The organism is Arthrobacter sp. AOP36-F1-5, from assembly GCF_058137995.1.
Genome location: NZ_CM176892.1, coordinates 2,230,815 through 2,692,187 on the forward strand (window position 1 = coordinate 2,230,815; position 461,373 = coordinate 2,692,187).

Sequence of the window (461,373 nt, forward strand, 5' to 3'; positions counted from 1 at the left end):
TTCCCGAATTGTTGACGGTTCTTGGTATTGTCGCTGTTTTCACAGTAGCGCTCACCTCTCCTGGCAAAACGGACGCGCTTGCTCCTGACGAGGCCATAGAAGCGATTCGAAGCAAACGCATCAGGTTGAGTGCTGCATCCGGGATTGGGCTGTCTGCCGTCGTGCTTACCTTTGCGTACGCTTGGTCCGAAATTGCCAGAAGCTGGAGCTCCGATAGTAGTCCTGCTGCGATCTGGTCAGTCCTGATTGTGCTTGTTGCGGGCCAGACGTTCGCTGTATGGACTGTATTCATTCAGTTAACTAGAACCGAGAAGGCACTTCTGGCACACGCCGATTTACCTGGTCTGGAACGCCAGCATGATGAAATTGCAAAGTTGTGGGTGCAACGTTGGAAAACGCCCGTTTCTCAACGCGTCGACGCCACGCACAAGATCATGGCCATTGTTTTCAGTATCGGATTGATACTGGGGGCCTTCCGTGTCGGCTCTTTGATCCTCGACCACACCTATTCCGGATTAGAACTACACGCCGCCAAGGGCGCTTTTGTTTCCACGCTATACACAAGCTTGGTGTTCGCTTTCATAATGAGCAGGGTATTAACCCTTCACGCTGCGTCTTCGAAGGTTGTCGTTCGAGTTGGACTTGGTTCAATACTGGTCGTATCTGTCGTCGGACTTCCAACTACGATGATGGCGTTCGCTGGAATCGTCCCTGGACTAGCCCCCTTTGCTTGGACGGTCAGCTCATTTCATCTCGTGTTCACTGTGCAGTTTGCCGTCTGGGGGTATCCGCAGCGTACGTGGGTGCGGCGATTCCTAGTCGCTATTTGCTTGCCCGCACATGTGATCCGCCAACAGGACCAACTCAAGAAGTACAGAATCCGAGAAAGGACCATTGAGGAAAAGAAACGTCAAGTGAAAAGGGACCTCCCATCAGAGCGACGCCCCGGCGTTGCCAATTTTTTCGGTCTTTTCGCCCGGCGTTGAGCGCCGGAAACGGCTCGCCGCCCGCTGCACTGCCAGTGAGGGGAGGCATGTTCACGTGCGAACCTTTCGCTGCCTACCTCAATCAATCTAGGAGAATGCTGAAATATTCGGATTGAAGTCGCCGCTCTACGGTATGCCGAAAAATGAGTTGACTACTCTCGAATCCAAACCTGCTTGATCTGCACAGGCAGCCGGATCTCAGCGATGCGAACAGGTATTGCCGCCAACGCCCGGCGGTTGACGGGCTTAGCGCTGGCACAATGGGCGCATGCCCGGGGCCGCAATTGCCTGGTGCGAATCCTTGGAATCGACAAACTTTGGGCTGACTGGCGGCAGCAGCGGCCAGCACAACCTGCTCAGGGGCCGCAAGGTTCAAGCTGCCTCATCAAAGACCTGCTGCGCTAGGTCTCGGTTGGCGCGTTTGGATCGTCCGCTTGAGACCCGACCGGAACCGAATGCCCGTAGATTCCTTCGAGGGGTTCCCATAAGTGGTCCTCGATGATTCGCTGCATTGACTTGCCTGATATCTCTGAAGCCAAATGCAGGACTCTCCGCTGTTCGAGGTTGAAGCGGAATGGATAGGTCTCCGTTTTCTTGGCAGAAGATGCTCGAAACCTAGCGGCCTTGCTAGCGTCCATGATGTGCCTCCGTTTCCGTCCTAGAAAGTCGTTGTGACAGAAAGGCGGGATACTGTCGATCAAGTTGAGTATCTCCATTGCCGGTTTCGTTAGGGAAATTCCACGCGAGCCACCGATCTGGAGATTGGTGCCGGAGTAATACCCGATGAGTTTGTACTGCCCTTTGTGTCGAAGGAAGAAACTTGGTTTGCTTGATTTCCCGATCGGATTTCACACGCGCCCTGGCTCGGCTAAGAGAATTTGAGAGGCGATACCGGCACCCGTGCAAGAAATCCATTGCCCAATTAGCTGTCAAGGTCTGATTTAGTCTTGGTTGTACTGTCGCGAGAACGGATGGCCGGAAAACAGACACGTTTCACAGCCACCTTTGCAGTTGGTCCAACGGAATCTACTTCTCACTCGACGACAAGGCAGACTTCCCAATAAGGGCCAGAGCCCCTCTTTGTTGGCTTTCCGGGGTTTTTGTCTTTATCAATCGCTCGTTCATTTGCCTGGGTTAGCGGTGATGGTTCCGGTCTCGTCGTCGCGGAATAGGCCAAGCCCGCCGTCCATGATGATGATCGGTGGATTCGCACCCTCGGGCATGGGATGCGTTTCTGGCTCGCTACCCACGGTCGCGGTGACCAGCATTTGTTCGCCTCCGGCGTCTTCGGATGCCGTACCAATAGCCATTCCATCGTCGGTGACAGCAGTAAATATGACACTTTTCTGTCCGTCGCCTCCGCCGTAGCATTTCGTGGCCCCCTTTGAACCGAACCAAAGGTTTTCGAAGACCCTGTATTTCCCGTTGGGACTGACCACGAGTGGACTGCCGCCTCCATTGGTCCCACATTTGGCTGACGCCACGAGCTTGCCGCTCTTGCTATTTATGATGCCGGCTGTCTTCTTGGTACTGGTCTTATCTGATGAAACCCATGTCCCCACCACGTACTGGGTATCTGCGGCTGCGATAAACGCTCGTGGGCGCGGTCCTGCTTTTGGGTTGGAGTCAACGGAGTTCCAGTCTGTTCCGGCGAACCCGCTTTGAAGTTTTGACTCGGCCTCCGGTTTGGAGTTGTCCAGGATGGAGCGCGGTTTTACGGCAGCGCCTGACAGCTTGAATATCGGGTTGTCTCCAACGCTTCCGATCAAGGATCTGTTGACTTGCCCGCCCAGCAGGTCGGTCGCGGTGTCGGGGGCGGTTTTGATCTTAGCTGCGGCCGTCACCATCGGCCTGCCCGCATCGTCTCCATCGGTAGGGAAGGCTACGCCGAACTCGGAAAGTTCGCCTTCCCCTTCTACATCTTGTTGCCCCACCTTCTTGCCATTCTGCAAGTCGACAACAGTCACACGGGTAATGAACTTGGACTCTTCGAGCCCCTCTCCTGGCTTCTCTCCAGCTTCGACGACAGCGATGGTCTGGTCATCGATCAGCCGTAGTTCCGGCGCTTGGCCTTCGTGGTCATTGGTCGGTGTTCTTTCAACTTTCACGTCCCATGCCGTTTTGCCTTTGGAATCGATGCCGTGTAGAGCCTCTTCGTTGAGGTAGACGAAGGTTGTATTCGTGGCCAAGTACGGGTCGTCGACGTTCACTGCGTCGGTGCCCCACGCCGCTTGGTCGAAGGCGTCTTGCGGGTAGGCGACTGCAGGGATTGGCGGAGTGCTGTCTTCGACGTGCGTTTCGGGGGCGGGCTCAGTGGAGCAACCGGCAAGCGTTGTGGCGGCCACGATACAAATGGCAAGCCGGGTCTTTGTCTGGTTCATGGTGTGCGGTCCCTCCTCTGGTTACTCCAAATAGGGTACCGCAGAGGACTGTCTTCTATAGTTCACCATCAGACGATTGCTTGGTGCCTGCTATACCAAAACCCGACTTCCAAGCCCTCGGTATAGAAATCGCACGTCAGCGCCTCGCGCGCGGATGGTCCTTGGACAAGCTAGGCGACGCTAGCCATCTTTCCAGGAAGACAATCATCAACATCGAACAATGCCACAAAGTTCCCACGCTGGCTTCGGTCCACGCCCTCGCACACGCACTTGGAATTCCGTTGGAGAGCCTCATCTCACCGCTCTGCAACCGCCACTCAAAGTGAGCATAAGCGGCATGTGAAGACCGCCTCAGTTCACCGAACCCACTGCGGGGCACATGATCATGGGCGAAAAAGCGCCCGCCGAAGTTCATGGCCGAATGCCTGTCGCATCGGCGCCTGGGTCAGCCAATGTCTCGACGTTGATTCCAAACTACAGATAAGGCGCAATCAAAGAGTGTTGGAATGACTAAAACCGATGCCTAGGAACGCTAACTACACTGAAAACCAGTTACAGATAAATCCGGCAGCGCGGCATCGACAAAGGGTGTGGATAGGTCCAGGCGGCGGCCCGACGTCTTCAACATGCGTTCCACCAGGATCCGCACATGCCCGTCGTCCAACCGAATCGAGGTCAATTCAGAACTGCCGCCCCGCGCAGCAAAAACCTCCGAAGGAGAGTTGATCCAGATCTCCTCGACCTCCGGGTCATCCAATAGCGGCTGCAACGGCCCGAAGCCCGCGATGGCGTCGAAGACCGATCTGCCTGCTTCCTCCAGGTCCCCGAGTCGTGGCAGCCCTTCCAATAAGGATCGTTCATCGTAGTCACGCACTGCCATGTCCACGATCCGACGGATCTCGGCGACATGTTCGGAAGGGTCCAGTCCCCGGCGCCGAACACGCTCGCGTGCCTCGTCCTCGATGGTGCGTTGTCCGTCCACCTGCATCTCCCGTGCAAAGTTCTGGGCACAGGACTTGATACCCGTGGTGTCCTCCGCTGGGACAACTCTTGTGACGTTACCCACACCGCATGCATCAAACAAGGGATTAGGCCCATGTGTGGAAAATCCTTGTGCATGTTATCCACAATATTTCGCTAATAAATATTGCGCTTGTGAATCCGGGCTAACGTGACCTGGAGCCGGGGATCATTGAGCGAAAGGCGCTTTCACATGACACTTCACGTCGCCGTCGTCCGACAGCCCTGGGGCCCGTTCGACGCTGCCCGGACAACGAGTTTCGAAGTCACCGGCCCCGACGGTCTATCGGGGGCCGAGCTGGGAAGTGTCCTGACCGATCTGGGCTACGCGCGACTCCGTCTGGCCGGTGGCGGACAGCTGGATCAGGTGGAACAGCTCCCCACCGAGGGGATGGTGACCCTCACACCGTTCAGCCGACCATTTTCACCTCCGCCTACGCCCTCCGAAATATGGCTGGTTGCCATCAAAGGACCGGATTGTGGTCCCCGTCTGCTCCTGACCCGCGGGAGATACTCCATCGGACGCGGTGACTGCGACCTGGCTACTTCCGATCCCGGGCTTTCCCGCCACCATGCCGACATCATCGTCGACAAGACCTCCATTGCACTTGTGGAAACCACTGGTCCACGATCAACCGGACGCGGTGTCTCAAAACCAAGGAAACAGTTCCTCGGCGCCGACGACGAGTTCTCCCTGGGGAACACCACCTTCCGCATTCACTCCGTCCGGGTCGATGGCCATGCGCGGTCCCCCTATGATCGTCCGGCTCCATGGCCGCCACCTCCGACGCAACTATCACGCCCCGCTTCCGGCAGCAGGCCGTGGCTGATGATGACTACAGCGGCCCTCCCCCTCCTCATCGGTATCGTTCTGGCGCTGACCCTGGGTTCATGGTTCTTTTTGGCTTTCAGCGCTTTCGGCCTCGTCACCGGCGGGGTCCCGGCGACCATCGAGCTCAATTCACGTCGTCATTTGCGTCGACGTATCCACGGCATCTCGACGGAATTGATCCAGGACATGGAACACCTGGTCCCACCAGTCGGACTCCAGGTTCTCCAAAACACGAGAAGGGGCAGCGCCTCGCTCAAAGCACGGCAGCCAGCAGCTGTCTCCCACCCCCTGCGTCTTGGGTCAGGACGCGTGGTCCCACCACTCATCCTCCAGCCACCTTCCGACCGAGGTCCCCAGGTGCCTTCCGTCAACGCTCCCGTCATCATCACGATTTCTTCAGGTAAATTGGGGCTCCTGTCGGGACCAGAACCGGGCCTCGGCCCGCTCATCCGCTCGGCCGTCATCCAGCTTTCCCAAGCCTGTTCTCTTGCGGCTTCGACCCTGATGATCATCGGCGGGACCGATACCCTCCCAATGGAAGTACGGCTCATGCCGTGCCTGCGCGTGTGCAACGACGCGGATGAAGCCTTGCTGCTCATACCCGCCCTGCACCCTTCCTCGGTCCTGCTGGTCACGCCAGGGACCCTCGGTGGAGACCGCATCGCTGCGGCGATCCGCGGTATCGACGGGGACCGCCAGCCGCCGGCCCTGATCCTCACCACTCCAATATCCGAGGCCACGGCCGACTGGAGTCTCGACCTCACCACGTCCACGTTGAGCCACGGCGACGACGAGGTTCTGGTCGCGGTGGACGGCATCTCCTCCGCGACTTTCTCCACGGCCTGCAGGTCATCCCAACAAGAGCTGGAGTTTCCTGCTGCGGGGGCAGCCGCACGCGACGACGAACTCGATACACCTCGCGGAGGTTCGGCAGGGCACACCCCCGTCTGGCAGGCCTCCTCGGCAGAATCACTCCTGAGTCGATTTGGTGTCTGTGAGGGGACTGCCGTGTCCTTGGACTTCGTCTGCGATGGTCCCCACGTCCTCGTCACGGGAACCACCGGCTCGGGAAAGTCCGAACTCCTCAAGGCCATGACCCTGGATCTGGTCTGCCGCTACGGTCCGGATCAGTTGTCGCTGCTCCTGCTGGATTTCAAAGGTGGAGCCACGCTGGGGCCCTACGCAGAAACACCACATTGCCAAACCCTGGTGACTGATCTCAATGCCGAATCCGGAGAACGGGTCCTCGGCGGACTACGAGTTGAACTACAGCGCAGGGAATCACTCTTCAAGGAGGCAAAGGCAGAAGACTACGCCCGCTATCGGGCCCTTGCCGATTCGGTGTCCGGACCACTTCCGCGCCTCGTGGTCATCGTCGACGAGTTTCGTGTCCTCAGCGACGAACTGCCCGACGCCGTTCCTGAACTCATGCGCATCGCAACAGTGGGGCGGTCCCTGGGTGTGCATCTGCTGCTCGCCACCCAACGCCCGCAGGGAGTCGTCACGGCGTCCATGCGCGCCAACATCAACACGGTCATCGCCCTTCGTCTGCTCAGCCCACTGGATTCGAGCGAGCTCCTTGGCACTTCGGCGGCCGCCGAACTCCCTGCGTCCAGCCCGGGGCTCGGCTTCATGCGTCGAGCCGGTGATCCGCCCATGCCTTTTCGGTCCCTGCCCGTCGGCGACGACGCACCGGTCTGGAAGGTGTGGGAAACAGGCCCAGGGTTCCAGGACTGCCGTCCCATCACGACGATCCACCGACCACAGCCCGCGGATTCTTCCCCGGCAGGGCTTCTGGAACGAAGGACCTCGGATGTCCAGGAGCCGCCGTCCCCGGTCGCGACGTTCGCTGCACCGCTCCCTGTCGAACTCCATTTCATACCGCGACGGCTCCGTACGCAACGGCCCGAGGGGGCCATCGCGCTCGGCCTGATCGACGACATCGAGCATCAGCGTCTGCTGCCGCTGTGGTGGATTCCTGAATCCCAAAGACGCCTAGCAGTCATCGCCGGTCCAGGAAGTTCCGCTGCCGCTTCGCTCCTCGGACTACTCAACACCCTCGCTCAGGGGGAACCGGAGCGCCACATCTACGTGTTGGACGGGGCAGGACACTTCGGCCCCGGTTCCGGGAACCCACGTGTCGCCGGTTACGTCACTGCCGGGGAACCGGAACGTGTCCATGAACTCCTGGACGTCTTTGATGCACCGCCGGATGCCGCAGACCAACCGACAGCAACTCGGGTCCTGCTCGTCAGCGGACTCGCGGCATGGGCCACGGTGCTGGGGGTTTCGGACTTCGCTTCCCTCGATGACCGGCTCGCGGCCCTGGCCCGTACGACGGAGCGGGAAAACACGTGTCTCATCGTCACCGGGGATCGTGATCTGACCTCCTCCCGGTTCCACGCTTTGGCAGACCATCGGCTGTACCTCCGTTTTGGCCTGGGCGAAGAAACCTTGATGGGCTGGCCACGACTCAAGAACACCGGTCCATACCCGGGGCGCGCCGTATATACGTCCCCCCTTACCCCTGAGCGGGGGGTCGTCGTCCAACTCTGTACACCGGCGCCATCGACCGTCCAGGCCCAGGGCCCGCCGACCAATCTGCCGCTTCGCTCGTGTCATCCCCTGCCTTCACGGGTCGGCACAGACCAGCTGCCGCGCATCGACCGCCACCCGGGCCGATATCAGATCGGGCTCATGGCGCCGGAACACCGGCCGTGGATCTGGGAACCCGGCCGCGTTGGTCTCGTCCTGGGCGGCCCGGGAACAGGAAAATCGAACGTCCTGCGCATGATGGCCGGCCAGCTGGGGTCCGGCCTCGATATCCGCTGGTCCTTGGGCCCGGCCACTGACCCACCGGACTTGTTGTTCCTCGATGACGTTCTGGCACTCACCGACGCCGACCTGGCTCATCTGGATTCCCTGATCCGCTCAGGCACCCATGTCGTCATGTCGGCCTCACCCGAACGGGTCGGGCTCGCTCGGCTCCCCCCGGTGGCACGAATGCTCCCACCGGCTGCGTTTCTTCTGCTCAACCCCCGGCAAGCCAGTGACGGGGACTTCCCCGGATGGAGGCTCCGGCCACATCAACTGGCACTGCCGGGGCGGGCCGTCGTGCTGCGCCAGGGAAGGCTGACCCAGATCCAATGTGCCGTCGCGGATGGTGCCGACGCCTAGTTTTGTGGTGTGCGGTCTCCGAAGAATGCAGTGGCCTTCGGATCAAAAATCAGCAGGATGATCGCTGCCGCCGGGATCAGCAGCGTCAGGCCCAGCACCAGGCTCCACCCCCCGCTCCCGAGGAACGAAACAGCAAAGATGACCTGGAAGACCTGCCAGACCACGGCGGCCGCGCGTGTCCAGGCATTCCCCTTGAACACCTGGACCCCGACGTTGGCCTGCCATGCTGCCGCCCCGAGAATCAGAACGAGCATGAAGATGCGCCCACCCATCGACAAGGGTCCGGGTTCACCCAGCGACGTGGCGTACCAAGCAGCCGCGCCCAGTGCAGCGACGGCCTCGAGCAACAACAACATCGCCACCACGACGATCGATGGCGGGCGCCGACGGACGGCTGCCGGATCGTGGGGAGGGTGGGAGGGGGAACTCGGGGAACTCACCCCCCGAATCTACTCGACGAGCTGGGCAGGCCCAACCAGACGGTGTCCCCAGGGCACCCCCGGAGCGGGCCTTGACATGGGAACGCCTGCCCCGCAAGGCCTTGCTGGGGTGAGAAAAGCCTCAGTGTCATGAAACGATTGGTTGCGGTCCAACCCTTGTTTACACACAAGTAACATGACAATCTTATGGGGCAGGTGAACGGGAGCATTCGTGAGTGCTCTCTTTTGTGCTGCCACCGCCCCACTCTTCGGATTGACCGTGGTGGGTCGTCCCCCGAAACCTATTCCAAGGAGCATCAAAAAGCATGGATTGGCGTAGTCGCGCAGCCTGCCTGGACAAAGACCCCGAGTTGTTCTTCCCCGTGGGGAACACCGGACCAGCCTTGCTCCAGATCGAAGAGGCCAAGAGCGTCTGCCGCCGGTGCCCGGTCATCGACACCTGCCTTCAGTGGGCCATCGAATCCGGCCAGGACGCCGGTGTTTGGGGTGGCATGAGCGAAGACGAGCGCCGCGCCCTGAAGCGCCGCGCAGCCCGGGCCCGCCGCGCATCATAGCGAGACAGAACCTCTAGCCGTTCGGAGGGAGCGAATCCACGGATTCGCTCCCTCCGGCTGTTTAAGGACCTGAGCGTCACCCAACGATTCCGCCTCCCCCGAGCGGATGTCCACGGAAAGGCGCCGGGTTCTGGCTACCATCGTGGGGTGAGTGAACACGGAGCCAGTCCCGACCGGGGCACGATGATCGACGGCCGCTATCGCATTGTCGAGCGGTTGGCCGTCGGCGGCATGTCCACGGTCTATCTCGCCACCGACATCCGCCTCGAACGCAACGTGGCGCTGAAGATCCTGCATCCACACTTGGCCGAGGACCCGGTGCTGGTCGAGCGCTTCCGTGCCGAGGCGATCACCGCAGCCGGTTTCTCCCATCCGCATATCGTCGGTGTCCTGGATACCGGCGTCGACGGACACACCGCCTACCTGGCCATGGAGCTCGTCAACGGCCATACCCTGCGCGACCTGCTCAAGAGCCAGGGACGCATGGCACCGCGCCAGGCCTTGGCCCTGCTGGACGCGGTCGTCGAGGGCCTGGCCGCGGCACACGCTGCAGGCCTGGTCCATCGCGATATCAAGCCGGAAAACGTCCTGCTGTCGAATTCGGGCCAGATCAAACTCGCCGACTTCGGGCTGGCCCGCGCCGCGAGCAACCAGACCTCCACCGGCAACCTCATCGGCACGGTGGCCTACGTCTCCCCCGAACTCGTCACCGGGGCCCCCGCCGACGCCCGCAGCGACATCTACGCCGTGGGCATCATGTTGTACGAGATGCTCACCGGGCGCCAGCCCTTCGTGGCCGAAGCTCCCATTGCCATCGCCTACCAGCATGTCTCCAATGACGTGCCGGCCCCTTCGCTCCTCCTGCCGAACCTTGCTGCCGACCTCGATGAACTCGTGGAGTTCTGCACCCGCAAGGAACCCGAGGACCGGCCACAGGATGCCGAAGCACTCCTGGGCGAGATCCGGCAGATCCGACGGACGCTCACCGATGAGGAACTCGACCAGCCCGTTGTCGATTCCGACGCCCCGGATACCGGGCCGGGATCCGCACCCACCCGGATCGTCGGGGCCCCGATGTCCCTGCCGGCCGCCGACGACGGCACGGCCCGGACCGAAGCCATCGGCCAGACCGGCCTTCCGGATGGGGCAACCGAGGTGTTGGGCGTCCCAGACAACGCCACCAGCGTCATTTCAACGCCTGCAGGAGCGACACAGGCACTGCCCCGATACAACGATTCCACCGATACCGGAGAACAACCCGCCCTCGACTCCGCGTCCGGAGCCGGCCGGTCGAAGCAGGCCATGCTGTCCCGGCGGGCCCGTGAACGCCAGACCCGCAAGGAGGCCAAAAACTCCCGCCGGCAGTGGGCGCGTGAAGCACAGAAACCCCGGGAGAGCCTTGCTTCCCCCTCGTCTCGACGACGTGGTTGGATCCTGGGCATCATACTTTTCCTGGTGACCGCGCTGGTGGCCACCGCAGCCTGGTTCTTCGGGATGGGCCCCGGTTCACCGGTGCAGATCCCCCAGCTCAGTGGCCAGTCGGCTGCCTCCGCCCAGCAGGCCCTGGAGGCGGGCCGCGTTTCGTCCAGTGCGACCCGGGTCTTCGACGACGAGATCAAGAAGGGCCTGGTGGTTGGTTCCGAACCGGAAGCGGGGACCACCATCCGCCGCTACCAGTCAGTCGAGCTCCTGATCTCCAAAGGTCCGGAGCTTTTTGCGGTGCCCAACGTGGTCGGGCTGGAGGAATCGACCGCCCAAAAAGCCCTGAAGGACGCCGAGGTCGTGCCGGGGAAGGCCAAGAAGGAGTACGACGAATCGATCGCCGCCGGTCAGGTCGTTTCGCAGAAGCCGAAGCCGGAGTCGAAGGTGCGCCGGGGGACCAAGGTCTCCTACGTGGTCTCCCGTGGTCGGGCCCCCGTCAAGGTCCCCGACGTCACCGGCCGCACCGAGAAGGACGCCAAAGCCACGTTGAAGGACGCGGGCCTGGAACCGGAGGTGTCAGGCAAGGAATTCGACAAGAAGGTCGACAAGGGGATCGTCATTTCGCAGGAGCCCTCCTCCGGAAAGGCCAAGCGGGGAACGACCGTCACCTTCGCCGTTTCCAAGGGACCGCGGATGGTCGAGGTGCCCAAGGTGCGCGGCAAGCAGTTGGAGAAGGCCGAGAAGATCCTCAAAGACGCCGGCTTCGAGGTCGAGATCAACGAAGGCAGCTTCGGCATCATCTTCGGCACGGTGGCCACGCAGGACCCGTCCTCCGGCGAACTCCCCGAAGGGTCCACGGTGACCCTCGGGGTCGTCTGAGCCACCCCGCCCGCTCGATCCTCCAACGACAAGGCCACGTCCGGGGTCTTCCCCGGGCGTGGCCTTCGTCGTGTGGCGCTTCAGGTCGATCAGTCGGTGCGCGGCTTGCGCTCGGCCAATGCGCCGGCCACCAGGAACGCCATCTCCAGGGACTGCCGGTGGTTCAACCGCGGATCGCAGACGGATTCGTAGAGATCGTCGAACTGGTCGGCGCGGATCGGGTCGGCACCGCCGAGGCATTCGGCCACGTCGTCACCGGTCATCTCCACATGCAGTCCGCCGGCGTAGGTGCCCAACGAGTTGTGGACATCGAAGAAGCCCCGCACCTCGTCCATGACGTCATCGAACTTCCGGGTCTTGTAGCCGTTCTCGCTGGTCACCGTGTTGCCGTGCATCGGGTCGGTGACCCAGAGGACCTGGGCCCCGGAGGCGGTGACCTTCTCCACGAGGTCCGGAAGCTTCTCGCGGATATTCTTCGCCCCCATGCGGGTGATGAACGTCAGCCGGCCCGGCTCGCGGTTCGGGTCCAGTTTCTCCACCAGGGCCAGGGCATCCTCGGGCGTCGTGTTCGGGCCCAACTTGACCCCCAACGGGTTGCGCACCCGGGAAAGGAAATCGACGTGGGCGCTGTCGAGCTGCCGCGTCCGCTCCCCAATCCAGAGGAAGTGCCCGGAGGTGTCGTAGGGCTGGCCCGTGCGCGAGTCCGTGCGGGTCAAGGCCCGTTCGTAATCCAACAGGAGGGCCTCGTGGCTGGCAAAGAACTCGGTGGTCTTCAGTGCTTCGAAGTCTGCACCGCAGGCGTCCATGAACCGCACCGCGCGGTCGATTTCGGCAGCCAGCGACTCGTACTGGCTGTGGGCCGGGTTGGCCCGGAAGCCCTTGTTCCAATGATGCACGCTGCGCAGGTCGGCAAATCCGCCCTGGGTGAAGGCGCGGATGAGGTTCAACGTGGCGGCCGAGGTGTTGTAGGCCTTGACCATCCGGGCCGGGTCATGACGGCGGGACTCGGGGGTGAACTCGAACCCGTTGACGATGTCACCGCGGAACGCCGGCAAGGTGACCCCCTCGCGGGTCTCCGAATCCGAGGAGCGCGGCTTGGCGAACTGCCCGGCCATGCGCCCCATCTTCACCACGGGCATCGAGGCGCCATAGGTCAGGACGACGGACATCTGCAGGATCGTCTTCACCCGGGCGCTAATGCGGTCGGCGGTTGCCCCGGCAAAGGTCTCGGCGCAATCGCCCCCTTGCAGCAGGAAGGCATGGCCCTGGGCCGCGGCGGCCAGCCGCTCGCGCAGGATGTCCACTTCTCCGGCGAAGACCAACGGCGGCAGGGAGGCCAGCTCGTCGACTGCCTTCGTATATTCCGGGCCGGACCACGTGGGCTGCTGTGAAATCGGGAGCTCGCGCCAGGCGTCGAGGCCGGGATCGGCAGCGGGCCCGGGGATGGGCTGGTGGAACGGGGCGGAAGTCTGGGTCGAATCAGTCACCAACCCAGCGTATCCGGGTCGTGGGCCGGCACCCTATTCGCGGCGTAAAGTTTCGTTTCGGCCGGTCATCCGGGGCAGGACGGTACTGCCGCCCGACCACCGCTCACGCCGGGTTGGAGTTGCCGTTCTTCCCGGGATCCCCGGGTAGTCCGGTGTCGCTGGGAGCATCGTCGTCGTCCGCCTGGCCGGTCCCCGTGGTCTGCTCCGCTGCCGGGGGCTCCTCCGTGGTATCGCCGTCCGCCCCGTCCTTGGGGGTACGGATGTGTTCGACCTCCTTCTTGGCGGCGTCCACCGTGGCCCGGACCTGGGCGCGGGCGTTCTCCGCCAGGGCCTCACGGGCCGCCTTGCGCTCGGCAAGCCGATCGGCAGTGATCCTGGCCTTCACGGAGGCGGCGTAGGAGTCGACGTACTCCTGGCCGGAGAGGCGCATCAGGGCGTACATGATCTCGTCGGTGACCGAGCGCTGGACGAAGCGGTCGTCCTCCATCCCCTCGTAGCGGGAGAAATCCAGTGGTTCGCCCACGATCAGCCCGACCCGTCGGATGTTCGGTACCGTCTTGCCGATCGGCTGGACCTTGTCGGTGCCGATCATGGCGACCGGGATGACCGGGACGCCGGTGGCCAGGGCCAGCTTGGCAACCCCGACCTTGCCCCGGTAGAGGCGCCCGTCGGGGCTGCGGGTGCCCTCCGGGTAGATGCCCAACAGGTTCCCGTCCAGCAGGGCCTGCTCCCCCGCCCCCAGCGAGTTCGCCGAGGCGGCACCCCCGGAACGATCCATCGGCAGCTGGTTGGAGAGGCGGAAGAACAAGGCAGTGAGCTTGCCCTTGATGCCCTTGCCGGTGAAATATTCCATTTTGGCCAGGAAGACGACCGGACGGTCCACCGCCACGGGCAGGAAGATCGAGTCGGAGACCGAGAGATGGTTGCTGGCCAGGATCGCGCCACCTTCGGCAGGGATGTTGTCCATGCCCTTGACCCACGGCCGGAACAGCAGGTTGGTCAGCGGTGCAATGAGCAGCCGCTTCATGATCCAATAAAACACGTGTGGGAGCCTTCCGCCGGGCAGGTCGTCGGGCGCCCGCCTCGCACGGACCCCATGTCGGTTACGCTCTACTCTAGGCACATATCCACCCCGGGGCACGATCCCCGGCCTGCTTGGGAGCGCTATGGAATTCTCGGCAACGGCCCCCTCCGACGCGGCTGAAGGCTTCCGGGTCCGCGGCGGCAACGGTGATGCGGTCCTGGTCATCCACGGTTTCACCTCCACCCCGCGCAGCATGCGCCCCTGGGCCGACGCCCTTCTGGCGGGCGGCTACACGGTCTCCTTGCCGGTGCTGCCCGGGCATGGGACCAGCTGGCAGGAACTGGCCCGGACCCCCCGTTCCGCGTGGACGGCGGCCGTCGAGGCCGAATTCGATCTCCTGGCCGCCGCCCACCGCAAGGTCTTCGTCGTCGGACTGTCCATGGGCGGGACGCTGGCCCTGCATCTGGGCATTGAACGCCGACCCGCGGGGCTCGCCCTGGTCAACCCCGCCCTGAGCATGGTGGACCGCACCGCGGCCCTGGCCGGGATCCTGAAACGGTTCGTCCCCTCGGTGCCGGCCATCGCCAACGACATCGCCCGCCCCGGCCAGGACGAGGGGGCCTACCCACGGACCCCGGTGGCCGCGGTGCACGAGCTGCGTCGGCTCATCCGCACCACCCGGAAGAATCTGGAAGCGATCCAGGCCCCGGTGTTCGTCTTCCGCTCGGTGGTGGACCATGTGGTCTCCGAACCGGGGTTGGATCTGCTGCGGCGCGAGCTGGTCGGCATGCACCCTTCCGGGGTGCCGCGGCTGCAATTGAGGTATCTGGAACGCAGCCTGCACGTGGCGACCCTTGATTACGACGCCGCAGCGATCTTCGAGGGCTCGCTCGCCTTCTTCGACGCGTTGGGAGGTCATGCCCATGGCTGATGACAACGCCCGCTCCCCCCGGGACCGGGCCGCCGACGAGGCCGCCTGGCAGGATCTGGTCAGCCGGCTCGACGACGTCGGGATGGATGTCGATCCGGAAGCCGAGGCCGCCGATCCACCGGGCCCGACCCCGGATCCCCTCGACGAGCCGGTTCCCCTGCTCCGCCCGGCCGGTGGGCCGCGGGACTACGAACTGCTCGAGGAGCCCGAGGAGGATTGGACCCCGGAAGATCCTCCGGCCCTGGGCTCGGGCAATCCGCTGACCGTGCTGGCCTGGACCTGTGCCGCCGGAGCACCGATCGCCCTGTTGCTTCTGGCCATCCTGTGGCGTTCGGCGCCGATGGGCGTCTGGCTGACCCTGTGCGTGGCTTTCGTGGCCGCCGCCGGTTATCTGGCCTTCAGGCTCCCGCGCCACCGGCAGGACGGCGATAACGGCGCCAGGGTCTGACCCCTGCCCGGGGACGGCACGGCCCCGCGGTCGTCACCCTCGGCTCGGGGCGGCTTCCTGCCGGGCGAGGTCGGCGGCTCCGATCAGCCCGGCGTCGGCCCCCAGCCCCGCCTGCCGGATGCCGGCGAACGGCCGGTAGCCCCGTCCGGTGAGGTTCTTCCGGTACGATGTCTCGGCTTCCTCGAGCAACCGGGTGGAGGCAGATCCCAGCCCCCCACCGATGACGAAGGTCCCCGGATCCAAGGCGGCGGCCAGATTGGCCAGGCCCAGCCCCAGCCACTGGCCGGCATCGATGATCAGCTCCTGGCAGGCAGGATCCCCGGCCGCTGCCAGCTCGGTCACCAACGACCCGTTGATGGCCTCCACGTCCCCTTCCACGGCGTCCAGCAGCGTGTGGGCCACCGGCGAGTTGGCCCGGGCTATTTCACGGCCTTCACGCCCCAGGGCGTTGCCGGAGGCATATTGTTCCCAGCAACCGCGGTTCCCGCATTCGCAGCGGTGGCCTCCGGGTTGGATGACCTGGTGGCCGAATTCCCCGGCCAACCCGAACCGGCCCCGGCGCAGCCGTCCCCCGGCGACCAGCGCACCGCCGATCCCGGTGCCCAGGGTCAGGCACACCAGGTTCGGTTCACCCTGCCCGGCCCCGAAACGATATTCCGCCCAGCCGGCCGCGTCGGCGTCGTTGACCACGCAGACCGTCCCGCCGAGCACGGTGGCCAGCCGGTCGCGCAGGGGTTCGTTGCGCCAGGCCAGATGCGGGCTGAAGAGCACGGTGCCCGTCTCGGGATTCATCCAGCCGGCTGCCCCGACGCCGATCGGGGCCCGGGGGGCGAAGCGGCGGAGGCCGGCCACCAGGTCCAGCACTGCCAGTTCGACGTCCTGGGGGCTCGATCCGGGGGTCGAACGCCGGTCGCGGTGCAGGAGGTTCCCCGCCCCGTCGACCACGCCACCGGCGATCTTCGTGCCGCCGATGTCCAGCCCGATGGCCTGGTCCGCTGCCGGTGCCGTACCCATGGCGATGCCCTTCCCTGGCCCGATGTTGGCACCATAAGTTACTAGCGAGTAGGTTAGTGATGCAACACACTATGCTTGGATGACGATCCCCATCGTCAGATGTCCAATCTGAATAGCCTACTGAAGTAGAGGAGCACATCGTGCGAGAGTTCAGCGTACCCCCGCTCGTGGTCAGCCCCGCGACGTCCAACACCACGGATTTCGTGCTGGAAAAAGCGAATGGGACCAACCCGATGCTGTTCTCGCGGCCCGACGGTCACGGCGGATGGATCGATGTCTCGGCCCGGGAGTTCAGGGACGATGCCAGCGCCTTGGCCAAGGGCCTGATCGCCGCGGGGCTCGAAAAGGGCTCCCGGATCGGCATCATGTCCCGGACCCGCTACGAATGGACCCTGGTCGACTTCGCGATCTGGTTCGCCGGATGCATCTCCGTGCCGGTCTACGAGACCTCCTCCCCCAGCCAGGTCGCCTGGATCCTGGGTGACTGCGGGGCCGCAGCGGCCATCGTGGAATCACCGAACCACGAGAACGTGATCCGCCAGGCCTCCATCCAGGAGCAGCTCGAGGACATCGGACACATCTGGCAGATGGACGGCGATGGACTCGACGTCCTGCGCTCGGCCGGAACCGGGGTCAGCGACGAGGAACTGGAGGCACGTCGCTCCTCCATGGGACTCGAGACCGTGGCAACGATCATCTACACCTCGGGCACCACCGGACGCCCCAAAGGCTGCGAGCTGACCCACCTGAACTTCGTGGAACTGTCCCGCAACGCCCAGGAAGCCCTGCCCGAATGTGTTCATGAGGGGTCCTCGACCATCATGTTCCTGCCCCTGGCCCATGTGTTCGCCCGCTTCATCTCGGTCCTGGCCGTCGCCGGCGGCGCCAAGGTCGCCCACACCCCCGACATCAAGAACCTGCTCCCGGATCTGCAAGGCTTCAAGCCCACGTTCATCCTGGCCGTTCCACGGGTCTTCGAGAAGGTCTACAACTCCTCGATGCTCAAGGCCGAGGATGCCAGCAACGTCAAGGCCAGGATCTTCCACGCAGCGGCGAAGACCGCCGTCCAGTTCTCCCGCGCCCAGGGCGAGGGCTCGGTGCCGCTGGCCTTGAAGCTGCGCCACGGCCTGTTCGACAAGCTCGTCTTCTCGAAGATCCGCGAGGCCATGGGCGGGCGCATCCAGTATGCGGTGTCCGGCGGTGGCCCGCTGGGCGAACGCCTCGGGCACTTCTTCAACGGTGCCGGGCTGATGATCCTCGAAGGCTACGGCCTCACCGAGACCACCGCCCCGATCACCGTGAACACCCCGAGCAAGCTGAAGATCGGCACCGTTGGCAGGCCGCTGCCGGGCAACGCCGTGAAGATCGCCGACGACGGCGAGATCCTCACCCGGGGCGTCTGCCTCATGGCCGGATACCACAACCGACCGGATCTGCGCACGGAGGCGTTCGACGACGACTGGTTCCGCACCGGCGACATCGGCGAGCTCGATTCAGACGGGTTCCTGAAGATCACCGGGCGCAAGAAGGAAATCCTCGTGACCGCCAGCGGGAAGAACGTCATCCCCGGCTTGCTGGAGGACCAGATCCGCGCCGATGCCCTCGTCTCCCAGGCCCTGGTGGTCGGGGACAACCGCCCGTTCATCTCCGCCCTGGTCACCCTCGACGAGGAGGCCCTGCCCGGGTGGTTGGGCCGTCACCAGCTCGGATCGCTGACCGTGGAGCAGGCCGCCGAGCACCCCAAGGTCCGTCAAAGCGTCCAGGCCGTCATCGACAAGGCCAACCAGACGGTTTCCCACGCCGAGGCCATCAAGGCCTTCCGCATCGTCCCCACGGACTTCTCCGAGGCCTCCGGCCACCTGACCCCGTCGTTGAAGGTCAAGCGCGCCCAGGTGCTCAAGGACTTCGAAACGGTCGTCGAGGAGATCTACACGGCCAAGAAGCCGTCCTGAGCCCCGGTAGACAACAGGCCGGGCCACGCACAGTGCGTGGCCCGGCCTTTTTGTGTGCTGCGGTGCGGCTCCGCTACAGCGGTGCGTCCTCCCCGGCGGGCAGCTCAAGGCCCAGCAACGCATTCTCCACGACCTCGGTCAACGCCGGGTGGATCCAGTAGGGGCGCCGGGCCATCTCGACGACCCCGAGCCCGGTGGCCATGGCCTGGATGAGCGGCTGGATGAGGATCGAGGCCTCGTGTCCCATCACATGGGCCCCCAGCAACAAGCCGGTCGACCGGGAGGCCACCAGCTTGAGGATGCCTTCCTGGTCCTCCATCGCCCATCCGTAGGCCGTGGAGCCATAATCCTGCACGACGGTGACGACGTCCTCGGGGTCCTGCGCCCGGGCCGTGGCCTGTTCGCCGGTCAGTCCCACCGAGGCGATCTGCGGATCGGTGAAGACCGCTGCCGGGACGAAGGACCGGTCGGTGGAGCGCAGCTGCCCGGGGTGTTCGAGGTTATGCGCCACCACCCGGGCTTCGCGGTTGGCGACATGTTTGAGCTGCTGTTCGTTGGAGGCATCGCCCAGGGCATAGCACCCGGGTAGCGCCTGACCCCCGGAGAGCACCCGCTGGAACCCGTCCACCGCCAACCGGCCGTCATGTTCCAGGTCCAATCCGGCGGCTTCGGCCCCGATCCGGTCCGAGTTCGGCACCCGGCCGGTGGCCATCAGCACGACGTCGGCGACCACTTCCACGGGCCCTTCAGCGGTCTCGAAGTGCCCGGTGACGGTTCCGTCGTCGTTCTCGGTGACGGCACTGAGGGCATGGTCCAGCTTCAGGGTCCAGCGTCGGGCGGCGGACTGCGTGAACCGGCGGGAGATCTCCTGGTCGTGATGGCGCAGCAGGGCCGCGGAACGGTTCGCTTGGATGACCTGGGAGCCCAGGCCATGGAAGACGTGGGCGAACTCGGCGGCGATGAAGCCGCCACCGACGATCAGCACCCGTTCCGGCAGCGCGTCCAGGCGCATCACGGTATCCGAGGTGTGGACCTGGGGCAGCTCCACACCGGGGACCTCGGGCAGCACGGCCCGGGAGCCGGAGGCCAAAACAATCTGGTCGGCGGTGATGACCTGCCCGGATTCGGTGACCAGCGTCCGCGGGTCACGCAGCCGGACGCTCTCGGTGTAGACGTCGACGTTCTCGAGCTCCTGGTCCCGGTAGCGCAGACCGTCGGCCGAAATCGCATCGATCCGCCCGAAGATCCTGTCCCGGATCCCCGGCCAGTCGGTTCCACGGTGTTCCAAGTCGACCCCGAGACGGGCCGCTTCCCGGGGGGAGGCGGCCAGGGTGGCCGGGTAGACGAACATCTTCGTGGGGATGCACCCCACGTTCAGGCAGGTCCCGCCGAAGGTCCCGGCGTCGATCATGGCGACCTTCTTATCGTCCCAGAAACCGGTGATCAGTGAATTGCCGGATCCGGATCCGACGATGGCCAGGTCATAATGCGTCAAGTGATTCAGCCCTTCAGTTCGTCCACGACCAACGCCGCGAGCTCCATCACGGCGTCGCGGGTGCCCGGTTTGAGCCGGTCCAGGGAGACCCGGGACCCTTCGGCCAGATGCGGATCATGCGGCAGCCGAACGACCGTGGCGACGCGCGAGCGAAAATGCGATTCGATCTCCTCGACGTTCACCCCGCGACCGGTTCCGGAGGACTGGTTGATGACCACGATCGCATTCTTCGCCAGCTCGGTGCGCCCGTGGGCCTCCAGCCAGGACAGTGTCTCGGAGGCCAACCGGGCTTCGTCGACACTGGCCCCGGAGACCAGGACGACGGCATCGGCCTTCTCCAGGGTGCCCTTCATGACCGTATGGACCATCCCGGTCCCGGAATCGGTGAGCACGATGGAGTAGTACTTCGAAAGCAGCTCGGTGACGGCACGGTAGTCGGCGTCGTCGAACGCCTCGGCCACCCGCGGGTCGGTGTCCGAGGCCAGCACGTGCAGACGTGATCCTTCCCGTGCGGCATAGGAGGAGAGCTTGGCGAAGGTGTCGACGCTGAAACGGTGTTGGACCAGGTTCCGGGCGGTGAACTCCGATTTGCCCGGCGAGCGGTCGCTGAGCGTCCCGCGGTCGGGGTTGGCGTCCAGGGCGATGACCCGGTCCTCCCGGATCTGCGCCAGGGCCATGCCCAGCAGGGTGGTCACCGTGGTCTTGCCGACTCCTCCCTTCCGGGACAGGACGGGGACGTAGCGGGTAGTTCCGGGCAAGGGGGCCGAAATCCGGTGTTGCATCTGCCGGCGGATCCGCACGGCGTCCGAATCCCCGACGTTGACCCGGCCTAAGGAGGCCCGGAACAACAGGCGACGCCATCCGCCCACGGGTTCGCGGTCCCGGGGTTCGAGCAGCCGGTCGGGCGTCAGCTGCGAAGCACTTTCGGGGGCCTTGGGCTGCGGGGCCGCGCCGGCTCCGGCGGTGGTTCCCGCCCCGACGCCGGCGGAGGCGGTGGCGGTGGCTGTGGCCGGGCCGGGGCCCGGGGTTCCCCCCACCGGACCGGCGGTGCCGGCCCCGGGGTCCTGCTGGTCGGTCGGTGCTGCAGGGATGACCATGCCCTGGGCCAGCGGGCGCGGATCGGAGGGATCCGCGGCCGTTGCCTCGTCCTGGTCCACCGGCTGCCAATCGGAGAGGTCCGGCAGGTCGGCGGCCCCATGGCCGGCCCCCGCGGATTTGAGGTCCTCGCCGAGGTCCTCCTCCGGGGTGTCGGTTCTGGGCTCCGACGGGTCCACTTCGTCGTGCGGAGCCGGTTCCGGGGTCTCCGGGGCTTCGTCGTCGTCGTGGTTCTGGTGCGGCTGGGTCATGGCATCCTCTGCGGAAAGTACTGGCTGTAGGAACGTCAGCCATCACCCTAACGCACCGACGGGACGCCCACCGTGTCGTCGGTGGACGTCCCGTCCTGCGGTGGTACGGCGGCCCTAGGCCTCCAGAACCACCAGGAGGTCCCCGCCCTGGACCTGGGCCGTGCCTTCGATGGCGATACGGCTCACCCGGCCACCGGCGGGCGAGGTGATCGCTGCTTCCATCTTCATGGCCTCGATCGTGGCGATGGTGCCGCCGGCGGGGACGGTGTCGCCGACCTCGACGGCTGCGGTGACCGCACCGGCGAAGGGTGCTGCCACGTGGCCCGGATTCGACTGATCCGCCTTCTCCGCGGCCTTGACCGTGGATTCGACGTTGTCGTCGCGAACCGTGATCTGGCGCATCTGCCCGTTCAGGGTGCACATCAGGGTGCGCATGCCCTTCTCGTCGGGTTCGGAGATCGCCTGCAGGGTCACCAGCAGGCGCACCCCCTTGCCCAGGGAGATCACGTGTTCGGCGTGCTGGACCAGCCCGTAGAGGTAGTCCCGGGTGTGCAGCAGCGACACGTCGCCGTATTCGGCCCGCAGCTTCTCGAAGTCACGGGTCGGCCCGGCGAACAAGAGCCGGTTCAGCGTCTGGCGGCGGGTCGACGAATCCCCGGCCAGGCCCTCCTGGTCCTCGGGCTCGAGCTCCTCGACCCGGACCTTGACGTTGCGTCCCTGCAGGGCCTTGGTCCTGAAGGGCTCGGGCCATCCACCGGGCGGATCCCCGAGTTCGCCGGAGAGGAACTGGATCACCGAATCGGGGATGTCGAATTCCTGCGGGTTGGCCTCGAATTCCTTCGGGTCCACGTTCATGCCCACCAGATGCAGGGCCAGGTCGCCGACGACCTTCGAGGACGGGGTGACCTTCACCAACCGGCCCAGGATCGCATTGGCCGCGGTGTACATCTCCTCGATGTCCTCGAAACGCTCGGCCAGCCCCAGCGCCTTGGCCTGCTGGCGCAGGTTCGAGAGCTGGCCGCCGGGGATCTCGTGGCGGTAGACCCGGCCCGTCGGACCGGGCAGCCCCGATTCGAACGGCCCGTACATCGAGCGCACGGCTTCCCAGTAGGGTTCCAGCGAGGCCGCCGCCTCGAGCGGGATCCCGGTATCGCGGTCGGTGTTGGCCAGGGCGGCGACCAACGCCGATTCCGAGGGCTGGGACGTGGTCCCGGCCATGGAGGCCACCGCGACGTCGACCGCGTCGACCCCGGCGTTGGAGGCCGCCATGAGCGTGGCCAGCTGGCCACCTGCGGTGTCGTGGGTGTGCAGGTGCACCGGCAGGTCGAAGCGTTCGCGCAACGCCGTGACCAGCTGTGCGGCGGCCGCCGGTCGCAGCAACCCGGCCATGTCCTTGATCGCCAGGATGTGGGCGCCGGCGTCGACGATCTGCTGGGCCAGATCCAGGTAGTAGTCCAGCGTGTAGAGCTTCTCCTCGGGATCGAGCAGGTTCCCGGTGTAGCACAGCGCCACCTCGGCGACCGCGGTCCCGGTCTCGCGGACCGCCTTGATGGCCGGGGCCATCTGCGAGACGTCGTTGAGGGCGTCGAAGATCCGGAAGATGTCGATCCCGGCTGCGGCGGCCTCCTGGACGAAGACATCGGTCACCTCGGTGGGGTACGGGGTGTATCCCACGGTGTTGCGACCGCGCAGGAGCATCTGCAACGGGATGTTCGGCAGCTCGGCGCGCAGCAGTTCGAGCCGCTTCCACGGGTCCTCGCCCAGGAAGCGCAGCGAGACATCGTAGGTGGCCCCGCCCCAGACCTCCATGGAGAACAGCTGCGGCAGCGTATGGGCGTAGGCCGGGGCCGCGGCAATCAGGTCACGGGTGCGGACCCGGGTGGCCAGCAACGACTGGTGGGCGTCCCGGAAGGTGGTGTCGGTGACCGCCAGTTCGGTGCGCGAGCGCAGTTCGGCGGCGAAGCCCTCGGGCCCGCGTTCGAGAAGGACCTGGCGCCAGCCGGCGGCGGGCTCGTGCTCCGAGGGGCCGTCGAAGGGGCTGCGCATCGGCTGGTCGGATTTGTCCCCCGGGTAGTACGGCAGCTTCTGCCGCGGGTCCAGGCCCTCACGGCGCGGGCCGTTGGGCTGGTTCACGGTCACATCGGCCAGGAAGGACAATGCCTTGGTGCCACGGTCCTGGCTGCGGTTGCCCTCGAGCAGATCGGGGCGCGAATCGATGAAGTCGGTGGCGACGTCCCCGGCGATGAACTGCGGGTCATCGAGCACGTTCATCAGGAACGGGATGTTCGTGGCCACCCCACGGATCCGGAATTCGGCCAGCGCGCGGCGGGCCCGGCGTACGGCGGCCTCGTAGTCCCGGCCGCGACAGGTCAGCTTGACCAGCATGGAGTCGAAGTGCGGTGAGACCACGGCACCGGTGTAGATGGTGCCTCCGTCCAGCCGGACCCCCGAGCCGCCGGCGGACCGGTAGACGGTGATGGTGCCCACATCCGGGCGGAACCCGTTGGCGGGGTCCTCGGTGGTGATGCGGCATTGCAGGGCGGCACCACGGATATGCAGCTGGTCCTGGCGGATGTCCAGATCCGTCAGCGAGGCCCCGGCCGCGATGCGCATCTGGGCGGAGACCAGGTCGATATCGGTGATCTCCTCGGTGACCGTGTGCTCGACCTGGATCCGCGGGTTCATCTCGATGAACACGTGCTCGCCGGCCCGCTCCCCCACCGTGTCCACCAGGAACTCGACGGTTCCGGCGTTCTGGTAGTTCAGGGCCTTGGCGAACTTCACGGCATCGGCGTAGAGGGCCTGGCGGATGCCCTCGTCCAGGTTCGGCGCCGGGGCGATCTCCACGACCTTCTGGTGGCGGCGCTGCAGCGAGCAATCCCGTTCGAAGAGGTGCACCACGTCCCCGTGGGCATCGGCGAGGACCTGGACCTCGATATGACGCGGGCGCAGCACGGCCATCTCCAGGAACATGGTCGGATCCCCGAAGGCGGTGGCCGCTTCGCGCATGGCGGCGTCCAGGGCCTCGGGAAGATCCTCCCGGGTATCCACACGGCGCATGCCGCGACCGCCACCGCCGGCCACCGCCTTGACGAAGATGGGGAAGCCGATCTTATCGGCCTCGCCGATCAGCCATTCGGCGTCGTCGCTGGGCTCGGAGGAGGCCAGCGTCGGAATTCCTGCCGCCTTGGCGGCCTTCAGCGCCTGGACCTTGTTTCCTGCCAGTTCCAGGACATCGGCCGGGGGCCCCACGAAGGTGATGCCGGCTTCCTCGGCGGCACGGGCGAGATCGGGGTTCTCCGAGAGGAACCCGTAGCCCGGGTAGATCGCGTCCGCCCCGGAGTCCTTGGCGACGCGGATGACTTCCTCCACGTCCAGGTAGGCGCGGACCGGGTGGCCCTCCTCGCCGATCTGGTAGGCCTCGTCGGCCTTCTGGCGGTGGATGGATCCGCGGTCCTCGTAGGGGAAGACGGCAACCGTCTTGGCTCCCAATTCGTAGCCGGCACGGAATGCGCGAATCGCGATTTCGCCGCGGTTGGCTACCAAAACCTTTGAAAACATGGTTCTCCTGCATGGTGTCTGTTCGGACAGGACGAACGCAACGGTCTCCCCGGGTCTCGGGGGGTTTTGCCTCCGTGCGTCAGGCGCGAAGCGTAGATTCAAGCCTGCGCTCACCTTACAGTGGGCCATCACACAGCTAAAACTCTATTTCTTCATGACCTGAGCCACACCGTGGCAGGGGGAGGCGCCGAACGGCGGGGCCACCCTATGATGGTTGGGAGCCGAATCAGCGTAAAAAAACAGTAAGGTCGTGGTCCGTTCCGTGCAGGTCGTGAGCATCAGCAGTCTCAAGGGTGGCGTTGGCAAGACGTCGGTCACCCTCGGTTTGGCGTCGGCGGCGCTGGCCGCCGGTATCCCGACCCTGGTGGTGGACCTCGACCCACATGCCGATGCCAGTACCGGCCTGGGCGTGGAACCCAACGGTGACAACGACATCGGACACCTGCTGAAGAACGCCCGTCGTGGCGACATCACCGCCGCAGCGGTCCCCAGCCCGTGGACCGGCAGGGCCCCGGCGTCCTCCGGCAAGACCGGGCCGGCCGTGCTCGACGTGGCCGTCGGCGGGGCCTTCAGCGGCATCTACGACCGTCCCGACCTGCGGTTGCGCCATCTGCGCCGCTTGAAACAGCTGCTCGCGCGCCAGACACGGTACGAACTGGTGCTCATCGACTGCCCGCCCTCGTTGAACGGGCTGACCCGCATGGCCTGGACCGCCAGCAACGACGTGCTCCTCGTCGCCGAACCGAGCCTGTTCTCCGTCGCCGGCACCGAACGCACCCTGCGGGCCCTGGAACTCTTCCGCAGCGAGTTCGTCCCGGGACTGCAGACCGCCGGGGTGGTGGCCAACCGGGTCCGCCAGTCCTCGGCCGAGCAGCGTTTCCGGCTCGAGGAGATGCGCACCATGTTCGGTGATGCACTGCTCTCCCCCGTGTTGCCCGACCAGGCGAACTGGCAGCAGATCCAGGGTGCCGCCTACCCCGTCCACCAATGGCCCGGCGACGCCGCCCGCCAGTCGGCGGAACGCTTCGATGAACTCCTGGCCGGGCTGCGCACCGGACCGGACAGCACCACCACGTCGCGCTAGGGGCTTCCCGGCCCCGGACGAGGAACGGCGCGCACCCCCTTCCCGGGGATGCGCGCCGTTCCTCGTTGACCGGTTCCACGGACCGGAACCGATGACGTCTCTAGCTGGCGGACTTCTTCGCCGCACGACGGCGGGCCAATTCGTCGCCCGGGAAGACCTCTTCCTCGACGACGGCATGCTCGCTGGGTAGTTCGGCCAGACTGCCTTCGACCTCGCGCCAGACACGGCCCACGGCAATGCCGAAGACGCCCTGTCCGCCCTGGACCAGGTCGATGACCTCGTCGGCGGAGGTGCATTCGTAGACGGAGGCCCCGTCGCTCATCAAGGTGATCTGGGCCAGATCCTCCACACCTCGTTCGCGCAGGTGCACGACGGCGGAACGAATCTGCTGCAGGGAGACCCCGGTGTCCAGCAGCCGCTTGACGACCTTGAGGACCAGGATGTCCCGGAAGCTGTAGAGGCGCTGGCTGCCGGAGCCTGCAGCCCCGCGTACGGCTGGTTCGACCAGCCCGGTCCGGGCCCAATAGTCGAGTTGGCGGTAGGTGATCCCGGCCGCCTTGCAGACCACGGTGCCCCGGTATCCCGCCCCTTCGTCCAGGACGGGCAGGTCCTCGGTGAACAGCAGGCCCTGGGAATTGTCTCCGGCGCCCGTCTGGCCGGGGCCTGACGCCCCGCTATGCTCACCTATCGGACTCACGTGGACCCTCCTAGTTGAAAACTCCCCCCAATAGGGAGTTTGCCAGCTGTCGGGGAACCGTGGCGGCATCGGATGCCGTCCACTGTGCCGAGTGATGGGACAGCGAAGCAATGGGATTCTTATGCTTTGACGGTACGGCTGAACCAGTCCCACGTCAAAGACCTTCAAGTTTAACTTGAGGGCGTGTCGCTACTTGTCGAAATCCTCGGGTTCGACGTCGGCGAGGAACTCGCGGAATTCGCGCACCTGGTCCTCTGCGGCCTCTTCGGTGGAGCCCTCGTCGTTGACCAGGACCCCCGCCTCCTCCAGTACTTCCTCGGCGCAGGTGATGGGGCATCCGGCCCGCAGGGCGAAGGCGATCGCATCCGAGGCCCGCGAGTCCACGGTGGCCCCGCCGTCGAACTCCAGTTCGGCGTAGAAGACCGTTTCCTTCACCGACACCAGCCGGGCCTCCACCAGGGGGTGGCCCAGTGCCGAGGTGATGGTCTCCAGCAGGTCGTGGGTCATCGGCCGGGGGGTGCCCATCCCCTGCTGGGTCATGGCGATGGCCGAGGCTTCGGGGGTGCCGATCCAGATCGGCAAGTGGCGGGGGCCGTCGATTTCCTTGAGCAGTACCAACGGCTGGTTGGAGGGTAGTTCGATCCGGACTCCGACGAGCATCAGTTCTCGCATGGGTTCCTCCTGCAGCGCCTAGTGGTCCATCTTTGCGATCGAGCCGTTGACCAGGGCGCTATGCAGGGCCAGGCAGGCGTCGCTGATTTCGCGCGCGGTCTCCGCCGCGCTGGCGCGCGAGGAGACGTCACGACGACTGGCCAGCGGGGCGACGGCCCGTTCGACCAATCCGATTTCACGGTCCGCGGCGGCGCGGAAGCCACGCAGGTGCCGTGGTTCGATCCCGTGTCCAGCCAGCTTGGCGCTGGCGGTGGCTATGCGCACGGCATGTTCGTCGAAGCGCTGGTCGTCCTCGGAGATGATGCCGTAGGCCAGCAGCTCGGAGACCAGGTCGTCCGAGGCCCCGGTGGCCCCTTGGAGTTCGGCCCGGGTCAGCGGCCGGGTGTGCCCGGCGATCTCCTGGGCCAACTGGTCGGTCACGCTGCGCGGGGTCAAGGTCAGCCCGCTGGCCAACTGGTCGGGGCGTTCACCCCGGTCGACGGCGTCCAGATAATCCTTGATGACCTTCAACGGAAGGTACTGGTCCCGCTGCAGGGACAGGATGAAGCGCAGCCGGTCGATGTCCGTGGCCGTGTACTTGCGGTATCCGGCGGCGGTGCGCTGCGGGGTGATCAACCCCTTTTCCTCGAGGAAGCGGATCTTCGAGGCCGTGGTCTGCGGGAAGTCCGCCGAGAGTTCGGTGAGGACCTCGCCGATGTTGAGCACACTGGGCCGGGAGGTGTCGGCGCCTACGCCGACACCCCGGCGGGAGTGCGCGGATGAAACCACAGGGATGACCGTCAGTCCTGCCGTGCGGCGGTCGTGGGGACGGTCCCCGAGTAGAAGGTCAGGCGGAACTTGCCGATGCGGACCTCGGAGCCGGTGCGCAGGCGGACCGCGTCCACCCGGTCGCCGTTGACATAGGTGCCGTTGAGGCTGCCGGAGTCGACGACCTGGAACCCCTCGCCGTCCCGGCGGAACTGGGCGTGCTTCCGCGAGACGGTGACGTCGTCGAGGAAGATATCGGCTTCGGGGTGCCGGCCCACGGTGGACAGTTCCCCGTCAAGCAGGAACCGGGCACCGCGATTCGGTCCGGAATGGGCGATCAGCAGGGCGGAACCTTCGGGCAAGGCGTTGACGGAGGAGCGCTCCTCCGTCGACAGCGAGGTCTCGGGAGAGACCTCGTCAGTGGTCGGAGGCAGGCCGATGCTGGTGGTTTCCGCAGCAGATTCCTTGCGGTCCGCAGCGGTGTCCTCCCAACGGTTTTCGCCACTCATGTGTTTCCTCCCTGAAATGCCATGTCCCTACTTCGGCCACCGGGGGCCATAACGCCCAAATGGCGCGCCCACTTTGTGTTTTATCCAGCCTAGCCTACCGGTTATCCCTCGACGCAAGCCGGTGGTCACGATCCGGGTGCGGACGGTTCACGCTGACGCTTCGGGGCACTTCGGGGCCCATGGCCGGCCGCGGCCTCCCCGGACGCGGAACCGGGGGCGGAAGAGGTTCCGGCCCCGTGGAGCAGAGCACGGCAAGAAGGACCTTGCCTGAACGATAGTTCGTTCTGACAAGGTCCTTCTTAGCCGGTCGGGCTAGCGGGATTCGAACCCACGGCCTCCTGACCCCCAGTCAGGCGCGCTACCAAGCTGCGCCATAGCCCGGCGGTTCCGCAGCCGTTCTCCCGTCCTCGAGGGGCGGGTGCCGTCTGCGAAAAGCTCCTCGGCTACTCTACCCTATTTTCCGTTCTACTTTGACCGCCCACGCTTCTCACGCACGCGCATGCTGACCTCGATGGGTGTGCCTTCGAAACTGAAGGTCTCCCGCAGCCGCCGGGTGATGAACCGGCGGTACCCGGGGTCCAGGAATCCGGTGGTGAACAGCACGAAGCGCGGCGGCCGTGACGAGGCCTGGGTGGCGAAGAGGATCCGTGGCTGCTTGCCCCCGCGGACCGGGTGCGGGTGCGCCGCCACGAGCTCGCCGAGGAAGGCGTTGAGCTTGCCGGTGGGAATGCGGCGGTCCCAGGACTCCAGGGCCAGGTCCAGGGCCGGGACGAGCCGGTCCTTATGCCAGCCGGTGGCCGCCGAGATGTTCACGCGCGGGGCCCAATCGACATGGGCCAGGTCGTGTTCAACTTCCCGCTCCAGGTAGTGCCGGCGTTCGTCGTCGAGCAGGTCCCATTTATTGAAGGCCAGGACCAGGGCACGTCCCGAGTCGATGCTGGTCTGCAGGATCCGCACATCCTGTTCACTGAGGACCTCGTCCACGGCCAACAGGACCACGGCGACTTCGGCCTTCTCGAGGGCCGACTGGGTGCGCAGGGAGGCATAGTAGTCGGAGCCGACGGCCATATGCTGGCGGCGTCGGATCCCCGCGGTGTCCACGAAGCGCCAGGTGCGTCCACCGATGTCGACCAGTTCGTCCACCGGGTCCCGGGTGGTTCCGGCGGTGTCGTCGACGACGACGCGGTCGGTTCCTGCCAATTTGTTCAGCAGCGAGGACTTGCCCACGTTCGGTCGCCCGATGAGCGCCACGCGGCGCGGTCCTCCCGTGGGGATCAGCGCGCTGACCGCCGAATAGGCCGGCAGCTTATCCAACAGGTCATCGAGCAGATCGGCGGTACCGCGCCCATGCAGGGCGGACACGGGGTAGGGCTGCCCGAATCCCAGGCTCCACAAGGAGGCGGCGTCGGCTTCCTGGGCTTCGCCGTCGACCTTGTTCGCCACGAGGAACACCGGCTTCTTCTGCCGGCGGAGCATCTTCACGACCAGTTCATCGGTGGCGGTGGCCCCGACGGCGGAGTCGACGACGAAGATGATCGCGTCGGAGTGCTCGGCCGCGATTTCGGCCTGGTCGGCGACCCGGGCGTGGATGCCTTTTGCATCGTGTTCCCAGCCGCCGGTGTCCACGAGGGTGAAATCGCGTCCGCTCCACTCGGCGTTGTAGGACACCCGGTCGCGGGTGACTCCCGGAACGTCTTCGACCACTGCTTCGCGGCGGCCGATGATCCGGTTGACCAGGGTCGATTTGCCGACGTTGGGGCGGCCGATGATGGCCACCACCGGGGGCGCCTTCTCCTCGACCTCTTCGAAATCATCGTCGTCGAGGTGGGACAGCAGCCGGGTGTCCTCGTCGTCGAGTTCGTAGTCGGACAGGCCTTCCCGCAGGGAAGCGGCGCGCTGCTCGGCTTCCTCATCGGTGATCAGTTCGAGTTTTTCGGCGACGTGGTCCTCTCCCGAGGGGACGTATTCGTCTCCGTCGCCGGTAACGGCGGCGTGATCGGTCATGTTCAGGGGTTTCCTTTGTTCGCCGCTTCCGCCGTACGCGGAAGCACTTACTATTTTTGCACGCTTGGGGCCCGTGGGTCCTCAGGCCGGGGCGTCGACGGCTTCCACGACGCCCAGCACGGCCTGGACCGTCTGCTCGAAGTCCAGGTCGGAGGAATCGACCGTGACCACGCCGTCGGCCGCAGTGGTGAAACTGGTGACCGTGGAATCCTTGGCGTCCCGGGCGACGACCTGGCGTTGCAGGTCCTCCCCGCTCTGGGTGCCGCCGAGCTGCAGGCCGCGGCGGGCCATGCGCACTTCCTCACGCGCGGTGAGCAGGATCCGGGCCGGCGCTTCGGGGGCCACCACGGTGGTGATGTCCCGGCCTTCGGCGACGATGCGCTCGTGGGCGGCAATGATCTCCTGCTGACGACGCACCAGTTCGGCCCGGACCTCCAGGATCACGGCGACGGAGGAAACGGCCTCCGACACGTGCGGTGCACGGATTGCCTCACTGACGTCGGCCCCGTTGACCATCACCTGTTCGGTATCGGTCTCGGTGCCGATCTGCACGGAGGCCGCCTTCACCGCTGCGGTGACTGCTTCGGCATCCTGCAGATCGGTCCCGGCCTCCAGGCAGGCATAGGTCAGCGCCCGGTACATCGCCCCGGTGTCCAGGTAGGCGGCGCCGAGCCGGCGGGCCACCTCCTTGGAGACCGATGATTTTCCGCTGCCTGACGGGCCGTCGATGGCCACCACTAGATTCTGCACTTACTGCACTACCTTCCATGAGCGTTCGGTGAGGGCTTCCATGAGTTCCTGGCTGCGCCCGGGTAAAACGGAGATTTCAACCATGCCGACCTGATGGCCCGAGGAGTGTTCCATCCTCAGGTCCTCCAGGTTGATTCCCGCGTCGCCGACGTCGGCCAACAGCTGGGCGATCTGCCCGGGGCGGTCGTCCACGATGACGGTGACCACGGCGAAGGCCTGCGGCGGGGACCCGTGCTTGCCGGGGATGCGTGCCTGACCGGCGTTGCCCTCCCCCATGAGTTCCGCCAGGTCCAACAGGGCTCCGGGGCCCTCGGGGTCCTCCAGCGTGGAGATCAGCCGGTTCAGGTCCTCCCGCAACCCGTGCAGGATGCCCACCAGCTCGGGGGCGTTGTTGCTCAGGATCTGGATCCACAGCCGGGGATCCGAGGCCGCGATGCGCGTGGTGTCGCGCAGCCCGTTGCCTGCCAGGGCCAATGTATGGGCCGGGGCGTTGAGCAGGCGCGATGCCAACAGCGAGGAGGCGATCTGCGGGAAATGCGAGATCAGTGCGACGGCGGCATCGTGTTCGGCGGCTTCCATCCGGTGCACGGTGGCGCCGAGGTCTATGGCCAGGTCCGCCGCGATGACGGCGCTGGCCTCCCGGGACCCGGGGTGGGCACAGACGACCCAGGGCATGGCGGTGAACAATTCACCGCGGGCGGCCGCGGGACCGGATTTCTCCCGCCCGGCCATGGGGTGGGTCCCCACGTAGCGGGACAGGTCGGCCTCGGTCAGCCGGTCATCGGCCCTCAAGGCCCGCAGGATGGAGGTCTTCACGCTGGCGATGTCCACCACCGTGGCCCCCGGATGGGCCCGCAGGGCATCGGAGACCACCGCAGCACTCACGTCCGGCGGCGCGCCGACGACGACCAGCAGCGGCTCGGGTGAGACACCGGGTTCGTACAGGGTGCCCGCACCGATGTCCTGCGCGACCCGTGCGGCGGTCGGGGAGGTGTCGGCCAACGAGACCTGGACGCCGAGCCGGCTCAGGCCGAGACCGACGCTGGCGCCGAGCAGTCCGGTACCGATCACCAGTACCGGACCTGGAAGATGTGCGGCAACCACCTGCTACATACCTACTTCGGAAAGCAGGTGGCCGACCTCGTGGTTGCCCAGCTGGCGGATGGTGCCCTGCTTCTGGTCACCCAGACGGATCGGGCCCATCTGCACGCGCACCAGGCGCTTGACGGGGTGGCCGACGGCGTCGAAGAGCCGGCGGACGATCCGGTTGCGGCCCGAGTGCAGGACGACCTCCACCAGGACCTTGCCCGGGGTGGAATCGACGAGCTTGAAGGAGTCCACGCTGGCGATGCCGTCCTCGAGCTTGATGCCGCTCTTCATCTCGGCACCCACCCCGTGGGCCATCGGTCCGGGCACCTGGACCAGGTAGGTCTTGGGGATCTCGTAGGAGGGATGGGTCAGCCGGTTGGCCAGTTCCCCGTCGTTGGTCAGCAACAGCAGTCCCTCGGTGTTCACGTCCAGACGGCCGACGTGGAAGAGGCGTTCGCCCTTCTTGCGCAGGAAATCCGAGACGCAGGGCCGTCCCTCGGGGTCCTCCATGGTGGAAACGACGCCGCGCGGCTTGTTGAAGACGAGGTATTTCATCGTCTCGTTGAGTTGGATCCGCATGCCGTCCACATGGATGGTCTCGGAGCCCGGGTCCACCCGGATGCCGAGCTCGGTGACGATCTCACCGTTGACCTCCACCCGTCCGGCGGTGATCATCTCCTCGCTGACCCGGCGTGACGCCACCCCGGCGTTGGCCATGACCTTCTGCAGACGCACGCCGTCCTGGTCCTGCGTCGGTTCGGTGCGCGGAGTCGTCCGTCGCTGGGGAGCCGGGCGGTTCTTCTTCACCGGTCCCAGGTTCCGGCCGAAGCGTTCGCCACCGAAGGCCTGGGGCCCCCGCGGGGCCGAGGATGACTGGTCCTTCTTGGCTGCGCCCTGCTTCTTGGCGCCGTAGCTGCCCCCTGATTTCGGGCCCTGCTTGGGTCCGTCCTGTCGTCGTCCGGAAGCGCCGCGCCCGGCACCCTGGCCGGGCGTCGACCGGCGTTGATTGCCGCGGCCTGCGCCTGAATTGGATCCCTGGGTCATGTCGATTCCTTCGTTGCTTACTGAGATGGTGGCCTAGAAAGGGTCCTCGTCGTAGTGCTCGAGGTCGTCCAGTCCGGGCAAATGGGGGGAGAGCTGCGGCAGGTCCGCCACGCTGTCCACCCCCAATCTTTCCAGAAAATAGCCGGTGGTCCGATACAGCATGGCACCCGAAGTCGGATCCGTCCCCTCTTCGGCGACCAAACCGCGCATCGAAAGGGTCCTGACCACGGAGTCCACGTTGACCCCGCGGATCGCCGCAATGCGGGCGCGGGAGACCGGTTGGCGGTAGGCGATCACCGCCAGGGTCTCCAGCGCCGCCTGGGACAGACGGGAGGTGGCGCCGTCCAGGACGAAGCGGGAGACAACGGGAGCAAAGTCACGTTTTGAATAGACCCGCCACCCTCCGGCAAGCTCGCGCAGCTCGAAACCGTGATGCAGGTCATAGTCGTTCTGCAGCTCGGCCAGCAGTTCGCGGACCCGCTGGACGTCCACCGCCAGGACCTCGGCCAGCCGCTGCGGGGCCACCGGCTCGTCGGCGACCATCAGCACGGCTTCGATGGCCGCCCGCGCCCCACCGGGAAGGTCATCGACGTGGGGGTCCTCGGGCGGTGGCGGCGCCCCGGCGTCGTTGCCGGTCATGGCCCCTCCTCCCCCGCCGCGGGGGCCGCCGCGACGGGTGGAGGCAGCTGATGGTCCCCGGTCACGGTTTCGGGGTCCCACGCCCCGGCATCCTGGTTCCAGCAGACCAACAGTTCCGCCAGCGGACCTGCCTGCTCGAAGCCGATGAACCGGTCACGGAACAAATCCAGCAGCGCCAGGAACCTGGCCACCACCACGGGGGTCCGGGAGTCGTCGGCCACCAGTTCGGTGAAACTGACCTGTCCGCCTCCGATCAAGCGGGTGGCGATCAGTTCGGCCTGTTCACGCACGTTCACGGCGGGGGCGTGCAGGTGCTCGATGCCGACTTCGGTCGGTTCGATCCGCTTGGGTTCCATGGCCTTGCGGGCCAGCCGGGCCAAGGTGGACGCGCTGGTGGTGAAGACCAGTTCGGGCAGCAGGGCCGCGAAACCGGGTTCCAGGGAGACCCGGCGCGGGTAGCGTTCGGCTTCGACGGCGAGGCGGTCGGAGAATTCCCCGGCGATCGCTTTGAACGCCCGGTACTGCAGCAGTCGGGCGAAGAGCAGGTCACGCGCCTCCAGTAGGGCGATGTCCTCGTCGGATTCGACCTCGCCGGTGGGCAGCAACCGGGCCGCCTTCAGATCCAGCAGGGTGGAGGCCACCACCAGGAACGACGTCGTCTCCTCCAGGGCGCCCTCCCCCGCGCCGTCGCGCAGCTCACGCAGGTAGGCGATGAATTCGTCGGTGACCTTCGCCAGGGCGATCTCGGTGACGTCGAGCTGGTGTTTGCCGATGAGGTTCAGCAGCACGTCGAAGGGCCCGGAGAAATTCTCCAGGGCCACGGCGAAGCCACCGCTGCCCTGCGGGTCGGGGGCGGCGGACGGCGACACGGTGTCCGCACGGTCCGCCGTCCTCATTACGGGGCGCCGCCGCGGCTGATGAGCTCCTTGGCCAGCATCCGGTAGGACTCCGCCCCCGGGTGGTTGGTGGCATAGCTGGTGATCGGCTCGGCGGCGACGTTGGCGTCGGCGAACTTGATCGTGCGTTTGATGACGGTCTCGAAGACCTGGTCCCCGAAGGCCTCGACGAGCCGGCCGATGACTTCCCGGGAGTGCAAGGTCCTGGCGTCGTACATCGTGGCCAGGACGCCGTCCACCTGCAGGGAGGGGTTCAACCGGTCCTGGACCTTGTCGATGGTCTCCACCAGCAGGGCCACGGCACGCAGGGCGAAGAACTCGGCGGTCAGCGGGATGATCACCCCGTGGGCTGCGGTCAGCGCATTGACGGTCAACAATCCCAACGAGGGCTGGCAGTCGATGAGGATGACGTCGTAGTCGTCGGAGACCTTGCGCAGGGCCCGTTCGAGCACCTGTTCACGGGCCACCTCGTTGACCAGCTGGACCTCGGCGGCCGAGAGGTCGATGTTCGCCGGCAACAGGTCGATGTTCTCGATGTCGGTGCCCAGGATCGCATCATGGATGCTGGTCTTGCGTTCGAGCAGCACGTTGTAGACGGTGATGTCCAGCTCATGCGGGTTGGTTCCGAATCCGGCGCTGAGGGCTCCCTGCGGGTCGAAGTCGACCAACAGCACCTTACGACCGTATTCGGCGAGCGCGGCTGCGAGGTTGATGGTCGAGGTCGTCTTGCCGACCCCGCCCTTCTGGTTCACCATCGCGATGATGCGGGCCGGGCCGTGGCTTTCCAACGGCTGTGGTTCGGGGAAATTCGTCAGGGGTCGACCGGTGGGCCCGACCACCGGCGGCTCCTTCAGCAACCCTGCTGTCCGAGTCCTCGAACCCTTTTCCTCGCTCACGGTATGAACCACGCTTCCGATCGTTGCTTACTTCTCTCACTGCCTAGCCTCTAGGCTATCGCTGCGACGGTCCGCAACCGCGCAGGTTTGCCGGCAAACGGCGAGCCTTTACCTTGAAGCTGAACTCGAGGGTTGACCCCGGGCGGACGGCTTCCACCGCCGGAAGGGCGCGGTCGACCGGTCCGCCCCATGGGCCGAACCGGTCGACGGCGAGGTGCATGAGGCGGCTAATGCGTGAGCGCCGGTTCGGGCAGGTTTTGCCCGGCTTGCGCCTCGGCCTCGGCCTCGAAAGCCTCTGGTTCCAGCGAGAGCTCATCGAACGGGCGCTGGCCGGAGAGCACCGCGCGGGTTTGCTCCATATCGATTTCGCGGGTCCACTTGCCGATCAGCAAGGTGGCGACGGCGTTGCCGGTGAAGTTCGTGAGTGCGCGGGCTTCCGACATGAACTTATCGATGCCCACGATCACTCCCATGCCGTCGAGTAGCTCGGGACGGTGTGATTGCAGACCGGCAGCCAGCGTGGCCAGTCCGGCGCCGGTGACTCCGGCGGCGCCCTTGGAAGCGATGATCATGAACACCAGCAACGATATTTGTTCGCCCAGGTTCATGGGCATCCCCATGGCGGTGGAGACGAAGAGCGAGGCCATCGTCAGGTAGATCGCCGTGCCGTCGAGGTTGAAGGAATAGCCGGTCGGCACGGTGATCCCCACCACCGGCCGGGAGACCCCGGCATGCTCCATCTTGGCCATGAGGCGCGGCAGGGCCGATTCGGAGGATGAGGTGGAGAAGATCAGCAGGTATTCCCGGGCCAGGTATTTCATCAGCTTCAGGATGTTCAGCCCCGTCACCGCCTTGAGGATCGAGCCCAGGATCACGAGGATGAACAGCGCACACGTGATGTAGAAGGAACCCATGAGGATGGCCATGGAGCCGATGGCCGCCCAGCCGGTGGCCCCCACCACTGCGGCGATGGCCCCGAAGGCGCCGATCGGGGCGGCCCACATGATCATCATCATCAGTTTGAAGACCACGCCCTGGATGTGCTGGATGCCCTTGAGCACCGCTTCCCCGGATTTGCCCATGGACTGCAGGGCGAAGCCGACCAGCAGTGCCAGCACGAGGGTGGGCAGCACCGGGATGGAACCGGGGATCAGGCTCATCAGGAAATCAACGGTTCCGCTGTCCTGATCCCCCGCGGCCGCATCGTAGGGCTGCAGATGCAGTCCTGAACCGGGGTGGATCAGGTTTCCCACGAGCAGGCCGATGGCCAGGGCAAAGGTGGACATCGTGATGAAGTAGCCCAGCGCCAGACCGCCGACCTTGCCGACCGTCGCGGCCCGGGCCACCGAGCCGACACCGAGGACGATGGTGCAGAAGATGATCGGGGCGATGATCATCTTGATCAGTGCGACGAAAGCGGTGCCCAGTGGCTTGAGCGATTTGCCGACCTCCGGGAAGACCAGTCCGATCGTCGCGCCCAGGACGACGGCGATGATGACCATGATGTACAGCCAGTGGGTCCTGTCCTTCTTCCGCACTGGAGGCTGACCGGCCGCCACGCTTCCGGGACTGGGTTCATATGCTGCTGGCTTCGTTGCCATGCCGGCTCCTTCTGCTCTTCGAAATATGGGTTCCCTCCATGGTCGGACCGAAAGTGATTCACCTCACGCTTGCGTTCATATTGGTCACGCGTCTCCGCGCCGGGTCCGCCGGTCCCCGTGCGAAACTTGGTGACGGATTCCAAGGAGGACCCCATGGCGGCGAAGGCACATCCAACGGTGCAGGGTACTTTTTCGCTGGCCAGCCGGTTGTTCCTGGCCCAGCTGCTGCTGGTCGTCCTGATCTGTGCCGCCGTCAGTGCAAGCAACTACGCCACGGCACAGACCCAGGCCCGGGAGGCGACGGCGGACCGGGTCCTCGGCATTGCGGTGACCCTCGCCAACGACCCCTTCGTGGAGGACTCCGTCACCGGTCCTGCCCCTTCTGACGCACTGCAGCCCTACACGCGGAAGGTCGATGCCATGGCACACGTCGACTTTGTGACGATCATGGCTCCCGACCGCACGCGGTTCACGCACCCGAATCCCGACGAGCTGGGCCGCCCCTATATCGGCAGCATCGATCAGGCCTTGGCCGGGCACAGCCAGGTCGAGGAATACGAGGGCACCCTCGGCCCCTCCGTCCGGGCGATCGCCCCGGTGCACGACGACGGGGGCGGGGTGATCGCGATGGTCGCCGTCGGGGTGACCCTGCAGAGCCTGTCCCTGGCTCAGGCGGCCTCCTTGCCCACGGTCCTCTGGGTGGCTCTGGCCGCGACGATCCTCGGCAGTCTCGGTTCCTGGCTGCTCAGTCGGTATTTACGCCGGGTGACCCTGGGATATGGTCCCGAGGAACTGCGCAGCCTCTTCGCCTACTACGATTCGGCACTGCATTCGCTGCGCGAAGGCCTGGTGCTCATTGATGACCACCGTCGCCTCGTGCTCTACAACGACCAGGCTGCAGACCTGTTGGCGCTCCCGCCGGCCGGAGCCTTGAAACCTGCTCCGGTGGCGGAGCTGGGACTACCCGAGACGGTCCTGGACCTCTTCGCGTCGGGCCGCAGGGCCACCGATGAGATCCATCTGACCCGCGAAAGGATCCTGGTGATCAGCCAACAGCGCGCGAGCGAACCGGATATCGGCCCTTCGCCCGTCTTTCCGTTCCGCAGGTCCGGTGGGCTGCGCCGGGGAGAGCCGGCGGCCCGTCCAACCCCGCGCCAGCTGGGCACGGTGGCCACCTTGCGTGACCACACGGAGCTGCAGGCGCTGACGGGGGAACTGGAGTCGATGAAGACGCTCTCCGAGGCGCTGCGGGCCCAGACGCACGAACATGCCAACCGGCTCCATACCGTGGCGACCATGATCGAACTTGGTCGCGAACGGGAGGCGCTGGAATTCGCCGTGCAGGACCAATACGAGTCCCAGCGGCTCACCGACGAGTTCGTGCAGTCCATCGACGAGCCGTTCCTGACCGCCCTGATGATCGGCAAGGCGGCCCAGGCCCACGAACGCGGGATCCGTTTGACGATGTCTGCCAGCGGGGACCTTCCTCCGGGGGCGCTGGATGCCCGGGATCTGGTCACCTTGACGGGCAACCTGCTCGATAACGCCTTCGATGCCGCCGCCACCTCACCGCTCCGCACCGTCTGGGCCGACTTCTCGGTGGCGGACCAGATGCTGATCATCTCCGTTGCCGATTCCGGGCCGGGGGTCGACACCGACCAGCTCGAGGAGATCTTCCGTCTCGGTGGCACGTCCAAGGGCCCCGGGGCTCCTGGGGGACGCGGACTCGGGCTGGCCCTTGTCCGGCAGGCCGTGGCCCGGCTCAACGGAACGCTCGAGGTTGAATCCGACGGTGGCGCAATCTTCACCATCACCTTGCCACTGGGCCGCCAGATCCCCGACCACCCATCATCAGGAGGTGTCGACCATGGCCACTGACCGCGAATTGCGCACGCTCATCGTCGATGACGAACCGATGACCGCCCAGGCCCACGCAGACTATGTGCGCCGGATCCCGGGCTACGTGGTCGATGCCGTCGTGCTCACCGGCGGCGGGGCGCTCGCCAGGCTCGACGCGGCGGCCACCGTCGGGGCCCCGATCGATCTGGTCCTGCTGGATATGAATCTAACCGACCTCCACGGCCTCGATGTGGCGCGGCGGATCCGCGGCCGCGGGCATACCGTGGACATCATCGCCATCACCGCCGTCCGGGATCTCCACGTGGTCAAAACGGCACTGTCGGCCGGGGTGACGCAGTACCTGATCAAGCCGTTCAGCTTCGCCGTGTTCCGGGAGAGGCTGGACAACCACCGGAACTTCCGGCTCAACCTTGCCGATGCGGAGGGCACTGCCACGCAGGCCTCGATCGACAGCGCCTTGGCTGCCTTGCGCACGGTGGCCCCCACCCGGTTGCCCAAGGGGTTGCAGGAGGAGACGCTCGCGGCGGTCTCCGGTGCCCGCCAGAGCAAACCGACGGCTTTGTCAGCCACCGAAGTCGCCGACGTCGTGCAGCTGTCCCGCGTGACCGCCCGCCGCTATCTGGAATACCTTGCCGGGGCCGATCAGGCGATCAAGTCACCGCGATATGGCACCCCGGGCCGGCCGGAATATGAATACCGTTGGCGGTAGGCACACCCGATCCTGCCGCCTCACTCCATCCGCAGGAACGGCAGCAGCGCCTCGATGACCGCGGGGTCCTCGATCGTCGAGGGTACCGAGTAGGCCTTGCCGTCGGCGATCTGACGCATCGTCTTGCGCAGGATCTTCCCGGAGCGCGTCTTGGGCAGGGCCTCGACCACCCGGACCCGGCGGAAGTCGGCCACTGGTCCGATCCGCTCACGCACCAGGGCCACCAGCTCGGTGGCGAGTTGTTCCTCGGAGGTGGAGATCCCCGATTTGAGCACCACGAAACCGCAGGCGCTCTGGCCCTTGAGGTCGTCGGCCACCCCGATGACCGCGCATTCGGCCACCGCGGGGTGGGCCCCCAGGACCTGTTCGATCGCCCCGGTGGAGAGCCGGTGCCCGGCGACGTTGATCACGTCATCGGTACGACCCATCACATAGAGATAGCCGTCCTCGTCCAGGTAGCCCGAGTCACCGGTGGTGTAGAAGCCGGGGAACTGGTCGAGGTAGGCCGAGCGGTAGCGCTCGTCTTTGCCCCACAGGGTCCGCAGCGCCCCCGGGGGCAGCGGCAGCTCCAGGACGATGTTCCCCTCCTGCCCGGGCCCGACCGGTTCGCCCAGCGGATCCAGGATCGTCACGTGGTATCCCGGGACCGGCACGGTCGGGGACCCCGGTTTGATCGGGAGTGCCTCGAGGCCCAGCAGGTTGGAGGCGATCGGCCAGCCGGTCTCCGTCTGCCACCAGTTGTCGACGATGGGCACCCCCAGGACCTTTCCGGCCCAGCTGAAGGTGTCCGGGTCCAGCCGTTCACCGGCGACGAAGAGCGCCCGCAACCGCGAGGTGTCGTAGTTCTCCAGCAGTTCCGCCCGAGGGTCCGCCTTGCGGATCGCCCGCAGCGCGGTCGGGGCCGTGAACATGACGTCGACCTCGTGTTCTGCCACGACCCGCCAGAAGGCACCGGCATCGGGGGTGCCGACCGGCTTGCCCTCGTACAGCACCGTCGTCGCCCCGGCGATCAGCGGCCCGTAGACGATGTAGGAGTGGCCCACCACCCAACCGACGTCGGAGGCGGTGAACATGGTCTCGCCGGCTTCGACTCCGTAGATGTTGCGCATCGACCATGCCATGGCCACCGCGTACCCGCCGGTATCGCGGACCACTCCCTTGGGGGACCCGGTCGTTCCGGAGGTGTAGAGGATGTAGAGGGGGTCCCCGGCGGCCATGTCCACCGGGCCCGCGGGCTCGGCCGCTGCGGTGAGGTCCTCCCAATCGAGCCACCCGGCAGGGGTGCCTCCGTATTCGGAACGGTCGTGCTGGAAGCCCTCACGGTGGTGCACGACGACGGTGCCCATTTTATGTGCCGCCGTCTCCATCGCCTCGGCAACCACCGGCAGGTATTCGACACGGCGGGCCGGTTCGACCCCGCCGGTGGCGGTGACGATGGCCTTCGGGCGGCAATCGTTGATCCGGGCCGCCAGTTCCTTCGCGGCGAACCCGCCGAAGACCACCGAGTGCACGGCCCCGATCCGGGCACAGGCCAGCATGGCGATCGCGGCCTGCGGGATCATCGGCAGATACAGGATGACCCGGTCCCCCGCCTCGATCCCCCGGTCCCGCAGGACCCCGGCGAAGCGCGAGACCTCGTCGAGCAGCTCCGCATAGGTGTAACTGCGCCGGGTCCCCAGGACCGCGGAATCGTAGACCAGGGCCGCCTGGTCCCCGCGACCGGCGGCCACATGGCGGTCCAAGGCGTTCACGGTGAGGTTCAGCCTCCCGTCCGGATACCATCCGTACAGCGGTGCCCGGGAGTCGTCCAGCCCGCGTTCGGGGCGGGTGCTCCAGTCAACCAGCGTGGCCGCTTCCAGCCAGAAGGCGGCGGGATCCTCGGTACTGGCGGCATAGGTTTCACGGTAGTCAGACATCAGGCACTCCCTCGTAGATGGGCAGGTAATGGGCCCACTCTATGGCCCGGGTCACAGAGGCTCAACCATTATGTATACATAGATCCCGAATCTACTCACGAAAACTCGATAGGACCCCCAATCCTCTGGGCATCATCTCGAGTTCTTGTATACACTGATGGTATGAAGGCAAGTGATAAGGCCTACGCGGCGCTGCGACGGGACATCGTCTCGTGGGCCCTGCCGCCGGGCTCGGTGCTCGGTGAGGTGGAGCAGGCTGAACGACTCGGCGTTTCCCGCACACCGCTGCGGGAGGCCTTGTCACGGCTGGCAGCGGATGGTCTGGCCGTATCCCAACGAGGTCGCGGGGTCGTGGTCTCCGATGTCTCCCTGGACCATGTCGATGACCTGTTTTCGCTCCGCCGGGCCCTGGAGGTCGAAGCCGCACGCAGCGCAGCCAGGACCGGCAGCCCGGCCGTCTTCAACGAACTGGCCCGACGCTTCGACGCCGCGGCCCGCACGCTCAGTGCCGCCGCCGAGCGCGATGGCTATTATTCCTTGGCTGGCGAGCTGGATGCCGCCATCGAGGACGCCGCATCCAATGCCTATCTGGCCCAGGCCCTCCAGGGCCTGCGCGTGCATCTGGCCCGGTTGCGCCGACTCTCCCATGATGCCCCGGCGCGACTGCGTGCCTCGGCCCGCGAACACGCCCAGATCGCCCGAGCCGTGGCCTCCGGGGATCCCGGACTCGCGTCGGCCGCCACGCTGCTGCACCTGCACAACAGTCTTGAACACATCAAATCCCATGCCCTACCGAAAGAGGCTTCAGCATGATCAACCACCCAGTCCGCGTCTACCGTTCGGAAGAGAACCTGCCCCGCGAGGAGCAGCTGGCCCATAAGATCGCCACCGTCGCCGCCGATCCGGTGGAGGTTTCCGCCGAGGTCACCGACATGGTCATCAACCGGGTGATCGACAACGCCTCGGTCGCCGTGGCCTCGCTGAACCGCGGCCCCATCATCGCCGCCCGCGCCCAGGCCCTCTGCCACGCACCCAGCTCCGGCGGCGCGGGCGCATCGGTCTTCGGGATCACCGAGAAGGTCTCCCCCGAGTGGGCTGCCTGGGCCAACGGGGTCGCCGTGCGTGAACTCGACTACCACGACACCTTCCTGGCCGCCGAGTATTCCCACCCCGGCGACAACATCCCTCCGATCCTCGCCGTCGCCCAGCACACCGGTGCCACCGGTGCCGACGTCGTGCGCGCCATCGCCACCGGCTACGAGATCCAGGTCGACCTGGTGAAGTCCATCTGCCTGCACGAACACAAGATCGACCACGTCGCCCACCTCGGCCCCTCCGCTGCGGCCGGAATCGGCACCCTGTTGGGTCTCGAGGTCGAGACCATCTTCCAGGCCGTCGGCCAGGGACTGCACACCACCACGGCGACCCGCCAGTCGCGCAAGGGCGAGATCTCCACCTGGAAGGCCCACGCCCCGGCCTTCGCCGGCAAGATGGCCGTCGAGGCCGCCGACCGTGCCATGCGCGGCCAGACCTCCCCCGTGCCGATCTACGAAGGCGAGGACGGCGTCATCGCCTGGATGCTCGACGGACCCGACGCCTCCTACACGGTGCCGCTGCCCGCCCCCGGTGAAACCAAGCGCGCGATCATGGATACCTACACCAAGGAGCACTCCGCCGAGTACCAGGCACAGGCGTGGATCGACCTGGCCCGCAAGCTCCATGGCGAACACCCCGAGGCCACCGACCCGGCGAACGTGAAGTCCGTGCTGATCAAGACCAGCCACCACACCCACTTCGTCATCGGTTCCGGCGCCAACGACCCGCAGAAGTACGATCCGACCGCCTCCCGAGAGACGCTGGACCACTCGATCCCGTACATCTTCACCGTGGCCCTGCAGGACGGCTCCTGGCACCACGTCGATTCCTACGCCCCCGAGCGCGCCGGGCGGGCCGACACCGTGGAACTGTGGCATAAGGTCACCACCGAAGAAGATGCCGAATGGACCCGCCGCTACCATTCGAAGGACATCGCCGAGAAGGCCTTCGGCGGATCAGTGGAGATCACGCTGAATGACGGCACGGTCATCACCGATGACATCGCCGTCGCCGACGCCCACCCCCTCGGGGCCCGTCCGTTCGCCCGCGAACAGTACATCAACAAGTTCCGCTCGCTGGCCGAAGGAATGGTCGCCCCGGAGGAGATCGAGCGTTTCATCGCGACCGCCGAGCGGCTGCCCGAGCTGGCCGCAGGGGAAATGGACCAGCTGAACATCGTGGCAGCACCGGGTGTCATCGACGCTGCCGCCGCACCGAAGGGACTGTTCTAGATGTTGTATTCCACCACCACCGCCGAGGCCAAGCGCCGCGCCCTGCGCGAGATGCTGGTCCCCGGGACTGCCCGCCAGTTCCCCGGAGCCTTCAACCCGCTCTCGGCCCGGTTGATCGAGGAAAAGGGGTTCGACGGCGTCTACATCTCCGGTGCCGTGCTCGCCAACGAACTCGGTCTGCCCGATGTCGGGCTGACCACGCTGAGTGAAGTAGCCGGCCGGGCCGGGCAGATCGCCCGGATGACCGATCTTCCGGCGATCGTCGATGCCGACACCGGTTTCGGTGAACCGATGAACGTGGCCCGCACCATCCAGGAACTCGAGCATGCAGGTCTGGCCGGTTGCCATATCGAGGACCAGTTCAACCCGAAGCGCTGCGGCCACCTCGATGGCAAGAACGTCGTGGATCTGGAGACCATGGTCAAGCGGATCGCTGCCGCCGCCGATGCCCGCAGGGATCCTAACTTCCTGATCATGGCCCGGACCGATGTGCGGGCCGTGGATGGGCTGCAGGCCGCCGTGGAGCGGGCCAAGGCCCTGGTCGATGCGGGAGCGGACGCCATCTTCCCCGAGGCGATGAAGGACCTCTCGGAGTTCGAGGCCATCTGCCAAGCCGTGGATGTGCCGGTGCTGGCGAACATGACCGAATTCGGCAAATCGGAATTGTTCACCCGTGACGAACTGGCCGCGACCGGCGTCTCCCTGGTGATCTACCCCGTGACCTTGCTGCGCAGCGCCATGGGTGCCGCCGAGCGCGTCCTGGACACCATCAGCGCCCAGGGGACCCAGCAGGAGCAGGTCCCGCAGATGCTGACCCGCGCCCGGCTGTATGATCTGGTGGACTATGAAGCGTACAACCGCTTCGATACCGGGATCTTCAATTTCCAGGTCCCCGGGCTCGAGATCGACGGCAATGGCGCAAATCTCCCATCGGGTTCAAAGGAGCAGTAAGCATGAGCGAAACCGAGACCGACATCAAAAAGGGCCTGGCCGGGGTCGTCGTCGACTACACCGCCGTCTCCAAGGTCAACCCCGAGACCAATTCCCTGCTCTACCGTGGCTACCCGGTCCAGGACCTGGCCGCCCGGAAGAGCTTCGAGGAAGTGGCGTTGCTTCTGTGGACCGGGGAACTCCCCAGCGCCTCGGAACTGGAGGAGTTCGTCTCCTTCGAGCGGTCCAATCGTGCCTTGCAGGACAACGTCAAGGCCGCAGTGGACCTGTTGCCGTTGGATTGCCACCCGATGGACGTGGCCCGGACCGCGGTTTCGGTGCTCGGGGCCAACCACCCGTTGGCCGAGGACGCATCCCCGGAGGCGGAACTGGAAAAGGCCAAGTCGTTGTTGGCCCGTTTCCCCGCGGTCCTGGCCTACGACCAGCGTCGTCGCCGGAACCAGGACGTGGTCGCCCCGCGTGATGATCTGGACTATTCGCAGAACTTCCTGTGGATGACCAACGGAGAAGAAGCACCCGCGGAGGTCGTGGACGCCTTCCGGGTGTCGATGGTCCTCTACGCGGAGCATTCGTTCAACGCCTCCACCTTCACCGCACGGGTGATCACCTCGACCCTGTCGGATATGCATTCGGCGGTCGTCGGGGCCATCGGTGCCTTGAAGGGCTCCCTGCACGGGGGTGCCAACGAAGCCGTCATGGACACCTTCGAGGAGTTGGGCATCCGCAAGGACGAGACCCGCGAGGACGCGGCCATCCGCGCCAAGAAGTGGATGGAGGAGGCCCTGGCCGCCAAGAAGAAGGTCATGGGCTTCGGACACCGCGTCTACAAGAACGGCGACTCCCGGGTGCCCACCATGAAGAAGGCACTCGATGCGATGGTCGCCTACTACGGCCGCGCCGAGATCCTGGGACTGTATGACGGGCTGGAGTCCGCCATGGCCGAGGCGAAGGACATCAAGCCCAACCTCGACTACCCCGCGGGGCCGACGTACCACCTGATGGGCTTCGACACCCAGATGTTCACCCCGTTGTTCATCGCCTCGCGTATTTCCGGCTGGACCTCGCACATCATGGAACAGCGCGCCAACAACGCGCTGATCCGCCCGCTATCGGCCTACAACGGCCCGGATCAGCGCGAGCTCTAGCGCCGGATCTACTCTCCGGCGACGGCGGTGTCGGCCCCCAACGGGGGTTCGGCACCGCCGTTCTCCGTGTCGGGGCCCCGGTGCTCGGCGGTCGGCCAGACCTGCGCGAAAAAGGGGTTCACGGCGGCGATCCGGTCGAAGTCCCACGGAGGTGCCTGGCATTCCGGGCACCAATGCCCCGCGCGGAGGACCAGGTAGGGGGTTGCCGAAAATTCGTGGCCGAAGGCGCACCGCCAGAAGGCCGGGGTATGCAGCTCACCGGGTTCCAGGGACGACCCCAGATACTCGCCTCCACGGAACGCCGCGGCCGATTGCGCCTGGACGACCCCGAGTTCGGCGTCGGGGAGCTGGTCGTCGAAGCCGTGGCTGAGCGATCGTGGCGGGCCGGGTTCGCCGATCTCCTCCGCCCATCCGGGAATGGATTCCCAGTTTGTGCGCGTCCCGAAGAAGGCCGCGATGCGCTCGTGGTCGTTTCCCTGGATCCAGTGCAGAGGTCCTTCGGGCCTCCTGGCGATCCGTTTCATCAGCAGCTCCCTCAGCAGCCAGCCCGGCACGAGCCGCGCGACCCCTGCCTTCAGGTACCAGGAGGCCTGTGAAGCGACCTGGTCAAGATATTCCTCGAAGCCGTCGCGGCGGAATTCCAGGTGCTTTTCGAGGACGTCCGAGTCAAGGAACCACTGGCAATGGAAGTTCTTCAACGCGAACCACGAACGGCGGAAGAGTTTCCGGCTCGGGGGCAGGCCCAACCTGCTGAACACCCGGTCCAGGTATTCCAGGTACCCCACGCGGAAGTCCTCACCACCACCGATGTTGTAGACGTGGCGCCAGAAGTCGTCTCCGACCCCCTCCTCGCAGGCGTTGGCCAACAGCCGGCCCGAGTCACGTGCCGTCACGAACTCGAAGACGGTGTCCAACGGCTGGTGGAACAGGATCGGGTGCAGGAGGCTCAACAATCGCGGGATGCAGATGAAGGTCTGGCGCAGTGAGACCCAGTGGGCCAAGCCGGATTCCACGACGAGCCGTTCCGCCTCGATCTTGCTGACGGCGTAGTGGTCCCCCACCGCCGGGGCGATCGGATCCCCCACACGTCCCCAATGGATCGGCGGCAGCCTGCTGCCCGTCATCGCCACGGAGCCGATCGACACCAGGTGCACGGCATCGGGATCGGGTTGTGCCCGGATCGCCCGGAGGATGTTGATGATCGACCCGACGTTGATCTGATCGGTGGCCACCGGATCACGATCCGCGGCCGGGGAAATGAGGGCGGCCGCATGGAGGACGTAATCGGCTCCGTCGACCCCTTCGAGCACCGCGGCGTAGTCACGCAGGTCGCCCCAGATGATCCGGAGTCCGGGCATGGCCATGTAGCGCCGCAAGGCACGCCGGGCCCGGAGCGAATGCTGGACCAGTATCACGAGGTCGAACTTGTCCCGGCGTCGGACCAGTTCGGCCAGTGCGGCGGAACCCATCGATCCGCTAGCCCCCGTCAGGAAGACCGTCCTCTTCGGCACGGCGCGGCGTGTGCCCCCTGCCTGATGAGCCCCGACCGGCATCGGTGTCCTTCCGTTGAAAACCGTCCTTCCGCCTCGGGGCGGTCCCCCGGTGGCAGCTGGAGTCCGGGCATTGGACCGACACCCCCTTGCAGACATCCTGCCCGAACCGCGGGCGTTCGGCCATCGACGACGATGATTGGTCGTTCGGGACGTCGCAGGGCCTCGAAAATGAGGAGTCAGGTCTCCTAGGTTACTTATCCACTAGATTATGAACGCCGCCCCTGGCTGCCGTCCTGCCGGGCCCGCCCGCGAAGGCTTGGTCCCGAGACGCGTTATGCCGGGGTGGGGAAATCGGATTCCGTGGCAGGGGCATCAGGCATTGTGCCCTCCGGCCAGGCAATCGTGGCGAAGTGCGCCACCGATTCGTTGTCATCGCCCAACCGGACCAGGGCATCGAAGCGTTCACCACGGAACAGCCGGTCCAGCCACAGCGGGGAATCCTCCCACATCCGGTCCAACGGCAGGTGCCCGACCGGATACCAGCCCGGGAGGAGTTCGTCCGAGGCGGCGGCCATGCCGGAGAATTCCGTGGTCAGGAAGACCTGGCAGTCCATATCCGCCGCGGGGTTGGCCGGGAAACGGAAATAGACCCGGGCGGCAGGTTCCAGCGTGGCCGGATCGGTGAGCACCGAGGTTTCCTCGTGCAGTTCCCGTGCCGCCGCCTGGGCCGGGCTCTCCCCCGGCTCGATCTTCCCTCCGGGGGCCACCACGTGGCCGGCGCCGAAGCCCCGTTGCTTCAGCCCCAGGAGCACTTGGCGTCCGGTGAGCCCATTCAGGATGGGCAGGCACAGGACGACCTGCACGGGTGGGGTTGCCGGTGTGGGTGCCATGATGTCGAAGATCCGTTCCTAGTGGTTTGCCCGGGGGTGCGTAGCGGCGTACACCTCGCGGAGGGTCTGGGCATTGAGCATGGTGTAGACCTGTGTGGTCGTCACCGAGGCATGGCCGAGCAGTTCCTGGACGACCCGCACATCGGCTCCGCCTTCAAGCAGATGGGTGGCGAAGGAATGCCTCAGCGTGTGCGGGGAGACGTCCTTCCCGATGCCTGAGCGTTCGGCGGCGACCTTGAGCACCGACCAGGCCGACTGCCTGCTCAACCGACCGCCCCGGAGGTTCAGGAACAGCCCGGGTGTTCCCTGGCCCTTGGCGGCCATGCCGGGGCGTCCCCGGATCAGATAGGCCTCCAGCGCCGCGGCGGCATAGGAACCCAGCGGGACCACGCGTTCCTTGGAGCCTTTGCCGAACAGACGAACGACCGCAGGACCATCGGCGGGGCGTTCCAGATGCAGGTCATCGACGTCCAGGCCCACGGCCTCGCTGATGCGCGCACCGGTGGAATACAAGAACTCCAGAAGTGCCCGGTCGCGGAGACCTGCTTCGGAGTCGGTGGGAACCGCCTCGAGGATCGAGGTCACCTCGGCAACACTGATGGCCTTGGGCAGCCGCTGCCCGGCGGCCGGGGGGTGCAGATCCGCAGCCGGGTTGTCGGTGGTGGTCCCCTCCAGGGCCCAGAACCGGTGCAGACCCCTCACCGCGACGACACAACGAGCCGCCGAACGGGCGCTGAGAGGGGCCCCTCCATCCGATCCGTCACGCAGGGATTGGGCGAACTCGGTCAAATGATGGCGGGTGATTCCCGTCGCGGACTCGATGTCCCGGCCGGCGAGAAACGTGGCGTAGCGCTGCAGGTCCCGGCGGTAGGCGGCCACGGTATTGGCCGCCATCCCCCGTTCGACGGCGACGTGCTGGAGGTAGGAGGCCAGCTCTCGAGCCAGCGGTCCGGGAATCCCCCCGCCGTCACCGGTGGCTGCCGGTTCCGGCGTCACGGCCATGGACATGTGCTCACCCGATCCCTATCCCCCGGAAGCCCGCAGACGAGGGTGGGCCGTCCATGGTTCGTCGGCAGGGCGCAGGCCGGTGAAGTCCTGGGCCCTGGCGGTGGCCGCGGCCATGACCCCGGCAACCGCCGAAAGGTTGTGGATGTTTCCGGCCAATACCGCTTGGACGGCCTCGGCGAGCGGAACCCATTCCCACTGCATTTCCGCTTCTTCCTCGGTGCGTTCGAAACGCTGGCCGGCAGGAATCAACTGCGGGTCACGGGCCAGGTAGACGCGCAATGCCTCGCTGGAGGAACCCGGTGAATTGAACATATCCACCAGGACCTCCCACCGTCCGGCCGTCAGGTCTGCTTCCTCGGCCAGTTCACGGGCCGCCGCATGCTGGGGCAGCTCCCCCTCCATGTCCAGCAGTCCCGCGGGGATCTCCCATAGCTGCATGCCCACCGGGTGGCGATATTGACGCACCAACAGGACCCGGTCCTGGTCATCCAGAACCAGGATCGCCACGGCTCCCGGGTGGGCGACGTAGTCACGCACCAGCGGTTGGCCACCTTCGGACAGTTCGAAGGTGTCCTGCAGCACGTTCCAGATCCGCCCCGAATACACGGACTCGGAGTGGAGCACGCGGCGCCGACTGATTTCGTCTACCGGTCCCGCGTCCTGTCGCTCGGGGGTCGCCATGGTCTATCGACCGGCTTTCTGGTGGTCCAGCCCCGCCTTGATCAGCCCGGCGAACAGCGGGTGCGGCCTGGTCGGACGCGAGCTCAGTTCCGGGTGCGCCTGGGTGGAGACGTAGTACGGGTGCTTCTCGGCCGGCAGTTCCACGAATTCAACCAGGTCGCCGTCCGGGGAAGTCCCCGAGAAGACCAGTCCGGCTTCCTCCAACTGCTTGCGGTAGTTGTTGTTGACCTCATAGCGGTGGCGGTGGCGTTCGGAGACCTGCGTGGCTCCGTAGGTCGCGGCCACGACCGTGCCTTCGCCCAGGGTCGCGTCGTAGAGCCCCAGACGCATCGTGCCTCCCAAATCGCCCTCGCCGTCGACGATGTGCTGCTGTTCGGCCATCGTGGCGATGACCGGGTGCACCGAATCGGGCTCGAACTCGGTCGAGGACGCCTCGGCCAGGCCGGCGACGTTGCGGGCGTATTCGATGACCATCGACTGCAGGCCCAGGCACAGGCCCAGGGTCGGCATGCCGGTTTCGCGGGCGAATTTCAAGGCCCCGAGTTTGCCGTCAAGCCCACGGATGCCGAAGCCTCCGGGAACACAGATGGCGTCCACCCCGTGCAGGGACTTCTTGGCTCCTGCCTCGGTGGCGCAGTCGTCGGAAGGGACCCAGCGGATCTTGACCCGGGCGCCGTTGGCGAATCCGCCGGCGCGCAGCGCCTCGGTGACGGAAAGGTAGGCGTCGGGTAGCTCGATGTACTTGCCGACCAATGCCACTTCGAGCTCATGGTCCGGGTGATGGACCGCATGCAGCAGGCGGGTCCATTGGGTCCAGTCGACATCCTTGAACTTCAGGCCCAGGGACTGCACGATGTAGGCGTCCAGTCCCTGGTCGTGGATCGTCACGGGGATGTCGTAGATGCTCGGGGCATCGGCGCAGTTGATGACTGCCTCCGGATCGACGTCACAGGTGCGGCCGAGCTTCTCCCGCATCTCAGTCGGGATTTCGCGGTCCGAACGGATCACCAGGGCGTCGGGCTGGATGCCGATCGAGCGCAATGCCGCCACCGAGTGCTGGGTCGGCTTGGTCTTCAGCTCGTGGGATGGGCCGATATAAGGCACCAACGACACGTGAACGAAGAACACATTATTCCGGCCGACGTCCTGGCGGACCTGACGGGCGGATTCGAGGAAGGGCTGCGATTCGATGTCTCCGACGGTGCCACCGATTTCGGTGATGATCACGTCGGGGGCGTCCTCCGCCTCGGACGGCAGCCGCATGCGACGCTTGATCTCGTCGGTGATATGCGGGATGACCTGGACGGTATCACCCAAGTAGTCACCGCGACGTTCCTTTTCGATGACCCGGGAGTAGACCTGTCCCGTGGTCACGTTGGCCGAACCGTCGAGGTTCTCGTCCAGGAAGCGTTCGTAGTGGCCGATGTCGAGATCCGTCTCGGACCCATCATCGGTGACGAAGACTTCGCCGTGTTGGAAGGGGTTCATCGTGCCGGGATCCACGTTCAGATATGGATCCAGTTTCTGCATGGTCACCGTGAGGCCACGTGCCCGCAGCAGGTGACCGAGGCTGGAAGCCGTCAGCCCCTTTCCGAGGGACGACGCCACACCACCGGTGACAAAGATCTGCTTGGTAGTTTCGGACCGGGACTTGGAAATTGTTCGCTGCACCACGGGGTTCGAGCCTATCATCTATTTGCTGGACGGGTTGTCGTCAATCTATCTCCCGGACGCTGGTATCCGCGTCCGGAAAAGCTATGTCACGAAGCTCGATACGGCCTGACGAGCGCTTTCAAGCAATTCCTCCGCATGCGCCTGGGCCGTGTCGGAGTCTTCGGCCCCGGCCAGCATGCGAGCCAATTCACGGACGCGATCGCCTTCCTCGAGCCGGACGACGTCGCTGGCCGTGAAGCCCGCGCCTTCCTGTGCTTGGGCATCGGAGTTCTTGATCACGCGGATATGGCGCTGGGCGTAGGCGGCGACCTGGGGCAGGTGGGTCACCACGATCACCTGGACATGACGGGCCAGCATGGCCAGCCGTTTTCCGATCTCAACGGCCGCCTTGCCGCCCACGCCGGAGTCGACCTCGTCGAAGACGAACGTCGGAACCGGGTCGGTTTCGGCCAGCACGACCTCGATCGCCAACATGACCCGCGATAGTTCGCCGCCCGAGGCCCCTTTGCCCAGGGGGCGGGGAGCGCTGCCGGCATGGGGTTGCAACAGCATCGAGATCTGATCGGCCCCATGCCTGACCGGTTCCTCGGCGTCAGTGACTTCCACGACGAAACGGGCATCGGGCATCGCCAGCGCCATCAGCTCGGAGCTGACGCGTTCGGAGAGCCGCTGTGCGGCGTCACGGCGAAGGGCACTGAGTGCCGCAGCCTGTTCCGTCAGCCGCCCTTGCAAGCCGTCCAGCTGGGCCTGGAGCGACTCAACCCGTCCGGTGTCGTCCTGCAGGTCCATATGCCGCCTCCGGGCCGTCTCGGACCAACTGATGACTTCGTCGATGGTGGGAGCGTATTTCCGGATCAGCTGGTTCAGGGCCGAACGGCGTTCCTCGACCTCGGCCAGCCGGCCGGGTCCGTCCCCGTCCAAGGTGCCCAGGTAGCTACCCAGTTCCATGGACACATCGGCGACCAGGATGCCGATCTCGTTGACCCGGTTCCCGAGCGTCTGCAGCTCGGGGTCGTCATCGGCGACGAGCTCGAGGGAACGCCGGGCCACCTCGACCAGGCCGACGGCGTTGGGGTCCTCGCTGAATTCATCTCCACTGAGTGCCGCGTGGGCGGTGACGGCAGCAGAACGGAGTCCTTCCACGTTCCCCAGCTTCTGGGCCTCGGCCTTGAGTTCCTCGTCTTCGCCGGGCAGTGGTTCAACGGCATCGATTTCCTCCAAGGCCAGCTGCAGGGATTCCGCTTCGCGGGCCCGCTCACGGGATGCGGAGGTGATCTCCTCCAGCTCCACGGACACGGCCTTCCAGCCATCGAAGGTCTCCTGGTAGGCCGAGCGCGCAGCGGCCAGCTCGGGACCGCCGAATTTGTCGAGGGATTCACGTTGGGCCACCGCACTGCGCAGACGCAGCTGGTCGCTTTGCCCATGAACAGCCACCAGGTGGGAACCCAGTTCCGAGAGCAACCCGACCGGAGCGGCCGTGCCACCGACGGCGGCCTTGCTCCGGCCCTCGGCGCTGAGGATGCGCGCCAGGATCAGCTCGGCATCCCCCGCGTGTTCTTCAACCAGGGCACCGCTGTCTTCGGCCCGCGCCAAAGCCGGGCTATCGGAGGGTAGACGCAATATTGCCTCGGCCACTGCCTGCTTGGCTCCGTGGCGGACGGCACCGGCGTCGGCCCGGTTGCCCAGGAGGAGCCCCAGGGCAGTGACGACCATGGTCTTGCCTGCACCGGTTTCGCCGGTCACGACGGTGAAGCCCGGATCCAGTTCCAGTGTGGCCCTGGTGATGACGCCGAGGTCCGAGATGCGGATCTCCTCGATCATGGGTGCTGCTCCGTATCGGGACGCGGCTGGTAGTGGCGGGGCTCGATGACTTGCAGGGGCGAGGTCACCACCGGTAGCGAGGACGTGGCGGTATCACGGTGTGCATCATCCACGGGGCCACGCCAACCGCTGGTGGGCAGTTCAAATTTGCGGACCAGCCGCTCGCTGAACGGCGTGCGGTTCACGCGGGCCAGTCGCACGGGTTTCGTGGAGCGGGTCACTTCGACGCGGGATCCGGGCGGCAGATCCAGGGTGCGGCGGCCGTCACACCACAGCACTCCGCTGGCATCGGTACGCGTCAACATCTCGATCGCCATGGTCGACGTCGGGGCGACCACCAGTGGTTTGGCGAACAGTGCATGGGCGGAAATCGGCACCAGGATCAAGGCCTCGACACCGGGCCAGACCACCGGTCCCCCGGCGGAGAAGGCATAAGCGGTCGAGCCGGTCGGCGTGGCCATGACCATCCCATCACATCCGAAGGTGCTGATGGGGCGGCCGTCGACCTCCATGACGACCTCGATCATCCGTTCCCGGTTGGCCTTTTCCACGGCGGCCTCGTTCAAGGCCCAGGTATGGGCAATCCTCCGGTTTCCGAGCCAGACCTGCACATCGATGGCCATGCGTTCCTCGACCACGTAGTGCCGGTTCACGACCCAGTCGACGGTATGGCGTAGATCAGCCCGCTCGCTCTCGGCCAGGAATCCGACATGGCCCAGATTGACGCCCAACAGCGGGACCGCCGATTCGCGCACCATTTCCGCCGCACGCAGCACGGTGCCATCGCCGCCGAGGACCATGCCGAGATCGATATCGCTCAGGGAGACGTCTTCGTCGAGGATCTGCACTTCGAGGCTCTTGCCATCGGGGGCGTTGCGCAGGTTTCGGAGTTCGTCACGTCGCATCACGGGGATGAGCCCGGAGTCACGCAACCGAAGACAGGTATCCAACGCCGCTCTCAGGGCGTCTTCCCTCCCGGTATGCGCCAGGACGAGTATTCGTCTCATGCGTTCCTTCCCTTTTGTGAACCTACTTCACGGTAGACGAAGGCATGCTTCTGCCCGGTTCCTGACACGGAATCGTCCGGCCGGAACGGGTCCCCTTCAAGAGTAGTCAACTTCTGGCAATGCGGGGGTCTCCGCGTCCGGTTGTGGAAGGTCTGCGGTGGCTACGCGGCTCAGCCGCAGGAAGAACTCCACGTTTCCGTCTTGTCCGGGCAAGGGACTGCGGGCCAGGCCGGCCAGGGACAGTCCCGCCTCCCGAGCCGCCTGGACGACCCCTTCGACGGACCGGCGGCGCAATTCCGCGCTGGTCACCACACCGGTGCGCCCGAGGTTGTCCCGTCCCACTTCGAATTGGGGTTTGACCATCAGGACCAGGTCCCCACCCGGGCGGGTCACCCCGGCCAGGGGGCCTACGACCAGACGCAGTGAAATGAAGGACAGATCCGCGACGACGAGGTCGACGGGACCACCGATCATCTCGCGGGTCACCCCGCGGATGTTCATCCCCTCGTGCACATCGACCCGCGGGTCATCGCGGATCTGGCGCACGAGTTGGTCGTGTCCGACGTCGACGGAGACCACCTGCCCGGCGCCGTTGCGCAGGAGGACCTCCGTGAATCCACCGGTCGATGCTCCCGCGTCCAGACACCGACGGCCCCGGACCAGCACGTCGGTGAAGACCCCCAGCGCGCCGGCGAGCTTATGTCCGGCCCGGCTGACGTATTCCTCTCCCTCGGCCTCGCTGACGGCCAGGTCCTGGGCTTCCGCCACGGCCTTCGCCGCCCGGGTGACCTTTTGGCCATCGACACTCACCCGGGAATCGGCAATCAGCTGGGCGGCATGGGTCCGTGAACGGGCCAGGCCACGGGCGACGAGCTCCTGGTCGAGTCTGCTCATGCTTCGGAAGGGTCCTCATCGAGCGTGCGCTGCAGAGCTTCGTGCAGCTTCGAATAGACCGCCTCGTGGTCTTCTGCGGGCAGCCCGTCCACCGCCTTCAGCGATTCGAGTTGTGCATCAACAACGGCATCACCGGTCGTGTCGGTGTCCGGTCCGTCTTCTGGGGTGTCCATGGGGGTCCTCCTGGTCTGCAGGGCGGCGATGACGACGCCGTCCGGCGCCCTTATGAGTTGAAGCTGATTTCCGGCGTCGTCCGCTCCGTTGCATGCGGATTCGCGTACCACCAGGCACAGCACGCTGCCCGCCAGCTATTGAGGTCCTCCCGCGAACCCTCCACGGTGATCTTCCCGTTCTCCACCCCGGCACGGGAGTGCCCGCACACGATCTGTTTCCCGGTGGCCTGCACGATCGGATAGTCCAGGTACAGCTCCGCGAGGGTTCCCAGCAGGAACCTGGGCCGCTGATCTGCCGGGGCCCCCAGCACGGCAGCAGGATCGTCCACCCCGGTGAGGACCACGGCCGTGGCGAACCCGGCACGGTTGCCACCGAGGATGTCGGTATCTAGACGGTCGCCGACCACCAGTGGTTTGGAGGCCTCGAGTTGCTCCGCGGCAACCTGGAAAAGCAGGGGTTCTGGCTTGCCGGCGATGAGCGGTTCCGCCGAAGTCGCCGAGGATACCGCCCGCACCAGGGCTCCGTTGCCCGGGGCAAGCCCGCGGGCCCGTGGAATGGTCATATCGGTATTCGTGGCCACCCACATCGCCCCCGCGTTCAGCGCATGGGCTGCTTCGGCCAGATCGCACCAGTTCACATCCGGGTCGAACCCCTGGATGACTGCTGCCGGGGATTCCTCGGCAGACTCCGCCAGTGTCATGCCGCGGGACACCACACAATCACGCAGGTAGGCGCTACCCACCACGAGGACCTTGCTCTGGGGAGGAATGCGCTCGGCCAGGAGGTCTGCGCCGGCATCGGCCGAACCGAAGACCGTACCTGCCTCGGCGGGAGCCCCGAGTTGGCGGATATGCCGCGCAACCACTTCAGGGGACCGCGAGGCATTATTGGTGATGTAGGCAAGCTCGACGCCCATACCGGCCAAACGTCCCAATGCCTCGGGGGCACCTTCGATGGCGTTGGGCCCGGTATAGACGACTCCGTCCAGATCCGAAAGAACGGCGTCGAAGCAGGAAATCAACATGACGCGCTCGGCTCCTACTGTTCCGGCTCGGGAGCGCTCGAGGCAGTATCCGACTCGGTGGAGTCGGAGCCGACGCTCGAGGATGCCTCGGCGGCCTTGTCGGAGGTGTCTCCTGCCGCTTCCGGGCTCGTGCCTGCGTGGTTGATGAAGTCCCGTGCACGGGGCTTGTCATCCTCGATGGAGTCCTCGTCGTCACCAAGATCCATGATGTCCGGATCCTGGAATTCGCCGACTCCAAGGGCACGTTCAGCCAGGGAAATCTGTCGACGCCAGAGTTCGGCTTCGCCCTGCTTCCCCACCGCTTCGAGTGCCATCGCATAGGCCTCGAACAGGCGGGGGCTGAAGGAGAACGCCCGGTTGATGTCGAGTTGTGGAATCTGCAGTTCACTCACGGCAGCGTCTCTGTTGCCGAGGTCGGACTGGGCCCCGGCAGCCACGATGGCCATTTCCACACGTCCAGGAGTGTCCAATGTCGTCGCTTCTTCACTGTGGGCCGTCTCCAGCGCCTTCTCCGGCTTACCGAGTCCACGCTCGCAGTCGGCCATGACAGGAAGATGGATGTTGGAGCCGCTGATCCTCCGGAAGGTGCGGAATTCGCGAAGAGCTTCGGCGTAGTTGCCTGCGGTGTAGGCAGTGAGGCCAACGGCTTCGCGCACGACAGCAACACGCCCACCGCGCCGGCTGGCGGCCATGGCGTGCTCATAGGCGATTTCCGGTTCGAAATCTATCAGACGCCCGGCCATCACCAGGTGCTTGGCCACCCAATCAAAGTTCTTTTCGTCGAGGTAGCGCAACTCGGCGCGCGTGATGCGGTCCAGTTCCTTCCCCGTGACATCGGAATCGATCTCGGGAGAGCGCGGGCGGTCGGCCCTGTTGGAGACCCGCAGGTCTGCAGGGTTGTGCGCGGGGCGTTCCCCTTCTTCCAGACCGGGGAAATTGCGCCTGGTGTCGTCACCGCGCTTCAGTTCACGAGGTGGAGCTGACTGATGCCTGTTGTGGGAGCCTCCCTCGGAGCGCTGAGGCTTGCCACGGTAACCGCCATCGCGACGGTCGCTGCCACCGCGGAAGCCACCTTCACGACGATCATTCCCACCACGTGGGCCACCTTCACGACGATCATTCCCACCACGGTAGCCGCCCTCAGAGCGATCGCTACCGCCACGGTAACCACCCTCACGTCGGTCACTGCCACCGCGGAAGCCACCTTCACGACGATCATTCCCACCGCGGAAGCCACCCTCGGAGCGATCGCTACCGCCACGGTAGCCACCCTCACGACGATCACTGCCACCGCGCGGGCCACCTTCACGACGATCATTCCCACCGCGGAAACCGCCCTCGGAGCGATCGCTACCGCCACGGTAGCCACCCTCACGACGATCGCTACCGCCACGGTAGCCACCCTCACGACGATCACTGCCACCGCGCGGGCCACCTTCACGACGATCATTCCCACCGCGGAAACCGCCCTCGGAGCGATCACTACCGCCACGGTAGCCACCCTCACGACGATCATTCCCACCGCGGAAGCCACCCTCACGACGATCACTGCCACCGCGCGGGCCACCTTCACGACGATCATTCCCACCGCGGAAACCGCTCTCGCGGCCTGGGCGGTCCTTACCGCCGGCTCCCTTGGACTTATCGTCCCGCGGGCCTCGGAAATTATTGCGTTCGTCAGCCACGGTGGCCGTTCCTCTCTGAGATCCGGCCATGCCGCATCTGGGTTACTGCTCGGGCCCCTCGGAAGTGCCCAAGGGGAAAAGTACTTTAACTCAATCTTAGACGAATCGTCCGTAAGTTTGCCGACGAGGCGGAACTGGCGGCTGCCGGGATACCAACAGGTGCCGTTAACGAGTTGAGGCCCTCAACCAAGGGCTGAGGGCCTCAACTACTAAAATATGTCCGGCGGCGACCTACTCTCCCACACCCTCCCGAGTGCAGTACCATCGGCGCAGTGGGTCTTAGCTTCCGGGTTCGGTATGGGACCGGGCGTTTCCCCCACGCTATGACCGCCGTAACTCTTCCACCCACACCAACACCACAACAATGTCGGGGGGAAAACTAGTCACATGCCATAAACCAGAACCACGAATGGTCCCTAGTGGTGCAACATGATCAAACTATTCTATTACAGACCCACCCCATGAAACCAACCAAAACAACCCCCACGAACAGTGGGAATCAACACACACCCCCAGAAAATCGAACCCAAGGGGCGGGTGTTTGGTTGGCTACCAGGAGTTGTTGTCCGGCAACCGCATAGTGGACGCAGCATATCTTGCCCACACAACCCGAAAGCCGTGTGGTGAATTGTGGTGTAAGTCATCGGCCTATTAGTACAGGTCAGCTCCACGGGTCTTTAGTCCCCGCTTCCACGTCCTGCCTATCAACCCAGTGGTCTAGCTGGGGGCCTCTCACACTCAAGGTGTATGGAAATCTCATCTCGAAGTGGGCTTCCCGCTTAGATGCTTTCAGCGGTTATCCCTTCCGAACGTAGCTAATCAGCGGTGCACTTGGCAGTACAACTGACACACCAGAGGTTCGTCCGTCCCGGTCCTCTCGTACTAAGGACAGCTCTTCTCAAATTTCCTGCGCGCGCAGCGGATAGGGACCGAACTGTCTCACGACGTTCTAAACCCAGCTCGCGTACCGCTTTAATGGGCGAACAGCCCAACCCTTGGGACCTACTCCAGCCCCAGGATGCGACGAGCCGACATCGAGGTGCCAAACCATGCCGTCGATATGGACTCTTGGGCAAGATCAGCCTGTTATCCCCGAGGTACCTTTTATCCGTTGAGCGACGGCCGTTCCACAACGTGCCGCCGGATCACTAGTCCCGACTTTCGTCCCTGCTCGAGCTGTCACTCTCACAGTCAAGCTCCCTTGTGCACTTACACTCGTCACCTGATTGCCAACCAGGCTGAGGGAACCTTTGGGCGCCTCCGTTACTCTTTAGGAGGCAACCGCCCCAGTTAAACTACCCATCAGGCACTGTCCCTGACCCAGATCATGGGCCGAAGTTAGGAATCCGGTACGGCCAGAGTGGTATTTCAACGATGACTCCACGAACACTGGCGTGCCCGCTTCAACGTCTCCCACCTATCCTACACAAGCCGCACCGAACACCAATACCAAACTATAGTAAAGGTCTCGGGGTCTTTCCGTCCTGCTGCGCGTAACGAGCATCTTTACTCGTAGTGCAATTTCGCCGAGTTCATGGTTGAGACAGCGGGGAAGTCGTTACTCCATTCGTGCAGGTCGGAACTTACCCGACAAGGAATTTCGCTACCTTAGGATGGTTATAGTTACCACCGCCGTTTACTGGGGCTTAAATTCCCAGCTTCGCCCCGAAGGGCTAACCGGTCCTCTTAACCTTCCAGCACCGGGCAGGAGTCAGTCCGTATACATCGTCTTGCGACTTCGCACGGACCTGTGTTTTTAGTAAACAGTCGCTTCCCCCTGGTCTCTGCGGCCCCGATCCCCTCACACCAGCAAATGGTGTTCAAGGTTGGGGCCCCCCTTCTCCCGAAGTTACGGGGGCATTTTGCCGAGTTCCTTAACCATGATTCTCTCGATCGCCTTAGTATTCTCTACCTGATCACCTGTGTCGGTTTGGGGTACGGGCGGCTTGAACCTCACGTCGATGCTTTTCTTGGCAGCATAGGATCACCGGATCACCCGCCGAAGCGGGCGCCTATCGGGTCTCAACCATCATGAACGGCGGATTTACCTACCATTCGGCCTACACCCTTGGACCAGGACGATTCCATTGCCTGGCCCGGCTACCTTCCTGCGTCACACCTGTTAATACGTTGACCTCCCTGGCTCGGGTCCCGCGCCTTGCACCCGGTACCTTCCCCGAAGGGAAGATGGTGGGTGCTCGAGGCGGTTAGCATCGCCAGTTCAGTAGGGACGGTTCTTCACCGGTACGGGAATATCAACCCGTTGTCCATCGACTACGCCTGTCGGCCTCGCCTTAGGTCCCGACTCACCCAGGGCAGATTAGCTTGACCCTGGAACCCTTGATCATTCGGCGGACGGGTTTCTCACCCGTCTTTCGCTACTCATGCCTGCATTCTCACTCGTGCCGTCTCCACCACTGGTTCACACCGTGGCTTCACTGCCGGCACGACGCTCCCCTACCCACCCAGGCGGCTGGACCACGAAGGCCTACCTATATACCTGGATGACGCAACTTCGGCGGTGTGCTTGAGCCCCGCTACATTGTCGGCGCGGAATCACTTGACCAGTGAGCTATTACGCACTCTTTCAAGGATGGCTGCTTCTGAGCCAACCTCCTGGTTGTCTTCGCAACTCCACATCCTTTTCCACTTAGCACACGCTTAGGGGCCTTAGTTGGCGTTCTGGGCTGTTTCCCTCTCGACTATGAAGCTTATCCCCCACAGTCTCACTGCTGCGCTCTCACTTACCGGCATTCGGAGTTTGGCTGACGTCAGTAACCTTGTAGGGCCCATTAGCCATCCAGTCGCTCTACCTCCGGTAAGAAACACGCAACGCTGCACCTAAATGCATTTCGGGGAGAACCAGCTATCACGAAGTTTGATTGGCCTTTCACCCCTACCCACAGCTCATCCCCTCCATTTTCAACTGAAGTGGGTTCGGTCCTCCACGCGCTCTTACACACGCTTCAACCTGGCCATGGGTAGATCACTTCGCTTCGGGTCTAGACCGCGCCACTGAACGCCCTGTTCAGACTCGCTTTCGCTACGGCTTCCCCACACGGGTTAACCTCGCGACACGGCACTAACTCGCAGGCTCATTCTTCAAAAGGCACGCCGTCACCACAACAAGGTGGCTCCGACGGATTGTAGGCACATGGTTTCAGGTACTATTTCACTCCCCTCCCGGGGTACTTTTCACCTTTCCCTCACGGTACTTGTCCGCTATCGGTCATCAGGAAGTATTCAGGCTTACCAGGTGGTCCTGGCAGATTCACACGGGATTTCTCGGGCCCCGTGCTACTTGGGATACCAATACAAAGCGGCGGAGAACATTACAGCTACAGGACTAACACCCTCTATGGTCCGGCTTTCAAACCGATTCGCCTATGCACCCGCACCTCACTCCTCCAGTCCGGCAGAACTGGAACGACTGGTCCCACGACCCCGCCCATGCAACGCCCGCCGGCTATCACACATGGAACGGTTTAGCCCCATCCGCGTTCGCTCGCCACTACTAACGGAATCACTATTGTTTTCTCTTCCTGCGGGTACTGAGATGTTTCACTTCCCCGCGTTCCCTCCACGCAGCCTATGTGTTCAGCTACGGGTCACACGACATGACGCCGTGCGGGGTTTCCCCATTCGGAAATCCTGGAATCAAAGTCCGGTTATCGACTCCTCCAGGCTTATCGCAGATTCCCACGTCCTTCTTCGGCTCCTGATGCCAAGGCATCCACCATGCGCCCTTAGAAACTTGACCACAAAAAGGTCAATTCACAAGAGCATTTGATCGAGAGAACCACCAACAACCACACCCCGAAAGGCGCCCTGCTGGGGGTTCTCAAATAAATTGCTTTCGCAAACACGATAAAAAAACCACATAACCACCACCGGCCCGAAGGCAAAAGGCAATCACATGGCATCCATCGTCCTTGCAAGATGCTCGCGTCCACTATGCAGTTGTCAAACAACAACCCCGTCACACCCACCACCACGACACCAAAAGATCATCGCGGCCTAGGCCATGCGCGGGAGCCAAAACAAACCAGAACCAACCCCCCACCACCAACACACGGTCGATACCAGGAAATCGGGCCTGTTGTTTCAGGGCCCAACAGTGTGCCATGGACTCAGAACCCACCAGCCCCCGCATCGTTCCAACACCACCAAAGCAGTGCGTACTAAACAACAGGGAACCAAAGATCCCAAGCCACAATCCGTTGACATTCCACCCATGAGCGCCCGCCTACCAACACAAGTGGCAGAAACGGGCTGAACTGAACACCACCACCAGGACATGCGCCCTAAATGGTCAATGCTAGTTGCTCCTTAGAAAGGAGGTGATCCAGCCGCACCTTCCGGTACGGCTACCTTGTTACGACTTAGTCCCAATCGCCGGTCCCACCTTCGACGGCTCCCTCCCAAAAGGGTTGGGCCACCGGCTTCGGGTGTTACCAACTTTCGTGACTTGACGGGCGGTGTGTACAAGGCCCGGGAACGTATTCACCGCAGCGTTGCTGATCTGCGATTACTAGCGACTCCGACTTCATGGGGTCGAGTTGCAGACCCCAATCCGAACTGAGACCGGCTTTTTGGGATTAGCTCCACCTCACAGTATCGCAACCCATTGTACCGGCCATTGTAGCATGCGTGAAGCCCAAGACATAAGGGGCATGATGATTTGACGTCGTCCTCACCTTCCTCCGAGTTGACCCCGGCAGTCTCCCATGAGTCCCCACCACTACGTGCTGGCAACATGGAACGAGGGTTGCGCTCGTTGCGGGACTTAACCCAACATCTCACGACACGAGCTGACGACAACCATGCACCACCTGTGAACCGGCCCCAAAGGGGAAGGACTGTTTCCAGCCCGATCCGGCCCATGTCAAGCCTTGGTAAGGTTCTTCGCGTTGCATCGAATTAATCCGCATGCTCCGCCGCTTGTGCGGGCCCCCGTCAATTCCTTTGAGTTTTAGCCTTGCGGCCGTACTCCCCAGGCGGGGCACTTAATGCGTTAGCTACGACGCGGAAAACGTGGAATGTCCCCCACATCTAGTGCCCAACGTTTACGGCATGGACTACCAGGGTATCTAATCCTGTTCGCTCCCCATGCTTTCGCTCCTCAGCGTCAGTTAATGCCCAGAGACCTGCCTTCGCCATCGGTGTTCTTCCTGATATCTGCGCATTTCACCGCTACACCAGGAATTCCAGTCTCCCCTACATCACTCTAGTCTGCCCGTACCCACCGCAGATCCGGGGTTGAGCCCCGGACTTTCACGGCAGACGCGACAAACCGCCTACGAGCTCTTTACGCCCAATAATTCCGGATAACGCTTGCGCCCTACGTATTACCGCGGCTGCTGGCACGTAGTTAGCCGGCGCTTCTTCTGCAGGTACCGTCACTTTCGCTTCTTCCCTACTGAAAGAGGTTTACAACCCGAAGGCCGTCATCCCTCACGCGGCGTCGCTGCATCAGGCTTTCGCCCATTGTGCAATATTCCCCACTGCTGCCTCCCGTAGGAGTCTGGGCCGTGTCTCAGTCCCAGTGTGGCCGGTCACCCTCTCAGGCCGGCTACCCGTCGTCGCCTTGGTAGGCCATTACCCCACCAACAAACTGATAGGCCGCGAGTCCATCCCCCACCGATAAATCTTTCCACCACCTCCCATGCGGAAGGAAGTGAATATCCGGTATTAGACCCAGTTTCCCGGGCTTATCCCAGAGTCGGGGGCAGGTTACTCACGTGTTACTCACCCGTTCGCCACTAATCACCCGGTGCAAGCACCGGGGTCATCGTTCGACTTGCATGTGTTAAGCACGCCGCCAGCGTTCATCCTGAGCCAGGATCAAACTCTCCGTAAAAAATTACAGACACAACCAACATCCCAAGGGAAAACAAGGGAAGGGCTGCACCAAGTTACATAAATCCCGGCAAATATGCCTCCACGGATACACGGGGTGCACCCATAAAGACCATTCACCAATTTATAAAAAAATCGGTGTCAACAAACATGGCACACTATTGAGTTCTCAAACAACAGACCGCTAACGATTCCGAGCAAATTACGAAGTAAAGAATTCGTATTCTTTTTGCTTTTCTCTCGCTGCTACATATCTAATTTATTAGTCCGTTTGATCGTTGTCAAATCGACTTTATCGCTTTGATTTCGACCATTTGGCCTCCCCCCGCTTCCATTTCCATGTTTCAGGGCGTGCAAATGACGTCCGGAATACCTGGATATTTGAAAGGGGTTTGGTCGCTTCCCCTGGAAACTTTCGCTTCCTTTGTCCGCTGCAGGAGCGGCGGCGACAAGAGAAAACATTACACGTGCTGACCGGTGGCTGCAAATCGGCAGGTCCCTGCACACCTTCCGCCCTCGATCACCCCCGGTTCCCCGGAATTCCGGGCTTCCTTGCTGGCCGGCCCGGCAGCCGGCCCCTCTCCGGACGCGAAAAAGGCCGGTCGGCCCCGACGTGATTCACGTCTCGGGGCCGACCGGCCTCTGGTCCTTCTGGAATGGCGGCGCGTCCAGGACGCGCCGCTGCCCTGGTCTCTAGGAGCCGACTTCGACCATTGCCAGGTTCTTCTTGCCACGGCGCACCAGGACATAGCGGCCATGCAACAGGGTCGATGGGTCGATGACCGCGTCGACATCTGAGAACTTGACGTTGTTGACGTAGGCACCGCCCTCGCCCACGGTCCGACGAGCGGCCGACTTGGATTCGGAGAGTCCGGTCGCCACCAGCAGCTCGACGATTCCCAAGGAATCCGGTGCCACCTTCGCACTGGGCAGTTCCGCAGTGGCTGCCACCAGGAGCTCCTCGTCCAACTCGGCGAGCGCCCCTTGGCCGAACATTGCCGCCGAGGCTGCGATGACCTTTTCGGTGGCGTCCACCCCGTGGACCAACGACGTGACGTCGTAGGCCAACTGGCGTTGCCCCGCCCGGGCGAAGGGACGGTCCGCCACCTCTTGTCCGATGGCTTCGATTTCTTCGCGCGTGCGGAAGGTGAAGATCTTGAAGCGATCAACCACATCGACGTCCGCGGTGTTGAGCCAAAACTGGTAAAAGGCATATGGGCTGCACATCTCGGCATCGAGCCAGATGGCGTTGCCTTCACTTTTGCCGAACTTGCTTCCGTCGGAGTTGGTGATCAGCGGGGTTCCGAAGGCATGGACCGTGGTGCCTTCGACCTTGCGGATCAGTTCCGTGCCGCTGGTCAGGTTGCCCCACTGGTCGGAACCGCCGGTCTGCAGACGGCAGCCGTAGTCGCGGTAGAGCTCCAGGTAGTCCATGCCCTGCAGGATCTGGTAGCTGAATTCCGTGTAGCTGATTCCCTCGTCACTGTTCAGGCGTGACGCAACGGTGTCCTTCTTGACCATCGTCCCCACCCGGAAGTGTTTACCCACCTCACGCAGGAAGTCGATGGCGCTGAGGGGGCCCGTCCAGTCCAGGTTGTTCACGATCTGCATCGCGTTCGTTCCCTCGGTGGACAGGAACCAGCTGACCTGGCGTTGCAGACGGCCAACCCATTCGTTGACGGTCTCCTTGGTGTTCAGAACCCGTTCGGCGCTCTGCCGGGGATCACCGATCAGGCCGGTGGAACCGCCCACCAGGCCCAGCGGGTGGTGACCCGCCAGCTGGAGACGGCGCATGTTCAACAGCTGGACCAGGTTCCCCAGGTGCAATGAGGGCGCCGTGGGATCGAATCCGCAGTAATACGTGATCGGCTCCCCCGCGAGCATTTGCTCCAGACCGGATTCCTCCGTGGAAACGTGGACCAGGCCACGCCACTTCAGCTCCTGCCAGATGTTGGGGAAGGACGGATCATTCTGCTGTCCCGCAATGGCGGGATTCAATTCACTTACTGACACGAGGTCAAATCTAGCAGCTACACCGCGGGGATCAGGCGTCCGGCTCCATTCCCGCCGGAATGTTGCCACTGGCGATGACCAGCAGACGTTGGGTGGCCCGGGTCATCGCGACATACAAGTCACCGACGGTTCCTTCGGCCTCCTCGACGATTTCCTGCGGCTCCAGCACCACCACGACGTCGAATTCCAGGCCCTTGGCCAGCTTGGCCGTGGTCACCACGATGTCCTGGTCCAGGGCGCCCGACCCGCCCCCGACGCGACGCCCGTATTCGCCTGCGACCGCGGTGCGTACCTGATCGAGTCGTTGTGCGGGGGCAATGACTGCAACCAGTCCCCCGTCGGCGATCCCGATCTCCCGCGGCAAAGCCCTCAGCGTCGCTCCCAGGACCTCCCCGGGCTCGACCCGGTTGATCACCGGGGGCCAGTCCCCTTCGCGCACCGCCTTGGGCGTCGAGACCTGCAGGCCCGCTTCCTGGGCCATCCGGGCGGCAGCTTCGGCGATCTGGACCGGCGTGCGGTAGTTCACCGTCAGCTCCTCCAACTCGAAACGACGACCGACGAATGGTTTCATGGCCGCGGCCCAGCTGCCCACGCTCGCGGCCGAACTGGCCTGGGCGATATCGCCGACGACGGTGAAGGACTTCAAGGGGCAACGACGCACCAGCAAGCGCCACTGCATGGGAGAGAGCTCCTGGGCCTCGTCGATCACGACATGTCCGTAGGCCCAGTTGCGGTCGGTGGCCGCGCGTTCGGCAGCCGTCAGCCGGGGTCCGGTCTCCTCGTTCAGGTCGGCCAGCTGTTCGGCGCTGACGGACCCGTCGATGCCGATCTCCTCCAGTGAGGCGCTGACGTTCTTCAACGCCTGTTCGGCATTGGCCAGATCGCGTTTGCGGTTGGCTTCCGCCAGGGCTTGTTCACGCCCGACCGTCGCGTCGAAGGCACCGAGGAGTTCGGCGGCCTCGTCGAGCAGGGGGACATCCGCCTCGGTCCATGGCTCGTCCCGGCCACGTTGCAGGGTACGGCGTTCGGCGTAGCTCAGCTCGGGAGCCACCGCTTCGAGGACCTCTGGCTTGGCATACAGATCCGAGATCAACTGTTCGGGACCCATCGGCAGCCAGCACAGGTTCAAGGTGATGCGCACATCCCGGGAGGCCCGGACGTCTTCGATCAGATAGGAACGGTCGGCCGCATTGCCCGCACCGGAGGATTCCTCGAGCTTCTCCTTCAACTGGTCGGCCAGCTCGCGCAGCATGACCTTCACGAAGGTCGCGCGGGCCTCGTTATACGGTTTGCCCGTCGCCCGTGCCTTGTCGCCGGCCCGTTTGACCTGTCGTGGGGTGACCGTCAACGGGGTGCCTTCCACCATGACCCTGCGTGGCCCCGCGGGAACCCTCTGGCGATGCTCCACGGCCCGGGCCACCACCTCGGCCATTCCCAGCCCACCCTTGATCCGGGCGGCTTCGCGTCCGGGCTCGGGAATGGCATTGATCCCCGGCAGGAGCTGGCCCACGGAGGACGTCACGACTCCGGTCTCGCCCAGGGAGGGCAGGACGCGTTCGATATAGCGCATGAAGGCCGTGGAGGGGCCGACCAGCAGGACGCCGGCGGTCTTCAGTCGTTCCCGGTGTTCATAGAGCAGATAGGCCGCCCGGTGGAGCGCCACCGCGGTCTTTCCGGTCCCGGGACCGCCCTGGACGACCAGTACGCCGGCCAGCGGGGCACGGATGATCCGGTCCTGCTCCGCCTGGATGGTGCTGACGATATCCGTCATGTGTCCGGTGCGTCGGCTGGTCAGGGCAGCAAGCAGCGCCCCCTCCCCCTGGTGCGAGACCCCTTCGTTGAGGAGTTCCGGATCCAGCACGTCGTCTTCGAGGGCGACCACGTTGCGGCCCTTCAGGATCAGATGGCGCCGGCGGCGGACCCCCTGGCGTTCGAAGGCGGTGGCCTGGTAGAAGGCCCCGGCCTCCGGGGCACGCCAATCAACCATCAACCGGGTCTGGTCCTCATCGGTCATGCCGATGCGCCCGATGTAGTGGCTGGTGGCTTCTCCATCGTCCCCGGCGGTTTCGAGGTCCAGTCGACCGAAGACCAACCGGTCCTCCACGGCATTCAGCTGGGCCAGCCGGTCCTCGTAGAGGTTCGCGAAGGAGTCGCGTTCGGAGATGTTCTGCAGGGAACCGACCGCTCCATCGCGGCGGACCCGGGCCAGTTGCGCGGTCTTCTCCTCACGCAGGGCATCGAGGCGACGGTACAGGCGCTCGACATATGCCCGCTCGCGCTCCAGTTCAGGTGCGGGCGAGGGTGACTGCGGCATGTACTTTCCTCCTGGTGCGAAATGGCGGACGGATCAGTCTACCGGTTTGGTGCCCGGCGGGCTCACGACCTCCGTCACACCAGTTGCAGGGCCTTCACCGGGTAATCCTGCAGTCGTTCCCGGCCACGGAGCTCCGCGAGCTCGAGGACGACCCCGATGCCGACGATCTCCGCCTGGGCCCGGCTCAACAGGGCGGCGGCGGAGGTGATGGTCCCTCCGGTGGCCAGGACATCATCCAACAGCAGGACCCGGGTTCCGGGCTTGATGTCGTCACGGTGCAACTCGAGCGTGGCCGTGCCGTATTCAAGGGTGTACTGCTCCGCGTGGACCGGCCGGGGCAGCTTGCCCTTCTTGCGGATGGTCACCATCCCGGTGCCGCTGGCGTAGGCCGCAGCCGCGGCCAGGACGAAGCCCCGTGCCTCGACTCCGGCGACGACGTCGAACGTCCCGGCGAAGGGGGCGATGATCTCATCGATCATCCGGCGCAATCCGTCGGCGTCGGCGAATGCGGGGGTCAGGTCCTTGAAGGAGACCCCCGGTTGCGGATAGTCGGGAACGATCGCACAGAGGCGATCCAGGAGCTCGGGCATGGTTTCGGTCATGGATTGCACGCATCCACTCTAGTCCCCATGTCCCGGGGTTCCTGCCGGTTTCCTCCCGTGACGGGGCTTGGCGGCACGATAGGCCGAGACGGTCGGCTCCTCCTCGAGCCAGAACCGCCAGGGGTAGGCATTGCTGCCCCCGGGTCCTGCCACCCCGACCCGGGGGCCGGAGCGCACCCCCGGGGGTGCGGTGGCGGGGAGCCGGGACAGGGTCGCGGCCAGCGCGGTCTCCTTCGCCGCCCGCTGCGGAGCGTCCGTCACGTCCACCCCGGTGATCAGTTCCAGTCCGTTGCAGCTCAGGTCCAGGCCCACGGCCTGGGCGAGTTTGGCGGGCCCGTTGGCCAGATCCCGTTCACGCCGTGGATTGCGTCGTCGCGCCCTGGCCGTGTCGGCACCCCCGATGATCTCCCCTCCCCGCAGCAGGACCGCTGAGGCCCTTCCTTCGGTTCCGCACACGACGTTCGCGCAATGGTGCATCCCATAGGTGAAGTAGCAGTACAGGGTTCCGGGGGGCCCGAAGAGCGAGTCGTTGCGTGCCGTGCGTCCCCGGTAGGCGTGGGACCCGGGGTCCTCCGCACCCTCGTAGGCTTCGACCTCGGTGATCCGCACCCCCACCTGATGGCCCTCGCGTTCGACCGTCAGGACGCATCCCAGCAGCAACGGCGCGACCTCGATCGCCGTCCGGGTGAGTTGGGGATCCGTCCCGCTCATTGCGCGACGGCCGGTCCCGAGGGCCAGGGCAGCAGCTCGGGCAGGTCCGCGCCGTCGGCCGCGGCGGTCGCCCTGACGGGGCCGGAGGGGTCGCGTCCGGCAAGCCAGCCGGCCAGATCGAATTCCATGCCGGTGACCACGTACCCGGTGGGGCCCGCGCCGAGGGTCACCGGCTGGCCCCCGGTGGGTTGCAGGACCAGCCGGTAGTCGGAGGGGACCCGCGGGGCCAGGAAGTCGAAGAGGTGGGCCGAGAATTCCGCGGGCCAGTCGGCCAGCGAAACGGTGGTGCCCAGGTCGGTGGCGTGGATGAGCACTTCCCGCCAGGCGGCCTCCACGCAATCGCCCACGGTTCCTTCACCCCGGAAGCTCGTGGTCCTGCCCCAGCCGTCGGCCGGGATGTCCGTGATCGATTCGTCCAGCAGGTCCAGTCCCTGCAGTGTGCGGGCAACCAGGGCGGATGGCTGTTGCAGGGCCCCGAGTTCGATCCGTTCGTTGCGGCCTTCCTGGCCGCCGTCGTAGAACTCGATGCGTTCACCCCGGGCGGCATGGGCCAGCTGCCGCGCCAGGGCGCGGGCGACCCCGTCGAGGTGGGCCAGCACATGGGCTTTGCTCCACCCTGGCAGGCTCGATGGTGCGGCGAATTCCCCGGGTGGTAGCGCCTCGATCGCGGCCCGGGCGCGGGCGGTGGCATCCTGGACGGCATCGGCCAGTGACGCGGTGGAAAGCTGTGTCATGGCAGCAGCCTACCGCCGTCGTCCGCGCTGGACGACGGCGGTGGGCCCTGCCGGTGCTGCGCTTCAGGCCGCGAAGTCGCGCAGGTCCCCCAGCTGCTCCTTCAGTGCGGCCAGCTGGGCGGCGACGGCGGCGGGGGCCGTGCCTCCCTGCGAGGAACGTGAGGCCAGCGACCCGGCGGTGCTGAGGACCTCTCGGACCGCGGGGGTCAGTTCCGGTGAGATCGCGGCGAATTCCTCGTCGGTCAGATCCCACAGTTCCACCCCCCGTGCTTCCGCCACCCGGACGGCCGAGCCGGAGAGCTCGTGGGCATCCCGGAAGGGAACCCCCTGGCGGACCAGCCATTCGGCGATATCGGTGGCCAGCGCGAAGCCCTGGGGGGCCAGGTCGGCCATCCGTTCGGTGTTGAAATCGAGCGTGGCGATCATTCCCGATACCGCGGGAAGCAGCAGTTCCAGGGTGTCGGTGGCATCGAACACCGGTTCCTTGTCCTCCTGGAGATCCCGGTTGTAGGCCAGCGGAAGCCCCTTGAGCGTGGCCAGCAACCCGGTCAGGTCGCCGATGAGTCGTCCCGCTTTGCCGCGGGCCAGTTCGGCGACGTCGGGGTTCTTCTTCTGCGGCATGATCGAGGAGCCCGTGGAGTAGGAATCATGCAAGGTGACGAAGGAGAATTCCTTGGTCGCCCAGAGGATGACCTCCTCGGAGATCCGGGACAGGTCCACCCCGATCATCGCGGCGACCCACGAATACTCGGCGAAGACATCCCGGCCTGCCGTTCCGTCGATGGAGTTCCAGCTGGCCGAATCGAAGCCCAGTTCCGCGGCGACGGCGTTCGGATCCAGTCCCAGTGATGAGCCGGCCAGTGCCCCGGAACCGTACGGGGACACCGCGGCCCGGCGGTCCCAGTCGGCCAGACGCTGGAGATCACGTAGCAGTGCCCAGGCGTGGGCCAGCAGGTGGTGGCCCAGCAGCACGGGTTGGGCGTGCTGCAGATGGGTGCGCCCGGGCATCGCGGCCCCGGGGTGGGCCTCGGCCTGCTCGATCAGCGCCTCGATGGTCGCCAGCACGCCCCGGGCGATGACCCGGGCATGGTCGCGCAGGAACATCCGCCCCAGCGTGGCGATCTGGTCGTTGCGTGAGCGTCCGGCGCGCAGCTTGCCGCCCAGCGTCGGTCCGGCCCGTTCGATCAGCCCGCGTTCGAGCGAACCATGGACGTCCTCATCCGATTCCGCGGCGACGTAGCTGCCGTCGGTGACATCTGATTCCAGCTGGTCCAGGGCCTCGATCATGCCCTGCAGTTCGTTCTCGTCCAGCAGCCCCGCGGTGTGCAGGACCCGGGCATGGGCCCGGGATCCGGCGATGTCGTAGCGGGCCAGCCGCCAGTCGAAATCCGTGGATTTGCTCAGTGCGGCCAGGGCGTCCGCGGGGCCGCCGGAGAACCGGCCGCCCCACAGGGCTCCTTCGTTGGTGCCATGTGCCTGGGTCATGCCTACTTGCCCTCGGCCACGCGCTCGTCGCGCTCCGTGGCAACCTTGGCCGAGAGTCCGAAGATGTCGATGAAGCCGCGGGCGCTGGACTGGTCGAAGGTGTCCCCGGTGTCGTAGGTGGCCAGATCGAAGCGGTACAGCCCGGTCTCCGAGCGGCGTCCCTCCACGACGGCACGGCCACCATGCATGACCATGCGGATGTCTCCGTTGACGTGGCGCTGGGTGTCGGCCACGAAGGTGTCCAGCGAACGCTTCAGCGGGGAGAACCACTGGCCGTCGTAGACCAATTCGCTCCAGCGTTGGGAGACCGTCGCCTTGAAGCGTGCCTGCTCGCGTTCGAGCGTGATGTTCTCCAGGTGCTTATGTGCTTCCATCAGCGCCATCGGGCCCGGGGCCTCGTAGATCTCTCGGGATTTGATGCCCACCAGGCGGTCCTCGACGATGTCGATGCGGCCGATCCCCTGGGCGCCGGCGCGGCGGTTCATCTGCTCGATGGCCTCCAGCGGGGTCACGGCCACCCCGTCGATGGCCACCGGGATGCCCTGGCGGAAGGAGATGGTCACCTCGTCGGGTGCCGGGGGGAACTCGGGGGAATCGGTGTAGCTGTACACGTCCTTGGTCGGGGCGTTCCAGATGTCCTCGAGGAAGCCGGTTTCTACCGCGCGGCCCCAGACGTTCTGGTCGATCGAGAACGGGTTGTTCTTGGTCGTTTCGATGGGCAGGTCGTTCTTCTCCGCGTATTCGATCGCCTTGTCGCGGGTCAGCGCCAGGTCACGGACCGGGGCGATGCACTTCAGTTCGGGGCCGATGGTCTGGATGCCGACCTCGAAGCGGACCTGGTCGTTGCCCTTGCCGGTGCAGCCATGGGCCACGGTGGTGGCCCCGAACTGCTTGGCGGCGGTGACCAGGTGCTTGACGATCACCGGGCGGGAGATCGCGGAAATCAGCGGGTAGTGGTCCTGGTAGAGGGCCCCGGTCTGCAGCGTGGGCATGCAGTATTCGTTGGCGAACTCGTCGCGGGCGTCGGCCACGTAGGCCTCGACCGCGCCGCAGCCCAGGGCGCGTTCACGCACCGTTTCCAGGGATTCGCCGCCTTGGCCCACGTCGACCGCGACGGCGATGACCTCGGCACCGGTGGCTTCAGCGATCCAACCGATGGCCACGGACGTATCCAGGCCGCCGGAGTAGGCCAGGACAATGCGTTCCTTCACGGGGTTTCTCCTCTGGGAATGGGGTTCGACACGTGGTCCGCGCCGATCAAGATCTGTTCTTATTCACAAGTCTACATAATTATGCACGCGATGCAATGCAGCCCCCACCGGCTGGCGGTAGGCTGGTGGGCATGACAGAGCCCGCCAACCAGCCAGTGCCAGAACTCAGCGACGAAGAACTTGCCTTCCTTCATTCCACCTTCGACCTTGCCCGTCAAGGGGAAGCGGCGAAGCTGTTGGCCCTCATCGGGGAGGGCCTGCCCGTTGACTTGACGAACCCCAAGGGCGACACCCTGCTGATCCTTGCCGCCTACAACGGGCATAACGACCTGGTGCGCGGCCTGGTCGAACTCGGCGCCACCGTGGACCGGCTCAACGACAAGGGCCAATCGGCGTTGACCTGCGCGGTGTTCCGACAGAATGCCGACCTCACCCGCTTCCTGCTGGAGTCCGGCGCTGACCCGAAACTGGGCCCCCAGAACGCCTGGGCCGTGACCGAGATGTTCGAACTGCCCGCCATGCGCGAAGTGCTCGAGAAGCATTCGCCCTCGGGCGGGTCAGACCAGCGCTGAGGCAGCACTTCTCCTACGATGGATGACGGCGCGGCGAACCGCGCCTACCCGCATCCATTCGCACCGGAGGAAATACCTGTTGTTGAAATCCCGTAGGAACCCCGCCCTCATCGTCCCTGCCGCAGCCATCCTGCTGCTGGGGCTGTCCAGTTGCGGGAGTTCGGTCCCCGACGCGTCGGAGATCTTCCCGAAGACCACCGAGGCCGTGAAGAACGCCGAGAGCGTCGCCATCAACGGTGACGTCGTCCAGGACGGCAAGGACCTGTCCATCGACATCTCCGGCACCCGTGACGGATCCAACTCCTTGGCCAAGGCCACCCAGGACCAGGGCAAAGTGACCATCCTGACCGTCGACGAGACCGCCTACCTCAAGGCCAATAAGGACTTCTGGAACGAGAACGCCGGCGAGGGTGCCGGAGAAATGCTCTCCAGCCTGGCCGGGGACAAGTGGATTTCCGTCGCCGACCCCGAGGAGTTCAATGAGTTCTCGGTCGGGTCCATGCTCGATTCACTGCTCGAGGAAGGCCCGGAGGACAGCGACCTGGAGGAGTACACGGATAAGTCGGTCGAGGAAGTCGACGGCCAGGAGGCGTATAAGTACGCCAACGGGGACAAGGCCTTCTGGGTTGCCTCGGAAGGGGAGCCCTACCTGCTGAAGGTCGAGGGCTTCTCGGATGAGAAGGATTCCGACGACGGCGGAGCCGTGACGTTCAGCGATTGGAACGACGTCGACGAACATGAGGCCCCGTCCAAGGACGAGACCATGAGCATCCCGGGGCTCTAGGACGTCGGAGCCTCCCCGCCCACCCCGGGCCGGTCAGCACATGACCGGCCCGGGGTGGGCGTTACTGCGTGTTGGCCAGCTCCAGGAAACGGGCGGCGATCTCCTCGCCGCCCTGGGGGTCGCGCGTTATCAACATGACGGTGTCGTCCCCCGCGATCGTGCCCAGCACATCGGGCATGATCGAATGGTCGATCGACAAGGCCAGGAAGTTCGCCGCCCCCGGAGGGGTGCGCAGGATGACGATGTTCGCCGAGGCCTCGGCGGTGACGATCAACTCGGCGGAGAGCTTCGCCAGCCGCGCATCGAGGACTTCCTGGGTGACACCGGTCTGCGGCGACCGGTCCCCTCCTTCGGAGCGCAAGGCGTAGACGAGCCCGCCTTCCACCCCGCGGACCCTGATCGCCCCCAGTTCCACCAGGTCACGGGACAAGGTGGCCTGGGTGACCTGGACGCCGTCGGCCGCCAGCAGCGCCGCCAGTTCGGCCTGGGACCTGACCGACCCCGCCCCGAGGATGGCCTTGATCCGCGCTTGACGGGCAATTTTCGTGGTGGGCTGGACCCCCGGCTGCAGGCTCATCGTCGCGCCCCCTCCTCGAGGCTCGGGGCTGCTGCCAGCCCCGAGGAGGCCATCAGCCAGGCCATCAGGGCCTTCTGCGCATGCAACCGGTTTTCCGCCTCGTCCCACACCACCGATTGGTCGCCGTCGATGACCTCGGCCGCGATCTCGTATTCGCGGTAGGCCGGCAGGCAGTGCAGCACGATCGCCTCGGGTGCCGCCAACGCCATCGCGGCCTCGTCGACCCGGTAGCGGCCGAAGAGCTTCACGCGTTCGGCCTTCTCGTCTTCCTGCCCCATGGAAACCCACGTGTCGGTGGCCACGACGTCGACACCGGAGAGCGCCTCGGATGGGTCGCTGGTGATCGTCACCGTCCCCCCGGTTTCGGCTCCACGGTCCCGGGCCGCGGCGACCACCGCCTCGTCGGGCAGATGGCCTGCGGGCCCGGCGATGCGTACGTGCATCCCCGCGGTCACCCCGGCCAGCAGATAGGAGTTGGCCATGTTGTTCGCCGCATCACCGAGGTAGGCCATGGAGAGTCCCGCTAGCTTTCCCTTATGCTCGCGGACGGTCAGCAGATCGGCCAGCAGCTGGCAGGGGTGGTATTCGTCGGAGAGCGAGTTGATCACCGGCACCCGGCTATGGGTTGCCATCTCCTCCAGCCCCGCTTGGGCGTAGGTGCGCCAGACGATCGTGGAGACCATGCGCCCGAGCACCCGCGCCGAGTCGGCGATCGATTCCTTATGGCCCAATTGGGATTCACCGGGGTTGATGATCAGCGGCTGGCCACCGAGTTCGGCGACCCCTGCGGCAAAGGAGACCCTGGTCCGGGTGGAGGTCTTGTCGAAGAAGACGGCAACGGTTTGCGGTCCGGCATAGGGGTGGTATCCGTACCGGTCGGCCTTCATGGCCGCGGCCAGGTCCAGGACCTCGGTCTGTTCGGCCTGGGTGAGGTCGGTATCGACCAGGAAATGACGAATGGTTGCGGTGCTCACTTAGTTCTCCTGTGCGATGGCGGTGGCGTAGAGCCCGGGCAGGGCGTCGACGAAGCCCCTGAGCTGTTCCATGGTGATGATCAACGGCGGGGCCAGCCGCAGCGTGGCCGGGCCGGTGGAGTTGATGATGAACCCCGCCTCGAGTCCTGCCCGCACGACGGCGGGAGCCACCTCGGTGGCCAGATCGAAGCCCACCAGCAGACCGTGGGCTCGCACCGCGGTGACGCAGTCCAGCTCCTGCAGGGCCTCGGCCAGGGCGGCCGAGGTGTCGCGGACGTGGGCCAGCACGTCCTGGCCTTCCAGGACGTGCAAGGTCGCCAGCGCGGACGCCGTGGCTGCGGGGTTCCCGCCGAAGGTGGTGCCGTGTTGGCCCGGACCCAACAAGGAGGAAACGGGCTCGCCGAAGGTGATCAGCGCCCCGATCGGGAATCCGCCGCCCAGCCCCTTGGCCAGGGTGATCGCGTCGGGGATGATCTCCTCCGAGGCGAACCAGGCCCCGGTCCGCCCGATGCCGGTCTGGACCTCGTCGATGATGAGCAGGGCCCCGGCCTCCTCGGTGATCCTCCTGGCCGCCTGCAGGTAGCCCTCGGGGTATCCGCGGACTCCGGCCTCGCCCTGGACGGGTTCGATGAAGACCGCGGCCACGGTCTCATCCACGGCGGCCCGCAGAGCCGCCGCGTCTCCGGCCGGCACCCATTCCACCCCGCCGGGCAACGGTTCGAAGGGCTCGCGGTAAGCCTGCTTCCAGGTCAGTGCCAGCGCGCCCATGGAGCGGCCGTGGAAGGCGTTCTCCAGGGCGATGATCCGCGTCCTGGCGGTTCCGCTGCCCGCCCCGTCGTTACGCCGGGCCAGTTTGAAGGCCGCCTCGTTGGCCTCGGTCCCCGAGTTGGCGAAGAAGACCTTCGACCCGTGGGGGGCCCGGGCGAGGGAGAGTAGTTTTTCCGCCAGGGCGATCTGGGTGGGACTGGTGAAGAAGTTCGACACGTGTCCCAGGGTGGCCAGCTGGCTGGAGACCACCGAGGTGAGGAACGGGTGGGCATGGCCCAGGGCGTTGACGGCGATGCCCCCGAGCAGATCGAGGTATTCACGCCCGTCGGCATCCCAGACCACGCAACCGGATCCGCGCACCAGGACCCGCTGGGGTGTCCCGAACACCCCCATCAGCGAGGCGTTGTAGCGGTCGGTCAGTTCGGTGGAGGCCAGCCCCTGCAGGGCCTCCAGTTCACCGGTCTGCCCCAGCGGGGAGGCCGTGTGGCGCCCGGAGGTCCGCTTCGGGCTGGATTTCTGGGGGTTCTGGCTCACGGTTCCTCCTCGGGAACGACCTGGGTGCCGACGCCTGCCGAGGTGAAGACCTCCAACAGCATCGAATGGGGTTGGCGTCCATCAACGATATGGGCGCGTTCGACGCCGTCATCGACCGCCTTCAGGCAGGCCTCCATCTTGGGGATCATGCCCGATTCCAGACGCGGCATCATCCGGCGCAATTCCGCGACGGTCAGCGAGGAGACCAATGAGGACCGGTCGGGCCAGTCCGAGTAGAGGCCCTCCACGTCGGTGAGGATGACCAGCTTGGAGGCTCCCAGGGCCGAGGCCACTGCGGCGGCGGCGGTATCGGCGTTGACGTTGAGGACCTGCCCGGTGGGTTCGCCGTCGTCGTCGACCTCGGGGGCGATGGTGGAGATCACCGGGATGCGGCCGGCGCCGAGCAGGTCGACCAGGGCGCGCGGTTCGACCCCGGTCACCTCCCCGACCAGCCCCAGGTCCACCGATTCCCCGTCGATGACGGTCCCGGTCCGGACGGCCTGCAGCAGGCCGCCGTCCTCCCCGGAGAGTCCGACGGCGTAGGGGCCGTGGGAGTTGACCAGCCCGACCAGTTCGCGGCCGACCTGCCCGGTCAGCACCATGCGCACCACGTCCATGGCCTCGGGGGTGGTCACCCGCAGTCCGCCGCGGAATTCGGAGTCGATGCCCAGTCGTTCGAGCATCGAGCTGATCTGCGGCCCGCCCCCGTGGACGACGACGGGGTGGATGCCGGCATGGTGCAGGAAGACGATGTCTTCGGCGAAGGCCCGGCGCAGCTCGTCGTTGACCATGGCGTTCCCGCCGTATTTGATGACCATCGTGCTGCCGGCGAAGTGCTGGATCCAGGGCAGGGCCTCGATCAACGCCTCGGCCTTGCGGTGGGCTGTGTCCCAGGCGTCGCCGGTCAGTGTGCCCTCGGGGCCGTTCGGGGTGTCGGTGTTCATGCGCGGCGGTCCTAGCTGGAGTAGGCGGAGTTCTCGTGGACGTAGTCGTGGGTGAGGTCGTTGGTCCAGATCGTCGCCTCGGCCTCGCCGGCATGCAGATCGATCTCCACCAGCACCTTCCGGCCGGTCAGGTCCACGAGCGAGCGGTCTTCGCCGATGCCTCCGGCGCGGCAGACCTGGACGCCGTTGATGGCGACGTCGAGCTCGTCGGGGTCGAAGGCGGCGGCGGTGGTTCCCACGGCGGAGAGCACCCGGCCCCAGTTGGGGTCCTGGCCGAAGATCGCGGTCTTGAACAGGTTGGAGCGCGCCACGGAACGGGAGACCTCTTCGGCGTCGTCCTCGCTGGCGGCGTTGAAGGACCGGATGCTGATTTCGTGGGCGGCGCCCTCGGCGTCGGCGATGAGCTGATGGGCCAGGTCGGTGCACACCCCGGTGAGCCCGTGGGTGAATTCGGCGAGATCGGGCCGGATTCCCGAGGCCCCGGAGGCCAGCAGCAGGACCGTGTCGTTGGTGGACATGCAGCCATCGGAGTCCGCCCGGTCGAAACTGACCCGGGTGGCGGCGCGCAGGGCGGCATCGAGTTCGGGGGCCTCGAGCGCGGCATCGGTGGTGATGACCACCAGCATCGTGGCCAGCCCCGGGGCCAGCATGCCGGCCCCCTTGGCCATGCCGCCGATGGCGTATCCGGCGCAGGAGAAACCCGCCTGTTTGGGGACCGAGTCGGTGGTCATGATCGCGGTGGCGGCATCGGCCCCGCCGTCGGGCCCGGATCCTGCCTCCAGGGCCGCGCAGGCGGTGCCGATGCCTGCGGTGATCTTGTCCATCGGTAGTTGTTCGCCGATCAGCCCCGTGGAGCAGACCAGCAGGTCCCCGGCGTCGACCCCGAGCGCGTCGGCGGTGGCCTCAGCGGTGGCCCGGGTGTTGGCGTGGCCTTCGGCGCCGGTGCAGGCATTGGCTCCCCCGGAGTTCAGGATCACTGCCTCGGCCCGGCCGTCGGCGATCACCTTCCGGGACCAGTGGATGGGGGCCGCCGCCACCCGGTTGGTGGTGAAGACCGCTGCGGCGTTCTTGGCCGGCCCGTCATTGACCACCAGGGCCAGGTCGGGGGTGCCCGAGGCCTTCAGGCCGGCGGTGATGCCGACGGCACGGAATCCCGCGGCGGCGGTGACCCCCTGCGGGGTGTGGTGCTCAGGGGCGTGGTTCACGGGGCGATCCCTTCCATGTCGAGTCCCCGGGTTTCGGGCAGACCCAGGGAGAGGTTCATCGATTGCACGGCCCCACCGGCGGTCCCCTTGGTGAGGTTGTCGATGGCGCAGACCACGATGACGCGGCCCGCATGGTCGTCGAAGGCCAGCTGCAGCTGGGCGTGGTTGGAGGCCTGCACGGCCTTGGTCGTGGGCCACTGGCCTTCGGGCAGCAGGTGCACGAAGGGTTCATCCGCGTAGGCGGTGGCCCAGGCGGCCCGCAGGGCGGCGGCTTCGACGCCGGGTTTGACCCGTGCGGTGGCCGTGGCCAGGATGCCGCGGGCCATCGGAGCCAGGGTCGGGGTGAAGGAGACGGTGACCGGTTCGCCGGCCGCGGCGCTGAACCCCTGTTCCATTTCCGGGGTGTGCCGGTGCATCCCGCCCACCCCGTAGGGGCTCATGCCGCCGATGACCTCGGAGCCCAGCAGGTGGGGCTTCATCGATTTGCCGGCCCCCGAGGTGCCCGAGGCCGAGATGATGACGACGTCGTCCGTCTCCAGCAGACCCGCGGTGAAACCGGGGACCAGGGCCAGTTGGGCCGAGGTCGGGTAGCACCCGGGGACGGCGATGCGGGTGGCCCCGCGCAGCTTCTCGCGGTGCCCGGGCATTTCGGGCAATCCGTAGGGCCAGTGTCCTGCGTGCTCCCCGCCGTAGTACTTCTCCCAGGCCTGGGGCGAGGAGAGCCGGTGGTCCGCCCCGGCGTCGATGACCACGGTGTCTTCGGGCAGCTCGGCGGCCAGGGCGGCGCTGGCCCCGTGCGGCAGGGCCAGGAAGACGACGTCGTGCCCGGCGAGGTTCTCCGCGGTCGTGTCCACCAGAATGCGGTCGGCGAGCGCATGCAGGTGCGGTTGCAAGCTGCCCAGTCGCTGCCCGGCATTGCTATGGGCGGTGATGGCCCCGATCGTGACGTCGGGGTGCTGCGCCAGCAGGCGCAGGACCTCTCCGCCGGCATATCCACTGGCCCCGGAAACGGCTACCGAAATACTCATGGCCCCAGCCTACAACGCTCTTATGCACCATGGCTAATAATTATTCATACATCGGGGTCATCTTCGCCCTCCGCCAAGCACCCGGCGCCCGGACCACCTAGGCTGGGCAGACCATCACGAACGAAGGAGTCTTCCCATGCCCCACGCACTACGGATCCCCCAGGCAGGCGGCCCCGAGGTCTTCGAACTGGTGGACGTCGAACGCCCCGCCCCCGGACCCGGCCAGCTGTTGGTCCGTCTGGCCGCCGTGGGAGTGAACTTCATTGAAACCTACCAGCGTTCGGGGGTCTACCCGGTCCAGTACCCGTTCGTCCCCGGCACCGAGGGCTCCGGCACCGTGGAGGCCGTCGGCGAGGGGGTCACCGACCATGCCGTCGGGGACCGGGTCGCCACCTCCGAGGGGACCGGAAGCTACGCCGAGTACATGCTGGTGGACGCCGAGAAGGCCTTCCCGGTCCCCGAGGGGGTCTCCGACGAGGTGGCCGGGGCACTCCCGCTGCAGGGCTTCACCGCCCACTACCTGATCAACAACAGCTTCAAGGTCGGCCCCGGGGACACCGTGCTGACCTATGCCGGCGCCGGCGGGGTCGGCCAACTGCTGATCCAGCTGCTCAAGCTGCGCGGAGCCACGGTCATCACCACCACGTCGACGGAGGAAAAGGCCGAATTGGCCCGGGCCGCCGGAGCCGACCACGTGCTCTCCTACGCCGAGGTCCCCGACCGCGTGCGGGAGCTCACCGACGGCCGCGGCGTCGACGTGGTCTACGACGGCATCGGCAAGGACACCTTCGAGGGTTCGCTGGCCTCCCTGCGCATCCGCGGCACCCTGGTGCTCTTCGGCGGCGCCTCCGGACAGGTCCCTCCCTTTGACCTGCAGCGGCTGAACTCCCACGGTTCGTTGACCGTCACCCGGCCCAAGCTCTCCGATTTCCTCCTGGACGGCCCCGAGCGCCGGTGGCGGGCCCAGGAGATGTTCTCCCTGGTGGCCGAGGGGACGCTGAAGGTGGCCATCGGCGCCCGGTTCCCGCTGGAGCAGGCCGGGCAGGCCCATACGGCCTTGGCCTCACGGGCCACGACCGGCAAGGTGATCCTGCTGCCGGATTCCAGCAACGCCAACGCCTGATCCACATACGCAGGAGGAACATGACACGGCACGACGATGAGGCACCGGGCCCCCAGCGGTGGCGCCCGGTGGTGGCGGCCCTGGCCAATGCCGAGCAGCGCCTGCTGCTGGCCGAGGTCATCATCGCCGAGGCCGCCCGGGAGGGGACCGTGGTTTCGGATGCCCGGCGGAGCAAGGGCCTGGACCGGCTGGCCGGCTCCGGGGTGCTGGCCGGAACGGACGGCGATTGGAGGGTCGACGCCGCCGGACTGCGCAGCCTGCTCTCGACGCCGACGCCGACGCGTTCCGGGGCCACCGGGGACGAGGTCCTGGACCGTTTCGTGGACGACGGGCGCATCCACACCTATCCGGCCAAACCCGGACCACGCCGCCGGCTGCTGGGCTGGGCCGCACTCCGGGCACTGGCCCCCGAGGAGGTCCTCACCGAGGGTGAGCTGAACCGCCGGTTGGAGGCGTTGACCTCCGATGTGGTGACGCTGCGCCGCTACCTGGTGGACGCGGGTCTGCTCACCCGTTCCCTGGATGGATCGGCCTACCGGCGGGCCGCCGGGGAGCAGACCGGGCAGGAGCCGTCCGGGCAGGATTCGCTCAGCAGGGGTTGACACCCCCGGAGGCCGTCCCCCCCGGACGACGGCGGGGCCGGAACCCCTGCTGGGAGGTTCCGGCCCCGTCGTCATGCTGCGGGCTGGTTCAGCGCTGGACGGCACCGAACTTCTCGGCGGCCGCGGCCACGGCCGCCGCCCTCGAGGCCGAGGCCTCGTCGGCGGTCAACGTCCGGTCCTCGGCGCGGAAGCGCAAACCGAAGGCCAACGATTTCTTGCCTTCCTCGATCCCCGGGCCCTGGTATGCGTCGAACAGGGCGACGTCCTCCAGGAGTTCCCCCGCTCCCAGGCGCAGGGTTTCCAACACGTCCCCGGCGACCACGTCGCGATCCACGACCAGGGCCACGTCCTGCGTGGACAAGGGGTAGGTCGAGATGGCCCGGGCGACGACCAGGTCCGCGGCCGCCGCGAACAGCGTGTCGGCATCGAGTTCCATCGCCACCGTGCGGGCTGGTAGACCGGAGGAGGCGAGCAACCGGGGATGCAGTTCCCCGGCGATGCCGACGTATTCGCCGGTGCGCAACGACAGCCGGGCCGTACGCCCCGGGTGGAACGCCTGATGCGTCCCCTGGGACACCACCAGTTCGACCCCCAGGATGTCTGCCACCAGTCGGGCCACATCCAGGGCCGAGGCCCAGTCGTGGGCCCGTGGCTCCACCCCGACGCCGGGGGCCGCATCGTTGCCGAACAACACGGCGCCGATATGCTGCGGCTGTTCGGGCAGACCGTCATCCAGTGCGTCCAGGACGTCGTCGGCGGGGCGTTCACCCAGCGGCGGGATCGTCGCGGTGCCCAGCGTTTCACCGGGCAGGTAGACCAACCCGGCCTCGTAGAGGGCCAGATCGCGGAAGCCCCTGGAGTGGTTCCGACGCGCGGTCTCCAGCAGTCCGGGCAGGATGCTGGTGCGCAGGAACCCGAACTCGGTGGAGATCGGGTTGGCCAGCTTCACCGCCGCGACCTCGGTGCCGGCCGTTGCCGCGCCGAAGGTCTGGTTCTGCGCCAGGGACACGAACGGATAGCTCAGCACCTCGGTCAGTCCGGCGTCGGCGAGGCCCTGGAGCACCCGGCGGCGTTGCTGCTGGGTCCGGGTCAGGCCGCGCCCGGGGGGAGCCACCGGAAGGGTCGAGGGGATCTCCTCGTAGCCGACCAGCCGGGCGATCTCCTCCACGAGGTCCTCGCGGATGCGCAGATCGGGCCGCCAGGACGGTGCGGTGACCCGCAGCCCCGCGGTGGTCTGCTCCACGGTTGCACCCAGATCCCTCAGCGTTCCGGTGACCTGTTCGGGGGTGTAGTCGACGCCGATCAGCTTCGAGGCGAAGTCCTCGGGCAGATCGATGATGCGTGGTTCGGGCCGGGCGCCCTCGTCGGTCGCGGTGTCCTCGGCGGTTCCGCCGGCCAGTTCAACCAGGAGTTCGACGGCGCGTTGGGCGGCTTCGTCGGCCACTTCCCAGTCGACTCCGCGCTCGAAGCGTTTGGAGGCCTCGGAGGGTAGCCTGTGCCGGCGACGGGATCTGGCCACGGCCACCGGGCTGAAGTGGGCGGCTTCGATGAGCACGTTGGCCGTGGACGTCGAGACCTCGGTCTCGGTGCCTCCCATGACCCCGGCGATGCCGATGGCTCCCCGGTCGTCGGCGATCACCACGTCCTGGGGGTCCAGCTCCCGCTGCTTGTCGTCGAGCGTCCTCAGGCGCTCCCCCGCCGTGGCACGACGCACCACGATGTCCCCGCGCAGGACGTCGGCATCATAGAAGTGCAGCGGCTGGCCCAGTTCGAGCATCACGTAGTTGGAGATGTCCACGATCAGTGAAATCGTCCGCATTCCGGCCAGGGTCAGCCGCGAGGCCATCCAGGGAGGGGTCGGCCTCGAGGCGTCCACCCCGGTGACGGTCCGGGCCACGAACCGGTCGCAGCCGGGGGCCGCGTAGGCTCCTGCATCGTCGGCGATCCGTACCGGGTATCCGGGTCCGGTCGCGGCGGGGACGGTGACCCCCGCCGCCGGGTCGGTGAAGGTGGTGTGCGTGGCGTGGGCGTATTCGCGGGCGACGCCGCGGATCGAGAAGCAGTAGCTGCGGTCCGGGGTGACGTTGATTTCCGCCGCCTGGTCGTACAGGCCCAACAGCTCCATGGCATCGGAGCCGATCTCGGGGTCCAGCCCCAGGCGCGAGAGCACGATGATCCCGTCGTGGTCATCACCGATGCCCAGTTCGCGGGAGGAGGCGATCATCCCTGCCGAGACATGACCGTAGGTCTTGCGGGCACTGATGGCGAAGTCGCCGGGCAGCACGGCCCCGGGAAGGGTGACCACGACCTTGTCGCCTTCGACGAAGTTGTGCGCACCGCAGACGATGCCCTGCACGCCCGAGGGGTCGATCCCGTCGTGGGTGAGGTCCTGGGTGGCCCCTTCGGGCACCACGCGGACCTGGCACCAGTTGATGGTCTTGCCGTTCGTCTGGGGTTCCTTGACCAACGATTCGACCCGGCCCACGACGATGGGACCCGAGATGGAGTCGGTGGGACGGTGGACGTCCTCCTCCTCCAAGCCGACCCGCACGAGGTCGGCCATGACGTCTTCGGCCGTGGCGTCGGCCGGTACCTGCGCGTATTCGCGCAACCAGGAAAGGGGTATGCGCATGATTAGATCTCCATCCCGAAGTGTTCGCTGAAGCGGATGTCGCCCTCGATCATGTCGCGCATGTCCGGGACGTCGTTACGGAACATGAGCGTGCGTTCGATGCCCATGCCGAAGGCGAAGCCCGAGTATTCCTCGGGGTCGATGCCGGCGGCGCGCAACACATTGGGGTGCACCATCCCGCAGCCACCCCATTCGATCCAGGCCGGTCCTCCCTTGGCCCCGGGGTGGAAGATGTCCAGCTCGGCGGAGGGCTCGGTGAAGGGGAAGAAGTTCGGGCGCAGCCGGATCGCGGCATCGGGGCCGAACATCTGCCGGGCGAAGTGTTCCAAGGTGCCGCGCAGATCGGCCATGGTCAGGCCCTTGTCCACGGCCAGGCCCTCGAACTGGTGGAAGACCGGGGTATGGGTGGCGTCGAGCTCGTCGGTGCGGAACGTCTTGCCCGGGCACAGCACATAGACGGGCAGATCGCGCTCGAGCATCGAGCGGATCTGCACCGGCGAGGTGTGGGTACGCATCACCAGGTGGGACTCGGCGGGTTCGATGAAGAAGGTGTCCTGCATGTCGCGGGCCGGATGGTCCGGGGCAAAGTTCAGGGCGTCGAAGTTGAACCATTCCGATTCGACCTCGGGGCCCTCGGCGATCTCCCAGCCCATGCCCACGAAGATATCGCTGACCCGTTCCTGCAGGGTGGACAGCGGGTGCCGGGCCCCGGCACGACGGCGGTGCGCCGCCGCGGTGACGTCCACGGCCTCCTCGATGAGGATCCGTGCGGCGTCCTCCTCCTCCAGGACCATGGTGCGTGCGGCCAGGGCCTTGTTGACGCGGCCACGGGCCCCGCCCATCAGCTTGCCGGCTGTCGCCTTCTCGGTCTTGTCCAGCCGGCCGATTTCGCGGTTGGCCAGGGCCAGCGGGGACTTCTCTCCGCTATGGGCCAGCCGGGCCTGCTTGAGCATATCGAGATCGGTGGCCGCCTCGATGGCCGACAGGGCGGCGTCGACGGCAGCCTGGACTGCCGCCTCGTCGGTGGGATGCGGAACCGACGGTGCGGTTCCTCCGGGTCCACCGTTCGGTGGCGTGGCTTCAGACATGGCAGATGTACGGCCCTTTTCACGGTTGGGGTGGTCCTGTTTCCGGATCCCAGTCTAGTAGTTCGCCCCCGGGCTCCCGAACCCACGCGCGGACATTGCGCCCGCCGCGGCGTCGTTCCATATGTCCCGCCTTGTGATCACGTCCACTCCCCGGCCATAATGACCACCATGCATGTAGCCCGGCGCTTGACGCTGACGACCGTCCTGTCCACGCTCGCCCTGGGAAGCCTCTCCGCATGCTCATCCCCGGTGCCCGATCCCGATCCGGTCGCCCAATCCGTGGCCCAGGCCCTGGAGACCTTCGATTTCTCTTCCGTGCCGCTGAAGAATGCCGACCCTGCCACGGTTTCCGAGGACCTGGCCACCGCCTTCGACTCCATGAAGGACCTGAAGCACCGCACCACGGTGGACTCGGTCGAGCGGCCCGAGGACGAGGACGAGGACTCCCCCACGGCGACCGCCACCTTCACGACGGTCTGGGACGTGGATGACACCAAGACCGACTGGGAATACTCCACCAGCGCACAACTGGCCTACGACCAGGAGGCGGAGGCCTGGCAGGTCGACTACGACCAGGAGGAACTCACGGGGCTGGAACCGGGCCACCATGTGGCGTTGCGGACCAAGGCCTCCGAACGCGGGCAGATCCGCAGCACCGATAAGCAGGCACTGGTCAAGGACCGCCCGGTGGTCCACCTGGGCCTCGACAAGACGCGGCTGGAGGACGGCGAGGCAGGGGGCGCGGCGAAGAAACTCGCGAAGCTCGCCGACGTGGACGTGTCCGACTACGTCGCCCGGGTCAAGGCCGCCGGGGACCAGGCGTTCGTCGAAGCCATCACGCTGCGCGACAACTCCAAGCGCGAGGTCACCGACGCCCAGGTCGAAGCCATCCCCGGCGGCCGGGCCATCACCGGCAGCGAGCCGTTGGCCCTGACCCGGACCTTCGCCCGACCGATTCTGGGCACCGTCGGGCAGGCCACCGCCGAAATCATCAAGGAATCCGAGGGCAAGACCAAGGCCGGGGACGTCGTAGGGCTCTCGGGGCTTCAAGCCCAATACGACGATCGGCTCTCCGGCACGGCGGGCCTGACCATCGCCAGTTACGATCCCTCCGGCCAACAGGTGGAAGAGCTCTTCGAGCGCGACCCGAAGAACGGCAAGGACCTGACCGTGACGCTGGACTCGGCCCAGCAGAAGCTGGCCGAGAAGCTACTCAAACAGGTCGACCCCACCTCGGCCCTGGTCGCCATCCGCCCCTCCGACGGCTCCGTTCTGGCCGCCGCCTCCGGCCCGGCGGAGCAGGGGATGAACACGGCGATGCTCGGCAAATATGCCCCCGGGTCCACCTTCAAGGTGGTCACCGCCCTGGCCATGCTCCGCGATGGGAAGACCCCGTCCAGCAAGGTCAAATGCCCGAAGACCACCACCATCAAGGGCAAGGAGTTCAAGAACTTCGACGCCTACCCCGCCGGCAAGCTCGGGACCATCCCGCTGTCGGAGGCCATCGCCCAGTCCTGCAACACCGTCTTCATCAACGGGGCTGCGGGCCTGAAGGCCAAGGACCTGACCACTGCCGGGGCCTCCCTGGGGCTCAACCCCTCCCCGTCGACCGGCGCCTCCTCGTTCCTGGGCTCCATCCCGGATGATTCGACGGGGACGACCCTGGCGGCCAATGGCATCGGCCAGGGTGTCGTGGAGACCTCCCCGTTGGGCATGGCCACCGTCGCCGCTTCCGTGGCCGCCGGCCAGACGGTCTCCCCGCATCTGGTGGAGTCCCCGAGCCCGGATGCCGCCAAGGATCCGGCGAAGAAGCTGGAGTCGAAGGAGGCCGACGAGCTGCAGAAGATGATGGCCGGAACCGTCACCCATGGCACCCTGGTGGGCCTGCAGAAGGTCCCCGGGCCGAAGGTCTACGGCAAATCCGGCACGGCCGAGTACGACGCCGACGAGAACGCCCATGCCTGGGTCATCGCCGTCCAGGGTGATCTGGCCGTGGCGGCATTCGTCTCCGAAGGCATCGGTGGGGCCCAGACCGCTGGACCCCTCGTCGCTGATTTCCTCACCGGGGTGCAGAAGTCCGGTGGCGGCAACTGACCGGGCGCGTTGGCGCAGCGCGGCGAACTGGCTGAACCTGGCTACTCCGTGCGGGCTGCTGCTGGCCCGTGCCACGGGGTGCCGGGTGCGTTCGGGGCCTCGTGGCCTCTACCTCGCCCTCGGGTATCGGCTGGACCTGCCCGACGCCGCGGCCTTCACCGTGGGCAACGTCGTCCTCTGGCGGGAGGGCCTCGACGAGCCGGAGCGTTGTCCCGGACTCATTGTCCACGAGGAACGCCACGCCAGCCAATATGCCTGGTGCCTGGGACTGCCGTTCCTACCGCTCTACGCGGTGGCCGCCGGATATTCCTGGCTCCGCACCGGCGACCCCGCCTCCCGCAATGTCTTCGAACGGCAGGCCGGGCTGGCGGCTGGCGGCTACACGCAGCGCAGGAGCCGGCCGATCGGCGCCCTCCTGCCGCCGCTCAGGCGATGGTCCCGGCCCCGAGGCTGATATCCGCCGAGCCCTCCAGCGCCTCACGCACCACCAGGACCAGCGCCGTGGCCAGGGACTCGGGATCCACCCGGGCCACCGCCGGGAAGGGGACATGGACGAAGCCGCCACGGCGGGCCTGTCCCGAGGCCGCCAGCTCATGCATCAGCGTGTAGAAGATCTGGTTGCAGACGAAGGTGCCGGCACTCTGGGACACCTGGGCGGGGATCCCCTCCCGCTGCAACGCGGCCAGGGCCCGCTTGAGGGGCAGGGTCGTGAAATAGGCCGCAGGGGCCCCGGGAACGACGGGCACATCCACGGGTTGTTCCCCCGCGTTGTCGGGGATGCGGGCGTCGATCACGTTCAGGGCGACCCGTTCGAGCATGACGGCCCCGGCAGCGGCATTGAGCCCGGTGCAGACCACCAGTTCCGGACGGTGGTCCTGCAGGGCCCTGCGCAGGACTCCCGCGGCTTCGGAAAAGACACACGGAAGTTCGACGGCGGTGGCGGGGTGGCCGGATTCGGAGAGCAGTTCCGCGGCACGGCGTGAGGCGTCCCCTGACGGGTTCAGCGGATCCCCGCCAAAAGGTTCGAAACCGGTCAGCAGGATCATGGGCGCACGATGCCCTGACCGGATACCGTCCCGGGTAGGGCACCGTGTCGGGCCACGATCGCCTCGACGATCGGCAGATCCGCGGGAATCCACGGAACAACGTCCTTCAGGTCCCCATCGAGTTCCAGCCACCGCAGTTCGTCGTGGTCTTCCAGCGGTTCGGGGGTCCCGTCGGTGACGCAGGCGAGCCAGACGCGCATGGCCGCAGGTCCCGAGAGTTTCCAGCCCTGGTCGATCGGTCCCTCGATTTCGGCTCCGAGTTCCGCCTCGATGCCCAGCTCCTCGGCCAGTTCACGAAGCAGACCGGCCTGGCAGCCCTCCCCGGCTTCGACCTTGCCCCCGGGAAATTCCCAGAGCCCGGCCAAGGCGGGCGGACTGGTCCGGCGGGCCGCCAACAGCCGGGTCGGGGCCTGGAGCGAATCAACCAGTGCCGCGCCGACGATTTGTTTCAACGCATTCATTCAGCGACTCCTTCGTTGGTCCCGGGACCCCCGATGTCCTCGGTCGTCCGTTCGATGTCAGGTTCGAGGTAGATCAGTGTTGCGGTCGGCACCGAGGCGCGGATCCGCGCCTCGGTCGCATCGATGGCCCTGGCGATGTCTTCACCGGAACTGCCCTTGCGGATGCCGAACTTGGCGGCAACGAGGATCTCCTCAGGGCCCAGGTGCAGGGTCTTCAGGTGGATGATGTCGGTGCCGTCGGCGCGGATGGCCGCTTCGATCCCGGCGATGTCTTCACCGGTCGCCGACTCCCCCAGCAGCAGGGATTTGGTTTCCACGGCCAGGATGACCGCGATGCAGACCAGCAGCACCCCGATCATCGCGGTCCCGGCGGCGTCGAAGAGCCCATTGCCCGTCAGCAGGGTCAACCCCACCCCCAGCAGGGCGAAAAACAGGCCCACCAGTGCCCCCAGGTCCTCCAACAGGATCACCGGTAGTTCGGGGGCCTTGGCCCGGCGAACGAACTTCACCCACCCCGTGGTCCCGCGGACCTGGTTGGATTCGCGGATGGCCGTCCTGAAGGAGAGTCCTTCGGCGATGATCGCCCCGACGAGCACGGCGACCGGGACCCACCACCAGGGTCCTTCGATGCCATGGGGATCCTTGAACTTCTGGAAGGCCTCATAGAGGGCGAACAGCCCGCCGACGCTGAACAGGATGATGGAGACGATGAAGGCGTAGATATACCGCTCACGTCCGAACCCGAAGGGGTGTGCGGGGTTGGCTTCACGGGTGGACCTCTTCCCGCCAATCAGCAGCAGGACCTGGTTGCCCGAGTCCGCGACCGAGTGGATCGCCTCGGCCAGCATCGATGAGGACTGGGTGAGCAGCCAGGCGACGAACTTGAAGACGGCGATCGCCAGATTGGCTGCCAGCGCCGCGACGACGGCCTTGTTCCCACCGGATGCTGCCATGGTTACCGCCTCTGTCGGGGCGCGATGCGCGCCATTGGATATCCTTGCGTCACGGTACTACGTCGAGGGGCTCCTCCCGCCACGCCCGGACCGTGCCCTCAGGCGGATGGACCGGATCTCCGGTGCGCCCGCGCCGAGGCGTAGAGGCAGACGGTGGCCGCCGTGCCCACGTTCAATGATTCCGCGACCCCGTAGAGCGGTACCGCAACCCGGTGGCCCGCGGTCGTCAGTTCCTCCTCGTCCAGTCCCTGGGCTTCGTTGCCGAAGAGCCACGCGGTGGGTGCCTCCAGCTGAGGTCCCGCAACACTCCCGCTGCTGCCAGGTCCACCCAGGCGGCGCATCGTGCTCTGGTCCTGCAGCACGTCGAGGTCGGTATCCCCGTACCCGTCGGCGGCCAGAAGCTGCACCTGCGCCTCCTGCGCCGCAGCGGCCAGGGACGTGAACGACACCCCGGAGACGATCGGCACCTGGAAGATGGATCCGACGGTGGAGCGCACGGCCTTGGGGTTGTAGATGTCGACGCTTCCCCCGGTGAGCACGACTGCATCGGCCCCCGCTGCCACGGCGGCGCGGAGGATCGTGCCGGCGTTGCCGGGGTCCTGGACCCGGCACAATACGGCGACAAGCCGCGTCCCGGCGTCGAACACCTCATCGAGGCTGGTCTCGGCGATGCGGCAGACGGCCATGATCCCTTGCGGGGACACGGTGTCGGCCATGGCGGCCAGCACCTCGGGGCTCGCGGTGCGCAGCCTGACCCTGGTCCGCGGCCGCGCCAGATCCGGGTGTCGCTGGAGGGCTTCAGCGGTGGCGAAGACCTCCTGGACGATCCCGCGTTCGCCCCCGGCCACCATGGTGTCGTGGCGTTGCAGTGCCTCACGGACCGCTTGGGGTCCCTCGGCCAGGAAAGCAGCCTTCTTGGCACGGCCGGGCCGGGTGGCCAACCGGGCCACGTCGCGGACGCGTTCGGCCCGTGGGTTGGTCATTTCGATCTCAGCGTGGTGTTCGGCGCTCATGGGAAGAACCTTATCGGTGTCGGGCGCCGCAGCGCACAGGTGGTCCGGCCACCACTAGTGGTTAACGGCCGAGGGGACGGAATCCGCTTGGAATTCCGTCCCCTCGCACCATGCGGGCCGTGGCCCGCGGCGCAGTGTCCTACTTGGAGAACTGCTGGCGGGACTCGCCACCTGCCGGCTCGAAACCGGCGGCCTTGGCGGCCTCGACGGAGTTGAACCAGAACTCCGGCTGCGTCTGGTCGTACCAGGTCGAATCCGGCACGTGGTACTTCATCGACTGGTTGCCCTTGATGACGTAGCCCGCGGGGGCTTCCTCGCCTTCAACGGCCTTGACCATGCCTTCACCCTCGGTGGCCTTGGCGGCCTTCGGGGCGGCGGCCTTGGGGGCGGCAGCCTTCTTGGCGGCCGGAGCAGCCGGTGCCTTCGTGGCGGGCTTCTCGGCGGCCGGGGCGTTGACGTCGGCCGGGAGGGCCTCCTTGGCGACCTTGACCAGTGCGCCGAACGCGTTGGCGTCGGACACGGCGAGATCGGCGAGCATCCGGCGATCAACCTCGACCTCAGCGGCCTTCAAGCCCTGGATCAGACGGTTGTAGGTCAGGCCGTTCGCGCGGGAAGCAGCGTTGATGCGCTGGATCCAGAGGCGACGGAAGTCACCCTTGCGCTTGCGGCGGTGGCCGTAGCTGTAGACGAACGAGTGGAGCAGCTGCTCCTTGGCCTTGCGGTACAGGCGCGAACGCTGACCGCGGTAGCCCTTGGCCCGTTCGAGAACGACCCGACGCTTCTTGTGGGCGTTGACTGCCCGCTTCACACGTGCCACGTGTGTACTCCTTAATATCTTGTCCTCGGGATGCCTGCCTATCGGCGACCTGTCCGGGGGAACTCCATGGATGGATGGGAACTCGTGGTTCCCGGTGCGTGTGCTTAGAGGCCCAGCATCCGCTTGATGGTCTTGGTGTCCGCCTTGGCAACGATCCGTTCGCCCTTGAGCTGGCGCTTCAGGCTGGAAGGCTTGTGCTCCAGGTAGTGACGACGATTGGCCTGCTGGCGCATGATCTTGCCGCTACCGGTGAGCTTGAAGCGCTTCTTGGCGCCACTGTGGGTCTTGAACTTCGGCATATCCGCCGTTCTCCTTACGTGCTCCCGTTGCCCTATCGGACCGGGGATCTTTGAGGCTTCCTGTATGGGAAACCGTGGGTCAAGTGCTGCCCCCGACAGGGGCTGGCCACACCGGGCTATTTACCCGGACGAGGTTTCGGAGCCGCGGTGGGCTTCGGAGCCGCGCTGGGCTTCGGTGCCGGTTTCGGCGCAGGCTTCGGGGCCGGCTTGGCGGCCGGCTTCGGAGCTGCTGCGGGCTTCGCTGCAGCGGCCGGCTTGGCTGCCGCTGCCGGCTTCGCCGCGGTCGACGGCTTGCTGGCCGCCGCTGGCTTGGTCGCTTCCGCAGGCTTGGCGGCTTCCGCAGGCTTGGTGGCCGGTTCGGCCTCGGGGGTCTGCGGGGCTGCGGCTGCCTTGGCTTCTGCTTCCTTGGCTGCTGCGGCGTCGACCTTGGCCTTTTCGGCGTTATCCGCCTCGACCTGGGCCAGACGCGCCTGGAACTCGTCCGGAAGGTTGTCACCCAAGGACTGGGTCATGGCCGGCTGCTCGTCCGAGGTATCGACGCGGTCTTCCTTGGTCGCCTTGGACTTGGCCTTGTCGTTTTCACGCTGTGCCTGACGGCGGGCTTCGGCCTTGGCCTCTGCCTTGTTCTTCAGCGGTCCGACGACCATGACCATGTTGCGGCCGTCCTGACGCGGGCTCGACTCGACGACGCCGACTTCGGCCACGTCTTCGGCGAACTTGTTCAGCAGGCGGATGCCCAGTTCGGGACGCTGCTGCTCACGACCACGGAACTGGATCATGGCCTTGACCTTGTCGCCAGCGCCGAGGAAGCGCAGGGCATGCCCGGTCTTCGTCTCGTAATCGTGCTTGTCGATCTTGAGGCGGAAGCGGACTTCCTTGAGGACCGTGTTGGTCTGGTTCTTGCGTGCCTCGCGTGCCTTCACCGCGGCTTCGTACTTGAATTTGCCGAAGTCCATCAGTTTGCACACGGGCGGCTTGGCCGTCGGCGCCACCTCGACCAGATCAAGGTCGGACTCCGCGGCCAGACGCAACGCGTCCTCGATGCGGACAATGCCCACCTGTTCGCCGTTGGGTCCAACCAGCCGCACCTCTGGGACGCGGATTCGATCGTTAATGCGTGGATCGCTGATGTGTCGCTCCTGCTTTTCGTAGTTCGAAGCCGCCAGCAACAAGAGAAGGCCTCCAGCTGCTGGGCAGATGGAGGCCTGGAAAATCGGTTCGGCTGCTCGCGCATGCCACGGAACCCGTGGTTCCGTCCCGAAGTGACCCGGCAACCTGAAGCGGTTACTGCGGGTGGGAGTAGGCCTCCACTTGCATACTCGTTTCGTTGTTCCCGACGGATCCTTCGCCCGGTGGGGCGGAATCCGCTGAGTCAGCAAAACCAGTCGGTCTGTGAAAAGCTTAGCAGCATGAGTACCCCTGAAACCAATCCGGACGCCACCTTCGGCGAGACCAACGAGGTTCGCGACATCGCTGAAGTAGCGGCCGTGGAAGTCATTACCACCGCAGCCGTGCACCTGATGAGCGCGGCAGCCGTGAAGTGCGGACTCGCCGAAGGCGAAGACGCGGAAGACCTGCAGGACCTGGATGAAGCCCGCAAGCTCATCACCGCACTGGCGGGTCTGATCACGGCAGCAGCACCCGAAGTCGGCTCCCAGCATGCCGGCCCGCTACGCGACGGCCTGCGCTCCTTGCAGCTGGCCTTCCGTGAGGCCTCCAACTACCCGGATGCCCCGGGGCAGGGTCCCGGCGAGAAACTCACCGGGCCCGTGAACTAGGGCTTCGACCACCATTCCCAGGGAGGTCGCCACCCCGGTGGCGGCCTCCTTTTCGCTGCCCGGCCCGGGGGTCCCTGCCGCCGGGTGGCGTAGCCGTTCACGCGCGGGCCGGTGGTCCCTGGAGTCCGAGTTCCAACGAATCGACCCGGGCACCGAATTCCGGGTCGGCTCCCAGCGTGCGTTGCAGTCGCTCGACGGTGTCGGTGACGTCATCACGGGCCATCCCGGAACGCAGGGAGACCTCCACGCGCAGCTCCGGGCCCGGGCCTCCCCCGGCCATGACCGTCCCATCGGCGGTGCGCGAAGCAACGCCCCGGCCCGGGGCCGCGGTGATCCCGAGGATGGCGGGATCGGCGTCGGCCGCGGCCTGCAGCAGCGGCAGCAGGGTCTCGTCGGCGTAGCTGGGGGTCCACTCCTGCTGTTGGGCCAGCGCCCACATCGCGGGCCGTCGCAGGACGAAGGTGGCCTCTGCCGCGGGGTCGATCACGATGAGCTGGGCCTTTTCGGCCACGGCGGACAAGGCGGCCCGCGGAGCGTAGACGGCCACGGGGCGTGCTTGCCCGTGCCAGGCCTGCAACCGGTCGACACTGCTGAACACCGGCAGGGCGGGGCGGCCGTCAGGGGCGGTGATGGTCACCAGCGCCATATCGGCTTCCTTGTCTTCGGTGAATCCGTGGTCCCCGAGGCCCCCTTCGGCCAGGGTCGCGACCACGGGCACGAACACCCTGGCGTGGGCCAACGCCTCGTGGACCATTTGTTCGGTACCGGAGCCGGCCTTCAGCGCGGTGATGGCTTCGAGGTAGCCGGGGTCGGCCGTGCCGTCGTCATCATCGAAGTGGTGCAGCGGGTTTCCCCCGCCCGACAGATCCCGTCCGGCCCAGGATTGGCCGGCGGAGTCGGTGGCTTCTCCGGCGCGGAGCAGGGCGGCCTCGATATGTCCTGGCAGGTGGCGGCCGATCCGCTGGTCCGTGGGAGCTTTCCCGCGGGGTGTTCTGGCGGCCGCGTTGGATGCGCCGTCGGTCATCGCTACCGCCGGCCGGCGACGTCGAGGGCCTGGGGCAGGGTGAACTGCCCGGAATACAGGGCCTTGCCCACGATTGCGCCCTCGACCCCGTCGGGCACCAAGGCACGTAGTTCGCGCAGGTCATCGAGGCTGGAGATCCCGCCGGAGGCGATCACGGGTCGACTGGTTCGGGTGCACATTTCACGCAGCAGGTCCACGTTCGGACCGCGCAGTGTTCCGTCCTTGGTCACATCGGTCACGACGTAGCGGGCGCATCCGGCGTCTTCGAGCCGGGCCAGCACGTCCCAGAGGTCTCCCCCTTCGCTGGTCCACCCGCGGCCGGCCAACGTGGTTCCCCGCACATCGAGTCCGACGGCGATCTTGTCTCCGTGCCGGGCGATGGCGCGGGCCGTCCAGTCGGGGGCTTCCAGGGCAGCGGTACCCAGGTTGACCCGGGCGGCACCGAATTCCAGCGCCCGTTCCAAGGATTCGTCGTCCCGGATTCCGCCGGAGAGTTCGATCTTGATTCCCAGTTCACGGGAAATCCGGGCGACGGCCTGGGTGTTGTTCCCCCTCCCGAATGCGGCGTCCAGGTCCACCAGGTGCACCCACTCGGCGCCGTCTTGTTGCCAGGCCAGGGCCGCTTCAAGCGGGTCACCGTACCCGGTCTCGCTGCCGGCTTCGCCCTGGACGAGGCGGACGGCTTGCCCGTCGGCGATGTCCACCGCGGGCAGGAGTTCGAGGATGCTGTTGCTGGTCACGGGGATCTTCTCCGGTCTTCGTCGAATAGGTCGTGGGGGGGGTGGTACGCGGCGTCTTGCCGGGAGGGGAAGACTACTTCAGGGTCATGATGTAGGCGGAAAGCAGGGCCATCGCCGCCAGGACCCAGGTCGCGATGATCCAGGAGATATGGGCCTTTTGCTGACGCAGCGACAACGCACCACCGGCGAGGATGCCGCCGACCGCCATGAGGATGAGACTCCACATCAGGACAGGGTTCCCAACCAGTTGGATAGCAGTTTCGCCCCTGCTTCGCCTGACTTCTCCGGGTGGAACTGCACGGCCGACAACGGCCCGTTCTCCACGGCGGCGATGAAGGGGCCCCCGTGATCGGACCAGGTCACTGCCGGGGGGCTCATACGCGGTTGGGCCACCGGGAAATCCCAATGCTGGACCGCATAGGAGTGTACGAAGTAGAACCGCTCGTCCTCGAGACCGGCAAAGAGCCTGGACCCTTCGGCCGCCGTGACGGTGTTCCAGCCCATATGCGGGACCACCGGCGCCTTGAGCCGCTCGACGGTTCCGGGCCATTCCCCGAAACCGGCGGTCCGGATACCGTGTTCGACCCCCTCATCGAAGAAGACCTGGTGGCCGACGCAGATCCCCAGGACCGGACGGCCCCCGGCGATCCGGCGCCCGATCAACGGTCCTGCCCCGACCTCGCCGAGGGCCTTCATCACGCTGGCGAAGGCGCCGACTCCTGGAACGACGAGACCATCGGCCCCACGAATGTCATCCGGTTTGTTGCTCAGGGTGACTTCGGCTCCGACGTGTTCGAGCGCGCGGACCGCGGAACGGATGTTGCCCGATCCGTAATCCAGCACGGTGATCCGGGGCCCGGCCATCTACAGGGCACCCTTCGTGGAGGGGATCATCCCGGCGTTGCGGGGGTCTGGTTCCACGGCCTGGCGCAAGGCGCGGGCGAAGGCCTTGAACTGCGCTTCGACGATGTGGTGCGGGTCCCTGCCGCACACCAGTCGCATGTGCAGGCAGATCTGTGCGTGCAGCGTGATCGATTCGAAGACGTGGCGGGTGAGCGAGCCGGTGAAGTGCCCGCCGATCAAGTGGTATTCCTGACCAGCCGGCTCACCCCCGTGGACCAGATAGGGCCGTCCCGAGATGTCGACGACCGCGTGGGCCAGGGCCTCATCGAGCGGGACCGAAGCTTCGCCGAAGCGGCGGATCCCCGCCTTGTCGCCCAGGGCGGTGCGCAGGACCTCGCCGATGGTGATGGCCACGTCCTCCACCGTGTGGTGGGCGTCGATGTGGGTGTCGCCGGTCGCCTGGACCGTCAGGTCGATCAGCGAGTGCTTTGCCAGCGCCGTGAGCATGTGGTCGTAGAACGGGACGCTGGTGCTGATGTTCGCGACACCCGTGCCGTCCAGGTCGAGTTCGACGGTGACGGTGGACTCGCTGGTGGCACGCTCCATGCGGGCTCGGCGACCGCCGAGCAATTCTGCAGACATGGGTATTCCTTCGGTGTGGGTGGGGCGGGCGGCGACGGTGGCGGCCCGCAGGTTAAGTCTAGCTGTCGTGCCCGGAGCCGGTATCCGCGGCGGGGCTCAGGAGGCCCTCCAAGGCCTGGAGGAATGCGGTCGTCTCGGTCTCGGTTCCAGCGGTGACCCGCAGATGACCGGCGATGCCCACATCTCGGATGAGTACCCCGGCCTCGAGCAGACCCTGCCAGATGGCACGGGAATGCTCGAGCCCGCCGAAAAAGACGAAATTGGAGTCACTGACTGCCGGTTCCAACCCCAACCGGGTGAGTTCGCGGACGATCCTGTCGCGTTGGCCCTTGATGTCCTCGACCGTGGCCAGCAGCGCATCGACCTGTTTCAAGGCGGCATTGGCGGTGGCTTGGGTGACGGCCGAGAGGTGGTAAGGCAGACGGACCAGGCGCAGCGCATCGGCGATTTCCGGGGCCGCCGCGAGATAGCCCAGCCGGGCCCCGGCCAGCGCGAAGGCCTTGCTCATGGTCCGGGTGACGATCAGTCGTTCGCGGCCGGGCAGCAGTGTCAGCGCGGATCCGGTCCCGCTGAGTGCGAATTCGGCGTAGGCCTCATCGACGATGACGATCGCCTGGCTGGCACGCCCTGCCTCGTATACCGCTTCCACGACGTCCAGTCCCAGGGCGGTACCCGTCGGGTTGTTCGGCGAACAGAGGATCACGATATCCGGCGCCGCCTCCGTGACCTGGTCCGCTGCGGATCGCGCGCTGAGTCCGAAGTCACCGCTCCGCTCTCCGGCGAGGTAGGTGGTGTCGGTCCCGCTGGCCAGCAACGGGTACATCGAATACGTGGGCGGGAAGCTCATCACGGTGCGTCCCGGCCCTCCGAAGGCCTGGAGGATCTGCTGCAGGACCTCGTTGGATCCGTTGGCGGCCCACATGTTCGCCGCATCCAGCCCGTGTCCCAAATAGTCGGCGAGGCGTTCGCGGAGTTCGGTGAATTCACGATCCGGGTAACGGTTCAGGGACGCAGCGGCGGCACTGACCTCTTCGGAGATGGCCCGGCTTACTGCCTCGGGCAACGGATGGGTGTTCTCGTTGACGTTCAACAGGATGGGCACGTCCAGTTGCGGTGCGCCGTAGGGTTCGATGCCACGCAGGTTTTCACGCAGGGGCAATTTGGCCAGTCGTTCCAGCTGATCACTCACGACCCCATTCTATTGCCCGTGCCCCGCAGTCGGGAATCGGACCGGGTGACAGGGTCATAAAGCGGGCCTAATCGCCCGTGGGGACGAAGATCTCCTGGCCCGGGACGAGGACCGATCCGTTCAGGTCGTTCATTTCCGTGATTTCCGCCATGACGTCACGGCGGTCGCGCTGCGGGGCGAACTCCTCGGCCAGCGCCCAGACCGTGTCGCCCTCCATGACGGAGACGGTCGTGGCTTCCACCGCGGTCGTATCCGATGCGTCCGAGGCCATGACCGGGGCGGTGAAGATGCCAGCGAGGACGAGCAGGGCGGTGGCTGCCAGCATGACCGGCAGGCCAATGAGGATGAAGCGCCCCCGTCGCGTCAGCTCCAGCCGGCCCCGAGGGGTGGAGGCACGGGCCGGGGCGGTGGTCGGAACGGAGTCCGCCTTGAGGGACACCGGGGCTGCGAGTGCGATCTGCGCCATGGTCTGACCTTCCTGTTGTCCGCCGAAGCGGGTTCTCGTTGCGGGTGTCGAACCCGATCTTCGAACTCATATTCGAACTTCTATCTCATTTTTAGCATCTATGTACGAAGATTGTCGAGACACGTTCGAATAAATCTTTGAATGAAGTCCGTGACTGCCCTAGAGTGGAAGCCATCGGCTGGATGGATGAGAGTCCACCAGTTGCATCCGACACATTGCGCACAGCCCCGGTACGCCGGCGATTTACCAGGACGGGATGGATCATGAGCTCAGCGGAGAATCCGGCGCCGAAGAAGGCACCGAAGGGGTTGACTGTCCGGCAGAGGCGGATCCTGGAAACCATCCAGGAGGCCGTGACCGCCAAGGGGTATCCGCCGTCCATGCGCGAAATCGGCGATACGGTCGGGCTGGCGAGCTTGTCCAGCGTCACCCACCAGCTCGCCCAGCTGGAGAAGCTCGGCTACATCCGGAGGGATCCACGCCGCCCCCGGGCCATGGAGATCCTGCGCCCGCTGGCCCCCGAGGTCACCGGGACCCCGGAGGCCTCGCAGCCGGCTCCCGCCCCGCGGGAACCGGAGCAGCTTCGGCCCCGGCTGACCGTGGTGGACTCGGATGATTCCGACGAGGTGGCCCGGGTTCCGCTGGTGGGCCGCATCGCCGCCGGTGGACCAATCCTGGCGGACCAGGCGGTCGAGGATGTCATGTCATTGCCACGCCAACTCGTCGGGCACGGTGAACTGTTCATGCTCAAGGTCAGCGGGGATTCGATGGTCGAGGCAGCCATCTGTGACGGGGACTGGGTCGTCGTCCGCCGTCAGCAACATGCGGAGAACGGCGATGTCGTCGCGGCGCTGCTCGATGACGAGGCCACGGTGAAGACCTTCAGGCAGCGCGACGGCCACACGTGGCTGCTGCCACAGAACCGCCAGTACGAGCCGATCCTGGGCGATCATGCCACCGTCATGGGCAAGGTCGTTTCGGTGATGCGTTCGATCTAGGCCGCGGTGTACTTCCAGGAGGGCCCGTCCGCGGACGGGCCCTCCTTTCATGTCTAGTCCTCGCTCGCCGCCAGACGCCTCAGCGACCCCAGCACGACGTCCTTGTCCGTGGTCGACCACATCGGGGGCAGCGACGCACGCAGGTAGTTTCCATAGCGTTCGGTGGCCAGCCGTGAATCCAAGACGGCCACCACGCCACGGTCCCCCGTGGAACGGATCAACCGGCCTGCCCCCTGGGCCAGACGGACTGCTGCATGGGAGGCGGAGACGGCCATGAAACCGTTGCCCCCATGTCGGGCAACGTCGCGGCTGCGTGCCGTGGACAGCGGGTCGTCGGGGCGTGGGAAAGGGATCCTGTCGATGACCACCACCCGGCATGACTGACCCGGCACGTCGACTCCCTGCCAGAGGGTCATGGTCCCGAACAGGCAGGTATCGCGTTCATCGGCGAACTGCCGGACCAACGTGGACATGCTCGACTCGCCCTGGCAGAGAATCTCCGGGTCCACCCGTGGCCGCAGCGCTTCGGCGGCCTCCTCGGCGGCCCGCCGGGAGGAGAACAATGCCAGTACTCCCCCGCCGGAGGCCCCGATCAGGTCGGCGAGCTCATCCAGGGCCTCGGTCGATACGTTTCGCGATGGTTTGGGCAGATGCCGCGCAACATAGAGCATCCCCTGCCGGGCATAGTCAAAGGGGCTACCGACATCGATGCCCGTCCACGCGGGAGCCCCCTCGCCGAGCAGCCCCAACGATCCGGCCACCGGTTCGAAGGCAGCACCTATGGCCAGGGTCGCGGAGGTCAGGACGACCGTGCGGCCGTCGAAGAGGCCCTCACGTAATTTGCCGGCCACCGACAGTGGAGCGACATTGATCGTCGCGGGGGCCGAGTCATCCGGGGCGCTGTAACCGGCCCCCGGGGTGAAGTTGCCTTGGCGGGATATCCAGACGACCTCGCGTTCATCGGCGGGTCCATCGAGGCGTTCGCACTGTTCCTGCAGATACATCAACTGCGAGCGGGCCATCTGGCGTCCGCCGTCAGCGGTTTCGCCATTCCCCGGTTTCGAGTCGGACAGGGCCGTACGCGCCGCTTCGCGCACGGCGGCGATGGCGGCGACCTGCTCTTCGTTCAGCCCCTTGGGCAGCAGCCCGGTCGGCACTCCCTCCAGGGAGTCGGACAGGGTCTTACCCGCCTGGTTGAGGGCTTCGACAGCGACGCCTTTGCAGTTTCTGCGGGTCGCGGTGGCCGCGGCGGCAACCAGCGCTGCCGAGATGGGGCGGGTCACCGAATTGGTGACCCGGTCCTGGAGTTCATGGGCCTCGTCGATGATCACCGTGTCAAATTCCGGCAGCACCGCCAATCCCTCGAACGCCGAGACGGCCAGCAAGGCGTGGTTGGTGATCACGATGTCGGCATCGCCGGCCTTCTTGCGGGCCAGTTCGCTGAAGCATTCCTCGGCCATCGGGCACCGCTGGGCACCGAGGCAGTCCATGGCACTGACGGAGACCTGCCGCCAGGCACGTTCGCTGACCCCCGGGACGAGATCGTCCCGGTCCCCCGATTCGGTTTCCTCGGCCCATTCGCGTACGCGAACGACTTCCTGGCCCAGTGCCGAAGTGGGCCCCGTGCCGGCGGTCAACGGGCGGGCCGCCCCGTCATCGCCCAACGCGAAGAGCGCCCCTTCATCCTCGTCGGGGTAGCCGCCTCCCAGCTTGTACTTGCAGACATAGTTCGATCGCCCCTTGGCCAGGGCGACATCCAGGTGCCGCGGCAGCTCGTCATCCAGGTTCTCCAGGAGCCGGGGAACGTCCCGACCGACGATCTGGGCCTGCAGGGCCAAGGTCGCGGTGGAGACGACCACCGGTTTATCTGCTTCGAGGGCGTGGGCGATCGCCGGAACCAGATAGGCCAGCGATTTACCCGTCCCGGTGCCGGCCTGCACCAGGAGGTGCTTTCCGCTTTCGAAGGCCTCCACGACCTGTTTGGTCATCTCATGCTGTCCGGGCCTGCTTTCCCCGCCCATGCGTTCGACCGCCTGATCCAGGAGGGCGACCACCTCTTGTACTTCAGCCATGTACGACGAACTGCTCCAATTCCGCGGCGAGTGCACCGCGTACCTTCACGGACAGACGGGTCCCTTCATCCAGGTGCTCGGTCTCCAGGATCTCCGCGTCGGAGCCGTGCAGCCGGTGGACCAGATCACCACGGTCATAGGGAATCAGCAATTCCATGGCCACATCCGGACGGGGGATGGCTTCGCTGATCGCCGCAAGCAGTTCGGGGATCCCCCCGCCGGTCCGGGCAGAGACCACCACATGGTTCGGTTCGCGTTGACGAATGCGTTCGACGACGAACGGATCGGCGATATCGGCCTTGTTCAACACGATGATCTCTGCAATGTCCTGCGCGTCGACCTCGGTGAGGACCTCCCGGACCGCATGGATCTGGCCTTCGGGGTCGGGGTGGGAGGCATCGACCACGTGCAGGATCAGATCGGCGTCGGCGATTTCCTCGAGGGTCGAGCGGAAGGCCTCCACCAGTTGGGTGGGCAACGACCTGACGAATCCCACGGTATCGGCAATGGTGTACCCCAAGCCATCTTCGGTTTCCGTGCGCCGGACCGTGGGATCCAGCGTGGCGAACAGTGCGTTCTCCACCAGCGCCCCGGCGTCGGTCAAGCGGTTCAGCAGCGAGGACTTTCCCGCGTTCGTGTACCCGGCAATGGCCACCGCCGGAACGGCATTGCGTTTCCGGTTCGAGCGTTTGGCATCACGTGCCGGTTTCATGCCCTTGATCTCGCGACGGAGTTTGGCCATGCGGTCACGGATCCGTCGACGGTCCAATTCGATCTTGGTCTCGCCGGGGCCGCGTGATCCGATGCCACCGCCCGCGGTCCCGACCCGGCCACCGGCTTGGCGTGACATGGATTCGCCCCAGCCACGGAGGCGGGGAAGAAGGTATTCAAGCTGGGCCAGTTCGACCTGGGCCTTGCCCTCACGGCTCTGCGCATGTTGGGCGAAGATGTCCAGGATCAGCGAGGTCCTGTCGATGACCTTCACCCGGACGATGTCCTCCAACGCCCTGCGCTGGGATGGAGCCAGTTCGGAATCGACGACCACGGTATCGGCCCCGGTGCTGGCCACGACATCGCGCAGCTCCTGGGCCTTGCCCGAGCCCAGGAACGTGGCTGGATCCGGTTTCAAGCGGCGCTGGACCATGCCATCCAGGACTTCCGATCCCGCTGTTTCGGCCAAGGCGGCCAGTTCCCGCAGGGAGTTTTCCGCTTCCTGGGACGTTCCTTCGGTCCAGATTCCGGCGAGTACCACCCGTTCCAGCCGAAGCTGCCGGTTTTCGACCTCGGTGACGTCTTCCAGCTCGGTGGACAATCCGGCGACGCGGCGCAGCGCATGGCGTTCGGACAGATCGCGCTGGTCGCCATCGCTTGATGAGTGTCCGTCACCCTTGCCGTCCAAGGCCAGGGCTTTGCCGCCCAGCGGCGCCTGGGCGCGCCTGTCGTCAGCACGCTGGGGCGTGGCACGGTCGGTGGCATCGTCCGTGGCCAGAATACGGTCGATGACGGATTGGATCTCGTCCTCCGGGAGGTTTCGATCGTCCGGGTTGGGCTCGTTATGAGTGGTCATGTTCCCCTTTGAAAGGATTCGTACACCAATTCTAGTCCGGGTCACCGACAGGTGGCTGGTTTCCTCCACAGGCCGAAACCCGAGAGTGCCCGAACCGTGAGTGATTGGGATAACTCTATCACTGAAACCGTCGGGCCGGGAAGACCAGGATTCGCTTTGGCGTCACCCTGACGGTTAATCTTCAACCCATGGGTTCGGACCACTACTTCAGCGCACAACCGTCGACGCCATTCACCCGCAGGAGCGTCCGCGTGATGCTCGGCGGCACGGAACACGCCGTCAACACCGCCGGAGGCATCTTCAGCCCGGATGGAATCGACAAGGGAACCGCGGTCCTGCTGTCCGGGGTGCCCGCCCCGGCGGCGGAAGGCCACCTGCTCGACATCGGCTGCGGCTGGGGTCCGATCGCCTTGAGCATGGCTCTGGCTTCCCCCTCCGCCACCGTCCATGCCGTGGACGTCAACCAGCGCAGCCTGGAACTCACCCGCGAAAACGCGCAGGCCCTGTCCCTGGACAACGTGGTGGCCACGGCCCCCGAAGCCGTCGATGACGACCTGAGGTTCCAGACCATCTGGTCCAATCCCCCGATCCGGGTGGGCAAGGAAATCCTGCATGGGATCCTGCTCCACTGGTTGCCCCGGCTGGCTGTCGGCGGAACTGCCTGGTTGGTCGTCCAGAAGAACCTGGGCTCGGATTCACTGCAACAGTGGCTGGTTCGGGAACTCCCCACCGGGTTCATCGTCGATCGATACTCCAGCGCCAAGACCTTCCGCATCCTGAGGGTGCGCAACACCACGGATGCCTCCGGCGTGGGCACGACTCCCTCGAAGGACTAGACCAGGGTCCCCTCGGCCACCAGTACCGCAGGTCCCTCCAGGACCACATGCTCGCGGCCCTCGGGAGCCGTCACGAACCGTACGGAGACGGTCCCGCCGGGAACGTGCACGTCCCAGCGGCGTGCCGAGGCCCCACCGGCCCAGTGTCGGGTCGCCACGACGGCGGCGCAGGCGCCGGTGCCACACGAAAGGGTCTCGCCCACACCGCGTTCATGGACGCGCATGCGGATGGTTCCGACACCGTCGTTGACCAGCGGATCCGACGGCAACACGAACTCCACATTCGTCCCGTGCTCGGGGACGGGGTCGACCACCGGCATCCGGTGCAGATCCAGCTGGTCCAGCTCGGTCGCCTCGGAGAGCGCGACGACCGTATGCGGGTTGCCCATGTCCACGCTCAGGCCCGGGCGCGGGACCTCCAACGAGGCGTCCACGATGCTGTCCAGGGCCCGTTCATGGGCCTGGTCGGGGAAGAGGAACTCCCACGGGCCCATGTCCACCGAGTACCCGGCGGCAGAGCGGGAGACCACCTTCACCCCGGCCCGGGTGCCGATCGTCAGGGAATCGCCGTCGGCCAGGGAAACCAGAGCACGGGAGACCAGGAAATGCACGAAGACGCGCACCCCGTTCCCGCACATCTCGGAGACCGAGCCGTCGCCGTTGCGGTAATCCATGAACCATTCGGCCTCCGGGTGCCGGGCCAGCAACTCCCGCCCCTCGGCCAGGGTCTCTGAACGGATGGCACGGATCACTCCGTCGGCTCCGAGGCCGAGATGACGGTCGCAGAGGGAAGCCACCTGCGCGGGAAGGATGTCCTGTCTGTTGTCCGGGTCCGAGAACAGGATGAAGTCATTGCCCGTTCCATGGCCCTTGGTGAAGTCCAGGCCCGAGAGGGCCGACAGGGTTCCGCTGGGGTGATCGGATTCCGTAAAGCTCATGGTCCCAGCCTACGTGCCCGGGGATCCTTCGAATTCCCGCACGGATGCTTCCAGCGCTGCCCACAGATCCGGGTCCGCGGCATCGAACCAGTGGACCCGGGGATCGGCCCTGAACCAGGTGATTTGGCGGCGGGCGAAGCGGCGGGTGGCCACGGTGGTTGATTCGATGGCCTGCTCGATCGTCGCGGTGCCTTCCAGCACCTGAAGGAACTGGGCGTAGCCGATGGCCCGGGAGGCGGTCCTGGTCTCGCGCAGACCGAGGGCCGCCAACGACTCCACTTCGTCCAGCAGCCCGGTTTCATGCATGGTGCGCACCCGGTGTGCCACCTTGGCGTGCAGCAGTTCGCGGTCGATGTCGAGTCCGAGTTGGAGCGTGGGTTGCCGGTAGTCGCGGCGCGGCATGTAGGAGCTGAAGGGCCGCCCGGTCAGCTCGTGGACCTCCAGGGCCCGGACCAGTCGGCGCTCGTCCAGATCCCGGGCCGATGACACCGGGTCCGCCACGGCCAGACGACGGCGCATCCCGGCCACACCGTCCTCGGCCGCTTCGGCTTCCAGCCGCCGTCGAATCGTCGGATCGGTGGGCGGGAACTCGAGTTCGTCGATGACGGCCCGGACGTAGAGTCCGGAGCCGCCGACCAGGATCGGCAGCCGGCCACGGTCCTGGATGCCGGCGATCGCTTCCCGGGCCTGCTGTTGGAACGTGGCCACGCTGGCTTCATCGTCGATGTCCATGATGTCCAGCAGGTGGTGCGGGACCCCACCCCGCTCGGCCGGGGCCAGTTTGGCCGTGCCGATGTCCATGCCGCGGTAGAACTGCAGGGCATCGGCGTTGACGATTTCCCCGTCGAGGCGCCGGGCGAGGGCGATGGCGGCGTCGGATTTGCCGGTGGCCGTTGGCCCGACGATCGCGATCAGTGGCCTCATGCCGGGCTAAGCGCGCGGGGGCAGGGCGGGCATGCCCAGCGAGACGCCCTGGCCCGCTGCCCCCTGGCCGGTGCCGCAGGAGTCGGCCTGCGAGCGGTCCCAGGCGTCCCCGGCGCGTGAACGACGCAGGTGGTATTGGGCCGTGGTCGGTGGATCGGCGATCAGGTGGAAGGCTGCGGCTTCAGTGATCGTGACGTTGACCAGGTCACCCGGACGGGGGGCTTCGGCGCCGTCGGGCACGGAGAAGTGGACCAGCCGCTGGTCGCGGGCACGGCCCGTCAGCCGGTGGGTCTGCTCGGCCTTGCGTCCCGGCTGTGCGGTGACCATGACTTCGACTTCACGGCCGAGTTGCCGGGCATTCTCTTCGGCGCAGATCCTGTCCTGGAGCGCGGTCAGCCGTTCGTAGCGTTCCTGGACGACTTCCTTGGGCAGCTGATCGGCCAGTTCGGCCGCCGGGGTCCCGGGGCGCTTGGAATATTGGAAGGTGAAGGCGCTGGCGAACCGGGATTGCTCGACGACATCCAGGGTCGCCTGGAAGTCCTCTTCGGTTTCCCCGGGGAAGCCAACGATGATGTCGGTGGTGATGGCCGCCTCGGGCATGCGCTGACGTACCCGGTCCAGGATCCCCAGGAACTTCTTGGAACGATAGGAGCGGCGCATGTCCTTGAGCACCCGGTCGGACCCGGACTGCAGGGGCATATGCAGTTGCGGCATCACATTATCGGTTTCGGCCATCGCCTCGATGACGTCGTCGGTGAAGGCCGCGGGGTGTGGGCTGGTGAATCTGACGCGTTCGAGTCCGGGGATCCGTCCGCAGGCCCGGAGCAGTTTGCCAAAGGCCAGCCGATCCCCGAATTCAACACCGTAGGAGTTCACGTTCTGGCCCAGCAGGGTGACCTCGATGGCCCCGTCGTCGACCAGGGCCTGGACTTCGGCCAGGATGTCACCGGGGCGGCGGTCCCGCTCCTTGCCACGCAGCGAGGGCACGATGCAGAAGGTACAGGTGTTGTTGCAGCCCACCGAGATCGAGACCCAGCCGGCGTAGACCGAATCGCGTTTGGTGGGAAGGGTCGAGGGGAAGACGTCGAGGGATTCGAGGATCTCCAGCTGGGCTTCGTTGTTGTGGCGGGCACGTTCGAGCAGCGTGGGCAGGGAACCGACGTTATGGGTTCCGAAGACGACGTCGACCCACGGGGCCCTGCGCTGGATCGTCTCGCGGTCCTTCTGTGCCAGGCACCCACCGACGGCGATCTGCATGCCTGGGTGCTGCTCCTTGACGTGCGCCAAACGCCCCAGGTTTCCGTAGAGCTTGTTATCGGCGTTCTCCCGGACGGCGCAGGTGTTGAACACGACGACGTCGGCTTCCGTGTCCGGATCGCGTCTGGGCACCATGCCGGCTTGCTCCAGCAGTCCTGCCAGTCTCTCGGAGTCGTGGACGTTCATCTGGCAGCCGTAGGTGCGCACCTCGTAGCTGCGTTGCGCTTCGTCGAGGGGCGGGGCTGTATCGGGGCTGGGCATGGTCGAACTCACTCCCCCAGAGTACCGAACGCATCATCGGTGAAGGAACCTGGGCGTTTTGGCAGGGCAGGGCTCAGTCGCGGTCGGCGGTCCAGATCTCGTTGACGACACGAAAGGCGGTCCCCGACCCGTACCCCTTGCGGCCGAGCATCGCCACCAGCCGCCGGACCCCCTTGTCGTGGTCCAGTCCCGCCGGCATCGACCTGACCTTCTTCTCCACGAGTTCGCGGGCCATCTCCAACTCATCGGCCCCGCTGAGCTGTTCCAGCGCCTCATCGGAGAGCTCGTCGGCAATGCCCTTCTCCCGCAGCTCGCGGCGCAAGGCGCTGCGAGACAGTCCCCGGCTGCGGGCACGGCTACGCACCCAGGCCTCGGCGAAGGCGGCATCGTCGATGAGTTGAAGTTCCTCGAATCGATCCAGGATGCCCTCGGCCGCGTCCCGCGGGATCCCCCGCTCCGAGAGCTTGTCGGCCAACTGCCGACGACTCTTGGGCGAACCGGTGAGCTGTCGCAGGACGATCGCCCGTGCCGCCGCCTCGGGGTCCTTCTCCGGGTCAGGACCGGGAGACCGGTGTCCGCGCCCACCGCCTCGACCACCAGGCTCCTGCTCGGCCCGGTGGTCCTCCGCCGCGTCCAGCGGTGCGGTGTCTTCGCGGGGGAACAGGGTCTCCCGGTTCAGGTCACCGGCCTCCATGGCAGCGCTGTCTCCCTCCACCGACGCCCCCTCCCGGCCTGTACTTCGTTGCGTTCGAACGCCTAGGAGTCCTTGCCCACGGCGCGTAGCTGCGCATCGCCCGGCTCCTCCGGCGGCAGGGCGCCGATACCCAGCTTCTCCTTGATGCGACGCTCCAGTTCATCGGCTAGATCCGGGTTGTCCCGCAGGAACTTACGCGCATTTTCCTTGCCCTGGCCGAGCTGGTCACCGTCGTAGGTGAACCATGCCCCCGACTTCTTCACGAAGCCTTCTTCGACGCCCATGTCGATCAGGCCACCCTCACGGGAGATCCCGACGCCGTAGAGGATGTCGAATTCAGCTTGTTTGAAGGGCGGGGCCATCTTGTTCTTGACGATCTTGGCCCGGGTCCGGTTCCCGACCGGGTTGGTTCCCTCCTTGAGCGTCTCGATGCGACGGACGTCGATCCGCACGGAGGCGTAGAACTTCAGCGCCTTGCCACCGGTGGTGGTTTCGGGGCTGCCGAAGAAGACGCCGATCTTCTCGCGCAACTGGTTGATGAAGATCGCAGTGGTCTTCGTCTGGCTCAGCCGTCCGGCGATCTTACGTAGCGCCTGGCTCATCAGGCGGGCCTGCAAGCCGACGTGGCTATCGCCCATCTCGCCTTCGATTTCGGCGCGCGGCACCAGGGCGGCCACCGAGTCGATGACCACGACGTCCAGGGAGCCGGAACCAACGAGCATGTCCATGATCTCCAGCGCCTGCTCACCGGTGTCCGGCTGGGACACCAGCAGGGCGTCGGTGTCGACGCCGAGCTTCTTGGCGTACTCGGGATCCAGTGCGTGCTCGGCATCGATGAAGGCGGCAATGCCGCCGTTGGCCTGGGCGTTGGCGACTGCGTGCAGCGCCAACGTGGTCTTACCGGATGATTCCGGTCCGTAGATCTCCACGACACGGCCACGCGGCAGCCCGCCGATGCCCAGGGCGATGTCCATGGCGATCGAGCCGGTCGGGATGACTTCGATCCTGGCTCGGGTATCGTCCCCCAGACGCATCACCGAACCCTTGCCATATTGCTTGTCGATCTGTGCCAGCGCTGATTCGAGAGCCTTTTCGCGGTCCATTGCTGCGGCCATCATTCACCTCGGTTGTCTTGCGGCCCTACGGCCTGTTGTCGTCCTGTTTCACACGGTATGCGCCGCACCGGATAATTTGGTGCGGGCCGTCGTCCCTTGTGGAGAACCGCGGTCCGCCACCCGTGCCATGTCTCTGTGGACAGCTTACAGCTGTTCCGAACACATGTTCGAACGAGTGTTCGGCGTGTCATGGCCGATTACTGCTTCGGGGCGACATCGCGTCCGAGCCGCCGTGCGGGGGGAACGTCCTGTTTCTCACAGATGGCCCACCAGACGCGGCGGGGGTCGACGCCCGAGGACAGGGCCGCCTGGGCGCTGAGGCCGCCCAGTTCGGACAGGACCAGCTCGGAGGCCAGCACACGGGAGTAGCCCGCACCGAACTCGTCGTCCATCAGGCGCCAGAAATCACTGAGTCTCACGTTGTCCATTCTTCCACGGGTTGGTCCCTCCGACCCTAAGATGGTGCCATGAATGCACCCGATCCCGCAGATGAGGCAGTGGCCCAGCGCACCCGAGCCATCCATGACATGGAGGAGCAGCTCAGTTTCCTCTGGCGTCGGGCCCGGGCCAATGGCAATAAGGTCGCCAAGCAGGTCCACCCCGATATGGAGCCGGGAGCCTACGGCCTGTTGGCGGCGCTGCAACGTCGTGGGACCCTGAGGTTGACCGAGTTGGCTGCGGAGATCGGCGTCGGCAAACCCTCGGTGAGCCGCCAGGTCAAGATGCTCGAGGAGCTGGGGGTGCTGGCCAAGGTCGCCGATCCCTCGGATGGCCGGGCCCAGTCGATCACCCTGACCCCGGCCGGGGCACGGCAACTGGCTGCGGCGCAGACCTCCCGCCAGCATGTCTTCCAAGACCTGCTCGCCGACTGGCCCGACGAGGAGTTGTTGTCGTTGGCCGCCTTGCTGACCAAGCTGAACGGCTCCTATTTGAATGATCGGGGCTGAAGCACGTCGTTAACGGAAAGCAGGACAGCCGTGTGAACGGCTGCCCTGCTGTCATGGCGTGAGGGGATGTTCCCGGCGTTAGTGGGTCGGGGCCATGCCCTGGGCCAGGCCTTCGGTCCATTCCTCGGGAAGGACCGTGGCGAACTCGTTGGTGAGGTCCGACGGGACGGTGTCGGGGATGTCGACGCCCTCGGCCATCGCGACCCGGTCGCTGACCTCGCGAAGCATCAAGGACAACGGAACGTCCAATGCCCCGCAAATCGATGAGAGCAGTTCGGACGACGCTTCCTTCTGTCCACGCTCCACCTCGGAGAGGTAACCAAGGGAAACACGGGCATTATGCGAGACCTCGCGTAGGGTCCTGCCCTGACGCTGGCGGACATCCCTCAGGACGTCTCCGATCTCGTGGCGGAGTACTACCATTTTGGGCTCCTTATGCTCGCGATGGGCATCTTCTGTCAGTCCCACATCGCGCCAACGGACGACGCCGTTTACGGATACGGGTTGCTTGACCATGTGTATCGCCTTACTCCTTTTGATCCTGTGCCAGGTGTCCCTGGCCGATGGGTCCTGTCATGGACCCTGTAGTTTTTTCAACTAACGGGACCTCGATTTTGTTCCCCAGCCCCCAGCCTAGTCACAAAACTGCCCCCACAGCCAGTATTCCGCGCCGGTGGTGGAGGCTCATTCCGCCTCGATGAGTTCCAGCAGTCGTTCCAGTGCCCTCTCACAGGCCTGGGCGCGGATGGCTTGCCGTCCTCCGGTGAACCGGAATTCGACCGCGCCGCTACCGTGGGGCCCGGCATGGCCGATGAAGACCGTCCCGACTTCCTTGCCGTCGTGGGCATCCGGGCCGGCCACCCCGGTACTGGCAACGGCGACGTCGCTGGTGCAGATCCGGCGGGCCCCGACCGCCATCCGACGGGCCACTTCCGCATCGACGGACCCCCTGCTCTCCAGCAGGGACGCGTCGACGCCCAGCACCTCCTGCTTGACCTGGTTGTGGTAGCTGACCACTCCCCCGCGCAGCACGGCCGAGGCTCCGGGGACATCGGCCAACGCGGCGGAGATCCAACCTGCCGTCAGCGACTCGGCGGTCGCCACGGTGATCCCCCGCCGGGTCGCCTCGGAGATGATCCGTGCGGCCAGCGCCGGGGTGCCACCGCCGGTCACGGGGTCTCGGTCCCTTGGCCGGCCGGGGCCATCCGCGCGGCCTGGATGATGTAGTCGATCCCCGTGTAGACGGTGATCAGTGCGGCCAGCAGGATCACGATCAGGGCCACGATGGACAGCCAGGTGATCGCCGGGGTGAACGGCAGCAACAGCAGGAACAGGCCTGCCGTCTGGGTGACGGTCTTCAGCTTCCCGCCGCGCGAGGCGGCGATGACCCCGCGGCGCAGCACGGCGAAGCGCAGCAGCGTGATCCCGAGCTCGCGCACCAGGATGACGATGGTGATCCACCACCAGAGTTCGCCCAGCCACGACAGGGTCACAAGGGCGGCCCCCAGCAGGAGCTTATCGGCGATCGGGTCGGCAATCTTCCCGAAGTTGGTGATCAGCCCGCGGCTGCGGGCCAGGTCCCCGTCGAGTTTGTCCGTATACATGGCCACGACGAAGAGGCCGACGGCCACCCATCTCAAGGCCGCGTGCTGTTGGTCATCGGCCACCAGCGCCCAGACGAAGAAGGGGACCATGATGATCCGCAGGGTCGTCAGGACGTTGGCGATGTTCAGGGTCGGGACATGGCCGGGGGCCGGTCCTGCAGGTGTATCAGTCACCCTTTCAGGTTACCGTCCAGTGAGGTTCCAGGCGTCTTCCGAACCGGAGTCGCCGTCGTCTTCATCGTGGTAGTCGGTGCTTTGGGCCCGTGAGGCGAGGTCCTCGGCCACCAGATCGGCGCCCTGGTGGTTCGCGTTGGCGTTCTCGACCAGGGCGGCCTCGGCCGGGGCCACCTCCTCGGGAGCAGCCGGAGCGGTGTCCCCGCGCATGGCGGCGAGCACGGCCGGCAGGTCGTCGGGCTGGACCAGGACGTCTCGGGCCTTGGACCCCTCGGAAGCACCGACGACGCCGCGTGATTCCAACAGGTCCATCAGTCGTCCGGCCTTGGCGAAGCCGACCCGGAGTTTGCGTTGGAGCATCGAGGTGGAACCGAACTGGGTGGTGACCACCAGTTCGGTGGCCTGCAGCAGCACCTCGAGATCATCGCCGATGTCGTCGTCGATGTCCTTCTTGGGCGCCGCCTCCACCGCGACATCCTCGCGGTAGACGGCCGTGAGCTGGCCCTTGACGTGCTCCACGACCCGGTGGATCTCGGATTCGGTGACCCAGGAGCCCTGCACACGCATCGGCTTGGAGACCCCCATGGGCAGGAACAAGGCATCGCCCTGTCCCAGCAGCTTCTCGGCTCCCGGCTGGTCCAGCACCACGCGGGAATCGGTGACCGAGGAGGTGGCGAACGCCATGCGGGAGGGCACGTTGGCCTTGATCAACCCGGTGACCACATCCACGGAGGGGCGCTGGGTGGCCAGGACCAGGTGGATGCCTGCGGCCCGGGCGAGCTGGGTGATGCGCACGATCGAGTCCTCGACGTCACGCGGGGCGACCATCATCAGATCGGCCAGCTCATCGACGATCACCAGCAGGTACGGGTAGGGCTTCAGCACCCGCTTGGAGCCCTCGGGCGGAACCACCTTGCCGTTGCGCACCCCCTTGTTGAAGTCGTCGATGTGCTTATATCCGAAGTTCGCCAGGTCGTCGTAGCGGGTGTCCATCTCGCGCACGACCCATTGCAGGGCTTCTGCCGCCTTCTTCGGGCTCGTGATGATCGGGGTGATCAGGTGCGGAACGCCCTCGTAGGCGGTCAGTTCCACCCGCTTGGGGTCGACCATGACCATGCGCACATCGTCGGGGGTGGCCCGCATCAGGATCGAGGTGATCATCGAGTTCACGAAGGCGGACTTACCGGCACCAGTGGCACCGGCGACGAGCATATGCGGCATCTTGGCCAGGTTCGCGACCACGAACCCGCCTTCGACGTCCTTGCCGATGCCCATGACCATGGGGTGTTCGGTCTTGCGGGCCGCGTTCGAACGCAGCACGTCGCCGAGGGCAACCACTTCCTTGTCGGTGTTGGGGATCTCGATGCCGATGGCACTCTTGCCGGGGATCGGCGAGAGGATGCGCACGTCAGAGGAGGCCACCGCATAGGAGATGTTCTTGGACAAGGCGGTCACGCGTTCGACCTTGGTCCCCGGGGAGAGCTCGATCTCGTACCGGGTGACCGTAGGCCCACGGCTGAAACCGGTGACGTGGGCCTCGACCTTGAACTGGTCCAGGGTGTCGGTGAGTGCCTTCACGACGGCGTCGTTGGCCTCGGAACGTTCCTTCGCGGGAGGACCTGCCGGCAGGAACTCCGAGGAAGGCAGGGTGTAGGCGACGTCGCCGGAGAGCTGGAGCTGTTCGGTGCGCTGCGGGATCGGTGACAAGGGGGCCGGCTGGGCCACCGGGTTGGAGGCCACGGTGGCGGGGGCCGCCGCGCTCCCGGAGCCGGCCAGCATGCCGTTGATCGCGGTGGTATCCAGCGCCTCGGTGGCCGGTTCCCCATCCTGCCCCGCAGCGGGGGTGCCCAGTCCGACGTCGTTCTTGACCTTTTCCATGGCCTTTTCGGATGCCGTGGGCCGGCGTACACCCGGGGGGATCTGCGGTTCCGGAACCGGTTTGGTCTGGGCATCACGGTCGTTGATGACGGCATTGTCATAGGCTTCATCGCCGGTGAGGCCTTCGCTTGCTGCTGCGGCGGCCTCCTCTTCCTCGCGTTGGCGGGCCCTGGCTGCCTTGCCGGCGCGGCGGCTGCGCTTGGGCCTGGGGGCCGCGGCACCGCGGTCGGCATAGAGGTAGCTCTGATCGTGTTCTGGATCGTTCGGGTCCTCGGGTTCACGGGGTTCGGAACCGGGCTCCGGCTGGCCCATGATCCATTCGTAGCCTTGGCGCAGACGGGCCGGGATATGGCGGAACGGGGTGGCGGTCATGATCATCACGCTGAGCACGGCGCCGGCGATCATGATCGCCAGGGCACCCCACTGGGTCAGCAGTCCGGCCAACGGAACGGTGATGAGGAACCCGACGACGCCGCCACCGGCTCGGAGCGCGTCGAGCGGTTCGTCCAGGGTCGGCAATCCGGCGGCGACATGGGCGATCCCGGCGATGGAGAATGTCGCCAGGGTCAGGCCGATGCCGATGCGGTTGTTGGCGCGGTTTTCGGCGGGGCGGCGGAAGAGACGGTAGGCGCCGATGAACAGCACCAGCGGCAGCAGCGAGGCCATGAAGCCCAGGGATCCGCCGAAGACGTTGTGCACGGTGGTTCCGTACCAACCGACCCCGCGCAGTCCCCACCACTCGACGCTGCCGACGATGACGGCGATGACGACCAGAAAGAGTCCGGTGCCGTCGCGACGAATGTCACGGTCCGGGCGCACGTCCTGGCCGATCTTGCGGAAGGCGCCGCCGATCACCCGGGCCAGGCCCATCCAGAGGCCACGGATGGCGCGTAGCGGCAGGGCGATGTCCTGGTCGGCCTCGGCGGTGTTTCCCACCGGCTTCGTCCCGCCCTGGCGCGTGGAACCGGAAGCCGGTTTTCCGCGCGCTGGAGTCTTGCCCGCCGGTTTGCGGCCGGAGGCCTTCGTCGGGGTGGGGGAAGTACGGGTCGCCATATGCGCAACCGTACAGGATCCAGGGGTCAAAACCCCGGATTCACACGCCTTCAGGCCTCCAGGACAACCGGCATGATCAGTGGTTTGCGGCGCAGGGTCCGTCCGAGCCAGGACCCGATGCTCCGGCGCACGACCTGCTGCAATTGGTGGGTGGTCGCCTCCGGGTTCTTCGCCAGCGCCTCCTGCAGGGCCGTGAGGATCGCCGGTTTGATGGATTCGAGCACGTCGGCATCCTCGGCCACCCCGCGGGAGTGGATGTCGGGTCCGGAGAGCACGGTTCCGCGCTGTCGGTTGATGACCGAGATCACGGAGATGAATCCTTCCTCGCCCAGGACGATGCGGTCCTTGAGGTCCTCCTCGGTGATGCTTCCCACTGCTGATCCGTCGACATAGACCAGCTCGCAGTCCACGGTGCCGACCCGTCGGGCCACCCCGTCTTTCAGGTCGACCACGGCCCCGTCCTCGGTGACCAGGATGTTCTGCGCGGGAACGCCGGTTTGTTCGGCAATACGGGCGTTGGCCAGCAGGTGCCGGGTTTCGCCGTGCACAGGCATGGCATGGCCCGGCCGCAGGATGTTGTAGCAGTAGAGCAGTTCCCCGGCGGAGGCGTGCCCCGAGACGTGGACCTTGGCCGTGCCCTTGTGCACGACGTCGGCCCCCAGGGCCATCAGGGAGTTGATCACCCGGAAGACGGCGTTCTCATTGCCGGGGATCAGGGAGGAAGCCAGGATGATGGTGTCCCCGCGGCCGACGGTGACCCGGTGGTCGCCGGTGGCCATCCGGGAGAGTGCCGCCATGGATTCGCCCTGGGAGCCGGTGGACATCAAGACCACCCGCTCCTCGGGAAGCCGGTCCGCTTCCTTGAGGTCGATCAGGATGCCCTCGGGCACCTCCAGGTACCCCAGCCGGGCGGCGATGCCCATGTTCCTGACCATGGAACGCCCGACGAAGGCGACCTGGCGCCCGTGCGTGGCGGCGGAGTTGAGCACTTGTTGGACCCGGTGGACGTGGGAGGAGAAGGAGGCGACGATGATGCGTCGGGTGGCCCGGGAGAACAAATCGTCCAGGACCGGCCCGATCTCCTGTTCGGCCGTCGTGAAGCCCGGGACGTCCGCGTTGGTGGAGTCGGACATGAACAGGTCCACGCCTTCTTCGCCCAGGCGGGCGAAGGCCCGTAGGTCGGTAATGCGTCCGTCCAACGGCAACTGGTCCATCTTGAAGTCGCCGGTATGCAGCACCGTACCGGCGCTCGTGCGGATGAATACGGCCAGCGCGTCGGGGATCGAGTGGTTCACTGCCACGAATTCGGTTTCGAAGCCGGCGAACGTGTGGCGTTGGCCTTCCTCGACGGTGACCAGCACCGGGGTGATCCGGTGTTCGAGAAGTTTGGCTTCGACCAGGGCCAGCGTCAGCTGCGATCCGATCAGCGGGATGTCCCCGCGCAACCGCAGCAGGTAGGGCACGGCCCCGATATGGTCCTCGTGCCCGTGGGTCAGTACGACGCCGACCACGTCGTCGATGCGCTCGCGGATGTAGTCGAAGTCCGGCAGGATGACGTCCACCCCGGGCTGGTGTTCCTCGGGGAAGAGGAGCCCGCAGTCCACGATGAGCAGTTTGCCGTCGATCTCGAAGACGGCCATGTTCCGCCCGATTTCCCCGATGCCGCCGAGGGGGACGATCCGCAGGACGTCATGGGCCAATGGCGGTGGCGGGTTCGGGTACGTTTCCTGCTCCGGCACGACGCTGGTTTCGCTCATCGGGGCCCCTTTCCTAGAGGTTGATTCCCGCCTCGGCCAGATTCGCACGAATGGGGGCCGCTTCGGCATCGGTCGGTTCCACCAGGGGCAGACGGACGATCGCGTTGGAGAGGACCCCCTGCCACTTCAGGACCGTCTTGGCGGCCACGGCTCCTTGGATATGCGACATGACGGCACGCTGGATGGGGTCCAGTTCGAAGTGCAGGGCCCGGGCGGTGGCCAGGTCGCCGGCCAGCAGGGCGTCCACCAGGCGGCGGTATGCGGCGGTGGCGACGTGGGCGGTCACGGAGATGACCCCCTGGGCGCCGGCGGCCATCAGCGGCAGCGTCAGCCCGTCGTCCCCGGAGTACACATCCAGGTCGGTGCTGGCCAGCACGCGGGTGGTGGCCTGGTAGTCGGCCTTCGCATCCTTCAACGCCACCACGTTGGGGTGTTCGGCCAGACGGATCAGGGTTTCGGTGCTGATGGAGATGCCGGTGCGGCCGGGAATGTCATAGACCATGACGGGCAGATCGGTGCAGGAAGCGAGCGTCTCGACGTGGGCCCGGACGCCGGCCTGGCTGGGCTTGTTGTAATACGGTGCGGTGACCAGCAGCCCGTGCACGCCGACCTTCGCGGCGGCCTGGGAGAGCTGGATGGAGTGGGCAGTGTCGTTGGTGGTGGACCCGGCGATGATCTTCGCACGGTCGCCCACGGCTTCGACGACCGTGCGGAACATGCCCACGTTCTCCTCGTCGGTCAGCGTCGAGGTCTCCCCCGTGGTCCCGGTGACCACCAGGTTGTCGCAGCCCTCATCGACTAGTTTGGTCGCCAAGGCCGCTGCCTGGTCGTAGTCGACCTCGCCGGCGGGCGTGAACGGGGTGACCATGGCGGTCCCCAGGTTCCCGAAGATGGCATCATGACGCGGGGTATTGGATTCCGGGGTAGGCATGGCACCACGTTACCCCGCACGGACCCCGAAACCGCCGAGTCCACGCGCCACGTGACCAAGATGACGCGCACCCGGCCGACGATGACGACGCGGGCCCGATTCCGCCGTCGTCCCCCCTCCGGCCGGTGGCCCGCCTTGATATATTCGACCGTGTGTCCCCGGCACCCCCGCCGCCCGATCCGATCCTCCAGGAGCCCATGCCCAGTCAGAGCGCCTCCGCCCCCGCTGGTCGGATCGCGGGGGTCGATGTGGCCCGCGGCCTCGCCCTGCTGGGCATGATGGCCACCCACATCCTGCCGTTGACCCGGGCCGATGATTCCGGCGCCGTCCATGCCACCTGGACGGCCACCTTGTTCGCCGGGACGTCCTCGGCACTGTTCGCGATCCTGGCCGGTGTCGGCTTGGCGCTGCTGACCGGGGGAAGCCGCCCACATACCGGGACCCGACTCAGGTCCGGGCGGCGCTCGGTCCTGATCCGGGCCGTGTTGATCACCGTCATCGGGTTGGGCTGTGGAGCGTTGAACACCAATGTCGCCGTCATCCTGGTGCACTACGGGGTGCTGTTCCTGATCGCCAGTGTGTTCCTCGGCTTGCGGTGGCGCACCCTCTGGTTCTCGGCGATCGGCTGGCTGCTGCTCTCCCCCGTCCTGTGGTACCTGCTCTTCCCGCTGGCGACGTCCCGCATCTCCCCGGCCACCGTAGGCCCCTCCCCCGGTCTGACGGACCTGCTGCGCCCGGCCTCGTTGGCCGCCGATCTGTTCATCACCGGCTACTACCCGGTCCTGGTCTGGACGGGATTCATCGTGCTGGGTCTGGCCCTGGGGCGCTGCCGGATCTCGCTGCCTCCGGTCGCCCTGGCGTTCACCGTCGGTGGTGCGTCCCTGGCGTGGGCGGCCCGGGAGCTCTCGGACCGGGTGATCGGAGCCAACGACGAGGCGCTGCGGACCTTGACGGCGATCACCGAGGGGAACGGTCTGCCCCTGGATGCTGCGTTGCTCTCCGGGCACGGCCTGGCAGGGGTCGAAGGGACCCCCTGGTGGTTCGTCCTCTCCGCACCGCATAGCAGCGCCCCCTTGGATCTGCTGCATGTGGCGGGGACCGCGATCGCCGTCCTGGGCGCCTGCCAGTTGCTGGCCATGGCACTGTCGGCGCTGCTCGGCCTGGCCGGAGAAGCACTGCTCTGGCCACTCTCTGGCGCCGGGTCCGCGACGCTGACCCTCTATGCCGGCCACCTGGTGGCCTTGGACGCGTTGAGCACCGTCACCGCCGGAATGCCGCGGTTGGGGTTGTACCTGTACTTCGTCGTCGGTTCCCTGCTGGTGGGCATCGGACTGAAGTGGGCCGGCCGGAGGGGCCCGCTGGAAGCCGGGGTGCATGCGCTCGCCCGCAGCGGCACCGGCTGATCCGGCTTAGAGCCCACCGACGGCGAAGCGCAGCAGCAGGAACCCGCCGACTCCCATGATCCACAACACCGCTTCGGCGGAGGCCTTGCCCAACCACTGGCCCAGCCGGTGCAGGGGTCCGTTGATGCGGTGGGCCAACAGCAGCCGGGCGGTCAGCAGCAACCCAGCCGGTAGCAACATGACTACGCAGTAGCCCGCCAGCAGCAGGAACGATCCCGCCCCGGCAGGACCTGAGACGGTCAGCACGCCGATCGCCGCTACATAGGGCAGCATGGTCGGCAGCTCGAGCAAACCGGCCACCAGCGCCAAAGTAAGCAGGCCGGCCGGGGTGCCCAGGGCCCTGCCGATGCGGGTCTTCCACCGTTCCTCGGCCGCTTCCTGACGGCCCTGCGGACCGGATGGCCCCGGTTGATCCGGTGCCGTCGCGGTTGCCCCGGTCGCGGTCGTGGCGTGCTGCGGTTTCGCCGTCCGGCGCACCGTCTTGCCGTCCTTGAGCGCGAACCACAGAAGCCCGGCGCCGCCGGCAAGCGCCACCCAATGGGCCGGGCGTGAGTCGATGAACATCCGGGCTCCGTCACCCCATACCTGGAGCACCGTGGTGGCCGAGGTCAGCATCAGCACGCCGATGAGGAAGTAGAAGACCCCGATCGTCACCAGGTAGATGCCGATCCGTCCGGCGATGCGCCCGACGTCGCGGCGCAACAGCAACCACACGGGGATCACCAGGGTGCCGATGCTGGTGCTGTCCACCAGGGCCAGGACGAGGAGTTTGAGCAGATTCTCAGAGGTCATGACCCCACACTCGTCGGATCCCGGCTGCCGCGCGTCCTGCCATCGATGCACCGGAGGTCATCCCTTCGTCCCATCAGGTGGCCTCCCGCCTTGGAACCACGGGCGGGGACGGGCACGATGAAACCATGAACGATACCGAACGGCCCGTTCTCCGGGTGCTGAGTGCCATCCGGCGCGAGGACATCCTGCTGGCCCTGGGCTATCCGGCGATGATGTGGTTGCTGTTGACCGTGAACAACGATGGCGACTGGGCCTGGTTCCCACCAGCTTTCTCGGCCTGGTGGCCCGCAGTGGCAGCCGTGGGGTCTGTGGGCATCCTCTTCCGGCGTGGGACGACGTTCCTGATGGCCTCCATGACCGGGACGGCGGTACTGGTGCTGTTGCTGATGGGCCAGACGACGGCGCTGTTCCTGCTCTGGGAAACCGTCTTCTCGCTGGTGCTCTTTGCCGGCGACCGGGTCTCCCGAATGACCGAAATCGCCTCCCTGGTCCTCACGGCCGTCGCCACTCTTTCCGTCCTGGCGGTCACGGCCGAGCTGCCTGCTGCCGTTCTGACGGCACTGATTGCCGGAATGTCGTTGCTGCTGCCGGCCGAATGGGCCAGCAATGTGCGCAAGGAACGCAAGCTGTCCGCGGCGGAGGCCACCCGTGCTCAGGCTGCGGAGGATGCCGTCAGGCAACAAGCCACCCTGGAAGCAGCCCGTCACGAATTGGCGGTGGCCTCCGAGCGCCAACGCATGGCCCACGAACTCCACGATGTCCTCTCGGCCCGCCTCTCGGCGATCGCCCTGCAGACCGGCGCTGCGCTGAGCACCGGGACCCGTGAACTCGCCGCCGAGGTCCTGTCCCATGTCCGGAAGGAAAGCGTCGCGGGGCTGAACGAGCTGACTTCGATGATCCGGATCCTGTCTTCGGGTGATGCCCAGGAAGCTGCGGGGTTCCTCGCGGACCTTGATTCGCTGGTCGCCGCCCATGCTGCTTCGGGGACCCGGATCACCCTGTCCAGCACGGTGTCGGGAACCGCGTCGATCCCCTCGGCACAACAGACTGCCGTCTACCGGGTCGTGGCCGAGTCGCTGGTCAACGCGCTGAGACATGCCCCCGGTGCCAATATCGCCGTCGTCGGGCAGGGTGGTCCCGCCGCCGGGCTGCTCCACGTCCGCGTCACCAACAGCCCACCACCGGCCGGACCTGGGTCCGCGGCAGATGCCGGGGAACCCGGGACCGGCACCGGGTTGCGGAGTCTTCGCCTGCGGGTGGAGCAGCTCGGCGGGGAACTGACGGCAGCAGTGCACGACGGCGGCTGGCAGGTCTCGGTTCGGCTGCCGGTTCGCGCCTCGGAGGAAGATTTGGAGCACTCTGGCGCTGGGCTCGCCGGCCGGGCCTCGGTTCCGCCGGCTGAGGGCCCGGCATGAGCGATATCACGGTGTTGTTGGCTGATGACCATGCGGCCATCCGTCTGGGCATGCGCATGGTCTTGGAAACGCAGCCCGGTCTCACCGTCGTGGGCGAAGCGGCCGACGGCGCCCGGGCGGTTCAGATGGCGCGGGCGCTGCGCCCCGACGTCGTCCTGATGGATCTGCGCATGCCGGTCGTCGACGGGATCCAGGCGACCTGGGAAATCACCGCCGAGGCCTTGTCCAAGGTCCTGGTGCTGACGACCTTCGACCAGGATGCCTACCTCTTCGGGGCGTTGGAGGCCGGGGCCGACGGGTTCCTGCTCAAATCGGCCGAACCGGCGGATATCACCGCCGCGTTGCAGCGGGTCCACGCCGGGGATTCGGTGATTTCCCCCGAGGTCACGGCACGAATCGTCAGTGCAGCGGTGGCCGCCCGGACGGCGCCACCCATCGCTGACGCCGCTTCCCTGGATGCCGCTGCCGCGGTGGAGACGCTGACCGCCCGCGAGCGTGAAGTGCTGAAGTGCCTGGGTGAGGGGTTGTCCAATCAACTGATCGGACGTCGGTTGGATATTTCGGAGACGACCGTGAAAACCCACGTTTCGCGGGTCCTGGCCAAGCTCGGCCTGCAGTCCCGCGTGCAGGCTGCCTTGTTTTCACGTCGGAGCTGATCGGCCCCGGGCCGGGAAGGTCAGCTTCCGGTGGACGCCTTCGCGTCGGGCGAGGCCCGGAACAGGTCGATGGCCCGGCGCATCATCTCGCGGGCCCGACGGCGGTCCCCCGAGGCGTCGTAGGCCAACGCCAGCCGGTGCATGCTGCGCCAGGACCCGGGGTGTTCCTCGGCTTCCTCCTGGTACTGCACGAAGTCCTCATCGGCCGATGCCTTGATGATCCGTCCGGAAGGGGTGCGCGGCAGGTTGTCCTCGGGCAGCAGCCCCTCCGATTGGAGGATCCCTGCCATGCGCTGGCTACGGGCCCCGAAAAGGACTTCACGGATGAGGATCCAGACCCCCAGCAGGGGGATCAGCAGGGCCGCGATGCCGATGCCCTTGGCCAGCGGTTCAGGTGAGCCGATGAGGGTCACCGCGCTGGAGAATGCGGCGAAGAGGTAGAGGACGAACAGCAGCAGGATCCCGCCGACCCAGAGTTTGGTCTTCACTTAGGCGTTGCCTCCCAGATCGAGGTAGGAGTCCAGTCCGTAGGTCAGCCCGGGGCGTGAGCCGACGGTCCGTAGCCCCAACAGCACCCCGGGCATGAACGAGGCCCGGTCGAAGGAGTCATGGCGCAGCGTCAGCTGTTCGCCTTCGGAACCGAGCAGGACCTCCTGGTGGGCGACGAGTCCGCGGAGCCGGACCGAATGCACGTGCACCCCCTCGACATCGGCGCCACGGGCCCCGTCCAGCAGGGTCTCGGTGGCATCGGGGCTGGCCGGGATCCCCGCCGCACGACGCTTCGCCGAGATCAGTTCGGCGGTGCGCACCGCGGTCCCCGAGGGGGCGTCGACCTTATTCGGGTGGTGCAGTTCGATGATTTCGACGGATTCGAAGTATTTGGCGGCCTGGGCGGCAAAAGCGGAGGCCAGGACGGAACCCAACGCGAAATTCGGGGCGATCAGCACCCCGGTCTGCGGGTGCGCGGCCAGTAGTTCGGCGAGTTGGGACCGGCGGTCGTCGGTCCATCCGGTGGTCCCCACCACGGCGTGCAGCCCGTGGTCGACGGCGAAACGCACATTGGTTTCAGTGCTGCCCGGAACGGTGAGATCCACGAGGTGCGTGGCCCCGGCGTCGAGCACTTCCTGCAATGGATCGTGCCGGCCCAGGGCCGCCACCAGTTCCATGTCGGTGGCGTTCTCCACGGCCTGGACGGCCTCGGAACCCATGCGCCCGGAGGCGCCGAGGATGGCAACACGAATTTGAGCACTCATGCACCCAAGGATATCGCCTCAGGCCATGCCCACCCATTCGGTGTCGCCGTCCGTGAAGTGTTGTTCCTTCCAGACCGGCACCCCGGCCTTGACTGCCTCGACCAGATCCCGGCAGGCTTCGAAGGCCTCCCCGCGGTGGGCGGAGGCGGCGGCTGCCACCAGGGCCGGATCCCCGATGGCCAACGCCCCGGTCCGGTGGGCGGCCCAGAGCCGGGTTCCGGGGTGGCGGCTCGCGACCTCGGCGGCCAGGGCGGCCATGGTGGCCTCGGCGCTGGGATGGGCGCTGTAGTCCAGCTTGTCGACCGCTCGGCCGCCGTCGTGGTTGCGCACCACCCCGCCGAAGGTGACGACGGCGCCGGTGGCGTCGGTCTCGACGGCATCCCACGCGGTCGAGACGTCGATGGGTGCCTCCGCCATACCGGCGAAAACCACGATTCCCGGGGTATCAGGCATGTCCATATCCTCCTTCAATCTGTTCGCAGAGATGGGTGATGAGCGGGTCCAGGACGCCCAGGGCATCGCGGACCCCGGAGGGCGATCCCGGAAGATTCACCACCAGCGTCCTGCCGACGGTTCCGGCATGGCCGCGGCTGAGGGCGGCATGCGGGGTCTTCGTGCGCCCGACGGCGCGGATGGCCTCCATGATCCCGGGGATCTCCCGGTCCAACAACGGGGCCGTCATCTCGGGGGTCAGGTCATCGGGGGCCAGGCCCGTCCCCCCGCTGGTGATCAGCAGCGACGGGCTCGAGGCCAGCAGTTCGCGCAAGGCGGCACCGACCGGTTCCCCATCGGGGACGATGACCGGTTCGGTCAGCTCGAAGCCGTGCCCTTGCAACCATTCGCCGATGATCGGGGCGCTGCGGTCGGCATACCCGCCGGAGGCGGCCCGGGTGGAGGCGATGATGATTCCCGCCCGGCGGGTCGATGCGGGTCTCACCGGTCCTCCCCGACGGTCCAGTCCCCGCTTTTTCCCCCGGATTTGGCCAGCACCTTGATGTCGTCGATGGAGGCGTGCTTATCGACCGCCTTGGTCATGTCGTAGAGCGTCAATGCGGTGATCGACACGGCCGTCAGGGCCTCCATCTCCACGCCGGTCACCCCCCGGGTGGTCACGGCGGCCTCGATGCGGATGCTTCCGGCGTCGGCATCGGGGAAGAAATCGACGGTCAGTTTCGACAGCGGCAGCGGATGGCACAGCGGAATCAGTTCCGGGGTCTTCTTCGCGCCCATGATCCCGGCGACGCGGGCCACCGCCAGGGCATCGCCCTTGGGAAGCTCCCCCGCGACGATCATCGCCAGGACGTCGGGGCGGGTGTGCAGCACTGCCTGGGCGACGGCCCGGCGCGAGGTCTCGGCCTTGGCGGAGACATCGACCATATGCGCGGATCCGTCGGCCCGGACATGGCTCAGGGCTGGTGCTTCGGGGTCGTTCATATCTGCGCTCCGTAAATGAGGGTGTCGATCATTTCTCCAGCCCGGGGTGCCGCGCTTCCGGCAGGGAGCACCAGCAGGGCATTGGACCTGGCCAGGGCATGGACCAGATGGGAACCGGGCCCGCCCACCGGGGTCGCGGTCGGCGCGCCGTCGTCCCCGAGGACGACGGCGGCCCGCCGGACCTGGAGCTTTCCCGCCGGAGGTGCCGCAAGATCGGTGGCCAGGCGGGTCGCCACCCGGGGTCGCGGCGGCGTGGCGAAGAGTTCCTCCCAGACGGGCCGGGCCAGCAGCTCGAAGCTGACGACCCCGCTGACCGGGTTTCCCGGGAAGGCCAGCAAGGGGGTCGGCGCCGCCCCCGGCAGCCGCAGCATGCCGGCGCCCTGGGGCCCTCCGGGTTGCATGGCGACGGAGCCGAACTCGATCCCGTGGCCGGCCAGGGCCAGCCGGACGACCTCGAAGGCGCCCTTGCTGATGCCCCCGCTGGTCACCACGAGATCGGCGGCCGGAGCGCCGGGCGGTCCCAGGGCGGGGGCCAGTTCGGCCATGAAGGCCTCCGGCGCGTCGGTGCTGATGCCTGCGGCGGCGACCTCGGCCCCCGCCTCGGCGAAGAGGCCCAGCAACAAGGTGGTGTTGGCATCGTGGATCTGTCCCGGAGCGAGGTCGGAGCCGGGCGCGCGCACCTCGTCCCCGGTGGCCAGGACCAGGACCCGGGGGCGCCCGGTCACGGTGAGCCGGTCCAACCCCAAGGCCGCGGCCAGTCCGAGCTGGGCCGGGCCGAGCCGGGTTCCTGCAGGCAGGGCGATGGCCCCGCGGGCGATATCGCTTCCGGCCGCGCGGATGAACTGGCCGTCGGGGGTGTCGGCGGGCAGGCGTACCGTCCAGGCCCCTGCCGGGGGGCCCGGCTGGCTGAGGGCCTCCGGGAAATCCGGGGGGTCCGCCCTTTCGATGGGTACCACGGCGTCCGCGCCGGGCGGGAGCATGGCCCCGGTCATGATGGGGGCCGCCGTTCCGGCCGGCAGGGCTTCCGCGGCATCGCCGGCGGCGATCACGGCACCGACCCGGAGTTCCTGCCCGTCAAGCAGGTCGGCTCGGCGTACGGCGAATCCGTCCATCTGCGAATTATCGAACGCCGGCAGGTTCCGGGGTGCCGGCAGATCCGCGGCCAGGATCCGTCCGCGGGCTTCGCCCAGCACCAGCTCCTGGGACCCCAGCCGTGACGGCAGTTCGGACAGCAGGGCCTTCAGCACGCCACGGTGCTCGTCGACGCTGCGTCGGAAGGGTTGCTTCATGGCGTCCATCCTACGGGTGGCTACCGCCTGAAGATCCTGCCGACCCCGGCCCCGGCCACGACGAGCACGATCAGGTAGAGCCCGATCAGCATCAGGCTGATCCCCAGGGCTGCCTGCGGGTCGTTGGAGTTCAGCGCCAATTCGATCTGCAGCGGCAAGGTCCGGGTGCGTCCTGCCACGGAACCGGCGAAGGTGATGGTCGCCCCGTATTCGCCCAGGGACCGGGCGAAGGCCAGCAGCGTGCCCACGATGATCCCGGGGGCTGCCAGCGGCAGGGTGATGTGGGCCAGGATCTGTCCGGAGGAGGCCCCGGCGTTGGCCCCGGAGAATTCCAGGTCGGTGTCCACCGCTTCGATGCTGCTCAGCGCCGAGACGACGAAGAAGGGCAGCGAGACGAACACCTGGACCAGCACGACCGCCGCCGGGCTGAAGCCCACGCCCAGGCCGATCGAGTCCAGCCAGCCCCCCACCGGTGTCTGGCGGCCCCAGAAGTAGAGCAGGGCCAGTCCCGAGACCACCGGTGAGAGCACCAGCGGCACGACCAGCAGGCCGCGCAGCACCTGCAGGACGACTCCGTGCAGGCGCGAAAGCAGCACCGCCAGGGGCAGCCCGAGCAGGAAGCACACGATGGTCGAGGCCGTCGCCGTGCCCAGGGAGAGACCCAACGCCGTGCGGGCCTCGTCGCGGGCCAGCAACTCGGGCAGGTCCTGCCAGCGGGCCGCGACGAAGAGCGCCACCAGGGGCCCGGCCAGGGCAGCGAGCCCAATGAGCGCCGGAACCCACAGCCATCCGGGGGTGGTCGCCCGCCGCATGCGGGGCGAGAGGACGGTGCGGGTCACGGCGCCGAGAAACCGGCGTCGTTCAGCAGCTTCATGGCCGCATCCCCCTGGAGCCAGCGAGCGAAGTCCTGCGCAGGTTCGGCGGCATCGGTGGCGACCAGCAACGGATAGATGTTGGCGTCCAGCCCCGTCAGGTCGATGGCCCGGACCTGGTCCCCGGCTGCTGCGGCGTCGGTGGCATAGACGAAGCCGGCGTCGACTTGTCCCGCGGTGACCTTGGTCAGCACGGCCCGCACGTTGTCTTCCTCGCTGACCGTGTCCAGGGAGAAACCCTGGTGGTCGAGATAGGTGTTGGCGGCCCGGCCACAAGGCACCGCCGGGGCGCATAACGCCACCGCACCGGCCTCGGGCAACTGGTCCGCGGCGGTGATCTTCGACGTGGCGGGAACCGCGAGCACCAGGGTGTTCGAAACCAGGTCGATCGGGGGTTCGAAGGCCGTTGGATCCTCCAGCGCCTCGGGGGCCTGGGTGTCGGCGGTGATCAGCACATCGGGCTGCTGGCCGGAGTTCGCTTGCTGGACGAGCTTGGAGGAGGCGCCGAGGTTGATGTCGATCCGGGTCGTGTCCCCGGTTTCCTCGGCGTAGGCCCGGGTCAGTTCCGGGGCGACGTCGGTCAGGGAGGCTGCCGCCGCGAAGTGGATCGCCGCCCCGTCCTGCCCGCCCGGTGTCGAGGCCGTCGGGTCCGTGCCGGCGGCCGGTGTCCCGCACGCCGAGAGCAGCAACGCGGCCGCGGCCATGACGGTGATGAGGGGGTTGCGCATGATCAGGCCTTTGTTTCGATGATGACGTTGGTTGATTTCACCACTGCCGTGGCAATGCGTCCCGGTTCCAGCCCCAGGTCCTTCACGGCTTCGCTGCTCATCAAGGACACGACACGGAAGGGGCCGCATTGCATTTCCACCTGCGCCATGACCCGGTCGGCGGTCACCGCGGTCACCAGGCCGACGAAGCGGTTCCGGGCCGAGGAGGCCACGTGGGCCGGGTCGCTCGGCGTCTCGGCCAGACCGCGGATGTAGCCCGCCAGTTCCACCCCGTCGACGGTGATCCGCCCGGAGGCGTCCTTGCCTGCGGTCAGTTGTCCGGAGTCCAGCAGTCGGCGGACCGTATCGTCACTGACCGCCAGAAACCGAGCCGCCTCGGATACTCTCATTTGCGTCATTACTAGACCCTACTCGACGCAAATGCGGATATCCATACCGGTTGTTGTGGCGCGCACGGAAATCCCGGCGGTCCACGGGGCATCCTCGGGCGCCGATCACCCGGCCACTGCCCCTGTTTTCGCCCCGGATCTGGACTACGCTCGAGGCATGACGTGCAGCACCAGCTCCCAGTCCGCAGCCGACCCGGCCACCGGGGGCAAGGCTGCGGTATCCCTGGGCATGCCCGGCATCCCCGAACCGGGTGCCTCCGGCCCCCAGGACTCCGGGGATTTCGTTCCCCCACCGGCGCCGGGCGACGATCCGCGCCTGCTGGACCGGTTCGGACGGGTGGCCACCGATCTACGCATCTCCCTGATCGACAAATGCAATCTGCGCTGCACCTACTGCATGCCCGCCGACGGCATGGCCTGGCTGCCGGCGGAACGCCTGCTGACCGCCGGGGAGATCCGGCGGCTGGTCCGGATCGCCGTGGACATCCACGGGGTGCGCGAACTGCGCCTGACCGGCGGGGAGCCGTTGATGCGCAAGGACCTGGTGGACATCATCGCCGGGCTGCGCGCCGACCACCCCGACCTGCCGATTTCAATGACCACCAACGGGGTCGGCCTCACGGCCAGGGCCCGGGCCCTGGCCGAAGCCGGACTGACCCGGATCAACGTCTCGCTGGATACCATCCATGCCGAGTCCTTTAAGAAACTCGCGCGGCGCAACTTCCTGCACAAGGTCATCGAAGGCATCGACGCCGCGGCGGACGCGGGCTTGTCCCCGATCAAGATCAACGCGGTCCTGATGCGCGGCATCAACGACCTGGAAGCCCCTTCGTTGCTGGCCTGGGCGCTCGAGCGCGGATTCGAGCTGCGCTTCATCGAGCAGATGCCCCTGGATGCCGATCACGGATGGACCCGGGACGACATGGTCACCGCCACCGACACCCGCGAACTGCTCGGCGTCGATTACGACATCACCGTGGCCCCCGAGTCCCGGGACGGGGCACCCGCCGAACGCTACGAGGTCCGGGCCAAGGGCGAACCGGATACGCTGCTGGGCACCGTCGGGATCATCGCCTCGGTCACCGAACCCTTCTGCGCTGATTGCCGGCGCACCCGGATCACGGCCGAAGGCAGGATCATGAGCTGCCTGTTCTCCCGGGAGGAAACCGATCTGACCGCCCTGCTGCGCTCGGAGGCCACCGATCAGGACATCGCCGACCGCTGGCGGGCCGCCATGTGGGCCAAACCGCGCGCCCACGGCATGGACCACACCGGTCTGGGGGCCGAGGACTTCGTCCAGCCCGACCGTTCCATGAGCGCCATTGGAGGATAAGTGAAGGTCAGGTTCTTTGCCGCTGCCGCCGCCGCTGCCGGGGTGAAGGAGTTGGATGTCCCGCTGCAGGACATCGAGCACGACGGCGGGACGCTGGCGGCCTTGCTGGGCCACCTCCCGCACGCGGTCCCCGCCACCGGTGCGTCGGGACCCCCGTTGCATCGCGTGCTCTCCCGCTCCAGCTTCCTGGTCAACGAGATCGGCGCCAGGGACGAGTCGCGTCCCTTGGCCGACGCGGATGTCATCGACGTCCTCCCGCCCTTCGCCGGCGGCTAGGGACCGCTTTCACCCCGCCACCACCCATGCACGGCCGGCGCCGTCGTGCCCCAATTCGCCGGCATCACCCGAAAAGGCGGGCCGGTCCCGGGGTGTCCTCCCGGTGACCGGCCCGCCTTCTCGGGTCGGGGTGCGGCGGCCCGCAGGCTGCCGCACCATCCGCTACTGGCGCATGCCATCCCTCTTACTGGACCCGCCGTAGTTCTGCGAGGAACCGACGATGTCGCCGGACTTCCACTGGTCCCAGCCGGGCTGGTCCTTCATGAAAGCCTCGATCTCGTCCTTGGTGGCCTCGAGCTTGGGGTCATGCTTGAGGTACCAACGGGTCTCGCGCACGATCAGCCCGGAGAGGACGATCAGACCGATGAGGTTCGGCAGAGCCATCAGTCCGTTCATGACATCCGAGAACGCCCAGACGACCTCGAGCTGCACCGTGGCACCGATGAAGACGACCAGGGACCAGACGACACGGAACGGCATGACCGTTCGGCGCCCGAAGAGCTTTTCCATATTGCGTTCGCCGTAGTAGGACCATCCCAACAGGGTGGAGAAGGCGAAGAGCACCAGACCGATCGTCACGACCCAGTGGCCCCATTCCCCCGGCAGCCCGTGGCTGAAGGCCTCGCCGGTCATCAGTGCCGCGGAGATCTGTTCCCCGGATTCCGGATCGGTTTCGCTCCAGGCACCCGTGGTCACGATGACCAGGCCGGTGAAGCTGACCACGATGATGGTGTCGATGAAGGTCTGGGTCATGGAGACCAGGCCCTGGCGGACCGGGTGCGAGGTCTGCGCTGCGGCAGCGGCAATCGGCGCCGAACCCAGGCCGGACTCGTTGGAGAACAGGCCGCGGGCCACACCGAACTGGATCACGATGATGATCGCCGAACCGGTGAAACCGCCCACCGCTGACGTGCCGGTGAAGGCGTCGGTGAAGATCAGGCCCAGGGCCGCGGGAACCTGGCCCAGGTTGGCCAGCAGGATGTAGATGGCACCCAGGATGTAGAAGACGATCATCACCGGGACCAGACCGGCAGTAACGCGGCCAATGGATTTGATGCCGCCGACCAGGACGATCATGGTCAACACGGTCAAGGTCAAGCCGGTGAGCCACAGCGGGGCACCCCAGCTGCTCTCGACGTTGGCGGCAATGGCGTTGCCCTGGGTCATGTTGCCGATGCCGAAGCTGGCCAGGACGGCGAAGATGGCGAAGGAGAGCGCCAGGATCTTGCCGAACGGCCCCTTGATGCCGCGTTCGAGGTAGTTCTGCGGGCCACCTGACTTTTCACCCGCGGCATCGGTGCCGCGGAAGCGGACGGCCAGGAAGGCCTCCGAGTATTTCGTGGCCATGCCCAGCAACCCGGTAATCCACATCCAGAACAGGGCGCCCGGGCCGCCGATGCCGATGGCCGTGGCGACACCGACGATGTTACCGGTACCCACGGTGGCCGCCAGAGCGGTGGTCAGCGCCTGGAACTGGGAGATATCCCCCTCGGTGCCGGGATCCTTGCGCTTCAGGATCCCCAGCCGCAAGGCGGCACCCAGTTTCAGGAACTGCAGCCCCCCCAACCTGATGGTCAAATACAGCCCTGCCCCCAGAAGTAAGGGGATCAGCAGGAACGGGCCCCAGACGATACCGCTGATATCGCCCAGCACCTCCGTCACGCCATTCAAATTCATGGTGGATCTAACCTTTCAACAGCTATGCGAGTGTTGGGTGTGAGTGATGAAGTTCACACATATGCCACAGCATAGTTTGTCGAACCTGTTTCCGGGCAACAGGTGGCGGCGTGGCGGCCTAGTAGCCGAAGTCCCCGGGCGTGTCGAAGGGGCCGACGACCGTGACCGTTCGAGCTCTGGAGGCCAGTTCGCGGGCCAGCGCCTGGACGTCCTCGACGGTGACGGCCCTGACCCGGGCCAGCGATTCGTCCAGGTCCTGGAAGACGCCGGTCACCAGTTCGGCTCGACCCAGACGGCCCATGCGTGAGCCCGGATCCTCCAGCGCCAGGACCATGCCGCCGGAGAGCTGGCCGACGGCCTTGCGCAGTTCCTCCGGGCTGATCCCCTCGGCGGCCAACCGGTCCAGTTCCTCCCCGAGCAGCCCGATCACCTGCCCGGTCTTGACCGGGGCGCAGCCGGCATACATGCCGAAGTATCCGACGTCGGAATAGGCGGCGGAGAAGGAGTAGGTCGAATACACCAGGCCGCGCTTCTCGCGGATCTCCTGGAACAGGCGCGAGGACATGCCCCCGCCGAGCACTGCGTTGAGCACGCTCATCACGTGGCGTCGCTCGTCGGTGGCGACGATGCCCGGGCAGCCCATGATGATGTTGGTTTGTTCCACGGGACGGCGGATGACGTCGATGGTGTGTTGTCCGCTGACGGGCACCGGTTCCGTGCTGCGCCGGGGTTCGGGGGCGGCCCCCTCCTCGAGCGTCCAGCCGGAGGCACGCAATGCCTCGATGACTTGGTCGCAGACTTCGTCGTGGTCCAGGGACCCGGCGACGGTGATGACCAGTTCGCTGGGTTTGTAGAAACGACGGTAGTGGTCCAGTACGGCCTCGCGGCCGATCCCCAGGATCGCTTCGGGGGTCCCTCCGATGGGGCGGGCCAGCGGGTGCTCCCCCAACACTGCGGAGACGAAATGTTCATGGGCGACGTCGCCGGGGTCGTCGCCGTCCATGGCGATCTCCTCGAGGATGACGTCGCGTTCCTGCTCGAGTTCGCCGGGATCGAGGACGGCGGAGGTGATCATGTCCGCGATGATGTCGATGGCCAGCGGCAGATCCGCGTCCAGGACGCGGGCGAAGTAGCAGGTGCTTTCCTTGGCGGTGGCGGCATTGGATTCGCCGCCGACCTCGTCGAAGGCCGTGGCGATGTCCATCGCGCCACGGCGTGAGGTGCCCTTGAAGAGCAGGTGTTCCAGGAAGTGGGTCGAACCGTGTTGGCCCTCGACCTCGTCCCGTGAACCGACACCGACCCAGAAGCCGATGGTGGCGGAGCGCTGTCCGGGCATGGCCTCGGTCAGCACCCGCACCCCGCCGGGGAGGACGGAGCGGCGCACCAGCGCCCCTCCGGCCTCCCCGGCCAGGATGGTTGGATCCCCGTACTCGATCGGCGAGCCGGCCTCTGAAGCGCCCTGCTCAGCGGTGTACGGGAACATTCCCGAGCCGTGAAGCGGCAAAGGAATCAAAGCCATGGGTGGTACTCGTCCTTACGCGTCGACGGCCGAGGCTTCGGCCTCTTCAGCCACGACGGGCGCCAGGGAGAGCTTTCCGCGGTCATCGACCTTGGTGATCTCCACCTGGAGCTTCTGGCCCACGGAGACGACGTCCTCGACGTCCTCGACGCGCTTGCCACCGGAGAGCTTGCGCAGCTCCGAGATGTGCAGCAGGCCGTCCTTGCCCGGGGTCAGGGACACGAAGGCGCCGAACGTGGTCAGCTTCACCACGGTCCCGAGGTAGCGTTCGCCGACCTCCGGAACCATCGGGTTGGCGATCGCGTTGATGGCGGAACGGGCGGACTCGGCGGACTCGCCGTTGGTCGCACCGATCAGCACGGTGCCGTCATCCTCGATGGAGATGTCGGCCCCGGTGTCCTCCTGGATGGTGTTGATCATCTTGCCCTTCGGGCCGATGACCTCGCCGATCTTATCCACGGGGATCTTCACCGAGATGATGCGCGGAGCGAATTCGCTCATCTCATCCGGGGCGTCGATCGCGGAGTTGATCACCGAGAGGATGTGCAGGCGTGCTTCACGGGCCTGTTTCAGCGCGGCGCCGAGCACGGAGGCCGGCAGGCCGTCGAGCTTGGTGTCCAGCTGGATGGCGGTGACGAACTCCGAGGTACCGGCGACCTTGAAGTCCATATCGCCCATGGCGTCCTCGGCACCGAGGATGTCGGTCATCGCCGCGTAGCGGGTCTGGCCGTCAACCTGGTCGGACACCAGGCCCATGGCGATGCCGGCCACCGGGGCGCGCAGCGGCACACCGGCGTTGAGCAGCGACAGGGTCGAAGCGCAGACCGAGCCCATGGAGGTGGACCCGTTGGAGCTCAAGGCCTCGGAGACCTGGCGGATCGCGTAGGGGAATTCCTCACGCGTGGGCAGCACCGGCATGATGGCGCGCTCGGCGAGGGCACCATGGCCGATTTCGCGGCGCTTGGGCGAACCCACGCGGCCGGTCTCGCCGGTGGAGTACGGCGGGAAGTTGTAGTTGTGCATGTAGCGCTTGCGCGTCACCGGCGACAACGAGTCGATCTGCTGCTCCATCTTGAGCATGTTCAGCGTGGTGACACCCATGATCTGGGTTTCGCCGCGCTCGAAGATCGCCGAACCGTGCACGCGGGGCAGGACCTCGACCTCGGCGGTGAGCTGGCGGATGTCCGTCAGTCCACGGCCGTCGATGCGGACCTGTTCGGTGAGGATGCGCTGGCGCACGACGTGCTTGGTCACCGCGGCGAAGGCCTTGGAGACCTCCTTCTCGCGGCCTTCGAACTGCTTGCCCTCGGCGGCGAGCTGCTCGACGACCTCGTCGCGGTAGGCGCTGGAGGCGGTGTCGCGCTCCTGCTTATCGGCGATCGCGAAGATCTCCGTGAGCTTGGCCGATGCGGCGGACTCGACGGCGGCGTAGGCGTCGTCCTCGAAGTCGCGGAAGACCGGGAACTCGACGGTCGGCTTCGCGGCGCGGGCGGCCAGATCGGCCTGCGCGTCGCAGAGGACCTTGATGAACGACTTGGACGCCTCGAGGCCCTCGGCCACGACCTCTTCGGTCGGGGCGGTGGCGCCGTTTTCCTTGATCAGGTTCCAGGCGTGGTCGGTGGCTTCGGCCTCGACCATCATGATGGCGACGTCGTCACCGCTCACGCGACCGGCGACCACCATCGAGAACACGGCGTTCTCCAGCTGGGAGTGCTTCGGGAAGGCGACCCACTGGGCACCGTTTCCTTCGTCGACCAGGGCAACGCGGACGCCGCCGATGGGGCCGGAGAACGGCAGGCCCGAGAGCTGCGTGGACATCGAGGAGGCGTTGATGGCCACCACGTCGTACAGGTCGTCCGGGTTCATGGACAGGATGGTGACGACCACCTGGACCTCGTTGCGCAGGCCCTTGACGAAGGCCGGACGCAGCGGGCGGTCCATGAGGCGGCAGGCCAGGATGGCCTCGGTCGAGGGGCGGCCCTCGCGGCGGAAGAAGCTGCCGGGAATGCGGCCGGCTGCGTACATGCGCTCTTCGACGTCCACCGTCAGCGGGAAGAAGTCGAAGCCCTCGCGGGGGTGCTTGCCGGCCGAGGTGGCCGAGAGCATGGACGTGTCGTCGTCGATGTAGACCATGGCAGCGCCAGCTGCCTGCTGGGCCAGACGGCCGGTCTCAAAGCGGATCGTGCGCGTTCCGAACCGGCCATTGTCGATGACCGCTTCTGCGAACTGAATTTCGGGACCCTCCATGGAGAGTCACCTCCGTTTCTGTTGTGGCGCAGGCCCAGCCGATCCTCTCCTCCGGTTCCACCGGAGGGGGCACCCGGTCTTCGATCGAGGCCCACGGGGTTGCCGGCGTCGTGCCGGATTCCCGTAAACCACTACCGAGGACCGCGAATGTCCTTGATGGCTGGCTTCCTGCGGTTTTCATTGGTGTTGGCGGCGTGGGGCCTCGGGCCCCGTGCCCGGAAGCGGCCCTCCGTCGGGAGGGCCGCTTCCGTGGAACCGACTAGCGGCGCAGGCCGAGGCGCTCGATGAGCGTACGGTAGCGGACGATGTCGGTGTTCTTGAGGTAACCGAGCATGCGGCGACGACGTCCGACCATGCCCATGAGGCCACGGCGGGTGTGGTGGTCGTGCTGATGCGTCTTCAGGTGTTCCGTCAGGTCCAGAATGCGACGTGAGAGAACAGCAACCTGCACCTCCGGGGAACCCGTGTCGCCTTCGTGGGTGGCGTAGGCCTTCATGATTTCGGTCTTGACAGTAGCGTCGAGGGCCACATTAACTCCTGGAGTTGTACCGCGAACAGTTGATTTGCCGTCTCCGGCGTGATGACACGCAACCGCGGACTGCAGCGCACACCGCCAACCAGTCTATCATCACCGGTCACTACCGACGATGGGCCCTCCAGGCGTGGGTGAAGTAGGGCAGCCCCAGCTCTTCGCCCGGCTCGTGCCCCAGATGCTCATGGAGGTACCAGTCCAGGTTCCCCTCGACCCGGGCCCGGATGGGTGCCTTCGCCCGCAGGTAGTAGCTGCGTGATTTGGCCAGTTCAATCAACAGTTCCGGGGTCACCGTCTGCTCCCAGTGCAGGCCCATCGACTCCCACCCGGTGAATTCCGGCCCGATCTCCGGAACGAACCCGGGACGGTGCACGTCACCGGCATGCATGATGCGACTGAGCCGGTGCACCCAGGGCACGGTGACGTCCAGCTGGTTCCAAACCAGCGCCAACCGGCCTCCAGGGCGCAGGATCCGGGCGGTCTCGGCGGAGGCGGCCGGAACGTCCACCCAATGCCAGGACTGCGCCGCGGTGGCCACGTCGAAGGATCCCGCCGGAAGGCAGGTCTGCTCGGCGGTGGCCAGCACGGTGGTGATCGATGAGGATTTCAGCCGCAATTGGGCGAGCATGTCCTCCGAGGGGTCCACCGCGGTCGTACGCAGTCCCCGGGCGGCCAGTTCCCTGCTGAGGATGCCGGTCCCCGCCCCCAGGTCCACTGCGTCGCGGGCCCCGGCGGGGAGCAGGAAGTCAACGACCTCCGCGGGGTAACCCGGGCGAACGGCATCATAGAGCCCTCCCCCGTGGGCGAAGGCGGCGCCGAAGGACCGGCGGCGGGAGGCTTCGATGGCCGGCCCGCCGGCAGGAAGATTGGGAAGCGGGGCGTCCGGTGCGGGCCGGGTCACCGGTTCGACGGGCTCGCGCTCAGGCGCCGGCCCGGTCATGTTCCAGGACCCCGCGGGCCAACTCGACGTCCTCGTTCATCTGCTCAATCAACGCCTCGATGCCGTGGTAGGCGACCATCGGTCGCAACCGGGCCACGAATTCGACGACGGATTGCTGGCCGTAGAGATCGAAGTCCCCGACCTCTTCATCGGGACGGTCGATGACATGGGCCTCGACCTGCCGGCTCACCCCTTCGAAGGTCGGGTTCGACCCGACGGAAATGGCGGCAGGCCACCGCATGCCCGCCTCGTCGACGAGCCAGCCGGCATAGACCCCGTCGGCGGGGATGATCCCCGAGGCGTCGGTGGACAGGTTCGCCGTCGGAAACCCGAGTTCACGCCCCCGGGCGGCCCCGTGGACGATTTCCCCGCGCATCCGGTGGGCGCGACCGAGGATCTCGTTGGCGGTGGCCACGTCCCCGTCGGTGAGGGCCTCGCGGATCCAGGTGGAGGACCAGCGGCGGGTCTCACCGACATCGTCGATGCCGATGACGTCGAATCCGTGGATCCTTCCCATCTCGACCATGGTGTCGAAGTCCCCCGCGTTCCCGCGCCCGAACCGCACGTCATGACCGACGACGACGGCGCAGGCGTGCAGCCGGTCGACGATGACATCCTGGACGAATTCCTCGGCGGTGGCCTGGGAGAAGGCCAGCGTGTAGTTCACCATCAGGACCGCGTCCAGACCGGTCTCGGCCAGTGAGTCCACCCGGTCGGCCAACCCCATGATCAGGGGCAGGTAGCTATCGGGACGGTGCACCTTCGCCGGATGCGGATCGAAACTGATGGCCACGGCGGCAGCACTGCGTTCGCCGGCCAGACGGGTCAGCGTGGACAGGACCTCGCGGTGGCCGCGGTGGACACCATCGAAGTTGCCGATGGTCACGACGGATGGCCCGAAGTCCGGGGGGACGGATTCGAGGCCTTTCCAGTAGTGCACTGTGCTCCTTGGGAATGCGGCGGTTGTTCGGTGGCCGGGCTGACGCCTTTCCATTATTCACGATCGGCCCCCTGAAGCTGAATTCGGCTAGCTGTCGGCTTCCGCTTCACGATGCCGGTTCAGCCACCACAGGCCGATCAGTGGCAGCACCAACGGGATGTATCCGTACCCCTGCCCGAAGTGCGACCAGACCGCCGGGTGGGCGAAGTCCTGCGGCAGCGCGAAGGACAGGATGCCCACCACGATGACCCCGATCAGCTCGATGAGCACCGCCAGGAAGGACACCTTCCAGCTGCCGGGCTTCTTCGAGGCCAGGGCGATGGTCGCGATGATGTAGATGATGGCGGCCACGGCACTGAGGGCATAGGCCAGGGGCGCTTCACCGAACTTCGTCAGGACCTGGTAGCCGGCGCGGGCCGTGGAGGAGATCGCGAAGATCCCGTAGACGGCGATGATGATCCGCCCCAGCCCGGCTTGGCGGCTGTTCGGGCGCTGGGTGGCTGGTGCATTCATACGAGGGTGGCTCCATCCCAAATCTGTTCCATGCGATACAACATGACGAATACGGTGAGGCCGACGGCGGCCAGGACGGCGTTGGACCAGCGGGTCTTGTCGGTGATGGCCCAGGCGAAGGCCACGACCGGGACGAACAACGCGGTGGCCACGTACCCCCAGAACTCCCAGGCTTCACCGGAGATCGTCTCCCCGCCCGCCTGGCGGACCGCCGCGGCGATGCCATAGACGATGAGGAAGACCTCCACGGCGGCCACGGAGATGATGGCGTAGTCGTCCGGGTGGTCCCGCAGGATCGTGGCGACGACGCTGAGCACGACGGAGAGCGCACAGATGATCACCCCGGCAATGAAGAATCCATCGACGATCACGGTGGGTTGCTACCTTTCGGCTGGCGGGCGGGGTCGGGTGTGCGGGCTCAGGCGGTGACGAAGACGATCTCGGGCTTCGCGGCGCCGCCCTTGTTCTTCAGCAGGGCCACGCAGGTCCCGTCCGGGGAGAAGGCGGCAGTGACGGCATCGTCCTGGGCATTGGGCCCGATCCGGCGTCCGAAGGACAGTTCGGTGGCTTCCTCGGCACTGAGTTCGCGGTTTTCGAACAGGGCCCGGGCCGCTGCATCCAGGGAAAGCATCCCGAATTCCTCGGCCAGCTGCTCCATGGTCCGGGCGCCGTCGATGCCGTAGGGGCCCACTCGGGTCCTCCGCAGTGCGGTCAGGTGTCCCCCGACGCCCAGGTCCTCGCCGAGGTCACGGGCCAGGGCCCGGATGTAGGTGCCCGAGGAGCATTCGACGGTGACGTCGACGTCCTGGATCTTGCCCCCGCGCAGGCGGCGCACCTCGTGGACCTCGAAGCGGCTGACCGTGACCGGCCGCGAGGGAAGATCCACTTCCTGACCGCTGCGCACCCTGGCATAGGAGCGTTCCCCGTTGACCTTGATGGCGCTGACGGAGGAGGGGACCTGCTCGATGTCACCGGTCAGTCCGGCCACCTCGCGGTGGATCTGTTCCTCGGTGACCGCCGCGGCGATGCGCGCCTGGAGCAGCTCGCCTTCGGCATCGTCGGTGACGGTGTTCTCGCCGAGGCGGATGGTGGCTTCGTACGTCTTGGTGGCCCCGACGATGTAGGTCAGCAGACGGGTGGCCTTATTCACCCCGACCACCAATACCCCGGTCGCCATGGGATCCAGGGTCCCGGCGTGGCCGACCTTGCGGGTCCCTGCGAGACGGCGGGTCCGGCCGACGACGTCGTGGCTCGTCCAGCCCTGGGGCTTGTCGACGATCACCAGTCCCGATCCGACGTCGTCCTGAGCTGTGCTGGCACCTTTTTTCACGCACCCTAGTATAGGCGGCCCGAAGTCCCCGTGTTCACCGCCGCCTCCGAGGGCGGTACAAGAGGCGGCTCCCCTCCCCGGGCTTTGCCGGTCAGATCCCGTCGGAGGAGACCTCTCCCCCGCGGGCGGCTGCTTCTTCGACGATCTGCTGGACTTCGCCGGTGTTGAAACCGGATCTGACGGCCCAGACATAGGTGACGATGCCCACCAGGAGTTCCACGCCCATGCCCCAGGGGAAATGCAGCACCGGTGATTCCAAGGGGCCGTAGACGCCGAGGTAGCCCACCAGCAGCGAAGCCAACAACAGCCAGATCAGCCACCAGGTCGCGTTCACGTGGCACCGCCCGGTTTTGTTGCTGAAGAACCACAGGGCCGCGCAGAAGGCGATCACCAGGACACAGAACACCGCGTAGTACACCGGGAACGGCCAGCCTCCGGGGCGCTGGGCCTGGGCCCCGCTGAGGACCCATCCGCCGGCGGTGGCCACCCAGATCCACAAGACGAAGAAGATGATGCTGATCGCAAATGCCGGGACCGCCGAGATCCACTTGCTCTTCCACGCATAGTAGGCGGTAAAGAAGGGCAGCCCGATGAATGTGGCCGTGAAGACGTTGGCCAGGGTGGAGAAGCCGCTCCAGTACAGGATCAGCACCGCGGCCAGGAAGGAGATCGGGGACCAGAACCGGTAGGCCCTCAGCCGGAAGGGCCGCTTCAGTGACCCGGCGGTCCTGCGCAGGACCGGTAGCCCCACCCCGCCCATGATGTAGGTCAGCACCGCCGCCGAACTGACGAACCCCACCAGTTGGTACCAACTCGGTGCCGGGACGAAGAACACGCATCCGACCACGGCCGAGACGACCAGGGCCACCCAGGGGATCCCGAAGCGGTTGCTCTCGGTGAACTTCTTGGGGATGTTCCGGTACACCCCGAGCCCGTATCCGGTGCGGGCGCCGGTCCCCAGATACACCCACCCGGTGGCCAACGGGGACACTGCCGCATCGATGAGCAGGAAGGTACCCAGGGCCGCCAGCGCCGCGATGTTGGCCGAGCCGAGTGCATGGAACAGCGGCCCGTCCGCCCAGCCTCCGGCCACCAACTGGTCCCATTGACCGCCCTTGAGGCCCATGCCCTTCCAGTTGATGGCCCCGATGAACGCCACTTGCAGCAGGGTGTAGATCACTGCCGGGATCGCGATGGAACCAATGGTCGCCAAAGGGACGTTGCGCTGCGGATTCCTGACCTCCCCGCCGAAGTCCAGTGCCTGCCTGAAACCCAAGAGGGAGAAGATGATGCCCGTGGTGGCGATGGCGTGGAAGATCGGGGGAACACCCAACGGGGCGAAACCGCCATAGGTGGTGAAGTTGCTGCCGTCGAGGATGAAGAAGAGGAAGATGAAGGTCAACGTCGGCAAGGCGATCTTCCAGATGGTCACCCACCGGTTGGATTCGGCCAGGAACCGGGCCCCGAAGAAGTTCAACACGAAGAAGAGGAACATCAGGACGAATCCGCTGAGGATCCCGGTGGGCCAGCTGAGCAGTTGCACCCCGTCCACGGTGGTCAGGAAATGGGTGTCGGGGAACCGTCCACCGATGTACGTCAGTGTCGCTTCGGCCTCGATCGGCGGGATGGAGACCACGGACAGCCAATAGGCCCAGCCGATGATCCAGCCGGAGAAGGCACCGTGGCTCAGGAACGTGTATCTGACGATGGCCCCGGAGCGGGGAAGCATGGCCCCGAGTTCGAGATAGGTCAGGGCGATCAGGAACACCAGGACCGAGGCGATGATCCAGGACAGGATGGCTGCCGGCCCGGCGACCCCGGCGGCCGCCAACACCCCGAAGAGCCACCCGGACCCGATTTGGGCGCTGACGCCCAGGAACAACAGTTGCGTAAAGGACAGATTTCGTTTCAGGGCCTTATCGGTCGATTCGAATGATCCGCGCTCAGTCTCGTGTGCGAGGCCCATGGTCAACACTTCCTTGTGTTTGACTTGAATCCTTGTTTATTCAGAATAAACCCCTCATAATGCGCACGAAAAGACAAGTTCACCGAAATTTTTGGAAGTCTTTTTTGTGCTCGAGGTCTCCTCGCGATCAGGCTTACATGCCGGGGAAATCCGGCCCCTCCGGGACGACTCGGTCGTGGCATGCCGCCATCGCTTCGGGTGGGACGGGCCTGCCGCTGGCGTTTTGTGCGTTGCTGATGCCCAGCGCCGAGACGACACCGGCCGCGATCATCAGCAGCGCCGCCACCAGAAGTACCCGGTGGAAGGCCGCGAAGTCCAGGACCGGACCGGCGAACCAGCCCACGGCAGCAACGGCGAGGAGACCGGCCACCCGTGACACCGCGTTGTTGATAGCCGATCCGATACCGCTCTGGGCCGGGTCGATGGCCCCAAGGACTGCCGCGGTCAGCGGGGCGACTGTCACCGCCAGGCCCAGCCCGAAGAGCACGACACCCGGCAGAATGTGCTGCCAGTAGTCCAGCGGTTCCGTTGCCGAGAGCATCAGCAGGAAGCCGGCAGCTCCGATCACGGGTCCCACGGACATGAATAGCCTGGGCCCGTATCGACCAGCAAAGGTCCCGAAGAGTGCGGAGAGTGCCAAGGACATCAAGGTCAACGGGATGGTGGCCATACCCGCTGAAAATGCGGTGAACCCTGCCGTCTCCTGCAAGAAGATCGGGATGATGAACGTCCCCAGCGTGATCCCCGCGTAGAACGCCGCGGTGGCCAGGTTTCCGATGCCGAAGTTCCGCTCCCGAAACAAGTGAAGGGGCATCATCGGGTGCCGTGCCGTTTTCTGCCTCCACATGTAGGCGCCCAGACAGGCCAATCCCCCAGCAAGCGGCAGGGAAACCAACGGAGCTGCCCACCCCCGCCCGTCCTGGAAGATCAAGGCAAAGACCGTTCCCCCCAGCCCCAGAGCCGCCAGCAACGCGCCGAGAACATCGATCGGCGTCCGCGCCGAGGGTTTCGCCGGCTCGTGGAGCTTGAGTAGTAGGACCAGGGTGACGGCGATCGGGAGCACGTTGATGGCGAAAACCAGCCGCCATGAAACAGCATCCACCAACAGTCCGCCCAACAGGGGCCCTGCGACGAAAGCGGTCCCCGTCCAGGCCGTCCATTGTCCGATGGCCCGCGCCCTGGGTTCTTCAGCGAAAGTGGAAGTGATCAGCGCCAACGAGCTGGGTACCAGCAGTGCGGCCGCAGCTCCCTGAAGTAGACGTGCGGTCAACAGGACGCCGGTGCTGGGGGCCACGGCACAGAGGAGTGACGCAGCGCCGAAGAAGATGAGTGCGAAGCGGAGCATCCGCACCCGCCCGAAGATATCGGATAAACTGCCCGCCACCATGATCAACGAACCCAGGGTGAGCAGATAGCCGTCGAGCACCCACTGCTGGGTGGTGATTCCCCCGCCCAGTTCACTGGCGATCGCCGGGAGGGCGACATTGACGATGGAGCCGTCGAGAAAGGCCACGAACGAGGCAAGAATTGCCACCCACAACACGGAACGTTCTGACCCGCTCATGGTTTCAGTCCCCTCCGCTGGATACTGCTGAACCGAAGATAGGACCGTGCCCCGGGGAAGTCAATGCCCGCTTCAAGGTGCCTGGAGGTGCTAATTGACCTGCCGGTATCGGCCCCGAAAAGCGACGGCGGCCGTCGTGCAGGTGATCTCCTGCACGGCAGCCGCCGTCGATGGTGAAAGACGCGGGACCTAGACTTCTGTCTCGTCGTCCTCGTCGTCATGCTTATAGGGATCGGCGTCCCCGGCGTGCGTCGCCTCGGAAGCCAGCGCGGCCACCTCGGCGTCACGCTCCTTGGCCTCACGCAGCAATTCCTCCAGGTTGGAGGCGTTCACTGGGATTTCGTCGGCGACGAATTCCAGGGTCGGGGTCAACCGGACGGTCAGGTTGCGCCCGACCTCCTTGCGCAGGATCCCCTTGGCCTTGGCCAGCCCTGCGGCGGCTGCGGCCTTTTCTGCGTCCTCGCCGAGGACTGTGTAGTAGACGGTCGCGTTCTGCAGGTCGTTGGTGACACGGGTGTCGGTGATCGTCACGTTTTCAACGCGGGGATCCTTCACCACCTTGCCGAGCGACTGCGCGACCAGGACCTTGATGCGTTGCGCGAGCCGTGCCGCGCGAGCCGGATCGGCCATGATGCCCTCCTGGGGATACCTTGTGCTGGTTCTTGCTGCTGTGTGGAAAAGAAGACGCCGGGCGCCCGCCCGTCAGGCGAGCGTCCGGCGTCGTACTGCCTTGGCGTCTAGACGCGCGGCTTCTCGCGCATCTCGAAGGTCTCGATGATGTCGCCTTCCTTGATGTCGTTGAAGGAGCCCAATCCGATACCACATTCGAAGTCCGTGCGGACCTCGGTGGCGTCGTCCTTGAAGCGCTTCAGCGAATCCACCGTCAGCTTGTCCCCGATGACCTTGCCATCGCGGGTGACACGCGCCTTGCTGTTGCGTCGGATCGTCCCGCTGCGGACGATCGAGCCGGCGATGTTGCCGAACTTGGAGGAACGGAAGACCTCGCGGACCTCCGCCGTACCCAGCTGGGCTTCCTCGTACTCCGGCTTCAGCATGCCCTTCAAGGCCAGCTCGATGTCATCGATGGCCGCGTAGATGACCGAGTAGAAGCGCATGTCAACGCCTTCCTTATCGGCCAGATCGGAAACGCGCTCGGCAGGCTTGACGTTGAAGCCGATGATGATCGCGTTGTCCACGGTTGCCAGGTTGACGTCGTTCTGCGTGATGGCACCGACGCCGCGGTGGATGACGCGCAACTGCACGCCTTCGCCCACGTCGATCTTGAGCAGTGAATCCTCGAGGGCTTCCACGGCACCGGACACGTCACCCTTGAGGATGAGGTTGAGGGTGTCGATCTTGCCATCGGCAACGGCCTGGTCGAAGTCCTCCAGGGTGATGCGCTTGCGACGCTTCGCCAGCTGGGCGTTGCGGTCGGCCGCCTCACGCTTCTCGGCGATCTGACGGGCGGTCCGCTCATCCGAGGTGACCAGGAACGTGTCGCCGGCCCGGGGGACGGTCGACAGACCCAGCACCTGGACCGGACGCGACGGGGTCGCCGTTTCCAGGTTCTCGCCATTCTCGTTGAACATGGCACGGACGCGTCCGTGGGCCTGACCGGCGACGATCGTGTCGCCGACCTTCAGCGTGCCGGACTGCACCAGCACGGTGGCCACTGCACCACGACCCTTATCGAGGTTGGCCTCGATGGCGATGCCGCGAGCATCCTTATTCGGGTTGGCGCGCATGTCCAGTGCGGCGTCCGCGGTCAGCAGCACCGCCTCGAGCAGTTCCTCGATGCCCAGGTTCTTCAGCGCCGAGACCTCGACGAACATGGTGTCGCCACCGTATTCCTCGGGTACGACGCCGTATTCGGCGAGCTGGCCCTTGACCTTGTCGGGGTTCGCCGCGTCCTTATCGATCTTGTTCACTGCCACGACGATCGGCACGTCGGCCGACTGGGCGTGGTTGAGCGCCTCAACGGTCTGCGGCATGACGCCGTCGTCCGCGGCGACCACGAGCACGGCGATGTCGGTGACCTTCGCACCACGGGCACGCATGGCCGTGAAGGCCTCGTGACCGGGGGTATCGATGAACGTGACGGCACGTTCGTTGCCCTCGTGTTCGTGGCTGATCTGGTAGGCACCGATGTGCTGGGTGATGCCGCCGGCTTCGCCCTCGATAACGTTGGACTTGCGCAGCGCATCGAGCAGTCGGGTCTTGCCGTGGTCGACGTGACCCATGACGGTGACCACCGGGGGCCGTGCCATGAGGTCCTCGTCGCCTTCGTCCTCGAGCTCCTGATCCAGGTCGATGGAGAAGGATTCGAGCAGCTCGCGCTCCTCGTCCTCCGGGGAAACGATCTGGACTTTATAGCCCAGCTCGTCGCCCAGGACGTCGAAGGTCCCCTCATCCAGCGACTGGGTGGCCGTGGCCATCTCGCCGAGGTGGAACAGCACCGTGACCAGTGCCGCCGGGTTGGCTTCGATCTTGTCGGCGAAGTCGGTGATGGAGGCACCACGACGCAGGCGCACGATGGTCTCGCCGTTGCCACGGGGAATGCTCACGCCGCCCAGCGACGGTGCACTCATCTGCTCCAGTTCCTGGCGCTTCGCCCGCTTCGACTTGCGCTGCTTGCCGCGACCGGCGCCTCCCTTGCCGAAGGCACCCTGGGTGCCACCGCGACCGCGGCCACCACCCTTGCCGCCGAAGCCGCCACCGGGACGGCCGGGGCCGCCTGCGCGTCCTGGAGCGCCGGGACGGCCTCCACCGGCCGGGGCCGGACGCTCGGTGCGGTTGGGCATCATGCCCGGGGTCGGGCGGGGCCCACCCGGACGAGTGCTCGGGGCACCGGCACCGGGGCGCGGGGCTCCCGGACGAGGCGCACCCGGACGAGGACCACCGGCACCGGCCGGCGGACGCGGTCCACCCTGGCCTGCCGGGGATCCGGTCCGCATGCCCTGCTGGGACGCGAACGGGTTGTTCCCCGGACGCGGCCCACCGGGACGCGGGGCGCCCGATCGTGCACCGGGACGCGGCCCGCCGGGACCGGAGTCCTTGCCGCGCATCCCCTGCTGGGATGAGAACGGGTTGTTGCCGGGGCGCGGGGCACCGGGCTTGGCGGTCGTCGGACGCGGTGCGGCCGGCTTCGCCGCCGAGGAATCCTCGGCAGCCGGCGCTTCGGCAGCCGCCGGCTTCTCTGCCACGGGCTCCGGAGTCGCCGGGGCAGCGGGTGCTGCCGGGGTCACGCCGGGCTTCGGGGCCGGACGGGCGCCGGGACGCGGGGCGTTGGACGCAGGGCTTGCCGGAGCAGCAGGGGCCGCAGGGGCCGCAGGGGCCTCCTTGGCCGGAGCCGCCGGGGTGGCCGGCTTGGCTGCTTCCGGTGCCTTGGCAGCCGGCTTCGCCGGTGCCTCGGACTGGGGGAATGCGCTCCGTAGTTTCTTGACTACGGGCGCTTCAATGGTCGACGAAGCGGAACGGACGAATTCGCCCAGTTCCTGCAGTTTTGCCACTGCATCCTTCGAAGTGATGCCGAGCTCTTTGGCGAGCTCGTGTACGCGGACCTTGGCCACATTTCTCCTGTCTCGGTCCGCCCCTGCACTCACTTCTTACCGGGTGCGAACCGTCTGTTTCGGGCTTGGTCGGTAGCCGCCCAGAGGCAGCATGCCGATCGTTGCGCATAACTGATTGGTCATCGTTAGGCGCTCATCGCTTGACACTCATCGGGTTTCCATCAGATTTCTGACCCGCTTTCACGTTTGACGGTTGATTCGGTGCTACCACCCGGCGGGGGCGCACCCAGTGCGGCCAATGCAATTTCCACTTGCGAGTCGTCCACGGGGGCCCTGAAGGCCCTGCGGAACGCCCGCCGCTTCACGGCACGGGCTGCACATACCGGTGCGGGGTGCAACCAGGCACCCCTACCGGACTTGCATCGACTGGGGTCGGGAACGACCAATGAGCCTGTTCCTTCGACCACCCAACGCAACAACTGATCCTGATCCGTCGATTCCCGACACCCGACACACGTACGCTGCGGCTGATGCTGCGAGCTCACGCGAGGGAGTCAACTCCTGGGTTGGGGTCGGCGGACCTGAACGGACCACTGACTAGTCTACCGCTTTTCCCACCGCCCATGGGGCATCGGTGCCGACGGTCACTCGGGACGAACCGCCTCGACACGCCCGTTCGGGTTGGCATCGGAGGAAATATCGATCCGCCAGCCGGTGAGCTTGGCCGCCAGACGGGCGTTCTGCCCTTCCTTGCCGATGGCCAGCGACAACTGGTAGTCCGGAACGACCACATGGGCCTGGCGGATGGCCTCATCGACGATGGTGACCGACTTGACCTTCGACGGGGAGAGGGCATTGGCGATGAACCGGGCCGGATCCTCGTTGTAGTCCACAAGGTCGATCTTCTCGTCGTAGAGCTCGTTCATGACCGCACGCACACGCGAGCCCATCTCGCCGATGCAAGCACCCTTGGCGTTGATTCCGGGCTTCGTGGGGCGCACGGCGATCTTGGTCCGGTGCCCCGCTTCGCGGGCCAGGGAGACGATCTCGACGGTTCCGTCCGCGATTTCCGGGACCTCGAGCTCGAAGAGCCGGCGCACCAGGTTGGGGTGCGAACGCGACAGGGTGATGGCGGGGCCCTTCAGGCCCTTGCGCACGTCGGTGACGTAGGCCCTGATGCGCGCACCATGGATATATTTTTCGCCCGGCACCTGTTCCGGTGGTGGCAGGAGGGCCTCGATGGTTCCCAGGTTGACCTGGATCATGATCGGGTTGTTGCCCTGCTGGATCTGGCCGGAGATCAGTTCGCCTTCCTTGCCCTTGAACTGTCCCAGGATGTTGTCGTCCTCCACGTCGCGCAGACGCTGGAGGATGATTTGCCGGGCCGTGCTGGCGGCGATGCGGCCGAAGCCTTCAGGGGTGTCGTCGAATTCGGCGAGTTCGTTGCCGTCCTCGTCGGTGTCGGTGGCCCAGATCGTGACTCGGCCGCTCTTCTGGTCCAGTTCGGCCCGGGCGCGATCAATGGCTCCCGGGGACTTGTGATAGGCCATGACCAACGCCTGCTCGATGGTCGGGATGATCAGGTGCAGTGGAATCTCGCGTTCCGATTCCAGGAGTCGCAGTGCGCTCATATCAATATCCATGTCAGGCCTCCTGCGCCTCGTCGATTTCCGGTACTTCGTCGTCCAGGGGCCCTGGAGTGGTGAACTCGACGTCCACGGTGCCTCGACGGATGTCGCCATAGGCGATCACACGGGGCTCGCCCTGCTTGGGTTTCATGCCCTTCTTCACCGGGACGTCGGGGACGACGGTCACGGTCTCGTCGTCGGCTTCCATCAACCGTCCGGTGATGTTGTCTTCGCCGATCAGGTTGATCTTGACCAGACGACCGATGTTCCGGCGCCAGTGGCGCGGCAACGTCAGCGGACGGCCGATTCCGGGCGAGGAGACCTCGAGTTCATAGGCCGGCCCCGGCTCGGCGGGCGCCTGGTCCATGGCCGTTGATACGGCTTGGGAGACCTCGGCCAGTGTGTCGAGATCGACGCTTCCGGTTCCTTCGAACAGATCCACGATGACGTTCACCGTGCGGTGGTCGGCACTGGAGCGGACCTCGACCTCTTCAAGGAGGAGGTTGTGGGCGGAAACGGTGGGTTCCAGATACTCCTTGAGCCGCTGCCCTTCGGACGGGGTTCCTGCCGGCTGTTCGGACATGACTTCCTCCCACATATTCGATGTTGTGCGTACAAGAGTATCGACAATTTCGCGGCTCCGCCGACGTCGCACCCCGTGGCAGGGCCCGCCGGGCGGTTCACTGGTCCGTCCCCTCGGAAGATCGAGCCCGCCACGGGTGGCATCGAGCCCCTGGTTCAGCGGGGCCCATGGGATGATCGTGTCGATGGTTACACGCTCCCCCTCCCCCCGTGGTCCCCGCCGTTCACCACGGCGCGGGTTCTCCGCAGTGGCCAGGTTCCTGCTGCGCACCTTGGGCCTGCTGCTGGTGGCTGCCATCGTGATCGGTATCGGCACGACGGTCGAAAGCCGTTGGGGCCCGGATTCCCGGGGCGGTGGGCAACAGATGAGCCCACAGGAAAAGGCTTCCCGGACCATGCTCGCCCTGGCAGGAACCGCTGAGGAACTGGCCACCGGAACCTCCGGGCAGGACGCGGGAAGTGCCTCCCCATCCGCCTCGGCTCCTGCCTCGCCCCCGTCGGAGAAGGCCCCGACGGTCGACAAGGCGTCGGCCACCGAGCTGGAACGGATCTCCACCATGTTGCGTCGGCATGTGGAACTTCTCACACCGGGGCTGGCTGCCCACGTACAGCAGGAGGCCGACCAGAGCGCGTCGGCACCTGCCTCACCAAGCGCCAAAACCACGGATCCGGCGACTCCTTCCGCTACTGCGGCATCCACCACCACCTCCGTCACCGAAGTGGCCGTGGAACTGGCCGATACGGCCAACTGGCTGCTGGAGGCCGCCACCGACGCCGCTTCCAGTGAGGTCCCGGCAGTTCTGGGTTCGGGCATCGAACAACGCCTGGCCGCCCAGCGGCTGGCAGGAAAGATCCCCGGGGACGGTGCCTCGAAGAAATTGCCGAAGTTCGTGATCCCCGAGGCAACTCATGCCTGGCAAGATGCCGAGAGCCACCAGTTGCCCGAGGGCTCCTGCGCGGCCGAGCCAACGGATGGCGCCACCGGTAGTCCGGCGGCACCGGGGACGAATGCCGGTTCCTCGGTTTCTGCCACCCCTCTTCCGGCGAGCAGTACCGAGGGTATCTCCGCGCAGGACCAGGCTTCGGCCGGCGCCCTGGAGCAGGCCTCCGATGCTGCTTTCCGGCTTGCGTATGGATACCAGATGGCCGCCGTCAAACAGCCCGGGGATTCGACCCGGAAGGGCTGGGAGCTCTCGGAGGCCTCCGCCGAGCTGGGTCACCGGCTGGAGGATCTGCTGCCTGCCGGATGCACCCCCGTCCGGGAACCGGCCTACCAGCTCCCCCGGGATTTCTCGTCGAAGCCCATCGCGTCGGTCGCCGAGGCGGAGGGCCAGTTGGCGGGCCTGCTTCGTGATGCCGCTGCGGCCTCCGAACAGCCGGTCCGTCCGGCGCTGATCGCGGAAACCTGGCTGTCGGCCGAGCGTTCATTCACCTTGGCGAACACCATTCCCGACCTCACCTGAGGAAGTCATGGACACCGATCGTGCCCGCGATGCCTTTCGCGCTCAGTTCCAGGATCTTCCGGCACCGCTCCGCCACCAGGCGTTGCGGTCGTCGGCGGGAAGGCCCTGGCTGGACACCCTGTGTGAACGCGTCCTGGCCCGATGCGGGAGCTGGCATCTGGTCCCGGATCCTTCAGCGCCGCATCCATTCCTTGCCGGTCACGCGGGGCTCGTGGTTCCCGTCATCGACGCAGCGGGAGCCCGCCTGGCGCTCAAATGCCAGATCCCCGATCCCGTCCTGGCCACCGAGGCCACGGCACTGAATTGGTGGTCCGGGCAAGGCGCGGTCACGTTGTTCGCGGAAGAGGACGGGTTCCTGCTGTTGGAACGTCTGGACCCGGATCACGATCTGGGCTCCATGGCCCTGCCGGAGGCCGTCGAGATCTGGGGGCAGTTGATGTCCCGGCTGAGCCTGCCGGCCCGGGAGCTTACGCCGACGACGGCGGGCGCTGGGATGGTGGAGAGAACCGATGCCCTCGCCGAACGCTGGAACGATGAGCTTCCCGCCCGGTGGGCCGAGCTTCCGCCGGTGCTCCCCCGGCGTCTGCTTGAGGCCGCACTGGAACTCTGCCAGGTTCGCGGTGCCGTCGGCCGACGTGACGACCGGGACTTCCTGGTGCACTCCGAGCTGCACTACTTCAGCGCGCTCCGGCGGCCGCCCACCGGGGAATTCGTGGCCATCAACCCCCACCCAGTGATCGGCGACCGGGAATTCGGCGTCCTGCCGATGCTCGAGAATCGTTTGGCCGACCTGCCCTCCCGAAACTCCGGCCCCGCCTTGCGACTTCGTCTCCGCCATCTCAGTGAAGCGGCCGGACTCGACGAGGAATCGGCGGTGGGATGGGCGGTGGCCCGGGCGGTGGAGGACGTCCTGACCCATGCCGAGGAAGGCCTCTTCGACGAGGCCGAAAGATCCCTCTGGGTGGCGACGGCGCTCAGCGGCGGGGATGTCTCCTCCTTACCGGACGTCCACCGGCTCAACCCCCTGAACTGATTCCCTTTGCTGGCCGGTGGGTCTCAGCTGGTGTCTCCGGGCAGCGGTGGTGCCTGGGACCGGTAGTAGTGGTGGCCGGTCGGGGTGGTGACCACCGTGGTATGCCGGGCCCCGGTCACGGTTTCGGTCCTCCACCCGGGGGCTTCCTTGCTGTAATTGCACTCAGCACACAGGCCCGCGGAATTCGCTGCGGTGGTCCTGCCCCCGGCAGCCCACCCCAGCACGTGGTCGTGATGACGGACCGGGGCATCACACCACGGGCTACGGCAACACTGGTCGCGGGTCTCGATGAAACGAGCCAACCCCGCAGGAAAGATCCGCGCACGCGAGTCCATCGCGACCAGCTCCCCGGTCTCCGGGGCCGTATACAGCCGCCGGATCCACGCCAACTGCTGTGGGGCGGGAAGATCATCAGCCCCGCCGGTACCGGAGCCTGGGGCACGGGAATCTGCGGTACGGGGCCCGGGGGTACGAAGGCCACCGGCCCGGCGGATCAGATCCCTAGCCACTTGGGCCGGGATGACCCCGTACCCGGGAAGGAACGCCGGTTCGCCATCACCCTGGAATAACGTCCGGTCGGTCATGACCAACTGGATCGCCACCGGCACCGCAGCCGCGCTGGCCCGACCGGTCAGACGCTCGACCAGGGTGTCGGCCATGATCTGCCCGCGGGAGCGGCCATCACCGATACCCACCAACCGGTCAGCTTCCATCGTGAGGGCCTTGAGCACCGAAACGCCCTGGGCCACCGGCAACAACCCGGACAAGATCGACATGGTGTCAGGGGCAGGTCGCAGGGAGACCCTGCGGTCCTTCACCGCCCGGCGGGCCCGGTCCACCACCGCCGACGGTGAGGCCGCGTAGGCCAATTTCCTGGCCCGGGCCACCAAGGCCCGGGTCCCGACGCCTTCGAGCACTGAAGGGTCGGCCAACAGTTGTTCAGCGACCTGACGGCGTTGCTCCGCGTCCAGGCAGGCGGTTTCCTGCACCAGCAGGGTGGCCCGCCATTCACTGAGTCGGCCGGTGGCCAGAGCGTGGTGGGCATGGGGCATCTCGTTCACCACGGCCTGGGCCATCCCCACCAGCCGGTGCCCGGCATGCGGGGATTCGGACCGGGCCAACGCGACCTGGGTGTGGACCCCGGCCCCGGCCTTCTCCGCCGGGAGGCCTCCGGCCAGGTGGCGGGTGCGCACGGCCGCGTCCAGGGCCACCGCTGCCCGGGCCTGGAGGCCGGACAGGGCGTTCTTCGCTGCTTCGGCGGTGGCCAGGACGTCGATGAGGCCGGCCTCGTCCAGGCCGGCGGTGTCCATGGTGGGCAACAGGTCCAATAACGAGGTCAGCACCCCGGGGGCAGGTCCTGCCGTCGGGGTGTTCGGGGTCCTCGGTGATTCGAACATGTCTTCGATTCTATCGAAGGCACCCCACGGAAAGCCCGGGAAACCAACCCTGTGAGGGGCCCGTGGATCACCCAAGAAACCCCCTGCCGAACTACTGCCGGTGCAGGATGTTCTCCTGGACGACGTCGTACCCCAACCTCAGGATCAGCACCGTCACGACCACGAGGAAGACGATGCGGATGAACCTGCTGCCCTTGCTCACGGCCATCCGCGCCCCCAGATAGCCGCCCACCATGTTGGCCAGCCCCAACACGAGCCCCAGCCCCCAGAGCAGGTGCCCGGTGGGCAGGAAGAAGGCCAGCGCCCCCAGGTTGGTGGCCATGTTCACGATCTTGGCCTTGGCGCTGGAGGCCAGGAAGTTGTATCCGAGGAAGACGACCATCGCGATGATCAGGAATGATCCGGTCCCGGGGCCGATGAGCCCGTCGTAGAACCCGATGACCAGGCCGATGACCGCCGCCACCGCATAGTGCCGGCGACCGGTATGGCGCAGGGTCGTCAGCTCCCCGACCGTGGGTCTGACGGCGGTGAAGATCGCCACGGCGACCAACGCGGCGACGATGATCGGCTTGAAGACCGCCGCGGGCAACAGGGTGGCCACGATCGCGCCGCCGAAGCTGCCGATCAGGGCGATGCCGGCCATCGGCAATGCGGTCTTCAGGTCGGGGTTGGCCCGGCGGTAGTAGGTGATGGCACTGGTCGTCGTGCCGAACACCGAGCCGAGCTTATTGGTGGCCAGCGCTTGGACGGGCGTGATGCCGGGGACCAGCAACAAGGCCGGCAACTGGAGCAGTCCCCCGCCACCGACGACGGCATCGATCCAGCCGGCAGCCAGACCCGCGACGAGCACCAGCAACACGGTGCCCAGCTGGAGGTCCACCAGCCCGGAGCCCTCCAGCAGGGACGCCCAGTCCACCGGGTGACCGCCTAGCCGCGAACGGCGTCGACGAGGTGGCCCACCACATCGGCCACCGGGATGTTCTCGGCGGTCCCGGAGGCCCGGTCCTTGACTTCCACCAGACCTTCAGCCAGGCCACGGCCCACGACGGCGATGGTGGGGACCCCGACCAGTTCGGCATCACCGAACTTCACCCCGGCGGAGACCTTCGGGCGGTCGTCGAAGATGACCTCGATGCCCTGGGCGTCGAGCGCTGCGGCGATGCGTTCGGCTTCGGCGAAGAGCTCGGCGCCCTTGCCGGTCACCATGAGGTGTACGTCGGCGGGGGCGACGTTGCGCGGCCACATCAGCCCACGGTCGTCGTGGTTGGTTTCGGCCAACGCGGCCACGGCTCGCGTGACCCCGACCCCGTAGGAGCCCATCGTGACCGTGACGAGCTTGCCGTTCTGGTCCAGGACCTTCAGTTCCAGTGATTCGGCGTATTTGCGGCCCAGCTGGAAGATATGACCCATTTCGATGCCTCGTGCGGTGCGCAGCGGCCCGGAGCCATCGGGGGCGGGGTCGCCCTCGCGGACCTCCACGCATTCGATGGTGCCGTCCCAACCGAAGTCGCGACCGGCGACCAGGCCGAAGACGTGGCGTCCGGGTTCGTTGGCACCGGTGATCCAGGAGGTACCGGAAACGACGCGCGGGTCCACCAGGTAGAGGACCCCGCTGGCCGCCTCGGTGCCCAGCACCGCATGATCGAGTCCGTTGCCGGGACCCATGTAGCCCTTGACCAGCGACGGGTTCTTCTTCAGGTCGTCCTCGGTGGCTGCCTCGATCTCCACTTCGCCGCCGATCTCCAGGTGGCCGGCGATATTGGCCTCGACGCGCTTGAGGTCCACCGCCCGGTCCCCCGGCAGGCCGATGACGACCAGCCGGCGCTCCCCGGTGGGCATTTTCGCGGCGATGACGACGTTCTTGAGCGTATCCGCTGCGGTCCACTCGCCGGCGTCCCGGGGGGCCACCTCGTTGGCGACGGCCACCAGCGTGTCGATGGTCGGGGTGTCGGGGGTGTCCTTGACCTGGCACGCCGGCAGCGTGGAGTAGTCGATGTCTTCGGGCACGACGGTGGTCACGGCCTCCACGTTGGCCGCATAGCCGCCGGCCGAACGCACGAACGTGTCTTCCCCGACCGGGGTCGGGTGCAGGAACTCCTCGGATTTGGAACCACCCATGGCCCCGGCAGTGGCTTTCACCGGCAGGATCTCCAGGCCCAGGCGGGAGAAGATCTTCAGGTAGGCCTCGCGGTGCTTGGCGTAGGCGGTGTCCAGACCGGCGTCGTCGATGTCGAAGGAGTAGGAGTCCTTCATGATGAATTCGCGGCCGCGGAGCAGGCCGGCGCGGGGGCGGGCCTCGTCCCGGTACTTGTTCTGGATCTGGTAGAGGTAGACCGGCAGGTCCTTATAGGAGTTGTAGAGGTCCTTCACCAGGAGCGTGAACATCTCCTCGTGGGTCGGTGCCAGCAGGTAGTCGGCGCCCTTGCGGTCCTGGAGCCGGAAGAGGGCGTCGCCGTATTCGGTCCAGCGGCCGGTGGCCTCGTAGGGTTCGCGCGGCAGCAGGGCCGGGAAGTGGACTTCCTGGCCGCCGATGGCGTTCATTTCCTCACGGACGATCGCCTCGACCTTCGCCAGGACGCGCAGGCCCAACGGGAGCCAGCTGTAGATGCCGGGGGCGGCGCGGCGGATGTAGCCGGCCCGCACCAGCAGCTTATGGCTGGCGACCTCGGCGTCAACCGGGTCTTCGCGCAGGGTGCGCAGGAACATGGTGGAAAGTCGCAGGACCACGCTTGCTGTCCGTTTCCGCGGGCTGGGCCGCTGGTCGTGTGGGTTGATGTCCAGGTCGGGACGCTTCCAATTTACCCGCTGCCCGACGAAGGGCCGAACAGCCTAGGGCCCGCGGGCCGCGTCATTGCGTTCGCAATGCTTCCAGCGCCTCATCGAGCTGCTCGGCCACATCCTCGGGAACGATGTCTTCCTCCTGCTCGTCGCGCGTGGTGGCCGAGACCACCACGGCTCCATCGCTGCCGGAAACGGTGTAGCTGGCCACCCCCTGTTCCCCGGCGGCGACATCCATCCGGTAGCCCACGGTGGCTTCGGCATCCGTCGTCGTCTTCTCCCGGTCCACCGTGGCGGTCCCGTCGGTGTCGCCCAGATGCAGGTCGAAGGTCCCGCAGCGGCTGACCAGATCCGTGGTGCGGGAGACGGCGGCGGCGGCGGCTTCGGGATCGGGGTAGGAGGCCAGCGATACGTAGCTTTCCCGGTTGACCGTATCCCCGGGGATGGTCACCGAGGTGATGACCGCCCCGGCGGGCAACGTGGCTTCCTGGTTGTCCATGAACGGCGCACATTGGGCGGGGGTGATGTCCATGTCATCGAGCAGGGCCTGCCCGGTTTCGGTCTGTCCGGCGATCTCCTTGGCCGTCCGGACCCGGGCCCCGGGATGGTTTTCGGCCAGTTCATGGGCCGCGTCGGCCAATTCATCGGCGGTGAAGGACGGCAGCGGGCCCGTCAGCGGGGGCAGGGCACTGCTGCTCGCGGGAGCTTCGCTGCTGCTCGGGGACGCGGCAGCGGAGGACGACGACGGCGCCGGGTCCGCTGACCCGCTGCCGCCGGCCTCGGACGGTCCCCCCGGATCGCCGCCGGTGCAGGCGCTCAGGACCAATGGCAGGGCCAGAAGCACTGCGGCGGTCCTGCCACCTCTGGCTGCAGACGATGCCCCGTCCATGGGTCCCCCGTTTCGCAGGCCGGAACCGGCCCCGTGGGTGCCGGATGTTCTCCCCCACCCTAGCGAACGTGGAGCCCGCGAGGCAGGACCGCAGCACTGCGGATTCAGAACAGGACCGTGGCGAATTCCCCGACCTGTTCGAATCCGGCGCGGCGGTAGGTGGCCAGGGCCGGGAGGTTGTAGTCGTTCACGTACAGGCTCGTGACCGGAGACAGGGCCAGTGCCGATCCCGCCACCGCGGCCATGGCCGGCCCGGAGATGCCTTCTCCGCGGTGTTCCGGGGCGACCCAGACCCCCTGGATCTGGGTGGCGTGCGGGGAAACGGTCCCGAGTTCGGCCTTGAAGCGGATGCCGCCATCCGCCGGGCGGTCCACGAAGGAATGTCCCTGGCGGATCAGCGAACGAACCCTGGAACGGTAGAAGGGGGCGCCGGCACCCAAGGGCGAGTACCCCAGTTCCTCTTCGAACATGGCGGCACAGGCCGGCAGGACGGCGTCGAAATCGGCCATCGTCGATCTCCGGACGGCGGTGGATGGAAGGATCCGCGGCTGCCGGTCCAAGACCATCAAGGGTTGGGAGGGCCGGACATCGAAGGCGCGTTGCGGGGATTCGGGCCGCAGCGAGTCCCAGAGCGGCAGCACGGCAGAGGCCGGACCGAACATGGAGGAGACCTGGCGTTCCATGCCCAGGACCGCGGTGGCGAAGGCCAGTGCGTCGTCGGGCCCGGCCTGGATGGGGACCAGGTTCGCGCCGACCCAGAGTGCAGCGCTCAGTTCACCGGCGTCGTAGCGTCCCAGCACCAGGGACCCCGTCGGGGTCGGTGCCGCGGAACCGGTGGCCGCCAGTTGGGCGTCCATGAAGATGTTGGACACCGGGTCCCGGGCGACGAGGCCCCGCAGGGCGGCGGTATCCTCGTCGGCCAGGACGCGGACGGTGTCCCCGAAGGGTTCGCCACCGCTGTAGCGCAGCTTCGCCGGAGGGAACCATGGGAGTGCACGGGAGAGGATCCTGGACATTCCTTCCCCTTCCCGGCGCCTGCGGTGGCGGCTTATGCCAAAGTCTTGCAGACTCCGGCCCGTGGCGGAACCAGATGACACCGCATGGTGTTGCTTTGGATCAGGAGACCGAAACACTCGGGACGCCACCGGTGGCATCCCCCGCGGCTTCCATTTCCTCTACGATGCGTCCGGCTTCTTCGATGAGGGTCTCCACGATCTGGTCCTCGGGGACGGTCTTGATGACTTCCCCCTTGACGAAGATCTGTCCCTTGCCGTTGCCGGAGGCGACGCCGAGATCGGCTTCGCGGGCTTCGCCGGGTCCGTTGACGACGCACCCCATGACGGCCACGCGCAGCGGGAACTCCATGCCCTCGAGCCCGGCCGTGACCTCGTCGGCCAGCTTGTACACATCGACCTGGGCCCGGCCGCAGGAGGGGCAGGAAACGATTTCGAGCTTGCGGGGACGCAGGTTCAGCGACTGCAGGATCTGGTCCCCGACCTTGATCTCCTCGACCGGCGGGGCGGAGAGGGAGACCCGGATGGTGTCGCCGATGCCCTGGGAGAGCAGTGCGCCGAAGGCCGTCGCGGACTTGATGGTGCCCTGGAAGGCCGGACCGGCTTCGGTCACGCCCAGGTGCAGGGGCCAGTCGCCCTGTTCGGCCAGCAGCTCGTAGGCGCGGACCATGACGACCGGGTCGTTGTGCTTGACGGAGATCTTGAAGTCGTGGAAGTCGTGTTCCTCGAACAGGGACGCCTCCCAGACCGCTGATTCGACGAGCGCCTCGGGGGTGGCCTTGCCGTACTTCTTCATCAGGCTCGGGTGCAGGGAGCCGGCGTTGACGCCGATGCGGATCGAGGTGCCGTGGTCCTTGGCCGCCTGGGCGATCTCCTTGACCTGGTCGTCGAATTTGCGGATGTTCCCCGGGTTCACGCGCACTGCCGCGCAGCCGGCTTCGATCGCCGCGTAGACGTACTTCGGCTGGAAGTGGATGTCCGCGATGACGGGAATCTGTGACTTCCTGGCGATGATCGGCAGGGCCTCGGCATCATCGGGCGACGGGCAGGCCACCCGGACGATATCGCAGCCCGAGGCCGTGAGTTCGGCGATCTGCTGCAACGTGGCGTTGATGTCGGTGGTCGGCGTGGTGGTCATCGACTGCACGCTGATCGGGGATTCCGAACCAACACCGACGGCCCCGACCTTGATCTGTCGGGTTTTCCGTCGCGGGGCCAGAACCGGTGGTGGGGCGGCTGGCATTCCAAGGCTGACCGAGGTCAAATTATCCTCCGGGTTTTCAGGGGTGTTCATCCAGGCCCCATTATCCCCCTTCCGAGGGGAAAATGGGGCCCGATAGTGGATCAGACGTGGTGAGAGAGCTCACCGGTCACGGGGCTCCATTCGGTCAGGCGCAGTGCCGCGACCAGGGAGTTGGCGTTGAACGGGTCTTCGCCGAGCTTCGCGGCGAGGGCCTCCTCGGAGGGTGCCTTGATCAGCAACAGGGCCCCCGAGCCATCCACGTAGGGGCCGGAAGCCACGAGGGAGAACCCGTCGGTCAGGGTCCCCAGGAAGGCACGGTGCGCGGGGCGGTGTTCGTCCCGGGCGGCTTCGGAATCAGCTGCGTATACGTATTCCACGGCAAAAATCGTCATGGGCACCAGTGTACGTTCCCCGCGACAGGCCGGTGGACCGGCTACTGGTAGGAGACGAACCACGGTTTCGGCTCGAGGTCGAAGGTCTGCTCGGGGGTGAAGGTCGGGGAGTCCTCGTCGATGAAGTTCTTCCACGCCATCCTGATGCCGTCGGGCAGGTCCCGACGCAGGTTCTTCCAGGTCGCCAGTTTCATCCCCGGGGTGCCGTGGCCGTCGGCATGCAGGACCATCGCCAACTCGGGGTGGGTGGTGTCCAGCGTGGAACGGTCCGTGATCATGCTCCGCCGGAACTGATGGAGAATGACGACCTTCTGCGGCAGTTCCTTCTTCCGGGTCAGTGCGGCCAGCCAGTCGTTGGTCCGGTTCAGTTCCGCGGCGTCGACGGAACCGATTTGTTCCATATGCCGTTGCCCGGGCTTCAGCCTCCATTCCGGGTCGTAGGCGATGCCCACGTTCGGGTAGGCCAGCAGCTTCTCGTAGTGCTTGGCCTGGGTCAGGAAGTCGTTGCGTCCGGGTTGCAGGTCCAGCACCACATAGATCCCGGCCTCTTGTGCCGCCTTGACCCAGGGTTCCAGGGTGTCCACTGGGGTGTAGCGGGAGTACTTCCCGTCCGCACCGGGGGCTGCGGAGGCGACCGTGGCGATGATCTCGAAGGCGGGCTGGACCTTTTCCTTGCTATGGGGCTGGTATTCGGCGGCCAGTTTCCGGGCCCGTTTGATCGTTCCGTCGAGGTCCTGCTCCCCCAGGGCGCCCAGGGAGGAGGTGCCGGGTGAGCCGTAGAGCCCGATCAGGCGCCGGTCCGGGAACACGAGCTGCCCGCCGCCGGGAAGTTCCTGTCCACTGGCTGCAGTGGCTGCCAGGGCAGAGAACTCTGCCGGTTTGGCGAACCCCTTTCCGAACGTGAGAAGCTGCGCGCCCGCATGGTCACCGAAGAATTCCCGGTTCGTGTCGGCCCGCGGATCGGGTGATTTCATCCTCGCCCGGTCCGCCCCCGCGGCTTCGGCGGTGGCCAAGGCCGGTCCCGCCGCCGGGTCTGCCTTCTTCCCCGCCCGGACAACGACCGCGAACCCGGGGTCGGTCGCCTTTTCTGCTGCATCGATGGAGGGCGGTTCCGCGTCCGGGTCCTCCCCGTCCACGACGTCCCGGTCCCCCGCCACCGCCTCGGACAGGGGCCCGTAGGCGATGAGGGTGCCCGCCCCCAAACGCTTCAATTCCTCGTCGAAGTCCTTCTGCTCCGAAGCCCCCTCGGGGGCCATGAGCACCGGGATGCCGAGTTCGCCGGCCCGCCCCGCGGCCCGCGTGGAGGAGTCGGCGTCGTCGTTTCCGAGGACGACGACGGCGGGTGCCTTCGCGAAGAACGCCTCGCTGGCTTCCAGTGCCATATCCCCGGTGTCCCCACCCAGGTGGCTGATGCCGGGCTCCGGCTCGGCCAACACGACGCGGTCGGGGTTCGCCCCTGACGACGCCGCCGTGTTTCCGGCGTAGTTCCCCGGGGCGTTCGCGGTGCATCCGGCCACGACGAGCCCCAGGGCCAGGGTGGCCGCGACGAGGGCGCTCCCGCGCAGCGTGGTGCCGGTGGTGCGTCGATCACCCAAAAATATTCACCGGTTTGACGATATCCGCATAGATCAGCAGCGCACCCATACCCAGCAACAGGACGCCCACCACGTAGGTCAGGGGCATGAGTTTGGCGATGTCCACCGGCCCCGGGTCCCGACGTTTGAAGACGCGGGCGACGAAACGGCGCAGGCCTTCCCAGAGGGCGCCGACGACATGGCCGCCGTCCAGGGGAAGCAATGGAATGAGGTTGAAGACGAAGAGGGCGACGTTCAGGCTGGCGACCAGACCGAAGAGCGTGGCGATGCGGTCCTTGATCGGGATTTCGTCCATGGCGCTGACCTCGCCGGCGATCCGGCCGACCCCGACGACCGACATCGGCCCGTTCGGGTCCCGTGGCGCCGAAGAGAAGGCCGCCTGCCCCACTGCCACCAGTCGTGCCGGCAGATCCACCACGATGCCGGCCACGGCCCGGACGTTCTGACCCACGGCCGACGGCACCTCGGTGAGCGGCAGGGTCATCTGCACGTTCTCCGAGCCCATGCCCACGAAGCCGACGTTGACCAGTTCGGTGTTGCCGTGGGCGTCGGTTTTGACCCGGCCGTTGATATCCAGGGCAGGTTGCTGGGATAGCTTCGGGGTGATGCTTGTGTGGTGTTCGGAGCCGTCCCGCAGATAGGTGATCGGAACGGTATTCCCGGCGTCGGCCCGGATGAGCTCGGAGAGGTCGTCCCACTGCCATTCCTTGAGCTGGTGTCCGTCGAAGGAGGTGATCCGGTCTCCCGGACGCAGCCCTGCTTCATAGGCCGGTGCCGCCGGGTCGCCGGCCTGGCAGTTCGTTGCCGCGTCGTCGCCGCCGCGGGCCTTCTGGTCGGCCTGGCTGACCACGCACTGGTAGACCTCGGAGATGTTGGTCGTGGACTGGATGGACCCGAAACCACTGATCAGCACGGCGAACAGCACGAAGGCGATGACCAGGTTCATGAACGGGCCGCCGAGCATGATGATGACGCGTTTATATACCGGGAGCTTATAGAACATCCGGTGCTCGTCCCCGGGGCGCAGCTGCTCCGCGGCCGCTTGACGGGTCTCATTGGCCAGCTGGGTAAACATTCCCGTGCTGGCGGCCTTGACCTTGCCCTCCACCGCTGTCGCCTCGGCGGGAGGGAACATCCCGATCATCGAGATGTAGCCGCCCAGAGGGATCGCTTTGACCCCGTATTCGGTTTCTCCGCGCCGGCGAGAGAAGATCGTCTTGCCGAAGCCGATCATGTATTGCGGGACGCGCACGCCGAAGAGCTTGGCCGGGACCAAGTGGCCGATTTCGTGCAAGGCAATGGACACGGCGACACCGATCGCAACGATCAGGACGCCGGCAATGAAGAGGATGACTGTCACAATTGTCCCCAACGATCCTGGGCGCTCTTTCGTGCCCACGCTTCGGCCACCAGTACCGACTGGACACTGAGTTCATCGCCGACGATGGCCCCGGCGTCGTATTTGCCCACCACATCGGCGACGGCGTCCACGATCTCGGGGAACCGGATGCGTCCTGCGTGGAAGGCCGCGACGGCTTCCTCGTTCGCCGCGTTGTAGACGGCCATATGGGTGGCCGAGGCATTGGCTGCCTGCTTGGCCAGGCGGATCGCCGGGAAGGCTTCCTCGTCCAGCGGTTCGAAGGTCCAGGTCGACGCGGTGGTGAAGTCACAGGCCGCCGCCGCGCCGGGGACCCGGGCCGGCCAGCCCATGCCCAGGGCGATCGGCAGGCGCATATCCGGCGGAGAGGCCTGGGCGAGGGTGGAGCCGTCGATGAACTCGACCATGGAGTGCACGATCGACTGCGGGTGGACCACGGCGTCGATCCTCTGTAGCGGGACGTCGAAGAGCAGATGGGCTTCGATGACCTCCAACGCCTTGTTGACCATGGTCGCCGAGTTGGTGGACACGACTTTGCCCATGTCCCAGGTGGGGTGGGCGAGCGCCTGGGCGGGGGTGACGTCCATCAGCGCTTCCCGGCTCATGCCGCGGAACGGGCCGCCCGAGGCGGTGACGATCAGCCGGGAAACCTCCTCGGCGGTGCCGGCACGCAGGGCCTGGGCCAGCGCCGAATGTTCCGAGTCCACGGGAACCAGCTGGCCCGGCGCGGCGGCCTGCTTCACCAGGGCGCCACCGGTGATCAGCGATTCCTTATTCGCCAACGCCAGTAGGTGTCCCGCCTTCAGGGCCGCCAGCGTCGGGGCCAACCCGATCGAGCCGGTGACGCCGTTGAGGACGACGTCGGCATCCGGGTAGCCGGCGATGCGTGCCGTCGCCGTGGGGCCGGTGAGCAGTTCGGGGCGGTAGGAGCTGTGCCCGGCAAGCTCGGCATGGGCGTGGATGCGCGCCTTGAGCTCATCGATGTCCCCCTCGGCGAGCGCGACGACCTCGGCCCGGGTGTGCACCGCCTGCCGGGCCAGGAGTTCGAGGTTGGAGCCGCCGGCGAGCGCGACGATGCGGAACCGGTCGGGGGCTGCATCGGCGACGTCGATGGCCTGGGTGCCGATCGACCCGGTCGAACCGAGCAGGACGATGCGCCGGGGGGCATCCGGGGCGGGGTTGATATGTGGCGGTTCGCGAAACTCCATGCCTCCAGTATCGCGCACTCGGCGGCAGGGGTGGACATCCCGGCGGCCGGGTCAGGAGGACTCGCCGTCGTCCTCTTCCCCTTCGTCGTCCAGGTCGCTCCAGTCGGCGTCGAGCCCTGAGGCGTCGGCCGCATCACCGGGGAATTCGAAGGGGTGCCGGAGCATCCAGATGAGCCGCCGGGTGACCCCCGGGCGCACCGGGAAGGTGTCCACATGGAAGATCTCGGGGTCCGCCAGCGAGGGTCGGTAGGTCCCCAGGCTGTCGGAGCCCCCGGCCTCCTCGGGCGAGGCCGGGGCATAGTGTACGGCCAACGGCGAGCCGAGTTCGGCGGCCAGTTGTGTGGCCAGCAGGATCCCCTCGGCCCGGTGGCGTCGGGACAGGACCCCGGTGGACGCGGTGTCGATGTCGTGGTCGGTGAACTCGGTTTCCCAGGCACGCATCCTGGCTTCGAGTTCGGCCGGCAGCGCCAGTTCGTCATAGGCCACGGGCTCCCACGTCCAGACCGGGCTCTCCCCATTTTCGACGAAGAGGCGCACATAGGGCACCCCTTCGATCGTGGTGTAGCTGGTATCCGGCTCCATCTCCTCCATGGGGACAGTGTGCCAGTGTTCAGTCGTCGGAGACGCGGAGGTCGACCTCGATGTTGCCTCGGGTGGCATTGGAATAGGGGCACACCTGGTGGGCCGCCTCGGCCAGCTCGCTGGCCACGGTCGCGTCCACAGCGGGCAGGGTGACTTCCAGGGTCACTGCCAGGCCGAACCCTCCGGACTCGAGCCCACCGAGGTGGACCTGGGCGCCGACGCTGGACCCATCGACGTCGATCTGGCGTTCGCGGGCCACCATCTGCAGTGCACTGTGGAAGCACGCGGCGTAGCCGGCGGCGAAGAGTTGTTCGGGGTTGGCACCGGCACCTGAACCGCCCATGGATTGCGGGATGGCCAGATCGAGGTCGACCCGGTTGTCGGTGGAGGTGACATGCCCGTCGCGGCCGCCACCGGTGGCGAGTGCTTCAGCGGTGTAGAGAGTCTTCATGATGGATCCTTGGGGTTGTCGGTGCGGGCAGGCGTTGCCTGCCCGGTGGAACAGATCTTGGCCAGTAGCCGGCGCAGCTCGACTGCTTCCGCTGCCTCTAGGCCCAGCTGGGCGAACAGACGTGCTGGAATCCCAACGGCGTCCTCGCGCAGGGCCGCGCCCTCGGAAGTCAACTGGACCGTGACCACGCGCTCATCGGCAGTGCCGCGATGCCGTTGGATGCGGCCGGAGGCTTCCAGCCGCTTCAGCAGCGGTGACAGGGTCCCTGAGTCGAGACCGAGCCGCCGTCCAAGCGTGGAAACCGGTTGACCGTCCTGCTCCCACAGGGCGAGCATGACCAGATATTGCGGATAGGTCAGGCCCAACGGCGCCAACAACGGGCGGTAGGCAGCCACGACGGTCTTCTCACTGGAATAGAGCGGGAAGCATAATTGCTCGTCGAGAGCCAGCGGGTTGATCTGCATAAATTAAGAATAGTGCACAATTTAGTTGTGGGCAACTCATCTAACCTGCCATCCATTAGCGTTCCACTGAGCCCGGCTGTCGTTTTCCGAAGACGATCGCTCGGAATGCCGGCCAAGCTGATGAATCGTTAGCTCCTGTTGACTCGGCCTAGTACTTCTCGTGGGATGAAGCGTCGGGAGACAAAGCCAGCACGCCATGCCAGACTGACGTGATGCCCCGCCAGTACGAGCCTCCGGCGCGAGAGGTCTTGGAGTGGGTTCGGCGCCATGTGCATGCGCATGCCCGGGTAACCGCCGTCGCGCGCCTGCAGGGCGGAGTCACCGCAGACATGGACCGAATCACTGTCGAGGCTCCGAGTGGAGCCCGGGATGTGGTGCTGCGCCGCTGGCAGTTCGATGACGAGGCTGAGGCCCAGGTAACACGCGAAGCGTCCGCGCTGACGGCGATACGTGGTCACGGGGTGCCTGCACCTCAACTCCTCGCAATGGACGCGGACGGCGTCGAGACCGGGGTGCCCTGCACACTCACGTCCGCCTTGACCGGGCAGCCGGACCTGGCTCCGGCAGACATGCGTTCCTGGCTGGGCCAACTCGCGACCACTCAGGCGGCGATCCACGCCGTACCCGACCGGCCACGAACCTCCGCGGACGCCGGGAACGGTGACGGCGAGCCTGTGCCCGTGCCGGACCGCTACGGCGGGCGCCACCGCCCCACTGGACTGGTTGTCTGACCGTGGTCTGCGCGATGCGGCCCGCGAGGCTGCGTCGGGACCGCTGGGCGGCGAAACGGTCTTTGCGCACGGCGACTACCAGCACTTCAATGTGTTGTGGGATGACAGGCGACTCACCGGCGTTGTGGACTGGCCCGACGCGGCGACCGGCAACCGGGGCAGCGACGTCGGCCACTGCAGGCTCAATCTGGCCGTATTGTTTGACGCCGAGACGGCTGGTGCCTATTTGACGATGTACGAGCGTGCTGCGGGCGTACGGGTGGATCGGCGGGCCGACTTGCGGGCGTTGCTCTGTTTTGACCTCGGGTGGCAGCACTTCGTCCCGCACCAAGTGGCAGGTCGGGCTCCGCTCGACCTGGCCGGGATGCCTGAGCGGGTTGCTGCCGCAATCCGCGATGCCCTGAACGGGGTCCATTAGCCTGTCTGTTTACGGTCAACGGCGTATCCGGATTTTCCGCAAGTGGAACCCAAACGGGCGTCCCGGAGTGGGATGACCGCGGCTCTCAGCTAGCGGCTGTTGTCCGCCAACTTCTCCAGCCCGACCACTCGGCCGCCTCAATGACGCAGAACCGGTTTCCCTCGGGGTCTTGCATGATGACGTAATCTGCATCGTCGGGGCATCGACCCCAATCCACCTTGGTGGCACCGAGAGTCGTCAGTCGGTGAACTTCAGCCGCTTGGTCCTCTGCGTACAAGTCCAGATGCATGCGCGGTGGCAATATCCGCTCAGAGCGGTGCGCGTCGAGGGAGACATTCGGACCAGTTCCATCGGTGGCGAATAACAGTGCGAAGTCATCATCAATCGGCTCACGCACAGCGTAATTGAGAGCATCAGACCAAAATTGAATCTGTTTTTGCAGGTCGCTCACACGAATGACTATGGACCCAACAACAAGCATTCCATAACCGTAGGTTGAGTGGAGTGACGCCACAAGCGGAACCCCATGGGAGGCAACTGTTCCCGTGTTGAATAAGGCCTATCGTTGTTGAATGGCGATGAAAGACAAGTTCGGGTATCCGCTCAAAATCGAGGCTATTGACCGCTACATGCCCCCGGTTGAGCTCCCTCCTTCGACCACACCTGAGGAACACGCTCGCCATGCAGAGGCCTATTCTGCCTACCAAGAACGCTTCCTTCAGGCGTCCAAGGAACGCCGCAACAACAAGGAGTGAATTCGACTCTTCGAATCCTCGCCTCCTGCGCCTCAATAGCCGAACCTCCACCGGACATCGGCCGAGGTGTCCCGTGCATATGTGTGGAGCTTGGCGCTCTTTGGTCGTGTTCTGTGACCGATACTTCTCCTCACGGTGGCATTGAGGTCAAGGATCAGCGAAGCGGTCTCTGTTGCGGAGAATGAGGGTCGTGGTAACGGTCACACCTCCGCCCGCAGCCTTCGTGGGGTGGTTAAGGCCGTTCTGCGCTCATCGAATCGATGCTGTTCACCGCATCGTGGGAGCTCGGGCTACCTGAGCAGGGGGGCGAGATAGCCGCCCTCGTCTTCAAGCAGGGCGGTGAGCAGGCGGTCCGGTCGCCAGTTCTGGAGTCGTTCCTCGTCGCTGCCAAGGGCCAGCCAGATCTCAAGGTCACGGAGCTGGTCGAGAATCGCTGCGCCACGGATAAGCGTACGACCATGAATCAGATCCATATGACGAGCGGCAATCTCAACCGCCGCGTTGCCTGCCGCCGAATCAACGCAATGGCCCTCCTCGGATATGCGGGCCTCGTAGACCAGCCGGCACAGGTCGATCTCGATCGGAGCGAGCACGGCGAACTCAAAGTCCAGCAGGGCGACGACTTCACCGTCCCATAAGGCATTCATCAGCGCGAGGTCGCCATGGTTGACGGTTTGCTCTACTAAGGGTGCAGCCCGGAAGTAGTCCTCGATGACTTCGTGGAGCTGCGCCTGCTGGGCGCTGGACAGTCCCAGCGCGACTTCGGCGTGTTTAGCCGACGCGGTGGCAGCGTCAATCGTTGCTGGCACGAAACCACCGTGCGACGCGACAAGCGTCCTGAGGTACGGGCTCGAGTCGTGCACGCTGTGGGCGCGGGCCCACAGCTGACGCACTGCTGATTCCTGCTCAGCAGGCGTCAGTGTAGGCCATGCCTCTTGGAGATTCTGACCGGGGATCTCTGCACTCACGATCCAGCCGTGGCCTGCGATAGTGCCCTCGCCGAGGATCTCTGGGTGTCCGACCTCTCGCGGCAGAGCCCGCACGAGCGCAACCTCTCGAGCCATGTCGACGGGTGTATGCGCGATTCGTACGGCGATGCCGTCACCGACCCATGTCGCGTTTGAGGATCCGTTTGCTCGCTGCATCCGCGTGAGTGTGCCGCCGTAGCGGGTTGCGACTTCAGCGGCCAAATCCTGGACGAAGGCTGCGCTGATCTGGTCGCGATCTTGGTCCAGTGGGTGGATATTTGCAGAGGGCTCTTTCATAGGGCTCTCATTTTGGCATATCCGTTTAAGCGCCGATTCAGTGGCGCTACCTCGATCCTTCTCTACACCCTCGACGGGGAAGAGAGTTGCCTTACCCATCGGGTCTGAGGATGATCCGTGCGGAAATCCACCCGAGGGGGTGTGTCTAGGGCAGATCGACTTTGGTTTGAACATATCAATGCCCGCAAGTGGAACCCACTGCGGGATGGTGCTCGCGGGCGCCACACGTCCAACAATTTCGATTCAGCTGCTTGTCGTCCAATACACGAATTCCCAGCGGGCGAGCAGCAAGGATCAGTTTGTTCCGACCGGATGACGGTCTCTTCTGGGCATACTCTTCAGCGCGCTCAGGGGAACCGTCGCAAGGATCAATCCAGCAAAGACAGAAACGGCAGCCAGAACTATACCGTTGGCCAAGAGCTGGTACGAAGACCACGCGATCTGGAGCACACAAGCCGTGGCTGAAACCCAAGCAGTGCCCAGGATAGTCGGGCCAGCGTGGACCGCACCAGAGTCCCGTGACACGGTTCTTGCAACAACCGCAATCTGAACCGATAAAGCGACAGCGACAAGGGCAATGACGATCCCGACAATGATTGCTGGTATCCAAGTGCTGAACAGAGCAAGGGCAGCGGATCCCACCAAGGTACCGACTAGAACCCTTAGCCTTGGGTTAGTGGTTTTTCGTTCCATGGTTACTCCCAGCCCTTCTTCCCACTTGATACCGCCTGTGGGGCTAGTCTACAAATGCTTCATGACCTTGAGCTACGGCCTAGAGAGCTGCATTCCTGTCTGCGGCTCGGCGCAAGCATAAGGGGCTCATCGTTTTCCAAAGTCGATTGCGCGGAGTGTCCTAAGACCTCGGGACGGCGGCCCCGTGCCCTCAAGCGGGTCCGGCGACGGCCGGCCGGATCGCGCAAAGCAATGTCAGCTCCGACGTTGATGGGGTGTCCAGAGGGGAACGCTAAACGGGACAGCAGATACCTCCGCATTGGGTATTCCCCACGACAGTTTTCCTCACAGGCCGGCCGGAAGTGTGCTCGGAAGCTCCTCCGCATACTCCCTCAGAGCTCTCTTATACCCATCGAGTGGGGAGCGTGACACCAGTCACGCTCCGTCTGGATTGCTCACAAATGACTTCCGTGGTGGAATAGAGTTGCTTGCCTACCTATCGGTAGGTAGGCAAGTAAGTGAGTTCATTCGACTTTTGAGGAGATCCCTACAGTGACTACTATTCAGCGCCAACGGAAGGTGGGTGCGTGGTTCGCGGTGTCGCTAGCACTGGTAACCATCCTGGGCCCTGCCGGCACCGACATGTACCTGGCCTCCCTGCCCGACATCGTCCAGCAACTCAACGGAACCGCAGCGTCAGGCCAGTTGACCCTCACGGTTTACCTGCTGGCGATGGGTGCGGGGCAACTAATTTTTGGCCCACTCACCGATGCATTCGGACGACGTCGGCCCCTCTTGGGCGCCCTAGTGGTATTTCTTCTGGCGTCTCTCTGGGCGGCAGCCAGCCCAACCATGGGAACCCTTCTAGCGGCTCGCACCTTGCAAGGGCTCGCGGCGGCGCTGACTCTCGTCGTGGCCTTGAGCATGGTTCGAGATGCCGCTCAGGGAGTGCGCGCCGCTCAGCTCTTCGCATTGTTGATGACAATCGAGGGCCTTGCGCCGGTGCTTGCACCGACCCTTGGCGGGTTCGTTGACCAGCACTTTGGCTGGCGTGCAGTGCTGCTGGTTCTTGCAGGTCTGGCTGCCATCGCACTGGCCAACTCGACAGCCAACCTGCGTGAGACCCTCCCGGTGGAGACCCGATCCTCCCTCCGGCTGGGAATGGTGCTTAGCACTTACAAGCGAATCGCAAAGGATTCCGGATTCTTGCTTCCCGCCTTAGGGCTGTCCGCGGTGTTCTTTTTCCTCTTTGGCTACATCGGAGGTGCACCATTTATCTACCAAGGTCATTTTGACCTTGACGCCAACACCTTCGGGCTCGTGTTCGGAGGAACAGGACTTGCCGTTATGTTCGGTGCCATTGTCGCTGGGCGCACCGTGACACGATTCGGTGCTGGTGCACTAGGAATGGCTGGGACGATCATCGTCGCGCTCGGTGCCGCGGTCGGTTTCGTGCTGACGCTGTTGGGAATGGGTCTACCGGGTATCGTCATTGGCATGTTCATTTCCCTTTTCGGCATTGGTATCGCGGAAGCGACACTTATGGCACTGGCCATGGCTTCCCAGCACACGTCCCTGGGTTCTACCGCAGCCCTGCTAGGAGCATTCCAGCTCATCATCTCCTCGGCCGCTACCCCCATCGCAGGAGTAATGGTCGAAGCAGGGCCACTGGCCTGGCTGGCATTCCTGATGGTGGTCGGTGCGGTTGCCATTGCTATCGTGGCAGTGAGCGTCAAACGAGCACCTGCCGTGACCGATCTCGGCAGCCACTAATCGTTTCGAACCAAAGAATACGGAGCATCAGCACCCAATGTCATTGTCCCCATCGGCAAAGAAGATTTGCACCGTTGCTGTTGACCACTTCGCAGAATTCGGTTATGACGCGTCCTCGCTCACGGTGATCGCGGAACAGGCCGGGATGCGAAAGGCTTCCCTCTATGCCCACTTTGCCAACAAGGATGCGCTCTTCAACGAGGTCATGGACATCGCCCTGCGGGAGGAACGTCTCGCTGCAAGCAATGCCTTCGCCGCAGAATCAGGTGTACCTTTGCCCGGCGGTGAGTATCTAAACGCCCTGCACCCCAGATACGCATCGTCGGCGGACTTCCGTTTTTTGCTGCGCACCGTCTATGCTCCGCCGCTCGCGCTCCGCGAGGAAGTGATCACCAAGTACCGACTCTTTGAGGCTGACCTAAGATCACTGTTCATAGCAGCTCTGCCCAGAAGTCTCGACCCGCGCAATGCCACAACGCTAGTAGATGCATACCTTGGCATCGTCGACAGCCTGCAGGTAGAACTTATCTACAATTCACCAGAGAATTACGAGGCCCGACACCGGGCCCTCTGGGAGATACTTCAGCGATATCCAATCTCATAGCAGGTGGTGAGCCCTAGGGTGGGCGTGGTTCTCACGGACCACGCCCACCCTGGGGCTTACTGACAGCTCGGATCGTTGCATTGGATGTCAAAACTTCAAGACGTTGAGGACTCCGGCCTCGACTACGCTGAAAAGGCCCGGCTCAAAACCGATCTTTACAGGCCGCGGAGCTACGGCGGTAACCGCCATTTTTGGGTTAAAGAAGGACTTCCATTACCCACTAACAGTCGTAGTTCACTGTCGAATTTTGGTGCTCCGGTATCGCGGTAGCGAACGGGAAAGAGTGCTTTTCGTCGTCGACGGAGCTGCATCGTCCCGTTTGGGGATCTGTCCGAATTGACAATTTGAACCGTCCCGATAGGGGGTCCTCCACCGGAAACGACCGCTCGAAATAGGAGTTACCGAGAGCGCCAAGCCTGTGAATCGCAACGATAAGTGGCGGCGAATTCTTAGCGGTAAATGGCGCTCTCGGCGCCTGCTAGGGGAACCTTCAGCGGATATCGTCTTGGATGGACTCGCACGCACAAGGGGGCGACGTCGTCTCAGGTACGGCGTCTCCTATCACCGACCTCTGGTGAGCATTCTCGGCCAGCCATCCCTAACACGTGGTGTGAGGCTACTCTGCTCTTCTGGATCAAGGCCGCAATCATCCGCTGTCAAATTACGAGCCGGTGGAAGGCTCCGAGACGTTCTGCCGCGTTGTCCCAGGCCAAGTGACTTTAGGCGATGAGGTCTAGTTAACAACCGACTTCTTGGACTCGAAACACGATATCCAAGATGTCCATACGCCGGAGTACCAATCGGTAGCGAAGATTATCCTCCGGCGGGCCAGCAGGTCGCTTAGCGCCGGGTGGGGGATCTTTTTCCGGTCCTTTAATTCGAGCAAGGTTTCGGTCAAGGTAGCGACCACCATTAAAGTCGCAATCGTCGAGACCAGGAGTGCCGTAATCAGGGGCGGGTAGCCTGATACGGCTGCAGCGAGAACAATGAAAAGGCTGTTGCGCACAAAGACCCACGCGCCAGCCGCCGAATCAGCTGCAACCGTCGCCGTTCGGCCTAACCTGGCTAGAAACCATGGTTTTGATAGTGAACCGAAGCAGGCGCACTGCAGGTTACGAAGTCTAGTTGCCCGGAGGATGTACGAGGCCGTAAATGCGATCACAAGTGACGCCGAAAAGGGGCCGCCCGCTTTCGAGAAGCCGAAAAACAACATGGCACTGGCTGCGATCTCCATGCCGATCACAAAGACCCCGATGGAGCGACCGGAATGTCCACCAAGCAGGGCCTCCACGTCCGCGCGAAACTGGGCAAAGGACAGGGTTTTTAGGCTGCTACTTACGAGCCAGAGAAAACCGAGAATCACCGAGGCCAATTGGACTACTGTCGGCGAGTCCACGGTTCACTCTCCAGATACTCGTCGAAATTCGGCGCGGATGCCTTGTAAAACGGCCTTGACTAGAGCCTCTCGCGTTGCCGGGGAAAACTCGCCGTTGTATGACCAACGCAGCTCGATATCTGCGGGGTTTTCCCCATAGGCCACTGCCTGAAGTGTTAGCTTCTCAACTCGCTTTTCCTGCTTAGGCGGGGAAAAGTCTTTGTGGTTGGCTGTCCCTACGCCTTGCGCGGGAGAACCTGCATGCCATGTCATCTCTACCTCCTAGGTCATTCGATATCACTAGCAGTAAACGCCGCAGCACCATCCAGTCTGGAGGACGGGATCGCACTTGCCGAGGGGTTTCGCCCCAATATCGGGATTCGGGCTTGTGTTGTAGACCGTGCACGAGTCCACTGATCTCGGCCCGAACTGACACTCACTTATTGTGTCCGTGCAATAGCCGATGCATGTGCAGGGGTACTGGTAGTTTCCTGGACAGTCGCAGCCATAGAGGCGTTGTGTGCCGAAGTCGCAGGCGCTGGGCGGTGCTGCCGCGGCCGATGGGGCAAACCCAACCAGAGAGCCGATGCTTCCTGCCGCGAGGACGGTCAGTCGCGTGAATGACCGCCGATCAAGAGCGATTCCCCCGCTCCGCGGGGATGGGCGTTCCCCCGTGCCTTTCATACCAACTCTCCTTTTTGGGCTAGCTGCTGGACAACCCAATTCACATCGGGGGCAGGCTCGTAGTCCTTTGCTTCTAGACGGTCCATGACGATTGCAGTGGGCGTTCCGTGGACGCCAGCGGCGAAAAGAATGTCGCTTCCCGCATCGGCGTGAAGAGTCCAGCCAGCACGTTCGATGGATTGCATCATGGCGGGATTGCCGGAAGCCGAGGGCGCCGTCGGCGTTGTGACGAAGAGCAGATTCTTATTGCCGCTGAGATCGGCTTTCCGGAGCAGATCATCGACTAGCTTTCGGCAGCCCGGGCAGCCGCTAGAAACGAACATGACGACGAGCATGTCGTGTGCGGAGCGGGAATAGAATTCGTGGAGGTCTGCAAGTTCGCGTGGCATGCGCCCCTTCCTGAACCACTCGGGCTCCGGTGGGATCGTCACCAATTCGCGAAAAGAAGTCAATTCACTGCGAAGGATGGCCACTTCCCGCATGGTTCCCAGAATTGCTAATAAAAGGACCGCTACAATGAAAGCCAGCACCCATACCATTTTATTTCCCCCAACTGAAATCGTATGTCGTCGCCAATGTAACAAGTTTCCTGTTTGCCGACAAGGTTTAGCTTTGGCCCATAAAGTTACAGTTTTCCAAGACACTCCAGGCCCATCTCGAACTGTGGAGAAGAGTGGCTACATTCCGGAGCGTGGCCTGTCTCGGAAACATGCCTTGCGGCAAACCGTCTTGATCCCTCCGCATCGAGGGGTTTTTGGGGCAGAATGACCTGGTGAGACATCTCGGATATACACGGGTCAGCACCAAGGGCCAGGACGCGCAGCTGCAGGTCGACGCCCTCGTCAAGTCGGGCGTGCAGGAGCGGGACATTTTCGCCGATGTCACATCAGGCAGCCGGACCGCGATCTCGCGCCCCGGAATGAAGAAGCTCCTCGAATACGCCCAGCCCGGTGACACCGTCGTGGTGTGGCGGGTCGACCGGCTCGGGCGGTCCCTGATCGACGTACTCAACACGGTCAAGCTCCTCCGGGAGCAGGACGTGCAGGTGAAAAGCATCTCGGACGGCATCGATCCATCGACGACCTCGGGCCGGTTGATGCTGAACATGCTCGCCACGTTGGCCGAATACGAACGCGAACTGATCACCGAACGCGTGAACGCCGGCATCACCGCCGCGCGGAAAAGCGGAACCAGATTCGGCAGACCCCTGTCGGATCCCGTCGTGGTCGCCGACAAGCTCAAGCTCGTCGCCGAGGCGAGGGCGAAGGGCCGCACCGCGGAGGACGCGGCGAAACTCGTCGGGTGGAGCCGGGCCACCCTGTATCGTCACCAGCAGGCCTTCGCGGCTCGCGAGGGCACCACCGTGTAGGTGTCTCGTGGACGCGGCGGAGCGGTGGCGTGTTCTTCGGCTTCATGTCGAGGACCAGATCCCGCTCGCTGTCCTTGCCCGGGAGACCGGAATCTCCGTCCGGGCGCTGCAACGTTGGAACCGGCTCTACCGGCAAGGCGGCATCTCGGCCCTCGAACCCAACCCACGCAGCGACAAAGGCGTCCGCCGAACGTCGAGCGAGACGGTCGCGTTCATTGAACGTTTGGCACTCACCCGGCCACGCCCAGGCATCTCCACGTTGCATCGCCTTGCCGCCACCGATGCGCAACAGCGCGAGCTGCCGGCGCCGAGCTATGCAACTGTCCGGCAGATCGTGCAGGCCCTCGATCCGGCCATGGTCACGCTGGCGCTTGAGGGGCCCGCGTCGTATCGGGACAAGCACGAGCTGGTCTTCCGCCGCCGCGCGGAACATCCGAACCAGACATGGCAGTCAGACCACACCGAGCTCGACATCCTCATCGTCGGGGCTGATGGGAAACCCGACCGGCCTTGGCTGACCACCGTGATGGATGACTACTCCCGCGCCATCTGCGGATACATGGTCTTCACCGACACCCCGTCAGCGATTAACACCGCCCTTGCCCTCCGGCAGGCAATCTGGCGGAAAACGGACCCCACCTGGGCGATGTGCGGGATCCCCGACATCCTGCACGTGGACCACGGCTCCGACTTCACCAGCCACCATCTTGAGAGAACTGCTATCGCCCTGCATATCAGGATCATCCACTCAACCGTCGGCCGGCCCCAGGGGCGGGGGAAGATCGAGCGGTTCTTCGGCACCATCAACACCGAGCTTCTGGCTGCGCTACCTGGCCATCTCGGCTCCGGCAGCCGGGCACCAACACCCGTCCTCGATCTTGCAGGGCTCGACGGAGCGGTCGGCGACTTCATTGGCACCTATAACGACAGGGTCCACAGCGAGCTGGGGATCTCGCCGCGCGACGCGTGGGTTGGCGATGGCTGGCTTCCCCGCATGCCGCAGAGCCTGGAAGAACTCGACGGGCTGCTCCTCACCGTTCCGAAGAGCCGGGTCGTGCAACGCGACGGCATCCATTTCCAAGGCCAGCGCTACCTCGCCCCGACCCTGGCCCCCTTCGTCGGACACACCATCACAATCCGGTACGACCCGCGCGACATCTCCGAGATCCGCGTATACGACCGGGACACGTTCATCTGCACCGCCATCGACGAAGCCCACCCCAACCTTCGCCTCAGCCTCCGCGATATCGAAACCGCCCGCCGGGCCCGCCGCAAACAACTACGCCGCGCCATCAACGACCGCATCCCCACCGTTTACACCCGCGAAGAACCCCGCAACCCCGAAACCACGAAACGGCGGCCACGGCTGCGCACCTACGAAGAGGACGAGTGATGAACCAGGCATTCATCGTCACCAAAGAGCACCGGCGCTTCACCGAGTTCGCCAACGCCGTGCGGAAAGAGAAGACCATCGGGATCTGCCACGGCGCGGCCGGCGTCGGGAAAACCAACTCCGCCCGCCGCTACGCGAACTGGGACGCGCTCGAGGCCTACATCAACGAGTGGGGACCCCGCGGAGACCACGACGCAAAGCACTATGCCCTCGCGAACCGATCCCGCACCGTCTTCTACACACCCGAAGTCCTCTGCCGGCCCAGGGATCTCATGGCCGAGCTCGCGCACTGGCAGATCAAAGTCGGGATCTGCGTCGAAGAGCACCTCCAGTCCCTCAAACCCGAAGTGGTGACGGTAAAACAAGGAGACCTCACTCGTCTCGTCGAGCTGCTCATCGTCGACGAAGCCGAACGGCTGACCCCCACTGCCCTGGAACTTCTCCGCGACCAACACGACCGGACCCATCTCGCGATGATCCTGATCGGCATGCCCGGCATCGACGAACGATTCCGTCACTACCCGCAGCTTTACAGCCGGCTCGGATTCTCACACCAATACCGCACCCTCGGACGCGAGGAGCTCCTGTTCGTCCTGGACCGTCACTGGAAACGGCTCGGAAAAACCCTCGACCCCGATGACTTCACCGACGCGCAAGCCATAGCGGCGATTGAACGGATCACCCGCGGCAACTTCCGGCTCCTCGAACGGCTCTTCCCCCAAATAAGCCGGGTGCTCAGGATCAACCAGCTCGACACCATCACCGACGACGTCGTCGAAGCCGCCGCCAGCATCCTCGTCATCGGCAGCTAATGACTCAGAGCGATCACAAAACGCCGCCAAAGAGCGCCAAACTCCACAGCCAAGCCATCACCGTCCCGTAAGACCCGTCCGGCGAGTCGTCCGGTGACGGGTCCTTATGTGACACACTGATCTGCATGTCTGAGATCATCATCGGCTATGCACGCGTGTCCACGGAAGAGCAAGACCTCACCGCGCAGCGTGATGCCCTAGCAGCCCTGGGCGTCACCTCGGAACGCATCTATGTTGATCATGGGTTTACCGGCACCAACAAGAATCGTGCCGGCCTACGCGAAGCCTTGGCCGCATGCCGAGCTGGGGATACCTTCGTCGTTACCAAGCTGGATCGCCTAGCCCGCTCCGTCCGGGACGCCCACGAAATTGCCGATGACCTCGCCAGACGCGAAATCAAACTCAGCATCGGCGGTTCCGTCCATGACCCTACCGACCCAATGGGCAAACTCCTGTTCAACGTGTTGGCGATGATCTCCGAGTTCGAAGCTGACCTTATTCGGATGCGCACCCGCGAAGGAATGAAGGTTGCCAAGGCCAAGGGCAGGCTGCGGGGCAAGCAGCCCAAACTCTCAGCGAAGCAGGAAGAGCACCTCCTCGAACTGCACGCCGCTGGGGAACACAGCAAGGCGGAGCTAGCTGAGCTGTTTAGCGTCGGTCGCTCCACTGTCTATCGAGCCATTGAACGCGGGCGGCTGCGGAACTTAAAGGAAGACAACCGCTGACACTGCTGTCCTGCCCGTGCAGTCGTATTCGAAAAACGACACCGGCCCGCTAGCCGTCGATACGGGCCACCAGACGGCGGGCATGGCGCAGCAAGGGCTCGTCGACCATCTGTCCCTCGAAGGAGAAGACCCCCGAGGCGGTGCGTGCCGCCTCCAGAATGGCCCGGGCCCGCTGCACCGCTTCCGGGTCGGGGGCGTAGGCGGCCCGGATCACCGTCATCTGGGCCGGGTGGATGCTGGCCTTGGCGGCGAATCCGCTGGCGACCGCGTCACGGGTCTCGGCGGCGAGACCCTCGGTGTCGGGGATGTTGATGTAGACGGAGTCGATGCCGGCCTTCCCATAAGCCCCTGCGGCCAGCAGGACGGCTGCCCTGGCATGGACGGCGACGTCACGGTAGGAACCGTCGTCGTGCCGGCTGGAGGTCCCCCCAAGGGAGGCGACCAGGTCCTCGGCTCCCCACATGAGCGCCACGACGTTGGGCTCGGCGGCGATGGCCGGCGCGTTGAGTACACCCAGCGCCGTCTCGCACAGGGCGATGACCCGATAGTCGGCCAACTGCCTGAGCTGTTCGACGGTTTCGGTCTTGGCCAGCATCACGGTGCTGTAGGCGGTCTCCCCCACAGCCGCCAGGTCTTCGGCGAAGTCCTCGGTGTCCACGGGGTTCACCCGGACGATCGTACGTCCCGGATCCAAGGGCGTGTCCACCACCGATCGTCGGGCCGCCGGCTTATCGGTGGGTGCCACGGCGTCCTCGAGGTCGATGATCACCGCGTCGGCCCGGGCGGAGGCCTTGGCATAGCGTTCGGGCCGGTCTGCGGGGCAGAAGAGGATGGCCGGCCCCATAGTGAAGGCCGGTGCAGAGGTATCGCTCATGACTGCTTCTTCCCGGCATCCAGGTGTCCGGCCTCGGTCCACATCAGCACGGTGCGCGAAGCCTCGGCCACCACCTCACCGTCCTGGTTGTGCCCGGTGTGCTTCATGGTGGCGATCCCCTGCCCGGGCCTGGACTTCGAGGGACGCAGCCCGGTGATCTCGGTTTCGGTATACAGCGTGTCCCCGTGGAAGAGCGGGTGGGGGAAGTTCACGTCGTTCAGACCCAGCTGTCCGATGATCGTGCCCTGGGTCAGCTGTCCCACCGACTGGCCGACCAGGGTGGCGAGGGTGAACATCGAGTTCACCAGGCGCTGCCCGAAAGGCTGGGTGGCGCTGAAGGCCGCGTCCAGGTGCAGGGCCTGGGTGTTCATGGTCATCGTGGTGAACAGGACGTTGTCCGTCTCGGTCATCGTCCGCCCCGGGCTGTGTGCGTAGACGGTCCCGACCTCGAGTTCATCGAAGTAGAGCCCGCGTTCGACCACGCGCCGCCCCGGAGCCGGGGTGCCGCCGTCGTTCGCTGCATCAGCGTTCATATCCTTCTCCTAGAGTCCGAGTTCGCGGGCAATGAGCATCAGCTGCACCTCGGTGGTGCCTTCGCCGATCTCGAGGATCTTCGAATCCCGGTAGTGACGGGCGACGACGAACTCGTTCATGAAGCCGTAGCCGCCGAAGACCTGGGTCGCGTCCCGGGCGTTGTCCATCGCCGCTTCGCCGGCGATCAGTTTGGCCATGGCGGCCTCGGTGGTGAACGGCTTGCCGGCGAGCATCTTCGAGGCGGCACCATAGTAGGCCAGCCGGGCGCTGTGGGCGCGGGCCTGCATGCGGGCGATCTTGAATGAGACGGCCTGGAACTTTCCGATGTTCTGGCCGAATGCGGTGCGCTCCTTGGCGTAGCGGACCGATTCGTCCACGCACCCCTGGGCGGCGCCGGTGGCCAGGGCGGCAATGGCAATGCGCCCCTCATCGAGGATGGACAGGAAGTTAGCGAAGCCTCGGCCGCGCTGACCCAGCAGGTTCTCCTGCGGGACGGTGACGTCCTTGAACGTCAGCGGGTGCGTATCCGAGGCGTTCCAGCCGACCTTGTTATAGGCCCTCTCCGCGGTGAAGCCCTCGGTGTCGGTGGGCACCAGGATGGTGGAGATCTCCTTCTTCTCCGAACCGTCGGCCCGCGTCGAGGTCCCGGTGACGGCGGTGGCGGTGACCAGGCGGGTGATGTCGGTGCCGGAGTTGGTGATGAACTCCTTATTGCCGTTGATCACCCAGTTCCCGTTCTCTTCACGAGCCGTGGTGCGGGTTCCACCGGCATCGGAGCCTGCCTCGGGTTCTGTCAGGCCGAAACCTGCCAGCGCCTGCCCGCTGGCCAACTGCGGTAGCCACTGTTCCTTCTGCGCGTCGGTGCCGAAACGGTAGATCGGCATGGCGCCGAGCGAGACCCCTGCCTCCAGGGTGATCGCGACCGACTGGTCGACCCGGCCCAGCTGTTCCAGGGCCAACGACAGGGCGAAGTAGTCCCCGCCCATGCCGCCGTGTTCTTCGGGGAAGGGCAGGCCGAACAGGCCCATCTCCCCCATCTGGGAGACGACGTCGTAGGGGAAGCTGTGCTCCTCGTCGTGTTTGGCGGAGACGGGGGCGACGACGTTGTCGGCGAAGTCGCGGACTGTATCGGAAAGGTCCTGGTAGTCGTCGTCGAGTTCGAGGTTCGGCATGGAGGGGTCCTTAGCTGGTGGTGGTTTCGGTAGCGGGCGCGTCGGCGCCCGTGGTCTCGGGGGTCACGGTGGCCACCGAGGCCCCGGCGGAGACGTGGTCCCCGACGGCGACATGGATGGTGGCGGTGCCGGTCAGGCCGGCGACGAGGGGATGTTCCATCTTCATCGCCTCCACGGCCAGCAACGGTTGGCCAACCTCGACGTGGTCGCCGGTGGAGACCAGCACCGAGACGACGGTGCCGGGCATCGGTGACCGGGATTCGGGGTCGCCGCCGGCTTCCTCGCGTTCGAGGCTGGCCAGTCGGCGGTGCACAACGGCGCGGCGGTCAAGCCAGCGCACATGGGCGCCATAGCCGCCCGAGGCGATCCAGGCTTCGCGTCCCGCACTGGCCGGGACTTCGGCGAAGGCGGGGACGACGTCGGAGGCCGTTGCCCCGTCGGCGCCGTCGCCCTCCGGAGGCAGGGTCACCATATGCAGTTCGCCGTCGATCTCCAGGGCCAGGGTCCGTTCCCGGTGGCTGCCCAGGCGCCAGCCATCCGATGCCCAGGCTCCGAAGCGTGGGATGGTGGCCGGTTCCACGGCCAGGAAGCAGCGGGCGATCGACCGCAACTCGTCTTCGCTCGGGCTGCGTTTGTCCTGGATCCCCCACCGGTCGATGAAGGTGGTGTCCAGACGTCCGGCCTGCACATCGGGTTCGGCGATCAGCGCCCTGAGGTATTCGAGGTTGGTTTCGACGCCGAGGATGACGGTTTCGGCCAGCGCCGTGTCAATCCGGGCCAGGGCCTGGACCCGATCGTCGCCGTGGGCGATGACCTTGGCCAGCATCGGATCGTAGTCGGGGGTGATGTCGGAGCCGGTGGCGATGCCCGAGTCGACGCGGATGCCTTCACCGACGGGGTCTTCGGCGCGCAGGATCGTCCCGATGGAGGGCAGGAACCCCTGGGCCGGGTCCTCGGCGTAGACGCGGGCCTCGATGGCGTGGCCTTCCAGGGACAGGGCCTGCTGATCGAGCTCGAGCACCCGGCCGGCGGCGACCCGGATCTGCCATTCGACCAGGTCCACCCGTGCGCCGTTGAAGCGCACGACTTCCTCGGTCACCGGGTGCTCGACCTGCAGACGGGTGTTCATCTCCATGAAGAAGAATTCGTCGGGGTTCTCGTCCGAGACCAGGAACTCCACGGTTCCGGCCCCGACGTAATCCACCGAGCGGGCCGCATTCACTGCCGCCTGGCCGATCCGCTCGCGGATCCCGGCGCCACCGTCCTGCATCTGCAGCAGCGGTGCGGGCGCCTCTTCGATGACCTTCTGGTGCCGGCGCTGCAGCGAGCATTCACGTTCGCCCAGGTGGATGGTGTGCCCGTGGGTATCGGCCAGGATCTGGACCTCGATATGCCGGGGGCTGCGCACCAGGCGTTCGAGCAGCAGCGTGTCGTCGCCGAAGGAGCTCTTCGCCACCCGGCGGGCGGTCTGCAAGGTGGCGGGCAGCTCGGCCGCGGACTCCACCGCATGCATTCCCTTGCCGCCGCCGCCGGCGGAGGGCTTGATCAGCAGCGGGAATCCGACGTCGGCCGCCGCCGCGATCAGGGCGGCATCGTCCATCCCGGGATCGGCGACCCCGGGGACGACGGGGACACCGTGGCTGGCCACATGGTTCTTGGCCCGGATCTTATCGCCCATGAGGTTGATGGAATGGGCGCTGGGGCCGATGAAGGTGATCCCGGAACCCTCCAGTGCGCGCGCGAACTCGAGGTTCTCGGACAGGAACCCGTAGCCGGGGTGGACCGCCTGGGCGCCGGAAGTGCGGCAGGCATTCAGCACGGCGTCGATGTTCAGGTAGCTTGCGGCGGCGGCCGCCGGGCCCAGGCAGACGGCGTCGTCGGCTTCCCGGACATGGCGGGCCCCGGCGTCGGCTTCGGAGTAGACGGCGACGGAGCGGATCCCCAGCCGGCGCAGCGTCCGGATGACCCGGACGGCGATCTCGCCACGGTTGGCGACGAGCACGGTATCGAAGAGCGGTGACTCTACGTGGTTTTCGGTCATCGGGGGATCACATCCTGAAGACGCCGAACGAGGTGTCCGGCAGGGGTTCGGTGGCGCAGACGTCCAGGGCGAGGCCGAGCACCCGGCGGGTGTCGGCGGGGTCGATGATTCCGTCGTCCCAGAGGCGCGCGGTGGAGTAGTAGGGGTTGCCCTGGTCTTCGTATTGTTCGCGGATCGGCTCCTTGAAGGCCTCTTCCGCGTCCTCGCTCCAGGATTCGCCGGAGCGTTCGATCCCGTCGCGTTTGACCGTGGAGAGCACCGAGGCGGCCTGGGCGCCGCCCATGACCGAGATGCGGGCCGCAGGCCACATCCACAAGAAGCGCGGCGAGTAGGCCCGCCCGCACATCGAGTAGTTCCCGGCACCGAAGGAACCGCCGATGACGACGGTGAGTTTCGGGACCCGGCAGGTCGCCACGGCGGTGACCATCTTCGCGCCGTTCTTGGCGATGCCGCCGGCTTCGTAGTCGCGTCCGACCATGAAGCCGGAGATGTTCTGCAGGAACACCAGCGGGATGCCGCGCTGGTCGCAGAGTTCGATGAAGTGGGCGCCCTTGAGCGCGGATTCGGAGAAGAGCACGCCGTTGTTCGCCACGATCCCGACCGGGTGGCCGTGGATGCGGGCGAAGCCGGTGATCAGCGTGGTCCCGTAGCCGGATTTGAATTCGTGGAAGCCGCTGCCGTCGGTGATCCGGGCAATGACCTCGTGGACGTCGTAGCGGCCGTTGACGTCGACCGGGACCGCCCCGTAGAGCTGCTCGGGATCGGCGACGGGGTCCTTGGATTCGATGACGTCCCAGGCCGGTTCGGCCGGCGGCGGGAGCGTTTCGACGATGTCCCGGACGATCTGCAGGGCATGGCCATCGTCCTCGGCGATGTGGTCGCTGACCCCCGAGGTCTTCGAATGCAGTTCCGCCCCGCCGAGCTCCTCGGCCGTGACGACCTCGCCGGTGGCCGCCTTCACCAGCGGTGGTCCGCCCAGGAAGATCGTCCCCTGGTTGCGGACCATCACCGTCTCGTCGCTCATGGCCGGCACGTAGGCGCCCCCGGCGGTGCAGGAGCCCATGACCGCGGCGATCTGCGGGATCTTGCGGGCCGAGAGGTTGGCCTGGTTGTAGAAGATGCGCCCGAAGTGGTCGCGGTCGGGGAAGACCTCGTCCTGGCGGGGCAGGAAGGCGCCTCCGGAGTCGACCAGGTAGACGCAGGGAAGATGGTTCTCCAAGGCGATCTCCTGGGCCCTGAGGTGCTTCTTGACCGTCATCGGATAGTAGGTGCCGCCCTTGACGGTGGCGTCGTTGGAGATGACCAGGATCTGGCGGCCATGGACCAGACCGATCCCGGCGATGACTCCGGCGCCGGGGCAATCGCCGTCGTACATCCCCTCCGCGGCCAGCGGGGCGATCTCCAGGAACGGTGATCCCTCGTCGAGCAGCGCGTCCACGCGTTCGCGGGGAAGCATCTTTCCGCGGTCGATATGCCGGCGGCGGGATTTTTCGCTGCCGCCGCGGGCGACGGTATCCAGACGGTCACGCAATTCGGTCACGAGGGCGCGCTGGGCGGCGTCGTTCTCGGCGAAGACGTCGGCCGCCGGGTCCAGGTGGGAGGCCAGGGTTTCCATCGGTAGCTCTTCCTCGGCGTCGGGGGTGGTTGCCGTTCCACACGGAGACAACCAATAGTTTGAGTTAATAGGTACTAACTGAAATAGACGTTAGTATTCATTAACTGAAATGTCCAGCACCTCTTGTGGGCCAACTCACGCTAGCGGATGGAGTAGCGCCGTGCAGCAACAACCCGAGCCCCTGGCGGCGCCCGACGCGGTGAACGCCACCGGTGAAACCACGGGCCGCAGCCAGGCCAAGGCCTCACGCCGCTCCACCCTGCTGGCCGAAGCGGCCCGACTCTTCGCCACCCACGGCTACCACGGGGTCTCCATCGAGGACCTCGGCTCGGCGTCGGGCATCAGCGGCCCGGCCGTCTACCGCCACTTCCCCGGAAAGGCGGCGGTGCTCGGTGCCCTGCTCACCGAGGTCAGCCACGACCTGCACGACGGCGGAAGCGCCGTGGCCCGGGCCGGTGGCAGCCCCGAGGAGGTGCTCGGTGAGCTGGTCCGCTTCCATGCCGACTTCGCCCTGGGCCACCGCAATGTGATCCGGGTCCAGGATCGGGACATGGCCAGCCTGTCCGAGGCCGACCAGTCCACGGTGCGGCGTCTACAGCGCTCCTACATCGAGATCTGGGCCAGACAATTGCGGCTGCTCCACCCCGGGGAGGGCGAATCGGCGGCTCGTTTCCGGGCCCAATCGGTCCTGGGGCTGATCAACTCGACCCCGCACTCGGCCCACCGCTCCGATGCCGATCCGCTGACCCGGCGACGCCGTCTGGTCTCCATGGCGTTGGCGGCGCTGAAAGCCCCGGTAGGCTAGGCCCGCATCACAACGGTAGGCTGGGAGGAATCGCGTCCACCGGCCGGCCGGACCGAGAAAGAACACCGTTGTCGTAGAGAGGTACTGACCGTGAAGCTTCGCCCAGTTGAGCCAGCGGACCTGGATTGGTTCTTTGAACACCAGCAGGATCCCCAGGCCAATGTCATGGCCGCATTCACCGCCAAGAACCCCGCGGACCGAGGGGTGTTCGACCATCACTGGTCGCTGATCCTCAACGACCAGAAGGCCACCGTCCGGGCGATCGAGCAGGACGGCCGGGCCGTCGGCTACGTCATGGCGGACTCCCACGACGAAGTCATCGAGCTGGACTTCTGGACCGACAGGAAATACTGGGGGCAGGGGGTGACCACCGCCGCCGTGGACGCCTTCCTCAGCGAGATCACCGAACGCCCGATCCGGGCCCGCGTGGTCACGGACAACATCGGCAGCCAGAAGGTCCTGGAACGTCGTGGTTTCACGATCATCGGCGAGGTCGATGGTTTCGCCAACGCCCGGGCCGCGGTGGTGAAGGAATACATCATGGAACTGGCCTGAGGCCGCTTCCCTCCTGAGACGAAAAAGGGGCTGCCCCGCCGCGGATCCGCGGCGAGGCAGCCCCTTTTTCGGGCCCGGTCCGGCTAGAGCATCGTGATGAGCATGCCCGGATCGGACATGATCGTGCCCACGTCGGCCAGGAACCGCGATCCCTGTTCCCCGTCGACGACGCGGTGGTCGAAGGACAGGCTCAGCGTGGTCAGCTGACGCAGCACCACCTCCCCGTGGTAGCCCCACGGCTGTTCACGGACCTGCCCCAGGGCCAGGATGGCCGCCTCCCCCGGGTTCAGGATCGGGGTGCCGGCATCGATGCCGAAGACCCCGATGTTCGTGATCGAGAACGTTCCCCCGCGCAGATCCTCCGGTGCGGACTTGCCGGCCTTGGCCGTGAGCGCCAGATCACGCAGGGCATCGGCCATGGCCCTGAAGTCCAGACCCTGGGCGTCCTTGAGGTTGGGCACCATGAGACCACGGGGGGTGGCCGCGGCGATGCCGAGGTTGACGTAGTTCTGCTGGACGATCTCCCCGGCCGCGGCATCCCACCGGGAGTTCAGCGTCGGCTGGCGTTCGAGGGCGATGCAGACGGCCTTGGCCGCGATCGTCAGCGGGGTGAGCTTCATGTCCTGGTAGGCGCGGTCGGCACGCAGCCGGGCCAGCAGCTCCATCATGGGGGTCACGTCGAGGGTCAGGAACTCGGTGACATGCGGCGCGGTGAAGGCACTGTCCACCATGGCCTGCGCCGTATGCTTGCGCATCCCCTTGATCGGGCTGCGCACCTCGCGCGGTTGCCCTCCCAGGGTGCGTACTGCCCCGGCAGCCATTGCGCCGGACGGCAGGCCGGTCTCCCCGGTCGCGGAGGGGGAACCCGTCCCGGCCGGGGCCCCGGCAGCATGGGCTGCGTTGACGTCGTCCCGGGTGATCAGTCCGCGCGGGCCGCTGCCGTCGAGCCGCTCCAGGTCGAGGCCCAGATCACGGGCAAGCTTGCGGACCGGAGGCGTGGAGCGTGGTCGTTCCGCGGCAGCTTCACCCATCGCGGGGGCCGGCTCCGCCGGGGCCGCCTCGGGGGCGGGCGCTGCGGCACGAGGCGGGGCACCGACCGTCCCCTGGCGACGGGCCTTGCGGGCCGGACGCTTCCCGGTCTCGACCTCGGCGCCATAGCCCACCAAGGTGGGTTCGCGCTGGGCGGGAGCCTCGTCGGCGTCCTCCGGGGCCGCCGGGCCCACGGGCGAATCCCCGGACCCGGCCTCGCCGGGAACGTCGAAGGACACGATCGGGTTGCCGACCTCCACCACGGTACCGGGCTGTTCGTGCAACTCGGTGACGACCCCCGAATAGGGGCTGGGCAATTCGACGACGGCCTTGGCGGTTTCCACCTCGGCAATGATCTGGTTCAACTGGACGGAATCGCCCACGGCGATCTTCCAGTTGACGATTTCGGATTCGGTCAGTCCTTCGCCGAGATCGGGAAGCTTGAAAACCTTCAGCACTGTACTCATCTAGCCTTCCAGACTGCTCAGGGAGTTGGGACGGTCCATCACCCGGTCCACACCATCGAGGATGCGGTCCAGGTCGGGCAGGTGGTGCATTTCCAGCTTCGAATACGGGTAGGGGATGTCGAAGCCCGTCACCCGCACGGGGGCATGCTCGAGCTGGTAGAAGCAGCGTTCGGTGATCCCCGCGGTGATTTCGGCCCCGAGGCCCAGGTTCTGGCTGGCCTCATGGGTCACCACCAGGCGGCCGGTCTTCCTCACCGAGGCCGCGATGGTGTCGAAGTCGATCGGCGAGATCGACCGCAGATCGATGACCTCGACGGAGATATCGTCGTCCTCCGCTGCGGTGGCTGCCGCAAGTGCCGTCTTGACCTGGGCTCCATAGGCCACCAGCGTGACATCGGTGCCCGGACGGCGCACGGCGGCGCTGCCCATTTCGGGTCCCGTCAGGGCCGCCTCGAGATCGACGTCACCGCGCTCGTGATAGCGGCGCTTGGGCTCGAAGAAGACCACCGGATCATCACAGGCGATCGCCTGCTGCATCATGACGTAGGCGTCCTGCGGGGTCGAGGGGCTGACCACGCGCAATCCTGCCGTATGGGCGAAATAGGCTTCCGGGGACTCCGAGTGGTGCTCGGGGGACCCGATGCCCCCGCCGAAGGGGATCCGAATGGTCAGCGGCATGGAGACCATCCCGTGCGTGCGGTAGTGCAGTTTGGCGACCTGGCTGACGATCTGGTCGAAGGCCGGGTAGACGAAACCATCGAACTGGATCTCCACCACGGGCCTGAACCCGCGGTAGGCCATGCCGACGGCGGTGCCGACGATCCCTGATTCGGCCAGCGGGGTGTCGATGACCCGGTGTTCGCCGAAGTCCTTCTGCAGCCCGTCGGTGATGCGGAAGACCCCACCGAGCTTGCCGATGTCCTCCCCCATGAGAACGACCTTCGGGTCCGCTTCCATGGACTGGCGCATGCCCGCATTCAGGGCTTTGCCGAATGTCAGCTTGCTCATCGGGCACCCTCTTCCGTGGCCGACGAAGCGTCGGCGAATTGTTCCCGGTACAGCGCATAGTGTTCGCGCTGGCGGTCCAGGGCCGCATGCGGCTGCGAATAGACGTTCTCGAAGACCTCCATCGGCTCCGGGTCCTGAAGGCCGATGATGCCCTGGCGCAGGCTGGCGGCCACCGAATCGGCCACCTCCCCGGCGGCTGCCTTCAGTTCGGCCTCGTCGACGCCGAGGTCCACCAGATGCCGTTCGAGGCGTTCGATCGGGTCCTTGGCGGCCCAGAGGTCCAGTTCGTTGGCATCGCGGTAGCGCGTGGGGTCATCCGCCGTGGTGTGCGGGCCCATCCGGTAGGTCACCGCCTCGATGAACGTGGGGCCGTTGCCGCTGCGGGCCCGATCCAGGGCGATCCGGGTGGCCGCCAGGCAGGCCAGCACGTCGTTGCCGTCCACGCGCAGCGAGGGGATGCCGAAACCGGGTGACCGGTCGGCGATGTTGGTCAGGCTCTGGACCCCGACCGGTTCGGAGATGGCCCAATGGTTGTTCTGGCAGAAGAAGACCACCGGCGCCTGGTAACTGGCGGCGAAGACCATGGCCTCGTTGACGTCGCCCTGGCTGGTGGCCCCGTCACCGAAGAAAGTGATGGCCGCCTGCGACCCGCCGTCGTATTTGATGCCCATGGCATAGCCGACCGCATGCAGGGCCTGGGCCCCGATGATGATCTGCGGTGTCGCCATGTTCTTGCCGAAGGGGTCCCAGCCGCTGTAGGCGTTGCCGCGCCAGACGCGCAGGGTGTCCTCGGCGCTGATCCCGCGGCAGTAGGCCAGCCCGGTTTCGCGGTAGGAGGGGAAGATGAAATCGTCATCCTCCAGGGCCCGGCCGGCGCCGATCTGTGCTGCTTCCTGGCCCAGCAACGGTGGCCAGAGGGCGAGTTCGCCCTGACGCTGGAGCGCCGTGCCTTCCTGGTCGACACGGCGGATGGCCACCATGTCGGTATGGAGGCGGCGCAGGGCCTCCACCTCGATGTCGTCGACCCAGGGATCGAATTCCCCATGCGGGGTGCGGCGTCCGCTGGGGTCGATGAGCTGGATCAGCTCCTCGCCCCGCTCGCCGGCTGCCTGTGGATTAGTCATGGTCTGCGCTGCGTCCTTCGTTGTTCGTCGGCCGACTCGCTGGTTGCCGGATGGGTGATCCGGTGTCCGAACGGCGGGGCGGACTTCATCGTCGTTCCCTACCTGTGACGGTACTCACAAGACGCACTGCGCACAACCATCAATATATCTACTGAGCACTCTGCACGGTAACCACCCGGTAGTACCTGATAGCGTTGCGCACTATGGCTGACTTGGATGAGGTTGATCACAGACTGTTGGGGGCCCTGGCCCTGGACCCGAAGGCAACCACCGTGGCCCTGGCGACGACGCTGGGTCTATCGCGCAATACGGTGCAGGCGCGCTTGAACCGGCTGGAGAACCACGGGGCCTTCCTTTCCTTCGAACGCCGGGTCAACCCCGCGGCCCTGGGCTATCCGTTGACCAGCTTCGTCCACATCCACGTCCAGCAGAAGAAGCTCGGTGAGATCACCGCCGCGCTGGCCCGCATCCCCGAGGTCGTGGAAGCCCACGGGCTCAGCGGGACGGCCGATATCCTGGCCACCGTCGTGGCCCGCGGCGCCGAGGACCTCTTCCGGGTCAACGGCGCGATCCTGGACATCGACGGCATCGAACGCGCGGACACCTCGCTGTCGATGGCAGAACTGATCCCCCACCGGATGCGCCCGCTGCTGGAACGCGGGGCCGAAGGAGGCCCCTCGGCGACCGTCCGGAACTAATGGCGGATGCGCCCGGCTCCCCAGACGGCCACGGCGCACGCTCCGGCGATCAGGACCGACTGGAGCACCGCGTGCGGGACCGGCCGTCCGGCGACGGGCGCTCCCATGACGGTACCCAGGCCCGCGGAGGACATCACCGTGCCCACCCCGAGCCAGGACATCGCGGAGCCGGCGCTCAGGGAACTGGCCATGCTGAACGCCGAGACGGCACTACCCACCGATCCGATCGACCCGATGCTGCCCACCGAGCAGATCGACAGCACGGACCCGGCGCTACCGATGCTCAGGAACGAATCCTGCGAGGCGATGGACCACGAACTGGACATGGCCCCAGCGTAGTCCGGCGGGACCGCCCGGTGAAGGCCCTTCCCCGGTACACGGCAAGGAAGCCGGGTCCGCACTGGCGAACCCGGCTTCCGCCGTCGTCCCGGATCCGCGACCCGGGCTGGATGACCTAGTGGTCGGTGGCCTTCTCGGCACCGAAACCGGTCAGTGAACGGACCTCCATTTCGGCCTGCTTGGCCGGGTCTTCCTTCCGGTTGCTGAGCACGGTGCCCAACCAGCCCAGCAGGAACGCCAGCGGGATCGAAACGATGCCCGGGTTGCTCAACGGGAAGAACGCGAAGTCGGCGCTGGTGATCATCGAGGTCTCGGTGCCGGAAACGACCGGGGAGAACGCGATGAGGATGATCGCGGCGGCCAGGCCGCCATACATCGACCAGACGGCCCCCTGGGTGGAGAAGCGCTTCCAGTACAGCGAGTACACGATCGTCGGCAGGTTCGCCGAGGCGGCCACGGCGAAGGCCAGCGCGACCAGGAAGGCCACGTTCTGCCCCTGGGCGCCGATGCCACCGATGATGGCGGCGATGCCGATGACGACCACCGTGCGACGGGCGACCTTCATCTCCTTCTCCGGGGTCGTCTTGCCCTTGGCGATGACGTTGGCGTAGATGTCATGGGCGAACGAGGCCGCAGCGGTGATCGTCAGCCCGGCCACCACGGCCAGGATGGTCGCGAAGGCGACCGCCGAGATCACCCCGAGCAGGAGCGGTCCCCCGAGTTCGAAGGCCAGCAGCGGGGCCGCGGAGTTCACCCCGCCTGGGGCGTTGGTGATGCGCTCGGGGCCGATCAGTGCCGCAGCGCCGTAACCCAGCACCAGGGTGAACAGGTAGAACGCCCCGATGAGCCAGATCGCCCAGACCACGGACTTGCGGGCCTCCTTCGCGGTGGGGACCGTGTAGAAGCGCATCAGCACGTGCGGCAGGGCGGCGGTGCCCAGCACCAGGGCCAGGGCCAGAGAGACGAAGTCCAGCTTCGAGGCCTCCGAGACACCGTACTTCAGGCCCGGATCCAGCAGCGCCGGGTTGTTCGCGGTCTCCACGGCGTCACCGAGCAGGGCCGAGAGGTTGAAGCCGTACATGGACAGCACCCAGATGGTCATGACCAGCACACCGGCGATGAGCAGGCAGGCCTTGACGATCTGCACCCAGGTGGTGCCCTTCATGCCGCCGACCAACACGTAGACGATCATCAGCGCGCCCACGACGGTGATGACCAGCGACTGGCCCATCTTCCCGTCGATCCCCAGCAGCAAGGAGACCAGCGCACCGGCCCCGGCCATCTGGGCCAGCAGGTAGAACAGGCAGACCGACAGCGTGGTGATGGCCGCCGCGATGCGGATGGGCCGCTGCTTGAGCCGGAAGGACAACACATCGGCCATGGTGAACTTGCCGGTGTTGCGCAGCATCTCGGCGACCAGCAGCAGGGCGACCAACCAGGCCACCAGGAAGCCGATGGAGTAGAGGAAGCCGTCATAGCCGTTGATGGCGATCGCCCCGACGATCCCCAGGAACGAGGCGGCCGAGAGGTAGTCCCCCGCGATCGCCGTCCCGTTCTGGGTTCCGGTGAAGGAACGCCCGCCGGCGTAGTAGTCGGCGGCGGTCTTGTTGTTCTTGCTCGCCTTCAACACGATCACCAGGGTGACCCCGACGAAGAGCGCGAAGATGCTGATGTTGACGATGGGGCTGCCCACCGACGTCGATTCCGTCGCTGCGGCCAGTGGTGCCGCGGCGGTCAGGGACAGAAGGCTCATTTCAGGTCTCCTTCGTCGACGTTGGCTTCGAGTCGATCGCGCAGGGCCGTGGCCCTGGGGTCCAGCTTCCTATTCGAGAAGTGGACGTAGGCCGCGGTGATGCCGAAGGTCGAGACGAATTGCAGCAGTCCCAGCAGGAGACCGAGATTGATGTTCCCGATCACCTTGATGGACATGAAGTCGTGGGCGTAGTCGGCCAGAAGGACGTAGGCGAAGTACCAGACCAGGAAGGCGATGGCCATCGGGAAGATGAAGCTGCGTTGGGTTTTGCGCAGATCCTGGAACTCGTCGCTGGCCTGGACGGCCATGAATTCCTCGGACACTTGGTCCGGGGCGGGATCGGTCCGTAGGGCGGCGTCGGTGCCGTCCTGCGGAACAGGGTCCGGGCTGGTGGGGTGGGCCATTTTCTTCTCCTCAAGGGTGGTGGCATCCATCCGCCGCGGGACAAACCGTGTCCACACGCATCCTCGGCGGAAGAGTGACACCCATCACTCTCGGGCACCATCAACCGATAGTGAAGCGACCCGCAGCATGTCGTGGCCCAGCGGTGCGCCCCATGCGCCCAACGGTCATTGGTCCCGCCGAACGGTCGGGCCCGACACGGCCGTCGAAGCCGTCCCCCGACGACACCGCGGGCCGGCGTCTAGGCTGTCTGCATGCTCTCCGCCGCCGCCCAGACCACGCTGATCATCGCGATCATCACCATTGCCGTGGCCGTGGTCTACTACGTGGGGTTCCATGTGCTGCGCTCCTCCCGTGACCTGGGCACCGATGCCGACCGGGCGACCTACGAGACATTGCACCGGGTGTCCCAGGCGGCCCCGCATTTCAGCTCGGGGTTGCACTCCGAGGGGGCCGGACGGGCCGCCCGGCAACTCCGCGACGTACTCGGCTGCGAGGGTTTGGCGATCACCGATGCCGCGACGGTCCTGGCCCTGGACGGACCACTGGCCGATACCGTGTCCCGGGAGCCGGGCCGGATCGAAGGGCATTCGGCCGATGCCGTGCGCGCGGCCCGGACCCAGGTGATCCGTGGACCGGGGGCCGACGGCGTCTACGCCCCCATCCTGGTCCGCGGCAGCGCCGTGGGAACCGTCGTGGCCCTGGCCCCCCGGGCCAACGCCGGCCTGGTACGGGCCACCACCGAGCTGGCCGCCTGGGTGGCCGCCCAGCTGGGTCTGGCCGAGCTGGACGAATCGCGGGCCCTGCTGATGGAGGCCGAGGTCCGCGCCCTCCGGGCCCAGATCAGCCCGCATTTCATCTACAACAGCCTCAACGCGATCGCCTCGTTCATCAACACCGACCCGCAGCGGGCCAGGACGCTCGTCGTGGAATTCGCCGACTTCACCAGGTACTCGTTCCGCCGCCACGGGGACTTCACCACCCTGGCCGAGGAGCTGCAGGCCATCGACCGCTACCTCCTCCTGGAGAAGGCCAGGTTCGGCGAACGCATCAAGGTCTCGTTGGCGATCGCCCCGGAGGTCCTGAGCACCGTCATCCCGTTCCTGTCGTTGCAGCCGCTGGTGGAGAACGCGGTGCGCCACGGATTGGAGGGCAAGGCCACCGGCGGGCTGATCACCCTCACGGCCGCCGACGACGGGGAGTTCGCGGAGATCACCGTCGAGGATGACGGGGTGGGCGCGGATCCGGAGGAGCTGCGTGCCCTGCTGGCCGGGACGACCGACGGCGTTCATGTGGGACTGCGCAATGTCGACGTGCGTCTGCGCCAGCTCTACGGTGACGACCACGGGCTGGTCATCGACACCGCCCCCGGGGCAGGGACCCTGATCACCGTGCGTATCCCCAAATTCCAGCCCGGTTACGACGCCGGACCGCCGCTGTGAGTGCCCGGCAGGCAGGCTGTCCCTAGACTATGGGAATGATCAATGTCGTCGTCGCCGATGATGAGCTGCCGGCCGTCGAGGAACTGGCCTTCCTGTTGGAACGTGATGCCCGGGTGGGCCGGATCCACCGGGCGACCTCAGGGGCTGCTGCCCTGAAGGCGCTCCAGGAGTTCGACGTCGATGCCCTCTTCCTGGACATCCACATGCCCTCCCTGTCCGGGCTGGACATCGCCCGCGTGATTTCCCGCTTCAGCCGTCCCCCCGCCGTCGTCTTCGTCACCGCCGACGAGGCGCAGGCGCTGGAGGCCTTCGAACTGGCCGCCGTCGATTACGTCCTGAAGCCGATCCGTCCGGAACGGTTGGCCGAGTCGGTGCGCCGGGTCTGCGAACTGATCCAGGACGGCCCCCAGGAACCCGAGGTCGTCACGGTCGACCAGGGGGGAATCACCCGGATGATCCGGCGCGACGAGATCCGCTATGTCCAAGCCCAGGGAGACTATGCCCGCCTGCACACCGCCGATGCCAGCTATCTGATCAGGGTCCCGTTGAACGATCTGGAACAGCAATGGGGTTCCGCGGGCTATCTACGCATCCACCGCGGATACCTGGTCGCCATGGACCGGGTGGACCAGGTCAAGCTGGCTCCGGGCAAGGCCTCGGTCATCATCGGGGCCACGGAGCTGCCGGTGAGCCGACGCGCTCTGCCGCAGCTGCGCGAACAACTGGCGGCCAACCGCATCAGGCCTTCATGACCACCCCGGATTCCGGCCCGACCCCCGGCCCCTCCCCGCTCCCGGCCCGGGTCAGGGTCACCGCACCGGAGGGGGCGCCGCTGGGCATCGCCCGGCGTCGGGCCAGCCACGACCCCGCCGCGGAGTTCTACGTCAGATCGTTGATCCGCTCGCAATTGCGTCTGTCCCTGTCGGTGGCGTTGGGGTTCCTGCTGCTTCTGCTGTGCCTGGCCGTCGTGGTCACGTTCTGGCCGCAGATCCAGGACATCCGGTTGCTGACCATCCCGCTGCCCTGGCTGGTCCTGGGGGTCGGGGTGTACCCGATCATCCTGCTGGGCGCCTTCCTCTACAACCGGGTCAGCGCCCGCTACGAGGCACAGTATCTGGATGTGACCCGGGAATGAATGCCGGAACCTCGTTGCTGGCCATCGCCGCCGTCGTCGTCTCCACCGTCCTCATTGCCGTGCACGGGCTGCGCCTGTCGCGGACCACCGGCGACTTCTATGTCGCCTCGCGGACGGTCAAACCCTGGTGGAACGCCTCGGCCATCGGCGGGGAGTACCTCTCGGCGGCCAGCTTCCTCGGTATCGCCGGACTCATCGTCGTCTCTGGCCAGGACGCCCTCTGGTTCCCCATCGGATATACGGCCGGATATCTGATGCTGCTGCTCTTCGTGGCTGCCCCGCTGCGCCGGTCCGGGGCCTACACGGTCCCCGACTTCGCCCAGATCCGCTTGGCCGGCCGGACCGTCCGCCTGGTCACCAGCATCATGGTGGTGGTCGTCGGGTGGCTCTACATCGTCCCGCAACTGCACGGGGCCTCCCTGACCCTGGGGATCACCACCGGTCTGCCCGGATGGCTGGGGGCCGGCCTGGTCATGGCCGCGGTCTGCCTGACGGTGCTGGCCGGGGGGATGCGCTCGATCACGTTCGTCCAGGCCTTCCAGTTCTGGCTCAAGCTCGGCGCGCTGGCCATCCCCACGGTCTTCCTGCTCCTCCAGCTGGGCTTGACCGGCCAATCCCCCACGCAGGACGGCCTGGCCTTCGACCTGCCCCGGCAGGTGCTGGGACGAGCGGGCCTCTACGCGACGATTTCACTGATCGTGGCCTTGCTGTTCGGTACGCTGGGCCTACCTCATGTGCTGGTCCGTTTCTACACGAACCCCGATGGGGCCTCGGCCCGGCGTACGACGTCGATCGTACTGGGGCTGCTCTCCCTGTTCTATCTGTTCCCCACGGTCCTGGGGGTACTGGGCAGGGCCTATCTTCCGGAACTGGCCGCCGGGGGCAATGCGGACGCCACGGTGCTGCTGCTGCCCCACCGCATCGTCGGCGGGACCATGGGAAACCTGTTGACCGCCCTGGTGATCGGCGGGGCCTTCGCCGCCTTCATATCCACCACCTCGGGCCTGGTGGTCTCGCTGGCGGGGGTGATCAGCCAGGATCTCTTCGGCGGTACGGTGCGCGGCTTCCGCTATGCGACGGTGCTGGCCAGCGTCATCCCGCTGCTGCTGGCCCTGGGCACCAGCACGCTGGCCCTGGCCGGGGCCATCGGGGCGGTGTTCGCCTTCACGGCCTCCACGATCTGCCCGCTGCTGCTGCTGGGCATCTGGTGGCGTGGGCTCACGGCCGCCGGGGCCGTGGCCGGCATGCTCTCCGGGGCGCTGGCATGTGCCGCGGCCATGACCGCGGTTTCGGTGCTGCCCCGGCTCTCGGGGCTGGCCCTGGAGGTGGCCACCCAACCGGCGGCGTGGACCGTCCCGTTGGCCTTCATCGTCACGGTGCTCGTGTCCCGGGCCACCCGGGGCCCCTCGGCCGAAGCGACCACCCGGGTCATGACCCGCCTGCACGCCCCCGAGCGGACTACGGCGCCCGGCCCCGCGGGCCGGCACTAGCTGCGGGTCAGTCGATGGAGGCCATCAACTCCACGACACGGTCCAGGAAGGCATCGACCTGGCTCTCCTCGTATCCGTCCTGGCCCACGGCCTCGCGGAAGGCGATCCGGCGGACGGCATCAACGCTCATCGGCACGTCCTGCTCGAAGTAGGCCAGCAGCTGGGTGCACAGGGCGTCGACGTCCTCGACGTTGTAGCTCGGGGCATTGCGCCGGCTCGGACGACGGAACCGTCCCCCCGGCTCGCGGTGCAGGCGGCCACGCAGGATGGCCGAGAGCCGACCGACCTGTTCGAGCCAGGCGTCTTGGCCTTCGGTCTCGATCAGGGCGTCACGTTCACGCTGGGCGAAGACGTCCTCGAGGCGGTCCAGGGCCGCGTCGACCTCCTGGGCGGAGTATCCGCCCTTCTGCGGTTCGAAGGACGTCCGGCGCACCAGGTGGCTGGTGACCACGCTTTCATCGTCACCGGTCCCGTTGTAGGTCGCGCGGGCGCGGGACAGGAAATGGTCGACCTGCTTGACGTTGTAGCCGAATTCCCCGGAGTCGACCCGGTTGAAGGGGGCTTGGGTCTTCTGCTGGCTGTCCTGACTCAATTAACTTCCCTCAAGCTTGCACTGCACATGATGAACAATTCCCTGGTGGCCGGATCCGGCCACCACACTACTGGTCCCATCCTAGGGCAGCAGCAGGCCGATGGTGTCGTCCGCGCCGGGCAGCAGCAGCACCGAAATAATGTAACCGATGGGGATGGAGAAGACCACGGAGTCCAGGCGATCCATCACGCCGCCGTGGCCCGGAAGCAGGTTGCTCATGTCCTTGATGCCCAGCTCCCGCTTGACCATCGACTCGGCCAGGTCCCCCGCGGTCGCTGCGGCCACGGTCGCCAGGGCCAACGGGATCCCGATCCACCAGGGGCTCTCGAGGAGGAACACGACGCACAGAATGCCCACGATGATCGCGCCGACGCAGGAGCCGGCGAATCCCTCCCAGGATTTCTTCGGGCTGATCTTCGGTGCCATCGGGTGCTTGCCCATCGAGGCGCCGACCACATAGCCGAAGGTGTCGTTGGCGACGACCAGCAGCAGGACCACCGATACGAGGATCTTGCCGCGTTCCTGGAGCATCAGCAGGATGGCGAAACTGGCCAGGAACGGAACCCAGAGGACCACGAAGGTCGAGGCGACCACCGAACGGAAGGCCCCCGCGGCGCCCTCCACGATCCGCCAGACCAGCACCAGCAGGATGCTGCCGGCCAAGGCGAAGCCCAGTGCCTCCGCCCCACCCAGATAGGCGGAGAACGGAAGGACGATCCCGGCCACCGCCAAGGGAGGCAGGGGCACTTCGGTCTTCGCGGCCGTCAGCGCCCGGCTGACTTCCCATGAACCGACGACGGCAAAGAGCGCTATGATCCCCACGAATGCCAGCGGGAAGAAGAACAACCCCACCAGGACGGCCGCCAACAGGACCAGGCCGACGCCGATCGCCGCAGGCAGGTTCCGCCCGGCCTTGGAGGGCTTGGCGTCGAGTTCACGGCGTTGACGTCGTGACATGGGTCCCGGGGCCGTCTGGGGGGCTCCCGGCGCTTCGCCGTGGCCGCCGTCGGCGCCGTCGGGTTGCGTCGGCATGGGCATTAGACGTCCAGCAGCTCGGTTTCCTTGCGCTTGAGCATCTCGTCGATGACGTCGGTGGCCTTCTTGGTCAGCGCGTCCAGTTCCTTTTCGCCCCGGGCGCCGTCGTCCTCGCCGACCTCGCCGTCCTTGACCATCTTGTCCATCGATTCCTTGGCCTTGCGGCGGTGGTTGCGTATGGCCACCTTGGAGTCCTCGCTCATGCCCTTGACGATCTTCACGTAGTCCTTGCGCCGTTCGGCCGTCAGTTCGGGCAACGTGACCCGGATGACCTTGCCGTCGTTGGAGGGGTTCGCGCCGATCTCGGAGTCACTGAGGGCCTTTTCGATGGCCCGCAGGGCGGTGGCGTCGAAGGGGGTGATCAGGATGGTCCGGGCGTCGGGGACCCCGAAGGAGGCCAACTGCTGCAGCGGCGTCGCGGAACCGTAGTAATCGACCAGCACCTTGGAATACAGTCCCGGGTTGGCGCGACCGGTCCGGATCGTGGCGAAGTCCTCCCTTGCCGCTTCGAGGGACCGTTCCATCTTCTCGTTGGCGTCCTGCAGGGTTTCCTCGATCACTACTCTCTCCTTAAGAATCCGGGCCGCTCAGCGGTACCCGGGCTGTTTTCCACGCTCATCATTCATCCTATGCCACCGGACTAGACGGTGACGCGCGTGCCCCGGGCCTCGCCGCGGATGGCCCGGGTGACATTACCCTCGCCCTCCATGCCGAACACGAGCATTTCCAGCCCGTTGTCCTTGCACATGGTCATCGCCGTCTGGTCCATCACCCGGATGTTCTTCAGCAGGGCCTCGTCGTAGGTCAACGTGCTCAGGCGTTCCGCCGTCGGGTCCTTCTTCGGGTCGGCGGTGTAGACCCCGTCGACCCCGCTCTTGCCCATGAGCACGACGTCGGCCCGTACTTCCAGCGCCCGCTGGGCGGCGACGGTGTCGGTGGAGAAGTACGGCAGTCCGGCCCCGGCACCGAAGATGACCACCCGGTTCTTCTCCAGGTGGCGGATCGCCCGGCGCGGAATGTAGGCCTCGGCGACCTGGGCCATGCTGATCGCGGACTGGACGCGGGTTTCGACCCCTGCCTGTTCCAGGAAGTCCTGCAGGGCCAGGCAGTTCATGACGGTTCCGAGCATGCCCATGTAGTCGGCGCGGGAGCGGTCCATGCCCGACTGGGAGAGTTCGGCCCCGCGGAAGAAGTTTCCTCCCCCGACCACGATCGCGGTTTCGACCTCACCGACGGTGGCGGCGATCTGCTCGGCCACACCACGGACCGTCACGGGATCCACGCCGATGTTGCCACCGCCGAAGACCTCTCCGGAGAGCTTGAGCAGGACCCTGCGCCGGGTCCCGGCCTCGTTGGTGATCTGTGTCGTTTCGATCTGGGTGGTTTCTTCCACGGGGGGGCCTCCTCTGGCGGAGCCGGGTCCGCCGTCGTGCAGTGGTTCTGGAAAGGTCTGGGCGTGGCAAGGGGGCGGCCACCATAGTGGTGGCCGCCCCCTTGATCACTGCCGCTTGGGCGGGCGGAAACCGGCCGCCGTGTCGCTGCTAGGAGCCTACGCGGAAACGGGCGAACCCGGTAGCGTTCACGCCGGCTTCCTCGAGGACCTTGCCGACCAGCTTCTTGGAGTCCTTGGCGAACGGCTGGTCCAGCAGCACGATCTCCTTGAAGAACCCGGTGAGGCGGCCTTCTACGATCTTCGTCAGCGCGGCTTCGGGCTTGCCTTCGGCGCGGGCGGTCTCGTCGGCGATGCGACGCTCGTTGGCCACGGTCTCCGCCGGGACCTCCTCGCGGGAAAGGTGCGTCGGGGCCAGGGCCGCGGTGTGCACCGCGACGTCGTGGGCCACGGTGTGGGCTTCGTCGCCGGAGCCGTCAACGGCCATGAGCACGCCGACCTGCGCCGGGAGGTCCTTGGACGTCTTGTGCAGGTAGGCATCGACCGTGGCGCCTTCGAGGCGTGCCATGCGGCGTACCACGACCTTCTCGCCGAGGATGGCGCCTTCTTCGACGACGACGTCGGCGAGCTTCTTGCCGTTCACATCGGCGGCGAGCAGCGCATCCAGATCGGTGGCGCCGGTGGAGACGGCCACTTCGAGGACCTGATCGGCCAGTGCGATGAACTTGTCGTTCTTCGCGACGAAGTCGGTCTCGCAGTTGATTTCGATCATGTAGCCGACGGTGCCGTCGATGACCTTGGCGGCCACGAGGCCTTCGGCCGCGGAACGGCCCTCGCGCTTGGTGGCGCCCTTGAGGCCCTTGACGCGGATGACCTCGATGGCCTTCTCGGCATCACCGTTGGCCTCGTCGAGGGCCTTCTTCACATCCATCATGCCTGCGCCGGTACGTTCACGAAGCGCCTTGATATCAGCGGCGGTGTAGTTCGCCATGTGCAACCCCATTCTCAGTGGTGATCTAGCTTGTTCTTCCGGTGCCCTACCGGCGGGGACCCGCCCCGTTTCGAGCGGAGCCCGGGCCGTACGGCCCCGCCGGCTCCAGATGACCCAAGGTGTTACTTGGCGTCCTCGGCAGGCTTCTCGGCTGCTGCCTCGGGTGCTGCCTCGGCCGCTGCGGCGGCTTCCGCTGCAGGAGCCTCCGGCTCGGTCTCGGCGACCGGTGCTGCCTCTTCGGCGGCGGCCTTGGCCTCGTCCGACTTGGCGTTGCCCTCGAGCAGGTCGCGCTCCCACTCGGCCATCGGCTCTGCCGCGGCTTCGGTGTTACCGCTCTGCTTGTTGCTGCGGGCGATCAGGCCCTCGGCCACGGCGTCGGCGACGACGCGGGTCAGCAGGTTCACGGAGCGGATGGCGTCGTCGTTGCCCGGGATCGGGAAATCGACTTCGTCGGGATCGCAGTTGGTGTCCAGGATCGCGACGACCGGGATGTTCAGCTTCTGCGCTTCATCGACGGCCAGGTGTTCCTTCTTGGTGTCGACGACCCAGAGCAGCGACGGTGCCTTGGTCAGGTTGCGGATGCCACCGAGGTTGGTCTGCAGCTTGGTGAGCTCGCGGCGCATCAGCAGCAGTTCCTTCTTGGTGTACATCGAGCCTGCGACGTCGTCGAAGTCGATTTCCTCGAGCTCCTTCATGCGGGCAACCCGCCGGGAGACCGTGGCGAAGTTGGTCAGCATGCCGCCGAGCCAGCGCTGATTCACGTAGGGCTGGTTCACGCGGGTGGCCTGCTCGGAAATGGCTTCCTGGGCCTGCTTCTTCGTGCCGACGAACAGCACGGTGCCGCCGTGGGCGACGGTGGCCTTGACGAACTCGTAGGCGCGGTCGATGTAGGACAGCGACTGCTGGAGGTCGATGATGTAGATGCCGTTGCGCTCGGTGAAGATGAAGCGCTTCATCTTCGGGTTCCAGCGACGGGTCTGGTGGCCAAAGTGGACGCCGCTGTCGAGCAGCTGGCGCATGGTTACGACGGGCATGTCGCAACTCCTTCCGGCGGTAGCAGTCCGGTCCCGGCAGGGACCGCGGTAACCACCTGTTGTTTCGGTTGTGTGGCAATCCACCGGTCGGTGGTGCCCCTGGCATCGGCCACCGGAATCCGGCCCCCGCAGCCCACCGGGTTTCCGGACCGTTGGCTGCAGGTCCCACCCGTTGGATGCCGCCGGAAAGGCGGCCTCGAAAGGTGGAGACGCAATACGCGAAGTCAGTTCCAGTCGTTTCCTACCTGTAGGCACAGGCCTTCCACTCACAGAACTGCGATTAATAGTGTACTACAGCCGCGGGCCCCGGATGGACGGCGACGAGCCCTCCACGGCGGCCTCCACCCCGGGGTTTTCCCCGGCCGCATCCGAGGGGCTCCACGAGGCTACTGCGGCAGCACAGGATCGGTGCATGTCACTATCCCGGAAGTCGCGTTGGCCCCTGTTCCTGGTCCTGGTCCTGGCCTTGCTGGCCGGGGGTGGTCCGGCGGGCCCGATCGGCCCGGCCCGGGCGGACGGACCCACCCCCTCCGCCGGGTCCGTCCCCTGGTCCTGGCCGCTCGGCGGCCCCGAGGCGGTCCTGGATTCCTTCGTCGCACCCCCGGCGCTCTGGGCTGCCGGACACCGGGGGGTGGACCTGCGGTCCGCGACCGGGGCGGGGATCCGCTCCCCCGCCGCGGGCGTCGTGCGCTATGCGGGGGTGGTGGTCGACCGGGAGGTGCTGACCATCGACCACGGGGGTGGAGTGGTCTCCAGCTTCGAACCGGTGACCGCGGAGCTGGACGTCGGCGCCCGGGTCGTCCGCGGCCAGCAGGTCGCCACGACCGGAACCGGCGGGCACTGTGCCGGCGTCTGCCTCCACTGGGGAGTGCGGCTGAATGGTGAATACATCGACCCGCTGTCGCTGCTGATGGACCGGCGTCCGTCTATCCTGCTGCCGGTTCCTGCGGCGTCGCTCCGTCAAGGACCCGGCGGTAGACCGCGAGCATGAGTTCGGTCTGCCGGCTTTGCAGCAGGTTCCCGGTCTCCGCCGCATCGAGGGGTTCCCGACGGCCGTCCTGCAGGTCGGCGGCCGCCCGACGCAGGGTCCTGGCCAGTCCCTCTACCGTGTCGTCGTCGGTCAGCCAGAGCAGGTTCCGCGGCAGGTCCGCGGCAATGCGGTGATCGCTGAGCACGGTCGGGGTTCCCAGGGCCGCCGCCTCATAGACGGTCATGCCCTGGGTTTCGAACCCCTGCGAGGTCTGGACCAGCGCATCGCTGTGGCGCAGTTCCGAGAGCATCCGCTCATAGGGGACCCGGCCTTGGAAGGTGATGCTCGAGGCGGTGATGTCCGCGGCGATCCGTTCGGCACGCCGGCGTTCGGCGCCGTCGCCGAAGATCCGCACGTCGGCCCGGATCCCCGAGGCGCCCACGGCCCGCAGGAAGGGGATCAACCGCTTCTCCGCGCTGAAACGCCCGATCCAGACCAGCCGCGGGCGGGCCCGGTGAGCCTCCGACCGGGGTTCGGCCAACAAGCCCCGGGCCACGTCGTCGTCCAGCCCGGTGGGGATGACGTCGAGTCGTGGACACACCCCGTGTCCCTTCAATAGTTCAGCGAAATGGGTCGATGGTGCGGTGACCGCCGCGGCGCGGGAGGCAAAGCCCCGTAGATAGGTCCAGGCGTCGGCAGCCACCGGTTCGCCGGTGCGCAGCACCCGTTTCTGCATGAGCCCGAAACCGCGTTGGAACAGTCCCGGCAGCGGCATGGTCGCCCGCAGTCCGGCCTGAAGGTGGTTGTGCATGGTGTGCACCACGGGCACCCCGAGCATCCCGGCGGCGGCATAACCGATCGCGGCACCCCAGAAGTCGGCTTGGACGTGGTGCAGGTCCACGGGGCCGCGGGCCCGCAGGCGGGACACCAGGGTCTTGATGATGCGGGCGGTGGGCGGGGTCATCCCGTATTCCCCGGGCCCCAACCCGATCGTGGGCAGGGTGAGCACCCGGGGGTCGGTATCCGCGGCCCGCCCACGCAAGGCCGGGGCCACGACGGTCACCCGGTGCCCGGCACGTTCCAGGTATTTGCGCTGGAGTTGGACCGAGGTCTGCATCCCCCCCAGCGTGCCGGGATGCTGGTCGGTGAACATGACGATGTGCATGGTCCGCTGGTTCCTGGCCTTCCCGGTCGTTGTGCAAGAGGTGGCCGAGGTGCTGCCGACGGGGCCGGCCGGTACGCCATGGCGTACCGGCCGGAACACGTAGGGCGAGTGGGGCTTGAACCCACGACCCAGGGATTATGAGTCCCTTGCTCTAACCAACTGAGCTACCGCCCCTCGGCGCAGGCTGCCTGCGACCCTTGTCATCCTAATGGAAACCGCGGGCCCGGACGCCACGCGGCCGGCTCAGGCGACCAGGAAGTCGTCGGCGCCGGCACCCCGGTAGAGGGCCTCGAAGATATCCATCGTCTTGGCTTCGCTGTGCTGCTCGGCCTTCTTCAACCCGGCAGCGCCCATCCGCGCCCTCTCCGCCGGGTCCAGAGCCAGGATGGCATCGACCTTCTCCGCCAGTTCGCGCGCATCTCCGGGGGTGAACAGGTGGCCGTTGACGCCGTCGTCCACCAGATGCGGCAAGGCCATGGCATCGGCCAGGACCACCGGGGTGGAGGCCGATAGTGCCTCGAGGGTCACCAACGACTGCAGTTCGGCGGTCCCCGGCTGGCAGAACACATCGGCTTGCAGATAGCCGATCCGCAATTGTGCATCCTCGATATGGCCGGTGAAGTGCACCCGGTCCTCCAGCCCCAGTTCGGCGACCCGGCGTTCGAGCGGGCCGCGTTGTTCCCCGCTGCCGACGATGGTCAGATGTGGTGCCGGGTCGCTCCGCATCAGGCCCAGGGCCTGGACGAGCACGTCGACGTTCTTTTCCACGGCCAGCCGTCCCACGAACAGGATCATCGGGTGGTGGGACTGCGGCACCTCCTCCCCGGCGTCGAGCTGGTAGTTGGAGGCGTTGATGCCGTTGGACAGCGGCAGGACCCGCCCCAACCGGGCATGGGTCATCATGGCGCGTGCCGCCAGCGGCGTGGGCGTGGTGACCACGGCGGCCTTGCCCATGATCCTGCCCATGTCGCGCCAGGAGTTCCGGGCCACGATCCGCTTGAACCACTTCGGGAACGGCAGGAACGGGTCGAGGTTCTCCGGCATGAAATGGTTGGTCGCCACGGTCCTGATCCCCCGCTTTTCGGCTTCGTTCACGGCCGCCTGGCCCACCATGTAATGGCACTGCACGTGCACGATATCGGGTTTGATCTCATCCAGGATCGCCCCGATGTCCCGTTTGGCTTCCCAGGGCAGGCAGAGACGCAGCGTCGATTGGGTGGGTTGGCTATGCGAGCGCAGCCGGTGCACGGTCGCCTCGCGGCGGTGCTCCACGACCCCGGGGCCGTTCACGTCACGGGCGGCCACGACGTGGACCGTATGCCCACGGGCCTGCATGGCCGTGGCCAGCCGATGGGAAAAGACCGCCGCCCCGTTGATGTCGGGCGGGTAGGTATCCGCAGCAATCAGGATGGTCAGGGGTTTGTCACCGCTCACTGGGGGCTGGCTCCTGCTACTCGGGGTTTGGTCTGGATCCTCTGATGGCACCACGTGCGGCGGATCCGCAGGCCCCGGCCCGCTGGGCCTAGCGTCCCGTGCCCGCCTGCCGGCGTCGTGCCTCTTCCTGCCGTTGCAACACATCGGGATGATGGCGCGACAACGCAGTGACACCCACGATAGCAATGAGAGCCGCCCCGACCATGGACATCGCCACGACCGGATGCACATCGGGACGCAACTCACCCAGGATGCCGATACCGACGGCGATGCCGATCATCGGGTCGATGACGGTCAGTCCGGCGATCACGAGTTCGGGCGGGCCGCTGGAATAGGCGTTCTGCACGCAATAGGTGCCCAACAGACCGGCCACCACCACCGCGAGGATGACATACCAGGCGATGTTGCCCAGGAACCTTCCGTTGGGATCCATCAGCCCGATGGCGATGGTGCGCACCAGCACGGCGACGAAACCAAAGAGCACCCCGGCGCCCAGGATGTAGACGAAGGCGCTGATGCGCCGCCTGAAACCGAGCAGGACCGCGGTGAGGATCGCGACCACGACGGCCAGCAGCAGCACGGTGGCCTGTTCCTGCTGACGGCTGATGGCGTGGGTGCTGGCGGTGACGTTGATCGCCAGCAGGACGAAGCCGATGCTCCCGCTCATGCAGGCGGTGATGGCCAGCACCGTGGGCCGGTTGATGCGGATGCCCTGGTCGCGGGCGTTGACCACGGTGGTGATGACCAGGGCGATCGCTCCGATGGGCTGCACCACGGTCAGGGGCGCGCTGGCCAGCGCGTAGACGTTCAGCACCATCCCGACACCCATGAGTGACAGCCCCAACATCCAACGGGGATTGAGCAGCAGCTTCAGGATGCCCCGGGAGGACACCGCGAGGCCACCGCTGCTGGCCCGGACCGCACTGCTCTGGCGCTGTGTGCCGAACGCCAGGAAGAAGGCTGCCATGACGGCGCAGGCGACGGCTATCCAGACCATGGTCCCCCGGATTTCAGGGTGCGCGCCCTGCGGTGGGCCCGGCGGAAGTAGAACACGGCCGCCACCACGTGCAGCACGCACCCCACCGCCAACAGTGCGATCGCCACGGTCTCGAGCACCCTTCCGGGGGCGGCATCTACCCGGCTCAAGAGCAGCAGGGGCATGGCCAGCAGCAACAGGGCGGTGCGGATCTTCCCCAGGTTGCTCACGGGCTGGTTCGGGTTCCCGCGGGCAAGGATCACCGTGCTGGTGATCAGCAGGACATCGGGGATGATGATCGCGTAGGCCAGCCAGGCCGGGGCGATCCCGTCGACGACGAACACCACGATGACCACGATCAGGGCGACCCGGTCGGCCACCGGGTCAAGCCATTTGCCGACCGTGGAGATCTGGTTGAGCAGCCGGGCGACGTACCCGTCGATCCAGTCGGTGGCCCCCAGGACGACCAGCACGATGGTCGCCCACCCATAGCGGTCCGTCTGGACCATCCAGACGAAGACCGGAACCAGTCCGAACCGCAGGACGGTGATCAGGTTCGGCAAGGTCCAGAACGTGGTGAGCTCGCGGTATTCGAGGTCATCACGCCCCCCGGCGCCGATGATCTTCACGCGTGCTTCCCTTCTCCCCGGAGGCTACGGCCCGTCCCGGGACCGATCGGTGCTGGTCGAACCACTCGAAACGGCCCTCAGACGGGACCCGTCACCTCAAGACTTCCGGAGCTTGCGCACGAACGCACCCAGGGCGACCAGCGAGGCCCCCATGAGGGCCAGCGGCTGCCAGCGCTCCTTGAACAACAGCGAGGCGTCGCTGGGAACCTCCTGGTGGGTCCGCTCGTGCAGTGCCTGGCGGGCCCGGAGCTTGCCGTCCTGGGCATAGGTCTTGGCGGTCTCGGACTTTTCCTTGGCCTGGCGCTTGACGTCGAGCTTCGGGGCCAGGTCGTCGCGGATCTCGGCCAGATGCTCGCGGCGTTCCTGCGAACGCTTGAGCAGTTCGTTGTAGGGCACCGGCGCGGGCTTGTCCTCGTCCTTCTTCTTTTTCTTGTCCTTCTTGGCTTCCTCGTCCTTGGGCTTCTTCTGGTCCAGCGTGGACGGGTCGAAGGAACGGCCCTGCTTGGCGACGCCGAGGTCGTATTTGACCCCCCGGATGGCGTCCTCGGGGATCAGCGGCATCTGCTTCTTGATCTTCATGACGCCGATCAAGGCCAGGATCGCCGCGACGATCAGGAAGAAGGCAGCGACCATGAGTGCGGCAAGCCATGGTTTGAAGACCAGACCCAACGCCAGGATCCCCGACGTGATGAGCGCAACGATCATGAACGTGATGAAGACGAGGCCCACGACAGCCAGGCCGGCACCGATCCCCGCCTTGACGGCCTTGCTCTTCATCTGGGCGATGGCGAGCTGGATTTCGTCATTCAGCTGCTTGGGCACCAGTCGACCGACGATCTTCATGAGGCCGGTGAACGACGATGGGCGACGTCCGGACGTGGTTCGTGTCATCCTGATCCTCCTTCGGTGGCGGCCCAGACGGGCCTGTGCACTCAAAAACCTACCATCTTGCCTGCATACCGGGGCTACTCGGGGGTAGACAACGTTCCTTCCAGCGGTCATGATCGCGCCCCCGAGCGCCTGGGCCGAAGGGCGTCGCTGCCACCTCGCAGCCCCGGTATAGGCTGTGGACATCGGCTTCACAGCCGGCCTGTTCCCCTCCTGTCCAACCCCGAGGACTCCTTGCCCGGCACCCCTGCACCGACCCCTGCCCCCAGCCGACGCTCAAAGATCCTGCGCATTGTGGTGTTGGGCATGCTCACCGCCCTCGGCCCCTTCACCGTGGACCTCTACCTTCCGGCCATCCCCGCCTTGCGCCTGGATCTGGGCATCACCGAGGCCGCGGCCCAATTGACGTTGACCGGCACGGTCTTCGGCTTCGCCGCCGGTCAGCTGGTGGTCGGCCCGCTCAGCGACCGCCTGGGCCGGCGGGGGCCGCTCATCGCGGCGACGATCCTGCACATCGGTGCCACCACGGGAGCAGCCCTCTCGCAGGATTTCGAGATGCTGATGCTCTTCCGCGTCCTGCAGGGCGTGGGGGCGGCGGGCAGTTCGGTGGTCGCCATCGCGATGGTGCGCGATCTGTATGACGGCCTGCGACTCGTCAAGACGATGAGCTATGTGGCCCTGGTCAACGGCATGGCCCCGATCTTCGCCCCGGTGATCGGCTCCCAGCTCCTGTTGGTCACCGACTGGCATGGGGTCTTCGGGGCACTGGCCGGCTACGGGATCGTGGCCTCCACCACCGCGATCCTGCTGTTGGGCGAATCCCTTCCGCCCGAGCGCCGACCGGTCGGGGGACCCCACCTGTTGCGGCGCTATTCCCTGGTGCTCAAGGACCGGATCTTCGTGGGGCTGCTGCTGGTCGGCGGGCTGAACTTCTCCGGGCTGTTCTCCTATCTTTCGGCCTCCCCCTTCGTCTTCCAGGACGTCTACGGGCTCAACGAGCAGGCCTACGGGTTGTTGTTCATGGTCAACTCGTTGGGGGTGGTCGCCGGGGTGCAGACCAGCGCCCGGTTGGTCCGCCGGTTCGGCGCCCAATGGATCATCGCCGCCGCCACGATCGCCCAGGTGTTCTTCGCCCTGTGCATCATCGCCGCCGACCAGTTCCATTGGGGCTTCTGGGGCACGGCCATCCCGTTGTGGTTCTACATCTGCGCCACCGGCTTCAACTTCCCCTGCATCCAGGGGCTGGCCCTGCACCGTCATGGCAGCCAGGCGGGCACCGCGGCGGCGTTGCTCGGGGCGGCGACCTTCGGGTTCTCCGGGGCGATCTCCCCCGTCGTGGGTCTGCTGGGTGTCGGGAGCGCGACGCCGATGGCCGCGGTGATGGCCGGGTGCATCCTGCTGGCCATCGCAACCTTGTGGATCGTGGTCCGGCCCCGCCAGGTGCCGTTGATGACCTGAGCGGGCCGCAACGAAAAACGTCCGCCACACCATGCGGTGGGACGGACGTTCATTCGGCTCCCCCAACTGGACTCGAACCAGTAACCTTTCGATTAACAGTCGAACGCTCTGCCAATTGAGCTATGGGGGAAGGAAGCGAGTAAAACTTTAGCAGGACGGCGGGCCGAATTCGAATCGCCTTCCGCTCCCCCCGGCCCTCAACCACGCCGTACCGGTCCGATGGCCAGGCGCCGGTCGGAACGGATCCAGTACAGCGACCGGTCCTTCGTCTCCTGGTCGTTCGCGAAACGGTAGCGGTAGGTCAGCACCCGGATCCGGTCCGGGGCCCTGCCGGAGAAGGGATCCACCCGCAACAGGGCCAACACGGCGGGGTCCGCGGCCAGGAGCTTGAGCAGCAGGGCCTGGAACCAGCGTTGGTGCAGCGACCCCAGGGGCAGGAACCACATCATCCAATCCAGCCGCAGATGGTAGGGGGCGAACTGCCGTGGCCTGCGGGCCGGATCGCCGGGTTTGCCGCGGAATTCATATTCATGCCAGCCGGTTTCCGTCTCCGGGTCCGCGTCGTCGTCCCCGACCTCGTCGTCGATCCTGCCTTCGATGACGACTTCGGTGCGTTGGCGGGTGACGCTGCCGAAGGCCCCGTAGGCGTTGCCCAGCTGCCAGCGGTTGAAGCTGGCGTTCATCAGTTGGGAGCGCGAAAAAAGGTTGCGTAGCGCCGGGATCCCGGCGACCAGCAACCCCGCCGTGGCCAGCAGGACGACGACGGTCCACCCTGCGGGGGCCGCCGCCCGCTCCGCGAGCGGCCCCACCGGACCGGCGGGGAGACCGGCGACCAGTGAGGCGAGGCCTCCGAAGGCGGCATCATCGATGGCGGCACAGGCCAGCACGATCGTGATCCAGTTCAGCCAGGCGAAGTTTCCGGTGGCCACCAACCATGCTTGGGTGGCGATGACCACCCCGGCGGCGATCGATGCCACCGGCTGCGGGACGAAGAGCAGGAACGGGACGGCCAGCTGCGCCACATGGTTTCCGGCCACCTCACAGCGATGCCACCAGCGCGGTGCCAGATGCGCCCGACGACTCAACGGTCCGGGCATGGGCTGGGTCTCGTGGTGGTAGTACAGGGCCGTGAGGTTCCGCCAGGCAGGGTCCCCGCGCCATTTGATCATCCCGGCGCCGAATTCGAGGCGGAAGACCAGCCAGACGATCAGGATCAGGATGGTCCGTGGCGGGTCGACCTGGTGCGAGCCCAGGAACCCGACGGTGAACCCGGCCTCGAGCAGGAGCATCTCCCAGCCGAACCCGTAGAAGATCCCCCCGATGTTCACGATCGACTGGTAGAGCCCCCAGAGCAGCAGGAACGCCGCCAACACCACCCAGGCGGGACCTGCCTGCGGCAGCCCCGCGACGAGGGTGCCGGCCACGACCAGGCCCACCCAGCACACGGCCACGAGCTTGGCGTCGGAGTACCCCCACCGGGTGAACACCGATGGTCCGCGCGCCCCGGGGCCGGCCAGCAGGCGATTCGCCGGCAGCAGGCCCCGTTCACCGAGCAGGGCACGGAACTGGTTCAGTGTGGAGGCGAAGGCGATGAGGAAGACGGCGGCGACCCCGCGTTGCAGGATTTCCCGTGCGACCCAGTAGTCCGGTGCCAGCAGCCAGTCCATGGCTCCATGGTAGGTCGACGGGCCCGGCCGGACCACGGCCCCGAGCCTTAAACACGGTCGTCCCCGCCACGAACAGTGACGGGGACGACCAGTGATCCGCTCCCCCAACTGGACTCGAACCAGTAACCTTTCGATTAACAGTCGAACGCTCTGCCAATTGAGCTATGGGGGAAAGCAACAGAGACGACTATACAAGAGCTGGGCCGAGGTTGCTAAATCGTCGCCCCCGGCCCCTTCCTACTCCTGGCGCAGCGACCGGCGCCGCAGCTCCAGTTCCATCAATTCCCGCTGGATCCGCTGGTATCCCTCGGGATCGGCGACGGGGTCCATCCGCTGGAGCTGGCCGAGCCGATCGGCCTTCTGATGGGTGATCTGCAGATCGAACAGGCGGTTCATGATGCCGTGGCAATACCGGGTCAGCGACTCCTCCGAATTCGCCGGCAGGGGGTTCACCGCCAGCTCGGAGACGAAGGAGCGCAACGGATCCGGCACCTCCTGCCGGATGGACTCCACCCATTGCGACGGGGTGGCCCCCGCGGCACCGGCGGCGCGGACCGCGTCATGGACGGCCGCATGGACCGGGGCGAGGAAGCGGGCCGTATAGAACGCCTGCCATTGGTCGGCGCTGAGCACCCCCGGTTGCTGCAGGACCACTTCGAGGGATTCGCGTTCCATCCGGGTCACCGGGTCGCGGACATCGGGGCGTTGAAAGGCCGGGGCCTGGGGCTCCTGGGCGGCCCCGGGGCCGTATCCCGGGCCCTGCGGGCGGGGCTCGGACCCGGAACCGGGGCGGGAACCGCGGTCCTGGCCGGACCCGGACCCGTCACGGGCGCGCTTGGCGGCGGCCCCCACGGCCCGGTTGACCTCATCCATATCCATGCCCAACCAGCCGGCCAGTTCACGGGAATAGGCCGGACGCATGGCCGAATCACGGATGGCCGCAACGATGGGTGCGGAGGCGCGCAATGCCTGCACGCGGCCCTCGACGGTATCGAGGTTGAATTTCTTCAGCCCCGCCCGGATGGCGAATTCGAAGAGCGGACGTTTGGAATCGATGAGTTCCTTGACCGCCTCGGGGCCCCGGTGTTGGCGCAGTTCGCAGGGGTCTGCCCCGGAGGGTTCGACGGCGACATAGGTCTGGGCGATGAAACGCTGGTCCTCCTCGAAGGCCCGCAGGGCGGCTTTCTGCCCGGCGGCGTCCCCGTCGAAGGTGAAGACCACTTCGCCTCCCGAGCCGTCGTCGCGCAGCAGGCGGCGGGCGATCTTGATGTGGTCGGCCCCGAAGGCCGTGCCGCAGGTGGCCACCGCCGTGCCCAGCCCCGAGAGGTGGCAGGCCATGACGTCCGTGTATCCCTCCACCACGATCAGTTGCCGGTTTTTGGTGATCTCCCGTTTGGCCAGATCCACGCCATAGAGGACCTGGGATTTCTTATAGAGCTGGGTTTCGGGGGTGTTCAGGTATTTCGGCCCCTGGTCGTCCTCGTAGAGTTTGCGGGCCCCGAAACCGATCGTGGCTCCGGTCAGGTCGCGGATGGGCCAGATGAGCCGGCCGCGGAACCGGTCGTAGATGCCCCGGTTGCCCTCGGAGAACATTCCCGTGAGTTTGAGTTCCTCGTCCTGGAAGCCGCGGCTGCGCAGATGCTTCAGGAGCTGATCCCACCCCTTGGGGGCATAGCCGACCCCGAAATGATCACAGGCGGCCCGGTCGAAGGCCCGCTCGGAGAGGTATTGCCGTCCGGTCGCGGCTTCCTCGGAGAGCAGCTGGGAGCGGAAGTATTCCTCGGCGATCTTATGGGCGTCCAGGAGGCGTTGACGCCGGCCGACATCCTGACGGCTGGGCCCGGATCCGCCGTCCTCGTAGCGCAGTTCGAAGCCGATCCGTCCGGCCAGGTGCTCGACGGTCTCGGAAAACGTCGTGTGGTCCATCTTCTGGATGAAGGAAATGACGTCGCCGGATTCTTCGCAGCCGAAGCAATGGAACGTCCCCACCTGGGGACGGACGTGGAAGGAGGGGCTGCGTTCGTCGTGGAAGGGGCACAACCCCTTGAACGAGCCGATGCCTGCCGAACGGAGCGTGACATACCCATCAACGACTTCCTTGATGTCCGTGCGTGAGCGGACCTCGTCGATGTCTTCGCGCTTGATCAATCCGGCCATGGCCCCCAGTCTAGTGCCCGGTGTAGGCCGACTTCCCCATGCCCCGATTGGCCACCCAATAGGCCCGTCCCTGGACCTCTTTCCCCGGGTCAGCCGGTGGTGCCGGCGCAGGTGTGCTTCACCGCCCTCACGTGCGATGGATGCGCCGGCGGCCCGGACCCCTTCCGCGTTTTAGGGGTCACCGGCGACTCTTTGCACGAGCCCCTCACCGGAGCCGGGATCAATGGTGTTGTCTGCGAAACGTGCGGGACAGCTGAAACCGATCCGGGCCATGGAACCGGGCCGTACGGTGGCATCGATGGTCTCGAGGTTGTAGTCCCCCGGCACGCAGGAGTTTTCGGTAGCATGCCGTGGAGGCCACGCGCCAGGTCGGGTGATGCCGCGTCGGACGACTTCTTTTCCGCTGCCGGAATCGATGGAGCTAGAATTTAGGGGACCCTAACTATAGTGAAATCATGGGGTATCCCGGCCACCGAAAGGCAGCTCATCTTCCTCAATCCAGGTCCGCTGCGACAGCTGCTTCCCTCGACAATCCAGGTCTCCGAAATCGATCACGATCCTGTGCCGGCCCAGCAGGCAACCCCCTTCTCCACCGCCGAATCGACCGGCCTCACCGACGCCGTCGAGCAGCGGCGTTCGGAGTTCCTCACCACCAGGAGGTGCGCCCATGAGGCCCTCGCCACGGCGGGGGCCCCGCCCGCACCGCTCATGCGTGGCCCCCGTGGTGAGCCCCAGTGGCCCGCCGGCTGGGTCGGCAGCCTCACCCATATTGGCCCAACGTCAGCCGGGCGACCCACGTATCGGGCGGCAGCCGTGGCTGCTGCGGACCGCTTTGCCGCACTGGGAATCGATGCGGAGGAGTGGGCGCCCTTGCCCCACGGCACATCCGGGGTGATCTGCACCGAGTTGGAACTGCGCTCGGCGGAGGCGCTCTTCCCGGCGGCCACCGCCCAGCCGATGGATCGCCTGGTTTTCAGTATCAAGGAGAGTTTCTACAAGGCCCGCTTCCCGCTCACTCGGACCTGGCTGGATTTCCTTGACGTGGAGGTCGACTTCGGGTCCGTGGCCACCCGTGATGCCGGCGTCGCCCGGGCGGCCGGGCCCATGACCGGCACGTTTTCCGTCGCCGTGTCCACCCCGGACCGGCGCCATCCCGCCTTGCCTGACGTCCTCAGTGGCCGGTTCCTGATACGAGCCCCGCTGGTGGTCACCGCCGTCATGCTGGAACGATGACCAGCGCCTGCGACGCGGGGTGCCTCAATAGGCACACCTTCTGCCCATAGACCTCTTCGATGAGCTCCACGGTCAGCACCGTCTCCGGAGGCCCGTCGGCGGTGATCCGTCCATCGGCGATCACGATGACTCGATCCGCATAACGCGACGCCAAGTTGAGGTCATGCAGTACCGCGACCACACAATGCCCGTCGTCGGCATGTTCGCGTGAACTGCGCATCACCGATTCCTGATGCTGTAGGTCAAGGGCCGCCGTCGGCTCATCCAACAAGATCAGTGGTGGTGCCTGGGCCAGGACGCGGGCGTATGAGGAGCGTGAGCTTTCACCTCCCGACAGGGTGGTCACGTCCTGGCGCTTGAGCCTGGTCAGACCGGTCCGTGTGATGGCCTGGCGCACCATGGCGGCGTCGTGTCCTTCGCTGACGGGATAGGGCAGGCGTCCCATCGCCACCGTTTCCTCGACGCTGAAGGAAAATCCGACGCGATGTTCCTGCAACATGACGGCCCGCTGCCGGGCGAAGTCCTTGGCCTTCCACCGCCGCGGTTCGGTGCCCGCTACCCGCACGGTGCCCTCGGTCGGTTCCTGATCCCCGGCGATCAAGGACAGCAGCGTCGATTTGCCGGCCCCGTTCGGACCGACCAGGGCAACCAGGCTGGATCGATCCAGAGAAAAACAAACTTCTCGCAGCAGGTCCCGCTGGCCGATCCGGAAGGAAACGGACTCTAGCTCCACGATCCGTTCAACGGCATCACTCATCATTCACCACATCGATTTCTTGGCCCGGACGACCAGATAGAGGAAGAAGGGGGCTCCAACGGCAGCGGTGAACAGACCCAACGGGATCTCCGAGGGCGGGTTCAGTGTGCGAGCGGCGCAGTCGGAGGCAACGATGAGGCAGGCTCCGACGATCGCCGCCATCGGAAGCGCCACCCGGTCTGCCGGGCCCACGATCTGACGCACGATATGCGGGACCACCAGTCCCACGAAGCCGATGCTGCCGACGAAGGCGACGGAACCGCCGGCCAGTAGCGCAGTGGCAACGATGATCGCCATGCGGGCCGCCTTGACGTTAACGCCCAGGTGTTGGGCCTGTCGCTCGCCAAGTGCCAGGACATCGAGGTTGCGCATGTTCATCACCAGGACAACGACCCCGGCCACGGCAACGGGCAGCATGGCGGCCAATTGGCCCCAATTGACACTACTGAGCGAGCCCAATTGCCAGAAAACCAGGGTCTGCAACTGGGTGTCGTCGGCAATGTAGGTGAAGAATCCGGTCAAGGCGGCACAAGCCGAGCCCAGTGCAATGCCCACCAGCAGCATCTTTGAAGTGCCGGTGGTGCGGCCCGGCCGCGCCAGGACATAGATCAACGCGGTCACGGCCAGGCCAGCCAGGAAGGCTCCCCCCGGCACGGCCCAGGTCGTGAGGGCATCCGAGGCTACCGGTCCCAGCAGCACGATGACGGCCACGGCCCCGGTGGTCGCTCCTCCGGTGACGCCGATGATGCCCGGGTCCGCCAAGGGGTTGTTGAACAGCGATTGCAATGCGGCGCCGGACATGGCCAGGGCCGCCCCGACCAGCGCGCCGAGCAGGGTCCGTGGGAACCGCAGTTGCCAGACGACGGACACATCTCGTTGGCTGAGCCCGTCTACCTCATGGATGCCGAGTTGCTGCCCGACGATGCGGAAGACGTCGGCAAAGTCGATCCGCAAAGGTCCGACGGAGACGGAAAGGACCATCAGGAAGAGGAGGACCAGCAGACCCACCGGGGCCGCTACAACGAGCGGCACCCGGCGGATCTGCTCCTCCGCACGTTTTTCACGGGCGGCACGGAGCATCATTGGCTAACCTGTTCCCCGGTCTACTGCTGCAGCGCCCTGGCGAGAGCCAAGGCCCCGACGCCCGAGTCAGGGCCGGTGTACTTGATCTGGGAATCGGGCATCACAATGACGTTGGCCTCTCGCCCTGCCGTCGTGTTCTTCAGCGACGGGAAGGCCTTCCACAGCCCCTCTTCGCCCTCCCAACGGTCGTAGTCGTCGCTGGAGAGAAGGATGTAATCGGGGTCGGCCGCCACGAGGCCTTCCGCGCTCATTTCACGGGAGAACCCCCTGAGGCCGGCGTCGGCGCCCACGCTGATGCCTCCCAGGGCTTCAATCATCTCGGTCCCCGGAGTCCCGTTGGCCGCAACCGAGTTCTGCCCGCCCGCCCCCGTGGCGGTCACCTGGATGATGGACTTGCCCTCGGCGCTACCGATGTCCTGGGCTTCCTTCAGCGCCTTCTCGTTGGACTCGGCCAGGCGATCGCCCTCCTCGGGGAGGCCGACGAAGCTGGAAAGCTTGCGGATTTTATCGGAGGTGGTGTTTCCCACGTCGAACAGCACGGCATCCGTTCCGGCGTCGCGGAACTGTTGGGAGACATCCCCATGGCGTTTGAGATTATCACCAATGAACAAGGTGCCGTCCAGAGCGAGCAGCCCCTCCATCCCGGTGTTCTTCCGGAATTCGAAGTGCTCCGGTGCGGCCTTGCCGGCCGCGGAGAGGCTGTCATCCGGCGAGGCCGCGATCTTGTCGCCCAGCCCCAGTGCCTGCAGAAGCGATGAGACGTTGTCCCCCGAGGAAATAATCTTCGAAATGTCGTCGATTTCCACCGTGGCCTTGGCGTCGTCGGTCACCGTGACCGGGAGCTGGGGGGTGCTCTCTTCGGGGGTGAAGTCCGAGGTGCCGGCAATATAACGCCACTTTTCGGGCAGGTCTTTCGGAGCCTCCTGCGTGGTGATGGTTGAGGGCTTGCCGTCCGCCGCGGAAGCCTGGTCTGCGTCCTGGCCCTGGGCCGGGGAGCAGCCAGCCAGGGCCAAAGTCAGGATGCCGGCAGTGGCCGTGATGTGTGCAAGTTTCTTCATTGTCTTCCTTTGCGGCTGTTGATCAATTGCGTGCTTCATGACCACAGTCCGTGGCGTGCTGGGTGCACGCGACGGGTCTGCGGGGATTCAGGGGGCCCAGAGCCCGAGTTCGCCGACGATGTGGGCCAGGTTCTCGTGGTGGATCAGGGCCGGGTGGCTGCAATCGATATCGTGATTGCGCAGGTTGCCTCCGACATGGGGCCGCCAATCCGAGACGTGCAGCCAGTTCTGGCTCTTGCGCAGGGCGGTGAAGAAGTCGATGTCCCCGTCATATCGACGCGCCGTATGGCTACGCATCAGGGCGGCGTTGGTACTCACCGCGCTCGCCACCCGGGCCACGACCTCGTCGGCGAGTTCGCCGAACGGGCCGGGGGTACGGGCTAAAAGGTCCAGCACCGATTCGCGGGAGAGGTCGGCCCCCTGCCGGTCATGGTCCACGCCGCCCATGATGAGCAGCGCTTCGTTGATCTCTTCCGCGGTTGGCTCGGCGAGCTGCTGCCAGGATTCCGGCGGATAGGCATCCAGCAGGACCAGTCGTTCGACTGTGACGGAGCGTTCGGTGAGTTCGATGGCCAGCTCCTGGGCAATGACCCCGCCGACCGACCAGCCCAGGAGGGAGACGGGACCTTCGGGAACCAGCTCGATGATGGCCTGGGCAAAGTCGGAGGCGAGTTCGTGGATGGAGGCCGGTGGGGCTGGCGCCGGCAGCGCCGGATCCAGCCCTGGTGCTTGCAGGGCATGGATACCTGTATCGGGGGTGATATGCCGGAGCAGGTTGGCGTAGGACCAGCCGAGCCCGCCGGCTGGGTGCAGGCAGAACACCGGTGTACCCCGACGGTGTGCCCGGAGCGTGAGGACCCTGGCATACGGATTGGCACCAACTCCCGAACCCAGCCGTCGGGCCAGCGCTGCAACCGTGGGCCCGGCAAAAATGTCGCTGAGTTCCAGGGAGGTGCTGCTGAGGGTTTCGTGGAGCCCTTCAAGTCGGCGCAGCAGCGATACCGCAGTGAGCGAGGTGCCCCCGGCATCAAAGAAGTTGGTTTCCACCCCGATGTCCGGCTGGTCCAGCACGGTGGCGAAAGCCCGGGCGATGGCGCCCTCGAGGGGGGTCGAGGGTGTGCGGCTGGGCGCACCGGCCTCCGGTTTGGGAAGACTCCGGCGGTCGAGTTTCCCATTGGCCGTCAGGGGCAGCTCAACGAGGACGTCCACACTGTGGGGAACCATGTAGTCGGGCAGCCGATCGGTGAGCCAGGCGCGCAGTTCCGTTGCGACGGCCCCCGGGGATTGGACGTAGCCGCGTAGGGTCGTCGACGGCCCGCTGCCATGGGGCACGACGACGGCGCGTTCCACCATCGGGTGCGCGGCCAGAACCGCCTCGATTTCCCCCAATTCGATCCTCAGGCCGCGCATTTTAACTTGGTCGTCGATGCGACCGAGGTATTCCAGGGCACCGTCGGAGCGCCACCGCGCAATATCACCCGTTGCGTAGACCCGCTCGGGGCGTCCCATCAGGCGTTCCAGACCGGGGTGGTGATAGAACTTCTCTACAGTCAGTTCCGGGCGTCGGACGTATCCCTGGGCGAGTTGTATGCCGGCCAGGTGCAGGTGACCGGCAACTCCGGGGGGAAGCGGGCGGCCCAGCGCGTCCAGAACATGCGTCCTGGTGTTCCAGACGGGCCGCCCGATCGGTACCGGCCCCCGCTCCGTGGCGGATACGTGCCAGAAAGTCACATCGACGGCGGCTTCAGTGGGGCCGTAGAGGTTGTGCAATTCCACGGGCAGCATGCCAAGCAGTCGATGTCCGGTCTCGGCATCGAGTGCCTCCCCGGAGCAGAAGACCCGCCGCAGGCTCGTACACCGCGACGCGGAGCGGGCGCCGGTGAACAGGGACAAGGCCGAGGGCACGAAATGGCAGGTGGTGACGCCGTGTTCGATGATCGTGCGTGCCAGGGCCTCCGGATCGCGGTGGACGTCGTGTTCGGCGATGGCCAGGCGTGCCCCTGCCATGAAGGCCCAGAAGAACTCCCAGACGGAGACGTCGAAACTGAACGGCGTCTTCTGCAGCACGATATCCGAGGAGTCCAGGGCATATTCATGCTGCATCCAGAGCAAGCGGTTCACGATGGCCCGGTGGCTGACCGCGGTTCCCTTCGGAGCCCCGGTCGATCCGGAGGTGAAGATGATGTAGGCGGTGTCCTCCGGGCCGACCCCGGTAGCGGCCTCGGGGGCAGCCGGGGCGGGAAGGTGGTCCAGGCAGTCAAGGGTGTCTTCCGACAACGGCACCAGGGGGTAGATTCCGGCCGGCCCGGGGGCCTCACCGCCGTTGTTGCCGGTGATGATCACCGCGGGGTCGAGGTCACCGACCATGGAGTCCAGCCTTGACGCGGGCAGCGCGGGGTCCAACGGCGCGTAGGCCGCGCCAGCGAGTGTGGTCGCCAAAAGCGAGAGCACCATCGCGGGGCCACGCTGCAGGTGGACCCCGACGGTGTCACCGGGGCCGGCCCCGTGGGCACCGAGAACGGCGGCCAGGCGGCGGGCACCATGGAACAGTTCCTGGTAGTCCAGCGATGATTCTTGCCACAGCAGTGCGGGGGCAGCGGGGGCGCGTCCCAGCTGTTCGATGAGCAGGCTAGGTGTACTGCCCAGCAACGTTGGTTGAACTCGTGCGACGACACGGTCTGAATTGATGGGATGACGAAGGCCCCCCGATGTGGAGTGGAGCTGTCTAAGAAACCACTTCACAAACAGGAGGCCTTCATGTCCCACGCTAATGCAGCCCTGACCCCCAAAGCACGTCTGAGAATCGCCAAGCTCATCGTTGACCAGCAGTGGAGCGTCTCCACCGCAGCGAAAATGTTCATGGTCTCCTGGCCCACCGCCAAACGCTGGGCCGACCGCTACCGAGCCCACGGCGCGGCCGGGATGGCCGACAAGCCCAGCAGACCCCGGACAAGTCCTGCACGCACCCCGCAGGCAGCGGTCAAACAAATCGTGGCACTGCGCTGGCGCAAGCGCTTGGGGCCCGTCCAGATCGCCTACCGGCTGGGCCTGGCTGCCTCGACGGTGCACGCAGTGCTGGTACGTTGCCGGATCAACAGGCTGCGCTATATCGACCGGGTCACCGGTGAGAAAATCCGCCGCTATGAGCACCCCTATCCGGGATCGATGATCCACGTGGACGTCACCAAATTCGGCAATATTCCCGACGGCGGCGGGCACCGGTTCGTGGGCCGGCAGGCCGGAGACAAGAACCGTGCAGCAACCCCGGACAAGCCCCGCAATGCGAACCACACCCCGAAAATGGGAACCGCCTTCGTGCACACGGTCATCGATGATCACTCGCGTATCGCCTATGCCGAGATTCATGATGATGAGAAGTCGGTAACGGCCATCGCGGTACTGGAACGGGCCGTGGCGTGGTTCGCTGCCCGTGACGTCGTCGTGGAGCGCGTGCTATCTGATAATGGGTCCGCCTACCGCTCGCATGCCTGGCGTGACGCCTGCGCCGAGCTGGCCATCACGCCCAAGCGGACCCGCCCTTACCGGCCCCAGACCAATGGGAAAATCGAGCGGTTCCATCGGACCCTGAACGACGGTTGGGCCTACGCCAGGTTCTATGGCAGCGAGGCCACCCGCCGCGAAGCACTGCCGGATTGGATCCATGCGTACAATCACCACAGGCCCCACACTGCAATCGGGAACCAGCCACCAATCAGCCGCTTAACTAACGTCTATGGGCAGTACAGCTAGGCAGGGTGTGCTCGGTTGCGGGGGCGCCGGTGTCGTTGAAGGTGTTCATGACCAGGTCGCGTTCTGCCGGCAGCATGAGGGGGATTTCCCCGAGAGTGGCAGGGCCTTCGCGCGGGGTGCGCTCGAGCAGGTCGGTGATGCGTTCGAGATGTCGTTGCGCCGTGTCGACGGAGTACAGGTCCGGGTTGGCCAGAACCCTGACCTCGAGCCCGCCGTCGGCGTCCAGGGAGAGGGCGATGTCCAGGTCCTCCGTCGGCCCGGACCTGATGTTGTGCACGGTTCCGGCGGCCGGGCCGAACGTGGCCCGCCGATCGAAGGGACGGATGTTGATCGTAGGGCCATGCAACCGGTGACCGGCACCGCTCTTTCCCAGGTCCCGGCGGAGCCATTCAGTCCGGTATCTCTGGACGGCGCGCACGGCCGTCAACTCGTTGCGGACCGCCGCAGCGAACTCGGCCACGGTGGTCCCGGGGTCGGTCACCGCCGGCAGACACAGTGGCAGGACGTTGACCCGGGGGGCCACGGCCCGGGCATCGGAGGCCGCCGGTGGGCGGTTCAGCCACGGGATCCCCAGGACGGCGGGCCGGTCGGTGAGGTAGGACTGGGAGTAGGTCCCGATGAGGGCAAAGGACATCTCGATCCAGGTGGACCCCGTTTCGGTGGCGAAGTCGATGAGGGCCTCAACCGCGTCGGGGTCCATCCGTTGCCGGAGATCGTGGTGGTCGACTCGTGCCGGTGCCGTGGTCTCGCATAAGGATCCTGCCGTGTCGAGGATGTCCGCTCGTCGGGTCCAGAAGTCCCGGGCTTCCTCCCAGCTGGAGTCGGCTGCCGGGTCCTCCCTCCTGACGGGCAGCGGGTCGGAATCCGAAGCCAGATCGGTGAAGGGGCTCTCCTCCAGTGCGGCAGGGTCCGTGTACACGCGGGCGACCCACTGGATGAAGGCGTGGACCGAGTAGCCGTCGACGCCGATGTGGTGGAAGCGGGCGAACCACCAGTGCCGGTGCTCCGACAGCCGGATCAGCGCATGGCCGGTGGCGTCGTGCAAGGCCAGGACGGTGTCCCCCTGCCGGCGGGCCGGACGGGACAACTCACCCTCCATCCAATGCCGGGCCGAAGCCTCCGGATCGGCGGCATCCGCCAGATCGATGACCTCGGGGACGATGCACCCGCCGGGGCGGGACCGGGGGCCATCGGGGGTGTCGAGGTAGTCGGCGGCGAGCCCAGTGGCATCAAGGCATTCCCGGAGAGCCTCGGCCCAGCGGTCCGCATCGAGGGGACCGCTGATGTCGACATATTCGGCACATTGGTAGGCCGCCTTGGTGGCGTCACCGAGATGGCCGAACCACAGGGCCAATTGCCCATCGCTCAAGGGGCGGAGATCGGTCTGGGTGGGTGCTGGGGTTGTCATGTCGCTCTAGTCCTCCTTCAATCCCTCGATCAGCACGTGGCGCCAGCAGGAAAAATCATGGCCTCCGCTGAAGCGTGCGGAGGCGGAGTCGTATCCGCGGTCGAGCAGGACCTGCTGAAGCTGATCGACGTGGTCATTGGTGATGTCCTCCCGGGTCCCGACCCGCAGGTCGATGCGCGCACTGGTCCCCGGCTCGCTGGCGAACCGTCCGGTGATCCACGGTTGGTGCACGTGCGTGTAGTTCGCGGGGGTGACGCTGCCGTCGGGCATCCACCACAGCGACGGCGAATGTGCCAGCACCGTGCCGAAGACCTCGGGTTTCCGCAGCGCGGCCAGCAGTGCCGTCAGGCCGCCGAGGCTCTGCCCGGCCAGAACTGTTTCCCCGAGGCCGCGCAGGAGATGGGTTTCTTCCAGTGCGGTGCGGGCCGCGGGCACGATCACGGAGGCCAGGTCATCCACGAAGGCGTGGTTGGCCCCCAGCAGCTCCAGGCGTTCGGCATTATCCCGGGTTGCGATCCCCACTACGGCCACCGGCTCTACTTCCCCCGAGGCCACCGCCGATTCCAACGCCGCGGCCAAATGCAGCCGACCGAACCAGATCTCGGGGTCGGTGAGGACCAGTAGCCGCAATGGTTTCGGGGATCCCGGCGCCGGGGTGTACATCCACTGCCTGGCCGTGCGGCCCACGGCAGGTAACCAGACGGCAGAATGCGTGAGCTTGCCGCGCACTGTCTGGGCCGCTGCCCCATCCCAGACCCCTGTCGCGGAAGCCTCGTCCATGGAGCACACCGATAGCGGCCCGGTGCCGTTGGCATTGATGGTTTCGCCGCGGTTGAACGGGTCCGCCACGGCCGGGATCCCGGCCCGTCGCTGGAGGGCCACTGCGTGGGCCAGTCCTTCCCCCCCGGTGGCCAACGCACGAAAGCCGTAGGAGAAAACTGAGTCGGCGTCGACATCCAGGGTGGCCCACCAGACGTCGGTGTCCGCGATCAAATTCATCCGGCCCTGATCGATCCGGTGCTTATCGGTGAGCCGGTTGGCCTCGAGGTAGACCTGGGCTGCCGTTCCACTGCGGTAGAGGAATGTGACGCTTCTCTCATTTCCTGACCGCGACACGTACGGGGTGCCCCTGCGTCGCACCTCCTCCCAGAAAACGCGGGAATCCACGGGTGAGGGGAGGCCGAAGGTCTCGAAAACCGGGGCGTTGGTGTGGCCGGGGAGCATGGACTCGCTTTCCGTTGTCTTCACGTGCGTTACACGGGATTACTTTATTTGTCAGCCTGCGCTGCGTTGCATGGAAATCCCACTTGAACGCTGTCGAAATCTCACTTAGGTTAGCCTATGTTGAACGGAATACAGAACGAAACCCTCGCCTATTCTCCATCCCTTGGGCAACTCGAATGCAGGTAATTCTTGCGTGTCCTTTTCGTGGGCAGGAGCAGTGGCCCCTACTCGCGTCTTGGGCAGGACAGCCGGCGCTCCATACCCGCACCCGGATCTACCCCTGCAAGGGCCCCGCAATCACCACCCGCCTCTTGCGAAAGGAGCAATGAAATGAACCAACCGCACACCGCTGTCGTCACCGGAGCAGCCCGGGGCATCGGGCGGGCCGTCGTCGAGGCCCTCGCCCATGATCCGGACGGGCCTCCGCAGCTCATCGCCGCTTTGGATGCCGATTTCACCCAGGAGTGCCGGCACACCCGTGTCGGGGACACTAGGGTCGTCGAATACCGCGCCGATGTAGCGGACGCTGATCGGGTGGCGGAGATTTTCGATCAGTTGGCCGCTACCCACCCACCGGTACTGAAGATCGCCCACGCCGCGGGCGTCCTGCACGAGGCAGCGCTGGCCGACACCGACCTGGATGGATTCGCCCGGGTGATGGACGTCAATGTCCGCGGCACCTTCGTCGTCCTGCGCCAGGCTGCCCGTACCTTGGGCGGACGGCGGCCCCTCAGCGCCCCCGGCGAGGCCGGTTCCATCGCGGTGGTCTCCTCCAACGCCGCCGCCGTCCCTCGCGTCGGCATGGCCGCCTACGCTGCCAGCAAGGCAGCAGCTGCGGCCCTCAGTGCCAATGCAGCCCTGGAGTTGGCGCCGCTGGGCATCCGCTGCAATACGATCGCCCCTGGGTCCACCGACACCCCCATGCAGCAGCGGATGTGGAGCGGTGACCCCGAGAAGGCCCGGGCACGCGTGGTAGGTGGGACTCCGGATCGCTTCCGGCTCGGTATCCCCCTGGGCCGGATCGCCGAACCGCAGGACATTGCCGAGGTCGTCCTGTTTTCCCTTTCCCGGCGGGCCCGCCACATGACCATGCAGGACATCGTCGTCGACGGTGGCGCCAGCCTGCGCTCCTGCTAGCCCCCAGCTTTCCCCCACCCCCTAGGTGTACTCGGCCATCAGGTTGGTGACAGGCGGCTGGTCGGGGGTTTGCCTCCGAGTGCGGTGTGGCGTCGGACAGTGTTGTAGACCTCGAGCCATGGGGCAAGGGCAGCGCTACGGTCGGCGTTGGTGGTGAACACCTGGCGGTAGGCCCATTCGGTGGCCAGGGTTCGGTTGAACCGCTCGACCTTGCCGTTCTGCCATGGGCAGTGCGGTTTGATGAACTTGTGCTTCGCGCCCAGATCGCTGATGGCGGTAGCGAAGTCTTCTGAGCGGCGGTACGACCAGTGGTTGTCGGTGATCACCCGCTCGATCTGGGCGATGCCATGGACATCAAAGAACACCGCTGCACGTCGCAAGAACCCCGCACAGGTGGTGCCCTTTTCGTCACCGAGGATCTCGGAGTACGCCAACCGGGAGTGGTCGTCGACCATCGAGTGCACGTAGTCATAGCCGATCCGGGCCTTCTTCTTCGCCGCGGTTGACCCCATCTGGCGGCCATGGGCTTTCCACCCACCGCCGTCAGGGATCTTGCCGATCTTCTTCACATCGACATGGACCAGCTCACCGGGCCGGTCGCGTTCGTAGCGCACCGCTGTGGTCTTCGAGGCCCGGATCACCTCACCGGTCAACGGGTCACACTCGCGTAGATAGGGGACCGCGTGGCGGCGCAGCACCCGCGAGACTGTGCGAGCTGGGATGTTGAGGTCAGCGCCGATCCAGTCCTGGCCGTGTCGTTGCTCGTGGCGCAGCGCCACGATTCTTTCCTCAACCTCGACCGAGGTCTGGCGTGGACTGTGGTGCGGGCGCGAGGACCGATCGAGAAGGCCCGCAGAACCCTCACTACGGAACCGATTGATCCATCGGTGCGCGCACTGACGAGACACACCCTGGGCTCGCGCAGCATGCGCGACTGCCCACCCCTGGACACAGACCCGCTCTACGAGCAATTGCCGGCCACGCAAGTTCAGCCGGGCATTACGGTGGGACATGAAGACCTCCGGACGGTTGGCGACTTAGACATCACCCACCGCACCCGGAGGTCTTCGCTACGTCAAGAGCCCGGGACCGTCACCAACCTCCCGGCCGAGTACACCTAGGAAGTCAATGATGAGTACGACCACCGACACCCTCCGCGTGGCACCACCCCGGAACGAACACGCCGCCGCCCCATCGGGGCGCGGCACGGTCACCGCTGTCCGGACCGCCCGATTTGTCTCCCCCGGGTTCACCGGACAGGTCAGCGGAGCCCTGAATCTGGTCCCTTCTCCCGATTTCGAGGACGCGATCGCCCGGGCCTTCGAGACGCAACCCGATGCCGATGTCGTCATCGGCTGCCTGCCCTTTGACGCCACCGAGCCCGCCGTCTTCATCTGCGGTGCCAATGAGGCATACTCCGGCGCCACCGGCGATGTGGCCCCGGACAGCCGGACTCCCCGCATCCAGTCCCTCGTTGAGATCCCGGACGTGGCCGGATACGAACGCCGCGTCGAAGAAGCTCTGCGGTTGATTGGTGACGGACAGCTCGAAAAAGTCGTCCTGGCCCGTTCCAAGCTGGTGGCCGCCGATGGCCCGATCGACCCCCATGGGCTCCTGGAGCGGCTCCTGTCCTCCTCCGAAAATGGTTTCGGCTACCACATCCCGCTTGAACACGGGCGCTCCTTCGTGGGCCTGAGTCCCGAACTCTTGCTCGAACGAGACGGCTCCTCCGTCAGCTCCCACCCCCTGGCCGGATCCCGCCCGCGGAGTGGCGAGGACAACGAAGACCGGAAACGCGCCGCAGACCTGCGCACCTCGAGCAAGGATGCCCGTGAACACGGACTGGTCGTCGACGCCGTCACTTCCGGTCTGGCCCCGAATTGCTCCAATGTACGTGTCGAGGCCCAGGACACCACCACGACGGATTCCATGCTCCATCTCGGCACCTGGATCCGTGGGGACCTCTCTGCCCCCGGGACCTCGGGTCACCGGCCATCGGCCGCCGCCCTGGCCCGCACCCTGCACCCCACCCCTGCCGTATGCGGCACGCCGACCTCCGAGGCCCGCGCCCTTCTGCGACGCTTTGAAGCTAGCCGCGGCTACTTCACCGGCGCCGTCGGCTGGCAGGACCGCGCGGGAAACGGGGTGTGGGTGGTCGCCATCCGTGGGGCCCTGGTCGACGGCCCCACGGCCCTCATTTCGGCGGGAGCCGGCATCGTCGCCGGCTCCGATCCCCGATCGGAGGCCGCGGAGACCGGGGCCAAGTTGCGCACCGTCCTCGCGGCGCTGGGGCTCGGGGAAGGCGGCAATCGATGAACCCACAGACCATGAACTCAGCGACCCCCCTGCTGGCCGCCGGTGGCCGGCCCTGGCCAGCCGAAGCAGCAGCGGCCTACCGCCGTGACGGGTACTGGACCGGAGAACGGCTGGATCGCATCGCGGAGGCCGCGATCCGAGCCACCCCGGATCACCCTGCAGTGGTGGATGACCACGGACAGCTCAGCTATGCCGAGCTCGGCGCCCGGATCAGCCGACTGGCTGCGGTGTTCTCCCACCGGGGGCTCACCGATCGGGACCGGGTCATCCTCCAACTCCCGAACCGAATCGAACTCGTCGTCTGCGCCCTGGCCCTGATGCGCATCGGAGCCATTCCCGTTTACTGTCTGGGCAGCAGTCGTGAACGCGAGCTCACGGCCGTCGCCGACCGGGCGAAGGCCGTTGCCCTCATCGTTGGCGACATGACCGCGGACTACGACGCTGCCCGGGTCGCCGCCGACGTGGTCGAACAGGTCGCTTCAGCCAGGTGGGTCATGACCGCGGAGCAACTCCGCAGCGCCTCGATCACCGGCCGGGAGCTCGAGCAGACCTACCGCGTCTCGGGGACGGACGACATCGCCTTCCTGCAGCTCTCCGGGGGAACCACGGGTCTGCCCAAACTCATTCCCCGCACCCACGACGACTATCTGTATTCAATCCGCCGGAGCAACGTGGTGTGTGGACTGACGCCCCAGGACGTCTTCCTATCGGTGATCCCGGCCGTGCACAATTTCCCGATGAGCTCCCCCGGCTTCCTGGGCGTGCTGCTGGCCGGCGGCACCGTGGTCCTGACCGAAGACCAACTTCCCGGGGCCGTATTTGATCTCGTGGCCCTCCACCGGGTGACGGTGGTCCCGCTCGTTCCGCCGCTGGCGCATCTGTGGGTCAACCATGCCGAGCTGGAACCTGACGCCATCGGACAGCTCTCGAGCCTGCGGCTCCTGCAGGTCGGTGGCGCCAAGCTGGTCCCCGAACTGGCCCGACGGCTCATGGAGCTGGTCCCCGGGACTTTGCAACAGGTCTTCGGCATGGCCGAGGGACTGGTCTGCTATACCCGGCCCGACGACGATGCCGACACGGTCATCGGCACGCAGGGCCGGCCCATGAGCGCTGCCGACGAGATCCGGATCGTCGACGAGCAGGACCGCCCGGTCGCCTCTGGGCACCGCGGCCACCTGCTGACCCGGGGCCCCTATACGATCCGCGGGTACTTCCGGTCACCGGAGGCCAACCGCCAGGCGTTCACCGAGGACGGTTTCTACCGCACGGGTGACATCGTGCGACAGCGCGCCGACGGCTCCCTCATCGTCGAGGGGCGGTCCAAGGACCAGATCAACCGCGGCGGGGAAAAGATCTCCGCCGAGGAGGTCGAGGACATCCTGCTGGCCCATCCCGCCATCGACGATGCCGTCGTCGTGGCCGAGCCCGATGAATACCTCGGCGAACGCAGTGTCGCCATCATCGTCCCGGCACGTGCGGGCACCAGCGCGAATTCCGGAGTGGACCGGAAGTCGATCGCCTCCCATCTGCGAGACTGCGGCGTCGATGTCATGAAGGTTCCCGATCGGATCGAGACCACCGAACAGTTCCCCGTCACCGGGGTAGGAAAAATCAGCCGGGTTCGCCTGCGGACACTGCTGCGCGAGCAAAGGAGCACCAACGCATGAGCACCAACACCATGGACACGACGAACCTCGAAATCCCCGAGGCGCTTCGCTACGACTTGCCGCGCTGGGACGGGGTGAACCGGGTAGGCGATTGGATCTCCTGCCCGGAGCGCAGCATCCTCCTCGTTCACGACATGCAGAACCACTTCGTGGATAAGTATGCTGCTGACGCCGAACCGATGGACACCGTTCTGGGGAACATCGCCGAGCTCATCGCCCAGGCACGCCTACTGGGTATTCCGGTGGTTTACAGTGCCCAGCCCGGCGACTAGGATCCCGACGAACGTGCCCTTCTGACCGATTTCTGGGGCTACGGCCCTCGCACCGCGGATACCGGGATCGTGGGGTCCCTGACTCCCGCGGACGCTTCCGAAGTAATGCGCAAATGGCGCTACAGCGCTTTCCAGCGCACCGATCTGCTGGAACGCCTGCGCGCGGAAGGGCGCGACCAGTTGGTCATCACCGGGGTCTATGCCTTCATCGGCTGCTTGGCCACGGCCCTGGAGGGATTCATGTCAGATGTCCAGTCCTTCATCGTCGCCGATGCCGTAGCGGATTTCACCGCCGAGGACCACGCCCGGGCGTTGGAATGGGTTTCGGCACGCTGCGGCGTCGTGACGACGATGCAGCACCTCGGCGGCCAGTGGAAGCTGCAGACCGTGATCCGCGAGTCCGCAGCCCTGCTGGGCATTCCCGCCGCGGAGATCACTGCCGACTCCGATCTGGCCGATCTGGGTCTGGACTCGGTGCGGTTCATCCAGTTGGTCATGAAGCTCAAGAAGCAGGGCCTGGACGTCCCCCTGGAACGTCTGGTCCAGGGCGGACCGGTCTCGGGCTGGCTGAAGGAGGTCTAGAAGAGCTCGAGGCTGAAGGAATGGCCCTGCACCAGGGTGGCGTGCCATTCCTTGGCGGAGGAGTCCGTCAGGCTCGCGACCTGGTCGATGACCGCCCGCAGCCGGCCGGCATCGTCGGTGGCGCTGGCCCAGTCCTCGGCGAAGAGCGGTTCGAGATAACGGTCCCCGGTGTCCTCCAGCAACCCGACCAGTTCACCCAGCACCTCGAGCTGGCGCTGGTAGATGGGCTGGCGTTCCTGGCTGGTCATCACGTAGGCGGCGGCGAGCCCCTTCATCGCGGCGATCTCGTGATCGGTTTCCTCGGGGATGATGAGGTGGCCGTTGAACCGGGTCAGCCGGGTCGGCCCATAGACCGCCCGGGTGGCGTCGAAGGCCGACTGGCAGAACCTGCCGATGAACTGGCTGGTCATGTCCTTCAATGCGGCTGCGCCCTTGCGGGACTGGTCGTAGTGCTCGACCCATTCACCGGTGGCCTCCAGCCGGGCCAGGGCGCCGTCGATGGTCGCGGTATCGACCTCGGGCAGATACCAGCGTTGGGTGCAGTCGATGACCCGCGCCCGCTGGTCCGCATCACGGATCCACCGCAACTGGAAACGGCCGGCCACGATCGCGTCCTCCACATCGTGGACCGAATAGGAGATGTCGTCGGCCAGATCCATGACCTGGGCCTCCACGCATTTCTGCCGCGGCTCCGGGGACACGGTGGCACCGCCGTCGTGCCCCGAGCGCAGCCAGTCGAAGACGGGCAGGTCATCTTCGTAGACACCGAATTTTCCGGTCTGCCGGCCGTTGACGATGGGGGCCTCGCTCCGCCGCCACGGATATTTGCAGGCGGCGTCGAGGGTGGCACGGGTCAGGTTCAGACCTGCGGGTTCGCCGTCATCACGGAACTTCTTGGTTTCCAACCGGGTCAACAGCCGCAGGGTCTGGGCGTTGCCTTCGAATCCGCCGATGCCGGCGGCCAGTTGGTTCAGGGCCTTCTCGCCGTTGTGGCCGAAGGGCGGATGCCCCAGGTCGTGGGAAAGGCAGGCGGTGTCCACGACGTCGGGGTCGCAGCCCAGGGTGGCCCCGAGTTCGCGGCCGACCTGGGCGACTTCGAGCGAATGCGTGAGCCGGGTGCGCACGAAATCATCGGACATGGGGGCCACGACCTGGGTCTTGGCCCCCAGCCGGCGCAGTGCCGAGGAGTGCAGGACGCGGGCCCGGTCGCGTTCGAAGCTGGTGCGGTAAGCGAGCTTCTCCGGTTCGCCGACCCAGCGTTCCTCGTCGAAGGGCGTGTAGCCGGCCGGGCTGCGGCGGGTCTGCCGCTCAACCACCTGACACGTCCAGTTCGGCGGCGGAGATCATCGCACGGTGCTCCTCGTCCATGGACCTGCTGTCCAGCCACCCGTCGGGCAGATGCGTGCGTTTCGGCGATCCCGCCCGGCCGCGGGGGCCTTCGGCGCTGCCCCCGGGGTAGGGCACGTCGGCATCGAGTTCAGCGAGCAACTCGGCCAGCGAGTCCAACGTCTCCACGGCGGCCAGGGCCGCCCGCAGGTCCCCGCCGACCGCGTAGCCCTTGAAGTACCAGGCCACGTGTTTGCGGATGTCCCGAAGCGCCTTGCCCTCGTCCTCGAAGTACTCGACCAGCAGTTCGGCGTGGCGTTGGAAGCTGGTGGCCACCTCGGCCAGCCCGGGACGGAACCGGCGATCGAATCCCTCGAAGGCGGCCTGAAGGTCCCCGAAGAGCCAGGGCCGGCCCTGGCAGCCACGGCCCACGACGATGCCGTCGACCCCGGTCTGCTCGACCATGGCGACGGCGTCCTCCGCGCTCCAGATGTCCCCGTTGCCTAGCACGGGGATATCGGGCAGGGCGTTGCGCAGTTCGGCGATCGCGTCCCAGTCGGCCTTCCCGGAATAATGCTGGCCCGCCGTGCGCCCGTGCAGGGCCACGGCGGCGACGCCGGCATCACGGGCGATTTTCCCGGCCTCGATGAACGTCAGGTGGTCCTCGTCGATGCCCTTGCGCATCTTGATGGTCAGCGGGACGTCCCCGCGGGCTGCTTCGCGGGTGGCGGCTTGGATGATGGAGGTGAACAGATCCGTCTTCCACGGCAGGGCTGCTCCCCCACCGCGCCGGGTGACCTTGGGGACCGGGCAGCCGAAGTTCAGGTCGATGTGGTCCGCGCGGTCCTCCTCGACGATCAGCCGCACCGCGGCGCCGACGGTGGCCGGGTCCACCCCGTAGAGTTGGACCGAGCGGATGCCTTCGTCGTCATCGTGGGAGATGATCCGCAACGACTGTTCATTGCGTTCGACCAGCGCGCGGGAGGTCACCATCTCGGAGACGAACAACCCGCCGCCGTACTCCCGGCACAGGCGCCGGAAGGCGGCATTGGTGATGCCGGCCATCGGGGCCAGGACGACGGGGGTGTCCACCGTGAGATGGCCCAGTTGCAGCGGGGGCAGCATCAGTTGGGGCGGGGTCGGGGTATCGGGGGTAATCACGCTCACGACCCCATTGTGTCAAGAACGGGCCGATCCTCCGAATGCCGCCGCCGGGAAGGGCCCTCCCCGGCGGCCTGGGTGCATTAGTTGGCGACGATGATCGTCGTGGTCACCACGGTCGCCGATCCGGCGGTGATCAGTTCATCGGTCAGATCCGCGAGCGGGGCCATGGCGTCGTCGACTTCGAGCTTGACCGGGTACTGGTGGGCCAGCATGGCCAGCAGACCGCGGACCGCCTCACGGGCCTCGGAGTCGGAAAGGGAGGGGTCCCAGCCCATGAGCACATCGGCCGGGGCGTCGACGCGGTCGGGCTCGTAGCTGATCGCGAAGGAGAGGATCTTGCCGCCGGATTCCTTGGGCTTGTCGCGCAGCACGATGGCGCCCTTGGCCCCGGTGGCCTCGTTGAGCAGCATGGTCTGGGCACGGCCCAGGGTCATCTGCGCCCGGTCCCACTCGTGGACCGCGTTGTAGAAGTCCGCGACCACCTGGGAGAGCTCCACCGACCCGGTGGCGGCCTCCTCCAGGGTCAGTCCTTCGTCCTCGAAGACCGGCAGGCGCAAGGAGTCCGGTTCCACGACGACCCCGCGGGACCTCTGGATCTGTTCCTGGCCGAGGGAGACCGTGAAGGCGGCCGCTGCTTCACCTTCGGCGCCTTCGACCGTGTACCTGGACTTCAGTGCGGTGACCCCCGACGGGGCCGGGAATTCGCGCAGCCGCCGCAGCAGTTCGGTGGCGACCCCCTGGCGGCGCAGGCCCGGGGCGACCTCCACGAAGAACCACAGCCGGTCGGGGTGCAGCGAGGACTCGAACAGCGTGCCGGCGCCGACCGGGACGCCCTCGTCGACGGCGACGAGCGTGCGGGCCCACGGGTCATCACCATCGGCACGGAGCATCGTGCGGTCGATATGGGCCTGTGGTGTGGATGGATCCCCGAGGATCTCCAGGAGGGCCAGGTCGTCGCCTTCTTGCCACGGCCGGTAGGTGAGGTTGCTCATGATGCTCCTGATGCGAGTTGGAGGTGGTGAAACGACTGCGGGCCGGCCACCGTGGGGTGGCCGGCCCGTGGGGGCTCAGGCGCCGAGTAGACGCGTGGCCAGGTAGGACTTCACCTGGTCCAGGGCCACTCGTTCCTGGTTCATGGTGTCGCGTTCACGGATGGTCACCGCGTGGTCCTCGAGCGTGTCGAAGTCCACGGTGATGCAGAACGGGGTGCCGATCTCATCCTGGCGACGGTAGCGGCGGCCGATGGCCCCGGAATCGTCGAAGTCCACGTTCCAGTGCTTGCGCAGCTCGGCGGCCAGTTCCTTGGCTTTGGGGGTGAGTTCCTCGTTGCGGCTCAACGGCAGCACCGCGGCCTTCACCGGGGCCAGCCGCGGGTCCAGCTTGAGCACGGTGCGCTTATCGACGCCACCCTTGGAGTTCGGGGCCTCGTCCTCGGTGTAGGCATCCACCAGGAATGCCATCATCGCGCGGGTCAAGCCGAAGGAGGGCTCGATGACGTAGGGGGTGAACCGCTCGCCGGTGGCCTGGTCGAAGTAGCTCAGTTCGGTGCCCGAGCCTGCGGTGTGGGCCCCCAGGTCGTAATCGGTCCGGTTGGCCACCCCCATCAGCTCGCCCCATTCGGAGCCCTTGAAACCGAAGCGGTACTCGAAATCGACGGTACCCGCCGAGTAGTGGGCGCGTTCCCCGTCGGGGACGTCGTACTGGCGCATGTTCTCCGGGTTGATGCCCAGATCCAGGAACCAGGCCCAGCAGGCGTCGATCCATTCCCGGTACCAGTGCCCGGCGTCTTCGGGGGCGGTGAAGAACTCGATCTCCATCTGCTCGAATTCGCGGGTGCGGAAGATGAAGTTGCCCGGGGTGATCTCGTTGCGGAAGGCCTTACCGATCTGGCCGATGCCGAACGGGGGCTTCTTGCGCGAGGTGGTGAGCACGTTGTTGAAGTTCACGAAGATGCCCTGGGCGGTTTCGGGGCGCAGGAAGGTCAGCCCGGCTTCGTTGTCCACCGGGCCGAGGTAGGTCTTGACCAGGCCGGAGAAGAGCTGCGGTTCGGTCCAGCCGCCCTTGTTCCCGCAATCCGGGCAGGCGATCTCCGACATGCCATCGACCGGGTCGCGCTTCTTCTTGGCGGTGAAGGCCTCGATGAGGTGGTCTTCGCGGTGGCGTCGATGGCAGCTGGTGCACTCGACCAGCGGGTCGGTGAAGGTCGCCACATGCCCCGAGGCCTCCCAGACCGCCTTGGGCAGGATGACCGAGGAGTCCAGGCCGACCATGTCGTCGCGGCCGCGCACGAAGGACTGCCACCACTCGCGCTTGATGTTTTCCTTCAGTTCGGTCCCCAGCGGGCCGTAGTCCCAGGCGGAGCGGGATCCACCGTAGATCTCACCGGCCTGGAAGACGAAGCCGCGCCGTTTGGCGAGGGAGATGACCTGATCGAGCGGGGACTGGGGCGCCATGAATTCAACTCCAATGGTTTACGAGGCCGCTGGTTGCGGTCCGTAGCGGGGTAACAATATCGGCCAAGCCTAACGTGATCGCCGTGTCCGCAGGCAATTTCACCTACCGGCGCCCCCGCGTGGGCCGGGCCAGCCGTCCGGCCGGGACGCTGGCCAGGACGACGGCGGCCAGGGTCAGCAGGGTGCCCAGCAACGTCGCCACGGCGATGACGGTGCCCGGGGCCGGCAGGATCAGGTCGATGGCCAGCGAGCCGACGAGTTGTCCGGCGATCATGCATAATCCGGAGATCAGCACGCCCAGGGATTTGACCAGCAGGGCGCCGATGGCGATGAACACGCAGCCGAAGACCCCTCCGGTGTAGAGCCACCATTCGGCGGGGAAGGACAGCTGGTGTTCACCCCCGAGGGAGCTGAGGCCCCACAGGATGAACAGGGCGGTTCCCCCGACGAGGAAATTGACCAGGGTGGCGGTGATGGGGGTGCCGTAGGTGTACTGCCCAGCAACGTTGGTTGAACTCGTGCGACGACACGGTCTGAATTGATGGGATGACGAAGGCCCCCCGATGTGGAGTGGAGCTGTCTAAGAAACCGCTTCACAAACAGGAGGCCTTCATGTCCCACGCTAATGCAGCCCTGACCCCCAAAGCACGTCTGAGAATCGCCAAGCTCATCGTTGACCAGCAGTGGAGCGTCTCCACCGCAGCGAAAATGTTCATGGTCTCCTGGCCCACCGCCAAACGCTGGGCCGACCGCTACCGAGCCCACGGCGCGGCCGGGATGGCCGACAAGCCCAGCAGACCCCGGACAAGTCCTGCACGCACCCCGCAGGCAGCGGTCAAACAAATCGTGGCACTGCGCTGGCGCAAGCGCTTGGGGCCCGTCCAGATCGCCTACCGGCTGGGCCTGGCTGCCTCGACGGTGCACGCAGTGCTGGTACGTTGCCGGATCAACAGGCTGCGCTATATCGACCGGGTCACCGGTGAGAAAATCCGCCGCTATGAGCACCCCTATCCGGGATCGATGATCCACGTGGACGTCACCAAATTCGGCAATATTCCCGACGGCGGCGGGCACCGGTTCGTGGGCCGGCAGGCCGGAGACAAGAACCGTGCAGCAACCCCGGACAAGCCCCGCAATGCGAACCACACCCCGAAAATGGGAACCGCCTTCGTGCACACGGTCATCGATGATCACTCGCGTATCGCCTATGCCGAGATTCATGATGATGAGAAGTCGGTAACGGCCATCGCGGTACTGGAACGGGCCGTGGCGTGGTTCGCTGCCCGTGACGTCGTCGTGGAGCGCGTGCTATCTGATAATGGGTCCGCCTACCGCTCGCATGCCTGGCGTGACGCCTGCGCCGAGCTGGCCATCACGCCCAAGCGGACCCGCCCTTACCGGCCCCAGACCAATGGGAAAATCGAGCGGTTCCATCGGACCCTGAACGACGGTTGGGCCTACGCCAGGTTCTATGGCAGCGAGGCCACCCGCCGCGAAGCACTGCCGGATTGGATCCATGCGTACAATCACCACAGGCCCCACACTGCAATCGGGAACCAGCCACCAATCAGCCGCTTAACTAACGTCTATGGGCAGTACACGTAGGCGGCGGTCTGGGTCCCGTTCATGGCCTGCTGGAACCCCATGAACAGCCCTGCGGTGAACGGCAGGAGCACCGGCACCAGCCAGGAGAGCCCGTCGGCGGAGGATTCCAGCCGGGGCGATACCGCCCACAGTACGGCGATGATCATCAGTACGGCCCCGGCCATCCGCCGGGCGGTGATGAAGCGTTTGCCCCCGGGGCCGAATCCGACCCGGTCGACCATCAGCCCGCTCATGGTCTGTCCGGTCACGATGGCCACGGTGAACAGTGCGACGCCGATCAGGGGCACCGCGTGGCTCTGTCCGAAGACGATGTAGCCGCCGCTGATCCCCGCCAGCAGGTACCAGCGTGGGAATTCTCGTCCGGCCACGGCCCGGCGCATGGCCACCAGTCCGGCCCGCCCCCGCGGCAGCAGGACCGAGGCCAGCATCATGACCACGGTCCCGCCGGCGAAGCTGATGGCCGCCGCGGCGTTCGGGTCCCCCATCCGTTCAGCGAGCCCGCCGTTGATCCGGCCCTGGATGGGCATCATCAGTCCCCCGATGATGGCCAGGACCAGACCGGCCCATAACGGAAGGTGCCGGGCCTTCGCCCGCGGAGCAATCACTGGGTTCATCGTTGGACATGCTATCGCCGCGGTGGCGGCCGGACCTGCTCGTGACGCAAGATGGTCTCATGACAGCAGAACAGCCCCGGCCCATCAGCATCCGCGACGATTCGATCCGTTTGGGGCAGCTACTGAAGCTGGCGAGCCTGGCCGAGGACGGTTTCCATGCCAAGGAGCTCATCGAAAACGGGATGGTTCAGGTCAACGGTGAGATCGAGACCCGCCGGGGCCGGCAGTTGAAGATCGACGATGTGATCGCCCTGGCCGACGAGTCGGTGATCGTCACCTCCGAGTAGGCGCGACTCCGCCGGGTCCTAGTCCAGCACGTGGTGGCGCAGGAACTCGCCCACATGCTTCATTTCCGGTTCCGATACGCTGTGGCCCATTCCGGCATAGAGCATCTTGGTCAGGTCGGTGTGTTCCCCGGCCCAGTCCAGGGTGAAATCGATCTTCTCCTCGGTGATCACCGGGTCGGCTTGTCCGCGTCCCCAGAACATCGGCGTCCGGGCCGCCTTCGTGGCCTGGTCGTTGAAGAATTCGTGTCCGGCGGCCTGGATCGCGAATCCCGACAGTCCGACGACGGCGTCGATCTCCTCCGGTCGGTGGCGCAGGACCGAGGTCGCCACGGCCATCCCCATGGAGAAGCCCAGGAGCGTCACCGATGCGTGCTGTTCCTTCACCTCCTCCAGCCAGGCCCACACCTGCTGCACCGACTCCACGACCTTCTCCAGCGAGTAGTCCAGGTCCTCCATCAGCGGGAACCAGGTGTAGCCCGGGCCCATGGCGTAGGGGGCACGCACCGAGGCCAGGGTGAATTCCTCCGGCAGCATCGGGGCCAGGCCGATCAGGTCCTTCTCATGGGAAAGGTAGCCATGGAACAGGACCAGCAGGGGGGTGCCCTCCCGCTCGGATTCGGGGCGGGACCAGGCAACGACGGGCTGGGGCAAAGTCTCAGTCATGCGGCCATTGAATCACGCCGGCGCGCCCGGCCACAGGACGCGGCATCGCTTCCGGCGTGCCTGCCGGTCGTGTCCCGGGGTGGTAAACCCGGGCGCCCGGTGAAATGATGTACCCGTGAGTAACAATGATGCTTCCTCCGCACCGGACCAGTCCGACCCCTCGTCCACGTCCCCCGGCGACGCGATCCGCCACCCCTGGCGCCGCATGGTCTCCCTCGGCGACTCCTTCACCGAGGGCATCGGGGATCCGGATCCGCAGAGCCCCGGCGGACACCGTGGCTGGGCCGACCGTGTCGCCGAGCAGCTCAGCCGGCAGGCGGAGGACTTCGCCTATGCCAACCTGGCGATCCGCGGCCGGCTGCTGGACCAGATCCATGAGGAGCAGCTGGAACCCGCCCTGGAACTCCGCCCGGACCTGATCACCATTTGCGCCGGGGGCAACGACGTGCTGCGCCCCGGTGGGGATCCCGATGCCCTGGCGGTGACCATGGACCGGTTCATCGGCGAGCTCTCGGCCACCGGGGCCACGGTCCTGCTGTTCAACGGCCCCGATATCGGTGAAACCCCGGTCCTGGGCTCGATGCGCGGCCGGGTGGCCATCTACAACGAGAACTTGCGGGCCATCGGCGCCCGCCATGACGCGGTCGTCGCCGATATGTGGGCGATGCGCCAGCTCCACGAACCCCGGATGTGGGCCCCGGACCGGCTGCACTTCTCACCGCTGGGCCACCACACCATTGCGATGATGGCCCTGGATGCCCTCAACGTCGAACACGAGCTCACGGCCTTGGAGCCGAGCCCCTCGGAGCCCAAGCCCTGGAGGGTGGCCCGGCGTGAGGACCTGGTCTGGGCGCGCACGCATCTGGCGCCCTGGGTGCTGCGGCGGCTTCGGCACCAGTCCAGCGGTGACGGAATCACGGCCAAACGCCCGCAGGCCATGCCCTTTTCCCCGGGCGGGACCCCCCACAGCGTGGGTGCCGGGGATCCGCGCAACGACGCGGACTAGGTGTACTCGGCCATCAGGTTGGTGACAGGCGGCTGGTCGGGGGTTTGCCTCCGAGTGCGGTGTGGCGTCGGACAGTGTTGTAGACCTCGAGCCATGGGGCAAGGGCAGCGCTACGGTCGGCGTTGGTGGTGAACACCTGGCGGTAGGCCCATTCGGTGGCCAGGGTTCGGTTGAACCGCTCGACCTTGCCGTTCTGCCATGGGCAGTGCGGTTTGATGAACTTGTGCTTCGCGCCCAGATCGCTGATGGCGGTAGCGAAGTCTTCTGAGCGGCGGTACGACCAGTGGTTGTCGGTGATCACCCGCTCGATCTGGGCGATGCCATGGACATCAAAGAACACCGCTGCACGTCGCAAGAACCCCGCACAGGTGGTGCCCTTTTCGTCACCGAGGATCTCGGAGTACGCCAACCGGGAGTGGTCGTCGACCATCGAGTGCACGTAGTCATAGCCGATCCGGGCCTTCTTCTTCGCCGCGGTTGACCCCATCTGGCGGCCATGGGCTTTCCACCCACCGCCGTCAGGGATCTTGCCGATCTTCTTCACATCGACATGGACCAGCTCACCGGGCCGGTCGCGTTCGTAGCGCACCGCTGTGGTCTTCGAGGCCCGGATCACCTCACCGGTCAACGGGTCACACTCGCGTAGATAGGGGACCGCGTGGCGGCGCAGCACCCGCGAGACTGTGCGAGCTGGGATGTTGAGGTCAGCGCCGATCCAGTCCTGGCCGTGTCGTTGCTCGTGGCGCAGCGCCACGATTCTTTCCTCAACCTCGACCGAGGTCTGGCGTGGACTGTGGTGCGGGCGCGAGGACCGATCGAGAAGGCCCGCAGAACCCTCACTACGGAACCGATTGATCCATCGGTGCGCGCACTGACGAGACACACCCTGGGCTCGCGCAGCATGCGCGACTGCCCACCCCTGGACACAGACCCGCTCTACGAGCAATTGCCGGCCACGCAAGTTCAGCCGGGCATTACGGTGGGACATGAAGACCTCCGGACGGTTGGCGACTTAGACATCACCCACCGCACCCGGAGGTCTTCGCTACGTCAAGAGCCCGGGACCGTCACCAACCTCCCGGCCGAGTACAACTAGGTTCCCGGGGCGGGGCCCTCAGGCGTAGAACCCCGAACGAAGGACCTGGTTCAACTGTTCGATGTCGGTCAGGAAGCCATCGTGGCCGATCGGTGAATGGATGTACTGGACCTGCGGTGTCTCCGGCAGGGCAGCGGCCAGGCGCTCGGACTGCTGCGGGCCGTAGAGCCGGTCGCTGTCGACGGCGGCGATGAGGAATTCCACCCCGCCGGTCCGGGCCAGGGCGGCCTCGACCCCGCCCCGTCCCCGTCCGACGTCATGCCCCACCAGTGCCTCGGTGAGCACGATGTAGGAGTTCGCGTCGAAGCGGGTCACCAGCTTGCCGGCCTGGTGGTCCAGATAGCTTTCGACCTGGTACCGGCCCCGGTCGAAGCCGGGGCTGCCGAAGGGGTCCTCCTCGGCCTGGCCCTCGTGCCCGAAACGGATCTCCAGTTCCGGCTCGGAACGGTAGGTGATGTGGGCCAGCCGGCGGGCGATCCCCAGCCCCGCGAGGGGGCCGGTGCCACTGCCCCGGGCCACGGTGCCGACGGCGTCGAGGGCGCCGGCCGAGGGCGCCGCTCCGTAGAAGTCGCCACCGGAGAAGTCCGGATCCAGCCGGATGGCCTGCGTCTGGATCTGCCCGAAGGCGATCTGTTCGGCGGAGGCGACCGCGGTGGCCGCAATGACGGCGCACCGGGCCACGCGTTCGGGGTATTCCACCGCCCATTCCAACGCTCGCGCTCCACCGAGGGAACCGCCCAGGACGGAGTGCCAGCGTGAAATGCCCAGGTAGTCGGCCAACCGGGCCTCGGTGCGCACCGAATCCCGCACCGTGGTGAACGGGAACCGGGAGCCCCAGGCCTGCCCGTCGGGGTCGAGGCTGGAGGGCCCGCTGGAGCCATAGCAGCCGCCGACCATGTTCGGGGCCACGACGAAGAACCTGTCGGTATCGATCGTCTTTCCCGGACCCACGAGTCCTTCCCACCAGCCTTCTTCCTGGCTGTGCCCCCGGGAGACATGGGTATCCCCCGTCAGGGCGTGCAGCAACAGCACCGCATTGGAGGCCCGGGCGTCCAGGGTCCCCCAGGTCTCGTAGCCGATCATCACCTCGGGCAGCCAGCCGCCGGTCTCGAAGCGGTAGCCGCCGATGGGCACGCATTTGAGGATGCCGTCACGGATCAACGGCGCCCCGGGGGCCTGACGTCGTTCCCTCACGTCGCCGACGCCCTGGCTCACCGGACGGCCTGGACTTCCGGGGCGGCCTCTGCGGCTTCGTCCCCGGCGGCGGCCGCGGCGGCGAAACCGACCTCGAGGTCGGCGATGATGTCGTCGATGTGCTCGATGCCCACCGACAGGCGCACCAGTCCGGCTCCCACCCCGGCCGCGGCGCGTTCGGCGTCGGAGAGCTGGGAGTGCGTGGTGGAGGCCGGGTGGATCACCAGCGAGCGCACATCGCCGATGTTGGCGACGTTGGAGTGCAGTTCGAGGCCGTCGACGAAGGCCCGGCCGGCCGGTTCGCCGCCGGAGATCTCGAAGGCCAGGACCGCGCCGACGCCCCGCGGGGCGTATTTGCGGCCGAGTTCGTACCAGGGGCTGGAGGGCAGGCCGGCGAAGGCGACGGAGTCGACCTGGGCGTGGGCCTCGAGCCATTCGGCGACCTTCTGCGCGTTGGCCACATGGCGTTCCATGCGCAGGCTCAGGGTTTCCAGGCCCTGGGCGATCAGGAAGGCGTTGAACGGGGAGACCGCCGAACCCAGATCGCGCAACAACTGGACGCGCGCCTTGAGGATGAACGCCAGGTTCGCCCCCAGGGCGCCGTCGACCCCCAGATCGCGGGCGAAGACCAGCCCGTTGTAGGACTCGTCGGGGGTATTGAATTCCGGGAAGCGTTCCGGGTCGGCCGCGAAGTCGAAGTTGCCCGAATCAACGATGGCCCCGGCGACGGAGGTTCCGTGCCCGCCCAGGTACTTCGTGGCCGAGTGCACCACGATGTCGGCACCGAATTCGATGGGGCGGACCAGGTACGGGGTGCCCAGGGTGTTGTCCACGATGAGCGGGACCCCGGCTTCGTGGGCCACCGTGCTGACGCCCTCGATATCCAGGACGTCCTGGCGCGGATTGGAGATGACCTCACCGAAGAATGCCTTGGTGTTCGGTTTCACCGCGGCCCGCCAGGAATCCAGGTGGTCGGGATCCTCCACGAAGGTGACCTCGATGCCGAGGCGCTTCAACGTGTGCTTGAACAGGTTCTGCGTTCCCCCGTAGAGGCTCGGGCTGGCCACGATATGGTCCCCGGCTCCCGCGAGGTTGAGGATCGAAAGCGTGGTCGCCGCCTGGCCCGAGGCCAGCAGCAGGGCCCCGACCCCGCCTTCGAGGTCGGCGATCCGGGTTTCGACGGCTTCCTGCGTCGGGTTGCCGATGCGGGTGTAGATCGGCTCGAGTTCCTTCAGCGCGAAGCGTGCTGCGGCACTCTCGGCGCTGGGGAAGACATACGACGTCGTCTGGTAGATCGGCGGCGCCCGGGCCCCGGTGGTGGGATCCGGTGCCTGTCCGGCGTGGACCTGGCGGGTTTCAAAAGACCATGATGCAGACATTTCTGTCCCCTTCTACGACTCAGGGGCCCCTGTTCCACGGCGGTCCCGGAAGGGAACGCCGGGAGGTGACCCGCGCTTGTCCGTTCTCCTTGTGGAGGCGAACCAGGTCTTCACCCGGGGCACCCCACCGCGAGTGGAGGGTTGCCGGCCAGCAAACCGGGGTTTCGCGCTGGCACTCATGACCTGCCTCCAGTGTTGTGGATCGGGGCGGCCGCCGCAACAACGCGGCGTCAATATGACCGCAGGGCGCAACATTCCTCCCCCTCCCCCGTCCGGTCCCCCTCCTGACGGCCGCGATGGAGGCCCGGGAAACGGGTCGAGGAAAATACGAACCATGGTGATTTAGGGCACCCTAAGTCGAGACGCACCTCACAAAGTGCGATCATGAAGCCATGATGAGGTTGGATCACGTTTCGTACGCATGTGGACCAGACGGGTTGGCCGCGACGGCCGCCCGTGTCGGCAAGACTCTGGGGATCGAGTCCGTCAAGGGAGGCATTCATCCCCGCTTCGGGACCAGGAACGTCATTTTCCCGTTGAAGAACACCCAGTACCTGGAGGTCGTGGAGGTCCTGGACCACCCGTCCTCGGACAAGGCGCCGTTCGGCCAGGCCGTCCGGGCCCGATCGGAGATGGGTGGCGGATGGATGGGTTGGTGCGTCGCCGTTGACGACCTGGCCCCGTTCGAGGAACGTCTGGGCCGGTCATCGGTCCCGGGCAACCGCAAGTTCCCCGACGGCCAAGAACTGACGTGGCAGCAGATCGGCATCAAGGGCCTGATCGCCGACCCGCAGGTGCCCTACATGCTGCGCTGGGATACCGGCACCGAGGACCTGCACCCCTCCCGGGCATTGGATCCGCAGGGGCATATCTCCGGGATCGCGATCGCCGGTTCGGTCGAACGGGTCCGCGAATGGCTGGGCACCCCCTCGGAGTCGCCGTTGGGCGATGTCGAAGTCCAGTGGGAGGCCCCCAATGGCACCCCGGGAATCATGACGGTGACCTTCGAGACCCCCTCGGGGACCATCACCCTCTGATCCGCTCACGGAGGTGGAACACCGAACGACGGCGGCCCGCGGGCCGCCGTCGTTTTCGCTCTGTGCCGTCCCGGATCAGTGCCGCGGCACCGCCGCGAAGGGTCCGTCGGCGGCGAAGACCCGATCGGCGAAGCGATCGCCGATCAGCTGATGCGTTGCGGAATCCGGATGCAGGTTGTCCGGCAGCGGCAGCTCGGCCTCGTCCGGGGCCCCATACAGCTCGAGTCCGTCCAGGAAGTACAGGTTCGCATCGTCCGCCCGGTCTTCGACCAGGGAGCGCATCTCGCGGCGGATGACCTCCAAGGTCAGCCGTCCCGCCGATTCATCCCCTGGGGTCCCCGTCGCGCTGAACTTGACCTGGCTGGTCCCCAGGCTCTCCGGGACGATCGTGCCGGGGCCCGACGTGCTTTCGTGAATCGGGCAGAAGATCGGGGAGATCAACACCAGCGGCGTGGTGGGATGCCCCTCGCGGATGGTGTCAAGGAATCCGTGGATGGCCGGGACCAGGGTCCGCACGCGCATGGCATCCAGGTTCACGATGTTGATGCCGAGTTTGACGCTGATGACGTCCGCTGGCGCATCGCGGATCACCCGCGCCATGAAGGGGTCCACGAAGCAGCTGCCCCCGAAGCCGAGGTTGTGCAGTTCGACCCCGCCCCGGCGGGCTGCCACGGCGGGCCAGATCCCGCTGGGGGATGCCGCGTTCGATCCCTGGCTGATGGAGCTGCCGTGGTGGACCCACAGCGGACGGGTCCGGGGCGCGGGGTGGAGCGGCTTGTCGGAGCAGAGGCTGATCAACTCCAGGGATTCATTGTGGGGGAGGTGGAATTCGAGCGTCTTCTCCGTTGGCGCGAGGCCCTCCACGACGGTTGTGTGGTGGGGCCCGGCCACGTGGTGCATCGAGCCGGCGGCCATGTCGATTTCCACGGCGTCCCCGCCGGTGAGTTCGTCGCCGAGCTGGAGGCTGCCGTCGACGAAGACGTCGATGCGGCCACGGGGCCTTTCGCTCCCCCGGAACGCGGTGTGCGTCGAATGGGAGACGAGCTTGATCCGGGTCGCAGTCGTCCTCACGACAATGCGGACGCCCGCGGGCTGGGATTCACGGTCCATGAGGGTCTGTTCAGGGTATTGCCGGCGCACCCAGGCCGGCAGCCGGTGGATCCGCATCCCGTCGGGGGTCTGCTCGAGTTCGGCGGCGCCCCGGACGAGGTCTGTGGTGAGGTCGGTCGTGATCATCAGTGCTCCTGCTCTGTGGTGGTGGGCCAGCTAGCCAGGGCGCGGTCGAGGGCTTCCAGGGCGCGATGCCAAGACGTCCGGGTCTGCTCGTCGCGGTGCTCGAAGGAGGAGGCCCGTTCCAGGGCCAGGAACCCGTTGACCGTGGCGCCCATGAATCGGGTCGCGTGCACCAGTTCGGTCTCCGGCAGGCGGTAGCCGCGGAGCACCGAGAAGGTGAGGTCAACGAGGCGGATGGCCCCCGCGGAGCGTGCGGTCTTCGGCGTGGCGGGCCGTGCCAGGACGGCCCACCGGCCGGGGTGCTGCCCGGCGAAGTCGCGCTGGGCTTCACCCAGACCCACGAGCGCCTCGTATCCGGAGCGCCCAGCGATCCCCGCGGCCACCGCCTCGGCCACCTCGCCGAGGACGAGTTCGTGCACCCCGTCCAGCAGGGCTGCCAGATCCTTGACATGCGAGTAGAGGCTGGCCGGGCGGACGCCCACCTCCCGGGCCAACGCCGAGACCGTGATGGCCTCGAAGCCATCCCGGTCAGCCAGTTCGGCGGCTGCCTGGACCACTGCTGCCTGGTGAAGGGGTGCACGTTTCATGCATTGAACCTACACCCTGTAGGCGTTTGCCTACAAGCTGTAGGTCCAGGGGTGGCTAGGTTCCCAACCCGATCGCCGAACCGATGAGCGAATACCCCACGAAACCGGCGATATCCAGCAGCGCATGGGCGATGACCAATGGCATGACCCGGCCCGTCCGGGTGTAGATCCAGCCGAAGATCACCCCCATGACGGCGTTGCCCAGGAACGGACCGAACCCCTGGTAGAGGTGGTAGCTGCCCCGCACCACCGCGCTGGTGAGGATGATCGGCCAGGTCCCCCAGCCCAGCTGCCGCAACCGGTCGAAGAGGTACCCGATCATGATCGTCTCCTCCAGGATCCCGTGCCGGATGGCCGAGAGCACCAGCACCGGGATGGTCCACCAATATGGTTCCAGCGCCTCGGGGACGAGGGCCGTGGTCACCCCCAGCGTCCGGCCCACGGCGTAGAGCCCCAGGGTGCCGACCCCGATCAGCACGAAGAGCCCCACCCCCTGCCATGAATCCTTTCCGGGCCGGCGCAGATCGAATCCGAGCGCACGGAACCCGTTCCTGCCGGCCAGATAGAACAGGTAGAACACCAGGGCGACCGGAACCAGGGCGAACATGATGTCCATCAGCTGGTAGGTCAGATCAAAGTACTGCCGGTTGCTGAGCGAATTATTCAGCGTGGTCGTCTGTGATCCCAGCGGGCCGCGGCTGAGCTTGTCGATCAGCGAAACGATCGCGTAGAGGGCGGACTGCCCCAGCGAGAGCCCCAGGACGATCAGGATTTCCGGCCACAGGCTCTTGCTACGCATAGGTGAATACTAGGCCAGTGGCGCGGACCCCACGGCGGTCCGATCCACCCGCTGCCCGGCCCGCCAGACGGCCCCGGTCAACGGCATGCCCGGTCGGTAGGCCAGATGGGCCGCCGACGGTGCGTTGAGCAGCTGCAGATCCGCCCGTTTGCCGACCTCGATGCTGCCCACCTGGTCCTGCACCCCCAGGGCCAGGGCCCCGCCCATCGTCGCGGCCTGCAGGGCCTCGGTCAGGGACAGGCGCATCTGCAGCACCGCCGTGGAAACGCAGAAGGCCATCGAACTGGTGTAGCTGGTCCCCGGGTTGCAGTTCGAGGCCAGGGCGATCTGGACGCCGGCGTCGAGCAGCCGGCGCCCCTCGGCCAGCGGCTGCCGGGTCGAGAGGTCGCAGGCGGGCAGGCAGGTCGCCACGGTCCCGGATTCCCCCGTTCCGCTCGCGGCATCCCAACCGGACCAGGATCCGGCGAGCGCGTCGACATCCGCCTCGTCGAGGTGGTTCACATGGTCCACGCTCGCGGCCCCGAATTCCACGGCCAACCGCACCCCCGGCCCGGGACCGAGCTGGTTGCCGTGGACCCGCAGGCCCAGGCCCGCATCACGGGAGGCGGCCAGGACCCTGCGGGATTGGTCTTCGGTGAAGGCGCCGCGTTCGCAGAACACATCCGCCCATTTCACGTAGGGGCGCACGGCGGAGAGCATGTCGGAGCAGACCAGATCGGTGTATTGTTCGGCGTCGGCGCCCGGCGGGACCAGATGGGCGCCCAGATAGGTGACCTGGTCCACGATCGTGGAGGCGATCCGGGCGTGGCGGGCTTCCTCGGTGACATCCAGGCCGTAGCCGGTCTTGGTCTCCAGGTAGGTCGTCCCCCCGGCGGCGGCCTCGGCCACCCGGCCCATGAGCAGTCGGGTGAGTTCGTAATCGGTGGCGGTCCGGGTCGCCTCCATGGTGACGCTGATCCCCCCGGCCGCGTAGTCGGCGCCGGCCATCCTGGCCTCGAATTCGGCGGCCCGGTCCCCGGCGAACATCAGGTGGGTATGGGAATCCACCCAGCCCGGCAGCGCGGCCCGGCCCCCGGCGTCGTACACGGTATCCACCGCCGGGGCCTGGCGGGGATGCCCGATCCAGGCGATACGCCCCCGGTCCATGACCACGGCGGCACCGGCCAATACCCGTGCGTCAGGGTCCAGCGTGGTCAATTCCCCGACATTGGTCACCAAGGTGGCACTCATGCGAACTCCCGATGCTCGTAGATGAAGGTCCTCAACAAGGCGGCAGGATCGCCGAGCCGGGTGTGGATTCCCTCCCGGGCGACCTCGACGCCATTGATGACCACAGCGTGGACGTCGGCGGCGGTGGCCGTCAAGGGCAGCTGGGCCACCCGGCTACCGGCGGTGCGCAGACTACCGGCGTCAACCAGGAGGTGGTCGTCGTTGCCGGGCAGGGACAGGCTGCGCAGCCCCCCGGCCCGCGAAGCCGCCGACAGCTCCGCCGGGGCGAAGCGGCCGCGGATCCCGCTGCGGAGGCGTTCACCGTATTCCAGGGCCCGCATCTCCAGATACGGGTCGATGACCGCATGCTGGTCGGTGCCCAGGGCGAGGTTCGCCCCGGCGTCGACCAGGGCCCGCGCCGGGCCGATGCCATCGGCCAGATCGGCCTCCGTCGTCGGGCACATCACGATCGAGCAGCCGGCGGCCCCCAGGGCGGCGATATCGGCCTCGGTGAGGTGGGTGGCATGGACCGCCGACAGGCGTGGACCCAACAGCCCCTGCCCGGCCAACAGGGCGGTGGGGCTCACCCCGTGGGCGGCCAGGCACCCCTGGTTCTCCGCGGGCTGCTCGGAGAGGTGCACATGCAGCGGCTCGCCCGGTTCCAGGGCCGCCGCGATGACCGGCAGGGCCTGGAGAGGGACGGCCCGTACCGAGTGGAGGGCCGCGCCCAGAGTCACCAGGCCCGCCCCGTCGGCCCCGGTGGCGGGTTCCTCGGAGGCCAGGGCCGCCCGCAAGGCGGCATGGCGGCCCACCCACCCGGCGGCGTCTCCGTCGGAGAAGCGTCGTTGGGTGGCATTGAGCTCCACCGGGGCCCCCTCGGCATCGAGTCCGCCGGACAAATAGCAGGTGTCCAGCAGGACCAGTCGGATTCCCGCGGCCCGGGCGGCCCGGGCCAGAGCGCGTTCCATGTCATGGTCGGGATAGGGGGTGCCATCGGGGCCATGGTGCAGGTAATGGAATTCGCCGACGGCGGTGAACCCGCTGACCACCATCTCGGCGAACACCGCGGTGGCCAGCTGTTCGTAGCCGGCCGGATCCAGCTGGTCGGCGGCGGCATACATCCGTTCGCGCCAGGTCCAGAAGTCCCCGGCCCCACCGGTCGCCCCCTCATGGGTGCGCCCGCGCAGGATCCGGTGGAAGGCATGCGAATGCGCGTTCACCGGGCCCGGCACCTTCACGAGGTCTTCCGCGGCCCCGCTCACAGCAGGTCCTCCAGCGCGTCGGCCAGGGCCACGGTGCCGGCGGTGGCGTCCTCGTCCTCGACGTGCTCCTCGGGCGAATGGCTGATGCCCGAGGGGTTGCGCACGAAGAGCATCCCGGTGGGGACCTCGGCAGCCAGCACCCCGGCGTCGTGCCCGGCACCGGTGGACAGGGCGGGGGCCGCAGCAGTGGTGCGGCGCACCGAGTTCTGCAGGGTCCGGGTGAGGGTGGCATCGAAATGCACGGTGCCCGAATAGGATTCCTCGGTCATGGTCACCGAACAGCCTTCGAAGGCGGCGATCTTCTGTGCCTGGCCGTGGATCCGCTCCACCAGCATGGCGGTGACCGCATCGTCGGGGTGGCGCACATCCATCCAGAAATCGATCCGGGAGGCGATGACGTTGGTCCCGCCGGGGAGTGGTTCCAATCGTCCGACGGTGGCCCGCGCCCCGGTCTGGCCTGCTGCGGTCTTCCGGACGGCCAACACCATCTGGGCGGCAGCGACCATCGGATCGGCCCGGTCGGTCATCAAGGTGGTTCCCGCATGGTTTCCCTGCCCGGACACGGAGAACCGCCAGCGGCCGTGTCCGAGGATCGAGGAGGCCACGGCCACCGCGGGTCCGCGGCCGGCCGCATCGACATGGTCCTCACCATTGAGCCCCAGCCCCTGCTCGACGTGCAATTCGACGAAGTCGCCGATCCGGGCCAGTGCCGCCTCATCGCGTCCCATGGCCGCGGGGTCCAGCCCCTGGGCCTTCGAGGCCTCGGCGAAGGTGGTGCCGGATCCGTCGCGCAGGTTCAGCGCCCGCGTCGGCTCGATCGCCCCGGTGAGCAGCCGCGACCCCAGGCAGGCGACCCCGAACGCGGAGCCCTCCTCCTCGGGGAACACGGCGATGGCCATGGCCCGGTGGCGCTGCAGGTCCCCCGCGGCTTCACGGGCGGCCAACACGTCATGGGCGGCCAGCGCCGAGGCGACCCCGAGCGGGCCGTCGAAGGCCCCGCCGCCGGGGACCGAGTCCAGATGCGAACCGGTGACCAGGGCCCCGCGGCGCCCCTCGGTGGATGCGGCGCCGGGCAGATCCCACCAGGCCCAGATGATGCCGTTGGGATCGCGTTCGACGGCGAGACCACGGCGGGTGGCCTCGGTGGTGAACCATTCACGCAGTTCCAGCTCGGGGGTGGAGTAGACGGGGCGGGTGTAGCCGCCGCGGCGCCGATCGCGTCCGGTGTCCGCGATGGCCGCCATCAGTGAATTGACGGTGCTGATCTCGTTCATGCTATTCCGCCATCGGGATGCGCACGCCGCGTTCGGCAGCGACTTCGGAGGCGCGGTCGTAGCCGGCGTCGACGTGGCGGATGACGCCCATGCCCGGGTCGTTGGTCAGCAGGGCCTCGAGTTTGGCGGCGGCCAGCTCGGTGCCGTCGGCGACGGAGACCTGCCCGGCGTGGATCGAGCGGCCGATGCCCACCCCTCCCCCATGGTGGATGGACACCCAGGTGGCCCCCGAGGAGGCGGCGGTCAGGGCGTTGAGCAGCGGCCAGTCGGCGATGGCGTCGGAGCCGTCGGCCATGGCTTCGGTTTCGCGGTAGGGGCTGGCCACCGACCCGGCGTCGAGATGGTCACGGCCGATGACGATGGGGGCGGAGACCTTGCCGTCGGCGACCAGCTGGTTGAACAGGAGCCCTGCCTTGGCCCGGTCGCCGTAGCCGAGCCAGCAGATGCGGGCGGGCAGGCCCTCGAACTCCACGTGCTCGGCGGCGGCGTCGAGCCAACGGTGCAGGTGGGCGTTGTCCGGGAAGAGTTCCTTCAGCGCCTGATCGGTGACGCGGATGTCCTCCGGGTCCCCCGAGAGCGCGACCCAGCGGAAGGGGCCCAGCCCCTCGCAGAAGAGCGGACGGATGTAGGCCGGGACGAAACCGGGGAAGGCGAAGGCCCGGGCGAAGCCGCCCTGGCGGGCCTCGTCGCGGATGGAGTTGCCGTAGTCGAAGACCTCGGCTCCGGCGTCCTGGAATCCGACCATCGCCTCGACGTGGACGGCCATGGATTCCTGGGCCTTCTTGGTGAAGCCGATCGGATCGGCCTGCGCCTCGGCGTCCCACTGTTCCAGGGTGTATTCCACCGGCAGGTAGGACAGCGGATCGTGGGCGGAGGTCTGGTCGGTGACGATGTCGATGCTCAGCTCCCCCGCCCGGTGTCGGCGCAGCAGCTCGGGGAAGACCTCGGCGGCGTTGCCGACGTAACCGACGGAAAGCGCACGCTGCTCGGCCTGGGCGGCCAGGACCTTGGCCAGGGCGGTGTCCAGGTCGGTCTCCACCTCGTCGAGGTAGCGTTTGCCTTCGCGGCGGCGCAGCCTCTCCTCGGAGACATCCACGATCAGGCAGACCCCGCCGTTGAGCGTCACGGCCAGCGGTTGGGCCCCGCCCATGCCGCCGCAGCCACCGGTGAGGGTCAGCGTGCCGGCCAAGGTACCGTCCTGGTCCCCGGTGAGCTTGCGGGCGATGGCCCCGAAGGTCTCGTAGGTGCCCTGCAGGATCCCCTGGGTCCCGATGTAGATCCAGGAGCCGGCGGTCATCTGCCCGTACATCATCAGGCCTTCGGCCTCCAGCTTGCGGAATTCGGGCCAGGTGGCCCAGTCCCCGACCAGGTTGGAGTTGGCGATCAGCACGCGCGGGGCCCATTTATTGGTGGTGAACACCCCGACGGGTTTGCCGGACTGGACCAGCAGGGTCTCGTTGTCCTCCAGGGTCTCCAGCGTGCGGGTGATGGCGTCGTAGGCCTCCCAGGACCGGGCGGCCCGTCCCGTGCCGCCATAGACGACCAGGTCCTCGGGGCGTTCGGCGACCTCGGGATCCAGGTTGTTCATCAGCATGCGCAGCGGCGCCTCGGTCTGCCAGGACTTGGCGGTCAGCCCGGTCCCGCGGGCGGCACGGATGGTGCGGGCGGGGTCGTGCTGGGTGAAGGACTGGCTCATGCCGTCTGCTCCTTGCTGTCGGCGTCGTCGCCGGCTTCGGTGTCGAGTTGGTGGGTGGTGAGGATGCTGTGGGCTTCGGCGGCGACCTGGCGGCCGATCCGGGTGACCAGTTCGGGGTCCATCCGGTACGACGGCGCAATCACCGACAGGGCAGCGATCACCCGGGTTTCGTCCCCGCGGCCCACGGTGATGGGGGCGGCGATCGCCGTGACGTCCTTTTCGACGCCGCGGTCCACGACCACGTACCCGGCCGCTGGGGTCCTGCCCCGCAGGACGGCCCCGACGGCACTGTTGTCGAGCGGGACGCTCCGGCCGACCCAGGAGGTGTGGCGCACCGAATGCGTCCCCTCCTCCACCGCGATGTAGATGCTGTGCCGCGCCGCCGTTCCGCCGACCGAGGGGACGCTGAGATAGGCGGACTCCCCGGTGGCCGCCACCAGATGACGGAGGGATTCCATCGCCAGCGAGACCAGGGATTCGTGGCTCAGCGCCTGGGCACCGAGCTGGACGATCCGCATTCCCGGCCGGTAGCCGGCTTCCGGTTCGCGGCGGACGAATCCGCTGGATTCCAGCGTGCGCAATAAGCGCAGGGCGGTGGAGGCGGAGAGCCCGGTCTGTCGGGCCGCCTCGGCGAGGCTGAGATGCCCCGCGTCGCAGACGGAACCGAGCAGGTGCAGTGCCCGCTCCACCGTGCGGGTGGACGGTTCGGCCATGTCTCCTCCTGGTTCGTTGCCTCCGGGTGGATCAGACGGTTCACTGTCTTGCCACCAGACAAAATTTACGTTTCACTTATTGAAACGTGAATGCCACTACTTGGCAAGCCCTTCTATCCGGGAGGCACCCAACGAGAGGAACACCCCATGGCAGAGACCATCACCCTGAGCCCAGCGCCACTGGCCGCCCACGACGTCGTGCAGGTCGCCCGTCATGAGGCACGGGTCGAGATCTCCGGGGAATCGCTGTCCGCCATGGCCGAATCCCGTCGGGTCATCGACGGGCTGGTCACCGACACCCGGCCGCATTACGGGGTCTCCACCGGCTTCGGCGCCCTGGCCACCAAGCAGATCCCGGTCGAGCTCCGGGCCCAGCTGCAGCGTTCACTCATCCGCTCCCATGCCGCCTCCTCCGGCGCCGAAGTCGACCGGGAGATCGTGCGGGGACTGATGCTCAACCGCCTGCACACCATGACCACCGGGCGGACCGGGGTCCGCCCCGAGGTCGCCCGCGCCTACGCCGCAGTGCTCAATGCCGGAATCACCCCGGTCGTGGGGGAATACGGTTCGTTGGGTTGTTCCGGGGATCTGGCGCCACTGTCGCACTGCGCGCTGGCCGTCATGGGCGAGGGCAAGGTCCACAACGCCGCCGGGGAACGCGTCGAGGCCTCCGAGGCCCTGGCCGCCGCCGGCCTCGAACCGATCGTACTGGCCGAAAAGGAAGGCCTGGCACTGATCAACGGCACCGACGGCATGTTGGGGATGCTGCTGATGGCCGCCGAGGACCTGCACCGCCTGGTCGCCACCGCCGACCTGTCCGCGGCCATGAGCATCGAGGGTCTGCTGGGCACCGACGATGTCTTCGCCGCCGATCTGCACGCCCTGCGCCCGCATCCGGGGCAGATCACCTCGGCCGCGAACATGCGCGCCGTACTGTCCGGTTCAACACTGATTGCCGAACAGAAGGAAGGCTCGCACGCCTTCACCCGCGTGCAGGACGCCTACTCGCTGCGCTGCGCCCCCCAGGTCCATGGCGCCGTGCGCGCCACCCTGGCCCACGCCGAATCCGTGGCCGAACTGGAATTGGCCTCGGCCATCGACAACCCGGTGGTCACCACCGACGGACGGGTCGAATCCAACGGCAACTTCCACGGCGCCCCGGTCGGCTACGTCCTGGATTTCCTCGCCATCGCCGTGGCCGATCTGGCCTCCATCGCCGAGCGACGCACCGACCGGTTCCTGGACAAGGCCCGCAGCCACGGGCTCAACGCCTTCCTCGCCGATGATCCCGGGGTGGACTCCGGGCACATGATCGCCCAATACACCCAGGCCGGAATCGTCTCCGAACTCAAGCGCCTGGCCGTCCCCGCCTCCGTGGACTCGATCCCGAGTTCGGCCATGCAGGAGGACCACGTCTCGATGGGGTGGTCCGCCGGGTTGAAGCTGCGCCGTTCGATCGACGGCCTGCAGCGGGTGCTGGCCGTGGAGCTGCTCACCAGCGCCCGCGCCCTGGACATGCGCGACGGCGGTCTGGCGACCTCGAAGTCCTCCCCGGTCGTCGACGCCGTGCGCACGGCGATCCGCCAGGTGGTTGAAGGCCCGGGCACCGACCGCTACCTCGCCCCCGAAATCGAGGCGGTCCACACCCTGGTCGCCGACGGTACGGTGCTGGCAGCAGCCAACGGTGCCGCGGAGTCGGCACTACAGTAGTCGCCACACCCCCGACGTCAGGACCTGCGCATGAGCACCCCCACCCCGGCCCACCTGATCCGTTTCGCCTCCCTGTGCGCCGAACGCTGGCGCAACGGGGGTGGCTCCACCGTGGAGATCGCCCGTTCACAGCCGCCGGGATCCGGTACCGGGGCCCCGGCCCCCGGTACCGACTGGAATTGGCGTCTCAGCGTCGCCGAGGTCTCCCGCGCAGGCGCCTTCTCCGCGTTCCCGGGGTGCGAAAGGATCCTGACGGTCATCGAGGGGGAATTCATGCTGCTCACCATCGACGGCGTCGACCACGGGTTGCAGAAGTACCGGCCGTTCCGTTTCGAGGGCGGGGCGGACACCGGGGCCACCCTGCCGGAGGGCCCGATCAGGGATCTGAACCTGATCACCGGGCCCGGCCACCGGGGCCACGTGGTCATCCTCGAACTGTCGAAGAAGCGCCCGCACCCGGTCTTCGACGACCAGCACGCGGTGTTCCTCCACGGCAACGCGGTGGTGTCGGGCGGTCCGGGGGAGGAACCCCTCGGACTTGAACGGCTCGACACCGTCATCGGCAACGATGCGGCGCCCCCGGAGATCTCCGGGCGGGGTTTCCTCGCCGTCGTCTCCCACGACCGCCGCTAGAGGGATCCCGGCGGGGTCTCCCCGTCGACCAGGGCGACGGCGGCCAGGGCCTCGAGCCCCTGGACCAGGGCCCGCAGATCGGGGACCGCCAACCGGGCCATCGCGGCCTTGCGATACCTGTCGGCGTCGATGATCACCGAGTGGAGCATCTGCCGGCCACTATCGGTGGCCACCAGCCGGCGTGAACGGCCGTCGCGTTCATCGCGGATCCGTTCCACGACCCCGTGGCCGACCAGCCGGTCCACGATCCCCGATACCGTGGCCAGGGACACGTGGAGGATCTCGGACATCCGCTGGGATGTGGCATCCCCGTTGGCGGTGATCACCACGGCCAGGGCCTTGAGCTGCTGAACGGTCAGGGGCAGGGAGAGCAGCGCCTCCAGGGAGGCATCCCGACTCATCCTGTCGGCATTCGATTCCAGCGCCTCGATGCGTCCCATCAGTGCTTCCCGCTCGTCCATGCCCCTCGTTCCGTCCTGGACCGCAGCATCCATACCCATTGATGCTTAGCCACAAGCTATGCTTATTCGGTCACAGCTTACCGGCTGATCGTCCCCCTGCCTGCCGAAGGATCCACTCGTGCACCATCTCGCCCGCCTCAGTCTGGCCAACCGGGCTGTCGTCGCGCTCCTGACCCTGATCATCGCCGTGGCCGGCTTCGTGTCGATGGGTTCGCTGAAGCAGGAGCTGATCCCCCCGATCAGCATTCCCCAGACCACGATCCTGACCACCGCCGTCGGGTCCAGCCCCGAGCTGATCGACGAACAGATCAGCCTGCCGCTGTCCAAGGCCGTCAAGGGCGTCAGCGGGGTCGAAACCGTTTCCGCGTCCTCGGCCCCGTCGGTGTCCACCATCACGGTGTCCACCGAATACGGCCTGGACCAGGACAAGGTCGAATCAAGTCTGCGCGAGGCCATCGATTCGGTCTCCTCGAAACTCCCCGAAGGGGCCGACCCCGAGATCCTGGCCGGCAGCACCTCGGATATTCCGGTGGTCATGTTGACGGCGTCCTCCGACGCCTCCGCCGAAGACCTGAGCCACAGCCTGGAGAAGGCAGTCCTGCCGGAGATCCAGGGCATCGAGGGGGTCCGTGACGTCCAGCTCAGCGGTGAGACGAAACAGCGGATCACGATCGACCCCGACGCCAAGAAGCTCGCTGCCGCCGGGCTGGGACAGCAGGCGATCTCCTCCGCCCTGAAGGCCAATGGAACGACCCTGCCCGCAGGCACCATCGTCGAGGACGACCAGTCGGTGTCGGTCCAGGCCGGCAACGCGATCGAATCCCTCGATGCGCTCAAGTCACTGCCCCTGCTGCCCTCCGCCCCGGCCGCCGGTGCCGACGGCCAGGGAGCCCTCGGCCAGGAGGGTCCGGGGCAGGATGCCCCGGGTCAGGGTGCCCCGGGTCAGGACTCGAAGGCCCCGGAGGGCCAGGCCCCTGCCGCCCCCGCGGCCCCCGCCAGCGGGCCGGTGAAAACCATCGGCGACGTCGCCTCGGTGAAGGTGACCAACGAAAAGCAGACCTCCATCACCCGGACCAACGGCGAGCCCAGCCTCTCCGTCCAGGTCACCGCGCTGCCCGATGCCGACATCGTTTCCATCTCCCACGCGGTCAACGACAAGCTCGATGGGTTCAAGGACGCGCTGGGCGCCGGCGCCGCCATCACCCCGATCTTCGATCAGGCGCCCTTCATCGAGCAGTCGATCAACCACCTGGCCATTGAGGGCCTGCTGGGACTGGCCTTTGCCGTCATCGTCATCCTGGTCTTCCTGCTCTCGGTGCGTTCGACGCTGGTCACCGCGATCTCCATCCCGATCTCCGTGCTGGTGACGTTCATCGGACTCAATGTGGGCGGCTATTCGCTGAACATGCTCACCCTGGGCGCCTTGACCATCGCCATCGGCCGTGTGGTGGACGACTCGATCGTGGTCATCGAGAACATCAAACGACATCTGGGCTACGGCGAGGAGAAACGCCACGCCATCCTGACCGCGGTGAAGGAGGTGGCCGGGGCGATCACCGCATCGACCCTGACCACGATCATGGTCTTCCTTCCCATCGCCCTGGTCGGCGATGTGGTCGGGGAACTGTTCAGGCCCTTCGCCCTCACGGTCGCCATCGCCATGCTCTCCTCGCTGTTCGTGGCGCTGACCATCGTCCCGATCCTCGCCTACTGGTTCATGCACCAGCCCCAGCAGGACGTCGACCCCGCAGAGGTCCGCGCCGCCTCCGAGGTGAAGGAACGCAAGAGCCGGCTGCAGCGCGCCTACCTGCCGATCCTGCGTGGCACCCAGCGCCACCCGGTCTGGACACTGGTCGGCGCCGTGATGATCCTGGTCCTGACCGCCGGCATCCTGCCCTTGTTGAAGGTCGACTTCCTGGGCAGCACCGGGCAGAACAGCCTGCAGGTCACCCAGGAGTTCGAGACCGGGGCCGATCTGAAGACGATCAGCAGCCAGGCCGAGGCCACCGAAAAGGCCCTGCTGGATTCCGACGGCGTCGAGAGCGTCCTGCTCACCGCGGGGGTGGGCGGCGAAGGCCTGGCCGCCATGCTCGGCGGTGGCGCCGATTCGGCGTCGTACACGGTGAACACCGATCCGGATGGGGACCAGAGCGCCATCAGCGAGGGCATCCGGAAGCGCCTGGATGCCTTGCCCGACGGCGAGGACATCTCCGTGGGGGAAGCTGCCGCCTACGGCAGCAGCACGGTGGACGTGATCGTCAAGGCCCACGACGACAAGAAGGCCCTGACCAAGGCCTCCGACCAGGTGCTCTCCGCGCTCAAGGACACCGCCCACACCACGGATATCGCCAGCGACCTGGCGGCCGACCAACCGACGATCGAGGTCGTGGTCGACCGCGCGAAGGCCGCGAAGTCCGGGCTGACCGAAATGCAGGTCTCGGGGATCGTGGCCTCCGCCGCCAACCCGCAGGCCGTGGACAGCATCCGGCTCGACGGCAAGGACCTCTCGGTCTACGTCGACAGCGGGACCTCGGTGTCCACATTGAAGGAACTCAAGGACTCCCCGGTCCCCAGCGCCACGGGGATGAAGAAGCTCTCCCAGCTCGCCGACATCAAATCCACCAGCGTGCCCGCCTCGGTCAGCCGCCAGGGCGGCCAGCTCGTGGCCACCGTCTCGCTGACCCCCGAAGATGGCGAACTCGGAGCGGTGACCTCCTCGGTCACGGACGCCGTCGATGACATCGACCTGCCGGCGGGGGCCTCGGTGGAGATCGGTGGGGTCAGCGCCCAGCAGACGGACTCCTTCAAGCAGCTGGGATTGGCCATGCTGGTCGCCATCGCGATCGTCTACCTGCTGATGGTGGCCGAGTTCAGGTCCCTGCTCCAGCCGCTGATCCTGCTGGTGTCGATCCCGTTCGCGGCCACCGGGGCGATCCTGCTCATGCTGGCCTCCGGCAAGCCGTTGGGGGTGGCCTCGATGATCGGCTTGTTGATGCTCATCGGCATCGTGGTCACCAATGCGATCGTGCTGATCGACCTGGTCAACCAGTACCGACGCCAGGGCCAAAGCGTCCGGGATGCCGTGATCAACGGGGCCCGGCAGCGGTTGCGTCCGATCCTGATGACCGCGCTGGCGACGATCTTCGCCCTGACGCCGATGGCCCTGGGCGTGACCGGATCCAGCGGGTTCATCTCCCAGGACCTGGCCATCGTGGTCATCGGTGGGCTGGTCTCCTCCACGGCACTGACGTTGATCCTGGTCCCGGTGTTGTACCAGCTGGTCGAAGGCCGGCTGGAGAAGCGTGGACAACGCAAGGCAGCCAAGGCGAAGCCGCATGGAGTCCACGCGGCCCCGGTTGAGCCGGATCTGCCACCGAACACCGCCACCCACCCGTAGGCAGGGACGAAGGAGGCCGATCCGCTACTGCGGATCGGCCTCCTTCATGGTGCGGTGCCCCGGCTACCGGGCGGAGATGAAGGCCTGCACGCAGGCCTCGATGTCCTCCGGTGAATGCGCTGCCGAGAGCTGGACGCGGATGCGGGCCGCATCGCGGGGGACCACCGGGAAGCTGAACGCCGTGACGTACACCCCGTGCTCGAGCATCGTGTCGGCCACGGCGGCGGCCTTCGCGGCGTCACCGAACATCACCGGGATGATCGCGTGTTCGCCGTCGAGCAGTTCGAAGCCCTCCTCGGTCATCCGCCGACGGAACAGTGCGGCGTTCTCGAACAGCCGGGTGCGCAGCTCCCCCGAATCCACGACCAGTTCCAACGCCTTCAGTGTCGCGGCGACGATGGCCGGGGCCAACGAGTTGGAGAAGAGGTACGGCCTGGCCTTCTGGCGCAGCATCGCCACGATCTCGGAGCGACCGGCGACGTAGCCGCCGGAGGCACCGCCGAGGGCCTTGCCGAAGGTCCCGGTGTAGATATCGACCCGCTCCGACACCCCCGCGTGTTCCGGGGTCCCGGCACCGGTGGCCCCCATGAAGCCCACGGCGTGGGAGTCGTCGACCATCACCAGGGCCCCGAATTCGTCGGCCAGGTCGCAGATCTCCTGCAGGGGGGCCAGGAAGCCGTCCATGGAGAAGACCCCGTCGGTGACGATGACCGATCGGCGGGGCCCTGCCCCGTCGTTCATGGTCGCGGCCTCGGTCAGCTTCCCGCGCAGGTCGTCCATGTCCTGGTTGGCATAGCGGAACCGCTTTGCCTTGCTCAGACGGATTCCGTCGATGATCGAGGCGTGGTTCAGGGCATCGGAGATCACGGCGTCCTCAGGGCCGAAGAGGGATTCGAACACTCCCCCGTTGGCGTCGAAGCAGCTGGAGAACAAGATGGTGTCCTCGGTGCCCAGGAACTCCGAGACCTTCCCTTCCAGTTCCAGGTGCAGGTCCTGGGTGCCGCAGATGAAGCGCACCGAGGCCATGCCGAGGCCGCGCTCATCCAGCGCGGTCTTGGCCGCTTCGACGAGCCGGGGGTCATCGGCCAGCCCCAGGTAGTTGTTGGCGCAGAAGTTCAGCACGGCGCGCGCCGGGGCGCCAAGGGCCCCGGCGGCGATGTGGCTGGACTGGGCGGAGTCGATCCGGCGTTCGTGCTTGAACGTTCCGGCGTCGCTGATTTCCGCCAGTTCGGCGGTGAGCTGGTCCTTGAGGGTGGAGTACATGGTTCTTCCTTTCGGAACAGACGTTTAGTTGAACACGGTCCAGTCGAGAATGACTTTTCCGCCTTGGCCGGCCCGGGCGGCTTCGAATCCGGCTTCCCATTCGGTGGCCGGAAGCCGGTCGGTGACGATGGAGGAGATGCGCTCGCGCAGTTGGGCATTGGAACCGAGCATGGCGGACATGGCGTACCAGGTCTCGTACATCTCCCGTCCGTAGATGCCCTTGAGCGTGAGCATATGGGTGACGACCTTGCCCCAATTGATGTCGATGGCGGTGCTGGGCAGACCGAGCATGGCGATCTTGCCGCCGTGGTTCATGTTGTCGATCATCTCCGGCAGCGCGGTGGCGTGACCCGACATCTCCAGGCCGATGTCGAAGCCCTCGACCATGCCCATTTCCTGTTGCGCCTCACGGATCCGGTTCGCGGAGACATCCACGGCCAGATCGATGCCCATGCTCCGGGCCAGGTCCAGCCGGGCGGCGGAGACGTCGGTGATGACGATCTTGCGGGCCCCGGCATGGCGGACGACTTCGGCGGCCATGAGCCCGATCGGACCGGCCCCGGTGATCAGCACGTCCTCGCCCACCAGCGGGTAGGCCAGCGCGGTGTGCACGGCGTTGCCGAAGGGGTCGAAGATGGCACCGAGTTCGGGGGTGATGGATTCGTCGCGGTGGACCCAGGCGTTGGTTTCGGGGATCACCACGTATTCGGCGAAGGCCCCGTCGCGTTGGACGCCGACGGAGACGGTGTTGATGCACATCTGTCGTCGTCCGGCGCGGCAGTTGCGGCACATCCCGCAGACCACGTGGCCCTCGCCGGAGACCTTGTCGCCGAGCTGGACGTGGGTCGCCAGTTCGCCGACCTCCACGACCTCGCCGTAGAACTCGTGGCCGGGAATCAGCGGGGCGTCGATCATGGAGCGGGCGGCATCGTCATAGGCCAGGATGTGCAGGTCGGTGCCGCAGATGCCGGCGGTCTCCACCCGGATCTTGACCTCATGCGGGCCGGTGACGGGTTCGGGACGATCAACAAGCTCCAGGCCCTCGTGCGGACCGGATTTATACAGTGCCTTCATGGGATCCTTACTGGCTACAGACGTCGGGCGGCAGTCGAACACCGCCTCCGTCCCCAGTCTGACACCGGGAGGACGACTTCAACGGTTAAGAACATACGACATTATCTGAAGCGACGATTTAGGATGGTCTAATGGAAGTCCATCAGTTGCAGATCCTCCGCGAACTCGGTGACCTCGGCAGCGTCCGGGCCGTCGCCGCCTCGATGTTCGTGACCCCCTCCGCGGTGTCCCAGCAATTGGCCCTGCTTCAACGCGGTGTCGACGTCCCGTTGACCCGCAAGGAGGGCAGGACCCTGGTGCTCACGGAGGCCGGCCGGATCCTCGCCAACGCCGGTGCCGCCGTCATCTCCTCGATGGCCGAGGCCCGGGCGGCGATCGGAAACTACCAGAACGACGCCGCCGCCCCCGTCACCCTCGCCGGCTTCCACTCGGTCGGACAGTCCCTGTTCGCGCCGCTGTTGGCCCGGTTGAAGGCGGCCCAGGGGCCGCAATTGCTCTTCTCCGACGAGGACGTCGCCCAGGACGATTTCCCGGCTCTGACGTCCCGCTATGATCTGGTCCTGGCCCACCGGATGGACCACACCCCACCCTGGCCCGGACAACAAGTCTCCGTGGTGCCCCTGGCCCACGAGCCGCTGGACATCGCCGTACCCACCGGACACCGGCTGGCAGGACACCGGAGCGTGACCCCCGCCGACCTGAGGGGTGAGCGATGGGCGGTCAGCCGCGAGGGGTACTCCCCCGCGGACATCCTGGGGGCCATTGCCGCCGTCTCCGGCGGTGCCCCCGAAATAGTCCACCGGATCAACGACTACGCCACCGTCGCGGAGCTGGTCGGTACCGGAAACGTCTTGGGGGTCATCCCCCGTTACACGGCAGGCGCCTCGGTAGGTCAGGGAGTGGTGCTGCTGCCACTGGAGGGCATCGCCAACCGGCGCCGCATCGACCTGCTGGCCCGTCCCGAGTCGTTGCGCCGGCTCTCGGTACGGCGGGTCGCCGACGCCCTGAGGGAGACCATGGCCGAACGCGCCGCGGAGACCCACGATCATTGATTGCCGAAGGCACTCCCGCCCGGCCTCCCGGTTCGTACTGCCGAGGAGGGCGGCTGCCTCCTCGGGATTTGCTGCCTGGCCTCCGCACATGCTCCGAGCCCAAGGGCCACGGCCTGCGGCCATGGTAGGGTCCACCTGACGTCGAGACCCTGGTCCCTGTCTCAAATCCATGCTGGGCATCATGGGCATTCCCAGCTGATTCCAAGGAGCCGCCCTGAGCCATGAACCCACCTGGTTGTTCCCAGGAGCCATCCTTGCATTCGCCGTGGCTGCGGCGGTCCTCATCTTGACGATTCCCCCGCTATTCGGCACGCACGAGCCGTACCAGGTCTGGCTCACCTCCGCACTGGCGGTCCTGACCACGATCCTGGGAACAGCCGTCATTCTCTTGCGCCCTCCCCCACGGAAGTGAGGTAGCCGGCAGAGCCGGCGATGGCCCCCACGCCGACGGGTGCGGGGGGGCCATCGACCCATATCGGATGGTCACGGGACCGAGAGCCCTCCAGACAGCCCGTCCCCCGTGTTCCGGTCAGCTCTACGTGTCAGTGCCCGGCTTCCTCCGCAGCGGCCTTCTCGGCGGCCTTCTCCGCGTCCTTGGCTTCGCGCAGGGCGTGGGCCTCGAATTCCTCCTCCGCCTTCTCCTGATGGATGACATTGGCCAGGAGCTTTTCCATCTCCTTGGCCACCCCGCCGGCCGAGGCCGGGTTCTGCCCGGTCACCAGCCGGTCATCGACGACCACCTTCTCCTCGAAGACGTCGGCCTGGACGTGGGTCGCCCCTTGCTCCTCGAGCCGGTCGGCAAGGAAGAACGGGATGATCTTGTCCTTGCCGGCAGCGACTTCCTCCTCGTTGGTGAAAGCCGCCACCTTGCGTCCGGAGACCAGACGGAAACCATCGGCCAATTCGACGTTCACCAGTCCGGCCGGTCCGTGGCAGACGGCCCCGACGACGCCGCCGGCATCATAGACACCGGCCACCAGCTGCTGCAGGCCCTCGCTGTCCGGGAAGTCCCACATGGTGCCGTGGCCGCCCACCAGATAGACGCCGTCGTACTGCTCGGGATCGACCACCGAGACCCGGGCCGTGTTGTAGAGCCCGGCCCGCGTGGTCTCGCTTTCGGTGAAGGCCACCTGGATGGGGTCCTCCTTGTCGACCACGTCCTGCGGAGGGTGCCCGCCCTGGATGGACGCGAAGTCCACGATATGACCGGAATCGGCGAACACCTTCCACGGATGCGCTGCTTCGGCGACGTTGTATCCGGTTTTTTCACCCGTATCGCCGAGTTCGGAAACGCTGGTCAGGACCATGAGGATCTTCTTCATGTCGTGCTCCTTTCGTCCGGTTTTCCAGCCTAGGACAGATGCGGGCTACTTCACAGGGCGAACTTATCCGCCGTTTCCCGCTCTTGGTTGGCCGCGAAATACCGCAGCAAGCCTTCGTCCAGTGGCGGGACCTCCCGTGCCGCCCCGTCCCCGCGCAACGACTCCGTCGCCAGGACCCCGGCCGCGACGGCAGCCCGGGCGGCGACCGGCGAGGTCTCCGTCGGGCCGCCCTCGGTGGCAAAACGCAGGAACTCGCCGATCAGCAACGGGTCGGCCCCGCCATGCCCACCATCGGCGTCGGCGATGACCACCTCCTGGTCGGCCTCCACGTAGCCGTCCTGGGTCCTGCTGGTCCACACCTTGATCCGGTCCCCCGCATGGTCCCCGAAGTTCTCCAATCGACCGCGCGTACCGATCACCGTGTAGTTCCGCCAGTAGTCGGGGGTGAAATGGCACTGCTGGTAGGACGCCAGGATGCCGTTCTCCAGCACCATGTTCATCATCGAAACATCCTCCACGTCGATGACCGGGTTGAGGTCCTGCTGCGCGGACGGCGGCCAGTTCTCCAGCGAGAACCAGTCGCCCATGCGCCGGTCGGAATTATCCCGCCGTGACGTCACATCGCCGTAGACCGCCAGGGTGCCGACGGCCGATACGCGTTCCGTGTAGGCATCGGCCAGCCAGTGGATGACGTCGATGTCGTGGGCGCCCTTCTGCAGCAGCAGACCGGTGCTGTTCGCCCGCGCGGCATGCCAGTCCTTGAAGTAGTAGTCACCGCCGTTCCCCACGAAATGACGGCACCAGACGGCCTTGACTTCCCCGATCGTTCCCGCCTGGATGATCTCGCGCATCTGGCGGATCACCGGCATATGGCGCATGTTGTGTCCGACGTAGAGCGTGGTCCCGGTCCGGAAAGCAGTGTCGAGGAGGGAATCCACGGCCTCGAGCGTGACGTCCAACGGCTTCTCGCAGAACGTGGCGATGCCTGCCTCCAGGGTGCGCGTAGCCACGGCGGCATGCTGGTTGTCCGGGGTCAGTACCAAAACGGCGTCCAGTCCGGCCGTCAACAGATCATCGAGGTCCGCGGTGACGGTGGCTTCGGGCAGTTTGGCTGCCGCATCTGCGCGGCCGCGTTCGCTGGTATCGCACACCATGGTGACGACCGACCCTTCACCGGGGCGGTGCGCCTGCCGGAACAGTCCCGAGCGCAGGCCGAAACCGACCACTCCTACTTTGAGATCCACGAATCTAACTCCTTAATTATTGATGAAAATGTCGCCGCAGGTGCCGCCGGTTGCCTTCACTGCGCCGACACTGTGTCGGCGAAATGGCATCGGGCGGCATGGGTTCCGGAAATTTCGACGGGCTCGGGTTCCTGGTCGACACACATCGCCTGGGCCAGCGGACACCGCGTATGGAACCGACACCCCGACGGCGGGTCGATGGGCGAGGGCGGGTCACCCTGGAGCACGATGCGTTCGCGGTCGGCACCGTCGTTTTTGCGCAATTCCGGCGCCGCGGAGAGTAGCGCCTGGGTATACGGGTGGCCCGTGCGGTCGTAGACTTCGTCGTAGCGGCCCAGTTCCACGACCTTGCCCAGGTACATGGTGGCGACCCGGTCGGAGATGTGTCGGACGATCTGCAGGTCGTGGGCGATGAAAAGGTAGCTCAGGCCCAACTCTTTTTGCAGCGTGTCGAGCAGGTTCACGATCTGGGCCCGGACGGAGACGTCCAGTGCCGAGACCGGTTCATCGCAGATGAGCATCTTGGGGTTCAGCGCGATTCCCCGCGCAATCCCGATGCGTTGTTGCTGGCCTCCGGAGAAGTTATGCGGGTATCGGTCCGCATGGTCGGGGTTCAAACCGACCAGCTCCAGGAGTTCGCGGATCTTGTTCCGTCGCCCGGCCCGGGGCTCGATTTCGGAATGGATCGCGAAGGGCTCACCGACCAGCTCTTCAACGGTCATGCGCGGGTTGAGCGAGGAGAACGGATCCTGGAAGATCAGCTGGATGTTCCGACGCATCTCGCGCTTTTCCGCCCCTTTGAGCTCATTGATGTCCTGCCCCCGGAAAAGCACCCGCCCTTCGGTCGGCTTTTCCAGACCCGACATGACCCGGGCCAACGTTGATTTTCCACAGCCCGACTCCCCGATGACGCCCATGGTTTCCCCGGGACGCACGTCCAGGTCCACCCCGTCCAGGGCCTTGACCACCTTCTGTGGTCCGATCGGGAGATGGCGGTGTACCGGATAGTGCTGTTTGATCCCCTGCATTTCCATCAACGGGGCGGCCGCCCTCCCGGGCGTACCGTTCTGGATCGTTGCTTCAGGCAGTGACATGGTCCAAGACCTCCTCGGTGTGGAAACAAGCGCTCTGACGCCCGGCGCCCACCGACTCCAACGGCGGTACCTGTTCCAGGCATTCGTCCGTGACGAAGGGGCACCGGTTGGCGAAGGAGCACCCGTCGGGCAAACGCAGCAAATCCGGTGGTGTGCCCGGAATCGCCGGCAAGCGTTGCCCCTTCAGCTCCTCGCCGGCAACCGATGCACGGAGTCCCTGGGTATAGGGGTGCCCCGGGTGGTTGAGCACCTCATCGGTGGCTCCATGCTCGACGATGCGTCCCGCATACATCACCGCCACTTGATCGGTGACTTCCTTGACCACCGAGATGTCATGGGTGATGAGGATCAGCCCCATGTTCCTCTCCACCTGTTGTTCCTTGAGCAGCTCGAGGATTTGTGCCTGAACGGTGACGTCCAGTGCCGTAGTAGGCTCATCGGCGATCAGCAGCACAGGGTCCAGGGCAAGGGCCATGGCGATGACGATGCGCTGACGCATGCCGCCGGAGAACTGGTGGGGATAGTCATTCACCCGAGAAGCAGCGGCCGGGATCCGCACCCGGTCCATCATGTCGATTGCTGCTGCCTTGGCATCCTTGCGGGAGTATCCACGGTGGACCCGGTACAACTCACCGATCTGGCGTCCGACCGGGTGGACGGGGTTCAGTGCCGTCAGGGCATCCTGGAAGACCATCGAGACCCTGGATCCGACCAGTTCACGGTGCCGTTTGGCACTGATCGTCAAAAGGTCCTCCCCTTCAAGCAGGATTTCTCCACGCGGGACCTTGGCCGGTGGCATGTCCAGGATGCCCATCACCGCTCGGGCGGTGACCGATTTCCCGGATCCGGATTCACCCAGGATGCCCAGCGCCTCACCGCGCTGGACGGTGAAGTTCATGCCGCTGACGGCGGTGGCAATGCCCTTCGAAGTGTCGAATTCGACGTCGAGGTCCCTGACTCGGAGCAGCGGGTGGTCCCCCGCCGGGTCGGGTTGTTGCGTCTGTTGCGTTCTCACTTACTTGCCTTTCGGGTCGAATTCATCGCGCAGTGCTTCCCCGAAGAGCACGAAGCCGAGCACCGTGAGTGTCAGGAACAGTGCCGGGAAGACCAGCAGGTGCGGGGCGGCGGAGATGTAGTCGCGTGCCGCAGCCAGTTGCAGTCCCCAGGACACCGAGGGCGGGGTGAGGCCGATGCCGATGAAGGTCAGCCCCGCTTCGGCGGAAATCACTCCGCCGACTCCGAGTGTCTGCAGGACCAGCAACGGGGTCAACGAGTTCGGGATGATGTGGGACTTGATGATCCTGGTCTTGCTGGCACCCAGCAGCATCGAGGCCTGGACATACTCTCGGTTGCGTACCTCCATGACGGAGGAGCGCATGAAGCGGACGCCACCTGGCCAATTGAACAGGGCCAGCGCGAAGATCACCGTCCAGACGGTACGTTCGCTGAACAGCTGCAACACGACGATGGCCGCCAGGATGAACGGAAGGCCGAAGGCCATGTCGCAGGCCCGCGAGATGATGACGTCGACCCAACCGCCGAAGTAGCCGGCAAGGGCTCCGAGAATGGCTGCAACGACGAAGGAGATCGCGGTGACCACGATGCCCACCAGGATCGAGGCGCGGGCACCATAGATGACGTTCGTGTAGTAATCGCATCCTTGGATGTCGACGCCGAAGATGTGCTCGCTACTGGGCGCCTGGTTTGTTTCCATCACGTTGCAGTTCGCGTTGGGGTCGCTGCCGAACCCGGCAAAGAGCTGGGGGAAAGCAGCCATGAGCAGCATCAGCGCCACGATCGTCCCTGAAATCAGGAAGCGCGGCCTCAACCAGATGGGCCCCCGGTTCGTCTTCTTGCGCCGCCGCGGCGGGAAGGTGGCCGGTTCGCCGGCGGCAACGGCGGAAGCGGTCGGCTCGGTGGTCTGGCTCATACTCGTACCCTCGGATCAATCACGCCGTAGAGGAGATCCACGAGCAGGTTGAAGAAGAGGTAGACCAATACGAGCATCGTGGCGATGCCCACGACGATGGTCCCCTCCTTGTTGTTGATTGAGGTCACCATCAACCCGCCGATGCCGGGAATGTTGAAGATGGCCTCGATGATCACTGCGCCGCCGAGCATCCCGGCCAGGCTCAGCCCGAGATAGGTGACCACGGGGATCATGGCATTGCGCAGGGCATGGCCCCAGATGACCCGTCGCGGGGAAAGGCCCTTGGCTCGTGCCGTACGCATGTACTCCGACCGAAGGACTCCCACCAGCGAGGTGCGGGTCAGTCGTGCCAGGCCGGCGGCTGCTTCGAAGGCCATCACCAACGCCGGCAGGATGAAGGCCATCGGCCACCCGGCACTGATTCCCGCCGGGTTGACCCAGCCCAGTTGGACACCGAACACCGTCTGGGCGCCCAGGGCGATCACGAATCCGGGCACACCGAGGAACACGACGGTGAAGACCAGTGCGAAGTGGTCCCCGGCACGCCCGTGACGCAGCCCGCCGTAGACGCCGATGGCCAGTCCGATCACCAGTTTCAGGACCCACGCCGTCAGGGCCAGGGCGAAGGTCGTCGGCAGTCGCTCCAGGATCAGGCCCAAAACCGGTCGACCGAAGAAGTCAATCCCGAAGTTCCCGTGCAACAGGCCCCACATGTAGTTTCCGTATTGCACCAGGAACGGGTCATCCAGATGGTAGGCCTGTCGGATCTGGGCCACTGTTGATTCGGGCAGGGGGCGGGCGCCGGTCAACGCCGCGATGGGGTCTCCGGGCATGAGGAAGGTCAAGGCGTAGATCAGGAAGGTGGCGCCGATGACCACCGGAATCATCTGCCCTATGCGGCGTATGGTGTAGCCGAGCATGCGGATGGTCCTTTCGCGGTGTGATGGGAGTGGTGGGACGGGGTCCGATGCGCCGGTGTCTACTGCTCAGCGACGCATCGGACCCGTGGATGATTCACTACCTAGCAGCCATACCCCGCGCGGTAGAACTGCAGATCCCCCTGGACTTCCTTCATATCAGCGCATTCGGTGTGCAAGCCGAAGTCGGTGGGAATGAACAGCGGGATGGCCGGCATGTCCTTGACGATCAGTGACTCGGCCTCGGCGTACGTCTTTGCTGCCGTGGCTTCGTCCTGCGAGGCCCGTGCCGATCTGACCAGCTTGTCCACCGGCTTACTGGAATATCCCGTGGTCTCGTTGCCGTCGCCGCCCGTTTCGTACTGGCTCAGGTACTGGTCCGGGCTCTTATAGGACCAGCCCCAGAGGCCGAAAACGGCTCCATCGAGTTCCTGGTTGTTGCGACGCGACTGCAGCTCGGTACCCAGAACCGGCTTGAGCTGGACCTTGATGCCCAGGTTCTCCTTGATCTGCTTGGCGATGGCCTGGACCAGCTGCTGGTCGGATGCCGAGTTGTGTTCGATCACCAGGGTTCCGTCGAATCCACCGGCCTTTTTCAGCAGCTTCTTCGCCTCGTCGGCGTCGAAGGTGCACGAAGCGCAGGCGCCTTCCTCATAGGAATCCAGCGACGGCGGGACCAGCGAGTCCGACGCCGAGGCGTAGCCCTGCAATAGGGACTTGGCGATGGATTCGCGGTCGATGGACATCGAGATGGCCTTCCGCAGATCCGGGTCGCGCAAATCCTTGATGTACTCCGGGATCTGCAACGTGTACTGTTTGGAGCCGGTTTCGACCTCGTAGAGGGAATCCTCGCCCAACTGGCTCTTGGCCTTGGAGACCATCGTGGCGGGCACGTTGCGGATCATGTCCAGGTTTCCGGCCGTCATATCGGTGTAGGCCGCGTCCACCGCCGTATAGATCTGGCCGGTGAGCTTGTCGGCGCCGCCGGAGAAGCCATCGGCCCCCTTGAAGCCGTCCCACTTCTCCAGCACTACTTCTTCGTTGTGGTTCCAGGAGACGAACTGGTAAGGCCCATTGGACACGGGGTTCTCCTCATAGGCCTCCGGGTCGCTGAACGCCTGTTCCGGCAAGGGGCAGAGGGCCGAGGTGCTCAGGAGCTTGGGGAAGTCGGCATTGGGTGCGTTGAGTGCGATTTCCAGGTGCTGGTCGTCAACGACCTCGACACCAGAAAGTTCATCCGTCGTGGGCTTGGAGCCGTCCGACGGGTTCAGGTCCTTATACCCCTCGAAGGCGGTGAAGGAGCCGTTGCCCTGCCAGGCATTGGAACCGGTGGCCGTCTTGTTCCAGGCCTTGGCGAACGAGTCGGCAGTCACCGGTGCGCCATCCTGGAACGTCCATCCGTCCTGCAGCTCGATCTTCCAGTGTTGGGCATCATCACTGGTCACCGAGGTCGCAGCCAGTGGTTCCAGTTCCTGGGATTCGGTGTTCACCTCCATCAGGTTCGCGCAGGTGGCCATGGCGACCTGGCTGCCCGGATCCTCATGCGGCACCAATGACTTGGGTTCGCTGAGTTGGAAGGACAAGGCGCTTTCCTCCCCGGCCCCCGCTGCGTTCCCCGCACCGGATGCACAGCCGCTGGCCATCAGCATCAACGCTGATGATGCCGCGACCAAGGCAAACATCTTCTTTTTCGGCATGCTCCACTCCCGTTCAAATGATCTGTGGTGATCGAGCTGATTAGGTGGTCTCCGGCGGAGCACGACAAGATGTGATCCGCTTCACCTAGTTAATTTATGCTCTAAAATAAATCAGATACGGCAGAGCCTGTCAAGGAAGTACCTCAAATGGCGAAGGAGGTTACCGGCGGCTTCGACAGCTGAAACCGGCTCGGTGCACGGCAACGAGTGACACGGTCCTGCCCTGCACGATTCCTGGGCTCGGCCTTATACCGGGTCGGGAGTGGCCAGCCCGGTGATCCCCAACGGGTCCGCCAGCACCGCGGCAACCAGCGTCGACGCGGCGAAGAGGGAGAGCGAAAAGACGTGGTCCGTGGAAAGAACCACTCGTTCGGCCGCTCTCTTACCCGTCTGTGCCCTCCGGGCCACTTCATCGACGAGAGAAGCGAACACCAGGGGTGATTCCGCCGGGGTGCCGACCACCACCAGCAGCTCGGGATCATGGATGTCAATGAGCTGGGCTGCGGCCCGGCCGACCCACCGGTTGCGTTGCTCCAGCAGGGCGATGGCCCCCGACTCCCCCTCCGCCGCCTGGAACAGGATCTCGTCGATGTTCGGCGACCCCTGCAGACCTCGCTCCACCGCGGTGTCTGCGACGGCGTCATCCGACGCCATGACCGCCAGGCATCCGGTCCGGCCACAGGGGCAGGGTCGGGCACCGTCGTCGACGGAGAGATGGGCGATCTGTCCAGCGGTTTGGCTGAACCCGGACCGGATCCTGCCGGCATCGACCATGACCGAGCCGATATCGGCGGTCACCACCATCAACACGAAGTCGTTGGTCCGCTGCCCGTGCCCGTAGAGCAATTCGGACTGGGCCGCTGCGCGGGCGTTGTTCTCCAGGATCAGCGGCCCGGGCAACCTGCCCTCGAGCAGGGCCATGACGTCGACGTTCTTCCACCCGGCGCCGGGGTTGTCGATGATCAGTCCCGCGGCACGATCCACGATGCCGCCGGTCGCGATCCCCGTCCCGATGACGACCCGGCCGCGGGTATCCTCCGCAAGCAGCTCATCGGCGGCCGCGACGATCAAATCCATTGACTCCTCCGGTGGCATCCCGGTATGGGGAACCAACACCGAGGCATGTTCGCTGCCGTCCAGGCCCATGAGTACGACGCCGGTGGTGCGAGGCCCCAGATGGATGCCCATCACCAGCGGGGTCTTCGTATCGACCTGCAACGGCACCCGCGGACGCCCCTGGGTGCCCGAGAGTGGTGCCAGCTCCCGCAACAAGCCGGCTTCGAGCAGCTGCACCACCATTTTCGTGACCGATGCGGCACTCAACCCCAGTTGCAGGGCGACTTCCGAACGAGACAGTCCGGGGTGGTCGAAGACGTGCTTCATGACGGCCGCGGTATTGAGTCGCCGCAGATCATCGCCGCGATGACCACGACCGTTGCGTATTCCGGAGTCGACAGCAGGATCTAGGGTTGCCATGACCGCTGGTGTTCTCCTGTTCGGTGCCGGCCACGCCGGAATGCGTTGCCCTTCCCATGATGCACGTCAGACACACTCAACTGCCAACTGCCCCAGCGCATGCCGGCCCACGGAGTGCAGCGGGTCGCCCTCGGGCATCAGAGCCATCAAGGTCCCGAAGTGCACCGCCCATCCCCGGGCACGCGCCCAGGTGTCCGCGTCGTGGGGGAGTTCGGCGATGAAGGCGGCACGGCCTGCCGGGGTGAAATGCAGCCAGGCAGCCGCCAGGTCGCAGGCGGGGTCCCCGGCGGTGAGGTCCCCGAAGTCCACGACCGCCGAAATCGTCGCCGGGCCGGAACCCGGCACGGTCACGAGGTTATGCGGATGCAGATCCCCATGCAGCCACAGGGGTGGGCCGTGGTGTTCGGGCGCCTGCACCCCGTTGGCAAAGATTTCATGCCAGGGCCCGGGCAGCGGCCGGCCCGCTTCCGCCAGTCGCCGGGTGAAGGCCTCGGCCCGGGTGGCCAGGGCGGTGCCCCGGACAGCATTGCGCGGTGCGTCTGCCGGGGCCGGAACGTGCAGGGTGCGCAGGAACCGGCCGAGGGCCGCGGCATAGCCATCCCGGTCGGCAGCCGGACGGTTTGCGGCGGATTCCCCGTCGAACCAGGGCACCACGGCCCAATGGTAGGGGTAGCCGCTTCCCGGGCGGCCGCGGCGCACCACGGCCGGAATCGGCAACGGCAGCCTCGGGGCCAGGAAGGGCAACCACCTGACTTCGTTCAGCAGCAGCTGGTGGGCGCTGGCCCGCCGGGGCAGGCGCACGGCCAGCTCCCCTCCCAGCCGGTAGACGATGTTGTCCCAGCCGTTGGCCACCCGGACCAGGTCCAACCCGGCCAGTCCGGGGTGCTGTTCGAACAGCAGGGTACGGACCAGGGCGTCGGTGACCTCGACATCATGGGCCGGAACCCCGGATCCGGGTCGTTGTCCTGCGCCGTGGGCGGTCATGGGACCACGCTACACACCCGGCAGAGGCCGAGGGACGGGCGGAAGGTCCTCCGCCCGCCCCTCGGCAGGTGTTTCGGCGTCCGGGCCACCGGGGCCCGGGACGGATCAGCCCTCGACGCCGAGCTTCTCCAGCACGATCTCGCGCACGCGGCCGGCATCGGCCTGGCCGCGGGTGGCCTTCATGACCGGGCCGATGAGTGCACCGATGGCCTGGACCTTGCCGTCCTTGATCTTCGCGACGACATCGGGCATCGAGGCCATGGCGTCGTCGATCGCGGCACCTAGTGCTGAATCATCATTGACGACGGCCAGCGACCGCTTCTCGACGATCTCGCTCGGCGTCCCCTCCCCTGCCACTGCGTATTCGAGGACCTGGCGGGCGATCTTGTCGTTGATCTTCTTGGCTTCGATCAGCTGGTTGAGCTCGATGATCGTCGCCGGGGTGACCCCGAGGTCCATCGGCTCCACGTCGGCGTTCTTGGCCAGTCGCGAGATCTCGCCCATCCACCATTTGCGGGCCACCGCGGGGGTCGCACCGGCGGCGATGGTCTCTTCGATGGCGTCCAGGAATCCCGCATTGACCACATCGCGGAACTCGGCGTCGGCATAGCCCCAATCGGCCTGCAGGCGCTTGCGGCGTTCGGCCGGCGGCTCCGGCAACTGGGCGCGCAGTTCCTCGACCCATTCGCGGGTCGTGACGATCGGCACCAGATCCGGTTCGGGGAAGTAACGGTAGTCATCGGCGTCCGACTTGGGACGGCCCGACGTCGTGGTCCGGGTGTCCTCCCGCCAGTGGCGCGTCTCCTGGACCACGAGGTTGCCGGCGTCCAGGACCGCTGCGTGGCGTTCGATCTCGAAGCGCACGGTGTGTTCGACCGCGCGCAGGGAGTTCACGTTCTTCGTCTCCGAGCGGGTGCCGAACTTCGTGGCGTCCTTGGGCATCAGCGAGACGTTGGCGTCACAACGGACGTTGCCGCGTTCCATCTTGGCGTCGGAGACATCCAGGGTCTTCACGATCTCGCGGATCGCCGCCACATAGGCCTTGGCCAGCTCGGGGGCGCGCTCGCCGGCCCCGGTGATGGGCTTGGTGACGATCTCCACCAGCGGCACGCCGGCCCGGTTGTAGTCCACCAAGGAGGAATCCGCGCCCTGGATGCGCCCGGTCGACCCCATATGGGTCAGCTTCCCGGCGTCTTCCTCCATATGGGCCCGCTCGATCTCCACCCGGAAGACCTTGCCGTCGGAGAGTTCGATGTCCAGATACCCGTCGAAGGCAATGGGCTCGTCGTACTGCGAGGTCTGGAAGTTCTTCGGGGTGTCCGGGTAGAAGTAGTGCTTGCGGGCGAAGCGGCAGTACTCGGCGATCTGGCAGTTCAGCGCCAGACCGATCTTGATGGAGTACTCCACCGCCTTCTTATTCACCACCGGCAGCACGCCGGGCAGGCCGAGGTCCACCGGGGTGACATTGGTGTTGGGGACGTCGCCGAAGGCGTTCGGGGCGTCGGAGAACATCTTGGTGGCGGTGTTCAGCTCGACGTGCACCTCGAAGCCGAGGACCGGATCGTACCGCTCCAGGGCCTCGTCGAAGTCGACGAGTTCTTCAGTTGCATGGGCCATCTCAGGCGACACCTTCCTTGGACGATTCGGCCAGCTCGGGGGCCTGGTTGATCAGCGGACCGTCCCAGCGGTCCTCCAGCAGCTTCTCCAAGGCCGCGCCGGCACGGTAGAGCCGGGCGTCCTCGTGGGCCGGGGCCAGGAACTGGATGCCCACCGGCAGACCCTCGGAGAGCCCTCCGGGGACCGTGATGCCGGGGATGCCGGCCAGGTTGGCGGGAATGGTGGCGACGTCGTTGAGGTACATCGCCAGCGGGTCGTCGAGTTTCGAACCCAGTTCGAAAGCGACGACCGGGGAGGTCGGGGACACCAGGACGTCGGCCTGGGCGAACGCCGCCTCGAAGTCACGCTGGATGAGCGTACGGACCTTCTGCGCCGACCCGTAGTAGGCGTCGTAGTAGCCCGCCGACAGGGCATAGGTGCCCAGGATGATCCGGCGCTTGACCTCGTCGCCGAAGCCCGCCGAACGGGTGGAGGCCATGACGCGTTCGATGGTCAGCGGCCCCTCCGTGGGCAGGACACGGTTGCCGAAACGCACGCCGTCGTACTTGGCCAGGTTGGAGGAGACCTCCGAGGGCATGATCAGGTAGTAGGCACCCAGCGCGTACTCGAAGTTCGGGCAGGAGACCTCGACGATCTCCGCGCCGGCGGCCTTGAGCACCTCGAGGGACTCGTCGAAGCGCGACTGGACCCCGGCCTGGTAGCCCTCGCCCTGCAGTTCGCGGATGACCCCGACGCGCACACCGGTCAGGTCCCCGGTGGCGCCCTGTTCGGCGGCCGCGGCAAGTCCGCCGACCGGTGCATCGATGGAGGTGGAATCCTTGGGGTCGTGCCCGCCGATGAGCTCGTGCAGCAGGGCCGAATCGCGTACGGTGCGGCTGACCGGGCCGATCTGGTCCAGCGAGGAGGCCATGGCGATGGCCCCGTAGCGTGAGACGGACCCGTAGGTGGGCTTGACCCCGACGGTGCCGGTGACGGCGCCCGGCTGGCGGATCGAACCACCGGTGTCGGTGCCCAGCGCCAGCGGCGCCTCGTAGGCGGCCAGCGCCGCCGCGGAACCGCCGCCGGAACCGCCGGGAATGCGGTCCAGGTCCCACGGGTTGCGGGTGTCGCCGAAGGCCGAGTGTTCGGTGGAGGAACCCATCGCGAATTCGTCGAGGTTGGTCTTGCCCAGGATCGGCAGCTTGGCGGCACGGATCTTTTCGATCACGGTGGCGTCGTAGGGGCTCATCCATCCCTCGAGGAACTTCGAGCCCGCGGTGGTGGGCTGGCCCTGGGTGACGATGAGGTCCTTGATGGCGATCGGTACGCCGGCCAGCGGGTGCAACGCCTCGGCCTCGGCCCCTCCCGCGCCGCGAATCGCGTCGACTTCGGCGGCCACGGCGAGCGCCTCCTCCCCGTTCAGGTGAAGGAAGGCGTGGATCCCGCGGTCCCCGCCGTCGACCGCTGCGATGCGGTCCAGGTGGGCCTGGACGGCCTGGACGGAGGTGAGCGATCCGTCACGGAGTTTTGCCGCCAGTTCGGCGGCGGAGAGCTTGATGATCTCGTTCATGCCCTACTCCCCTTCCAGGATGGCCGGAACCTTGAATCGGCCGTCTTCGGCGTCGGGCGCGTTCTGCAGCGCCTGGTCCTGCGTCAGCGTCCGGCCGACCACGTCTTCGCGCATCACGTTGGTCAGCGGTAGCGGGTGGCTGGTGGCCGGGACGTCGTCGCCGGCGGCCTCGCTCACGGATTTGATCGCGTTGACGATGACACCGAGTTCGCCGGCCATTTTCTCCAGCTCGGTCTCGCTCATCTCCAGGTGGGCCAGTTGCGCCAGATGGGCAACTTCCTCACGACTGATCGCAGGCATGTATCTCCCCGAATTCATGGATGGTGGGTTTTCCCCACCAGTCTAGTTCAGGACCGGCGTCCGCCGGTGCCGGTCCGCCGCCCTGATCCCCACCAGGGCCAGGAGCACTGCGGCCAACGAGCCGGTTCCTGCGGCGATGATGATCAGGCGGTCGCTGTCCACCACCAGGCCGGGGGTTCCCAGCAGGAACCCCAGCCCGACCATGATCTTGAAGACCACGGTCAGGTACGCCCAGGCGGCCCCGTGGTGGGCTTCGGGGATCCGGGCATAGACGGCGTTGCGCACCCCTGTGTTGTGCATCCCGTTGCCGAATCCGCCCAGCAGGAACACCGCCAGGATGACCAGGGCGTCTGGCCACAGCCCCTCCGCCAGGATGGCTGCGCCGATGAGCACACCGCCCAGGAGCACCGGGGTCCTCACCCGTGCCCCCAGGAACCTGCTCCCGCCGGTTAGGGCGCCGATGAGCGCGCCCACCGACCAGGCCCCGAGCATCACCGCATAGAGGGTGTCGTTCCCGGCCACCGAGCGCAGATAGAAGACCCCCGCGACTCCTTCGGCGGAGGTGAACAGCACGACGGCGGCCATGGGGATCAGCAGGAGGGCCAGCAACCGGTCGGTGAACAGGATCCGTGCTCCGGCTCCGTCGCCACCGGCGCGAGGTTCCTTGAGGTCGACCGGCACCGCACGGCGCGGCACCACCAGCCCCGCCCCCAGGGCCAGCACCGTGAAGCCCAGGGCGTTGAGGGCCAATACCGGTTGGACGGACCAGGCGGTATAGGCGAGGGCGGCGATCGGCGGTGCCAGGATGCCCGCCAACGATCCGGCGGAGACGATCAGGCTGCTGGCCCGCGCCAGCGGCAGCGGCCCCCGGAGGGAGGGAATGAGTTTGAAGATCGCCGAGGCGTTGATGACGGCACTGATGCTGGCCCCGCACATCAACACCAGGCTGACCCGCAGGTCATCGACGAGGGCCATCAGGGCGAAGAGCAGGACGTGGGCAAGCAGGCTGGCCACCCAGATCCTGCGCAGGTTCGTCCCGTCGACCAGCCGGCCCACCAGCGGGGCCGCCAGGATCGGGGGGATCAACCCCGTGAGGAACAGTATCGTGACACCCCAGGACCCGAGCTGGTCGGCCGCAGCCAGGGTCAGGGCGAAGAGCGCCATCGCGTCCCCGACCATCGAGACGAAGGCCAGGAGCACGAAGACCGGGTAGGTCCTTCGGGCACGGGGCGACGCGGTGGGCATGGGCCGACCCTACTTGCTTGGGCCGGCCGGGCCGCTGCCGGTTAGAGCGGCAGGATGTAGACCTTGAGCAGGATGTCGGTGTCGGGGACGAACCAGTCCCGGTCGGTGGCGCGCTGGAAACCCATCGTCGTGTAGAGGGCGTTGGCTGCTTCCCAATGCCCGCCGGTGGTCAGTGAGACCGTGTCCACGCCGTCGAGCTGCCGGGCCCGGTCGATGACCGCCTCGACCATGGTCCGTCCGGCCCCCGAACGCTGCACGGACGGGTCCACGACCAGCATCCGGAATTCGAGTTCACCGGCTTCGGCGATATCGGCGTAGGGGTTCCCCGGCTGGACCAGGGTCACCGCACCGATGACTTTCCCGTTGTTTTCGGCGACCAGGATCTCGGCTGCGGCGTGGCGGTCGGCGACCTGGCGGACGAACTGCAGGTATTCGTGGTCGGGGTCCTCGAAGTGCCCCGCCGCCAGGTAGGAGTCCACGGTGATGCGGCCGATCTCGTCGTAGTCGGCTTCCGTGGCCTGGCGGATGGTCAGGGGCATGCGGGCGGTTGCAGTAGTCATCACCTTCCAGTTTGACACCTTTTCGTCGTCGCGATGAACCAGGGTCCTCTGAATGTCGCCGAATTCACGGCTTCCACCCCTCGGGGATCCTCCCCTCCTGCCGCGGTCCGGTTCAGTGGGCCGGAGGTGCAGGAAGCAGATCGAAGTCGATGTAGCCGGCGGCCTGCCAGCCCGGATCGGCCTCCGGGCGCAGCACCGGGCACCCGGCTTCCTCGGCGACCAGGGCCCCGGCGGACCAATCGTGTTCTCCGGTGCCGTATTCGGCATAGGCATCGAGGGTCCCATCGGCGACCAGGCACAGGTCCACGGCCGCCGAGCCGATGCGCCGCACGTTGGCGAACCCCGGCAGGAGGGTCGCCACCGCCTGCAGCTGGAAGTCGCGTCGGGTGGCGTCGTACCCGAATCCGGTGGCGAGCAGGGCCCCGGCGGCCCCGGGGACGGGGCCGGTCAACCGGCGCGCCCCGGCGTCGTTCCCGGTCTCGGTCCCTCCCAGCCAGGCTCCCGCCCCGCGCGAAGCCCACCAGGTGCTGGCCAATGCCGGGGCCTGCACGACGCCGGCGAGCCATACGGTGGCTTCCCGGCCGTCGGGGGCGGGACCGGCGACGGCCACCGAGGTGGCGTAGTAGACGATGCCGCGCACGAAGTTGGCCGTGCCGTCCAGCGGGTCGATGGACCAGCGGTAGGCGCTGGGCTCCGCGGGGGTGGTGCTGCCGTATTCCTCCCCGGTGATGGCATCATGCGGGCGTTCGGCGTTGATGACCGCACGCACCGCCTGTTCGGCCCGCCGGTCGTAGTCGGTGACCCAGTCCCCGGCCGCGGATTTGGTGTCGGCGGCGATGTGGACTCCGTGGCGTTCGGCCAGCACGGCGGCGCCGGCGGCCGCGGCGCGGCGGGCGATGGCCAACAGGTCGGCGGTGGCTGCGGGATTCTGGCTCATGCTGGGTCTCCATCGGTGGTGATCTGTGATTCCGCGGATTCCGGGGTCCCGGTCTCCTCGGCGGTGGGTTCGGGGCCGTTCTCGAGCAGGGCGCGGAAGCCCTCCTCGTCCAGCACCCTCAGGCCCAGGGAGACCGCCTTCTCCAGTTTGGTGCCCGCCGCTTCCCCGGCGACGACGTAGCTGGTCTTCTTCGAAACGGACCCCGAGGCCTTGCCGCCGCGGGTGATGATGGCCTCCTTGGCCTCATCGCGGCTGAAGCCCTCCAGCGATCCGGTGACCACGATGGTCAGCCCCTCGAGCGTGCGCTCGGTTTCACCGTGGGATTCATCGACCATGCGCACGTTTTCCGCGGCCCAGGCCTCGACGATCCCCAGATGCCAGTCGATGCCGAACCATTCGATGAGGGCCTCGGCGATGATCGGACCGATGCCGTCGACGTCGGCCAGTTTCTCGGCGGCATCCTCGGCGGTGACGGCTTCGCGGATGGCGTCCATGGACCCGTAGTGGGTGGCCAGGGCGCGGGAGGCGGTGGGCCCGACATGGCGGATGGACAAGGCCACCAGCACGCGCCAGAGCGGCTGCGTCTTGGCCTTCTCCAGTTCCTCGAACAGCTTCTTCGTATTGGCGGTAGGAGCCGAGGGTTTCTTCTCGGTACCCTTGCTCCAGAAGTACGGGACGAGCTCGAACCGACCGGTGCCCACCCCCTTCTCGCGCCTCTCCCGCCAGACCTTCACCTCGGCGAGCGCCTCGCGCAGCGTGTCGTCTCCATGGCCGGTGGCCAGGTCGAAGATCCGGGCTTCGTTGATGATCGGGCCGGGTCCTGCGGGTTTGGGCAGGCCTCCGTGCTCGGCCGGGTCGGGGCCCGGGCCCACGGTCAGGGCCAGTGCGGCTTCCTCACCCAGGGCCTCGACGTCGAAGGCCCCGCGACCGCCCAGGTGGGCGACGCGTTCGGTCAGTTGGGCCGGGCAGGATTCGGCGTTGAGGCAGCGGATGTCGATATCGCCCTCCTTCGCCGGAGCCAACGGCTCCCCGCAGGAGGGGCAGTCGGTGGGCATGACGAATTCGTGCAGTTCGTCTTCGCGTCCCTCCCGCAACGGCAGGACCGGACCCACGATCTCGGGGATCACGTCCCCGGCCTTGCGCAGGATGATGGTGTCCCCGATGAGCACACCTTTGGCCTTGACGACGTCCTGGTTGTGCAGGGTGGCCATCTCCACGGTGGATCCGGCGACCTTCACCGGTTCCATGACCCCGTACGGGGTGACACGTCCGGTGCGCCCGACGTTGACGCGGATGTCCAGCAGCTTGGTGTGGACCTCCTCGGGCGGATATTTATACGCCACCGACCAGCGCGGTACCCGGGAGGTGTATCCCAGCGCCCGCTGGATGGCGAAGGAGTCGGCCTTGACCACGATCCCGTCGATGTCGTGGACCAGGGAGTGCCGGTCGGCCCCGTAGGTCTCGATATAGGCCAGGACCTCGTCGATCGAGTCCACGACCTTCGAGTACGGGGTCACCGGTAGGCCCCAGCCCTTGAGGAGTTCGTAGGTTTCGGACTGGGAGGCGGCATCCAGCCCCTCACGGACCCCGAATCCGTGAACGAACATGCCCAGCGGGCGTTTGGCGGTCTCGGCCGGATCCTTTTGGCGCAGCGAGCCGGCGGCGGCGTTGCGCGGGTTCGCCAGTTCCGGTTTGCCGGCTTCGAGCAGGGCCTCGTTGTATTCACGGAATTTTTGCGAGGGGAAGAAGATCTCCCCGCGGATTTCGACCTCCGTGGGCCAGTTGCTGCCGGAGAGTTCGGTGGGGATCTCACCGATGGTCAACACGTTGTGGGTGACATCCTCGCCGGTGGTGCCGTCCCCGCGGGTGGCGGCCCTCACCAGCTTGCCCTCACGGTAGAGCAGGTTGATCGCCAGTCCGTCGATCTTGACCTCACAGAGCCAGCGCAGCTTCTGGTTCGGGGCCCGGGTTCCGGCGTTGACGGTGGCTCGTTCGAGCCAGGCGGTGAGTTCCTCGAGGGAGAACACATCCTCCAGCGAGTACATCTGGGTCAGGTGGACCACCGGGGAGAAGGCCGCGGAGACCTCGCCGCCGACTTCCTGGGTGGGTGAGTCGTTGGAGACGATCTCCGGGTGCAGTTGTTCGATTTCCTCGAGGCGGGTGAACAGGACATCGAACTCGGCATCGGAGACGATCGGGTCGTCCTCAAGGTAGTAGGCCATCCGGTACCGGCGGACATCGTCGATGAGCTGCTGGTACTCCTCCCGCAGTTGCCCCGCGGGGATGACCTCGTCACCGGCGGCGGTGCTCGCCCCCTCGGCGGAGGCGGTGGTGGAACGGTCCGTGGTGTTCTGCTGCTCGCTTTTCGTCACCCCTCTATCTTGCCCCACCGGCCCTTGGCGTGGCGACGAGGTCAGGCGGGGACGACTCCGGCGAGCTGCAGGGCAGGGAAGATGACGGCGGGCGAGCTCGTGAAGAGGTTGACGATGAAGTGGGCGATGGTGATGGGCAACAACCGTTTCTGTCGGAGCACGATCAGCGCCGATCCAATCCCCCATACCGTGAACGCCACGACGTAGACGATCATGGCGTCCGCCGTCGGGGCGAAGAAGGCGTGCTGGGCGCCGAAGGCGACCGAACAGACCAGCACGGTGGCAAGGACGGGCCACCGACGCAACAGGCGTGACTGGGAGTAGCCACGGAACACCGCCTCCTCGGCGGGGGCATTGAGCGGGGCGAAGGTCAGAACGGCAATGATCCCCAGGGCCAGCCCCCAGCCGGGTTGGGTGATGGCTGCGGCCTGCGGGTCGTAGAAGACCGTTCTGAATGCCGTGAACATCTCGGGGCCGTGCAGGGCCCACATGGTGCCCATGATGGCGGCGACGAAGGGCAGGTAGAGGACGAGGATCCAGAGCAGTCCCCAGCCGATTTCGCGCAGCATCGGACGCCGGGCCGGGACGAACAGGGAACGAAGGTCCTGGCCTTCGGAGCGCAGGAAACGGGCAACGAGCCACAGCGAGACGATGTTCACCGGGAGCAAGCTCAACGAAGCCAGCAGGGGCGACGGCGGAAACGAGGCCGGACCGTCGACACCGACCATGACCAGCCAGGCGATCGTCGTGGCCAGGGCGACCAGCCCCACCCGCACGATCAGCAGGACTCCCCCGCGCAGGGCGTGGGCTCTGGCCACAACCGACGGTGCTGGTTGCGCACTCATGGCATCAGGGTACGTCCTAACCCGGGAATCAGGGCAGCAGGTGTTGGGTGATCTGCCCGTGCCCGCCGACCAATTCGACCTCCGCCAGCGCCCCGTTGACCAGCGGCATCTGAGGAGGCTGGTGCCCCGTATCGAAATCAAGGATCACAGGAATATCCAGATCCCCCAAGGCCCGCTCCACCGCTTCGGCCTGCGTGAGTTCCGGGGTATCGGGAGCAGTGGTGCGACCGATGAGTACTCCGTTGGCGTGGTCGAACCATCCAGCCAAACGCAGTGCCCAGAGTGTACGAAGCACGCTCACGGCGTCGGAATCGACGACTTCGAGGTAGACGATCAGTCCTTCGGGGGCATGCTCGCGGGCGAATCCCGACAGATCCCCATAGCTGGATCCCGAGAGCAAGGATACCGTCTCCAAACACCCTCCCAGGAGTCGGCCACGCAGTTCCACGTCCCCGGCATGCAGCGACCTCCAGGCGGTCGGTTCCTCATAGGCTTCGGCCCGACCCAACGGTTCCTCATCCCAGTCGGACCACGGGCGTGACCGACGATACGGGGCAGCTGTTTGGGTGAAGGACGCGCCTTCGGGCAGTGCTGCCACCTCGGTCCAGCGGTGGAAACCTGTCGGCAGTTCCCACGGCTCGTCCATGAGGCTGCCACCGTGAATGGTTGCGACACCGGTGGTGATCGTCAGTGGCAACAGAAGAGTGGAGATATCCGACCAGCCGACGAACCAGGTGGGGTCCTCCGCGAGGGTGTTCCAATCGGTTCCTTCGACGATTTCGATGGCCAGCTTCCCTCCCCAGGGCGGCAGGACGGCACGGGCCGGACCGGAGAAGGCGGCAGCGAGTTCGGCCCGCCGCGCGGATGGCGGGCCTGAAGCCAGTCCCTCCTGACGGACGGATTCCTCCACCTGTACTTCGAATCCGGCAGCGCGCAAGTCCGATACCGCATGGTCCAGCCGGGGGTGCAGGGAGACCGGGACGCCCATCGACGGGACGGTCACCTCGATTCGGTCTCCGGCGGAAAGAGGGCGGGGGTATCGCATTCCGGTCATCTGGTTGACCCTAGCAAGGCACGGGCCAGTCTCTGCCCCGTCTTGAAAACGACGACTAGTCGTCGGCGGCAGGGGCTGCGTCCAACAACGGCAGATCCGCGGCGACCACCAGATGCGAGGTGACGGCATGTTCGACCAGGCGGGCCCGCCGGTTGGTTGCCAGTTTGCCGGCGCCCCCGCGCAGCCCGGCGACTCCTGATTTATCCAGCTTGTCGCAGACGTTGTCGAGTTTGCGGTTGAACTTGGTCAACGGCCACCCCAGCCGGGCCGCTGCCTTGGCCGAGGTCGGGATGGAGCTCAACCCGGTGCCGTCGCGGCGGAGCATCGGTTCCGCCAGGGAAACCACCAGCGCCCGCTGGGCCTCGGTGAGCACGACGGGGCCGATCGTGGTCTGTCCATCGCCGTCGTCCGCGTTCCATTCCTGGCGGAAGGCCGGCGTCGTGAGGTGGACCGAGAATTCGTAGGTCGTGGGTCCGGCGGTGAAGACGACATTGGTCTGGCTGAACACCAGGGGGATCCGGGCGCCCGGCGCCACCCAGGCCTGGAGTCCACCGGTGGCGTCGGCGATGGTCGCCGAAAGGCGGGAACCGACGTTGGAGAGCCACCAGATGTTGTCGTAGCAGGCCACGGTGAGGAAGCGCCGGTGCAGGTAGGGGTTGTCGTCGACCTCCAGATCGCCTTCGCGCCCAATGGTGAAGACCTGGTCATCAGCGACCGGGAACCATTCCCCGCAAAAATCGATGTTCACTTCGGCCATACGTCGTTTCCCCCTGGGTCGTCCATCAACTTTCGGCAATCATCCACCCACGAGACTAGCCGTCCGAACAATATCTGCTGGGGTCCGAGGACTTCCCCGTCGATCGCACCAGCACCACTTGGATGCACGTGGGCTCCCCCTGGGCTTCCTCGGTGGTCGCGGTGGGTTCCTCGGCCTTCCGGTTCTCTCCTTGCTCGGTGGCCGTCACCGGCGCCCAATAGAAGACATCGCCCTTCTTGGCCTCCGGGTTCTTCCACGTGAACGTGATCTTCGAACCGGCCTTCTTCGCCGCGAAGTCCCCGACCTGCGGAACCTTGCCCTCCTGCCCCAGCAACGGGTCTGCCGGTTCCTTGCTCAGGGACACCCCCGAGGAGACCTCCTGGTCCTCGCTGCCCCGGTTCAACGCATTCACCACGAAGATCCCCGCGATGACCATCGCCAGAACGGCTCCGAGTCCGGCCACCAAGCCGGTCGGGAACCGTTGTTCCACCCGTGCTCCGGCCACCGGGGTCGGCGGGACCGCGGGAACCCACCCGCCGGCGTCGGGCCCTTCCCCGGGAACGGAATCCTGCGGGTTCCGGGCCCGCCCGCCAGAGGAACCGGGCGCGGACCCCACCCCGGGGTGGGATCCCTGCCGTTGCCGCGATCCGGCCAGCGAACCGTCCGGCAGCCGACCGCGCATGATCGTTGCGTCCTCGGCGGCCGCCGGATCCACTGCCGGTGGATCCGTGATGGGCGAGGAGGGCCCCGGCGTCGGGGCCCCGGCATCGGGGTCGATGGAGACCACCTGCCGGACCCGGGTCGCTTCACCGCCGTCGTCCTCTCCGGGCTCTTCCCGGGGAACCGGCTCCTCCATCACTTCGAAGGCGGTCACCGACAGGCCGAGTTCGGCCTGCACCCGTTGCAAGGCCAGGGCCAGGTCATGGACGGATTCAAAACGGGCCCCGGGGCTCTTGGCCATGCTGGTGGCCAGCGTCTGTTCCAGGGTCGGGGGCACATCCGGACGGTTCAGCGAGGCCAACGGGGCGGTGGTGATCCGCGAGATGAGTTCACGCTGGGAGTTATCGGCCCCCGACCGCACGAAGGGTGAACGGCCGGCCAGCAGCGTGTAGATCGTCGCCCCGAGGGACCAGACGTCCATGCGCACGCCGTTGGGCGAGCCTCCGGCAAAGGCCTCCGGCGGTGACCAGGGAATCGATAATCCGGCTTCATCGTCCAGCGCATCGGTGGTTCCGGAAATACCGAAATCGGTCAGGGCCGGCCGGTTGTAGTCGGTGACCAGGATGTTCGCGGGTTTGATGTCACGGTGGACGATGCCGGCACGGTGCGCGGTCTCCACGGCCGAAGCGACCTGGATGGCCAGCGACAGGACCTCGTCGACGCCGAGACGGGCTCGCCGGTAGCGGACGTCCAGGCTCGGTCGGGAGCAATACTCCATGGCCAGATACGAATGGCCTTCGGCGGTGATATCGGCTTCGAAGATCGTCACGATGTAGGGGTGTGACGACAGTTGGGCCATCAGGTTGGCTTCGGATTCGAAGCGTTTGCGGGCACTTTCGGTCTTCAGGTCCGACAGCAGGACCTTCACGGCCACCTTCCGGCGCGGCCGGTCCTGCTGGTAGAGGTACACATCCGAGAACCCACCGGATCCCAGAAGGTTCAGGTATTCGAAGCCCTCGATCGACGGTGGGGGCGCCGGCGGACGCTTCCCGCTCACAGCAGGCCCTCGAAGCGCAATGAGACCCCGTCCCCCAAATCGGCGATGTCCCCGTCGAGCAGCATCAGCTGTTCCCCCTGACCGAGTCGGCGCGGGGGCATGCCCTGGCGCACCAGCAAGGTGCCGTTGGTGGCCTTGAGGTCCACCAGCATGACGTGCCATCCCTCGAGCCGGACTTCCAGATGGGACCGGGAGATGTCCCCGCTGGGGCTTTTCACGTGCACGACCCGCGGCATGGATTCGCTCACCGAACGGGTGATGGTCGGCTGGCGACCGACGACGGCGGGACGGTCCAGCTCGACGACATCGCCGTCGGAGATGACCATCCGGCCCAGCGAGGGCCGGGCCACATCGGTGGGGTCATCCCCCAACGGGCCGTCGCAGACTCCGCAGGTTGAAGAGGTGGGCGGGTTCGCATGCCCTGCGGAGCAGAGCCGTCCCAGGACCAGCGGTCCGGTCGCCGGTTGTTCCGTGGCCGGGCCCCGGGGCGTCGCCGGGATCGCCTCGGTGGGCAGGTCCCCGCGCATCACCGTGTTGCCGTCGTGGTCGCCCCAGGAAGGTGCCGCGGTCGCCTCTTCATCGGCAGCGGGCGGCGCAGGGGTTTCCGTGCGGCCGGGTGCCGAGGTGATGGTCGGCAGGTCATCGGCGCCGGCCTCGGGTTCGTCGGATTCCTGGGTTTCGGTGGCTTCGGGGCGGGCTTGGGCCCGTGCCGCTGCCAGCCAGGGGACGGCGTCGATGAGTGCTTCGGGATCCGGTTGGTCCTCGTCTGAATGGGGACCGGCGATGGTGTCATCTGATACCCGCTCCTCGGATTCCGGTTCCGCGGTCACCGGTCCCTCCGGGGTTGCTTCGGCGACCGGTTCCTCGGAGGCCTCTTCGCGGGCGGCCGGGGACAGGACGGTGTTCGTTTCGTCGGCCTCCTCGGCCGAGACGACCTCCTCCGCAGCGTCGGCGCCCCGCTCCTGCGGGTCCGCCGGCTCCGACGCACCGATCGTATCCGCCTCCGCCTCGGGGTCCTGCTCGGCTTCGGGTTCCGCGGCTGGTTCAGTTTCCGCAGCGGCACTGGGTTCCACCGCTGCTGCGGTCTCCGGATCGGCCTGGTCATCGTCCGCGGGGGCGGCAGCGGCCTCGATCGCGGGCCCGGTTTCGGTTGGTTCCCCTGGCCTCTCGTCCTGTTCCGGGGCCGAGAGCGGCTCGATGTTTCCCGGGGCATCGGTGGGGAGTTCGACCTGCAGGCGACCGAAGGGGACGATTCCCTCCACGATCGGCACCCAATGCAGTTCGTCGCCGTCGTTCTGGCGCAGTACGTCATCGAGGGCCAGGCTGAGGCTCTCCTGGTTCGGGATGCGACGTTCCATCCAGGTGGTGACGCCGAGACCATTGACATGGGTGCTCAGTTCACGGCCTTCGGCAGCCATCGAGACCGGGCCGCGCAGGATCGTATGCACATCGTTTTCCAGGCTGATGATCCCGAACGGGGCCATCCCCGTCAGGGCCAACCCCCGGGCCGAGAGCACCGCCGACAGCAGGGATTCCACCCCGGGCGTGCCCTCGAGTGCCTGCCAGAGGTGGTCGAGGTGTTCCGGGTCGGTGTCTTCGGGCAGCAGTACCAGATGGCCACCCCGCACCAGCGCCCACCAGGGGCCGGGGATGTAGGTGATCCGCATGCTCATTGCCCCTCATCCTCCGGGCGCGGTTGGGTGTGGTCGCTTTCGATCGCGTCCCGCGGTGCGGTATCGGTGAACTCGTCGTCGTCGTGTTCGAGTTCCACATCGACGATGACCAAGGAGATGTTGTCCCGGCCGCCGGAGCGCAGCGCTGCCTGCAACAGGTCATCGACGGCGATCTGGGCCGGCGTCCGGGCCAGCAGCACATCGCGGATCGCCCCGTCACCGACTTCGTTCGTGAGCCCGTCCGAACAGATCAGGAGCCGGTCCCCGGGCCGGGCCGGGAGCATCCAGAAATCGGCTTCGCTGTCCTCCCCGGTACCCAACGCCCGGGTGATGACGTTGCGGCGGGGATGAGTCAGTGCCTCCTGGGCGGTGATCTCCCCCCGGTCAACCATTTCCTGGACCTCGGAGTGGTCCACGGTCACCTGGCGGAACTGGTCGCCGGAGAGCAGATAAGTCCGCGAGTCCCCGACGTTGAAGACCAACCAATACACCGCTTCCCCCTGGCGGACCAGGGCGGCCCCGGTCACCGTGGTGCCGGCACGCGATGCTGCCGCCTCACGGATCGCCAGATCGGCCGAGACCATGAACTGCTGCAGATCCTCCGGCGTCAGCCAGTCACCTGCAGCCTCCTGCCCTTGCGCGAAGGTGGCCACGCAGATGCTACTGGCCACCTCTCCCGCCTCGTGCCCGCCCATGCCGTCGGCCACCGCGAAAAGGTGCCGTTCGGCCAGCACGGAGTCCTCGTTGAGCGGACGACGCAGTCCACGATCACTGGCCAACCCGACCTCCAAGGCCACCTGGCCGTCGGAGGGTCGGGGAACCGCCCCGCTCATGCGGGGCTCACTACGAAATAACGGTCGCCGAAGTACACGGTTTCACCATACTCGGCATGCTGGGACTGGCCGGCAGCCAGGGGCTTCCGGATTCCGTCCGTCCCGGTGATGCCCGAGCCGTTGGTCGAGTTGCGGTCCGTCACCCAGAGCCCCGAACTATCGGCGGCCAGATGCAAATGCGTTTTGGAGACCGAACGGCCCATATCCGCGTAGTTGAACAGTTCGGCGACGTCCTCCCCGTCCTGGGCTGCGGGGTTGCGGCCGATCAGTGCCGTGGATTCCAGCACCATGATCTGGCCGTCGTCGAAGCGCAGGCGGGCCCCGTGGACCGCCTGGGCCACGGCCGCCGACCGCAGTTGGGTGTACTCGGCCTCGTCCTCATCCACACCGACGGGTTCCCCACCCGCGGCCGGGGCCACTGGTTCGGGGGCCGGCGGGGCGGCGGCGGGCGGTGCTGCCGGAACGGCTGCCGGTGGGGCAGCAGCGGGGGCCGGCATCGGGGCGCGGGGCCCGGGCGGACCGGCCGCGGCGGCGGAAGCCGCCCCCGATGGCTGCGGGTTCATTCCGGGGACCCCGGTGATCGGGCCACCGGCCGTCTCCTGGGCCAGGGCCGGCCACTCCGCCTGGCCGGAACCGTAGTCGGGATGTCCGGGCTGGCCGGGGGCGGTGACTCCTCCGGGGGCGAAGGCCGAGGGGCCGAAGAGGCCACCGGTCAGCAACGGGTTGCGCCCCTGGTTCACGTCGACCACCAGGGTGTGGGCGGCCTTGTCGTGCCAGCCCTGGCGCTGGTGGTTCGGATCCCAGAGGTTGGAGAGCAGCATGATGATCGGGCCCACCACGGGGACGATCCCGGAGATCCACACCAGGGCACGGCGAATGAAGACCTTGCCCCAGCCGGGGGCGAAACCGTCCTCGTCGGCGGTGCGCAGGCCCAGTGCCAGGTTGCCAGGGGTCTTGCCCGTGCCCGCTTCCCAGCCCCAGAGGACCACCGCGTAGGCCAGGACGAAGACGGTCAGGACCATCGAGACGGTGGCCGTCTCGGCGAGGAGCTCGCCGGTGCTGAGGTAGCCGGCCCCACTGAACGTGGAGGAGGTGGCGCTGAAGTAGATCATCATCGCCAGGAGCACCGGAACGATGTCCAGCAGACCGGCAACCAGTCGTTTCGCGGCCACGGCGTTGGCCAGGTTCAGGTTCTGGGCCACCGGCTACTCCTTTTCCTCGGGGGTTTCTACTGTACGGATATCTTGCTGCCCTGACCCGCGTTGGGCCCGGCGGGCGTTGATGCGGGCCGTGGCATCGAGGACCAGTGATCGCGGGGAGTACTTGCCTCTCATGCGCCCCCAGAATCCTACCGAGGAACTCATGCCGGCAAGTTGCTCATCGACCAGGTTCCAGTAATCGACGATCTGGGCCTCGGTGGGCACCGCGGATCCGAAGACCGCGGCATCGGCCCGGTGGGCCAATTCGGTGGTGGTCTCCGTCGTGCCGGGGAAGCCTCGGCCCAACGCCCTGGCGTTCTCCCGGCGGGTGCCCGAGGACTCGGGGCGGGCCCCCAGGTCCGTGGCCAGGGAAATGACCTCGTTCCAGCCACCGCTCAACCGGTTTCCCGGCCCACCGGTTCCGAACCGGCGTTTGCGCCGGCGCAGCTTCAGGAAGGCCACCACCAGCAACGGAAGCATCAGGATGAACAGGGGGATCACGATGCTCAACGTGACCGTGAGGATCGGACCCCAGAAGGCCCAGAACTCCTCGTTGGAATCGTCCGCGTCCTGCGGATCGGGAGCCGTCTCGGGGGGAAGCTTCGCCTTGTCCTGCGGCGGTGGGGGCGGCTGGAGCACCTGGGGTTGCGGAACCGATTGGGGTTCCTGCTGCGGCGGGGTCGGTTCCTTGTCCTTGTCCGGGGTGGGGGTGAACGCCACCCACCCGACATTCTCGAACTCGATCTCCACCCAGGCGTGGACGTCCTCGCCCTTGATCTGCACGGTGCCCGCCGGATCGTACTTCTCCGGGTAGAACCCCATCACCACCCGGGCCGGCATGCCCTGGTCCCGGGCCATCAGGGCCATGGCCGCCGCGTATTGTTCGTCGTCGCCGATCATCGAGTCGGCATCGAGCAAGGAGGCGATCCGCGCCGCCCCGTGGCCCGAGAGGCTGGGTACCTCGTTTTCCTTGCCGTTGGAGAAGTATCCCGTCTCATGCAGGATCCCCTCCATCGCCGCGGCACGTTCCACCCCGGTCTTTTCGTCCCCGGCCATCTCCGCGGCCTTGCCCGAAACGACCTGCGGGACATTGGCCAGCTTGGGCATCGTCACGTCGGAGAGTCCGTAGTCCTGCAGCTTCTTCCTATCGATCTGCACCGGGTACTCCACCGCCGCCGTATAGGAATCCCCGGTGCGCAGACCGGTGGTCGACAGCGCGGTTTCGGCGTCGTCGTTGTAGAACAGCGAACGGGCCAGTTCCTCGGAGCGTTCCCCGGCCACGTCCAGGCCCAGGAGCTTGCCGCCGGCAGGCAGCCAGACCCCGTGGTATCCCTCGATGGTGATGTCCAGTGACCCGCGGGACCGCAACGGGTCCTCGGCGGCGGAGGAATTGACCTGCCCGACGTCCCCGACGGGGGTGAAGTTCCCGCCCGAGCGCGGATCGACGTCGAACACCATGCCGTCGTAGCTGTCCAGCGCCGCCAACCTGACCCGTTGGCCCTCGGGCAGCCCGGTCACCGAAAGCAGCGGTTCGTCGGCATTGTCCTTGGCATAGTTGCGGAAGCTCATCAACGGGCTCGGGTAGTCATACAGGTCCACCGGGGGGACGACGGCGTCGCGCAGTACCTGTCGGGATGGCCCGCCGTCCAACGCCGGGGAGGCGATGGCCGTCAGCCCACCGGCGACCATCAGGACCACGGCCCCGGAGCCGATCCGACGCAGACCCGGCCGGATGGTGGAGCCGGAGCCGCCGTCGTGCCCTGCCGGCTGGTCCAGCCCCGCGGCACGATCCACCTGCCGGCGCCAGGCCAACCAGCAGACCAGCGCCATGACCAGGACCAGCCCGCGCAGCAACGGCAACGGCACGTCCCGGGTCCCGAAGATGATGCCCACGATGAACATCACGGCGACCGGGATCGTGGCCCAGAACGGTGAACGGAACCTCCAGGCCAGCAATCCGGCGAGCAGGGCGGTGACGTAGGCGCTGAGGAACGGGACCACCAGCATGCCCGCCCGCAGGCCCACCGGCGGGGCGACGGTGAGCACGTCCTTCCAGGACAGGACGACGCCGGCCAGCAGGGTGCGCAGTGATTCGAAATTGGGCAGGAACCCGGACGTGGCTTCGGTGGGGGTCGCCAAGGGCGTTCCGGCGATCAGGTATACCGCGATGCCGACGCCCGCCGCAGACAGGAACCCCCAGCGGTAGCGGACGATGACGTGCGCCAGGACCAACCCGAGCACCACGCCACCGATCCCGGCCAGCAGGTAGTGGACATCGCCGCCGAACGCGGCATGCAAGCCCAGCACGCCCAGCCCCAGGCAGACGAGCAGGACCACGGCGTCGATGGCGCGGTGGGCGGAGGGCAGGTGGGCGCGCCAGGAGGCGGGGGCGCTCATGAGGCCACCTGGTGCAGGATCAGTGGCAGCTCGCTGAGTTGACCGACGGTGATCACCGTCAGGTCCCCGATGGTTGCCCGGGCCGGTTCCTGTCCGGTGCCGCAGCGCACCGCGAAGGCCCGGACGCCCACGGGAACATGGGTGCTGGCCTGGCGCAGTTGCCCCGGGGTCGCCACGGTGCCGGTGACCAGGAAGAAGACCGAGGCGTTGGGGACCGCATCATTGGTGGTGCGTGAGAGGTCGATCAGATCGCTGCGCCGGGGCCTGGCCTCCACCCGGGTGCAGTCGTCGAGCAGGTTCCGTCCGGTCTCGGTCCGCAACGGTCCGGTCTGGGTCACCACCGAGAGGTTCCGCTGCTCGCGGACCGCCTGGAGCCCGATCGAGGCGGCCGCCGAGACCGCGAGTTCGAAGTCGTCCGGGGCCGCGTACTCCGCGGTGTTCGTGGACAGGGCGATGGCCAGATGGGAGCGCCGGGTCTCCTCGAATTGGCGGATCATCAGCTCGCCGGTGCGCGCGGTGGTCTTCCAGTGGATATGGCGCCGGTCATCCCCCGGGACATAGTCGCGCAGGGCATGGAAGGAGACGTCCGAGGAGGACAGCACCCGGGTCGGTTCCCCTTCCAGGTCCTTGATGAACCCGGAGCTGGTCCCGCCCAGGGCCGTGGTGGCCGGGTGGACGAACAGGTCCTGTTCCTCGGTCCACTTCACTTGACGGCGCAGTAGCCCGAACGGATCCTGCCGGATGGACCGCACCGGGCCGACGGCGATGACGGCCCGGCGGTGGGTGGGGATGGTGAACAGTTCCTCGTGGGCGGCCTCGGACGCCAGCCGCGGGATCCTGAAGAATGCGGTGGAGGTCCCGACCGGCAGTTCCATGGACACCGGAAGCAGGGTCTTGCCCGAGGCGTTCTGCACTTCCAGCCCGCCCACGGCCCGGTCCCCCACGGCCACCCGGGTCCGGTTCAGGTCCAGGCTGACCCGGAAGACCGAACGGCCCAGGATGAAGGCGATGGCCAGCAGCAGGAGCAGGGCCCCCATGAGGGCGGCGATCCTGGCTTCCTGCCAACCGAACATCCCTCCCAGCAACGCCAGGACCAGCACGACGGCGGCCAGCAGCCACCCCAGCGGGCTGACCACCTCGGTGGCCGGTTCGATCTTCGGCCGGACCCACCCGCTCAGCCGCTGCCAGAGCGGCTGGACCTCGAGTTTGATGAGCTGGCCGATCTGGGCCGACAGGGACGCCGGATGCAGGCGGGAACGCCTTGCTGCCGTGGGCCGGGCCCGGCGCGGGCTGCCGGGCCCACGCCGGCGCCGGAACCATCCGGCGGCGCCGGGGAACCGGGAGGACCGGGTCCGGGCGGACCGGCGGCCGGAGTCCTGAGTCGGGGTGCTCATGCTGGGGTATCTGCCTTCCGGACCGGGCTAGGCGCGGGAATCGGCGTCGGCGCGCTGCTGCGGTGCCGCGGTCACGGACAGGATGCGGGCCAGGACGGACTCCGGGGTGGCCCCGGCGAACTCTGCTTCGGGGTCCATCACGAACCGGTGCGTCCACACGTAGGGGGCGAGTTCCTTCACGTCGTCGGGCAGCACGTAGTTCCGTCCCTCCGAGGCGGCCCAGACCTTGGCGGCACGGACCATGGCCAGGGCGCCACGGACCGAGACACCCAACCGGGTCTCCTCGGCCTCACGGGTCTGCTCGGTGAGTTCGGCAATGTAGTTCAACACGGACTCGTCGACATGCGTGCTGGTTGCCAGATCGGCCATGTCGGCGATGGCGCTGGTGGTGATCAGCGGTTTCAGGGCCAGCGACCTGTCCCGGGTGGAGGAGCCGGAGAGCAGGTCCACCGTGGAGGCGCGGTCCGGGTAGCCGATGGAGGTCTTGATCAGGAAGCGGTCCAGTTGTGCTTCGGGCAACCGGTAGGTCCCGGCCTGCTCGATCGGGTTCTGGGTCGCGATCACCATGAAGGGCCGCTCCTGGGTGTAGGTGGTCCCGTCGATGCTCACGCGGGCCTCCTCCATGACCTCCAGCAGTGCCGACTGGGTCTTCGGCGAGGCACGGTTGATCTCGTCGGCCAGCACGATGTTGGCGAAGATCGGCCCCTGGTGGAACTCGAAGAGCTGGCTCTTCTGGTCGTAGATCGTGATGCCGGTGACATCCGAGGGCAGCAGGTCGGGGGTGAACTGGATCCGCGAATTGGAGCCCTGCACGGTGGCGGCCAACGACCTGGCCAGCATCGTCTTGCCGGTGCCCGGGGCGTCCTCGAGCAGCACATGGCCTTCGGAGAGCATGGCCGTGAGGATCAATTTGATCACCTCGGGTTTGCCCAGGATGGCCTGACCGATATTGGCCACCAGTTTCTCGAAGGTACCGGCAAACCATTCGGCCTGTTCGTTGGTCATTGTCATTTTCGTGGGTCCTCGCTTGCTGTTCCTGCTCGACGGTGGGGTGGCGGTCCTGCTATTTCTTCGGCCATGTGGTCACCTCGTCCGACCAGACGGTCAGATTGCCTTTGAAGAGTTCCACCGAGATCGGCATCTGGTGGTTGGCCCCGTGGAAACAGGTGAGTTCCTTGGTCTTCTTTCCGTCGACCGTCACCTTCGACTGGTAGTCGTTGAACCGGTTGCTGCCGCCGTCGTCGTGACAATTGGCCGTCCAGGTTCCCGCATATTTGCCGGTGAATTCCTTCAGTTCGACCTTCAACATGTAGCATTCCTGGTTGCACCGTGGATCCGAGACCGGCTTACCCGAGACCAGCTTGACCGATGGTTTGGTCGGCTCCGGCTTCTTCTCTGCCTTCGACGTTTCCTTGACCGTCCAGCTCTTCTTCTGTCCTTCGGTATCCGTGGCCGTGATGGTCAGGGTCCGGGTCTGTTTCTTATATTGATCCAGGCTCCCGATCCTATGGCGGCCCTGGCCGGCGTTCACCGCCCCCACCCCGCCATCGATCGATGCCTTGAGCGTTGCCTTGCGGCCGTTGGCGTAGGAATCGGCCTTCCCGTTCCATTTGAAGGAGATCGAATCCTTCGTGTTCGATTTCGACCGTCCGCCGCCGTCGCGCAGCGGGCCGTAGGAACTGGTGCTGTTCGAGCCGGGGCTCGCGTCCCCGGCCCCTGCCGCGTTGAGCGCCCTGACCCGCCACGAGTGGGAGGCCCCGTTCTTGTTGGTGGTCACGACCGAACCGGGGCCGCCGAGCTTCTTCCAGGAGCCTCCGTCGGTGGAGTACTGGTAGCCGGTGATGGATGAGCCGTTGGCTCCCGGCTTCTTGAAGGAGAGTTTGACCTTGTTGTTCGTTCCCGTGGCCTGGGCCGTGGGTTTGCCGATGGACTTGGGCCGGCCATAGGGCGTGACCGCCGTGGACTTGCCGCTGGCCGGCGAGGTGCCGACCTTGTTCTCGGCCGTGACGGAGAAGCTGTAGGACCCGGTGGTCTTCAGGCCGGTGACCGTCTGCTGGGTGGTCCCCGAGGAGATCCCCCCGATGGTCTTGACCGTTGATCCTCCCTCCTTCACCTTCAGCGTGTAGCCCTGGATGGGTGCCCCGTTGTTCCCGGGGGCCTTCCAACTCACGTCGACCACCCCGCCGTTGACCGCCGAATCGGCACGGACCGCGACGGGGGCGTTGGGTTGGAATGGCTTGCCTGCAGGGATCACCGAGGCCGAATAGCTGCTCCACTGCGAAGGCTTGTCCGCCTTGTTCACCGCCCTGACCCGGAACTGGTAGGAGACCCCGTTCTTCAGGCCCTTCCAGGTGTGGCTGGTCCCGGTGACCCCGGTGACCTGGCTGACCCCGGTGGCCGGTGCCGGGGAGATCTCCAGCGTGTAGCTGGTCACCGCCGAGCCGTGGCTGACCGGCTTGTCCCAGTTCACCGTCGCCTGCTCGTCCCCCGAGGTGCTGTTCGGTGCGGCCGGCTGCTCCGGTTCGACATCGGGCCGGGCATCGGCCGAGGACGCGGAGGCACTTGATTCGCCCACCGCGTTGGTGGCGGTCACGGAGAAGTTGTAGACGTGGTCGTTCTCCAGCCCGGTGATCGTGCAGGTGGTGGTGTCGCAGTTCTGCTCCACGCCGTCGCCGGTCACCGTATAGGACTCGATCGGAGAGCCGTTGTTGGACGGGGCATCCCAACTCAGCACGGCCTTGGAATCACCGGTGGATTCGACCAGCGGCAGGCCGGGGGCCTCGGGTTTGCCCTTGACGTTCAGGGTCACCGTGCCGTTGACCTGGCGGTCCGGGTCCTCGGTGATGTCCCCGATCGTATAGAGGACGCGCAACGTCCCCACGAAGTCCTCGGCCGGGGTGATGGCCAGCTGGTCGCCGCGGATCTCCGCCGTGCCCTCGCCCTCTTCGCCGGTGACGCTGATGATCTCCAGAGGGCCCTGGTCCGCGTACGGGTTGTGGTCGTTCTCCAGGACCGGGACCGTCTCGGTCCTGCCCTGGTGCGCGTCCTTGACGGTGTCGTCCACGGCATCGGGCAGTTCACGGGTGGAGGCGAGCACGTTCAAGGTGATGTTCGCCGAGACCGCGTCGTTGTGCCCGTCGGTCACCGATACCTTCACCGATCCCTGGGTGCCCTTGGGGGTCTTCACGTCGGCGGAAGCGGTGAGGAAGTGGCCGTCCACGAGTTGGGTCTCCACCCCCTCGAGGTCCTGTTCCCCGACGGAGAACTCCAGCTCGTCCTCGTCGGGGTCGCTGGCGATCTGGCTCAGATCCAACCGGGCAGGGTCCTCCCCCTGGGCCACGTCGAGCGAATTGGACTGGATCGTCGGAGGTTCGTTGTCCTCCGGACGCGGCAGCACCTTGATCGGGATGGAGATCATGCTGTCCAGGCCATCGCGGTCGTCGGGCCCGGACCCGTCGGTGACCTCCACGGTCACCGAGGCGGGGCCCGAATAGTCCTCGGCGGCCTTGAAGGTGAGTTCCGTGGCCGAGCGGACCAGTTCCCCGTCGTTCTCCGGAACCGAGGAGGCCTTGGATTCATCGGTCAACCGGGGCCGGTGGCCGTCGCGGACCTGGACCAGATCTTCGAGATCGAGTTTCAGGCTCTCCCCGGCCATCACTTCCTGGGGCTTGTCACTGCGCAGCACCGGCCGCGCGCCGCCGACGCCCGGGACGATGGCGAAGGCCGTGGAAGACAGGTCGTCCTGGTCGGTGATCGTGTAGGCAATGACCTGGGAATCGTCGGTCAGTTTGACCTTCAGCTGGTTGTCCTGGGTGACATTGGCCGTGGCCGGATCATCCGGCAAGGTGATGTCCAGATCCTCGATCCGACCATCGGGATCCTCATCGTTATCGAGAATGGGTAGGGTGACATCTTCCTTGCCGACCACTTCCTGCAGCGAGGCATGGTCGTCACGGGCGATCGGGGCCAGGAGCTTGGCTTCCGGATCCGCTTCCACGGTGAGTGTGGCGCTGGCTGTTCCGCCGCGACCGTCGGTGATCGTATATCTCACCGACAGGGACCCCTTCTGCTTCGGGGAGGTCACCACGATCCTGCCGTTGGAAACCTTGGCGTCCACGCCGTTGGACGTCTGCACGTCGTCGACGAGGGTGATCTGGTCGCCGTCCGGGTCGGTGTCGTTGCTCATGACGTCCACCGCTACCGGCCGATCGGGACGGACCCTGATGGAGTCGTTCACGGCCACCGGCGGGTTATTCGTCGTGGAGAGCGGGGCAACACCGACCATCACGGTGCCCGTCGCCCGGGCACCCAACCGGTCTTCGACGACGTAGGAGAACACGTCCGTCCCACTGGAGTTCTTACTGGCGGTGTACTCGATGGCCGAACCCTTGACCTTTGCCGAGCCCAGCTGGGGGGCACCGCCGAGCTGGACGAGCGTCACCGAGTCCCCGTCGGGGTCGATTCCACCCAACGGGACGGCAATGGCGGTGGTTCCGCCGGCGAAGACCCGCCCGGTGATCTGTTCGGGTGAGGGTGGGGCGTTATCGGCCACGTCCACTGGCTGGACGTGGAAGTTCACGCGGGCGTTGGCTTCCTGCCCGTCGGGCCCGGCCACGGTGTAGACGGCGGAAACGTTATGTGGTTTGCCGTCGAATTCGCCGGCGCGGAAACGCACGGTGCTATCGGCGACGCTGATCAGCGATCCCTTGCCCAGGTCTTCGGCTTCCTTCAGGTCCGGAAGCAGCGTCAACTCCGCACCGTTGGGGTGTATGTCGTTCTCCAGGACGTCGACGGTGGCGACGTCCCCGGCCCGGACGACGACGTCGTCGGTGTTCGGCCGGGGCGGATCGAGCTTGGGCGGTGCCGGGACGGGGATCACATTGATCTCCCCGGTGGACACCCCACTGCCGTTGGACACCGTGTACTGGACCTTTTTCGGTTCGGTGAGACCGCGGACATCGGTGATCCGGACGAAACTGTTGCGTTCCACGGAGACGGTGAACGGAGCGTCGTCGGCTACGTCGGCACCGGTGAGGACCAGGACTCCGCCGGCGGGGTCGGAGTCGTTGCCCAGGACGTTGACCAGCACGTCCTGTCCTGCCGGCAGCAGGGCCACGTCGCGGACGGCGATGGGGTTGCCCGAATTCTGTTCGGGGTCCTTGATGTCGATGCGCACCAGGCCGGGGGCACTGGCCGGACCGTTGGTGGCCACGTATTTGGCGTAGAAGGTCCCGGTCCGTTCACCGCGGATGGTCACCGTGCCGGTATCCGTATTGCTCTTCACCTCCACGCCATTGACCGATTCGACGGTGGCCAGGCGCAGTTCAGAGCCGCCAGGATCAAGATCGTTCTTCAACGGTGAGAACGTCACTTCTTCGCCGACATTCGCCGTGACGTGGTCGGTCGCGGTCACCGGCGGGGTCGCCGTTTTGGGCAGGACCTCCACGACGACACGCCCCTGGGCTCCTTCGCGCCCGTCGGAGACCTGCACGGTGATTTCCTTGTGTCCGACCTTCTTGCCGTTGTCCTGGAAGGTCAAGGCGCCATCGGGGCGAATGCGGATGATGTCCTTGTCATCGCTGGAGCCACCCAGCAGTTGCAGGTCATCACCATCGGGGTCGATCCAGTCACTGAGGATGTTCTGGGTGACGGCTTCGCCTTGTTGGACCCGCAGGGTGGTGACGCGTTCCTGGCTGGGTTTGTGGTTTTCGTCCTCGGGGACGACGCGCACGGTGGCCTTCTCGGTCGCCTCTCCGCCTCGCCCATCGTCGGCCCGATAGGTGAAGGAGGTGCTACCGGTGGCGTCCTCGGGCACGACCATCTGGAACCCTGTGCCGTCGTTGACTTCTTGCAGGGTGCCCAGGGTGGGCTGTTTGCCGTCCAGCGAAGCAGTCAGCAGGTCGCCGTCGGGGTCGACATCGTTGAAGAGCACCGGAAGGGCCGTGGTGCGTCCGGCCCGGACACCGAAGGAATCGGGTTTGGTGATGGGCTTCTTATTCTTCTCGGTGCGGTTGGGCAGTTCGATGGCATCGGTGACTTCCTTGGAGTCTTCCTTCTTCGCCTCGCCCTTACCCTTGGGAGGTTCCAAATCGCTCCAGTTGCTCACGATCTGCATGCCGTCGTTGACCAGCCACACCTGCCCTGAGGTGACGTCATTGAGCACGACGACGTCACGGTTGACCCGGAACTGCAGGTCGGCGCCGCCCGGTAGCTCCGGCACCTGCCGGTTGACGTCTTGGGAGTCGTCATCACAATCACGCACGTATTGGGCGCTTCCCTGCCAGGCCGCATAGGTGCATTCACCGACCCTGACCGGCTGGATGGCGGTTCCGCTGGCTTTCAACGGCAGGTATTCGGTTTCCCCTCCCCCGAGCGGGACATCGGCCAATTTATTGCCCAAGGCGATCACCGCATGGTCGGTATCGGGACCGGGGGCCTGGAGTTGGCCGCCTTCGGGGTCGACGACGGTACTGGTCTTCCCCGCCGAGGTCGTGACCTTGCCCGTCTTTTCATCGAAGAGCACGGCGGTGTCGCCGACCACGCTGAGCTGCGCCTCCGAGGCATCCCCCAACTCCTCGACGTCCTGTTCACTTTCCTGGGTGAAGCTGCCGTCGGACTCGGCGACCCAACTGAAGAATTTATGCGCTTCGACGTCCACCGCCCAGACCGTGTCATCGGTCCCGACGGCGGTGAGGACCTGGCCCTTGGCCTCGAGCAAAGGAGGCGTGTCCTGGGAGGCGAAGCCGCCGAGGTTCTCCGTCGCCGTGGCATAGACGACGCCGTGATCGGCGTCGGTGACCGAGACGACGTCGGAGCCGTAGGAGAAGGATGAGTTGGCCGGCAGGGCGTTATCGTCGGCGAATTGGACCATGGCCGGATCGATGGTGGTCAGCGCGCCTTGTTCCAGGTTGCGCACGAAGACGTGCTCGGCGTCCTGCTCCAGATCGTAATCGGGCAGCGGTGTCAGCACGCCGCCGTCCAGGGTCTTGGACTGGTAGTTGAGGTGGCCGGCCTTATTGAGCTCCTTATTCACCACCCAGACACCGCCGTCGTTCAGATCGACGTCAGCTGTCTTGAACCCCGGATAGATGATGGCCCCGGTGATGGCCAGCGCGGAGACCGCCGAGACGGCAGCCACCTTGAATCCCGTGCTTTTGCCCGGATTCGCACCCCATCGGGACATACCTGTAGTTCCTCATCACCGTCAATTTTTGTTCGGCACCCAAAGGAACAGAACCAGCCACCGTAGATCATAACGGATGGAAGAAAACCGTGACATGGGGAGAACTCCCCATCCCGTGGACCAGGAGATCAGTCCAGGACGAGCCCTGCGCCCTCCCCCATGGACAAGACCACGGGGTTGATATCCCCGAAACCACGGACCTGCGTGGTCGGTTGCGGGTCCAGGACGAAGCGGTCGTCGCCTTCCAGAGTGCCCGCGGTGACGGAATCGGTCCAGACCGTCCCGGGGTCGGCGAGCGCCGTCAGTCGTGAGGCCAGGTTCACCGTCGGCCCGTAGACATCTCCCAGTCGGGAGAGGATGCGCCCCCAGACGATGGAGACCCTGGCCTTGGGCAGGAAGTCGTCGTTGGCGAATTCGGTGGCCAGGGTCAACGAGATCTGGGCCCCGGCCTGCGGGGTTTCGGCGATGAACAGGACCTCGTCCCCGATGGTCTTGACCAGACGGCCGCCACCGATGGAGATGATCTCGGCACATTTGTTCTCGAAGCGCTGCACGGTCTGCGCCAGGGTGCGTTCGTTCATCCGGCGCGACAGCGAGGTATAGGAGACCAAGTCAGCGAACCCGACGGCACGGGCCAACGGCAACGGGGCGTCGTCTTCGCTGCCATCGCGGCCCTCTTCGCTGGAGGCCAACCCCGTTTCGGCACGGACGCCTAGACGGTGGACCGCCGCGTTCAGCTGGCGGCGCCAGGAATAGACCAGCAGCTTCTCCAAGGGATCCACCAGATCCGGGAGGCGGTCCACGAGCCGGCGTCGGGCTTCGGGATCGCTGACACCCTGGTTTTGGACCATGTCCTCGACCAGCGCCTCGATCTGCCAGACGACCATCCTGTCGGTCATCTGTCCGATCGACCGGGTGATGGAGACTGCCGCCTCCTCCGTGAGCACCGAACTACGCACATTGCCCACGATCGTGCGCAAGGCTTCGAGATCGACCTCGGTGAAGGCGACGTCGTCGTCCCCCAGGTTGGGGAAGCCCAGGGCTCGCCACAGCTTCCGGGCACTGAGCAGCGAGATCCCGGCAGCGGCTGCGGCCTCGCGACGGCGCATGGTGCGTTTGGCCCCGAGCAGCAGTTTTTCCAGATCCTGGGCGGACTCCTTGACCTTTTCGCGTTCCAGCGCTTGGGCCAACGGCAACGCCCGGGTTTCGGGTCCGGCATCGGGGCTCAGCTGCGGCAGGCCCCCGGTGGACGTCCCCAGCGAGGATGATCCCTGATCTGCCAGGTCCAGGTTGGCCGTGTCCGGGTGCCCAGGCTCGGTGGCCGGCTCCGGCGAGGCGGGCTCCTGGTCCTCCGCAGCTTGCTCGGCCCGCTGCCAGGGGGCCAACGGCAGAATGGGGAGGGCCGCGGTCCTGGGTAGGGGCTCCCGGCCCGGTGTTGCGGCGCTTTCCGCCCGCTCATCACCGGCATCCTGCCCATCATCCATGTCCGATCCCATCCACGCGTTCCTCTGTACCAATTCCTACACCATCGAACCCCATCGTTCTGGGTAAACGCTCAATGGCCGTCACCACCAGCTCCCGGACCCGGTCGATCCGCGGCAGATGCGGGATACGGACCGGCCCGTTGGCCGTCTCCAGCACCAGGGCCCCCGAGCCGCTCGCCCGTTCAAACAATTTCTGGCTGGTCTTCAGGGTCCTGACGAAGGCCAGCGGCAATTCCCACTGGTTCTTGGCCCCGACACCCCGGCGCACGACGATGCGTTCGTTCGTCAAAAAGACCAGGGTTCGTCTCCATCGAATCACCGGGATGATGCTCCAGGCCAGCAGAAGCACTCCGGCAACGATGGGGATGACCACCTGCAATAAGGGCACGGTCTCCACCACGGCATCCGGCAGGTCGTTGCGGGTCAGGGTCCCCAGGGCGAAGGCGCTCAGGGCCGCCAGCACGACGAAGACGACGGCGGGACGGTTCAGGACACGACGATGCGCACGGGTCTTGAAGATCACCCACTCGTTCTCGGCCAGTCGCAGCCTCATCTGCTTTTCCTTCCATCGCCTGGGCGTCGCGCCCCAGGTCATATCCAATTCTAGGCGGGAGACCCGATGGCCTGGATCAGGCGTAACGTCCGTCGGTGCGGCGCAGGTGCACGACGTCTCCGGCACGGATGGACGTCGCCGTCCCGTCGGCAGTCCTGACGTTCAGCGCCCCGTCCGGCTCCAATCCGACGGCGGTGCCTTCCAGGGTGGAACCCGAAGGGAGTTCGGCCCGGATCGGTGCCCCGAGGGTGGCCATGGACCGGGCGACCCGTTCGAGCAGTGTGGCGTCGCCGTCGATCGCGTCCCCCGCCCGGCCGCCGGCCCGCAGGAAGCCGTGATAGAGCCGGGAGACCCGGCGCAGGTAGTCGCCCAGCAGGGCCGTCGTGTCCACCGTTCGGGCACCTTCAAGGAGCAGTGAGGTGGCGGTGGGCACGGGGAGTTCTTCCCGGCCCAGGGTGACGTTGACCCCCGAGCCGACGACGACGGCGGAGCCTCCGGGGGCGGGAACCAGGTGGGCCAGGACTCCGGCGATCTTGCTTCCGGAGACGATCACATCATTGGGCCATTTGAGCTCGGCGGGGACACCGGCGCATTCCCGCAGGGTCTCGGCCAAGGCCGTGGCGCAGAGCATGGACATCCAGGCGTAGGTTTCCGCGGTGGCGGGCCGGCCTCCGGGTGTCGGGCGGAACAGGAGGCTCACCGCCAGGGAACTGCGCTCGGGTGCCTGCCAGCTGCGGTCCATCCTCCCTTTTCCTGCCGATTGGAAGTCGGTGGCCAGCGCGCTGATTTGTGGCCACTCCTCGGGGGCTGTGGTGAAGGCAGCGGCCAGGTCGGTATTGGTCGAACCCGTGGATTCCACGACGTCCAGCCGGGCGATGGTCCCGGGCCCGACCAGATCACGACGCAGGGCCTCGGCATCCAAGGGGGCACGCAGGGCTGCTGATTCGTTCATGGTTTCCAGCCTAGTCCGAAGCCCTCGTGGCGGGCCGACCGTGTCGGTGCGGCCCGCCGGGGCGGCCAGGGGATCAGAGGAACATATCGGGAACCAACTGGTCCTCCGGCGCCCCCATGCTGTAGCCGGTGAAGTCGGTGACTCCCTCACCGCGCAGAACCTCTTCGTCGATGAAGAAGTTCCCGCTGCATTCGCTGGCGGGCCGGGCCAGGATGACCGCTGCGGCGTCGGAGACGATGGCTTCCTTGCGGGCCCCGTGGATCAGCTGCTCCCCACCGGGCATGTTCCGAATGGCTGCGGTGTTGATGAGCGTGGCCGGCCACAGCGAGTTCACGGCGATCCCGTCACCGCGCAGCTCCTCGGCCAGACCGAGCGTGGTCATGCTCATCCCGTATTTGGCCATGGTGTAGGCGAGGTTGGCGCCGGCCCATTTCGGGTCCAGGTTCAGCGGTGGGGACAAGGTGAGGATATGCGGGTTCTCCGAGCGGCGCAGGGCGTCCAGGCTCAACTTGGAGAGCAGGAACGTGCCGCGAACGTTGATGTCATGCATCAGGTCATAACGTTTCATCGAGACCGCATCGGTGGTGGACAGGTCGATCGCCGAGGCGTTGTTCACGACCATGTCGATGCCACCGAATTCGGCGACGGTCGCCTCGACCGCGGACTGCACGTCGTCGTCGTTGCGCACGTCGCCGACGATCGGCAGGGCGCCAACGCCGTGGGCTCGGATCTGTTCGGCTGCCGTGTAGACGGTGCCTTCAAGGGTCGGCTGGGCCGTGGCGGTCTTGGCCATCAAGGCGATATTCGCTCCGCCGGCTGCCAGCTCCAAGGCGATGGCGAGTCCGATGCCGCGGCTTCCACCGCTCATCAGGACCGTACGTCCTGCAAAGGGGCGGGCTCCGTCGGCGGCGTCGGCTACGGGGTTCTGGGGTACTGGTGACTCGGTCATGACCCCAGCCTACGGGAAATCCCTCCCAAAGGTTACCGGTCAGTAACAAGAAGTTTCTGCCCCGAACCAGCTGAGCGCCACGCGGCGACTTTGTAGGGTTCCTACAGCCGACACGACGCCGCACGTCACTAGACTGAGCTTGAGGGCACACTGATTGTGCCATTCCTACTACTTTCAAACAGACGGGAGTCTCCCGCATGAGCGAGACCGGCCTCCAGGCACCGGACGAGCAGATCGACCTGTCCACTACCGCGGGCAAGATCGCCGAATTCCGGCGCCGGCAGTCGCAGTCGCTGACCCCCTCCGGACCGGAAGCGGTGGAGAAGCAGCACGCCCGCGGCAAGAACACCGCCCGCGAGCGCATTGAGCAGCTCATGGACGAGGACTCCTTCGTTGAATTTGATGCCTTGGCAGTGCACCGCTCCACGGCCTTCGGCATGGATGCCAAACATCCCCTCGGCGACGGCGTCGTCTCCGGGCACGGCACGGTCGATGGCCGCCTCGTGGCCGTCTACTCCCAGGACTTCACCGTTTTCGGCGGCTCACTGAGCAAGGTCAACGGCGAGAAGATCGTCAAGGTCCAGGAATTCGCCCTGCGCAATGGCTGCCCGGTCGTGGGCATCAACGACGGCGGTGGGGCACGGATCCAGGAGGGTGTCGCCTCGCTGGCGATGTTCGCCGACATCTTCCGCAACAACGTCCACGCCTCGGGCGTCGTCCCCCAGATCTCCCTGATCCTTGGCCCCTGCGCCGGTGGTGCCGCCTACTCCCCCGCGCTGACCGACTTCGTGGTGATGGTGGATAAGACCAGCCACATGTTCATCACCGGCCCCGACGTCATCAAGACGGTCACCGGCGAGGAAGTCGACATGGAGACCCTCGGCGGTGCCCGCCAGCATAACGCCAACACCGGCACCGCCAGCTACCTGGCCACCGACGAATCCGATGCCATCGATTTCGTCAAGGAACTGTTGGACTACCTGCCCAGCAACAACCTCACCGAGGCGCCGCCCACGGAATTCGAGGAGGAACTGAGCGTCACCGAGGATGACCTGGACCTCGATCTGCTCATCCCGGATTCCGCCAACCAGCCCTATGACATGCGTACCGTCATCGAACACATCGTCGACGACGGCGCCTTCCTGGAAATGCAATCGCTCTACGCGCCGAATGTGATGATCGGCTATGCCCGCGTCGAGGGCCGCAGCATCGGCATCGTTGCGAACCAGCCGATGCAGTTTGCCGGCACGCTGGACATCGCCGCCTCGGAAAAGGCAGCACGCTTCGTGCGCCATTGCGACGCCTTCGGCCTGCCGATCCTGACCCTGGTGGACGTGCCCGGCTTCCTGCCCGGCAAGGACCAGGAGTTCCAGGGGATCATTCGCCGCGGCGCCAAACTCCTCTTCGCCTACGCCGAGGCCACCGTCCCGAAGCTGACGGTCATCACCCGCAAGGCCTATGGCGGCGCGTACATCGTCATGGGGTCCAAGAAACTCGGTGCAGACCTGAATCTGGCCTGGCCGACCGCGCAGATCGGTGTCATGGGTGCCCAGGGTGCCGTCAACATCCTGTACCGGCGCGACTTGGCAGCGGTTTCGGCCGCGGGCGGGGACGTCGAAGCACGCCGGACCGAGATCATCGACGACTATGAAACCGAGCTGCTCAACCCCTACCAGGCGGCAGAGCTCGGGTACATCGACGCCGTCATTGCCCCCTCGGACACCCGGACCCAGATCGTTCGCGGGCTGCGGGCCCTGCGCGATAAGCACGCCTCACTGCCAGCCAAAAAGCATGGGAACATCCCGCTGTGACCGGATCAGCACACAATGAGAACGACGCCGCTGCTGCCGCGCCGCTCTTCGCCGTGGTCCGAGGAAACCCGGACGACGTGGAGGTGGCCGCGCTGACAGCGGTCCTGGCCTGCCTTCCGGGCACCAGCCAGGAGCCCAACGGCGCCGATGCGGCGACCTCCCGACGCGAGGTGATGCGCAACCAAGCCTGGCAGCGCCGTCATTTGGCGGGCCAGCCGGGCCCCTGGCGGAGCGGTCGCTCCTAGCGGGCCACTGCTCCCTCCGCGGAGGTCGCTGCCTGATCTTCAGCACCTGCTTCACTTGCGGTTAGGCTGTGCACTATGACCAACGCCACATCCGCAGCCACCCGTGCCCCCAGCGCCATCGATGCCGTCGCCGACCAGTTTTTCGACCGCCTCATCGCCCTCGCCCCCGATTTCGCCACCTCACTGGGCATCCCCGGCCACGAAACCGGATATTCCGACTACTCCCCCGCCGGCCAGCAGGCCTATGTCGAGGCCGTCCGCACCACGCTCCAAGCCCTCGAAGGCCTGGAGCCGGTCGACGACGTTGATGCCATCACCCTGGACGCCATGCGCGAACGACTCGGCCTGGACCTTGAACTTGACGCCACCGGGATCACCCAGCTGAACAACATCGCCAGTCCGGCCCAGGACGTCCGGGCGATCTTCGATCTGATGCCCACCGACACCACCGAGCAGTGGCAGCACATCAGCGGTCGGCTCGCCAATGTTTCAGGAGCCATCGACGGCTATATCGCCTCGCTGCGCAAAAGCCGCGACGAGGGCCATGTGGCGGCCCAGCGCCAGGTCCGCATTGTCATGGAACAGACCCGCGACTACGCCAAGGCCGGCGGTTTCTTCACCTCCCTCGCCGCCGAGGCACCCACCGCTGCCGGGGAACCGGCGGCAGCGCTAGGGGATGAACTCTCCACCCATGCCGCCGAGGCGGCCGCAGCCTATGCCCGCCTGGCCGACTTCCTGGAAACCGAACTTCTGCCCTCAGCCCCGACCAAGGATGCCGTGGGCCGGGAGTATTATGCCTTGTGCTCACGGCAGTTCATCGGTGCCGAGATCGACCTGGACGAAACCTACGACTGGGGCGTCGCCGAACTGGACCGACTCATCACCGAACAGGAGATGGTGGCCGGGCAGATCAAGGCGGGCGCCTCCATCGTCGAAGCCAAGGAGATCCTCAACGCCGACCCACAGCGCCAGCTCAAGGGCACCGAGGCGCTGAGGACCTGGATGCAGGAAAAGGCCGACGCGGCAGTGGCCGCCATGGAAGGGGTCCACTTCGAGATCCCCGAAACCATGCGCCGCCTCGAATGCATGATTGCCCCCACCCAGGAAGGGGGCATCTACTACACCGGCCCCTCCGACGATTTCAGTCGTCCGGGCCGCATGTGGTGGTCCGTTCCCGCAGGTGAGGACGACTTCACCACCTGGTCCGAGACGACCACGGTCTACCACGAGGGCGTTCCTGGCCACCACCTGCAGGTCGGCACCGCCACCTACCGCAAGGACACCCTGAACAACTGGCGCCGTAACGCCTGCTGGGTCTCCGGCCATGGTGAGGGCTGGGCCCTCTATGCCGAACGGCTGATGCTGGACCTGGGCTACCTGGCCGATCCGGGCGACCATATGGGCATGTTGGATATGCAGCGGATGCGTGCGGCCCGCGTGGTGTTCGACATCGGCGTCCACCTGGAACTGGACATGCCAGAACGCTGGGGCTCCGGCCCGTGGACCCCCGAGAAGGGGTACGACTTCCTGTCCAAGCATCTGGACATCTCCGAGGGCCAGCGCCAATTCGAGTTCACCCGCTACCTCGGCTGGCCCGGTCAGGCCCCCTCCTACAAGGTGGGCCAGCGCCTCTGGGAGCAGATCCGCGATGCCCGTCGCGAGACCGAAGGCGATGACTTCGACCTCAAGGCCTTCCACAGCCAGGCACTGAACATGGGGTCGGTCGGTTTGGACACCCTGCGCCGGGCCCTGCTGCCTGCTGGCTGAGGCAGGAGGCAAGGCCCACATCGGAATCGGGAATGAACCCGCCGATCCCTTGCAGGACAAGGGATCGGCGGCGCCACCCGCGGGACAGCAATACAGCACCGCGTCATAAAGTGAAATATTAACTCTTCGGGGTGTACCTTCCGGCCCTACGGTCGTTTCGTGAGCACATCAACCAAACCCCACCGCATATTGCCCCGCTGGGTGACCGCCTTCGGCCCCCAGATCGTCGCGGGCCTGGTCCTCGGCGTCGTCCTCGGACTGGTCGCCAAATACACCGGTAGCACCGCCGAGTCCCCCAACGCCCTGGGCGCCACCTTGGACACGATCGGATCCAGCTACGTCTCGCTGCTGCGCGCGGCGGTCATCCCGCTGGTGTTCTTCGCCGTGGTCGCCTCCATCGCCAACCTCTCCCAGGTCACCAACGCCGCCCGCCTGGCCTGGCGGACCATCCTCTGGTTCGGCATCACCGCGCTGATCGCCGTGCTGATCGGCATGGGACTAGGCACCTTCATCCGTCCCGGTGCCAACACCGGCCAAGGAGCCCCGGAGGATTACGTCGGCAAAACCGGCGACTGGTGGGCCTTCCTCACCGGATTGATCCCGGAGAACTTCCTGGGTCTGGAAACCAGCAGCAAGGTCGCCGAATCCGGTGACGTCTCCACGAGCCTGTCCTTCAACGTCCTCCAGGTCCTGGTCATCGCCGTGGCCGTCGGCATCGCGGCCCTGAAAATCGGTTCCGCGGCCAAGCCCTTCCTGGATCTGAGCGCCTCGCTGCTGTCGATCATCCAGAAGATCCTGTGGTGGATCATCCGGCTGGCGCCGCTGGGCACCGTCGGACTGATCGGCAACGCGACAGCCTCCTACGGCTGGGACACCATGGGTGCGCTGGGCAAGTTCGTCATTGCCATCTATCTGGGTCTGGCTCTGGTGCTGTTCGTGGTCTACCCGATCCTGGTCAAGGCCCACGGCCTGGGCGTGCGTTCCTACTATTCGGGGGTCTGGCCCGCGGTCCAGCTCGGCTTCGTCTCCCGTTCATCGATCGGCACGCTGCCACTGACCCAACGCGTGACCGAACGCAACCTCGGGGTCCCACGCGGCTACGCCTCGTTCGCCGTCCCGTTGGGCGCGACGACCAAGATGGACGGCTGCGCCGCGATCTACCCGGCCGTCTCGGCGATCTTCGTGGCCCAGTTCTTCGGCATCGATCTGGACGTCACCCAATACATCCTCATCGCCATCGTCTCGGTGCTGGGCTCCGCCGCCACCGCCGGGACCACCGGCGCCGTGGTGATGCTGACACTGACCCTCTCCACGCTGGGCCTGCCGTTGGCCGGTGTCGGCCTGCTGCTGGCCGTGGACCCGATTCTGGACATGGGCCGCACCGCGGTCAACGTCGCCGGACAGGCGCTGATCCCGGTGATCGTGGCCAAACGAGAAGGCATCCTGGACCACGACCTCTACAACGCTCCGCGCAACGGCACCCCCTTCGCCGATGAGTTCGAGTCCGCCCGCGCAGCCGAGGCCTCCGAGAAGGAAGAAACCCAGAACCCGGTACCGGTTCAGGCATCTTCCGTCTGCTGATCTTCAGCACGCTCACCACCGAGGGGTCCCGCACTGCCGATGCGCAGCGCGGGGCCCCTCTTCGCTTCCTCCGCTTCTTCAGCTTCTTCCGCGTTCTTCCGGCACCCTCACCACCAACTTGCACAGCGTGCAAACTTGCACGTAGTGTAACGAAGGTGACTCCGCTTCCCGAATCCTCCACCAGTGGCCCCTCGCGCCGCGAAATCAACAAAACAGCCACCCGCGCCGCCATCGTCGACGCGGCCATGACGCTGCTGCGCGCCGAGGGCTTCGAAGCGGTGACCGCCGATCGGGTCGCAGATGCCGCAGGCGTCTCGCGGCGCACCTTCTTCAACTACTTCCCCTCCCTCGAAGTAGCCCTGAACGGCCCCACTGAGGCCTTCGTGGAACATGTCATCCAGCTCTTCGAGGCGCAGCCGCGCGAACTGCCGATCATGTCGGCCGCCGTGAACGCCCTGAACGGCATGGCCGATCGCAGTCTTCTGGCCCCAGTCGCCGAACTCGTCACCGTGTCCCACAGCAGCCCGCAACTGGACCGCCTGGAACTGGAATCCTGGAACGACTGCGCCGAACGCCTGGTGGCGATGATCGTGACCCGGGTTCCGTCCACCGACCCGCTGACCGCCTCGGTCTTCGCCAACTCGATCATCGGTGCCGGCCGCGCCGCCGTCGACTTCTGGATCGAACAGGCCGGCGGCGATCTCTCCGAGGCCTCCATCACCATCTTGCAGCAGCATCTGACCACAGCGCTGAGCCAACTACGCGATGGCTTCCCCACCCTGAACGTCCCGGCCACCCCGGCCCAGATCCGAGAGGCCTAAACCATGGCCACCTTCCTCTACAAACTCGGCCGCATGGCCTACCGCCGTCGCTGGGCCGTCCTCTCGGCCTGGATCGTGGGCCTGCTGGCCATCGGCCTGTCCGCCGGCGCCTTCATGGGCACCCTGACCAACAGCTTCTCCATCCCCGGCACCGAGACCCAGCGCGCGCTGGATACCCTCAAGAAGGAGATGCCCGAATTCTCGGGCGGCAGCGGTTCGATCGTCTACCAGACCTCCGACGGTAAGAAGTTCACCACGGACCAGAAGAAGGCCATTGGTACGTCACTGGACGAGCTCGAAGCCCTCCCGGATGTCCGGGAGGCCTCCAACCCCTTCACCACACAGAAGCAGCTGGACGACGCCCAACAAAAACTCGACGACTCCCAGCAGAAGCTCGACGACGGCGAAAAGCAACTCACCGACGGACGGCAGCAACTGGCGGACGGCAAGGACCAGATCGCCGACGCCAAGAAGGACATCGCCGACGGACGGCAGAAGCTCAAACCCGAACAAGCCAAGATCGACGACGGACGCGCCGAGCTCAAGGACGCGCAGACCAAACTTGACGGTGCGGCACAAGCCGGGGCCATCCCCCCGCGGCAGCTTGCCGCCCAGCGCGCCAAGCTGGAGGCCACCGAAAAGCAGCTCGATCAGGGTCAGGCCAAGCTCGATGCCTCGGCCCAGCAACTCGATGCCGCCGAACAGCAAATCACGGCGAAGGAATCCGAGGTCTCCGCGAGCGAGAAAAAACTCGAAAAGTCAGCGCAGAAGCTTGAGCAAGGCAAGAAGGATCTGGCCCTGGGCAAACGCCAGGCCAAATCCACCGATGGCATGCGCTTCGTCTCCCAGGACGGGACAACCGTTGCCGTCAATGTCTCCTTCACCGGCTCTGCCGATGCCCTGACCTCTGAAACCCGCGATGAGATCAAGGATATTGCCGGCGAAGCGACGTCCACCGGATTGAAGGTGGACTACTCCACGGAAATCGTCCAGGACATCTCCTCCATCTTCGGTTCGGCCGAGATCATCGGGCTGGTGATTGCCGCCGTCGTCCTGTTGGTGATGCTCGGAACGTTCGTCGCCGCCGGCCTGCCACTGCTGATGGCAGTCCTCGGCGTCGGAGCCGGTGTCGGCGGAACCCTTGCCCTGTCCAGTGTGATCGAGATGGCTTCGATCACTCCCGCACTGGCCCTGATGCTCGGGCTGGCCGTAGGCATCGACTATTCGCTGTTCATCGTGCACCGACATCGTCGACAGCTGTTGGACGGCATGGACCTGGAGGAATCGATCGGGCGGGCGACCGGCACCAGCGGCAACGCCGTGGTCTTCGCCGGCCTGACGGTGATCATCGCCCTCTCGGCGCTGGCTGTTCCCGCCCTGCCGTTCCTGTCGGTGCTGGGACTTTCGGCCGCCTTCACCGTGGCCATGGCCGTGCTCATCGCCATCACACTCACCCCGGCACTGCTGGGCTTCATCGGCCGCCGGCTCATCAGCAAGCGCGCCTGGCGCAAGGCTGCCGCCACGGCTGCCGTGCCGGCGGCGGGCCCCGCCGACGACAGCGTCGATTCCGCAGCCCACCCCAATGCCGCGGGCAATCGCGGATGGGGTGCCTTCGTGACCAGGAAGCCGATCCTCATGGGTTTGATCGGCATCCTGTTGCTGGGCATCATGGCGATCCCCGCAATGCAACTACGCACGGCCCTGCCCGACGGCAGCGCGGAACCCGTCGATTCCAGCGCCCACCAGGCGTACGAACTGCTCAGCGATAAATTTGGTGCCGGCTATAACGGGCCCATCATCGCCTTGGCTGATCTGCCGGCCGGGTTGGACGCAGATGAAGCTGAAGCCAAGAACCTGGACATCGCCGACGAACTGCGCGGCATCAACGGAGTCGTCGCCGCAGTTCCCGTGGGCATCAACGATGACAACACGCTGGCAGTGCTGCAGATCGTCCCCGAGGAAGGCCCTGCCGACCCGGCGACCGAGCAAGTGGTCACCGACATCCGCAACGCTTCGTCGGGGATCGAAGCCGAGACCGGAGCACATCTGGCCCTGACCGGCCAGGTCACCGCGCAGATTGACGTCTCCGAGCGTCTGGCCGAGGTATTGCCGCTCTACTTGGGCATCGTCGTCGGGCTCTCCCTGGTGCTCCTGCTGCTGGTCTTCCGTTCGGTGATCGTGCCGATCCTGGCCACTGGAGGTTTCCTGCTGTCCCTGATGGCCTCCTTCGGTGCCACGGTCGCGGTTTATCAATGGGGTTGGCTCTCAGGGATCTTCGGGGTGGCGACCCCGGGGCCGATCATGAGTTTCCTGCCGATCTTGCTGATCGGCATCCTCTTCGGCCTGGCCATGGACTACCAGGTGTTCCTGGTTTCGGGCATGCGGGAGTCCTTTGCCCACGGCGAGGACCCCAGGGCAGCCGTCCGCTCGGGGTTCGCTCATTCGGCCCCCGTGGTCACCGCCGCGGCACTGATCATGACCAGCGTCTTCGCCGGCTTCATCTTCGCCGAGCTGACGATGATCCGGGCGATCGGCTTTGCCTTGGCGATTGGCGTGCTGCTGGACGCCTTCGTGGTCAGGATGACGATCACCCCGGCGATCATGCACCTGCTGGGGCGCCGCGCGTGGTACATCCCGAAATGGCTGGATAAGGTCCTTCCCGATGTGGACGTCGAAGGCGCGAAGATCGCCGCACTGGACACGGCCGGCCCCGCGGGGGGCCCGGCCGGTGGATCAGACCCAGAGTCCGGCGGCCCCCGCGGTGGAGGTGGAGACGACGGCAGCGACGACACCGGCGGACCGGGCCATCCCGCCCACCGTGCCGACACCCCGGTGGACGCATTACGGTAGGGGCATGAGCATGGACCCTTCCTCCCCCCGTACCGCCAACGCCGATCCCGCAGTCCCCGGGGCCGAGGAGGAACCGCCACTGCTGGTGCTGGCCTCCCGCTCCCCGGGACGGGCCAGGATCCTGACGGACGCGGGCATCGACTTCGAGGCCATCGTCTCCGACGTCGATGAGGACGCTGCCGTGGCCGAGGCCGTCGAGCGTCTGGGAGGTTCACTGGATGCCCCGTCGATGGCGTTGCTGCTCGCCCGGACCAAGGCGGAGTCGGTGGCAGCCCTCGACGCGGCTGACGGCGCCGTCGTTCTGGGCTGCGACTCGGTTTTTGAACTCGACGGGGTCTCCTACGGCAAACCCCCTACCGCCGAGGTGGCCCTCGAGCGCTGGAAGGCGATGCGGGCGAAGACCGGGGTGCTCCACACCGGCCATTGGCTCGTGGACAACCGCAGCACCGAAGAGGACGACGGCGGTACGGGGGCCACGCTGGGCACCGTGGCCTCGGCCTCGGTCAGCTTCGATGAGGTCACCGATGAGGAGATCGAGGCCTATGTGGCCACCGGGGAACCGCTGCCCTGCGCAGGAGCCTTCACCATCGACGGCCGCGGCGCAGCCTTCATCACCGGCATCGACGGCGACCCGCACACCGTGGTCGGCCTATCAGTGAACACGCTGCGTCACCTGCTGGTCTCCGCGGAGCTGTCGATCACCGATCTGTGGGGCTGAATAATTTCTAAAAAGTACTTGCAATAATGGAAAGTACTTTCTAAACTGAGTGCATCAGGTGGTCGGGCTCTCCGGCCCGGCCGCCCCGTCCCAGGAGTCGAGATGCACACAGCAGAGAAGAAGACAGTCAACGGCCAGCGCTACGCATGGATCGGCTTTGCCCTGGGCATCGCCTGCATGGTCGGCCTATTCATCTTCGGCCTGACCACGGGCAAACCCCAGCTCCCGGTCATGGCCGGATCCATCGGCGCCCTGCTGGGCGCCGTCTGGGCTTCCACCTCCGCCGCTGCCACTGCCGCCGCACGCCGCGAGTCCCTGGAACCGGCGACGCCGGAACCCATGCCGGAAACCACCCCCGCCCATCCCACCGCCGAAGCCGCCCGCGGCTTACTGGACGAGGCGAGCCGGTTGGAGTCCGCCTCCCGCGCCGGAGCCAGCTGGCCGCATATCACCATGCTGCTGGGGCTGGGAGCCATCAGTTCCCTGACCATGATCTCCTTCTGGTTCGTTGGACTATTCGACGAGTCCGCCGTGGCCCTGCCGCTCATCGCCCTCTTGATCTGGCTCGGGATCCTGCTGGCTTTCATGATGGTCTTCGGGCGTTCTACCAAACGCGGTTTCGCCCGGCGTTGGGTGACGTTCATGGCGATCTGGGGTGGCCTCTGGGCGCTCGGCGTCATCCTGACGACCACGGTGTTTTCCGGCGAACTCTGGTTCACCCTCGTCATCGCCACGGCACTGACGCTGAACTCGGTCATCGGTGCCTGGTGGGAGGCGGGGAAATGACCACGGCACAGGAGAACCAGGATGAGCACCCTCGGCTCAAACTCTCCGACCAACTCGCCCACCCCGTGCGCTTCTCCCTGGTCGCCGCCATCGCCGGCACCGACGAATCGGAGTTCGCCGTCGTACGGGATCATCTGCAGGTCAGCGATTCGGTCCTAAGCCGCCAGGCCTCCCAACTCGAAACGGCAGGGATCGTGAAGGTCCGTAAGGGCTTCGTCGGCAAACGTCCGCGGACCTGGTTTTCGCTCACCTCCGAGGGGCGGGAGACCTGGGAACGGCACCTCGCAGCCCTGCGGGACATCGCCGACGGCGGATAGGGAACCACTGTTTTGTAGGATGACTACAAAATTAGGTGGAGACTCTCCGGAGCATGGCGTGGGATTACGTGGATAACCCACAAGCGCAGGTAGGCTCCAAACAGCAAAGTTTAAGGAGTTCCACCCGCCATGCCCCAGCTGACCAAGGTCCTCATCGCCAACCGTGGCGAGATCGCCGTCCGAGTCATCCGCGCGGCCCGCGACGAAGGCATCGCCTCCGTCGCCGTCTACGCCGAACCCGACCGCGAGGCTCTGCACGTCCGGCTCGCCGACGAGGCCTTCGCGCTCGGCGGCCAGAGTGCCGCCGATTCGTATCTGGTGATGGATAAGGTCCTGGAGGCCGCCCGGGCCTCCGGCGCCGACGCCGTGCATCCCGGTTACGGCTTCCTGTCGGAGAACGCCGAATTTGCCCAGCGGGTCATTGACGCAGGGCTGATCTGGATCGGCCCCTCCCCCGAAGCCATCGCCCAGCTCGGCGATAAGGTACAGGCCCGCCATATCGCCACCAAGGTCGGCGCTCCCCTGGTCCCCGGAACCAAAGAGCCGGTCAAGTCGACGCAGGAAGTCCTGGAATTCGCCGACCAGCACGGCCTGCCGTTGGCCATCAAGGCCGCCTACGGTGGTGGCGGCCGGGGCATCAAGGTGGTTCGCCACCGGGATGAAATCGCTGAGGCCTATGAGTCTGCTGTCCGTGAGGCCACCGCCGCCTTCGGCCGTGGTGAATGTTTCATCGAGCGATTCCTCGATGCTCCCCGGCATGTCGAAACCCAGTGCCTGGCCGACTCCCACGGCAACGTCGTGATCGTCTCCACCCGCGACTGCTCGCTGCAGCGCCGGAACCAGAAGCTCGTCGAAGAGGCTCCAGCCCCCTTCTTGAGCGAGGAACAGACCCGGAGCCTCTACGAATCCTCCAAGGCCATCCTGCGCGAAGCGAACTACGTGGGGGCCGGTACCTGCGAGTTCCTGATCGGCACTGACGGGGTCATCTCCTTCCTGGAGGTCAACACCCGCCTCCAGGTGGAGCACACCGTCTCCGAAGAAGTCTCCGGCATCGATCTGGTGCGCGAACAGTTCAGAATGGCCCGCGGGGAAGAGCTCGGATATTCAGACCCCCAGCTCCGGGGCCACTCCTTCGAGTTCCGCATCAACGGCGAGGATGCCGGACGCGGGTTCATGCCCGCCCCCGGGACCATCTCCACGCTCCACCTGCCCACCGGGCCCGGTGTCCGCGTCGATTCGGGGGTGGAACAAGGCGAAACCGTTTCGGGGAATTTCGACTCGATGATCGCCAAGCTCATCGTCACCGGCGCTACCCGCAACGAAGCCGCCGGCAGGGCCCGTCGTGCCCTGGATGAAATGGTCGTCGAGGGCATGCCCACGGTGATCCCCTTCCACCGCGCCGTCATGGCAGATCCGGCTTTTGTGCCCACCACCGGCGCCTTCACCGTCCACACCCGCTGGATCGAGACGGAGTACGAGAACACCATCGAACCGTGGAGCCCTTCCGGGGCTGCCACCGAGAACCCGGATGAGCGCCAGAAGGTCACCGTGGAAGTCGGGGGCAAACGCCTCGAGGTCATCCTGCCGGCCGGTCTGGGCGGCTCCTCAGGGAGCGCGAAGAGCAATGGCAAGTCCAAACGTAAACGCACCAACCGGAGCGGTTCGGGCAGCACGACCACCGGTGACAGCCTGACCTCACCCATGCAGGGAACCATCGTGAAGGTTGCCGTCGCCGATGGCGACATCGTGGCCGAAGGTGACCTTGTCGTCGTGCTGGAGGCCATGAAGATGGAACAGCCACTGACAGCCCACCGCGCAGGAACCATCAAGGGGCTGACCGCCACCGCGGGAGAGACCGTATCCGCCGGGGCGGTTCTGGCCAGCATCCTGGACTAAACCTCCGGATCATGACTGAAGGCCTGCCACCCGTGAGGGTGGCAGGCCTTCAGTGGTTCGGGAAGGAATTAGGCGACGTTGTTCTCGAAGTCCTGGTCCTTGGTCTCGCCGGTCATCAGCAAGGCCACCATCGTCAGTGCCGCAGCTGCCGCAAGGTAGACGCCCACCCAGACCGTATTGCCTCCTCCTGCTTGCCACAGTGCGATGGCCACGAAGGACGCGGGGGCCGCTCCGATCACCGAGGACAGGTTATAGGCCACGGCCGAGCCCGTATAGCGCACATTCGCGGGGAAAAGTTCCGGCAAGTAGGCCGCCATCGGCCCGAAGGTCAGCCCCATCAGCGATAGCCCGATGATCAGTCCGACCATGGCGGCCCCGGTACCGGGGCCGAAGAACAGTGTCCAGGAGGCACCGAACACGAGGATCAGCAGCGAAACACCCAGCAGGAACCGGCGCCGCCCGAACTTCTCGGCCAGCGGTCCTGAAATGAGGATGAAGATCCCGAAGAACACCATGCCGATGATCAGCATCCACAGGAATTCGGTCCGCGGAACGCCCAGGCCCGGCACGAAGGCTGCCTCGGCTGCGGCATCAAAGACCTTGCCCTTGGCTTCGGCCGCGGCGCGGGCCTGATCGACGGTGGCCGCCGAGGTGCCGTAGGTCAGCGTGAAGGACGTCATCAGGTAGAACAGCACGTAGGTGGCGAACATGATGATGGTGCCGGCCAGAACCGGGCGCCAATGGAATTTGAAGGTCTGCTTGACCGGGGAATTCATGACCTTTTTCTGGGTCACGACGTTCTGGAACGATACCGATTCCACCAGCTTCAACCGCACATAGATCCCGACGCCGACGAGGACCGCTGAGAGGATGAAGGGCACCCGCCACCCCCAGGCCTGGAACTGCTCAGGGGAGAGCCCCAGTTGCAGCCCGACGAAGACCAGGTTGGCGATGATGAAACCGATCGGGGCACCCAACTGCGGGAAGGTGCCGTAGATGGCGCGTTTATTCGGCGGGGCGTTCTCGGTGGCCAGCAACGCAGCACCCGACCATTCGCCTCCCAAGGCCAGTCCCTGCGCGAAACGCAGCAGGACCAGCAGCAAGGGCGCCAACACCACGAAGCCACCACTGGCCTCGGGCAGGAAGCCGATCAGGAACGTCGCGATGCCCATGGTCATCAGCGAGGCCACCAAGGTCCCCTTGCGTCCCACCTTGTCTCCGAAATGGCCGAAGAGCACCGAACCGAGAGGACGGGCGAGGAAGGCGACCCCGAAGATCGCGAACGAGCTCAGGATGGCGTTGATGTTCGTGGCATTGGGGAAGAACAGCGCCGGGAACACCAGGACGGAAGCCGTCGCATAGGCATAGAAGTCGTAGAACTCGACCGTCGTCCCGATCATGCTCGAGAAAATCACGCGACCTCGCGTGTTCGCTTCTGGAGAGGCGGTGCTGGGCATACTGGACACTATCGTGACCCCTTTGGTGCGAGATGATCAATATTCTTGGGTAATCCTAGAACTTTTGACCAGAAGCTTGCCGAAGTGTCCACATAGTGGACACTTCGATCTCTCGCCTGCCCAGCCGCCCTGTTCCCACGGTGGCTGCAGAAGGGGCCTAGAGGTGTTTATGCAACCGGCGTGCCGCTTCGGAGACCGAACCGGACAGCGAGGGGTAGACCGTGAAGGTCTGGGCCATATCGTCCACATGCAACCGGTTCTGTACGGCCAGTGCGATCGGGTAGATCAGTTCGGAAGCACGCGGGGCGACCACCACGCCGCCGATCACCGTGCCGGAACCCCGGCGGGCGATGATCTTCACGAAACCTTCCTTGACGTTCATCATCTTCGCCCGGGCGTTGGTGGCCAGATCCAGCTTGATGATGTCGCCCTGGTATTTGTCCTCGTTCACTTGGGCTTCGGTCACGCCGACGGTGGCGATCTCGGGGCTGGTGAAGATATTGGCGGAAACCTCGTGGGTCTTCAATGGCCGAACCCCGTCACCCATCAGGTGGGCAATGGCGATACGTCCCTGCATGGCCGCCACGGAGGCCAAGGCGAAGACGCCGGTGCAGTCCCCTGCCGCATAGACGTTGGGGGCAGTGGTGCGTGAGACCCCATCGACCTGGATGTGGCCGGAGTCGTTCATTTCGATGCCGGCCTCCTCCAGACCGATACCCGCGGTATTCGGAATGCCGCCGACAGCCACCAAGCAGTGGCTGCCTTCCAGGACCCGCCCGTCGTTGAGCGTGACCTTCACGCCATCGGCGGTCCGGTCCACGGCCTGGGCGCGAGATTTGGCCGCCACTTCCAAGCCGTTGGCCTCAAACGCTTCCTCGAGGACCGCCGCGGCATCCGCGTCCTCGCCGGGCAGTACTCGTTCACGCGATGACACGAGGGTCACGCGACTTCCCAGCAGGCTGTAGGCCGAGGCGAATTCGGCACCGGTCACACCGGATCCGACGACGATCAGGTGTTCGGGTAGTTCCTTGAGGTTGTAGACCTGGGTCCAGTTGAAGATGCGTTCGCCGTCGGGTTTGGCGGTTGGCAATTCGCGGGGGTGGGCACCCAGGGCCAGCAGGATGGCGTCGGCTTCCAGGGTCTCTTCACCCCCGTCGTTGCGGGCAACGGCGATGGTGCGGTTGTCCAGCAGTCGCCCTTCCCCGAGGACGACCCGGACTCCGGCGCGTTCGAGGCCGATGCGGATGTCCCTGGACTGGCTATGGGCCAGTTCCATGAGTCGGGCGTTCACCACGGGCAGGTCGGCACTGGCGTCCGCCTTGCCCTCGACGGTGACGCCGAAGGAGCCGGCACCGCTGACGCGGCGCATGGCATCGGCGGTGGCGATCAGCGTCTTGGAGGGAACCACATCGGTCAAGACCGCCGAACCGCCCATGCCTGCCCGTTCGACGATCGTCACCTCGGCGCCGAGTTGGGCAGCCACGATGGCCGCCTCATAGCCGCCCGGTCCGCCGCCGAGGATGATTAGCCGCTGGGATGTTTTGCTTTGTTCTACGCTCACGCCAGCCCATTCTCCACTACCGGCGAGCAACTTGCACACCAGCCCCTGTACCGGCAGCGCGGTATCCACCGGTAGATTGGTGGGGTGAACGATTTCAACGATGCCCCCTTCCGATTGGCCGACGAAGCAGCTGCCGCCATTGCCGAACAGACCGGCGTGCCAGCCCATGACATTGCCCTGGTGCTGGGCTCTGGTTGGGGGGAGGCCGCCGAACTGATCGGGGAAACCACCCACACCCTGGATGCGGCGACCCTTCCGGGTTTTCATGCCCCCGCCGTCGTCGGGCATACGGGAACGATTCGTTCCATCCTGACGCCCGCCGGGAAGCGGGTCCTGGTACTGGGGGCACGCACCCACTATTACGAAGGTCAGGGCGTCCGCTCGGTCGTCCATGGGGTCCGCACGGCAGCTGCCGCCGGCTGCGCCACGCTCGTGTTGACCAACGGTTGTGGCGGCCTCAACGAGGCCTGGACCCCGGGGACACCGGTGCTGATCAGCGACCACATTAATCTCACCGCTGCTTCACCGCTCGAAGGTGCCACCTTCGTTGACCTGACCGATCTGTATTCCCCGCGTCTGCGCGCGATCGCCCGCGAGGTCGACCCGAGCCTGGACGAGGGCGTCTACGCCCAGTTCACCGGCCCGCACTACGAAACCCCCGCCGAAGTGCAGTACGCCAAGCGGATCGGAGCGGACCTGGTGGGAATGTCCACCGCTTTGGAGGCCATCGCCGCCCGCCATGCCGGTCTGGAGGTCTTCGGTATCTCGCTGGTGACCAACCTCGCCGCCGGGATCAGCCCGGTCCCCTTGAGCCATGCCGAAGTCATCGAGGCGGGCCAAGCCGCAGGACCGCGGATCTCCGCGTTGTTGGCCGATATCGTCGGACGTATCTGAGTCCTCCGGCCGCCCAGCAGCATCTGACCGAACCTGAGGAGCACCGTGAACCCCGCATCCGCACCGTCCGACGGCCTTCTGGCCCGCGCCGCCGCGTGGGCTGCCGCAGACCCTGACCCGGCTACCGCCGCCGAGCTCACCGGACTGGTGAGCGCGGCGGGGAACGACGCCGATTCCCGCGAAGAACTCGCTGATAGGTTTTCCGGACCCTTGGCTTTCGGGACGGCAGGCCTGCGAGCGGCCCTGGGGGCCGGCCCGAACCGGATGAATCGCGTCGTCGTGCGGCATACGGCTGCCGGTGTCGCACGGTATCTGCTCGATATCGCTGCCGGAGCGTACACCCCCCGGGCCGTGGTGGGTTTCGACGCCCGCTACAACTCGGATGTCTTTGCCGAGGAAACGGCAGCGATCTTCACTGCCGCCGGCATCGAAACGTTCCTGATGCCTGCCCTGCTGCCCACCCCGGTCCTCGCTTGGGCCGTTCTGGCGTTGGGGTGCGAAGCAGGGGTCATGGTGACCGCCAGTCACAACCCTCCCCAGGACAACGGCTATAAGGTCTACCTCGGCGGCCGGGCCGTCACCGACGCGGGCCAGGGCGCCCAGATTGTCGCCCCCATGGACGTCGATATCGCCGAGCGGATTGCCGCCAGCGGCCCGCTAGCGGGCATCGAACTCGCAGAGGCCGGGTGGACCGTCCTGCCCGCAGCCGGCGAACCTGGAGATATCCAGGCCCGCTATCTTGAGGCGATCACTTCCCTGGTCCCAGCCGATGAGGCCGAACGGGCGAGCCGTTCGGCCCTGCGCATCGTCCTGACCCCGATGCACGGTGTCGGGGGCGACACGATGGCGCGGGCCTTCACCGCTACCGCTTTCACCGATATCCGGCTCGTTGCCGAACAGGCAGAGCCCGATCCGGACTTTCCTACGGTCGCCTTCCCCAACCCGGAGGAACCCGGGGCCATCGACCTGGCTGTGGCCCTCGCCCGGAACGCGGACGCCGATCTGGTCATCGCCAACGACCCGGATGCCGACCGTTGCGCCGCGGCCGTGAATGATCCGGCCACCGGATGGCGGATGCTCACCGGCGACGAGGTCGGCGCCCTGCTCGGCACCCATGTTGCTCGTCGGCTCTCCCGGGCGGAGGCCCCGTCGGGGCCTCCGCCGGTTTTTGCGAATTCGATTGTGTCTTCCCGATTGCTCTCACGGATCGCTGCCGGTGCCGGTATCGCCCACGGGGCCACCTTGACCGGCTTCAAATGGATTTCCAGGGTTCCAGGTTTGTCCTTCGGCTATGAGGAGGCCCTGGGCTACTGCGTCGCCCCGGAACTGGTCCGCGATAAGGACGGGATGTCGGCAGCCCTGCTGCTGGCCGAATTCGCGGCCCACCTCAAGGCCTCCTCACGCAGCCTGCTCGACGAGCTCGACGAGTTGGCCCTGGACCACGGGGTACATGCAACGGATCAACTCTCGGTCCGGGTTTCCTCGCTTGAGGAACTCGACCAGCTCATGGCACGCCTGCGGACCCGGTCCCCCGCCTCCTTGGCCGGTTCCCCGGTGATAACCGTCACCGATCTGGCGGCGGGGACCGACGGGCTACCGCCCACCGATGCCATGCTGTACATCACCGAGGATGACAGCCGGGTCATCGTCCGCCCCAGTGGCACCGAGCCCAAACTCAAGTGCTACCTCGAGGTCATCGAGCCGGTCGCCTCACCCAAGGATCTGCCCGCCGCCCGCGAGCGGGCCCGGCAACGATTGGCCGCGGTGCGCACCGACACCGGCACCACCCTCGGCCTCTAACCCCCACCACCTGAAAACCACCGAGAGGTAGACATGACCCAGCCCACCGGCGCCACCATTGCCGCCTATATCGACCACACGCTGCTCAAGCCGGACGCCTCGCGCGAGGCAGTGCTGAAGATCGCTGCAGAAGCCGCGGAATACGGGTTCAAATCGGTGTGTGTGAACCCGCTCTGGGTGGCCACCGTCGCCCGGGCGCTCAAGGATTCGAACGTCCTGACCTGCTCGGTCATCGGTTTCCCTTTCGGGGCAACCACCACCGCCGTGAAGTCCTTCGAGGCCGCGGGGGCGATCGCCGATGGGGCCAGTGAAATCGATATGGTCATCGACATTGCCGCGGCGCGCCGCGGTGATCGGGACGCCCTGGTCGCCGATATCGGCGGTGTCGCCGGCACGGTGCACGACGGCGGTGCGATCCTGAAGGTGATCATTGAAACCTCCCTGCTCGATGCCGAGGCCAAGGTTCTGGCCTGTGAGGCAGCAGTCGAAGCGGGAGCCGATTTCGTGAAGACCTCCACCGGTTTCGCCGGCGGCGGGGCCACCGTGGAAGACATCACCTTGATGCGCCGCACGGTCGGGGAAGGCCTGGGGGTGAAAGCCTCGGGAGGGGTCCGTTCCCTCGCCGATGCCCAAGCAATGATCGACGCCGGAGCCACCCGGCTTGGAGCCAGCTCAGGAGTTGCTATTGTAGAGGGTGAGCAGGGAACCGCCGGCTACTAGCGCGAGCGCGCACCACCGCCAGCCGGCGCTGGACAACAAGGAGAATCACCGTGTACTCAGATGGCAAGAGCAAGGCCTATTCGGGCCAGGGCAACTTCGCAGGCAACTTCCTGGCTTTCGCCGTGTTCTTCATCCTCTTCTTGGGCGCCTTGTACTCCTTGACCTTCTGGACGTTGGAAAATGCCTGGTTGCCTGGCCTGGCCTGCTTCCTTCTGGCCTTCCTGGCGTTCGGGATCCCCCAGCACCTCTTGGGCCGCGCCGATTCGCACCAGGCTGATCGTGTCGTTGCCGCCGAGGTCGTCAAGAAGTAAAGCAACACCCCCACGCAGAGAAGGTGCCCACCGGTTTTCCGGTGGGCACCTTCGTCATCTGAGGGGCTGCGGGCACTGCACAGCAGCTGCGAACACGTTAGTGTGGGAAACGGGTTCCATACCGGATCCCACGCTTGAGCTAAGGAGGATTGCAATGCGCATCTTTACGTTTCTGGCCGGAGCAGCGGTGGGATACCTGGTCGGCGCCCGCGCTGGCCGCGAGAGGTATGACCAGATCCGCGATAAGGCACAGGACCTGTGGAATGACCCCCGTACGCAGGAGAAGATCAACGACGTCGGCTCCACGATCAAGGAAAAGGCGCCCGATGTAGGTTCGGCAGCCGCTTCCGCGGCGGGCACCGTCGCCGACAAGGTCAAGGAAACCGCGACCAATGCTTCGCACCGCGCCAAGTCATCCGACTCCGATACCCCGCCTCATGCCAGCGACCACGTTTCCGATCCGTCGCTGGGCTCGGCAGGGGGCACCAGCGATTGGGCCGATGAGGGTGGCGCCACGCCATCGGGTCCCAGCGTCGTCAAATAGCAGCACGATCAAACCATCGGGGCCTGGCCTCGGTGTCCGGCTCGGCCCGGTCGAACCAGCACGGTTCGGCCGGGCCTCGCTCGTGGTGCCGGCGACTCAGTCCTCGAACAGGGCCTCCAGCACCTGGCCCGCCCAGGTGAGGATCTCGGCGTCGGCCAGGTCGCGCCCACCGACCGGGGCCGTCTTGGGTTTGGGGATCATCACTGCATCCAGGGCCGGCTTGTTCTGCGCCCCCTTATACATGCGATTCAGGCGCAAGAGTTTCGATTCGGGCAAGGTGGCGGGGGCGAACTTGATGAAGTTTCCTTGCATCGCCACATCCGTCAGCCCCGCCGCACGCGCCCTCACCCGGAAACGGGCCACCTCGATCAGGTTGACCACCGCTGCCGGCGGTTCGCCATAACGGTCGGTGAGCTCGGCGACGACGCCATCGATGCCCTCGGTATCGGTGGCACCGGCCAGCTTGCGGTAGGCCTCCAGGCGCAGCCGCTCCCCCGGCACGTAATCGTGCGGCAGGTGGGCGTTGACCGGCAGCTCGATCTTCATATCAGCCACCTTCTCTTCGGTTTCGCCCTTGAAGTCGGCCACGGCTTCGCCGACCAACCGGATATACAGGTCGAACCCGACCCCGGCGATATGCCCCGACTGTTCACCGCCCAGCAGGTTGCCCGCACCACGGATTTCCAGGTCCTTCATGGCCAGTTGGAAGCCCGAACCCAACTCGTTATGGGCCGCTACGGCCTTGAGCCGTTCCAGGGCCACCTCCCCCAACGGTTTCTCCGCGTTCCAGAGGAAATAGGCGTAGGCCCGGTCGCGGCCGCGCCCCACCCGGCCACGCAGCTGGTGTAGCTGGCTCAGGCCGTAGTTGTTCGCCCGGTCCACGATCAGGGTGTTCGCATTGGAAATATCCAGACCGGTTTCGATGATGGTGGTGGAGACAAGGACATCGAATTTCCGATCCCAAAAATCCACGATGATCTGCTCGAGCCTGGCTTCGCTCATCTTGCCGTGCGCAACTTCGACCCGGGCCTCGGGGACGATTTCACGCAGCTTCGCGGCCACCGAGTCGATGGAGGAGACCCGGTTGTGGACGAAGAACACCTGCCCTTCACGCATGAGTTCACGCCGGATCGCCGCAGAGACTTGTTTATCGGTATGCGGACCGACATAGGTCAGCACCGGATGGCGCTCCTCCGGCGGGGTGGCCAACGTGGAGGTCTCCCGGATCCCGGTCAACGACATCTCCAGGGTCCGCGGGATCGGTGTCGCCGACATGGCCAGAACGTCGACGTCGGTGCGCATCTGCTTCAGCGCTTCCTTATGTTCGACGCCGAAACGTTGCTCCTCATCGACGATCACCAACCCCAGGTCCTTGAACTGGACTTCCTTCGAGAGCAGCCGGTGGGTGCCGACGACGACGTCGATCGATCCGTTCTTCAGCCCCTCCACGGCCTCCTTGGCCTCCTTGGGTGTCTGGAAACGCGAGAGCGATGCCACCCTGACGGGGAAACCCGAGAACCGGTCGCCGAAGGTCTCGACGTGCTGGCGGGCCAGCAGGGTCGTGGGCACCAGGACGGCCACTTGTTTGCCGTCCTGCACGGCCTTGAATGCCGCACGCACCGCGACCTCGGTTTTGCCGAATCCGACGTCACCGGAGATGAGCCGGTCCATCGGGATCTCCCGCTCCATATCGGCCTTGACCTCATTGATGGTGGTTAGCTGATCTGGGGTCTCGATGAAGGAGAAGGCCTCCTCGAGTTCGGACTGCCAGGGGGTGTCCGCGGCGAAGGCGTGGCCGCGGGAAGCCATCCGGGCGGAGTAGAGCCGGATGAGGTCGGCGGCGATCTCCTTGACCGCCCGGCGCGCCTTGGACTTCGTGTTCGACCAGTCGCTGCCACCCATCTTGGACAGGGAAGGGGCCTCACCACCGACATAGCGGGTGACCTGGTCCAGCTGGTCGGTGGGCACGAAGAGCTTATCGCCCGGGGCCCCGCGTTTGGACGGGGCGTATTCGAGGACCAGGTATTCGCGGACGGCCCCCGAGGTTCCGCCGACCTTGCGCTGGATCAACTCGAGGAAACGGGCGATGCCATGTTGCTCGTGCACCACGAAGTCGCCTTCGCTTAATTGCAACGGATCCACGGCGTGACGACGACGGGCGGCCAGTTTGCGGGTCGACTTCGCCGAATAGGCGCTGGACCTGCCCAAAAGGTCAGCTTCGGTGAGCAACCCCAATTTGAGCGAGTCGAAGACGAAACCCCTGCCGGCCACCGCCGTCGTGATTTCGATGAGCCCCTCGGTGGGGGTGTCGTCCACGCTGTCCACCCGGTGGCACGGAATCCCCGCGTCGTGGAAGAGCTCGGCCAGCCGGCTGGCAGGACCCGGCCCGTCGGTGGCCACGACCACGCGCCAGTTGTCCCTGACCCGGGAGCCGATGAACTCCATCATTTCGGCCACGTCGCCCTGGTATCCGCGCGGTTCACGGGCCTGAACATTGAGCGAATCAATATCCAGTTCGATGTCCTCGTCCTGGGTCAGCGACGTGATCGACCACCAGCTGACCCGGGAGGCCAGGGCGTTGGACCGGGTATCGGCCAGGGTGGAGAAGTTCCCGGCATCCAAAACGTCACTGATCCCCTGGGTCTGGAGGAGATCCACGGGGGCTGCGCCGCCGTCGGAGGCGGTGGACCAGGCAGCAGCCAAGAATTCTGCATTGGTTTCGGAGAGGTCGTGGGAGCGGGTTCTGACCCGTTCGGGTTCCATGATCACCGCAACGGAATCTGCCGGTAGTTGGCTGACGAACGGGACCATGCCATCCACCAGGACCGGCGCCAGGGACTCCATACCCTCCACGGCAATGCCACCGGCAATCTTTTCCAACATGTCCGCCGCTGCGGGCATCGACTCCTTGAGCCGGGCGGCGCGGGACATCACCGACGGGGTGATCAACAGTTCGCGGCACGGTGGCGCGTACAGGACCGTGGGGTCGGCAATACCACCTTCGGATTTATCTGCCTTGGAGAAGGACCGCTGGTCGGCGACGGCGAACCAGCGCATGGATTCGACCTCGTCACCGAAGAAGTCGATACGGATCGGGTGGTCCTCGGTCGGTGGGAAGACGTCAAGGATCCCGCCGCGAACGGCGAACTCACCGCGGTGGGTCACCATATCCACGCGCGCATACGCGGCGTCGGCCAATTCGTGGACGACCCCGTCGAAGGGACGCTCCTCCCCCAGGGCCAAACGCACCGGGGCCAGATCCCCCAGTCCTTTGACGAGCGGCTGGACCACCGAACGGATGGGGGCGACGACGACCTGCAGGCTGCCGTCGGGGTGGGCCAGTCGGCGCATCACCTTCAGCCGTCGTCCCACGGTGTCCGAGCGCGGGGACAACCTCTCATGCGGGAGGGTCTCCCAACTCGGGAACTCGTCCACGGCACCGTCGGGCAGATAGGCGCGCAGGGCCCCGGTGAGTTCTTCGGCCTCCCGGCCGGTGGCGGTCACCGCCAGAACGATTCCGGTACCGGCGGTGGAGAGCCCATCAACGATTTCGGTAACCAAGGCGGCCCGCAGCCCCGCCGGCGCAGCCACCTGGAGATCCTGACTGCGATCGTCGAAGCCCTTCGAGGCGTAGGTGCGCACGCGCGCATAGGACGGGTCGGCGGCCAAAGCCGCACGAAGGCCAGTCAGGGCCATGGGGTTCCTTCCGGGAAACAGCACAAAAGCCCGGAATCCATACTGGATCCCGGGGAGGGTGCCAGCTTACCGCGATTCACCGCCGGACCCGTAGCATGGTCCCAGACCGCGCTGTGCCTCCCGGGCCGGTGCACGAGACCACCCACGCTGAACCCAGAGCACAGGAGTGCCATGCCGCTGAATGCTTCCACCTCGCTGCCGTACCCCGTTGACGCCCTCACCCGGGTTTTCACCCGGAAGGACTTCGCCGAGCACATTAGCCAGCGTGCCGGTGCCACCTTGAACGATTTCACCCTCTCCGGGTCCACCGATGCGGCGTTCACCCTGACCACGACCCGGACCGTCCCCACCGACCGGCTCCCGGATCTGGTCAAAAAATTTGTCGGGGCCACCTTATCGCTCACCCAACGCGAGAACTGGTCGGCGCCGGCTGCCGATGGCAGCCGGTCCGCAGACATCAAGATCGAGGTTGCCGGAGCCCCCGTTACCGTGACAGCTGTGCAGAAGCTCATCACCGACAGTGAGGGAACCACGGTCGAGCTGGATGGCAAGGTCAGCTCCTCGATTCCGTTCTTGGGCCCCAAGATCGCTTCCAGCGCCGAGCCGATGCTGGCCAAGGTCCTGAATCTGCAGACCAGCGAAGCACGTACGTGGCTGGACCAGAAGCAGTAGCCTCCACCGGCCGGCGTCGCCGCGTCGTGGCGCTGGGCGTCACGGCGACGGTTTATCTCCTCGCGGTGGCGTTCATCGTCTTCTGGCCGGTCCCGGTTGACCGTCCTGCCCAGGACACGCTGCCGAAGTTGTTGGAGAGCTGGCATGCTGCCGGGGTCCCGTTGTGGGTGGACTATCAGCTGATCGAATGGCTGGCCAACGTGGTCATGTTCCTCCCCTGGGGTGTGCTGGGCACCTTAATTCTGCCCCGCCGCTGGTGGTGGCTGGTCCCCTTTTCGGGGCTGCTGGCCAGCGCCGCGGTGGAAAGCGCCCAATACGTTTTCCTCCCGGCCCGCTTCGCATCCGCCGCCGATATCGTGGCCAATACCGCGGGTGCAGTGATCGGATATGCGGGCACCGCACTCGTCATTTTTTGCGTCAGGCGCCGCGCGAAGCGGTAGGATCGTTGACGGTGAGCCGGGAAGTCTGGTCGGCAATGCAACAACCATGCCCACTCGAAGTTGAGGACGATTCATGACCAATCCCGAACCCGCCCCTCCACGCCAGACCATTCTGGGTCTGGGGAGCTATCGCGAATCCCAACGTATTGGTGCGATCCTGCGCAAGGAAACCGTCGGTGGACTGGTGCTCATCGTCGCGGCTGCCGTCGCGATTATCTGGGCGAACACGCCCTGGGGCGATAGCTACTTCGCCCTACGTGACCTGCACCTGAATATCCCGGTGCCGTGGATCGACCTCGATTTGAGTCTGGGCCATTGGGCCTCCGATGGCCTGTTGGCGGTGTTCTTCTTCCTGGTTGGCCTGGAATTGAAGAAGGAATTCGTGATTGGGGACCTTCGCGATTTCAGCAAGGCGATCGTCCCGGTCACCGCGGCCTTCGGCGGCGTGCTCATCCCGGCACTGATCTACGTGGCGCTCAACATCAGCGAGGGCGGCTCAACACTGCATGGCTGGGCCATCCCCACGGCCACCGACATCGCCTTCGCCGTCGCCGTTCTGGCGGTGATCGGCTCAAGCCTTCCCTCACCCTTGCGGATCTTCCTGCTGACCTTGGCCGTCGTGGACGATCTGATCGCCATCATGATCATCGCCATCGTCTATACGGACACCCTGGATTTCCTGTTCCTGGGTCTGGCCCTGATTCCCTTGGCCTTGTTCTTCTTCATCTCCCACCGGTACCAGAAGTACTTCGCCACCCGGGCCTGGACCGCCTGGGTCATCCTGTTGCCGCTGGGCATCGTCACCTGGGCTTTCGTACTGCAGTCGGGTATCCACGCCACGGTGGCCGGGGTCCTCCTGGGCTTCTCCGTCCCGGTGCTCCGCCACGACAAGAGGGAGGGTACGGGAGTCGCCGAGCGTTTCGAGCACCGCTTCCGCCCCTTGTCCTCCGGCTTCTGCGTACCGATCTTCGCGTTCTTCTCCGCGGGTGTGGCCATCGGCGGTGTCGAAGGCATTACCAAGGCCATGGCCGACCCGGTGGTCTGGGGCATCGTGGCCGGGCTGGTGCTGGGCAAGCCCATCGGCATTCTGGGCTCGACCTTCCTGCTCACCAAAACCCGACATGCCAATCTCGACCCGGCGGTGCGATGGGTCGACTTGCTCGGGGTGACCTTGCTGGCGGGTATCGGCTTCACCGTCTCACTGTTGGTTTCCGAGCTGAGCTTCGGGCTCGAGTCCCCGCACTACGAACATGCCAAGGTGGCCATCCTCACCGGTTCGTTGCTCGCCGCGGTCCTCGGCGCCGCCTGGCTCATTCCCCGCAACCGGAGGTACCGGAAGTGGGAATTGGAAGCGCAGCGAGACGATGACGCTGACGGCATCCCCGACGTCTACCAGCAAGACTGATCCGCCGGACGACGGCGGGAAGGATCCCGCCGTCGTCCGGCGGTCCGGAAACGGCCGGCCCCCCTCCCGCGCGCCGTGGCGGGGACGCTAAAGACGTGCCGGCCCGGTGCCCGCGTCGAGGAGCGACTGTTCGGCAGCCACCCACGCCAACATCGCGCATTTGACCCGGGCGGGGAACTTCGAAACCCCGGCGAAGGCCGCAGCATCCCCCAGAACCTCCTCGTCCCCTTCGAGGCTTCCGCGTGAACGCATCAGGGTCCTGAACTCGTCGGTCAGCTCCACGAGGCTTCCCCTGCTGGACCCGGCAGCCAGTTCGGTCAGCACGGAGGCAGAGGCCATCGAGATCGAACATCCATCGCCTTCCCAACTGATCTTCGTGATCGTCTGGTCCTCTATTTCCACCCGAAGTCGAATTTGGTCGCCACAGACCGGGTTGTGCTGATGAGACTCCCCCCAGACATGCCCGGCCTCGGGGGTGATCAGTCCCTCCCCCCGACGTCGTTTGGCGTGGTCGAGGATCACCTGCTGGTATAGCTGTTCCAACTCACTCATGCGCCCACCCCGAAGAACCCCCGCACATCGGCCACCGCATTGAGGAACGTGTCCACGTCCTCGGCTGTGTTGTAGAGGTAGGTGCTGGCCCGGGTGCTTGCCGTGACCCCTAGAGCACGATGCAACGGTTGCGCACAGTGGTGTCCGACGCGGACTGCCACCCCACGGCTGTCCAGGAACTGCCCCACGTCATGGGGGTGAACCCCCGGGATGTCGATGGTTGCCGTGCCGATACGCGCTCCCGTAGTGGGGCCCAGCTGGCGAATCCCCGGAATCGAGGCCAGACCGGCGGAGAGCCGTCCGCCCAGGTATTCTTCCCAGGCTGCGATCCGTTCCATCCCGACCTCATCGAGGTAGTCCACGGCGGCGGCTAGTGCCACGGCCTGGGAGATCCGCTGGGTACCCGCCTCGAAACGGGTGGGTGCGGGCAGGAATTCGGCCCGTTCCATCGTGACGGAAGTGATCATTGAACCCCCCGTCAGGAAGGGGGGCATCGCATCGAGTAGTTCCCGGCGGCCGTAGAGGGCTCCGATGCCGGTGGGACCCAGCATCTTATGGCCGGAGAACGCCATGAAGTCGACGCCTAGCGCCTTGACGTCCACGGGGAGGTGGGGCACCGATTGGCAGCCGTCCAGGACCGTGAGGGCACCCACGGTAGCGGCCAGGCGGACCAGTGCTGCGACATCGGTGACGGTGCCCAGGACGTTGGAGACGTGGGTGAAGGCTACGATCCGGGTGCGGGGCCCCACCAGATGAGCCGCCAGGTCCATGCGCAAGGCGCCTTCGGCGTCGACCGGGATGTATTTCAGGCTGGCACCGGTACGCGCTGCCAGTTCTTGCCACGGGATGAGGTTGGCATGGTGTTCGAGCTCGGTGACGAGGATCTCGTCCCCCGGGCCGAGGGCGAACTGCCGTCCGGCGTCGCCGCCGCGGCCGAGGCTGGCGTTGGAGAACGAATAGGTCAGCAGGTTCAGCGCCTCGGTCGCGTTCGAGGTCCAGACGATTTCCTCGGTGGCGGCCCCCACGAACCGTGCCGCCTTCTCACGGGCTTCCTCATAAATATCGGTGGCTTCCACCGCCAGGCTATGAGCTCCGCGATGGACGGCGGCGTTGAAGTTCTCGTAGAAGTGTTGCTCGGTATCGAGAACGGATTGAGGTTTCTGCGAGGTGGCGCCGGAGTCCAGATACACCAGGGGCACCGAATTGATGCTGCGTTCCAACAGCGTGAAGTCACCTCGCAGACGCCGCACTTCGGTGTCGTCCAACGGGGCCAGGGGCTGGTCGGTCTGATCCGCTCCGCGGGGGCCGGTAACTGTTTCCACGCTCGTTAAATCCTTGGATCGGGAATGATCGGCGGGGCATCGGCCCCGTGGATTCCGCAACGAATCCATGACCTAATGATCGCACGGTCCGGTGAGTGGATTCACGTCAGTGCTGCCTTACCCACCGCCTGCGGGCATGAAAAAAGGGGCCGGTAGCAGGATGGGGGTGGCCCAGTCTCAGAGGCCTCCAGCTACCGGCCCCGCTTAAGGGAGCCATATGGCATGGATTGATAGTATGTGAAATTGTTGTCAAACAAAAACCGGACCGAATTTTCTGGGCACCGGCTGGCTAGACGCCATGATGTTTCTGCTGCGCCGCCTGCAGGCCGTCGCGAATGAGTAGTTCCGCGGCATCGGCGGCATCATCGAGCAGGAAGGGCAGTTCCTTGCGTTCGGTGGTGCCGAAATCGCGCAGCACGAAGTCTGCAGTTTCCATCCGTCCGGGAGGCCTGCCGACGCCGACACGGACCCGGTAGTAGTCCTTGGTCGACAAGGCCTTCGAGATATCGCGGAGTCCGTTATGGCCGCCTTCTCCCCCACCGAGCTTCATTTTAATGGTGTTGAAGGGAATATCGATTTCGTCATGAATCGCAATAATGTGCTCTGGATCCACATCGAAGAACCGGGCCAGGCCGGCGACCGGGCCACCCGAGAGGTTCATGTACGTCATCGGTTGGGCCAGAATCAGACGGGGACCGCCGATACCCAGGCGTCCTTCGAGGACCTGGGCGTTGGCCTTATGCGCTTTGAAGGAGCCGCCCAGACGGGTCCCCATCTCGCTGAGGACCATTTGGCCCACGTTATGCCTATTACGGGCGTAGCCGGGCCCGGGGTTTCCGAGCCCGGCTACGATCCAGGTGTTGCTTGCCATCAGAGCAGGTGGTTTCCCTACTCTGCAGACTCGGCGTCAGCCGGAGCGGCAGCCTCGGTGGCCTCGCCCTCTTCTTCTTCGTCGCCGAGATCCTGGACCTTCGGCTCATCGATGGTGGCGATGACGGTGTCTTCTTCGATCAGCAAGGTGACGCCCTTCGGCAGCACCAGATCGGAAGCCAGCACGTGGTTGCCGATTTCGCGGCCTTCGACGCTGACGGTGACCTGCTCGGGCAGGTTGGTGGCGTCGGCCTCAACGTAAACCGTGTAGGCATCGACTTCCAGGACGGCGCCCGGAGCAACCTCACCCTCGAGGTTGATGGAGACGTCAACGTTGACCTTCTCGCCCTTCTTCACGGTCAACAGGTCGAGGTGATCGACGGTCTGGCGCAGCGGGTGGCGCTGGATGTCCTTGGCCAGCGCCAAGTGGGTCTTGCCCTCGACGTCGATGGTCAGCAGGGCGTTGGAGTAACGCACGGCCAGCGTGGTCTCCTGGTTCGGCAGCAGAACGTGCAGCGGCTCGGCACCGTGCCCGTAGATCACTGCGGGGATCTTGTAATCGCGGCGGGCCTTGCGGGCAGCACCCTTGCCAAAATCGGTGCGGATCTCTGCTGGCAGAACGACTTTGTCGTGAGTCATGGATTATCTCCTGGGATGATGGGGCTCATGCGGTCTGTCCAGGCATTTCGGGGGTCCGGACACCGAGCGAAGCCGATCCCGCAGGATGGACGCCGAGGGCGTTGGGCCTTGTCGATCACGGAAGCCACCGGATGAACATCCGACAGTTCCCTCGCCTGGGCACTGCGCACTATCATAGCAGGCCACGGGAGCTACCCGAACTCACAGGCATGACCCAACCGTCCTCGCGCCCACGAACTGTACCTCGTGAGAACACTGCTCAAAAGATTGGAAGAGCTGGGATAGTATCAACCCGACCCTAAATCATTGACCGTCCACTATCATCAGCGTTTGCGGCATCATTCTTTGCCCCGCAGACGAGCTGATCGTGCGGACGGTAGCGAGCCCTCGGGGGACTCAATATTGGATACTAACGACACCAGTGGTGCTGAAGCCGGCCCGGATCTTCGCCAGTACATTGCCGTCTTCCGGACTCACTGGCGCGGCATCGGAGCGACACTCCTGGCAGCAATCCTCCTCGCCTTCTTGTGGACATTAACACAGCCAAACGTTTACCAGGCTACCTCTTCGGGGCTCGTGGTCACCGCGAGTGCCGATAACTTGAACACAGCTCTGGCCGGGGAGACTTTGGCTAAATCAAAGGTGACGAGCTACAAGAGCATCGCTACCAGCCGCAGCGTGGCTGCCAAGGTCCAGAAAGAACTTGACATAACTCAATCGCCCGACGAGCTACTCGAACAAATCTCAGTGGCCGTTCCCACTGAGACTGCTGAACTTCGCATCAGCGCCAAGTCCGCCAATCCTGCCGTTGCCCAGGACCTCGCCAACGCTTGGGTGAAGGCCCTTGCCGACGAGGTCGTCAGCATAGAACCTGTTTCGGAAGTTGACGGAATGGCCGGTGAAGCTCCAATCAAGCTCGCCCCCCTGGGGCGCGCCGCCCTGCCGACCGCCCCGGTCTCCCCGAACACGAAGCTCGCCATGGCATTGGGCGGCGTCGTCGGCTTGGCCCTCGGCTTGGGCTATGCACTCCTGCGCGGACACCTTGACCGGCGCATTCGATCCAGCGAAGCCGTTGAGCAGCTGGGGATGAACGTCGCGGGCACCATCCCCCAGGATCAGCGATTGGCCGAAAAGCGCATGATCGTCGAACCCGGCATCGTGGACCATGGCGACCGCGACTCTCACGCCTTCCCGGAATCACTCCGCGAACTGCGCACGAACCTGTCGTATATGGATGTCGACAACCCCCCGCGCTCCATTGTCGTCACCTCCTCGGTCCCCGGCGAGGGTAAATCCTCCATTGCAGCCAACCTCGCTGTAGCAGTGGCCGCCGCTGGCCGTGAAGTGGTGATCATCGATGGAGACCTCCGTCGCCCGGTCGTCACCGAGATCTTCGGTTTGCCGGACGGAGCCGGGCTCACCGATGTCCTCAGCGGCATGGCCGACCTCGAGGATGTACTCCAGCCCTATGGGCCGATTCCGAATCTCTCGGTTCTCGCTGCCGGACGCATCCCCCCCAACCCTTCCGAACTGCTCGGATCCCGCTCCATGAGGAACCTCCTGCGTGATCTGGCACGTGACCACGTCGTCATCATCGATGCCCCACCGCTTCTGCCCGTCACCGACGCCGCCATCCTGACTAAAACCGCCGATGGCGCGCTCGTCACGGTTAAAGCTGGTTCAACCACAGTCGATGAACTGCAAAAGGCAATAGACAACCTCCGTAAGGTCGACGGCCGCGTTCTCGGGGCGATCCTGAACCAAGTGCCGACCAAGGGTGCCCAGGCCGGCCAGTATGGCTACTACGGAAAGTACTACTACTCGAGTGTCAAAGGCGGCAAACAGAACCGGCGTGACGCCTCACCAGCGCCCTCGCAGCCTCCCGTGGAGTCCGTACGCGCTCAGCCGTCCCGTGCGCCCCGAGGTCCCCACAAGGTCGTTTCCAAGGCCAGTGCGCCAGACAACGGGACGGCCGACGACCAGACATCGCTCATCCCCAAGTTCCTGGACGACGATTATGACGTGGTTGGCTCTGAGCCGGCGCAGCGCGACCGGAACCCCGCCTTCGAGGAACTCGTTGCTCCGAGAAAAGACACTCGGCAAGCACGTCGCCGACTCTAGCCAAGATGCGAAGGCCGCCCTCTGAACCCTGATCAGATGGCACACGAGTCGTGCTCGTCAGTCCAACTGTGGTCACTCAGCGAATCATTGAGGCTTCGAAATCGACTATTCCTTGCAACGACGGCAGCAATTCGTTCGTCATCTGTCGGTAGACGGCCGTGCTCTGCCGGTGAGGATCGACCACGTCGTACCCTCCCGACACCAACTCTCGAGCCTCATACCGGTGCCGGGCAGCGACCTTCGGCAGCGCATTCCACCGGGCTAGAACCTCTTCGAGGCCGCCCCCTCGGCGCAGATCTGATCCTGCGGCAGCGATGACTTCTAGAACACGGGCGAATTCACGCACGGTATAAGCACGCTTGAGCATCCGCGGGCTCATCGACACGACGGCGCTTCGGTGTGCCTCCGTCAGCGCCAACACGAAGTCCGCCTCTTTCAGGTGGGTCTCGGTCAGCTGTCGGGCGAGGAATCCCCCGGCTGACCCGCCCGCGCGTTCCAACGACTCTGCCGCGCGTCGATCCATTGGTTGTTCGACGAGCGCGCTGGTGCCGGCACTGGTGATTTGAAATGCACCAGGCGCCAACTGCTCTAGTTCTCGTTGCAGGTAGCGCTCCACGAAGGGCGAACGGCAGATGTTTCCGGTGCATACAGCAAGAATCTTGACCACGCCCCCACCATATCGTTCGCCGGGTTGGTACTGGCATCGCTACTGCCTCGGGATCCGCTACGAGCTCAGCGGACATGACAACGCCCGGCAAATTGACCCTGTGGGATCCATCTGTCGGGCGTTGTGGTGCGGTATTGGCTAGGCGTTGCCGTCGAAGAGGCTCGTGACCGATCCGTCTTCGAAGACCTCCTTGATCGCGCGGGCGATCAGCGGGGCAATCGACAGGACGGTGAGCTGGGCGAAACGCTTCGAATTCGGGATCGGCAGCGTATTGGTCACCACGACCTCGCGGGCCCCCGATTCGGAGAGCCGCTGGGCTGCCGGATCGGAGAGCACTGCGTGGGTGGCAGCGATGATGACATCCTTGGCGCCGGCGTCCATGAGCACGCGCACGGCACCCGAGATGGTGCCACCGGTGTCGATCATGTCGTCGATGAGCACGCAGGTACGGCCCTTGACCTGTCCGACCACTGTCTTGGAGATCGCCTGGTTCGGAACCGTCAAATCACGTGACTTGTGCACGAAGGCCAACGGTGCTCCGCCCAGTCGTTCGGCCCACTGTTCGGCGACCCGGACGCGGCCGGTATCCGGGGAGACGACGGTGACGTTGTCGACCTCGATGCGGGTGCGGATGTAATCGGCGAGCAACGGGATGGCGAAGAGGTGGTCGACCGGTCCGTCGAAGAAGCCCTGGATCTGCGCGGTGTGCAGGTCCACGCTCATGACACGGTCAGCACCGGCGGTCCGGTAGAGGTCGGCGACCAGGCGGGCGGAGATCGGCTCGCGGCCGCGACCCTTCTTATCCTGACGCGCGTAGGGGTAGAACGGCGAGACCACGGTGATGCGGCGAGCGGATGCGCGCTTCATCGAATCAATCATGATCAGTTGTTCCATCAACCAGTTGTTCAGAGGTGCCGGGTGAGCCTGGATGACGAAAACGTCCTTGCCACGCACGCTCTCACCGGAGCGGACGTAGATCTCACCGTTGGCGAAGTCATAGGCAGATAAGGGCAGCAGTTCGGTATCGAGGGCCGAGGCTATCTCTTCGGCCAGCTCCGGGTGTGCACGGCCGGCGGCCAACACCAGCTTGTTGTCGACGTTGTGGCGCAGTTCGCTCATGTGTTCACTTTCTGACTCGGGAGGTTTTCGTGCTGTCTGGTGGGTTCAGTCGGTGGCAGGAAGTGGGTTGGCATCGGTGGTGCGGCTGGCGTGCGCAGCTGCCTCTGCGGCGGCACTCCCGGGACGCTTGGCCTCGGTCCAACCTTCTTTGTTGTGTTGCGGGGCCACGGACAGGGCCAAGGCCCCGGCCGGAACGTCTTTGCGCACGATGGCCCCGGCGCCGGTGTAGGCGCCATCGCCGATGCTCACGGGCGCAATGAACACGGTGTTGGAACTGGTGCGCACATGCGAGCCGATCACGGTGCGGTGTTTATTGACGCCATCGTAGTTGGCGGTGATGTTGCCGCAACCGATGTTGCTGTATTCGCCAATCTCCGCGTCCCCCGCGTAGCCCAGGTGGGAGAGCTTGGAACCACGGCCGACCGTGACATTCTTCGTTTCGTAAAAGGCCCCGATCTTGCCGGCTTCGCCCAGGTCCGTGCCCGGGCGCAAGTAGGCGAAGGGTCCCACCGAGGCGCCGGCTGCGATGACCGATGACGTCACGTCGCTGCGCTTGACGACGGCGTTCTGGCCCACTTGGGTGTCGGTCAGTGTGGAATCCGGTCCGATGACACTTCCGGTACCGACTGCCGTGGACCCGTGGAGCTGGGTGCCAGGCTTAATGGTCACGTCCGGGGACAGCGCGACCGAGGCGTCGACCCAGGTAGTCTGCGGATCGATGACCGTCACACCGGCCCGCATCCACTTCTCGAGGATGCGCCGGTTCATTTCCTTGCCCAGCGAAGACAGCTGGGCCCGATCATTGGCCCCTTCGACCTGCCACCGGTCCGAGGTGACCACGGCAGCGACGCGTCCGCCGTCGTTGCGGGCGATACCCAACACGTCGGTCAGATACATTTCGCCCTGCGCGTTGTCGGTGGTGACAGTGGCCAGTGCGTTGCGCAGGACCTCGGCATCGAAGGCATAGATCCCGGAGTTGACCTCGTTGATGGCCAGCTGTTCTGCCGTGGCGTCCTTATGCTCGACGATCCCCTCCACGGTGCCGTCGGCGGAACGCACGATGCGGCCGTAGCCGGTCGCGTCAGAAAGTTCAGCGGTCAGAACGGTCACGGCATTACGCTCGCTCTCGTGCGCGGCGACGAGGCTACCGATGAGCTCGGTCGTCAACAAGGGGACGTCGCCGTAGGTCACCACCACGGTGCCCGTGAGGTCGCCAGGAAGCTGGTCGAGACCGACCTGGACAGCACGTCCCGTTCCCGGGATCTCGTCCTGATCGGCGATAGTGATGGCCGGTTCGATATCGAGAAGGTGCTTGACGACGATTTCTCGTTCGAAGCGGACGACAGCTACCAGGCGTTCGGGCTGCAACCCCTGGGCCGCGGCGATCGCATGTTCGACGAGAGAACGTCCGGCAATCTCATGCAGGATCTTCGGTTTCGCGGATTTCATTCGGGTTCCGGCCCCTGCTGCGAGGACGATGACGGCGGCCGGTGTGGTGGCTTCCACGCTCAAGTTCTGAACTCCCTGCGATGTTGGCGTCTGCGGACCCGGAGTCCGGGCCAACCCAGTCTACCGCTTCGTCCGCAGGCTGCCGTGCCCGCTCCGGCAGGATCACTGGATCAGCTCCCTCTGCTCGCGCTCGTCGTACTCGTTAATTGCTTGCTTTGTCGTTTATCGCAGACGCCCAATTGAACGTTACCTAAGCTTGCTCTCAGAAGATTCTGGGGAAATTGGGGGCAACTCATCGTGGAAGTATCAAACGGCGCACGTTGGTCATCGCGACGGTGGGTCAACACCATGCTCATGGCGCTGCTGTGTTTCGGCTTCGTTGCGGCAGGAGTGGGCGCAGCTAGGGGAACGTCGATGTTGACAAGTATTCAATCGACGCCTGCCCACCTTGTGTCTCACTTCCCTACTGCTGATGCAACGGGCGTGCCGAAGACAACCAAAGTCATGGCTTCCTTTAGCCGCCCTCTCGAAGGCGCCGCAGAGCAGCTGAAAATTGTCGTAAAAGATGACGAGGGCCAGCCGGTTGCCGGCGCCGTGCGGTTCAACAACACACTTGATACTGCGACCCTTCAACCCACAGATCCGCTCAAGCCCGGAAGCTACGCGGTTAGTATCACGCTGCCAAATGCCCAAGGGAGTCAAGACGAGCTGAATAGTTGGAAGTTTCAAGTAAAGAAACCGGTGAATCTTGAGGAGGGCGCTGGTGGGTCGTTGTTGCTCATCGCCGCCCCAAACACCCACGACTCCTACCTCGCTGAAATCCTTAGAGCAGAAGGTCTCAACGGTTTCGACACCCGCGCGCCGGAGGCTATCGATGCGCGGGTGCTGGAACAGCATGCCGTGGCCATTGTGGGTGCCGGGGCAAGTTCCGACAAGCTTGCAGCAGTCCTCCGGCCTTGGGTCAGAGAGGGGGGTGCTGTCGTGGCCATGAGCCCCCAGGGAGATTTAGCACAGTTGGCCGGGCTGACTCCAGTCGACGGAGAGCTTCGTGATGCCTATCTGAAAGTCGATGGTTCTCGTGCCCCCGGCAAGGGGATCACGTCGACATCCATACAATTCCACGGGACAGCCACACGATATCGCGCAGGTGCTGACGCCACGAGCGTCGCAACTCTCTATTCCGATCCCACTACTAGTGCCAAAATACCCGCTGTCACCGTCCGGAATGCCGACCAGTTGCACGGTCAAGTCGCTGCCTTCACGTACGACCTCGCGACTTCCGTGCTCTATACACGGCAGGGGAACCCTGCCTGGGCCGGTCAAGAACGAGATGGCATTCCCCCCATCCGACCCAACGATCTGTTCCACGGCGCCAACAATGAATCCGACTACCTGGACCTCGACAAGATCGGTATACCCCAGGCTGACGAGCAGATGCGGCTACTCACCAACATTCTTGAATTCTTCCACAAGGATTCGACTCCGCTTCCGCGCTTTTGGTACCTACCGAACGGGGCCAATGTCGCTTTACTGATGGCCGCTGATGATCATGGGACCGAGGATGGAACAAAATCGGCTTTCGAGCACATGCTGGAACTCGACCCTCCCGGATGCGAGGCACGTGTTTGGAAGTGTCCGCGAGCCACCTCGTGGATGTATGCCTCGTCCTCCCTAACAGATGATCAGGCCTCCGATTATTCCGACCAAAGTTTTGATCTCGGAGCCCACATCACCACCCAGTGCCACGACTGGTCTCGAGCATCTCTCGATGTGTCCTTCGGGCGTTCCCTCAAGAACTTCCGGGAGAAGTACCCGTCGCTACCGGCACAGCAGGGGAACAGGCTGCACTGCATCGCCTGGAGCGATTGGGTCACGCAGCCCATGGTGGAACGCAGCTGGGGAATCCGACTGGATATGAACTACTTCAACTGGCCACCGGATTGGATCAGCCATCGTCCCGGATACATGACCGGCTCCTCACTGCCGATGCGTTTCAGTACAGACGACGGGCAACTTATCGATGTGTTCCAACAAGAAACGCATTTGGTCAATGAGACTTGGAAGGACTCACCTGAGGCAATCGAAGCCCTTATCTCAGCTGCCCGAGATGATCGGGGCTATTTCGGGGTCCTGGGAACCCATTTCGATTTCAGCGACGATTTCGGCCGGCAGCTCATGGATACGGCGACACGACTGGACGTTCCCATGATTTCCGCGAAACAACTACTTGAGTTCACCGATGGACGGAACGCTTCAACCGTCACTGATCTCGTGACGGAGAAAGGCGAGGTCGGGTTCACTGTGAGCTCCGATAGCCGAGTTGAGGGGATGTTGCAGGTCATGCTTCCCGTCCGCTCAGACACTGGCGAATTATCAGCCCTCCGGTCCGAAGGCGAAAAGGTTAGTTTCAAGATCCGGACCATCAAGGGAATCGACTATGCGTTCTTCACAGCAGAGAGCGGAATCTATTCCGCCGAGTACCGCTGAGGTCAAGCTGAGCCGGCAACCAATCTGAACACGAGCGTGCTAGTCGTTTTCATGTTCCCAGGTCTTCTGCCAGAAGGCATTTGACTCTTCGATGTGCTAAGTCCGCGCCCAGTGTTGCAACAAGACAACTTGCTGATTTCCCCAAAGCGCGACTGCTGGATGGGTGATCAGCGCTCCACCGACGGCGACCATGCGTGTTCAATGAACAATTCAGGACGCGCATTCGGGGCAACTTCTAGACTGAAGATATCGCTGTCGCCAATAGCCCCATCGCGTGGCGCCCCGTATAGCAGGGTGCTATTGTCCAACCATTCAAGCTGATCATCGAACCCGTTACGCAGTCGAATAACGGTTTCCTTCTTTGAATCCAACTCCAACACAGCAATATCCCAATGAACAGGTCCTGCCCCCGTGCGCCGCTTCTTAAAAGCCGCCTGCTTCCCATCAGGGGAAATCGAGGGGCATTCCGCATTTTCCACAACTGACGTCATTGTGCGTTGTTCGAGGCTCCCTGACACGAGCCATGTGTTGTCTCCCGAGCCCACTGTCGCAAAGAATTTGTCATCTCCAGCAAAGGTGACACCCCAGACATTTCGGTCAACGGCAGTCAGTTGGTTCCCGTCGATCAGGATCGTGAAGTCTTCCAAATTTCCATAGTCTCGACCGTCAGGTGCCCTGACTACGGTCTCTGTCGAAAATGAATTCGTGGCATAAGCGTGACCCGTCACGAATGCGGTTGTGGCTACAAGGCCGTCGGCCGAGACTCGAGTCCGACTTGGAACCCCCGGGAGTGGCCACGTCTCAATAATCGAACCTTCGGAATCCAACACCTGGGCTTCAAAGCGTGTTGGGATTCCACGTATTGTGCGCAGACAAGACACCATCCCGCCAGAGGCGTCGACTCGATCGCAAGGCACGTTCGCAAGGTCGCGTGGTCCTCTCGGATCGTTGGTCGGCACTTCGCCGATCATCCCGTAGCCTGCCCCCGACGCCGTATTGCGAAATACAATTCGCTGCCCTGGTGGCAACTCGTTGCTCATAGATACGGCAGACTGCCCTGAATTTCTCTCAGCATAATGTTGATAGGAGCGCACAGCGTAGATGCTGGCTCCGCCCAGTGTCAGCAACGCGACGAGAGCCAGTGCTGTCCATCTTGCCCTCACGGACGCCATCTGGTGTCGCCATTTCATGCGGTAGATCCGTCTTCACGGGCACGGCGGTGGTCGGACAGCAATAGCCATGCAATCGGAACCAAGGCTCCCAGGACCACGGCAGCTCCAATGATCGTCGGAACAGCCCCCACGAAGACCCACAATGCACCGAAGGAAGTAGAGGCCACCAATCTAGTTACTGCAACAACAGTCTGGGCTGCTGCGATACCGGTAGATTTCGCGCCCACGGGAGATAGCTGGCCTGCGAGTGCCGCCAGTACACCATCCGTCGCAGCATAGAATGCCCCTAAAAGGACGAGGCATGAAGCCACCGTAGGAAGTGAACCTCCCAAGGCCGCGCTGAGGTAAGCGCCAGCCAATGCAAGGTGCCCCAGGACAAAGACCCCAGCCCGAGAAGTCCGGTCTGCGAGTCGTCCTAGAGGAATCGCAAGTATCAAGAATACGGTGTTGGCACCGACAAAGAGCAGTGGAAACCACAAAGTCTGTATTTCCCCGTGGTCCATAAGAGCCAAGTACACGAGGCCGTCACCAACCGTCACTAAACCTAATAAACCCGAGGCGACCAAGAGACAGCGCATCTTCCCCGTTAGCAGAAAACGTATCTGTGGGCGTGCTGGTCGCCCGGTAGTGTTTTGCTCCACTGGCTGCTTTTCCGCTCCGGAAGCATCTGCTGAATTCATCGACCGGCGAAGTCGCTTGTTGGGCACGATTAACGCCAAAACTGCCACACCCAGGACTGCAGCGGCGAGCGAAGCCACGAAGACGACTCGGTACCCATCCGGCACTAAGAGCAGCACAACGAACGCGAGGAGCGGCCCTATGGTGGCACCGACGGTGTCGAGCATACGGTGTAACCCGAAGGATCGGGCGAGGTGCTCGGGCTGCGACGCACTCTGGATCATTGCGTCGCGCGGGGCAGTCCGAATACCCTTGCCGATACGGTCGGCCCCGACGACGGCGGTAATACCGGCGAAACCCTGCACGAACAAAAGCCCGATTCGGGCCACCATCGACATCCCGTAGCCGGCAAGCGCAACTGGCTTAGGGCGGTCACTTCGGTCAGCGGTGTAGCCGGCCGCAATCCTCACAACAGCACTGAGACCTTGATGGAGGCCTTCAAGGAAGCCGTACGCGACCATTGACAAACCAAGAGCCCCGGTGACGTACAAGGGAAGGATCGCCGCAACTGATTCCGATGAAATATCAGTCAGCATGCTGACCATGCCCAGAGCGATGACCGTTGGCGACGCTTTGAAGGCCACCGAAGCGGCACGATTCTGCTGGGCGGAGTTGCGGCGGGAAGACCAGTCAGAAAGGCTGAGGTACATCCCTATTTATCCACCTTGAAAACCCCTGCGACGGCAAAGGACGTCTGGCCCGTGGGCAATCTACGCACCGTGACCAAGATTGAATCGTCGCCGTAAGCGCCGCGTAAGGTAGTCACGCCGTTCGCGGTGGATTGCTGGGTGGTTACCCATCCCTTCCCCGCGAAATCCTTCGAATAGAACTTCAAGACTGATTTCGTTTCGGCTTTGGTTCGCCCCGTCACCTCCACAAACGCCTGTTCACCTTGGGTTTGAACCGATGAGGAGCTAGCCACAGCTTTCGGCGGCATGGGCACTACTTTGGCTGGAAAACCCCGGCTGAGCTTGCCAGTCGCACTACCGCTCTTCGGCAATGAAGTTAGTACCGGCGCACGCTTCTTCGACTTAGGGAGCTTCTTAGGACCTTCCTTTTTGTCCTTGGGAACCTCGAGTTTCTTCGTTTCTGGTGCCTTCTTCTCGCCGTGCCCGGATGGCCGGGTTGGCAAGGACTCGTCCTCCTGGTCCAATTTGGAACTCTCGGTCGGTGTAGGGACCTTTTCTGATCGCTCAGCGCTTGTCGACTCTGAGCGAGGATCGCTTCGATTCGTCATCAAGGCTTTGCCCGATGACTCTGCTGAGGCACCTTCAGCGAAGGATGCGTCTACCGGCCGATCCAAACTATTGAAGACGACGGCAACAACTGCCAGCAGAAGGGCGGTCGCAAAAATCGCAATGATCCAGCCTTTTGTCTTCACAGACTCCCCTCACCCCCTGCTTCTACCCAGTTCTGTCCATCTAAGTGATGGCACCAGATCTTGATCTAGATTTCAAGATACCCGTTGCGCTCGGGGCGATTAAGAGTGTCCACCACGTAAACCACCACATGGTTTCCTGCAACGGTCGCAGCCGGGTACTCGAATTCCACCTGATTAGCTACGGCGACGTTGTAGACGAATATTCGCGGCCCTATGGTGAGGCAAAGAGTTAGAAGGGCGATCGACACGTTGTCGCTGTCTGCCCTCGCAGCCGGGAAAATACAGCTGGGGACAAGTGAATGATTCATATTGAGCAGACTGCGGACGTTGCAACGACATCAACGATTGGCGAAAATTCGACCATATGGCACTTGGCCCAGGTTCGCGAAGGTGCAGTTGTTGGGAACAACTGCACGATCGGACGAGGTGCCTACATCGGTCCCAAAGTTGAATTGGGGAGCAACTGTAAAGTCCAAAACTATGCTCTCGTATATGAACCAGCAAGACTAGCCGATGGCGTATTCGTCGGACCTGCGGCGGTCTTAACGAATGACCTGTTCCCGAGAGCCGTCAATCCGGACGGAAGCCTTAAGAGCTCTACGGATTGGGAATCGGTCGGTGTGACTATAGCTCACGGCGCTGCTATTGGCGCTCGGGCAGTGTGTATCGCCCCCATTTCAATCGGCGCCTGGGCGACCGTTGCCGCCGGTGCTGTCGTCACCCGCGACGTAGCGGCGTATTCCATAGTTGCTGGGGTGCCAGCCAAGCATGTTGGTTGGGTCGGAGAGGCTGGGCAGCCACTCCGACTAGTCGGAGACGAGTGGGTCTGCCCAGCAACAGGTTCCCGCTACATGGAAAAAAATACTGGACTGGCACGTGTTTAGAAAGCAACTCGACTCGCTCATCGCCAGGCGCGCCCCCAAAGCTGTCGTCCGCGAGAAGCGTCTTCTCGCATACAAACTCGGGGTTCTGGGATTCGCAACGCACGCACACCGCAGGTCGCGATCAACTTATCCTCCGGGTCAAATTGGGCAGTACGCAGGTCGGCCAATACGACGCAGTCGGTGCTGTCCGTTTTCTAATTTCCATAAAGGTAAGGTCCGCAACTGTTTTTCTCTGGGGGTTCTAAAATGACGGCAAACTACCAACGTGTCGATCTGGCTGAAATTATCGTTGACCTCTTCGACGAGACAGCAGCTCTCAGCCGAATCTTAAAGCGAGCTAACGCATCGCCCTCTCACTCCACCTCGACCACGGTTCTACCCCTCTCTGTAGTCTCGGCGAATCTAGACCACATCGCCCAGTTCGGCAGGGGCGGACGCTGGCAGGGGACTTTGGGGCATTCGCTGAAACAAACGACCAGTGGTACAGAGACACTCGATGCAGAACGTCCCATGGAATGGTTGACACTCCTTGATGGGGCACCTCTAGCTGCCCAAGCTGCCAGACTTACGGGAAAAAACTGGCCTAGGTTGGCCGGCAGCGACCTGATCGGCCCACTACTCGACGCCGCGGAGGAAAGTGGCGCGACCGTAGGATTTCTTGGTGGCTCTTACCTCATCCAGCGTCTGCTTTCGCGGAGGCTGACAAAGTCAAGACCAAGACTAGTCGTTGCAGGGATGTGGGCACCGTCCCGTTCAGATTTGGCAGACCATAACGCCTCAGTTGACCTTGCCAGGACGATCCGCTCATCAGGTGTCCAAGTCCTCATCGTTGGGCTGGGCAAACCGCGTCAAGAACTATGGATGGCCAAATATGGAGCAAGCACCGGAGCCAACGTGCTGTTGGCTTTTGGTGCTGTCGTGGACTTTCTTGCCGGCTCTATCCGCCGAGCCCCAGAATGGACCAGCACTCATGGCCTCGAATGGGCTTGGCGTCTGGCTCTAGAACCTCGACGACTCGCTCGCCGTTACCTGGTCGACGATCCACCCAGCCTGCTACAGATGCGGCGCCACAGTTCTGTCGTCCCTCCTGGGGTGAGTACGGAACCGTCAAACAGGCAACTCGAATCACGGCTCCCGCTGAGTGGTAATAGTGAAGGTGCCTTCATCTGTGCCGACGAACCAGCCGACGTCGTCGTCTACATCGTCACCTACAACAGCGAACCTGCGTTGGAAGCGTTGATGTCCAGTCTGCGACTCGAAGCACGGGATCTTCGCCTCCGTGTCGTTGTAGCCGACAATGATTCTGCCGACGAAACGCTCCGATCCCTTGATGCGTACCCGGACGCTTATGCTCTTTCGACTGGCGGAAATTTGGGCTACGCCAGTGGTATTAATGCCGCGCGTCGTGTTGCTGGCGATACTGAGGCCGTATTGATTTTGAATCCCGACCTAGAAGTTGGCCGTGGCGCTATCTCGGCTCTTTACCACCGGCTTCTCACCTCGGATGCAGGACTTGTCGTTCCTAAATTGCTGGAAAGCGACGGAACCACCTACCAATCGCTACGTCGTGAACCCACCGTGGTCACGGCGTTTGGCGATGCCTTCTTCGGAGAAAAATGGCCTTCCCGCCCAGCCTGGTTGGCTGAAACAGACTATGCCCCGGAGAGCTACCAGCACGCCCACCGTGTTCATTGGGCATCAGGAGCTGCCATCTTGGTTCGAGCTGATTTGGCCATACGCCTCGGAGACTGGGATGAGCAATTTTTCTTGTATTCCGAAGAAGTCGACTACTTCCGCCGTGCACGGGAATCAGGAGAAACGGCGTGGTACGAGCCCTCAGCACAAATGGTCCACCATGGTGGAGGGTCTGGGACGTCCTCCGAGCTCAATGCGCTGCTTGCAGTCAATCGAGTTCGCTACATTCGTAAATACCACGATGTCCGCTACGCTCGGTGGTTCAGAAATGCTGTCGCCCTCACAGAGTTGCTCCGTTTCTACCTACCAACGAGGCTTGGTATCTTCCGAACGATCATGGACGAATCCAGTTGGGCATCTCTACCGGGCCCAACGGCTGCCCAACGTTTAACGCATGTGCTCAAAGACTTCCCTCGGGGCGCAGTCGTCATTCCCGCACACAACGAAGCGAAGGTCATTGGTGCCACACTCAGCAGTTTGGCACCGGTACTCAAGACCGGTCGGGTGGATATCATCGTGGCCTGCAACGGGTGTCATGACGACACAGCCACGATTGCCAAGGCCTTCGACGGGGTGCGTGTTCTGGAAGTCGAAACTGCTTCCAAAATTTCCGCACTCAACGCAGCAGACTCCGTTGCCACTGCATGGCCGCGGCTGTATTTAGACGCAGACATCGCAATCAGCCCAACTGCGCTTCGCATGTTGTTCGACCGGCTCGAACAAGACAGTATTCTGGCAGCGCGGCCGGCCTTCCGCTACGACGATGGTGGCGCCAGTTGGCTGGTGAAGGCCTTCTACCGTGCGAGGCGTCGCATTCCGACGACAAATGAAGCACTATGGGGCGCCGGCGCATATGCCCTAGCTGAACGAGGGCACGCAAGGTTCGGCAAGTTTCCAGCTGTCACGGCCGACGATCTCTACGTGGATCAGCAGTTCACCAGGGATGAGAAAGTCGTACTCCACACTCCCCCCGTCCAAGTCGTTACCCCACGAAACACGAGCGCACTTATGGCCATTTTGCGGCGAAACTACCGTGGTCAGCGGGAACTTGAAGCCGGTGCCGCGAGGACCATCCACCAAAGGACGACGAAACAATCCGTCCGTGAGCTGCTTGCCTCCGTGAATGGGCCGTTCAGCGCAATCGACGCGGCAATTTACGCGGGTTTCGTAACCATGGCACGTTTTCACCGTCACCGCATTGTGACGGGTAGCACTGGGTGGGAGCGTGATGAAAGTAGCCGGGATGCAAGGGGCAAGTAGCCGATACTCCCTTTAAAGAGCTGCAGCACCTGTTCTTTGCGCTCAGGGTGGGAGAGAGTACTCGATTTTACGCGTTCCCCTGTCCCTTCCATTGCCACTGGGTAGCACCCTCCCTAGTCTGAGTTCAAACGGGTGGATATTGCTATTTCGCCAATGACCAGTTGAACGGTTCCAAGCCGCGAGGACCACAGCCAAGGAGTTCCAATGACTTTTCGTGAACGGGTCATTCAGGGCCTTCGTGGCTTTGTGCGTGAGTCATGTCGAACAACCGGCATCGGCATCGCCGCAGCGCTGCTTCTAGTGCCTATGACTACGGCTCCTATTCCTGCGTCAGCAGATTCGTGTGACGCAGGCTCCAATCCAATCGTTTGCGAAAATAGCAAACCTGGGAACCCCTGGCAAGACTGGGATATCCAAGGAGCAGGCGATAGCACAATCCAAGGATTCGCCACTGACATCAGTGTGAACGTCGGCAGTCAGATCGATTTCAAGATCGATACCGACGCCACTAAATACTCCATCGATATCTACCGAACGGGCTGGTACCAAGGACTCGGTGCACGCAAGATCGACAGCATTCAACCTGCAGCTTCCTTGCCTCAGCATCAACCGGAGTGTTTGTCGGATGTTGCGACTGAGCTGACGGACTGCGGAACTTGGGCGGTCTCCGCTGCTTGGCAGGTACCCGCAGAGGCAGTTTCAGGCGTGTATCTGGCTAAATTGACGCGCACGGATACCGGAGGCAGTAGCCATATTACTTTTATCGTCAGAGATGATTCAAGTCACTCAGACGTTCTGTTCCAGACCTCGGATCCCACGTGGCATGCCTACAACAAGTACGGTGGCTCCGATTTCTACCAGGGCGCCGCCAACGGTCGTGCCTACAAAATCAGCTACAATCGCCCCTTTGAGACACGAAATGGAGTTGAAGCCAGAGACTTCTATTTCGGAGCAGAGTACCCACTCGTGAGATTTCTCGAGAGGAATGGATACGATGTCAGTTATTTCTCTGGCGTTGATACGGATCGACGGGGGGAAGAGTTACTTAATCACAATACGGTCCTCTCAGTCGGCCACGATGAGTACTGGTCTGCCAAACAGCGTTCCCATCTAGAGGAAGCGCGAGATGCAGGAGTCAACCTCCAGTTCCTCACTGGGAACGAGGGATACTGGCGCACCCGCTACGAGCCGTCAACCACCGACGACGCCGACTATCGCACGCTCGTTAGTTATAAAGAGACGTGGTCCAACTATAAGATCGATCCTTCACCAGAGTGGACCGGAACGTGGCGAGATCCGCGATTCAGCCCACAGGACAAGGGCGGTGGCAAACCCGAAAATGCTTTGACTGGCACTGCATATATGGTCAACGACGGGTTATTACCCGTTTCCGTCAATTCCGAAGAGGGAAAGCTCCGATTATGGCGCGACACGGGGCTCGCTTCCCAGCCGCCCGGGGCCGTTGAAGAACTCGCCCCGAATACCATCGGCTACGAGTCCAATGAGGACGTTGATAACGGTTTCCGTCCTGCGGGACTCATCCATCTTTCGACGACAAAGGGAGAAGTGCCGCAATATCTGCGAGACTTCGGCAACGTTGTTACCCCGGGGGAAACAACTCATCACCTGACCATGTACAAAGCACCGAGCGGAGCTCGGGTATTTTCAGCAGGTAGTATCCAGTGGACTTGGGGACTGGATGATTGGCATCCAGGAGAGGATCAGCCTGGTGATCCTCGCATGCAGCAAGCTCAGGTTAACCTTCTGGCCGACATGGGTGCGCAGCCAGAGACACTGATGGATGGGCTAGTCTCGGCAACCGCCACATCCGACGAAACTCCGCCCGTCATCTCCGTCACCTCCAAGCCCAGCAAAGCTGTGAAGAACGGCGATGAGGTAGACCTCGCAGGAACTGCGACTGACGCTGGAGGAGTAGTTGCCGGCGTGGAATACTCCGTAGATGGCGGCTCCTCATGGCGTCCAGCGACCGGTGGGGCCAATTGGACAATCAACTACATCCAGCAAGGTATGGGCGAAGCCGAAGTCTTGGTACGGGCCATCGATGACAGCGGCAACTACCCTGCAACAGCAGCCGTTGTGGCGTTGGACGTCGAGGGGCCGTACAGCGTCTTCGGTAAAAATGTTCCGGCCCGCGTCGATGCCGAGGATACGGACCCAGTCGAATTGGGGCTACATTTCAGTCCGCAATCTGACGGCTACATTTCTGGCGTCAGGTTCTTCAAGAGCACTGCAAACGTTGGCACTCACACAGGTTCCTTGTGGGCCATGGATGGCCGACGGTTGGCCCGAGCGACATTCGTTGACGAGTCAGCAGATGGGTGGCAGCAAACGCAATTCAGCGAACCCGTCCGGGTCAAGGCTGGCGCCGACTACGTCGTTTCCTACGCGGCCCCAAACGGCGGCTACTCGGCTGACGAGCTCTACTTTTCCTACCGTGGGATTTTAGCTGCTCCACTCACCGTACCGGGTGGGTTCGGAGTAGAAAGCGCCGGTCTCTACGACACAAATGGAGGGTTTCCTGCAAGCAGTTTCCGACAGAGCAACTACTATGTAGACGCCATATTCGAATCTTTGGACGCCGTTCCACTTGCTGCCGGTGGTCATCAGCCAGCCGACACTGCCGTCAGCGTCCCGACTACGACACCGATATCAACGATCATGTCGAAGCCCGTATCCGCCGAGTCAGTTAACATCGGTCTCGCTGATAAAGACGGAAACGTGGCTGGATCAACTACCTACGATCCCGAAACCCTTAAGGCGACATTCGAACCATCAGCCTCATTGAAAGCCGGCACGGAATACACAGCCACTGCAACAGCTGAAGATCCGAAGGGTAACGTCATCCAACGAGGCAGCGAGTGGTCATTCCGAACGGCCAAACCTGACCGGGCCGATGGCGATTGCCCATGCGGGCTTTTCTCCGATTCAACACTGCCCGACGTTGGACTCATCGATGAAAACACACCCCTGACACTTGGCACACGCTTCGCCACGGACACGAGTGGCGAGCTTCGCGGTATGGAATATTACAAGGCAGAGGGAAATGATGGCCCTCATACGGGCAAGATATATCGCATGGACGGCAGCACACTTGCTGAAGTCGAGTTCCCTAATACGTCCGTCTCTGGTTGGCAATACGCTAAGTTCGCCTCTCCGATTCGGCTCAATGCTGACACCGAATACGTTGCTGCATATACGACTCAGGGAAGTTATTCCGTAGCCATCGGGGCCCTGTCAGACCCCACTGTCGCTGGACCGCTTCGCACAGGCGAACAGGCGGGACAGTTCGTTTATGCCGATGGTTTCCCCGCGCAGAGCATTTCAACGAGCTATCTCGTCGATGTTTCATTCCAGCCAGATGCAGCGCCTATGGCTTTGGCATCCCGTACCCCAGAACCAGGGAGCGTGGATGTTCCTCTCGATTCCGAGGTGAAAGCCACGTTCAACCGCCCCCTCGCTCCAGGTTATACACTGACGGCAGAATCCTCATCCGGGAATATTGTCGGTGATGTTGCTCTCTCAGCCGACGGTAAAACACTCACTTTCTCGGCCGAAGAAGACCTCCCCAAAGGCGAGAACATACTCGTAACACTCAAGAATGTCAGTTCCAATGACGGATCAACTATGCCGAACATTGGTTGGGCTTTCGGAAGCGCAAATGGCAACAATAAGACGTCCGTCCTCGGCAACACGGAGCCCACTGAGCTAGATCCGCATGATCCCGACGCTGTCGAACTAGGACTTCGTTTAAAGGCATCCGAAGCTTTGGACGTGACAGCACTTCGCTACTATCGCGGACCGAACGCGGGAGGGACGCACACCGGATCGATTTGGAATGCCGCCGGAGAAAGAATTGCGCAAGTCACCTTCACGAACGAGACCGCTTCCGGGTGGCAGATGGCAACATTGGACAATCCAGTAAGAATCGAAAAGGGTGATGTCTTTACTGTTTCCTACCACGCTCCAGAAGGCGGCTACGCGTACACTCCTTCCGGCCTATCCGAATTCACGACGAATGGTTCGCTGAAACTTGAAGGCGCCAACGGTCTTTTCGCATACGGGGAGCAACCCACACTTCCTAATGAGTCTTGGAACGACGCGAACTACTTCGTTGACCTCATCTATGCAGTCGCTCCGCCGCAGACTTCGTCACCAAGCGAAACACCGTCGTCATCGACGTCGTCACCCGCCCCGTCTCCATCGTCTTCTCCAAGCGTTGCCCCCAGCGATTCTGCTGATCCAAGCCCCTCACCCAGCAATTCTGCTGGTCCAAGCCCCTCGCCCAGCGAGTCTACTGATCCGATTCCTACAGAAGCCTTGGATTTGTTGGGAGATTCAACAGTTTCCGCGCCGGTCGCGGCAGACAATGAGGGCGTCGAACTTGGACTTGAATTTACGACAACAGAGACGATCACTGCCCACGGGATCCGGTATTATCGCCCTGAATCTACTGGCGAAGAGACCACGGGCCACATCTACGATGCTTCAGGAACTCAACTAGGCTCGGTTGAGTTTATTGGTGGAACGAGCGCTGGCTGGCAATATGCTGCTCTACCGACTCCGATCGGGTTGCCGCCAGGAGATTACACTATTAGCTACTTCACCGAGGTTGGTACATATGTTTTCCGCTCAGGGACGGACTTCTCCGACCTTTCAACAGGCCCCGTCACCGTGTCACAAGAAAACGGAAAATACCGCTACGGAGAAAGCGGAGGAACCAGCCCCACAAGCACTTGGAAAAGGTCCAACTACTTTGTTGATCTCATATTCACTAGCAGTTGAATCAATGAGGCAGGAGCGCCGTAAGGTCAGGTTTGATCGAGATCAAATATTCACTGCGGGCTTGGACGCCTGCCCAGGATGGATCCAGACTGGGAGTCCAAGCGGGGCCATGAACGAGCTTTGAACCACCCTGACGATGCACTTCAGGGCTCCTCTACCCAGTCTGTTCTCGTCTGCGCTCCCCCGTGTTTGACGCCCCGATCCTTTCCCCTACGATCAGAGCTCCTGTTTTTTCCTCCATCCAAGTATATCTTCACGTTGCAGGGTCGGATTGGATACTTCTCGATCGGTAGAGACCAGGATTGTGCTTTCCATCCCCGCCTACGAGGCAAACCCGATCTAATCGACGATCCTCCAAACATGCTGGTTCCAGCCAGCCAATCTAGACTCCCAGCCACGTCAGCCAGGTTCATTAGGCATCGAAGAGCCCAAGAATGCACTCGTAGGATTGTTTTGTGGCCCGCTGAGAATTAGGAATAAACGGTTGACTGAATATTCGCTTCACTGCGTCCACCAGTCGTGCTGTGTGTGATCGACTGTTTGTAGGCCAGTTCAGCAAGGAAAACCTGCCAAGTTAGTGGCAGGAATCCCGCCAAAAGAGCGATAAGAATCCGGCCACCACAGCGACAACCCAAACCGGGAAAAGCGCTCTGAGAAATGATCACCCTGATGGCCAGGACCATGCCCGAAAAGGAAGGAAGGACATGGGCCCGCCACCACTCATATAAGTTCCTTACGGCGCCGCCATTCCACTAGCAAATGGCGCCGGAAGGGCTGGAAAGCAGATGACGGTACCCATGTCCATGCAAGAAGATATCAGGCGTCTGGACGCCGAGGGAGCCACAGGGCGGGCGATCGCCCGACAGCTGGGCATCAGCCGCGACTCCGTGGCCAAGTACGTCGGGCTCGAGGATTGCTCGCCAACACCACCAACACCACAAACACGCCCCGGTGGTTCGGTGCTGGCAGGGTTTGAGGAGACCATCGATACCTGGCTCAGAGAGGATGCGCGACGCGCACGCAAACAACGCCATACCGCCAAGCGCGTCTTCGACCGTCTGGTCGCCGAGCACGGTTTCTCAGGCTCCTATTCCCCGGTCCAACGCCACGTGAAGCGCTTTCACACCCGGCACCGGAGACCGGGCGAGGGCTACGCGGAACTAGTCTGGCCCGCGGGGAGCGCGCAGGTCGATTTCGGCCAAGCCGAAGCCATCATCGCCGGGGTGCGGCAGCTGCTTCATATCCTGGTGATCACGTTCCCGTTTTCGAACATGCGCTTCGTGCAGGCCTACCGCGGCGAAACGGCGGAATGTGTCTGCCACGGGCTGCGCACCATCTTCGAACGCATGGGTGCCGCCCCACGGCACTTGGTCTTCGACAACGCGACCGGCGTCGGCCGGCGCACCGGGGAGAAGGTCGTGGAGTCCAAACTGTTCTCCGCGTTCAAGCTGCATTACCGTGCCCAGGCACGCTACTGCAACCCGAACTCCGGGAATGAAAAGGGCAACGTGGAAAACGCGGTCGGGTTCCTGCGCCGCAACTTCATGGTCCCCGAGCCCGAAGCCGAATCCCTGGCTGGCCTCAATGAGGTCCTGCTGGCCCGTTGCGAGGAACTGGCCACCGCCACGCATTGGCGCAAGGGCCTGGCCATCGGTGAACTCTTCTCCGAGGACATCGCCGCGTCGATGGAGTTGCCCGGGGTTGGTTTCGACCCGGTGCGCTACGAGTCCCGTAGGGCCGACAAGACCGGGAACGTCCTCATTGACGGCAACACCTACGCCGCCGGACCCTCGATGCATTCGCGTGACCTCACGGTCGGGCTGCGCCACGACAAGGTCGAGATCCTCGACGAGCAAGCAGAACCCGTCATCACGTTCAACCGGGTCTTCGGCAAGCAGTCCAAGACGGTGTTCGAGCCGGCGACGTTGTTGCCGTTGTTGGAGCGCAAGCCCGGTTCATGGTCGCATTCACCGCTGCGTGAGCTGGTTCCGGACCCGGTGCGTGACTGGCTCGATACCGCCAGGTCACCGGATCGGCGACGCCTGTTCAACGCGGTGGACGCCGCTGCGGGCTCGGCCGGTTTCGATGCCGCCGTACAGGCAGCCGAGACTCTGATACGTCGCGGCGATGCCCCGGATGCCGCCGGTTTGGGGATGCTCGCCCGCCGGATCGCCAACGGGGCCGAACCTGACGTGTCCGGGGTGGACCTGGGCGTTTATGACAACCTCGTCGCCACTGCCGGAGAACCGGCATGAGCGCGGTCGTGGAGGTCCAGGACATCGTGGACGCCGGTAGGGCGGCGTCGTTGACGAGCAGTGTTCTGGAGCAATGGGCGCTGAAGGGGACTCCGAAGCAGCGTGAATACCTGTTGGGGATCCTGCAGGCGGAGCATGCCTCGAGGCAGGAATCCCGTCGCCAGCGTCTGCTTCGTGCTGCCCGGCTGCCGGCACTGAAGTCCGTGGAGGGCTATGACTGGTCGGCGGTGCGGTTCCCGACCGATTATGGCCGCGAGGCATTGCTCTCGCTGGACTTCATTGACCAGGCCCAGGACCTTGTCCTTTATGGCGACGTGGGCACCGGCAAGACGCATCTGGCATCGGCGTTGGCTGCCGCTGCCTGCCGGAAGGGCATCCCGGCGAGGTTCTTCACGACCTCGGCGTTGGTGATGCAGTTGCGTCGGGCCAAGGAGGAGCAACGTCTGGATAAGGAACTCGCTGCCTTGGCCAGGAACCGGGTTTTGATTATTGACGAGCTTGGCTATCTGCCTATTGATACCGAAGGGGCACGCCTGTTGTTCCAAGTCATATCGGATGCGTATGAAAAACAGAGTCTGATTTTGACAACAAATTTGGAATTCTCCCGGTGGGGAACCGTGTTCGGCGACGACAACATGGCTGCCGCGGTGATCGATCGCCTCGTCCATCACGGTCGTCTTTTGCAGTTCCGCGGGGAGTCCTACCGGGTCAAAAATGCGCTGATGAAATAGCTTGGTGCTGATTTGGCAGGAAAGCGTGCCGCAGTGGCCTGATTCTTAGCGCTTTAATGGCCGACTTCGAGTTGACGAAACACACGTGCTGTCGGGGCCACTAGCCACATTCGGCATTGGCGGTCTTGAGTGCCGGTTATGGCGCTGGTGGAGCCATCTAGTTTAGGCTCCTTCCGTCGCGTGTATAGGGCACGCGACGAAGGGCAAGCACCAGGGGCAAAACAAGTTCTTGAAGAGGTACGCAGCCTTCACGTTGCGGGTGATCAATCGATGGCTTCTCGCTCACCCTGCCGGGAGCATGAGTATTTGAGGCTTGAGCCCCACCCGATCGTGCGACTCAGTACCACCGATCGTGCGAGAGAGCACCAGTAACGTTCTGACATAGCGCCACCGATGCTCTCCGCCATGGATTAGACGCCGCCCAGCACCGTATGCTTCCGCATGTTGTAGTTGCCAGTTTCGACCCGGACCGTGTCGTGGATGATGCGGTCCATGATTGCGTCCGCGTGGACGGCGGAGCCGAGCAGAGCTGGTGCCAGTCCTTCTGCTGATACTGCGTGCAGAAGACCGTCGACTTTTCGCTGGCGAGCACGGGTTTCGGGGTACCTTTAGTCCGGGTAGGTGGTGTGGAACCTCATCACTTCGTGGACGGTGAATCTCAAGGCTTTGTCCGTCCAGCGCTACTCGCCAACGTGGTGAAAGGAGCCTAATGGGGTGCTGCTTGTCCGTGCCGGTACTGGTGCTCAACTGCGCCAATCGTAATCCCGGGACATGGTGCTGCCCCGCACCACAGGTGGAGCCCACAGAGGCGAATATTCAGGTAGTACGGGCAGCATGCTGCCGGCGCTGATGGAGCGCCGGCCCGACGGGTCTTCTGCACCCAGTACGCCAAGAATGACTGGCACCAGCGGCTCGGCTCAGGCGTCGTCGACACACGCCGGTGCGATCATGAGTCCCACGTCCACATCGCCATCTGGGTCGATCCCGGCCGCTAGAAAATGCGCGAGTACGCCAGCATGGCCCGATGAGAAAACGTCAGTGGGAGCCGGTGGCCCCCACGTCAGTGGCCGCTGGCTCCCACCAGCAATATCACTGGCCCCGAAAGGCAATATCGGCTGGACCCCAAGCCTCCAAATACTCAGTTGACGAAAAGAGAAAATGCAAGTTCAGGCAAACTCCACCTTCTGCAACGGGTTCCCCGTCTAAGCCGCCCCATCCTTCATCAAGAGCAAAGGTCCCGGCAAAAGCTTCAGGCTTCTTCGGGTCGTGCTGCCCTTGACCGCCTACGACGTCGCTTCCATGACTCCAACAGGCGGTCCCCCACTAATGTCACACCAGTGGACGCCCCGAGGGCAACAATTCCAAAAGCTACCATCGCGCGTTTCGAACGAACGCCGATGTACTGCACCTCTGGTAGCTCGGGTGACAGCGTCGTGGTGATGTAGGAGTCTGCGGCGACGTCCATGTCGGCTTGTGGCTTCTTGCGCAGTTCTTCAATGCGCCGAAGCAGTCGCTCGAAGTCGGCCTCCACCTCCGTATGCGTTTCGCCGACTACCTCAACCGCAATTACCGGACGGTTGAAGTTAGTCTGCCATTGGCCTCCGTTGTTGGGCAGAAACGTAGAATGGGCATCCCGTAGACCCGTCGCATAGAGCGGGGCATCGGTCGTAGACGGCACGGGGTCTGGGTCCTCACCAGCAAGCTGGCGATCGATCATTGCTGCGAAATATACAGTCTGGCCTGGTTCCCCACGCAAGGAGTTACCGGCCACGGATTGAGGCGGCGGCAAAAAAACCACATCGGCCTGTAGATAGTAGATACCGGTTGCTCCCTGTGCGGCGACAAGCACCGGTGTCATGCACAACAAAGTTCCCAGAAATATATACCACCTTCGAAAAATGCGGTTTCCAGATTGACGGAATAGACGGGAAAATTTACGTATCACCGTTCCCCCTCAAACACGAGGTCTTCGGAGTTTTGATGATTTCTGACGGAGGCGTTGTATTCCAATAGGCTCCACACAAGCCCGCAATGAAAAAGAGCAAGCTGCCCGCTTGGCTGAAGGCGAAACTATCGAAGAAGGCTGTCAGGAGCGCTCCGCCGGCCATGGCGGCAAAGAATGCAACCCCCAATGACCTCGACAGCTTGTCCGTATACCGTCTGGCCGCTACTAGCGCCAACACCATGGACATCACTATGACGATGAGGACCGCAGCCAGTCCTACTACGCCAATCTCGATAGCCAGCGAGAGGTACTGATTGTCCAAAATTCGATAAGACGGCAAGAAAGTTCCATAGCCCCGACCGAACCATGGACTGATCTCCAAGAAAGACATGGCCGTTCCATAGCTGTCTGTCCTCGAGGACACGCTAGTGTCGCCGCCGGAGAACAGACCAAGAATTGTTCCGGCCATTCCAGGAACCGCTACATACACTACGGCTGCCCCGATCACTAAACAGGCTCCCAATTTTGCCCTGACAGCTGCGGGCCAAGTTGGAAACAAAATCAACACGACAACAACCATGCCGACGAGAGCCGATCGCGTGACGGAGAGGGCAGCGGACGTTGCAATAGCGGCAACCGGGAACCACCTAATCAACGAGGACCTTTGTTTATCATGAATGGCGAAAGTCAAGCACAGTGGCAGGAGCATTGTCAGAACTACCGCGTATTCCAGCGGGTGCATCGCGGTGGCCTCCGGCCGAACGAAGCCCGCCCTGATATCGATCCCGTCGCTGGCGGATTGGCTGAGTCCTGGCATTGGAATACGATCGACAAAACTCATTCCCGTGGCGAACTGCGCGATTCCCAGACTTGCGTAGACGCCTGCTAGTAGACAGCATCGGCGAAGCAGGGTCAGCAGACGCGCGTGGGAAGGGATCCCATCATTGGCCACCAGAAGTATGCCAGTGAATGCGACAACACGAAGTACTCCCATATCCGCAACGCTGCCTTCAGTCACAGGCATGGCCATTGTCGAAGAGACGCCATAGCTCACGAAGACGGCGCCGAGAAATAGCATGCTTGCCGCTCTAAGTGGTTGATTGGTTCCTTGCAATCGAGGCCGCGGCCTCTGAATCCGATCCCAGCACCACCACAAAAGCGATATGAGAGCAAATATCGTTGCTGGGCTACCTGCTCCGCCAAGAGCATCAATTTTTCGATCTGAGGGGATACATAGAAGCAGCAGGATATAGACGGTCAAAACGGTTACCGCATCCGGTGCCAGCATGCTCCGTTGGTTCAATAGTGCATTTGTGGTGCCTAACGTTTCGTCCCCTCGGATCGCCATCGTTACTCCCTACCCCCGATAGTTCATGGAGGACGTGTGACTTTCGGGCTCAGACTCGTCATGCTGCGTAGCCTCTGTCGCGGGGTGATGATATTCCGGGTCGTGGTGTTCCGTTGCTGGATCCAGATCCCCTGTTTGGCTGCCCGAAATAGCCCCAGCAAATGTTTCTGGATTCGGGGCGCCGTCTGAGAAAACTTCCCCTTGTCGCGCAACCGAGCCGTCTGACTCTCCGGTAGGAGACTTTGTCCGCCTCCGCTTCAATGATCCACGATTGATTGCCGCCAGGCTCCGTCTCCTACGCCGTTGAACGAGCAGATGATCCAGCAAGGCAGTTGTCAGCAGTGTCAGCGTCCCCGCACCCGCAACAGCAACAAGAACCAAGCGAACTCGGTCCTTTTCCATAGGAGTTGCTTTGCTATCGACGGCAATCGTGGAGACCGAAATCATTGACGGAGCTGGAACCTTGAGTTCATCCTGCATCGTCTTGAGGCTGCCGGGCACCTCGGCAATTACACTTCGCAGGACACGGACCGATTCCTGAGGGGTATCTCCTACAGCCTCAACGACCATAATGGGCCCCGTTGTCGTCTGGTCCTTGTATATCTCGTAGGTCGATGACGATTGCTCACCGAGGACGGCATTGTTCATGTCGCTCGACCCAACCTTGATCAGCAACACGCTCAACGCTTGTTCCAGTCCGCCCATATACAGATAAGGGTTGTCCCCTTCAAGGACAGCTGTCTCTGGTGGAATCAACACCAGACTAGCCGTCGTGTTGTACGTAACCGGCACGACTTGGTAAATGTAGTAACCAAGGCCGGCCGTAGCCAGCAGACCCACAACCACCACATACCACCGGCGGAGTAGACCGTATGCGAGATCACGCAGGAACATGATGGCCACCTTGAATGCTCCAGACCCCGGACTGGCATGTAGGGTTCGGGCCGTCACAGGGACCGGTCCTTGGCTGCTTAAACATCATTTCCCCCATTTCTTTGATTCTGGAACCTGGCATTTCCAAGGCGCAATTGCCTCAGCCGCGCCAAGCCAGTTTTGAATTCATCGAAGCCGTTCTTCCCTAGACCCCGAAAGAGCAGCCTCTTCGCCACGAGCCGGAATCCGTCTCGGATGCTGCGCAAGGGGCGTCCTACGACTAGATCCTGGATGGTAGACCAACGGCTCGGGCTCTCAATGCCGTCAAGAAGACGGCCGAAGATGGACAAATGCCCGGCTGCGTCGACGCGGCGTCCACGAACACGGTTGCTAACGTTGGAATCATGAATGACCTGAAGCCAGGCCGGCCTTCCCGCTATTTCTTCGACTTCCATGTGTCGGCCCAAACGATTATGCCAATCAGCCCAGCATCCGAGCGCGCCTTCCCAAGGTTCCCTGACCGAGCAGAACGCGTTGTTTCGATCCTCGCGCAGATAAAGTTCATGGTCGCGACGTATTACACCGTTCACCAAGTAAACGGCAGCGCGAAAATTCTTGGGCGCGGCTCCCTGGAGTCGCGCAACAAAGTCCGAGGCCAGCCCATCATCGTTGTCTAAGTTCGTCGTCAACAAAGTGTCGCCGCGAGCCCCAGTAACCATCGCGAGGTCGTTGACAAGCTCTTCGTGGCTGACCGACTCTCGGAAGATTGGGTGGATTCGCTCGTCTGTTTGCCAGCGCTCTATATACTCGCGAAGCCACTCTGGAGATGCCGGGTCGAAATAGATAATCCACTGAAAATTCGGGTTTGTTTGAGTCACCACGGATGGCAAACAATAGCGTTCGAAAAGCCCCACGCGATCGCGCAGCCAGCCCTCTTTAGCACGAATAGTGCTCTCTGCCCCAAGGGTCGGCAAGTTGAAGCGCGTAAGCAACACGTGATCGATCGCTGAGGTCATGATTCCACCTTGTAGACGTGGTAGCTGTATTCTTCGGCAAATTCATCTCTAAATGTCCCGTCAGTTCCAACCGTGAGAGTCCGTTTCTCACCGAGGACTTGGACTTCCTTCCCCACCATGTCCGACGAAAGGTTGAAGGTTCGATTGCCAGGCTTATCGGAGTCGTCAATCATGGCAAAAATGTAATCGAAGCCGTCGTGGACCTTGAGCATAGAGTCGATGCCCTGTCCGAAGTCGTGGCCCACCGATTGTGTATTAAGTACCGGGGCAAGTTTGTGTATCAGTAAATTCACTTCACCAGCGGCTTTCACCTGTGCCGCAGCACAGAAGTCCGGGTCAATCATCGTTTGCCGTACAAGGCTGCCGCCCGTGCACGGCCCGTTCAGGCTTTGGTTGAAATAGACGATCCCTCGCGCCTCATGGATGAGTGAATTCATCACTGCTCCTTTGAGCTGCTGAGGCTTGATATCAGCCACAAATGGTTGATCAGCTCCCGGCCCGCCATTGAGTATCTCGACAAACTGCCAGATTGGTTGCAACTGGCCGTCAACCGCGTCTCGTTGCCGCAACGAATCGACTGCTTTCCCGTAGCTACTGGCCGTTCGGCAGTTCTCGTCGTTTACTGGGTTCAGATATTCGACAGTTCGTGGCTCCCAATCGCAAAACGGCACGGTATACCAATACATATCTAAGGAAGCGACATCCGACCCAGCATTTACATACTCTTCTGACACGTGGGCAGGCAAGTCTTGCCCGATGACCATTTGACTAAAGTTGATGTAGCCGAATCTGCTTTTATCTTTCGACCCAATCTCAGATTTAACGGATGCTAGTCCTTCTGCCGTATCCGCAAACTTCCCGTCTGGTTCGTCGGCGATCACGGAACCAACCCAGTTCATACTTGAGTCGTTGAAGCTCTCATTGAGCGCATCACCTATCCAAAACACGTCATTGTCTTCGAATAACCGATACGGCGTTGACTCATCCATCCCGATGTAGGTATTGAAACCCAACGATTTGTCGTAAGCAACCTCCTCGTTGGTACTGATCCCGTTGTACCAGAGGACTATTGGAAAGAACTCTGGGTCAGACCAGCCAGCTTGGTCGGCAATGGCAAAAGAACTCCAATACTCGCTGCCTCCTTCCCACGGAATCTTCCCCGACGCCGTGAGCGGCGTCTCCGTACGGGCCGCTTCAACGTTGCCCGAGCTCATACTGCCGGTGCATCCCACAAGAACCAGAGCTGTCAAGCCTCCCACGGCGATCGCTCCCAGCGCCTTCATCGGAGCAGGCCTGAATAGAAGGCATCAAGGTCAGTTCGTAGACCTTCAGCCGAATAATGGCTAAGAACGCTTGCCGAGGCTTTCGCGCCACTTATTTGCAGCTGTTCGCGTGGCATCGACATCGTGTCAAGTAGGGCTCGCATAATCTGCGTGTTGTCGTGGGCCGGAGAGCAATATGCCGGGTCGAAAAATTCAGTCCCCCCACCGCCTGGATGCCCGATAACATAGGCCCCGCAGGCCATAGCCTCTGCTGGCGGCAATCCGAATCCATCTCGATGACTCAAGCTCAAGAAGATCGACGAACGACGAAGTGCGTTTGCCATTTCAATCTCTGTGAGGCCGGAAAGCCCGGTAAGACTCCATTCCCCTGTGCTGAATTCCCTACGGGCATTTAGCAAATGCAGCAATTGGCTCAGCTCGTCGGGCCGTCTACTCGGGACGTATGCGACGTTCCTGCGAGGTCGCTCCGGGATTGGATAGAACACACTTTCATCAACGACATTCCGCACCGTCCAGACGGGCGTGTCGGGAAATGTCATCCGAAGGAGTTCCGCCCCATCGTTCGATACGGTCAAGACTGCTGCCAGATTCGGCAGCTGCGAATACGGTGCACCTGGGCGTTCCGGATCCAATCCGATCCGGTCGAAAGTATGATGCGGACCTTGGTTGAAGACCACGATTCGCACGTTAGTTGGAAGGTGCTCAAATCCCGGGGCGTAGCACTCGGGAACAACAAGAATGTCATTGCTGCGCAACTGGAGATCACTCGCCGGGATCACAGGAGTCTCATTGGAGAACCAGCTGGCGCGAAACCCCTCCCTCGGATGGACAACGGCCGAAACGATACCCAAAGAGACCAACACATCAACATGTCGATAGATAACCTTGATTCCACCGCTAGCCGCCGGCTCTTCAGGTGCTAGATAGTAAACCGCCGGCGCAGCATTCTCGGGGTACACGTGGAATTTAGGCGGAATTCGCCATTTAATGTCCTTGCTCCGTTGATAATCGTCAATGCGGTCAAGTACCCATCCTCCGATATTCATCGTCGGACCTGAATGCCACTGCGAGTTCTTGCTTCTGCTCGGAGCACAGAGGTTGCCTCAAGCATCTTCTGCGCCACTCCACTCCACGTGGTCGAAGCTGCCGCTCGTCGGGCAACCCCGCCCAACACCCTGGCACGATCAGGATTAGCAAGCTCCAACATCGCCGAAGTAATTGCCTCAGTATCAAGGGGATTCACAGCAATGGCGCCTTCGCCCAACAGCTCCGCCGCTCCGCCTTCTCGAGTGCCCACCACGGGAAGCCCGGCGGAGCCAGCTTCGAGGTAAGCAATCGGAGACGGATCGAGTCGACTGGGCATGGTGAAGCATGTCGCTCGCGAGAAAAGTCCATCAATATTTTTTTGTGCTACTGGATCGCCACGACGAAGAAGACCATGAATCGTTACTCCGGGTTCATGAACCGCTGGCGTGTTGCCGACCATATCCAACCGGGCTTCTGGGTAATCACGACGGACACGTTTGAAAGCTGCAAGTACGGCCGCTCCGTTCTTGCGTTGCCAGTCCACACCGAGATATAGGTACCGAGGAATGGACCAGTCTCGCGCTGTGACATCGACCTTCCTCGGGTTGTGGCCCATACCAACAGTTTTGACGCGCAACGGATCGATTCCGTAGTCATCGATAAAAGATCGAGATGCCCAAGAGGTACTCACTAAATTCAAGTCTGCTGCCCGAGAGCTGAGACGCTGTCGATGGACCCACGTCTGAACTCGTGAGTCGGGATAACCAGACAGCCGAAGATCTGAATCAGGATGATTCCACATTTGGAACAAGGTTCCGTCGTCGTAGGTTACAACGGGCGCGACGGGTGCCAAGGACTTCCGGAGCAGCGCCAAATCATAGAGTTCGCTGCCCATCGACACAACTATGTCCAATGTTCCAGCTTGTTTCATGGACTGCGCCAACCCCCTGTTTCGGGCGAATTGCCGTGGCATTGTCCTATCGTAGACAGCCCCTGTATGTCCCGATAATCGGGCTACGCCGGCCGCTACCTTATGCAGCACCCTCGAGGTCCCCGTCCCGATGGGGACAACTTCGCAGCCGAGCTCGGCAAAGCCACTGGCGAGCCCAGCTGGAGTGCCCGACCATGACTGAGGATCCAACGGTCGCCGTTCTGGGTACAGCAATCCGATTCTCATGGTGTCGCGTCCTTCCTCTGTCGGCTCATGGGTAATGGTTTCTCGTTCAACGAATCGGTTTCAGAGCCATGTTCATTCGTCGACTGGTGAATATCATCTGGAATCCCGGTGGTCTGGCGCTGCTTAAAGAAGAGTCGGGAACGCAGGATCCGATGCGACTGCCACGTTGTCGGCAGCATGATGTGCCAGTAATTTCGGGTCATCAGGACGTACAGAATTCCGCCTATCGGTAGACCTACTACGAGTGTCACCACATTGCCTGCGATCCCCCACGTCGCCGCCCAAGCAAGGAGCGAAGCCACTGTTGCGGCGCCGAGCGCCGGAAGAACGCCGCCCAGGCAGGCTCTGATTCGAAGTCCCGTACTTCGTCGAAGAACCACAAGATATACGGGAAGAGTGACTACGATCACGACGACCAGGTGCGCTACGCCGACGCCTTGCAGGCCCGCCCATCGGATCCCCAACCACAGAGCTGGCACCAACAGAGCCAAGCTGGCTGCCTGAACGATGAAAAGGACCTTCGTCTTGCCACTGGAGATTACGACATTGGCGAAGAGGAGTCCCAACACGAACACGGCTCCATACGCTGCAAGGATCCGAAGAATTCCTCCGGCTTCTGTCCACTGTTCGCCATACAACGTGACGACGATCTGATCGGCGAAGGTGATCATGCATCCTGCGATCGGGAACGCTATCCATGCCACCGATCTCGTAGCGGTTGTGATCGCAGAGGCTAGGTCGCCACCGTCTCGACGGATAGCAGAAATGGTTGGCAGTACCATCCCGTTAAGCATGGTCCCGATGATGGCTGTCGACCACGTGCACAGTCCGAAGGCGAGCATATATACACCCAGGTCCGCGACCTGAAGCATCTGTCCGATGAAGACGTAGTCCAGATTCAAGAGCACTTGACTGAGCAGATTGGCCATAGCCAATGGCAGTCCGAAGGCCAAGAGAGGTCTAACGAGGCGCCGGTCAAACCCGAAAGGGTACTTCTTGGATGCGAGGACTAAGAGCATAATGCCACCAATAAGCTGGGTCACTACGCGCGACCACGCAAATGCTTCAGGGCCCCATCCGAGAAACCCTAGAACCAGCAGGACGACGCCACCGACCAAGAAGGAGACAAAGGCAGCACGGAAAACGAGATCCTGCCTGAACTCGCGTTGCAGAAGTGCACCAGGTACTGCGAAGAACCCAATCATGGCGACTGCTAGCGACATGATGCGGATGCTGTCCGTTGCCTCAGAAGTGCCAAGCAGCGACGCCAATGGCTCGGCGAATCCCGCCATCAATCCGGCCAACCCCAAACTTCCGACGGTGGCAATAGTTGCTACCGTTGGCGCTAGCCTGTCAACGTCCAGTTCACTGCGCGCAATAGCCGTTGCTATGCCGAGTTCAGCAATACTGACGATGAAGGCATGAACGAGCATGGCCAACGCGAAAACGCCCAGTTCGTCAGGTGCGACAATGCGAGCTATTACGGCCATGATGAGTACGTTGCTGACACGCATGATGATGTTTCCGCCAGCTGACCAGAAGACGCCAGACCTCACTTTATTGCCAAAGACTGGGCTCTGGCTCTGTCGGGCCGAGGACTCAAGAAGCGGTAGGCCATCGTTCCGCGGTTCATGCGTTTCCGCGGTTTGTTTGTGAGCACTCATGTAGACACACTCGTCGTATCTTTGCGCCCCATCAGTATCTGCAGGGCTCGGGAGGCACCCCGTTGAATGGCACGGGCCAGCAAGACCGCTTCTGGTCCAAGGTCCCAGCACCATCGAAGCAACCCGTAATTATTCAATGATCGATCGTAGACTTTCGCCTGGCGTTCCGCCATGGCATCGAGGCTGAATCGCTCAATGGCGAATTCACGGCCGAATCTTCCCAATCGCAAACACAGCTCTTGATCCGAAAGTAGCAAGCTGAGGCATGCTTCCAATTGAGCAACTGGATTTTCCACCGTCTCGTCGCTCCAGAAGCTGCTACGGAAGAGTGGCTCGGCCGTTTCCGGCTCGAAAGTTTTGAACCAGCCCTTCTCACCAGTCACTACCAGCGGCTTGCCAAAAGACAACGCACGGGCAGCGGACCCACCCATTCCGATGACAATGTCGGAGGCAGCGTAGGCTGCCCGAGGGTCTGGCATGGCGCCCGTGAACACGATGGCACGACGGCCATAGTCGACATTCACGTCCTCCGCCCTCTGCCGGAGCTTTTCCTCTACGTCTCCGGTGCCGACTATAATCAAATCTACGTTCGACCCCGCGAAAGAACGCATCGCATCGATTGCTTGTGCAACGCCCGTAGCTTTCATCTCGGCATCAAGCCGTGTCACCATGACGATTCGCTGGTTTTGCGGAACAAGGTTCTGACTCCGCAGAAATCCTGCCGCATCCACAGCATCCATCTGGTCACTGCACACATCCACGGGTGGGCTGATAAGTTCGACCCCTCCGGCCCTGTCTGCCAGATCGTCCCGAAGATATCCGGTCCCGACCACGAGTTCCGGCCCGACGGGTGTATTCGTGTCTACAGCCATTTCGTAGATGGTCAGAACTAGTGGACGACGCCCCAACAAACAGGGGCCCCATAAGGCAGGCCTTGCAGTCCACGATCCGTATATGTGAACCACCTCGGATCGGTGTTTTTTCACTATCCGCCGAAGCTCCATCGCCCCGTTCAGGGTGTGTTTGGCCCGCTGAAAGCCCTCGACACGGATCCCCTTCGTTTCAGCGACGTCAAAAAGGGAAGGTCCTTCTGGAACAGTGTCGAGTGGACCGACCAACACCGAGTCGTAGCCATATGCTCGCATAGCGACCGCCATGTCGACAGCATTCAGCTGAGTTCCGCCGAGGGCAAGGCTATTCACTTGGACGAGGACGCGCCGCCGGATCGTGGGCACGCCTTCCCCCAATTCGTGAAAGTTGGTCGGGGAGGGCATATCACGACCTCCCACTTGATTGATGGACTCGAATGGCACCGAGGAGCACGTCAACGACCCGCTGCTGCTGTTCTTCGGTGATATGCGGGAAGAGCGGCAACGACAGGATGCGTCCGGCGGCTTCCTCCGCGACGGGGTACGTCCCCTCGCCTAGCCCAAGATCGGCGAAGGCCGCCGTGAGATGCACCGGCGTCGGATAGTGGATGCCAGCACCGATTCCTGCTTTGTTCAGCTCGGCTAGGACCCGGTCTCGATCATCGACGCGTACAACGTAAAGGTGCCAGACATCCTGGTTACCTTCGGCTTGCCGCGGCAGTTCCACTCCATCAATACCGCTCAGTAACGCGCCATACCGTTCTGCGGCCTGGCGGCGTCGTTCATTCCACCACTCCAGCCGTGCCAACTTGGCATTGAGCACCACTGCCTGGACGGTATCCAAGCGTGAGTTCATCCCGACGGCTGAGTGCTCGTACTTCTGGGCACTGCCATGAGCGGAAAGGAGACGGACTTGCGCGGCTACGGCGTCATTCTCGGTCAGCACGGCTCCGGCGTCACCTGCTGCGCCGAGATTCTTGCCCGGATAGAAGCTGGTCCCGGCGGCAACACCTAACGTGCCCGCAGCCCTACCGAATCGGGTGGCACCTTGCGACTGGGCTGCGTCTTCGACGATGACTGCGCCGCAGGAGGCGGCGATTGGTTCGAGCTGCTCGACAAAGGCCGTTTGTCCGAAGATGTGGACGGGGACGATGGCCTCGGTCCGTTCCGATACGGCCGCCCGCACACATTCTGGATCGATTAACAGGTGCTCGGGATCGACGTCCACCAATACGGGGACGGCGCCGAGGCGACAGACAGCCTCGGCCGTGGCAATGAAGGTGTTTGCGGGAAGAATGACCTCACCGCCTGCGGTCACCCCCGCTGCACGCAACGCCAGTTCCAAGGCGTCGGTCCCGTTGCCGACACCGATGCAATGCCGCGCGCCGAGGAAGTCGGCATAGGACTCCTCGAATCGCTTCACTGCTGGCCCGCCAATGAACGACGTGGTCGCAAAGACCTCCTTGAGGCCCGTCATGACCTCTTCGTCAATCTCCAGCTGTTGAGCTCCCAGGTCGACGAGAGGAATGGTGGTGTTCATGAATTTGCCCCCTGGCGTGCCCATGTTTCGCGGTCGACCACACTGCCGAATTGCATCGTGGCGAAGTATTTTGCACTCTCGATGGCGCTGCGGGCCAAAGATCGTGTCGTGGTACTGAATTCCTGCGGCCGCATCACCGTTTCCACGTAGATTCCTGCCAGTTCCGTGCCAGCCTGAGCCAAGCTGTAGCGACGCTCCACGAGTTGACGGCCGAAGGCTCCCAGACGTCTGCAATGCCACGGATCTTCGAGCAGGTCCGTCAACGCCACGAGCAGGTCTCTGACACCGGCGCCCTCCTGGCCGAACCATCCGTTGGCCATAAATTCCTCGGCAGTGTTTTCATCGAGGGTCTTCCAGAAGCCACCTTCTCCTTGGACGATGACCGCCTTGGAATGGGCCAGTCCCTTGATCGCCGAACTCCCCATCCCCAACACGATGTCGGCCGCCTCATAGACCGGGGCCGGATCCAGCAAGAAGCCCACCGGTTGGATGACCGTGCGGCCATGCCGAAGGTTGACCTGCTCCGCCCGGGTCTGGACCGTAGCCAGACCCTCCCCGTCACCGGCAATCAGCAAGCGCACCCGATGCGTTTCCGCCAGGCGGTCGACAACAGAGATCGCTGTCAGGACACCTTGGAGCTTTTCCAGATCGGTGGTCAGCATGGAGACCACCGAAATGACGACCTCCAGTTCGCCAATTCCCCATGATTTACGGGCGCCGGCCTCATCACGGGTCATGTGGTGGGACATATCGACGGGTGGTTCCATCAGGTAGGCGGTCCTTCCTTCGGCTTCCATCCGCTGCTGTAGATCCGGGGTGCCCACTACCAGAGGGAGATGGGTTGGTAGGAAAGAAGGAACCTGCATGGACATGACCGACATCAGGGTCGGAGTGCGCAGTCCACTAGCGAACGCCGCTTGCAGGCCGGGACGCCATTCATAGGTATGGATGAGATCAACGTGCTCGCGTTTGATGGTTTGTCCCAGCCGACGGGTCCACGCACCATTGCGGGAGGACGGCACTGGGGCTTCAATCCACGGCACGCCCGTTGCTTCCAAGGCTTCGCAGAGCACTCCCGACGGTGCGTAAACGACCGCTTCGTGGCCATGACGCCGCACGGCAACGGCCATCTCGATGGCATTGAGTTGGCTTCCACCCATGCCCAGCTGATGCGGGCAGACCAGGATTCTCATTTTCCGATTCCTCCTTGCGGTGCGGCCATTTCCTGTGGCCGGGCAGACGTGCTGATCATCCGGGCAGGATTCCCTGCCCACGTTTCTCCGGTGGGCAGGTCCTCCAGGAGTACGGCGCCCATTCCCAGGACGGCGTCTTCGCCAATCTTCAGGTCCTGCCGCACCGCGGCGTTCATTCCGAGATAGGAGCACCGACCGATCTCGACCCTTCCGCCTACCGAGGCACCCGCAGCTAACGTCACGAAGTCGGCAATGTCGTCGTCGTGGGTCAGCGTCACCTGCGGCATCAGGACTACCTGATGGCCGATGCGTACATCGCAGGTCAGCACGGTGCCGGCCAAGATGATGCTCCCCGCGCCGATCACCGTGCCTTCGCCAATGACAGCGGTGGAATGCACATGAGTGGCAAACTGGTCGTGAGCGACCCCCCACGCTTCCAGCCGGGCACTGACGGCCGCCCGGGCAGCCCCCGATCCAGCGCAAATCAGCATGTGGTCCCCCGACGTTGCAGCCATCTCGATCCCACCCAGTACCCGCACCCCGGCAATATTTCGTCCATGCAGGGCCGCGTCGTCGTCGAGCAACCCCACGAGATGGTGGTCCCCGGTGGCGCGAATGGAGGCGATCGTCTCGCGGGCAAGTCCGCCGGCGGCAATCAGCAGGAGGCGGGCCACGGTCAGACTCCCCCAGCAGCGCGGATGCTGTCGACCACACGGTCCTGATCTGCGGGACTCAGGTCGTGGTAGAGCGGCAGAATCAGCGTGTTATCGGTCAATCGTTCGGTCACCGGTAGCTGGACCATCTGGCCGGAATGTCCGGTGTAGGCAGGTTGACGGTGGGCGGCCATGATGCCGCGACGAGCGGAGATCTCGTCGGTAGCCAACTTCTCGAGTAGTTGCTCCCGTCCCATCGGGAACTCTGGGAGCACCTCGATCCAGAAGGACTGGTAGTTCGAGGTTCCATATCCGGGATCCTGCGCGCAGCGCAGTCCCGGGACGTCGATGAGTTCCGAGCGGTATCTGTCGGCCAGCCCGCGACGGCGTTGGACCATCACGTCGAGTTTGCCCAACTGGACCAGACCCATCGCGGCCTGCAAGTCGGTCATCCGGAAGTTGTAGCCGACCTCGGAGTAGCTTTCCTGAGGTGCCAACAGCGAGCCATGACGCTCGGCAGCCGAGACGTCCATTGAATGTTCACGCAGCCGGCGGGCCCGATCGGCCCACTCCTTGCTATTGGTGGTCAGCATGCCACCCTCACCGGTGGTGAGGAGCTTCCGCGGGTGGAAGGACCAAGCACTGATGTCGGCTCCGACACCGACCGGCGCATCTCGGTACGTTGATCCGGCGCCGCAGGCTGCATCTTCGATCAACGCGATACCCCGTTCGTCGCACAGCGCGCGCAACGGGGCAAGGTCCAGCGGCATCCCGCCCTGATCAACGGCAATGATGGCCCGCGTAGCCGGGGTCAGTGCCACGGCAATGGTCTCGGCCGTGACGTTCCCCGTCTCGACATCCACATCGGCGAACACCGGGCGGGCCCCCAGATAGACCGGGGCATTTGCCGTGGCGATAAACGAGAACGACGGGACCACGACGTCGTCGCCCTCGGTGACACCGGCGACGACCAGGGCCAGCTGGAGGGCCGTCGTGCAACTCGACGTGGCCACTGCGTGGGCGACCCCCTGGTGTTCGGCAAACGCCTGTTCAAAGGCTGCCGTCTTCGGCCCTTGAGCAACCCAGCCCGAGGCGATCACCTCGGCGACGGCATCACTTTCGGCCGCACCGAGCCACGGCTTCATGACACTGATTCTGTTCATCTTCGTGCTTCCCCAGTCTTTATTCGTTATGTCAGTTGGTGGCGGAAACTGGTCGTTTCAGCGCCCGTCCTGCCGCGACCTGTTCACGCAAGGGACGCCACCATTCCACGAGCCGGGCGAGCCCTTCCTCCAGCCCGATCGTGGATTCGAATCCCAAGTCCCGGCAGGCAGCACTGGTATCAGCGAGACGACGGCTCACCGAGTTCACCGCTCGCTCGGGCCCGTAGTCGATGGCCTGTGTCGAACCCATAACGTGCAAGAGGGTTTCGGCAAGTTCCCGGAGGCTGGTCTCGGTGCCACTGGCGACGTTGTAGACACCAGCGGTGACCGGGCTGGCGGCGGCTAAGAGGTTCGCCCGAGCAATGTCCTCGGAGAAGACGAAATCCATGGTCTGGCTTCCGTCTCCGAAGATCAGCGGAGGCAGACCATCATCGATGCGTTCCATCCAGCGCACCAGAACCTCGGTATAGGCGCCGTGGACGTCCATTCGGGGTCCGTAGACGTTGAAATACCGCAAGGCCACGTAATCGAGCCCATACATGGAGTGAAAACTCTTCAGCATTCCTTCGTTGAAGGTCTTGGCAGCGCCGTAGATGGTGTCATTGTTATACGGGTGATGTCGCTCCCCGGTCGGGAACTCCTCAGCCATCCCATAGACGGAAGCACTTGATGCGGCGACGATTTTAGACGTCTTGGCTTCGACGGCAGCTTCGAGGACATTGAACGTCCCGTTAACCATGACGTCGACAGCTAGTCGCGGTTCCTCGGCACACTGCGTGATGCGGATGGCCGCCTGGTGGAAGATGGCATCCTGGTTGTGAACGAGGTCGCGGACCAGCTGTCGGTCGGCGAGATCTCCTTCGATGAGCTCGACACGACCACTGGCGAGCGGGCCGGCGATGTTATCCCGACGTCCACGCACCAGATTATCCAGAACGTCGACGTGTTCGGCACCGGCGTCCAAGAGCTGGTGGACGATTTCGGAACCAATGGTTCCTGCGCCACCGGTGACGAGGTACCTACCGCCTTCGAATTTGTTCAGGTCTGTCTTCACAGGGCTTCCTCCAGAATGGGGTGGTTGACTTCGTCACGAGTTGCCCGGCCTTCGGCGAGGCTGCGGCTTGCCGCTTCCAGCACGGAGAGGACACGGAGCGCGGATTCGCCGTCGGTCGGTGCCGGGCGGCCGGCGCGGATGCTGGCCGCGTACTCGGAAACCATGAGTCCTAACGGTTCGAATTCGGAGAGCGCCGGGGACCAGGTGTCGCCCAACCGGTAGGAGATCATGGCACCCTTGCGGTCCTCGACGTCGTCGCGTACAGCTTCCTGCCGCCCCAGATCAACCCCTCGGTCGAAGACGCTCAGCCGCTGCTGTGGATTCAGGTCGTCCCACACCAGGGTCTTGCGACTTCCACCAATGACCATCTGCCGAATCTTCGTCGGCGAGAGCCAGTTCACGTGAATATGCGCCAGCGCCCCGTTTTCCAGGGGCAGGCTCAGGTAGCCCACACAGGATTTTCCGGAGTTCAGGGGATCCGCTCCCTGCGCGGAAACCGCCACGGGTTTCAGCCCACCGGGGAGGATGAAGTCCAGGATCGATAGATCATGGGGAGCCAGATCCCAGAACACGTCGACGTCTGGTTGAACGAGTCCGAGGTTGATCCGTACCGAATCGATATAGAGGATCTCCCCCAACTCACCGCTGGCTAGGAGATCGCGGATCTTCAACACGGCCGGGGTATAGCAGTAGGTGTGATCGGCCATCAGAATGGTGCCTGCCGCCCGGGCAGCCTCGACCATCTCCCGACCATGGATGCTGTTATCCGCCAATGGCTTCTCCACCAGCACATGTTTGCCGGCTGCGATCGCGGCCATGGCAATGCCGTGATGGGTGCGGGCCGGGGTAGCGATAGCAACCGCGTCAATGGTGTGCTCACGCAGAAGCTCCTCCACGGAGGCAACCACTGCAGGCTCTCCGGTCTTCCTGGCCAGAGCCGAAGCCCGGTCGAGGTCCCTGTCGCAGATGGCCACCAGTTCCCAGTCAGTGCTCATCGCGAAGTTCCGGGCCAGATTCGGGCCCCAGTAACCGGCACCGATGACCGCGATACGCAGGGCAGGATGGACGGAGGTTTCGGGTGCAATGCTCATCAGTAGGCTCCAGCCGGGTTGATCATGACTTTGAAGGTGCGCCACATGATCATCAGATCTCCGGTGGCTGACCAGTTTTCGACGTAATAGAGGTCCAGTCGCACGCTTTCTTCCCAATCCAGATCCGATCGCCCGCTGACCTGCCAGAGGCCGGTGACGCCAGGTTTGATGTAGAGACGACGGTAGGTGTGGCCTTCATAGTCGGCTACTTCGGATGGCAGGGGCGGCCGTGGCCCGACGACCGACATATCGCCCTTGAGGACGTTGAAGAACTGGGGCAGTTCGTCCAAGGAGAACTTGCGCAAGATTCTGCCGACGCGAGTGACTCGAGGATCCTGCTTGAGTTTGAAAAGCGGTCCGGCGCCGTCGTTGGACTCTTTCAGTGCTTCGAGATCTTTTTCGGCGGTGTCCACCATCGAACGGAACTTATACATCTTGAACGGCTGGCCGTGGCGTCCAGTGCGTTCCTGTTGGAAGAACACCCCGCCCTTGCTGTCCCTGCTAATCAACAGGCCCAACACCAGGAACAGCGGGGAGAGCGCGATCAATGCGGTGGTGGCAACGCACATGTCCATACCCCGCTTCAGGACATGTTTGACCCCGCTGAACGTCGGCTGTTCCACGTGCATGAGCGGAAGTCCCTCGACCGGGCGAACGCTGAAGCGTGGTCCCGCCACGTTGGTCAGCGACGAGACCAGGATGACGTCGGTGCGCGACTTCTCGAGTCGCCAGCCCAATTCCTGGAGGGCATGGTTGCCTCCTTGGAGTGCCCCGGCGACGACGACGGCATCTGCCCCGAGCCGGCTAATCTCCTCCTCGATCACCGACCCACCGTGAATCATCGGCAAGGCCGGGCTGGTGACTCGGATGAGGTTCTCTGCATCCTCATCGGGTTCCCCATCGAGCACGACGCCAACGACCCGATAAGCCCCACCGCTTTTATTGGTGATCTGACGAATGACGTAGGGCGTGTCCTTAGCTTGTCCGTAAACAACGACGTCGCTGAGTGCATGCCCTCGGAGCCGCTGGCGTTGCAGCCAGTTTCTCCACAGCCACCGTCCCAGCAGCAGGGCGAGCATTCCCACCGGAACCGTGAGGACGAGGTAGGCGCGCAGGCCGGTGCTCTCCCCGAGGAGGCCGATGATGGCAATTCCGCCGGCAAGCGTGGCACTGGCGTCAATCACCGCCTTGTATTCAAACGCACCGATGGCGATGCGGGCAGAGGAGCGGCTTTGGAAGACCTGCAGTGCCACCAGCCAGCTCACGGCAACGATCAGTCCCAGCAGGAGTGACCAACCGTAGCTCTCCATCACAAAGCCGGCACCGCTGGCCCGGGCGGCTAAGGCACCGAAACGTCCTGCACCCTGCACCTGGACCAAAGAAGCCACGGTAGGCAGTGAGGCCGCAGCACCGACCAACACCACATCGGTGACCAGCAGTTTCCTGCGGTACCGCCTGCGCCAATCGACTGCGGTCGAAATCCGGTTCTGTTTGGAGGAGACCAGACGTGGAGTCCAGACCCGAGGCGCCTCAAAACCGGTACCGCCTACCCGTTCACTCAGCTGCGACATGATTCTCACCCCCTAGCGTCGGAATGCCCCAACTGCTGCGATGCCTCGTGGCACCGCGAGTGGCCGCGTAGCTTCGCATGTGGTCATCCCCCAAAAATGTGTAGCAATCTGCCCGGGCTGAGAGCTCCGGGGGCCTGTCGGGCCTCGTTGAAATCGAGCCTAGGTTGGGGGCCGAAACAACACACGAGTGACGAGGTACTCGATTTGTTGATCGGGAGCACCACCTGCACCCAGTTCATTACTTGGTGCCTACTCAGTCAGCGTCCAAGCACTTGCTATCGGGGGTCTCGACAACGAAACGGCCCCGCAGCCGTCCCATCAGGGAACGGATGCGGGGCCTTACTTCAAGGAGTCGGCGGCCGCTGGGGGGCTGGGCCACGAAGGCCCACTAACCGCCGACTCCGTCCAAGGGGATTCACCGAAACGAACTCATCGTGTCCAGTGTCGGTGTTTCTAGCAGATGCACGGGGCAGAGTTGCCCTCGTGTTCCTGTCCTCAAGCCTAGTCACGGTCCGGGGCGCTCACACGGGTGGCGCGTACCCAATAATCGGCTCACGACTACGCGCTTTAGTCTCGCGAAGTACCCGCAAGTAAGGGCAGGCCCGTCAGTTCTGAACGGTCATTGATCCCCAGCTTCGCGAACACCCGGTAGAGGTGCCCTTCGACGGTGCGTTGCGACACCGTCAAGATGCGGGCAATCTCGGCATTATTCCGGCCGCCTCGCGCCAATTCGACGATCTCCTCTTCACGCGTGGTGAGTTCGGCCATGGCCAATGCGCGAACTGCGTAAGGGCCAGCAGTAACCTGGTGTGACCGCAAAAGCTGTGTCAGCTCGCGCAGCACCATGCCACAATTCCGGTTGTCCCCCACCTCGACATATAGGTTGGCTGATTTGGCCATGGCTTCAACCGCCACGTGATATTCCTGAGCTTGGGTCGCATCGCAGGCCAAGTCACGCAAATCTTCGGCGCTTCCGCTGCCCCCGTGGGCGGCCGCCAAACGACCTAAGAGTTGGGCGCGTGTACCTTCCATCTCCAGAGCGAGGCCGGCCAGCTGCGCATTGAGATCCGCCTCCGGTTCAGGATCGGCCTGGAGGCGTTCCTCCGCGAGAAAAAGGACTTCACGGGCGATCAGCGGGAAGTCTTCGAGCGTCTCGTGCCCCGGTCCCCCTAGACCCGCGGCGACCGCCCTGTACAACATCCGCCGTGAGACATCCGCCTCCGCTGGGTCCTGTCCCATCGCTCCGCTGGGCCCTGGAGGTTGCCGCTGCTCGGCTCCAAATTGCGCCCCGGTGAGACGCCGGTCACGGGCAAGCTCCTGGAACATTTCCGCCAAGACCACCCGTGAGGGCTCCCGCAAGCGGAATTCGGCCTTTACCTCGGCCAAAGTGATGCGTGCCTGTTCGGTTTGACCCTTGAGAAGCTGCGCGATACCCCGGATCAGGGAAAGGGTTCCCCGACGGTGCAGCAGCGTCCTGACCGTGGACCCCGCCCGCTGGGACACGAACTCCTCCGCTTCGGCGTAGCGGCCCGAGAAGACCAAGTTCCATCCGATGCGCAACAGCACATGCAGTTGATAGTTCCCATTCAATGCGGCATTCTGATCCAGCTCTGCCATGGCTTGGCGCGCGAATCCGAGCGCCGTATCGGTCTTCCCTTCCACCGAGTAGAGGTCGGAGAGGACCAAGAGGGCGACGGTCCGGTTTTCTGACGACAGGCGAGGTTGGTCCAATATCCGCTCGGCTTGGGCTCTCAGACTTTCACCCGATCGGGCTTCCTGGGCTGCCCTCCACAGTTCAACGACCTCGGTCGTTCGGGCATATTCTTCCTGGATGAGAGTGAATTCAGCACGATTCTCCAGCTCTCGCGTCCCGGCCCTCCATTGTTCCGGCAGATGCACCGTCTCGGTGTCGTCTCCCCCCTGCCGGATTAAAGCCAATCTCAACATCGTCAGCGCTCTCTGTCCGATGAGCGTGTCCGCAGTGCTCCGCGTCAACTGCCCAAGCTTGGCTCGTGCGGAGTAGAACCGTCCCAGCCCCAACAGCGTGCGACATTCAGCCAGCGCTCCACGGTCCGAGGCAGTGCCAACGCCCGAGATCGAGCACAGCTTCCACGCCAGCGGGTAGTCCAACTCGTCGTTCGCGGTCTCCACTGCTTCCAAAACCTCAGCCGAAGGGACCTCAGCCCGCACTTCCAAGCTCCAGAGCACCTGCTCAGGGTTCAAATCCGGTTGTAGCTCCCGTCGGTGGGTATCCCAGACGGCATGGAGTTTGGCACTGCGGCCGGGAGCCACGAGGTGACGCAGGACGAGGCCATGTATTTCTGCCCCGAAACGGATCATCCCATCGCGTTGGACGGTCAGGACGCCGGATTCGAGCAAGTGTCGGTAGTCGCTGCCCTCACAGGCCACGAGGAGGGCCCGGGATTGTGGACCTCCCAACGCCAACAATTCAAGGATCCGCTGCTGGCTCTCCGGCAGAAAAGAATGAATATCGCGAACCACTTCAACGAGGGCATCATCAGTTTCCGGCGATAACCGGGCGAGGACCCATAACTCCCCTCCTGCTGACCCTTCGTCGCGCACCAGCACCCCTTGGCTGAGGCACGATTGGACGAAGGCCCTCACGAGGCTGGCATTTCCTCCAGTCATGGAGCGAATCACCTGCAAGGTGCCCTCGGTCAGTCGTCCCCCGGTCAGTGCCTGCGCCAGACGCCGAATCCCTTCCACTTCCAATGGCTGGACCACGATCGTTGAGAGCAGACCCGAGTCAGTCAGGGAAAAGAGTGTCGATTCTCCGTCGATGCGACCGGCACCGATGGCAATGAGTTTGATGGCTGAGTTCTCCACCAGCATGGACAGTACGAAAGAGGATTCCGGATCCAGGAACTGGGCGTCCTCCACGAGGACCGTCGGCGGTGTTTTCTCGGTACGGGCGTTGCCGACGATCGTGCTGATTTCGCGCAGTACCTGTACCGGATCCTCCACTCGTTCCAGCGAGCTCAGGTACGGCGACAAGGCCCCGTAGGGCACGGAAGTCAGGGTCGTGCTGCAATGCAACCGCAACACCGGAGGCGCGATCCCCGGCCGCGCCATGGCCGCCTGGACCAGACTGGTTTTTCCCATGCCGGGGCCCCCGAGAACAATGGCCCCCCCGGCCCCGCCCCGAGTCAGGATGTCGACCAGCTCGGCATACTCGGGTGAAGCAGCGGACCTGGGCTGTGAACCCGGGCTCATCGGGCGCCCACCGGGAACCGGCTAGCACGGTCGAGGCCAGCGAGTTCCTGCCGATTGCGGACCTGGAGTTTGGAATATACTTGGTAAAGGTGCCCTTCGACGGTGCGTACCGAAACCCCACTCTGTCGGGCAATTTCTGCGTTGGACATCCCGGAAACCACGCGCAAGGCGATTTGCGCCTCCCGTTTAGTCAGTTCGCCCAGCCATGCTGGCTCATCGGTCACTTCCTGCAGCGGAACCGCACCCGTTGACGGTCCATGTCCATCCCCCTGCTGAGATCTGGACCGCGCAGCGGCCACCCGTCGTCGATCCTTCGGGCTCATCGCGTCGACGAAACTGTTGGAGGCGTCCCCTGCGTGCAAGGTCTCACCGAGCTCGGAGAGCTCCTCGAGTGCCTCACACAATTCCGAGGAGTCGGCCTCCATCATTCCTCTGGCCAATCGTCCGTAGGAACGGAAGCCGTCCCCAGGGTGCTCCGCGGCAAGTTTCTTGAGCCGGGGTGCCACGTCGTTTTCCCCCAGACGCAGGGCCACGACGAGGGAGTAGATGACCAGCCCCTCGCTACCGGCCTTTTCGGCTCTCTCCACCAAGGTCAATACACGCCGTCTTGCGGAGTGTGGCGATCCTACGCCGGCCAGAGCCAGCGAGGAAAGGACCTCTGCAGCCCACGAGAAAAAATTCATGGGAAGCATGCGTTCAAGGACCGATGGGGCGTTGAGGAGTAATTCCACGGCTTCGTCTCCTCGGCCTTGCTCGGTCAGGCAGTAGGCCACTGCCGCTTCGACAACCGCGCGCTCAGTCGATTCGGCGTCGACGTCCAGCTGCTGCTGGGCGGGCAGGAGCACTCCCAGTGCCGACCCCGTTTCTGCCGCCAACGCACCAAGAATTCCAAGAACGATATCGGCGTAGGCGATGGCACGCGGATCGGCATATCGTCCTTTGGCCAGCGCCCGGGCACCACGAGCACATTCATTCCACTGCCCTGATAAGAGTTGAACCCTCAACCCCGCCAATTCGATGGCGGCACAGTCCGCTTCGCTGATCACCTGATCCAGAATTCCCGTGGTGCCCAATCCATCCATGTCGGCACGGATCCGCTGCACCATGCGCAATGCTTCGGTTTGTCGAGAGGTCATGGCCCAAGCCTCAGCTTGGACAGACATCGCCCGGAAATGGAGTGCTTCGCTAGCCCACAGTGTGTCCAGCGGCCCTCCACCGTCGGAACCGGGACGTTCATCAGCGCTAACTTGGGCCGGAATTACTCCACCGAGGATGCCCTCCACCGCAGTGGGACGGCCTTCGACCAGTGCCATCTGTGCCCTCATAATCCGCAGCGTTTGGCGTGCGCGCAACAGCTCTTCGTCCCGGGGGACGTTCAGCAGAGCGGCGGAGATTTCCTCCTGTGCGAGGGCAAGGCGTGCGCTGGCGCGGCCGTGCCAGCCGAGGACGACCAGCGCATCGATGGTCTGATCCAGAATTCGCATCTGCCGGTATCCGTCCACCAACCAGGCTTCACTCGTCGCTCCTCCGTGATGATCATATTCCTCGACGACTGCGACGAGCGCCTCGAAGTTGCCCAGTTCTCGCATCGCGGTGACCTCGGTAAGAATACGTGCGACCTGCGGGTCACGGTGTACCCGCGTCAGGAGTGTTTCGATCTCGGGACGCTGCCCGTCGTCCATGCCTTCCCGCAAATAATGCCCCAGAAGCGGAATGCGCAACTTGACCTGGCCCACGGGGAGTTCGCCGACCGTCACCAAACCACGGGCCCGCAATCCAACGATTTGCTCCTCCAGGCCACCGTCTCGCAGATCCCCGGATGTCGCGGGCCCCCCCAGCGCGAGAAGATCGAGGACCTTCCGCTGCTTCTGGTCCAACCCTGACATCCAACGAGTCGCCTGCGCCCGCAACGACGGCCCCATGCGGAGGCCACCGTGGGCGAGGACCCAGCAGCCCGACTGCAGCCGCAGTTTCCCTGCACCCACCAGATCGCGAACCAACGGGCGCAAAACGTCCCGGTTACTGCTGGTGAGGTGCCATAACGCCGCCGCAGCAAACGTTGAAATCGGGCCGCCCAACTCACCTTCAAGGAATCTGCGGGTGTGGCGTACGTCCATGCTGCGGACCGTAACTCGCTGCAGCTGCCCGGAGCGGTGCATCGCCAAGAGGTCAGCGGGGAGTTCCACCAGTTGTTCGCAAACGGCCACCAGCCAAATCTTCTTCATGGCTGCTAGCTGGGCCAGGATCGCGGCGGAGTCGGGATCAACCTGTTCCGGGTTTCCGAGCGTGACCACGCTCCGCCGGCCTTCGGGGCATAGGAGATCGGCCAAACCGTGGACGAGTTCGTGGCGAGTGGAAAATGTTCCGGATTCGAGCTGGGACAGAACGAAAGAAATGACACCATGACGCATCTGGGCAACGTAGGGGCTGCCCGTGAGGTGAACAACGAACGGGTTCGGATCAAGTGAGGCGAGTGCTTCGTCAAAGACAGCACGACGTCCACTTCCGGCCGGTCCGACGATCACCAAGCCCCCGAGACCCGTGTCACTAAGCCCGGCTCGGATGGCAGCAATAGGTTCGTCCCGAGTCTCAAAATTCAAGTTCTTCGCCACGGGCTGTGCCCCTGCGGCTTGTACTCCGGTGGAAACGCCGTCGGCTTCCGGTGATGTCTTCGCAAAAACCTGCACTTGCTCTACCGCCCCCAGTGTGGTGCCTCTTGTTCAGCCCGTTCGACCATGCGGACGGGGCCTTCAAAACTCACCATAGGGCTCCGCCCCGACAGTTACATCAGTGGATAGCGCAATCCATCACTCATCTTTATGTATTCGTACTTAAGTGTGCGGAGTCACATTCCGCGACTCGGTAGGCTGTCGGTTGACGATTCCGCGTAGTTCCGCACGGTTGGCTACGTTCAGCTTCGCGTAGGCCAAATAGAGGTGGCTCTCGATAGTGCGTACGGACAACCCCAATTTGTGGGCTATCTCCCCGTTACTGTCGTCTATAAGTACGTAGTCGACGATCGCCCGCTGACGTGGGGTCAGGCTTGCCCATGCTGACTCACTCACCACCTCGCTGGCCGATAGCGGCTGGTCGCGGTGGGGAGCAACCACCGCCGGGAGCCCGTTCTGCTCCGGGCAGGGGCCGTTCAGCCTTTCAAGTTCTTCCTGCACGAAGTCCGCCAACAGATAGTGGCCCAGGGAGCGCAACAGCAATGCGCCGTATTCAAGCTCTCGCGGGTCAGCGGTCCGCAGGCCACGAACAGTCCACGTGCAGGCCTCGGCAAATCTGCCGTCGGCCCGTTCAGCTGCTTCCTCTAGAAGCTCCATGGCGGGAGCATGCCCCCATTGCAGGGCAGCGGAGAGAGCCATCAGTTCTTGTGAGACATTACCTAGTTCGCGGTCCCGGGCAGCGAAGGCCATCAGCCACTCAGTGGCCTCTTCGACCCGCCCGACCAGGGCCATTGCGTGGGCCCAGAAGAAGCCGCCGGCCCAACGGATCCGCCAGATACCGCCAGCACCTGCGATCGGCTGCTGTTCCACGGCGGCCAAAGCCCTCAGCGCTTCCGGCCGGTTGCCGGACTTGGCCCAGGCAAAGGCCCGGACAGAATGTGCCAAGGGGAGGATATCGAAGCGTCCCAGGACCTTGAGCTGCGGTATTTCGCGGTCCAGGTGTTCGAGCGAGTCATCAAAACGTCCGGTCATCGCCTCCGCGAGGGCCGCATAGAGCGAGCCTCTCCCCTCTTGCCCCGTGCCCATCGAATCCGAGTCCCACCCACTGGACAGGGTCCCTACCGCCCGACCCCATTCGCCCGTCACCAACTCCAAATCGAAAAGCGCCAACCGGCACCGTTGGACGAGGAACGGTGCGGTGTCTGTCTGTTCCAGCAACCGCAAGAGCCCTCGTTGGGCCTGGCGGCCCGCTGAAACGTCACCGGTCATCACCTGGGCTTCGTGGACCATTTCCTGCCAGAGCCACATGACTCCCTCGGGTAATTTTGGTCGATCAGTCTGTTCCAGCAGCTGCCGGAAGTCACCGTCCCACGTCGCCCTGATCAGTTGCATGGCCGTAGCTGTTTCAGGCGAAAGAGCCCGCAGTGCTGCTCCCCGCGTGTCCGCCGGGCCCCCCTCTCCCAGAAGTACCGCCAACGATCCACTGTCCACAAAATATCCAGCAGCGAGAAGTGCCCCGATACGGACACCAGCCGCACGTTCTGGTACTTCATCCGGCCGGCTCATCGTCAAGAGGTCGATGGCCTGTGTGGGAGTGAAGGAATGCAGCCGGTGCTCCGCTCCCTCTAGCAATCGGGCAGGATGAACTGGCAGTCCGCAGCGTAACCGCCAAGCAATGAGGCCGACTGGCCGCATGATGCCCAGTCCGTCAACGTAATCGGTGACGCGGTCTAGCAACTCTCGGCTCCGTCCCGGTGGAACTTGATCGGCAATCGCAGCGGAATTAACGGTTCCCCTCAAACTCGCATCACGGCCCGCAGACTCGTCCAAGCGCAAATACCCCAGTTCATGGACCGTGTCCACGGCGTTTCCACCGATTTCCAGTACGACGCTCAGCGGAAGTTCATGCGCAAGTGCCAGCAGTTCGAACACCTGACGGACGTTGACGCCGAACCGGGCCAGTCGTTGCTTCCAGTGCCTCACGAGCCGGGGACCGGCCGGGAAATCTGTACTTCGAATGACCCAGACCCCATCCTCCTGGACCAAGTACCCCATCTCGATCCAGTCAGCGGAAATCATGCGCATCATCGACCGATTTCCGGCGCCACTATTCCAGATGGCATAGGCCGCTGGTCCACTCAGCGACCCACCGAGCCCCCTCTGGAGGTACTCCGTGGCGCGGTTCAACGACAGGTCAAGCACCCGGGCGCGATCCAACCTCAGGTAACGGGACAGGGGTGCGTCCGGGGCCCCTTGCGGGTCGGCACTGACCGCGACGACGACTGCCCCGTGGCGGATGACCAGACGGGAGACCAGTTCGACCTCTGGACCGTCGAAGGCCGAGAGGTCCGCAATGAAGAGAACGAGCCCTGGTGCTGGCGGTTCGTTGACCAACCGTTCGAGTTGCTGACCGGTTTCAACGTCGGGCGGGCAGGAAAGCTCCACCTGCCCATTTCCGGCTCCGATCCGCTGGACGACTTCGCTGGCCAGCTCGTCTTGCCCGGCACCGGGTTCGCCGTAGAGCAGCACTCCGTTACCAGCGGCGGCCCTGCGCGCCACGTCGGTGATCCACAATGCGTCCGATTCCAACCACCACGAGTGCCCACGCGTCCCCAGGCTGTGCCACTGAGTGTGCACTGTTGACCGCCTTCCCCCGGAACGACTGATGGCCGGGCGGCTGGCGCGGGCCATCAAAACCATCCTAAGCCCTGCCTCAGAACGGCGCGATGGGGCAGCGGGAGATGAACTTCTGTATGACGCTTTTTCGAGGGGTTCCGCCCATAGGATTCGAACCTATACTCCACAGCTCCAAAGGCTGGGGTGCTGCCATTACACCAGGGCGGATCATGTCCCGCAGGGGGAACACGGTTAACTATTCTGCCATAAACCCGAGCAGCTACTGTCCGGCGACTTCGGCAGCTTCCAGCCAGGCCTCTTCGAGGGCCTCATGCTCGGACTGCAGTTCCTTAAGCTCGGCGTTCAGTGCCGAAAGGCCATCGATGTCCATGCCCGCAGAAGCCGTGGCCATCTTCGCGTGGAGGCGTTCCTCCTGCGCCGAAAGTTTGGCGAGTTTCCTGTCGATCCTGTTGATTTCTTTGCGGGCCTCACGTTTCTCGGCCTCGCTGACCTCTGCACCGGAGGCAGCCGCACCTTTTCCTGCGGCCTCGGGGGCTGCCGGCCCGGTGGTGGCTCCGCCGGTTCCGGCCCCGGAGCGCAATTCCAAGTACTGTTCGACGCCGCCGGGCAGGTCGCGGATCTGTCCGTCGCCCAGCAACGCCACCTGGTGGTCGGTGACGCGCTCGAGGAGGTAGCGGTCGTGGCTGACCACCACGAGGGTTCCCGGCCAGGAGTCCAAGAGGTCCTCGACGGCGGCCAGCGTATCGGTGTCCAGATCGTTGGTCGGTTCGTCAAGCATCAACACATTGGGTTCGCCCACCAAGAGTCTGAGCAGTTGCAACCGTCGTCGTTCACCACCTGAGAGGTCACGGACCGGGGTCCACTGCTTTTCCTGGGTGAAACCGAGCTGCTCGATCAGCTGCCCTGCGGAGACCTCCCGGCCTCCGATGCTGAAGACGTTCTTCTCGTCCTGAATCACTTCGATGACGCGCCGGTTGGAGAGTTCATTGAGTTCGGTGACTTCCTGGGTCAGCACGGCCGTCTGAACGGTCTTGCCGCGTTTGATGCGGCCTTCGGTGGGTTCGACCTCGCCGTTGAGCAGACGCAGCAGCGTCGACTTGCCTGCCCCGTTGACCCCCACGATGCCCAACCGTTCCCCGGGAGCCAACCGCAGGGTGACATTTTTGAACAGTGGAGCACCGCCGTCGTATGTCAGCGAGACATGTTCCAGGTCCAGGACGTCCTTGCCCAGACGGGCCGTCGCCATTTTGGACAGGGCGACGGTGTCGCGCGGTTGCGGGACATCGGCGATGATCGCGTTGGCCGCATCGATCCTGAACTTCGGTTTCGCCGTGCGCGCCGGAGCGCCGCGACGCAACCAGGCCAATTCCTTCTTGACCAGTTGCTGGCGCTTGCCTTCGGTCACGGCTGCGGACCTGTCGCGTTCGGCGCGGGCGAGGACGTAGGCGGCGTATCCGCCGTCGAAGGCCTCCACGATCCCGTCGTGCACTTCCCAGGTGCGGGTGCTGATCTCGTCGAGGAACCAGCGGTCGTGGGTGATGACCAGCAGGGCCCCTTGGTTCGCGCGCCAGCGACGTTTGAGGTGATCGGCCAGCCAGGCGACCCCTTCGACGTCGAGGTGGTTGGTCGGTTCGTCGAGCATGATGACGTCATCGTCGCCGATCAGCAGTTTCGCCAGGGCCACACGGCGGCGCTGCCCGCCGGAGAGATCACAGACCCGGGCATTCCAGTCGACTTCCCCGACCAAACCCCCCATGATCTCGCGGATCTTCGGGTTCGAAGCCCATTCGTGGGCGGCGGCGTCGCCGACGATCGCCTGACCGACTTCGAGGTCGCCGTCCAAGACATCCTGCTGGTCGAGGTACCCGACCTGGGCGTCGCTGCGCTGGGTCACCCGTCCGGAGTCCGGGTCCTGGCGTCGGGCCAGTAGACGCATGAGCGTTGATTTGCCGTCACCGTTGCGCCCGACCATGCCGATGCGGTCGCCTTGTTCCAGGCCGAGGGTGACCCCGTCCAAGATGGTGCGGGTGGCGAAGGCGACGGAGACGTTCTCCGCGCCGAGCAGATGTGCCAAAGTAATATGTTCCTTCGTCGGTGGGGTTTGAGGGTAGCCGGTGGGCCCGGTGGAGGGCCCGCTGCGTCGGCGTCAGATGATCTGGGCTCCGTGGACCGGGCCGTGCACGGTCTGCGTGTCGATGCCTGCTTCGTCGATCAGCACGGTCGCTAGTTCGTCAGCATGTGCCTGGTCCTGCGCCAGCAAGGCGATCGTGGGTCCGGATCCGGAGACGAGGGCCGTCAGGGCCCCGGCCTGGCGGCCCATGTCCATGACCGCCGTCAGCTCGGGTGCCAGGTGGACCGCGGCACTGGTGAGGTCGTTGTCCAAGAGGCCGGGCAATAACACCAGATCGTGGGCGACGAGTGCCTGGACCACCTGTGGGTCCACGGCCCGGGGCTCCTCGATGGCTTCTTCGCCGCGCAGGATATCCAGTTGTTGGTACACCGCGGGGGTCGACAAACCGTAGCTGGCCAGGGCCAGGACCCAGTCGGTGCGGCTGCGCAATAGCAGGGGTGAAAGTTCGTCGCCGACGCCCAGTCCGACGGCGGCACCTCCCGAGAGGGCGAAGGGCACGTCGGCACCGAGCCGGGCCCCGAGCCGTCCGAGTTCCTCACGGTTCAGTCCGGTTCCCCACAGGCCGTTGCAGGCCACCAGGGCCGCCGCGGCATCCGCCGATCCCCCGCCCATGCCACCGGCGATCGGCACCCGCTTGGTGATCTCCAGGTGGACCCCTGCCTCGGAGCCGGTATGTTCGGCCAGCAGGCGCGCGGCACGGATGACGAGATTGTCCTCCCCCAGCGGGAAGGACTCCGGGTCCTCCACAGCGGTGGAGTCCTCACTCAGTCCGACGGTGATGAGTCCGTCATCGCGAGCCGTGGCGGCCACATCCTCAAAGAGCGAGACCGCCAGATACAGGCTGGCCACCGGGTGGTACCCGTCCTCCCGGGGGGCCCCGACCCGGAAGTAGATGTTGATCTTCCCGGGGGCGCGGGCCACGACGGTCTGGCTCATGCCCCGACCCCATGATCGTGCCCGGCCAGGTTCCGTGCCTCGGCGATACGGGCGAAATCTTCGATGACGAGCCGTTCCCCGCGGGCTTGCGGGTCCACCCCTGCGCCACGGAGCGCCCGTTCGGCGGCGTCCGCTCCCCCGGCCCAACCAGCCAGTGCGGCCCGCAAGGTCTTACGGCGTTGGGCGAAGGCCGCGTCGATGGCGGAAAAGACCTCTGAGCGGCTGGCCGTGGTCTGCGGTGGTTCATGGCGTTCGAAGGAGACCAGGCCCGAGGAGATTTTCGGCGCCGGCCAGAACACGTTCATCCCGATGACCCCCGCCTTGCGCATCGTGCCGTACCAGGCGGCCTTGAGGCTGGGGATGCCGTACGTCTTGTTTCCGGGCCCCGCGCAGAGCCTGTCGGCCACTTCGTCCTGGACCATGACCAGTCCGTGCCGCAGGCTGGGAAAGTGTTCGAGCAGGTGCAGGACCACGGGAACGGCCACGTTATAGGGCAGGTTGGCGACCAGCGAGGTGGGCTCGTGCGGCAGCTCGGTGACCCGCATAGCATCCCCCAGGACGACGTCAAGGTTGGAAGACAGGGCCGGACGGAATTCGTTGATGGTTCGGGGCAGGCGTTCGGCCAGTTTGGGGTCGATTTCCACGGCAACAACCCGTTGGGCGGCGTCGAGCAGCCCCAGGGTCAGGGAACCCAGTCCGGGGCCGACTTCCAAGACGGTTTCCTCCGGGTCGATCCGCGCCGCGGACACGATCCGTCGGATGGTATTGCCGTCGATGACGAAGTTCTGGCCCAGCGTCTTGGTCGGCCGGACGTCCAGCTCCGCGGCAAGTCGGCGAATATCGGTGGCGCCGAGTAGTCGCGGTGTCTCCGGATTCCCCCGGGGGGTCTGCTCGGGGTCCTGCCCGGAGGCGGTGTGGGGGTTCTGGGAGTCGTCAGTCACGAGTTCAATCCTAGTTGAGGTCGCAGGCTCTGCGTTCTGTCTCCACATCCGCGCTGCGAAACACTGAAGGGCCCCGCAGTGCGGGGCCCTTCAGTCACGTGGGATCCGTGGTGGATCGGCTCGTCGATCTAGCGCAGGCCGAGCTTGGAGGAGCAGGCCGGCCAGTGGCCCCAGCCACCGTTGGCGCGCAGCTTCTCAGCCACGGCAACCTGCTGGGCCGGGGTGGCCTGATGCGGCAGGGCAGCGTATTTTCCGCCGCCGGCACCGATCCAGCTGCTCTGGTTGAACTGCAGGCCACCGTAATAGCCGTTGCCGGTGTTGATCGACCAGTTGCCACCTGACTCGCATTTGGCCAATGCCTTCCAGTTGGCGGAAACTCCTCCGGCCGAGGCCGTGGTTCCAGCGGTGGAAGCCTTCTCGTCCTTCTTCTCCGGTTCGGCCTTCTTCTTTTCCGCTTCCTTCTTCTGGGGCGTTTCCTTCTTCTCGGGCTTTTTGGTGCCCAGAGCGACTTCCGCGTCCACCGGCTTGGTGGTGACCTTATTGCTGGTCAGCTTGCGGGAGTCTTCCTTGCCGTCGCGGGTGGTGACGGCATAGGTCAGCGTCCGCTCGCCATCCTTGCCGGGAGTGACGGTTTTGGTCTTGCCCAGAGCCACGTCGGCATCCTTGGTCTTCTCCACGCCGTGGGCCACGGTCTTGGTCTCGGTGGTGGTCGAGGTCTTCACCCTCACGAGCTTCACCTTCAGGCCGTCCGTGAGTTCGGTGGCTGCGGCGACGGAGAGTTCGTCGGCGCTCCCGTTCTTCACGCCCTCGCTCTTCAGGGCCTCCCCGACCGTCCCCTCGGTAGTCTTGATGCTCCGCGTTGTGCCGTCGGCCTTCAGCTTCAGGGTCTTCACCGTGCTGATCTGCAGCGGGGTACTCAGCGAAGCAAGCTCGAGCTGAGGTCCGTTGGAGACATCGGCGGCGTCGCCGACCTTCAGCTGGGCGAGCACATCGGCGACGGTCAGGCCGGTGGTATGCACCACGCGGTCCACCCCATCGATGGACACATCCACCGTCTTATTCCGTTTCACCGTGATGGCGTCACCATCGGCCACTGCGGCGTCGACCCCGGGAGAGACCACGTCTGCGGAGTCGACCGTGATGTCGGCGGAGGCCAGCATCTCCCCCACCGTGCCACCGTAGGCTTGGACGCTCTGGGTTTCGCCGTCGACGGTCACGGCAACCGTCTTATTGGCTCCGACGAAGGAGACGAGGCCGAGGATCAACGCGGTCAAGGCAACCGCCTGGGCGCCGGTCTTGACCCAGCGGTTCTTGAAGGCTTTCTGCACGGATTTCCAGTCTTTGTCTTCTTCCGGGCACGGGGAGAGCGCCGGGACGGGAGGCCCTTGGAGTGATCCAAGGGTCCGGCCCCGGGCTGTCTTGCAGCGGTTCACACACCGGCAGGAGCCGTTTGGGCGTACGAACGGAACGTCCAAACGTTGGTCTGTACTGGTGCTTGAGCCCCGAAGACCTTCCCCGATCCCGGCTACTCTGTTGACTACCGTAACCGGTTCGTTATCTTGTGACAAGCTCAACACCGTTGAACGGCTAGATTCTGCGGTTTTCCGCGGTTTTTCCGCTCCCACTTCGTGATCATCGCCTTCCGACGGTGACCGGCTCGTGACTTATGCCGGCGTCGTCGGGGAACGACTACCAGTTGCCGTAGGCCGCCGTCGTGTTCTGCGCGATCCGCTCGCTGAGCCCATCGACGTCGGTCTGCAGGGTATCGGCCATGGAACGCACGGTATAGGGGATCAGGTAGCTGGCATTGGGGCGACCACGGTAGGGGTGCGGAGTCAAGAACGGGGCATCGGTTTCCACCAGAACCAGCGAGGGGTCGGCGATGGCCAGCGCCTCGCGCAGGTCACCGGAGTTCTTGAACGTCACGGTTCCGGAGAAGGACATGTACCAGCCGTGGGCGTTGCAGATCCTCGCCAGTTCGGCATCACCGGAGAAACAGTGGAAGACGACGGTATCGGGCACCGGGACCTGCCCCAGGATCCGGACGATATCCGCATGCGCCTCACGGTCATGGATCTGCACTGCCTGGCCGTGACGGACGGCCATCTCCAGGTGGGCCCTGAAGGATTCCTGCTGGGCCGGCCGGCCCTCCTCCCCGGTCCGGAAATAATCCAACCCGGTCTCCCCCACGGCGCGCACCCGCGGGTCACCGGCCAGCCGGTCGATCTCGGCGAGCGCGCTCCCCAGTTCCCCCCGCTCGGCCAGCCGGGAGGCATCATTGGGGTGGATGGCCACGGCGGCCAGCACGCGGGGGTCTGCATGGGCTGCTTGGACAGCGAAACGGGAGGACTCGACATCGCAACCGACCTGGATGATCCCCGAGACCCCGACCGCGTTGGCGGTATCGAGCGCCTGTGCCACCGTGACCGTCACCCCGCCGTCACCGAAATCCAGGTGCGTGTGGTTATCCATCACGGGAACGGCCAACGGTTCGGGAGCCGGCGGGTAGGAGGTATCGCGTTTGCTGCCGTTGGCAGCCTTCGCATCGCGACGGGGGCCGCCTGCCGATCCGGCGCCAGCCGCCGGGTCCCCGCCGGTGGCCCGGTAGGCCAGCGGAGTCTCTCCGGGCAGGGCGAGAGGCTCGGCGCCTGCCTCGAGGCGGGAAGAGTCATCCGGTCGGGGGGAAGGGCACATGCAGGGACTCCTGGAACGGGGACGGAAAATTCCGGCGGGTGGACCGCATATCTAGGCTACCGCCGCAGTGGATCGCCCAGTACGGCCGGCGAAACCCGATTCCAGCGCCCGTGACCCACATCACCCCGTGGGTGGGTAGGCTGAAGGGGCACGGACCTCATCACCACCCAAAACACCAGGGAGTAGACGCAGTGTCGACAACCACGGAACTCCCGTTGCCCTCCGCTGAAGAGTTCGGCGTCGTCACGACCCGGATTCTGGAGGCCATCGGTACGGTGATCGACGGGAAACCGGAGGTAGCCCGCACGGCGTTGCGGGTCCTGCTGGCCCAAGGGCATCTGCTGCTCGAGGATGTTCCCGGTGTGGGCAAGACCCTGCTCGCCAAAACCCTGGCCCGCTCCGTGGCCGCCAGTGTGAACCGCATCCAATTCACCCCCGACCTGCTCCCTTCGGACGTCACCGGTGTCTCCATCTACAACCAGGACTCCCACGGCTTCGAATTCCGCAGGGGTCCGGTCTTCGCGAACCTGGTCATCGGGGACGAAATCAACAGGGCATCGGCGAAAACACAGTCCGCGCTGCTGGAGTGCATGGAGGAGCACCAGGTCACCGTCGACGGGTCGACCTATCAGCTGAGCGCCCCCTTCATGGTCGTCGCGACGCAGAACCCGATCGAGCTCGAAGGCACCTTCCCGCTCCCCGAGGCCCAACGCGACCGGTTCATGGCCCGGGTGTCCATGGGGTACCCGGATACGGAGGCCGAACTGTCCATGTTGCGCAACCACCAGTCCGATTCGCCCCTGCTACGGGTCAGCCCCGTCGTGGACCAGGCCACCTTGCTCTCGCTGATCGACATCGTCAAAGCCGTCCATGTGGCGGATGCCGTGCAGGAATATATTGTGGCCTTGGGCCAGGCAACCCGCGCCCACCCGGAGATCCGTCTCGGGGCCAGCCCGCGGGCCTTGCTCCAGCTGCTGCGTGCTTCCAAGGCGGAGGCGGCCCTGAACGGTCGAGATTTCGTGCTGCCCGACGACGTGGTCGCCAATTGCCCCTCGGTGCTCGGTCACCGGCTCGTGCTCCATCGCAAGGCGGAGATCGCCGGGACCACCGTGCAGGACCTCGTTGAATCGCTGCTGGCCCAGGTCCCGGTCCGGACCTCGGCGCGTAGCTGACCTGGACGGCAGAGGGTGGACAGCGCAATCGGGCCCGGACGCACCGGCCGTGAACCACTGCGGGTCCGCCTGCGGCTCTGGTTCCTGACGCCCCGCGGTGGGGCCCTCGTCGTCGCTGGAGCCGTCGTCCTGCTTCTGGCTTGGTTTCTCGGCCGGCGCGAGCTGGTCAATATCTCGATCTTCCTGTTGGCCGTACCCCTCCTCTCGGCAGCTGCCCTCGCCTGGGGGGAAACGCGGGTGAAGGTCCGCCGCAGTTTTGGCCCCGACCCGGTCACCACCGGCGGTTCCACCACGGTGACGTTGTCGCTGGGCCATGCCTCCCCTTTGCCTGCGGGGACGGTCCTGAACGATGAACTCCCGAAGGACTTCGGCAAAACGCCGTCGTTCTCCTCCGATGACCCCGGTCCGGGCGATGCCACGGCAGGGAAGAGGACCGCGTACCGATATCGGCTGCGGCCCACCCATCGTGGTGTCTACGCGATCGGCCCGCTCCGGGTGCAGCTTTCGGACCCCTTCGGGCTGGCCATGCGTCCCATCGCCGTGGACCGCCCGACACCGCTGACCGTGGTGCCTGCGGTCCTCCCCCTGCCCATCACCGGAGTCGTGGGCAGCACCGGCACCCGCGGAACGGCCACCTCACACCATCAGGCCACCCCCGAGAACGACGACGTGATGACCCGCGAATACCGGGAGGGGGACTCGTTGCGGCGGGTGCATTGGCCGGCGACGGCCCGGCACAACACGTTGATGGTCCGGCAAGAACAGTTCCAACGCACCCCCCGAGCCACGCTCGTGGTGGACGCGCGACCACAGCCCTATCAGGGCAGTTATGTCGGTTCCGATGCCCCGACCCCGATCCCGAACTTCCTCCAGGCCCCCGGAACCACCACCCCGTGCTTCGACTGGAACATCCAGGCGGTGATTTCCGTGGGAGCCCACCTGGCTGAACAGGGCTACGACCTGGAGATCCTGGACGAGACCGGCAGCCCATTGACCGGCGCTGCACCGGGGTCCTCAGGTCCCGACCCCGGACTGTTCAGCGGCCCGCACGCTGCCGAGGATCTTCAACTGTCCTTGGCCTCGGTGGGTTTGAAGCCGGCACCCCGCCGCCAGGAATCAGCCGCCGATCCCCTGGGCTTCTTCCCCCGCGGTGGGCAGGGTCCCCTCCTGCTGTTCACCGGTGCTCCCACCGGGGACCAGGCACAGTCCTGGGTAGACCGCATGGGAACCCACCGGAAGGTCATGGTGTTCCTGGTGGCCAGTCGCCCCACCGCTACGGCGGCCGGCACACGGGTCTTCCGTGCCGCTGGCTGGACGGCAGTACCCGTGGATGCGAAGACCGAGTTGGCGCAGGCCTGGCTGGAACTGTCTGCCCAGGAGCGGCGCACCGGCGCCCGGGGGCCGGGATGAGCGCCCCGGCCGTTACCCGCCGGACACCGGCCGGACGGAAACCAGCGCGGCGGAACCGCGGAACCCAGTGGCTGCTCTTCACCGCGCTGCTGGTGGCCGTCGTGGCCCCGGTCAGTGGACTTTGGGGGGTCATCGACGGCCGGCTGTGGTTCGATCAGGCCACCGTCACCGTCGCCGGAACCCTCGCCGCGGGAACCCTGGTGCGGATTCGGGGTCTTTCTGCCGGGCTGAGCTTCACCGCCTCGGTGGCCGGGCTGATCCTCATGCTCACCCTGCAGTTCTTCCCCTCCACTGCTGTGCTCGGGGTGATCCCCACCGCCGAAAGCGTGCGCCGGGCCCTGGACTTCTACCCGCAGGCCAGGGATGCCGTCCTCGTCCAGGCCCAGCCCGTGTTGTCCGAGGACCCCATCATCTTTTTCATCTGCCTGGCCGCCGGGCTGACGGCCCTGATGGTGTACCTGCTGGTCGTCGGCCTGCGGGTCCCGGCACTGAGCGCGCTGCCGCTCTCGGTTTTCCTCGTCATCTCCTCCCTCGTCAAAACCGATGGGGCCGGCCTGCTGCATGTGGGGCTGACAGCCATCGGCTACCTGGTGGTGCTCGCCGGAGCCCGGCTGGAGCGTCGTGCCACGTCCCCCGGGGCTGCGCTGCGCACCGGCGTGCTGCGTCAGGGCGTTCTCATCGCCGCGGCTGCGCTCACCCTGATGCTCGTGGTGCCCCTCGCCCTGCCCGGTTTCTCCCAGGGGCTCATGCCGCAGGGCCAGCGGCTCTACCTGTTCGGTAAACCCAGTGGGGTGAACCCGGTGTTGAATCTGGGTGTGAATCTGCGTGACCGCCTGGGCGTGACCACATTGACCTATTACACGGACTCCTCCGAACCGCTCTACCTGCGCACCGCGGTCATCTCCGATCTGGGGGCCAAACGGTGGGAGCCTTCGGATCTTGAGGTCGGGCGGGACCATAGCGCCGAAAACCTGGCCCCCTCGCCCGACGGCTTCCCGGCGCAGAGCGTGCCGCGCACCCGGACCGTCCATACCCGGGTGGTGACGGGGAACTACCAGAGCCCGTGGCTGCCGATGCCCCGCGAGGCGGCCTCGGTGACGGGGCTGGCCCAGGAATGGGGGTATAACGGTGGGACCGACACCATGTTCTCCCAGGCCGAGGCCAGCAGCAGGAAGCTGGACTACACGGTGACCTCGCAGGTACCGGTGATCGATGCCGCCGCCTTGGAGGCCAGCTCCGCCCGCCTGGCCCGGGACCCGGGGTCTGCTACCGACCGGCTGCCCAAAACCTCTACGGATCTTCCCCGGAATCTGCCGAAGATCATTCCTGATACGGCCCGCCAGATCACCCGGAAGGCCCACGCCACCACCGCCTACGAGGAGGCCGTCGCGCTGCAGGAAGAACTGCGCAGCGTCGACTACACCTATTCGGAACAGACACCGCTGGAACAGGGGTACGACGGCAACGGGGTCGGCGTGGTGGCGGCGTTCCTGGAGCAGAAGAGCGGCTACTGCACCCACTATTCCGCGGCCATGGCCCTGATGGCCCGCACCTTGGGCGTTCCCAGCCGGATTGTTGTGGGCTACGCGCCGGGCCGGAGCAATGGGGCGCAGGCGCTGGGCTCGGACGGAAAACAGTGGTCCGGCTACGATTTGAGCCCCAGCAGCGCCCATGCCTGGCCCGAACTCTTCTTCCCCGACCTCGGGTGGGTCCCCTTCGAGCCCACCCCCGGCCGCGGGACCACCCCGTCCTATGCCAGCGATAGCCCGGCCGGCGGGCCCGCCCCCTCACAGGCACCGGATACCGATCCGACCCGCGCCAGAACCATCCCCGACGCGAATCCAAGCGCCGAACCGTCCACCCCGCCCGCTGCAGGAGCCCAGAGCTCCGGGAACGACGACGGGATCTCAGCGGTGATGCCGGCCCTGCTGGCGATGGTGGTGTTGCTGGGGCTCTTCGGCCCGTTGGGGATCCGGCGGTGGCAACGCTCCCGCCGGATCCGCAGCATCCACCGGGCCACCGATTGGCGCGATGCCGTGGCCAGCGCGTGGGAAGAACTCCTGGCCTTGGGGCGGGACTATGGGCTGGCCCAAGACCCCCAGGAGACCGACGCCGCCTACGCGAGCCGGCTGCAGGATCATCTGCCCGATGCCGCACCCGAGGTGCAACGGCTTCGGGAAGCCTTCGAGCGGGCGAGTTTTTCCCTCGACGCACAACCGCGCCGCCAGTTGGTCCCGCGCGGCCCGGCCAGCGGCATCCACCGTCCCCGGGCCAGCCGGGAGCTGGCCCTGGACGAGGCGTTGGATGCAGCCCTGACCGATATCGAGCAAGGCTTCTCCGACGCGGCCAGCCCCGGACGTCAATTCCTGGCCCGGGCCTGGCCCGCCTCGTTGCTCAGACGTTAGACGGCGTACGGGTCGGCGATGCCGATGTACTGGGCGCTCGTGTACTCGTTGAGACCTTCGGAGCCACCTTCACGGCCCATGCCCGACTGCTTGACCCCGCCGAAGGGGGCCGCGGCGTTGGAGATCACGCCGGCGTTGAAGCCCACCAGTCCGAACTCGATCTGCTCGGAGACACGGAACATGCGATTGACGTCTTGGGAGTAGACGTAGGAGGCCAACCCGTATTCGGTGGAGTTGGCCAGCTTGATGGCTTCCTCTTCGGTTTCGAAGGTGGTCACCGGGGCCACGGGGCCGAAGATCTCGCTGCCCAGGATCGCCGCATCGTGGGGAACGTTGGCCAGCACGGTCGGCTCGTAGAAGTAGCCGGCACCCTCGCGGGCTCGTCCACCGGTCAGCGCCTCGGCGCCGGCGTCGAGCGCTGCGGTGACCAGCGAATGCACATCGTCACGGGCGCCACCGTCGATCAGTGGGCCAACCTTCGTGGAGTCCTCGGTGCCTCGTCCCAGGGTGAGCGCCCCCATGGCATCGGCGAATTTGCGGGTGAATTCTTCGGCCACCGGCGCCTGGACCAAGAAACGGTTGGCAGCGGTGCAGGCCTCACCCATATTGCGCATCTTCGCGGCCATGGCCCCTTCGACGGCCCGGTCCAGGTCGGCGTCGGCGAACACGATGAACGGGGCGTTGCCACCCAGTTCCATGGAGGTGCGCAGCACGTTGTCGGCGGCGTCCTTGAGCAACTGCTTGCCCACCGGCGTCGAACCAGTGAAGGAGACCTTGCGCAGCCGCGGGTCCTGCATGAGAGGTCCGGAGATGCCCGACGCCGATTTCGAGCTGGTCACGTTCAACACTCCTGCCGGCAGCCCGGCCTCCAGCATCGTGGCGGCGAAAAGCTGGCTGGTCAGCGGTGTGAGTTTCGCCGGCTTGAGCACCATCGTGCAGCCGGCCGCGACGGCCGGGCCGACTTTGCGGGTGGCCATCGCCAGCGGGAAGTTCCAGGGGGTGATCAGCAGGCAGGGGCCCACCGGTTTGCGCTGCACGAGGATCTTGTTTTTGCCCTCGGGGGTCGTCACATAGCGGCCGTAGTCGCGCACTGCTTCCTCGGAGAACCAGCGCAGGAACTCGGAACCGTAGGTGACCTCGCCCCGGGATTCAGCCAGCGGCTTGCCCATTTCCAGGGTCATCAACAGGGCGAAATCCTCGGCACGTTCCTGCACCAGATCGAAGGCCCGCCGCAGGATTTCTGCGCGGTCGCGGGCCGGGGTGCGGGCCCAGGAGTCCTGTGCCGCATCGGCGGCGTCGAGCGCTGCCATGGCATCCTCGCTGGTCGCCGAAGCCAGGGTGGCCAGGACCTTTCCGGTGGCCGGGTCCTGGACGTCGAAGGTTCCACCGTCGGAGGCATCGCGCCATTCCCCGTTGATCAGCAGGCCGGTGGGAACGGAGGCGAGCAGTTCGGCTTCGCGCTCGGGGGTGATGGTCATCGGTGGTCTCTCCCGCGTCAGGGTGGATGGGGTTCTATCAGACCTCACGTTAGCCAGAGGTCCTCCCGGCTGTAAATGCAGGGATGCATCATGACCACCCCATGTGGTTGTGCATCCGCCCGGGGCTAGGTGCGTGGGTCAGTAATGCGGCGCCCGAACTTTAAAACGCCGATGCAATAGCCGGTCCTTCTACCCGGCGGCTGGGAGAATTGGGGGTATGGATACCAGTTCTCCCGGCCCTGATGGCTTGTTCGATGAGTCCCTCGTCGAGCGGATTGAGCCTGCTGTCGATGACCGGATGGATGCCAACGGCGGGGCCCGCAAGCGATTCAAGGCGTTCGAGCCGAACGCGGTGATGCTGGTGCCGCCTTCGTTGGATGAGTGGTTGCCGGCCAACCACCTGGCGCGGTTCATCGCCGAGCTCGTGGACCATGAGCTGGATCTGGACCGGTTCTATGATTCCTATCGCAATGCCAAGGGCCAGCCGCCCTACGAGCCGCGATTGATGCTGCGCATCGTGCTCTACGGCTACTGCGTCGGGGTGAGGTCCTCGCGTGAGTTGGAGAAGGCCTGCACCGATGTGGTGGCCTTCCGCTGGTTGGCCGCCCAGCAGGCCCCGGATTTCCGCTCGATTGGTCGCTTCCGCGAACGCCACCTGGCCGCGTTGGCGAACGTGTTCCTGCAGGCCCTGGAACTCTGCCGGGCCGCGGGGATGCTCAAGCTGGGCCAAGTCGCCTTGGACGGGACGAAGGTCCGGGCCAATGCCTCCCGGCACAAGGCCATGTCCTACGCGAGGCTGACGACCAAGCAGAAGGTCCTTGCCGATGAGATCAGCGACCTGATGGCCGAAGCGAAGACCGTGGATGAGCAGGAGGATGCCCGATTCGGGGTCGGGAAGCGCGGCGACGAGCTGCCCGCGGAGCTGGCGAACCGCGAACGCCGGGCCGCAGCGATGCAGGTCGCGAGGGAATCGATCGAGGCCGAAGCCGCCCAGAAGGCCCGTGACGACGCGGAAGCGAAGGCGAGGGATCGTGGGGACGACGATGACGACATCACCGGGGCCGGGGCCAAAGCCGCCGAAAGGACGGTGCCGAAGCCGACGGCGCAGCGAAACTTCACGGATCCGGATGCACGGATCATGAAGACCGCCGACGGGTCCTACCACTACTGCTACAACGGCCAGGCCGTGGTCGATGCCGGCCACCAGGTCATCGTCGCCGCCGAGATGAACCAGGCGGCCAACGACTACGGACAGCTGGCACCGATGGCCGAACAGGTGTCGGAGAACCTGGGGGCGATGCCCAGGCAGTTGCTCGCCGATGCCGGGTATTGCTCGAAGGCGAACCTCGAACACGCCCGCAACCTGCAAGAGGGACACGGCACCGAGTTCCTGATCTCCACCCGGCGCATAAAGCACTCCACCCCGATCCCGGAGGCACCCCGGGGCAGGATCCCCGCCAACGCAACCGTCGGCGAACGGATGGCGCGTAAGCTGAAGACCATCCCGGGCAGGAAGGCCTACGCCAGGCGCAAGGCCATCGTGGAACCGGTCTTCGGGCAGATCCACACCCGCCAGGGCAAGCACGTCCTGTTGCGAGGTTTGGAGCAGGCCGCCAGTGAGTGGAAGCTGATCGCAGCCTGCCACAATCTGATGAAACTGCACGGATACCGGGCCAATCCGGCCACCTGACCGGTAGGCAGGGGCCACGCAGGCGCTTCCGGAGCCCTTGATTAGGCGCTGAAAACGGCACCATGGGAACGCCCGCGACCATGACCGGCCGGACTCACAAGCTGGATCATTCCGCCTCGATCCCCTGAGTGATATTCCAACGAAACGCCGGCCGGCATCAAACCACTACCGACCCACGCACCTAGCGGCGGGCTTCAAGGACCGCCGCGTAGAGTTCGCGTTTGGAGATCCGCTCCCGTTCGGCAATGGCGGCGACCGCGTCCTTGAGCCGCAGACCACCCCGTTCGAGCTCCTGCACGGAGGAAACATGGTCCACGGCACGGGAGGGCGCGTCTTCGGCCGCCCCGGAAACGACGACGGCGATTTCCCCCCGCACCTGTCCTTCGGCCCATTCGAGGAGTTCCAGCAGGGAACCGCGTTTCACCTCCTCATACATTTTGGTCAGTTCCCGGGCAACCGCTGCCCTCCGGTCCTGACCGAAGGCGTCGGCCAGGGCCCGCAGCATGGGGGCCAGCCGGTGGGGGGCTTCGAAGAAGACCATCGTGCGGCGTTCCTTCTGAAGTTCGGCCAGCCGTCCAGCCCGCTCCCCCGGCTTACGGGGAAGGAAGCCTTCGAAGGTGAAGCGATCGGTCGGCAGCCCGGAGAGGGCCAACGCGGTCAACACGGCGGAGGGTCCCGGCACTGCGGTCACCAGCAGGCCCTCGGCGCCGGCCGCCTCGACCAGCCGGAACCCGGGATCGGAGACGGCAGGCATACCGGCGTCGGAGACCATCAACACGGTCAGCCCCTGGCGGGCCAGGTCCAGCAATTCTGCGGTCTTCACGCCCTCGTTGTGCTCGTGGTAGCTGATCACCCGGCCGGGGATCCGCAATCCCAGGGCCTGGGCCAGATGGTGGAATCTCCGGGTGTCCTCCGCGGCAATGACATCGGCGCCGGTCATCAACTCGATCAACCGCGGAGAGGCATCCCCCAGGTTCCCGATCGGGGTGGCAGCCAGCACGATCTGCCCGTTCGCCCCCTCTACCCGGGGCTGGGCTGAGGGCGCGGGTTCCGGGGTGTCGGACACGGGGTCTGCAGGATCATTATTCACCCCGCCAGCCTACCGTCGGCAGCGCCGGTAGAGTTGTCCCGTGAGCGCCCTGAAATCGTCCCGCCCCGTCTGGGTCCAGACCCCGCGGTCGGCGTTCACCTACCGGGCCCTGACGGAGAGGTTGCAGGGCGTCGTCGCCCCGGTGAGCCGGCTGAGTTGGATGGTCCCGCTGGTCATCACCCTCATTGCTGCTCTCATGCGTTTGGTGAACCTGGATCAGCCCCACGCCCTGACTTTCGACGAGACGTATTACGTCAAGGACGCCTTCACGCTGCTCTCCCACGGGCATGAGATGGAGTGGCCGGACGACCCCAATCCCGCGTTCCTTGACGGCACACCTGCCCCCTTGGACAGCCCCGAATACGTGGTCCATCCGCCCTTGGGCAAATGGATGATTGCCGTGGGGATGCTCCTGTTCGGTACCGACAGCGGGATGGGATGGCGTTTCTCCGCGGCCATCGTGGGAACGCTGGCCGTCCTGTTGGTCACTCTCATCGCCCAGCGTTTATTCAACTCGATCACCCTCGGTGCAGTGGCCGGCGGCCTGAGTGCCGTCGACGGCCACCAGTTGGTCCTGTCACGGACCTCCTTATTGGACATTTTTCAAATGTTCTTCATCGTCGCCGCCTTCTACGCCCTTCTGGTGGACCGCTCCCACGGACGCAGGATCCTCGCCAGAAAAGTCTCAGCAGCGGTTGACCCGCAAACCGGTGTTCCCCCACGATCCTTCCTGGAGTTCGGCCCGTGGATGGTCTGGCGGCCGTGGCGGTTGGTTTTCGCCCTGATGCTCGGCGGCGGCCTGGGCGTGAAATGGTCGATGCTCTCCTTCGTGGCGGTCTTCTGCCTGCTAACGGTGCTCTGGGATATGCAGGCACGACGGACGGTGGGAATCCGCCGCTGGTTGACGGCAGGGATCATCCGCGACGGCATCCCCGCGTTCTTCCTCATCATCCCGTTGACCGTTGCCACGTATATCTCGACCTGGGCCGGCTGGTTTCTCACGGCGGGCGGCTACGACCGCACCTGGGCTGCGGATCATCCCGGTGAAGGGGTGGGATGGCTGCCTGCCCCGCTTCGCTCACTGTGGGAGTACCACCGCAGCGCCTACGAGTTCCACCAGGGGCTCAGTTCCCCCCATGCCTGGGAGTCAGGCCCGTGGACCTGGCTGTTCGCCGGCCGGCCCGTCCTGTTTTATTACCACGGATCGGAGGCCGGGGATCCGGGTTGTCCGGTGGGTTCCTGCGCCTCGGTGGTCACCGATCTTCCCAATCCGGTGCTCTGGTGGGCCGCGACCCTCTCCCTCCTGGTCGTGCTGTTGTTTTGGGCGGGACGCCGCGATTGGCGGACGGGGGCCATTTTGGCGGGCATACTCGCCGGATTCGGCCCGTGGTTCCTCTATTCGCAACGCACCATGTTCTTCTTCTACACGATCACTTTCGAACCATTCATGATCCTGTCGCTCACCTTCGTGCTCGCCCTGGCCCTGGGTGGGGTGGGTGCTTCCGTGGCCCGACGTCGAACCGGGCTCATCGGTGTGACTGCTTTTTTGGCTTTGGTGGTGCTGGTTTCGGCGTTCTTCTGGCCGGTCTGGACCGGACAGACGATTCCCTATGAGGCCTGGCGACTGCGTTTGTGGATGCCCAGCTGGGGCTGATGTTCCGCGATACCCCGCTCAAACACTGCGGGCCGCTGCCTCGGGGATCATCCCCGAGGCAGCGGCCCGTTTCCGTACGTGGAACCTGGTTTAGAGCAGGCCCATCTCCCGGTCCACCTGGCGTTGCCGCGCCCGGTCACGGCGCTTGCGTGAGGGCCAGTTGGTGATCAGGAACACCAGGGAGGTGATGAGCACCAGCCCGGCGATCACGATTCCCGCATCCATCCAGAACTGTTCCGGGTAGAGGCGGATCAAGGTGTCGTTGGCGTGGAACGTCCAGTTGCCTTGGGCGAAGAACAGCTCGTGGAAGTCCGTGAAGAACGTCCCGAAGTTCAGCACAGCCAGTACCGTCAGCGCGATCATCACGACCAGGGTGATGACCGAACCGGCGAAGAACGCCCGGCGGATGCCTCCCGCGTAGCGGCGCCATAGGTACAGGCAGATCAGGATGGCCAGCAAGGTCAGGATGATCCCTGCGGCATACGTGATCCCGATGATGGATTTCACGTCGGCCATATGGGACACCTCATTGGCCAGGAACAGCGGGTCCCCGTTGGTGTCCACCAGGTTACCCAGATAGGCGGAGGGAGCCGAGTTGTTGATGTAGTCCACCCCGTAGTTCCCATAGGTCAGCCGGTCGGCTTGGCTGAAACCATAGCCGTCCGAAGGGAACCCTGGACGGTGATAGTCCAACCAGAGGAACCAGGAACTGGCTACCGCACGAATGGACCCGATGACCACGATGAAGGGGAAGGCAATCGCCAGGAAGGTCTGCACGATCCGCGCGAACACCGGTTTGGCCGTCAGCGCGGCGTCTCGGGCGTGCTGACGGCGCTGGGCTTCCCGGTCGGTTTCGGCGGCAGGTCCTGCGGGGATCGGTTCCTGACGTTTGGCTGCGGCCGCCGAATCGGCGCGTACCGTTTCCCCGTCGGTATCCGGATCCTGACCGGCCAACGGTTCCGCGGCAACTGCCGCTCCCGTTGCGGCGTCCTGCTCCGAACGGGGCATCGCCTGGGTCTGGGAGGAAGGCTCCTGCTGCCATGCCGGCAAGGCCTGGGTGCGGGAGTCGTCGGTTGCGCTCGGCTCGTCGGTGGCAGAGGCCGCCGCGTTTTCAGCGCCCGTGGCTGCGGCGAATTCGGAGTCCCAGGCCTCGGGCCCCATCCCGTTCTCCTGCCCGGCAGGATCCTGCGCCTCGAGGGGGGCCCGCGCCTCGGGGGTTTCCGCTACCGCGGGTGAACCGGTATGGCCACCTTCGCTTCTGATGGCAGCTGTTTCCGGGGTGGCGTTTTGTGGGGTGTCGACCATGGGCTCCTCCGGATCCGGCCCCTTCAGGAACTCAGGAACTTCCGGGTCGTCCGCGGTGGGCGCCGGCCGGTCGCTGTCCAGGTCCCCGGGTTCGGGTCCTTCTGGCACGGCGTTCTTATTCTCCATCAATGTGTCCTTCCCTGTTGGCATGCAAAGTCGTTAGGCGACGGCCGCGGTGGCGCCGGCGTCGTAGGTTCCTAGATCCCCGGTGAATCCTGCGTTGACGGCCCGCCGACCCAGGACCAGCGTGTAGGTCCAGTAGCCGGCCAGGACCATCAGGCCGATGCCCAGGCGGACCCCATGCGGCAACCCGCTGGGGGTGACGAATCCTTCGACCAGCCCGGAAATAAAGAGCACCACGACGAGCCCCAGGGCCACCGTCATCAACGATCTGCCTTCCACGGCGAGGGAACCAATCCTGGTCCTGGCCCCGGGAGCCACCCACGCCCAGAAGATGCGCAGGCCAGCAGCGCCGGCGATGAAAATCGCCGTCAGCTCCATGAACCCGTGCGGCAGGATGTAGAGGAAGAAGGTGTCAAGCTCACCCAGCGAGGACATCAGCCCCCCGGCCATCCCCACCGATACGGCGTTCTGGTAGAGCACGAAGGGCACATACAGCCCCGAGATTCCGAAGGCCACACACATTCCGGCGATGAGGGCGTTATTCGTCCAGACCGCCCCGGCAAAGGAGGCGGCGGGGTTCTCCGAGTAGTAGTCAACAAAATCATGGTGCACGTATTGCTGCAGATCGGCATCGGAGCCCATCGCCTTGAGCACGCTTGGGGTGTGGGCAGCCCAGAGTCCGGAGGCAAAGGCGATGGCGATGAACACCAACCCCAGCACGATGGTGAGCACCCGGATCCTGTAGAAGGCCGCCGGCAGCGTGTAGACGAAGAACGTGGCGATCTCTTCCAGCACAGGGGTCCTGGCCCCCGTGAAACGGGTACGTGCCCGCGAGATCCTGGCGGAGAGGTCGGCAGAGACGACGGCATCGGGTTCGATCGATCCGACCATCGACAAATGGGTCGACACGCGTTCGTAGAGCCCCAGGAATTCGTCGGATTCGGCACCGGTCAGTCGACGCCTGGAGGACAGGACGTCAAGGCGGTCCCACTCCTGCCGATGAACGGCGACAAAGGCATCAAGATCCACGATCCCAGCCTAACGTGGGGGTGTCGGCTAGATTGGGATGACGGCCGCGTTGCGCCGGGTCAACCCCGGCACCGGTCGGGCGTCCGATCACCCAGCCTCGACGGAGGGATACCGTGAGCACGATCATCACCGGCGAGGCAGTCGTCCTGCAGTTGCGTCCCGCCAGTTTCGTGCTGCGCGCCGTGGGATGCTTCATTGACTATCTGGTTTATCTGATCGGTCTGGTCGCTTCGCTGGTCCTGCTCGAGAAACTGGCTTCCGGTTTTGACAGTGCGGCCATCCGCGCGGTGGTCATCATCGTCGTCGTGCTGTGGATGGTGGCTGTTCCGGTGCTGGTGGAAACCCTGAGCCGCGGGAAGTCCTTGGGCCGGCTGATCATGGGGTTGCGCATCGTGCGCGATGACGGCGGTTCCATCCGTTTCCGCCACGCCTTCATCCGGGCGATGCTCGCCCTGCTGGAGGTCCTGGCACTTTTCGGTTCGCTGGCCTTGCTGGTCTCTTTCGCCAACGAACGCGGTAAACGTCTGGGAGACATGCTCGCCGGCACCTACTCGATGCGCGAACGCCGCGAACGTGTGGCCCCGTTGGTGCTTCCCGTGCCCCAGCAGCTGCGTCCCTGGGCCGAGCTGGCCGATGTGGGGCGGATCCCCGATCCCCTGGCGGCACGTATCGCCCGCTTCATCCGTCAGGGCCCTTCCATGGCTGCGGCCTCCCGGGAGCAGGTCGCCGCCACACTGGCCTCGGACCTGCAGCCGTATGTTTCCCCCGCGCCACCGTTTGGCTGCCCACCGGAACAGTTCCTGGCGGCCGTGGTCGCCGAACGGAGGGAACGCGACTACCGGCGTCTGAGCGCCGTGGCAGAACGCCAACGCACGGTCCGCGAGCGTATCCACCGGCTGCCTTTCGGCAACTGACTGGCGATCTGCCGGTTCCCTAGTATCGGTAGTGCTCGGGTTTATAGGGCCCTGCGGGATCCAACCCCAAATATTCGGCTTGTTCCGTCCTCAACTCGGTCAATTCAATGCCGAGGGCGTCGAGGTGGAGGCGGGCGACCTTCTCGTCAAGAATTTTTGGCAGCACATAGACCTGTCGTTCGTAGGCTGGATCTGCGCCGTCATCGGTGCCCCGCTGCCGACCGAAGAGTTCGATCTGTCCGATCGTCTGGTTGGCGAAGGAATTGGACATGACGAAGCTGGGGTGGCCGGTGGCGTTGCCCAAGTTCAGCAGGCGTCCCTCGGACAGCACGATGATCGAGCGTGCGGTATCGGTTCCGCCGTCAAAGACCCATTCATGGACCTGCGGTTTGATCTCGACCTTGGTGATGCCCGGCACCGCGGCGAGCCCTGCCATATCGATTTCATCGTCAAAATGTCCGACGTTGCCCACGATGGCTTTGTCCTTCATGGCAGCCATGTCTTCGGCCCGGATAATCCCCGTCCCACCGGTGGTGGTGATGAAGATATCGCCCTGGCCGATGACCGACTCCAGCCGGGCGACCTGGTAGCCATCCATGGCGGCCTGCAGCGCGCAGATCGGGTCGATCTCGGTGATAATCACGCGTGCGCCTTGGCCCCGTAGCGCCTCCGCCGCCCCCTTGCCCACGTCGCCGTACCCGCAAACCACTGCCACTTTGCCGCCGATGAGCACGTCGGTTGCCCGGTTGATGCCGTCGGGCAACGAGTGGCGGATGCCGTATTTATTGTCGAATTTGGATTTGGTGACCGAGTCGTTGACGTTGATGGCGGGGAACAGCAGTTCCCCGCTTTCGGCGAGTTGATAGAGCCGGTGGACCCCCGTGGTGGTCTCCTCGGTGACTCCCAGGATTCCTGCGGCGAGGCGGGTGAACTTGCCGGGGTCTTGCGCCAATGAACGGCGCAGAACGTCCAAGACGATCGTGTATTCCGCACTATCGGCTCCAGTTGCTGCCGGAACAGATCCTGCGGCTTCGAAGCCGACCCCCTGATGGACGAGCATGGTGGCATCTCCGCCGTCGTCCAGAATCAGGTTCGGGCCCCGAGCGGGGTCGGTATCTGCTCCCGGCCACGAAAGGATCTGCTCGGCGGTCCACCAATACTCCTCCAAGGATTCGTTTTTCCAGGCAAAAACCGGCACCCCCTGGGGGTGTGCGGCACTCCCGGACCCCACGACGACGGCTGCTGCTGCCTCGTCCTGGGTGGAGAAGATGTTGCATGAGGCCCAACGGACCTGGGCACCCAAGGCGGTGAGCGTCTCGATCAGCACTGCCGTCTGGACGGTCATGTGCAGTGACCCGGCAATCCGTGCCCCGGCCAGGGGTTGGGAGCTGGCATATTCGGCCCGCAGGGACATCAGGCCAGGCATCTCGTGTTCGGCGAGTCGAATCTGGTGGCGGCCGGCCTCGTGCAAGGAAATATCGGCGATCCGGTAGTCAAAGCCCACGGCTAGTTCACCTCCGGGGTCCGGCTGATGCCTTCGGCCGGGGAGGGGCCCAGCATGACAGGGATTCCTTCGTGCACGGCGTACCGCGGGGTGCTGCCATGCTCGTCGAGGGCGGTGGCGACCAACGCGTCGCCGTCCTGGGTGAGCGTCGAGCCGGTGACCGGGCAACGCAGGATCTCAAGGAGCTGGGGTGTGATGTGGGCCATGGGCCCAGTTTATGGCTTTAGCGTGGTTCACGCAGAATACGTAGAGGCCCTCGTCCGCCGTCCGTGTCCTCCGGCGGGTCCAGGGGTGTTGGTGCGGTGCGAGCCGAGATGGAATTCGTCGGACCGCTTTCGGGTTCGACGAGGGTCTCCCGGCGATCCGTCGCGGGTGGGCGGGGTTCGGACACCGCGTCGGCCAAGGCCGAGAGTTCATCGGAAGCGACACGGGGTGCTTCGGGAAGTTCCAGGCGCAGGACCTGCCAGCCACGCGGCACGGTCAGCCGGTGGGCGTGCTCGCTACATAAGTCGTAACAGTGCGGTTCGGGGTAGGTGGCCAGTGGCCCGAGAACGGCGGTGGAATCGGCGTACACAAACGTCAGGGTCGCGATGGCCGAGCGGCCACAGGCGGAGCGTGAACAAAGTCGAAGGGATCCCACGAGAAAACAGCTTACCTGCCGTGCCCTCGGCTACGCCCCAAGCAGCCGGGCATGGCGGGAAACGGTTCCCCCGCCCACGTCGAAGATCTTCGGTAGGCTCGGTGTCATGGCAGAAGGTTTCACGGTGCGGTTTGAAGATCCCGGGACGGCGAGCCGCCCCGCTGCGCGGGCAGACACCGAGACGAATTCCGGAGCGTTCCTCCGCCGTCGACGCAACCGGCATGGACGCGGTCTGCGCGGAAACCTCATGCATCCCGGGCTGCCCGGCTCACGGACCCGCGCCGAACGCTTCGAGGATCTCATCGCCGAATCCGCCGAACGTCTCGAATTGTTGTGGGGCCAGCCCATCGCCTCGATGGAATTCACGACAGAGCTCATGCCGCGCAGCACCTCGTTGGACTATTCCGAGGCCTCGGGACGTCCGGTTCCCCTGGGCAGGTCATGGGGGGCCACCCCGCGCCGCCTCGCCCGGGTGACCATCTACCGGCGCCCCGTGGAGGAACTGGCTGGTTCACCCATGGTGCTCCCCGAAGTCGTCCATCTGGCCGTCGTCGAACAGGTGGCCGAGCTTTTGCTGCGTGAACCCGAGGAAATTGATCCCGATTACCACCCGTGGGAGGGCGGCTTCTAGCGCCTCGCCCTGTCGAGGCTCAGTAGCGCAGGTCCACGCTGATATCGGTGGCACCTCGGCTGGCCGGCGGAAGCGGAAGAACCGAGACATCAGTTTTCCCGTGGGTGGCCAGCAGGCTGCCGTAAACGGGATCCCCACTGGCACTGAGGGTCACGGCGACCACATCCTGTCCCAAGGAATCGATGCTGCGTTCCACGCTGTGGCCCTGATCCACCTCCACGGTGACCGCCTTGCCGACCTTGCCGTCGGAAGTGACCGGACGCAGGTCGATGCTCCCGGCCCCGTCCCGGGCCAGGAAGAGGAAACGAGATTCGGCCCCCTCGGGGACGACGACGAGATGTTCGCCACCCAGCCGGTGTGCCGCACCAGCCCAGGCAGCATCGGTCCGTTTTTTGGCCTTGGTTCCCCGGGTCATGCGCACGGAAGCAGCCACCGGCTCCTCCGAGTCCACGATGGCCGTGTAGTTCCCTGCCTTGACTCCGGTGAGATGCACGCTGGTGGTGGCACCGGCTTGGGCCGTGTATTGGCCGTCGCGGGGCAGGTCCACCGGACCGTCCTTGCCCACCAGTCGGACCTTGACGTTTTGATCGCTGGCCCCGGGAACGGTCAGATCCAAGGTCGGGGCGGCGTCCTCGTACCCCTTCTGCGAGATGATGTCCTTCTGGGTCTTAGCGTCCTGGATGAGGATCCCGGGGACGACCTGGTGTTCATCGGGGGTAGCCGCCGGCTCGATGAAGTCCACGCCTCCCGGCGTCAGACCACGCAGCGTGCTTTGTTGGATGATGGCGCTGACCGGTGCACCGGTGGACGTGGCCTTGACGGAGAGTGATTTCTCCCCCGACGCCATGCCGCCCAAGACGATCGACGTCGACTCCCCCGGGGCGATGATGATGCCGCGGGCGTTGCCCGCCTCGATAGGACCCTTGGAACCGTAGAGTTCCAGATCGACGGTGGACGGGGAGGCCGACGGGTTGGCCAGGGTCAGCAACGCCGTGCTGCCGACCGTGGTCGAGGCACCCGTGAGCCACTGTTCGTTCGCCGGGACCTGACAGTTCGCCGCCGCCAGCCCGGCCAAATCGCCGTCACCGGCAACGTAGCTGCGCACTGCCCCGGCAGTGGACTGCCGCCCGCCCAGCGGTTGGACGCGCAGGTTCGCTGCCGACGGCTCGCTCACACCGGAGGCCGTCTTGGCTTTCCGGCCGGTGAACCCATCTTCACCGGTGGATTGATCTTCGCTGGCCTTCTCGTCCGAGAGTCGCTTGGACAAGGTGCGCACCGTCGTCCCGTCGAGTTTCTCCACCGCGGCGCCGGGGAGGCGCTCGGCGGCATCGGAGAGCACCGTTGAACGGATCATCGTCTTTTCAGAGTCCGAGGCGGCAGCGAAAGCCGGGTCGGTGCCTTCTCCTGCAGCACCATCGACCAACCGAGCCGTCGCCGGGCACTGGCCCACATAGTCCCCCGCGGGTACCGAGACACGCGGAACGGCCCCAACCTCGGGTGCCGAGAGGGGGCCGTTGAGCGAACCCACGGCAATGCCGCCGCCGGTGGCCACCAGCAAAACAGCCCCCAGTGAGGCCGCTGCGGCGCGTCCGCGGCGCGGTAAGCGGTTCTTCCGGGTCATGACTTGTGCTCCTCAGCTCCTGACGTGCCCTCCAACGGGGCATCGCCGTCGTCCTCGTCCTGCAGGTGTTCGCCGTCGGCATCATCAATATCCCACACGGATTCGGCGCTACCCGTCGTCCTGAATTCCTCCACCCGGCGGGCAGCGAACCGGCGGGAGGCAGGGATCGGGATGACCAGCAGCAGGGTCCCTGCGAAGACCAGGACCATCAGAATTCCTAGGGGCAGGGACCAGGGCGCCGAATAGCCGATCGATAGTTCTCCGGCTCCGCTGGGCAGTTTGAACGCCTGGGCCCACCCGTCGGTGGTGGACTCGAGAGCCTTGCCGTCGTAGGTGGCTTCCCAACCGGGGTCGGCCCGTTCTGCCAACACGACGGTGCGCCCCTTCGGGCCGTTGGGTAGCGCGTGGGCCTGCACGCGGGCCGCATGGGATCCGATGAGTGAGGTGGTCTCGCCCTCGGCATCAAGCAACCTCACACGGGCGGTGAATTCGTTGGGGGTTTCGGCGTCCTTGATTTCGGTGTCGGGGGTCACCCGCCACAGCCACCCTGCCTCGGTGTAGCCAACGGGGGCCAGTCCCGGAACACCGTCAAGACGGCCAGCCAACGTGGAAACACCTTCGGGGACCTGCAGCACCACGAAACTGACTCCGAAACGGGCCAGTTCCGGCCGCGGGTCGATGGCTTGGCCCGAGGCCAGTCCGGCCACTGTGCTGCGGAGGTCTTTTGCTGAATCGTCGTCCGGTGCCGCCTGCGGATCGGTGAGTGTTCCCGTCAGCCGCGAGCTGGCGGAGACTGCTGAGAGTTGGTCCAGACTCATCCCCGAACCGCTCATCAACGTGGCGCTCATGGCCCCGTCGTTGCCCTCGGGAGCCAAAACGAGGGTGCGTTCCTGCAAGGGCGAGTTCCCTCGGTCTGCTGCCGTCGCGGGAAGCGTGCGCGCCGCAACGGGGAGTACGGCTTGCCCCAAGCCCAGATCCGACGTGGCGCCGGATTCGCCCGCCGCCGCATCCGCGGTTCCGACCGTACGGGGGGCCAGCCACAACGTGGTGGCTACCGTGGCCGAGGCCAGGACCAACACCACGGCTGCCGCCATGGCGGGGCCGGCGATCACCCGCAGCCTCGAGGTCTTGTGGATCCTGACGCTACGCATCCAGTCCAGGCCACCTGCGGCTGAGAGGAGGACGCCGAGCATGAAGACCGAAACGAACGGACCGGTGAAGGGAGTGACCTCACGGCCGGCGGTGACACCAAAGGGAAGTGCCTGCACGGCGTATCCGGTGGCCAGGGTCAGCACACCGGCCACCCAGGCGGTGCGGATGATCGCGCCGCGCCGGCCACGGCGTAGCAAACCGACGATGGCCAGCAGGAGCAGTGGAACACCCACGATGAGGGCGGCGATGAACGCCCACGGGCCAGGGAGCAGGTTCGCTGCCCATCCGAACCCATTGGCTCCCGCCATCGGGTCGAATGCCACGGGGAAGCCCAATGCCTGTTGCCACAGGTCCGCCGCCTGGAACGGCTGGACGACCCCTGGATCTGCCAGCAGGACCCGCGGGTTGTTCAGGGCAGCCGGAACACTTCCCAGTGCGAGGACCAGCGACGGCACCGGAACCCACCACAGGGTCCGGGCCCGGCGGCCCAAAGGAATCGCGAGCACCACCACCAGCACGACAGCCAGCGGCAGCAAACTCGGGGAGGCGGCAGTGACTGCCGCCAGGGCCAAGGCTGCCCCGGCAGCAGCGGTCCACGAGGGGACTCCATGCAAACCCGCCTTCGACGGCGGATCCGCTGGGGACGGGACGGCGTGCTGTTCGGTGCGCGGTCGGCCGGCGCCGACGGCACGGATCACTCCGAGGCCGACCAGCGGGACGAGGACGTGCACGGCGATGGCACCTGCCCGCCCCGAGCCCAGGGCAACTTGCAGTGCCGGGGCCAGCGCCCAGACGAGGGCGCCGAGTAACCGGGCGGCCCGGCTCGCCGTCACCGATCCGAGGGCCAGCCAGGCGAAGAGTGCCGCCAGCGGCATGGCCGCCAGATACAACACCACGATGGCGGTGTTGGGGGTACCGAACCCGAGCAGCGAGAGCAGCCAGAGCACCAGGTCGAAGGGATCACCATGCCCCGGCATCCCGGTTCCCAGGTCCTGCCACCAGCCGGTGGCGTGGGCCCAGATCCCTGAGAGTCGATCGCTCACCGGAAGCATCGATCCGCCGGCCAGTGCCCCGGAACCGAAGACGCTCCGTAGCCCCAGGAGGGCGACGACGGCCGTGGCCAGAACCGCAATCACGGCGCTGACCGAAGAGCTGGTGCGGGTCGGGGCAGCCAATTCCGCGAAGTCGTCGGAACTGTCGCCGGAGGGATTGGACGCCTCGGCCGTGACCCCTGAACCGTCGCCGAGGACCGTTGAGGTGCCTGCGGCCTGGAGGAGGTTGCGTCGGTGGGCCCACACTTCCCGACGCGGGACCATCAGCGGGCGGACCAGCGAACGGGAGACCTTCCGGGTCCGGCGGGCCCCGCGACGCGAACCGCGGAGGGCTACCGGGGAGAACACTGCGGTCAGGGTGCTGCTCAGTTGCCCGAAGCCGAAGGCCGGGTCCTTCGCCACCAGTGAGATGAGTAGCCGGAAGAGGGAACCAAGGATCGCGCCGAGGGCGACGAAGGGGACCTTCCAGGCGGCGGCGTGCTTGAGCCGCAAATAGACCTCGGCCCGGCGGCCGGCCAACGGGCCAGCGATGGAGCGGACCTTATCGGGAGCGTGGAGCATCTTGGCCGTCGGGACGACAACGACACGGTTGCCGGCCAGCCGGTTACGCCAGCATAAGTCCAAGTCGTCGCCGAGTCCGGGCAGGGCTGGGTCGAAGCCGCCTAGATCCTCCCAGACGTCCCGGCGGACCAGTATGCCTGCGGAATTCACTGCGAAGCGGTCGGAGCGGGAGTCGTATTGCCCCTGGTCGAGTTCGTCCACATCGATCATGGTCAGGCGTTCGCCCCAGCGGCTGATGCCCAACCCGACGTCCAGCAGGCGGCGCGGTTGATCGCGGTCCAGTTGCTTGCAGCCGGCAATGGTCACCGCAGGGGAGGTCTCCACGACCTCGAGGAGCGCCTCCAGGGCACCGCTGTCGGGGGCCGAGTCGTCATGGATCAGCCAGATCCAGTCCTGGATCTCGGGGTCCACGGTCGGAAGGTTTCCCGACGTCGTCGGGTCGCCCGCGCGGCGAGGGAGCGCATCCTCGCCGGTCACGCCCGCGCGCACCGAGGCGCCGAATCCTCTCGCCCGTGCCTTGACCAGCGGGCTGCCGGCCGGCAGCGAGTCGGTCAGGATGCGAGCAGAGTTGTCCTGGGAACCTGCGTCGACGCCGATGAAGTGATCGACCGGCCGGGTTTGGGTTGTCAGCGCTTCGAGGGTTGCCGGAAGGAAGCTCTCCCCGTCGTGCGCAACGACCACGGCCGTGACGCGTACTTGCGAATGAATCAGACCGCTCGCTTCCTCAGCCGACGGCGCTCACGCTCGGAGAGGCCGCCCCAGATACCGAAGCGTTCGTCATTGGACAGCGCATACTCCAAGCATTCGGAACGAACGTTGCAGGCACCGCAGACCTTTTTTGCGTCACGCGTCGAGCCTCCCTTTTCGGGGAAGAAGGCTTCGGGATCGGTCTGGGCGCATAATGCTTCGGTCTGCCAGCCGAGTTCTCCCTCGTCATCTGCGCCGGGGTAGCCCGGCATGCCGAGCCACAACTGCTGCTGCGGGTCCACTTCGGCGGGAGCCGTCTGGGCGGGGCGCTCCACGGGCAGGTCACGCACCGGAGCCAGGAGGGCCTCTGGAGTCTCAACATCGGACTCGTGGGCGGCCAAGAATGCCGTGGCCTGGTCATCGAGGTCCAGTCCGGCGGCCCGGTAGTTCTCTGCCGCCGCATTGTCTGCGGGATCGAGGAACCAGTCTGCGGGGACTCCACGAGAGCCGTACCTCTTTGACGCCTGTTCGGCTTGGCTGGGATCGTAAATGCGCTCTGCGTTCCCCATGGTGTGCGCCCTTCCGCTGGTTGGCTGTCTCTCTTACACCGGCCACCTACCCGACCTGTCGAACGGTAACCGTCCGTCCTACGTCTGGTCGCGTGAGCGGCCACGGCTTAGTCCGTTGTCTGGAAAAAGCTGCTTCTCCTACTAATTACAATGGTGTAACTCACCGACGTCAAGTGGAGGCGGTGATTCTATAGATGGAAGCCTTCCGATCCATGTCGCAACACGCCCGATATATGAGTGTACCGATGGGCGTGTCCGACAGTTCCCCGGATTATCAGGGTTTTCACAGGTTTGAGAGGATTGAGTCCATGACCACCGATACCGATTCGTTAGATTTTACAAACCGATTGCTCTCCAGACACCGGGACTCCGCCTCCCCGCTGCTGACCTGGTACGGCGATCCCGGTGAACGCGTGGAACTGAGCGGCCATGTTTTCGACAACTGGGTCGCGAAATCGGCGAACCTCCTCGCCGAGGAATTCGACGCCGGTCCCGGGACCAGGATCTTGCTCGATCTGCCGGCTCACTGGAAATCTTTGGCGATCGCTTTCGCCATCTGGTCTACCGGCGCCGAACTCATCCTTCCGGCATCCGGCACCGAGAGCCCGCTCCACGAGTGGGCCAACCACCACCACGGCACGACGGGTTCCCCCGATGTGGTGTTCACCGGCAACCCCAGCACGGCCACCGAGGTCTTCCCCGCCGCTGAGGTCGTGGCCGTTGGGCTGGAGTCCCTGGCCTTGTCCTTCCCCGGGGAAGTTCCTTCGGGGTGCCTGGATTACGTGGCCGAGGTTCGCGGTTTCGGAGACTACTACCTGGCTGATCCGGTACCGGCTGCCGCCCCGGCGTTGACGGCCGATGACGGTACCGGGGACTTGGACTATGCACAGCTCTTTTCCCTGCCCGCAGCCCACGGCACGGCCCTGCTGGGCCCCGTCACCGACCTCGGCACGACGTTGCGGGCTGCCGTGGCCCAATGGCGGGGGGATTCACCGCTGGTGCTCCTCGGCCCCGGGGCCTCCCCCACACAGCGAATGCTCGACGATGAACGCGTGGAACGACACCTTTAAAGACAACTGCCCGCCCCGACGACGTCATCGCGGGGCGGGCCTGACAGCTTCGGAACCTAGTGCGCTGTGGGGTTGGGGTCGCCGCCTTCGCGCGGCATCCCGTCTTCCTGAGCCATGCTGGCGGTTTCGGGGTGACCGATCAGGTCATGGTCGTGGTTGAAGCCCGGCTCGTTGTCTAGCTCTTCGGTGAAGACCCAGAAGCGGTATGCGAAAAAGCGGAAGATCGTGCCCAACACCAGGCCGACGACCGACCCGGCGATGAACAGGCTGGTCGAATCGGTCAGACCGATCCAGTATTTGGTGACCCAGACGCAGGCCGCGGCAATGAACAAGCCGATGCCGTTCATGATGATGAACAACACCAGTTCGCGCACCACTGAAGCCCGGCGGCGATGCCTAAAGGTCCAGTAGCGGTTGGCGACCCAAGAGAACATGGTGGCGACGATCCCGGCGACGATCTTGGCCTTGACCTCGGAACCGTGCATCGGCCCGTTCATCATCCACAGGAAGATCGACGTATCAATGATGAACGCCACACCGCCGACGACGCCGAATTTCATGACCTCTCGCCACAGCATGGTGAAAAGGCCTTGGCATTTTTTCGCCAACTCGTTGAGCATGTTCCTCCACAGACGGTGTTCAGTGCGGGTAAAAACCCCGAGATTCGGGGCTCCAGCAGGAGCCGGTCCACTGCGTCCGTGACGCGGCCAGCTCCCCATTCTATCGGCTGCAACTCAAAGTTTCCTCATAATCCCCCGTTCAGGGCCCCGTCACGGCCGATGGACTGGTCTCGGTTCGGTACCCTGAAGAGGTGAATTTTCCTGTGATTGGCGTGGTCGGTGGTGGCCAACTTGCCCGAATGATGGCCCCTGAAGCAACGAACCTCGGTTTTGACCTGAGGGTTTTGGCCGAGGGGCCAGAGGTCTCGGCAGTCGCTGCCGTCGCCCAGGCCCCGGTCGGCGACTACCGGGATCTGGAAACCCTGCGGGAGTTCGCCGCCGGCGTCGACGTGATCACCTTCGATCACGAGCATGTCCCCAACGAACACCTCAGGGCCCTGATCGACGAGGGGATTAATGTCCAGCCCCGTCCCGAAGCCCTGATCCATGCCCAGGACAAGCTGGTCATGCGGGCTGCCATCGACCAGCTCGGACTACCGAACCCGGTGTGGGCCCGGGTCGCTTCGATCGAGGAGCTCATTACTTTTGGTGATTCCACCGGATGGCCCGTGGTGCTCAAGACCCCACGCGGCGGATACGACGGCAAGGGGGTGCGGATGCTCGACGATGCGGCCGCAGCATCCGAATGCACCGACTGGTTCGCCGCCGGAACCGACTTGCTGGCCGAGGAGAAGGTTGATTTCAGCCGGGAGCTCTCGGCTCTCGTGGCTCGCACCACCTCGGGTGAAGCCCGTGGCTGGCCTGTAGTGCACACCATCCAGGTTGACGGGGTCTGCGACGAAGTCATCGCCCCGGCCCCCGGACTGGACCCGGCCACTGCTGAGGCGGCCCGTGAAGCGGCACTGAGCATCGCGGAGGCTTTCGGTGTCACCGGCGTCATGGCTGCCGAACTCTTCGAAACCCCCGGCCACGGCCCGGGATTCGTCATCAACGAACTGGCCATGCGCCCCCACAACACCGGCCACTGGACGATGAACGGTTCGGTGACCAGCCAATTCGAACAGCACCTGCGTGCCGTGCTGGACCTCCCGTTGGGCGACACCAGTGCATTGGGCGAGGTGACCGTCATGAAGAATTTCCTCGGCGGGGCGAACCCCGAGCTCTATTCAGCTTTCCCTGCCGCTTTGGCCGCGCAACCCCGCGTCAAGATCCACGTCTACGGCAAGTCCGTACGGCCCGGCCGTAAGATCGGTCACGTCAACCTCGTCGGCGCCGCCGGCCAGACCGTCGACGATGTCCGCCGCACCGCCACGCAGGTGGCAGACATCATCCGCGACGGGGCCCCGGGGCCGGCCTCAACCGAAGGAGCCCGAACCGCATGAACACCGCGAAGCCCCTCGTCGGTGTCGTCATGGGTTCCGACTCCGACTGGCCCGTCATGCGCCTGGCCGCCGAAGCCCTCACGGAATTCGGCATCCCCTTCGAAGCCGATGTCGTCTCGGCCCACCGCATGCCCGACGAGATGATCGACTATGGCAAAACGGCTCACGAACGCGGTCTGCGGGTCATCATTGCCGGTGCCGGCGGCGCCGCCCACCTGCCGGGGATGCTCGCCTCCGTCACTCCCCTTCCGGTGATCGGCGTGCCGGTCCCGCTGAAGACCCTCGATGGCATGGATTCGCTGCTGTCCATCGTGCAGATGCCCGCAGGGGTACCGGTGGCCACCGTCTCCATCGGTGGTGCCCGCAATGCCGGGTTATTGGCCGTCCGCACCTTGGCCAGTGGTACCGATGAGCTGGCCACCAGCTTGCGTTCTCGTCTGGTCGACTTTGCGGACGAACTCCGTCAGCAGGCCTCCGCCAAGGGAGACCGCCTCCGCCAGCGTCTCACCGAGGAGATGGGGCTCGGTTCCTGACCCATGAACAAACAGACGCCGCGTTTCTCCCCCACACAGAATCCAGTGCGGGATCCCGAACACGCCTCCGCACCGATCCGGACCAAACGGGCTTTCTTCCTGCTGGCCCTGACCGTTTTCATTCCGGGTGGGGCGCAGGTAGTGGCCGGCAACCGGACTCTGGGGCGCCGGGTCCTGACGGTTACCCTCACCTGTTGGGCGCTGATCATCATCGGCCTCGTGGTCGCACTCATCAACCGTGGAACCGTTATCGAGGTTCTGGCCAAGCCGGTCATCCAACTGATCCTCGTCATTGTCCTGCTGCTGTTGGCCGCCGGATGGATGCTGATGTTCATCAATACGTTGTTGATCATCCGGCCGCGTTTATTGACTCCGGCCATGCGCGGCGTTGTCGCGGCGTCAACGGTCGTTCTGATGGTTCTCACCGGAGGCGTTCTGGGCTACGGTGCGTTCATACTCAACACTGGCCGGGACACCATCCAGAATGTCTTTGCCTCGGGTCCTTCCATGGACCCCGTCGATGGGCGCTACAACATCCTGCTGATGGGTGGCGACGCGGGGGCCGGAAGGACGGGGCTGCGGCCCGATTCGATGGCCGTGGTGAGCATCGACGCGAAATCGGGGCGAACCGCGATGATCTCCATTCCTCGTAACCTGCAAAATGCTCCGTTCCCGAAGGACTCTCCGCTCCACGACGTCTACCCCCGCGGTTTCGACTGCGGCGATGAGTGCATCATCAACGCCCTCTACCCCACGGTTGAGGCCGATCATGCCGATCTGTATCCGGGCAAGGCCAACCCGGGCGCCGAGGCGATGATGGATGCCGCCACCGGCATCACGGGCATCGATGTCCAGGCGTACGTGGTGATCGATATGGACGGGTTCTCCACCTTCATCGACGCCATGGGCGGGGTCACCGTTGAGTCCGGAGGCTGGGTCCCCTATAACGCCAAGAAATGGCCGGGGACGCTCGTGAACACCCATTGGTTCTCCCCCGGAACGAAGAAATTCACCGGCAAGCAGGCACTCTGGTTCGCCCGCTCACGTGATTTCACCACCGACTACCACCGCATCCGCCGCCAACAGTGCTTGCAGCAGGCGATGATCAACCAGTTCAAGCCCTCCACGGTGTTGACCCGGTTCTCCGACATCATGTCCGCAGGTGAGGATCTACTCGAAACTGACATCCCACAGTCCCAACTCGGCAGTTTCCTCAACCTCGCCAACAAGGCCGGCAAGAACCCCTTTAAGCGCCTCACCCTCGGCGCCCCGGACTTCGGCACCACTTCCGACCGGTTCTCCACCTTCCCCGACTACAGCCAGATCCATACCCGCGTCGACGGGCTGCTGGAGGAGGCCACCGATGCTGGCGCCCGGGCGGCTGCTGACAAGAAATCAGCTGCCGCCGCACAGAAGAAGTCAGCGTCGGCCGATAAATCCGCCTCCGGGAAGACCAAGCCATCGTCGGCGGCGCCCACCAAGCCTGCCACCGACGCCAAGTCGGCGGTTCCGGAAGCCATCGAGGGCAACACCGATCCCACGGCGGTTCCTTCCACGCAGCCGGATGGCTCCCCCATCACCGAGAAGTATCTGGTCCAGCTCGAAATCAACGGACAACGCACACTCATCTCGGAGATCGCAGCCAATAACAACGAGTGCAGCGCACCATGACCCGCACCGCCATCCGACGACGGAGGTACCGGGGACCTAGCGCACTGGCCTAGATTGGGTGGTAGCGCCCCGTATCGACCCAGCTGCCAAGGAGCCGAATGTACCGCCTGAGCAATACCGTCAGGGACTATCCGTGGGGATCGTCCACGGCCATCGCCGAACTCATCGGAGCCGAGGCAACGGGGGGCCCCGAAGCAGAAATGTGGATCGGGGCACATCCCGACTCCCCCTCGAAGGCCAGCCACCCGGACGTCGACGGCACGACTCCGCTCAATGAGCTGATCGCCACCGACCCCACCCTCTTTCTCGGTGAGGAGACGTCCACCCGCTTTGGGCAGCTTCCGTTCTTGGCGAAGATCCTCGCCGCGGAAAAACCGCTCTCCTTGCAGGTCCACCCCACTCTGGAGCAGGCCCGTGCCGGTTTTGCCGCTGAGGAGGAAGCCGGCGTCGACCGTTCGGCACCGCACCGCAACTACAAGGACGACAACCACAAGCCCGAGCTCCTGTTCGCGCTCACCGGGTTCTCGGCCCTCTGCGGGTTCCGGGCCGCGCACGAGTCGGCGGCCCTCTTCACCTGGTTGGCCGAAACAATCGAGGCGGACCCCGAGCTCACCGACGAGAACGGCAGTGCCGTCCTCGCGGCCCGCCATACGGCCACCACCCTGGGACAAGGCGATCTGCGGGGGGCGTTCACCGATTTGCTCTCCGGAGGCCAAGACGTGGTCCGTCTCGTCGGGCTCGCCAGCGCGGCCGTTGCTTCAGGCCGCGAGACGGTTCCTGATACCGGTCTGGCGGAGCTGGAATCGCTGAACGGTTTCTACCCCGGCGATCCTGGGGTCCTGGTCTCGTTGATGCTCAACCACATCACCTTGGAACCCGGGCAGGCCATCTACCTTCCTGCGGGAAATATCCACGCCTACCTGCGGGGACTGGGGGTGGAAGTCATGGCTAGTTCGGATAACGTCTTGCGCGGCGGGCTGACCGGCAAACATATCGATCTACCTGAACTGATGGACACGGTGGACTTCCAAAGTCTGGGCGTCCCGTATCTGGAAGCCGCGAAGAACATGCTCGGACAGGAGATCTACCGGCCGCCCTTCGACGAATTCCAGCTCCAACGCATCGCGTTGCCCGGTGATGCCCTGCTGGCCGGCGAGGACGTTGCCGTCGCCCAGAACGGCCCGGTGACACTGCTCTGTGTGTCCGGTGACCTGCTGCTGGATTCGCCTCGTGGTGATCTGCAACTGACTCGCGGGGAATCGGCGTTCATTCCCGCTCACGAAGCTCCGGTGGTGGCCAAACGTCTCGGCGAGGGACCGGCCGTGGCGTTCGCCGTGACCACCGCCGAAACGAACTAACCCGCAAGGCTCGTGGCCTCACGGGTTAGCTTTTCTCGGGCTCGATCGCCTAGCGGGTGTAAGGCTCCCACTTGCGTGACTGGTGCTCGCCCTCGACGGTCCGGATCGTCCCGGATTTCGAACGCATGACGATCGAGTGCGTGAAGATCTTGTCGTTCTTGTAGCGCACTCCGGTCAGTAGATCGCCGTCGGTGATGGCGGTCATCGCGAAATAGCAGTTGTCACTGGTCACCAGATCGTTGGTGGACAGCACGCGATCCAGATCGTGCCCGGCATCGATGGCCTTTTGCTTCTCCTCGTCATCGGTGGGCCAGAGACGGCCCTGAATGACGCCGCCCAGCGAGCGGATGGCACAGGCAGTCACGATGCCCTCGGGGGTTCCCCCGATGCCCATCAACGCGTCGACACCCGATCCCTCACGAGTGGCCGAGATGGCGCCGGCGACATCGCCGTCCATGATGAACTTCGTGCGGGCCCCGGCATCGCGGATCTCCCGCACCAGCTTGGTATGACGTTCACGGTCCAGCACACAAACGGTGATCTGGTTGATCGGCTTGTTCTTGGCCTTGGCGATCAGGTAAAGGTTCTGCTTCACCGGCAGGCGTAGGTCCACCAGTTCGGCGGCCTCCGGGCCGGTGACCAACTTCTCCATGTAGAACACGGCCGACGGGTCAAACATGGAACCGCGTTCGGCCATGGCCAGGACAGCTACCGAGTTGTTGATGCCCAGTGCCGTCAGGCGGGTCCCATCGATGGGATCAACGGCGACATCGACCTCGGGCCCGGTACCGTCCCCGACGACTTCGCCGTTGAAGAGCATCGGGGCTTCATCCTTTTCGCCTTCTCCGATCACGACGGTCCCGGTGACCGACACGGTGGAGAGCAGCGAACGCATGGCGTCGACGGCCGCACCGTCTGCCGAGTTCTTGTCCCCGAAGCCGACCCAGGGGCTGGCGGCTATCGCGGCAGCCTCCGTGACGCGTACCAGCTCCAAGGCCAGGTTGCGGTCCGGTTCGGCATCGCCGACGGACAGTCGGGGGGACAGGTGGGCAAAATTTGTGGCTTCTGTCACGGTGTTCCTCGTCGTCGAGTGGGTGTGGGTGCCATGGGCAACGCCTTCGAGCATATCCGCTGAAACGATGGATGCGGTGGTGATGACCGACACCGCGTCATCCACGGTCGTGAAAATCGGGGACAATGGAAGCGTGAGTGATGCACCCCAGACGCCCCCAGATGCCGAAGAGCCGCAGGTAACACCTGTCTTGACGCCCTCCCAGTCCAAGCGGGCCAACCAATCGCTGAAGGGCATGATCATCTCCGTGCTGCTGACGGTTGCCGTTGCGGTACCGGTCATCGCCCTGAATCCGCCGAGCAACGACGATAAGTTCAAACCTGACGTGAACGTCTCCGCGGTGGCTTCCCAGGCCGACCAGGCAGCCGATTTCACACCGGTAGCCCCCGCAGTGCCCGCGGACTGGTATCCGAACTTCGCCCGCTGGAATTCCGGAAGCGCCGACAAGATCGACTACTGGGAAGTCGGCTATGTGACGGGCGACGAGGGCTTTGTCTGGATTCGTCAGACCGCAGATGCCACACCGGGCTGGATCGCCAAGATGAGCGAGGACGCTACCGAGTCGGGCACCGTAAAGGTCGACGGGACCACGTGGGAGTCCTACACCCGAGAGGCAAACGTCAGTTGGGTTCGCAAGACCAAGGAATCGACGCTCATGCTCAGCTCCGATTCCGGCGATGAGGTGCTCCAAAAGGCCGCCCGGTCCGTCATGAAGGACCAATCCAACTCAACGCAGTAGCGGATCTGCGCCGTGGCGGATGTACTCTTTTTTCATGTCTGCTGAATCTCTTGAGTCCGAATCCGCACCTCTCACCCCGGCCCAGGCCTGGACCAAACTGCGTGAGGGCAACGCCCGCTTCGTTGCCGGATCCACCAACCACCCGAACCAGGATTCTGCCCGTCGTTCGGCCCTGGTGAATACCCAGCATCCCTTCGCCGTCATCTTCGGTTGCTCGGATTCACGACTGGCCGCCGAGATCATCTTCGATGTCGGCCTCGGTGATGTGTTCGTTGTCCGGACCGCCGGGCACGTTCCCGACGATGCCGTGCTCGGTTCGCTCGAATACAGTGTTGCCCTATTGGATGTCCCCCTCATCGTGGTCCTGGGCCACGACAGCTGCGGCGCCGTGACAGCGACGATGGACGCCTTCGAGACCGGGCAGATGCCCCCCGGGTTCATCCGGGATCTCGTCGAGCGCATCACCCCCTCGGTCATCACCGCCCAACGGGCAGGGGTCACCGATGTGAATACGACGGTCGAGGAGCACGTCAGGCAGTCCACTCACCGGTTGGTTGAATCCTCCAAGCTCATCTCGGACGCCGTCGACGCCGGTGAGACGGCCGTCATTGGCGTGACCTACCGCCTCGAAGAAGGCAAGGCAGAAATAGTAACGGGATTCGGCGCACTCTAGGTCATGGTGTGTCCCAGATGACGCCGCCCGGGATCGGGTTCGGGCCCCCGGGCGGCGTATGGTGATGTCATGGCTAGCAAGGATGAATTCCGTATTGAACATGACACCATGGGCGAAGTCCGCGTACCGGTCGACGCCCTTTATAGCGCACAGACGCAGCGCGCCGTAGAGAATTTCCCCATCTCCGGCAAGCGGCTCGAACGTCGCCATATCCAGGCGTTGGCCCGGGTGAAGCGTGCGGCAGCCCTGGCGAACGCGGAGCTAGGCGTCCTCGACGAGGAGATCGCCCGCGCCATCGTTGATGCGGCCGAGCACGTGGCCTCCGGCGACTATGATGCGCACTTCCCCATCGACGTCTTCCAGACCGGTTCAGGGACGTCGTCGAATATGAATACCAATGAGGTTCTGGCAGCTCTGGCCAACCAGGGATTGGAAGCCGCCGGCAGTCAGGCCCGCGTTCACCCGAACGACCACGTCAACGCCTCGCAGTCCTCCAACGATGTCTTCCCGACGTCGGTCCACGTCGCAGTCACGGACGCGCTGCTCAACGATTTGGTTCCGGCGCTGAACCATCTCGCCGAAAGCCTGGGACGCAAGTCCGACGAGTTTGCCGACGTCGTGAAATCCGGTCGGACCCACCTCATGGATGCCACACCAGTGACATTGGGGCAAGAATTCGGCGGCTACGCCGCCCAGATGCGCTACGGCGTCGAGCGGATCGAGGCCAGCCTCCCCCGCGTGGCAGAGGTCCCCTTGGGCGGAACGGCAGTCGGCACAGGCATCAACACGCCGGCAGGCTTCCCCCAGCGGGTCATTGCCCTGCTGGCCGAGGACACCGGTCTGCCCCTGACAGAGGCACGTAACCATTTCGAAGCCCAGGCAAACCGCGATGGGCTTGTCGAAGCCTCGGGTCAGCTGCGCAACATTGCCTATTCGATCATGAAGATCAACAACGACCTCCGGTGGATGGGCTCGGGCCCCAATACCGGTTTGGGTGAGATCGCCATCCCCGATCTGCAGCCGGGTTCCTCGATCATGCCCGGCAAGGTCAATCCGGTCATCAGTGAAGCCGCGATTCAGGTCGCCGCCCAGGTGATCGGCAACGACACCACGGTCTCCTTGTCCTCCACCAACGGTGCTTTCGAGCTCAACGTCGGGATTCCGGTGATGGCGGCGAACCTGCTCGAATCGATTCGCCTGTTGACCAATACCTCCCAGGTCATGGCGGACAAAATGGTCGATGGCATCACGGCCAACGTGGACCGGGCCCGTTTCCTGGCCGAAGCCTCCCCGTCGATCGTCACCCCGTTGAATAAGTTCATCGGCTACGAGAACGGCTCGAAGATCGCCAAGAAGGCCATCGTCGAAGGACTCACCGTGCGTGAGGCCACGATCGCGTTGGGCTTCCTTGAGAGCGGCGAACTCACCGAAGAGCAGCTCGATACAGCTCTGGATGTCACCACGATGACCTCGCCTTCGGGCAAATAAGGCACAGCCCCCTCCTTCGGCGGCCCATTCCGGCAACGGGGTGGGCCGCCGCCATGCCCGGGGGCCCTTCCGCCCGGCCAGACAGGTTCACGCTTCCGCGGCAGTGTGCGCAATTACACCACCTCCCGATTTGCACCCATGGCCCAATAGTGCAAAACTGCACTATGTGAAGAAAAGTGCAACGGAGGCTCCGGGGGCCAGGGAACGTCGACGCATGGAAACCTATGCCGCGCTGACCAACCACGCCCGCACGCTGACCGCCGAACGTGAATTGAACGGATTCACGATCGAGGAACTCTGCGAGGCTGCCGGAGTCTCCCGCCGCACCTTCTTCAACTACTTCGCCACCAAGGAGGACGCCGTCCTGGGGGTGAAGTCCGCCGACCCGTTCAAGCCGTTCGCCCAGGATTTCCTGGACTCCGCTCGAACGTCCGTGGCGAGCTCCTCCGGATCCACCACCGCACTTCCGTTGGATCAGGCCCTTCTGGAGTTGTTCATCAAGGCATATGCCACCATGGACGTCCCACCGACGGATATGGGTTCCTTCATGCAGATCATGCATTCGGAACCGGCGCTGATGAAACGGATGATTCATTCGGCAATGCAGCGTCAGCGAGCGCTGGCGGAACTGATCGCGCAACGTCAGGCTCTGGAACCGGAGGACCCATTTGCGAATCTGGCTTCAACATTGTTTTCGCAGTTGGCCATGACGAGCTTCCAGGAATTCATCGGACACTCCAGCTCCTGCTCGACAGAGGGCATTACCTGCAATTCCACTGCTTCAGGAGCCCCTGCTGCTGCGGAAGAGGCAGCCCCGGACGCGCTGGACAGATTCACTCGGATCCTGACCGAGAACTTCTCCCACGCCCGGCGTCTGTTCGGCACCTAGTACGCTGCCGGCCCCGGATCATGCCGGCTCCTGTCCGCGCACTTCGCATCACCCCTTTTCCTCATTTTCGGCTCCGCGGACACTCCCTCGAGCCCTGACCTTCTAGGAACCACCATGAGCACTACCGCGCCGCCGCAGTCCCCCGGCCTGATCGCGCTGACCCAACGCCGCATCTGGATCATCTTCTCGGCGCTTATTGCCGGCATGCTGCTCTCCAGCCTCGACCAGACGATCGTCTCCACCGCGATGCCCACGATCGTCGGCGAGCTCGGAGGAGTCGAGCATCAGGCCTGGATCACCACCGCCTATCTGCTGGCCACCACGATCGTCATGCCCATCTACGGCAAGTTCGGCGACGTGCTCGGCCGCCGCAATCTCTTTTTGATCGCGATTGCGCTGTTCACGCTGGCCTCAGTGGGTGCCGCCTTTGCGGGAACCTTCTGGATCTTCGTCTTCTTCCGCGCCCTCCAAGGGCTCGGCGGCGGTGGCCTGATGATCCTTTCGCAAGCCATCATCGCCGACATCATCCCGGCCTCGGAGCGCGGGAAGTACATGGGCCCTTTGGGCGGGATCTTCGGCCTCTCGGCAGTCGCGGGGCCTTTGCTGGGCGGCTTCTTCGTCGACCACCTGACCTGGCAGTGGGCCTTCTACATCAACATCCCGATCGGCATCGCCGCCTTCGCAGTCGCCTGGTTCGCGCTGACCCTGCCCAATAAGAAGGCAACAAAAGCCATCGACATCGCCGGCGTCGTCTTCCTGTCCATCGCCACGACCTGCCTGATCTTCTTCACCGACTTCGGCGGCAGTGCCAACCACGGCTGGTCCGCAGTGTCCACGTGGATGTGGGGAACTGGGTTGCTGGTGGCAGCGGCGGCCTTCGTTTTCGCCGAGCTGCGGGCCACTGATCCGATCATCCCCCTCGCACTGTTCCGCAACCGGGTGTTCGTCACGGCCACGGCCATCGGCTTCACTTTGGGCCTGGGCATGTTCGCTGCCATCGCTTTCGTCCCCACGTTCTTGCAGATGTCCTCCGGAACCTCTGCGGCAGTATCCGGCCTGCTGATGCTTCCGATGATGGTCGGCCTGATGGGCACCTCCATCTGGTCCGGCCTCGCAATTTCCAGGTCCGGCAAATACAGGGCCTACCCCATCGCAGGTACGCTCACCACAGCTGCTGCCATGCTCGCCATGACGACGCTCTCCGCCGATACCCCGCTGTGGTTGATCTGCGTATTCCTGCTGGTTTTCGGGGCCGGCCTGGGCCTGATCATGCAGGTGGTCGTCCTCGTGGTGCAGAACGCCGTTCCCGCGGAGATGGTCGGCACCGCCACCAGTACCAACAACTATTTCCGTGAGGTCGGCGCCGCCTTGGGTGTGGCGATCTTCGGAGCGATCTTCACCAACAACCTCACGGAGAAGCTCACCGCGGTCTTCACCGGGGCGGGAGCTTCGGCCTCCGACGCCGGGCAGGCCACTGCCACGCTGGACCCCTCGGTCTTGGACAAGCTCCCGCAGGCATTGCAGGACGGCATCGTGACGGCCTATGCCGATTCGCTGGCACCGGTCTTCTGGTACCTGATCCCCTTCATCCTCATTGCCTTTGTCCTGGCACTCCTCCTGAAGCAGGTCCCGCTGTCCCACACGTCGGGAATGGTGGCCCGGGGCGAAGCGGTCTCAGGTGAGGAGGCGCTGGAGTTGGAAGCCCAGTTGCGCGCGGCGAAGAAGTCAGCCGGCACCTCAGCCCCTGCAGTTCCCGACGCCGAGTCGGAGAACTCGAACTAGCGACTGCGCTGGGAGGGCTCGCTACTGGACGTCAGGTGCACTGCCGCTTCCGGGGTCGCCACCCGGAAACTAAAGCTCTGTTCGAGATAGAGATGGACGTCATGGGCATCGTGGTGGCTGTATCCGATGGATAGATCCTGCCCGGATTCGAAGAGGAAATCTCCACCGCGCAGGCTCATGACCACGGCGCCCTTGACGCCCGGGGCCCAGACGATCGGTCCATCGAGGATCTTTCGCAGATGTTCGGAGAGCAGGTAGCCACCCCGTTCGGTGGACTGCACGACCGCCGTATAGTGCCCGGGGCCCAAGGCGAGCCCGAAGGGTCCCGAGATGCCCTCTTCCAATAATTGGTCAACCGCCTGAGCCACCCGCTTGGGGTAGTCAGAGAAGTGCTCCACCCGCGGGACGGTCGGCAGCGATGTGGCCTGGGTGATCCCGGTGATCTGTGCCTGCCGCCACCCATGGAATACCGCCTGGTTTTCGGCACTGGCCATCTGCAGCGCAGCCATGTCGAGGTTGGACAGGTCCACGTCGGCTGCCCCGCGCTCTCCATCCAATAGTTCGTCGCGGGAAACCGAAAAGGGCACTTGCATCTCGGCCAACGGCAAGACCCGGCGGCGCCTCGAAATAATCGGATCGTCATCGGAACCGGCCAGGCGTTCGGTGCGCCCCAAGTTCGTTGCGGAATAATCCCACCCGAAGGGGCCCGAGAAGTCGATGAGTTTGCGGGCGCCCAGTGTCGTGGTCAGACGATCCCGTGCTTCCTCGTCGAGGAGTTTCCAGCCGGTAGCGGTGATGGGTGCCAGCTCGCGGAGCAAGTGATTGGTGGTCATGATGCGGTTCCTTTCAACGAGCCGATCCCCAGGGAACCATCGGATGACCCCAGAGGTGTTGTCTGCCCAGATTCGGCGGTTCCAGTGGGATCTGAGTCGGCGGCTTCCTCGGCCGCTTCCCCGTTGTCGACGATGTCCCCCTCCTGGAAGAGGATTCCCCGGGCGATCTGCCCCCATTTCGGAGTTGCCCTGAAGAGGTATTCCAGCTCCATGCAGAAGTGCTTGAACTCCTCGCCTAGGGAGTTCTCCATGATGGCCCTGGCTACCGGATCAGGTTCGAGGGATATCCGCTGCTCGTACCATCCGATGGCTTCGGCTTCCTCGGTGAGGTTCGTGCACATTCGGGCAAAGGTCCGGGTTTCGGCCGATAACTCGGCTGGCGGTTCGTGGTATTGCTCGGTTCCCATGCGTATCCCCTTCGCTCCGGGCCACCGACATCGATGGCGGCTTCCCTAACGTCAGCCTAGTGGCGGAGCAGAGGCAACACCATGGGTGGGCCATCCACCGGCCATCCGGGTGATCACGCGCGCCAGCTCGTCCACGAACGCAGACGTCGACAGGCGCTGGGCGGCCGGGGTGTTCAAATGGGCCACGAGGGCCTCGGTCATGCCGCCGACAGCCATCAATCCAATCAGCCCCGTCGGGGACTCGGGGATCAGCCCGCGGCGAATCAATTCGAGCATCATGGCATCCATGGCCCGGGCAATCCCGGCAATCATCTGCCGCCGCGACGACTCCAATTCCGGCGAAACACCCACGGCTTCGATCTCGAGCACCAGACCAAGGCGTTCGTCATCGAGCATGGGACCGACCCCAGCTTGGACTCCGCGGCGGATCATTCCATACGCCGTGTCATTTGCTTCGATCTGCAGGGTCATCACTCGTTGTTCGATCGCCTGGGTCGCTTCACGATAAATAGTTTCGAGGACTTCCTCGCGCCCTGAAAAGTATTCGTAGAACGAACGGGACGAGACCCCGGCTTCGCGACATAAACCCTGGACCGTGGTCGCGGCGTACCCCTGGGTTCCGAAGAGCTGCACCCCGGCTTCTAGAAGCTTCTCTCGGCGGACGGCGTCCCGCTGTGGGCGGGATACCCCTCGCCACCTCCGCTCGTTCACGGGCACAGCGTTTTGCTCCACCGCAGTTTCTCCAGTCTTCACGGAATCCACTCTGCCACAGGCATTGAACTTCACTTCCGTTCTCATTTTATTGAAAATCTCTCTTTCCAATGTAAGGATCGTCACATGTCTTATTTCGTCAAGGAACGCGATCGAGCCCCCGCCGTCACCACGCCGATTCCCACGGACGTCTCCCTGCCGCGCACCTGCGTTATTGGGGCCGGGTCTTCGGGCTTGGCTGCCGTGAAGGCGCTGCACCAGGCCGCTGTGCCCGTCGATTGCTTCGAACAGGGCAGTGTCGTCGGCGGAAATTGGGTCTTCGCGAACCCCAACGGCCAGTCCGCCTGCTACGAAACACTGGAAATCAACACATCGTGCCCGCGCATGGCCTTTTCTGATTTCCCGATGCCAGCCGACTACCCCGCTTATGCCCGTCACGACCAGGTGGCCGACTATTTCGAGGCCTACGTGGACCACTTCGGTTTTCGTGAAAGGATCCGCTTCAACACCCGCGTGGACGAGGTCGTCCCTGAAAATGGTGGCTGGAAGGTCGCCATCACCGGTCCCGACGGGACGGAGGAACACCATTATGATGCTGTCCTCGTCGCCAACGGGCACCACTGGGACGCCCGCTGGCCCGAACCCGCCTATCCCGGGAATTTTGCCGGCGAACAATTACACGCCCACGACTACCGCTCGGCAGAACAGCTCAAGGAGAGGAATGTCGTGGTCGTTGGCGCTGGGAACTCGGCCTTGGATATCGCTTCCGAAGCCGGCAGGGTCGCCCACAGCGCCGTCCTGTCCCAACGCCGCGGCCAGTGGGTGCTGCGCAAGTACTTCCTCGGCCGGGCTTCGGACCAATTGGTTTTGCCTCAATGGCTGCCATGGTGGGCCACCCGGGCCAGGCTGCGACTGGCATCGATTCTCTCCGGCAGCACCACGCGACTCGGATTGCCTCGCCCCACACATGCTCCGGACCAATCACATCCCGTCCAATCGGAACAGATTCGTCGGATGCTGAAGGTGGGGGCCGTGACGCCGAAGCCAGGCATTGAACGACTCCATGGCGACCAGGTGGTGTTCACCGACGGGTCCGCGACAGCCGCGGATCTGATCATCTGGGCGACCGGCTACCGGGTCCGGTTCCCCTTCTTATCGGAGGACTTGGTCAACCCGGCGGGCAACGAGTTGCCGTTGTGGAAGCGCACCGTGCACCCTGATCATCCAGGGCTGTTCTTCATCGGCCTACTCCAGCCCATCGGCGCAGTGATGCCCTTGGCCGAGGCGCAGTCGCTCTGGGTGACGGAAATGCTGACCGAAAGCTACCTGGCACCGCCCGAGGCCACTATCCGCACACAGATGGAACGCGAGCAGCAGCGCAATGCCCGTCGTTTCTACGCCTCGGCCCGGCACACGATGGAAGTCGATTTCGACAGCTACCTCTGGGACCTCGAACGAGAACGGCGTCGTGGCTCGGCCCGTGCCAGTCAATCCGTAGCACGATTGCGCATTCATCAGGGGGTGACCGCATGACACCTCAGAAAGCACACCGGCGGCCTTCAGGCAGCAGTCCAACCGACCGCGGTGGAGCGGTCATTACCGGTGCCGGTGGGGGCCTGGGACGGCAGATCGCGTTGCGGTTGGCGCGGGCTGGGTTCACCCTCCAGGTCACCGACGTCGATCTCCAGCAGGCCGAAGCCGTGGCGGCGAATATCAATGCTGAATCATCGTTGCCCGCCGAACGGCAGGCCTTAGCCTCCGCCTTGGATGTCCGCGACGCTGCCGCTTGCTCAGCGGCCGCCGAGGCCGCCCGGTCTCGAGCAGGTTCTTTATCTCTCTGGGTCAATAATGCCGGGGCCTTCTTTACCGGTCCCGTCTGGGACCAGGACGAACGCCAGCGGCGTCTGGTTTTGGAAGTCAACGCCGCCGGGACCATCAACGGCACCCTGGCAGCACTGGGGTTGATGCGTCCGGCCAATGCCGGCCTGATCGTCAACGTCGCATCCTTGGCCGGCCTGGTCGGGGTCCCCGGGGAAGGGATCTATGCGGCTTCGAAGCACGCGGTCCTGGGCTTCAGCGTTTCGGCGCTGGCCGATTTGCGGGCTGCGGGGGTCAAGGGCGTAGATATTAGTTGCGTCTGTCCCGACGGGATGTGGACTCCGATGCTCCATGACAAACTCGATGATCCCGGTGCAGCCCTTTCCTTTACCGGCAAGCTCCTCCACCCGGGCGAGGTCGCGGATGTGGTCCTACGCGTCGTGGATAAACCGCGGCCCGTTACCGCGTGGCCACGCTGGCGCGGAGGCCAGGTGAGGCTCTTTGATACGTTCCCCCGGTTCGCCGTGGGCCTGGCACCGCTGATGGTCGCCTACGGCCGCAAGCGGCAGGCGGCGTTCGCCCGGAAGCTGGGGGCCTGAGCGGCCCGGCCCGTTCCGGCCAGGGAACTCCCGGGTTCAACTGAGGAAGCGTGCGGACGGGTCCCGGTCCCGCGCCCAGTCCACGGCCCGCTGGTGTTTGGGCGGCAAAGGTGGACGCTCTGCGTCGGAAAACCAGGCGACCTCGGTGTTCTCATCGTCGTTTACTCGGGCTTCTCCTGAGAGATAACGACAGGAGAACACGACGTCGAGGTATTGTGCGCGGTCGCCGTTGGGGTAGGTCAACGGGTCGGTGGTTCCGATTCCGGACAGCCGTTCGACGGCGACCACGACACCAGTTTCTTCCAGGACCTCCCTGACGGCAGTGGCCGCTGGTTCCTCACCGGGCTCCATGATTCCTGCGGGAAGGGTCCACCTGCCGTTATCGGCACGCTTGACCAGCAGGAGGGCACCATCTTGGCGATGCACCACGGCCTTGACCCCCGGTAGCCAGAGGGCATCATGACCAATTTTCTCGCGCAGGGACAGAATGAATTCCGGGGTTGGCATGTCCCTAGCCTGCCACGAAGAGGGCCGCCAACGTACCGATGACCAGGTAGGGGCCGAAAGCCAGCGATGTTTTCAGACCCGCACGGCGCAAAATAATGAACACCAAGGAGGCCAATCCGCCGAGCAGGAAAGTCGCCACGGTGCCCCACAGCAAATGGGACCAGCTCAAATACCCTAAATACAGTCCCATGATGCCGGCAAGTTTCACGTCTCCTAGTCCCATGCCTCGCGGCTGGACCATGTGCAGGAGGAGATAGAAGCTGAAGAGGATGGCGCCGCCCAGAAAGGTCCGCAACAGCCCTGCCCCATCCCCGGCCAGCAGCAGCGCCGCCCCGAGCAGGACGAGAGCGAACACGTACCACGGCAGAATGATCCGGTTGGGCAACAGATGCGTTCGGGCGTCGATCCACGTCAAACGTGCCCCGTTGATCACGAACAGCAGCAACGCCAGGACCAGCGGGACGAAGGCCACCGGCGCGTTGTCACGCAGTTCCTGAATCGCAGCGATCATGGCTCAACGCTAGCGCAGCCCACGACAGGGTGAGGCCACGGCTGTTTAGACTGTGGAGTATGACTATTCCTCCGACCACCCCGCCGCCACCTGGCCCCTCGGCGGTCTCCCGAGAGGATGCCGCAGCTTTCCGCCGACTCTGTAGGTCTTCGCCCTGGCGGTGGAGGACCCTGCGGTTCGACGTGGAATGGTTCACCGCCAGCCCCACGGCGGGCCCGACCGCACCGGTCAAATTGCAGGAGGACCACACTCCCCTGGACGCCCTTTCCGCGCCGGCCGATATTGAGCGTGAAGAGGAGGTCATCCCCGAAGCCATCCCGCGGATCCGTGCCTGGTTGCGCCGTCCGGACGCCCTACGGGTCGAAGATGAGTCCTCCGAACTGCTGTTCAGCACCACATCGATCCACGCGTCCCGCGATGCCTTCTACATCACGGGCAACCGCAGTTCCTGGCTGCTGCCACCACGTCTGGTGACACCTGTCTACGACGACGACGGGCTGATTGCCCGCCGCCCGGAAGCAGATTATGGTGACCCGGTCTTCGGGGATGCCCGCTGGTCCGCCATGCTCGATCCCGTGGAATTGGCCGGCAGTGCCCCGGTTCCGCTGGAATTCCCGTTGTCCAACGTCGTGGAAATCCATGAATTGAACGAAACCCGCCATGCGGGGCGGGCAGCGCTGGAAGCCGTGGTCTCACCCAATGTCACCTACACCCCGGAAACGGACGGGTTCCCGCTGTTGGAGGCCGGAAGGACCCGGCTGCGTATCGACCTCCAAACGGCAGTTTGTGTGTATACGGAGGCCTTGGACGGACCGGTTCAGGGCAACGGACACGACATCCGCATCCACGCCGTCAACGAGTACATGCTCGATGACCTGTTCGTGGAGCATTCAATGAACCTGACCGATGTCCGGGACCATATCCCCTGGATCATCCGTGGACCGCAGGCCAGCCGAGGCGGCGTGTAGCTCACCGGCCACGCCTCCAGCCCGGGGGGCCGCCACTCCCCCGCGGCGTCGGAGCATGAGGGCGAGGACGACGGTCGCTGCCAGCAGCAGGATAACCGTCACGACACTGGCCTCGAGCCCGAAGGAACCTCCGGTCAACCACTCGGGGCCCGTGAGGCCCGTATGCCATATCGAGGACGCCTTTCCGGTGCCCGAGATCGGAACACCCAATACGGGGCCATGCACGATGTTCCACAGCATGTGGTAGCCGATCACCACCCACAGGGAACGCGTCAAGGCGTATGACACCCCCAAAAGCAGGCCCGCCCCGATGGCAATAGCGATTCCCGCCCAGAGCGTCGCATCGGGGTTCGTTAGGTGGAACATTCCGAACACCCGCCCGGACACCACGACGCCGTCCACGTGCCGGCGAATTCTTCCAGCAGGCGAAGGCCCATCCCCCGGAACACCAGCTCCTCGGTCACCGCAGCTCCCAGCCCGGCGGCCAGCATGAGTTCCAAGATCCCCGGGACACCCACCCCGGCAGGGGCCAGGAGCCGATAACCGCCCAGGACCCTGATGAGACCGTAGGCGGCCAGCAGCCCGGCAGCCCCCAGAGGGCCCCCACGGCCAGTCCGGGCCAACGCCGGGAGCGATTTCATCAGGCACGAAGCGCCGTTCCACCCCGAGAACGACCACCCCATGGGCGCAGGTCACCGCCATCATCATGACGATGGAAGGGCCCACGCCGTCGGGTCTGCTGAATGAGTCGACGCCGCCAAGGAGGACCGCCAACAGGGTGAACAGGACCAGGAAGATGAGTGCTGCCCCCCAAAAAAGGCAACGAACCGCACTGCGGCATTCAGACGCATCCGGGAACCGGGGCCGACCGGCACGACATCCTTTCGCGGTGCGTCGCGGCCCGGCCCGTCGGGCCCAGGATCGTGGGTGGTGTCACTCTTGATCTCTATCAGAGGCGAAGAGCTATGCCCCCGATTCCTCGAGCATGTCGGTAACCAGCGCCGCGATGGCTGAACGTTCGGACCGGGTCAGGGTGATATGCCCGAATAAGGGATGCCCCTTGAGCGTTTCGACCACGGCAGCAACGCCGTCGTGCCGGCCCACCCTCAGGTTGTCGCGTTGAGCCACATCGTGGGTCAGTACGATCTTGGAGTTTTGTCCGATCCGACTCATCACGGTCAGCAGCACGTTCTTCTCCAAGGACTGCGCCTCATCGACGATGACGAACGAATCGTGCAGGGACCTGCCGCGGATATGGGTCAGCGGCAGGACCTCGAGTAGTCCGCGGTCGACGACCTCGTCCATGACATTCTTGGAGACGAGCGCGCCCAGGGTGTCGAAGACCGCCTGTCCCCACGGGTTCATCTTGTCGTCTTCGGAGCCGGGCAGGTAGCCGAGCTCCTGGCCGCCGACGGCATACAGGGGCCGGAAGACCACCACTTTCTTATGCTCGCCTCGTTCCATCACGGCTTCGAGTCCCGCGCAGAGGGCGAGGGCTGATTTCCCGGTTCCGGCCCGGCCGCCCAGGGAGACGATCCCGACCTCCCGATCCATCAGCAGGTCGATCGCCAGCCGTTGCTCAGCTGACCGGCCATGCAGGCCAAAGACGTCGCGATCGCCCTTCACCAGGCGGACCAGCCCGTCCTCTCCGACCCGGCCAAGGGCCGAGCCGCGGTTGGAGAGCAGGATCAAGCCGGTGTTGACCGGCATCTCGGCCGCCTCGGCGACCAACACCGGCTCGTGGTTATACAACTCCTCCACATCGGTATCGGCCACATCTAGTTCGGCGGTTCCGGTCCACCCCGAATCAAGCACCAACCCGTTCCGGTACTCATCGGCCTGCAGGCCCATTGCCGAGGCTTTCACCCGCATGGGAAGGTCCTTCGACACCACCGTGACATCGCGGCCCTCATCGAAGAAGTTCTTGGCCACCGCCAGAATGCGTGAGTCGTTGTCACCGGCCCGGAACCCCACCGGAAGCACCTCGGTGGACACGTGGTTCAGCTCAATCCGCAAGGAGCCCCCGTCATTCCCGATCGGCAGCGGGCGGTTCAGGCCTCCACGTTCGACGCGGAGCTCATCGAGGAGACGCAAGGCTTTGCGGGCGAAGAAGCCGACGTCGGGATCATGGCGTTTCTTTTCCAATTCGCTGATCACCACGATGGGAACGATGACCTCATGTTCGGCGAATCGCAGGACGGCCCGTGGGTCGGCGATCAGGACCGAGGTGTCCAGAACGTAGGATTTCTCTCCGATACTTTGCCGGGCACTCGTCACCGGGGTCGCTGCGGGGGTGGCGTGGGCCAAGCCGGCGGCGGGAGTCGGGCCCGTCCTGCCGATCTCGTCCGCCACGACGTTGCTGGACTGGATTTCGACTGCCACGATGACTCCCAACAGGGGCGTTGCGCCCCTAGGTAACCGTTCTGCGGGTGGTCCGGTCCAGCCTTGAGGCCGAATCCGGCCTCCCGTCGTTGACCGTGTGTCTCAACGCTCGGTGGCCTTTCCGTCTCGGCCGGCGGTAGTGCCTGCCGATGTCTTCAAGCTAGCCCGCAGACATGTCTTGTGGCCCAAGACACGCCGCCCGGTGAGCGAATGCCCGGTGGCCCGGAGGTGAACGCCTCAGCTCCCGAAGCGGCGTTGGCGGTCCGTGAAATCACGGAGGGCGCGCAGGAAATCGACTTTCCGGAAATCGGGCCACAGGGCTTCGCAGAAATAGAATTCGCTATAGGCGCTCTGCCACGTCAGGAAACCCGAGAGTCGTTGTTCTCCCGAGGTGCGGATCACCAGATCGGGGTCGGGCTGGCCACGGGTGTAGAGGTAGCGGGAGATGTCTTCGACTTCCAGCCCGCGGGCCACCTCGGCCAGGGAGGTTCCTGCAGCATCGGCATCGGATAACAGCTCCTTGACGGCGTCCACGATTTCGGCACGCCCCCCGTAGCCGATGGCGATGTTCACATGCAGTCCCGAAGCGTTTTGCGAGGATTCGGCGAGGGCGTGGAGTTTATTCGAGAGATAGTCGGGTAGTTCGTCATAGGCACCCATGGGCTGAACACACAGGTCGTGTTGCTCGGCGAGCCGGTCCAGCATATTGGCGATGATGCCCATCAGGTCGTCCAGCTCATCGTTTGACCGGCTCATGTTGTCGGTGGAGAGCATGTAGAGAGTGACGGTGGGGATCTTCAGTTCACGGCACCACCCCAGGAACTCAACGATGTTATCGGCACCTGCCTGGTGACCGTGCACTGTCGGTGCTCCGGCGAGCTTGGCCCACCGCCGGTTCCCATCCACGACCATCCCGATATGCCCGGGCAGCTTCTCTGTAGGAATATCCTTCTTGAGCACTTTGCCGTAAAGACGGTAAAGGACTTCGGGCAACCGCACGTCGTCCCCTTCCAGTCGCTCGGCCAGCACGGATCAACGCTGCTTGGTTGCCGCGACTCTAGGCTACCGGTTGGGCCGCCACGGTGTTGAGCGGCACGCCTGAAGAAGCCGGCTTCCCCGCCACCCACTTTATTACTCTCCGGTAGTATCGGACCATGTCGCAGTCATCCCCCAGCATGGCCCCGTTGGATGAGATCAAACCGCATTTACGCGGCTGGATCCACGCGGGGACCGCACCCTTGGCACTGGCAGCAGGCATCGTCCTCGTGGTGTTGGCCCCCGGGACCGGGGGTAAGGTTTCTGCGGCGGTATACGCCGCAACGGGACTGCTTCTGTTCACCATTTCTGCTGTGTACCATCGCGGAAATTGGTCCCCGAAGGTCAAACGGGTTCTCAAGCGGCTGGACCACACCAACATCATGCTGGTCATTGCCGGCTCGTATACGCCCCTGGCCTGGGCGCTGCTTCCGGAGGCGAAAGCCACCTTCTTGCTGTGGCTGGTCTGGATCGGAGCGATCCTCGGTGTCGCCTTCCGCTTATTCTGGACCGACGCACCCCGCTGGTTATACACCCCGGTCTACATCGCTTTGGGACTGGCCTGCCTGATCTACATCGGCGACTTCTTTGCCGCCAGCATCCCGGCAGCAGTCCTGCTCTGCGCCGGTGGCGCACTCTATATCGCAGGCGCCGTGTTCTACGCCCTCAAACGTCCGAACATCCACCTCGAATGGTTCGGCTTCCACGAGCTCTTCCACGCCTTCACGGTCGGCGGATTCGCTTGTCACTACATCGCCATCATGATGGCCATGTTGGCGGTCCGCTAGCTGTACTGATCAGGGACGTTAGTTAAACGATTGATGGGTGGCTGGTTCCCGATAGCGGTATGGGGCCTGTGGTGATTATATTCATGAATCCAGGCCGGCAACGCGTCTCGACGGGTGGCCTCGTCGCCGTAGAACTTGGCGTAGGCCCACCCGTCGCTCAAGGTCCGGTGGAACCGTTCGATCTTGCCATTGGTCTGGGGCCGGTAGGGCCTGGTCCTCTTGGGCTTGATCCCCAGCCCCCCGCAGGCATCGCGCCAGGCATGTGAGCGATAGGCGGAACCGTTATCGGATAGCACCCGCTCCACGGTGACGTCCCTGTCCGCGAACCAGGCCACGGCCCTCCCCAGCACGGCGATGGCCGTGACGGCCTTCTCATCATCGTGGATCTCGGCGTAAGCGATGCGGGAGTGGTCATCGATCACGGTATGTACGAACGCGGTACCCATTTTCGGGTTGTAGGTCGCATTGCGGGGCTTGTCCGGGGTCGCCGCACGGTTTTTGTCCCCTGCCTTTCGGCCTACGTATCGGTGCCCTCCACCGTCGGGGATGTTCCCAAACTTGGTGACGTCCACGTGGATCATGGATCCGGGATAAGGATGTTCATAGCGGCGGATCGGCTCGCCGGTGACCCGGTCGATATAACGCAACCGGTTGATGTGGCAGCGGACCAGCACCGCGTGCACGGTCGAGGCAGGTAGTCCCAGCCGGTAGGCGATCTGGACCGGGCCCAATCGTTTTCGCCAGCGCAGGGCAACGATCTTCTTCACCATGGCCTGCCTGGTGCGTGCCGGGCACGTCCTGGGCCGACTGGTTTTGTCGGCCATTGCTGCCGGGCCGTGGACCCGGTAGCGCTCTGCCCAGCGTTTGGCCGTAGGCCAGGAGACCATGAACATCTTCGCCGCGGTGGACACGCTCCAGCGATCGTCGACGATGAGCCTGGCAAGTCTCAGACGTGCTTTCGGGGTCAAGGCTGCATTAGCGTGGGACATGAAGGCCTCCTGTTTGTGAAGCGGTTTCTTAGACAGCTCCACTCCACATCAAGGGGCCTTCTTCATCCCATTAATTCATATCGTGTCGTGGCACGAGTTCAACCAACCTACTTGGGCAGTACAGCTAGCCGAGGCGGCCGGCGCGCCGGCCCCTCATCGCCCCCGCGGCCACGGGGCCTCTTCGATGCGCTCGACGTTCTCATTGAAGTCGCGCAGCAAACCCGAAAAAGCGCGCTGCTTCTCCTGCGGCCAGTCGGCCACGACATCACGCAATCCCTGCTCGTACGACCGGCGCGTTTCCAGTAGCGCCTCGATCCCCGCCTCGGTCGGGGCGATACGGCGGGCCACCTCACCCGCGACACCGGGCACGTAGGCCACATGCTCGTGACGTATCAGTGCACCGACCTGGCGGTGGATCGTCGAGGCATCAAGCCGCAGGGCCTGGGAGAGCTCCTTGAGCGTCATCGGCTCGGAGCGCTCAAGCCGGTTGAGCAACACATAAGCGGAACGCTCAAGGGTCGGACTGCTCTTATGGTGCGGACGCAACTGATACCGGAAAAACAGCATGAGTTCGTACTGCATCTCCTGCAGAGCATCAGTGTCTTCCGTCATTCTTCTCCCTCTGATTGTCTTTCCGCAGGAATCCACTATACAACGATATGCATTATGCAAAAGATATGTGCTCTACACTTCTCATGTATGGTGCACAAGCATAGTTCGGCGTATCACCCCATCCAGTTAGCGAGCCCCATGACTTCCACTCCCGCTCTATCCACGCACCGGCCACCCTCCCCGCGGGTCGCGGTCACCATCCTGGCCTTCGTGGGCATCGTGGTCTCCTTAATGCAGACCCTCGTGGTCCCGCTGATTCCACAATTGCCCACCATGTTGGACACCTCGGCCTCCGACGCGGCCTGGATCATCACCGCCACCCTGCTCGCCGGCGCCGTAGTCACTCCCATCGCCGGACGGTTGGGCGATATGTTCGGCAAACGCCGCATGCTCATCATTTCGCTGGCCCTCATGGTTGCCGGCTCGGTGCTCTGCGCCTTGACCAGCACGCTGGAAGTGATGCTCGCGGGTCGGGTTCTGCAGGGGCTGGCCATGGGGGCCATCCCCTTGGGTATCAGCATCCTGCGCGATGAATTGCCTCCGGCGAGGGTCGGGGCAGCCATTGCGACGATGAGCGCCACGATGGGCGTCGGCGGCGCCATCGGCCTGCCCTTCTCGGCCTTCATTGCCCAGGTCGCCGATTGGCACGTCTTATTCTGGACCGCTGCCGGCCTCGGCGCCCTGTGCTTGACCCTGGTAGCCACGCTCCTGCCCGAATCCGCGGTACGGACCCCCGCCCGCTTTGATGCCGTAGGAGCCGCTGGATTGGCCGCCGGCCTGGTCTCGCTGCTGTTGCCCATCACCAAGGGCAGCGACTGGGGCTGGACCAGCCCACTGACGCTGGGGTTCTTTGCTGCTGCGGCGATCATCCTGGTCCTCTGGGGTCTCTACCAGCTTCGGGTCAAGGCACCGTTGGTCGATCTTCGCGTCTCGGCCCGTCCACAGGTCCTGTTCACGAACCTCGCCTCGATGACCGTCGGGTTTGCCATGTACGCCATGAGCCTGACCTTCACGCAGTTGCTGATGGCTCCGGCAGGGACCGGTTATGGTTTGGGTCACTCTATGGTCATGGCGGGGCTGGTGCTAACGCCCGGTGGGTTCGTCATGATGCTCCTCTCCCCGGTCTCGGCCCGCCTTTCGGCACGCTACGGGCCCAAGGCCACGCTGATCCTCGGGTCTTTGGTCATCGCTTTGGGGTATGTGATGGCGTTCTTCCTGATCTCCGAAACCTGGCAGATCCTCGTGGCCTCCATCATCGTCGGCGGCGGCATCGGACTGGCCTACGCTGCCATGCCTGCCCTGATCATGGGCGCCGTCCCGCTGACCGATACCGGGGCAGCCAATGGCTTGAACGCCCTGATGCGTTCTGTGGGTTCCTCGGCAGCGGCAGCGGTCATGGGCGTGGTTCTGGCCAGTATGACCATGTCACTGGGTGCGGCGCAGGTCCCCACCCTCGAAGGCTTCCGCGTCACCTTCGCCTTCTCAATCGGTGCTGCCTTATTGGCTGCACTCTTTGCCGCACTCATCCCGCGAAAGACGCGCGAGACCCCTGCAGCTGTGGGCGCGGAACGCGAAAGCATCAAGGCCTAACCCCGGATCTGCGAGTTCTGCCAGCAGAGCACCGGCTAGCGGGTCACCTTGATGATGCCCCGGGCGCCGCGTTCGGCGTCGACCATGGAGTGGGAAACAAACGGATAGTTCCCCGCCTCGGTGAATTCGAGTTCCGCGAAGCCGCCCTGCGCCACCCCGATGTCCAGGGTCTGGGACCCGGCATGGGGGTCCGAACCATCCAGGAGGTAACGTCCCTCCCGATAGGTGGTGTCGAATTGGCCGCCGATCACGTGGAATGCCGAGCCCCGGTTCGGTCCGGCCGCCACAACCCAGAATCGCGCCCGCTCGCCCACTTTCACGTGGAGGGGGTCAAAGGCGTACTGGGATGCGTACCCGTTGAAGACCACCGCGTCGGGGGTTTCGGCATCGATTTTTGTCTGCTCAGCCGTCCCGCCCGGTTTCCCGAGGTACAACTCGTTCTGGACCATGATGAATTCATGGTCCACGGGGGCCAGATCGGGCGGGTCGATGATCACCGCACCGAACATGCCGTTGGCGATGTGCAAGGACATGGGCATCGTGGAGCAGTGGTAGAGCCAGGCGCCAGCACGGGTGGCGGTGAACGTGTAGGTCAGCTCCTCTCCCGGCTCGATGGTCCGCATGGGCCGGTCCGGTGCCAGTGCTCCGGCGTGAAAGTCGATGGAGTGCCCGGTGGTCCCCTCGTTGCGCAACGTGATGCGGAATTTGTCCCCCACTGTGCCTCGGAGCGTCGGCCCCGGGGCCGTGCCGTTATAGGTCCAGAGCGTTTGCGCATAGTCGGCGCCGACATCACGTTCGGTGCCCTGGGCGGTCAGGGTGTAGTGATGCGTGGGGGCCTGCGAGGCTGCCGGCAACCGGGCATCGCGGGCGACGAACACCTGGCCGGGGGCGCGCATCGGGTCGAACCCTGCTGCCGGGTTCCCGGCGGTGCCCGATGCGTCCTCAGCTGAGCCTCCGTGGCCGCCATGGTCCTTCGAGTCCATCCCCTTCAGGGGCTCCGAGTCCGCCGCGGCAGAGTCCTGCGCACCATCGGCAATGATGGTGAACACCATGCCCATCTGCCGATGTCCGGCCAGCGAACACCAGCCTTCGGTATCGGCGGTGATCACCCCGGCGTCGACCTTTCGATGGGCTCCGGGAGCCACCCTGCCCGAGGCGGCACCGTTGGCCGTCAGCAGGTCGTGGCCCCTATCGTCCTGATTCACCACGTCAATGACCAGCCGGTCCCCTACGGGAACATGAACAGTGTCGGGGGTGAAGCGCATATCCTTCATCGACATCTGCACGTGGGTGGTGTCCCCCGTGGCCGCAGGCCCCTGCTGGGCCGACCCGGCACCTGACTCCCCCTCGGTGGTGGCACTGGCCCCTACTCCTGCAGCTGCCGGGTCGGCGACGATCCCGAGGGCAACAGCCAGGACGACGCCGGTCAGCCCGGCCACCGCGCTCATCATCAACCGTTTCCCGGGCTGCTCACTGCCAGCTACTTCTTGCGGGGCGACCGGGGAGGCCTTTCCTGCGCGGAGGCCCTTGAGCACCAGGATCAAGAACCACACCAGGGCCACGAGCACCAGGGTGGCTGTGGTGACCTTGACCCAGCTCGGCACGGGCAGCAGCGCCACTCCCAGACCGAGATTCAACAAGACCAGTCGGGCCCCGGCTGCTGAGTTGAACACAGCTGCGCGGACCTTGAACACCGCGGGTCCCCCACCGAGGACCACCGGCAGCAAATAGCTCAGCGCCCCGAGGAGTACCTGAGACGCAAAACCTGCAGCGAGCGCCGGGACCACCGACTGGACCTGCTCGTACAGCGTCTCCCACGAGGGCCCCCTCCCGGCCATCACGGCCAGGACCGCCACCGAACCGGTCAGCCACAGCAGGGAGGCGCCCGCGGAGAGTGGAGCAAAGTCCGTCGGTGGTTTGCCCAGGATCCCCCGGATCACCGGAAGCGCCGAATGGATGATCCCCCCGACGTAGATCACCAAGCCGGCGGCAACCAACCACATCCACCCCAGGCCCGACCCTGCCCCTGCCACGGCGACGCCGCCCAGCAGCGGGAGCCAACCGTGGCGCACCGCCGATTCCGCCCCCTCGGCCACCCGGGTCCGCAGCATGGTCGGTAACAGGGTCGCCAAGGTGCCCAAAACGGTTAGCCCCACGAACCCCAGGACGTTGATCACCGCATGGGCGACCAGGAGCCGCTGACGGATCTCGCCGCCGTACCCGGCGGCCAGCAGGGCACCGAGCGCCGCACCAACGGGCAATAACCAGCTGGCGGCGATGTAGTAATTCACCGTGGCGCCGAAACGCGAGGGCAAGGCCTTGCTGGCCCGCACGGCGAAGGAGATCCCGTGCAGGGCGAAGGCGGCGCCGACCAGGATGCTCCCGCTCAGTACCAGCACCCAGAGGTTGGCGACCATGCCGACGACGGTGGCGATCACCCCGGCATTCAGCCCGACCAGCCTCCAGGCCAGATAGACGCGACCATGATCCGGGCCCCGGAGCAGTGCCTGGGCAAAATGCGAACTCCAGACCATGATGGCGTTGCCGATCGCGCCCAGCAGGAGCAGGTGCACCATCAACCAGGTCGCCACCGGAAGGAACCGGTGGGCCGCGACGACGACCGCTAGGTGTACTGCCCAGCAACGTTGGTTGAACTCGTGCGACGACACGGTCTGAATTGATGGGATGACGAAGGCCCCCCGATGTGGAGTGGAGCTGTCTAAGAAACCACTTCACAAACAGGAGGCCTTCATGTCCCACGCTAATGCAGCCCTGACCCCCAAAGCACGTCTGAGAATCGCCAAGCTCATCGTTGACCAGCAGTGGAGCGTCTCCACCGCAGCGAAAATGTTCATGGTCTCCTGGCCCACCGCCAAACGCTGGGCCGACCGCTACCGAGCCCACGGCGCGGCCGGGATGGCCGACAAGCCCAGCAGACCCCGGACAAGTCCTGCACGCACCCCGCAGGCAGCGGTCAAACAAATCGTGGCACTGCGCTGGCGCAAGCGCTTGGGGCCCGTCCAGATCGCCTACCGGCTGGGCCTGGCTGCCTCGACGGTGCACGCAGTGCTGGTACGTTGCCGGATCAACAGGCTGCGCTATATCGACCGGGTCACCGGTGAGAAAATCCGCCGCTATGAGCACCCCTATCCGGGATCGATGATCCACGTGGACGTCACCAAATTCGGCAATATTCCCGACGGCGGCGGGCACCGGTTCGTGGGCCGGCAGGCCGGAGACAAGAACCGTGCAGCAACCCCGGACAAGCCCCGCAATGCGAACCACACCCCGAAAATGGGAACCGCCTTCGTGCACACGGTCATCGATGATCACTCGCGTATCGCCTATGCCGAGATTCATGATGATGAGAAGTCGGTAACGGCCATCGCGGTACTGGAACGGGCCGTGGCGTGGTTCGCTGCCCGTGACGTCGTCGTGGAGCGCGTGCTATCTGATAATGGGTCCGCCTACCGCTCGCATGCCTGGCGTGACGCCTGCGCCGAGCTGGCCATCACGCCCAAGCGGACCCGCCCTTACCGGCCCCAGACCAATGGGAAAATCGAGCGGTTCCATCGGACCCTGAACGACGGTTGGGCCTACGCCAGGTTCTATGGCAGCGAGGCCACCCGCCGCGAAGCACTGCCGGATTGGATCCATGCGTACAATCACCACAGGCCCCACACTGCAATCGGGAACCAGCCACCAATCAGCCGCTTAACTAACGTCTATGGGCAGTACAGCTAGGGCGATCAGCCAGAACAGCATCGGGGCATTGGCCCGCAGATGCCACTGCGCACGGGAGAACCGCGCCGGATCCGGCCCGGGGGTCGGCCGGGATCCAGGGGAGGATGCCCCGGGGACTGTGGGGATCTTCATGCGGTGCCGGAACCCTTTCGTCGAGCTGGTGTCCGTGATGCGCTCCGGCTGCCGGAGATCACCAGGCCCGCCGCCAGGCCGGCGAAGAGCATGACGGCGATGATGTTCAGCACGCCGGCGAATTGTCGCGTCGCCCCGTCATCCAGGACGTCGGCGACGAAGACCCGCAGCGCGAGAGAGACATGCAGCAGGACCGCCGGCAGGATCAGGACCGGGCGGTAGGGCAGGGGCCGGCGCAGCACGGCGGGCAAGATCACGGGGGCGTGGGCCATGATCATGGACAAGGTGAAGCCCAGGAACACCGCATGGGTCGCCGCGTCATAGCCGGCCCCGCCCGGGGGTCCCCCGCGAAGTCCGGCCACCAAGAAGATGGCGGCGGCCACCGCCAACCAGCCATAGCCAACCAGCAGGCACCAGGCGATGTAGCGTGGCAGGCCGATGGCGCGGATCGTCTGTCGGGCGACGTCATAAACCGTCAGCCACACCACCAGAGCCCCCAAGGCGAGACCGAACAGCACCGTTCCGGCTCGGGGCCACAGGACGGCGCCCATACCGGCTGCCAACAGCAGGGTCGACAGCCCGACCAGAAGGGGTTCCGCTGCAGAGGATCCAATGTGGATGCGTGCTAGTTCAAGCCGTTCCCCACCAATGGTCAGGACCACAAAGACGACGAGCAGTGGGAGTAGCGGTGCCGTATCGGCAATACGCAGCCACAGGGCCGTGGCCGCGATGGCGGAAGCCGCCCCGAGAATCTGGATGAGCACCGCTGCTTCACGTTGTCGCCGCCAGAGCGGGATGTAGACCCACAAGAGTCCAAGGCTTCCCAACAACAGCAGCGTCTTGCCGACCTCCAGTGGCAGGGGCGACACCAGGGCCAGGCCTCCGAGCCCTAGCAGCGTCGGTGCCAGGTATCCCGGGGCCCTTCCCCACGCGACGGCTCGTTCCAGGGCGATGACGGTACCGATGAATCCGAAGACCAGGAGCATGCCGTGGCTGGCAGCCAGGTGCTGGCCGAACGGCAGATGTGGCAGTCCCAGCAGGAACAGCGCGGCGTTCAGCCCCAGCAGCATTGCCGCCCCGCCGGGTGCGAGGAACAGCAGCCGGACGCCTGGACTGCGGAACAGTCGGCCCCGCACCGGGACGGCGGTGGTACGGCTCATGAGGCACTCGGGGGGTCCAGCCGCAGCAGGCACGCGTCGCTGGCGGCGAAAGGTAGCAGTTGTGCCCGTATTCCGGAGGCACCTGCGTCATCCAGGAGCCCCTGCACCAATCCGAGGTGGACGGAGCAGACGACGTCGGGGTGTTCCCGCGCCGCATCCAGCAACGGGCAGCGGGTCAAGCGCAGCACCGTGGCGTCCTCGGCGGACTGTTCGGCGGCGAACCCGGTTTCGGTCAGTGCGCCGGCGATGTTTTCGCTGACCTCCTGGACGCTCGGGCGGTGATTCGGGATCGCTTCCGGTGGCCCGGTGCGCAGTGTTGCGGCCCAGGCACGGCCTGCCGCGATGCCTTCCGCTGGGGCATCGGGGCGTGCCGCCAGTTGTGCGGCGAGCACCGAGGCCAGGGTGGCGGCGGCCGCCGGTGCCGTGGCCTGCTCAGCGACCTGGTAGAGCCGAGCCGGGCGACCTCGACCAGCCGGTTGCGGCGCCGGGGCGCGCTGTACGTGACCGGATTCGACGAGTGCTTCCAGATGCTCGCGAACGGTGTTGGGATGTTGTCCGCAGGAACGTGCGAGCTGATCAACGGGGCACGCCCCGCCGTATTCACCCAACCGGGTGAGCAGGTCTCGCCGGGCCCGAGACATGGCTTGTGGTTCCTCCACGGCAGCCGGGCGGGGGCCCATCCCTGACCGGGCGACGAGGTTATTCGGATTATTATTTACCACGGAATATATTGTAGTAAAGTTCGTCTCAGGGCACCATTCGCCTCCCGTCAACCCAGGAGAACACCGTGGAGAACCTCACTTTGGCCTCATCGCAGACCTCGGCCACCGCGCTCGAATCGATCCGTCAACTACTGGCCGAGTGGTCTTCAAAGGTGGCCTCCCAGTCAGGGGATCCCGCCGCTTTGCAGCGGACACTCACCTCCGATATTGATCCCGGACTGGGCGCCCTGACCCGCAGCTTGGCCGCCGCAGGCAACAAAACCGATACCGCCTTGGTCGCCCGGTTGCTGGACCACGCCACCACGGCGGCCGCAACGGCTTCCACCCGGCTCACCGAACAGCCCTCCGAAGGCCGGGCAGGTGCTGCGGCGCAGGCTGCGGTCACGGCATTGGAGATGGCTTCCACGGAGGCTCTTCCGGACTTGGCCGCCTCCCCGGAGGTAGACCTCAACCGCGTACTGGCCGATCTTTCCGCCCCCTCAAAGGACTCCGCAACCCAGGAGGAGTCCGACGGCGGTGTCGCAGCTGTTTCGGCGCCCGCCGGCGGGGGTTGTGCCTGCGGTGGACACGACGAGGAAGGTCTGGCGGAGCTGGACACCCGGGTCATCCCGCATGCCATCCGCCATGCGACGATCTTTGGTGCGTTGGAGGGCTTGGCCCCGGGCCGGGGCATCTTGCTGATCGCCAACCACAACCCGTTGCCGCTCTTGGCCCAACTGGAGCAGCGTGCCGCCGGTCAGTTTGCCGTGGAGTATGTCGAGGAGGGGCCGGAGACCTACCGGTTGTCGATGATCCGCCGCTAGCCCCCCACCGTCGCTCCCGCGGGAACGCCAGCAACCAAAGAATTCCGGGCACTACTGATCTTGATCAGTAGTGCCCGGAATGGTTTTAGCAGCCTTCCGGATGCCGCTTCCCGACCGCAGGAAGGGGTTGCTACCCCAGGGTGTGGGCCGTCGCCCCCGGGGCTTCTCCCGCTGCGACGTCCTCGTCGGCCGGATCTTGTGCCTGCGCGCCAAGGTTGCCGCTGGTGAGCTTATTCATGATCATCGCGATGGCGCCATCGCCGGTCACATTCGTGGCCGTGCCGAAGCTGTCCAGAGCAATATAGGCGGCGAACATGAGCCCCACCTCTGCCTCGCCGAACCCGAGCATCTGCGTGAGCAGCCCGGCAGCCGCGGCGATCGCCCCGCCGGGCACGCCCGGAGCGGCAATCATCATGACACCCAGCATCAGGATGAACGGCAGGTAGGAGCCGAAGCTGGTTTCCCCGCCCGTGAGTAGCAGGACGGCGAACGAGAAGCAGGTGATCTTCACCATCGACCCGGAGAGGTGGATGGTGGCACACAGCGGAACCACGAAGCCCGCAATGGAGTCGGAGACGTTATTCTTTTTCGTCGAGGCCAGGGTCACCGGAATCGTCGCCGCCGACGAGGAGGTACCCAGCGCGGTGAAGTACGCGTCACGCATATTCCATAGGGCCTTCAACGGGTTCACCCCGGCCATTCCGCCGGCCACCGAGTACTGCGCCAGCAGCACGACGAAGGTCAAGGCAAAGGAGACCACTGCCACGAGCAGGAACTTCGTGAGGACCGTGACCGCGGAGCCGCTGGCGGAAAGATCCATGAAGATCCCGAAGATGAACAGGGGCAGGGCCGGCACAATGATGCGCCGAATCACGATCTCGATGATGGTGCGGAACTCGACGGCTCCACGGAACAGCACCTTGCTGCGGAATGCCGTCAGGCCGATGCCGATGATAAAAGCCAGGACCAGCGCGCTCATGACACCGATGACCGGTTCTAGAACGATTTCCGTGGCAGAATCTCCTGCGCTGGCCACCACCGTGAGGTAGGGGCTGAAACCGGATCCGGAATCTTCGCCGATGGTATCCAGGCCCCCGCCCGCCAACGACGAGGTGAACAGCCAACGACTCACGAAGTAGGCCAGCAGTCCAGCCAACACCGTGGAGCCATACGCGATCAACGCCGTCACCCCCAGCCATTTGCCGGCGCCCTTACCGAGTTCGGCGATCGCGGGCATGACGAGCCCGAGGATAATCAGCGGCACGATGAAGCCCAGGAAGCCAGAGAAGATCGAGTTGTAGGTCATGAAAACCCCGCCGAGCCAGGCAGGCATCACGGGGCCGGTCAGGACTCCCAAGACGATGGCGATGATGACCCAACCGAGCAGCGGGAATGATTTGAGCAACTTGATGACGGTCCTCCGGTCAACTGAATTACAGCGCGCCGGAATGCACGACGCGATTGTGGCGCAGGCCACGCCTCGGCAATATTAGACGGAGCGTGGCAAAACACACAATCCAGCAGAGGGCCCTGCTGGCGGCCACTGGTTCCCGCCCGGGCCGGAACTGCGAGGGAACGCCAGATCCCGCGGATCAGCGGGCCGGGCCCTGGCCGTCGTCGTCGTTCTCGGTCCCGTCGCCGAAATGAATACTGCCATCGGGGCCCGGGTTGCTGCGTGGCGGGAACTCGTCGCTGGCCGCCTGGCGTTCGCGCCCGCGTTCCACCAATTCGTTTTGGCGTTCCTCAGCGGTTCCGGCATAACGGACCCGCCGGATGCGCCGTGTCATGTCCCTGATCAGGAAGATCACCACGATCACCATCGCCGCGGTGGCAACGAAACCCGCGAAGCCCGGGCCGATCTCACGGGCGGCATCTCCGGTGGGGACAGCCGGAGCGGAGCTGGCGGCGACCAGCACTGAAGACAACAGGTTCACTTTTGCTCTTTCTTGGTGGGTACCGGCCCTGGCCGGCCCGCCTAGTCTACCCGTGAGGCGGACAACGGCAGACTTAGCGTAGACCCGCGAAAAGATCTGTTTCGGGTGTCGGGGCTTCGACACGGGAGGTGACCAACGTGTAGTCCTCCCAGGGCCAATACTTTTCGTAGACCCACGTGGGAACGGCAAAGAAGAAGCCCGCCGGGTCGATCTGCGTCCGGTGTGCCACCAAGGCGCGGTCACGGGCTTCAAAGAAGTCGGAGCAGGCGATCTGCGTCGTGGTCTCGTGCGGGCTGACCCAGCGGAACATCTCTTCGTCGGGGTGCGCTTCGAAGGCCTTGACCCGCTCTTCGTAGGGGGAATCAATGCCGTTCTCCACCATGGCGTAGTGCAAGGTGCGAATACGGTCCGGGCTGAAGGCGCGGTCGTAGTAGAGCTTGGAGACCTCCCACGGCTCACCCAGTTCGGGGTAGCGGGCGGGATCGGCAGCTGCTTCGAAAGCCTCGACGGATACCCGGTGGGTCATGATGTGGTCCGGATGCGGGTATCCCCCATTTTCGTCGTAGGTGGTCATCACCTGCGGACGGAACTCACGAATCAATTTCACCAACGGGGCGGCAGCCCGCTCGAGGCTCTGGGTGGCGAAGGACCCGAAAGGCAGCGGTGGCAGCGGGTCCCCCTGCGGAAGGCCCGAGTCCACGAAACCGATCCACCGGTGCTCGATGCCCAACGCGGCGGCGGCTTCGGCCATTTCCTTGCGACGCAGGCCCGCCAGATCCCGGTGGGCGTGGGCCAGTTCGCCTGCGGACGCGTTGAGAATGTCTCCGCGTTCCCCACCGGTGCAGGAGGCCACCATGACACGCGCCCCGGCATGGGCGTAGGCGGCCATCATGGCCGCACCCTTACTGGACTCGTCATCCGGGTGGGCATGGACAGCCAGAAGTCGGAAACCCTCTGACGGCGGGACGGGAACGACCCGGGATTCTTCCACGATGAGCTGCTCCTCAATGCCATCAGGACGGCCGGTTTGCCGTCCTGCGAAAAGACCTAGACTGGTGGGGATGAACACCCAGCAGCCGGCGCCCCCTCCTTCAACGGACGACGCGCCACCGTCCAGCGTAGCCAATCGTTATGGCGCACCCAAGCGCGGCCTGACCCGGCGGCGCAAAACCGTCATGATCTCCGTGGCCCTCGTCCTGGCGATCATCGCCGCAGGCGTGGTCGCCTGGTGGAACGTCAAGCCCTATTCGAGCAAAGATGTTGCGTTCGACATCACCTCAAACACGAGCGCCAACGTCACCATCCAGCTGGAAAAGAAGCCCCGTGACACCGTTTCATGCAATGTGCGGGTGATGAATGAGTCCTACGCCGTCGTCGGTTGGAAGACCGTCACGTTCGGGGCCACCGAAGGCACCGGACGCGAAACGATCATCAAGGACTTTGACCTGCGCACCGAATCGCTCGGAGTCACCGGTGGAGTGACCACCTGTTGGGTCGCCGGCTAGGCCAAGTATGACCACCGTGGGGTAGGCCACTTGGGGTTTCGCCGGATAATGGCTAAAATCGTTCACATACGATCCACCCCGCCTTGAACTGGTGACGGACCGCGGTTCTTCACCACGTATGGCGGGGTCTTTGCTTGCATCGCCTCGGGCGGGGCAAACACTGCAGTTCAGTGGCCGGTCATCCGACCGGCCCATTTACTACAAGGAGAAGTACGTTGACCACCAACCATGAACCGGCTCTCTGGCTCACCCAGGAGGCATACGACCGCTTGTCCGCTGAACTTGAGCACCTGCAGGGTCCCGGCCGCGCTGAGATCGTCGACAAGATCGAGCAGGCCCGTTCCGAGGGCGACCTGAAAGAAAATGGTGGCTACCATGCCGCCAAGGAGGAACAGGGCAAAGCCGAAGCCCGGATCCAGTACCTCTCGGACTTCCTGCAGAAAGCCGAAGTCGGCGACGCCCCGGCCGATGATGGCGTGGTGGAGCCCGGCATGCTCGTCGAGGCGAATATCGCCGGCGACAAAACCACCTTCCTCTTCGGCAGCCGCGAAGTCGCCGGCGACTCGGGTCTCGAGGTCTACAGCGAAAAGTCACCCATCGGCGCTGCCGTCCATGGCAAGAAGGTCGGCGATAAGCTCAGCTACACCGCGCCGAATGGTAAGTCGATCGACGTGGAGATCATTTCCGCGACGCCTTACGTCGGCTAAGTACCTGCCGCTGCGGCCTGCATCTCCCCCCGGGGAGATGCAGGCCGCAGGTTTTTAACCAGAAAACCTGCTCAGGTGGTGATGATGAGCGGCTGGAAGCCTTCCGCGCGCAAGTTGTCCAGCACCTGTTCGGAATGCAGGTGGCCCTTGGTCTCCATATCAATGGTGATGGCCACATCCCCCATCGACAGCGAACCACCGATCCTGGTGTGGTCCACTCCGGTGACGTTGGCATCGGATTCGGCGATCACCCGGGAAATCGTGGCCAGCTCTCCGGCCCGGTCATCGAGCATCATCCGCACCGTCAGGTAGCGTCCAGCGACCGCGAGGCCACGCTGGATCACCTTCAGCAGCAGCAACGGGTCGATATTGCCTCCCGAGAGGACGACGGCGGTGCGCTGAGAATCGATGCCCAGTTCGGCCAGTTTGCCCTCCAACAGGGCCGCGACCCCGACGGCGCCCGCCGGTTCCACCACGAGTTTGGAGCGCTCCAGCAAGAACACCAGGGCCCGGGCCAGCGCATCTTCGCTGACCGTCACGACGTCGTCCACCAGCTCACGGATGATCGTGAACGGCAGTTGGCCCGGACGGCCCACGGCGATGCCGTCGGCGATCGTGGAAACCTTCTCCAAGGGCACGAGCGCGTCGGCGGCCAGCGAGGGCGGATAGGAGGCAGCATTCTCGGCTTGGACGCCGATGACCCGGATCTCCCGGCCCTGTTCGCGGGCCTTGGCTTTCACCGCCGTCGCCACGCCGGCCAGCAGGCCTCCCCCACCGACTCCCATGAGCACGGTGTCGACGTCGGGCAGTTGTTCCAGCAGCTCCAACCCGATGGTTCCCTGACCGGCAATGATGTCGGCGTTGTCGAAGGGGTGCACAAACACCGCTCCGGTGGCGTCGGCATAGCGTTGGGCCTCCGCAAGCGCCTCATCGACGTTATGCCCGTGCAGGATCACTTCGGCACCGTGATCCTTGGTCGCGGTGAGTTTGGGCAGGGCCACACCCAACGGCATATAGATCCTGGCGGTGATACCCAGTCGTGCGGCGGCCACGGCGACACCCTGGGCGTGGTTGCCGGCCGAAGCGGCGACGACACCGCGGGCCTTCTCTTCCTCGCTCAGCCGGGCCATGCGCACATAGGCGCCACGGACCTTGAAGGAACCAGCACGCTGGAGGTTCTCGCATTTGAGGTAGACATCGCTGCCGGTCAAGGTTCCCAAGGCACGGGAGTGTTCCACCGGGGTGTGCGCGATGACGCCCTCCAGGAGCTCGGCGGCTGCTTCGATATCGGCCAGGGAGACGGGCAGGGTCTGGTGGGTGGTGGTATCGGGTGGCTGCTGCATGGGGACGCTTTCATCAAGGGAGTCGGTCACCGGGGGGGTTCTCCGGTGCGGGGGCCGGGCGACGGGACGGCATCGGTTTCGCCGTCGAGGTCTGCCGGCGCAGTGAATGGCGCGCTGGGACCCGGGGGCGGATCGCCATCCACGGCCCACGCCCCGGGGGTTTCCCAGCCGCGCGCCGAAATATAGCGGATCATGGTGTTCAGCACGGCCATCACCGGCACGGCGAACAGGGCGCCGGTGATACCGGCAATGAGCGTGCCGCCGGTCACGGCCAAGACGACGGCCAAGGGGTGGAGGCTCACCGCCCTGCCCATGACCAGCGGCTGCAAGATATGAGATTCTGCCTGCTGGACCAGCAGGACGACGGCGAGCATGACGAGCGCGTTGATCCAGCCGTTGGCCACCAGGGCCAAGAGGACGGCCAGGGCGCCGGTGGCCAGCGCACCGATGATGGGGATGAACGAGCCCAGGAAGACCAGTCCACCCAACGGAAAGGCCAGCGGTACCCCGAGGATGGCGGCACCAACACCGATACCGACGGCGTCGATGAAGGCGACAAAGAGCTGCACCCTGGTGTAGTTGACCAGGCTGATCCAGCCCCGGCGTCCGGCGCCATCGGTCGCGGCGCGGGCCCGACGGGGCATCAGCCCCACCACGAACGTCCAGATGCGTTCGCCTTCGAGGAGGAAGAAGACCAACGAGAAGAGGGCCAGCAGCAGGCCGGCGGCACCGTGCCCGAGCGCACTGCCCCAGGACACGGCACCGCTGAGGATCGTGTCACTATTGGATTGCAGCTGGCTCAGGGCCCCGTCGAGGTAGCGATCCAGGTCTTGGTTGCTCAGCTGGAGTGGCCCGTCCGATAGCCAGTGCTGGACCTGGGAAACGCCGGCCAGTGCCTGCTGCCATAGGCTCATCATGCCCCGGGCCATGGTCCGCCCCACCAGCGAGAGCAAAATGGTGATGACGGCCAAAAACAGCAACATGGTGACCCCGGTGGCCAACCCGTTGGGGAGCTTCCACCGCCGCAGCAACCGCACCACCGGCATCAGCAACCCGGCCAGAAGTGCAGCGATCATCAGGGGGATGACCAGCAGGGAAACGTGGCTGAGGAGCCAGAGCATCAGGCCCGTCGTGGCCACGATGATGGCTACTCGCCAGCTCCAGGCTGCGGCCATTCGCACACCATACGGAAGATCCCCGGTGACGTTGCGGTGTCCCGGCTCGGGGGTTAGAGCCATGATTCGATGCCCCAACGCCCGATCAGGTGCTCATGTGGGGCCAACCAGGTCAGTCCGTCACCTGAATTGAAGGCATTCGCCGGCGCCGTCATCGGCTCGATGGCCACCGCCAACGGCTGGCCGGCGTACCCCTCGGTGACGAAGACTTGGGCGTACCCGAAGCCGGCATCGGCCCACAGCCCGACGGCCCGCCCGTCGGGCGCGGTGAGACGGTGGTGGTGTACCCCGTCGTCGTGCAGGGTCAGTCCGGTCAAGCCGATATCGATGCGCAGGTCTCCCACGCGGCGTCCGGCGCGCAGATCAGTATCCCCGTCCACGGGCGAGGTCCCGGTGGGGATGAGTCGTTCGTCGGTTTCCAGGACGGTGTCGGCCTGCACGGTCACCAGCAGTTCTTCGGTGGGCACCTCCCCCAACCGTAGATAGGGGTGGGCCCCGAGTGCTGCGGGGGCCTTGCGTTCACTGTGGTTCAGCAAATCCTGGGTGACCGAGAGCCCGCCTTCTGCGTCGAGGGCGTAGGTCACGGTATGGGTCATCCGGAAGGGGAAACCGTGCTGCGGGAAGATCTCGGCCGAGAGGCAGATCAACGATTCGCTGGAGGCCTCGAGGCGGTATCCGGTATTGCGCAGCAGGCCGTGGATGGCGTTGCCGTTGGCCACCTCGGTCAGGTCCAGTTGCTGGGTCTGCCTGTCCAGTTCCCACCGCCCGTCACGGATCCGGTTCCCCCAGGGGGCCAGCAGGATTCCCGAGCCGGAGGGCGGCAATTCGTGTTCACCGAAGGGCTGGGCCAGGTCGATGCCGTTCCGGCGGTAGATGCGCAGGGCCGCAGCCAATTCGGTGACGACGGCTTCGGCTCCGCCGCCGCGGATCGTGAACTGCCGACCCGTGGGCGCGGCCGTGGTTCCACTCATCGCTGTTCCCTTCCTGGCTGGATGTTCTCCTACGATATCGCCGCGGGGAACCGGGTGCCGCATACATGACGACGGCGGCACCCTGAGGGGCACCGCCGTCGTCCGTGATGGATTCGTGCCTAGAGTTCTCGCATGATGGCGATGATGCGCAGAATCTCCACGTACAGCCACACCATGGTCACGGTCAGGCCGAAGGCTGCGGTCCAGGCGAACTTCGCCGGGGCGCCCTGTTCGACGCCGCGCTGGATCTGGGTGAAGTCCAGCACCAGCGAGTAGGTGGCCAGCAGGACGGCCAGCGCACCGATCGCGAGGCCCATCCATCCCGAACGGAGTCCGAACATGGAATCGGTGACGCCGAACAGCATCAGGCCCAGGTTCACCAGGCTGAACAGCAGGTAGGCGCCCATGGCGATGGTGAACATCTTGGTCATCTTCGGGGTCGCCCGGTATTTGCCGGAGCGGTAAAGCAGCAGGGTCACGGCGAAGACGGAGAAGGTGGCCAGTACCGCCTGGACGGCAATGCCCTCATACATGCCGTTCAACACCGCCGAGATGGCACCGAGGAACACGCCTTCGGCCGCGGCATAGAGCATGATCAACACCGGGGAGGGCTCGCGCTTGAAGATGTTGACCAGCGCCAGCACGAAGCCGACGAGCATCCCTGGAAGCATCAGCGCCGGGACCTGCCAGCCGATCACTGCCGTGATGACCAGGAGGCCCCACATCAGCACGGTCTTGGAGACGACGTCGTTATAGGTCAGCCGTCCGGTCTGGGCCGGTGAGGCTGACGGTGAGTTGTAGAGATCCTGCAGGGACTGCGAGCTCATCGGCTCGGCCGTGCGCTGGTCACTGGTGGTCGTGTTCCCCTCGGGCCGCATTTGCTCGCGGAACGCCTTGGACTGGAACATCGGGTTGCCCCCACGGGCCATGGTGTTCTCCTCAATAAGTTCGTTTCACTGATCCTACCGGGTACAACGCATGGGCCGACAAAAATGATCCCCGAAGTGACAACGGTTTTTCCGGCGCTCTTCCCGCCGTCGCCGCTCCGCCACGGACGCCGCCTACTCGCTGATCGTGGCGAGCACCTCGACGAGTCGGGTTGCCGCGTTTTCCTCGGCCACGGCCAACGGCTCCACCCGGTCGGCGATGGCTGCGAAATGCCCGCTTCGTTCATCCGGGTCGATATCGGGATCAATCATGTCGGTCAGCTCATCCCACTGTCCGGCCACAGCCCGGTAGTCGGGGCTGCACTCGGCCAGCCGTTCAAGGCCCGGCAGCTCCGAGGCCTCGTCGAGGAAGTCTGCGTAGAGTCCCCGCAGTCCTCCCGGGCCTCCGTAGCGTCCATCGGTGAGGAACTCGACGACCGTGTCCAAGGCGTGGGCCAGCCGGCCCGGTTCGGAGAGGAGCCCGGTCCACCCCTGAGCCGAAGTGGTGTCACGCAGTTGCCCGGCCCAAGTGCGCAGGCCGGTAATCCCCACCTGTGGGGCGAAGTGTGCCGGCAGGTCGTTCAGATCGCTGGTCCCCAGCAGACGCCCGGTGGTCTCTTCGATGGCTTGAAGGATGTTTCTTTTCAGCGTTTCAACATCGGGCCCACCGGAAGAAGGCACCCATGCCTGCCAGTTCTTCAGGGCCTTGAGTCGACTGCGGGCAGCGGCCAAGGTTTCGGGGGCAATCAGCTGCAGTTCCCCGGAGCCGTCATCGATGATCAGCTCCTCCTCGTCATGTTCGCCGAGTACCGCCACATCCACTGGTTCGTCCTCATCGGCGATGCCGATCTCCATCCACGGCAGGGAAGCCCTGCTGATCCGGACGACGACGGCACGGCCGGCGTCCAGTCCGGCGTCCAAGTATTGGGCAGCCAGCCGGGCGCTGCCGGTCTTCTGCTCGCGAACCTTTGCCCCGCTGCGGGTTAACAGATTCGCCGTATAGGGCTCGGGGTGGGCCCGGGTGACCACCGTGGCGGTCGTGGTCGATGCATCGTCGAAGACGAACACCATGAAACCGATGCCCCCGGCCAGGCCGGCCAGCAGTGCCTCGCTGAGCGGCTGGCCGGTCAGCGGGTGGGCCACCCCGGCCTGGGTGAGCACCCGGTGCCAGAGACCTGCGTCGTACTGGGTCACCCCAGCCGGTGCCGGGTACTCCGGTAGCTCATGAGGATCCGCCGCCGGTTGACCCGACCGGGCAGCCGGATCGCCCGCGCGTATCGGGGTACCCGCTGGAGCGGGGCGCGCCGAGGGACGTTCGGGACGGCCGTCGAGGAGGGCCTTGCGTGCTGTGGTGTAGGACTCCCCCGTACGCTCCATGCGTTCACGGGTGAGCTTCTTGAGCTGCTTCGGCTGGGCCACGTGGTTAGCGCGTTCGGTAGTTCGGGGCTTCGACGGTCATCGTGATGTCGTGGGGGTGGGATTCCTTCAGCCCCGCAGCGGTGATGCGCACGAATTTCCCACGCTCCTTCAACGCCGGAATCGTGCGTCCGCCGACGTAGAACATGGTCTGGTGAAGCCCGCCGACCAACTGGTGTGCGACGGCTGCGACCGGGCCGCGATAGGGAACCTGGCCTTCGATGCCTTCGGGGATCAGCTTCTCGTCCGAGGGGACGTCGGCCTGGAAGTAGCGGTCCTTCGAGAAGGACGTGTTCTTCCCCCGGGTTTGCATGGCGCCCAAGGAGCCCATGCCGCGGTAGGCCTTGAACTGTTTGCCATTCATGAAGACCAGTTCACCCGGGGATTCGGCCGTGCCGGCCAACAGGGAGCCGAGCATCACCGAATCGGCGCCGGCGACCAGGGCCTTGCCGATATCGCCCGAATGCTGCAGACCGCCATCGGCGATCAGTGGCACGCCTGCGGGGATGGCCGCCTTGGCGGATTCGTAGATGGCGGTGATCTGCGGGACACCCACGCCGGCGACAATACGCGTGGTGCAGATCGAGCCCGGACCGACCCCGACCTTGATCGCGTCCGCGCCGGCATCGATGATCGCCTGGGCCCCCTCACGGGTGGCCGCCTGACCGCCGATGACATCCACATGGGCTGCCGCCGGGTCCTTCTTCAGCCGGGCGATCATATCCAGCACACCCTGGCTGTGGCCGTTGGCCGTATCCACGACCAGGACGTCAACCCCTGCCTCGACCAGGGTCATGGCGCGGTCGTAACCTTCACCGAAGAAGCCGACGGCTGCACCAACGCGCAGACGCCCCTCCTCGTCCTTGGTGGCCAGCGGGTACTGCTCGGCCTTATCGAAGTCCTTGACGGTGATCAGGCCCTGCAGGACGCCGGCGTCGTCGACCAGCGGGAGCTTCTCGATGCGGTGCTTGCTCAACAGTGCGATGACTTCATCGCGGGGAACACCGACCCTCGCGGTGATCAGCGGCATCGCGGTCATCGCCTCGTAGACCTTGGTGGTCAGGAACTGTTCGAGGGGGATGAAGCGGGTGTCCCGGTTGGTGATGATGCCCAGCAGCTTCTTTTCCGCATCCACGACCGGCAGTCCGGAGACCCGGTAGTGGCCACAGAGGTCATCCAGCTCCTGCAAGGTAGCATCCGGGCTGATGGTCACCGGGTCGGTGATCATCCCTGATTCACTGCGCTTGACCTGGTCGACCTGGCGGGCCTGGTCGTCGATGGAGAGGTTGCGGTGGATGATGCCGATGCCGCCTTGGCGGGCCAGCGAGATCGCCATCGGCGCCTCGGTGACCGTATCCATGGCCGCGGAGAGCAACGGGATGTTGATGTTGATCCGCTTGGTCAGCCGCGTGGAGGTATCCGCTTCCGAAGGGATGACGTCCGTGGGCCCGGGCAGCAGCAGTACGTCGTCGTAGGTGAGGCCTTCAAGGGCAAAGGGATTGAACTCGGACACGGGGAACCTTTCGAAGCCGTCAGAGGATTGCTTACATCCTAGGACCTTCGGCGCCCGACTGACACGCCTTAGCTCCGGTGGTGTGTGCAACGCAACCCTGGGGCGGGGTGCCTTTACCAGTCCAGTGCCGATTTCAGTCGGCGTTCGAACACCTCGGAGGTGCTGCGCGCGTAGGTCTTGGTCAGATGGGATTTGTCGAGATAGACCAACACGTTGCCGATGACGGGGCGGCAGATTCCGTCCGGGCAGAGTTCGCTGGTCATATCCAAAAAGCCCAGGTCGCCCGGGAGTTCTCCCCTCATGGCTTCGGCGTGGAGGTCATCCAGCGGGGAGTCGGCGGCGATGAGCTCATCTCGGGGGACCTGGCATTGTTCGGAGTCCGGCCCGTTGAGGTCCACGCATTCGGGCACACCGAGCCCGAAGCGGGGGGTATCGCGCATCGCAATGACCTGTTTGCCTTGTTCGAGGAAGGGCCGGATTCCTTCTTCGTAGCCAGGGACGACGGTCTCCTCATCGGCAGGGGTGCGCTCATCGGTGGACCCGTAGGCCTGCGTGAGAGTACCGAGCGTCAGTACGGCGTCTGCCTCGTGGTCCAGCACGTAGTCGGTGGCCGCCTCGTTGAATTCGTTGCATTCGGCATCACGGCTGCGGTCCTCGGCGCCGAACCGGCAGGCGTTGCGGTTGATCAGCACCCACGCCCAGTTGTTCTTCTGGGCCGCCTGGTCCAGTGCGCTGGTCCAATGCTGGGCGTGCGAATCCCCCAGGACGATGATGGTCTGATCGGCGGTCTGCGGATCCCCGCCCATTTGGCAAAATTCCATGACCGGGTCCGTGAGTTCATAGCCCTGGCCACATTCACCGCCGTAGTTCGCCCACTCCCCCGAGAGTTGGGTCGCTAGTGGACGCACCATGGCTTCGGGGTCTCCGGTGGGCTCGTAACCCGGCGTCAAGGATGCGGCACCGGGGTTGTCCAGCTTCGGTTGGGACTGGGCTGCCGTTTCGTCGGCGGCAACCCGAGCCTGCCAGCCGCTCAGGGGCATCGCGACCATGCCCACCAGCAGACCGACGACGAGTCCGAGCCGTCGGCGCCGTAGCGTGGGCCACCGCCAGCCGTGGAATGGGGTCTCAACGCCCTTGGTCGTCACCCAAGCCAGCCCCAAGGACAGTCCGATGACGCCAAGACCACCCAGAAAGTCGGGTTCATCGAGTCGATTCACCGACAGATAGATCACCAGGATGGGCCAGTGCCAGAGATACAGCGCGTATGAAAGGTCCCCCAGCCGGGTCAGCGGGCGGGCCGCCAACAACCGGTCGACGCCGAACGGATGTCCCGTCCGTCCGGCGGTGATGATCGCCGCAGCCGACAAGGTCGGCCAGAGGGCGATGTATCCGGGAAACTGCTGCTGGACCTGCAGCAGGATGCCGCAGGAAAGCATCGCCAGCAGGCCAGCCCACCCCAGGGCCACACGCACCGCCATCGGCAATTGGCCGATATGGGGAAGGAGCACGGCCAGCAAGGACCCGAGAGCAAACTCCCACAGCCGGGCCCCGGTGTCGAAATAGGCCCAGGACTGGCTGGTGCTCGTGATGTGGATCGAGTACGTCAAGGAACCGATGAAGACGAGGCCGAAGGCCACCGCTAGGACGGAGCCGAATCCTACGTGTGGACGAGCCCTGCGGAGCAGTTTCCAGACGAGTGCGGCCGCTCCGATGACCAGCGGCCACAGGATGAAGACCTGCCCTTGGATCGACAGCGACCAGAAGTGCTGCAAGGGGCTGGCGGCTCCATGGTTTTCGGCGTAATAGTCCACCGATTCCCGCGCCAGCGTCCAGTTCTGCGTATAGAAAAGAGTCGACCAGGTCTGTTCGAAGACCTCGCCCCACCGGGTCCTGGGCAGCAGCGCCGCGGTAGCTAGAAGAACGGCCAAGAGGACGACGACGGCTGCCGGCAACAGTGATTTGAACCGGTGCAACCAGTACCTCAGCAGCCCGATCGGCTTCCCCGCGGACACTTTATAGGCGAACGATGAGGTCAGCAGGAACGCCGAGATCAGCAGGAAGACATCGACGCCTCCGGAGACGCGTCCCAACCAGACGTGGTAGGTGACCACCATGAGTACGGCGAAAGCGCGAAGGCCCTGAACTTCGGGGCGGTAATGCGGTTTGCTCGGGGCCGGAGTCGCGGTTCCGGGTCGGTAGCGGCGTGGATCAGACATGGTTTCGCCGCCTTCCTGTGGCTGGTACCTAACATCCGCCGGGGTCCGCCCCTGCCCGGCGTCCACCACTCTAGCAGCCCACCGTTACCGAACTGTTACAGGACGGGTGGGTCCAACCGAGGGCCACCACTGCTCAGGCGGCACAGCCCACCCCCGTTAACGCAGGAGACCCTCCCACCGCAGTTGATGCGGGGAGAGGGTCCTGCGTCGCGTGACGACCTAGTGCTGATGGCCGTCGCTGTCGTCGTCTTCCTGCTTATCGGCGACCAGGGTCTCGGTCGTGAGCACCAGGGCGGCGATCGAAGCGGCGTTCT

General features: G+C 65.2%; 391 protein-coding genes, 5 tRNA genes, 3 rRNA genes, 5 pseudogenes and 1 riboswitch (2 of these 405 running past the window's edge). Of the genes and pseudogenes, 117 read left to right on the forward strand and 287 right to left on the reverse strand.

The features are described from left to right. Positions 1-986 carry the 3' portion of a hypothetical protein gene (locus AC3ZI9_RS10230; RefSeq protein WP_489923571.1) on the forward strand. The gene continues 250 nt to the left of window position 1, outside the view, so 986 of the gene's 1,236 nt are visible here — the last part of the coding sequence; the start codon falls outside the window, past its left edge; it ends in the stop codon at positions 984-986. A 1,121-nt stretch (positions 987-2,107) separates the two neighbouring features. On the opposite strand, the gene AC3ZI9_RS10235 is transcribed toward AC3ZI9_RS10230, so the two are convergent. After that, a complete protein-coding gene (locus tag AC3ZI9_RS10235; protein ID WP_489923572.1) occupies positions 2,108-3,367 on the reverse strand; it encodes a hypothetical protein in 1,260 nt (419 codons plus the stop codon). A gap of 83 nt (positions 3,368-3,450) precedes the next feature. Here AC3ZI9_RS10235 and AC3ZI9_RS10240 point away from each other — a divergent pair, with 83 nt between their 5' ends. Further along, on the forward strand, positions 3,451-3,693 hold the full coding sequence (locus tag AC3ZI9_RS10240; protein ID WP_489923573.1) for a helix-turn-helix domain-containing protein: 243 nt from the start codon (positions 3,451-3,453) through the stop codon (positions 3,691-3,693). A 236-nt stretch (positions 3,694-3,929) separates the two neighbouring features. On the opposite strand, the pseudogene AC3ZI9_RS10245 reads toward AC3ZI9_RS10240, so the two are convergent. Next, positions 3,930-4,355 (reverse strand): annotated as a pseudogene (locus AC3ZI9_RS10245) (CpaF family protein); the annotation flags it as partial. A gap of 423 nt (positions 4,356-4,778) precedes the next feature. On the opposite strand from AC3ZI9_RS10245, the pseudogene AC3ZI9_RS10250 reads away from it, so the two are divergent. Both AC3ZI9_RS10250 and AC3ZI9_RS10255 read left to right on the forward strand, forming a co-directional pair. Next, positions 4,779-5,048 (forward strand): annotated as a pseudogene (locus AC3ZI9_RS10250) (FHA domain-containing protein); the annotation flags it as partial. 168 nt (positions 5,049-5,216) lie between these two features. Beyond that, positions 5,217-8,396, forward strand: a complete 3,180-nt coding sequence (locus AC3ZI9_RS10255; RefSeq protein WP_444555149.1) for an FtsK/SpoIIIE domain-containing protein — start codon at positions 5,217-5,219, stop codon at positions 8,394-8,396. Here the strand turns inward: AC3ZI9_RS10255 and AC3ZI9_RS10260 are convergent. Further along, positions 8,393-8,836, reverse strand: coding sequence for a hypothetical protein (locus tag AC3ZI9_RS10260; RefSeq protein ID WP_444555108.1), 444 nt, complete (start codon positions 8,834-8,836; stop codon positions 8,393-8,395). The genes AC3ZI9_RS10255 and AC3ZI9_RS10260 overlap by 4 nt on opposite strands. 305 nt (positions 8,837-9,141) lie before the next feature. Here AC3ZI9_RS10260 and AC3ZI9_RS10265 point away from each other — a divergent pair, with 305 nt between their 5' ends. Continuing rightward, positions 9,142-9,390, forward strand: a complete 249-nt coding sequence (locus tag AC3ZI9_RS10265; RefSeq protein ID WP_086994524.1) for a WhiB family transcriptional regulator — start codon at positions 9,142-9,144, stop codon at positions 9,388-9,390. A gap of 147 nt (positions 9,391-9,537) precedes the next feature. Then, a complete protein-coding gene (locus tag AC3ZI9_RS10270; protein ID WP_444561760.1) occupies positions 9,538-11,691 on the forward strand; it encodes a PASTA domain-containing protein in 2,154 nt (717 codons plus the stop codon). A gap of 89 nt (positions 11,692-11,780) precedes the next feature. On the opposite strand, the gene AC3ZI9_RS10275 is transcribed toward AC3ZI9_RS10270, so the two are convergent. Together AC3ZI9_RS10275 and AC3ZI9_RS10280 are read right to left on the reverse strand one after the other, a co-directional pair. Continuing rightward, entirely contained in the window at positions 11,781-13,178 is a 1,398-nt protein-coding gene (locus AC3ZI9_RS10275) for a class II 3-deoxy-7-phosphoheptulonate synthase (RefSeq protein WP_444555110.1), read from the reverse strand. Positions 13,179-13,281: 103 nt separating this feature from the next. Further along, positions 13,282-14,220, reverse strand: a complete 939-nt coding sequence (locus AC3ZI9_RS10280; RefSeq protein ID WP_444555111.1) for a lysophospholipid acyltransferase family protein — start codon at positions 14,218-14,220, stop codon at positions 13,282-13,284. 124 nt (positions 14,221-14,344) lie between these two features. Here AC3ZI9_RS10280 and AC3ZI9_RS10285 point away from each other — a divergent pair, with 124 nt between their 5' ends. Then, complete coding sequence (locus AC3ZI9_RS10285; protein WP_444555112.1) at positions 14,345-15,133, forward strand: alpha/beta hydrolase; 789 nt, start codon at positions 14,345-14,347, stop codon at positions 15,131-15,133. Then, on the forward strand, positions 15,126-15,581 hold the full coding sequence (locus AC3ZI9_RS10290; RefSeq protein ID WP_444555113.1) for a hypothetical protein: 456 nt from the start codon (positions 15,126-15,128) through the stop codon (positions 15,579-15,581). Before AC3ZI9_RS10285 ends, AC3ZI9_RS10290 begins: the two co-directional genes overlap by 8 nt. Before the next feature lie 33 nt (positions 15,582-15,614). On the opposite strand, the gene AC3ZI9_RS10295 is transcribed toward AC3ZI9_RS10290, so the two are convergent. Continuing rightward, entirely contained in the window at positions 15,615-16,595 is a 981-nt protein-coding gene (locus tag AC3ZI9_RS10295) for an ROK family protein (protein WP_444555114.1), read from the reverse strand. Positions 16,596-16,735: 140 nt separating this feature from the next. Here AC3ZI9_RS10295 and AC3ZI9_RS10300 point away from each other — a divergent pair, with 140 nt between their 5' ends. Further along, a complete protein-coding gene (locus tag AC3ZI9_RS10300) occupies positions 16,736-18,547 on the forward strand; it encodes an AMP-dependent synthetase/ligase (protein WP_444555115.1) in 1,812 nt (603 codons plus the stop codon). A 73-nt stretch (positions 18,548-18,620) separates the two neighbouring features. Here the strand turns inward: AC3ZI9_RS10300 and AC3ZI9_RS10305 are convergent, their stop codons facing one another. The 3 genes from AC3ZI9_RS10305 to AC3ZI9_RS10315 form a co-directional block, all read right to left on the reverse strand. Then, positions 18,621-20,042 carry a mycothione reductase gene (locus AC3ZI9_RS10305; protein ID WP_444555116.1) on the reverse strand — a complete coding sequence of 474 codons (1,422 nt, stop codon included), beginning with the start codon at positions 20,040-20,042 and terminating at the stop codon, positions 18,621-18,623. 5 nt (positions 20,043-20,047) lie between these two features. Then, positions 20,048-21,388 (reverse strand): MinD/ParA family ATP-binding protein, encoded by a 1,341-nt coding sequence (locus AC3ZI9_RS10310; protein WP_444561759.1) that lies wholly within the window; start codon positions 21,386-21,388, stop codon positions 20,048-20,050. A gap of 114 nt (positions 21,389-21,502) precedes the next feature. Further along, positions 21,503-24,949: a pyruvate carboxylase gene (locus AC3ZI9_RS10315; protein ID WP_444555118.1), complete on the reverse strand. Its 3,447-nt coding sequence runs from the start codon at positions 24,947-24,949 to the stop codon at positions 21,503-21,505. A gap of 250 nt (positions 24,950-25,199) precedes the next feature. Here AC3ZI9_RS10315 and AC3ZI9_RS10320 point away from each other — a divergent pair, with 250 nt between their 5' ends. Further along, positions 25,200-26,033 (forward strand): ParA family protein, encoded by an 834-nt coding sequence (locus AC3ZI9_RS10320; RefSeq protein WP_489923574.1) that lies wholly within the window; start codon positions 25,200-25,202, stop codon positions 26,031-26,033. A 100-nt stretch (positions 26,034-26,133) separates the two neighbouring features. Here AC3ZI9_RS10320 and AC3ZI9_RS10325 read toward each other — a convergent pair whose 3' ends face one another. The 13 genes from AC3ZI9_RS10325 to AC3ZI9_RS10385 form a co-directional block, all read right to left on the reverse strand. Beyond that, positions 26,134-26,721 carry a MerR family transcriptional regulator gene (locus tag AC3ZI9_RS10325; RefSeq protein ID WP_444555151.1) on the reverse strand — a complete coding sequence of 196 codons (588 nt, stop codon included), beginning with the start codon at positions 26,719-26,721 and terminating at the stop codon, positions 26,134-26,136. A gap of 198 nt (positions 26,722-26,919) precedes the next feature. Continuing rightward, complete coding sequence (locus tag AC3ZI9_RS10330) at positions 26,920-27,402, reverse strand: bifunctional nuclease family protein (protein ID WP_444561758.1); 483 nt, start codon at positions 27,400-27,402, stop codon at positions 26,920-26,922. A gap of 18 nt (positions 27,403-27,420) precedes the next feature. Beyond that, on the reverse strand, positions 27,421-28,170 hold the full coding sequence (gene ftsR / locus AC3ZI9_RS10335) for a transcriptional regulator FtsR (RefSeq protein WP_444561757.1): 750 nt from the start codon (positions 28,168-28,170) through the stop codon (positions 27,421-27,423). A gap of 11 nt (positions 28,171-28,181) precedes the next feature. Beyond that, a complete protein-coding gene (locus AC3ZI9_RS10340; protein WP_444555121.1) occupies positions 28,182-28,658 on the reverse strand; it encodes an FHA domain-containing protein in 477 nt (158 codons plus the stop codon). Between the two features lie 307 nt (positions 28,659-28,965). Further along, positions 28,966-29,039, reverse strand: a tRNA-Pro gene (locus AC3ZI9_RS10345). Between the two features lie 84 nt (positions 29,040-29,123). Beyond that, positions 29,124-30,662, reverse strand: coding sequence for a ribosome biogenesis GTPase Der (gene der, locus AC3ZI9_RS10350; protein ID WP_444555122.1), 1,539 nt, complete (start codon positions 30,660-30,662; stop codon positions 29,124-29,126). 81 nt (positions 30,663-30,743) lie between these two features. Then, the gene (cmk, locus tag AC3ZI9_RS10355; protein ID WP_444555123.1) at positions 30,744-31,412 is read right to left on the reverse strand and encodes a (d)CMP kinase; all 669 of its coding nucleotides are present in this window, start codon (positions 31,410-31,412) and stop codon (positions 30,744-30,746) included. After that, positions 31,413-32,516 carry a prephenate dehydrogenase gene (locus tag AC3ZI9_RS10360; RefSeq protein ID WP_444555124.1) on the reverse strand — a complete coding sequence of 368 codons (1,104 nt, stop codon included), beginning with the start codon at positions 32,514-32,516 and terminating at the stop codon, positions 31,413-31,415. Positions 32,517-32,519: 3 nt separating this feature from the next. Further along, positions 32,520-33,545 carry a pseudouridine synthase gene (locus tag AC3ZI9_RS10365; protein WP_444561756.1) on the reverse strand — a complete coding sequence of 342 codons (1,026 nt, stop codon included), beginning with the start codon at positions 33,543-33,545 and terminating at the stop codon, positions 32,520-32,522. A gap of 33 nt (positions 33,546-33,578) precedes the next feature. Beyond that, on the reverse strand, positions 33,579-34,184 hold the full coding sequence (gene scpB, locus AC3ZI9_RS10370) for an SMC-Scp complex subunit ScpB (protein WP_444561755.1): 606 nt from the start codon (positions 34,182-34,184) through the stop codon (positions 33,579-33,581). Further along, positions 34,181-35,053 (reverse strand): segregation and condensation protein A, encoded by an 873-nt coding sequence (locus AC3ZI9_RS10375; protein ID WP_444555127.1) that lies wholly within the window; start codon positions 35,051-35,053, stop codon positions 34,181-34,183. Before AC3ZI9_RS10375 ends, scpB begins: the two co-directional genes overlap by 4 nt. A 26-nt stretch (positions 35,054-35,079) precedes the next feature. Further along, complete coding sequence (locus AC3ZI9_RS10380; RefSeq protein WP_444555128.1) at positions 35,080-35,976, reverse strand: ParA family protein; 897 nt, start codon at positions 35,974-35,976, stop codon at positions 35,080-35,082. 227 nt (positions 35,977-36,203) lie between these two features. Continuing rightward, on the reverse strand, positions 36,204-37,577 hold the full coding sequence (locus tag AC3ZI9_RS10385; RefSeq protein WP_444555129.1) for a cation:dicarboxylate symporter family transporter: 1,374 nt from the start codon (positions 37,575-37,577) through the stop codon (positions 36,204-36,206). A 153-nt stretch (positions 37,578-37,730) separates the two neighbouring features. Between AC3ZI9_RS10385 and AC3ZI9_RS10390 the strand changes: the two genes are divergently transcribed. Beyond that, a complete protein-coding gene (locus tag AC3ZI9_RS10390; RefSeq protein WP_444555130.1) occupies positions 37,731-39,455 on the forward strand; it encodes a sensor histidine kinase in 1,725 nt (574 codons plus the stop codon). Then, on the forward strand, positions 39,445-40,146 hold the full coding sequence (locus tag AC3ZI9_RS10395; protein WP_444555131.1) for a response regulator: 702 nt from the start codon (positions 39,445-39,447) through the stop codon (positions 40,144-40,146). Before AC3ZI9_RS10390 ends, AC3ZI9_RS10395 begins: the two co-directional genes overlap by 11 nt. A 20-nt stretch (positions 40,147-40,166) precedes the next feature. Here the strand turns inward: AC3ZI9_RS10395 and AC3ZI9_RS10400 are convergent, their stop codons facing one another. Beyond that, on the reverse strand, positions 40,167-42,062 hold the full coding sequence (locus tag AC3ZI9_RS10400; RefSeq protein WP_444555132.1) for a propionyl-CoA synthetase: 1,896 nt from the start codon (positions 42,060-42,062) through the stop codon (positions 40,167-40,169). A 162-nt stretch (positions 42,063-42,224) separates the two neighbouring features. On the opposite strand from AC3ZI9_RS10400, the gene AC3ZI9_RS10405 reads away from it, so the two are divergent. Genes AC3ZI9_RS10405 through AC3ZI9_RS10420 form a run of 4 tightly spaced genes read left to right on the forward strand, consistent with a single transcriptional unit; the run spans position 42,225 to position 46,485 of the window. Further along, positions 42,225-42,875 (forward strand): GntR family transcriptional regulator, encoded by a 651-nt coding sequence (locus AC3ZI9_RS10405; RefSeq protein ID WP_444555133.1) that lies wholly within the window; start codon positions 42,225-42,227, stop codon positions 42,873-42,875. Next, positions 42,872-44,389 (forward strand): MmgE/PrpD family protein, encoded by a 1,518-nt coding sequence (locus AC3ZI9_RS10410; RefSeq protein ID WP_444561754.1) that lies wholly within the window; start codon positions 42,872-42,874, stop codon positions 44,387-44,389. The genes AC3ZI9_RS10405 and AC3ZI9_RS10410 overlap by 4 nt, the downstream gene beginning before the upstream one ends. Further along, the gene (gene prpB, locus AC3ZI9_RS10415; protein WP_444555135.1) at positions 44,390-45,340 is read left to right on the forward strand and encodes a methylisocitrate lyase; all 951 of its coding nucleotides are present in this window, start codon (positions 44,390-44,392) and stop codon (positions 45,338-45,340) included. Positions 45,341-45,342: 2 nt separating this feature from the next. After that, the gene (locus AC3ZI9_RS10420; RefSeq protein ID WP_444555136.1) at positions 45,343-46,485 is read left to right on the forward strand and encodes a bifunctional 2-methylcitrate synthase/citrate synthase; all 1,143 of its coding nucleotides are present in this window, start codon (positions 45,343-45,345) and stop codon (positions 46,483-46,485) included. A gap of 8 nt (positions 46,486-46,493) precedes the next feature. Here the strand turns inward: AC3ZI9_RS10420 and AC3ZI9_RS10425 are convergent, their stop codons facing one another. The 22 genes from AC3ZI9_RS10425 to AC3ZI9_RS10530 form a co-directional block, all read right to left on the reverse strand. Then, positions 46,494-47,954 (reverse strand): NAD-dependent epimerase/dehydratase family protein, encoded by a 1,461-nt coding sequence (locus tag AC3ZI9_RS10425; RefSeq protein ID WP_489923575.1) that lies wholly within the window; start codon positions 47,952-47,954, stop codon positions 46,494-46,496. 356 nt (positions 47,955-48,310) lie between these two features. Then, on the reverse strand, positions 48,311-48,868 hold the full coding sequence (locus AC3ZI9_RS10430; RefSeq protein ID WP_444555138.1) for an 8-oxo-dGTP diphosphatase: 558 nt from the start codon (positions 48,866-48,868) through the stop codon (positions 48,311-48,313). 18 nt (positions 48,869-48,886) lie between these two features. Further along, positions 48,887-49,870 (reverse strand): site-specific tyrosine recombinase XerD, encoded by a 984-nt coding sequence (xerD, locus tag AC3ZI9_RS10435; RefSeq protein ID WP_444555152.1) that lies wholly within the window; start codon positions 49,868-49,870, stop codon positions 48,887-48,889. A 21-nt stretch (positions 49,871-49,891) separates the two neighbouring features. Continuing rightward, positions 49,892-50,557: an NUDIX domain-containing protein gene (locus AC3ZI9_RS10440; protein ID WP_444555139.1), complete on the reverse strand. Its 666-nt coding sequence runs from the start codon at positions 50,555-50,557 to the stop codon at positions 49,892-49,894. A 3-nt stretch (positions 50,558-50,560) separates the two neighbouring features. After that, positions 50,561-52,249, reverse strand: a complete 1,689-nt coding sequence (gene pyrG, locus AC3ZI9_RS10445) for a CTP synthase (RefSeq protein ID WP_444555140.1) — start codon at positions 52,247-52,249, stop codon at positions 50,561-50,563. A 63-nt stretch (positions 52,250-52,312) separates the two neighbouring features. Next, the gene (recN, locus tag AC3ZI9_RS10450) at positions 52,313-54,052 is read right to left on the reverse strand and encodes a DNA repair protein RecN (protein WP_444555141.1); all 1,740 of its coding nucleotides are present in this window, start codon (positions 54,050-54,052) and stop codon (positions 52,313-52,315) included. Further along, positions 54,049-55,059: an NAD kinase gene (locus AC3ZI9_RS10455; protein WP_444555142.1), complete on the reverse strand. Its 1,011-nt coding sequence runs from the start codon at positions 55,057-55,059 to the stop codon at positions 54,049-54,051. Before AC3ZI9_RS10455 ends, recN begins: the two co-directional genes overlap by 4 nt. 96 nt (positions 55,060-55,155) lie before the next feature. After that, positions 55,156-55,953 carry a TlyA family RNA methyltransferase gene (locus AC3ZI9_RS10460; RefSeq protein ID WP_444555143.1) on the reverse strand — a complete coding sequence of 266 codons (798 nt, stop codon included), beginning with the start codon at positions 55,951-55,953 and terminating at the stop codon, positions 55,156-55,158. Further along, a complete protein-coding gene (locus AC3ZI9_RS10465) occupies positions 55,950-56,126 on the reverse strand; it encodes a hypothetical protein (RefSeq protein ID WP_444555144.1) in 177 nt (58 codons plus the stop codon). The genes AC3ZI9_RS10460 and AC3ZI9_RS10465 overlap by 4 nt, the downstream gene beginning before the upstream one ends. Positions 56,127-56,176: 50 nt before the next feature. Continuing rightward, complete coding sequence (locus AC3ZI9_RS10470) at positions 56,177-57,151, reverse strand: HAD-IIA family hydrolase (protein ID WP_444555145.1); 975 nt, start codon at positions 57,149-57,151, stop codon at positions 56,177-56,179. Between the two features lie 14 nt (positions 57,152-57,165). After that, complete coding sequence (locus AC3ZI9_RS10475) at positions 57,166-57,912, reverse strand: tetratricopeptide repeat protein (protein WP_444555146.1); 747 nt, start codon at positions 57,910-57,912, stop codon at positions 57,166-57,168. Between the two features lie 200 nt (positions 57,913-58,112). Continuing rightward, positions 58,113-58,739: a hypothetical protein gene (locus AC3ZI9_RS10480; protein WP_489923576.1), complete on the reverse strand. Its 627-nt coding sequence runs from the start codon at positions 58,737-58,739 to the stop codon at positions 58,113-58,115. Between the two features lie 315 nt (positions 58,740-59,054). Beyond that, positions 59,055-59,171 (reverse strand): 5S ribosomal RNA (gene rrf, locus AC3ZI9_RS10485). Positions 59,172-59,466: 295 nt separating this feature from the next. Continuing rightward, positions 59,467-62,596 (reverse strand): 23S ribosomal RNA (locus tag AC3ZI9_RS10490). 573 nt (positions 62,597-63,169) lie between these two features. Beyond that, positions 63,170-64,696: ribosomal RNA gene (locus AC3ZI9_RS10495) — 16S ribosomal RNA — on the reverse strand. The 16S, 23S and 5S rRNA genes sit together here, the layout of an rRNA operon. Positions 64,697-65,388: 692 nt before the next feature. After that, the gene (gene tyrS / locus AC3ZI9_RS10500) at positions 65,389-66,708 is read right to left on the reverse strand and encodes a tyrosine--tRNA ligase (RefSeq protein ID WP_444554564.1); all 1,320 of its coding nucleotides are present in this window, start codon (positions 66,706-66,708) and stop codon (positions 65,389-65,391) included. Positions 66,709-66,739: 31 nt separating this feature from the next. Further along, positions 66,740-69,022 carry a HelD family protein gene (locus tag AC3ZI9_RS10505; protein ID WP_444554565.1) on the reverse strand — a complete coding sequence of 761 codons (2,283 nt, stop codon included), beginning with the start codon at positions 69,020-69,022 and terminating at the stop codon, positions 66,740-66,742. Between the two features lie 74 nt (positions 69,023-69,096). Beyond that, on the reverse strand, positions 69,097-69,624 hold the full coding sequence (locus AC3ZI9_RS10510) for an adenine phosphoribosyltransferase (RefSeq protein ID WP_444554644.1): 528 nt from the start codon (positions 69,622-69,624) through the stop codon (positions 69,097-69,099). 18 nt (positions 69,625-69,642) lie between these two features. Continuing rightward, the gene (locus tag AC3ZI9_RS10515) at positions 69,643-70,335 is read right to left on the reverse strand and encodes a DNA-3-methyladenine glycosylase (RefSeq protein ID WP_444554566.1); all 693 of its coding nucleotides are present in this window, start codon (positions 70,333-70,335) and stop codon (positions 69,643-69,645) included. Then, the gene (locus AC3ZI9_RS10520) at positions 70,332-71,069 is read right to left on the reverse strand and encodes a maleylpyruvate isomerase family mycothiol-dependent enzyme (protein ID WP_444554567.1); all 738 of its coding nucleotides are present in this window, start codon (positions 71,067-71,069) and stop codon (positions 70,332-70,334) included. Before AC3ZI9_RS10520 ends, AC3ZI9_RS10515 begins: the two co-directional genes overlap by 4 nt. Positions 71,070-71,132: 63 nt before the next feature. Further along, positions 71,133-72,554, reverse strand: coding sequence for an argininosuccinate lyase (argH, locus tag AC3ZI9_RS10525; protein ID WP_444554568.1), 1,422 nt, complete (start codon positions 72,552-72,554; stop codon positions 71,133-71,135). A 2-nt stretch (positions 72,555-72,556) separates the two neighbouring features. Next, a complete protein-coding gene (locus AC3ZI9_RS10530) occupies positions 72,557-73,765 on the reverse strand; it encodes an argininosuccinate synthase (protein ID WP_444554569.1) in 1,209 nt (402 codons plus the stop codon). A gap of 131 nt (positions 73,766-73,896) precedes the next feature. On the opposite strand from AC3ZI9_RS10530, the gene AC3ZI9_RS10535 reads away from it, so the two are divergent. After that, complete coding sequence (locus AC3ZI9_RS10535; RefSeq protein ID WP_444554570.1) at positions 73,897-74,337, forward strand: ankyrin repeat domain-containing protein; 441 nt, start codon at positions 73,897-73,899, stop codon at positions 74,335-74,337. 79 nt (positions 74,338-74,416) lie between these two features. Further along, entirely contained in the window at positions 74,417-75,121 is a 705-nt protein-coding gene (locus AC3ZI9_RS10540; protein WP_444554571.1) for a hypothetical protein, read from the forward strand. Between the two features lie 61 nt (positions 75,122-75,182). On the opposite strand, the gene AC3ZI9_RS10545 is transcribed toward AC3ZI9_RS10540, so the two are convergent. The 6 genes from AC3ZI9_RS10545 to argC are packed head-to-tail and all read right to left on the reverse strand — an operon-like array spanning position 75,183 to position 81,151. Then, positions 75,183-75,698 carry an arginine repressor gene (locus tag AC3ZI9_RS10545; protein WP_444554572.1) on the reverse strand — a complete coding sequence of 172 codons (516 nt, stop codon included), beginning with the start codon at positions 75,696-75,698 and terminating at the stop codon, positions 75,183-75,185. Beyond that, complete coding sequence (argF, locus tag AC3ZI9_RS10550) at positions 75,695-76,672, reverse strand: ornithine carbamoyltransferase (protein ID WP_444554573.1); 978 nt, start codon at positions 76,670-76,672, stop codon at positions 75,695-75,697. Before argF ends, AC3ZI9_RS10545 begins: the two co-directional genes overlap by 4 nt. Beyond that, a complete protein-coding gene (locus tag AC3ZI9_RS10555; protein WP_444561863.1) occupies positions 76,673-77,911 on the reverse strand; it encodes an acetylornithine transaminase in 1,239 nt (412 codons plus the stop codon). It abuts the gene before it with no gap. Positions 77,912-77,970: 59 nt separating this feature from the next. Then, positions 77,971-78,918: an acetylglutamate kinase gene (gene argB, locus AC3ZI9_RS10560; RefSeq protein ID WP_444554574.1), complete on the reverse strand. Its 948-nt coding sequence runs from the start codon at positions 78,916-78,918 to the stop codon at positions 77,971-77,973. An 11-nt stretch (positions 78,919-78,929) separates the two neighbouring features. Further along, positions 78,930-80,123, reverse strand: a complete 1,194-nt coding sequence (gene argJ, locus AC3ZI9_RS10565; RefSeq protein ID WP_489923577.1) for a bifunctional glutamate N-acetyltransferase/amino-acid acetyltransferase ArgJ — start codon at positions 80,121-80,123, stop codon at positions 78,930-78,932. Continuing rightward, entirely contained in the window at positions 80,120-81,151 is a 1,032-nt protein-coding gene (gene argC / locus AC3ZI9_RS10570) for an N-acetyl-gamma-glutamyl-phosphate reductase (protein ID WP_489923578.1), read from the reverse strand. The genes argJ and argC overlap by 4 nt, the downstream gene beginning before the upstream one ends. Before the next feature lie 136 nt (positions 81,152-81,287). Here argC and AC3ZI9_RS10575 point away from each other — a divergent pair, with 136 nt between their 5' ends. Further along, a complete protein-coding gene (locus AC3ZI9_RS10575) occupies positions 81,288-82,274 on the forward strand; it encodes a quinone oxidoreductase family protein (RefSeq protein WP_444554577.1) in 987 nt (328 codons plus the stop codon). 20 nt (positions 82,275-82,294) lie between these two features. Further along, positions 82,295-82,876 carry a DUF2087 domain-containing protein gene (locus tag AC3ZI9_RS10580; RefSeq protein ID WP_444554578.1) on the forward strand — a complete coding sequence of 194 codons (582 nt, stop codon included), beginning with the start codon at positions 82,295-82,297 and terminating at the stop codon, positions 82,874-82,876. An 88-nt stretch (positions 82,877-82,964) separates the two neighbouring features. On the opposite strand, the gene pheT is transcribed toward AC3ZI9_RS10580, so the two are convergent. Together pheT and pheS are read right to left on the reverse strand one after the other, a co-directional pair. Beyond that, entirely contained in the window at positions 82,965-85,508 is a 2,544-nt protein-coding gene (gene pheT, locus AC3ZI9_RS10585) for a phenylalanine--tRNA ligase subunit beta (RefSeq protein ID WP_444554579.1), read from the reverse strand. Between the two features lie 2 nt (positions 85,509-85,510). Then, on the reverse strand, positions 85,511-86,596 hold the full coding sequence (gene pheS / locus AC3ZI9_RS10590) for a phenylalanine--tRNA ligase subunit alpha (protein WP_489923579.1): 1,086 nt from the start codon (positions 86,594-86,596) through the stop codon (positions 85,511-85,513). Between the two features lie 168 nt (positions 86,597-86,764). On the opposite strand from pheS, the gene AC3ZI9_RS10595 reads away from it, so the two are divergent. Beyond that, complete coding sequence (locus AC3ZI9_RS10595) at positions 86,765-88,690, forward strand: penicillin-binding transpeptidase domain-containing protein (RefSeq protein WP_489923580.1); 1,926 nt, start codon at positions 86,765-86,767, stop codon at positions 88,688-88,690. Beyond that, on the forward strand, positions 88,677-89,144 hold the full coding sequence (locus tag AC3ZI9_RS10600) for a hypothetical protein (protein ID WP_444554582.1): 468 nt from the start codon (positions 88,677-88,679) through the stop codon (positions 89,142-89,144). Before AC3ZI9_RS10595 ends, AC3ZI9_RS10600 begins: the two co-directional genes overlap by 14 nt. On the opposite strand, the gene pcp is transcribed toward AC3ZI9_RS10600, so the two are convergent. The 7 genes from pcp to infC form a co-directional block, all read right to left on the reverse strand. Further along, positions 89,116-89,736 carry a pyroglutamyl-peptidase I gene (gene pcp, locus AC3ZI9_RS10605; RefSeq protein WP_444554583.1) on the reverse strand — a complete coding sequence of 207 codons (621 nt, stop codon included), beginning with the start codon at positions 89,734-89,736 and terminating at the stop codon, positions 89,116-89,118. The genes AC3ZI9_RS10600 and pcp overlap by 29 nt on opposite strands. Next, the gene (locus AC3ZI9_RS10610; protein ID WP_444554584.1) at positions 89,733-90,197 is read right to left on the reverse strand and encodes a (deoxy)nucleoside triphosphate pyrophosphohydrolase; all 465 of its coding nucleotides are present in this window, start codon (positions 90,195-90,197) and stop codon (positions 89,733-89,735) included. Before AC3ZI9_RS10610 ends, pcp begins: the two co-directional genes overlap by 4 nt. After that, positions 90,194-91,150, reverse strand: a complete 957-nt coding sequence (locus AC3ZI9_RS10615; protein ID WP_444561777.1) for a cation diffusion facilitator family transporter — start codon at positions 91,148-91,150, stop codon at positions 90,194-90,196. The genes AC3ZI9_RS10610 and AC3ZI9_RS10615 overlap by 4 nt, the downstream gene beginning before the upstream one ends. A 98-nt stretch (positions 91,151-91,248) precedes the next feature. Continuing rightward, a complete protein-coding gene (locus tag AC3ZI9_RS10620; RefSeq protein ID WP_444554586.1) occupies positions 91,249-92,163 on the reverse strand; it encodes a TrmH family RNA methyltransferase in 915 nt (304 codons plus the stop codon). A 139-nt stretch (positions 92,164-92,302) separates the two neighbouring features. Then, positions 92,303-92,980, reverse strand: a complete 678-nt coding sequence (rplT, locus tag AC3ZI9_RS10625; RefSeq protein ID WP_444554587.1) for a 50S ribosomal protein L20, sunset domain variant — start codon at positions 92,978-92,980, stop codon at positions 92,303-92,305. Positions 92,981-93,084: 104 nt separating this feature from the next. Continuing rightward, on the reverse strand, positions 93,085-93,279 hold the full coding sequence (rpmI, locus tag AC3ZI9_RS10630; RefSeq protein ID WP_444554588.1) for a 50S ribosomal protein L35: 195 nt from the start codon (positions 93,277-93,279) through the stop codon (positions 93,085-93,087). Positions 93,280-93,395: 116 nt separating this feature from the next. Next, a complete protein-coding gene (gene infC / locus AC3ZI9_RS10635; RefSeq protein ID WP_444566666.1) occupies positions 93,396-94,451 on the reverse strand; it encodes a translation initiation factor IF-3 in 1,056 nt (351 codons plus the stop codon). A gap of 237 nt (positions 94,452-94,688) precedes the next feature. On the opposite strand from infC, the gene AC3ZI9_RS10640 reads away from it, so the two are divergent. Continuing rightward, a complete protein-coding gene (locus tag AC3ZI9_RS10640) occupies positions 94,689-95,057 on the forward strand; it encodes a DUF1844 domain-containing protein (RefSeq protein WP_444554589.1) in 369 nt (122 codons plus the stop codon). Positions 95,058-95,154: 97 nt separating this feature from the next. Here the strand turns inward: AC3ZI9_RS10640 and AC3ZI9_RS10645 are convergent, their stop codons facing one another. From AC3ZI9_RS10645 to AC3ZI9_RS10675, 7 genes are all read right to left on the reverse strand, one after another. Beyond that, positions 95,155-96,081, reverse strand: coding sequence for an SseB family protein (locus AC3ZI9_RS10645; protein WP_444561779.1), 927 nt, complete (start codon positions 96,079-96,081; stop codon positions 95,155-95,157). A 2-nt stretch (positions 96,082-96,083) separates the two neighbouring features. Next, positions 96,084-96,827: a bifunctional 1-(5-phosphoribosyl)-5-((5-phosphoribosylamino)methylideneamino)imidazole-4-carboxamide isomerase/phosphoribosylanthranilate isomerase PriA gene (priA, locus tag AC3ZI9_RS10650; RefSeq protein ID WP_444554647.1), complete on the reverse strand. Its 744-nt coding sequence runs from the start codon at positions 96,825-96,827 to the stop codon at positions 96,084-96,086. Between the two features lie 67 nt (positions 96,828-96,894). Then, positions 96,895-97,047 carry a hypothetical protein gene (locus AC3ZI9_RS10655; RefSeq protein WP_444554591.1) on the reverse strand — a complete coding sequence of 51 codons (153 nt, stop codon included), beginning with the start codon at positions 97,045-97,047 and terminating at the stop codon, positions 96,895-96,897. Next, positions 97,047-97,685 carry an imidazole glycerol phosphate synthase subunit HisH gene (gene hisH, locus AC3ZI9_RS10660; protein ID WP_444554592.1) on the reverse strand — a complete coding sequence of 213 codons (639 nt, stop codon included), beginning with the start codon at positions 97,683-97,685 and terminating at the stop codon, positions 97,047-97,049. The genes AC3ZI9_RS10655 and hisH overlap by 1 nt, the downstream gene beginning before the upstream one ends. Further along, a complete protein-coding gene (gene hisB, locus AC3ZI9_RS10665; protein WP_444554593.1) occupies positions 97,686-98,306 on the reverse strand; it encodes an imidazoleglycerol-phosphate dehydratase HisB in 621 nt (206 codons plus the stop codon). 58 nt (positions 98,307-98,364) lie between these two features. Then, on the reverse strand, positions 98,365-99,495 hold the full coding sequence (locus AC3ZI9_RS10670) for a histidinol-phosphate transaminase (RefSeq protein ID WP_444554594.1): 1,131 nt from the start codon (positions 99,493-99,495) through the stop codon (positions 98,365-98,367). Between the two features lie 67 nt (positions 99,496-99,562). After that, a complete protein-coding gene (locus tag AC3ZI9_RS10675) occupies positions 99,563-99,961 on the reverse strand; it encodes a LysM peptidoglycan-binding domain-containing protein (protein WP_444561780.1) in 399 nt (132 codons plus the stop codon). A 263-nt stretch (positions 99,962-100,224) separates the two neighbouring features. Between AC3ZI9_RS10675 and lexA the strand changes: the two genes are divergently transcribed. Continuing rightward, a complete protein-coding gene (gene lexA, locus AC3ZI9_RS10680; protein WP_444554596.1) occupies positions 100,225-100,959 on the forward strand; it encodes a transcriptional repressor LexA in 735 nt (244 codons plus the stop codon). Between the two features lie 53 nt (positions 100,960-101,012). Here lexA and AC3ZI9_RS10685 read toward each other — a convergent pair whose 3' ends face one another. After that, on the reverse strand, positions 101,013-103,031 hold the full coding sequence (locus tag AC3ZI9_RS10685) for an ATP-dependent DNA helicase (protein ID WP_444561781.1): 2,019 nt from the start codon (positions 103,029-103,031) through the stop codon (positions 101,013-101,015). Next, complete coding sequence (gene hflX / locus AC3ZI9_RS10690) at positions 103,024-104,598, reverse strand: GTPase HflX (protein WP_444554598.1); 1,575 nt, start codon at positions 104,596-104,598, stop codon at positions 103,024-103,026. Before hflX ends, AC3ZI9_RS10685 begins: the two co-directional genes overlap by 8 nt. Positions 104,599-104,786: 188 nt before the next feature. On the opposite strand from hflX, the gene AC3ZI9_RS10695 reads away from it, so the two are divergent. Beyond that, complete coding sequence (locus tag AC3ZI9_RS10695) at positions 104,787-105,434, forward strand: class I SAM-dependent methyltransferase (protein WP_444554599.1); 648 nt, start codon at positions 104,787-104,789, stop codon at positions 105,432-105,434. Here the strand turns inward: AC3ZI9_RS10695 and dapF are convergent. The 6 genes from dapF to AC3ZI9_RS10725 form a co-directional block, all read right to left on the reverse strand. Continuing rightward, positions 105,431-106,372, reverse strand: coding sequence for a diaminopimelate epimerase (gene dapF, locus AC3ZI9_RS10700; protein ID WP_444561782.1), 942 nt, complete (start codon positions 106,370-106,372; stop codon positions 105,431-105,433). The genes AC3ZI9_RS10695 and dapF overlap by 4 nt on opposite strands. 9 nt (positions 106,373-106,381) lie before the next feature. Beyond that, positions 106,382-107,296 (reverse strand): tRNA (adenosine(37)-N6)-dimethylallyltransferase MiaA, encoded by a 915-nt coding sequence (miaA, locus tag AC3ZI9_RS10705; RefSeq protein ID WP_444561783.1) that lies wholly within the window; start codon positions 107,294-107,296, stop codon positions 106,382-106,384. Positions 107,297-107,302: 6 nt separating this feature from the next. Further along, on the reverse strand, positions 107,303-108,826 hold the full coding sequence (gene miaB / locus AC3ZI9_RS10710) for a tRNA (N6-isopentenyl adenosine(37)-C2)-methylthiotransferase MiaB (RefSeq protein WP_444561784.1): 1,524 nt from the start codon (positions 108,824-108,826) through the stop codon (positions 107,303-107,305). 61 nt (positions 108,827-108,887) lie between these two features. Further along, positions 108,888-109,529 (reverse strand): regulatory protein RecX, encoded by a 642-nt coding sequence (locus AC3ZI9_RS10715; RefSeq protein ID WP_444554603.1) that lies wholly within the window; start codon positions 109,527-109,529, stop codon positions 108,888-108,890. 41 nt (positions 109,530-109,570) lie between these two features. Next, the gene (recA, locus tag AC3ZI9_RS10720; protein WP_444554648.1) at positions 109,571-110,623 is read right to left on the reverse strand and encodes a recombinase RecA; all 1,053 of its coding nucleotides are present in this window, start codon (positions 110,621-110,623) and stop codon (positions 109,571-109,573) included. A gap of 197 nt (positions 110,624-110,820) precedes the next feature. After that, positions 110,821-111,042, reverse strand: a complete 222-nt coding sequence (locus AC3ZI9_RS10725; protein WP_444561785.1) for a DUF3046 domain-containing protein — start codon at positions 111,040-111,042, stop codon at positions 110,821-110,823. 48 nt (positions 111,043-111,090) lie between these two features. On the opposite strand from AC3ZI9_RS10725, the gene AC3ZI9_RS10730 reads away from it, so the two are divergent. Further along, on the forward strand, positions 111,091-111,570 hold the full coding sequence (locus AC3ZI9_RS10730; protein ID WP_444561786.1) for a MarR family winged helix-turn-helix transcriptional regulator: 480 nt from the start codon (positions 111,091-111,093) through the stop codon (positions 111,568-111,570). 78 nt (positions 111,571-111,648) lie between these two features. Here the strand turns inward: AC3ZI9_RS10730 and AC3ZI9_RS10735 are convergent, their stop codons facing one another. The 6 genes from AC3ZI9_RS10735 to dapA all read right to left on the reverse strand — a co-directional run bounded on the left by AC3ZI9_RS10735 (position 111,649) and on the right by dapA (position 118,967). Next, complete coding sequence (locus AC3ZI9_RS10735; protein WP_444554606.1) at positions 111,649-112,086, reverse strand: helix-turn-helix domain-containing protein; 438 nt, start codon at positions 112,084-112,086, stop codon at positions 111,649-111,651. 168 nt (positions 112,087-112,254) lie between these two features. Further along, the gene (locus AC3ZI9_RS10740) at positions 112,255-112,743 is read right to left on the reverse strand and encodes a CinA family protein (protein WP_444554607.1); all 489 of its coding nucleotides are present in this window, start codon (positions 112,741-112,743) and stop codon (positions 112,255-112,257) included. Then, complete coding sequence (gene pgsA / locus AC3ZI9_RS10745) at positions 112,740-113,348, reverse strand: CDP-diacylglycerol--glycerol-3-phosphate 3-phosphatidyltransferase (protein WP_444561787.1); 609 nt, start codon at positions 113,346-113,348, stop codon at positions 112,740-112,742. The genes AC3ZI9_RS10740 and pgsA overlap by 4 nt, the downstream gene beginning before the upstream one ends. 9 nt (positions 113,349-113,357) lie before the next feature. After that, positions 113,358-116,279 (reverse strand): FtsK/SpoIIIE family DNA translocase, encoded by a 2,922-nt coding sequence (locus AC3ZI9_RS10750; RefSeq protein ID WP_444561788.1) that lies wholly within the window; start codon positions 116,277-116,279, stop codon positions 113,358-113,360. Between the two features lie 50 nt (positions 116,280-116,329). Next, complete coding sequence (locus AC3ZI9_RS10755) at positions 116,330-118,036, reverse strand: ribonuclease J (protein WP_444561789.1); 1,707 nt, start codon at positions 118,034-118,036, stop codon at positions 116,330-116,332. Positions 118,037-118,049: 13 nt separating this feature from the next. Then, complete coding sequence (gene dapA / locus AC3ZI9_RS10760) at positions 118,050-118,967, reverse strand: 4-hydroxy-tetrahydrodipicolinate synthase (protein WP_444561790.1); 918 nt, start codon at positions 118,965-118,967, stop codon at positions 118,050-118,052. Positions 118,968-119,164: 197 nt separating this feature from the next. On the opposite strand from dapA, the gene AC3ZI9_RS10765 reads away from it, so the two are divergent. Continuing rightward, positions 119,165-120,370 (forward strand): heparan-alpha-glucosaminide N-acetyltransferase domain-containing protein, encoded by a 1,206-nt coding sequence (locus tag AC3ZI9_RS10765; RefSeq protein WP_444554612.1) that lies wholly within the window; start codon positions 119,165-119,167, stop codon positions 120,368-120,370. A gap of 6 nt (positions 120,371-120,376) precedes the next feature. Here the strand turns inward: AC3ZI9_RS10765 and AC3ZI9_RS10770 are convergent, their stop codons facing one another. Continuing rightward, on the reverse strand, positions 120,377-121,162 hold the full coding sequence (locus AC3ZI9_RS10770) for a GAP family protein (RefSeq protein ID WP_444554613.1): 786 nt from the start codon (positions 121,160-121,162) through the stop codon (positions 120,377-120,379). A 125-nt stretch (positions 121,163-121,287) separates the two neighbouring features. Between AC3ZI9_RS10770 and AC3ZI9_RS10775 the strand changes: the two genes are divergently transcribed. After that, positions 121,288-122,577 carry a sensor histidine kinase gene (locus tag AC3ZI9_RS10775; RefSeq protein WP_444561791.1) on the forward strand — a complete coding sequence of 430 codons (1,290 nt, stop codon included), beginning with the start codon at positions 121,288-121,290 and terminating at the stop codon, positions 122,575-122,577. Further along, complete coding sequence (locus AC3ZI9_RS10780; protein ID WP_444561792.1) at positions 122,574-123,233, forward strand: response regulator; 660 nt, start codon at positions 122,574-122,576, stop codon at positions 123,231-123,233. Before AC3ZI9_RS10775 ends, AC3ZI9_RS10780 begins: the two co-directional genes overlap by 4 nt. A 20-nt stretch (positions 123,234-123,253) precedes the next feature. Here the strand turns inward: AC3ZI9_RS10780 and AC3ZI9_RS10785 are convergent, their stop codons facing one another. Genes AC3ZI9_RS10785 through AC3ZI9_RS10825 form a run of 9 tightly spaced genes read right to left on the reverse strand, consistent with a single transcriptional unit; the run spans position 123,254 to position 129,207 of the window. Further along, positions 123,254-123,721, reverse strand: coding sequence for a hypothetical protein (locus tag AC3ZI9_RS10785; RefSeq protein WP_444554616.1), 468 nt, complete (start codon positions 123,719-123,721; stop codon positions 123,254-123,256). Further along, positions 123,722-124,486, reverse strand: coding sequence for a 4-hydroxy-tetrahydrodipicolinate reductase (gene dapB / locus AC3ZI9_RS10790; protein ID WP_444561793.1), 765 nt, complete (start codon positions 124,484-124,486; stop codon positions 123,722-123,724). An 18-nt stretch (positions 124,487-124,504) separates the two neighbouring features. Beyond that, a complete protein-coding gene (locus AC3ZI9_RS10795) occupies positions 124,505-124,945 on the reverse strand; it encodes a molybdenum cofactor biosynthesis protein MoaE (protein ID WP_444561794.1) in 441 nt (146 codons plus the stop codon). Next, the gene (locus tag AC3ZI9_RS10800; protein ID WP_444561795.1) at positions 124,932-125,423 is read right to left on the reverse strand and encodes a MogA/MoaB family molybdenum cofactor biosynthesis protein; all 492 of its coding nucleotides are present in this window, start codon (positions 125,421-125,423) and stop codon (positions 124,932-124,934) included. The genes AC3ZI9_RS10795 and AC3ZI9_RS10800 overlap by 14 nt, the downstream gene beginning before the upstream one ends. Then, positions 125,420-125,920, reverse strand: a complete 501-nt coding sequence (gene moaC, locus AC3ZI9_RS10805; protein WP_444554620.1) for a cyclic pyranopterin monophosphate synthase MoaC — start codon at positions 125,918-125,920, stop codon at positions 125,420-125,422. Before moaC ends, AC3ZI9_RS10800 begins: the two co-directional genes overlap by 4 nt. Next, complete coding sequence (locus AC3ZI9_RS10810) at positions 125,917-127,209, reverse strand: molybdopterin molybdotransferase MoeA (RefSeq protein ID WP_444561796.1); 1,293 nt, start codon at positions 127,207-127,209, stop codon at positions 125,917-125,919. Before AC3ZI9_RS10810 ends, moaC begins: the two co-directional genes overlap by 4 nt. 20 nt (positions 127,210-127,229) lie before the next feature. Next, complete coding sequence (locus tag AC3ZI9_RS10815; RefSeq protein ID WP_444554622.1) at positions 127,230-128,048, reverse strand: molybdate ABC transporter permease subunit; 819 nt, start codon at positions 128,046-128,048, stop codon at positions 127,230-127,232. Then, entirely contained in the window at positions 128,045-128,809 is a 765-nt protein-coding gene (gene modA / locus AC3ZI9_RS10820) for a molybdate ABC transporter substrate-binding protein (protein WP_444554623.1), read from the reverse strand. The genes AC3ZI9_RS10815 and modA overlap by 4 nt, the downstream gene beginning before the upstream one ends. 2 nt (positions 128,810-128,811) lie before the next feature. Continuing rightward, positions 128,812-129,207: a TOBE domain-containing protein gene (locus AC3ZI9_RS10825; protein WP_444554624.1), complete on the reverse strand. Its 396-nt coding sequence runs from the start codon at positions 129,205-129,207 to the stop codon at positions 128,812-128,814. A 220-nt stretch (positions 129,208-129,427) separates the two neighbouring features. Between AC3ZI9_RS10825 and moaA the strand changes: the two genes are divergently transcribed. Then, positions 129,428-130,531, forward strand: coding sequence for a GTP 3',8-cyclase MoaA (gene moaA, locus AC3ZI9_RS10830; protein WP_444554649.1), 1,104 nt, complete (start codon positions 129,428-129,430; stop codon positions 130,529-130,531). Further along, a complete protein-coding gene (locus AC3ZI9_RS10835; RefSeq protein ID WP_444554625.1) occupies positions 130,532-130,807 on the forward strand; it encodes a MoaD/ThiS family protein in 276 nt (91 codons plus the stop codon). A 162-nt stretch (positions 130,808-130,969) separates the two neighbouring features. Here the strand turns inward: AC3ZI9_RS10835 and AC3ZI9_RS10840 are convergent, their stop codons facing one another. The 16 genes from AC3ZI9_RS10840 to rimP all read right to left on the reverse strand — a co-directional run bounded on the left by AC3ZI9_RS10840 (position 130,970) and on the right by rimP (position 149,755). Beyond that, positions 130,970-132,484: an alanine/glycine:cation symporter family protein gene (locus AC3ZI9_RS10840; protein ID WP_444561797.1), complete on the reverse strand. Its 1,515-nt coding sequence runs from the start codon at positions 132,482-132,484 to the stop codon at positions 130,970-130,972. Between the two features lie 118 nt (positions 132,485-132,602). Further along, positions 132,603-134,003: a M16 family metallopeptidase gene (locus AC3ZI9_RS10845; protein WP_444554627.1), complete on the reverse strand. Its 1,401-nt coding sequence runs from the start codon at positions 134,001-134,003 to the stop codon at positions 132,603-132,605. Between the two features lie 15 nt (positions 134,004-134,018). Beyond that, on the reverse strand, positions 134,019-136,250 hold the full coding sequence (locus AC3ZI9_RS10850) for a polyribonucleotide nucleotidyltransferase (protein WP_444561798.1): 2,232 nt from the start codon (positions 136,248-136,250) through the stop codon (positions 134,019-134,021). A 259-nt stretch (positions 136,251-136,509) separates the two neighbouring features. Beyond that, the gene (gene rpsO / locus AC3ZI9_RS10855; RefSeq protein ID WP_444554629.1) at positions 136,510-136,779 is read right to left on the reverse strand and encodes a 30S ribosomal protein S15; all 270 of its coding nucleotides are present in this window, start codon (positions 136,777-136,779) and stop codon (positions 136,510-136,512) included. 109 nt (positions 136,780-136,888) lie between these two features. Then, entirely contained in the window at positions 136,889-137,722 is an 834-nt protein-coding gene (locus AC3ZI9_RS10860) for a class I SAM-dependent methyltransferase (protein WP_444561724.1), read from the reverse strand. After that, positions 137,703-138,662 (reverse strand): bifunctional riboflavin kinase/FAD synthetase, encoded by a 960-nt coding sequence (locus tag AC3ZI9_RS10865; protein ID WP_444561725.1) that lies wholly within the window; start codon positions 138,660-138,662, stop codon positions 137,703-137,705. The genes AC3ZI9_RS10860 and AC3ZI9_RS10865 overlap by 20 nt, the downstream gene beginning before the upstream one ends. 87 nt (positions 138,663-138,749) lie before the next feature. Further along, positions 138,750-139,175, reverse strand: a complete 426-nt coding sequence (locus tag AC3ZI9_RS10870; protein ID WP_444554632.1) for a hypothetical protein — start codon at positions 139,173-139,175, stop codon at positions 138,750-138,752. Beyond that, complete coding sequence (locus AC3ZI9_RS10875; protein ID WP_444554633.1) at positions 139,172-139,546, reverse strand: hypothetical protein; 375 nt, start codon at positions 139,544-139,546, stop codon at positions 139,172-139,174. The genes AC3ZI9_RS10870 and AC3ZI9_RS10875 overlap by 4 nt, the downstream gene beginning before the upstream one ends. A gap of 47 nt (positions 139,547-139,593) precedes the next feature. Then, a complete protein-coding gene (gene truB / locus AC3ZI9_RS10880) occupies positions 139,594-140,505 on the reverse strand; it encodes a tRNA pseudouridine(55) synthase TruB (protein ID WP_444561726.1) in 912 nt (303 codons plus the stop codon). A 91-nt stretch (positions 140,506-140,596) separates the two neighbouring features. Beyond that, entirely contained in the window at positions 140,597-142,471 is a 1,875-nt protein-coding gene (locus AC3ZI9_RS10885; protein ID WP_489923581.1) for an APC family permease, read from the reverse strand. A gap of 133 nt (positions 142,472-142,604) precedes the next feature. After that, the gene (locus tag AC3ZI9_RS10890; protein ID WP_444554636.1) at positions 142,605-144,035 is read right to left on the reverse strand and encodes an MFS transporter; all 1,431 of its coding nucleotides are present in this window, start codon (positions 144,033-144,035) and stop codon (positions 142,605-142,607) included. A gap of 189 nt (positions 144,036-144,224) precedes the next feature. Then, positions 144,225-144,665: a 30S ribosome-binding factor RbfA gene (rbfA, locus tag AC3ZI9_RS10895; RefSeq protein WP_444554637.1), complete on the reverse strand. Its 441-nt coding sequence runs from the start codon at positions 144,663-144,665 to the stop codon at positions 144,225-144,227. Positions 144,666-144,772: 107 nt separating this feature from the next. Further along, entirely contained in the window at positions 144,773-147,604 is a 2,832-nt protein-coding gene (gene infB / locus AC3ZI9_RS10900; RefSeq protein ID WP_444561729.1) for a translation initiation factor IF-2, read from the reverse strand. A gap of 161 nt (positions 147,605-147,765) precedes the next feature. Then, positions 147,766-148,089: a YlxR family protein gene (locus tag AC3ZI9_RS10905; protein WP_444554639.1), complete on the reverse strand. Its 324-nt coding sequence runs from the start codon at positions 148,087-148,089 to the stop codon at positions 147,766-147,768. 99 nt (positions 148,090-148,188) lie between these two features. Beyond that, a complete protein-coding gene (gene nusA, locus AC3ZI9_RS10910) occupies positions 148,189-149,187 on the reverse strand; it encodes a transcription termination factor NusA (RefSeq protein WP_444554640.1) in 999 nt (332 codons plus the stop codon). A 1-nt stretch (position 149,188) separates the two neighbouring features. Further along, positions 149,189-149,755: a ribosome maturation factor RimP gene (rimP, locus tag AC3ZI9_RS10915; protein WP_444554641.1), complete on the reverse strand. Its 567-nt coding sequence runs from the start codon at positions 149,753-149,755 to the stop codon at positions 149,189-149,191. Between the two features lie 184 nt (positions 149,756-149,939). On the opposite strand from rimP, the gene AC3ZI9_RS10920 reads away from it, so the two are divergent. Continuing rightward, positions 149,940-151,217, forward strand: coding sequence for a hypothetical protein (locus AC3ZI9_RS10920; protein WP_444554642.1), 1,278 nt, complete (start codon positions 149,940-149,942; stop codon positions 151,215-151,217). Positions 151,218-151,224: 7 nt separating this feature from the next. Further along, positions 151,225-152,250: an aminoglycoside phosphotransferase family protein gene (locus AC3ZI9_RS10925; RefSeq protein WP_444561731.1), complete on the forward strand. Its 1,026-nt coding sequence runs from the start codon at positions 151,225-151,227 to the stop codon at positions 152,248-152,250. Between the two features lie 23 nt (positions 152,251-152,273). Here the strand turns inward: AC3ZI9_RS10925 and AC3ZI9_RS10930 are convergent, their stop codons facing one another. From AC3ZI9_RS10930 to AC3ZI9_RS10990, 13 genes are all read right to left on the reverse strand, one after another. Next, complete coding sequence (locus tag AC3ZI9_RS10930) at positions 152,274-153,647, reverse strand: HNH endonuclease (RefSeq protein ID WP_489923582.1); 1,374 nt, start codon at positions 153,645-153,647, stop codon at positions 152,274-152,276. Positions 153,648-153,738: 91 nt separating this feature from the next. Next, on the reverse strand, positions 153,739-154,563 hold the full coding sequence (locus AC3ZI9_RS10935; protein WP_444566253.1) for a sulfite exporter TauE/SafE family protein: 825 nt from the start codon (positions 154,561-154,563) through the stop codon (positions 153,739-153,741). An 11-nt stretch (positions 154,564-154,574) separates the two neighbouring features. Next, positions 154,575-156,374, reverse strand: coding sequence for a proline--tRNA ligase (locus AC3ZI9_RS10940; protein WP_444561734.1), 1,800 nt, complete (start codon positions 156,372-156,374; stop codon positions 154,575-154,577). A gap of 121 nt (positions 156,375-156,495) precedes the next feature. Next, the gene (locus tag AC3ZI9_RS10945; RefSeq protein ID WP_444561735.1) at positions 156,496-157,314 is read right to left on the reverse strand and encodes a hypothetical protein; all 819 of its coding nucleotides are present in this window, start codon (positions 157,312-157,314) and stop codon (positions 156,496-156,498) included. Between the two features lie 104 nt (positions 157,315-157,418). Continuing rightward, positions 157,419-158,330: a GNAT family N-acetyltransferase gene (locus AC3ZI9_RS10950; protein ID WP_444561736.1), complete on the reverse strand. Its 912-nt coding sequence runs from the start codon at positions 158,328-158,330 to the stop codon at positions 157,419-157,421. A 100-nt stretch (positions 158,331-158,430) separates the two neighbouring features. Continuing rightward, positions 158,431-159,591, reverse strand: coding sequence for a flavodoxin-dependent (E)-4-hydroxy-3-methylbut-2-enyl-diphosphate synthase (ispG, locus tag AC3ZI9_RS10955; RefSeq protein ID WP_444555406.1), 1,161 nt, complete (start codon positions 159,589-159,591; stop codon positions 158,431-158,433). Positions 159,592-159,671: 80 nt separating this feature from the next. After that, positions 159,672-159,962: a YciI family protein gene (locus AC3ZI9_RS10960; protein WP_444555395.1), complete on the reverse strand. Its 291-nt coding sequence runs from the start codon at positions 159,960-159,962 to the stop codon at positions 159,672-159,674. Between the two features lie 41 nt (positions 159,963-160,003). Next, positions 160,004-161,557, reverse strand: coding sequence for a hypothetical protein (locus AC3ZI9_RS10965; protein WP_444561737.1), 1,554 nt, complete (start codon positions 161,555-161,557; stop codon positions 160,004-160,006). Next, a complete protein-coding gene (locus AC3ZI9_RS10970; RefSeq protein ID WP_444561746.1) occupies positions 161,550-162,920 on the reverse strand; it encodes a M50 family metallopeptidase in 1,371 nt (456 codons plus the stop codon). Before AC3ZI9_RS10970 ends, AC3ZI9_RS10965 begins: the two co-directional genes overlap by 8 nt. After that, positions 162,914-164,143 (reverse strand): 1-deoxy-D-xylulose-5-phosphate reductoisomerase, encoded by a 1,230-nt coding sequence (dxr, locus tag AC3ZI9_RS10975; RefSeq protein ID WP_444561738.1) that lies wholly within the window; start codon positions 164,141-164,143, stop codon positions 162,914-162,916. The genes AC3ZI9_RS10970 and dxr overlap by 7 nt, the downstream gene beginning before the upstream one ends. 51 nt (positions 164,144-164,194) lie before the next feature. Continuing rightward, positions 164,195-164,734 carry a hypothetical protein gene (locus AC3ZI9_RS10980; RefSeq protein WP_444555392.1) on the reverse strand — a complete coding sequence of 180 codons (540 nt, stop codon included), beginning with the start codon at positions 164,732-164,734 and terminating at the stop codon, positions 164,195-164,197. A gap of 19 nt (positions 164,735-164,753) precedes the next feature. Next, on the reverse strand, positions 164,754-165,176 hold the full coding sequence (locus AC3ZI9_RS10985) for an organic hydroperoxide resistance protein (RefSeq protein ID WP_444555391.1): 423 nt from the start codon (positions 165,174-165,176) through the stop codon (positions 164,754-164,756). Further along, positions 165,173-165,640 carry a MarR family winged helix-turn-helix transcriptional regulator gene (locus AC3ZI9_RS10990; protein WP_444555390.1) on the reverse strand — a complete coding sequence of 156 codons (468 nt, stop codon included), beginning with the start codon at positions 165,638-165,640 and terminating at the stop codon, positions 165,173-165,175. Before AC3ZI9_RS10990 ends, AC3ZI9_RS10985 begins: the two co-directional genes overlap by 4 nt. Positions 165,641-165,852: 212 nt before the next feature. Here AC3ZI9_RS10990 and AC3ZI9_RS10995 point away from each other — a divergent pair, with 212 nt between their 5' ends. Both AC3ZI9_RS10995 and AC3ZI9_RS11000 read left to right on the forward strand, forming a co-directional pair. Further along, positions 165,853-166,371 (forward strand): phosphotransferase family protein, encoded by a 519-nt coding sequence (locus AC3ZI9_RS10995; protein ID WP_444566251.1) that lies wholly within the window; start codon positions 165,853-165,855, stop codon positions 166,369-166,371. Beyond that, positions 166,364-166,789, forward strand: coding sequence for a phosphotransferase (locus AC3ZI9_RS11000; protein ID WP_444555388.1), 426 nt, complete (start codon positions 166,364-166,366; stop codon positions 166,787-166,789). The genes AC3ZI9_RS10995 and AC3ZI9_RS11000 overlap by 8 nt, the downstream gene beginning before the upstream one ends. An 85-nt stretch (positions 166,790-166,874) precedes the next feature. Here AC3ZI9_RS11000 and AC3ZI9_RS11005 read toward each other — a convergent pair whose 3' ends face one another. Next, complete coding sequence (locus tag AC3ZI9_RS11005) at positions 166,875-167,240, reverse strand: VOC family protein (protein WP_489923583.1); 366 nt, start codon at positions 167,238-167,240, stop codon at positions 166,875-166,877. A 121-nt stretch (positions 167,241-167,361) separates the two neighbouring features. Between AC3ZI9_RS11005 and AC3ZI9_RS11010 the strand changes: the two genes are divergently transcribed. Beyond that, on the forward strand, positions 167,362-167,544 hold the full coding sequence (locus tag AC3ZI9_RS11010; protein ID WP_444555386.1) for a hypothetical protein: 183 nt from the start codon (positions 167,362-167,364) through the stop codon (positions 167,542-167,544). A gap of 290 nt (positions 167,545-167,834) precedes the next feature. Here AC3ZI9_RS11010 and AC3ZI9_RS11015 read toward each other — a convergent pair whose 3' ends face one another. Further along, entirely contained in the window at positions 167,835-168,809 is a 975-nt protein-coding gene (locus AC3ZI9_RS11015; RefSeq protein WP_301422373.1) for a phosphotransferase family protein, read from the reverse strand. Between the two features lie 1,224 nt (positions 168,810-170,033). On the opposite strand from AC3ZI9_RS11015, the gene AC3ZI9_RS11020 reads away from it, so the two are divergent. Both AC3ZI9_RS11020 and AC3ZI9_RS11025 read left to right on the forward strand, forming a co-directional pair. Next, on the forward strand, positions 170,034-171,254 hold the full coding sequence (locus AC3ZI9_RS11020; RefSeq protein WP_301422374.1) for a multidrug effflux MFS transporter: 1,221 nt from the start codon (positions 170,034-170,036) through the stop codon (positions 171,252-171,254). A 37-nt stretch (positions 171,255-171,291) separates the two neighbouring features. Continuing rightward, a complete protein-coding gene (locus tag AC3ZI9_RS11025) occupies positions 171,292-171,858 on the forward strand; it encodes a TetR/AcrR family transcriptional regulator (protein WP_301422375.1) in 567 nt (188 codons plus the stop codon). A gap of 733 nt (positions 171,859-172,591) precedes the next feature. On the opposite strand, the gene AC3ZI9_RS11030 is transcribed toward AC3ZI9_RS11025, so the two are convergent. From AC3ZI9_RS11030 to AC3ZI9_RS11040, 3 genes are all read right to left on the reverse strand, one after another. Further along, positions 172,592-173,221: a MauE/DoxX family redox-associated membrane protein gene (locus AC3ZI9_RS11030; RefSeq protein WP_489924038.1), complete on the reverse strand. Its 630-nt coding sequence runs from the start codon at positions 173,219-173,221 to the stop codon at positions 172,592-172,594. A 36-nt stretch (positions 173,222-173,257) separates the two neighbouring features. After that, on the reverse strand, positions 173,258-173,506 hold the full coding sequence (locus AC3ZI9_RS11035) for a hypothetical protein (protein ID WP_443390562.1): 249 nt from the start codon (positions 173,504-173,506) through the stop codon (positions 173,258-173,260). A gap of 407 nt (positions 173,507-173,913) precedes the next feature. Continuing rightward, complete coding sequence (locus tag AC3ZI9_RS11040) at positions 173,914-174,447, reverse strand: hypothetical protein (RefSeq protein ID WP_444555385.1); 534 nt, start codon at positions 174,445-174,447, stop codon at positions 173,914-173,916. A gap of 242 nt (positions 174,448-174,689) precedes the next feature. Here AC3ZI9_RS11040 and AC3ZI9_RS11045 point away from each other — a divergent pair, with 242 nt between their 5' ends. The 4 genes from AC3ZI9_RS11045 (at position 174,690) to AC3ZI9_RS11060 (ending at position 178,216) form a co-directional block, all read left to right on the forward strand. Next, the gene (locus tag AC3ZI9_RS11045) at positions 174,690-175,286 is read left to right on the forward strand and encodes a recombinase family protein (RefSeq protein WP_301422378.1); all 597 of its coding nucleotides are present in this window, start codon (positions 174,690-174,692) and stop codon (positions 175,284-175,286) included. Between the two features lie 7 nt (positions 175,287-175,293). After that, entirely contained in the window at positions 175,294-176,679 is a 1,386-nt protein-coding gene (locus tag AC3ZI9_RS11050) for a TnsB C-terminal domain-containing protein (protein ID WP_301422379.1), read from the forward strand. Continuing rightward, positions 176,679-177,491, forward strand: coding sequence for an AAA family ATPase (locus AC3ZI9_RS11055; protein ID WP_301422380.1), 813 nt, complete (start codon positions 176,679-176,681; stop codon positions 177,489-177,491). Before AC3ZI9_RS11050 ends, AC3ZI9_RS11055 begins: the two co-directional genes overlap by 1 nt. 125 nt (positions 177,492-177,616) lie before the next feature. Further along, on the forward strand, positions 177,617-178,216 hold the full coding sequence (locus tag AC3ZI9_RS11060; protein WP_444555384.1) for a recombinase family protein: 600 nt from the start codon (positions 177,617-177,619) through the stop codon (positions 178,214-178,216). 49 nt (positions 178,217-178,265) lie between these two features. Here AC3ZI9_RS11060 and AC3ZI9_RS11065 read toward each other — a convergent pair whose 3' ends face one another. Genes AC3ZI9_RS11065 through AC3ZI9_RS11085 form a run of 5 tightly spaced genes read right to left on the reverse strand, consistent with a single transcriptional unit; the run spans position 178,266 to position 184,452 of the window. Then, positions 178,266-179,090: an HpcH/HpaI aldolase/citrate lyase family protein gene (locus AC3ZI9_RS11065; protein WP_444555383.1), complete on the reverse strand. Its 825-nt coding sequence runs from the start codon at positions 179,088-179,090 to the stop codon at positions 178,266-178,268. Next, positions 179,087-179,623 (reverse strand): MaoC family dehydratase, encoded by a 537-nt coding sequence (locus tag AC3ZI9_RS11070; protein ID WP_444555382.1) that lies wholly within the window; start codon positions 179,621-179,623, stop codon positions 179,087-179,089. Before AC3ZI9_RS11070 ends, AC3ZI9_RS11065 begins: the two co-directional genes overlap by 4 nt. 9 nt (positions 179,624-179,632) lie before the next feature. After that, positions 179,633-180,796, reverse strand: a complete 1,164-nt coding sequence (locus AC3ZI9_RS11075) for an acyl-CoA dehydrogenase family protein (RefSeq protein WP_444555381.1) — start codon at positions 180,794-180,796, stop codon at positions 179,633-179,635. Positions 180,797-180,806: 10 nt separating this feature from the next. Then, positions 180,807-182,837 (reverse strand): ATP-binding protein, encoded by a 2,031-nt coding sequence (locus AC3ZI9_RS11080; protein WP_444561739.1) that lies wholly within the window; start codon positions 182,835-182,837, stop codon positions 180,807-180,809. 7 nt (positions 182,838-182,844) lie between these two features. Continuing rightward, a complete protein-coding gene (locus AC3ZI9_RS11085) occupies positions 182,845-184,452 on the reverse strand; it encodes a carboxyl transferase domain-containing protein (protein ID WP_444561740.1) in 1,608 nt (535 codons plus the stop codon). Positions 184,453-184,612: 160 nt separating this feature from the next. Here AC3ZI9_RS11085 and AC3ZI9_RS11090 point away from each other — a divergent pair, with 160 nt between their 5' ends. Both AC3ZI9_RS11090 and AC3ZI9_RS11095 read left to right on the forward strand, forming a co-directional pair. Further along, on the forward strand, positions 184,613-185,257 hold the full coding sequence (locus tag AC3ZI9_RS11090; RefSeq protein ID WP_444561741.1) for a TetR/AcrR family transcriptional regulator: 645 nt from the start codon (positions 184,613-184,615) through the stop codon (positions 185,255-185,257). 90 nt (positions 185,258-185,347) lie between these two features. After that, on the forward strand, positions 185,348-185,812 hold the full coding sequence (locus AC3ZI9_RS11095) for a GNAT family N-acetyltransferase (protein WP_444555377.1): 465 nt from the start codon (positions 185,348-185,350) through the stop codon (positions 185,810-185,812). An 83-nt stretch (positions 185,813-185,895) separates the two neighbouring features. Here the strand turns inward: AC3ZI9_RS11095 and AC3ZI9_RS11100 are convergent, their stop codons facing one another. From AC3ZI9_RS11100 to pdhA, 3 genes are read right to left on the reverse strand one after another with little or no spacing between them, the layout of a single operon-like run. Next, entirely contained in the window at positions 185,896-187,308 is a 1,413-nt protein-coding gene (locus tag AC3ZI9_RS11100) for a dihydrolipoamide acetyltransferase family protein (RefSeq protein WP_444561742.1), read from the reverse strand. Next, complete coding sequence (locus AC3ZI9_RS11105) at positions 187,309-188,316, reverse strand: alpha-ketoacid dehydrogenase subunit beta (protein WP_444555375.1); 1,008 nt, start codon at positions 188,314-188,316, stop codon at positions 187,309-187,311. Next, a complete protein-coding gene (pdhA, locus tag AC3ZI9_RS11110) occupies positions 188,313-189,440 on the reverse strand; it encodes a pyruvate dehydrogenase (acetyl-transferring) E1 component subunit alpha (RefSeq protein ID WP_444555374.1) in 1,128 nt (375 codons plus the stop codon). Before pdhA ends, AC3ZI9_RS11105 begins: the two co-directional genes overlap by 4 nt. Before the next feature lie 203 nt (positions 189,441-189,643). Here pdhA and AC3ZI9_RS11115 point away from each other — a divergent pair, with 203 nt between their 5' ends. Then, positions 189,644-190,138, forward strand: coding sequence for an Lrp/AsnC family transcriptional regulator (locus AC3ZI9_RS11115; RefSeq protein WP_444555373.1), 495 nt, complete (start codon positions 189,644-189,646; stop codon positions 190,136-190,138). Here the strand turns inward: AC3ZI9_RS11115 and AC3ZI9_RS11120 are convergent. The 3 genes from AC3ZI9_RS11120 to AC3ZI9_RS11130 form a co-directional block, all read right to left on the reverse strand. Then, positions 190,135-190,464, reverse strand: a complete 330-nt coding sequence (locus tag AC3ZI9_RS11120; RefSeq protein WP_444555372.1) for a hypothetical protein — start codon at positions 190,462-190,464, stop codon at positions 190,135-190,137. The two genes, AC3ZI9_RS11115 and AC3ZI9_RS11120, sit on opposite strands and share 4 nt — an antisense overlap. A gap of 128 nt (positions 190,465-190,592) precedes the next feature. Continuing rightward, a complete protein-coding gene (locus tag AC3ZI9_RS11125; RefSeq protein ID WP_444555710.1) occupies positions 190,593-192,230 on the reverse strand; it encodes a solute symporter family protein in 1,638 nt (545 codons plus the stop codon). Next, the gene (locus AC3ZI9_RS11130) at positions 192,227-192,538 is read right to left on the reverse strand and encodes a DUF485 domain-containing protein (protein WP_444555712.1); all 312 of its coding nucleotides are present in this window, start codon (positions 192,536-192,538) and stop codon (positions 192,227-192,229) included. The genes AC3ZI9_RS11125 and AC3ZI9_RS11130 overlap by 4 nt, the downstream gene beginning before the upstream one ends. A gap of 348 nt (positions 192,539-192,886) precedes the next feature. Between AC3ZI9_RS11130 and AC3ZI9_RS11135 the strand changes: the two genes are divergently transcribed. From AC3ZI9_RS11135 to AC3ZI9_RS11150, 4 genes are read left to right on the forward strand one after another with little or no spacing between them, the layout of a single operon-like run. Further along, positions 192,887-194,074 (forward strand): sensor histidine kinase, encoded by a 1,188-nt coding sequence (locus tag AC3ZI9_RS11135; RefSeq protein WP_444555709.1) that lies wholly within the window; start codon positions 192,887-192,889, stop codon positions 194,072-194,074. Between the two features lie 35 nt (positions 194,075-194,109). Then, on the forward strand, positions 194,110-194,826 hold the full coding sequence (locus tag AC3ZI9_RS11140; RefSeq protein WP_444555708.1) for a LytR/AlgR family response regulator transcription factor: 717 nt from the start codon (positions 194,110-194,112) through the stop codon (positions 194,824-194,826). Next, on the forward strand, positions 194,823-195,209 hold the full coding sequence (locus tag AC3ZI9_RS11145; RefSeq protein WP_444555707.1) for a hypothetical protein: 387 nt from the start codon (positions 194,823-194,825) through the stop codon (positions 195,207-195,209). Before AC3ZI9_RS11140 ends, AC3ZI9_RS11145 begins: the two co-directional genes overlap by 4 nt. Then, positions 195,206-196,699, forward strand: coding sequence for a sodium/solute symporter (locus AC3ZI9_RS11150; RefSeq protein WP_489923584.1), 1,494 nt, complete (start codon positions 195,206-195,208; stop codon positions 196,697-196,699). The genes AC3ZI9_RS11145 and AC3ZI9_RS11150 overlap by 4 nt, the downstream gene beginning before the upstream one ends. Before the next feature lie 7 nt (positions 196,700-196,706). Here the strand turns inward: AC3ZI9_RS11150 and AC3ZI9_RS11155 are convergent, their stop codons facing one another. The 6 genes from AC3ZI9_RS11155 to rpsB form a co-directional block, all read right to left on the reverse strand. Then, positions 196,707-197,291 carry a DivIVA domain-containing protein gene (locus tag AC3ZI9_RS11155; protein WP_444555705.1) on the reverse strand — a complete coding sequence of 195 codons (585 nt, stop codon included), beginning with the start codon at positions 197,289-197,291 and terminating at the stop codon, positions 196,707-196,709. A gap of 81 nt (positions 197,292-197,372) precedes the next feature. Continuing rightward, positions 197,373-198,323, reverse strand: coding sequence for a phosphatidate cytidylyltransferase (locus tag AC3ZI9_RS11160; RefSeq protein ID WP_444555704.1), 951 nt, complete (start codon positions 198,321-198,323; stop codon positions 197,373-197,375). Positions 198,324-198,328: 5 nt separating this feature from the next. Next, complete coding sequence (gene frr, locus AC3ZI9_RS11165; protein WP_444555703.1) at positions 198,329-198,886, reverse strand: ribosome recycling factor; 558 nt, start codon at positions 198,884-198,886, stop codon at positions 198,329-198,331. 80 nt (positions 198,887-198,966) lie between these two features. Further along, entirely contained in the window at positions 198,967-199,701 is a 735-nt protein-coding gene (gene pyrH, locus AC3ZI9_RS11170) for a UMP kinase (protein ID WP_444555711.1), read from the reverse strand. A 166-nt stretch (positions 199,702-199,867) separates the two neighbouring features. Further along, positions 199,868-200,707: a translation elongation factor Ts gene (tsf, locus tag AC3ZI9_RS11175; protein WP_444555702.1), complete on the reverse strand. Its 840-nt coding sequence runs from the start codon at positions 200,705-200,707 to the stop codon at positions 199,868-199,870. Between the two features lie 122 nt (positions 200,708-200,829). Then, a complete protein-coding gene (gene rpsB, locus AC3ZI9_RS11180; RefSeq protein ID WP_444555640.1) occupies positions 200,830-201,741 on the reverse strand; it encodes a 30S ribosomal protein S2 in 912 nt (303 codons plus the stop codon). A gap of 412 nt (positions 201,742-202,153) precedes the next feature. On the opposite strand from rpsB, the gene AC3ZI9_RS11185 reads away from it, so the two are divergent. Continuing rightward, complete coding sequence (locus tag AC3ZI9_RS11185; RefSeq protein ID WP_444555639.1) at positions 202,154-202,732, forward strand: M23 family metallopeptidase; 579 nt, start codon at positions 202,154-202,156, stop codon at positions 202,730-202,732. On the opposite strand, the gene AC3ZI9_RS11190 is transcribed toward AC3ZI9_RS11185, so the two are convergent. The 6 genes from AC3ZI9_RS11190 to AC3ZI9_RS11215 form a co-directional block, all read right to left on the reverse strand. After that, complete coding sequence (locus AC3ZI9_RS11190; RefSeq protein ID WP_444555638.1) at positions 202,668-203,876, reverse strand: glycosyltransferase family 4 protein; 1,209 nt, start codon at positions 203,874-203,876, stop codon at positions 202,668-202,670. The genes AC3ZI9_RS11185 and AC3ZI9_RS11190 overlap by 65 nt on opposite strands. Positions 203,877-203,976: 100 nt before the next feature. Continuing rightward, positions 203,977-204,050 (reverse strand) — tRNA-Met (locus AC3ZI9_RS11195). A 69-nt stretch (positions 204,051-204,119) separates the two neighbouring features. Continuing rightward, entirely contained in the window at positions 204,120-205,310 is a 1,191-nt protein-coding gene (locus tag AC3ZI9_RS11200; RefSeq protein ID WP_444555637.1) for a glycosyltransferase, read from the reverse strand. A gap of 88 nt (positions 205,311-205,398) precedes the next feature. Next, a complete protein-coding gene (locus AC3ZI9_RS11205; RefSeq protein WP_444555636.1) occupies positions 205,399-206,307 on the reverse strand; it encodes a DMT family transporter in 909 nt (302 codons plus the stop codon). Then, complete coding sequence (locus AC3ZI9_RS11210; RefSeq protein ID WP_444555635.1) at positions 206,295-206,915, reverse strand: CDP-alcohol phosphatidyltransferase family protein; 621 nt, start codon at positions 206,913-206,915, stop codon at positions 206,295-206,297. The genes AC3ZI9_RS11205 and AC3ZI9_RS11210 overlap by 13 nt, the downstream gene beginning before the upstream one ends. 96 nt (positions 206,916-207,011) lie before the next feature. Further along, positions 207,012-207,806: a phage holin family protein gene (locus AC3ZI9_RS11215; protein WP_444555634.1), complete on the reverse strand. Its 795-nt coding sequence runs from the start codon at positions 207,804-207,806 to the stop codon at positions 207,012-207,014. Positions 207,807-208,109: 303 nt separating this feature from the next. Between AC3ZI9_RS11215 and AC3ZI9_RS11220 the strand changes: the two genes are divergently transcribed. After that, on the forward strand, positions 208,110-209,261 hold the full coding sequence (locus tag AC3ZI9_RS11220; RefSeq protein ID WP_444555633.1) for a multidrug effflux MFS transporter: 1,152 nt from the start codon (positions 208,110-208,112) through the stop codon (positions 209,259-209,261). A gap of 57 nt (positions 209,262-209,318) precedes the next feature. Here AC3ZI9_RS11220 and AC3ZI9_RS11225 read toward each other — a convergent pair. The 4 genes from AC3ZI9_RS11225 to dnaG form a co-directional block, all read right to left on the reverse strand. After that, positions 209,319-209,391, reverse strand: a tRNA-Asn gene (locus AC3ZI9_RS11225). 67 nt (positions 209,392-209,458) lie between these two features. After that, the gene (locus AC3ZI9_RS11230; protein WP_444555632.1) at positions 209,459-210,928 is read right to left on the reverse strand and encodes a lipase maturation factor family protein; all 1,470 of its coding nucleotides are present in this window, start codon (positions 210,926-210,928) and stop codon (positions 209,459-209,461) included. Between the two features lie 99 nt (positions 210,929-211,027). After that, positions 211,028-211,100 (reverse strand) — tRNA-Asn (locus tag AC3ZI9_RS11235). Positions 211,101-211,165: 65 nt separating this feature from the next. Then, a complete protein-coding gene (gene dnaG / locus AC3ZI9_RS11240; RefSeq protein ID WP_444555631.1) occupies positions 211,166-213,085 on the reverse strand; it encodes a DNA primase in 1,920 nt (639 codons plus the stop codon). Positions 213,086-213,532: 447 nt separating this feature from the next. On the opposite strand from dnaG, the gene AC3ZI9_RS11245 reads away from it, so the two are divergent. Next, positions 213,533-214,318: a 4'-phosphopantetheinyl transferase family protein gene (locus AC3ZI9_RS11245; RefSeq protein WP_444555630.1), complete on the forward strand. Its 786-nt coding sequence runs from the start codon at positions 213,533-213,535 to the stop codon at positions 214,316-214,318. On the opposite strand, the gene AC3ZI9_RS11250 is transcribed toward AC3ZI9_RS11245, so the two are convergent. From AC3ZI9_RS11250 to AC3ZI9_RS11265, 4 genes are all read right to left on the reverse strand, one after another. Further along, the gene (locus tag AC3ZI9_RS11250; protein WP_444561854.1) at positions 214,302-215,078 is read right to left on the reverse strand and encodes a heme ABC transporter ATP-binding protein; all 777 of its coding nucleotides are present in this window, start codon (positions 215,076-215,078) and stop codon (positions 214,302-214,304) included. The two genes, AC3ZI9_RS11245 and AC3ZI9_RS11250, sit on opposite strands and share 17 nt — an antisense overlap. Beyond that, on the reverse strand, positions 215,079-216,158 hold the full coding sequence (locus AC3ZI9_RS11255; RefSeq protein WP_444555628.1) for a FecCD family ABC transporter permease: 1,080 nt from the start codon (positions 216,156-216,158) through the stop codon (positions 215,079-215,081). 20 nt (positions 216,159-216,178) lie between these two features. Further along, positions 216,179-217,216 carry an ABC transporter substrate-binding protein gene (locus AC3ZI9_RS11260; RefSeq protein WP_444555627.1) on the reverse strand — a complete coding sequence of 346 codons (1,038 nt, stop codon included), beginning with the start codon at positions 217,214-217,216 and terminating at the stop codon, positions 216,179-216,181. An 87-nt stretch (positions 217,217-217,303) separates the two neighbouring features. Beyond that, a complete protein-coding gene (locus AC3ZI9_RS11265) occupies positions 217,304-219,865 on the reverse strand; it encodes an amino acid adenylation domain-containing protein (protein WP_489923585.1) in 2,562 nt (853 codons plus the stop codon). 108 nt (positions 219,866-219,973) lie between these two features. Here AC3ZI9_RS11265 and AC3ZI9_RS11270 point away from each other — a divergent pair, with 108 nt between their 5' ends. Beyond that, positions 219,974-220,966, forward strand: a complete 993-nt coding sequence (locus tag AC3ZI9_RS11270; protein WP_489923586.1) for an IS481 family transposase — start codon at positions 219,974-219,976, stop codon at positions 220,964-220,966. Here AC3ZI9_RS11270 and AC3ZI9_RS11275 read toward each other — a convergent pair. Both AC3ZI9_RS11275 and AC3ZI9_RS11280 read right to left on the reverse strand, forming a co-directional pair. Next, entirely contained in the window at positions 220,941-222,374 is a 1,434-nt protein-coding gene (locus AC3ZI9_RS11275) for a condensation domain-containing protein (RefSeq protein WP_489923587.1), read from the reverse strand. The genes AC3ZI9_RS11270 and AC3ZI9_RS11275 overlap by 26 nt on opposite strands. 6 nt (positions 222,375-222,380) lie before the next feature. Beyond that, a complete protein-coding gene (locus AC3ZI9_RS11280; RefSeq protein WP_444555765.1) occupies positions 222,381-223,622 on the reverse strand; it encodes an alpha/beta hydrolase-fold protein in 1,242 nt (413 codons plus the stop codon). A 306-nt stretch (positions 223,623-223,928) separates the two neighbouring features. Between AC3ZI9_RS11280 and AC3ZI9_RS11285 the strand changes: the two genes are divergently transcribed. Continuing rightward, entirely contained in the window at positions 223,929-224,735 is an 807-nt protein-coding gene (locus AC3ZI9_RS11285) for an SDR family oxidoreductase (RefSeq protein ID WP_444555764.1), read from the forward strand. Between the two features lie 38 nt (positions 224,736-224,773). On the opposite strand, the gene AC3ZI9_RS11290 is transcribed toward AC3ZI9_RS11285, so the two are convergent. Then, entirely contained in the window at positions 224,774-225,748 is a 975-nt protein-coding gene (locus AC3ZI9_RS11290; protein ID WP_301497610.1) for an IS481 family transposase, read from the reverse strand. Positions 225,749-225,866: 118 nt separating this feature from the next. Between AC3ZI9_RS11290 and AC3ZI9_RS11295 the strand changes: the two genes are divergently transcribed. The 4 genes and pseudogenes from AC3ZI9_RS11295 to AC3ZI9_RS11310 all read left to right on the forward strand — a co-directional run bounded on the left by AC3ZI9_RS11295 (position 225,867) and on the right by AC3ZI9_RS11310 (position 229,572). Then, on the forward strand, positions 225,867-227,051 hold the full coding sequence (locus tag AC3ZI9_RS11295; RefSeq protein WP_444555713.1) for an isochorismate synthase: 1,185 nt from the start codon (positions 225,867-225,869) through the stop codon (positions 227,049-227,051). After that, positions 227,048-228,718, forward strand: coding sequence for a (2,3-dihydroxybenzoyl)adenylate synthase (locus AC3ZI9_RS11300; protein ID WP_444555714.1), 1,671 nt, complete (start codon positions 227,048-227,050; stop codon positions 228,716-228,718). Before AC3ZI9_RS11295 ends, AC3ZI9_RS11300 begins: the two co-directional genes overlap by 4 nt. 134 nt (positions 228,719-228,852) lie before the next feature. Continuing rightward, positions 228,853-229,287 (forward strand): annotated as a pseudogene (locus AC3ZI9_RS11305) (isochorismatase family protein); the annotation flags it as partial. 54 nt (positions 229,288-229,341) lie between these two features. After that, on the forward strand, positions 229,342-229,572 hold the full coding sequence (locus AC3ZI9_RS11310) for a phosphopantetheine-binding protein (RefSeq protein ID WP_444555719.1): 231 nt from the start codon (positions 229,342-229,344) through the stop codon (positions 229,570-229,572). On the opposite strand, the gene AC3ZI9_RS11315 is transcribed toward AC3ZI9_RS11310, so the two are convergent. The 5 genes from AC3ZI9_RS11315 to AC3ZI9_RS11335 form a co-directional block, all read right to left on the reverse strand. After that, a complete protein-coding gene (locus AC3ZI9_RS11315; protein WP_444555715.1) occupies positions 229,569-230,888 on the reverse strand; it encodes a deoxyguanosinetriphosphate triphosphohydrolase in 1,320 nt (439 codons plus the stop codon). The genes AC3ZI9_RS11310 and AC3ZI9_RS11315 overlap by 4 nt on opposite strands. Next, complete coding sequence (dusB, locus tag AC3ZI9_RS11320) at positions 230,881-232,023, reverse strand: tRNA dihydrouridine synthase DusB (protein ID WP_444555720.1); 1,143 nt, start codon at positions 232,021-232,023, stop codon at positions 230,881-230,883. Before dusB ends, AC3ZI9_RS11315 begins: the two co-directional genes overlap by 8 nt. Before the next feature lie 119 nt (positions 232,024-232,142). After that, the gene (locus tag AC3ZI9_RS11325; RefSeq protein WP_444555716.1) at positions 232,143-233,054 is read right to left on the reverse strand and encodes a GNAT family N-acetyltransferase; all 912 of its coding nucleotides are present in this window, start codon (positions 233,052-233,054) and stop codon (positions 232,143-232,145) included. A gap of 75 nt (positions 233,055-233,129) precedes the next feature. Beyond that, positions 233,130-234,515, reverse strand: a complete 1,386-nt coding sequence (locus tag AC3ZI9_RS11330) for a glycine--tRNA ligase (protein WP_444555717.1) — start codon at positions 234,513-234,515, stop codon at positions 233,130-233,132. Between the two features lie 103 nt (positions 234,516-234,618). Further along, positions 234,619-235,080: a DMT family transporter gene (locus tag AC3ZI9_RS11335; protein WP_489924039.1), complete on the reverse strand. Its 462-nt coding sequence runs from the start codon at positions 235,078-235,080 to the stop codon at positions 234,619-234,621. 47 nt (positions 235,081-235,127) lie between these two features. Here AC3ZI9_RS11335 and AC3ZI9_RS11340 point away from each other — a divergent pair, with 47 nt between their 5' ends. After that, a complete protein-coding gene (locus AC3ZI9_RS11340; RefSeq protein ID WP_489923507.1) occupies positions 235,128-236,120 on the forward strand; it encodes an IS481 family transposase in 993 nt (330 codons plus the stop codon). On the opposite strand, the gene AC3ZI9_RS11345 is transcribed toward AC3ZI9_RS11340, so the two are convergent. Continuing rightward, entirely contained in the window at positions 236,102-236,734 is a 633-nt protein-coding gene (locus AC3ZI9_RS11345; protein ID WP_489923588.1) for a DMT family transporter, read from the reverse strand. The genes AC3ZI9_RS11340 and AC3ZI9_RS11345 overlap by 19 nt on opposite strands. Positions 236,735-236,793: 59 nt before the next feature. Here AC3ZI9_RS11345 and AC3ZI9_RS11350 point away from each other — a divergent pair, with 59 nt between their 5' ends. Further along, complete coding sequence (locus tag AC3ZI9_RS11350; protein WP_444555768.1) at positions 236,794-237,021, forward strand: RNA-binding S4 domain-containing protein; 228 nt, start codon at positions 236,794-236,796, stop codon at positions 237,019-237,021. 18 nt (positions 237,022-237,039) lie between these two features. Here the strand turns inward: AC3ZI9_RS11350 and AC3ZI9_RS11355 are convergent, their stop codons facing one another. Further along, a complete protein-coding gene (locus AC3ZI9_RS11355; protein WP_444555769.1) occupies positions 237,040-237,684 on the reverse strand; it encodes an alpha/beta hydrolase in 645 nt (214 codons plus the stop codon). A 115-nt stretch (positions 237,685-237,799) separates the two neighbouring features. Here AC3ZI9_RS11355 and AC3ZI9_RS11360 point away from each other — a divergent pair, with 115 nt between their 5' ends. Beyond that, positions 237,800-238,690 carry an SGNH/GDSL hydrolase family protein gene (locus AC3ZI9_RS11360; RefSeq protein WP_444555770.1) on the forward strand — a complete coding sequence of 297 codons (891 nt, stop codon included), beginning with the start codon at positions 237,800-237,802 and terminating at the stop codon, positions 238,688-238,690. Positions 238,691-238,703: 13 nt separating this feature from the next. Here the strand turns inward: AC3ZI9_RS11360 and AC3ZI9_RS11365 are convergent, their stop codons facing one another. The 3 genes from AC3ZI9_RS11365 to AC3ZI9_RS11375 all read right to left on the reverse strand — a co-directional run bounded on the left by AC3ZI9_RS11365 (position 238,704) and on the right by AC3ZI9_RS11375 (position 242,359). Further along, entirely contained in the window at positions 238,704-239,678 is a 975-nt protein-coding gene (locus AC3ZI9_RS11365; protein WP_301497610.1) for an IS481 family transposase, read from the reverse strand. Positions 239,679-239,804: 126 nt separating this feature from the next. Continuing rightward, positions 239,805-240,980, reverse strand: a complete 1,176-nt coding sequence (gene metX, locus AC3ZI9_RS11370; protein ID WP_444555266.1) for a homoserine O-acetyltransferase MetX — start codon at positions 240,978-240,980, stop codon at positions 239,805-239,807. A 17-nt stretch (positions 240,981-240,997) separates the two neighbouring features. Further along, a complete protein-coding gene (locus AC3ZI9_RS11375; RefSeq protein WP_444566231.1) occupies positions 240,998-242,359 on the reverse strand; it encodes a bifunctional o-acetylhomoserine/o-acetylserine sulfhydrylase in 1,362 nt (453 codons plus the stop codon). 67 nt (positions 242,360-242,426) lie between these two features. Beyond that, a riboswitch (SAM riboswitch) is annotated at positions 242,427-242,543 on the reverse strand. A 208-nt stretch (positions 242,544-242,751) separates the two neighbouring features. Between AC3ZI9_RS11375 and AC3ZI9_RS11380 the strand changes: the two genes are divergently transcribed. After that, complete coding sequence (locus tag AC3ZI9_RS11380; RefSeq protein ID WP_444555264.1) at positions 242,752-243,396, forward strand: VOC family protein; 645 nt, start codon at positions 242,752-242,754, stop codon at positions 243,394-243,396. A gap of 75 nt (positions 243,397-243,471) precedes the next feature. On the opposite strand, the gene AC3ZI9_RS11385 is transcribed toward AC3ZI9_RS11380, so the two are convergent. From AC3ZI9_RS11385 to AC3ZI9_RS11420, 8 genes are read right to left on the reverse strand one after another with little or no spacing between them, the layout of a single operon-like run. After that, positions 243,472-244,632, reverse strand: a complete 1,161-nt coding sequence (locus tag AC3ZI9_RS11385) for a GDSL-type esterase/lipase family protein (RefSeq protein ID WP_444561614.1) — start codon at positions 244,630-244,632, stop codon at positions 243,472-243,474. Beyond that, entirely contained in the window at positions 244,632-245,216 is a 585-nt protein-coding gene (locus AC3ZI9_RS11390; protein WP_444555262.1) for a TetR/AcrR family transcriptional regulator, read from the reverse strand. The genes AC3ZI9_RS11385 and AC3ZI9_RS11390 overlap by 1 nt, the downstream gene beginning before the upstream one ends. Positions 245,217-245,271: 55 nt before the next feature. Then, entirely contained in the window at positions 245,272-246,015 is a 744-nt protein-coding gene (locus AC3ZI9_RS11395) for a CPBP family intramembrane glutamic endopeptidase (RefSeq protein WP_444555261.1), read from the reverse strand. 9 nt (positions 246,016-246,024) lie between these two features. Further along, positions 246,025-247,245, reverse strand: coding sequence for an imidazolonepropionase (gene hutI / locus AC3ZI9_RS11400; RefSeq protein WP_444561615.1), 1,221 nt, complete (start codon positions 247,243-247,245; stop codon positions 246,025-246,027). Beyond that, entirely contained in the window at positions 247,242-248,486 is a 1,245-nt protein-coding gene (locus AC3ZI9_RS11405; RefSeq protein WP_444555259.1) for a formimidoylglutamate deiminase, read from the reverse strand. The genes hutI and AC3ZI9_RS11405 overlap by 4 nt, the downstream gene beginning before the upstream one ends. Further along, on the reverse strand, positions 248,483-249,760 hold the full coding sequence (locus tag AC3ZI9_RS11410) for an allantoate amidohydrolase (RefSeq protein ID WP_444561616.1): 1,278 nt from the start codon (positions 249,758-249,760) through the stop codon (positions 248,483-248,485). The genes AC3ZI9_RS11405 and AC3ZI9_RS11410 overlap by 4 nt, the downstream gene beginning before the upstream one ends. 1 nt (position 249,761) lies before the next feature. Continuing rightward, entirely contained in the window at positions 249,762-251,456 is a 1,695-nt protein-coding gene (gene hutU, locus AC3ZI9_RS11415) for a urocanate hydratase (RefSeq protein ID WP_444561617.1), read from the reverse strand. Then, the gene (locus tag AC3ZI9_RS11420; RefSeq protein ID WP_444561618.1) at positions 251,453-252,169 is read right to left on the reverse strand and encodes an IclR family transcriptional regulator; all 717 of its coding nucleotides are present in this window, start codon (positions 252,167-252,169) and stop codon (positions 251,453-251,455) included. The genes hutU and AC3ZI9_RS11420 overlap by 4 nt, the downstream gene beginning before the upstream one ends. Positions 252,170-252,316: 147 nt before the next feature. Between AC3ZI9_RS11420 and hutH the strand changes: the two genes are divergently transcribed. Together hutH and AC3ZI9_RS11430 are read left to right on the forward strand one after the other, a co-directional pair. Next, on the forward strand, positions 252,317-253,879 hold the full coding sequence (hutH, locus tag AC3ZI9_RS11425) for a histidine ammonia-lyase (RefSeq protein ID WP_444561619.1): 1,563 nt from the start codon (positions 252,317-252,319) through the stop codon (positions 253,877-253,879). Between the two features lie 30 nt (positions 253,880-253,909). After that, complete coding sequence (locus AC3ZI9_RS11430) at positions 253,910-254,512, forward strand: HutD/Ves family protein (RefSeq protein ID WP_444561620.1); 603 nt, start codon at positions 253,910-253,912, stop codon at positions 254,510-254,512. Here the strand turns inward: AC3ZI9_RS11430 and AC3ZI9_RS11435 are convergent. Beyond that, the gene (locus AC3ZI9_RS11435) at positions 254,509-254,973 is read right to left on the reverse strand and encodes a MarR family winged helix-turn-helix transcriptional regulator (RefSeq protein ID WP_444561621.1); all 465 of its coding nucleotides are present in this window, start codon (positions 254,971-254,973) and stop codon (positions 254,509-254,511) included. The two genes, AC3ZI9_RS11430 and AC3ZI9_RS11435, sit on opposite strands and share 4 nt — an antisense overlap. Before the next feature lie 118 nt (positions 254,974-255,091). Between AC3ZI9_RS11435 and AC3ZI9_RS11440 the strand changes: the two genes are divergently transcribed. Beyond that, positions 255,092-258,370: an efflux RND transporter permease subunit gene (locus AC3ZI9_RS11440; RefSeq protein ID WP_444561622.1), complete on the forward strand. Its 3,279-nt coding sequence runs from the start codon at positions 255,092-255,094 to the stop codon at positions 258,368-258,370. A gap of 63 nt (positions 258,371-258,433) precedes the next feature. Here AC3ZI9_RS11440 and AC3ZI9_RS11445 read toward each other — a convergent pair whose 3' ends face one another. Both AC3ZI9_RS11445 and tdh read right to left on the reverse strand, forming a co-directional pair. Further along, a complete protein-coding gene (locus tag AC3ZI9_RS11445; protein ID WP_444561623.1) occupies positions 258,434-259,633 on the reverse strand; it encodes a glycine C-acetyltransferase in 1,200 nt (399 codons plus the stop codon). A gap of 24 nt (positions 259,634-259,657) precedes the next feature. Further along, the gene (gene tdh / locus AC3ZI9_RS11450) at positions 259,658-260,707 is read right to left on the reverse strand and encodes an L-threonine 3-dehydrogenase (protein WP_444561624.1); all 1,050 of its coding nucleotides are present in this window, start codon (positions 260,705-260,707) and stop codon (positions 259,658-259,660) included. A 131-nt stretch (positions 260,708-260,838) separates the two neighbouring features. On the opposite strand from tdh, the gene AC3ZI9_RS11455 reads away from it, so the two are divergent. Then, the gene (locus AC3ZI9_RS11455) at positions 260,839-261,759 is read left to right on the forward strand and encodes a LysR family transcriptional regulator (RefSeq protein WP_444561625.1); all 921 of its coding nucleotides are present in this window, start codon (positions 260,839-260,841) and stop codon (positions 261,757-261,759) included. A gap of 542 nt (positions 261,760-262,301) precedes the next feature. Here the strand turns inward: AC3ZI9_RS11455 and AC3ZI9_RS11460 are convergent. From AC3ZI9_RS11460 to AC3ZI9_RS11610, 31 genes are all read right to left on the reverse strand, one after another. After that, positions 262,302-263,081, reverse strand: a complete 780-nt coding sequence (locus AC3ZI9_RS11460; protein ID WP_444561626.1) for a type 1 glutamine amidotransferase domain-containing protein — start codon at positions 263,079-263,081, stop codon at positions 262,302-262,304. A 50-nt stretch (positions 263,082-263,131) separates the two neighbouring features. Next, positions 263,132-264,325, reverse strand: coding sequence for a Gfo/Idh/MocA family protein (locus AC3ZI9_RS11465; RefSeq protein ID WP_489923589.1), 1,194 nt, complete (start codon positions 264,323-264,325; stop codon positions 263,132-263,134). Positions 264,326-264,381: 56 nt separating this feature from the next. Next, positions 264,382-265,419, reverse strand: a complete 1,038-nt coding sequence (locus AC3ZI9_RS11470) for an ABC transporter ATP-binding protein (protein WP_444561628.1) — start codon at positions 265,417-265,419, stop codon at positions 264,382-264,384. Beyond that, on the reverse strand, positions 265,406-266,434 hold the full coding sequence (locus tag AC3ZI9_RS11475; protein ID WP_444561629.1) for an ABC transporter ATP-binding protein: 1,029 nt from the start codon (positions 266,432-266,434) through the stop codon (positions 265,406-265,408). The genes AC3ZI9_RS11470 and AC3ZI9_RS11475 overlap by 14 nt, the downstream gene beginning before the upstream one ends. Next, positions 266,435-267,349: an ABC transporter permease gene (locus AC3ZI9_RS11480; protein WP_444561630.1), complete on the reverse strand. Its 915-nt coding sequence runs from the start codon at positions 267,347-267,349 to the stop codon at positions 266,435-266,437. Further along, entirely contained in the window at positions 267,346-268,269 is a 924-nt protein-coding gene (locus AC3ZI9_RS11485) for an ABC transporter permease (protein ID WP_444561631.1), read from the reverse strand. The genes AC3ZI9_RS11480 and AC3ZI9_RS11485 overlap by 4 nt, the downstream gene beginning before the upstream one ends. A gap of 101 nt (positions 268,270-268,370) precedes the next feature. Continuing rightward, the gene (locus AC3ZI9_RS11490) at positions 268,371-269,963 is read right to left on the reverse strand and encodes a peptide ABC transporter substrate-binding protein (RefSeq protein ID WP_444561632.1); all 1,593 of its coding nucleotides are present in this window, start codon (positions 269,961-269,963) and stop codon (positions 268,371-268,373) included. A gap of 246 nt (positions 269,964-270,209) precedes the next feature. Next, a complete protein-coding gene (locus tag AC3ZI9_RS11495) occupies positions 270,210-271,439 on the reverse strand; it encodes an ROK family transcriptional regulator (protein ID WP_444561633.1) in 1,230 nt (409 codons plus the stop codon). Between the two features lie 66 nt (positions 271,440-271,505). Further along, positions 271,506-272,423, reverse strand: coding sequence for an aminoglycoside phosphotransferase family protein (locus AC3ZI9_RS11500; protein WP_444561634.1), 918 nt, complete (start codon positions 272,421-272,423; stop codon positions 271,506-271,508). 105 nt (positions 272,424-272,528) lie between these two features. Then, complete coding sequence (gene gatB / locus AC3ZI9_RS11505) at positions 272,529-274,040, reverse strand: Asp-tRNA(Asn)/Glu-tRNA(Gln) amidotransferase subunit GatB (RefSeq protein ID WP_444561635.1); 1,512 nt, start codon at positions 274,038-274,040, stop codon at positions 272,529-272,531. A 1-nt stretch (position 274,041) separates the two neighbouring features. Continuing rightward, positions 274,042-275,589 (reverse strand): Asp-tRNA(Asn)/Glu-tRNA(Gln) amidotransferase subunit GatA, encoded by a 1,548-nt coding sequence (gatA, locus tag AC3ZI9_RS11510; RefSeq protein WP_444561636.1) that lies wholly within the window; start codon positions 275,587-275,589, stop codon positions 274,042-274,044. A gap of 3 nt (positions 275,590-275,592) precedes the next feature. Beyond that, positions 275,593-275,889: an Asp-tRNA(Asn)/Glu-tRNA(Gln) amidotransferase subunit GatC gene (gene gatC / locus AC3ZI9_RS11515; RefSeq protein ID WP_444561637.1), complete on the reverse strand. Its 297-nt coding sequence runs from the start codon at positions 275,887-275,889 to the stop codon at positions 275,593-275,595. A 42-nt stretch (positions 275,890-275,931) separates the two neighbouring features. Then, positions 275,932-277,134: an MFS transporter gene (locus AC3ZI9_RS11520; RefSeq protein ID WP_444561638.1), complete on the reverse strand. Its 1,203-nt coding sequence runs from the start codon at positions 277,132-277,134 to the stop codon at positions 275,932-275,934. A gap of 41 nt (positions 277,135-277,175) precedes the next feature. After that, positions 277,176-277,694, reverse strand: a complete 519-nt coding sequence (locus AC3ZI9_RS11525; protein ID WP_444561639.1) for a GNAT family N-acetyltransferase — start codon at positions 277,692-277,694, stop codon at positions 277,176-277,178. Between the two features lie 112 nt (positions 277,695-277,806). Further along, on the reverse strand, positions 277,807-278,631 hold the full coding sequence (locus AC3ZI9_RS11530; protein ID WP_444561640.1) for an inositol monophosphatase family protein: 825 nt from the start codon (positions 278,629-278,631) through the stop codon (positions 277,807-277,809). Next, on the reverse strand, positions 278,628-281,003 hold the full coding sequence (ligA, locus tag AC3ZI9_RS11535) for an NAD-dependent DNA ligase LigA (protein ID WP_444561641.1): 2,376 nt from the start codon (positions 281,001-281,003) through the stop codon (positions 278,628-278,630). Before ligA ends, AC3ZI9_RS11530 begins: the two co-directional genes overlap by 4 nt. A 41-nt stretch (positions 281,004-281,044) precedes the next feature. After that, positions 281,045-281,848 (reverse strand): CPBP family intramembrane glutamic endopeptidase, encoded by an 804-nt coding sequence (locus AC3ZI9_RS11540; protein ID WP_444561642.1) that lies wholly within the window; start codon positions 281,846-281,848, stop codon positions 281,045-281,047. A 28-nt stretch (positions 281,849-281,876) separates the two neighbouring features. After that, the gene (locus AC3ZI9_RS11545) at positions 281,877-282,902 is read right to left on the reverse strand and encodes a S66 family peptidase (protein ID WP_444561643.1); all 1,026 of its coding nucleotides are present in this window, start codon (positions 282,900-282,902) and stop codon (positions 281,877-281,879) included. 55 nt (positions 282,903-282,957) lie between these two features. Next, positions 282,958-283,659: a hypothetical protein gene (locus tag AC3ZI9_RS11550; protein WP_444561644.1), complete on the reverse strand. Its 702-nt coding sequence runs from the start codon at positions 283,657-283,659 to the stop codon at positions 282,958-282,960. Positions 283,660-283,714: 55 nt separating this feature from the next. Then, entirely contained in the window at positions 283,715-285,376 is a 1,662-nt protein-coding gene (locus AC3ZI9_RS11555) for a serine/threonine-protein kinase (protein ID WP_444561645.1), read from the reverse strand. Beyond that, positions 285,373-287,049 (reverse strand): FHA domain-containing protein, encoded by a 1,677-nt coding sequence (locus AC3ZI9_RS11560; RefSeq protein WP_444561646.1) that lies wholly within the window; start codon positions 287,047-287,049, stop codon positions 285,373-285,375. Before AC3ZI9_RS11560 ends, AC3ZI9_RS11555 begins: the two co-directional genes overlap by 4 nt. After that, on the reverse strand, positions 287,046-287,882 hold the full coding sequence (locus AC3ZI9_RS11565; RefSeq protein WP_444561647.1) for a PP2C family protein-serine/threonine phosphatase: 837 nt from the start codon (positions 287,880-287,882) through the stop codon (positions 287,046-287,048). Before AC3ZI9_RS11565 ends, AC3ZI9_RS11560 begins: the two co-directional genes overlap by 4 nt. Then, entirely contained in the window at positions 287,879-289,084 is a 1,206-nt protein-coding gene (locus tag AC3ZI9_RS11570; protein WP_444561648.1) for an RDD family protein, read from the reverse strand. The genes AC3ZI9_RS11565 and AC3ZI9_RS11570 overlap by 4 nt, the downstream gene beginning before the upstream one ends. Before the next feature lie 3 nt (positions 289,085-289,087). Continuing rightward, positions 289,088-291,478 carry a transglutaminase TgpA family protein gene (locus AC3ZI9_RS11575; protein WP_444561649.1) on the reverse strand — a complete coding sequence of 797 codons (2,391 nt, stop codon included), beginning with the start codon at positions 291,476-291,478 and terminating at the stop codon, positions 289,088-289,090. Beyond that, positions 291,475-292,872, reverse strand: coding sequence for a DUF58 domain-containing protein (locus AC3ZI9_RS11580; RefSeq protein WP_444561650.1), 1,398 nt, complete (start codon positions 292,870-292,872; stop codon positions 291,475-291,477). Before AC3ZI9_RS11580 ends, AC3ZI9_RS11575 begins: the two co-directional genes overlap by 4 nt. 27 nt (positions 292,873-292,899) lie before the next feature. Continuing rightward, the gene (locus tag AC3ZI9_RS11585; RefSeq protein WP_444561651.1) at positions 292,900-293,883 is read right to left on the reverse strand and encodes an AAA family ATPase; all 984 of its coding nucleotides are present in this window, start codon (positions 293,881-293,883) and stop codon (positions 292,900-292,902) included. A 52-nt stretch (positions 293,884-293,935) separates the two neighbouring features. Beyond that, complete coding sequence (locus AC3ZI9_RS11590; protein ID WP_489923590.1) at positions 293,936-300,055, reverse strand: Ig-like domain-containing protein; 6,120 nt, start codon at positions 300,053-300,055, stop codon at positions 293,936-293,938. A 128-nt stretch (positions 300,056-300,183) separates the two neighbouring features. Next, positions 300,184-301,539 carry an adenylate/guanylate cyclase domain-containing protein gene (locus AC3ZI9_RS11595; protein ID WP_443409945.1) on the reverse strand — a complete coding sequence of 452 codons (1,356 nt, stop codon included), beginning with the start codon at positions 301,537-301,539 and terminating at the stop codon, positions 300,184-300,186. Further along, complete coding sequence (locus AC3ZI9_RS11600; protein WP_179204337.1) at positions 301,532-302,092, reverse strand: PH domain-containing protein; 561 nt, start codon at positions 302,090-302,092, stop codon at positions 301,532-301,534. The genes AC3ZI9_RS11595 and AC3ZI9_RS11600 overlap by 8 nt, the downstream gene beginning before the upstream one ends. Positions 302,093-302,168: 76 nt before the next feature. Beyond that, positions 302,169-303,044 (reverse strand): biotin--[acetyl-CoA-carboxylase] ligase, encoded by an 876-nt coding sequence (locus AC3ZI9_RS11605; protein WP_443409944.1) that lies wholly within the window; start codon positions 303,042-303,044, stop codon positions 302,169-302,171. A 73-nt stretch (positions 303,045-303,117) separates the two neighbouring features. Then, the gene (locus AC3ZI9_RS11610) at positions 303,118-303,993 is read right to left on the reverse strand and encodes an SDR family oxidoreductase (protein WP_489923591.1); all 876 of its coding nucleotides are present in this window, start codon (positions 303,991-303,993) and stop codon (positions 303,118-303,120) included. Between the two features lie 197 nt (positions 303,994-304,190). Here AC3ZI9_RS11610 and AC3ZI9_RS11615 point away from each other — a divergent pair, with 197 nt between their 5' ends. The 10 genes from AC3ZI9_RS11615 to AC3ZI9_RS11660 all read left to right on the forward strand — a co-directional run bounded on the left by AC3ZI9_RS11615 (position 304,191) and on the right by AC3ZI9_RS11660 (position 316,785). Continuing rightward, complete coding sequence (locus AC3ZI9_RS11615; protein ID WP_087000611.1) at positions 304,191-305,804, forward strand: acyl-CoA carboxylase subunit beta; 1,614 nt, start codon at positions 304,191-304,193, stop codon at positions 305,802-305,804. Continuing rightward, positions 305,801-306,049, forward strand: a complete 249-nt coding sequence (locus AC3ZI9_RS11620; RefSeq protein WP_087000609.1) for an acyl-CoA carboxylase subunit epsilon — start codon at positions 305,801-305,803, stop codon at positions 306,047-306,049. Before AC3ZI9_RS11615 ends, AC3ZI9_RS11620 begins: the two co-directional genes overlap by 4 nt. A 75-nt stretch (positions 306,050-306,124) precedes the next feature. After that, positions 306,125-307,816, forward strand: a complete 1,692-nt coding sequence (locus AC3ZI9_RS11625) for a DUF885 domain-containing protein (RefSeq protein WP_443409942.1) — start codon at positions 306,125-306,127, stop codon at positions 307,814-307,816. A 159-nt stretch (positions 307,817-307,975) separates the two neighbouring features. After that, entirely contained in the window at positions 307,976-309,397 is a 1,422-nt protein-coding gene (locus AC3ZI9_RS11630) for a dicarboxylate/amino acid:cation symporter (protein ID WP_441379938.1), read from the forward strand. Between the two features lie 155 nt (positions 309,398-309,552). Beyond that, positions 309,553-310,218 (forward strand): TetR family transcriptional regulator, encoded by a 666-nt coding sequence (locus AC3ZI9_RS11635; protein ID WP_489923592.1) that lies wholly within the window; start codon positions 309,553-309,555, stop codon positions 310,216-310,218. A gap of 3 nt (positions 310,219-310,221) precedes the next feature. Next, positions 310,222-313,068 carry an MMPL family transporter gene (locus AC3ZI9_RS11640; RefSeq protein WP_489923593.1) on the forward strand — a complete coding sequence of 949 codons (2,847 nt, stop codon included), beginning with the start codon at positions 310,222-310,224 and terminating at the stop codon, positions 313,066-313,068. Positions 313,069-313,072: 4 nt separating this feature from the next. After that, on the forward strand, positions 313,073-313,786 hold the full coding sequence (locus AC3ZI9_RS11645; protein WP_489923594.1) for a Maf family protein: 714 nt from the start codon (positions 313,073-313,075) through the stop codon (positions 313,784-313,786). A 102-nt stretch (positions 313,787-313,888) separates the two neighbouring features. Then, a complete protein-coding gene (locus AC3ZI9_RS11650; protein ID WP_489923595.1) occupies positions 313,889-314,572 on the forward strand; it encodes a hypothetical protein in 684 nt (227 codons plus the stop codon). Beyond that, positions 314,569-314,889 (forward strand): winged helix-turn-helix domain-containing protein, encoded by a 321-nt coding sequence (locus AC3ZI9_RS11655; protein WP_087000595.1) that lies wholly within the window; start codon positions 314,569-314,571, stop codon positions 314,887-314,889. The genes AC3ZI9_RS11650 and AC3ZI9_RS11655 overlap by 4 nt, the downstream gene beginning before the upstream one ends. Positions 314,890-315,018: 129 nt before the next feature. Beyond that, positions 315,019-316,785 carry an acetyl/propionyl/methylcrotonyl-CoA carboxylase subunit alpha gene (locus AC3ZI9_RS11660; protein WP_087000593.1) on the forward strand — a complete coding sequence of 589 codons (1,767 nt, stop codon included), beginning with the start codon at positions 315,019-315,021 and terminating at the stop codon, positions 316,783-316,785. 68 nt (positions 316,786-316,853) lie between these two features. Here the strand turns inward: AC3ZI9_RS11660 and AC3ZI9_RS11665 are convergent, their stop codons facing one another. Beyond that, positions 316,854-318,242, reverse strand: a complete 1,389-nt coding sequence (locus AC3ZI9_RS11665) for an MFS transporter (RefSeq protein WP_087000591.1) — start codon at positions 318,240-318,242, stop codon at positions 316,854-316,856. Between the two features lie 157 nt (positions 318,243-318,399). Further along, a complete protein-coding gene (locus AC3ZI9_RS11670) occupies positions 318,400-319,803 on the reverse strand; it encodes an NAD(P)H-quinone dehydrogenase (protein WP_241895293.1) in 1,404 nt (467 codons plus the stop codon). Positions 319,804-319,887: 84 nt separating this feature from the next. On the opposite strand from AC3ZI9_RS11670, the gene AC3ZI9_RS11675 reads away from it, so the two are divergent. From AC3ZI9_RS11675 to AC3ZI9_RS11695, 5 genes are all read left to right on the forward strand, one after another. Continuing rightward, positions 319,888-320,697 (forward strand): purine-nucleoside phosphorylase, encoded by an 810-nt coding sequence (locus tag AC3ZI9_RS11675; protein ID WP_179204336.1) that lies wholly within the window; start codon positions 319,888-319,890, stop codon positions 320,695-320,697. A gap of 45 nt (positions 320,698-320,742) precedes the next feature. Further along, entirely contained in the window at positions 320,743-322,497 is a 1,755-nt protein-coding gene (locus AC3ZI9_RS11680) for a phospho-sugar mutase (RefSeq protein WP_489923596.1), read from the forward strand. A gap of 33 nt (positions 322,498-322,530) precedes the next feature. Beyond that, positions 322,531-323,217 (forward strand): deoxyribose-phosphate aldolase, encoded by a 687-nt coding sequence (gene deoC / locus AC3ZI9_RS11685; RefSeq protein WP_489923597.1) that lies wholly within the window; start codon positions 322,531-322,533, stop codon positions 323,215-323,217. 50 nt (positions 323,218-323,267) lie between these two features. Beyond that, positions 323,268-323,528 carry a hypothetical protein gene (locus AC3ZI9_RS11690; protein ID WP_087000585.1) on the forward strand — a complete coding sequence of 87 codons (261 nt, stop codon included), beginning with the start codon at positions 323,268-323,270 and terminating at the stop codon, positions 323,526-323,528. Between the two features lie 154 nt (positions 323,529-323,682). Next, the gene (locus AC3ZI9_RS11695) at positions 323,683-324,072 is read left to right on the forward strand and encodes a YtxH domain-containing protein (RefSeq protein ID WP_489923598.1); all 390 of its coding nucleotides are present in this window, start codon (positions 323,683-323,685) and stop codon (positions 324,070-324,072) included. Between the two features lie 96 nt (positions 324,073-324,168). On the opposite strand, the gene mfd is transcribed toward AC3ZI9_RS11695, so the two are convergent. Beyond that, the gene (gene mfd, locus AC3ZI9_RS11700) at positions 324,169-327,768 is read right to left on the reverse strand and encodes a transcription-repair coupling factor (RefSeq protein WP_489923599.1); all 3,600 of its coding nucleotides are present in this window, start codon (positions 327,766-327,768) and stop codon (positions 324,169-324,171) included. A gap of 171 nt (positions 327,769-327,939) precedes the next feature. On the opposite strand from mfd, the gene AC3ZI9_RS11705 reads away from it, so the two are divergent. From AC3ZI9_RS11705 to nhaA, 3 genes are all read left to right on the forward strand, one after another. Then, a complete protein-coding gene (locus AC3ZI9_RS11705; protein ID WP_087000579.1) occupies positions 327,940-328,440 on the forward strand; it encodes a DUF2505 domain-containing protein in 501 nt (166 codons plus the stop codon). Continuing rightward, a complete protein-coding gene (locus AC3ZI9_RS11710) occupies positions 328,419-328,880 on the forward strand; it encodes a VanZ family protein (RefSeq protein WP_443347569.1) in 462 nt (153 codons plus the stop codon). The genes AC3ZI9_RS11705 and AC3ZI9_RS11710 overlap by 22 nt, the downstream gene beginning before the upstream one ends. A 73-nt stretch (positions 328,881-328,953) precedes the next feature. Then, on the forward strand, positions 328,954-330,285 hold the full coding sequence (gene nhaA, locus AC3ZI9_RS11715; RefSeq protein WP_087000575.1) for a Na+/H+ antiporter NhaA: 1,332 nt from the start codon (positions 328,954-328,956) through the stop codon (positions 330,283-330,285). Between the two features lie 87 nt (positions 330,286-330,372). On the opposite strand, the gene sufU is transcribed toward nhaA, so the two are convergent. The 4 genes from sufU to AC3ZI9_RS11735 form a co-directional block, all read right to left on the reverse strand. Next, complete coding sequence (gene sufU / locus AC3ZI9_RS11720) at positions 330,373-330,837, reverse strand: Fe-S cluster assembly sulfur transfer protein SufU (RefSeq protein ID WP_087000573.1); 465 nt, start codon at positions 330,835-330,837, stop codon at positions 330,373-330,375. Further along, entirely contained in the window at positions 330,834-332,159 is a 1,326-nt protein-coding gene (locus AC3ZI9_RS11725; RefSeq protein ID WP_428844166.1) for an aminotransferase class V-fold PLP-dependent enzyme, read from the reverse strand. Before AC3ZI9_RS11725 ends, sufU begins: the two co-directional genes overlap by 4 nt. 289 nt (positions 332,160-332,448) lie before the next feature. Then, positions 332,449-333,030, reverse strand: a complete 582-nt coding sequence (gene pth / locus AC3ZI9_RS11730; protein WP_489923600.1) for an aminoacyl-tRNA hydrolase — start codon at positions 333,028-333,030, stop codon at positions 332,449-332,451. 17 nt (positions 333,031-333,047) lie between these two features. Then, positions 333,048-333,668, reverse strand: coding sequence for a 50S ribosomal protein L25/general stress protein Ctc (locus tag AC3ZI9_RS11735; RefSeq protein WP_087000567.1), 621 nt, complete (start codon positions 333,666-333,668; stop codon positions 333,048-333,050). Between the two features lie 402 nt (positions 333,669-334,070). Here AC3ZI9_RS11735 and AC3ZI9_RS11740 point away from each other — a divergent pair, with 402 nt between their 5' ends. Further along, a complete protein-coding gene (locus AC3ZI9_RS11740; protein ID WP_443425729.1) occupies positions 334,071-335,789 on the forward strand; it encodes a tyrosine-protein kinase domain-containing protein in 1,719 nt (572 codons plus the stop codon). A gap of 76 nt (positions 335,790-335,865) precedes the next feature. On the opposite strand, the gene AC3ZI9_RS11745 is transcribed toward AC3ZI9_RS11740, so the two are convergent. The 3 genes from AC3ZI9_RS11745 to glmU form a co-directional block, all read right to left on the reverse strand. Further along, positions 335,866-336,456 carry an arsenate reductase/protein-tyrosine-phosphatase family protein gene (locus tag AC3ZI9_RS11745; protein ID WP_443425730.1) on the reverse strand — a complete coding sequence of 197 codons (591 nt, stop codon included), beginning with the start codon at positions 336,454-336,456 and terminating at the stop codon, positions 335,866-335,868. Between the two features lie 138 nt (positions 336,457-336,594). Next, positions 336,595-337,575: a ribose-phosphate diphosphokinase gene (locus tag AC3ZI9_RS11750; RefSeq protein ID WP_087000564.1), complete on the reverse strand. Its 981-nt coding sequence runs from the start codon at positions 337,573-337,575 to the stop codon at positions 336,595-336,597. 45 nt (positions 337,576-337,620) lie between these two features. After that, positions 337,621-339,087, reverse strand: coding sequence for a bifunctional UDP-N-acetylglucosamine diphosphorylase/glucosamine-1-phosphate N-acetyltransferase GlmU (gene glmU, locus AC3ZI9_RS11755; protein WP_443425731.1), 1,467 nt, complete (start codon positions 339,085-339,087; stop codon positions 337,621-337,623). Positions 339,088-339,372: 285 nt separating this feature from the next. On the opposite strand from glmU, the gene AC3ZI9_RS11760 reads away from it, so the two are divergent. Further along, positions 339,373-341,511, forward strand: a complete 2,139-nt coding sequence (locus AC3ZI9_RS11760) for an Ig-like domain-containing domain (RefSeq protein ID WP_489923601.1) — start codon at positions 339,373-339,375, stop codon at positions 341,509-341,511. Between the two features lie 167 nt (positions 341,512-341,678). On the opposite strand, the gene AC3ZI9_RS11765 is transcribed toward AC3ZI9_RS11760, so the two are convergent. From AC3ZI9_RS11765 to AC3ZI9_RS11780, 4 genes are all read right to left on the reverse strand, one after another. Beyond that, entirely contained in the window at positions 341,679-342,158 is a 480-nt protein-coding gene (locus AC3ZI9_RS11765) for a TolB-like translocation protein (RefSeq protein WP_443425734.1), read from the reverse strand. A gap of 539 nt (positions 342,159-342,697) precedes the next feature. Then, the gene (locus AC3ZI9_RS11770; RefSeq protein ID WP_489923602.1) at positions 342,698-344,011 is read right to left on the reverse strand and encodes an MFS transporter; all 1,314 of its coding nucleotides are present in this window, start codon (positions 344,009-344,011) and stop codon (positions 342,698-342,700) included. Between the two features lie 2 nt (positions 344,012-344,013). After that, a complete protein-coding gene (locus AC3ZI9_RS11775) occupies positions 344,014-344,742 on the reverse strand; it encodes a hypothetical protein (protein WP_443425736.1) in 729 nt (242 codons plus the stop codon). A gap of 65 nt (positions 344,743-344,807) precedes the next feature. Continuing rightward, positions 344,808-345,050 carry a hypothetical protein gene (locus AC3ZI9_RS11780; protein ID WP_443425737.1) on the reverse strand — a complete coding sequence of 81 codons (243 nt, stop codon included), beginning with the start codon at positions 345,048-345,050 and terminating at the stop codon, positions 344,808-344,810. On the opposite strand from AC3ZI9_RS11780, the gene AC3ZI9_RS11785 reads away from it, so the two are divergent. From AC3ZI9_RS11785 to istB, 5 genes are all read left to right on the forward strand, one after another. Further along, on the forward strand, positions 345,042-345,626 hold the full coding sequence (locus AC3ZI9_RS11785) for an acyltransferase (RefSeq protein WP_443425738.1): 585 nt from the start codon (positions 345,042-345,044) through the stop codon (positions 345,624-345,626). The genes AC3ZI9_RS11780 and AC3ZI9_RS11785 overlap by 9 nt on opposite strands. 510 nt (positions 345,627-346,136) lie before the next feature. Next, on the forward strand, positions 346,137-348,581 hold the full coding sequence (locus tag AC3ZI9_RS11790; protein WP_489924040.1) for a WecB/TagA/CpsF family glycosyltransferase: 2,445 nt from the start codon (positions 346,137-346,139) through the stop codon (positions 348,579-348,581). Between the two features lie 204 nt (positions 348,582-348,785). Continuing rightward, the gene (locus AC3ZI9_RS11795; RefSeq protein WP_489923603.1) at positions 348,786-353,384 is read left to right on the forward strand and encodes a DUF4082 domain-containing protein; all 4,599 of its coding nucleotides are present in this window, start codon (positions 348,786-348,788) and stop codon (positions 353,382-353,384) included. Positions 353,385-354,181: 797 nt separating this feature from the next. Further along, entirely contained in the window at positions 354,182-355,639 is a 1,458-nt protein-coding gene (gene istA, locus AC3ZI9_RS11800; RefSeq protein WP_443349347.1) for an IS21 family transposase, read from the forward strand. Then, positions 355,636-356,370: an IS21-like element helper ATPase IstB gene (gene istB, locus AC3ZI9_RS11805; protein ID WP_443349346.1), complete on the forward strand. Its 735-nt coding sequence runs from the start codon at positions 355,636-355,638 to the stop codon at positions 356,368-356,370. Before istA ends, istB begins: the two co-directional genes overlap by 4 nt. Before the next feature lie 410 nt (positions 356,371-356,780). On the opposite strand, the pseudogene AC3ZI9_RS11810 reads toward istB, so the two are convergent. The 26 genes and pseudogenes from AC3ZI9_RS11810 to AC3ZI9_RS11935 all read right to left on the reverse strand — a co-directional run. Next, a pseudogene (locus AC3ZI9_RS11810) lies at positions 356,781-356,944 on the reverse strand (ATP-binding protein); the annotation flags it as partial. Between the two features lie 675 nt (positions 356,945-357,619). Then, positions 357,620-358,228, reverse strand: coding sequence for a hypothetical protein (locus AC3ZI9_RS11815; protein ID WP_443425453.1), 609 nt, complete (start codon positions 358,226-358,228; stop codon positions 357,620-357,622). A gap of 76 nt (positions 358,229-358,304) precedes the next feature. Next, entirely contained in the window at positions 358,305-359,393 is a 1,089-nt protein-coding gene (locus AC3ZI9_RS11820) for an O-antigen ligase family protein (protein WP_489923604.1), read from the reverse strand. Between the two features lie 279 nt (positions 359,394-359,672). Beyond that, positions 359,673-360,557 (reverse strand): hypothetical protein, encoded by an 885-nt coding sequence (locus AC3ZI9_RS11825; protein ID WP_443425451.1) that lies wholly within the window; start codon positions 360,555-360,557, stop codon positions 359,673-359,675. 77 nt (positions 360,558-360,634) lie between these two features. Beyond that, the gene (locus AC3ZI9_RS11830; RefSeq protein ID WP_443425450.1) at positions 360,635-361,552 is read right to left on the reverse strand and encodes a glycosyltransferase; all 918 of its coding nucleotides are present in this window, start codon (positions 361,550-361,552) and stop codon (positions 360,635-360,637) included. Next, entirely contained in the window at positions 361,549-362,835 is a 1,287-nt protein-coding gene (locus AC3ZI9_RS11835; protein WP_489923605.1) for a hypothetical protein, read from the reverse strand. Before AC3ZI9_RS11835 ends, AC3ZI9_RS11830 begins: the two co-directional genes overlap by 4 nt. After that, on the reverse strand, positions 362,832-363,881 hold the full coding sequence (locus tag AC3ZI9_RS11840; RefSeq protein ID WP_489923606.1) for a glycosyltransferase: 1,050 nt from the start codon (positions 363,879-363,881) through the stop codon (positions 362,832-362,834). Before AC3ZI9_RS11840 ends, AC3ZI9_RS11835 begins: the two co-directional genes overlap by 4 nt. Then, complete coding sequence (locus AC3ZI9_RS11845; RefSeq protein ID WP_443425447.1) at positions 363,878-364,756, reverse strand: glycosyltransferase family 4 protein; 879 nt, start codon at positions 364,754-364,756, stop codon at positions 363,878-363,880. The genes AC3ZI9_RS11840 and AC3ZI9_RS11845 overlap by 4 nt, the downstream gene beginning before the upstream one ends. Positions 364,757-365,034: 278 nt before the next feature. Continuing rightward, positions 365,035-366,552 (reverse strand): oligosaccharide flippase family protein, encoded by a 1,518-nt coding sequence (locus tag AC3ZI9_RS11850; RefSeq protein ID WP_489923607.1) that lies wholly within the window; start codon positions 366,550-366,552, stop codon positions 365,035-365,037. A 146-nt stretch (positions 366,553-366,698) separates the two neighbouring features. Continuing rightward, positions 366,699-367,976 (reverse strand): glycosyltransferase family 4 protein, encoded by a 1,278-nt coding sequence (locus AC3ZI9_RS11855; RefSeq protein WP_443425445.1) that lies wholly within the window; start codon positions 367,974-367,976, stop codon positions 366,699-366,701. 1 nt (position 367,977) lies between these two features. After that, positions 367,978-369,111 (reverse strand): DegT/DnrJ/EryC1/StrS family aminotransferase, encoded by a 1,134-nt coding sequence (locus AC3ZI9_RS11860; RefSeq protein ID WP_489923608.1) that lies wholly within the window; start codon positions 369,109-369,111, stop codon positions 367,978-367,980. Then, a complete protein-coding gene (locus AC3ZI9_RS11865) occupies positions 369,108-370,304 on the reverse strand; it encodes a glycosyltransferase (protein WP_443425443.1) in 1,197 nt (398 codons plus the stop codon). The genes AC3ZI9_RS11860 and AC3ZI9_RS11865 overlap by 4 nt, the downstream gene beginning before the upstream one ends. Then, positions 370,301-370,978 carry a NeuD/PglB/VioB family sugar acetyltransferase gene (locus AC3ZI9_RS11870; RefSeq protein ID WP_441380603.1) on the reverse strand — a complete coding sequence of 226 codons (678 nt, stop codon included), beginning with the start codon at positions 370,976-370,978 and terminating at the stop codon, positions 370,301-370,303. Before AC3ZI9_RS11870 ends, AC3ZI9_RS11865 begins: the two co-directional genes overlap by 4 nt. Before the next feature lie 2 nt (positions 370,979-370,980). After that, complete coding sequence (locus AC3ZI9_RS11875; RefSeq protein WP_441380604.1) at positions 370,981-372,120, reverse strand: DegT/DnrJ/EryC1/StrS family aminotransferase; 1,140 nt, start codon at positions 372,118-372,120, stop codon at positions 370,981-370,983. Positions 372,121-372,151: 31 nt separating this feature from the next. Continuing rightward, complete coding sequence (locus AC3ZI9_RS11880; RefSeq protein ID WP_489924041.1) at positions 372,152-373,162, reverse strand: NAD-dependent epimerase/dehydratase family protein; 1,011 nt, start codon at positions 373,160-373,162, stop codon at positions 372,152-372,154. Between the two features lie 8 nt (positions 373,163-373,170). Further along, positions 373,171-374,265, reverse strand: a complete 1,095-nt coding sequence (locus AC3ZI9_RS11885; RefSeq protein WP_087000528.1) for a Gfo/Idh/MocA family protein — start codon at positions 374,263-374,265, stop codon at positions 373,171-373,173. Continuing rightward, the gene (locus tag AC3ZI9_RS11890) at positions 374,265-375,836 is read right to left on the reverse strand and encodes a sugar transferase (protein ID WP_441380605.1); all 1,572 of its coding nucleotides are present in this window, start codon (positions 375,834-375,836) and stop codon (positions 374,265-374,267) included. Before AC3ZI9_RS11890 ends, AC3ZI9_RS11885 begins: the two co-directional genes overlap by 1 nt. A gap of 567 nt (positions 375,837-376,403) precedes the next feature. After that, positions 376,404-378,959 carry a LuxR C-terminal-related transcriptional regulator gene (locus tag AC3ZI9_RS11895; protein ID WP_489923609.1) on the reverse strand — a complete coding sequence of 852 codons (2,556 nt, stop codon included), beginning with the start codon at positions 378,957-378,959 and terminating at the stop codon, positions 376,404-376,406. 107 nt (positions 378,960-379,066) lie between these two features. After that, the gene (locus tag AC3ZI9_RS11900; RefSeq protein WP_489923610.1) at positions 379,067-381,682 is read right to left on the reverse strand and encodes a helix-turn-helix domain-containing protein; all 2,616 of its coding nucleotides are present in this window, start codon (positions 381,680-381,682) and stop codon (positions 379,067-379,069) included. A 219-nt stretch (positions 381,683-381,901) separates the two neighbouring features. Further along, positions 381,902-384,184, reverse strand: coding sequence for a helix-turn-helix transcriptional regulator (locus AC3ZI9_RS11905; protein WP_489923611.1), 2,283 nt, complete (start codon positions 384,182-384,184; stop codon positions 381,902-381,904). Between the two features lie 327 nt (positions 384,185-384,511). Further along, a tRNA-Gln gene (locus AC3ZI9_RS11910) sits at positions 384,512-384,583 on the reverse strand. 52 nt (positions 384,584-384,635) lie between these two features. Further along, positions 384,636-386,450: an ABC-F family ATP-binding cassette domain-containing protein gene (locus AC3ZI9_RS11915; protein WP_489923612.1), complete on the reverse strand. Its 1,815-nt coding sequence runs from the start codon at positions 386,448-386,450 to the stop codon at positions 384,636-384,638. Between the two features lie 72 nt (positions 386,451-386,522). After that, complete coding sequence (locus AC3ZI9_RS11920) at positions 386,523-387,443, reverse strand: 4-(cytidine 5'-diphospho)-2-C-methyl-D-erythritol kinase (protein WP_096223305.1); 921 nt, start codon at positions 387,441-387,443, stop codon at positions 386,523-386,525. Beyond that, positions 387,440-388,282: a 16S rRNA (adenine(1518)-N(6)/adenine(1519)-N(6))-dimethyltransferase RsmA gene (rsmA, locus tag AC3ZI9_RS11925; protein ID WP_241895336.1), complete on the reverse strand. Its 843-nt coding sequence runs from the start codon at positions 388,280-388,282 to the stop codon at positions 387,440-387,442. Before rsmA ends, AC3ZI9_RS11920 begins: the two co-directional genes overlap by 4 nt. Positions 388,283-388,512: 230 nt before the next feature. Then, a complete protein-coding gene (locus AC3ZI9_RS11930; RefSeq protein ID WP_489923613.1) occupies positions 388,513-389,712 on the reverse strand; it encodes a resuscitation-promoting factor in 1,200 nt (399 codons plus the stop codon). 361 nt (positions 389,713-390,073) lie between these two features. Then, the gene (locus tag AC3ZI9_RS11935; RefSeq protein ID WP_489923614.1) at positions 390,074-391,078 is read right to left on the reverse strand and encodes a TatD family hydrolase; all 1,005 of its coding nucleotides are present in this window, start codon (positions 391,076-391,078) and stop codon (positions 390,074-390,076) included. A 191-nt stretch (positions 391,079-391,269) separates the two neighbouring features. Between AC3ZI9_RS11935 and AC3ZI9_RS11940 the strand changes: the two genes are divergently transcribed. The 3 genes from AC3ZI9_RS11940 to AC3ZI9_RS11950 are packed head-to-tail and all read left to right on the forward strand — an operon-like array spanning position 391,270 to position 396,065. Next, positions 391,270-392,250 carry an AAA family ATPase gene (locus tag AC3ZI9_RS11940; protein ID WP_443347553.1) on the forward strand — a complete coding sequence of 327 codons (981 nt, stop codon included), beginning with the start codon at positions 391,270-391,272 and terminating at the stop codon, positions 392,248-392,250. 15 nt (positions 392,251-392,265) lie between these two features. After that, on the forward strand, positions 392,266-393,660 hold the full coding sequence (locus tag AC3ZI9_RS11945; protein WP_489923615.1) for a DUF58 domain-containing protein: 1,395 nt from the start codon (positions 392,266-392,268) through the stop codon (positions 393,658-393,660). Further along, positions 393,657-396,065: a transglutaminase TgpA family protein gene (locus AC3ZI9_RS11950; RefSeq protein WP_489923616.1), complete on the forward strand. Its 2,409-nt coding sequence runs from the start codon at positions 393,657-393,659 to the stop codon at positions 396,063-396,065. The genes AC3ZI9_RS11945 and AC3ZI9_RS11950 overlap by 4 nt, the downstream gene beginning before the upstream one ends. Here the strand turns inward: AC3ZI9_RS11950 and AC3ZI9_RS11955 are convergent. Then, entirely contained in the window at positions 396,062-397,543 is a 1,482-nt protein-coding gene (locus AC3ZI9_RS11955) for an NAD-dependent succinate-semialdehyde dehydrogenase (protein ID WP_441380615.1), read from the reverse strand. The genes AC3ZI9_RS11950 and AC3ZI9_RS11955 overlap by 4 nt on opposite strands. Positions 397,544-397,841: 298 nt before the next feature. On the opposite strand from AC3ZI9_RS11955, the gene AC3ZI9_RS11960 reads away from it, so the two are divergent. After that, positions 397,842-399,233, forward strand: a complete 1,392-nt coding sequence (locus tag AC3ZI9_RS11960) for an IS1182 family transposase (protein WP_489924034.1) — start codon at positions 397,842-397,844, stop codon at positions 399,231-399,233. Between the two features lie 181 nt (positions 399,234-399,414). Here the strand turns inward: AC3ZI9_RS11960 and rsmI are convergent, their stop codons facing one another. After that, positions 399,415-400,299, reverse strand: a complete 885-nt coding sequence (rsmI, locus tag AC3ZI9_RS11965; protein ID WP_241895337.1) for a 16S rRNA (cytidine(1402)-2'-O)-methyltransferase — start codon at positions 400,297-400,299, stop codon at positions 399,415-399,417. A gap of 64 nt (positions 400,300-400,363) precedes the next feature. Between rsmI and AC3ZI9_RS11970 the strand changes: the two genes are divergently transcribed. After that, complete coding sequence (locus AC3ZI9_RS11970) at positions 400,364-401,977, forward strand: dolichyl-phosphate-mannose--protein mannosyltransferase (protein ID WP_489923617.1); 1,614 nt, start codon at positions 400,364-400,366, stop codon at positions 401,975-401,977. A 90-nt stretch (positions 401,978-402,067) separates the two neighbouring features. Here AC3ZI9_RS11970 and AC3ZI9_RS11975 read toward each other — a convergent pair whose 3' ends face one another. After that, a complete protein-coding gene (locus AC3ZI9_RS11975) occupies positions 402,068-403,408 on the reverse strand; it encodes a TIGR01906 family membrane protein (protein WP_489923618.1) in 1,341 nt (446 codons plus the stop codon). A 33-nt stretch (positions 403,409-403,441) separates the two neighbouring features. Further along, positions 403,442-404,434 carry a stage II sporulation protein M gene (locus AC3ZI9_RS11980; protein ID WP_087000499.1) on the reverse strand — a complete coding sequence of 331 codons (993 nt, stop codon included), beginning with the start codon at positions 404,432-404,434 and terminating at the stop codon, positions 403,442-403,444. Positions 404,435-404,547: 113 nt separating this feature from the next. Here AC3ZI9_RS11980 and AC3ZI9_RS11985 point away from each other — a divergent pair, with 113 nt between their 5' ends. Next, positions 404,548-405,348 (forward strand): RDD family protein, encoded by an 801-nt coding sequence (locus AC3ZI9_RS11985; protein ID WP_096223315.1) that lies wholly within the window; start codon positions 404,548-404,550, stop codon positions 405,346-405,348. Positions 405,349-405,367: 19 nt separating this feature from the next. On the opposite strand, the gene ahcY is transcribed toward AC3ZI9_RS11985, so the two are convergent. From ahcY to AC3ZI9_RS12000, 3 genes are read right to left on the reverse strand one after another with little or no spacing between them, the layout of a single operon-like run. Then, complete coding sequence (gene ahcY / locus AC3ZI9_RS11990) at positions 405,368-406,852, reverse strand: adenosylhomocysteinase (RefSeq protein ID WP_489923619.1); 1,485 nt, start codon at positions 406,850-406,852, stop codon at positions 405,368-405,370. Positions 406,853-406,854: 2 nt separating this feature from the next. Continuing rightward, positions 406,855-407,058, reverse strand: a complete 204-nt coding sequence (locus AC3ZI9_RS11995; protein ID WP_096223317.1) for a Trm112 family protein — start codon at positions 407,056-407,058, stop codon at positions 406,855-406,857. 17 nt (positions 407,059-407,075) lie between these two features. After that, positions 407,076-407,492, reverse strand: a complete 417-nt coding sequence (locus tag AC3ZI9_RS12000; RefSeq protein ID WP_441379837.1) for a DUF3499 domain-containing protein — start codon at positions 407,490-407,492, stop codon at positions 407,076-407,078. Positions 407,493-407,598: 106 nt separating this feature from the next. Between AC3ZI9_RS12000 and AC3ZI9_RS12005 the strand changes: the two genes are divergently transcribed. Further along, positions 407,599-408,123, forward strand: a complete 525-nt coding sequence (locus AC3ZI9_RS12005; RefSeq protein WP_087000489.1) for a metallopeptidase family protein — start codon at positions 407,599-407,601, stop codon at positions 408,121-408,123. A 19-nt stretch (positions 408,124-408,142) separates the two neighbouring features. Here the strand turns inward: AC3ZI9_RS12005 and AC3ZI9_RS12010 are convergent, their stop codons facing one another. The 3 genes from AC3ZI9_RS12010 to AC3ZI9_RS12020 are packed head-to-tail and all read right to left on the reverse strand — an operon-like array spanning position 408,143 to position 413,765. Continuing rightward, positions 408,143-409,744: a DUF5719 family protein gene (locus AC3ZI9_RS12010; protein ID WP_489923620.1), complete on the reverse strand. Its 1,602-nt coding sequence runs from the start codon at positions 409,742-409,744 to the stop codon at positions 408,143-408,145. Next, entirely contained in the window at positions 409,741-413,190 is a 3,450-nt protein-coding gene (locus tag AC3ZI9_RS12015) for a glycosyltransferase family 2 protein (RefSeq protein ID WP_489923621.1), read from the reverse strand. The genes AC3ZI9_RS12010 and AC3ZI9_RS12015 overlap by 4 nt, the downstream gene beginning before the upstream one ends. 26 nt (positions 413,191-413,216) lie before the next feature. Next, positions 413,217-413,765, reverse strand: coding sequence for a WhiB family transcriptional regulator (locus AC3ZI9_RS12020; RefSeq protein WP_087000483.1), 549 nt, complete (start codon positions 413,763-413,765; stop codon positions 413,217-413,219). A 347-nt stretch (positions 413,766-414,112) separates the two neighbouring features. Here AC3ZI9_RS12020 and AC3ZI9_RS12025 point away from each other — a divergent pair, with 347 nt between their 5' ends. After that, positions 414,113-414,835, forward strand: coding sequence for a TIGR03089 family protein (locus AC3ZI9_RS12025; protein ID WP_489923622.1), 723 nt, complete (start codon positions 414,113-414,115; stop codon positions 414,833-414,835). A 56-nt stretch (positions 414,836-414,891) separates the two neighbouring features. On the opposite strand, the gene AC3ZI9_RS12030 is transcribed toward AC3ZI9_RS12025, so the two are convergent. Then, entirely contained in the window at positions 414,892-415,455 is a 564-nt protein-coding gene (locus AC3ZI9_RS12030; RefSeq protein WP_087000479.1) for a GtrA family protein, read from the reverse strand. Between the two features lie 239 nt (positions 415,456-415,694). On the opposite strand from AC3ZI9_RS12030, the gene AC3ZI9_RS12035 reads away from it, so the two are divergent. The 4 genes from AC3ZI9_RS12035 (at position 415,695) to manA (ending at position 420,399) form a co-directional block, all read left to right on the forward strand. After that, entirely contained in the window at positions 415,695-416,837 is a 1,143-nt protein-coding gene (locus AC3ZI9_RS12035) for a 5-(carboxyamino)imidazole ribonucleotide synthase (RefSeq protein WP_489923623.1), read from the forward strand. Continuing rightward, positions 416,834-417,370, forward strand: coding sequence for a 5-(carboxyamino)imidazole ribonucleotide mutase (purE, locus tag AC3ZI9_RS12040; protein ID WP_096223324.1), 537 nt, complete (start codon positions 416,834-416,836; stop codon positions 417,368-417,370). Before AC3ZI9_RS12035 ends, purE begins: the two co-directional genes overlap by 4 nt. Positions 417,371-417,373: 3 nt before the next feature. Continuing rightward, on the forward strand, positions 417,374-419,041 hold the full coding sequence (locus AC3ZI9_RS12045; protein ID WP_443413576.1) for an LCP family protein: 1,668 nt from the start codon (positions 417,374-417,376) through the stop codon (positions 419,039-419,041). A gap of 98 nt (positions 419,042-419,139) precedes the next feature. Further along, positions 419,140-420,399 (forward strand): mannose-6-phosphate isomerase, class I, encoded by a 1,260-nt coding sequence (gene manA, locus AC3ZI9_RS12050; protein ID WP_489923624.1) that lies wholly within the window; start codon positions 419,140-419,142, stop codon positions 420,397-420,399. A 49-nt stretch (positions 420,400-420,448) separates the two neighbouring features. Here the strand turns inward: manA and glpX are convergent, their stop codons facing one another. Next, entirely contained in the window at positions 420,449-421,525 is a 1,077-nt protein-coding gene (glpX, locus tag AC3ZI9_RS12055) for a class II fructose-bisphosphatase (RefSeq protein WP_087000471.1), read from the reverse strand. A gap of 79 nt (positions 421,526-421,604) precedes the next feature. Here glpX and AC3ZI9_RS12060 point away from each other — a divergent pair, with 79 nt between their 5' ends. The 5 genes from AC3ZI9_RS12060 (at position 421,605) to AC3ZI9_RS12080 (ending at position 427,042) form a co-directional block, all read left to right on the forward strand. Beyond that, entirely contained in the window at positions 421,605-422,210 is a 606-nt protein-coding gene (locus AC3ZI9_RS12060) for a DUF4245 domain-containing protein (RefSeq protein ID WP_179204330.1), read from the forward strand. Between the two features lie 34 nt (positions 422,211-422,244). Further along, positions 422,245-422,883, forward strand: coding sequence for a carbonic anhydrase (locus AC3ZI9_RS12065; RefSeq protein ID WP_087000467.1), 639 nt, complete (start codon positions 422,245-422,247; stop codon positions 422,881-422,883). 69 nt (positions 422,884-422,952) lie between these two features. Beyond that, positions 422,953-424,371 carry a class II fumarate hydratase gene (locus AC3ZI9_RS12070; protein ID WP_489923625.1) on the forward strand — a complete coding sequence of 473 codons (1,419 nt, stop codon included), beginning with the start codon at positions 422,953-422,955 and terminating at the stop codon, positions 424,369-424,371. Between the two features lie 166 nt (positions 424,372-424,537). Beyond that, complete coding sequence (locus tag AC3ZI9_RS12075; RefSeq protein WP_489923626.1) at positions 424,538-425,260, forward strand: TetR/AcrR family transcriptional regulator; 723 nt, start codon at positions 424,538-424,540, stop codon at positions 425,258-425,260. 114 nt (positions 425,261-425,374) lie between these two features. Continuing rightward, positions 425,375-427,042, forward strand: coding sequence for an MDR family MFS transporter (locus AC3ZI9_RS12080; protein ID WP_443413579.1), 1,668 nt, complete (start codon positions 425,375-425,377; stop codon positions 427,040-427,042). Here AC3ZI9_RS12080 and AC3ZI9_RS12085 read toward each other — a convergent pair. From AC3ZI9_RS12085 to AC3ZI9_RS12095, 3 genes are read right to left on the reverse strand one after another with little or no spacing between them, the layout of a single operon-like run. After that, positions 427,039-427,875: a family 1 encapsulin nanocompartment shell protein gene (locus AC3ZI9_RS12085; RefSeq protein WP_087000459.1), complete on the reverse strand. Its 837-nt coding sequence runs from the start codon at positions 427,873-427,875 to the stop codon at positions 427,039-427,041. The genes AC3ZI9_RS12080 and AC3ZI9_RS12085 overlap by 4 nt on opposite strands. Next, complete coding sequence (locus AC3ZI9_RS12090) at positions 427,872-428,282, reverse strand: ferritin family protein (protein ID WP_087000457.1); 411 nt, start codon at positions 428,280-428,282, stop codon at positions 427,872-427,874. The genes AC3ZI9_RS12085 and AC3ZI9_RS12090 overlap by 4 nt, the downstream gene beginning before the upstream one ends. 51 nt (positions 428,283-428,333) lie before the next feature. Continuing rightward, the gene (locus AC3ZI9_RS12095; RefSeq protein WP_489923627.1) at positions 428,334-429,119 is read right to left on the reverse strand and encodes a TetR/AcrR family transcriptional regulator; all 786 of its coding nucleotides are present in this window, start codon (positions 429,117-429,119) and stop codon (positions 428,334-428,336) included. Between AC3ZI9_RS12095 and AC3ZI9_RS12100 the strand changes: the two genes are divergently transcribed. Both AC3ZI9_RS12100 and AC3ZI9_RS12105 read left to right on the forward strand, forming a co-directional pair. After that, a complete protein-coding gene (locus AC3ZI9_RS12100) occupies positions 429,120-430,526 on the forward strand; it encodes a flavin-containing monooxygenase (protein ID WP_489923628.1) in 1,407 nt (468 codons plus the stop codon). Beyond that, the gene (locus AC3ZI9_RS12105; RefSeq protein WP_443383991.1) at positions 430,523-431,410 is read left to right on the forward strand and encodes an SDR family NAD(P)-dependent oxidoreductase; all 888 of its coding nucleotides are present in this window, start codon (positions 430,523-430,525) and stop codon (positions 431,408-431,410) included. Before AC3ZI9_RS12100 ends, AC3ZI9_RS12105 begins: the two co-directional genes overlap by 4 nt. Positions 431,411-431,446: 36 nt before the next feature. On the opposite strand, the gene AC3ZI9_RS12110 is transcribed toward AC3ZI9_RS12105, so the two are convergent. Both AC3ZI9_RS12110 and AC3ZI9_RS12115 read right to left on the reverse strand, forming a co-directional pair. Then, positions 431,447-431,917, reverse strand: coding sequence for an NUDIX hydrolase (locus tag AC3ZI9_RS12110; RefSeq protein ID WP_443383990.1), 471 nt, complete (start codon positions 431,915-431,917; stop codon positions 431,447-431,449). Positions 431,918-431,921: 4 nt separating this feature from the next. Then, entirely contained in the window at positions 431,922-432,428 is a 507-nt protein-coding gene (locus AC3ZI9_RS12115) for a prepilin peptidase (protein WP_443383989.1), read from the reverse strand. Positions 432,429-432,487: 59 nt separating this feature from the next. Here AC3ZI9_RS12115 and AC3ZI9_RS12120 point away from each other — a divergent pair, with 59 nt between their 5' ends. Beyond that, entirely contained in the window at positions 432,488-433,396 is a 909-nt protein-coding gene (locus AC3ZI9_RS12120) for a hypothetical protein (RefSeq protein ID WP_087000445.1), read from the forward strand. Here AC3ZI9_RS12120 and AC3ZI9_RS12125 read toward each other — a convergent pair. The 3 genes and pseudogenes from AC3ZI9_RS12125 to AC3ZI9_RS12135 all read right to left on the reverse strand — a co-directional run bounded on the left by AC3ZI9_RS12125 (position 433,319) and on the right by AC3ZI9_RS12135 (position 436,777). Further along, positions 433,319-434,079: pseudogene (locus tag AC3ZI9_RS12125) on the reverse strand (CPBP family intramembrane glutamic endopeptidase). The gene AC3ZI9_RS12120 and the pseudogene AC3ZI9_RS12125 sit on opposite strands and share 78 nt — an antisense overlap. Positions 434,080-434,359: 280 nt before the next feature. Then, a complete protein-coding gene (gene phoH2, locus AC3ZI9_RS12130) occupies positions 434,360-435,673 on the reverse strand; it encodes an RNA 5'-3' helicase PhoH2 (RefSeq protein ID WP_443383996.1) in 1,314 nt (437 codons plus the stop codon). Positions 435,674-436,015: 342 nt separating this feature from the next. Beyond that, complete coding sequence (locus AC3ZI9_RS12135; RefSeq protein ID WP_087000645.1) at positions 436,016-436,777, reverse strand: isoprenyl transferase; 762 nt, start codon at positions 436,775-436,777, stop codon at positions 436,016-436,018. Positions 436,778-436,953: 176 nt separating this feature from the next. On the opposite strand from AC3ZI9_RS12135, the gene trhA reads away from it, so the two are divergent. Next, a complete protein-coding gene (gene trhA, locus AC3ZI9_RS12140) occupies positions 436,954-437,601 on the forward strand; it encodes a PAQR family membrane homeostasis protein TrhA (RefSeq protein WP_087000441.1) in 648 nt (215 codons plus the stop codon). Here trhA and AC3ZI9_RS12145 read toward each other — a convergent pair. Both AC3ZI9_RS12145 and AC3ZI9_RS12150 read right to left on the reverse strand, forming a co-directional pair. After that, complete coding sequence (locus tag AC3ZI9_RS12145; protein ID WP_443390082.1) at positions 437,598-438,590, reverse strand: IS481 family transposase; 993 nt, start codon at positions 438,588-438,590, stop codon at positions 437,598-437,600. The genes trhA and AC3ZI9_RS12145 overlap by 4 nt on opposite strands. A 153-nt stretch (positions 438,591-438,743) precedes the next feature. Further along, positions 438,744-439,202, reverse strand: a complete 459-nt coding sequence (locus tag AC3ZI9_RS12150; RefSeq protein ID WP_096223338.1) for a MarR family winged helix-turn-helix transcriptional regulator — start codon at positions 439,200-439,202, stop codon at positions 438,744-438,746. 138 nt (positions 439,203-439,340) lie between these two features. Between AC3ZI9_RS12150 and AC3ZI9_RS12155 the strand changes: the two genes are divergently transcribed. After that, positions 439,341-440,792, forward strand: coding sequence for an MFS transporter (locus AC3ZI9_RS12155; protein WP_443383987.1), 1,452 nt, complete (start codon positions 439,341-439,343; stop codon positions 440,790-440,792). A 35-nt stretch (positions 440,793-440,827) separates the two neighbouring features. On the opposite strand, the gene AC3ZI9_RS12160 is transcribed toward AC3ZI9_RS12155, so the two are convergent. Beyond that, a complete protein-coding gene (locus AC3ZI9_RS12160; RefSeq protein WP_489923629.1) occupies positions 440,828-443,461 on the reverse strand; it encodes a multicopper oxidase domain-containing protein in 2,634 nt (877 codons plus the stop codon). 82 nt (positions 443,462-443,543) lie between these two features. Here AC3ZI9_RS12160 and AC3ZI9_RS12165 point away from each other — a divergent pair, with 82 nt between their 5' ends. After that, entirely contained in the window at positions 443,544-444,536 is a 993-nt protein-coding gene (locus AC3ZI9_RS12165; protein ID WP_489923586.1) for an IS481 family transposase, read from the forward strand. A 128-nt stretch (positions 444,537-444,664) separates the two neighbouring features. Here the strand turns inward: AC3ZI9_RS12165 and AC3ZI9_RS12170 are convergent, their stop codons facing one another. Both AC3ZI9_RS12170 and AC3ZI9_RS12175 read right to left on the reverse strand, forming a co-directional pair. Beyond that, positions 444,665-445,828 (reverse strand): DUF8744 domain-containing protein, encoded by a 1,164-nt coding sequence (locus AC3ZI9_RS12170; protein WP_444561573.1) that lies wholly within the window; start codon positions 445,826-445,828, stop codon positions 444,665-444,667. Beyond that, positions 445,825-446,550, reverse strand: coding sequence for a helix-turn-helix transcriptional regulator (locus AC3ZI9_RS12175; RefSeq protein ID WP_441379826.1), 726 nt, complete (start codon positions 446,548-446,550; stop codon positions 445,825-445,827). Before AC3ZI9_RS12175 ends, AC3ZI9_RS12170 begins: the two co-directional genes overlap by 4 nt. Before the next feature lie 65 nt (positions 446,551-446,615). On the opposite strand from AC3ZI9_RS12175, the gene AC3ZI9_RS12180 reads away from it, so the two are divergent. Next, positions 446,616-447,353, forward strand: a complete 738-nt coding sequence (locus AC3ZI9_RS12180; RefSeq protein WP_443397491.1) for a DUF2249 domain-containing protein — start codon at positions 446,616-446,618, stop codon at positions 447,351-447,353. 130 nt (positions 447,354-447,483) lie between these two features. On the opposite strand, the gene AC3ZI9_RS12185 is transcribed toward AC3ZI9_RS12180, so the two are convergent. From AC3ZI9_RS12185 to mca, 3 genes are all read right to left on the reverse strand, one after another. Beyond that, positions 447,484-448,764 (reverse strand): dicarboxylate/amino acid:cation symporter, encoded by a 1,281-nt coding sequence (locus AC3ZI9_RS12185; protein ID WP_096223404.1) that lies wholly within the window; start codon positions 448,762-448,764, stop codon positions 447,484-447,486. 181 nt (positions 448,765-448,945) lie between these two features. Next, positions 448,946-449,278 (reverse strand): hypothetical protein, encoded by a 333-nt coding sequence (locus AC3ZI9_RS12190; RefSeq protein WP_143413271.1) that lies wholly within the window; start codon positions 449,276-449,278, stop codon positions 448,946-448,948. Between the two features lie 82 nt (positions 449,279-449,360). Then, the gene (mca, locus tag AC3ZI9_RS12195; RefSeq protein WP_441379824.1) at positions 449,361-450,278 is read right to left on the reverse strand and encodes a mycothiol conjugate amidase Mca; all 918 of its coding nucleotides are present in this window, start codon (positions 450,276-450,278) and stop codon (positions 449,361-449,363) included. A gap of 70 nt (positions 450,279-450,348) precedes the next feature. On the opposite strand from mca, the gene AC3ZI9_RS12200 reads away from it, so the two are divergent. Both AC3ZI9_RS12200 and greA read left to right on the forward strand, forming a co-directional pair. Next, positions 450,349-450,792 (forward strand): DUF4307 domain-containing protein, encoded by a 444-nt coding sequence (locus AC3ZI9_RS12200; protein WP_489923630.1) that lies wholly within the window; start codon positions 450,349-450,351, stop codon positions 450,790-450,792. Positions 450,793-451,007: 215 nt separating this feature from the next. After that, positions 451,008-451,499: a transcription elongation factor GreA gene (greA, locus tag AC3ZI9_RS12205; protein ID WP_087000423.1), complete on the forward strand. Its 492-nt coding sequence runs from the start codon at positions 451,008-451,010 to the stop codon at positions 451,497-451,499. Positions 451,500-451,570: 71 nt separating this feature from the next. On the opposite strand, the gene ilvA is transcribed toward greA, so the two are convergent. From ilvA to groL, 8 genes are all read right to left on the reverse strand, one after another. Then, positions 451,571-452,842, reverse strand: a complete 1,272-nt coding sequence (gene ilvA, locus AC3ZI9_RS12210) for a threonine ammonia-lyase (protein ID WP_096223406.1) — start codon at positions 452,840-452,842, stop codon at positions 451,571-451,573. Positions 452,843-452,868: 26 nt separating this feature from the next. Beyond that, positions 452,869-454,017 carry an AI-2E family transporter gene (locus tag AC3ZI9_RS12215; protein ID WP_444553219.1) on the reverse strand — a complete coding sequence of 383 codons (1,149 nt, stop codon included), beginning with the start codon at positions 454,015-454,017 and terminating at the stop codon, positions 452,869-452,871. Positions 454,018-454,070: 53 nt separating this feature from the next. Continuing rightward, positions 454,071-454,988: an aldose 1-epimerase family protein gene (locus tag AC3ZI9_RS12220; RefSeq protein WP_096223344.1), complete on the reverse strand. Its 918-nt coding sequence runs from the start codon at positions 454,986-454,988 to the stop codon at positions 454,071-454,073. Positions 454,989-455,107: 119 nt separating this feature from the next. Next, complete coding sequence (locus AC3ZI9_RS12225; RefSeq protein ID WP_096223345.1) at positions 455,108-455,917, reverse strand: Bax inhibitor-1/YccA family protein; 810 nt, start codon at positions 455,915-455,917, stop codon at positions 455,108-455,110. A 132-nt stretch (positions 455,918-456,049) separates the two neighbouring features. After that, positions 456,050-457,333 (reverse strand): BtrH N-terminal domain-containing protein, encoded by a 1,284-nt coding sequence (locus AC3ZI9_RS12230; RefSeq protein ID WP_096223346.1) that lies wholly within the window; start codon positions 457,331-457,333, stop codon positions 456,050-456,052. A 4-nt stretch (positions 457,334-457,337) separates the two neighbouring features. Beyond that, on the reverse strand, positions 457,338-458,843 hold the full coding sequence (gene guaB / locus AC3ZI9_RS12235; RefSeq protein WP_096223347.1) for an IMP dehydrogenase: 1,506 nt from the start codon (positions 458,841-458,843) through the stop codon (positions 457,338-457,340). A 113-nt stretch (positions 458,844-458,956) separates the two neighbouring features. Continuing rightward, positions 458,957-461,059: an acyltransferase family protein gene (locus AC3ZI9_RS12240; protein WP_441391762.1), complete on the reverse strand. Its 2,103-nt coding sequence runs from the start codon at positions 461,057-461,059 to the stop codon at positions 458,957-458,959. 219 nt (positions 461,060-461,278) lie between these two features. Further along, positions 461,279-461,373: the 3' portion of a chaperonin GroEL gene (gene groL / locus AC3ZI9_RS12245; RefSeq protein ID WP_087000409.1), read on the reverse strand. It continues 1,513 nt past the right edge of the window; 95 of the gene's 1,608 nt are visible here — the last part of the coding sequence; its start codon lies off the right edge, out of view; its stop codon occupies positions 461,279-461,281.

Bases quoted from the DNA above. Each gene is read 5' to 3' on its own strand.
- AC3ZI9_RS11995 (WP_096223317.1), bottom strand. From the start codon at position 407,058: ATGGCCCACATCACACCCCAGCTCCTTGAGATCCTGCGTTGCCCGGTC.
- AC3ZI9_RS11525 (WP_444561639.1), bottom strand. From the start codon at position 277,694: ATGACTACTGCAACCGCCCGCATGCCCCTGACCATCCGCCAGGCCACG.
- AC3ZI9_RS10825 (WP_444554624.1), bottom strand. From the start codon at position 129,207: ATGACGCAAATGAGAGTATCCGAGGCGGCTCGGTTTCTGGCGGTCAGT.
- AC3ZI9_RS11160 (WP_444555704.1), bottom strand. From the start codon at position 198,323: ATGCCGACGCAACCCGACGGCGCCGACGGCGGCCACGGCGAAGCGCCG.
- AC3ZI9_RS11420 (WP_444561618.1), bottom strand. From the start codon at position 252,169: ATGGCCGAACCGTCCACCCGCACGGTGGAGCGGGCACTGCACCTGCTC.
- AC3ZI9_RS11230 (WP_444555632.1), bottom strand. From the start codon at position 210,928: ATGGACTGGCTGCTGGCACCGGACTACTGGGTCGCACGGGAAATCCTG.
- AC3ZI9_RS10845 (WP_444554627.1), bottom strand. From the start codon at position 134,003: ATGGCTTTGATTCCTTTGCCGCTTCACGGCTCGGGAATGTTCCCGTAC.
- ilvA (WP_096223406.1), bottom strand. From the start codon at position 452,842: ATGCAGCAGCCACCCGATACCACCACCCACCAGACCCTGCCCGTCTCC.
- AC3ZI9_RS11580 (WP_444561650.1), bottom strand. From the start codon at position 292,872: ATGAGCACCCCGACTCAGGACTCCGGCCGCCGGTCCGCCCGGACCCGG.
- AC3ZI9_RS10810 (WP_444561796.1), bottom strand. From the start codon at position 127,209: ATGAAGCAACCCTTCCGACGCAGCGTCGACGAGCACCGTGGCGTGCTG.
- AC3ZI9_RS11590 (WP_489923590.1), bottom strand. From the start codon at position 300,055: ATGTCCCGATGGGGTGCGAATCCGGGCAAAAGCACGGGATTCAAGGTG.
- AC3ZI9_RS11735 (WP_087000567.1), bottom strand. From the start codon at position 333,668: ATGACTCACGACAAAGTCGTTCTGCCAGCAGAGATCCGCACCGATTTT.
- AC3ZI9_RS11950 (WP_489923616.1), top strand. From the start codon at position 393,657: ATGAGCGCCCCGGCCGTTACCCGCCGGACACCGGCCGGACGGAAACCA.
- AC3ZI9_RS10985 (WP_444555391.1), bottom strand. From the start codon at position 165,176: ATGAAGACTCTCTACACCGCTGAAGCACTCGCCACCGGTGGCGGCCGC.
- argC (WP_489923578.1), bottom strand. From the start codon at position 81,151: ATGAGTATTTCGGTAGCCGTTTCCGGGGCCAGTGGATATGCCGGCGGA.
- AC3ZI9_RS10685 (WP_444561781.1), bottom strand. From the start codon at position 103,031: ATGGCTGAAGTACAAGAGGTGGTCGCCCTCCTGGATCAGGCGGTCGAA.
- AC3ZI9_RS11625 (WP_443409942.1), top strand. From the start codon at position 306,125: ATGACCAACGCCACATCCGCAGCCACCCGTGCCCCCAGCGCCATCGAT.
- AC3ZI9_RS12070 (WP_489923625.1), top strand. From the start codon at position 422,953: ATGGCTAGCAAGGATGAATTCCGTATTGAACATGACACCATGGGCGAA.
- AC3ZI9_RS11290 (WP_301497610.1), bottom strand. From the start codon at position 225,748: ATGTCCCACCGTAATGCCCGGCTGAACTTGCGTGGCCGGCAATTGCTC.
- AC3ZI9_RS10950 (WP_444561736.1), bottom strand. From the start codon at position 158,330: ATGTCCAGGATCCTCTCCCGTGCACTCCCATGGTTCCCTCCGGCGAAG.
- AC3ZI9_RS10385 (WP_444555129.1), bottom strand. From the start codon at position 37,577: ATGGCAACGAAGCCAGCAGCATATGAACCCAGTCCCGGAAGCGTGGCG.
- rpmI (WP_444554588.1), bottom strand. From the start codon at position 93,279: ATGCCGAAGTTCAAGACCCACAGTGGCGCCAAGAAGCGCTTCAAGCTC.
- AC3ZI9_RS10470 (WP_444555145.1), bottom strand. From the start codon at position 57,151: ATGTTGATTTCCTGCTTCGACGCCGTTCTTTCGGATCTGGACGGAGTC.
- AC3ZI9_RS12170 (WP_444561573.1), bottom strand. From the start codon at position 445,828: ATGAGCCGTACCACCGCCGTCCCGGTGCGGGGCCGACTGTTCCGCAGT.
- AC3ZI9_RS11705 (WP_087000579.1), top strand. From the start codon at position 327,940: ATGCCGCTGAATGCTTCCACCTCGCTGCCGTACCCCGTTGACGCCCTC.
- AC3ZI9_RS11865 (WP_443425443.1), bottom strand. From the start codon at position 370,304: ATGAGAATCCTGGTCTGCCCGCATCAGCTGGGCATGGGTGGAAGCCAA.
- hutH (WP_444561619.1), top strand. From the start codon at position 252,317: ATGGCAGAGACCATCACCCTGAGCCCAGCGCCACTGGCCGCCCACGAC.
- AC3ZI9_RS11820 (WP_489923604.1), bottom strand. From the start codon at position 359,393: ATGCTATTTCTCGGCGCCGTCTTCGTGAGCTATGGCGTCTCTTCGACA.
- lexA (WP_444554596.1), top strand. From the start codon at position 100,225: ATGAGCTCAGCGGAGAATCCGGCGCCGAAGAAGGCACCGAAGGGGTTG.
- AC3ZI9_RS11790 (WP_489924040.1), top strand. From the start codon at position 346,137: ATGGAATGGTTGACACTCCTTGATGGGGCACCTCTAGCTGCCCAAGCT.
- AC3ZI9_RS11795 (WP_489923603.1), top strand. From the start codon at position 348,786: ATGACTTTTCGTGAACGGGTCATTCAGGGCCTTCGTGGCTTTGTGCGT.
- AC3ZI9_RS12100 (WP_489923628.1), top strand. From the start codon at position 429,120: ATGTCTTATTTCGTCAAGGAACGCGATCGAGCCCCCGCCGTCACCACG.
- AC3ZI9_RS11130 (WP_444555712.1), bottom strand. From the start codon at position 192,538: ATGGCCGTCCAGGCCAGCGACGAGTTCCAGGATCTGCGCAAAACCCAA.
- AC3ZI9_RS12010 (WP_489923620.1), bottom strand. From the start codon at position 409,744: ATGACCCGGAAGAACCGCTTACCGCGCCGCGGACGCGCCGCAGCGGCC.
- AC3ZI9_RS10265 (WP_086994524.1), top strand. From the start codon at position 9,142: ATGGATTGGCGTAGTCGCGCAGCCTGCCTGGACAAAGACCCCGAGTTG.
- AC3ZI9_RS10410 (WP_444561754.1), top strand. From the start codon at position 42,872: ATGATCAACCACCCAGTCCGCGTCTACCGTTCGGAAGAGAACCTGCCC.
- istA (WP_443349347.1), top strand. From the start codon at position 354,182: ATGTCCATGCAAGAAGATATCAGGCGTCTGGACGCCGAGGGAGCCACA.
- AC3ZI9_RS10575 (WP_444554577.1), top strand. From the start codon at position 81,288: ATGCCCCACGCACTACGGATCCCCCAGGCAGGCGGCCCCGAGGTCTTC.
- AC3ZI9_RS12110 (WP_443383990.1), bottom strand. From the start codon at position 431,917: ATGCCAACCCCGGAATTCATTCTGTCCCTGCGCGAGAAAATTGGTCAT.
- AC3ZI9_RS11410 (WP_444561616.1), bottom strand. From the start codon at position 249,760: ATGAACGAGATCAGCACCGTCAATTCACTGATGGCGGCCATCGCGGAC.
- AC3ZI9_RS10930 (WP_489923582.1), bottom strand. From the start codon at position 153,647: ATGTTCGAATCACCGAGGACCCCGAACACCCCGACGGCAGGACCTGCC.
- AC3ZI9_RS10505 (WP_444554565.1), bottom strand. From the start codon at position 69,022: ATGCCGCAGTCACCCTCGCCCGCACCTGAACTGGAGCGCGAGCGGGCA.
- AC3ZI9_RS10440 (WP_444555139.1), bottom strand. From the start codon at position 50,557: ATGGCGACCCCCGAGCGACAGGACGCGGGACCGGTAGACGAAATCAGT.
- dapB (WP_444561793.1), bottom strand. From the start codon at position 124,486: ATGAGTGCTCAAATTCGTGTTGCCATCCTCGGCGCCTCCGGGCGCATG.
- dapA (WP_444561790.1), bottom strand. From the start codon at position 118,967: ATGCCTACCCCGGAATCCAATACCCCGCGTCATGATGCCATCTTCGGG.
- AC3ZI9_RS10945 (WP_444561735.1), bottom strand. From the start codon at position 157,314: ATGGACGGGGCATCGTCTGCAGCCAGAGGTGGCAGGACCGCCGCAGTG.
- AC3ZI9_RS12085 (WP_087000459.1), bottom strand. From the start codon at position 427,875: ATGACCACCAATCACTTGCTCCGCGAGCTGGCACCCATCACCGCTACC.
- AC3ZI9_RS11250 (WP_444561854.1), bottom strand. From the start codon at position 215,078: ATGATGAGTGATGCCGTTGAACGGATCGTGGAGCTAGAGTCCGTTTCC.
- AC3ZI9_RS10395 (WP_444555131.1), top strand. From the start codon at position 39,445: ATGGCCACTGACCGCGAATTGCGCACGCTCATCGTCGATGACGAACCG.
- AC3ZI9_RS11885 (WP_087000528.1), bottom strand. From the start codon at position 374,265: ATGAGCATTGCACCCGAAACCTCCGTCCATCCTGCCCTGCGTATCGCG.
- AC3ZI9_RS10840 (WP_444561797.1), bottom strand. From the start codon at position 132,484: ATGAATTTGAATGGCGTGACGGAGGTGCTGGGCGATATCAGCGGTATC.
- AC3ZI9_RS11060 (WP_444555384.1), top strand. From the start codon at position 177,617: ATGTCTGAGATCATCATCGGCTATGCACGCGTGTCCACGGAAGAGCAA.
- AC3ZI9_RS10290 (WP_444555113.1), top strand. From the start codon at position 15,126: ATGGCTGATGACAACGCCCGCTCCCCCCGGGACCGGGCCGCCGACGAG.
- AC3ZI9_RS10860 (WP_444561724.1), bottom strand. From the start codon at position 137,722: ATGACCGGGCCGGCGCCTGAGCGCGAGCCCGTCGAACCGGTGACCCGG.
- AC3ZI9_RS11585 (WP_444561651.1), bottom strand. From the start codon at position 293,883: ATGACAATGACCAACGAACAGGCCGAATGGTTTGCCGGTACCTTCGAG.
- AC3ZI9_RS10920 (WP_444554642.1), top strand. From the start codon at position 149,940: ATGGTTACACGCTCCCCCTCCCCCCGTGGTCCCCGCCGTTCACCACGG.
- AC3ZI9_RS12120 (WP_087000445.1), top strand. From the start codon at position 432,488: ATGACTATTCCTCCGACCACCCCGCCGCCACCTGGCCCCTCGGCGGTC.
- AC3ZI9_RS12220 (WP_096223344.1), bottom strand. From the start codon at position 454,988: ATGAGTGGAACCACGGCCGCGCCCACGGGTCGGCAGTTCACGATCCGC.
- rimP (WP_444554641.1), bottom strand. From the start codon at position 149,755: ATGTCCGAACAGCCGGCAGGAACCCCGTCCGAAGGGCAGCGGCTCAAG.
- AC3ZI9_RS11270 (WP_489923586.1), top strand. From the start codon at position 219,974: ATGTCCCACGCTAATGCAGCCCTGACCCCCAAAGCACGTCTGAGAATC.
- dusB (WP_444555720.1), bottom strand. From the start codon at position 232,023: ATGCTGCCCCCGCTGCAACTGGGCCATCTCACGGTGGACACCCCCGTC.
- AC3ZI9_RS11285 (WP_444555764.1), top strand. From the start codon at position 223,929: ATGAACCAACCGCACACCGCTGTCGTCACCGGAGCAGCCCGGGGCATC.
- AC3ZI9_RS11850 (WP_489923607.1), bottom strand. From the start codon at position 366,552: ATGCGTGTCAGCAACGTACTCATCATGGCCGTAATAGCTCGCATTGTC.
- AC3ZI9_RS11780 (WP_443425737.1), bottom strand. From the start codon at position 345,050: ATGAATCATTCACTTGTCCCCAGCTGTATTTTCCCGGCTGCGAGGGCA.
- pheT (WP_444554579.1), bottom strand. From the start codon at position 85,508: ATGCGCATACCCCTTTCCTGGTTGCGCGAATACGCGCAGGTACCGGCC.
- AC3ZI9_RS11595 (WP_443409945.1), bottom strand. From the start codon at position 301,539: ATGGATGATGGGCAGGATGCCGGTGATGAGCGGGCGGAAAGCGCCGCA.
- AC3ZI9_RS12155 (WP_443383987.1), top strand. From the start codon at position 439,341: ATGACTTCCACTCCCGCTCTATCCACGCACCGGCCACCCTCCCCGCGG.
- AC3ZI9_RS11830 (WP_443425450.1), bottom strand. From the start codon at position 361,552: ATGACCTCAGCGATCGATCACGTGTTGCTTACGCGCTTCAACTTGCCG.
- pyrG (WP_444555140.1), bottom strand. From the start codon at position 52,249: ATGATAGGCTCGAACCCCGTGGTGCAGCGAACAATTTCCAAGTCCCGG.
- AC3ZI9_RS11605 (WP_443409944.1), bottom strand. From the start codon at position 303,044: ATGAACGAATCAGCAGCCCTGCGTGCCCCCTTGGATGCCGAGGCCCTG.
- AC3ZI9_RS10755 (WP_444561789.1), bottom strand. From the start codon at position 118,036: ATGAGCGAAACCAGCGTCGTGCCGGAGCAGGAAACGTACCCGAACCCG.
- AC3ZI9_RS11485 (WP_444561631.1), bottom strand. From the start codon at position 268,269: ATGCTCGGCTACACCATACGCCGCATAGGGCAGATGATTCCGGTGGTC.
- AC3ZI9_RS10610 (WP_444554584.1), bottom strand. From the start codon at position 90,197: ATGAATGCGTTGAAACAAATCGTCGGCGCGGCACTGGTTGATTCGCTC.
- AC3ZI9_RS10960 (WP_444555395.1), bottom strand. From the start codon at position 159,962: ATGACGATTTTTGCCGTGGAATACGTATACGCAGCTGATTCCGAAGCC.
- AC3ZI9_RS11825 (WP_443425451.1), bottom strand. From the start codon at position 360,557: ATGTTCCTGCGTGATCTCGCATACGGTCTACTCCGCCGGTGGTATGTG.
- AC3ZI9_RS12200 (WP_489923630.1), top strand. From the start codon at position 450,349: ATGAACACCCAGCAGCCGGCGCCCCCTCCTTCAACGGACGACGCGCCA.
- AC3ZI9_RS11575 (WP_444561649.1), bottom strand. From the start codon at position 291,478: ATGAGCGCCCCCGCCTCCTGGCGCGCCCACCTGCCCTCCGCCCACCGC.
- recN (WP_444555141.1), bottom strand. From the start codon at position 54,052: ATGATCGAGGAGATCCGCATCTCGGACCTCGGCGTCATCACCAGGGCC.
- AC3ZI9_RS11470 (WP_444561628.1), bottom strand. From the start codon at position 265,419: ATGTCACTGCCTGAAGCAACGATCCAGAACGGTACGCCCGGGAGGGCG.
- AC3ZI9_RS12030 (WP_087000479.1), bottom strand. From the start codon at position 415,455: ATGCTCAACGAGTTGGCGAAAAAATGCCAAGGCCTTTTCACCATGCTG.
- purE (WP_096223324.1), top strand. From the start codon at position 416,834: ATGAACACCGCGAAGCCCCTCGTCGGTGTCGTCATGGGTTCCGACTCC.
- AC3ZI9_RS11015 (WP_301422373.1), bottom strand. From the start codon at position 168,809: ATGAAAGAGCCCTCTGCAAATATCCACCCACTGGACCAAGATCGCGAC.
- AC3ZI9_RS11960 (WP_489924034.1), top strand. From the start codon at position 397,842: ATGGATGCCAACGGCGGGGCCCGCAAGCGATTCAAGGCGTTCGAGCCG.
- AC3ZI9_RS10365 (WP_444561756.1), bottom strand. From the start codon at position 33,545: ATGACCCAGGGATCCAATTCAGGCGCAGGCCGCGGCAATCAACGCCGG.
- AC3ZI9_RS11145 (WP_444555707.1), top strand. From the start codon at position 194,823: ATGACCACCCCGGATTCCGGCCCGACCCCCGGCCCCTCCCCGCTCCCG.
- AC3ZI9_RS11815 (WP_443425453.1), bottom strand. From the start codon at position 358,228: ATGACACCGGTGCTTGTCGCCGCACAGGGAGCAACCGGTATCTACTAT.
- AC3ZI9_RS11010 (WP_444555386.1), top strand. From the start codon at position 167,362: ATGGCGATGAAAGACAAGTTCGGGTATCCGCTCAAAATCGAGGCTATT.
- AC3ZI9_RS11300 (WP_444555714.1), top strand. From the start codon at position 227,048: ATGAACCCACAGACCATGAACTCAGCGACCCCCCTGCTGGCCGCCGGT.
- AC3ZI9_RS10645 (WP_444561779.1), bottom strand. From the start codon at position 96,081: ATGACCGACGGCGCATCCAACGCGGCCGCCAGAACACCCCGCGGGAAA.
- AC3ZI9_RS11545 (WP_444561643.1), bottom strand. From the start codon at position 282,902: ATGACCGGAATGCGATACCCCCGCCCTCTTTCCGCCGGAGACCGAATC.
- AC3ZI9_RS10255 (WP_444555149.1), top strand. From the start codon at position 5,217: ATGATGACTACAGCGGCCCTCCCCCTCCTCATCGGTATCGTTCTGGCG.
- sufU (WP_087000573.1), bottom strand. From the start codon at position 330,837: ATGAGTGAGTTGGAACAGCTATACCAGCAGGTGATCCTCGACCACGCC.
- AC3ZI9_RS11120 (WP_444555372.1), bottom strand. From the start codon at position 190,464: ATGTCCAGTTCGTGGTCCATCGCCTCGCAGGATTCGTTCCTGAGCATC.
- AC3ZI9_RS11065 (WP_444555383.1), bottom strand. From the start codon at position 179,090: ATGAGCGATACCTCTGCACCGGCCTTCACTATGGGGCCGGCCATCCTC.
- der (WP_444555122.1), bottom strand. From the start codon at position 30,662: ATGACCGATCACGCCGCCGTTACCGGCGACGGAGACGAATACGTCCCC.
- hisB (WP_444554593.1), bottom strand. From the start codon at position 98,306: ATGTCTGCAGAATTGCTCGGCGGTCGCCGAGCCCGCATGGAGCGTGCC.
- AC3ZI9_RS11565 (WP_444561647.1), bottom strand. From the start codon at position 287,882: ATGAGCGGGGCGGTTCCCCGACCCTCCGACGGCCAGGTGGCCTTGGAG.
- AC3ZI9_RS11070 (WP_444555382.1), bottom strand. From the start codon at position 179,623: ATGAACGCTGATGCAGCGAACGACGGCGGCACCCCGGCTCCGGGGCGG.
- AC3ZI9_RS11340 (WP_489923507.1), top strand. From the start codon at position 235,128: ATGTCCCACGCTAATGCAGCCCTGACCCCCAAAGCACGTCTGAGAATC.
- AC3ZI9_RS10340 (WP_444555121.1), bottom strand. From the start codon at position 28,658: ATGAGTGGCGAAAACCGTTGGGAGGACACCGCTGCGGACCGCAAGGAA.
- AC3ZI9_RS10780 (WP_444561792.1), top strand. From the start codon at position 122,574: ATGAGCGATATCACGGTGTTGTTGGCTGATGACCATGCGGCCATCCGT.
- AC3ZI9_RS11845 (WP_443425447.1), bottom strand. From the start codon at position 364,756: ATGGGCAGCGAACTCTATGATTTGGCGCTGCTCCGGAAGTCCTTGGCA.
- AC3ZI9_RS11445 (WP_444561623.1), bottom strand. From the start codon at position 259,633: ATGTACTCCACCCTCAAGGACCAGCTCACCGCCGAACTGGCGGAAATC.
- AC3ZI9_RS11385 (WP_444561614.1), bottom strand. From the start codon at position 244,632: ATGATCACGACCGACCTCACCACAGACCTCGTCCGGGGCGCCGCCGAA.
- AC3ZI9_RS12165 (WP_489923586.1), top strand. From the start codon at position 443,544: ATGTCCCACGCTAATGCAGCCCTGACCCCCAAAGCACGTCTGAGAATC.
- AC3ZI9_RS10545 (WP_444554572.1), bottom strand. From the start codon at position 75,698: ATGAGCCTGCAGCCGGGGGTCCAGCCCACCACGAAAATTGCCCGTCAA.
- pheS (WP_489923579.1), bottom strand. From the start codon at position 86,596: ATGTCTGAAGCCACGCCACCGAACGGTGGACCCGGAGGAACCGCACCG.
- argH (WP_444554568.1), bottom strand. From the start codon at position 72,554: ATGACCCAGGCACATGGCACCAACGAAGGAGCCCTGTGGGGCGGCCGG.
- AC3ZI9_RS11330 (WP_444555717.1), bottom strand. From the start codon at position 234,515: ATGGCGCCCCAGTCCCCGCTCGATCAGGTCATCTCCCTCGCCAAACGG.
- AC3ZI9_RS10695 (WP_444554599.1), top strand. From the start codon at position 104,787: ATGGGTTCGGACCACTACTTCAGCGCACAACCGTCGACGCCATTCACC.
- AC3ZI9_RS11490 (WP_444561632.1), bottom strand. From the start codon at position 269,963: ATGCCGAAAAAGAAGATGTTTGCCTTGGTCGCGGCATCATCAGCGTTG.
- AC3ZI9_RS11875 (WP_441380604.1), bottom strand. From the start codon at position 372,120: ATGAACAGAATCAGTGTCATGAAGCCGTGGCTCGGTGCGGCCGAAAGT.
- AC3ZI9_RS11345 (WP_489923588.1), bottom strand. From the start codon at position 236,734: ATGAACCCAGTGATTGCTCCGCGGGCGAAGGCCCGGCACCTTCCGTTA.
- AC3ZI9_RS10455 (WP_444555142.1), bottom strand. From the start codon at position 55,059: ATGAGACGAATACTCGTCCTGGCGCATACCGGGAGGGAAGACGCCCTG.
- AC3ZI9_RS11435 (WP_444561621.1), bottom strand. From the start codon at position 254,973: ATGGACGAGCGGGAAGCACTGATGGGACGCATCGAGGCGCTGGAATCG.
- AC3ZI9_RS10675 (WP_444561780.1), bottom strand. From the start codon at position 99,961: ATGGCGCAGATCGCACTCGCAGCCCCGGTGTCCCTCAAGGCGGACTCC.
- AC3ZI9_RS10850 (WP_444561798.1), bottom strand. From the start codon at position 136,250: ATGGAGGGTCCCGAAATTCAGTTCGCAGAAGCGGTCATCGACAATGGC.
- AC3ZI9_RS12215 (WP_444553219.1), bottom strand. From the start codon at position 454,017: ATGGCCGCAGCCTGGAGCTGGCGAGTAGCCATCATCGTGGCCACGACG.
- AC3ZI9_RS11355 (WP_444555769.1), bottom strand. From the start codon at position 237,684: ATGACTGAGACTTTGCCCCAGCCCGTCGTTGCCTGGTCCCGCCCCGAA.
- AC3ZI9_RS10535 (WP_444554570.1), top strand. From the start codon at position 73,897: ATGACAGAGCCCGCCAACCAGCCAGTGCCAGAACTCAGCGACGAAGAA.
- AC3ZI9_RS10870 (WP_444554632.1), bottom strand. From the start codon at position 139,175: ATGAATGCACCAGCCACCCAGCGCCCGAACAGCCGCCAAGCCGGGCTG.
- AC3ZI9_RS12035 (WP_489923623.1), top strand. From the start codon at position 415,695: ATGATGGCCCCTGAAGCAACGAACCTCGGTTTTGACCTGAGGGTTTTG.
- AC3ZI9_RS11140 (WP_444555708.1), top strand. From the start codon at position 194,110: ATGATCAATGTCGTCGTCGCCGATGATGAGCTGCCGGCCGTCGAGGAA.
- AC3ZI9_RS11600 (WP_179204337.1), bottom strand. From the start codon at position 302,092: ATGAGGCTGCGACTGGCCGAGAACGAGTGGGTGATCTTCAAGACCCGT.
- AC3ZI9_RS11840 (WP_489923606.1), bottom strand. From the start codon at position 363,881: ATGAATATCGGAGGATGGGTACTTGACCGCATTGACGATTATCAACGG.
- AC3ZI9_RS12005 (WP_087000489.1), top strand. From the start codon at position 407,599: ATGGCAGAAGGTTTCACGGTGCGGTTTGAAGATCCCGGGACGGCGAGC.
- AC3ZI9_RS11220 (WP_444555633.1), top strand. From the start codon at position 208,110: ATGCTCACCGCCCTCGGCCCCTTCACCGTGGACCTCTACCTTCCGGCC.
- AC3ZI9_RS10400 (WP_444555132.1), bottom strand. From the start codon at position 42,062: ATGTCTGACTACCGTGAAACCTATGCCGCCAGTACCGAGGATCCCGCC.
- AC3ZI9_RS10980 (WP_444555392.1), bottom strand. From the start codon at position 164,734: ATGGAGGAGATGGAGCCGGATACCAGCTACACCACGATCGAAGGGGTG.
- glpX (WP_087000471.1), bottom strand. From the start codon at position 421,525: ATGCTCGAAGGCGTTGCCCATGGCACCCACACCCACTCGACGACGAGG.
- AC3ZI9_RS10460 (WP_444555143.1), bottom strand. From the start codon at position 55,953: ATGAGCAGACTCGACCAGGAGCTCGTCGCCCGTGGCCTGGCCCGTTCA.
- moaA (WP_444554649.1), top strand. From the start codon at position 129,428: ATGCCCGGCATCCCCGAACCGGGTGCCTCCGGCCCCCAGGACTCCGGG.
- AC3ZI9_RS10295 (WP_444555114.1), bottom strand. From the start codon at position 16,595: ATGGGTACGGCACCGGCAGCGGACCAGGCCATCGGGCTGGACATCGGC.
- AC3ZI9_RS10390 (WP_444555130.1), top strand. From the start codon at position 37,731: ATGGCGGCGAAGGCACATCCAACGGTGCAGGGTACTTTTTCGCTGGCC.
- AC3ZI9_RS10620 (WP_444554586.1), bottom strand. From the start codon at position 92,163: ATGAGCGCCGAACACCACGCTGAGATCGAAATGACCAACCCACGGGCC.
- AC3ZI9_RS11455 (WP_444561625.1), top strand. From the start codon at position 260,839: ATGGAAGTCCATCAGTTGCAGATCCTCCGCGAACTCGGTGACCTCGGC.
- AC3ZI9_RS10750 (WP_444561788.1), bottom strand. From the start codon at position 116,279: ATGGCGACCCGTACTTCCCCCACCCCGACGAAGGCCTCCGGCCGCAAA.
- AC3ZI9_RS11350 (WP_444555768.1), top strand. From the start codon at position 236,794: ATGACAGCAGAACAGCCCCGGCCCATCAGCATCCGCGACGATTCGATC.
- AC3ZI9_RS12065 (WP_087000467.1), top strand. From the start codon at position 422,245: ATGTCTGCTGAATCTCTTGAGTCCGAATCCGCACCTCTCACCCCGGCC.
- modA (WP_444554623.1), bottom strand. From the start codon at position 128,809: ATGCGCAACCCCCTCATCACCGTCATGGCCGCGGCCGCGTTGCTGCTC.
- AC3ZI9_RS12080 (WP_443413579.1), top strand. From the start codon at position 425,375: ATGAGCACTACCGCGCCGCCGCAGTCCCCCGGCCTGATCGCGCTGACC.
- AC3ZI9_RS11835 (WP_489923605.1), bottom strand. From the start codon at position 362,835: ATGAAGGCGCTGGGAGCGATCGCCGTGGGAGGCTTGACAGCTCTGGTT.
- AC3ZI9_RS11750 (WP_087000564.1), bottom strand. From the start codon at position 337,575: ATGAGCGAACTGCGCCACAACGTCGACAACAAGCTGGTGTTGGCCGCC.
- AC3ZI9_RS11150 (WP_489923584.1), top strand. From the start codon at position 195,206: ATGAATGCCGGAACCTCGTTGCTGGCCATCGCCGCCGTCGTCGTCTCC.
- AC3ZI9_RS11460 (WP_444561626.1), bottom strand. From the start codon at position 263,081: ATGAAGAAGATCCTCATGGTCCTGACCAGCGTTTCCGAACTCGGCGAT.
- tdh (WP_444561624.1), bottom strand. From the start codon at position 260,707: ATGAAGGCACTGTATAAATCCGGTCCGCACGAGGGCCTGGAGCTTGTT.
- AC3ZI9_RS11975 (WP_489923618.1), bottom strand. From the start codon at position 403,408: ATGGAGAATAAGAACGCCGTGCCAGAAGGACCCGAACCCGGGGACCTG.
- AC3ZI9_RS11375 (WP_444566231.1), bottom strand. From the start codon at position 242,359: ATGTCTGCATCATGGTCTTTTGAAACCCGCCAGGTCCACGCCGGACAG.
- AC3ZI9_RS11075 (WP_444555381.1), bottom strand. From the start codon at position 180,796: ATGCCGAACCTCGAACTCGACGACGACTACCAGGACCTTTCCGATACA.
- AC3ZI9_RS10770 (WP_444554613.1), bottom strand. From the start codon at position 121,162: ATGACCTCTGAGAATCTGCTCAAACTCCTCGTCCTGGCCCTGGTGGAC.
- AC3ZI9_RS10420 (WP_444555136.1), top strand. From the start codon at position 45,343: ATGAGCGAAACCGAGACCGACATCAAAAAGGGCCTGGCCGGGGTCGTC.
- AC3ZI9_RS10465 (WP_444555144.1), bottom strand. From the start codon at position 56,126: ATGGACACCCCAGAAGACGGACCGGACACCGACACGACCGGTGATGCC.
- AC3ZI9_RS10330 (WP_444561758.1), bottom strand. From the start codon at position 27,402: ATGCGAGAACTGATGCTCGTCGGAGTCCGGATCGAACTACCCTCCAAC.
- pth (WP_489923600.1), bottom strand. From the start codon at position 333,030: ATGGCAAGCAACACCTGGATCGTAGCCGGGCTCGGAAACCCCGGGCCC.
- hisH (WP_444554592.1), bottom strand. From the start codon at position 97,685: ATGGCCGGGCCCCGGATCACCGTGCTGGATTACGGATCGGGCAACATC.
- AC3ZI9_RS11920 (WP_096223305.1), bottom strand. From the start codon at position 387,443: ATGAGCCAGACCGTCGTGGCCCGCGCCCCCGGGAAGATCAACATCTAC.
- AC3ZI9_RS10315 (WP_444555118.1), bottom strand. From the start codon at position 24,949: ATGTTTTCAAAGGTTTTGGTAGCCAACCGCGGCGAAATCGCGATTCGC.
- AC3ZI9_RS10775 (WP_444561791.1), top strand. From the start codon at position 121,288: ATGAACGATACCGAACGGCCCGTTCTCCGGGTGCTGAGTGCCATCCGG.
- prpB (WP_444555135.1), top strand. From the start codon at position 44,390: ATGTTGTATTCCACCACCACCGCCGAGGCCAAGCGCCGCGCCCTGCGC.
- AC3ZI9_RS10655 (WP_444554591.1), bottom strand. From the start codon at position 97,047: ATGTGGAGTCTCATCCTCATGGCGGTCGGCGGCATCCTCGCCGGTGGT.
- AC3ZI9_RS10510 (WP_444554644.1), bottom strand. From the start codon at position 69,624: ATGACCGAAACCATGCCCGAGCTCCTGGATCGCCTCTGTGCGATCGTT.
- argB (WP_444554574.1), bottom strand. From the start codon at position 78,918: ATGAACACCGACACCCCGAACGGCCCCGAGGGCACACTGACCGGCGAC.
- AC3ZI9_RS10640 (WP_444554589.1), top strand. From the start codon at position 94,689: ATGAGTACCCCTGAAACCAATCCGGACGCCACCTTCGGCGAGACCAAC.
- pdhA (WP_444555374.1), bottom strand. From the start codon at position 189,440: ATGACTAATCCACAGGCAGCCGGCGAGCGGGGCGAGGAGCTGATCCAG.
- AC3ZI9_RS10735 (WP_444554606.1), bottom strand. From the start codon at position 112,086: ATGGTCAAGCAACCCGTATCCGTAAACGGCGTCGTCCGTTGGCGCGAT.
- AC3ZI9_RS10520 (WP_444554567.1), bottom strand. From the start codon at position 71,069: ATGACACAGCTTTCCACCGCGTCACTGGCCGATGCCGTCCAGGATGCC.
- AC3ZI9_RS11125 (WP_444555710.1), bottom strand. From the start codon at position 192,230: ATGAGCCTTCTGTCCCTGACCGCCGCGGCACCACTGGCCGCAGCGACG.
- manA (WP_489923624.1), top strand. From the start codon at position 419,140: ATGTACCGCCTGAGCAATACCGTCAGGGACTATCCGTGGGGATCGTCC.
- AC3ZI9_RS12225 (WP_096223345.1), bottom strand. From the start codon at position 455,917: ATGGCCCGTGGGGGCAACCCGATGTTCCAGTCCAAGGCGTTCCGCGAG.
- dxr (WP_444561738.1), bottom strand. From the start codon at position 164,143: ATGGAGTTTCGCGAACCGCCACATATCAACCCCGCCCCGGATGCCCCC.
- AC3ZI9_RS11855 (WP_443425445.1), bottom strand. From the start codon at position 367,976: ATGCCCTCCCCGACCAACTTTCACGAATTGGGGGAAGGCGTGCCCACG.
- AC3ZI9_RS11190 (WP_444555638.1), bottom strand. From the start codon at position 203,876: ATGCACATCGTCATGTTCACCGACCAGCATCCCGGCACGCTGGGGGGG.
- gatA (WP_444561636.1), bottom strand. From the start codon at position 275,589: ATGAACGAGATCATCAAGCTCTCCGCCGCCGAACTGGCGGCAAAACTC.
- AC3ZI9_RS11530 (WP_444561640.1), bottom strand. From the start codon at position 278,631: ATGAGCCAGAATCCCGCAGCCACCGCCGACCTGTTGGCCATCGCCCGC.
- AC3ZI9_RS11365 (WP_301497610.1), bottom strand. From the start codon at position 239,678: ATGTCCCACCGTAATGCCCGGCTGAACTTGCGTGGCCGGCAATTGCTC.
- AC3ZI9_RS11760 (WP_489923601.1), top strand. From the start codon at position 339,373: ATGCTCATGGCGCTGCTGTGTTTCGGCTTCGTTGCGGCAGGAGTGGGC.
- AC3ZI9_RS11655 (WP_087000595.1), top strand. From the start codon at position 314,569: ATGACCACGGCACAGGAGAACCAGGATGAGCACCCTCGGCTCAAACTC.
- AC3ZI9_RS11560 (WP_444561646.1), bottom strand. From the start codon at position 287,049: ATGAGCATGCGGATCACCTACATCCCCGGCCCCTGGTGGGCGCTGGTG.
- AC3ZI9_RS10925 (WP_444561731.1), top strand. From the start codon at position 151,225: ATGGACACCGATCGTGCCCGCGATGCCTTTCGCGCTCAGTTCCAGGAT.
- AC3ZI9_RS11380 (WP_444555264.1), top strand. From the start codon at position 242,752: ATGATGAGGTTGGATCACGTTTCGTACGCATGTGGACCAGACGGGTTG.
- AC3ZI9_RS11395 (WP_444555261.1), bottom strand. From the start codon at position 246,015: ATGCGTAGCAAGAGCCTGTGGCCGGAAATCCTGATCGTCCTGGGGCTC.
- moaC (WP_444554620.1), bottom strand. From the start codon at position 125,920: ATGAACGACCCCGAAGCACCAGCCCTGAGCCATGTCCGGGCCGACGGA.
- trhA (WP_087000441.1), top strand. From the start codon at position 436,954: ATGGCCCCGTTGGATGAGATCAAACCGCATTTACGCGGCTGGATCCAC.
- dapF (WP_444561782.1), bottom strand. From the start codon at position 106,372: ATGAGCTTTACGGAATCCGATCACCCCAGCGGAACCCTGTCGGCCCTC.
- nusA (WP_444554640.1), bottom strand. From the start codon at position 149,187: ATGGATATTGATATGAGCGCACTGCGACTCCTGGAATCGGAACGCGAG.
- AC3ZI9_RS11115 (WP_444555373.1), top strand. From the start codon at position 189,644: ATGGCTGACTTGGATGAGGTTGATCACAGACTGTTGGGGGCCCTGGCC.
- AC3ZI9_RS11080 (WP_444561739.1), bottom strand. From the start codon at position 182,837: ATGACCGAAAACCACGTAGAGTCACCGCTCTTCGATACCGTGCTCGTC.
- AC3ZI9_RS11035 (WP_443390562.1), bottom strand. From the start codon at position 173,506: ATGACATGGCATGCAGGTTCTCCCGCGCAAGGCGTAGGGACAGCCAAC.
- recA (WP_444554648.1), bottom strand. From the start codon at position 110,623: ATGGCCGCAGCAATGGACCGCGAAAAGGCTCTCGAATCAGCGCTGGCA.
- AC3ZI9_RS11895 (WP_489923609.1), bottom strand. From the start codon at position 378,959: ATGGGAAAAACCAGTCTGGTCCAGGCGGCCATGGCGCGGCCGGGGATC.
- AC3ZI9_RS11935 (WP_489923614.1), bottom strand. From the start codon at position 391,078: ATGTGCCCTTCCCCCCGACCGGATGACTCTTCCCGCCTCGAGGCAGGC.
- AC3ZI9_RS10310 (WP_444561759.1), bottom strand. From the start codon at position 21,388: ATGACCCAGCCGCACCAGAACCACGACGACGACGAAGCCCCGGAGACC.
- AC3ZI9_RS11540 (WP_444561642.1), bottom strand. From the start codon at position 281,848: ATGAGTGCGCAACCAGCACCGTCGGTTGTGGCCAGAGCCCACGCCCTG.
- AC3ZI9_RS10595 (WP_489923580.1), top strand. From the start codon at position 86,765: ATGCATGTAGCCCGGCGCTTGACGCTGACGACCGTCCTGTCCACGCTC.
- AC3ZI9_RS10765 (WP_444554612.1), top strand. From the start codon at position 119,165: ATGCCCAGTCAGAGCGCCTCCGCCCCCGCTGGTCGGATCGCGGGGGTC.
- AC3ZI9_RS11055 (WP_301422380.1), top strand. From the start codon at position 176,679: ATGAACCAGGCATTCATCGTCACCAAAGAGCACCGGCGCTTCACCGAG.
- rbfA (WP_444554637.1), bottom strand. From the start codon at position 144,665: ATGGCCGATCCGGCTCGCGCGGCACGGCTCGCGCAACGCATCAAGGTC.
- AC3ZI9_RS11495 (WP_444561633.1), bottom strand. From the start codon at position 271,439: ATGGCAACCCTAGATCCTGCTGTCGACTCCGGAATACGCAACGGTCGT.
- istB (WP_443349346.1), top strand. From the start codon at position 355,636: ATGAGCGCGGTCGTGGAGGTCCAGGACATCGTGGACGCCGGTAGGGCG.
- AC3ZI9_RS11520 (WP_444561638.1), bottom strand. From the start codon at position 277,134: ATGCCCACCGCGTCGCCCCGTGCCCGAAGGACCTACCCGGTCTTCGTG.
- AC3ZI9_RS11785 (WP_443425738.1), top strand. From the start codon at position 345,042: ATGATTCATATTGAGCAGACTGCGGACGTTGCAACGACATCAACGATT.
- pcp (WP_444554583.1), bottom strand. From the start codon at position 89,736: ATGATCCTGCTGACCGGTTTCGAACCTTTTGGCGGGGATCCGCTGAAC.
- tsf (WP_444555702.1), bottom strand. From the start codon at position 200,707: ATGGCGAACTACACCGCCGCTGATATCAAGGCGCTTCGTGAACGTACC.
- AC3ZI9_RS11105 (WP_444555375.1), bottom strand. From the start codon at position 188,316: ATGAGCAAGCTGACATTCGGCAAAGCCCTGAATGCGGGCATGCGCCAG.
- dnaG (WP_444555631.1), bottom strand. From the start codon at position 213,085: ATGGCCGGATTGATCAAGCGCGAAGACATCGACGAGGTCCGCTCACGC.
- gatC (WP_444561637.1), bottom strand. From the start codon at position 275,889: ATGCCTGCGATCAGTCGTGAGGAAGTTGCCCATCTGGCGCAACTGGCC.
- AC3ZI9_RS11100 (WP_444561742.1), bottom strand. From the start codon at position 187,308: ATGAGTACAGTGCTGAAGGTTTTCAAGCTTCCCGATCTCGGCGAAGGA.
- AC3ZI9_RS11205 (WP_444555636.1), bottom strand. From the start codon at position 206,307: ATGGTCTGGATAGCCGTCGCCTGCGCCGTCATGGCAGCCTTCTTCCTG.
- AC3ZI9_RS11085 (WP_444561740.1), bottom strand. From the start codon at position 184,452: ATGGAAACCCTGGCCTCCCACCTGGACCCGGCGGCCGACGTCTTCGCC.
- AC3ZI9_RS12145 (WP_443390082.1), bottom strand. From the start codon at position 438,590: ATGTCCCACGCTAATGCAGCCTTGACCCCGAAAGCACGTCTGAGACTT.
- AC3ZI9_RS10235 (WP_489923572.1), bottom strand. From the start codon at position 3,367: ATGAACCAGACAAAGACCCGGCTTGCCATTTGTATCGTGGCCGCCACA.
- AC3ZI9_RS10990 (WP_444555390.1), bottom strand. From the start codon at position 165,640: ATGCAGATCAACCCGCTGGCTCTCGACGAGCAATTATGCTTCCCGCTC.
- AC3ZI9_RS11645 (WP_489923594.1), top strand. From the start codon at position 313,073: ATGAGCATGGACCCTTCCTCCCCCCGTACCGCCAACGCCGATCCCGCA.
- AC3ZI9_RS11890 (WP_441380605.1), bottom strand. From the start codon at position 375,836: ATGTCGCAGCTGAGTGAACGGGTAGGCGGTACCGGTTTTGAGGCGCCT.
- AC3ZI9_RS10580 (WP_444554578.1), top strand. From the start codon at position 82,295: ATGACACGGCACGACGATGAGGCACCGGGCCCCCAGCGGTGGCGCCCG.
- hflX (WP_444554598.1), bottom strand. From the start codon at position 104,598: ATGACCACTCATAACGAGCCCAACCCGGACGATCGAAACCTCCCGGAG.
- AC3ZI9_RS11255 (WP_444555628.1), bottom strand. From the start codon at position 216,158: ATGATGCTCCGTGCCGCCCGTGAAAAACGTGCGGAGGAGCAGATCCGC.
- AC3ZI9_RS11215 (WP_444555634.1), bottom strand. From the start codon at position 207,806: ATGACACGAACCACGTCCGGACGTCGCCCATCGTCGTTCACCGGCCTC.
- nhaA (WP_087000575.1), top strand. From the start codon at position 328,954: ATGACCAATCCCGAACCCGCCCCTCCACGCCAGACCATTCTGGGTCTG.
- AC3ZI9_RS12045 (WP_443413576.1), top strand. From the start codon at position 417,374: ATGAACAAACAGACGCCGCGTTTCTCCCCCACACAGAATCCAGTGCGG.
- AC3ZI9_RS10995 (WP_444566251.1), top strand. From the start codon at position 165,853: ATGCCCCGCCAGTACGAGCCTCCGGCGCGAGAGGTCTTGGAGTGGGTT.
- AC3ZI9_RS10730 (WP_444561786.1), top strand. From the start codon at position 111,091: ATGAATGCACCCGATCCCGCAGATGAGGCAGTGGCCCAGCGCACCCGA.
- AC3ZI9_RS12090 (WP_087000457.1), bottom strand. From the start codon at position 428,282: ATGGGAACCGAGCAATACCACGAACCGCCAGCCGAGTTATCGGCCGAA.
- AC3ZI9_RS10430 (WP_444555138.1), bottom strand. From the start codon at position 48,868: ATGGCACCCACACCGGCAACCCCACCCGTGCAGGTCGTCCTGTGCCTG.
- AC3ZI9_RS10405 (WP_444555133.1), top strand. From the start codon at position 42,225: ATGAAGGCAAGTGATAAGGCCTACGCGGCGCTGCGACGGGACATCGTC.
- AC3ZI9_RS10795 (WP_444561794.1), bottom strand. From the start codon at position 124,945: ATGGACATGCCTGATACCCCGGGAATCGTGGTTTTCGCCGGTATGGCG.
- miaA (WP_444561783.1), bottom strand. From the start codon at position 107,296: ATGAGGCCACTGATCGCGATCGTCGGGCCAACGGCCACCGGCAAATCC.
- gatB (WP_444561635.1), bottom strand. From the start codon at position 274,040: ATGGCCCATGCAACTGAAGAACTCGTCGACTTCGACGAGGCCCTGGAG.
- hutU (WP_444561617.1), bottom strand. From the start codon at position 251,456: ATGAGCCAGTCCTTCACCCAGCACGACCCCGCCCGCACCATCCGTGCC.
- AC3ZI9_RS11260 (WP_444555627.1), bottom strand. From the start codon at position 217,216: ATGAAGAAACTTGCACACATCACGGCCACTGCCGGCATCCTGACTTTG.
- AC3ZI9_RS11650 (WP_489923595.1), top strand. From the start codon at position 313,889: ATGCACACAGCAGAGAAGAAGACAGTCAACGGCCAGCGCTACGCATGG.
- mfd (WP_489923599.1), bottom strand. From the start codon at position 327,768: ATGGCCCTGACTGGCCTTCGTGCGGCTTTGGCCGCCGACCCGTCCTAT.
- AC3ZI9_RS11310 (WP_444555719.1), top strand. From the start codon at position 229,342: ATGCAGCACCTCGGCGGCCAGTGGAAGCTGCAGACCGTGATCCGCGAG.
- AC3ZI9_RS12240 (WP_441391762.1), bottom strand. From the start codon at position 461,059: ATGTCTGATCCACGCCGCTACCGACCCGGAACCGCGACTCCGGCCCCG.
- AC3ZI9_RS10515 (WP_444554566.1), bottom strand. From the start codon at position 70,335: ATGAGCGGGACGGATCCCCAACTCACCCGGACGGCGATCGAGGTCGCG.
- AC3ZI9_RS12150 (WP_096223338.1), bottom strand. From the start codon at position 439,202: ATGACGGAAGACACTGATGCTCTGCAGGAGATGCAGTACGAACTCATG.
- xerD (WP_444555152.1), bottom strand. From the start codon at position 49,870: ATGGCCGTGACGCCGGAACCGGCAGCCACCGGTGACGGCGGGGGGATT.
- AC3ZI9_RS10425 (WP_489923575.1), bottom strand. From the start codon at position 47,954: ATGGGTTCCGCCGCACTGGCCGAACTGGTCCGACGCCGGGACAAGTTC.
- AC3ZI9_RS11770 (WP_489923602.1), bottom strand. From the start codon at position 344,011: ATGTACCTCAGCCTTTCTGACTGGTCTTCCCGCCGCAACTCCGCCCAG.
- deoC (WP_489923597.1), top strand. From the start codon at position 322,531: ATGACCCAGCCCACCGGCGCCACCATTGCCGCCTATATCGACCACACG.
- AC3ZI9_RS11135 (WP_444555709.1), top strand. From the start codon at position 192,887: ATGCTCTCCGCCGCCGCCCAGACCACGCTGATCATCGCGATCATCACC.
- AC3ZI9_RS11275 (WP_489923587.1), bottom strand. From the start codon at position 222,374: ATGACAACCCCAGCACCCACCCAGACCGATCTCCGCCCCTTGAGCGAT.
- rpsB (WP_444555640.1), bottom strand. From the start codon at position 201,741: ATGCCCGTCGTAACCATGCGCCAGCTGCTCGACAGCGGCGTCCACTTT.
- AC3ZI9_RS11615 (WP_087000611.1), top strand. From the start codon at position 304,191: ATGAGCGAGACCGGCCTCCAGGCACCGGACGAGCAGATCGACCTGTCC.
- AC3ZI9_RS10615 (WP_444561777.1), bottom strand. From the start codon at position 91,150: ATGGCAGCATCCGGTGGGAACAAGGCCGTCGTCGCGGCGCTGGCAGCC.
- AC3ZI9_RS11860 (WP_489923608.1), bottom strand. From the start codon at position 369,111: ATGAACACCACCATTCCTCTCGTCGACCTGGGAGCTCAACAGCTGGAG.
- AC3ZI9_RS11550 (WP_444561644.1), bottom strand. From the start codon at position 283,659: ATGGCCGAAGTGAACATCGATTTTTGCGGGGAATGGTTCCCGGTCGCT.
- AC3ZI9_RS12115 (WP_443383989.1), bottom strand. From the start codon at position 432,428: ATGATCGCTGCGATTCAGGAACTGCGTGACAACGCGCCGGTGGCCTTC.
- AC3ZI9_RS11430 (WP_444561620.1), top strand. From the start codon at position 253,910: ATGAGCACCCCCACCCCGGCCCACCTGATCCGTTTCGCCTCCCTGTGC.
- AC3ZI9_RS10285 (WP_444555112.1), top strand. From the start codon at position 14,345: ATGGAATTCTCGGCAACGGCCCCCTCCGACGCGGCTGAAGGCTTCCGG.
- AC3ZI9_RS11480 (WP_444561630.1), bottom strand. From the start codon at position 267,349: ATGAGCCAGACCACCGAGCCGACCGCTTCCGCCGTTGCCGCCGGCGAA.
- AC3ZI9_RS11660 (WP_087000593.1), top strand. From the start codon at position 315,019: ATGCCCCAGCTGACCAAGGTCCTCATCGCCAACCGTGGCGAGATCGCC.
- AC3ZI9_RS12105 (WP_443383991.1), top strand. From the start codon at position 430,523: ATGACACCTCAGAAAGCACACCGGCGGCCTTCAGGCAGCAGTCCAACC.
- AC3ZI9_RS11665 (WP_087000591.1), bottom strand. From the start codon at position 318,242: ATGCCCAGCACCGCCTCTCCAGAAGCGAACACGCGAGGTCGCGTGATT.
- AC3ZI9_RS11640 (WP_489923593.1), top strand. From the start codon at position 310,222: ATGGCCACCTTCCTCTACAAACTCGGCCGCATGGCCTACCGCCGTCGC.
- AC3ZI9_RS10885 (WP_489923581.1), bottom strand. From the start codon at position 142,471: ATGGGCCTCGCACACGAGACTGAGCGCGGATCATTCGAATCGACCGAT.
- AC3ZI9_RS11390 (WP_444555262.1), bottom strand. From the start codon at position 245,216: ATGAAACGTGCACCCCTTCACCAGGCAGCAGTGGTCCAGGCAGCCGCC.
- AC3ZI9_RS11025 (WP_301422375.1), top strand. From the start codon at position 171,292: ATGTCATTGTCCCCATCGGCAAAGAAGATTTGCACCGTTGCTGTTGAC.
- AC3ZI9_RS11295 (WP_444555713.1), top strand. From the start codon at position 225,867: ATGAGTACGACCACCGACACCCTCCGCGTGGCACCACCCCGGAACGAA.
- AC3ZI9_RS11955 (WP_441380615.1), bottom strand. From the start codon at position 397,543: ATGACCATCACCCCCGAGCGCGAAGCCGAACTGCTCGCCTCCGTTCCC.
- AC3ZI9_RS11325 (WP_444555716.1), bottom strand. From the start codon at position 233,054: ATGAGCAACCTCACCTACCGGCCGTGGCAAGAAGGCGACGACCTGGCC.
- scpB (WP_444561755.1), bottom strand. From the start codon at position 34,184: ATGACCGGCAACGACGCCGGGGCGCCGCCACCGCCCGAGGACCCCCAC.
- AC3ZI9_RS11185 (WP_444555639.1), top strand. From the start codon at position 202,154: ATGTCACTATCCCGGAAGTCGCGTTGGCCCCTGTTCCTGGTCCTGGTC.
- AC3ZI9_RS12020 (WP_087000483.1), bottom strand. From the start codon at position 413,765: ATGGGGAACGCAGAGCGCATTTACGATCCCAGCCAAGCCGAACAGGCG.
- AC3ZI9_RS11695 (WP_489923598.1), top strand. From the start codon at position 323,683: ATGCGCATCTTTACGTTTCTGGCCGGAGCAGCGGTGGGATACCTGGTC.
- hutI (WP_444561615.1), bottom strand. From the start codon at position 247,245: ATGAGTGCCACCTTGGTGACCAATGTCGGGGAATTGACCACGCTGGAC.
- AC3ZI9_RS11500 (WP_444561634.1), bottom strand. From the start codon at position 272,423: ATGACCGCCCACGGCGCAGGACAACGACCCGGATCCGGGGTTCCGGCC.
- AC3ZI9_RS10890 (WP_444554636.1), bottom strand. From the start codon at position 144,035: ATGAGCGGGTCAGAACGTTCCGTGTTGTGGGTGGCAATTCTTGCCTCG.
- AC3ZI9_RS11610 (WP_489923591.1), bottom strand. From the start codon at position 303,993: ATGACCGAGTCACCAGTACCCCAGAACCCCGTAGCCGACGCCGCCGAC.